This window comes from Cypionkella psychrotolerans, from assembly GCF_001294535.1.
GTDB lineage: Bacteria > Pseudomonadota > Alphaproteobacteria > Rhodobacterales > Rhodobacteraceae > Cypionkella > Cypionkella psychrotolerans.
In genome coordinates this window covers 1-360,444 of sequence record NZ_LGIC01000061.1, presented here as the reverse complement: position 1 = coordinate 360,444, position 360,444 = coordinate 1, and the positions used below count along the sequence as shown (strand labels likewise).

Below are 360,444 nucleotides of genomic sequence, written 5' to 3'. Positions count from 1 at the left end.
GGCGGGTAAACCCCTCCAACGCCGCGTCAGCGGTGCAGCCGCGCATTTTGCTGAGAATGAGAAAGCGGGTCTTGCGCTCGACCACCGTGCCCACCGCCGAGCGGTTGAAGGCGCCCTTGATCAGATCGCCTTCCCAGTGGCCGGGCACCAGACGGGCCTCGATCTCTTCGGGGCGGTGGATGATCCTCAATGATTCCGGGGCGATGGAGCCGCCCGCCAGCGTTGTTCGCCGCAGTCCGCGGGAAGGTTTGTGCTGTCGTAAGGCCGCGATCATCTCGGCCTTCAACCCACCCCTCGGCTGCGCGTAAATCGCGGCGTAGATCGTCTCATGGCTGATCAGGCGGGTTGGATCGTCGGGGTGCATGGACTTGAGCCTGCACGCAATCTGCTCGGGAGACCAGCGCCGGTGGACCAGCTTGCCCCGCACAAAGTCATGAAGCCACCCACCCTTGACCAGCTTCTGCCGCCGTCCGCACCGCTTGCGCAGCACCCGGTATCGGTCCGCGCCAAGCTGCGGGCAATACGGCCGGGCGGGGTCTCCCTCCGGACGGCCACGCCCCAGTTCCCGCCCGACGGTCGAGGCGCTGCGCCCCAGCAACGCCCCGATCGCCCCAAGGCTTGCCCCGCGCCGATGCTCCGCCAAAATCACGCCACGTTCCTCGCCGTTGAGGTGCTTGTATCGTCTGTCCATCGCAACATCCTATGCCCTGCGGGCGCTGGGTGTTGCACTCGAAACTTGAGCCTAAGGAGTGTCCTTGATCCACAGCATTGCAAAGCAAACCACAACTCCCCAAATATCGCACAAGGCCACCGCGATGTGCTGGAGATCCGGGCATCGTTGGGGCGCTTAGCAAAAGGAGTGATACCGATGAATTTAGAGAAATTCACGGAACGGTCGCGCGGTTTCATCCAAGCAGCGCAAACCATTGCCATGCGGGAAAGCCATCAGCGGCTGGCGCCCGAACACCTGCTGAAAGCCATCATGGACGATGATCAGGGGCTGGCCAGCAACCTGATCCGCCGCGCTGGAGGAGAACCTTTGCGCGTCGTGGAATCTTTGGCTTTGGCGATGGGCAAGCTGCCGAAAGTCTCGGGTGACGCACAGCCGTTCATGGACCCGAACTTGGTCAAAGTGCTGGATGAGGCTGAGAAAGTCGCCAAGAAATCGGGCGATTCGTTTGTTCCGGTTGAGCGTCTGTTGATGGCGCTGGGCATGGTCAAATCTGCCGCGAAGGATGCCTTGGACGCAGGCGCTGTCAGCCCGCAGAAGCTGAACTCTGCGATCAATGACATCCGCAAGGGCCGCACGGCGGATTCTGCCTCCGCCGAGGAAACCTATGATGCGCTGAAGAAATACGCCCGCGACCTGACCGAGGCCGCCGAGCAAGGCAAGATCGACCCGATCATTGGCCGCGATGAAGAAATCCGCCGCGCCATGCAAGTGCTGTCGCGCCGCACCAAGAACAACCCGGTGCTGATCGGCGAACCCGGCGTCGGCAAGACCGCGATTGCCGAGGGCCTTGCCCTGCGCATCGTCAACGGTGACGTGCCGGAATCCTTGCGCAACAAGAAACTGATGGCGCTGGACATGGGCGCTTTGATTGCCGGTGCGAAGTACCGCGGCGAATTTGAGGAGCGTCTGAAAGGCGTTCTCAATGAGGTCACCGCCGCCAATGGCGACATCATCTTGTTCATCGATGAGATGCACACGCTGGTGGGCGCTGGCAAATCCGATGGCGCGATGGATGCCGCCAACCTGATCAAACCTGCCCTCGCGCGGGGTGAATTGCATTGCGTTGGGGCCACGACCCTCGACGAATACCGCAAATACGTCGAGAAAGACGCGGCTTTGGCGCGGCGTTTCCAGCCCGTTATGGTCAGCGAACCCACGGTCGAAGACACCATCAGCATCCTGCGCGGCATCAAGGAAAAATACGAACTCCACCACGGTGTGCGCATCAGCGACTCGGCATTGGTCGCGGCAGCCACGCTCAGCCATCGCTACATCACCGACCGCTTCCTGCCCGACAAGGCCATCGACCTGATGGACGAAGCCGCCAGCCGGTTGCGGATGGAGGTGGATTCCAAGCCCGAAGAACTCGACCAGTTGGATCGGCAGATCTTGCAACTGCAGATCGAAGGCGAGGCGCTGAAGAAGGAAGATGACGCGGCCTCCAAAGACCGTCTGGAAAAGCTGGAAAAGGAACTCTCCAACCTGCTGGAACAATCCGACGCGATGACCGCCAAATGGCAGGACGAACGTGACAAGCTGGAAGTCGCCCGCGATCTGAAAGAGCAACTCGACCGCTTCCGCGCCGAGCTGGATCAGGTCAAGCGCGATGGCAACTTGGGCCGTGCGGGTGAATTGTCTTATGGCATCATTCCTGGACTAGAAAAGAAGCTGGCCGAAGCGGAAGCCCGTGAAGGTGATCTGCTGGTGTCCGAAGCCGTCCGCCCGGAACAAATCGCCGAAGTCGTCGAGCGTTGGACCGGGATTCCCGTCGCCAAAATGCTGGAAGGCGAACGCGAGAAACTGCTGAAGATGGAGGAAGAGCTTGGCAAACGCGTGATCGGCCAACAGGCCGCTGTCACCGCCGTGGCCAATGCTGTCCGCCGGGCGCGGGCTGGGCTGAATGACGAGGGGCGGCCTTTGGGCAGCTTCCTGTTCCTAGGGCCAACCGGGGTGGGGAAAACCGAACTGACCAAAGCTGTCGCCGAGTATCTGTTCGACGATGACGCGGCGATGGTGCGGATTGATATGTCCGAATTCATGGAGAAACACTCGGTGTCCCGCCTGATCGGCGCGCCTCCGGGCTATGTTGGCTATGATGAAGGTGGCGTGTTGACCGAAGCCGTCCGCCGCCGCCCCTATCAGGTGGTGCTGTTCGATGAGGTCGAAAAGGCTCACCCCGACGTGTTCAACGTGCTGCTGCAAGTGCTGGACGATGGCATGCTGACCGATGGTCAGGGGCGCACCGTCAGCTTCAAGCAAACGCTGATCATCCTGACCAGCAACCTTGGGGCGCGGGCGCTTTCGGAACTGCCCGAAGGGGCAGATCAGGCGGGCGCGCGCGCGCAGGTGATGGAGGCCGTGCGGCAACACTTCCGCCCCGAATTCCTGAACCGGCTGGACGAGCAGATCATCTTTGATCGTCTGAACCGCGTTGATATGGCCGGGATCGTGGAAATCCAGTTGCGCAAACTCGAAGCGCGTCTGGCTAGCCGTAAGATCACGCTGGATCTTGACCCGCAGGCGAAGGCTTGGCTGGCCGATGAAGGCTATGATCCGGTGTTCGGCGCGCGTCCGCTGAAGCGGGTGATCCAGAACCATCTGCAGAACCCGCTGGCCGAGATGATCCTGTCGGGTGACGTACTGGATGGCGCGACGATTAAGGTCAGCGCCGGGGCCGATGGGCTGATCATCGGTGACCGGGTGTCAGCGTCTCGGCGTGAGCGTCCGGCGCAGGCAGTGGTGCATTAAACACCCCGCTTTGCGAAACCAAAGCAGCCCGCCCTTGTTTACAGGGGCGGGCCTTTCGATTCAATGCTAGGCAAGCTGCCCAAAACACTTGCGGGCGAGCCCGAGGCGCGCTCAGATGGTTTGCCAAACGCCTGTTGTTCAAGAACACTCGCCAACCTCTACTTAAAAGGCCAAACATGATCCGCCATATCGTCGCGCTGCGCTTTCCGGCCGGCACATCTCAGCAAACCAAAGATGATCTTTATGCGGCGCTGGCCGGGTTGAAATCGCAGATAGATGGTATCCTGTCATTCCACGCTTCGCGAAACGTCACCGTTGAGCCGCTGTCGCGTGGGTTTGATGATGTATTCTGGTTCGATTTTCGTGACACGGCGGTGCGCGACGCCTATCTGGTTCACCCCGCCCATCAGGCCATCGGGGCGAAGATCGTGGCTGCCACAGAAGGCGGCGCGGAGGGGGTGTTCGTGTTTGATGTCGCGGTGCCATGAGTCCCGAAGATCGCGCCTTTCTGACCCAGTTGTTCAGCACCGCCGTCCGCGCCGCTGACCCCACTCAGGCCCTGCGTGCCCATCTGCCTGCCCGTCCAAAGGGTCGTGTCGTGGTGATCGGGGCGGGCAAAGGGGCGGCACAACTGGCGGCGGCGTTTGAGGATTTGTGGGATGGGCCGTTAGAGGGCGTGGTGGTGACCCGTTACGGCTACGGCTGCGCGACAAAGCGGATCAAAGTAATGGAATCGGCGCATCCGGTGCCGGATCAGGCCGGGTTGGCGGCCTCAGCCGCGCTGTTTGAGGCGGTGCGGGGGCTTTCGGCGGATGATCTGGTGGTGGCGCTGATCTGCGGTGGCGGCTCGGCTTTGCTGCCCTTCCCGCCGGGGGATCTGACGCTGGAGGATGAGGCGGGGTTGAACCGGGCTTTGCTGACCTCGGGCGCGCCGATTTCGGTGATGAACGCGATCAGGAAGCAGGTGTCGGGCATCAAGGGTGGGCGGTTGGCAGCGGCCTGCCATCCGGCGCGGGTGGTTTCCTTGGTGGTGTCGGACGTCCCGGGGGATGATCCGGCACAGGTGGCCTCGGGGCCGACGGTGCCGGACCTTGTCAGCCGCGAAGATGCGCGGGCGATGGTGGCGGCTTGGCGGATTGAACTGCCGGAGAAGGTGGCGGCTTGGTTGGCGGGCGAGGCGGGGCGCGCGCCTGATCCGGGCGATGCGGTGTTCGCGGGGCATGAGGTGCGGGTGATCGCCTCGGCGCGGATCAGTCTGGAGGCGGCGGCGGCGGCCTCATCGGTGCCTGCGGTGATCTTGTCGGATGCGATCGAGGGTGAGGCGCGGGATGTCGGGCGGGTTCATGCCGCGATTGCGCGGGAGGTGGCGGGGCGGAACCGGCCATTTCAGCGGCCCGTCGTGATCTTGTCGGGGGGAGAGACCACGGTGACGTTGCGCGGCAAGGGGCGGGGCGGGCGGAACAGCGAGTTTTTGCTGGCGCTGGCTTTGGCTGCGGATGGCGTCAATTTCGCGGCTTTGGCGGCGGATACGGATGGGATCGACGGGTCGGAAAACAATGCCGGGGCCTTCGCGGATGGAGGCTCGATGGCGCGGCTGCGGGGGCTGGGGATGGACCCTGCGGCGCTGCTTTCAGGGAATGATGCCTATTCGGCTTTTGAGGCTTTGGGGGATTTATTCGAGCCGGGGCCGACCGGGACAAATGTGAACGATTTCCGGGTGATTTTGATCCGGTGAGGGATGGTCCCAACTCGGGACCATTTTTATGTGTTTTATATCAAAGGGATGGGGTGGTGGATTTAGGGATTTGTTAAGGAATGGGCGTTTGGAAGATGGGCGCGCGATTTGCTTTGTGAAGGTGGTCGTGCATGTTGCGAATGCCGTTCGCTGAAAGTGGCGGGGTAAACCCCGCCCTACGGGCGCCGCAAAGTGGTCAAACTGTCCGCCAATTTCCAGGCCACATCAAACTGACAGCAACAACGCACCCCATATCGTGAGCAAAAAAATGAAACTGACTCTTCTTGTCGCAGCAGTTGGTCTGCTCGTCGCGACCCAAGCGATTGCACAAGACAAGAAATTCACCGGCTATGTCATCAAGGCGAACACCGAAGTCGTCGAAGGTGTGATGCTGGTGGATGGATATTCGCCTGCCGAACTTATGGCTTTCATCCGTGAAGACTGTGCTTCCGGTGAAATCGGGGCGCTGAAGTATCTTGGACAGCCACAGAAAAAACGTGGCCATGTCTTTCAGAAGTTTCAAACAAGCTGTCTCGGCGGGCCCAGCCCGCGTATTGGGCAAACGTCTACTGCGTCGGTTGAGGTTGAGCGGATGCCAGATGGGCGCAACATGACCGAATATACCTATAGTGTCAGCGGAAACATGCTGTACTCACGCTACATCCGATAGGCTGCAATTCTGCTCGCCACACGGCTGCCCCGGTTTTGCGACGACATGTGAAACCGGAACTTGATCTGCGCAGCGTGGCTGTAAGTGATGCGACAGTCTGGGTGCTGCTTCGGATCTGCCGCCTGACCCTACCCTGCCAATGCCGCCTTCAGCGCTGCAACTTTCGCCCTGTCGGTGCGTTTTTCGTTGCCGGATTGGAAGCCGAAGGCGAGGGCTTCGCCGCCGCTGGGCTGCGGGCTGGAACAGGAGGCGTGGATTTCGCGCAGGCGGAGGTAGGATAATTTTGGCAAGGTTTCCAGTGAGATGCCTGATCCGGGCATGATGATCAGGTCCTGGCCTGCGATTTGCATCATGGCTTTGAGCGTTTCGGTGCCAGCGGCAGCGGTTAAGGCACCGCCGGATGTTAGGATGCGGCGGAAGCCTAGGGCTTTGGCGAGAGTGACGGCTTCGGGCTTGTTCGGGGTCAGGTCGATGCAGCGATGCAGCGTGGTGTCTAAGCCTGCGGCCTCGTCCAGCAGCACCCGCAGGACGGCTTCATTCAGGCGGCCGTCATGGTGGCTTGCGCCGAGGACGACGCCTTTGAGGCCCGCTTGCCGGGCGGCGCGGATGTCGGCGCGCATCACCTCGACCTCGGTCACGGTATAGGTGAAATCACCGGATCGCGGGCGGATGATTGGGTAGCACAGTGCGCCGGATTGCGCGGCCAGTTGCATCAGGCCAAGCGTGGGTGTGAGACCGCCGAGGGCGAGGGCGGCGCAAAGCTCGATGCGGTCGGCCCCGCCTGCGATGGCTTCGGTGAGGCCCGCGGGATCATCGACGCAGACTTCCAGCAGGATTTTAGCCATATTTGGCCTCCCCCGCAGCTGCGGCTCCGGCGAGGCCCGCGTCAGCAGAGACGGTGGCGGGAACGACCAGCGATGTATCGGTTTGGCGCAGGATGCGGGCGCGGGTGGCGGCATCGAGGGCGGCGATCAGGGTATGGTCGTTGGCAAGGCCGCCACCGACGGGAACGATGTCAGCCCCGATCAGGTTGACCACCATGGCGAGTTGGCCCGAGAGCAGATCAAGCCAACGCGTGACGGTTGGGCTGGGGCCGACTTTCCATGCGGCGAGGATGGCTTCGGCGCTGGCGTCTTGCCCGCTGAGGTGTTTGTGCAGGCGTTCCAACCCACGCGCGCCTCCGATGGTGTCAAGGCAGCCGATTTGGCCGCATCCACAGGCAAAGGCGGGGTCGTGGACGACGGGGCCATGGCCCCATTCGCCGGCATAGCCGCCCGGCCCGGTGACGATCTGGCCGTTCAGCACCAGGCCACCGCCGACCCCGGTGCCAAGGATGATGCCGAAAACGTTGCGGTGACCTTTACCCGCGCCCGTGGTGGCTTCGGCAATGGCAAAGCAATCGGCGTCGTTCAGGATCAGCACAGGGCGGTTCAGGGCGGCTTGCAGGTCGGCGGTGACATTGCGGCCATCCAGACAGGGGATGTTGGCTACTTTGATGCGGCCCGTAGCGGGATCGACGACTCCGGTGATTGAGATCGCGATGGCAGATTCGGTGCTGTGAAAGGCGGCGAGGGCGGCGGTGAAGGCGGCGAAATCCTGCGCGGGGGTGGCGGTTTCGCCTAAGGGTTCAAGGCTGCCGTTGTGGCTGCGCGCCGCTTTGATGCGGCTGCCGCCGATATCGAAGACTAGGATCATGTGGCGCACTCCTTGACAGGCTTCTCTGTTGGCCGCATGACGCCGGAAATCAAGGGAGATCGCAATGCCGGATGACCGTTTAATCGTGGCGCTGGATGTGCCGAACATCGTGCAGGGGCTGGATTTGGCCGCGCGGTTGGGCGATGCGGTGTCGTTTTACAAGATCGGGCTGGGGATGCTGACCGGGGGTGGTTTTGCTTTGGCCAATGAGCTGAAGCAGGAGCAGGGCAAGCGGGTTTTCCTCGACATGAAGCTGTTCGACATTGGCGCGACGGTGGAAGCGGCGGTGCGCGGCATTGCGCAGTATGATCTCGATTTTCTGACCGTGCATGGCGATCCGCAGGTGGTGCGGGCAGCGGCTGAGGGGCGGGCCGGGAGCGGCTTGAAGATTTTGGCGGTGACGGTGCTGACCTCACTCGACCGTTCGGATCTGGACGCAAACATGATCCGGGCTGGGGATCTGCGCGAGATCACGATTGAGCGGGCCGCTCGGGCGTTGGAGGCGGGGGCAGATGGGGTGATTGCCTCGCCGCAGGAAGCCGCTGCGATCCGAGCTTTGCCGCAAGCGATGGGTAAGCTGATCGTGACGCCGGGGGTGCGGCCTGCGGGGGCGGCTTTGGGCGATCAGAAACGGGTGGCGACGCCAGCGCAAGCGATTGCGGATGGGGTGGATCATATCGTGGTCGGGCGTCCGGTGTGGCAGGCGGCCGACCCAGCAGCGGCGGCGCGGGCGATTGTGGCGGAGATGACGTCACCGCAGGTAAGGGCACAAAATCGGTGAATTGGGCGGGTTAGAGACTGTTTTGGAGTGCTGCTGGATATGGCGAGCGGGGGTTTCACACCCCCGCACCCCCGTGGGATATTTGAGCGCAGAGGATAACAGTTTTAGATAAGTTTTAGTGACTGAACTCGGCGGTGGCGCCCCAGAGTTGTTTGATACGTTCGTCGCGGCCACAGCTTTCGCGGTAGAACTTGTAGGCGTTTTGCTTTTCCTTCGGGCCGCGCCGGGTCAGCACCAGATCGGTGCTTTTGTAGTAATCCTGATGATAGGCCTCGGCGGGCCAGAAGGTTTTCGCGCTCAGGACCGGGGTGACGATGGTTTGGCCAAGCACGGCTTGGGCTTTGGCGATTTCAGCCTTGGCGATCTGCTTTTCGGCGGTGTTAGAGACGAAAATGGCGGAACGGTAGGCTTTGCCACGGTCGCAGAATTGCCCACCCGCATCGACGACGTCGGTCGAGTGCAGGAACTTGTCGATCACTTCGGCATAGCTGATTTTGGCGTCGTCATAGGTGATCTTCACCGCCTCGTAATGGCCATCGTGATCGTCATAGGTGGGGTTTTGCGATGTACCACCAGTGTAGCCGGACACCACATCCTTGACCCCCGGCACGCTCTCAAAGTTCGATTCGACGCACCAGAAACAACCGCCTGCGAGCACGGCGGTTTGGGTTTTGGCTGGGGCGGCACTGGCGAACAGATCAGGGCGAGGCTGAGGCGGATCATTTTGAACTCCATTTCTTTGGATAAGCCAAAGGGTCGCGCGCAATCCGGGCAATTCACCCATCCGTGAGGTCACGCCATGGTGATGGCCCCCTTGGCCTTTCTTCTGCGCCGCAATAGCGTGGCGGGCAAACAGGAGATCGCCATGACCGACCACGTTTCCACCCATCAGGCCGAGGAAGACGCCCGCAACGAGGATATTCTGATCTATGTGAACGGGCGCATCGTGCCGAAAGCGCAGGCGGTGGTGTCAGTTTACGATTCAGGCTTCATGCTGGGCGATGGGGTTTGGGAGGGGATCCGGCTGTATAACGGCCGCTGGACCTTTTTGGATGAGCATATTGGGCGGTTGTTTGAGGCGGCGAAGGCGATTGATTTGGATATCGGCCTGACGCCGGAACAGGTGATTTCAGCCGTGTTAGAGACGCAAAAGGCCAATGGCATGGTCACGGACGCCCATGCGCGGCTGATGCTGACGCGGGGGGTGAAGACGCGGCCGTTCCAGCACCCGAAGCTCAGTCAGCGCGGGCCGACCATGGTGATTATCATGGAGCATTCGCGCCAGAAATTACCCCGCCCGATTCGGTTGGCGACGGTGCCGCATCTGCGGGGTTTGCCGATGACTCAGGACCCGAAGCTGAACTCTCATTCAAAGCTGAACTGCATTCTCGCCTGCATCGCGGCGGAAAAAGCCGGGGCGGATGAGGCGTTGATGCTGGATGTGCATGGTTTTGTGAACACCACCAATGCTTGCAACTTCTTCATCGTGCGCAAGGGGGCGGTTTGGACCTCGACCGGGGATTATTGCATGAATGGCATCACCCGCCAGAAGGTGATTGATCTGTGTCACGCCAACGACATTCCGGTGTTTGAGCGCAATTTCAGCCTTGTAGAGACGTATTCGGCGGATGAGGCGTTTCTAACGGGGACGTTTGGCGCGCAAACTCCGGTCGGCTCGATTGACGGGCGGGTGATTGGGTCCGGGCAGATGGGGCCGATGACGGAACGGCTGCGCGGGCTGTATAAGGCGATGGTGGGGGCATGAGCGGGGTTGGAAAACGCATCGCGATGTGGTCGGGGCCGCGCAATCTGTCCACCGCAATGATGTACAGCTTTGCGGCGCGCGGCGATTGCACGGTGTGGGATGAGCCATTTTATTCCGCTTATCTGGAATATACCGGGATTGATCATCCGATGCGCGACGAGATTATCGCGTCGCATGAGCCTGACCCGGATGTGGTGGCCTCTATCTGCAAGGGCCCAGTGCCGGGCGGCAATGCGGTGTTTTACCAAAAACATATGACCCTGCATATGATCCCGCAGTTTGATCGGCGCTGGATGCGGTCTTGCAGCAATGTCTTCTTGATCCGGCATCCGGCGCGGGTGGTGGCGAGTTATGCCAAAAAGCGCGAGGGCACGACGCAGGCGGATATCGGTTTTGTGCAGCAGGCGGAGCTGTTTGACGAAGTGGCTGCATGGTCTGGCGGGGTTCCGGTGGTGATCGACAGCGACGATATTCGCGCCGACCCGGAGGCAATGCTGCGCAAGCTATGCCTGGCGATTGAGGTGCCGTTTACCCGCAAAATGCTGCACTGGCCTGTGGGGGGAAATGAGGCCGATGGCGCTTGGGCACCGCATTGGTACGCGGCGGTGCATCGTAGCACTGGATTTGAAGGGGCCGAGGGGCCGCTGCCAAATTTGGGCGGGGTGTATGCGGATTTGGCGGCGCAGGCGCTGCCGTATTACGAAAAGCTGGCGGCACACAAGATTTAGCCGAGCAGTTTTGCCAGACCCATCGCAACGGCAGGATTGCCGGAAACCTTCAATTTTCCTGTCGCCAGTGCCATCATCGGGTTCAGCTTGCCTTTCAGCAGGCTGATCAGATTTTCTTGGCTAAGGCGCAGGGTGCAATCTGTGTCGCGGTCTCCGGTGCTGGCAGTTCCGTCGGCCAGAACGATCAACCCGTCTGCACCACAATCAAATTTCAAGCTGCCGGAAAAACTTTTGATTTCCAAAACCTTGCGTATCTCTGCCGCGATGTGTTCCAGTGCCATGATGCTCTCCGTGATCTGCGGAACAGGATAGGGTGGCAAGCATCACAAGCAAGCGTGCCGCCGCGTCACGGCAGCGGCGAAGGGGGCCAAGTTCAGCCCCCTCCGAAATTTAGCCCTTATCAGCAACCCGCGCGTTGCGGCTGGCGATCAGGCGGAGGCGCAGGGCGTTCAGGCGGATGAAGCCTTCGGCGTCTTTTTGGTCGTAAGCGCCAGCATCTTCTTCGAAGGTGACATGCTTTTCGGAATAGAGGCTGTAGTCGGACCAGCGCGCGACGGTGCGGGCGGAGCCTTTGTACAGCTTCACGCGGACGGTGCCGGTGACGTATTCTTGCGTCTTGTCGATCAGCGCCTGCATCGCCTCCCGCTCGGGCGAGAACCAGAAGCCGTTGTAGATCAGCTCGGCATAGCGCGGCATGATGCTGTCTTTCAGGTGGCCCGCGCCGGAGTCGAGGGTGATCTGCTCGATGCCGCGATGCGCTTCCAACAGGATGGTGCCGCCGGGGGTTTCATAAAGGCCGCGCGATTTCATGCCGACAAAGCGATTTTCCACCAGATCGAGCAGGCCGACGCCATGCTTGCCGCCGATGTCGTTCAGGCGGGCGAGGATGGTGGCGGGGGAGAGGGTTTCGCCGTTGATCGAGACGGCATCGCCATGCTCGAAACCGATTTCGACATATTCCGGGGTGTCGGGGGCTTTTTCCACCGGGGTGACGCGCTGATAGACGAATTCTGGGGCTTCCACAGCCGGGTCCTCCAGCACTTTGCCTTCCGACGAGGTGTGTAGTAGGTTGGCATCAACCGAGAAAGGCGCTTCGCCGCGCTTGTCTTTGGCGATTGGGATTTGGTTGGCTTCGGCGAATTCCAGCAGTTTGGTGCGGCTGGTCAGATCCCAGAGGCGCCACGGGGCGATGACTTTGATGGCGGGGTCGAGGGCAGCGGCGGAGAGTTCAAACCGTACTTGGTCGTTGCCCTTGCCGGTCGCGCCATGTGCGACGGCATCAGCGCCAGTTTCATGCGCGATGCGAACCAGATGCTGCGAGATCAGCGGGCGGGCGATGGAGGTGCCGAGCAGGTAGAGGCCTTCATACAATGCGTTGGCGCGGAACATCGGGAAGACGAAATCGCGCACGAATTCTTCGCGCACATCGACGACATGGATATTCTCGGGCTTGATGCCCATCAAAATCGCCTTTTGCCGCGCCGGCTCGAGTTCTTCGCCCTGCCCCAGATCGGCGGTGAAGGTGACGACCTCGCAGCCATATTCGGTTTGCAGCCATTTCAGGATAATCGAAGTATCCAGACCGCCGGAATAGGCGAGGACGACTTTCTTCGGGGCGAGCTTGGCGGTCATGGGGAACTCCACTGCGGGTTTCGCCCGCGATTATCGGGAAATGGCGGCGAGGGCAAGGCGGGGCGGTTGACAGGGGGGGATTGGGGTGAATCAGTACAACCAATGGTAGCGTTGGAGGTCCTCGTGAAGAGCTGGCTGATTTTAGTTCATTCCGTGCGGCAGGTGTTTGGAAATCTGGAGGCAGCGTTGCGCGTCTCGGGTTTGCTCTATCTTGCGCAGGTGTTGGTGCAGTTCTTAGTCTTGGGTTCGTTGCTTTCCCTGAGCGAAGCAGAGCGGCAGGCAATGGTTGAAAGTGGCCGCTTTCCATGGATAGGCATGTTTATCTTCCTGCTGGTGGCAGTGGTTGGTAGCCTGTGGATCGCCGTGGGCTGGCACCGCTACGTGCTGACTGAAGATCGCCCCGGTATCGTTCCGCCGTTTCATGGCGACCGGATGTTGGGGTATTTCGGTAAAGGCGTATTAATTGCGCTGATTATGATCGTTCCTTCAATGATTGCGGGCGCGGTTGGGGGCGCTCTGGCGAGTATTATTATGTCCCCCAGCAAGGGCGTCAGCTTTGTCGTCGGAACCCTGCTGATCTATGTGATTCTGCTGCCGATCGGTGCCCTGGCGCTGCGGCTTAGTACAATGTTGCCCGGGGCGGCCTTGCGCGCAGGTGTCCCTGTTTTCAGCGGATGGGAGGCAACGAAGGGCGAGACCGGAACGTTCATCGCTTTGGTGGTGCTATGGGCCGTAATCGCAGGATTGATCCAAGTGATCGGCACCTATGTTTTTGGCAGTTTCTTCATCCTCGCCTTCGCGTGGCAAGTGTTGTCCGAATGGGTGATCTTGATGGTTGGCATCTCGATCCTGACCACGCTTTACGGACATTACGTCGAAAAACGCCCCTTGGTCTGAGCGCGGTTGACAGGATCGTCTGCGGCTGACTCTGTAAAGCATTGGTTAAATCATGGAGGGTCCTATGAAAGGCGTGCAGATTTTCTCACATTCGGTGCGGCAGGTGTTGGATAATCTTGGCCCGGCGCTGAAAGTGTCGGGGGTGCTGTATTTGGTGCAGGTGGTGATCACTGGGGCGCTGGGTTATGCGGTGGCCTCCACCGGGATGAACGGAATGGGCGGCGGTATGGGACTGGGCGTGGTTTTGGTGCTGGTGGTCTCGCTGATCACGGGCATCTGGATCGCAGTGGCATGGCATCGCTACGTGTTGCTGGGGGAAGAACCCGCGGGATATGTGCCGCCGTTTATGGGCGAGCGGATGGGGTCGTATTTCATCAAATCTTTGCTGATCGGGTTGGTTTTGATGGTGCTGGGCATGATCCTGGGCATGGTGGTTGGGACGTTGTTTGGCCGGCTGCTGATGGGCAACATGCTGGTCGGGATGCTGCTGATGGCGGTGATGGTGCAGGTGCCGATGATTTATCTGGGCCTGCGGATGGCGGCGGCGCTACCGGGCACGGCTTTGGGGCAGAACCCACCGCTGATGGCGGGTTGGGAGGCAACGACAGGCGAATGGCGGCCGTTGCTGCAACTCGCGGCGATCATGGCTTTGGCGCTTTGGCTAGTGAATCTGATCAGTTGGTTCGTGTTTGGTGGCTATGGCGTGACGGCGCAGCTGTGGCAAGTTATCGCGGGCTGGCCTGTCACCATGGTCGGGCTGTCAATTTTGACGACGCTTTACGGCCATTACATTGAAAAGCGGCCGCTGGTCTGACTTGCTTTTCGGCCTCTGGCGGGCGTAATCGGGGATATGAGTGATTTTTCTGATGCCGCCCGCCAATCCACCCGTGCTTTGCGCGAGTTATTTCCGCGCACGCCGCTGCAGCGCAATGATTATCTGTCGCGGCGCTACGGTGCCGAGATTTGGCTTAAGCGGGAAGATTTAAGCCCGGTGCGCAGCTATAAATTGCGCGGGGCGTTTACGGCGATGCGCAAGGTGCGGGCTAATAATCCGGGGCAGACCGCGTTTGTATGCGCCTCGGCGGGCAATCATGCGCAGGGCGTGGCGTTTGCCTGCAAGCATTTCGGCGTGAAGGGCACGATTTTCATGCCGGTGACGACGCCGCAGCAGAAGATCGACAAAACCCGGGCGTTTGGCGGCGATGCGGTGCGGATCGTGCTGACCGGGGATTATTTTGACCAAACTTTAACAGCGAGCCAGAAGTTTTGCGCCGAGCAGGGTGCGCATTTCCTGTCGCCGTTTGACGATGAGGATGTGATCGAAGGCCAGGCCTCGGTCGCGGTGGAGATGCTGGAGCAGTTGGGCCGCGCGCCGGATTTGGTGGTGCTGCCGGTGGGTGGCGGCGGTCTGGCCTCGGGTGTCACGCGGTTTCTGCGGGTGGAAGCACCAGTGACTGCCTATCGTTTCGTTGAACCTGTCGGCGGTGCCAGCCTGACCGCGGCGCTGGCGGCGGCGGAGCCTGTGAAGTTGAAGTCGATCAACAGCTTTGTCGATGGCGCAGCGGTGGCGCGGCTGGGCGATAAGACCTTCGCGGCGCTGTCTTGGGTGAAACCCGCCGAAGTTCTGCTGGCCCCCGAAGACCGGATTTGCGTGACGATGTTGGAAATGCTGAATGTCGAGGGCATCGTGCTGGAACCTGCGGGGGCGCTTTCAGTGGATGTGTTGCAGGATTTGGCTGCAGAGATTGCTGGGAAAACCGTGGTTTGCGTGACTTCGGGCGGGAATTTTGACTTTGAGCGGCTGCCGGAAGTGAAAGAGCGCGCGCAGCGTTATTCTGGGGTGAAGAAATATTTCATCCTGCGGATGCCGCAGCGCCCAGGTGCGTTGAAAGAGTTCCTCGGCATGCTCGGGCCAGAGGATGACATCGCGCGGTTTGAATATCTGAAGAAATCGGCCCGCAACTTTGGCTCAGTTCTGATTGGGATTGAGACCAGCCAAGCCTCGAATTTCAAAAACCTGTTCGATCAGCTGGACGCCGCTGCTTTCACTTACCGCGACATCACCAATGATGAGATTCTCGCCGAGTTTCTGATCTAAGCCGCGCTGGCCTTTTGCCCCGCCACCAATGCCGTTTTGGACGCCTGATAGCTGCTGCAAACCTGGGCCAGATCCACGCCCGCATCACCAGCTGCCGCGCGGCGTTCGCCATCCTGACAAAACGCGGCAAATTGCGCGAAGCCTAGGTTCAGCGCTGCACCTTTCAGAAAATGCAGATCCGCCTCAAGTGTCTTGGCCCCGACGGTCTTGGAAATCCGCCCAATCACCTCATCGGCTTCTTCCAGAAACATCGCGACCACTTCGGCGAAATCATCTTCGCCGATCTCTGACCGAAGCTCATTCACCCTATCCCATGCGATCACAGCACACCTGCCTTTCACCACCCCATGAAGCCAGATTGCGCGCCATCGGTTAACAATCGGTAACTGCTAACATCCCAGATAGGCACAGTTTTAAGTTTCACTTGCCGTTAAGAGGTTGGGTGCAGACAGGGAAAAACCAAAGGTGAGGCCCGTGTTGTGAAATCCGCTTTTCTTCCGCTGACAGAGCTTGCCCGCAGGCCCAGCGCCTTTGCGCAGCTCCCGGTTTTGGTGGTGGATGACAGCAAGGCGCAGCGCAAAATCCTGCAAATGCAGCTGACCCGCTGGGGCTATCAGGTCACTGAGGCGGCTTCGGGGGATGAGGCTTTGGCATTATGCAGGGCGCAGGATTTCGACATTGTGCTGTCAGATTGGATGATGCCCGGCATGACGGGGCTGGAGTTTTGTAAAGCTTTCCGGGCACTTCCGCGCGAAGGTTACGGCTATTTCATCCTGCTGACCTCGAAATCCGAAAAGACCGAAATCGCCGATGGGTTGGAGAATGGCGCGGATGATTTCCTGACCAAACCCGTCAGCGCGGATGAGTTGCGCGCCAGGTTGCGGGCGGGCGAGCGGATTTTGGGGATGCAGAATGAGTTGGTCGAGAAGAACCGGCTGATTGGCAGCACGTTGCAGGAATTGCAAAAGCTGTATGATTCGCTGGACCGTGATCTGATTGAGGCGCGCAAGCTGCAACAGACGCTGGTGCGCGACCGTTTGCGGGATTTTGGAGCAGGGAAGGCGGCGCTGATGCTGCGGCCTTCGGGCCATGTTGGCGGCGATCTGGTGGGCAGTTTCGTGGTCGATGCGGCGCGAATCGTGGTCTATTCGGTCGATGTGTCTGGGCATGGCGTCGCCTCGGCGATGATGACGGCGCGGCTGGCGGGGCTGCTGTCGGGGGCGTCACCGGATCAGAATATCGCGCTGAAACTGACTGTCGATGGCGACCGGGATGCTTGGCCGCCGGCGATTGTGGCAGCTAGGCTGAACCGGATGATGCTTGAGGAGTTGCAGGTCGATCAGTATTTCACGCTGGGCTATGCCGAGATCAATCTCGAAACCGGGGGCGCGACTCTGGTGCAGGCGGGCCATCCGCATCCGCTGCTGATCCGGGCGGATGGGCGGATTGAACGCTTAGGCGATGGCGGTTTGCCGATTGGGTTGATTGAGGGGGCGGAGTACCCGCAGACCAGCTTTGCCTTGGCTCCGGGGGATCGGTTGTTTTTGGTGTCCGATGGCGTGACGGAGTGTCCAAACCCGGCAGGTGAGGAGTTGGGCAGCGAAGGCCTGATCAAATTACTGCAGCATAACAGCAGGTTACGCAGCCAAGACCTATTGGAAGCCTTACTGTGGGATCTGAACGTTTTCGTGGGTGGCGGGGTATTTCCCGACGATGTCTCGGGCCTGATCTTTGATTACCTTGGCCCCCAACCCGATTCGAGCTGACGCAACGCCAGCGCCAACATCGCCCGGTCGCCCGGATTGCCCAACAGCCGCAGCCCTGCCTCTGGCTGCATCCAGATCGCCTGATGACCGGGTTCCGTCGGTGGACCGATGCGCAACACCGGACGCGCGAGATAGACTGTGCAGATCTTTTCCTCCCACAGGTCGTATTCCGGCATGAAGGTGAAGCGGCGAAACGCCCCCAGCCGCCGGATACCCGCGATGTGATAGCCGGTTTCCTCCATCACCTCGCGGTGCAGGGCAGCTATGGGATGCTCGCCTTTGTCGATGCCACCGCCGGGCAGTTGATATTCGGGCTCAGGCTCGGCTTGAAACGTGGTCAGAATCGCGCCGCGATCCCACAAAACCGCGTAAACCCCCGGTCTGCGGGTATAGTGACGCCCCGCTTCCGGGCTGGTGCCATAGCGTTTGATCATGCTTGCCCCTTGGGTGTGCGGTTGCTCTGCCTATATAGGCGCGGTATGCCAAGCTTGGCACGTTTAGGAAACCCCATGACCTCCCCTTTGCAAATCGCTTGGGACGATACCGTCCTGCCCTTTCAACTCGACCGTTCTGACATCCGTGGCCGGGTGGCGCGGCTGGATGGTGCGCTCGACAATGTGCTGAAACAGCACAACTATCCGCCGGTGATCGAGGCTTTGGTGGCCGAAGCTGCGGTCTTGACCGCACTTATCGGCCAATCAGTGAAGCTGCGCTGGAAGCTCAGCTTGCAAATTCGCGGCAAGGGTCCGGCGCGGTTGATTGCGACCGATTACTATGGCCCTTCGGAAGAAGGTGAGCCTGCGCGCATCCGTGCCTATGCCAGCTATGACGCAGACCGGTTGGATCTGGAGGCCGAGCCGTTCAGCCAGATTGGCGAGGGCTATTTCGCGGTGATGATTGATCAGGGGCAAGATATGCAGCCCTATCAAGGCTTTACCCCGATTGCGGGCAAGTCTTTGTCGGATTGCGCAGAGACCTATTTCGCCCAGTCTGAGCAGATTCCGACGCGGTTTGCGCTGACGTTTGGCAAGAACCAAGTGCCCGGAGAAGCCGCGCGTTGGCGGGCGGGCGGCGTGATGTTGCAGCATATGCCGCCTGTGGGTGGCTCCGTTGCGGCTGAAGCAGGCTCGGGCGAGGGTGGTTTGCTGAATCACGTCGATATTTTGGCGGGGGATGAGGCCGAAAACTGGATCCGCGCCAACGCGCTGCTGGATACGGTTGAAGAGATTGAGTTGATCGGGCCGACCGTCGCGCCAACCGACCTTCTGGTTCGGCTGTTCCATGAGGAAGACCCGCGGGTGTTTGACGCGCAGGTGGTGCATTTCGGCTGTTCCTGCTCGCCCGATAAGGTGGTGCAGGCGATGTCGATCTATTCGGCGAAAGACATCAAACATATGACCACCCCCGAGGGTGTGGTGACGGCGGATTGCCAGTTCTGCGGCAAACATTACGAGTTCGACCCGAAAACCCTTGGGTTTGACGCAGTGAAAGCGCCGGGTGATGCGGGATGAGATTTCTCGCCTGAAAGATGCACTCGCCCGTCCTGCGGGCGAGTCGTCGGATTTTGACCTGAACCCAGTTTTGCTGCCCGATACCCGGATTCTGCGTGCGGCGGCGGTGCTGATTGCGGTTTGGCTGCGGCCAGAGGGCGCGCGACTGATCCTGACCAAGCGATCCTCGCATCTGAAACACCATCCGGGGCAGATCGCTTTTCCGGGTGGCAAGGTGGATGCGGGGGATAGCGGGCCAGAGGCGGCGGCTTTGCGGGAGGCTTGGGAAGAGATCGGTCTGCCGCCGGATCGGGTTGAGGTTTTGGGGCGTCTACCTGCGCATGAAACCGTGACGAATTACATGATCACGCCAATTTTGGGCCTTGTCAGAGACGATTTTAACCCTGTGCCCGAGGCTGGAGAGGTGGATGAGGTCTTCACCGTGCCGCTGGCGCATGTGCTGGATCGGGGGCAGTTTGTCATTGAGGGCCGGGTTTGGAAGGGCCAACCGCGCCGCTATTTCGCCGTGCCGTATGGGCCGTATTACATCTGGGGGGCCACAGCGCGGATTTTGCGCAATCTGGCCGAGATGGCGTCATGAAGATTTCCGGCGATTGGCTCGATCATCCCGGCACCCAGGCGCTGTGCGCCGTCTTGGCAAAGGCCGGATATCAGGCGCTGTTCGTTGGCGGATGCGTGCGCAACGCGCTGCTGGACGTACCAGTTGCGGATATTGATATTGCCACGGATGCAGCGCCAGAAATCGTCTCTAATCTTGCCGAAACAGCTGGATTTCGGGTGGTTCCGACCGGGATTGAGCATGGCACAGTGACGGTGATCGCGCAGGGTGTGGCGCATGAAGTGACCACCTTTCGCCGCGATGTGGAAACCGACGGGCGACGGGCTGTGGTCGCGTTCTCAACCAATGTCGCCGAAGACGCGGCGCGGCGCGATTTCACCATGAATGCGCTTTATGCGCGGGCGGATGGCACGGTGTTGGACCCTTTGGGCGGTCTACCTGATCTGATCGCACGGCGGGTGCGGTTTGTGGGTGAGGCAGAGGCGCGGATTCGCGAGGATTACCTGCGCATCCTGCGGTTTTTCCGGTTTTACGCGGTTTATGGTGATCCCGTGCGCGGGATTGATGTCGAAGGGTTGTCGGCTTGTGCGACCAATGTGAATGGCATTGACGGACTTTCCCGCGAGCGTATTGGGGCCGAAATGCGCAAACTGCTTGGCGCGCGCGACCCTGCACCAGCGGTGGCAACGATGGCACAAACTGGGATTCTTGCGCGGGTTCTGCCAGGATCAGATGCCAAGGCGCTGAGCGTTCTGGTGCATGTGGAGGGTGATCTACCACCGCGATGGCAACGACGTTTGGTGATTTTGGGCGGGACTGATCCGGGCGGAGCGTTGCGGCTTTCTAGGGCAGAAACAGGCTCTAATGTGGCTATTAGAGACGAAATTGGATCGACTTTGACGCCTGCCGCTTTGGGCTGGAAGCACGGACGCGCGGGTGCCACAGATACAGTGCTGTGCCGTGCGGCTTTGTTTGAAGCGCCGTTGCCGCGGAACTGGCAAAGCGAGATCCTGCGGGGTGTTACAAGCACACTCCCCGTGACAGCCGCCGATCTGATGCCCGCGCTGCAAGGCCCCGCGTTAGGCAAAAAACTGCACGAAATACAGGCGCGCTGGCTTGCCTCTGACCTTTATCTGCGCAAGTCTGACCTGCTGGCGTAAGGTTTCCTTCGCCCCCCTGCGGCGCTATATGCCAAGGGCAACGCGCGAGATCATCATGTTTAAGTTCTTTGAGGGTCTTGTTGACCCCTATGCCAGCTACGTCCAAACCGACACGCCGCCACGCAAGCTATGGCCGTTTCTGCGCGACTATGTGCGGCCCTTTAAGGGGGTTTTTGCTGTCACGGCACTGGTCGCGACGGCCAATTCGGCGTTTGATGTGGGGCTGATTTGGTATGTCGGGCGGCTGGTGGATATGCTCGCCAATGGAAATCCTGTTCAGGTCTGGGCTGATCATGGCAGCGAGATTATCCTTGTGGCGCTTGCAGTTCTGATCTTGCGTCCCTTGGTGGGCGGCACGGGTGTGGCGCTGCTGCACAACACCATTCTGCCGAATTTCGGCACGATGATGCGCTGGCGGGCGCATCGGCATGTGCTGCGCCAACCCGTGGGCTGGTTCGAGTCTGACTTCGCCGGACGGATCGCCAACCGGATCATGCAGGCACCTCCGGCGGCGGGCGAGGCGGTGTTTCAGACCTTTGACGCTGTGGCTTTTGCTTCGACGACACTGGTGGGGGCTGCGATCATGCTTGCCGGGGCGGACGTGCGGTTGCTGTTGCCGTTGGTGCTTTGGTTTGTGGGTTATGTCGCGCTGATGCGGTGGACAATTCGGCGGGCGGGGCCAGCCTCGACGGCGTCGAGCGAGGCGCGCTCGGCGGTGACCGGGCGGGTGGTGGATGCCTATTCTAACATCCATTCGGTGAAGCTGTTCGCGCATCACGACCTTGAGGAAAACTACGGGCGCGAGGCGATTGAGCGCGCGAGGCAGACGTTTTTCACCGAAATGCGCGTCGTCACCAAGATGGATATCATCCTGACTGGGCTGAATGGCTTGCTGATCGTGGCGGTGACGGCCTGGGCAATGTGGCTTTGGTATCATAGCCTTGCCAGCGTTGGCACGGTGGCGGCTGCGGTGACTTTGGTGCTGCGATTGAACAATATGACCTATTGGATCATGTGGGCGACGACCAATCTGGTGCAGAACCTTGGCACCGTGCAAGAAGGGATGCAGACCATCACGCAGCCGATCGCACTGGTGGATCAGCCGGGGGCCGGGGCGTTGCAGTTCCGTCAGGGGCGCGTGCAGATTGAGGGCGTCTCACACCATTATGGGCGCGGTTCGGGTGGGTTGCAGTCGATCTCGTTGGATGTAGCGCCGGGGGAGAAGATTGGGGTTGTCGGGCGATCGGGTGCGGGTAAGTCGACATTGGTGAAGCTGATGCTGCGGTTTTACGATGCCGAAGCGGGACGGATTTTGATTGATGGGCAGGATATCGCGCTGGTGACACAGAATTCAGTGCGCAGGCGGATTGGGATGGTCAGTCAGGACAGCAGTTTGCTGCACCGCTCGGTGCGCGAGAATATCCTGTATGGCCGGCCTGAGGCGACTGAGGCACAGATGATTGCGGCGGCGAAACAGGCCGATGCGCATGAATTTATCCTGACATTGCAAGACCCTGAGGGGCGGATGGGTTATGACGCCCATGTCGGGGAACGCGGCGTGAAGCTTTCTGGTGGGCAAAGACAACGGGTGGCATTGGCGCGGGTGATCCTGAAGGATGCGCCAATTTTGATCTTGGATGAGGCGACTTCGGCGCTGGATTCTGAGGCTGAAGCGGCGATTCAAGAGGCGCTGTTCGGCGTAATGCAGGGCAAAACTGTGATCGCGATCGCCCATAGGCTCTCAACCATTGCGGCGATGGACCGGATTGTGGTGCTGGAAGATGGCCGCGTGGCCGAACAGGGCAGTCATGCGGAACTGTTGAAGGCGAACGGGCTTTACGCTCGGTTCTGGGCGCGCCAATCCGGCGGGTTCATTGGGTTGGAGTTGGACGCATGAGGCTATTTCCCACCATCAAGCCGTTCCGCCCCGCATCCACCAATCCGCCTGCGACAACGTGGCGGTTCTTCCTCTGGGCGGTGCAGGGCGCTTGGCCGGGGATCCTCTGGGCGACGTTTTGGTCGGCCTGTTCGGGATCGCTGGAGGCGATTTCGGCGACGATTTTGGGCGATGTGATTGATGCCGCCAACACCGCCAATCCGGCGACGGTGTTCAGCGATCATATCTGGCTGTTCGTGGGATTTGTGGGGTTTTACCTAATCGCGCGCCCGCTGATTTTCGGCATGACCACCCATGCTGCGGCGATTATTGTCGAGCCCAACCTGTTCCCGTTGATTCTGTCGCGGATGCACCGTTGGACTTTGGGTCAGGCGGTTACGTTTTTCGACAATGATTTCGCCGGACGCATCGCGCAAAAGCAGATGCAGGTGGCGCGGGCGGCGACGGATGTGGTGTCGGGCAGTATTGAAACTATGGCGTTTTCGCTGGCCTCAGTCATCGGCTCGGTAGCGCTGCTGAGCACGATCAACGGCTGGATTTCGCTGCTGCTGGTGGCGTGGATCGCGGCTTATATCCTGTTTATCAAAGGTTTTCTGAAGAAGGTCCGGGGCGCTTCGGCCTCGCGGGCGGCGGCGCGGGCGATGGTGACCGGGCAGATTGTCGATACCGTCACCAATATGAAAACCGTGAAGCTGTTTGCGCATTCGCGGCATGAGGATGGCGTGGCCCTGGAGGCGATGAATGCTTTCCGCGATAAGGCGATTGAATATGGCATCATTTCCAGTTGGTTCCGACTCTCCCTGATGGCTTTGGCCGGGGTGCTGCCAGTGCTGCTGGTGGGCGCCACGGTTTATCTGTGGTCACAAGGCGGCGCGACCGCTGGTGATATCGCGGCGGCGGGGGCGATTGCGTTCCGTTTGGCGCAGATGACCGGGTGGGTGTCATTCAGCCTGATGGCGGTCTTTGGCAATCTGGGCGAGGTCGAGGATGGCGTGAAGACGCTGACGCCACCCTATACGTTGATCGACGCGGTGGGCGCTGTGGAGATGCCGCGCGTGCAAGGCGAAGTGCGGATGGAGCATGTGACCTTTGCCTATGGCCGCAAGACCGACGACGGGCGGGGCGGCGTGGATGATCTGAACCTGACGATCAAGGCCGGGGAAAAGATTGGCATTGTCGGGGCTTCAGGGGCGGGGAAATCGACCCTCGTGGCATTGCTTTTGCGGCTCTATGACGCCGAAAAAGGCCGGATTTTGATTGATGGCATTGATGTGCGGGCGGTGACCCAGGAAAGCTTGCGCCGTCAAATCGGTATGGTCACGCAGGAAACCGCGATGTTCAACCGCACGGCGCGCGAGAACATCATGTATGGCAACCCGGATGCCACCGAAGAGATGATGATTGCGGCGGCCAAGCAGGCCGAGGCGCATGAGTTCATCCTGAACCTGCGGGATTTTGCCGGACGCAAGGGCTACGACGCCTATTTGGGCGAGCGTGGGGTGAAGCTGTCTGGCGGGCAGCGGCAGCGGATTGCGCTGGCGCGCGCGTTCCTGAAAGACGCGCCGATTCTGGTGTTGGATGAGGCGACCTCGGCGCTGGATTCGGAAGTGGAGGCCAGTATTCAAGAGGCGCTGACCAAGGTGATGCAGGGCAAAACCGTGCTGGCGATTGCGCACCGTCTCTCGACGATTGCCGAGATGGACCGGATTGTGGTGCTTGACGCGGGCCGCGTTGTGGAACAGGGCAGCCATGCGGAACTGCTGGCGCAAGCTGGGCTATACGCGCGCTATTGGAATCGCCAATCGGGTGGTTTCATCGGCACCGAAGAAAAGGAAGCGGCAGAGTGAAAGTAACCATCGACCGGCTGGGCCACCTTGGCGACGGGATCGCGCAAGGGCCTTTGGGCGCTATTTTTGTGCCCGGAATGTTGCCGGGCGAGGAAGTCGAAGGTGATTTGCAAGGCGATCAGTTGGCGGATTTCCGCATTGTGACGCCCTCGGTCAACCGGGTGAAACCGCCGTGTGCGCATGCCAAAACCTGCGGCGGTTGCATGATGCAACACGCCTCGGATGCGTTTGTCGCCGATTGGAAGCTGGGCATTGTGAAGGGCGCGTTGGCTGGGCAGGGGTTGGAGGCTGAGTTCAGGCCGATCATCACCTCACCGCCGAAATCGCGCCGTAGGGCAACGATTGCGGCGCGGCGCACCAAGACCGGGGCGCTGATGGGCTTTCATGCCCGCGCCTCTGACATGGTGGTCGAGGTTCCGAACTGCCAGTTGCTGCATCCTGATCTGATCGCGACGTTTCCGGGACTGCAGGCGCTGGTGAAACTGGGCGGAAGTCGCACGGCTGAGGTATCACTGACAGTGACGCGCTCCTTGTCCGGGGCGGATGTGATGGTGGTGGGCGGCAAGCCGCTGGATGGGCAGTTGCAGCTGGAACTGGCGCGGGTGACGGAGACCTATGGCTTCGCGCGGCTGACCTGGAACGGTGATACGGTGGCCCTGCGCACAGCCCCGATGCAGCGGTTTGGCCGCGCTTTGGTGTCGCCTCCGCCCGGTGCGTTCTTGCAGGCGACTGTGGAGGGCGAGCAGGCGTTGCTGGGGACGGTGGCTTTGGCGATCGGTTCGGCGAAGAAGATTGTCGATCTGTTTGCGGGCGTTGGCACCTTTGCTTTGCCCCTGGCCGAGCGCGCCGAGGTGCATGCGGTGGAGGGTGAGGCCGCGATGACTGCGGCATTGGCAAAGGCTGCCAACAACACCGAGGGGCTGAAGCGCGTCACAGTAGAGACTCGCGATCTGTTCCGCCGACCGCTGGAAGATGATGAATTTAAAGGCGTTGAGGCTGTGGTGATCGACCCGCCGCGTGCAGGGGCGGAAGCACAGATGGCGGTGCTGGCGCGCAGCAAGGTTCCAGTGATCGCGTCTGTGTCCTGCAACCCGATCAGCTTTGCCCGCGATGCCAAGGTGTTGATTGCAGGCGGCTATCACTTGGATTGGGTGCAGGTTGTCGATCAATTCCGCTGGTCTGCGCATGTGGAATTGGTGGCAAAGTTCAGCCGCCCTTAAGCCTTTGTCACTTTTGTTGAAAAAACTGTGATCGGCCGTGCCGATTCGCAGACTAGGCAACCTACGGTTTTTTCGCTATTGCGCAGGGAAAATATAATAACGAACGGGCAGTCGATGCGGGTTTTGCGGATTCTTGTGGTGATTTTGGCTGGGCTGGCGCTGACCGCCTGCTCATCGAAATTCAAAACCTATCACGGACCAGAGATCACCTCGGTGCAGGTGCAGAAGGCCAATCGCAAGATGTATCTGCTGCACAACAGCAAGGTCATCAAGGCCTATGACATCGGTTTAGGCGGTGTTCCGGTCGGCGCGAAGGAATATGAGGGTGATCTCAAAACCCCCGAGGGCATCTATTACATCACCCATCGCAACCCGGATTCGCGCTACCATCTGTCGCTTGGCATCAGCTATCCCAACACTGAAGACCGCGCCCATGCCGCGTTGCTGGGCAAACCTCCGGGTGGAGATATCATGATCCACGGTGGGCCGCCGCGCAAAGCCAATGGCAAGCCGCGCAAGGTGTCCAGCCCGGATTGGACGGCGGGCTGCATCGCCGTGACGGATGAAGAAGTTGAACGAATTTACGCGATGATCAATCCGGGTACGCCGATTGTGATCCTACCCTAAGACATAAAAGGGGGCCGCACTGGCCCCCGTTTTCGTCTGCGTCGGCTATGAGTTCGCTTGGATCAGCCACCCAATACCAGCGTCCACCATATCTTACCGGATTCCTCTTGGAACCAAGCAAAGCCAATTTCGCGCGCTTTGGGATTCAGGATGACATCGCGGGTATCGGCTTCGCCCATCCAAGCGGATAGGGTTTCCAGCTCGGTTTGATAGGTCTCGGAAATCGTCTCGCCCAAGAACTGACCGGTGTAGCCGACGCGTTGCACCCGCAGCAGCGGCGACGAGCCGTCCGAACCAAAATGCCACGGCCGATTCTGCACCGACATATCGCGGGAGTGGGTGAGGGCGGCAGCGTTCAGAGCGGCATTATAGGCAAGCGATTGCACCCCTTTGGCGGTGCGCAATGCGTTCACCGAATCAAGCAAACGGAACGGGATCTTTTCAGCCTCGGCCGCCGTGATGCGATAGACTCGCGGCAACGCTGCGCCAGTGGCGTCCACCGGAGGGGCCGAACTCATAGCGCAGGAGGCGAGGAGTAACGTTGCGCTGCCCGCGACAAGGGCTGTTCGTCTGTTCATCTGCTTACACCCTATTCGGACCGCCTGTGGCCCTTTGTTTGCCTGTGCTTAGCGAAGTCCGTCCCCGGTTTCAAATCCAACCCATAGAAATTGTGTCAAACTTGGCGTCAGATCGCCTACTAACGCGTCTTTGATTTGCGGCGGGGCCGCCAAAGCGGTAAAAGCCGTCGCAGAGCAGATGAAAAATGGAGAAGCCGTATGGCCGCCGCACCCCGCAATACGCTGAACCGCCGCCTGTTTCTGGGCGGTGCCGCGACGGTTTTGACCGCCGCAGCCCTTCCCGCCGCAGCACAGCAGGCCGGCACAACCGAGATGGATAAGCCGCTGACGGGTCCGATCCGCAACAATATCTCGGGTTTTCGGATGCTGGACTGGCGCGATTACTTCGACAATACCCGCAACGGTGTCATCGTCGCCGATCTCGAATCACGTGCGCTGCATTACTGGTCGGAAGATCAAGCTGTCTATCGGCTTTACCCCAGCTCGGTGCCATTGAACGAAGAACTGACTCGGCGCGGCCACACCAGCGTGATTCAGAAGGTGGTCAATCCGACGTGGATTCCGACCGCAGGCGAGTTGGAGCGGAACCCGGATTGGCCGAAAGTCGTGCCCGGTGGGTCGCCCGAAAATCCGCTGGGGGTGCGCGCGCTGTACCTCGACTGGCCTGCCTATCGCATCCACGGCACGCATGACACCCGCAAGATCGGGCGGCGGTCGTCGAACGGCTGTGTTGGGCTGTATAACGAGCATATTCTGGAACTGTTTGCCTTGGCTAAGGTCGGCACTCAGGTTGTGTTCATCTAACAATTCGGCGCTGGTTTGATGGCCGCAGAACTGCCGTGTCAGGCGGTTTTGCGGGCCTACGTTGCCTTTGAAACCAAAGTGTTTTCGGTTCTGCCGCGCATTTCTGCGAACCCCTCTGCAAGGTGTTGCTAAATTGACGACAACCTGACGCGCTTTGGGCCTGATTTTGGTGCGACGTTGCAATTTCGATGAGAGCCGGGTTAGAGAGCAGATACGAGGAATATTCTTGGGTGCGTGCCGTCGCCTCTGCGAATTTGGCGGTATGCAGAAAACTGGAGATAGACATGAAAAAAATCGCTCTCGCTGCCGCTTTGTCGGTTGCTGCTACCACCGCTTTCGCTGGCGGCGTTGTTGAACCCGTAATGGAACCGGAAGTTGTCAAAGCGGCAACCACGTCGTCCTCGGGCGGCATCCTGATCCCGCTGCTGCTGCTCGTTATTGTGGCTGCTGCAGTTTCGTCCAACTAATCCTTGGATCGAATTTGGAAAGGGCGGCAGAGCAATCTGCCGTCCTTTTCTATTTTACGGGCTGAATCGAGGAAGCTCTGTTGTAGCCGACACTAATTTTAGAATTTCAAGCTAAACATGCACATTCACTAAGAACTGATTGATTGCTAAGGCGTTCGTCGCTAAATTTTCCGCACGGATGCACAGGTTTTATCTGGCCACGCAAAGCGCCGCGGTTATGTAGCCAAGGTGTTGTGATCAGGATCGGCGGCGCAACCGTGTGGTGCCTTTCGCAGGTGGTTTTTTTGAGGATGATCTGGTCGCGCAAACCCGCGCGGATTTGACGTTTATTGGAGATACCCATGAAGAAGATTGCTTTTGCTGCCGCTTTGTCGCTGGCAACAACCTCTGCTTTTGCAGGCGGTGTTGTCGAACCGGTGATGGAGCCGGAGGTTGTTGCGGCGCAAACCGCATCCTCGTCGGGCGGGGTCATTATCCCGCTGTTGCTGCTGGTGCTGGTCATCGCAGCGGTGGCGTCGAGCGGTGGCGGCGGTAGCGACCCGGTTGAAGTGGTTGCCACAGGCGGCTGATCGGGCAGAAAGCCCTGCCTCACACGGCAGGGCTGAGGCGCTAGATCCATCCGGCGAGGTTTTCCTCGATCACCTGCACCAGTGCGTTGATGTGGGCAGCTTCGTCGTTGAGGCATGGGATATAGGTGAACACCTCACCGCCCGCGTGTTCGAAAGACTCGCGGATTTCGCCGTTGATTTCTTCCAGTGTCTCGATGCAATCGGCTGAGAATGCCGGAGCCATGACCGCGATGCGTTTTTTGCCCTGCTTGGCCAGTTCGGCGACATGCTTGACGGTATAGGGTTTCAGCCATTCCTCGCGGCCAAACACTGACTGGAAGGTCACATCAATGGTGCCCTTGTCCCAACCCAACCGCTCACGCAGCAACCGCGTGGTTTTGGCGCATTGGCAGTGGTAGGGATCGCCCTGCATCAGATAGCGGATCGGCATGCCGTGGTAGGACGTGACCAGCACGTCGGGCTTGTGATCTAGGCGCGCATAGGCGCGTTCTACTGATTGCGCGAGGGCCTCGATATAGGCGGGGTGGTCGAAGTATTCCGGCACGGTGCGGGCGGCAGGCTGGCGTTTTTCTTTCATCAAAGCCGCGAAGAACGCGTCGTTGGCGGTGGCCGAGGTGGCACCAGCGTAATGTGGATAGAGCGGGAAGAACAAAATCTTCTCGCATCCCGCCGCGACCATGGCTTTGACCTTCGACTCGGTAGATGGGTTGCCATAGCGCATCGCGAAATCAAGCATAATGCTGTCGCCATGCTTGGCAGCAATAGCGGAGGCAATTGCCGCAGTCTGCGCTTTGGTGATCGTCAGCAGTGGGCTTTCGTTTTTCTCGTGGTTCCAGATCAGCTTGTAATTCGCCCCTGATGTGAAGGGCCGCTTGGTCAGGATGATCAGTTGCAAAAGTGGCTGCCACTTCCAATCTGGGATATCGACGACGCGCTTGTCAGACAGAAACTCTGACAAGTACCGCCGCATCGACCAATAGTCATAGCCATCCGGCGTGCCGAGATTGGCCAGCAGAATGCCGATCTTGGCCTGTTTCACCGGGGGGTGATCAGCGGGGGCAGCGGCGAGGCGTCCGGTTCCGGGGGCGATATCAGTCATGTTGGCTCCTAAAGCTGACCCCGAGATAACGCGGCGGGCTGCCACGTCAACCGTTCTTGACTGCGGCCTTTAGCGCGTCTTCCAGCCGGGCTGTGGCTGATCCGGGCCGCAGCGGTTTTTGCTGGGCTTCATGCGGCGCCCATCCGGTCAGGCAGATCACCTCAAACGTCGCCGGGATCAGGCCTTCGGATGTGGCAAAGGTTTCAGTGTAAATCTGCGCCGCACGAGTCATCACCGCGCGACGGGTCGGATGTTTCAACCGCGCGGCCAAGGCATTGCCCTCGCCCATCGCCCGCAGATCGGCCATCAGATGAAAGGCGTCGCGATAGAGCACGGTCTTGGTGAAGCTGTCGGCCACGGGCAGCGCAAAGCCCGCGCGTTGCAACAAGCCACCAAGGTCACGAATCTCGCCCATCGGCAGCACGCGGGGGGAAATCCCGCCTGTGGTTTCCGCCTCCGCCTGCGCCAGACAGGCGCGGAGTTCATGTAGGGTTTGGCCACCAAACAGCAAGCCCAAGAACAAACCATCCGGGCGCAGGGCGCGGCGGCATTGCACCAACTGCCCGACCGGATCATTTGCCCAATGCAGGGTGAGGGCGTTGATCACGAGATCCTGCGCCTCGATTTGCAGGTTTAGCGTCTCGTCATCGGCAATCGACGGAAAATCTGACCACAAATGCGGAAAAGCGGTCACCACGAGCGGATTTATAAACGACCTATTAACTTCGCTCAGGCGATCCTGCACTTCAGCGACCGCTTCTTCTTGCAGGAAGAAGGCGCTCGCACGGGCACGGTGCAGGGCAAGAGCTTTGCGGTCGGTCAGGGTTGGCGTCATGGGGCGCGACCATAGGGGGAAGGCATGGGATTGCAAGCCGCGCTGCATCTGATCTACCCGCCGCAGTGTCTGACCTGCGATGCGCGGGTGACAACCGATTTCGGCCTGTGTGGGGCCTGCTGGCGCGAGACGCCGTTCATCACCGGGCTGGTTTGCGATCACTGCGGCGTGCCTTTGCCGGGCGAGGAGACCGGCAAGCCCGAGCATTGCGATGACTGCCTGACCATCGCGCGACCGTGGTCGCAGGGGCGGGCGGCCATGCTGTACAAGGACAACGCGCGCAGGATCGTGTTGGCGCTGAAGCATGGCGACAGACTGGATCTGGCGCGGCCTGCGTCGCAATGGCTGCATCGAGTGGCGGAGCCGATGATCAAACCTGGGATGATCGTGGCTCCGATCCCGCTGCATTGGCTGCGACTGATCAAACGGCGCTACAATCAGGCGGCTTTGCTGTCGACGGCGGTGGCGAAGCTGGCGAGCCTCGATCATTGCCCCGATCTGCTGATTCGCCGTCGTCATACTGGCAGCCAAGAGGGCCGCAGCCGCGATGGCCGCTTTGCCAATATGGCGGAGGCTTTGGCGCTGCATCCGCGCCGTGCGAACCGGGTAGAGGGGCGGCATGTGCTGCTGATCGACGATGTGATGACCTCGGGCGCGACTTTTGCCGCCGCTGCCGAGGCGTGTATTGCAGGCGGTGCAATAGGGATTTCTGTTCTGGCCCTAGCCCGCGTTGCGAAGGATGCCTAAATCCTTATAGTCACTTCTGACTCTAAGGATTTGCTGATGAAAACCGTTGAGATTTATACCACCCAGACCTGCCCCTACTGCATCGCGGCCAAGGGCTTGCTGAAGAAAAAAGGTGTGGCTTACAAGGAAATCGACGTGGGTTCTGACCCCAGCTTGCGCCAAGCGATGACTGAACGCGCCGGACGCCGCTCGGTGCCGCAGATTTTCATTGGCGGTGCCCATGTTGGCGGCTGCGATGATCTGCACGCGCTGGACCACGCCGGCAAACTTGATCCGTTGTTGGCCTGATGCGCGCGGGGTTGGTACAGTTGACGGTTGGCGATGATCCGATTGCCAATCTGGCGGTGACGCAGGCGCATATCGCGGCGGCGGGGGACGGTGGTGCGGAATTTGTGCTGACCCCGGAGTGTACCAACCTTTTGTCCTCCAGCCGCACGCATCAACGCGCTGTGATGCGGCATGAGGATCAGGATGAAACCCTCGCCGCTTTGCGTGATCAGGCGGCTAAGGCAGGGATTTGGCTGCTGATCGGGTCTTTGGGCGTGCTGACCCACGATGCAGATGGCCGCTTTGCCAATCGGTCGTTTCTGATCGCACCCACAGGCGAGATCGTAGCGCGCTACGACAAAATCCACATGTTCGACGTGAATGTGTCGGAGACTGAGGTCTACCGCGAATCAGCAGGCTATCGTCCCGGCACCATGGCCGTTCTGGCCGAGACACCCTTCGCCAAAATCGGCATGACCGTCTGCTACGACGTGCGCTTCCCGCATCTCTATCGCCGTCTTGCGCAGGCGGGCGCGCAGATCATCACGGTTCCGGCGGCGTTCAACCACATCACTGGCGCTGCGCATTGGCATACGCTGCTGCGGGCGCGGGCGATTGAAACCGGATGCTTCGTGCTGGCCCCGGCGCAGAGCGGCTTTCATCCCGAGACTGACGGCAAGGGCCGCAACACCTACGGCCATTCCCTTGCGATTGCCCCTTGGGGTGAGGTTTTGGCCGATGCTGGCACCGAGCCCGGTGTCACTTTTGTTGACCTCGACCTTGATGCGGTAACCAAAGCCCGTGCCCGCGTCCCCTCTCTCAGCCATGATCGGGAGTTTACCGGGCCATGATCGACCCGCGCACCGACGAGATTGCCGTGGCACTGTTTGGCGAGCTGTTCATGGCGGATCAACTGGCGCGCAACCGCATCTCGAAGGCGCTACCGAAGGGCATGCAGTTGTCGCATTTCTCGGTGCTGAACCACTTGGCCCGGCTGAACGAGGAACGCACCCCGGCGCAACTGGCCCGTGCGTTTCACGTCACCCGCGGTGCTATGACCAACACCCTCGCTAAACTGGAATGGGCGGGTCATATCCATATCCGCCCCGATTGGGACGATGCGCGGCAGAAATTTGTCGCCATCAGCCCGTCGGGAAGGTCAGCCCGCGATACCGCCGTGGCCTCGGTTTCACCGCTGATTGCCGATGTCGTCAACGCATTGGGAGCCGATAAGGTCCGTGCAGTGTTACCCGTATTGCGCGAATTGCGTGTGCGGTTAGAAGGCGAAGACTGATGCGGTTGCGCCTTCTGCCCCCCAACGTCAACGCAGCGATCCTGCGCTATTATCGCCGCACCGAACAGGCCGAGTTGGACCTGATCGCGGCGGGCGTGGCCTTTTATGCCTTCCTCGCGATCTTCCCCGCTGCCGCCGCGATCATCGCGATTTGGGGATTTATTTCCAATCCTTCGGTGATCCGCGATGAAATCGAACTGCTGCGCGGCTTTCTCCCGCATGACGCCTATTCGCTGATCTTCGGTCAGGTTGAGGCTTTGCTGGCCGTGCCAGCCGGCAATCTCGGCCTGACCACATTGCTGTCCACCGCTCTGGCGTTGTGGTCGGCGCGGGCCGGGGTCGCGGCGCTGATCCGAGGCCTGAACGCCATTCACCACCTGCCGAACCGCTCTGGCCATTGGCACCAGCTGCGCGCGATCGTGTTGACCTTTGTGCTGGTCGGGCTGGTGCTGGCGGCGCTGGTGATGGCGGTCGTCCTGCCGGTGCTGATCGCCTACCTGCCCAGTGCCGTCCCCAGCTCGATGCTGGCCGATTCCAACCTGCTGCTGGGCATCGTGGCCGCCGTGCTGGCCGTGGGTCTAGCCTACCGCTTGGGTCCAAACTACACCAGCACCAAGCCGCCGCTGTTGTCGTGGGGCCTGCTGGTGGCGGTGATCCTGTGGGTGTTGGCGACGCGCGGCTTCACTTTGTATCTGGCGAATTTCGCGTCTTACAACCGGGTTTACGGCTCCATCGGTGCCGTGGTGGTGCTGCTGATGTGGCTCTACGTTAGCGCCTATGCGGTGCTTTTGGGAGCAGCGGTGGATGCCGAACGCAACCGCAACCGCCGCCCGTTTCAGTAGTCTTTTTCCAGCACGATGCCCAAGCCAGTATCGCCATCTGAGCCTGACTTCGCCCGCAGCGTCACAGATTTGCTGACATCCAAGTTCAGGTTAATCTCAGACTGGCCATTCTGATCCACCGTGACTTCGGAATAGACGTTCTTGGTGAGATACTTCCCCGCCGTTACCGCAGCCCCACCCGCCGCATCGGTTTTCACATCGAGATTGTCCAATCCGAAGCCCTCGCGCAGTTTTGAGACAATGCCCTGTCCGCCGCGCCCGGCCAAAGTCGCCACGGCATTGGCCAGTTGCAGCGCTTGAAACGCCGAGAGGTTCTCTAGGCCCTGCCCGAACAGCAGCTGAGCCAAGACTTCTTCCTGCGGCAGTTCAGGGGTGGAGGTGAAGGTCACCACCGGATCGGTCGCGGGGCCGTCGATCGTCACGCCGCTGGTGATGCCGTCGTTTTGCGTATCGGCAACGATATGGATATAGGGCACCAGGTCGCCTTGCATCTGCAACACCGCCTCAGAGAGAACGAGGCGCTTGCCCAAAAGCTCCAACCGCCCGCGGATCAGCTCGAACGCGCCCGAGGGCACCACGGCATCGGTGCTGCCCAGCAGGCGCAATTCGCCGCCCATCTCAACATCCAAACCCCGACCCCGGATGAACAGGCTGGGGGCCGACACGGTGATGTCCAAGCCATAGCCCAGTCCGCTGCCGCCTGCGCCGCCGTTTTTGCCGGTGGCAATCAGCCCTGCCCGTGCGCGTGTGGCGCGCACTGGTTTCGGCTCATTCTTATGCTCCAGCCCCGGCAAACCGCCCGCACCGCCAAATCCCGTCGATGGCACACGCAGCTCGGTTTCAGTCAATCCGATCCGGCCTGCGATTAGCGCGCCGCCCATCAGGGGGCCTTTGAGCGTGACAGCGCCGCTCAGCGTGGTTTGATAAAGATCAGGATCGCGCAACGTCACCTGCCGCACATTCACCGCCAGATCGCCCGCGTAGGGTGCGCTCAGGCCTGCGGTGCCGTTCACCGTCAAACTGCCGCCTGAAGAAACATTCGTCGTCACATCAATCGCAGCCTGCCCCCGCACGAGATTGGCGCGGGCGGCGATGTCCTGCAAGGCAAAGCCCAAGCTGGGGTCGGCCAGACGCCCACCCGACAGCGTCACCGGGCCAGACAAAGACTGCAGCCCCAGCGTGCCGTTCAGCCGCAGATCAAAACCCACCTGCCCGGAAATCGCCCTTGGTTGGATGAAGGCATTGGCCAGCGCCGCCTGCGCGGTACCCTTGATCGCCAGATCCCCCGAGCCGAACCCCGGTGCGATTTTGCCCTTCACCGTCGCATCAATCTGCCCCGGCCCTTTGCCCACCAGATCCAGCGTCAGGCCTGAGGCATCCTGCACCGCCGTGCCTGTCACTGATAAAGCGCCCGGAAACTCGGGCACGATCAGCGCAAGGTTCTTCAGCCGCGCCGTCAGATCAACCGTCTGCTTGTCGCCGGTCACACTGCCCGAGGCTTGCGCCTCCAGTTGCGAGTTAGACAGCGTGGCGCTGTCGACTTGGATCACGCTATCTTTCATCGACAGTACCAACCCCACGACAGAGTTGCCCGCCAACAGCTTATCCGCCTGCGGATTGCCAATCGACAAGCCGCGGCCATTGGCATCAAACGTCAGCTTGCCCGCCGCCAATGTCCCGGTCAGATGCGCTTCTCCGCCAAGCGCGCCGCGATACTGTCCGCCCAAACTGCCCAAATCGCGGAACAGCAGATTGGCTGTGATGTCGCTGCCCGTGCTCGCCAAGCTGCCTGCGGCTTTCATCTTCAACGACGATGCCTGCACCGTCAGATCGCGGAGCGTGGTGCCCTCGGTACTGCGCAGCACTGAGGCCGTCACAGTGGCCTGCCCACGCAACAGATTATCCAACTCGGCCTGACCAACCTGCATATCGGTGCCCGTGGCACTGCCCGTCAGATCGAAAGCCCCGGTGATCGGGCTGCCATTGCCACTGACCGAAACCTCTGCCGCGCCCGCCAGATTGCGATCTACCAAGCCCGACAGCCGCGACAGATCTTCCATCTTGGCGCTGGCTTTGCCGGTGATTGCAAAAGCGTCGCCCAGCCCTTCGATCTTACCATTCAGCAGCGCGGAATAATCCTCTCCGGTCAGGTTCATCCGTTGCACGGTGACGCTGCCATCGCCCTCGCGCCAATAGGCCGAGGCATCGCCCCAGACCACCGAGCCCAGTGCGCGGCCAAGGTTTAGATCGGTCGGCTCTAGCCCTTCGGCGGTATACTTGAAATTGCCGCCCACCTGCCGTTTGCCTGCAAGCCGCGCGATCCGGCCAGAACCGGAAAGACTAAGGCTGCTGGTGCGAAAATCGGCTGTGTCATAGCCCCGAATAGCGATGTTGGCGTTCCAACCTTCATCCTGCGTGGCATCATAGCCCAAAGCGATATCAGCCGAGTTAACCTTGACCGGAAGCCTGGTCGTCAGCGGCAACACCACCGGGCTGCCATCCGGCGCTGCGATCTTTCCGGTCAGGTTGAACTTCTGCGGCAAGCCATCCGAGGCCAACGACAGCGAGCCTTGCAGCGCCAGCGCTTTGGCCTTCACCGTCAGGCTGTCCAGCGCCAAACGGCCATCCGGCCAGCGTTGGCCCGCCGTAGTCAAGCTGACCGAATTGCCAAAAAACTCGGCATAAGACGGCAGGAACAACGGGGCCAAATCGCCCGCCAGATTGGTCGAAAACGCCGTGGCGCCATCTTTTTGACCCGTCAGGGTGATCTTGCCCGCCAACCGATCGACGCCATCGGTGGTCAGCGCGACATCGGCGGCGAAATCGGAAACCGGGCCTGCCCCCTTTACAGTCAGCGCCACCGAAGGCGCGCCGGGCAGCCGCAACTTGACCGAAGCAATGCCGCCAGCCGCTTCTTTCGCCGCCAGATCAATCGACACCTGCTGCGTGGCGTTGACGTAAGATGCGGTCAGCGAGACTTTGCCCGCCGGCCCCGCATCGGTGCGTTCCAGCACCAGACTGCCCTTGCCCTCGCCGCCGGACAAAGACATCGAGGCTTCCAGCGTCGCCTCCAGCCCGGTGCCCAGCACACTTGGCCCCAATACGATATGCTTGGCCGAAATCTGGTCAATCTCAACCGAAACCGGAAGTTCGGGCAGCGCGAAGGTCCCCGCTTCGGGCGATGGCGCGCCTGATCCGGCCACTGGCAGGCGATCCAGCACGATCTCTCCGGCGGTCAGCTCATTCACCACCACTTCGCCCGACAACAGCGCAGATCGGCTCCAGTCCAGTTTCACATCGCGCAGGGTCAGCCAGATGCCGTTATCGTCGGCAATGGTCAATTCGGTCAGGCTGGCTTGCGACGACAAAGCGCCCGCAAAGCCCGTCACCACCACCTTGCGGCCAGCACCCGACAGACTGTCTTCCAGAAACGCGGTTAGGTAATCGCGATCATCGGTTTGCGCGTGGCCGCTCAGCGGCATCAAAGCCAGACAGCTGGCAAGGAATAATTTCCGCATCAGAACGCCTGCCCCAAACCAACGTAAATCTGCACCCCGTCGCCAGTATTGCCGCCCACCGGCCCCGCCACATCCAACCGGATCGGCCCCACCGGAGTCGCATAGCGCACACCGACGCCCGCGCCTGCGTGCCAATCCCCGGAATCGCTGAAGAACTCACTGGCGTCGATCCGGCCGATATCGACAAAACCCACCACGCCGATGGAATCGGTCACCTTCATCCGCGCCTCAAATGAGCCGCCGATAAAGGTCTTGCCGCCGGTCTGGAACGTCCCGCCCAGGCCGTCACTTAACACATTCACGCCCAAGGATTGGTAGGGCTGCCCGCGCACCGTGCCGCCGCCGCCCGAATAGAACAGGTAATCGCGCGGCGTGCCCGCAAGGTTTGCGCCAAATACTGCGCCCGCCTGCACCCGCCCTGCCAGCACCAGCCGCTTCGCCTCGCCCAAAGCTCGATAGCCACGCAGATCAAACGTCGCTCGCACGCCGCTGTCGGTATCGCCAAAGCCTAAGAACGGCTTCACCTCGCCCGTGACATAGAAGTTCCGCGTCGCATCGGTTTTGCTGTCACGCCGATCCCAGATCACACTGATCGGCAACGACACAGCGCGGTAAGTGGACTCCCCAATCGGATCGGTGATGCGGGCGTAGTCATACGACAGCCCCGCTTTTCCCGACAGTTGTTCTGTCACCACCTGGCTGAGCGTCACGGTCGCGCTGAACAAATCGGCGTCGTAATCGGCCTCGTTCATCCTGCCATAGCTAAAGGCTACACCCGCCGTGGTATCCGGGCTAAAGGTGGCCGGACGCTCCAACGAGACGCCGAGCATATAATCTGCCCCACCCACTGCCGATCCAATATTGGTGACATCGCCGCTGATCTTCAGCCGCTCACCGCCGCCAAACAGGTTGCGATGCAGCCAAGCTGCGTTCAGCGTCAACCCGTCATTGCTGCTGATCTCCGCCCCAAAAGTATAGCGGCGCTTCTTTTCTTCCACCAAAGTCGCTGTAATCCCCAGCAAATCCGGCGAGGTGATGAAATCATCCTCGGTCAGCGTCACCGATTTGAACACGCCGGTACGGCGCAGACGCGCCGCCGCCCGGTCCACTTCAGCAGGGCTAAAAGCCTCGCCCTCCGGCAGGCCTGCAATCGCGCGCACCCGCGCCAGCCGCATCCGGTCTGCGCCTTTGATTGTTAGCCGCCCAAAGCGCAGGGCGGGCCCCGGATCAAGCACCACATCCGCCGCCAATTTAGCGCTGGCGTGGTCCGCTGTCAGCTTTTGGCTGGCCACCTCCGCCTTGGCATAAGAGCGGTCGCGCCAGCCGTTCACGCCCGCCGTCACCGCTTCCAGGATCACGCCACTTTCGGCGGTCTTGCCTACGGCAAAGCCCTCGGGCAGTTCGGTGCGTTTGGCCAAGGGAGCTATCCGCGCCTGACTGAAAGCAAATTCCGGCCCCGGCTCCACCACCACCTTGATCGCCGAGATCGCCCCCGGCGCGTCCAAAGGGGCAATACTGGCGGCCTCGACGCCATCGACATAAACGTGGATCACCGCAGAATAATACCCACGCGCATAAAGCGCGTTCAGCAAGCTGGCATATTCCGCCCGCGCATCAGTGAAAATATCCTGCGCCAGCGTGTTGCCAGCCTTTTCCGAGGCCAACAGAATCGAAGCCGCGCGCAGCTCTTCCTCCAACGCTTTCGGCGCGTCTGGCACAGTAAACTCAAGCCGATCAAGTGCTTGCCCGGCTGTGCCCGCGACCAGACACAGCATCAATGCCCCCGCGACGATGCGCGACGTTTTCTTGACCTGAACACTATACATGGATACTCCGCCTCAACTTATCCACACTATGCCGTGATCAGCCGCAAAGGGCAACGCCGCCGCCCATCACGATTTCTACGCATCGGCGGTTCGCCGCGCCCTTGACGCAAGCGCAGTTTGCGCCGAACTGTTAGCGCAAACCAAACAGAGGGCTCGCCATGTATACCGCTGCCGAAAACCGCTATGAGTCTATGCCCTACCGCCGCTGTGGCAACTCCGGCCTGAAACTGCCCGCGATTTCTTTTGGGCTGTGGCACAACTTTGGCGATGACACGCCGCACGCGACCAAACGCGCGATGTGTCAAACCGCTTTTGATCTGGGCATCACGCATTTTGATCTGGCCAACAACTACGGCCCGCCGCCCGGTTCCGCTGAAACCGCCTTCGGCGAGATCCTGAAATCTGATTTCAAACCCTACCGGGATGAGATGATCATCTCATCCAAGGCTGGCTATGACATGTGGGGCGGTCCTTACGGCGAATGGGGCTCGCGCAAATATCTTATCGCGTCGTGTGACCAATCGCTGAAGCGGATGGGGCTGGATTACGTCGATATCTTCTATTCGCACCGCTTTGATCCAGAAACACCGCTTGAAGAAACCATGATGGCACTGGATCACATCGTCCGTTCCGGTCGCGCGCTCTATGTCGGGATTTCCAGCTATAACACCCAGCGCACCCGCGAAGCCCATGCCATTCTGAAAGAATTGGGCACCCCCTGCCTGATCCATCAGCCAAGCTATAACATCCTCAACCGCTGGGTCGAAACCGATGGGCTGAAAGACGCGCTCAGCGAGCTTGGCATGGGGTCGATCGCCTTCGTGCCGCTGGCGCAGGGTTTGCTCACCAACAAATACCTCAACGGCATTCCCGCAGGCAGCCGCGCCGCGCAGGACAAGTCTTTGCACCCTTCCGTGGTGGAAAAGGCAATTGAATCGGTGAAAAAGCTGAACGAGATGGCGCAGGCGCGTGGTCAGACCCTTGCGCAGATGGCGATTGCTTGGGTGCTGCGTGGCGGCGGCATCACCTCGGCGTTGATCGGTGCCTCCAAACCTTCGCAGATCGTCGATTGCGTCGGGGCGATCAACAACCTTGATTTCACGCCAGCAGAACTTGCTACCATCGACGCAATTTCCGAAGAGAAATCCATCAACCTCTGGGCGAAATCCTCTGAGTGATCTGAGGGTTTGAAAACACAGGCGGGCCGGGGTCAACTAGCATCTCGGCCTGAAGAACACAGACCAACACGCGCACCACAACATGCCGAATTCGGGAAGCTCCCGTGCAGGGGTCTTCCATTCTGCAACATAACCTTAGGCAGAGAATTTAGAAAGTGGTGCCGCTGAAGAGACTCGAACTCCCGACCCCATCATTACGAATGACGTGCTCTACCAGCTGAGCTACAGCGGCACTTTCTGGTGGCTTCTCCTAGGTCGCGGCCAAAACGAAGTCAACCCCCGCCACGCCGTTCAATTTGCACTCCGCGCCACGGCGGCAAGGTCGATGATCTCGGGCTTTGCCACCACATCTGGCACCACAGCCGCCACAACTACGGGTGCGCTGACCAGCAGCGGCAACAACTCCGCCCCGGTCACACTGGGTCCGTTCACCTCGACCGGCTCACGCCAGCTGAGCGTGTCAAAGCCGCCGCAATTCTCACAGATCGGCTGCCACAGGCTGTGGATCGCCTGGCATTTATCGCAGCACCATTGCGGCCCGCGTGGGGCTGTCAGCGCCTTCGACAACCAGCCGCGCACCACCGCGTCATCGCTGCCTTCGCCACGTTCTATCGCCGCCATAATAGCCAAGGCGCGTTGTGTCGGATGCCGGGTGATCAGATCGCCCAGCGCGCGGCGCGCTGCGGGGAATTCCTCGGCGGTGATGTTCAACTCGGCGAGCAGCAGGCGCGTTTCGTCGCTGTCAGGGTGGATCGCCGTCAGCGCGCGGAAGCGTTTCAGGCGTTGCTGCGGCACTTCGTCGGGTTCAATCTCGGCAAAGGCGGCGGCAATCTCCGGATGCGGCAGCATCTCCCACGCCTTTTTCAGCACACGGGTGGCGGATTTCTTGTCACCCTTGTCGATCAATCCGCGCCCGGCCATCACCGCCGCCGGAATCAGATCGGGCGACTTCCTGTTAGCCTCAATCGCAGCTTCGCGCGCCTCGACCGTCGCGGTTTCATCCATCACCCCGCGCGCCTCTTGCAAGGCCAGCACGGCATCCCGCCGACGATATACGTCCTTCGGCAACGCCCCGCCCTTCAGCTTGGCTCCCAAAGTCACCCGCGCGCCCTTCCAATCGGCTTTCTCCGATTGCAGCTTCAGCAAAATATCCTGCGTCTCGGCGTGCTTCGGTTTTAGCGCAAACGCCTTCTCGGCCAAAGCCAGCGCGGTGTCGGTGTCGCCTTCCGCCAGCTTTTGCTTCATCAGCCCGCGAATCCCGACAAAGCGCGAGGAATCACTGGCCAGCAGGGTCTTATAGGCCTCGGTCGCGCGCTTGGTATCGCCCGCAGCCTCCGCCGCCTGCGCCACCAGCAACGTGGTCAATTCCGGTCGTTCCAGAAACTTCGCCGCCCGCTGCGCCCGCATCAGCGCCAAGCGCCCCTCGCCTGCGGCCAGCGCCATCAGCCCATCGTTCAGCGCCTGATAACCTTTGCGTTCGCGATTGCGGTCGAAATAGCGCGAGATCGCGGTTTCATCGCCATTCAGAAAGCGCAGAGTTGCGACAATGAAACCCACCAGCTTCATCAACCCCCATAGGGCCACCACCAAGAGCAGCAGCAGGATCGCGGTCTGCAATGGGCCAAGCGTAAACTCCCAGCCGCCCATCGAAATCCGCACGCCGTCGTCGCTGTGCAGCAGCATATCCGCGCCGTAGGTCAGACCCGCAATCGCGGCGATGAACAGCAGAACCTTGATCAGTGACCAGATCATCGCGTGCTCCTATTGCATCGCTGCGGCAAGGCCCGCAACTGCCGCGACTGCTGCCTGCCGCTTTTGCGCCATGGCCTGCCAATCGCTCAAAACCGTCGCCGCTTCGGGGGGAAGTGCGGCTATTTCGGTCAGTGCGGCAGGAATATCGCCCGCCGCCAGCGCGGCTTCGGCCCGCGACAAGATCGCATCGGGGTCATTGCCTTCATGCGGCGTCAAGGATCGCGCCCCGGTCTGGGTGCGCAGGAAATTCGCCACCCGGTCCGACCAACTTTCGCCCATATTCGCCCGCAAGGCCGCCTCTAAAGCTGCACGCGAGGCCGCCGGAAACGCATCTTGTAGCGCGGCCAAGGTCGGCAACCCGGTTTGCGCATTTTCCGCCAACACTGCAGGCACATCGCCCAAAACGGGCAAAGCCGAGGCATAGGCCGAGCCACTGTCCAAAGCCGCCTGCACCCGACCCAAAGCCGCGCGGGCCTCAGACGCTTTCGCCGTAGCTTCGGCATCTGCTTTGATCCGCGCGGCCGTGTCTTCAGCCTGCTTCAACACCGCATCCGCCGCCGCTTTCTGAGCCGCAAGCGCTGCAGCCGAGGGTGCATTGCCGCTGATCGGCATGGCTTCAATAGCCGTCAGCCGCTGTTCCAACGCCGCAATCTGCTGCTGAAGCGGTGCTATATCTGGGGCAGCCTGATCGGCCAACGCCGCCACCCGCGCCTCAAGGTCGCTATCCGGTCCGGCAATCGGCCGCGCTGCAAGTTCGGCAATCTGCGCCTTCAGGCTTTCCGTTTCGGCCTGTTGCGCGGTCAGCGCCGCTTGCAGCGCAGAAGTATCCTGAATGGGCCAGCCCCCCGGCAAATACTGCGCCAGACCATAGCCTAACCCCGCAGCGATCACCCCGCCCAATATAGGCGCGACCCAACCCGGCCTGCGTGCAGGGTCTGCGGGCTTGACCGGCTCCGACGCAATCACCGGGGGTGCCTCAAGCTCGCTCGTCTCTGTGTCAGTCATCGCAGACCTCGCTTTTGCGCTTTGGGCCATCGCACTGCGGCCGCTGTTGCTTTGAAGTTAGGCCGAGGACCGCAGTGGTTCAAGAAGTCATCCACGCCCACGCAGCGCCTGAACCGCCCGCTGCATCGCCGCACTGTCCGGGCGGCTGGCGATTTCGGTAAACACCGTAGTAAAATCAAAGGCTTCCGCCACAGCAGGGCTGAGTGCCGCCAGCCAGATCGGCGCTTTTGCCGCAATGCGCCGCAATTCGTCCGCCAGCAGTTTTGCAGAGCGCGGCGAAAAAATCGGCAGGATCACCGGGCCGGATTCTTGCAGCACCGCGATGGCTATGTCAGTCAAGCTTTGGACTATCTGCCGATAGATGACCAGTGAAACAGTCTCTATTCCTGCCGAAATCAGCCTTTTCTCCAAATCACCCGCGCTGTCTTGCCCCCGCAGCAACAGCAGACGCCCAACTGGCGCGGCCGCAATGATATGCGCCAGCAGATCATCGGCAGCGCCCGAAGCCGAGCTGGCCTTAAACCCCACCGCCCGTGCCGCCGCAGCCGTGCGATTGCCGACACAGAACGCTTGTTTCGGTAGCGCGGTCCCGGCAGCGGAAATCCGCCCGGCAGCTTCCACCCCAGTCTCAGAGGTCAGCACAATGGCGGTAAAATCGCCAGACGGCAGAGGAGGCGACAAAAATTCCGGCCGCATCAAGGGAGAAATCAACGCACCGCCGATCTGATCCGCAAACCGTTGGCTCTGCGCCAAGGGCCGCGTCAGCAGGATGGTGGGTTGGGATTGTCTGGCCATGCCCTTGGTGTTACCTGCGATATGGCAAGCAATCAACGGCGGACCATGGTGGAAACCCTTACCTTTCTGGGCATCGAGTCCAGCTGCGACGATACCGCCGCCGCCGTGATCCGTCATGAGCCGGGGCAGCTGCCGCAGATTTTGTCGTCGGTTGTCGAAGGCCAGACCGCCCTGCACGCGGCGTTCGGCGGCGTGGTGCCGGAAATCGCCGCCCGCGCCCATGCCGAGCGGTTGGATCATTGTGTGGAGCAGGCGTTGGCAGAAAGCGGCGTCACTTTGGCTGGCTTGGATGGCATTGCGGTGACGGCGGGGCCGGGGTTGATCGGCGGCGTGTTGTCTGGCGTGATGCTGGCGAAGGGGCTTTCGCTGGCAACTGGCTTGCCGATGGTGGGGGTGAATCACCTCGCAGGTCATGCCTTGACGCCGCGACTGACCGATCAACTGGCGTTTCCCTACCTGATGCTGCTGGTGTCGGGCGGGCATTGCCAGTTCTTGATCGTGCATTCTGCTGAACAGTTTCAACGGCTTGGCGGCACGATTGATGACGCACCCGGCGAGGCCTTTGACAAAACCGCCAAGCTTTTGGGTCTGCCGCAACCCGGCGGTCCCGCCGTGCAGGCCGAGGCCGCGCTGGGGAATCCGAAGCGTTTCACCTTCCCGCGCCCGCTGCTGGATCGCCCCGGCTGCGATATGTCGTTCTCGGGCCTGAAAACTGCTTTGCTGCGCGCCCGCGATGCGGTGATTGCCGAAAAGGGCGGGTTCACCCTGCAAGACCGCCGCGATCTCTGCGCTGGATTTCAACTGGCCGTGGCCGAAGTTCTGGCCGAGAAAACCCGCCGCGCCTTGGCGATCTATGCCGAGCTTTCTCCCGTCGAGCCTGCACTCGCCGTGGCTGGTGGTGTGGCCGCGAATACGGCCATTCGGGCAAGGTTAGAGACGGTTTGTGCGCAAGCTGGTACCCGCTTCCTCGCCCCGCCCTTGCAGCTTTGCACCGACAATGCGGCGATGATCGGCTGGGCGGGGATTGAGCGGTTTCGTGCGGGGGCTATTGACGGCATGGATCTGGTCGCCCGCCCGCGCTGGCCGCTGGACGCGACCGCTGCGCCCATGATCGGTTCCGGCAAGAAGGGGGCCAAAGCATGATCGGGATTGTGGGCGCAGGCGCGTTTGGCACGGCCTTAGCAGTGGCTTTGGGCCGCGAGGGTCGTGACGTGCGGCTCTGGGCGCGCGACGCAGCGCATATTGCCGAAATCGCCCGCTCCGGCGCCAATGAAGCGCGACTGCCGGGGATCAATCTGCCCAAAACAATCTCTGTTACGGCAGATATCGCAGATTTGACCGGGGCAGAGGTGGTGCTTCTCTCGCTACCGATGCAAGCACTTCGCGGCTTTCTTTTCGCCAATCGTGCGCTGAACGGCCTGCCGCTGGTGGCCTGCTGCAAAGGGGTTGATTTGACCACGCTGAAAGGCCCCACTGCGCTGATCGAGGCGGCCTGCCCGGAGTCACCTTTCGCCATTCTGACCGGCCCGAGTTTCGCCGCCGATATCGCGCGCGGCCTACCCACCGCGTTGACCTTGGCCTGCGCTGAAGGTGAGGCTTTGCAACATCTGCTGTCCACGCCGACGTTGCGCCTGTATCGCACCACGGATGTGATCGGGGCGGAACTGGGTGGCGCTTTGAAAAACGTCATCGCCATTGCTGCTGGCATCGTGATGGGCGCAGGGCTTGGCGATTCCGCCCGTGCGGCCTTGATGACGCGGGGGTATGCCGAGATGGCCCGACTTGCGCAGGCGTTGGGCGGGCGGGCGGAAACGCTGGCGGGGCTGTCGGGATTTGGCGATCTGGTGCTGACCTGCACCTCGACTCAATCGCGGAACTTCCGCTTTGGTCAGGCGCTTGGCGCGGGTCAGGCTTTCGACCCCAATGTCACCGTCGAGGGGGCGGCCACCGCAAAAGCAGTCTCTAACATGGCCAAAATCATGCAAATTGACATGCCGATCACCGCGATGATCGCCGCCTTGATCGACCAACACATCACCTTGCCGCAGGCGATCTCAGCCCTGCTGTCCCGCCCTTTGAAACAGGAGTAACCCATGCGCGTCGCCCTTATCTGCAAAGACAAACCCGACCATCTGCAAACCCGACTGGACAATCGCACCGCGCATCTGGCGCATATCGAAGCCTCGGGCGTGGTGGAAATGGCCGGGCCGTTTCTGGACAATGGCGCGATGACCGGCAGTCTCGTGGTGCTGAACGTCGAAACCCTGGCAGAGGCCGAAGCTTGGGCCGCAGCCGACCCCTATGCCAAGGCAGGTCTGTTTGATAGCGTGATGATCAGCGAGTGGAAAAAGGTCATCGGCTGATGGGTTTCTGGCTGTTCAAATCCGAGCCTGACACATGGGGCTGGCCCGACCAAGTCGCGCGCGGGGCTGCGGGTGAGGAATGGCATGGCGTGCGCAACTATCAGGCGCGCAACAACATGCGGGCGATGCAGGTGGGGGACCTCGGGTATTTCTACCACTCAAACATCGGCAAAGAGATTGTCGGGATTGTCGAGGTTTGCCGTGAGTCGCAGCCTGACAGCACGTCCGATGATCCGCGCTGGGATTGTGTTTGCATCCGGGCGGTGCAGCCCCTGTTGCGGCCTGTGACGCTGGAGACTTGCAAGGTGCAGCCGGGGCTGGAGAAGATGGTCTTGATCAACAACGCGCGGCTTTCGGTGCAGCCAGTGACGGCTGACGAATGGCGGATCATCTGCAATCTGGGCGGTTTAAGCTGATTGGAAACGGGGGGCCCATTACCCCTAAAGGACCCCCCATCCACCCCACGTGCTCCCTCAGCACCACACGTGTTCTGTAAAAGGTCCTAGGCTACTGCCTGTTCCTTCAAACTACGCAAAGCTGCCGAGTCGCGCAAACGGCAAGTGCTTGGGAATTATATCAAATCGAAACGATCAGGCCTTCGGCTCTGGCAGGAAAAACGCGGCCAGACCCAGCAACGGCAGATAGGCGCAGATTTTGTAAACCGCCACGATTCCCCACGCATCCGCCAGCACACCAAGCCCTGCCGCGCCAAAAGCGGCGATGCCGAAAGCCAGCCCGAACAACAGGCCGGCCACCATTCCGGTGCTGTGCGGCATCAAATCTTGCGCATAGACCACCATTGCCGGGAAGGCCGAGGCCAGCATCAGCCCGGCGAGCGCCGCGACCAGCACGGTTGGCACTAGTGGCAGCCACGGCATCGCCAAAGTCAGCGGCAGGATACCGAGGATCGACCACAGGATCACCTTGCGACGTCCGATCTTGTCGCCGATGGGCCCGCCAATGATCGTGCCAGCCGCCACAGCCGCCAGAAAGATGAACAAACAGATCTGCGATTGCCCGACACTGAGGCCAAAGCGCTCGATCAGGTAGAAGGTGTAATAGTTCGACAGCGACACAGAATAGAGGAACTTCGAGGTCATCAGCACGATCAGAATGAACATCCCCAAGCGCACCGTGGCTTTCGGCACTGCCACCGCTGACCGTGCCCTGCTCCGCCGCGCCACGGCACGCCCCGCGCCAACGGCAGTATACCAGCGCCCCACCAGCCACAGCAGCACCATGCCCAGCATCGCCACCCCGGCGAACCATTCAATCGAGACTTGCCCGCGCTCCATCACCACAAAGGCAGCCGCCAGCGGACCCAAAGCAGAGCCCGCATTGCCGCCGACCTGAAACAAAGATTGTGCGAATCCGGGTCGCATCCCGGCAGCCAACCGGGCGATCCGCGATGCTTCGGGATGGAAGATCGACGAGCCAAGCCCGATCATCGCAACCGACCCCAGCACCGCCGCGAAGGTTTGCGCATTGGCCAGCAGCACCAGACCAATCCCCGTCGAAGCCATGCCCGCCGCCAAAGCATAGGGTAGGGGTCGTTTGTCGGTATAAAGCCCGATCAGCGGTTGCAGGATCGAAGCGGTGCCCTGAAACACCAATGTAATCAAACCGATCTGCGCGAAGGAAAGCGCCAGATTGTCCTTCAGCAGCGGATAGGCTGCCGGGATCAGCGATTGCATCAGATCGTTCAGAAGATGCCCCAAGGCGACGGCCAGAATGATCGGCACGACCGTGGCGTCAGCGGTTTGCGAGGGGTGAGGTTCGGCAGACATTGGAAACCTTTCGCAGAAAGCCCCGCACCATCGCGCGGCTTTCTGGAAATGGCAATGTCTGGAGAGGCCTATCGCGGCCCGCAGATCATTTGGCGTAAACGGCTTCTTTGCTGAAATGCTTGGTCAGCATGTAATAGACCACGGCGCGATATTTGTTGCGCTCACCGCGACCATAGGTGTCGATCACCGCATTGATCGCTTCCATCAGCGCCGGGCTGTCAGCCAGACCCAGCTTTTTGATCAGGAAGTTATTCTTCACAGTTTCCAGCTCAGAGTTGTCCGAACCCGCGACAGTCGCGCTGTCGGCGTTATAAATCGCCGGACCGCAACCAATGGTCACTTTGGTCAGCAGATCCATATCCGGGTTGATCTTGCACTTGTTTTTCAAATCTTCGGCGTATTTCGCGATCAGATCGTCACGCTTGCTCATTCCAATAATCCCTCGTTTGTCGGACCGATAAAGCTGCCAGATGGGGCAGGGTGGCCGTACATTAGGCGATGGAGTAATTCACTCAAAGGGAAATATGGCTACAGGTTCCCCCTTCGGCGGAGACCATCTGACGCAACGTCACAACGCAAAAGGCCCGAGGTTTCCCCCGGGCCAGCGCTGGATGTGTCAGAACTCAGTAGCGGTAGTGTTCGGCCTTGAACGGGCCTTCGACTTTCACGCCGATGTAATCCGCCTGATCCTTGCGCAGCTCGGTCAGCTTGACGCCGATTTTCTTCAGGTGCAGGCGGGCGACTTTCTCATCCAGTTCTTTCGGCAGGATATAGACACCCGGTGCGTAATCTTCGCCCTTGGTCCAGAGTTCGATCTGCGCCAGAACTTGGTTGGTGAACGACGCCGACATCACGAAAGACGGATGCCCAGTGGCGTTGCCAAGGTTCAACAAGCGGCCTTCTGACAGCAGTATGATGCGATTGCCCGAGGGCATCTCGATCATATCGACCTGCTCTTTGATGTTGGTCCATTTGTGGTTTTTCAGGGCTGCAACTTGGATCTCGTTGTCGAAATGGCCGATGTTACCGACAATGGCCATATCCTTCATCTCGCGCAGATGCTCGATACGAATGACGTCGCGATTGCCAGTGGTGGTGATGAAGATATCGGCGTTGGCGACTTCATCTTCCAGCAGCGTCACTTCATAGCCGTCCATCGCGGCTTGCAGCGCGCAGATCGGATCGACTTCGGTGACTTTGACGCGGGCACCCGCACCACGCAGGGACGCCGCCGAGCCTTTACCCACATCGCCGTAACCACACACAACAGCCACCTTACCCGCCATCATGGTGTCGGTCGCACGGCGGATACCATCCACCAGCGATTCCTTGCAGCCGTATTTGTTGTCGAATTTCGACTTGGTGACGCTGTCGTTGACATTGATCGCCGGGAAGGGCAGTTGGCCCTTTTTGTGCAGATCATAGAGACGATGCACGCCGGTGGTGGTTTCTTCGGAAACGCCTTTGATCGCGGCTTTGGTTTTGGCGAACCAGCCCGGCGATTGCTTCATCCGCTTCTGGATTTGCAGCTTGATGACTTCTTCTTCTTCGGATTGCGGCACGGACAGCACGTCTTCACCCGCCTCCATCCGCGCGCCGAGCAGCACATACAGCGTCGCGTCGCCGCCATCGTCGAGGATCATGTTTGCACCATCAGGGAACATGAAGGAACGGTCAAGATAATCCCAATGCTCGGTCAGGGTCTGGCCCTTGATGGCAAACACCGGGACACCAGCTTCGGCGATGGCCGCAGCTGCGTGGTCTTGGGTCGAGAAGATGTTGCAAGACGCCCAGCGCACATCGGCACCAAGCGCGGTCAGCGTCTCAATCAAGGCAGCGGTTTGTATCGTCATGTGCAGCGAGCCGACAATCCGCGCGCCTTTCAGCGGCTTGGTGGTGCCAAATTCCTCGCGGCAGGCCATCAGGCCCGGCATTTCGGTTTCAGCGATGACCAGTTCTTTGCGGCCATATGCAGCCAGCGCAATATCCTTAACGATGTAATCTTTCGCCATCTGGCGCACTCCTTGATCCTATGGTTGCGGGGCAGATAGCATTTACAGGACCTCTCGACAACAGAGGCCGTGAGTGGCAGGAAAATGCGGCAGGAGGCCGTCATGAAACAACCGCGCGCATGGCAACGGATGCTATCTGGCCGCAGGCTTGACCTGCTGGACCCGACGCCGATGGATATCGAGATCGCCGATATCGCGCATGGCTTGGCGTTTGTGGCGCGCTGGAACGGTCAGACGCGGGGCGATTTTGCCTATTCGGTGGCGGAACATTCTTTGCTGGTCGAAGAAATCTACGCGCGCCAGAACCCTGCCAATCCGCGTTGGCAGCTAGCGGCTTTGCTGCATGACGCGCCGGAATATGTGATTGGTGATATGATCAGCCCGGTGAAATCTGCGGTGGGGCCAAGCTATACGGAACTGGATCTGCGGCTGACAGCGGCGGTGCATCTGCGCTTTGGTCTGCCTGCGGTGCTGCCGGTGGTAGTGAAAAAGGCCATCAAGGCGGCGGATAAAATCTCGGCTTGGCTTGAGGCGGTGCAGATCGCAGGGTTTTCGGAACCCGAGGCGGACAAGCTGTTTGGCAGGCCGGATACCGCGTTGTTGCGTGGGCTGGAGATAAAACTAAGACCGCCCGCACAGGTGCGGGCGGATTATGTCGCGCGGCATTTGGATTTGCTGGCGGCGCTCAAGACCTAAACCCGATCGCTGGTTTGCTTGGTCCAACGGGCTTCCGTCGGACGGCTGGGAAAGCGATCGCGCGGAGTTGGGGCCGGGCTGGCGCGCAGGGCGATCAGCAGGGCATCTGCGAGAATGTTTAACATGACTTGCTCCTATTTTCTTGTTGTCATAGCGTGTTTATAGCGCATTTCAGCCCAAGCCCCGAGTCAGCGATTTTTCCAAACTGTTAGATTGGCTATCATGTCTGTAGACTGGAAAAGCTTCCCCTCCCTCACTGCCTTGCGGGCGTTTGAGGCGGCTGCACGGTTGCAAAATTTTTCCCGCGCCGCCCGCGATCTGAACGTCACCCACGCCGCCATCGCGCAACAGGTGCGCGCCCTTGAGGCTGATCTGGGGCGCGAGTTGATCTATCGGCAGGGTCGCGGGCTGGCACTGACCGCTGAGGGCGCAAAGCTGGCGCAGGCGCTGACCGACGGTTTCCACGGCATTGAAGTTGCGGTGAATGATCTGCGCGGCGCCGATCCCAACGCGCCGCTGCGGGTGACGCTGACCCCGGCTTTCGCTGCGCAATGGCTGATCCCGCGTCTGGGGGCGTTCTGGAAGGCGCATCCCGAAATCGGATTATCGCTGCACCCCGAACATCGCGTGATGGACTTGCGCCGCGACAGCCTTGATCTGGCGATCCGCTTTGGCGATGGCAAATGGCCGGGAGTGGAGGCCGAGTTTCTGACCTCGGCGCATTACATCATTGTCGCCGCGCCGGCGCTGTTGCAGGAGCGTGAAGGACTAACCACCTCAGAAATGTCGGCAATGCCTTGGGTGATTGAACCGGATTGGCCCGAGGCTTTGATTTGGTTGCGCAGTTTTGGGCTGAAACCAGATGCGATGAACATCACCTACATTCCAACCGAAGAATTGGCACTTTCCGCTGCGCGGCAGGGTTTGGGCCTGCATGTTGAAGCCGCCGCCTTGATGGAGAAAGATCTGGAAAGCGGTGATCTGATCGCTGTGGGCGAGATTAAGGATGAAAGCCTTGCCTATTATTTGGTCACAAGGCCGGGCCCGAAACGCGCCGAGTTGAAAACCTTCATGAAATGGCTGAAGGCCGCCATTTGAGGCGGCCTTCGGTTTTCTTACCTGCGAAAGATCAGATCGACATTTCGTCCGGCTGCTTGCCCGCAGCCAATGCTGCTGCAAACCAACGCGGTTTGCGGCCACGGCCCGACCAGGTGTCCGATGAATCCGCCGGATTGGCGTATTTCGCGACAGCTGGCGAGCGTTTGCGCGCAACCGTCACGCCGGTCAGCTCAGCCAGAGAAAAGCCCTTCGCGCGGGCGAATTCTTCAATCTCGGCAAGAGCCTCTTTCTTTTTGCGATCCTCAAAGGACGCAATAGCCTTTACCACTTGCGATTGCAGATCTTTCAACTCTTTAAGAGACAGCCCGTTGATATCAATGGTCACGTAAGCATCCTTTCAGGACTATGGTAAAGCCATTTAGGCTGAAAGGATTATTCTTTCAAGTACTCGCTTATTTTGGGCTACGTTTGGCGAGAATCCGCTGCAAAGTCCGCCGATGCATCGAAAGTCGACGCGCGGTTTCTGAAACGTTGCGGTCGCACATCTCATAGACCCGCTGGATATGTTCCCAGCGCACCCGGTCTGCCGACATTGGATTTTCCGGCGGTTCCGGCATTGCAGCGCCTTTGGCGAGCAGGGCCTGCATCACATCATTCGCATCGGCGGGTTTCGAGAGATAATCCGTCGCACCGATTTTAACCGCCGCCACCGCCGTCGCAATCGCGCCATAGCCGGTCAACACCACGATCCGGCAATCCGGCCGACGCTCGCGCAGGGTTTCCACCACGTCCAGCCCATTGCCATCTTCCAGCCGCAGGTCAATCACCGCATAGGCCGGAGGACGTGCCAGCGCAATCGCCCGCCCTGCCGCCACGCTGCCTGCGGTTTCCGGCAAAAACCCGCGCTTTTCCATCGCTTTGGCGAGGCGCTTGACGAAAACCTCGTCATCATCGACCAACAACAAGCTGCGATCCGGTCCCAGTTCTTCGCCAAGATCATCTGCCATGAAATCCCCCGTTCATTCGTCTGCTAACCTAGGCCGCTAAAGGCTTATCGTCAAACGCGCCCTAGCTTTTCTCAATAAAGCAAGCAGCGCGGGTGGCGATTTGTTCGGCGGTATCATCACGGGTGAAGAAATCAGCGAAGCCACTGCCGGGCAGCATCAGATAGGTGAAGGTCGAATGATCCATCATGTAATACTGATCGCCGGTGTCCTGCTTTTTGAAATAGGTCTTATAAGCGCGTGACGCCGCCTGCACTTGCTCAAGCGTGCCGGTCAGACCGATCATGTCGGGATGCAGGTTGGCGGTGAAATCCTTCAGCACCGCAGGCGTGTCGCGTTCGGGGTCGATTGAGATAAAAACCGGGGTGACATCCAGACCCTTGGCCTTCAGCAAATCCACCGCCTCGGCATTGCGCGCGCCATCCAGCGGGCAAACATCCGGGCAAAAGCTGTAGCCAAAATAGACCAGCGATGGCTTGGCCAGCACATCTTTGTCGGTCACCGTCTTGCCGTCTTCATCCACCAGCGTAAACGGCCCGCCAATCTCGCCACCGCCCCCGGCAATAGCAGACGTGCGGCAATCGGCGAAAGGATCATTGGTGCGAGCCTCTCGGTCTTTGTTCCATAAGTATCCACCAAAGACACCGAAAAATGCGACAACGGCAACGACCGCCAGCTTTGCATAGTTCTCTAACATTACTCGCCCTCCTCATTGCGCATTGATCCGCGCCGAACCAACCCTTATCAATCGCAAAGCCGCCGTAATGGCCAGCCCCCGCCAAGGCATCCCATGTCAAACCAGCGTGACATAACCGCCCAATCCGCACATTTTCGGCCCGAGCGGGCGGATTGGCTGCGGCTGCGAACGTTGATCTTTCAGCGCTGGATGGCAAGCTTTGGTCAGTTGGCGGCGCTTTTGGTGGCAACGCGCTATTATGGCATGCAACTGCCTCTGGGCTTGTGTTTTCTGGCGGTTGGGCTGGCGGTCATTGCCAATCTGATCGCGATGTTCATCTTCCCGCAGAACAAGCGGCTGACCGAGCTTGAGGCGATGCTGACGCTGCTGTTCGATCTGGCCCAACTGTGCTTTCTGTTGTTCCTGACCGGCGGACTGGCCAACCCCTTTGCGCTGCTGGTACTGGCCCCAGTGACGGTATCTGCCAGCGCATTGGAACTGCGCAGCACCTTGATCCTTGGTGTGCTCGCGGCAGCCTTTGTCACCTTGATCGGCCTGCTCAACATCCCCCTGCGGCTGGCCGATGGCACCATATTCGCCATCCCCAGCCTGTTTACCTTCGGATTCTGGCTGTCTTTGCTGATCGGCATCGCCTTTCTTGGCCTGTATTCGCGTCGGGTGGCGACCGAGATGCGCTTGATGTCCGACGCACTTTTGGCGACGCAAATGGCTTTGGCGCGTGAGCAAAAGCTGACCGACCTTGGCGGTGTGGTCGCCGCCGCCGCGCATGAATTGGGTACGCCCTTGGCGACGATCAAGCTGATCAGCTCTGAGATGATGGATGAACTCGCGGATCACCCCGATCTCGCCGAAGACGCCCGGCTGATCCACGAACAAGCCAACCGCTGCCGCGATATCTTGCGCTCGATGGGCAAGGCCGGGAAGGATGATCTGCTGCTGCGGCAAGCCCCGTTGGAAACCGTGCTGCAAGAGGCCGCCGAGCCGCACATGGCGCGCGGCATCGAGGTGATCTTCACCATGGCAGGGGCAGGCCTGCCGCCCGTAGTGGTGCGCCGCCCCGAACTGATCCACGGGCTTCGCAATCTGGTGCAGAATGCGGTGGATTTCGCCCGCAGTACGGTCTGGGTTGATGCGCAATATGCACCGGATCGCATCCTGCTGCGCATCATCGACGACGGCGAAGGCTTTCCGGCGCAAGTGCTGGGGCGGATCGGCGACCCGTTCGTGCGCTCGCGCCGTGATGAGCAGGATCTGGCGCGGCGTCCCGAATATGAGGGCATGGGGCTGGGCCTATTCATCGCCAAAACCCTGCTAGAGCGCACCGGGGCCGAATTGTCTTTCGCCAATGCCGCCGACCCGTTCCTGTCGCCAGAAGAACGCCCGGCGCGATCCGGGGCGATTGTCGAGGTGACATGGAAGGCCGCAGATATTCTCGCTGAAACGGCAGGGGCTTTGGGTGAAAACCAGCGCTTTATCGGCTAGCGGCATAAAAGCCTGCATGACTGCGCTATCCTTAACCCCCTATTAACGATCTACTCCTTAGGTTGATCAAAACATGGGACCCTCCCATTAAGATGGGGCTTTCGGATGATTTTTCCGCTTATTCTCGCCGTGGTTGCGGCTTCGCTGATGGCGGCCTGTATTGGGATGCTGGCGTTGTGGCTGCTACCCGCCCGCGAGTTTCCGGTGCAAGCCAGCGTCTTCACCGATACCGGCAGTGAGACGCTGTTTATGTTTGATGGTGAGATTATGGTCGATAGTACCGCCAATGCCCGCGCACTTTTGGCGGCCAGCCCGATGAAAGGGCCCGCCTGGGGCCGGTTGATGGCGTTCCTGACCGCGCGGTTTGAAGATTTAGAGGCGCAGTTGCAGCGGCTGCAAAACGATGGCGCGATTGAACTGCCTTCGGTGGGAAATGCCACGCCCTTGATCCTGAAGGCGGAACATGCGGGCGGGTTGACCAAACTGACGCTGATTGATGCGAGCAAAGACGGCCATCTCTCGGCGGGCGATGCGATTGCCCAGCGCGCAATGCTGGATGAATTGGCGCTGCTGCGTGAAACCGTCGCGACCGCGCCGGTCTTGTTGTGGCGTGAGAATACGGCGGGTGACGTGGTCTGGGCAAATGGACCCTATCTGTTGCAGGCCTGTGACGTTCTGGGTGAGGACAAAGAATTGGGCTGGCCGCTGCCTAGGTTGTTTAACCGGTCGGCGGCGAAATCGGGCAAGGATCAAAGGCAAAGTCTGGTGGCTGTCGGCAAGCCTGCGCTCTGGTTCGATATCTCGAGCCGAGCCGAGGCGGACGGCGATCTGATGTTCGCTATCCCTGCCGATTCGGCGGTGCAGGCGGAAGGTGCGTTGCGCGATTTTATGCAAACCCTGACCAAAACCTTTGCGCAACTGCCGATTGGCCTTGCGATCTTTGACCGTCAGCGCAAATTGCAACTGTTCAACCCCGCTTTGATGGATCTGACCCAACTGCCCGCCGATTTTCTGTCGCTGCGCCCCTCGCTGCTGGCGGTGCTGGATGCGATGCGGGATCGCAAAATGCTGCCAGAGCCGAAAGATTATCGCGACTGGCGGCGGCAGATTGTCGAGATCGAAAAGGCCGCCGCTACCGGGCTTTATGAGGAAACCTGGAGCCTGCCCGATGGCCAAACCTATCGGGTGGTCGGGCGACCGCATCCGAATGGGGCCTTGGCGCTGTTGATCGAAGATATCTCGTCGGAAATGCTGCGCACCCGCCGCTACCGCGCCGATCTGGAGCTTGGCCAATCGGTGATTGATCATATGGATGAGGCGATTGCGGTGTTTTCGCAATCGGGGCAGTTGGTGATGTCGAACAACAGCTATGCCGCGCTGTGGGGCCATGATCCGGGGGAAACCTTGGGAGACAACACCGTCCGCACTTTGTCAGCACATTGGCGCGTGCAATCAGCCCCCAGTGCAATCTGGGCCGAAGTCGAAGAATACGTCGCCACCGTCGGTGACCGTGACAGCTGGCGCGGCGAGGTGCGGCTGCTGGATGGCCGTCTGATCGGATGCAAATTCGCGCCTTTGGCGGGGGGGTCAACGCTGGCAACCTTCCGGCCCGTGCCGCCCTCCGAGTCAGGCCAGACGAGATTGGCCGAAGGTGCGGGCCTGCGGCGCGCCTGAACTTCGCGACTTGCAGCGGCGGGTGGGGAGGGTAGACTTGGCGCATGACAAAGCCGCATGCCGTTACCGCCTTTTTGCCCTCTGAGGACGACACCGCCGATCTTGGCCGCTGGCTGGCATCGCGGCTAAGCGCGGGCGATTCTGTGTTGCTGGAAGGTCCGATTGGTGCCGGCAAAAGCCATCTCGCCCGCGCCCTGATCCGCGCCCGCTTGGGTCGGATGGAGGATGTGCCCTCGCCCACCTTCACCCTCGTGCAGACCTATCAGGCCGATGTCGAGATCTGGCACGCCGATCTTTACCGTCTGTCGCATCCCGATGAGGTTGCCGAGCTGGGGCTGGAAGACGCGCTTTCACAAGCGATTTGTCTGATTGAATGGCCGGACCGTTTGGGTCGCTTGACGCCCGCTCATGCTATTCGAATAGCGCTATCGACCAGCGGAGAGGGTCGGAATGTCACGCTGACTGCGCCGGACCACCCCGATCTGCTGGCAGAGTTCGCCCAAAGTTGGTCGCAATGAACGACCGCGCCGCCTTATCGCAGGCATTTCTGACCCAAGCCGGCTGGGGCAATGCCAATCGTCGGTTTCTCGCCGGAGACGCTTCGGATCGCAGCTATGATCGGCTTGAGCAAGGCGCGAAAACCGCCGTCCTGATGGATGCGCCGCCGGGAAAGGGCGATGATCCGGCAACATTTCTGGCAATTGCCGCGCATCTTTCGGCCATCGGCCTCTCTGCTCCAAGTTGCTACGCACAGGATCTGGAAAACGGCTTTCTACTGTTAGAGGACTTGGGTGACAATATCTATGCCACCCTTCTGAAAATGGCTCCGTCCCGAGAAAACAGTCTCTATACGGCGGCAACGCAGGTCCTTGCCCATCTGCAACGCCATTCACCCGCCGCCAACCTCGCCAATCTGACCGCGCAGGATTGGGCCGAGGCCGCCTGCTTTGCGCTCGATTGGTATCGTTTCGCAATCACTGGCGACCGCATCGAGCCTGCCGATTTCGGCAACATCCTCACCGATGCGCTATCGCGCCATGCCGACGGCCCGCGCGTGATTATCCTTCGCGATTATCACGCCGAAAACCTGCTTTGGCTGCCGGATCGGCCCGGCCTTGCCCGCGTCGGCGTGCTGGATTTCCAACTCGCCCAACTTGGCCAGCCCGGCTACGATCTCGTCTCATTGCTGCAAGACGCCCGAAGGGATGTTTCACGTGAAACGGAGGCCGCGATGATCCGCGCTTTCTGTCTGCAAACCGGCACCACGGCAGACAGCTTCCGCCCCACCTATGCCACGCTTGGCGCGCAGCGCGCTCTGCGCATCATCGGAATTTTCGCTCGCCTCTGCCTGCAGAGCGGCAAATCCAACTACGTTCGCTTGATCCCCCGCGTCTGGCACCACCTGCAGCGCAACCTCTCCGAGCCAGAACTCGCCCCGCTCGCCAAAATATGCGCCCGCCTGCTGCCCGAACCCACCCCCGAAGCCCTTGCCCGAATAGGTGCCCAATGCGGCCACTTCCGTTAATGCTTTTCGCCGCAGGCTTCGGCACCCGCATGGGTGCCTTGACCGCCCATCGACCGAAACCGCTGATCGACGTGGCCGGGAAACCGCTGATCGACCACGCCTTAGCTGTTGCCGACGCGGCGGGGATCGCAAAAATCGTGGTAAACCTGCACTATCTTGGCGATCAAATCGCCGACCACCTGAAAAACCGCGACGTCCTGTTTTCATGGGAGCGCAACCAGATCCTCGAAACCGGTGGCGGTCTGAAAGCCGCCCTTCCGCTGCTTGGCGATGGCCCGGTGCTGACCCTGAACACCGACGCGGTGTGGACTGGGCAAAACCCCCTCACCCAACTGCTCACCGCTTGGGATCCGGCTAAAATGGATGCGCTACTCCTGCTGCTTCCTGCCGAAAACGCCCTCGGCCACAGCGGCAAAGGCGACTTCCACCTTGATCCTAACGGCCGCATTTCCCGCGCAAACGGTGTCAACGCCCCGATATATCTCGGCGCGCAAATTCTCAAGACCCAAGGTCTTTCCGCCATATCAGATCCTGTTTTCAGCCTGAATCTCCTCTGGGATATTGCCATCGCCAACAACCGCGCCTACGGCCTGATCCATCACGGCGGCTGGTGCGATGTAGGTCGCCCCGAAGGCATTGCACTGGCTGAGTCCTTGCATGTTTAACCCTTACACCCCCCGCATTTTCGCCCTGCCGCCCGGCACAGATTTTCCCGCCGAACTGGTCGCGGGCCTGATCGAGCGTATGGCGCACCAGCCGCCAGAAGCCATGGCGCGCGTCACGATTTACCTCAACACCGCCCGCATGGTGCGCCGCGTCAGCGACCTATTCGCGACCCATGGCGCGCGCTTCTTGCCGCGCCTGCTGCTGCTCAGCGATCTCGCAAAAGATCCCAGCCTCAACCTTACCCCCACCATTCCCCCACTGCGTCGTCGCCTGCAAATGGCCGAACTCATCGCCAAACTGCTCGACGCCCAGCCCGATCTCGCCCCTCGCGCGGCGCTTTATGACCTCGCCGACAGCCTCGCCAATCTGATGGATGAAATGCAGGGCGAGGGCGTTCCAGCAGAGGCTATCGCCGCCCTCGATGTTTCAACCCATTCCAAACACTGGGAAAGAACCCAAACCTTCCTGCGCATCGTTGCCCCGCTGTTCAGCGATGCCGCCGATGCCGAATCGCGCCAACGCCTCGCCGTGCAGCAACTTGCCCAGCGCTGGCAAAGCGCCCCGCCGCAAGACCCGGTGCTGATCGCAGGCTCCACGGGCTCACGCGGCACCACCGCCCTGCTGATGCAGGCGGTCGCGGGCCTGCCACAAGGCGCGCTGATCCTGCCCGGCTTCGATTTTGACACACCCTCCAGCGTCTGGCAGGCGATGGACGATGCGCTCACCGCCGAAGATCATCCGCAATACCGCTTCCGCCACCTGACAGACCTGCTGCACATCTCCCCCAGCAGTATCAAACCCTGGCGAAACACCCTCCCGCCAGACCCCAACCGCAACCGCTTGATTTCGCTGTCCCTCCGCCCCGCCCCCGTCACCGATCAATGGCTGGTCGAAGGCCCAAACCTGCCCAATCTACCCCGCGCCACCGAAAGCCTCACCCTGATCGAAGCCGCCTCCCCGCGTGCCGAGGCCCTCGCCATCGCGATGATCCTGCGCGAGGCCGCCGAAGCTGGCACCAAGGCCGCGCTGATCACCCCCGACCGCAACCTAAGCCGCCAAGTCACCGCCGCCCTCGACCGTTGGGCGATCCTGCCCGACGATTCCGCAGGCCGCCCCTTGGCGCTCTCCGCCCCCGGCCGATTCCTGCGCCACACCGCCGCTTTGCTCGGTCAACGGTTGACCGCCGACAGCCTGCTGACCATCCTGAAACACCCGCTGACGGCGTCTGGCACGGCGCGCGGCCCGCATCTGCTGCTGACCCGCTATCTCGAACTCAAACTCCGCAAAACCGGCCCTGCCTTCCCCACTGGTCCCGATCTGCTGGAATGGGCGAAAGCGCGCACCGACAACGCTTTGCCATGGGCGCAATTCCTCGCCGACACGCTGCAAAACCTCGACCAAATTCCGCGTCGGCCGCTGGCCGATCACGTTTCCCAACACCGCGCCTTGTCCGAATCCTTGGCACGCGGTCTTGACCCCTGCGACACTGGCGCACTTTGGGATAAGGCCGCCGGGATCGAAGCCCTCGCCCTGATGGAAACCCTCGCCGCCGAAGCCCCCTACGGCGGCACTTGCTCCGTCACTGAATACCGCGATCTGTTCGAGGCTCTCGTCAACAAAGGCGAGGTCCGCGAACCCGTGCAAGCCCACCCCAACATCATGATCTGGGGCACCTTAGAGGCTCGCGTCCAAGGCGCTGATCTGGTGATCCTTGGCGGCCTCAACGATGGCATCTGGCCAAAACTTCCCGAACCCGACCCGTGGTTGAACCGCTCGATGCGCAAAAAAGCGGCTCTGTTATTGCCAGAACGTCAAATCGGCCTCTCCGCCCACGACTACCAACAAGCCATCGCCGCCCCCCATGTGATCCTATCGCGCGCCATCCGCAATGCCGAGGCGGAAACCGTCCCGAGCCGCTGGCTCAATCGCCTGATGAACCTAATGGACGGTCTGCCGCAGCAAAATGGCAAGCAGGCGCTGGCCGAAATGCGCGCGCGCGGCACCAAATGGCTCACTCTCGCTCGCGCCCTAGAACAGCCCACGCCTGCGCAACAGGCCGACCCCCGCCTGCACCCCGCTAAACGTCCCGCCCCGCAGCCGCCCATCGCCGCGCGCCCGCCCAAACTGTCGCTCACCAATATCGAACGCCTGATCCGCGACCCCTACGCCATCTACGCCCGCTACATCCTGCGGCTCAATCCACTCGACCCACTGCACCAAACCCCCGACGCCCGCGACCGTGGCATCATCGTGCATGAGGTGCTGGAGCGGTTCGTCAAAACCCGTCCCGAAACCGAAACCCGCGCTGAGGCCCGCACCCGCCTGCTCACGCTCGCCCGCGAAGTCCTTGCGCAAGAATCCCCCTTCCCCGCCGCCCGCGCTTTGTGGTTGGCGAAACTCGACCGCGCCGCCGACCATTTCCTGACCCAAGACGCCAAACACGGCGGAACCTCGCTTGCGCTGGAAACCCAAGGTGCCCTCAAACTCGCCCCCCTCGATTTCACCCTGTTCGGCACCCCCGACCGCATTGACCGCCTCCCCGACGGAACCCTGCATCTCATCGACTACAAAACCGGAGCCGCCCCCAAAGCCGCCCAGCAAAAGCAATACGCCAAACAACTTCTGCTCGCCGCCGTGATGGCCGACCGTGGCGGTTTCGCCGATCTCGGCCCCTCTGACGTCGCAAAAATCAGCTACATCGGTCTCGGCACCAGCGAGGACGTGGTGGAAACCGACATCACCGAGGCTCTGCTGACCGAACACTGGGAAAAACTGCTGACTCTCATCTCCCGCTACCTGCGCCGCAGCACCGGCTACACCGCCCGCCGCGCGCTGTTTGAGGTCCGCCACGCGGGCGACTACGACCACCTCTCACGCTTTGGCGAATGGGAAATGTCCGACCGCGCCGTGCCAGAAATGGTTGGACCAGAACAAGTCGGAGAGCCAGAATGACCCGCAACGATGCCTCCGAACGCCAAGTCCAAGCCTCCAACCCAGCCGACACCGTCTGGCTTTCCGCCAACGCAGGTTCCGGCAAAACCCGCGTGCTGACCGACCGCGTCGCCCGCCTGCTGCTGCGCGGCGTTGAACCCCAGCACATCCTTTGCCTCACCTACACCAAAGCCGCCGCGACCGAGATGCAGAACCGCCTGTTCCGCCGCTTGGGCGAATGGGCAATGAAGCCCGATGCCGACCTTCACCGCGCCCTCGCCGACCTAGGCGACGACACACGCCACGCCCCCGGTGCCCTCGCCAAAGCCCGACAACTGTTCGCCCGCGCGATTGAAACCCCCGGCGGCTTGCGCATCCAAACCATCCACAGCTTCTGCGCCACACTGCTGCGCCGCTTCCCCCTCGAAGCGGGCGTCTCCCCGCAATTCACTGAACTCGACGACCGCGCAGCCCGCCTGCTGCGCGAAAACATCGTCGAAGAAATGGCCGAATTTCGCGCCCCCGAAATCATGGCCGAAGTCGCCCGCGCCTATACCGGCGAAGATTTCACCGCGCTGATGGAGCAAGTCTCGGCCAAACGCGCAGGGTTCACCAAATCGCTGACCGAGGCCCAATCCCGTGATTTGTTCAATGTTCCCAATGTGGAAATCCCTCAAACCCTGCTGGCCGATGTGCTGCTCGGTATTGAATCCGATCTGATCGCCAACATCCTGCCCGCCCTGCAAAACGGCGGCCCCACCGATAGCAAAACTGCCGCAAAACTCGCCGCCCTCGATCTAACTGCCCCCAGCCTCGCCACCCTAGGCGCCCTAGAAAACACCCTGCTCTACGGCGGCACCGCCAAAGCCCCATACGGCGCGAAAATCGGCGCGCTGCCCACCAAACCCACGCAAAAGCTGATCGGCAACCACCTGCCGCAACTCGACGCCCTGATGCTGCGAGTCGAAGCCGCCCGCCCCCGCCGCATCGCCTTGCAAGCCGCCCAGAAAACCGCCATTCTGCACCGCTTCGCCGCCAGTTTCCTGCCGCTCTACGAATCCGCAAAATCCGCCCGAGGCTTCCTCGACTTCGACGATCTGATCACCCGCGCCAAGGCCCTGCTGACCGATCCTTCCGTCGCCGCATGGGTGCTGTTCCGGCTTGATGGCGGCATCGACCATATCCTCGTCGATGAGGCGCAAGACACCAGCCCCGACCAATGGCGCGTGATCGAACTGCTGTCTGCTGAATTTACCGCAGGCCAAGGCACCCGCGATGAAACCCGCACTTTGTTCGTCGTCGGTGATAAAAAACAGTCGATCTATTCCTTCCAAGGCGCGGACGTCGCCGCTTTCGACGAAAAACAGACCGATTTCCAAACCAAATTCCGAGCTGCGCAAAAGAACTTCGTCCGCCTCGATCTCGAATATTCCTTCCGCTCGTCCACCGCGATTCTGCGCGTCGTCGATGAAACCTTCGCCGACCGCTTCCCCAAAGCGATGGGCTCATCTGTCCACCACCTCGCCTTCAAATCCGATCTGCCGGGCCGGGTAGATCTCTGGCCGCTTCTGGAAAAATCCGAAGACCCCAAAGATGAAAACTGGGAAGACCCCGTTGACCTGATCACCGATACCCACCACACCGCACGGCTAGCCGAACAAATCGCCAGCCATATCAAAGCGCTGATCGACGCGGGCACCCAAATTCCCGTCGATAAAGAAGAAGACCCAAACCTAAGCCGCCCTCTGCACGCGGGCGATGTGCTGATCCTCGTGCAGCGCCGCTCCGCCCTGTTCTCCGAAATCATCCGCGCCTGCAAAAAAGCCAACCTCCCCATTGCAGGCGCAGACCGCCTGAAACTCGGCGCGGAACTGGCGGTGAAAGACCTCGCCGCCCTGCTGTCCTTCCTCGCCACACCCGAGGATGATCTGTCGCTTGCAGCCCTCCTGCGCTCCCCGCTCTGCGGCTGGACCGAAGCCGAGCTTTACGCCCTCGCCCAACCCCGCAAAGGCTTCCTGTGGGAAACCTTGCGCGATACCACCGACCACCCCGAAACGCTTTCCATGCTGCACGATCTGCGCAACAACGCTGACTTCCTGCGCCCCTATGATCTGATCGAACGCGCTCTGACCCGCCACGACGGCCGCCGCCGCCTGCTCACCCGGCTTGGCCCCGAAGCGGAAGACGGCATTGACGAATTCCTCTCCCAAGCTCTCGCCTTCGAACGCAACGAAGTCCCCAGTCTGACCGGATTTCTGATCTGGATGGAAACCGATGACATCGAGGTCAAGCGCCAGATGGACAGCGAAGGCCACCGCATCCGCGTGATGACCGTCCACGGCGCAAAGGGTCTGGAAGCACCCTTGGTGATCCTGCCAGACACCTGCGACCGCACCCCGCAAGACCGCGATGAGATTTACGCGATGGAAGATGGCATCCCCGTCTGGAAAACCCCGTCTGACGAAAGCCCGCCACCGATTGCCACCGCGCGCAGCTTGCGCAAAGATAAGGGTGAGGAAGAAAGCCTCCGCCTGCTCTACGTCGCCCTCACCCGCGCCCGCACCTGGCTTATCGTCTGCGGCGCGGGCGAAGCAAAGAAGGATGGCGCGTGGTATAAGCTGGTCCAGCAGGGCATGCAGGCCGCAGGGTCCGAACCCATCGCCGATGGCGCATTGCGCCACAGCTTTGGCAGTTGGCCTGATCCAGCACCAAAACAGTTTCTAATCTTGCCAAAATCGCCCGAAACCCCCCTCTGGGCAACGACTCTCGCCGCAACCCCCGAACGCCCCCCGCAGCCCCTCTCTCCCTCCAATCTCGGCGGCGCAAAGCTGCTACCCGGTGAAACCGATGGCTCTGGGGAAGACGCCGCCAAAGCCCGTGGCACCGCTTTGCATCTTCTGCTTGAATATCTGCCCAATACCCCCCGTGCCGATTGGCCCGCTCTCAGCGCCGCCCTGATCCCCGACCCCGGCCAATGCGCCGACCTCATAGCCGAGGCCGAAGCCGTTCTGACAACCCACCCCCATATCTTCGCACCCGAAGCCCTCGCCGAAGTCACCTTCACCGCCACCTTCAACGGCCAGCCCATGCAGGGCACCATCGACCGCCTGTTGATCGCCGCAGATCACATCCTCGCCGTCGATTTCAAATCCAACCACCGCACCCCCGCCACCGCTGTAGAAACCCCCGAAGGCATCCTGCGGCAGATGGCCGCCTATGCCGAAGCCCTGCGCCAAATCTACCCCAGCCACCGCATCGACACCGCAGTCCTGTGGACCCGCACCGCCACCCTGATGCCGCTGCCCCCCGATATTGTGCGGGCTGCTATGCAACGCAGCACTATCCCTTGACGTCCGCCCCCGCCGTCCCTAAGTTCAATGCCTGACATTTCCCCCTCAGGAGTTCCCATCATGGGTGCCAATACCGTCGCTGTAACCGACGCCACTTTCGACGCCGAAGTTCGTAAATCCGCGATCCCGGTCGTCGTGGATTTCTGGGCCGAATGGTGCGGCCCCTGCCGTCAAATCGGCCCAGCCCTGGAAGAACTCGCCGCCGAATACGCGGGCAAGGTGAAGATCGTGAAGATCAATGTCGATGAAAACCCCGACAGCCCCGCCGCCCTCGGCGTGCGCGGCATCCCCTCGCTGTTCCTGTTTAAAAACGGCGAAGTTGTGTCGAACAAAGTCGGGGCAGCCCCGAAAGCGGCCCTCGCCAACTGGATCGCCACCGCGCTCTGAACCCCGCGAAAATCGGATCAAAGGCTCCCCTCGGGGGGCCTTTTTTCACAGCGGCCAACCGTGCGCCCGCAAGCGATCCGCAATCTGCGCCTCATGGCCATCGCCCGACGATGCCAGCGCCTGCCGCTTGAAAAACCAATGCAGATAGGACGCATAGGGCTGTGGTCGATGCACCGCCTCAAACGCCCCCGCCACCCCCAACCGCCCCACCGATGCCGCGATATGGTGAAAATCAATCCGCGCAAACAGCACCGCTGGCTTGTCGGCAAAGAACCCGGTCAGCGCCATCGACGAATTCTCCGTCACCACATAATCGCAGCCCGCCAGCACCGGCAGCGAGCCCTGAACCAGCTCAAACCGCTCAATCCCCCGCAGCGCATCCAGCTCCGCCTCAGAATAAACCTCGCGCGGATGCAGTGTCGCCACGATCCGCCGCTCTGGGTCCGCCGCCAAAGTCGCCTGGATCATCTCAACCGGAGACGCGGTCTGAAAATGCCGCCGTTGCAACAATTTCCCCTGTAACGGCATGAAAATATAGCCCCCCCGCGCGGCGGTCAGCCCGCCAAACAGCCGCGCGCGCCAATAGCGCTGAAACCACGCCTGCCGCTCTCCACCCTGAAACGGCAGCCCCGCCACCGCCCAATCCCAGCGATCATTCGTCGCCTCAATGCGGTAGAATTTCTCAAGGTAACAGCGTCTTAGGCTAAAACAAAACGACCCCGCCACCGCGCGATTGTAAACAAGGTGATAGCCCTCACCCGCAACCTCCGCCGCGTGCCCAGCGTATCGAACCTGCCAGCCCGCCGCCCGCACCACTCCCACCACAGCACCAAAAATCCCGATCCCCGCCTCGGCGCGGGCGCGCTTGTCACCGTCCAGATAGAAATTCAAAATCCGTTCCATGGCAGCAAACTATGCGTTTTCCCTCCGCCTCACCAGCCGCCCGCTTGCGCCCGGCGCAGCCGCCTTCCATATAAAGCCCAGCAGATGGAGCGCAAAATGTCCGAAGACAAATTCCCCGGTTGGCATGGCACCACCATTCTGGCCGTGCGTCGCGGTGGCGAGGTTGTGGTGGCCGGCGATGGCCAAGTTTCCTTAGGCAATACCGTGATCAAAGGCACTGCCCGCAAGGTCCGCCGCCTCTCGCCGGGTGGCCACGATGTGGTTGCAGGTTTTGCGGGATCGACCGCTGACGCCTTCACCTTATTGGAACGGCTAGAGAAAAAGCTGGAAGCTGCCCCTGGTCAACTCGCCCGCGCCTGCGTCGATCTGGCGAAAGATTGGCGGATGGACAAATACCTGCGCAATCTGGAAGCCATGCTGATTGTCACCGATGGCCGCAATCTTTACGTGATCACGGGTGCCGGAGATGTACTGGAACCCGAACATGATGTGGCCGCCATTGGATCGGGCGGCAACTTCGCCCTCGCCGCAGCACGGGGCCTGATGACCACCGATCTGCCCGCCGAAGACGTCGCCCGCCGCGCCATGGCGATTGCTGCCGAGATTTGCGTGTTCACCAACGGCAACCTGACCGTGGAACGGATTTCCAAATGACCAACCTGACCCCGCGTGAGATCGTCTCTGAACTCGACCGCCACATCATCGGCCAACGCGACGCCAAACGCGCCGTTGCTGTGGCCCTGCGCAACCGTTGGCGCTGTCGCAACCTGCCGGACGATATTCGGGATGAGGTTTACCCGAAGAATATCCTGATGATCGGGCCAACCGGGGTGGGCAAAACCGAGATCGCCCGCCGCCTGGCAAAACTGGCGAAAGCGCCGTTCCTGAAGGTCGAGGCCACCAAGTTTACCGAGGTCGGCTATGTCGGTCGCGATGTCGATAGCATCATCCGCGATCTGGTCGATGCCGCGATGATCGACACCCGCGCGCGGATGCGGGAAGACGTGGCGGCGAAGGCGAAGCAAGCCGCAGAGGAGCGGGTGGTTGAGGCTTTGGCGGGCAAAGACGCGCGCGAGCAGACCCGCGAGATGTTTCGCGGCAAGCTGCGGCGCGGGGAATTGGATGCGACGGTGATCGAGTTGGAAATCGCCGACGCCGCCCCCGCGATGCCGATGATGGGCGGGCAGAGCATGGAAATGCAGATGCAAGGCCTGCAGGATTTGTTCAAAGCGTTCGGCGGGCGGACCACGCGCAAGAAGGTCACCGTGGCCGACAGTTATGATTTGCTGATCGGGCAAGAGGCCGACAAGCTGCTGGATGATGAGGCGGTCAAGACGGTGGCACTGGCGGCGGTGCAGGACAATGGCATCGTGTTTCTGGATGAGATCGACAAAATCTGCGCGCGGGCGGATGCGCGGGGAGCCGATGTGTCGCGGGAAGGGGTGCAGCGGGATTTGTTGCCGCTGATTGAGGGAACGACGGTTTCCACCAAATATGGCCCGGTTAAAACCGATCATATCCTGTTCATCGCGTCCGGAGCGTTTCATGTCGCGAAGCCTTCGGATTTGCTGCCGGAACTTCAGGGTCGCTTGCCGATCCGGGTGGAGCTGGCACCGCTGACGGAGGGAGACTTTGTCCGCATCCTGACCGAAACGGACAATGCGCTGACCCGACAATATGCGGCGCTGATGGGGACCGAGGATGTCGCGGTTTCCTTCACGGCGGACGGGATCGCGGCGCTGGCGCGGATCGCGGCAGAGGTCAACAAATCCATCGCGAACATCGGGGCGCGCCGGCTTTATACGGTGATGGAGCGGGTGTTTGAGGAGCTGTCTTTCACCGCCCCGGACCGCTCGGGGGAAGAGGTCGTGGTGGACGCCGCTTTCGTCGAGAAAAATCTGGGCGCGCTGGCGCGGTCGGCGGATATTTCGCGCTATGTTTTGTAGGCGCCACGCGTGGACAGGGCTGCGATTTATATGATTTCAAAGGGTTAGGGATATGTCCTTAACCCTTTTTTCATACTTGTCCCGGCTTCATCTTGGCCTAAACACTCACATGCCGTGGTGTTAACAAACCCTGAATGCAAAAGCCTAATCCCTTGAAAAGCATGCGATCTACGCCCACGCCACGCGTGGACAGCGGCATTTCTGCGCCTGCAATATAACGTCACTTGACCCGCCCCTTGAAACCCCAGACTTTGGCCAAAAAAGGCCCGCCAATGACCCGATTTCTGTTGATCCTTTCCCTAAGCTTCCTGCTGGCCTGCGCGCCACGCGGGCATGTCACACTTGACCCGCAGGCGGCCTCGGTGGGGCAGGTCCAGAAGATCTTCATCGGCACTACCCGCAAGCAAGAGCAAGACGGTTCGTTCGGAACTTACCGATCAGAACAGATCAACTTCGCCCGCTACGACGTTTCCGTGCCGCCCGACCGCAAGCTGGGTGAGATCAACTGGCCGCCCCGTCACGGCAAGGCCAACCCTTTAAAACATTTCCTGACCACCGATGAGATCGTCTATCAAGACGACGTGCCGTTCCGCAAAGATTTGAAAACTCAACTGGCCGCGAATGGCGGCGAAGCAGTGATTTTCGTGCACGGCTATAACAACAATTTCTCGGAGGGGGTCTACCGCGTCGCTCAGTTTGCACATGATCTGAAGCTGCCCGGCGCGGTGGTGCATTATGCTTGGCCCTCGGCTGCGGAGCCGCTGGGTTATGCCTATGACCGCGATTCTGCGCTGTTTGCGCGGGATGGCTTGGAATCTTTGATGCATGAGGTTGCGGCGGCGGGCGCGAAGCGGATTTTGATCGTGGCACATTCGATGGGCGCCGGGTTGACGATGGAGGCGCTGCGGCAGACGGCGATCCGGGGGGATAAGAAGACGCTCGGGCTGATCGGTGGGGTGATCTTTATTTCGCCGGATATTGATGTGGATGTGTTCAAAAGAAGCGCACATTCGATGGGGGCGCTGCCGCAGCCGTTTGTGATTTTTGGCTCGGATCGCGATAAATACCTGCGGTTGTCGGCGCTGTTGACTGGGCAGGATGAGCGGTTGGGGTCGCTAAAGGATGTGTCGCGGGTGGCAGATTTGAAGGTAACGTTCATGGATGTCGGCGCATTCTCGAAGGGGGCCGGGCATTTCGTGATGGGGGATTCGGCGGCTTTGATCGCGATTTTGGATCGACTGAGCGACGTTTCCAATGCTTTCGAGGCGGATCGGCAGGCGCGGATCGGGTTGCTGCCGGGGGTGGTTTTGACGGTGCAGAATGCGACTCAGATCGTGCTGCGGCCCGTGGCGACGGTGGCTTCGGATTTCACGCGGTAGGAGTGGTCCCGCCTTGGGACCTTTGCATAAATAACGTTAAATCAATCGTTTAGTTTGAGGCGTTAAGGGTTTCTTAAGGTTCTAGCGCCTGCGCAGGTAGATGTAATATGCACCGGAGCCGCCGTGTTTTAGGTGGGCTTCCGAGATTTGCAGCACTGCGGGGCCGAGAGGCGGTAGGCGCAGCCAGTGTGGAACTTGATGGCGAAGAGCGCCCATGCGTTGCGGGATGGGGCCCACGTCATGGCCGCGTTTGCCTTTTCCGGTGATCACCAGAACCAGCCGCATTCCGGCACTTTGAGCGTTGAGGATAAAGCGGATCAGTTCGGGGTGGGCTTCAGAAAGTGTCATGCCATGCAGGTCGATGCGGGCCTCGGGCGCGAGTTTGCCACGGGTCATTTTGCCATGGGTCTTGGCGTCCATTTGCAGCGGAGCAGCGGAAAGGGATTCTGACAGGGTGGGCAGAATGTCGTGACCGGGTTTGCTGCGGGATTTTTCGCCCAAACGGAAGTGCGGCAGACGTGGCGTTGCCGGAACTGCGGTTTGGGTCGGTTGTGGTTTTGGCTCGATCAGCTTTGGGAAAACGTGGCCCATCGGGTGCATCGGCTTGGCGGTGCGGGCGACAGTTTGCCAGATTTCTTCTTCTTCAGGGCGCAAAGTGCGGCGACGCATGGATCAGCCTTCCGGCAGCATGGCATAGGCGCGGTCGATGGGCAGCAGCAGGATCATGCGGCCGCCGTCTTTGATCGTGCCAGCGGCATCGCCTGCGCCGTCACCCGTGCCGAAGAAGATATCGGCGCGCTGGGGGCCTTTGATCGCGCCGCCGGTGTCTTGGGCGACCATCAGGCTGTGAATCGGGTTGTCGCCGGATTTCTCGATCCAGACTGGGACACCGAGCGGGGTGAAGGCGGGGTCGATGGCGACGGAGCGCATTGGGGTGATGCTGCGGCCCATGGCACCGATTGGGCCTTTGTCAGACGGCAGGTCGGCGATTTTGCGGAAGAAGATGTAGGAGGGGTTAACGGCGAGCAGGGCGTTGCCTGCCGTGGGGTTGGAGCGGACGTACAGTTTGATGTCTTGGGCGGAGACTTGATCGGGGGTGCGCATGCCGCGCGCGATCATTTCTTTGCCAACCGAGCGATAGGCGTGGCCGTTGCGGCCAGCGTAGCCGACGCGGATGACATGGCCGTTGGTCATTTTGATCCGGCCAGAGCCTTGGATTTGCAGAAAGAAAACCTCTACCGGGTCTTCGAGCCAAGCGATTTCCAAGCCCCGGCCCCGCAGTGCCCCGCCTTCGATGGTGGCGCGGTCGTAGTAGACTTGGCCATCTTGCAGCTCGGGTGGGCGGGCGTAGATCGGGTAGGCGAAGCGGGGGGTGCGGGTGTAGGAGCCGTTCAGTTCGGGTTCATAATATCCGGTGAACAGGGCGGGGGGTTGGCCAATCAGCACCGGTTTGAACATCAACTCGAAGAAGGCTTTGGCGGAGGCATCTGTCGCCCCGGCATCGGCGGCGAGTTTGCAGATCGGCTGCCAATCGGGGGCGTCGAGTGTATCGCAGGTCTCGCGGAAGGCAGTGAGGGCGGCAAGGTGGTTGTCCTCAGGCCAACCTTCCAGCGCCTCAAAATCCAGCATCTGCGCCGGGGCGGGCGTGGCTGTCATTTGCAGGGCCAGAAGGCAGGCGAGAACAACACGCATCCGCCTTAGTCGCTGGTGCCGACGAGTTGCCAGTTCGGGTCTTGCACGCCCATGCGGCGGGCGAAGGTCCAGCCGTCGCGTTGGCGTTTGACCTCGGTGGCGGAACCTTCGATGATCTCGCCGGCTTTGTTGCGGACGAGCGAGGTCAGCTCTCCGGTGTAGCGCAGGGTGATTTCGGCGGTGCGGGTGGTGGGATCGTATTCGGCATCCGACAGAGTCATTTCGCGCAGGCCGAGGAAGTTGGCCTCTACCGTCTGGCCCTCACGTTCGCGGGCGTTGATGGCTTGGGTGAAAGAGGCTTCAACTTCGTCGGCGAGGAAGGGGCGGACCGGGTCGATATCGCCGCGCTCAAAGGCCATCAGAATCATCTCATACGCGCCGCGCGCGCCGTGCAGGAATTCGCCGACGGAAAAGCCGGGTTCGGCTTGTTTCATCGCGGCGAGGGCAAGGGCTGCGGGGCTGCCTGCCGGGGCGTGATCGGTGATGTCGAGATCGACGCCGTCTGCGCCGACGGGCGGCACCAGTTTCGGCTGCGGGCGTGCGGGGTCTTGCGGCACGGCGGGCTTCTCGAAGCCCTCGCGGCTGCCTAACACGGAACGCAGTTTCAGGATCAGGAACACGGCGATTCCGGCCAGAACGAGCAGTTGAATCAAGGAGGAATTCATAAGCGCCTCAAAACGGGGCCCGAGGGGTTGGTGATCCGGGCGTTGGACCCTTATGTAGGGGCTGGGGGCCGCCAAGTCTATGGTTTGGCCGCTAGATTGCACGGAGGGTGCTGAGATGTGGGTTTTTGCGCTGATTTTGGCATGGCCTTTGCTGGAAATTGGGCTGTTTGTGGTTGTTGGCGGCTGGTTGGGGCTGTGGGCGACGCTGGCCTGGGTGGTGTTGAGTGCGATGCTGGGGGTCGGGTTGATCCGCGGGCTTGGCATGGGGGCTTTGCGCGAGGTGCGTGGCGGCGGCGGTATCGCTGCGTTGCAGCCGATGGCGCATAGTGCGTTGATCATGCTGAGCGGGATGTTGCTGATCCTGCCGGGGTTTTTCACCGATTTTCTCGGCTTGGTGTTGCTGGTTCCGTTTGTGCGGACGGCGTTGATTGCCATGCTGGCTGCCCGTGTGCAGGTGCATGGCTTTGCGCGGCGTCGCGGCGAGGCCGACTGGGTGGATGCGGAATATGAGGAAGTTGTGCCCGAACGCGATAAGATTGGTGGGGTGACGCGGCCTTCGAAGTGGCGTGAGGATTGAGGCCTTTGAGATGACCTGCTAGGGGTATGCAGGATTTTTCAGGGAGTGGGGCTTATGGCCGAGGAAAATGGCGGCGCGCCGCAGATCAAGATGTCGGTTCTGGCGCAGTTTGTGCGGGATATGTCGTTTGAAAACATGGTGGCACAGAAGGGGCTGACGGCCAATGAAGTGCAGCCGGATATTCAGGTGCAGGTCAGTTTGGACGCGCGCAAGCGCGCGCAGGATCATCAGTTTGATATTGTGACGAAGTTCAAGGTGACCTCGAAGAACAAGGTGAACGGCGATACGCTGTTTCTGCTGGAGGTCGATTACGGCGGGATCTTCCATGTTGAGGGCGTACCGGAGGAGCAGCTGCATCCGTTTCTGATGATCGAATGCCCGCGGCTGCTGTTCCCGTTTGTGCGGCGGATTATCTCGGATGTGACGCGCGATGGCGGCTTCCCGCCGCTGAACATCGACACGGTGGATTTCTTGGCTTTGTATCGGCAGGAAATTGCGCGGCGGGCGCAGCCTGCGCCGGTGGCGAACTGAGTTTAGAGCGTTGAATTTGAAGGGCCGACCTTGCGGGGTCGGCCTTTTGCGTTTCAGATCTGATAATAGTCGCGATACCAGCGCACGAAATTTGCCATGCCGTCACGGACATTGGTTTGCGGTTGGTAGTTTGTGAGGGTTTTCAACAGGTTGGCATCGGCCCAAGTGGCGACGACATCGCCGGTTTGCATCGGCATGTAGTTGCGGATGGCTTTGCAGCCGGTGGAGTCTTCGATGGCTTCGATGAAATCCAACAGTTTGACCTTGTCGGAGTTGCCGATGTTGACGACTCGGTAGGGGGCGGCGGGAGAAAGGCTGTCTCCGGGGAGTATGTCTTCTGGGGTGGCTGGACGTTGCGGCACGGCGTCGATCAGCAGGCGGATGCCGCGCACGAGGTCGTCGACATAGGTGAAGTCGCGCCACATCTCGCCGTTGTTGTAGATGTCGATTGGGGTGCCTTCGAGGATGCCTTTGGTGAACTTATAGGGCGCCATGTCGGGGCGGCCCCAAGGGCCGTAGACAGTGAAAAAGCGGAACATGGTGACGGGCAGGCCGTAGATATGGGCGTAGGAATGCGCCATCGCCTCATTGGCCTTTTTGGTGGCGGCGTAGAAGGTGAGTTGGGTTTCGGTTTTATGGGTCTCAAGGAACGGCATTTCAGTGTTGGCACCGTAGACCGAGGAGGTCGAGGCCATCAGGAGGTGCTCGACGTTGAGTTCGCGGGCGAGATCAAGCACGTTGAAGCCACCGACAAGGTTGGCATTCAGATAAGCGCGTGGGTTTTCAAGGCTGTAGCGGACACCGGCTTGGGCGGCGAGGTGGATGATCACTTGCGGATTGGCGGCACGCATCGCGGATTCGAGGGTAGTTTGGTCTTCCAGCAAAGCCTCGGTGTTGGTGAAGTTGGGGTTTTGCAGCAGCATGGCGAGGCGGCGCTGTTTCAGCGTCACATCGTAGTAATCGGTCATGCCATCGTAGCCTGCGACGCGAAAGCCCTCGGCCAAGAGGAGTTTGCAAAGGTGAAAGCCGATGAAGCCTGCGGAACCGGTGACAAAGATGGTTTTCATGGGGGCCTTTTTGGGGATGGGCGGTATAGGTTAATTTACGCTAATTTGAGGTTTTAAGCGATATTAGAGCCGCTTTTTCCAGATGGCCACCACGCCCATTTTTTCGACGAAGGCGGTGTGTGCGGCGGATTCTGCCTCGGTCAGACGGGGCGGTAGCGGGTTTGGGCGCGGGCGTGGACGCCAATCTGAGAGGGTTTTCGCGGGGCCAGAGGCGGTTTGCGTCGCAGGATTGAGCCCAAAATCCGGTTGCCTACCGCCGACAAGTTCGAGATAGACCTCGGCCAGGATTTCGGAATCGAGCAGAGCGCCGTGCTTTTCGCGGGCAGAATTATCGACGCCAAAGCGGCGGCAGAGCGCGTCTAGGGTGGCGGGGGAACCGGGAAACTTGCGGCGGGCCATCATCAGCGTGTCGGTGGCGCGGGTCATCGGCAGAGTCGGCAGTTTGACGGATGTTAATTCGGCGTTGAGGAATTTCATGTCAAAACTAGCATTGTGGATGATCAGTTGGGCCTCGCCAATGAACTCGAGGAAGGCTTGGGCGATGGCTTTGAAGACGGGTTTGTCGCGCAGGAACTCATCGCCGAGGCCGTGGACGTCAAAAGCGGCTTTCGGCATCAGGCGTTCGGGGTTGATATATTGGTGGTAGGTTTTGCCTGTGGGTAGGTGGTTGAACAGTTCGACCGCGCCGATTTCGACGATTCGATCGCCTTCGGAGGGTTCAAAGCCAGTGGTTTCGGTGTCGAGGACGATCTCACGCATGGCGGGCTCGGATATGGGCGATCAGGGATTTGACATAGGCTTCAGTGGCGGAAAGGTCCAGCGTTTCAACGATATGGGTGGCGAGGGAGCGTTTTTGGGCGTCGGGCATTTGGCGGCTGAGCAGGGTTTGGAAGTGCTGTTCGGTCATGCCGGGGCGTTGCAAAACGCGTTGCCGTTGCAGATCGGCGGGGGCGGTGACGAGGAGAGTGGCGTGGAATTCGGGTTGGCTGGATGTCTCGAACAGCAGCGGGGTGTCGAGGACGGCAATGTCGGCGGTGGTCTGCGCGAGGAAAGCGGCGCGGTCGGCGGCGACGAGCGGGTGGGTGATGGCTTCGAGTTTGGCGAGCAGGCCAGGATCGGCTGCAATCGCGCGTTTCAATGTTTCACGTGAAACATTCCCATCCATGGTGGCTTCGGGGCAGATTTCGCTGATTGGGCTGACCGCAAGACCGTCGCGGGCGTAGAGTTGGTGAACGGCGCTGTCAGCGTCCCAGATCGGCAGCCCCGCGGCGGCGAACATGGCAGCGGTGGTGGATTTGCCCATGCCGATGGAGCCGGTGAGGCCGAGGCGAAAGGTCATGCCGATAGCACGGCTTGGCGGGTGGCTTCGTCCACTTCTGGCCGTTGGTCGAACCAGCGTTCAAAGCCGGGGGCGGCTTGGTGAAGCAACATGCCGAGGCCATCGACCACGGTGCAGCCTCTGGCTTCAGCTTCGATAAGGAAGTGTGTTTTCAATGGGTTATACACTAAGTCAGTGACAAGCGCGTCGCGTTCGAGTCCATCCAGCGGCACCCGGAAATCCGATTTGCCAGACATGCCGAGCGAGGTCGTATTGATGACGGTGGCGGCACCCTCCAGCATATTTGCGGCCTGCACCCAATCGTAAATCTGCAGCTTTGCGCCAAAATCTGCGCGGAGGGCCTGAGCCCGAGGCTGGGTGCGGTTGGCGATGCGAATCTCTGGCGCCCCGACCTCGATCAAGGCGGCGACTATTGCACGGGCGGCGCCCCCGGCACCAAAGACAGCGGCGGGACCAGCAGTGGGATTCCAATGCGGCGCGTTTTGCCGTAGGTTAGCGATAAAACCAGCGCCATCGGTGTTATCGGCGTGAATCCGGCCATCTTTGCGAAAAATCAGCGTGTTGGCGGCGCCGATAAGCGCGGCACGGTCCGTCACAACATCGGCGATTTTCAGGATCGCTTCCTTATGGGGGATGGTCACATTAACACCCACGAAGCCAAGTTTCGGTAGGATTTCAAGCGCTTGCCGAAGATCCTGCGGTGCCACATCCATCGGGATATAGTGGCCTTTAATGCCATACCGCTTCAGCCAGAAGCCGTGCAGCGCAGGCGAACGGCTGTGCGCAATCGGGTGGCCGATGACGCCGGCAAGTGGGATTCGGGGCAAATCTGTCATGCTGCGATGAAGCCTCTGGTGCCTAAATAGCCGATCAAGGGAAGAAGGGGCAGGCCGAGAATGGTGAAGTAATCGCCCTCGATAGTGGAAAACAGCCGTATGCCTTCTTCTTCGAGTTTGTAGCCACCAACGGATTCGCGCAAGGAGTGCCAGTTGCGGCTGATGTAATCGTCAAGATAGCCCTCGGAGAGGAGCCGCATCGTCAGTTTCGCCTCTGACATATGCCGCCAAATCGGCTTGCCACCGTCATAAAGCACCAAGGCCGAGATCAACTGGTGGGTTTGACCGCGGAATTCGGTCAGTTGAGCGTGGGCCTCATTCTGGGTTTCGGGCTTGCCAAAAACCCGACCCTTGAAAGCGAGTATCTGATCGCAGCCCAGCACAAGCGCGTCGGGGTTTTTCTCGGCCAGTTTGCGGGCTTTCATTTCGGCAAGCGCATCGGCAATCTCGCGGGGCGGGGCGGCATCGACCTGAAGCGCTTGGCGGATGGCGTCTTCGTCGATGCGGGCAGGCTGCGCTGTAACCTCAAGCCCGGCGTTGCGCAAAAGCTGCAAGCGGATCGGCGATGCAGAGGCTAAAAGCAGCGGGCGCATGATGGGGGCGGCCTTGTGGATAAGCTGGGTTTGTTCCGGCAGGTGGATTTGGGGGTAAACCCGATTTAGCGTCGAAAAGGCGGGATGGGGAGGGTTTTGTCAAGCGCAGAGGCGAGGCTCGGCGGGTTTGCCCACATGGGGATGGCGTAAAGACTGGACTGTGCGCGAGAGATATATCCAGAGGCTGTGGAGCAAGATGTGCCGCGTGATTTTCGTGTATAATATTGATTTACAACGTATAAATGTGAATCACGAAAATCGTTCTATAGTTACGCACAGCCCGGACCTTGGGGATATAAGGCGGGAGAACCCGAGAAATTCCGTTATCCACGGCCCCTACAACAACATCTTTCTTTCTAGAATCTATTCTTTAAGAAGAAGCTAAGAAGTGAGGTGAACCTGTGGGCGACTTTCTGGCGACGTATTATCCTTGGATCAAGGCATTGCATGTGATTTCGGTGATCGCTTGGATGGCGGGCCTGTTCTACCTGCCAAGGCTGTTTGTATATCATGTGGAGCAGGTAGAACCCGGATCTGCCACAGACGTGATGTTTCAGCTGATGGAGCGACGGTTGCTGAAGGCGATCATCAATCCGGCATCTGTGGCGACATGGGCGTTTGGTTTGGCACTGGTGTTCACGCCTGGGATTGTGGATTGGACCGCAGCTTGGCCTTGGACTAAGGCGTTTTGCGTGATTGCCATGACGCTATTTCACCACTGGCTGGGGCGGCGGCGGAAGGATTTTGTCGCGGGGCGTAACAGCGTCACCGGCCGACAGTACCGCATGATGAATGAGGTGCCGACGCTGCTTATGATGATTATCGTGATCTCGGTGATCGTGAAGTTCTGAAATCCCCAATCTGAAATCCTTGACTTGGGCGCAGGCTGGTCTTAGGTGGTCCGCAGCGCGGCCATTCGGTCCTTCCGCTTTCCATTGACATTGCTGCTGCTGGCCCAAGCTTGGGGCCGCGCGCCTAAGGTGAATTCCACATGACCGTTGAGCATTTGAATCTTGCTGATCTGAAAGCCAAGACCCCGGCTGAGCTGCTGGCGATGGCGGAGGAATGGGAGATTGAGAACGCGCCCTCCATGCGTAAGGGCGAGATGATGTTCTCGATCCTGAAAGAACATGCCGAAGAAGGTTGGGAAATCGGCGGTGATGGTGTGCTGGAAGTGTTGCAGGATGGCTTTGGCTTTCTGCGCTCGCCATCTGCGAATTATCTGCCGGGCCCGGATGATATTTATGTCTCGCCGGATATTCTACGGCAGTTCAGCCTGCGGACGGGCGATACGATTGAAGGTACCATGGCGGCACCGAAGGAAAATGAGAAATATTTTTGTCTGACCAAGGTCACCCGGATCAATTTTGACGATCCTGAAAAGGCGCGTCACAAGGTTCACTTCGACAACCTGACGCCGCTTTACCCGGATGAGCGGTTGAAGATGGAAGTTGAAGATCCGACGATCAAAGATCGTTCGGCGCGGATTATAGATCTGGTTTGTCCGATTGGTAAAGGCCAGCGTGCGCTGATCGTGGCACCACCGCGGACGGGTAAGACGGTGTTGTTGCAGAATATTGCCCATTCGATCGCCACCAATCATCCGGAATGTTATCTGATCGTGTTGCTGATTGATGAGCGGCCGGAGGAAGTCACCGATATGCAGCGTTCGGTGAAGGGCGAGGTGGTGTCTTCGACCTTCGACGAGCCGGCGACGCGGCATGTCGCGGTGGCGGAGATGGTGATCGAGAAGGCCAAACGGCTGGTCGAGCATAAGCGCGATGTGGTGATTTTGCTTGATTCGATTACCCGTCTCGGCCGCGCGTTCAACACCGTGGTGCCGTCCTCGGGTAAGGTTTTGACCGGTGGTGTGGATGCCAATGCCTTGCAGCGGCCGAAGCGGTTCTTTGGCGCTGCGCGGAATATTGAAGAAGGCGGTTCACTGACCATCATTGCCACCGCGTTGATTGATACCGGCAGCCGGATGGACGAGGTGATCTTTGAGGAATTCAAGGGCACCGGCAACAGCGAGATCGTGTTGGACCGCAAGGTCGCCGACAAGCGGGTGTTCCCAGCTATTGATATTCTGAAATCTGGCACGCGGAAGGAAGATCTGCTGGTCGAGAAGACCGATCTGCAGAAGACCTATGTGCTGCGGCGGATTCTGAACCCGATGGGCACGACGGATGCCATAGAATTCCTGATCTCGAAGCTGAAGCAAACCAAGAGCAACGGTGAGTTCTTCGAGTCGATGAACGCATAAATTGCGTCTCTAATCAAAGGCTTGGCTATGGACACAATTTTCGCCCTCGCCTCTGCGCGGGGTAAGGGGGGCGTTGCGGTGATCCGGATCTCCGGGCCCTTGGCGCATGACGCGGTGGCTGGGCTGTGTGATTTGCCTTCTGTTCGGCAAGCAGGATTGCGGCGGTTGATCTGGCAGGGCGAGGTATTGGACGAAGCCTTGGTACTGCTGTTTGCGGCGGGGGCGAGTTTTACGGGTGAAGCCAGCGCCGAGTTGCAGTTGCATGGCAGTACCGCTGTGGTGGCGCGGGTGTTGCAGGCGCTGGCGGCGATAACGGGCTTGCGGATGGCTGAGGCGGGGGAGTTTACTCGCCGGGCACTGGAGAATGGCCGGCTTGATCTGACGCAGGTTGAGGGGCTTGCCGATCTGATTGATGCGGAGACCGAAGCGCAGCGCAAGCAGGCGTTGCGGGTGTTGTCCGGGGCTTTGGGGCGACGGGTGGAGACTTGGCGGCTGGATCTTGTACGGGCGGCGGCTTTGATCGAGGCGACGATTGATTTTGCTGATGAGGATGTGCCGCTGGATGTGACCCCCGAGGTTCAGACGCTGATTGATGGTCTGTTGGTCCAGTTGCGCCGCGAGTTGGATGGCGCGCGAGCTGCGGAGCGGATCAGGCACGGCTTTGAAGTGGCGATTGTCGGGGCGCCCAATGCCGGTAAGTCGACGTTGCTTAATGCGTTGGCGGGGCGGGAGGCGGCGATTACCTCGGAAGTTGCTGGCACAACCCGGGATGTGATTGAGGTTCGGATGGATATTGCCGGGCTGTCGGTGACATTGCTGGATACTGCGGGTCTGCGTGATTCGGTGGATGTGGTTGAGCGGATTGGCGTGGAGCGGGCGTTGGAGCGCGCACGTCAGGCTGATTTGCGGATTTTCTTGCAAGCCGACCCTGATGAGGTGCTGATGTTGTTGCCGGAGGTCGATGATCTTGTGGTGTTGGGGAAAGCGGATGTTCGCAATGGCGCGGCATTGGCGTCTTCAGGGGCGGTTTCCGGCAAGACGGGGGCCGGCATTGACTGGCTTATAGCTGAGATAGCGGCACGGTTGTCGGGGCGTGCGGCATCGGCGGGGTTGCTGATCCGCGAGCGGCAGCGTATCGCGATGCAGGTTGCGGTGTCTGGGTTGGAATCGGCACGGGGCAGAATGGGGCAAGCACAGAGTTTGCCAGAGCTGGTTGCGGCGGATTTGCGCGCGTCGATGCGGGCTTTGGAAATCATGGTGGGAAGAATCGATGTTGAGAATCTGCTCGATGAGATATTCTCCAGCTTCTGCATCGGGAAATGAGGTTGTTTCACGTGAAACATTTTGAGGTGATTGTCATTGGCGGCGGCCATGCCGGCGCGGAAGCTGCGGCGGCTTCGGCACGGATGGGCGCTCGGACGGCGCTGATTTCGTTGCGCCGTGATGGCATTGGGGTGATGTCGTGCAATCCGGCTATCGGAGGCTTGGGCAAGGGCCATCTGGTGCGTGAGATCGACGCGATGGATGGTATTATGGCTCTGGCGGCTGATCGTGCGGCGATTCAATATCGGATGCTGAACCGACGAAAAGGTCCGGCGGTGCAGGGTCCACGGGCGCAGGCCGACAGAAAGCTGTATCGGGCCGCTGTTCTGGATTTGTTGAGCGCTGAGGAAAATCTGACGATCCTGGAAGGTGAAGTCATTGCGCTGAAACAGCAAAATGGCAGAGTGACCGGAGTTACCTTGGCGGATTTGGTTGATTTATCGGCTGATGCCGTGGTGTTGACCGTTGGTACATTCCTGAATGGGGTGATTCATGTTGGCGATCAGCGGCGGCCTGGTGGCCGGGTCGGTGATCGGCCCTCTGTGTTGTTGGCCGAACAATTGGCAGCGTTGGGGCTGGCGCGCGGGCGCTTGAAAACCGGCACGCCGCCGCGTCTGGATGGCGGCACGATCAACTGGGATGTGTTGGAAATCCAGCCCGGCGACGAAGACCCGGTGGTGTTTTCTTTCCTGAACAAACTGCCGCAGGTGCGGCAGATTGCCTGTGGCATCACCCATACCAATGAGAAAACCCATACGATTGTGCGTCAGAATCTCAGTCGATCCGCGATGTATGGCGGCCATATCGAAGGGATTGGGCCGCGCTATTGTCCGTCTATCGAGGATAAGATCGTGCGATTCGCCGACAAAACCTCACATCAGGTGTTTTTGGAACCTGAGGGACTGGACGATAGCACTGTCTACCCGAACGGAATTTCGACCTCTTTGCCACAAGAGGTGCAAGAGGCCTATGTCCGCTCTATCCTTGGGCTTGAGAATGTGCGGATCATCCAGCCGGGCTATGCCATTGAATATGATTACTTTGATCCCCGTGCGCTTGACTTGTCGCTGCAGCTGAAAGCACTGCCGGGGTTGTTTCTGGCCGGTCAAATCAATGGGACCACTGGATATGAGGAGGCGGCGGCGCAGGGCTTGTTGGCTGGCTTGAACGCGGCGGCTTTGGCGCAAGCAAAAGATCCGGTGCATTTCGGCCGGGCTGAAAGCTATATCGGGGTTATGGTTGATGATTTGACCACGCGGGGCGTGACGGAGCCTTACCGTATGTTTACCTCGCGGGCAGAGTATCGTTTGACGTTGCGGGCGGACAATGCGGACCAGCGGCTGACACCGATAGGGCTTGCTTTAGGCTGTGTTCGGGATGATCGCAAAGCGGCATTTTTACGCAAGCGTGACAGTCTCGCGGCGGCGGCGGATGTGTTGCAACAAAGAGCGTTCTCACCGACCGAACTGAACAGGGTTGGGATTTCGCTTAGTCAGGACGGCACACGACGCACTGCGCAGGCGCTGATGGCACTGTCGGATGTGACGGTCGCGCAAATTGCCGTATTGGTGCCCGAGTTTGCCGAGTTTACCCCGGAGATTCAGCAACAGACGGCGACGGATGCGCTTTATGCTCAGTATGTTGAGCGACAAAGGTATGAGATTGCGGCTTTGAAGCGCGAAGAATCCGCGGAAATTCCAGGCGGCTTTGTGTTTACCGGCCTGCCGGGGCTCTCGACAGAGTTGGGCGCAAAGCTGTCGCATGTGCGACCGGCCAATTTGGCGCAAGCGGCGCGGATTGAGGGAATGACGCCGGCTGCGCTGACGCTGATCTTGGCGCATATCCGTAAGGCCCGTCGAGAGGTCGCCTCGCAATGAACCGTGACGAGGTTGAGGTCCCTGCTTGGTTGAATGTTTCACGTGAAACACTGGAGAGGCTTTTTGCCTATTGCGCGTTGGTCGAAAAATGGAATCCAGCCATAAATCTCATCTCCAAATCGGGAATTTCTGAAATTTGGGACAGGCATGTCATTGATTCTGCACAGCTTATTCGACAAGTACCCGCTGAAGTCGGCCTCTGGTGCGATTTGGGCAGCGGCGGCGGGTTTCCGGGCATCGTGCTGGCCATTCTTGCGAAGGAATTGCAGCCTGAGACGCGGATGATTCTGGTGGAAGCAGATCGTCGGAAATCGGTGTTTCTGTCCGAAGCCTCACGTCTCTTGGATATCGCTGTCAGTGTTAAAACCCAGCGTATTGAAGATCTTGAGCCACAGAATGTTGATGTCCTTACTGCGCGGGCATTGGCGCCATTATCTACTCTGTGTGGCTACGCATATCGGCATTTGAAGCCGCAAGGCGTGGCGATTTTTCCGAAGGGCGCCGCTGCGGCGCGCGAAATCGAGGATGCGCAGAAGCTGTGGCGGTTCAACTGTGATGCGATGCAAAGCCATACCGACCCTGAATCGCTTGTTCTGGCAGTGAGGGGCATTCAGCGTGCATGACCTTATTGGCGCGGATGGGCCGCATATTCTGTCGATTGCCAACCAAAAAGGCGGGGTGGGCAAGACAACCACCGCGATCAACCTTGCGGCTGCTTTGGTCGAGCAGGGCGCGCGGGTGCTGTTGGTGGATCTGGATCCACAGGGCAATGCCTCGACCGGCCTGGGCTTCGCACCGACAGATCGCAAAAAGACCACCTATGATTTGCTGTTGGAGGAGACCCCGCTGGTTGAGACGGTGGTTGGCACCGACTTCGCGGGCTTGTTGCTTTGCCCCTCCAGCGCTGATCTGTCTTCCGCCGATATTCAACTGGTCTCTAATGAGAAGCGCAGCTTTTTGCTGCATGATTCACTGCGCGAACCGCGGGTTGAAATGCTGGATCTTGACTTTATTTTGATTGACTGCCCGCCGTCGCTGAGTTTGCTGACGATCAATGCGATGGTGGCAAGTCATGCCGTGCTGGTGCCGCTACAGGCCGAGTTTTTCGCGCTGGAGGGCTTGTCGCAACTGATGTTGACCATTCGCGAAGTGCGGCGCAGCGCCAATCCGGGGCTTCGCATTGAAGGCGTGGTGCTGACGATGGTGGATGGCCGCAACCGACTTTCGCAGCAGGTCGAACATGATGCGCGTACGACCTTGGGGGATTTGGTGTTCAAAACCATGATTCCGCGCAATGTGCGGCTCAGCGAAGCGCCGTCTTATGCGCAGCCTGTTCTAAGCTATGACAGCGCGTCGAAAGGCTCAGAAGCCTACCGAGCTCTGTCGACCGAGATTTTGCTGCGGCATCCGGTGCGCAATCGTTTCAAAGAGGAGACCGTCTGATGGAAAAGAAGTTTGATCGACGCGGCCTTGGCCGCGGACTTTCGGCGCTGATGGCAGATGTGAATCTTGAGGCACCGTCAGCTGCATCCGAGACCCGGCGCTCCGAATTGATGCTGCCTGTCGAAAAGATTGTGCCGAACCCCGATCAGCCGCGGCGCGATTTCCAGCCGGAAGCGTTGAAGGATCTCGCGGATTCTCTGCGTCAGAAGGGTGTCATTCAGCCCCTCATCGTGCGCAAAAAGCCCGGTCAGGATCTTTACGAAATCGTCGCAGGCGAACGGCGTTGGCGGGCGGCGCAGATTGCGCAACTTCATGAACTGCCGGTGATTGTCCGCGAGTTCAGTGATTCGGAAGTGCTTGAGATCGCGATTATTGAAAACATCCAGCGCGCCGAGCTAAACTCTATCGAAGAAGCGCTGGCCTATCGCCAGTTGATGGATAGGTTCGGCCATACCCAAGAAAAGATTGCCGAAGCCTTGTCGCGCAGCCGCAGTCATATCGCCAATTTGCTGCGCTTGCTGGCACTGCCGGAAGACGTACAACAAATGGTCAAATCCGGCACTTTGTCTGCCGGACATGCCCGGGCGCTGATCACCACTGGCAATGCAACGGAGCTGGCGCTGCAAGTGGTTGGACGCGGTCTTTCGGTGCGCGATACTGAGGAACTGGTGCGAAAGTCTGCCATCGACCCCGCCAAGAGGCGCTCCCTACGGCAGCGCAGTGAGAAAGATGCGGATACGCGCGCGTTGGAATCCGATCTTTCGGCCAATCTGCATATGTCGGTGCAAATCGACCATCTTCCGGGCGGCGAGGGCGGCAAGCTGACGATCAGCTACCGCTCGCTCGATCAGCTTGATTTGCTGTGCCGGGTGCTGTCGGTGATCCCGCGCGACGCGGAGTTTTAGGCCCGTATCTTTTAGGCGGTCGCCAGATCGCGCAAGACAGCGTTCAGCACCATACGACCATTTGGTGTTGTGCGCAGTCGGTTTCCGGTGATTTCAATCATACCAATATCGGACAATTCGCAGATTTTTTGAGCGTTTAGCGCTGTGCCAGAAATATTCTGGTAGCGCGCCAGATCCAGCCCTTCGCTAAGACGCAATGACATCAGCAGATATTCCAAGCTGTGTTCTTCTGCGGTCAGGGCGCTGCGCGGCAGTTCGGGCATTTTGCCGGATTTAATCATGCCCAACCAAAGTGCCGGAGACTTCGGCGCCTCTGTTGCCCATCTTGTGCCCTGCAGAGTCATGCGTCCATGCGCGCCGGGGCCTATGCCAACATAGTCGCCACCGCGCCAATAAATTAGGTTGTGGCGCGATTCGCAGCCGCTTTTGGCGTGATTTGACACTTCATAACCGGGTAGCCCGGCCTTGTCGCAGAACTCTTGCGTCAGCTCAAACATCTCAGCCGAAAGATCCTCGCTTGGCAAGCCGCGCAGGCCCCCCTTGGCAAAGCGATCCGCAAAGGCGGTGCCATCTTCAATGGTCAACTGATACAGCGACAGGTGATCAATCGCCAGCTCTAGCGCCTTGCCCAACTCATCACGCCAAGCCGCAAGGCTTTGATCCTGCCGAGCATAGATCAGATCGAAGCTGACGCGATCAAAGCAATTTCGTGCGATTTCAAAGGCTTTGCGCGCTTCGTCGGCGCTGTGCTTGCGACCGAGGCGGCGTAAATCCTCATCGTTCATCGCCTGCATCCCCATCGAAACCCGCGTCACCCCAGCCTGCTGAAAGCCGCGAAAGCGCCCGGCCTCGACAGAACCGGGATTGGCTTCCAGGGTGATTTCGGGATCGTTCGACATCGGCCAAGTGGCCCGGATGCGCTCAATAATCGCCGCAACCAACTCCGGCTCCATCAACGACGGGGTGCCTCCGCCGAAGAACACCGAATTCAGAATCCGGCCGTTGGTTTCTTGCCCCAGCCGATCAATCTCTGACAGATAGGCCTGCTGCCACTGCTTTTGGTCAATGTGGCTGGCGACATGGCTGTTGAAATCGCAATAGGGGCATTTTGACTCGCAATACGGCCAATGCAGATACAGACCAAAGCCGCCATGCTGCCAGTCTTCCATCTCTAGCCCTTAAATGCCGTAACTTCGATTTCAACTTTCATCTCTGGGCGGATCAGTCCGGCGATCACCATCGTCGCGGCGGGCCGGATCTGCCCCAACGTCGAACCCAGCACCGGCACCAGCGTCTCAACCAACTCCGGCGCAACCACGGTATACTGCACCCGCACAATATCAGCCATCTCGAAGCCCGCCTCGGTCAAAACCCCCGCGATGGTGGCAAAACAATTTCGTGCCTGATCCGCGACGCCGTCAGGCATCTGCATCGTCGCGTAATCGTAGCCCGTGACGCCCGACACGAAACACCAGCCGCCTTTGACGATGGCGCGGCTATAGCCCATTGTCGTTTCAAACGGCGATCCGGTGGAGATTTGTTTCACGTGAAACATCCTTCTACAAGTTTACGAAACGCATCAGCACGGTGGCTGATCTGGTTTTTCTGCCAGCGATCCATCTCACCAAAGGTCTGATCGCTGCCCAAAGGCTGGAAAATCGGATCATAGCCATGGCCTTGATCGCCGCGCATCGGCCAAACAATCTGCCCCGCCATCATCCCTTCAAACACTTCATCATGGCCATCCGGCCAAGCCAAGACCAAAGTGCAGCGAAACTGCGCCAGCCGAGGTTCTGGCGCCGCAATCGCCTCCAGTTTGTCCCAGGTTTTCGTCATCGCCATGACAAAATCCCGGCCCGTCGGCGTTTCCGCCCAATCCGCCGTGTAGACGCCCGGAGCCCCATCCAAAGCCTCAATCGTGATGCCAGAATCATCGGAAAGCGCGGGCAGCCCGGTGGCCTGCGCAGCCGCATGGGCCTTGATCCGGGCATTGCCGACAAAGCTATCCTCGGTCTCTACCGGCTCTGGCAAGCCCAGATCGCCCGCCGAAATAACCGAAATCCCAAACCCTTCCAATAACTTGGCGATTTCCTCCAGCTTGCCGCGATTATGCGTCGCAACCAGCAGCCGATTGCCCGAAAACTTCCGCATCACGCGATCCCCAAAGCCGCCTTCTGCGCCGCAACCAGTCCGGCAACCCCGGCTTCTGCCAGATCCAGCAACTCACCCATCTCATCGCGAGAGAACGTCGCCCCCTCCGCCGACATCTGCACCTCAATGATCCGGCCGCGCCCGGTCAGGATGAAATTGCCATCCGTCCCCGCCGCGGAATCCTCGGGATAATCCAGATCCAACACCGGCTGCCCGGCATAAATCCCGCAAGACACCGCGGCAACATGGTCGATCATCGGGTCGCTGACAATCACCCCAGCCTTCAACAGCTTGTTCATCGCCAACCGCAACGCCACCCAACCGCCGGTGATCGAGGCACAGCGGGTGCCGCCATCCGCCTGAATAACATCGCAATCAATCACAATCTGCCGCTCACCCAAAGCCGAGCGATCCACACCAGCCCGCAACGCCCGCCCGATAAGCCGCTGAATTTCCTGCGTTCTACCCGATTGCTTGCCCGCAGCAGCTTCCCTGCGCACCCGCGAATTGGTTGCACGCGGCAACATGCCATATTCTGCCGTCACCCAGCCCAACCCGGTGTTCTTCAAAAACGGCGGTGCTTTATCCTCAATCGTGGCCGAGCACAAAACATGCGTCTCGCCCATCTTGATCAGGCAGGAGCCTTCCGCATGTTTCATCACGCCGATTTCCATCGAAACCGCGCGCATTTCGTTCAATTTTCGACCAGAGGGGCGCATCGCATCATCCTTTTCCGCTTTGCTCCAGATAGTCCCGCACCCCTCACCGATGCAACCCTCATTGACGTTCGCGCCAGAGCCTCCTTAATGGACGAGCCTCCCTATTGGACGGGCCGCGTTGATCGACCCCACAGAGAATGCAACATGACCGACGGCAGCAAGATCCTCACCGAGATGAACGAGCGCTCTCGCGAGGTGTTCCGCCGCGTCGTCGAAGGCTACTTGGCCTCAGGCGATCCGGTCGGCTCACGCACCCTGACGCGCAGCATGACTGAGCGGCTGTCTGCCGCAACCATCCGCAACGTCATGCAGGATCTTGAATTTCTCGGCCTGCTCGACAGCCCGCATATTTCGGCAGGCCGCATCCCGACCCAACTTGGCCTGCGGATGTTCGTCGATGGCCTGCTGGAAGTCGGCACACTGGCTGCCGAAGACCGCCAGCTGATTGACACCGCCTCCACCAGCAACGAGCCGGATATCACCAGCCTGCTCGACCATATCGGCGGCACCCTGTCCGGCATCACCAAGGGCGCGTCCGTCGTGCTTGCGCCCAAAGCCGAGGCGCCGATCCGCCATATCGAATTTGTCAGCCTTGCCGCCGAACGCGCCCTGGTGGTGCTGGTCTTCGCCAACGGCCATGTCGAAAACCGCGTCTTCACCCCGCCGCCCGGCCAAACCCCGTCGTCAATGCGTGAGGCCGCGAATTTCCTCAACGCGTTGGCCGAGGGCAAAACCCTCTCGGAACTCCGCCGCAGCATTGGCCAAGATATCGCCAAACGCCGACAGGAGATTGATTCGCTCGCCCGTGCCTTGGTGGAGAGCGGCATTGCGCTTTGGGACAATTCGGATGAGCATTCCGAGCGCCTGATCGTGCGGGGCCGCTCCAACCTGATCGAGAATTCAGCCGAATCCCAAGATATCGACCGCGTCCGTGTGCTGTTCGATGACCTTGAACGCAAGCGGGATATCGCCGATTTCCTCGAACTGGCCGAAACTGGCGAAGGTGTGCGCATTTTTATTGGCTCCGAGAACAAACTCTTTTCACTTTCGGGTTCCTCTCTGGTGGTCTCTCCCTATATGAACGCTGATCGCAAGATCATTGGCGCGGTGGGCGTGATTGGACCGACCCGGCTGAACTATGGCCGGATTGTTCCAATCGTCGATTACACTGCCCAACTGGTCGGCAGGCTTTTGTCCGAACGCGGTTCGGGCTAAGGCATGGCCAAAGACGGAACGAATGTAAGGAAGACGAAAATGGCGCAGGAAAACACCGCCCCAGAGGCTGACGATCTGGCGGGGCTCGAAGATTATGTCGCAGCCGAAGAACTCGACGCCCTGCGCGCCGAGCGTGACGACATGCGCGACCGCTTCATGCGCGCGCTGGCCGATGCCGAAAACGCCCGCAAGCGCGGCGAGCGCGATCGCCGCGAGGCCGAGCAATACGGCGGCTCGAAACTCGCCCGCGACATGTTGGCGGTTTACGACAACCTCAAGCGCGCGCTGGACGCTGCAACCGAGGAAACCCGCGCGCAGGCCGGAGCTTTGATTGAGGGGCTGGAACTAACCCTGCGCGAACTGACCAATGTGCTGAAAAAGCACGGTGTGGATGAAGTTAACCCCGCAATCGGCGACACCTTCGATCCGCAGCAGCATCAGGCGATGTTCGAAGCGCCGCTGCCAGGCACCAAAGCTGGCCAGATCATCCAGGTCATGGGCGTCGGCTTCATGCTGCATGACCGCCTTCTGCGTCCGGCACAGGTCGGTGTGTCCTCGAATACCCAAGGTTAAGCCCCTTGACGGCTCCCGGAGGGTTTCACACCCTCCGGTCCTGCCTTGGAGCATTTTGCCAAGACCAAGCTCAAGGTTTCAGCATTTCCTTTAGATCGTAGACCAAACGCAGCGCCTGCATGGGCGTCAACTCGTCCGGCAGCACGCCTTTCAGCGTTGCTTCCAGCCGAGACTCCTTCACAATGGCTTTCGGTGCAGGCGCGGGCATCGCCCGGAACAGCGGCAGATCATCAATCAACGCCTTTTGCCGCGAACCGCCCTCGCGCTCTCCGGATTCCAGCGCCTCCAGCACCACCTTTGCCCGTTCGATCACCGTGGCAGGCAGCCCTGCCAACCGTGCCACCTGCACGCCGTAAGAGCGATCCGCCGCACCTTTCTTGACCTCGTGCAGGAAAATTACCTCGCCGTCCCATTCCTTGACGGTGACAGTGGCATTCTCCACCCCCGCCAACTTTCCGGAAAGCGCGGTCATTTCATGATAATGCGTGGCGAACAGAGCGCGGCAGCGGTTGGTTTCGTGCAGATGCTCCATCGTCGCCCAAGCGATCGACAGCCCGTCATAGGTTGCCGTGCCGCGCCCGATCTCATCCAAAATAACCAAAGCCCGATCATCGGCTTGGTTCAAAATCGCGGCGGTTTCGACCATCTCGACCATGAAGGTGGATCGTCCGCGCGCCAAATCATCCGAAGCCCCCACCCGGCTGAACAACTGGCTGACCAGCCCAATATGCGCCGCAGTCGCAGGCACAAAGCTGCCCGCCTGCGCCAGCAGTGCAATCAACGCGTTCTGCCGCAGAAAGGTCGATTTACCCGCCATGTTCGGCCCGGTCAAAAGCCAGATCGCCGGCGTTGTGGCTTCCGTCAAAGCGCAGTCATTGGCGACAAATGCCCCGCCGCCCTGCCTGCGCAGCGCGCGTTCTACCACCGGATGCCGCCCACCGGTCACGATGAAAGCGTGACTATTATCGACGCGCGGCTCCGCCCAGTTTTCCGCCGCCGCCAAATCCGCAAAAGCGCCGCTTAAATCAATCTCGGCCAACCCGCGCGCGGCGGCTCCAATCGGGCCAGATTGATCCAAAATTGCGGCTCTAAGCGCTTCATAGTGCCGTTTTTCGATCTCCAAGGCGCGATTGCCCGCGTTGAGGATCTTGGTCTCAATTTCATTCAATGGCAGAGTGGTGAATCGCACCTGATTGGCGGTGGTTTGGCGGTGGATGAAGGTTTCTGATAGCGGAGCCGCATGCATTTTTTCCGCGTGCAGGGCAGTGGTTTCAATAAAATACCCCAGCACGTTGTTGTGCTTGATCTTCAGGCTTTGCACGCCAGACAGCGCGATATATTCCGCCTGCATCTGCGCGATCACGCCGCGCCCCTCGTCGCGCAGACGGCGCGTCTCATCCAGATCGGGGTCAAACCCAGCCGCGATATAGCCGCCATCGCGCACCATCAATGGCGGTTCGGCGATCAGCGCTTCATCCAGCAGGTCGATCAGCGCGCCATGCCCCACCAATACTTTCGCAGCATCAGCCAGCAGCGGCGGTACATCCACAAGGCGCGCAGCGATGCTCTCGGCTTGCGTCAGCCCGGCTCGAATCGCGGCTAAATCCCGTGGCCCACCACGCTCCAATGCCAACCGCGACAACGCGCGGTCGATATCCGGCACCTGGCGCAGATCGGCGCGGAGGTCTTCGCGTAAACGGCTCTGTTCTAGCAGAAATCGCACCGATTCCAGCCGCAGGTGAATCACGCCCAGATCACGCGAGGGGCTGGAAATCCGACGCCCCAACAGCCGCGCGCCTGCTGCGGTGGCGGTGCGATCCACAGCGGCCAGCAGCGACCCCTCGCGCCCACCCGACAAGGCTTGGCTGATTTCCAAGTTGCGTCGGGTTGAAGCGTCAATCTGCATCGCGCCATTGGCATTTTCGCGCAGGGGCGGGCGCAGCAGGGGCAGTTTGCCGCGTTGTGTCAGGTCGAGGTAATCGACCAACGCGCCTATTGCTGACACTTCAGCCCGTCCGAACGCGCCGAACGCGTCGAGGGATCCGACGTTCCACAGCTTGCACAACCGTTGTTCCGAGCTGGTGGAATCGAAACTGCCGCGTGATAGGGCGGTGAGCGCTGCCCCCGTTTCAGTCACGATCAAAGCCAAATCACGCTCTCTGGTCTCGGACACCAGCACCTCACGCGGTGCCAGTCGCGCCAGTTCCGGCCCAAGCCGCACTTCGGGACAGGGCATCACCCGCACTTCGCCGGTAGAAATATCTACCCATGCCAGAGCGCTTTCCTCGCGGACTTCGGCGAAGGCCACCAGATAATTGTGCCGCCGGGCCTCCAGCAGCGAATCTTCGGTCAAGGTGCCGGGCGTCACCAACCGCACCACGTCGCGCTTCACCACGGATTTCGCGCCGCGCTTTTTTGCTTCGGCGGGGTCTTCCATCTGTTCGGCAATCGCCACCCGAAAGCCCTTGCGGATCAGCGTCAGCAGATAGCCCTCGGCGGCATGATAGGGCACGCCGCACAACGCAATCGGTTTGCCGTTGTGAAAGCCGCGCTGGGTCAAAGTGATGTCCAAAGCCTCGGCAGCGGCCACGGCATCCTCGAAAAACATCTCGTAGAAATCGCCCAGACGGTAGAACAGCAAAGCGCCGGGGTTCTGCGCCTTGATCTCCAGATATTGCGCCATCATCGGCGTTACGCTGTCGTCGCTCACATTCATCCCCCTGATCGCCCGTCACCCTACAAAACCGGGGGGGCGACGGAAAGGCTCTATGCGTGCAAGCCTCGCATCGCTATCACCGTCAGACTTGCAGACAAACAGGATGGCCCCCTGATGACCAGAATGAAAATCACGCCGGAAGAGGCGCTTGCTTACCATTTGGAACCTCGCCCCGGCAAATATGAGGTGATCGCCTCAACCCCGATGGCGACGCAGCGCGATTTGTCGCTGGCGTATTCGCCCGGTGTGGCCGTGCCGGTGCAGGCGATCGCGGACAATCCGGCGGCGGCGTATGACTATACCGTCAAGGGCAATATGGTGGCGGTGATCTCGAACGGCACCGCGATTCTGGGCATGGGCAATCTGGGCGCTTTGGCGTCAAAGCCAGTGATGGAAGGCAAGGCGGTGCTGTTCAAGCGCTTTGCCGATGTGAACGCCATCGACATTGAACTCGACACCGAAGACCCCGAGGAGATCATCAAGGCGGTTAGCCTGATGGGACCGACCTTTGGCGGTATCAATCTTGAGGATATCAAGGCACCCGAGTGCTTTATCATCGAGCAAAGACTTAAGGAGATCATGGACATCCCGGTGTTCCATGACGATCAGCACGGCACCGCGGTGATCTGCGTGGCGGGGCTGATCAATGCGTTGGAGATCAGCGGCAAGAAAATAGACGAGGTGCGGATCGTGCTGAACGGGGCGGGGGCGGCGGGGATCGCCTGCCTTGAGCTGATGAAGGCGATGGGGGCCACACACGACAACTGCATCATGTGCGACACCAAAGGCGTGATTTATCAGGGCCGCACCGAGGGCATGAACCAGTGGAAATCCGCCCATGCCGCGCGCACGGATCTGCGCACTCTGGACGAGGCGATGGTGGGGGCGGATGTGTTTCTTGGCGTTTCGGCCAAGGGGGCGGTGACGCAAGCGATGGTTGCCAGCATGGCCGACAATCCGGTGATCTTCGCGATGGCGAATCCCGATCCCGAGATCACCCCGGAAGAAGCGCATGCCGTGCGGGCGGATGCGATTGTGGCCACCGGGCGCAGCGATTATCCCAATCAGGTCAATAACGTACTGGGCTTCCCCTATCTGTTCCGCGGCGCTTTGGATATTCACGCCCGCGCCATCAATGATGAGATGAAGATCGCCTGCGCCCGTGCTTTGGCGGCTTTGGCGCGCGAAGATGTGCCGGATGAGGTGGCGATGGCCTACGGGCGCAAGCTGTCGTTTGGCCGCGATTATATCATCCCGACGCCGTTTGATCCTCGGCTGATCTATGTGATCCCGCCTGCGGTCGCCAAAGCCGGGATGGATACTGGCGTGGCGCGTCGCCCGATCATTGATATGAAGGCTTATGAGCACAGCCTGAAGGCCCGAATGGACCCGACGGCGTCGATCCTGCAAGGCATCCATGCCCGCGCCAAGCAAGCCCAAGCCCGGATGATCTTTGCCGAGGGCGATGATCCACGGGTGTTGCGCGCCGCCGTGGCCTATCAGCGCGCCGGTTTGGGCAAGGCTTTGGTGGTGGGCCGCGAGGCCGATGTGAAGGAAAAGCTGGAAGCCGCAGGTCTTGGCGATGCGGTGCGCGAGTTGGACATCGTCAACGCCGCCAATTCCCGGCATCTCGAAGCCTATAAAGAGTTTCTGTACCAGCGCCTGCAACGTGATGGCTTTGACCGCCATGATGTGCATCGTCTGGCTGGCCGGGATCGGCATGTGTTCTCTGCCTTGATGCTGCAACACGGCCATGGCGATGCGCTGATCACTGGCGTCACGCGCAAATCGGCGCATGTGCTTTCGTTGATCAACCATGTGTTTGACGCCAAAGCCTCGGATGGCGCGGTGGGGGTGACGGCTTTGCTGCACAAGGGCCGGATCGTACTGATCGCCGATACCTTGGTGCATGAATGGCCGGATGAGGTTGATCTGGCCAATATCGCAGTGAAAGCCGCCGGGGTGGCGCGCAACCTGGGGCTAGAGCCTCGGGTGGCGTTTGTCAGTTTTTCGACCTTCGGCTATCCGGTGTCGGAACGCGCCACCAAAATGCACGCAGCCCCCAGGGTGTTGGACAAGATGGGCGTGGATTTTGAGTATGAGGGCGAGATGACGGTGGATGTCGCGCTGAACGCTGAGGTGATGGCGCAGTATCCGTTCTGTCGCCTGTCGGGCCCGGCGAATATTCTGGTGGTGCCCGCGCGGCACTCGGCCTCGATCTCGGTCAAACTGATGCAGGAAATGGCCGGGGCGACGGTGATCGGGCCGATCCTGACCGGGGTGAAGAAGCCTATTCAGATTTGCTCCACCAACTCGACGGTGAACGATATTCTGAACATGGCGGTGATGGCGGCGTGTAAGGTTGGCTAAAGATCGGTCAGCGCCACGGTGACGCGGTGCTGCAATTCCGGGATGGCGCGGGGGTGGGCAAGGTAGTCGGCCACCGCCATCATTTGCCAATACTGGCCCTCCTCGCCAAAGCGGATGGCTTTGATTTCGGCGGCGGAGATCCTGCCCGCGAAGAATACCGAAAGCCGGGTCGCGTCCATCATGCTGGGCCAAACCTTGCGCCAGATCAGCCGATCTGGTGGCAGAACTAGCCCAAACTCCTCGTGCAATTCGCGCAAAAGGCAAGCGTCGGGCGTCTCATCGCCCTCGCGCCCGCCACCGGGAAGATCCCACATCGCGGCCCAAGGCAGGCCGGGTTTGTCGTCGCGCAGATAGGTCAGCAAGGCGTCGCCGCACAGCAGCGCCACCTTTGCGCCAACAAAATCCATCAGCGCGCGTCAGTTGTCATTGATGTCTTTGTCCCACAGCTTGACCTGACCCTTTTTCACCCCAACCGTGGCGCGCAGGCCGATCCACGACGCCAGCGACAGCAGGGCAAAGATCAGCAGCGTCAGCGGTAAGCTCACCGACAGACCGATGCCCAGGAACACTCCCGTCAGCACCGCGCCCAGCGCAAAGCCAAGGAAGATGAAGCCGGGCAGCAGCACCTCGGCCACACCCAAGGCAAAGCCACCAGCGATCCAGACCCACCACACTGTCCACATTTATACACGCCCTTTCAACATCTTGAATGCATCGCCAAACGCATCCAAAGCCTGCGCTGGCACGATGATCATCTGCTTGCCCGCACCTTGGCCCACGGTGGTCAAAGCCTCGACCTGCTTCAAGGCGACCTGATATTGTGCGGCCTCGATACCGTTTTCCTTGATCGCACCGGCAATCACTTCGGTCGCATAGGCTTCGGCATCGGCAAGCACACGACGCGCCTTGGCGCCCTGTTCGGCGGCGTAAAGCTCGGCGTCGGCGTTCAACTCTACCGCGCGCTTTTTGCCCTCGGCTTCGGTCACTTGCGCCCGACGCGCGCGTTCGGCGTTCAACTGCTGCATCATGGCGTGGCGGGTGGCTTCATCTAGTGACACGTCGAGAATCTCAGCGCGGGTTACTTCGATGCCCCAATCTTCCACCATTGCACGCACATGCTCGCGGATATTCGCGGTCAACTCGTTGCGGTTGGATTGCACCTGATCCAGTTCCATCTTGCCGATCTCGGACCGCACGATCCCCGCCACGGTGGTCGCAATCGCGCTATCGACATCCTTGATCCGGTAGACGGTTTTTTCCGGCGCGATCACCCGATAGAACACCGAGGTTTCCACCTTGACCAGCACGTTATCGGTGGTGATGGCGTCTTGATGTGCTGTAGGCAGCTGACGCTCCAGGATTGAAACCTTATGCGCCACGCGGTCCAGAAACGGCACGGTAAAATTGATGCCTGGCCCGAGAACCGAGCGCAGGCGGCCCAGCCGTTCAACCACATACTTGTCGCTTTGCGGCACGATCCGCACCGCCTTGAACAAGGCCACGATGATAAACAGCGCGATGGCGGCAAACACCGCACCGCTGCCGAGGAACTGGTCGAAGTTCATGAAAATCTCCTGTGTCAAATCAAATGGCGGCTGTGGGGCCTGCACCAAGGTGCCCCTTTTTGCTGCGCTTCGCAACGGGCGGCTATTTTTGCGGTATGCGGCGGGATACCTTTCGGTTTGACCTTGCGCTATGTTATCGCTCACATTGCGCGGGGGAGGCGGCTTCATGTCATGCTTTGAAATCCTAGACCCAGCCTTTGGCCGCTTTGTGCTGGGCAATGCGGCTCTGAAACAACTGGCGACCGGGTTTGATTGGGTCGAAGGCCCGGTGTGGTTTGGCGATGCTGGCTGTTTGCTGTTTTCCGACATCCCGAACGACAAAATCCTGCGCTATACGCCGGGGGTGGGGATTTCGACGTATCGCGCGCCGTCGAACTATTCCAACGGCCATACGCGCGACCGTCAGGGGCGGCTGGTGTCCTGCGAACACGGCACCCGCCGGGTGACGCGCACCGAATTGGATGGCAGCATCACGGTGATTGCCGACAGTTATCAAGGCAAGTCCTTGAATTCGCCAAATGATGTGGTGGTGAAATCCGATGGTTCGATCTGGTTCACCGATCCGCATTACGGCATCGGCTCGAATTACGAAGGCTTTGCGGCAGACCAGGAATTGCCCTGCAACGTCTATCGCATCGACCCGGATGGAACGATAGAAGCCGTGCTGACCGATTTCAACTGCCCGAATGGTCTGGCGTTCAGCCCGGATGAGACGCTGTTGTATGTCGCCGATACGGGCCGGATGTATCAGGATGATCCGGCGCACATTCGCCGCTTTTCCATGGAGTCGGGGCGGCCGAAAAGCCTTGGCATCTTCCACACCATCGCGCCCGGCAAGGGCGACGGTATCCGCTGTGACATGGATGGTAATCTGTGGTCCTCGGCGGGCGATGGCGTGCATTGCATCGCACCTGACGGCCACTTGATGGGCAAGATCCTTGTGCCTGAGAAAGTCTCAAATATCTGCTTTGGTGGGCGGGCCAAGCATCAGTTGTATATCACCGCCACCACCAGCCTATACGCCATCACCTTGAACCGCGTCGGAGCACAAACACCATGACCCAATCGCAAATCGGCCTGATCGGCCTTGGCACCATGGGGGCGATGTTGGCCCTGAACATTGCAGAAAAAGGCTTTCCGATTGCGGTGTGGAACCGCACCGTGGCGGTGACGCATGGCTTTAAGGCCGAAGCGGGGGCGCTGGCGGATAAGATCACGCCATGCGAGACTCTTGCCGATCTGGTCGCAGCGATTGCGCCGCCGCGCGCGATCATTCTGATGGTGCCTGCGGGGCAGGCGGTGGATGACATGATTGTCGCCCTACGCCCATTGATGGCAGCGGATGATCTGATCATTGATGCTGGCAACGCGTTGTTCCACGATACTGATCGTCGCTCGGCTGAGGCGGCAGTGCAGGGGCCGCATTTCATGGGCATCGGTGTGTCGGGCGGCGAGGAAGGTGCGCGGCATGGCCCGGCGATTATGGGTGGCGGCTTGCGGTCGGATTGGGATCGCGTGGCGCCGATTTTGAACGCGATTGCGGCGAAATATAAGGGCGCACCTTGCGCCGATTATATGGGGCCTGCGGGGGCGGGGCATTTCGTCAAGGCAGTGCACAACGGCATCGAATATGCCGATATGCAGATGATCGCCGAGGTTTATGGCGTGATGCGCGATGGGCTGGGGATGGCTGCGGCAGAGATTGCCGAGACGTTCAAGGCCTGGAACCAAGGGCCGCTGCAATCCTATCTGATCGAGATTTCGGCGGAGGTTTCCGCGGCCACCGACACCCATTCCGGCAAGCCAATGCTGGATATGATCCTTGACCGCGCTGGGCAAAAGGGCACGGGGCGCTGGACGGTGATTGAGGCGCAGCATTTGGCGGCGACGATCCCCGCGATTGAAGCGGCGGTGATGGTGCGGAATTTGTCGTCGCGGTTGGAGGAACGGCTGGCGGGCGAAGCGGTGTTTGGCGCGGCGCCGCAAGCGGGTGCTGGTGTGACTTTGGCGCAGTTGGAACAGGCAATGATTGCTGGGAAAATCCTGTGCTATGCGCAGGGCTTTGCGCTGATCTCGGCGGCGTCGAAGGCGTTTAATTGGCCGATGCCGTTGCCGGAAATCGCGCGGGTCTGGCGCGAGGGTTGTATCATCCGCTCGTCGATGTTGAACGATATGGCGACGGCTTTAACCGAGGATTCGGCGCGCAATCTAATGCTGGCACCGTTCTTTGCCGACCATCTGAAAGCCACCCACGGCGGGCTGCGGCAGGTGATTGCGGCGGGGGCGCTCAGCGGTCTGCCGCTGCCCGCTTTGGCCTCGGGCCTTGCGTGGTTTGACATGATGCGCACCGGGCGCTCGACCGCCAATATGATCCAAGCCCAGCGCGATTTCTTTGGCGCGCATGGGTTTGAGCGGGTGGATGGCATCGCCGACAAGCACGGGCCTTGGGCCGGTCACGGCATCTGACGCCCGCGCAACCGATCTTCAAACGTGGCAAAGCGGGTTGCGTTTTGCCGCGTGATGGCAATGGCTTCGGCTGGCGTGATGGCCTGAAACATCACCGCATCGCGCGGGCGGCATTGCACGAAAGCGTCGAGATCATCAGCCAGAATGGTGGCGATCTTCGGATAGCCCCCGGTGGTTTGGTGATCTGACAGCAGCACGGTTGCGGTGCCATCACCCGAGACTTGGACAGAACCGCGCAGGATCGGCTCGGACGGGATCGAAAGCGCCGCGGCGGGGATCAGGGCCGGGCCGCGCAGCCGTAGGCCCATGCGGTCAAAAGCGTCGGTCGTCTCGAACCGCGCAGAAGTGAAAGTGGTTAGGGTTTCGGCGTCAAAGAAGCGCTCCTGTGGGCCAAGTGTGCAGCGCAACAAATGACGGGGGCGTGCCCAGACGGGGCAGGGGACCGGGCCTTCGCGGTCGGGGTGGATTTCTGGGTCCGTGATGGTCAGAGTTTGGCCGGTGGTCAGCTTGCCACCCCCGAACCCGGAGGAACCATGCGTGGCGTGGCTGCCCAGCCATGCCTTGGCTTGCAGCTTGCCCGCAACGGCAAGGTAGCTCCAACCGCCCCAAGGTCCGGGGCGGATGGTCAGGGTTTCGCCCGCGCGCAGGGTCAGCACGTTCCAGGCACCCAGCTTGCGCGCCTTAGTTTCAGCGATGAACCCGCCACCGACAAGCGCGAGAGTCACGTCTCCGGTCAGGCAATGCAGGCTGAGGCCACCGAGCGAGATTTCGATGCCGGGGTGATTGGCTGGGTTGCCCAAAGCCGCATTGGCGAGGGCGAAGCTTTGGCGATCCATTGGGCCAGAGGCGGGGACGCCGTAGCGCATCAGGCCTGGGCGGCCTGCGTCTTGGATGCTGACATGCGGGCCAGCGAAAGTGATGCGAAGGGTGGCTTCGGTCATTGAGCCGCCTCGTATTCCGCCCGGCTGATACGGCGGAATCGCACTTTATCGCCAACGTCGAACAGGAAGGGGCGGGCGGGGTCATGGGTCAGGATCGCGGTGGGCGAGCGGCCAATGATCCACCATCCGGTCGGCATCAGCAGCGTGGTCACCAAGCATTGCGCCCCCGCGATGATCACCGATCCCGCCGGGATATTGCGCAGCGGCGCGGGCTTGCGGTCCAGTCGGATCGCTTCCGGCACACCCCCGAGATAGGCGTAGCCGGGGGCAAAGCCATACATGAACACCGCGTAATCGCCAGACAGATGCGCGTCTATCACCGCCTCGGGCGAAAGGCCGGTTTGCTGGGCGACGGCTATCAGATCGGGGGCGAGGTCGGCATCGTAGCAGATCAGAACCTCGCGCTGCGTCGGTTGCGGGCGCGCGGTGGTTTTGGCGGTGAGCAGGCCGCTCAGATGGGCGATGGCGGTGGAGTGATCGGTGGTCAGGGCGTCAAACTCGACCAGCAGATTGACGAAAGCGGGGATGGATTCGCGAAAACCGGGGAACGGCTGTGCCGCAAGCGCCTGATCAAGGCGCAAGACGGCATCATGGGCGGCGTGCTCGAGTACCGTGCCAAACTCCACCAGCACCGCGCGTTCGGCGATGGAGCGGAAGATGGGGGCGTTTGGGCTGGGTTGCATGGCTTACAGGAAAGCGGCGATGGTGACGCCAGCCGCGCCTAGCCTGCTGCGGATGTGGCGGGCCATCTCGATCGCGCCGGGGCTGTCGCCGTGGACGCAGATGGATTGCGCGGCGAGGGGAATCGGGTCGCCACCGACCACGGGCATCAGGCCGGACTCAAGGAACGAGAGCAGGCGGGCGACTGCGGCTTCCGGGTCGTGAATCATCGCGCCGGGTTTTGAGCGCGGCACAAGTCGGCCATTGGTCAGATAGCCACGGTCGGCAAAAATCTCGGAGAACACGCGGATACCGGCAGAGCGGGCGGCGTGTTCCAACTCGGTGCCCGAAATCGCCAGCAGCGCGAGACCGGGTGAGATCGCTTTGACGGCTGCCGCTATCGCATCTGCCACAGCGCGATCATCGGCGGCGAGATTAGCCAGCGCGCCGTGCGGTTTGACATAGGCCACCTGCGTTCCCGCCAATGCGGCCATCGCCTGCAAGCTGCCGATCTGTGCGGCCACCATCCGCCCCACCTCTGCCGGGGTCATCGGGATCACCCGGCGGCCAAAGCCAAGCGGATCGTTATAGCCCGGATGCGCCCCCACGATGACGCCGTTCTGGGCCGCCAATCGCAGCGTCTGATACATCGTCTCGGGGTCGCTGGCATGACCACCGCAGGCGATATTGGCGCTGGTCACAAGCGCCAGCATTGCGGCATCGTCGCCCATCGCCCAAGGGCCGTAGCCCTCACCAAGATCAGAGTTCAGGTCAATGCGCATCCTGTCGCCCTCATTGCCATTGCGCGGGCAGCATAGCAATGAAACCGCCCGCTCTCCAAGCGCTTAGCCTTGGAAAGCGATGCTATAGCGCATCTTGGCCCGACCCTCGGCCAAAGCCCGCAAGGCGTCCGAGGCGTCTTGCAGCCGGATCACCTCAACCGGGCTTTCCAGCGGGGTCGCCTCATGCAACCGCATCAGCGCCGCCATCTGCGCGCGAGTGCCCACGCTGGTGCCGGTCAGGGTGATGCCGGTCCATGTCAGCCATTCTTGGCTCAGCGGCACGGGCTCGGCCACCATCGCCGCCGCGATGATCCGCCCCAAGGGCCGCGTCGCTGCCTGCATCGCGGGCCAAGTGCGGGGGGTGGGGGCGAAGTTGATCGTGGCATGGGCGCGCAGGGCGCTGGGCCAAGTGTCGGGCAGGGTGGCGGTGGCAAGTTCGGTGGCATGCGCCCCCATCCGCCGCGCCATGTCCAGCTTGGCGGGATCGGTATCAACGGCCACCACTGTCGCCCCCCGCCTCGCTGCCAGTTGCACCGCGAACAGGCCAAGACCGCCACAGCCAAAGATCGCGCAAGTCTCGCCCTGCGCCAGCTTTGCCCGCTCAATCGCGCCATAAGCCGTCAAGCCCGCGCACATCAGCGGGGCCAAGGCAGGGCCATCCCCCGACGGAACCTTCACCGCAAACGCCGCCTTCGCCACCACATATTCCGCAAACGTCCCTGGCACGTTGAAGCCATGCGCGCGCTGGGCAGCGCAGAAACTTTCCTCGCCCGCCAAGCACAGATCGCAGATGCCACAGGTATCGTGCAGCCAAGCCGCGCCGGCGCGCTCGCCCAGAACCCAACCCTCAACCCCCGCGCCGAGGGCCGCGACGGCGCCGACGCCCTCATGCCCAAGAATGAACGGATCGGGGGCAACAGGGGCTTGGGTGTCACCCTTCCAGATATGCACATCGGAATGGCACACCCCACTCGCCTCCAGCCGGATCAGGATTTCGCCGGGGCCGGGGGTGGGCATAGGCACCTCAACCAGCCGCAAGGGCTGGCCAAAACCGTTCATCACGGCAGCACGCATCAGGGCCATTTACAGACCCAGAGCGGCCTTCACCGCAGGCAGGGCGGGCTGGCCGTCAAAGGTGGTGACATCTTTCAACCAAGCCTGAACCATATCGGGGTGCTTGGCCATCATCGCACTGGCGGCGGCCGGAAACTCCATCCCATCGCCCATCACCATCTGCATCCCGGAGTTTTCATAATCAATGTTGAACGCAAGCTGGCTGAAGAACTTGGTCACATTCGGGCAGGTTTGCGCATAGCCCTTGCGCGCAATGGTATAGACCGACGCACCGCCGAAATTCGGCGTCGCCATCGGCAAGATAGTCAATCTGATAGACCACGTTCATCGGATGCGGTTGCCAGCCTAGGAACACGATCCAATCCTTGCGGGCGACAGACCGCTCCACCTCGGCCAGCATCCCGGCCTCGCTGCTTTCCACGATGGTCCAGTCGCCCAGACCATGCGCATTGGCCGCGACCATATCCAACAGCGGCTGGTTCGATCCCGGCTCGATCGCGTAAATCTTCTTGTCGAACTGCTCGGCATGGGCGGCCAGATCGTTGAAACTGTGCACGCCCGCGTCAGCCACATACTTCGGCACGGCCAAAGTGTATTTCGCACCCTCAAGGTTCATCCCCAGCCGCTCGACCGAGCCATCGTCGAAGAACTGCGCGTATTGCACGTCTTGGAAGGGCCGCCAGTTGCCCTGAAACACGTCAATATCGCCGCGCTGCATCGACACGAAGGTCACATCAAGGCTGAGCAGGTTCTGCGTCACCTCATAGCCCAACGCCTTCAACACGGTTTCCGCTGTCGCATTGGTCAGCCCAATGTCGGTCCAGCCCAGATCGGACATTCGCACCGCTTTACAGGCCTCGGACTCGCCCGCTTGCGCGGCCCCCGCCGCCATCGCCGTCATCAACAAGCCTGCCAGAACCTTGCGCATGGTCATCCTCCCGTTTGCTGTTCCAAACCTGCGCGCGCCAAATTTATACGTCAATATAAATTTTTGTATGTGCGTTCAGTTTTTTGATCTGCTACAAAAACCCATGACCAAAATCGCTTTCCGCACCCGTATCGAAGACCTCCGCCGCCGCGAACTCATTCAGGCCGCGCATCGCGTGTTCATGCAGCATGGCTTGGGCGGTATGACCACCAAGCGGATTTGCGAGGAAGCCGGGATGTCGCCCGGTATCCTGTCCTACTACTTCAAAGGCAAAGAAGACGTGCTGTTCGCGATGGTGCGGCTGAACAATCGGCTGCTGATGGAGGCGGTGGCGACAGGGCTTGCGCAGGCCACAACCCGATGGGGTAGGCTGGAGGCGATCATCGCGGGCAACTTCCCCGAAGGTTTGTTCGAGACGAACATCGCCAACGCCTGGCTGTCGGTCTGCGCGGCGTCGGCCACCAACCAACGCTATGCCCGTCTGCAACGGATTTTCTACGCGCGGCTGCAATCCAACCTCGCCTCGGTGTTCCGCGACGCGCTGCCAGATGCGCGCTTCAAGCAGATCGCGCTTGCGCTGGGCACGATGATCGACGGCCTCTGGCTGCGCCGCGCAACAGGAGAGGCGCTGTCGCCGCAGGACTCCACCACTTTGGTGCTTTCGGTCGCAGTGGCGCTGTTGACCGAGGCCGAACGCGCGCAGCTTGCTGCCTAAAGCGGCAGCGGCTTGCTCCCGGCCTTCGCCAGTAGATGATCTGACGCGCCAGTCACCGTGACCGCCAGCCCATGCCGCGCAAAACGCTCCCGCACTTTCTCCACCGCATCCAAGGCCGTGATGTCCCAGATGTTGGCGCGGCTCAGATCAATGCTGACCGGGCCGTCATGCTCCAGCGGATCAAACGCGTCGATGAACGCGGCAGCAGAGGCGAAAAACAACTGCCCCTCCACGGTATAATGATCGCCCTGCCGCGTCACATGCTGCATCCGTGCAACCTTCGCGGCAAAGAACACCCCGCTCATCAGCACACCCACCAGAACGCCAAGCGATAGATTGTGGCTGGCGATCGTCACCGCCACCGTGGCCAGCATCACCAGATTTGACAGGCCGGGATTTTGCCGTAACCGCCGCAGTGATCCCCAATCCAGCGTATCAATCGACACCATAATCATGATCGCCACCAGCACGGCCACTGGAACCTGCGACACTAACCCTTTCAGCGACACCATCAGCAGCAGCAAAATCCCGCCCGCCGCCAGAGTCGAAAGCCGCCCGCGCCCGCCGTATTTCACATTCGACACGGTTTGCCCGATCATCCCACAGCCAGCGATACCGCCAAATAGGCTTGCCGCCACATTCGCCAGCCCCAACCCGCGCGCCTCACTGTCTTTGTTCGAGGGCGTGCCGGTCTGATCATCCACCACGCCCGCCGTCATCAGCGATTCCAGAAGGCCGACCATCGCAATGGCCAAAGCGGGCATGAAGATGATGCGCAACAGGTCAAGGTCAAACGGCACATCCGGCAGGGCGAACACCGGCAAGCCCGAAGGCAACTTGCCCAGATCGGCCACCGTCGGCACATCAATCTGCAGCGCTGCGCACAACGCCGTCAGTACCACCACGCAAATCAGCGGCGCAGGGATCGCCGTTGTCAGCTTGGGTGCCAGATAAATAATCGCCAGCCCCGCCGCTATCACTCCATATCCCATCACCCCCGCATTCAGAATATGCGGCAGCTGCGCCGCAAAGATCAGGGTCGCCAGCGCATTGACAAACCCGGTGCGGACCGAGTTTGAAACGTAGCGCATCAGCGAACTCAGCCGCGCAAACCCGAACAAGATCTGAAACGCGCCGCCCAGCAGCCCTGCCGCAAACAGATACTGCACGCCATGTGTTTGGACCAAGGGGGCCACGACCAGCGCAACCGACCCTGCCGCCGCTGAAATCATCGCCGGACGCCCACCGAAAAACGCGATGACAATGCTGATCACGAAAGACGCATAAAGCCCCACCGCAGGATCAACCCCGGCGGTAAACGAAAACGCAATCACCTCGGGGATTAGCGCAAAGGTGGCGACGGCCCCCGCAAGAAGCTCGCGGACAGGATTCTGCTGCCACTGGCGCAGGTAGTGCGGCAAGATGTTCATGAATGTGACGACGCGCTATGATGCGTGGTCCGGCGGATAGGCGGCCGGAATAGCCACCCGGATTTACACCGGGTCCAAGTGAGTGCGCCGTTGATACGGCCTGCGCCGCGAAAAGCCAACCTGTGAGCTGTGGTGGCAAGACGATTTGCGCGCCCGTCCAATTCCGGGCCTGCCGCTAAGCGGAAATACCCGCATCGGTTTGCCCTTTGCCGCAAATCCACTAAGCTGGCGGCAAAACAAAACGGTGGAGGTTTTCATGCAGGTGTCTCGGCGCAATTTCTCACTCGGCATCGCAGCGCTTGGGCTGTCGGCCTGCGTCGGTGGCGGTTCCGCCTCCCGCCCCTCTGCGCCCGCAACCATGCCGATGGTCCCCGACGCGGGCTTTGACGTTTGGGTACAAGCCTTCCGCCCGCGTGCCTTGTCGAAGGGCATCTCGGACAGTACCTTCAGTTCCGCCTTCCGCGCCTCGGGCTTTATCCCCGGCGTGATCGAGAAAGACCGCAACCAGACCGAATTCACCCGCACGACAGAGGACTATCTGGCGATTGCCGCCAGCGATGAACGCCTGACCATGGGCCGCCAGATGCTGGCGCAGCAAATGGGCACCCTGCGCGCGATTGAGGCGCGTTTTGGGGTAGAGCCGCATGTTGTTGCCGCCTTCTGGGGCCTTGAAAGCTTTTTCGGCACACGGCGCGGCAATGTTCCGGTGATCTCGGCCTTGGCGACCTTGGCCTATGAAGGCCGCCGCGCCGCGTTCTTTGAACAGCAGTTGGTGGCGGCGCTGAAGATTCTGCAAAACGGCGATACCTCGGTACAGAACATGACCGGCAGTTGGGCGGGGGCAATGGGCCACACCCAGTTCATCCCGACCAGCTATCAAGCCTTCGCGGTGGATTTCAACGGTGATGGCCGCCGCGATATCTGGAGCGATGATCCCACCGATGCCCTCGCCTCGACCGCCGCCTATCTGTCCAAAAACGGCTGGACGCATGGTCAGCCGTGGGGCCAAGAGGTGACACTGCCCAGCGGCTTCAACACCGGGCTGGCAGGGCGCGGCAAGGGTCGCTCCGATTGGGCCGATCTGGGAGTGCGGGCGGTGAATGGTGGTTTGGGCGGACATGGTGCGGCGTCTTTGCTGCTGCCCGGTGGGTCCAGCGGCCCGGCTTTCCTGCTGTATCAGAACTTCAACGTCATCCTGCGCTACAACAACGCCGAGAATTACGCGCTGGGCGTCGGCTATCTGTCGGATCGCCTGAACGGCGCAGGGGCGTTGCGTGCGGCGTTTGGACCGGATGCGCAGGGTATGACGCTGCAAGATCGGCAGGCCTTGCAGCGCAAACTGACCGCGGCAGGCTACGACACCCAAGGTTCGGATGGCGTGATCGGTGCAAAAACCATCGCGGCGATCAGCGATTTCCAACGCGCGCGGGGTTTGCCGGTGACAGGCCAGCCCAGCATGGACCTGCTGCGGATGCTTTAAGGGGCGTTAACGATTCCTTCACCACTGTCATGGCAGCCTAGCCGCCATGAGCAAACCCCGCGCCTTTCATGAAGCCGCCTTGCCTCTGTTCGCCGCTGATGGCGATGAGGCCGTGGGTCAGGCTTTGCCGGATAGGTTGCCGTCCTACATTGCAGACCACCGCAAACGCCTGCGCACCCGGTTTATGGAAGGCGGTGCCACGGCGATCCCCGATTATGAACTGCTCGAACTGCTGCTGTTCCGCGCCATTCCGCGGCAGGATGTGAAACCGCTCGCCCGCGCCCTGCTGGATGAATTCGGCGACTTTAATCGCGTCGTCACCGCCGTTCCCGCCCGCTTGATGATGGTAAAAGGCGTCGGTGAAGCCGTGGTGCAAGAACTGAAGATTGTCGAGGCCGCCGCCCAGAGGATGATGCGGGCGCGGGTGATGAACAGGCCCCTGCTATCTAGTTGGGATGCCCTGCTGGATTATTGCCACACCGCAATGGCACACCGCGAAACCGAACAATTCCGCATCCTGTTTCTGGACCGCAAAAACGTGCTGATTGCCGATGAAGAACAGGCCAAAGGCACCGTTGATCACGTTCCGGTCTACCCGCGCGAGGTGGTCAAGCGGGGCTTAGAACTCAATGCTTCGGCGCTGATCCTCGTGCATAATCACCCCTCTGGCGACCCTACCCCTTCGCAAGCTGACATCACTATGACCCTGCAAGTGCAAGAGGCCGCGCAGGTGTTGGGCATCACCCTGCACGACCATCTCATCATCGGCAAAAGCCGCGAACTTAGTTTTCGGGCGGCGGGGTATCTGTAGCATCCGGCGTGAACGACGGTTTCAGCCAAACCTCAACCCGGCGATTCAGGCGGCGCCCCGCAGCGGTTTCATCACAGGCCATTGGCAGCGCCTCGCCAAACGCCTCCACCCGTGGCAAAGCGGCCGCGGGCACCGCAGCGGCCTGTTTCAGCGCCGCGAGAATACCATCGGCGCGATCTTGCGACAGATCAAGATTGGCCTTCGCCGCCCCTGAGCCATCCGAAAACCCGGCCAAGATCAGAGCCTTGTCGCGAAACACCCCCGCCTCAATCAACCGTGCAAGATCGGCCAGATTGTCTTGGCTCGCGGCATCCAGCGCCGAGGTGCCGTCCTGAAACCGGAAGGTCAGCGACAAGCGGTCGGCACCGTCCATCAGATCGACCAGCCGTTTCAGATCGGCCAAGGTGGTTTCCTCGCCCGCGCCTTGAATCGCGTTGATCAGCCGCAATCCGTCCGCCGTCATCGGCTGGCTTTCCGGGCCGCGATCAATATAGCCGCCACTGGCAATCGCCGCCTGGGCTGTCGGAAGCGCCAGAAAATCCAGAAACTCCCGCGCCATCAGCGGCAGGCGACGACGGGGGGTCAGCAAAAACACTGGCAAGGTCAGCGGATAATCCCCGGCCTTCACCGCCAACCCACTGGGCAAAAGCGGAAAGCCGCAACTGTCCGACAACGGCAGCGCCCGCGCCGCGCCCACCGAGGCGCGCCCGGTCAGCGCGATGGCCCAAGGGTCTTTGGAGACCGCATCAGCCAGCGTGCGCAGATCGGCATGGGTGACGCGCGCCGCCGGATCTCGCCCCAACCGCGCCGACAAGGCCCGTTGCAGATCGCTGTCAGCCGCCAGCCCGTGCAGCACCAACGGCATATCCGGGCCACCAACCTCGGACCAATTCTTCACCTCGCCCGCCAAAACCTTCGCCAAGTCAATCGTCGAAATCCCCGGCAGCGGATTGTCCGGCGCCACAATCGGCACCAGTGCATCCAGCGCCATCGCCTTTGATCCCAGATCAGGCTCCACCGCCGAGGCCACCATCAACTCGGCGCGCCCGGCTTTCAACTCGGCCCGGGCTTGATCGGGAGGCAGCGGGCGGAAGGAAATCTCGGCCAGAACCTTCGCCGTCGCGGGATCGGTCAGCACCGCAGCCGCATCCGGCGTGGCGGGGGCGCTATAGACCAGCCCGCGCGACTGCGCGAAAGCGGCGATCAGCGGCGGCAGCAGCGCCGCGCCTGCATCCGCCTCACCCACCAGCCGGATCACCGCTTTCGGCGCTGTCAGATCAGGGCAGGCCGGACCATCGCAGATCACGCCCGAGGCATCCAATGTCAGCGGGCCATAAGCGCTTTCAATACGGAAAAACTCACCGTCATAGCCTTGCAAGGTGCCCGCAATGCTCAGCGCCCCATCGCGTGAGGTCAGCGTGACATCCTGCGCCACAGCCACCGTGGGTAACACCGAACACGGCAAAAGCGCGGCGATGATCGCCGCGCGCCAGTAACCCATCATAAATCGCCCTGCCTGACCCTGAGTCTGTGACTCTTAGTTTGAGGAGGCGATAGTCATGTCCGGCACAAGATTTTTCAACACCAGATAATCACCCACCGCATCACAATCGGGCATCGCAAGCGACATATCACTCACCTTGACCGTGCCTGGGGCGGTTTGCAGCGTCTGGCCCAACAGTTCGCGGCCACAGGTGGCTTCGGTGACAGCGGCTTCCACCACGATCTCGGGCTTGATCTGGCTGTCTTTGGGATAGGTGTAGACCTGCGCCAGCATCGGCAGATCGGTACTGGCATCGCCCAACAGGGTCAGGAAACCACCCTTGGCAGGCGCGCCCGCGATCGGCTGATGCGGAGTGGCTGCCGAAACATCACCCGGCCCGCCGAAATCAGAGCCATCCTCGAAACCGTGCAGCTGGAAGGCATCATCTTGCTGCCATTGCACTGCAAAACGGCGCAACCCAGCCAGTTCCGGCACGGCAACCGAAGCTGCGACCGAGGTATTGTCCTTGAACATCACCTCAACCTTAGCGTCTTGCATCAGTGCGGGCATGTCGGCGAACAAGGCCCCGGTCAGTGTGGTTTTCGCGGTGACGGTCAGGCCCGCATGTTTCAGCACCACACGCTCATCAGCGTGACAAGGGGCGACCAGCGTCACCGCGATCAGCGCGTTGTCAGCATTGGAAAGTTCCAGCGAGACCGGGCAGGCATCGGCGAGTTCGGGTTTGGCGGTGATTTCGAGCTTCGGCGCTGGAACGGTTGCTGCGATGGGCGCTGCGGGTGTTTTGGGCACAACCGGAGCAGCTTTAGCGACAGGTTCGGGCGTCGCCACAGGGGCGGTCGTGCTGGCCATAACCGGAGCTTTTGCCTTCGGCGGTTCGGCTTGCGTATTTGCGGGGGCTTCCAGCGCCACCATCGGGGCAGGCTTGTCGCCAACCTCGGTCGCTGCGACGCGCTCGATGGCTTTGGGTTTCTTGGTCGTCTGGTTCTCTGCCGCATGCGGCGGCGGAGCTTTGCCCGACATGCTTTGCACCAGCTGCCCGGCCCCCAGCGCAATCGCGATCACGGCGACGCCACGGGCCAGTCTGCGCTTCATATCCACCGCCATCGGTTCCTCCATCGAATCCGTTTGCGCGCTTTTGGCCCTCAAACGCGGCGAGGGCGTGGCGCAATCAAGGAATGTTTCCGAAAATGCGGGCAATAAATGGGCAAGGGCGGCTAAAGCCGCCCCTGCGCCAACAATCCGAAATCAGATTAGACCAGCTTGCCGTGGCAAGCCTTAAAGCGCTGGCCCGAACCGCAGGGGCAAGGATCATTCCGCCCCGGATCACCCCAGGTCGTCGGATCACTTTCAACAAAGCCCGCCAGCGCCGTCATAACCGTGGCCGGAGCCGCCACTTCGGCCGGAGCCGCCGCGCGATCAGCGGCCTGTGCCGCCTGCTGCTGCGCGATGAACTGGGCCATCATGGCTTCTTGCTCGGCTTGGCTGATCGGTCGAATTTGCGCCAGCTTCTGCGTCACATCTTGGCGCAAAGAGTTCAGCATCGATTCGAACAGCGTGAAGCTTTCAGTTTTATACTCGTTCAGCGGATCGCGCTGAGCGTAGCCACGGAAACCGACGACCGAGCGCAGATGCTCCAACCGCAACAAATGGTCACGCCATTTCGCGTCAATGCTTTGCAACAACAGCTGTTTTTCGATGTTGCGCATGCTGTCCGGCCCGAAGGCCTCCAGCTTTTCGCCCATCAAAGTGTCGCTCGCTGCGATGATCCGCTCACGAATGGCGTCCTGATCGGTGCCTTCTTCGGCAGCCCAAGCGGCGACGGGCAGATCAAGGCCCATCTTTTCGATCAATGCCTCATGCAGCGCTGCGGTATCCCAACGGTCGGCGTAGGTTTTCGGCGGCATGTAGTGATCGACCAAATCCTCGGCAACCTGATGGCGCATATCCATCACGATCTCGCCCAGATCCTCGGCCTGCATGACTTCCATGCGCTGACCAAAGATCGCCTTGCGCTGGTCGTTCATCACATCGTCGAACTTCAGCAACTGCTTGCGGATGTCAAAGTTGCGGCCTTCGACCTTGGCCTGCGCGCGCTCCAGCGATTTGTTGACCCAAGGGTGAACAATCGCTTCGCCTTCCTTCATGCCCAGCTTCGACAGCACGGCATCAAGGCGTTCGCTGCCGAAAATGCGCATCAGATCGTCTTCCAACGACAAGAAGAACGAAGACCGCCCCGGATCGCCCTGACGGCCTGAACGACCGCGCAACTGGTTGTCGATCCGGCGTGATTCGTGGCGCTCGGTGGCCAGAACGAACAGACCGCCGGCCTTCTTCACGGCTTCTTCTTCATCGGCATGTTCGGCTTCGATGCGCGCGCGCACTTCATCGGGATGCACGGATGGGTCAGAAGCAATCGCCTCCATCACCTTGAACTCGACGTTGCCGCCCAGCTTAATATCGGTGCCACGGCCTGCCATGTTGGTCGCAATTGTCACCGCATTCAGCTTGCCCGCATCGGCGACAATCTGTGCCTCTTGCTCATGCTGACGTGCGTTCAGCACGTTATGCGGAATGCCCGCCGCCTTCAGCATTTCCGAAAGCGCCTCGGATTTGTCAATCGAGGTGGTGCCGACCAAGATCGGCTGGCCCGTCGCATGGGCTTCCTTTATGGTCTTGACCACGCCTTCAAACTTCTCACGCGCGGTGCGGTACACCGCGTCATGCTCGTCTTTCCGCTTCACTTCGCGGTTGGTCGGCACTTCGACCACGCCCAGCTTGTAGATTTCCATGAACTCGTCAGCCTCGGTCGAGGCCGTTCCGGTCATCCCGGCCAGCTTGTCATAGAGGCGGAAATAGTTCTGGAAGGTCACAGAGGCCAAAGTGACGTTTTCCGGCTGAATAGCCACGCCCTCTTTCGCCTCAATCGCCTGATGCAGGCCATCCGACAAGCGGCGGCCCTTCATCATCCGTCCGGTAAACTCGTCAATCAGCATCACCTCGCCATCGCGGACGATATATTGCTGATCACGGGTGAACAGCTTGTGCGCCCGCAACGCCTGCGTGACGTGATGCACGATGGTGGTGCTTTCAGGCTCATACAGGCTTTGCTCGGCGGGCAGAATCCCGGCTTCGTGCAAGGCGTTCTCGATAAACTCGTTGCCGTCTTCCGAATAGGTGACGTTGCGGGTCTTTTCGTCCAGCTTGAAATGCGTCTCATTCAGCAGCGGGATCAGCTTATCGACCAACTGATACAACTCGCTGCGATCCTGCGACGGGCCAGAGATGATCAACGGCGTCCGTGCCTCATCGACTAAAATGCTGTCAACCTCATCGACAATCGCATAGTTATGCCCGCGCTGGTTCATCTCCTCCAGCGAGGCTTTCATATTGTCGCGCAGATAGTCAAAGCCCAGCTCGTTATTCGTCGCATAGGTGATGTCGGCGCGATACGCCTCACGCTTTTCAACCTCACCCTGATAGGGATAGACGACGCCCGTGGTCAGGCCCAAAGCGCCGTAGACCTTGCTCATCCATTCCGCATCGCGCTTGGCGAGGTAATCGTTCACCGTCACCACATGCACGCCCTTGCCGGACAGCGCGTTGAGGTAAGCCGGGAAGGTCGCGACCAGCGTCTTGCCCTCACCCGTGCGCATTTCCGCGATATTGCCCTGATGCAGGAAGATCCCGCCCATCAGCTGCACATCAAACGCCCGCAGACCCAAGGCGCGCTTGGCGGCCTCTCGGCAATTCGCAAAGGCTTCTGGCAGCAGCGCGTCAAGGCTTTCGCCGCCCGCAATCCGCTTCTGAAACTCGGCGGTTTTCGCCTTGATCCCGTCATCGCTCAGTGCCGCAAATTCCGGCTCCAAAGCGTTAATCTTTGCCACCAAGGGGCGCACCGATTTGACCATCCGGTCATTCGGCGTTCCAAACATCTTCCGCGAAAGTGATCCAAGACCCAGCATGTGTTCTCCGCCCGGTCGTATTGACCACCGGTATTGACAATATCGTGTGAGGCTCTGGCTTGCCCGACCGCTGCTGCTTCCTTAGAAGGGCGTCAAAGCTTGGGCAAACCCGCATCACACGTGACCCGTGCGATGTAATTGTATGACCCGGCATAGTCAACGTCGCGCAGGGTTGCGGACCGATCAGGAGAGTGTGAGATGGCAAAAGCGATGCGGTTTATGGCAGGGATGGCACTGTGCTGCGCCCTTGCAACCCCGGCTTTGGCGCAAGACCCGACCGCCGATACGGTGATCGCTACGGTGAACGGCACCAACATCACCTTGGGCAATATGATCGTGGCGCGCGAAAGCCTGCCGGATCAGTATAAATCCTTGCCGCCGGATGTGCTGTTCAAAGGCATCTTGGATCAGCTGGTTCAGCAAACCGTGCTGGAACAGTCGATGGGCGACAAGCTGACCAAAAAAGACACGCTGCAACTGGAAAATGATCGCCGCAGTTATCTGTCCAACGCTGCTTTGAAGCCGGTTGTGACCGCCGCTGTCAGCGATGCCGCGCTGCAAAAGGCCTATGACGACAAGTTTAAAGACGCCAAGCCCGCCACCGAATATCACGCCGCCCACATCCTTGTGGATAGCGAGGAAAAGGCCAATGAGTTGAAGGCCGAACTGGCAAAAGGCGCTGTTTTCGCCGATCTCGCCAAGGCCAATTCGACCGATACCGGTTCGGGCGCGCAGGGTGGTGATCTCGGTTGGTTCGGTCTGGGCGCGATGGTCAAGCCGTTTGAAGATGCCGTCGTGGCCGCCAAAGTGGGCGAAGTCACCGGCCCGATCAAATCCGATTTCGGCTGGCACCTGATCTTGGTCAGCGAAACCCGTGTGGCCGCCAAGCCGACCCTTGATGAGATGCGCGATGAATTGGCGCAGGGCATCGAGCAGAAGGTGGTCGAGGATCACATCAAAACCCTGACCGAAGCCGCCAAAGTTGAGAAACCCGGTGAAGGCGTCGATCCGAAGTTCCTCGGCGACGCCACGCTGCTTGATAAATAACAGTTACGCAGCCTTGCTAAAGCGCTAATGATCGGCGCGCAGACCTCGGCGGTTTGCGCGCCGATTTCAGATAAACAACATAGTTAAACGGGGGCCAGCATGGCGAAGAAAGAGTTGAAAGCGAAGGTCAAGTCCTTGAAGGCCAAGCTGAAAGCCGCAACCGCCGCGCCCGAAGTAACAACGCCCGCAGGCGAGGCAAAGGTCAAGAAGGCCAAGCTCGTCTCGCCCCTCGCCCCCGCTGCCTTCCCAACCCTGCCGCAGATCGCAGGCGTGGAATTTGCCGCCGTTGAGGCAGGCATCAAATACCAAAACCGCAAGGATGTGATGCTGGTCCGTTTGGCCCCCGGCACTGCGATCGCCGGGGTGTTCACCCGGTCCTCCACCCGCTCGGCCTGCGTGCGCGATTGCCAGGCGAAACTGGCGCTGAAAGTCCCCGCGGATGCAGGTGCAGCTATCGTGGTGAACTCCGGCAACTCCAACGCCTTCACGGGCCGCGTCGGTGACGAAGCCGTCGCCGCCGTGACCATCGGCGTGGCCGACGCCTTGGGCATCCCCGCAGCGCGCGTGTTCTCGTCCTCGACGGGTGTGATTGGCGAGCCTTTGCCGTTCGAGAAAATCACCAATAAAACCGCCGAACTCGCCGCCAACCTACGCGAAGACGCCATCGAGATGGCCGCCCATGCGATGATGACCACCGATACCTTCCCGAAAGGTGCCTCCGCCACCGTGCAAGGCGACGGCGGGCTGATCCAGATCGCGGGCATCGCCAAAGGCTCGGGCATGATCGCGCCGGATATGGCGACGATGCTGGTCTATATCTTTACCGACGCCAAAATCAGCGCCACCAACCTGCAAAAACTGCTGTCGCGCAACACCGACGACACGTTCAACGCGATCACGGTCGATAGCGATACCTCAACCTCCGACACCTTGCTGCTTGCCGCAACAGGCAAATCCGAAGCCGCCGAACTGAAGGGCGTTCACCTGAAAGCCTTCGAGACCGCTCTGCGTGGCGTGATGATGGACCTCGCCCACCAAGTGATCCGCGACGGCGAGGGCGCGACCAAATTTGTTGAGGTCCGCATCACGGGTGCTGCCTCCAATGCCGACGCCCACAAACTCGCCATGGCCATCGCCAACTCTCCCCTCGTGAAAACCGCCATTGCAGGGCAAGACCCGAACTGGGGTCGCATTGTCGCCGCCATCGGTAAGGCGGGCGCGGAGGCGGATCGTGACAAGCTGAGCATCCGTTTCGGAGACATTCTTGTGGCCGAAAACGGTTGGCGCAACCCTGACTACCGCGAGGAAGACGGTGCGGCCTACATGCTGCAATCCGATCTGGTGATCGCCGTCGATATGGGCTTGGGCAAGTCCAAACGCTCGGTCTGGACCTGCGATCTGACCAACCGCTACATCGAAATCAACGCTGATTACCGCTCCTGATTTCACATTGGCTTAAATATTCCGGGGGTCCGGGGGCTGGCCCCCGGTTCCTCCGTTCCAACGGAGCGACCCTATGAAAACCCTCCTCGTCTCCGCCGTCGCTTTGATCGACCCCGAAGGCCGCGTCCTCTTGGCCCAACGTCCCGAGGGCAAATCCCTCGCGGGCCTGTGGGAGTTCCCCGGCGGCAAGGTCGAAGTCGGAGAAACCCCCGAAGCCGCTCTGATCCGCGAGTTGAAAGAAGAACTCGGCATCGACACCTGGAAAAGCTGCCTCGCACCCCTGACCTTCGCCAGCCACAGCTACGACGACTTCCACTTGCTGATGCCCCTGTTCGCCTGCCGCCGTTGGGAGGGTATCCCCGCCCCGCAGGAAGGCCAGAACCTCGCTTGGGTGCGCCCGCAAAACCTGCGCGACTACCCGATGCCCGCTGCCGATCTGCCGCTGATCCCGATTCTGCGGGATTGGCTTTAGAAACCGCCCTAAAATTCCACAACTTTTCCGCGAATGTGGCGAAATTGTAGTGGGAATTTAAACGAATCACCCATAGTCTTGAGCAAATAACCGCTGATTGGGGGATTGGCACATGCTACGAACGATTTCTGTTGGAAGTTGCGTTTCTATTCAAGGCTTGTTGGTGGGCCAGATGGCCGATGGCAAGATCATGGTGAAGGTTGATGAAAAAACCTTCGTAGGGTATCCAGTCACCCGCGCCAAAGCCTCTTAAATCCACCATCAGAATAAAGAAAAAGGCCGGGTTTCCCCGGCCTTTTCTATTTGGAATAGGCCCCCGTTGCCGGGGAACCGATAATTAGGCCAAAGTGCGCTGAATTTCTTCGCGCTCAAAGATCTCGATGACATCGCCTGCGCGCACATCGTCATAGCGTTCAAACGCCATACCGCATTCCTGACCCGAGATGACTTCCTTCACCTCGTCCTTGAAGCGCTTCAGCGTCTTCAGCGTGCCTTCATGGATCACCACGTTATCCCGCAGCAAGCGCACGCCCGCCGAACGACGCGCTACGCCTTCGGTGACCAAGCAGCCAGCCACCTGACCGATGCCCGTAACCTTGAACACCTCTTTGATCGTCGCATAACCGATGAAGGTTTCGCGGATCTCGGCCTTCAACAAGCCCGAAGCCGCCGCCTTGATGTCATCCACCAGATCATAAATGATCGAGTAATAGCGGATTTCCACGCCCTTCTGATGCGCCGAGTTCCGCGCCGAGGCATTCGCCCGGACGTTAAACCCGATGATCGGACATTTCGACGCTTCCGCCAACATCACGTCGGTATCGGTGATAGCACCGACGCCATAAGACAGCACGCGGACACGCACCTCGTCGTTGCCAACCTTTTCAAGCGCTTGCACGATGGCTTCGGCAGAACCCTGCACGTCAGCCTTCACCAGCACCGGAAGTTCAGCAACCGACTGATCTGCCTTGGCTTTCGCCATCAACTGTTCCAGCGTCGTCGCAGCACCAGCCGCCGCGCGTTTGTCCTTGGCGGTTTTCAAACGGTAGTCCGCGATTTCCCGCGCTTGCGCTTCGGTTTCCACCACGTTCAGCGTGTCACCAGCCGAGGGCGTCCCCGACAGGCCCAAAACTTCGACCGGAACCGAGGGACCAGCTTCGTCAATCCGCTCGCCCTTGTCGTTGATCAGCGCACGCACCTTGCCCCACTGTTCGCCGACGACAAAGATGTCGCCTTTGCGCAGGGTGCCGTTTTGCACCAGAACCGTCGCAATCGGGCCACGGCCAACGTCAAGTTTCGCTTCAATCACAGCACCCGCTGCAGCCCGGTTCGGGTTGGCGCGCAGTTCCAGAATTTCCGCTTGCAGAGCAATGGCTTCCAGCAATTCGTCGATGCCTTGGCCGGTCTTGGCCGAAACTTCAACGTCCTGCACGTCGCCCGACATCTGTTCCACCACAATCTCGTGTTGCAACAGATCGGTGCGCACCTTGGTCGGGTCGGCGCCGTATTTGTCGACTTTGTTGATCGCCACGATCATCGGCACTTTCGCCGCTTTCGCATGGGCAATCGCTTCAATCGTTTGCGGCATGACGGCGTCATCCGCCGCCACCACCAGCACAACAATATCCGTCACCTGAGCCCCGCGCGACCGCATCGAGGTAAAGGCAGCGTGACCGGGCGTGTCGAGGAAGGTCAGAACCTGACCCTTTTCGGTCGTCACCTGATAGGCGCCGATGTGCTGGGTGATGCCACCGGCCTCGCCAGACACCACATTCGCTTTGCGGATCGCATCCAGCAGCGAGGTTTTGCCGTGGTCAACGTGACCCATAATGGTGACAATCGGCGGCCGGGTGATCCGGGTGCCTTCGGCATCTGCAACCAGCTCAATCGCCTGTTCCACGTCAGCATCCGACACGCGCACCGCTTTGTGGCCGAATTCTTCGATCACAAGTTCAGCGGTATCGGCGTCGATGGCTTGGTTCATCGTCACCATCATGCCCATTTTCATCAGGCTTTTGACAACATCCGCAGCACGTTCGGTCATCCGGTTTGCCAGTTCAGAAACCGTGATGGTTTCCGGCAACTGCACGTCGCGGAATTGCTTCTCGGGCTTGCCGATTCCCAGCGCCTTTTGGCGGGCTTTTTCTTGCTTGCGCTTCATCGCGGCCATCGAGCGGGTACGACCGCCCTCGCCCGCGAGCGCATCATTCAGCGTCAACTTGCCGGTGCGGCGACCGTCATCGGTCTTGGCCTTGGCGTTACGCTCGCGTTCTTCACGGTCGCGATCCACCTTGCGAACCGCCAATGCGGGCTTGGCCCCCATCGGAGCACGGGCAGCAGTCTCGGCAGCGGACGGCGGTGCAGCGGGCGCATTGCGATCAGCACGTTCGCCACGCGCTGTCGACGCTGCGGCCTCGGCAGGCTTTTCAGCCACGGGCTGACGACGCGAGGTGCCAAGCACATCAGCCTTGCGGGCGGCAGCTTTCGCAACGGCCTCCGCCGCGGCTTCGGCGCGCAGGCGTTCTTCTTCATCCGCCTTGGCTTTCGCTGCAGCCAGACGCTCGCGTTCTTCGCGGTCCTTGGCCTCAGCCTCTTGGCGTTTGCGGGCGCGTTCTTCGTCACGCGCCTTGTCATCTTCGGCCCGGCGCGCGTTGTCTTCGGCTTCGCGCGCTTTGGCGACGCGCAAGGCCGCCAGACGGCGTTCCATTTCGGCATCGGAAATGCCAGCGGGGCGCTTCGACGGATCGCCCAGATGTGATGCAGACCCCGCCGCAGCCGCAGCGCCGGGCGTGCCCGGTTTGGCCGCTGCCACTGGCACGACCACGCGCTTGCGCTTCGTCTCGACCACAACGCTTTTCGTGCGGCCATGGGAGAAGCTTTGCTTCACCTGACCGGAACGAGGTGCGCCACCCAGGCCGAGGGGTTTTTTGCCGTCTGTATCGCTCATGCGTCCTACGTATCCTTCAAGGCGATCTCGTCGCCATCCTGCTGAACGGTTTGCCCACGCAACCCAGCCAGCCTTGCCGCTTCCTCTACAACACGCGTCGTGAGTCCACCAGCGCCAAGCGCGGCGTGTATCGCACGTTCGCGCCCGAAAGCCAAACCCAATTCCTCCGCTGACAAAAAGCCGATATACGACCCCTCGCCATCCGGCGCGCGCAACTTTGTCTTACCGCGTTCAGACCCGTCGGCGGCTTGCAAAAGCACCCGCACCTTGTCCTTTTGCAGCCATTCCTTGACCTTCTCATAGCCCATCACGGCCCCGCTGGCTTTGCGGGCCAAACTGATCAGATCAACCACCCGCCGCAACAGCAGCGTTTCCACCAGATCGGCCAGATTATCCGGCACCTTGACCGGCTGGCGCGCGGCGCGAGAGAACAAACCCTTCTTCGCCGCCTTCTCAATCGCCGCCCGGTCTGCCGAGACATAGAATCCCCGGCCCGGCAACCGTGCCAGAATATCCGGCACGATCAGATCTTCCGGCCCCAGACAAAAGCGAATCAGACCCGCTTTCGGCTGGCTTTCCCCGGTCGCAATGCACTTGCGTTCCGGGTCGTCTTGCAGATTTTCCCGGCCACCGCGCGTCACGGTATTCCCCCGAGGCCTAAATCAGGCCTCGGCCTCCGCGTCTTCGTCGACCTCTTCCGTGGCCGAGGCCAGTTCAGTCGGATCGACCCAGCCCAGCATAACGCGGGCGGTCATCACCAAAGTCTGCGCCTCTTCCAGCGAAACGTCAAACTTCTCCAGAACGCCCTCATCCTTCTTGCGCTGACCATTTTCCGTGGTCCAACCACCAGCCAGTTCCCAGTCGGCACAAGTCGCGAAGTCTTCCAGCGTCTTGATGCCGTCTTTCGCCAGCGCTTCCAGCATTTGGGGAGTAAGCCCCTCAAATTCAACCAGTGAGTCCTCAACGCCCAACGCCCGTGCAGCTTCCATAGCCTTGGTGTTGACCGCTTCCAGATAATCCCGTGCCCGCGCCTGCAACTCGCCCGCCGTGCCTTCGTCGAAGCCGTCAATCGACAGCAACTCGTCCGCTTCGACGTAAGCGACTTCTTCGAGGTTCGCGAAGCCTTCCGACACCAGCAACTGCGCCATCATCTCGTCGATATCCAACGATTCCATGAACAGTTTGGTGCGTTCAGCGAATTCAGCCTGACGGCGTGCGGATTCGTCAGATTCCGTCACGATATCAATGTCCAAGCCGGTCAACTGGCTGGCCAGACGCACGTTCTGACCGCGGCGACCAATCGCCAGCGACAGCTGCTCATCCGGCACCACGACTTCGATCTTGCCGGCATCATCGTCGATCACAACCTTGGAAACTTCTGCCGGCTGCAATGCGTTCACCAAAAAGGTCGCCTGATCCGCATTCCACGGAATGATGTCGATCTTCTCGCCCTGCAATTCGTTCACAACCGCCTGCACCCGGCTGCCGCGCATACCGACGCAAGCCCCAACTGGGTCAATCGAGTTGTCATAGGAAATCACCGCGATCTTCGCGCGTGAGCCCGGATCCCGCGCCACGGCTTTGATCTCGATAATGCCATCGTAAATCTCTGGCACTTCCATCTTGAACAGTTCCGCCATGAACTGCGGGTCGGTCCGGCTTAGGAACACCTGCGGCCCACGCGCTTCGCGGCGCACGTCCTTGATGTAGCAGCGAATCCGGTCGTTCGGGCGATACGACTCGCGTCCGATTTTCTCATTGCGGCGCAAAATCGCTTCGCCCCGGCCAATATCGACGATGATATTGCCGTATTCCTCGCGCTTGACCTGACCGTTGATGATCGTGCCCTTGCGGTCTTTGAATTCTTCATACTGACGGTCACGCTCGGCTTCGCGGACCTTCTGCAAGATCACCTGCTTGGCCGATTGCGCCGCGATCCGGCCCAGATCAACGGGCGGCACTTCGTCGATGATCTCGTCACCGATCTGCGGGTCTTTCAGGTGATCCTTCGCCTGCTTCACCGTCAACTGAGCGTGGTGATTCTCGACGCCATCATCCTCAACCACCGTCCGAATACGCGCAAAGGTCGCGCGCCCGGTCTTGCGGTCGATTTTCACCCGGATGTCCATATCCGCGCCGTAGCGCGACTTGGCCGCACGGGCGAGGCTGTCTTCCATCGCCTGAATGACCAGCTCGGGCTCGATCATCTTTTCGCGCGCCACCGCTTCGGCGGTTTGCAAAAGCTCAAGCTGGTTGGCAGAGGTAATCGCCATCGGAATTCTCCCGCTTAGTGTTTGGTGGGTTCTGGAGCGTCTTCTTCGTCGCCCTCAGATGTTTCAATCTCGTCAAAGGCTGATTCGTCGATCACGCCGCTGGCTTTCTTCTGCCGCAGCATTTCGGTGATCAACTCATCAGTCAGGATCAGCTTGGCATCGGCCAGCCATTCAAACTGCAAACCGATGGTGACAACGCCCGTTGGTTCTTCAATCTCGATCAGCACTTCCTCGCCCTCAACGCCTGCCAAGGTGCCCTTGAAGCGGCGGCGGCCGTCGATCAGTTCGGTGGTCTCGACGCGGGTTTCCCAGCCCTTCCACATCTCAAAATCTTTAAGACGGGTCAGCGGGCGGTCAATCCCCGGCGAGGACACTTCCAACACGAAGTTCTCCTCAATCGGGTCTTCCACGTCCAGCACAGCCGAAACCGCAGTGGAAATTTCCCCGCAATCATCGACCTCAATCCCGCCCTCAGGACGGTCGGCCATGATTTGCAACGTGCGGGTCGCCCCGCCCATCAAACGAATCCGCACCAGTTCAAAGCCAAGCCCCTCAATCACCGGAGTGACGATATCGGCCAAGCGGCGATCCATAGCGGTTTTGGCAATCAGATCAGACATGATGTTCCAAAAACAAAAAAACGGGCCAACAGGCCCGCGTGTGACGATCGGTAGCTTCAGGTTTGGACCCGGAAGCAGCTGTTACAGGGGATATAGGCCGATCCCCTGCGGTTTGCAAGGCTAGAACCGTTCGGCGCGCAAGACCTGTACATCGCCTATGGAAACCATGCCGATATGCGGCTTTACCACCGCAAACGCCGCCTCTAGCAGGGTATCTAGCCGTTCGGGGCGAATCACGCAGATTATCGCAACCATCCCCGTGCGACCGACCTGGCCCTCGCGGCTCCATCTACCGGATCTGCCTGCGCCGCCCAACACAGGCAAAACGGAGAAGCCTTTTATCCCAGCCGCCTCCAGCGCGTCAGTCAGGCGCAACTCTAACGGTGCTTCAATCAGGATTTCTACGCGTTTGGCACTATGCGTCTGCATGGGTCACTCTCCGATCAGGGCTTGCGCCACGGCCGTATAGGCGGGGATGCCAAAGGTCAGGTTGAAAGGAAAGGTAATGCCCAGTGCCAGCGTGAGTGAAATGGACGGGTTAGCGGCAGGCAGCGCCACCCGCATCGCTGCGGGCACGGCGATATAACTGGCAGAGGCCGCAAGCGTCATCATCAACGCCGCACCCCCGGCGCTTAGCCCGATCAGCAAGGCTACGCCCAGCCCCAAGGTCGCGCCCAAAATTGGCATCATGATGCCAAAACTCAGCACGCCAAGGCTGATCACCTTGCGCGCCGTGCGCAACCCGCGCCCAGCCACAATGCCCATATCCAGCAAGAAGAGACACAGCACGCCCTGAAATGGGGCCACGACAAACGCATCAATCCGCGCCAAGCCAGCTTCGCCCGTAACAGCGCCGATCAGAAACGCCCCTACCAAAAGCACGATGGACCCATTCAGTAGGATTTCATGCCAAAGCCGGGCATCCATTTGCACTTGACCTGTCCTGCCGCCACTGCGCGCAGCCAGCCATATCGCCGAAACAATGGCCGGCGCTTCCATCGCGGCGGCCACCGCCACCATATACCCCTCCGAGGCGATCCCCTGCGCCGACAGCACCGTACTGGCGGTTACGAATGTGACAATGGATATGGAACCGTAATGCGCTGCAACCGCTGCCGCATCCAACGGCGACAGGCGTGTCATCGCACGCAGCAAGCCAAAGGCCAGAAGCGGAATCAGGAACGAAAGCGCAATTCCACCCAACATCGCGGCAATCAGATGCTCGTCAAGCCCATGACCTGCAACCGCAACACCGCCTTTGAACCCGATGGCAAACAGCAGGTAAATCGACATCATCTTCGCCGCCGCTTCGGGCACCGAAAGCTCTGATCGCGCGATGGCGGCAAACAGTCCAAGCGCAAAGCTCAAAATCATTGGGGTCAGCAGATTTTGTCCTGCCAGACTTAGCAATTCGCCCATATGCATCCCCCGATTTTTTCGGATGTATGGGCAGATGTTAGCGTTTCAAGGCGTTTGCAGCCAAAAACTCACGATTGCGTGATGACATACAGCTTCCGCACCTGCTCAATCACCCGCCATTCGCCTTTCCAGCCCAACGGCAGAGCAATCGCGTCGCCTGGGCCAAGCTGGACTTTGCTGCCATCTGCATGGGTCATTTCGATCTTGCCACTGATGAAATGGCAGAACTCGGACGACGCGCTGCGGTCTGCCGTAAAGCGGCCCGGTGAGCACTCCCAGATGCCGATTTCGACCCGGCCATCGGCGGAAGTGAACAGCGCTGTCGAGGCTTCCTGCTGGTCGCCTTCAAAGCTGGTGGGTTTGGGCGCGAAGGTTCCCAGCGGAGTGTTGGCAAGCGCGAGGAAAGCGCAAAAGTCGATCATAAGGGCCTCATTGAGGGAAAGTGTTAAAAGTGTCTTAACGCGACAAGGTCAAGACGTTGATTTACAAGGGTTCTATTTGGTCCCGAGTTGGGACCGCTCCCGCAAAGCATCCATCGCCGCCACCAAAGCCTCGGAAATCCCCGGCTCTGACAGCGCATGGCCCGCCATCGGCACCACCTTCAACCGTGCCTTATCCCAGCCATCCGCCAGCTTGCTGGCCGAGATAGGCGGGCAGATCATATCAAACCGCCCCTGCACAATATCCGCGCCGATATGGGCAATCTTGTGCCGGTTTTGCAGGATCCAGCCGTCGGATTCCAAGAAGGCCGCGTTGACGAAATAATGGTTCTCCAGCCGCGCGAAAGCCCGCGCATAATCTGCGGGGCCGTCGCCACCCATGAACCCCTCTGACGATACGGAAGCGAGGGCATTCTCCCACCCCGCCCAGATCCGCGCGACCTGAGTCTCCACCATCAGATTGCCGCTGAAAAGCCTGCGATTGTAGGCCGCGATCAGATCGTCCTGCTCCTCCAGCGGAATCGGTGCCAGAAACCGCGCCCACAGATCGGGATAAAACGCCCCCGCGCCGCCGCCGTAGAACCAGTCCAACTCGGCCCGCGTCGCCAGAAACACCCCCCGCAGCACCAGATGCCGCACCCGGTCGGGATGCGAGATTGCATAGATCAGCGCCAAAGTCGCGCCCCAGCTGCCGCCGAACAGGATGAATTGGTCCACCTCAAGCGCGGCACGGATCGCCTCAATATCGCGGACCAGATGCCACGTCGTGTTATCCTCGACCGAGGCATGGGGCCGCGAACGCCCACAACCGCGTTGATCGAACAGGATCACCCGATACACCGAGGGATCAAAATACCGCCGCATCGCCGGGCTGCAGCCCCCTCCCGGCCCGCCATGCAGCACCAGCACCGGGATGCCATCCGGGCACCCGCATTGCTCGACATAAATCCGATGACCGTCGCTCATATCCAGCACGCGCTGATCGAACGGTTCGACCTGCGGGTAAAGATAGTCGTGCGCGCGCTTTTGCCCTGATCTGTGGTCCATATTCATCCTATATAGTGCCCCTAGACTGCGCCACCACCGCCCGGCGTGCAAGGAGTTCCGATGAGCCAGACCAACACGATTGACCCCGCCGAAGTCGCCAAGTTTGAAGCGATGGCCGCAGAATGGTGGGATACTGAAGGCAAGTTCAAGCCGTTGCATCTGATGAACCCGTGTCGGTTGGATTATATCACGGCGCAGATCGCTGCTGAGTTTGACCGCGATCTGACGCAGGCTATGCCGTTTAAGGGCCTGCGAGTCCTTGATATTGGCTGCGGCGGCGGCCTATTGTCGGAACCGATGGCGCGGCTGGGGGCGGATGTGGTGGGGGCGGATGCGGCGCCGCGCAACATTCCGGTGGCACAGGTTCATGCGGCGCAATCGGGGCTGACGATTGATTACCGCCATACGACTGCCGAGAATTTGGCCGCCGCCGGCGAACAGTTTGATGTGGTTCTCAACATGGAAGTGGTGGAGCATGTCGCTGATCCGCAGGGCTATCTGACGGCGTGCCAGCAGTTGCTGAAACCGGGGGGTCTGATGCTTTGTTCGACCCTGAACCGCAATACGAAAAGCTTTGTGATGGCGATTGTCGGCGCGGAATGGGTGATGCGCTGGCTGCCGAAAGGCACGCATGACTGGGCGAAGTTCATCACGCCGGACGAGCTTTACGATCTGATCCGCAAGGCCGGACTGGAGCCAGTGGATCGCAAAGGCATGGTGTTCAATCCGGTCAGTTGGAAATGGTCAACCTCCGCGCGGGATTTGTCCTGCAACTATGTGACCGCCAGCGTGAAGCGCGGGTAATCGCAATGCGCAGGTTACAGCGGCCCCAAAGCCAATTCCAAGGTGGAGACGCAGATCTGCTTGGCGGCTTTGGGAGAGAGCAGTTTCGGCTCGATGCAACGCTCCAGTCCCAAGCCATCCACCAACGCGATCAGCATTTGCGCGAGTGATTTTACATCGACATTCAGGCCGCGCGCGGTGGCAACCTCGGCCAGCGCCATTTCCAGATCGCGCCGATAGCGGGTGTATTGGCGACGGTGTTCGCGTTTCAGAGCCGGGTTGTTGACGATTTCTGACCATAGGGCGAGCCAGATGTTCAATTCTTCGCGGCTGAAAAACTCGGGCGCGAACATGGCGTCGATGATGGCCAGAAGCCGCGATTTCTTCGGATTGGGCGTTTCTAGCCCCGAGTGCAGGCGTTCATACATCGTGCGGTAGACGGCGACCAAGAGGCCGTCTTTCGATTTGAAGTGATGGGTGATCAGGCCGCGCGACACGCCTGCCTCGTTGCAGATGTTGTCGATGGTGAATTCAAGGATGCCGCCGCGCGCAAGGCAGGCCAGACTGGCCTGAATCAAACTGGCAGAGCGTTCTGCCGAGGTCAGGCGGGTGTATTTGGGGGCTGTGGCGGTGGTCATCGCGCGCCTTTGTTGAAGGGCCGGGCCAAGCTATCCCGGCCCGGATGTGTCGCTGATTGGGCAGCAGGGATCAAGCCTTGGTAAACATCACCGGGTCAGGATGACCATCGGCCATGATCACCGGTTTGATAGTGCTGTGATGGATGGCGATGTAAGGCTCGAAACAGATGAAGATGAAATCGCCCGAGGCTTCCATCAAATCCTCCATCTTGTTGAATATTGCTTTGCGCTTGGCCTCATCCTGTTCGGTCAGGCCTTGTAGATAGAGGGATTCAAACTCGGCGCTATCGAAGAACGCCCAGTTGTAGACGCCGATCTGATCAGGGCGGAACCAAACGAGGTTTTCGGTGGGATCAATGCCGCCCGCGAAGTTCATCAGCGCCAGTTCCAAGGATTTGTAACCGTCGCCCGCGGTCTTGTCGCCTGCGGACCAATAGGCGGCGTCCTCGGTAGGCTGGATTTCAATGGTGATGCCGGCCTCTGCCATATTGGCCTGGAAGATTTGCGCGATGGCTTGGGTGGTGCTATCGGTCAGGGCCACAAGGGTGAGGGTCAGATCAGACACGCCAGCCTCGGTCAAAAGCGCCTTGGCCTTTTCCACGTCGCGGGTGGGGACCAGGTTGGACGCGCGGGCGAAGGGGCCTTTGGGCGGGACGACCCCGGTGGAGCGGGTCGCAAGACCGTCGTAAGCGCCCAACAGCACGGCATCGCTGTCATAGGCAAATTGGATGGCTTGGCGGACGCGCAGGTCTTTCAGCGGCTCGGCATTCTGGTTGATCACCAGCCACGAATAGCGGGTGGATTGCGCTTCGATCAGGGTGGCGTTCGCGGGCATTGCCGCTTTGATTTGCGCTGTGGCGTTGACCGCGAGTTTGGTGAAATCGAAAGCATCAGCCTCAAACGCCAGTTGGGCGGCCTGATCGTCGGTAACGATGTAGATTTCCACTGTGGCGAAGGCAGGCTTCGGACCTGTCCAATCGGGGCTGGCGCTGAGGATGACTTTCTGGTTCTGCTCCCATGCGGCAAAGCGGTAGGGGCCGCATTCGGCGGGGGCCTCGGTGGTGTAGCTGCCGCCGACTTTCTCGGTCGCGGCTTTGCAGATGATATTGCCGCCGTAATAGGGCAGTGCGATCACCATGAACGGAGCGAAGGCTTCTTTCAGATGGATGATGCCAGAGCGGGTGTCGATGACTTCAACGTGGTCGAGTTTTTCGAATTGGTAGGCCCAGGCGGAATCGCTGCCTGCGATGCGCTCAAACGAGAATTTGACGTCTTCGGGGGTGACGGGGCCGAAGCCGTTCGACCATTGCAGGCCTTCGCGCAAGGTGAAGCCGATTTTGGTGGGGTCGATCCAGTCGATTTTCTCGGCACCCCAAGGCTGCCATTTGTTGCCATCGCGCATGTCGCCGAGGCGGACGAGGGCGACCTGGGTGCAGCGGGGGATGATCTCGTCGAGTTCGCCGATGATGCCTTTCGGGTCGAGGCATTGGAAATCCGCGCCTGCACGGATGCGCAGGGTGTCGCCCTCTGCCGCCCAAGCGAATTTGGCGGGCAGGGTCAGGGCGGCGAGGGCTGCGCCTGCGGTTTGCAGGAAACCGCGACGGTCGGTGCGCCATTGGGTCATGATAGGGCTCCTGTGGGTGTGGCGAAGTGGCAGCGCACAAAACGGGCGGGGCTGATTTCGCGCAGGGTTGGGGGATCGGTGCGGCAGATCGGTTGGACGTGGGGGCAGCGGCCTTGGAAAACGCAGGCCTTGGGGCGGTTGAGCAGGCTGGGGATTTCGCCTTTGATCGCAAGGTCTTGGCGGCGTTTGCGCGGGTCTGGCAGGGGTTCGGAGGCGATCAGGCTTTGGGAATAGGGGTGCAGGGGGCGGGCGAAAGTTTGCCGCGTGGGGCCGATTTCGACAAGGCGGCCCAGATACATCACCGCGATCCGGTCCGAGACATGGCGGACCATCGCAAGGTTGTGGCTGATGATCAGGTAGCTGAGGTTTAGGCGGGTTTTCAGATCGGTCATCAGGTTGAGGATTTCCCCTTGGACCGAGACGTCGAGGCCCGCGGTGGGCTCGTCCGCGATCACCAGTTTGGGGTTCAGCACCAGCGCGCGGGCGACGCCAACGCGGCGGGCTTGGCCGCCAGAGAGTTCGTGCGGGTAGCGGTTGGCGAAATCGGGGGGGAGGCCGACGAGGGCCAGCATCTCGGCGACTTTGGTTTTGGGTGCGGGCTGGCCGTGGATGGTCAGCGGTTCCGCCAGAAGCGCGCCGATGGTCATGCGGGGGGAGAGCGAGGCGATGGCGTCTTGGAACATCATCGCGGTGGTGGCGCGCATGGCGGTGAAATCTGCGGGGGTGCTGCGCTGGGCTTGGTCGAAGTGGATGGTGCCGTGGGTGGTGGGGGTCAGGCCCAAGATGGCGCGGGCGAGGGTAGTTTTGCCGGAACCCGATTCGCCGACAAGGCCCAAGGTTTCGCCGGGGTTCAGGGTGAAGGAGACATCGGCGAAGATTTGCAGGCTGCGGCGCGATTTGGGGTTTAGGGCGGAGAGGATGCCACCGCGCAGGGGCAGGTCGAGGGCAAGGTTTTGGACGGTGAGCAGGGTCATGGGCGCCCCCCGGCTTTGTGGCAGAGCGCGGATTGGGTGAGCGAGATTTGCATGCGGGGCGGTGGGGTGGCGCAGATCTCGCTGGCGATGGGGCAGCGGGGGGCAAAGCTGCATCCGATGGGCGGATTGCGCAGGTCTGGCAGGCGGCCGGGGATGGTGGGCAGGATCGGGGTGGCTTGTTCGAAGTGGCCGGGATCGCAGGCGATCAGGGCGCTTGTGTAGGGGTGGAGGGGGGCGTGGAATAGGTCATCGACGAGCGCTTCTTCCACCACTTCCCCCGCGTACATCACATAGACCCGGTCGCAGAGTTCGGCGACGACGCCAAGGTGGTGGGTGATCACAAGGATCGCGCCTTGGTAGTCGCGGCGCAGGTCGCGGAGGAGGTGGATGATCTGCGCCTCCATCGTCACATCCAGCGCGGTGGTGGGTTCGTCGGCGACGAGAATGGTGGGGTTCATTAGCAAAGCGGCGGCGATGGCAACGCGCTGGCGCATCCCGCCCGACAGTTGATGTGGGTAGCGACGCAGGGTGAGGTCGGGGTCGGGCATACCGACGCGGGCCAGCAGAGTGCGGGCGCGGGCTAGTTTCTCGGCACGGGGGATTTGGGCGGCGTGTTGGAAATCCACCAGTTGCGCGCCCATCGTCAGCACCGGGTTGAAGGCGGTCATCGGGTCTTGGAAGATCATCGCGATGTCTTGACCGCGTAGCGCGCGCTGGGCTTCGGGGTGAAGGCTCAGGATGTCTTGGCCTTTGTATCTGACGGCCCCGTTGGTGACTTCTGCGGCGGCGGGCAGCAGGTTGATCACACTGGCGGCCAAGGTGGATTTGCCGCAACCGCTTTCGCCGACAATGCCGATGACTTCTCCGGCGCGGGCGATCAGGCTGGCGCCGCGCAGGGCTGACAGGCGGCCATGGTCGGTGTGGTAGGCGATGCTGAGGGCGTCGATTTCGAGCAGAGGATCGGTCATCGCGGCCTCGCGGTGGCAAAGCGGGGGTCTAGCGCGTCGCGTAGGCCTTCGCCAAGGAAGGTGAAGCCGAGCGTTGCCAGAACGAGGGGTGCCCCAGCTGCGATCACAAGGGTGCTGGAGGTGCGGATGGCGGTGTAGCCGTCATAGAGGATGTTGCCCCATGACGGGGTTGGCGGTTTGACGCCGAGGTTGAGGTAGCTGAGGCCAGCCTCGAGCATGATCACCACGGGGATATCCATAGACAGCACGATACAGAGCGGGCCGAACACGTTGGGCAGCAGGTGCATCAGCAGGATGCGGGGGGTGCTGGCGCCGATGGCTTGCTCGGCCACGATGAAATCGGCGCTGCGGAGGCTTAGGGTTTGCGCGCGGATCAGGCGGGCGTAGCCGGGGATGGAGACGAGGACGACGACGAGGATCAGCGTGCCGGTGCCGGGGCCAAGCACGGTGATGATGGCAAGGGCGAACATCATCATCGGTAAGGAGTTCAGCGCGTCGAAGATCAGCACCAAGGCAGCGTCGAGCCAGCGCGGGCCGTAACCTGCGATCAGGCCCAGCAGGATGCCGATGCTGCCCGCCAGACCGATGGCGGTCAGCGCGATGGTCAGGGCGGTGCGTGCGCCGTAGATGATGCGGGATAGGGTATCGCGGCCCAACTGGTCGGTGCCAAGCCAGTGCACAAGGCTGGGGGATTGCAGTTTGGCGCGCACTTCGAGGGCGAGGGGATCGTAGGGGACGAGGATCGGCGCGGCGACGGCCATCAGGATGAACAGGGTGACAAGGATCAGACCCATCAGCCCCATCGGGTCGCGGATCAGGGCGCGCAGCGCGCGGGTGTTAGCGGGCCAGCGCATCGCGCACCCTTGGGTCTAGCTTGGCGATCAGCAGGTCGGCGCAGGTGATCACCAGCAGGTAGAAGGCGGTTGTCACCAGCACGGTTCCCATCACCACGGGGTAATTGCGTTTGAACACCGCGCCTGTGATCAGCGTGCCGATGCCGGGGCGCGAGAACACGGTTTCGACAAAGACCGCGCTGGACAGGATGCTGCCAAGGCCGACGGCGATCACCGAAATGGTGGGGACGATGGCGAGACGCAGGGCGTAGCGGGTGACGACTTTACGCTCGGGCAGGCCAAAGGCGCGGGCGGTGCGGATGTGGTTGGCCGCCATGATTTCCAGCATCGAGGCGCGGACCATGCGGGCGAGATAGCCGACCCAGCCGATGCCGACGGCGAGGGAGGGTAGGATCAAGGCTTTGATTTGCGAGGGGATATCGCCCGACTTGCCCGCGCCGATGGCGGGCAGCCATTGCAGCCAGACGGCGAAGATCAGCAGCAGGTAGATGGCGACGACAAAGGAGGGCACCGAGATGAAGCTGACCGAGATAAGGCCAAGGGCGCGGTCGATGAAGGTGCCGCGGTAGACGACGGCGAGGACTCCGAGTGTGATGCCGAGGGTCAGCGCCCAAGCGAGGGCGACGGTGCCGAGCAGCAGGGTTTGCGGGAAAGCCTCTAAGATTTGGTCAAGCACGGGGCGTTTGGACCACACGTCGATGCCGAGATCGCCTTGGGCCGCATTGGCAAAGAAGCGCCAGATTTGCACGGCCACGGGTTGGTCTAGGCCCATACGCTCGGTCAGCATGGCCTTTAGCGCAGGGGTGGCGCGGGGGCCAAGGGCAACGCTGGCGGGGTCGCCGGGGACGAGAAAGACCATGCCATACATCGCCAGCATGACCACAAAAAGGATCAGCACCGCGAGGGCGATGCGTTTGATCGCATAGGTCAGCATCGGTCAGACCATGTCACGCGCGATCTCCTCATCCCATGTACGCTCGAAGATCAGGGTGTCGGCTTCGTGGATTTTCAGGGTTTGCTCGACGCGGAAATGGGTGGCGGTGCAGGACATCCGCCCGGTGGAATGGTGGTGAATGGTGGTTTGCGGGAACTGCATGGTGACGCGGTAGTCGGTGAGGGTGACGGCAGAGAGCGGGTCGCCGTCGGTGATTTCGTGGCTGATGATACCTGTGGCGGTTTGTGTTTGGCCAATGTCGGGCATGGTTTTGGAATAGGTCCAGCGCGGGAAATCGACAGTCATTTTGCCCGACAGCAGGTCTCGGGTGACACGGCGCTTCGGTGGGTTTTCGACCGGGTGATAGATGTGCGGGGTTTGTGGCGCGCGGATGGCGGGGCCGAAGGTGGGGAGGGTGGCATCTTTGGGGTTTGCGGGGCGGATGGGGAGTTCTAGGTGGCTTTCGCCGAGGTGGATGGTGAGGGTGGCAAGCTCGGGTGAGGGCCAAGCGATCGGGTAGTAGGTGGTGGAGATTGATACTGCGATGCGGTGGCCGGGCGGGAAGGCGTGGGCAATGTCGTCTAAGTCAACGGTGGCGATGTAGGTTTGGCCGGGGATCAGGGCTGCGGCATGTTCGTGGCTGTCGCGGTGGGTCAGGTTCAGCAGGCCGATGCTAACGCGGGTAGAGCGGCCATCGGGGGCGATATCGTTCAGGCGGACGGCGACGAGGGCTTGGGGTTTGTCGCTGGAGAAGCGCAAGTGCAGTTGTGGCGCGCCGAGGAGCTCTTTGGCCTCAAGCAGGGGCGCGGTGGTGAATACCAGCGAGCCGCCATCATCCTCGCGCTGATCGGTGGGCCAGTCGGCATCGTTGCCGTAGCGGCCGACTTCTCCGGCAGTCAGGCCGACCCAGAGCGGCGAGCAGATGTGTTGGGTGCCGGAACCCGTGCCACCTAGAACGCCGTGCGTGCCAAGGGTTAGCCGTTCGGGTTGGATGCGGGGTGAGGGCCAAATGTCTTCAGCCACCCAACGACCGGGGCGTTCGAGATAGCAGGTTTGCGGCGGCACATGGTCCTGCATCCAGACGCGATACATCGGCTGATCCATCATGCCGGTGTCGATGGCCTTGGTCCAATGATCCAGCCAGCGCACCAGTTCTTGCAGCCAGCCGATGGCGGGCTCAACAGTGACTTCGTGCGGGTAACTGTGCGCCCAAGGGCCGATCAGGCCAAGGCGGGGGCCTGTCAGGTTCGCCAGCAGGCGCGGCACGGCTTCGGAGTAATTGTCGGCCCAGCCGCTGATGGCATAGACCGGGATTGTGATGGCAGAAAAATCCTCGCAGATCGAACCCTGTTTCCAGTAATCATCGCGGCGCTGATGGTGCAGCCACTCGATGATCCACGGCTGGTTGGCTTGGATGCGCTGCATCCACATTGCGCGCCACGCCTCACCGACAATTTGCGGATCAGGCGGCAGGTCGTTGCCGGAAAACATCGTGGCGGACCAGTCGAAATTGTCTTTGGAAAGACAGCCGCCGACCCAGTGAATATCGGTTGCGTAGCGGTCGTCGGTTGACCCCACGGTGATTATAGATTTCAGCGCGGCGGGCTGACGGGCGGCGATTTGTAAGCCATTGAAGCCGCCCCAAGAAATGCCGATCATCGACACTTGCCCATCGCACCACGGTTGCTGCGCCAACCATTCTATCGCGGCGACACCGTCAAGCTGTTCCTGCTCGGTATATTCGCCTGTGATGATCCCCTCGGAGTCGCCCGTGCCGCGAATGTCCAGCCGGATGCAGGCATAGCCATGCCCTGCCACATACATATGCAGGCCCTGATCGCGGGTGCGGGTGCCGTCGCGCAACCGATATGGCAGGTATTCCAGCAGCACCGGAACCGGAGTCGCCTCCGTCAGTGCGGTAACGGGCAGCCACAGCTTTGCCGCCAGCTGCGTGCCATCCGGCAACGGCACCCAGAGGGTTTCGACGATCTGCACCTGATGCGGGAACTCGGTTTGAATTTGCGTCATGCTATCCTCTTGTTGAACGATAATTTAACAAGACGATTGCGTTTGGCAACATAAATTTAAGGGCATTGACGCATAGATAAATACACTAATACTATACGATCATTCAACACTGAGGCGATGATGGACCCCACCCACGCGATCTTGTTTGAGCCTGTGAAGATCGGGCCGGTCACTGCGCCGAATCGGTTTTACCAGACTCCGCACGCCACTGGTTTGGGCTGGCAACGCCCACAAGCCGGGGCGGCGTTGCGCGGGATCAAGGCAGAAGGCGGCTGGGGCGTAGTCTGCACCGAGTATTGCTCGATCCATCCGACCTCGGACGACAGCCCGCATGGCTTTCTGACTTTGTGGGATGACAGCGACATTCCAGCGCTGGCGCTGACCGCCGATGCGATCCATGCGCATGGCAGTCTGGCAGGGATTGAGCTGTGGCATGGTGGGGCACATGCGTCGAACCGGATGACACGTGTACCGGGTATTTCGCCAGACATTCAACCGGCGATGTTCCATCTGCCGACGACGGCGCGGGCGATGGATGCCAGCGATATTAAGGCGTTTCGCGGATGGCAGCGCGACGCGGCACTGCGGGCCAAGCGGGCTGGGTTTGATATAATTTACGTCTACGCCGGGCACGACTATCTGCCGTTTCAGTTCCTGTCAGGCCGCAGCAACACCCGTGGGGATGCCTATGGCGGCAGCTTGGAGAATCGGGCGCGGCTGCTGCGTGAGATGATTGAGGATACCAAAGAAGCTGTTGGCGATACTTGTGCGGTGGCGGTGCGGTTGGCGGTGGACGAATTGCACGGTCCGCGCGGCATCACCAGCGCAGGCGAGGGGCGCGAGGTGATTGAGATGCTCGCGGAACTGCCGGACCTGTGGGATGTGAACATCGCAGGGGCGCTGGGCAATGACAGCAAATCGGCGCGGTTCAGCGGTGAGGGATTTCAGGAGCCTTATGTGGCGTTTGTGAAAAGCTTGACCACGAAGCCGGTGGTTTCGGTTGGGCGGTTCACCTCACCCGAGACGATGGTGGCGCAGATCAAGCGTGGCGTGCAGGATTTCATCGGGGCAGCAAGGCCCTCCATCGCCGACCCGTTTCTGCCGTTGAAAATCCGCGAAGGTCGGGCCGATGAGATCCGCGAGTGCATCGGCTGCAATATGTGCCGTGCCGCGAACAACGAGGCGGTGCATCTGCGCTGCACGCAAAACCCGACGATGGCCGAGGAGTGGCGGCAGGGCTGGCATCCTGAACGGATTGCGGTGCTGCCAAAGCGGCAAAAGGTGCTGGTGGTGGGGGCTGGGCCAGCGGGGCTAGAGGCGGCGCTGAGTTTGGGGCGGCGTGGGGCCGAGGTGAGTTTGGCTGAATCTGGGAGCGCGTTGGGCGGGCGGATTTTGCGGGAATCGACGCTGCCCGGTTTGGGAACGTGGATCCGGGTGCGCGATTGGCGGGCGCATATGATCGGCAAGCTGGACAATGTGCAGGTCTATCCGGGTAGCGAGATGACGGCGGGCGACATTGTCGATTTCGGCGCGGATCATGTGGTGCTGGCAACAGGCTCGCGCTGGCGGCGGGATGGTGTGGGGGTGACGGGGATGCAGGTGTTGGATTTGCCTGAGTCGCTGACGCCTGATGATGTTTTTGCGGGGGCTACGGTAAATGGCCCGGCGGTGATCTATGATGACGAGCATTATTTCATGGGCGGGGCGCTGGCGGAACGGCTGCGGGCGCAAGGGCATCCGGTTTGCTATGTGACCCCCCATGCGATGGCCTCAAGCTGGACAGCGCTGACGGATGAGCAAGGCTTTGTGCAAACGCAGTTGCTGGAGGCAGGAGTCGAGATTGTCGCCTCGCATCTGCTGGTCGGGCAGGCGGCTGGGGTTGTGCGGTTGGCCTGCGCCTATACTGGACGCGTGACAGAACGCTTTTGCGGGACGCTGATTGCAGTGACGGGGCGGCTGCCCGTGGATGATCTTTATGCGCCATTGATGGCCGCTGGCATTGCCGTTTCACGCGTGGGGGACTGTTTGCAACCATCCTCCATCGCCGATGCGGTCTATTCGGCGCACCGCTTTGCGCGGGGATTTGGCGCGGCAGTGGAGCCTGTGTTGCGGCGCGAAAAACCGCCGTTGAAAGGATTGCTATGACCGATTCCGCCCCGCGCAAACGCAGCGCTACCCGTGGCCCGCGCACCATGGGCACGCTACATCAAACGCCATTCGGGCAGGTGCCGCGCCCCTACGCGCCCACCGAAGTGCTGTCGACGGATCATGTCATGGCGATCCACAACTCCGCCCTGCGGGTGCTGGCCGAGATTGGCATGGCGGTGCTGGAGCCTCGCGCGCGGGACTTGTTCGCACGGGCGGGAGCAGAGGTTTCGGGTGACACGGTGCGGCTGGATGCGGATTTGGTCGGCAGTTTGCTGTCGACGGTGCCGCGTAGCTTTAGGCTGGAGGCGCGCAATCCGGCGCGGAGCCTGCGGTTCGGTGGCGCGGATTGTGTGTTCGCCTCGGTCGGTGGGCCGGCCTATGTGATGGACAATGATGGCGGTCGCAGGAATGGCACCTTTGCCGAAATGCAGGATTATCTGAAGCTGGTGCAAAGCCTGAACGTGATCCACCAAAGCGGCGGCAATCCGTTTGAGCCGATGGATCTGCCTCCGAATACCCGTTACCTCGACTGTTTTCATGCGCAAATCCAGCTGTTGGACAAGAACTGGCAGACGGAAACTTTGGGCCAGCAGCGCACCCTAGATGGTATCGAGATGGCGGCGATCAGTTTGAGCACCACGCCAGAGGGGCTGCGGGATCGGCCCTGTCTGCTAGGTATCATCAACACCAACTCGCCGTTGCAGTTGGATATTCCGATGGCCGAAGGGCTGATGATGATGGCAGAGTTTGGTCAGGTGGTGGTGATCACCCCGTTTACCTTGGCAGGCGCGATGAGCCCGGTGACGCTGGCGGGGGCGTTGGTGATGCAGCATGCCGAGGCGATGGTGGGGATTGCTTTGACCCAGATCGTGCGAAAGGGGGTGCCGGTGATGTATGGCGGGTTTACCTCAAACGTCGATATGCGATCCGGTGCGCCTGCGTTCGGCACGCCGGAATATACCAAGGCGGCGCAGGCTTCGGGACAACTCGCGCGGCTGATTGGGGTGCCGTTCCGGTCGTCGAATGTGAATGCGGCGAATGAGGTCGATGCGCAGGCGGCGTATGAATCCCAGATGTCGCTATGGGGCGCGATGATGGGCGGGGCACATCTGATCGAACACGCGGCTGGCTGGCTGCATGGCGGGCTGACGGCGAGTTTTGAGAAGCTGATTGTCGATGCCGAAATGCTGCAAATGATGCAGGAATATTTCAAGCCGCTGGTGGTGGATGAGGCGACCTTGGCCTTCGATGCGATCCGTGAAGTGGGGTCGGGCGGGCATTTCTTTGGATCAGAACACACGATGAGCCGTTATGAACAGGCGTTCTACACGCCGCTGCTGTCGAATTGGGACAACCATACGACATGGCTGGGCAAGGGTGGCATCAAGACGCGCGAGCGAGCCAATCTGGTGTGGAAACAACTGCTTGTGGAGTACGAGCAGCCACCACTGGACCCTGCGATTGATGAGGCTTTGGCGGCTTTTGTGGCGCGGCGCAAAGAAGAAGGCGGTGCGCCAATGAATTAGGCGGGCATCGCTGCCCGCCTTGATTTAGCTTTTCATTCCGTCCCAAAAGCCTTTGACTTTGGAGAAGAACGACGAGCCTTCCGGGTTGTTATCCGTCGCCAGCGTATCAAACTCGCGCAGGATTTCTTTCTGGCGCGTGGTCAGGTTGACGGGGGTTTCCACCGCCAATTCGATCACCATATCGCCCGAGCCACCACCACGCAGCGCGGGCATGCCCTTGGCGCGCAGGCGCATTTGCTTGCCGGTTTGCGCGCCCGCAGGCACTTTGACACGGGATTTTCCGCCGTCGATCGTGGGCACTTCGATCTCACCACCCAAAGCCGCCGTCGCCAGAGTGATCGGCACGCGGCAGAACAGATGCACGCCGTCGCGTTGGAAAATCGCGTGCTCTTTCATCTCGATGAAGATGTAGAGATCACCCGACGGGCCGCCGCGCATCCCGGCTTCGCCTTCGCCCGCCAAACGGATGCGGGTGCCAGTTTCCACCCCTGCCGGGATGTTGACCGACAACGAACGATCTTTCTCAACCCGGCCATGCCCTGCGCAGTTTTTGCAGGGGTTTTTCACCATCTGTCCCGCACCGTTACAAGTGGGGCAGGTGCGTTCCACGGTGAAGAAACCTTGCTGCGCGCGGACCTTGCCCATGCCGGAGCAGGTGGGGCAGGTGACGGGTTCAGCACCGCCTTCCGCCCCGGTGCCGTGGCAGATGTCACAGGTCACAGAGGTTGGCACGTTGATGGTTTTCTGAACGCCCGCAAAGGCTTCTTCCATGCTGACACGCAGATTGTAGCGCAGGTCAGACCCACGCTGGGCGCGCGAGCGCCCGCCACCGCCACGGCCACCGGTGAAGTTACCGAACAGATCTTCGAACACATCCGAGAAGGCGCTTGCGAAATCGCCATTGCCGCCCGCATAGCCACCACGTTGACCGCCGCCGCCCATGCCACCTTCAAAGGCCGCATGGCCATAGCGGTCGTAGGCCGCCTTTTTATCGGCGTCTTTCATCACCTCATAGGCTTCGTTCAGTTCTTTGAACTGGGCTTCGGCGTTGGGATTGTCGGAATTGCGGTCGGGGTGAAGCTCTTTCGCTTTCACCCGGTAAGCCTTCTTCAAATCCTCGGCGGAAGCACCCTTCGAGGCACCCAGAATGTCGTAGTAATCGCGCTTTGCCATGCAAAACCCCTTCACGGGAACGCGGCAGGGCGGCCCTTAGCTGGGCCGCCCTGTTTTCGTTCCTGGCGGCTTACTTCCGCTTGTTGTTCCCGAGATCTTCGAAGTCAGCGTCGATGATGTCTTCATCCACGCCGCGCTGATCATCCTCATCCTTACCGTCGGCTTGGTCTGCCGAGGCTTTGTAGATCGCCTCGCCCAGCTTCATCGCCGCTTCGGTCAGGTTCTGGATGCCGCCCTTGATCTTGCCAGCATTTTCAGTCGCCAGCGCATCTTCCAGCGCCGACATTGCCAGTTCGATCACTTCAACGGTCGAAGGATCAACCTTGTCGGAGTGTTCCGCCAACGAGCGTTTGGTCGAATGCAGCAGGCTTTCGGCCTGATTCTTCGATTCCACCAGCTCTTTACGTTCTTTATCCGACTCGGCATTAGCCTCAGCGTCTTTCACCATTTTCTCAATATCCTCGTCGGACAGGCCGCCCGAGGCTTGAATGGTGATCGCTTGCTCTTTGTTAGTACCTTTGTCTTTGGCTTTCACCGACACGATGCCGTTGGCATCAATATCAAACGTTACCTCGATCTGGGGCAAACCACGCGGGGCCGGCGGGATGTGCTCCAGATTGAACTGGCCCAGCATCTTGTTGTCGGCTGCCATTTCGCGCTCGCCTTGGAACACGCGGATAGTCACGGCGTTCTGGTTGTCTTCGGCGGTCGAGAACACCTGTGACTTTTTGGTCGGGATCGTGGTGTTGCGGTCGATCAGGCGGGTGAACACGCCGCCAAGGGTTTCAATGCCCAAGGACAGCGGAGTCACGTCGAGCAGGACAACGTCTTTGACGTCGCCTTGCAGCACACCTGCTTGGATCGCAGCGCCAGCGGCCACGACTTCATCCGGGTTCACACCCTTATGCGGCTCTTTGCCGAAGAATTTGGTGACTTCTTCCAGAACGCGCGGCATCCGGGTCATACCGCCGACCAGAACCACTTCGTCGATGTCGCCGATAGAGATGCCAGCGTCTTTCAACGCAGCAGCGCAGGGCTTCATCGACTTTTTGACCAGATCATCGACCAAAGATTCCAGCTTGGCACGGGTCAGCTTGACCACCAAGTGCAGCGGCTGGCCGGTGTTTTTGTCCATCGAGATGAACGGCTGGTTGATTTCAGTCTGCTGGCTGGACGAAAGCTCGATCTTCGCTTTCTCGGCAGCTTCTTTCAGGCGTTGCAGCGCCATCTTGTCCAAGGACAGATCAACGCCGTGCTCTTTCTTGAACTCATCCGCCAAGTAATTGACGATGCGCATATCGAAGTCTTCACCACCAAGGAAGGTGTCGCCGTTGGTGGATTTGACCTCAAACAAGCCATCGTCGATTTCCAGAATGGTGATATCGAACGTACCGCCGCCAAGGTCATAAACCGCGATGGTGCGGGCTTCTTTTTTGTCCAGACCGTAGGCCAAAGCAGCTGCGGTCGGCTCGTTGATGATGCGCAGCACTTCCAGACCGGCGATGCGGCCCGCGTCTTTGGTGGCTTGGCGTTGCGCGTCGTTGAAATAGGCAGGCACCGTGATCACGGCCTGGGTGACGGTTTCGCCCAAGTAGCTTTCAGCGGTTTCTTTCATCTTTTGCAGGATGACAGCCGAAACCTGCGCCGGGGAATACTTCTCACCGCGCACTTCGACCCAAGCATCGCCGTTGCCACCGTTGACGATCTTGTAGGGCATGTTCTTCTGGTCTTTAACGATAACCGGATCGTCATGCCGACGACCAATCAAACGCTTGACGGCGAAGATCGTGTTGCTGGCGTTGGTGACAGCCTGCCGTTTGGCAGCTTGGCCGACCAGACGCTCTGTCTCCGTATAGGCGACGATAGACGGCGTGGTGCGCGCGCCTTCCGAGTTTTCGATGATCCGGGGTTGCGATCCGTCCATGATGGCGACGCAAGAGTTGGTCGTCCCGAGGTCAATCCCAATGACTTTGGCCATAAGTAGGTCCCTTTCCTTCGGCGATGTTGTGGTGCGGAACCCAAACAGGCATTCCGTCCCGATCCCATGAGACCCGGAAGGGCTACTGCCCGTTTCCGGCTTCTGGGCGTATATAGGCAGGCTGATTTGACCCTGCAAGCGCTGCGTGGGGGGTAAAACCTAATCAATGATCGGAAAAATTGCCGGGTTTGGTTTAAGGGGGCGGATTTCAGGGTGCCCAAGGCGCCAAACGACAGCAACCATGCAGGGTTTGCGCGGGCTGATCGGGGCTTGCCGCCTGAAACAGATCAAGGCTGATGCCAAAGCTTTGGTCAGACATCCCATCCGCACAGGCCTGCCCGCGCAGCACGGCGATGCCACTGGCGTCTTCGCTGGCGTATTGCACGGCGGCGATAGGTTGGGCCGCAGTGCCCGGCCAGCTGGCTTTTATATCCAGTTCGGGCCCTTCTGCATCAGGAGTGTTGAGGTGAACCGATTTGGTGGGCGGGTCAACGAATAAGGTCCAGAACGGCTCGGTCCCGGAACATTCCAGACTGTATTCCAATGCAAACCAGTCAGGGCGATCCTGCTTGTGTAAAAACCGCAGCGCCACCCAACCCGCCCCCTCACCCGCATTGACCTGCGCCCATTTGCCATCCGGGCTTAGCGCCACAACCTCAACCGCTTTGGCATTGGGCGACAAGCTGCCCATGGCGGCGCTATCGGCATCTGGGCCTACCCGAACATTCAGCACATCATCACCCGCGACCCCGGCCACATCATACAGCGCTGGCAAAACCTGCGCAGCTGCCAAGCCCGGCCACAGCAGGCCAAGACACAGCGCCAGCCGCTTCATCGTCCGGCGCCCCAACTGGCCGAGACATGCCTGCGCGTGAAATTCTCACCCATCAGCCCAATCACGATCAGCACGAATGTCACCCAGATGGTGTATTCGATCGAGCTGTTATGCGGGTGGTAATTCTGAAACATATAGCCGCGTGTTTGGTCAATCGAATGAAACAGCGGGTTCCATGTGTAATAGTGCAAGCGACTGGACGGCATGGTGTTGGCCAAGAACATCTTGCCAGAAAAGATCATATTGGCGCGGGCGTAGATTGAGGTCGCAATGCTGAAAAACTCGGGCTGCCAAGGGGTTGCGGCCTTGAAAATCATCCCTACGCCAATGCCCGAGGCCCAAGACAGCATGTAAATGCCGATCACCGGGATCGGGTCGTAAATGGTGATCGGAGTCCACAACGTGTGATAAAAGAATAGGATGCAGCCCGCTGAAAGCGTTTGCAGATACAGCGCGCCAAGCGCCGCAGATGCGATAGAGACGATGGTATTCATCGGCGAGTGCTTCATCATCGCCGAGGTTGGCCCGTCTGACTTTGAAACCGCACTTAGGGTTTTGGCATGGGTGGCGAAATTGAACACCCCCGACATGATATACAGCACAAAATCACCACGCAAAGCCGAGCCGCGCATCTGTAAAAGGTCGAACATGAACACCATGATCACCACCATCAGCACCGATTGAATGATGCTCATCAGCAGCCCGATCACCGCATTGCCGTGCTGCTTGCGCACGTTGCGCACGGCGGCGTGAAAGATCAGCTCCAGCATGGCGAAACCGCTGGTCACCTTGGTGCGCTTGACTTCCGGGCGAAACATTACCGCAACCTCATGTTTGGGCGAAGCCCATTATAGCGCAGGAAATCTTGCTGTTCCCTTTGCAAGCGATGATAAAGGCGATGTCTGAATTAATCAACAACACGGCAATGCGATGACGCGCTTGTCAGGAGAGCCTATGAACTTTGACCATCTGATCCCCGTCATCCGCCGTCTGGCACTGGAAGCAGGCGACCGCATCATGCAGGTCTACAATGGCCCCGATTTCGCGGTGAAGTCGAAATCCGATGCCAGCCCGGTGACCGAGGCCGATGAGGCTGCCGATGCGATCATCTCGGCTGGGCTGCGCGCTGCGTTCCCGGATGTGGTGCTGATCACCGAAGAGCAGGCCGATAGCCATGCGCTGACGGCCTCAACCTTCCTGATCGTTGATCCGTTGGATGGCACCAAAGAATTCGTACAACGGCGTGGCGATTTTACGGTGAACATCGCCTATGTCGAGAACGGTGTGCCGTTGCGCGGCGTGGTCTATGCGCCGGCGCAGGGGCGGTTGTTCTATACGCGAGCGGATGGTTCGACGGTGGAAGAAACCGGGGCCTTCGCTAAGGATGTGGCAGGCCCGGTGACGCCGCTTTCCGTCTCCAAGCCCGACAATACCGCGCTGATGGTGGTGGCCTCAAAGTCCCACCGCGATGCGGCAACCGATGACTACATCGCGAAATACGCCTGCAAGGATATGAAATCCGCAGGCTCCAGCCTGAAATTCTGTCTGGTGGCGACGGGCGAAGCCGATCTTTACCCCCGCCTTGGCCGCACCATGGAATGGGACACCGCCGCAGGCGATGCGGTCTTGCGCGGCGCGGGCGGCCATGTGGTGCGCTTTGATGATCAGACGCCGCTCGCTTACGGCAAGCAAGGCTGGGACAACCCGTTCTTCATCGCCTACGCTCCCGGCGTGATTTTGCAAAAATGAGCGTGCTTCTCGCCATCCCCGCCCGCTACGCCAGCGCGCGATACCCCGGCAAGCCCTTGGTTTCGCTGAAAGGCCCGGATGGCGAAAAGACCCTGATCCGCCGCAGTTGGGAAGCCGCAATGGCCGTGCGCGGCATTGCCCGCGTGGTGGTGGCGACGGATGATGACCGCATCCGCGACCATGCGACGGGCTTCGGGGCTGAGGTGATTATGACCTCCTCCACCGCGCGAAACGGCACCGAACGGTGCGCTGAAGTGGCGGCCTTGTTGTCGGGGTATAAGGTGATCGTCAACCTGCAAGGCGACGCGCCGTTGACGCCTGCATGGTTCGTTGAAGACCTCATCGCTGGGCTGCGTGCTACCCCGGAAGCCGACATTGCCACCCCGGTGCTGCGCTGCGATGGTCGCGCGCTGAATGGTTTTCTGGCGGATCGTCGTGCGGGGCGGGTCGGCGGCACCACGGCGGTTTTTGGTGCCGGAATGCGGGGCCTCTATTTCTCGAAGGAGGTGATTCCTTTCACCGGGCGCGTCTATGCCGATGACGAGCCCACCCCGGTTTTCCACCACGTCGGCGTCTACGCCTACCGTCCCGCGGCGCTGACTGGCTATCCAAGCTGGCCCATCGGTCCGCTCGAGACGCTTGAGGGTCTGGAACAACTCCGCTTCCTTGAAAATGGTCGGCAAGTGCTTTGCGTAGAGGTTGATGGCAAGGGTCTGACCTTTTGGGAGTTGAACAACCCCTCCGACGTGCCGGTGATCGAGGCAGCGTTGGCAGCGCTTACATGACCACGGCCCCCATCAGTGTCATCGTCGTCAGCCGCCACCGTCCGGCGGCGCTGATGCGCTGCATTGTGGCTCTAACCCAGCAGGATCACCCAAATTTTGAGCTGATCGTGGTGGCCGATCCCGATGGCATCCGGCAAACTAAAACTCTGAAACTACCGCTGAAATGCGTGACGTTTGACGAGACCAACATCAGCGCCGCCCGCAATGCCGGGTTGGCAGTGGCCGCTGCTTCCATCGTAGCCTTCATCGACGATGATGCGGTGGCAGAACCGACGTGGCTGTCGCGGCTGACTGCGGCCTTTGCCGATCCAGAAGTGACCGCCAGCACGGGCTTTATCCGGGGCCGCAACGGCATTTCTTACCAATGGCAGGCTTGCGAGGTTGATCAATTCGGCCAAGATCACCCGCTGACCATCACCGAACCGGCGCTGCGCCCAAACACCCCGAAGCGCGCGGTCAAAACCCAAGGCACCAACTGCGCCTTCCGCCGCCATGCTTTGCTGGCAATCGGGGGTTTCGATCCGGCCTATCGGTTTTACCTCGACGAAGCCGATGTGAACCTGCGCCTCTCCGGCCTCACCGCGATCATTCCCGGCGCGCAGGTGCATCACGGCTATCTCGCCAGCACCCGCCGCGCCGCAAATCGCGTGCCGCTCAGCCTGCATGACATCGCCGCCAGCACCGCGATTTTCCTACGCCGCCACGCGCCCGAAGCTGACATGGGTGCTGCGCTAAAGGCTCTATCCCTGCGAGAATCCGCTCGCATCGCCGAGCATCGCCGCGCTGGCCGCATTGACGCGAAAGCTGAGCTTGCCCTGCTCACCAGCCTCACCCAAGGCTGGGCCGAGGGGCTGGCCCATCTCTTCGCAGCACTGCCACCGCTCTCCGCAGCCACCACACCTCTACAACCGCTGACCACAGGCCCGCGCCCCGGCAAAATCCTCGCCGGGCGGTTCTGGCAAAAGCGCCGCCTGTTGGCCGAAGCTACGGCCATCACCGCGGCCATCACCACGGTTTTCCTATTCACCCCCACGGCCCGCCCGCACAAACTCAGCTTCCAACCCGAGGGCTACTGGCTGCAAACAGGCGGTATCTTTGGCCAATCGACGCGGCAGGGGCCGCGCTTTCAGCTTATCTCGTTCCGCAAACGCGTGAAAGAAGAAGCCGCGCGTCTTGCCCGATATCGCCCAATCGCCTAAGCGGCGGCGGAAATTTGCTGCATCCATGCAACTTTTCCCCGCAACGGGCGTTGTAAAGGCGTACTGCTACACCTCGACACCCGCCCTAGGCATCGTAGACAGATTGTTCTGTTAAGATTTCTGCGGTAGGCTGAAGATAACAAAAATGCTTAGGCTGCGCGAAAGATTGGGCAAATGAAGATCAAAAAAGTCACGAAAGCAGTGTTCCCGGTTGCCGGTATGGGCACACGATTCCTGCCAGCCACCAAATCCATCCCGAAAGAGATCATGACGCTGGTGGACCGGCCGCTGATCCAATACGCGATTGATGAGGCGCGTGCGGCGGGCATCAAAGAGTTTATCTTCGTCACCTCGCGCGGCAAATCCGCGCTTGAGGATTATTTTGATCACTCACCCGAGCTGGAAAACACCCTGCGCAAAGCCGGGAAAGATGATTTGTTGGAGATCCTGAAGGAAACCAACATGGATTCCGGCGCGATTGCCTATCTGCGTCAAACCCGGCCCTTGGGCCTTGGCCACGCCGTTTGGTGCGCCCGTCGTCTGATCGGGGATGAGCCTTTCGCCGTGCTGCTGCCCGATGACGTGATCGCGGCCGAAAAGCCCTGCCTCCAGCAGATGATGGAAGCTTACGAGCAAACCGGTGGCAATATGGTTGCGGCAATGGAAGTGCCGCCGCACAAAGCCTCATCCTATGGCGTGTTGGACATTGCCGAGGATATGGGCGCAATCGTGCTGGCCAAGGGCATGGTTGAAAAGCCCAAGGCCGAGGATGCGCCGTCTAATCTCGCGGTGATTGGCCGTTATATCCTGACGCCCAAGGTGCTGAGCAACCTGAACAAAATGAAACAAGGCGCGGGTGGTGAGATTCAGCTGACCGACGCCATCGCTGAGGAAACCAAGTCCGGCAAGGTCTACGGCTATCGCTTCCGTGGCCAGCGCTATGATTGCGGCTCGAAAGCCGGCTTCTTGCAAGCGACGGTGGCGTTTGGTCTTGCGCGCCCCGATCTGCGTGAGGAATTCGGTGCCTACCTGAACGACATGATCGCATTGCAAAAAGCGGCGCAGTAAGCGGTGGTCCCGGCGCGGCTGCTTGACCTGACGCGGCTGATGTCGCGTCTGGGCAAGGGACCGATGACCGGGGTTGACCGGGTTGAGTTCGCCTATCTTGATCAGTTTTTGCGCTTGGATACACCGTGCTTGGGTCTGGTGCGGACAGCGCTGGGCCTTTTGCTGCTGGACCGCACCGCGATGGCGGCTTTGCGCGATGGTACGCTTGACCTAACCCGCAGTGACCTGATTGGCCGCATCGCGTGGCGGCGTGACCCCGCGCGCGGTCGGACCGAGGCCGCCCTGCGCTGTCTCGCCATCGCCCGCTGCACCAAGCGCGGTCTGGCGCGTCTGCTCAAGCGCCACCTGCCCCCCGGCTCCAGCTATTTCAACACGGGTCACGCCAATCTGGACGACCGGGTCTTACGCCAAATCCGCGCTGCTGGCCTGAAAATCGCCGTGTTGGTGCATGACACCATCCCGCTTGATCATCCCGAATTCGCCCGCCCCGATACCGTGGCCCCCTTCCGTCGCAAGATGCAGGTGGTGGCGATCCACGCCGATCTGGTGATCCACACCACCCAAGCCACCCGCGCGCAGACCGAGGTGCAACTGGCGCGCTTGGGCCGCGTGCCGGATGGCATCACCGCCAAATTGGGCGTTCCCGTCGCGCAACCCATCGCCACTGACATCCCCGCGCAGCCGTATTTCGTCACTCTCGGCACCATCGAGCCGCGCAAGAATCACGCCCTGCTGCTGAACCTCTGGGCGCAAATGCCCGAGCCCCCCGGCCTGCTGATCCTTGGCGGGCGCGGCTGGTCCAACGCCGAGGTCTTCGCCCGGTTGGATGCGCTGCCCGATGATTCCCCGGTTCAGGAACGTGCTGGCCTAACCGATGGCCAGATCGCCTTTCTGTTGCAAGGCGCGCAAGCTTTACTCTTTCCAAGCTTTGCCGAGGGCTTCGGCATCCCCGCGCTGGAGGCTGCTAGTCTAGGCACCCCGGTTGTCGCCGTTGATTTGCCGGTATTTCAAGAGCTTCTGGGGGAGTTCGCAGTTTACCTTGACGTTACGGACAGTTATTCTTGGATGGAAACAATCAGCCGATTGGCCAAGGTTGGGATAACGAAAAGGACGGTAAAGACGCCACCAAACTGGGCGGAACATTTCAAGCTTGTGTTAAGCAGGATGTGATACCCCGTTAAGGACGGTCACGGGGCAAGTGGAAGTATAGGGTGGGTGTATTCTCAAGATATATGCTGCGGCTGGCGCGCAAGCGCTGGCGAATCCGTGCTTTTCGCAAGCGGCGGGAGCTGCGTGGCATAGTAGATCGCACCAATCTGATCGCACCCGATCATATCTTGCTGTTCTCCACCCTGCGCAATGAACGTATCCGGTTGCCGTATTTCCTGCGCTATTACCGCAATCTGGGCGTCAATCATTTCGTTATCGTCGACAATGACAGCGACGATGGCAGCCGCGAATATCTGCAAGCACAGCCCGATGTCTCGCTCTGGACCACCAAGCACAGCTACAAACGCGCCCGCTTCGGGGTGGATTGGCTGAACTATCTGCAAAACAAATACGCTCACGGCCACTGGGCGCTGATCGTCGATCCAGATGAATTCTTCGTCTACCCATTCTGCGACACCCGTCCGTTGCGGGCGCTGACCGATTGGCTGGATGCCTCCTCGATCAAATCTTTCTCGGCGATGCTGCTGGATATGTATCCCAAAGGCCCGTTTGACGCCGCCCCCTATGCCGAAGACCAAGACCCATTTGAGGTCGCGTCTTATTTCGACTCTGGCAATTACATCATCCACCGCAACAAGAAATTCGGCAATCTGTGGATCCAAGGCGGCCCGCGCCTGCGGATGTTCTTCCAGGATCTGCCCGAACGCGCGCCTGCCCTGAACAAAATTCCGCTGGTGAAGTGGGATCGCGATTACGCCTATGTGTCATCGACCCACATGCTGCTGCCGCGAGGCCTGAATCAGGTTTATGATGAATGGGGCGGCGAGAAAGCCTCCGGTTGCCTGCTTCATGCCAAGTTTCTCGATACCTTTGCCCATAAGGCCGAGGAAGAAATGGAACGTCGCCAGCATTACGCCAACAGCCATGAATACCGCGCTTACCGCGCCGGGATCAGCACCCAGCCTGATCTGTGGTGCAAGTGGAGTGAGAAATACATCAACTGGCGCCAGTTGGAGATTTTGGGCCTGATGTCGAAAGGCAACTGGGCATGAGCGTTGGCATCGTCATGCTGTGCCACACGGCATTTGACCGCGCGGCACAGGTGGCGCGGCATTGGGCAGTGCGCGGTTGCCCGGTGGTGATTCATGTGGATCGACGGGTTAAGCGCAAGGCCTATGACGGTCTGGTCAAGGCGTTGAACGACCTTGATAATATCAGATTTTCTGGCCGCCATGCCTGCGAATGGGGCACTTGGGGCATTGTCGCCGCCACGCAAGAGGCCTCCACCATCATGCTGCGCGACTTTCCGCAGGTACGGCATGTCTACCTGGCTTCAGGTTCCTGCCTGCCTTTGCGCCCGGTTGAAGAAATGGTGGCCTATCTCACTGATCGTCCGCGCACCGATTTCATCGAATCCGTCACCACCGAAGATGTCGGCTGGACCATTGGCGGCCTTGATGTAGAGCGTTTCACTCTGCGCTTCCCGTTCAGTTGGCGCAAAAAACGCCGCTTGTTTGACGGTTACGTCCGCCTGCAACGCCGCCTTGGCTTCCGCCGTCGCATCCCTGCGGGCATCGTGCCGCACTTAGGTAGCCAGTGGTGGTGCCTGACCCGGCAAACCCTGTCCGCCATTCTGGAAAACCCCGAGCGAGATGAAATCGACCGCTACTTCCGCCGCGTCTGGATTCCCGACGAAAGCTATTTTCAAACCTTGGTGCGGCAGGTTTCGGCCAATGTCGAAAGCCGCTCGCTGACGCTGTCAAAGTTCGATTTTCAGGGCAAACCGCATATTTTCTACGACGACCATCTGCAATTGCTGCGCAGGTCAGATTGCTTTGTCGCCCGCAAAATCTGGCCGCATGCGGGGCGGCTTTATAAAACCTTTCTGTCAGGTGACCCCGGTGGCCAAGCGGCGGCAGAGCCGAACCCCGGCAAGATTGACCGCCTGTTCGCCAAAGCGGTCGAGCGGCGCACAAAAGGCCGCCCCGGCCTGTACATGCAGTCGCGCCATCCCAACGAAAACTGGGAAAATGGCCGCACCGCAGCGCCCTATTCGGTGTTTGAAGGCTTCGCCGATCTGTTCGATAATTTTGAAATCTGGCTCGGCAAGGCCACCGGAACCCGTGTGCATGGCCATCTGTTCGCCGCAGACCGGATTGAATTCGCGGGTGGCGAGAAAATCTACAACGGTGCGGTCTGCGATTCCGCTGCCATCCGCGACTATAACCCGACCTCGTTTCTGACCAACTTGATCTGGAACACCCGCGGCGAGCGGCAGTGTTTTCAGTTCGGCCCGGATGACAGCCAAGTGCTGACCAACTTCATCGCGGGTGATCCCAACGCGCAAATCTCTGTGATTTCAGGGGCTTGGGCGATCCCATTGTTCCACTCCAACAGCAACTTCGGCGAAATCCGCAAGGAAGCCGCCCGTCTGCAAAAGATTGAGGCAGAGTATCTGAATGAACTCCGCAAGCCTTGGGTCAAAGCCCGTGTGCGCACTTGGACGTTGGCCGAGTTTGTTGAAAACCCGATGGAACCCTTGCAAACCATCGTTGATGAAATCAGTCCGCGTGCGATGCGCCGTCTGACCGAAGCGCCGCGTCTGGCCGATCTGACCGGCTTTGGCCAATTCTTGCAAAACCTACGCAATCAGGGCATGCAGCCGGTGCTGATGGGCGATTTTCCCACGGGCGACGATCCGCGCCCCTCGACCTCGCGGCGTGGCCGCCCCTATCTGGTGAAGTGATTTGACCGCATTTAGCTCTTTCGTGATCTTCGCCGAAATGCGCACCGGATCGAATTTTCTTGAGGCCAATCTGAACACCATCGATGGTGTATCCTGCCATGGTGAGGCGTTTAACCCATTCTTCATCGGGGGCGAAAGCAAGCAAGAGATGTTTGGCATCGACATCGCCGGGCGCAGCGCCGACCCGGCTGGATTTCTGCGCGCGATGCGGGCGCAGACCAAGGGGCTGGCGGGGTTTCGCTATTTCTCCGATCACGATCCACGGGTGTTTGATCTGGTGCTGGCCGACCGCGCCTGCGCCAAGATCATCCTGACCCGCAATCAGCTGGAAAGTTTTATCAGCTGGAAGATCGCCAAGGAAAGCGATCAGTGGTGGATGGCGAACACCAAACATCTGAAAACCGTGCGCCCGCGTTTTGATTTGGATGAGTTCACCACCCGGATCGCCCAGTTGCAACAGTTCCAAGGCAAGCTGGTGCATGCCCTGCAAACCACGGGGCAGACCGCCTATTACATTGATTATGAAGATATTCGTGAGTTGGACGTCCTGAATGGCCTTGCCAGTTTCCTCGGCATCCCCGCCCGGATCGAAGCCCTCGACTTCCGTTTCAAAAAGCAAAACCCCGAAGCGATTTCGGAAAAAGTCTCTAACCCGCTGGAAATGCAGCAGGGTCTGGCGACGCTGGATTGGTTCAACCAAAGCCATGTGCCGAATTTTGAACCCCGCCGGCTGGCCGCTGTCGCGCAATATATTGCCTCAGAACAAGCCGATCTGTTGTTCATGCCGATCAAATGCGGGCCAGAGGCGCAGTTGAAGAAATGGCTGCAAAGCTACGGGCCGCTGCTGCCCAGTTTTGACCGCCAGTCTCTGCGCAAATGGAAAGCCGCCCATCCCGGCCAGCGCAGTTTCACCGTTCTCCGCCATCCTTTGGCCCGCGCCTACACCGCGTGGTGTGATTTCACCGCCAAAGAATGGATGCCCGAACTGCGGCCCTACTTGAAGCGCGTGCATAAATTCCAGCTACCGCCCAAGGGCAAACCGTTTGAGACCGTCGAAGATTTCCGCGCCGGATTTCTGGTGTTCCTCGAATTGATCAAGCACGTTCTGGCAGGCCGGACCGAGTTGCGGGTGATGCCGCAAATCGCCTCGCAAGGCGCGCTGATCCAAGGCTTCGCGCAGGTACAAAGCCCTGACCTGCTGATCCGTGAAGACAAACTGAACGAAGGTCTGACCCATCTCTGCGCTGATCTGGGTCTTGATGCCAAACCGCTGCCCGCGGTGGCTGACAAACACCCCTACCTGCTGGCAGAGCTATACGGCCCCGATATTGAGGCCGCCGCACGCGAAGCCTATTGGCGCGATTACGAAGGCTTCGGCTTTAGAAACTGGGCCTAGGCGGCAACCTGCGGCGTCCTCGCCTCAGTCAGAATCGCATAGAGCTTGTCCGGGTCGGTATTTGCCCGCAGCTTGGCGCAAATCCCCGGATCGCGCATGGTGCGCGACACCTGCGCCAGCGCTTTCAGGTGCTCCACCCCGGAATCCTTCGGTGCAAACAGACCGAATACCAGATCCACCGGCTGACGATCCACGCTTTCATAATCCAGCGGTTTTTCCAGCCGGATGAAAACGCCAAAAATTTTCTCAATTTCCTCAAGTCGCGCATGGGGCAAAGCGATGCCGTTGCCGACTCCGGTTGGCCCCAGACTTTCGCGCTCTTGCAAGCCATCGACAACAATCGCCGAAGACAGGCCATAGGCCTGAAAAGTCACCTCTCCCAGTTCTTGGAAGAGGCGTTTCTTACTGGTCAGTTGGCCAAGAACCCGGACGGCACCCGGTATCAGCAGTTTAGAAAGGTCCATCCGGCGTCTCGTCCTTCCGCAGCCATTCGGCTTACGTTATCTGGTGTTGCGCGGGTCAATCCAGCCGATATTGCCGTCATCACGACGGTATACGACATTCACGCCCGCATGTCCTTCATTGCGAAACACCAGAAACTTCTGACTGGTCAGTTCCAGCTGCATCACGGCCTCACCCACGGTGATCGACGGAATCTTGGCTTCCATCTCGGCAATAATGATCGGCTGGGCGACCGCGTTGTCATCGTCTTCCGGTTCTTCGGTTGGAGCGAGGATATAGGACGAGCCTTCGCCGAATTCAACCGGCACCGGACGGCTGTGGTGATGGTTGCGGATCCGCCGCTTATAGCGCCGCAACTGCTTGTCCATTTTCTCGCGGCAGGATTCAAACGCCGCGTAAATCTCGGTTGCATGACCCTTGGCTTGGGCGTTCAGCCCGGTCGACAGATGGATCACCGATTCGCAAACAAACTCATGCGCCGACTTGGAAAAAACGATGACGGCCTCAGTTGGGCGTTGAGCGTATTTCTCAACAACCTCACCCAATTCGGACTTCACATGAGTCTGTAAAGCCTCGCCGATGTCGATTTGTTTTCCACTGATCTGGTAGCGCATGATGCCTCCTTTAGCGCATAGGGTCATAGACTTCCGCAACACACGGAAGGGTTGACACTCTTTGATTTACAGCAAGTTAACGAGACCAATCGCCACAAGTCGCGGGGCCGTTTGGGGGCCGCTTCCGTCTGATTGGGCAAGGCGCAATGGGCTCGCATCCTTATCATTTGGGGATGCAGGGGGGCACTTGTCAACAGGGCTGTCACGCCATTGTTAAACTTGCGCTAGATGATGCGGAAATTCTCGCCCAGATAGACCCGGCGCACCATTTCATCCTTAACGATTTCCTCGGCGGTGCCGGTTTTCAGGACCACCCCATCGTGGAGGATATAGGCGCGATCCACAATTTCTAGGGTTTCGCGCACGTTATGGTCGGTGATCAACACGCCGATGCCGCGCGATTTCAGATCATGCACCAGATGGCGAATTTCACCGACCGCAATCGGATCAACCCCTGCGAAAGGTTCATCCAGCAGCAGATATTTCGGATCAGCCGCCAGACAACGGGCGATTTCGACTCGGCGACGCTCGCCCCCCGACAAGGCCAGCGCGGGGGCGCGGCGCAGGTGGGTGATGGAAAACTCGGACAGCAATTCTTCCAGCCGTTCGCGGCGCTTGTGGTGATCCTTCTCTCGGATCTCCAGCACGGCGAGGATATTATCTTCGACCGACAGCCCGCGAAAGATTGAGACTTCTTGCGGCAGATAGCCAATGCCCAGTTGCGCACGGCGATACATCGGCAAAGACGTGACATCGCGCCCGTCGATCATGACCTGTCCGCTTTCCGGCGTCACCAACCCAGCGATGGTGTAAAACATCGTCGTCTTGCCACAGCCGTTCGGCCCCAGCAGCGCCACCACTTCGCCCCGGTTCAGATGCAGCGACACGTCGCGTATCACCGGGCGGCGCTTGTAGCTTTTGCGGATATGCCGGATCGACAGGCCCGCATCGCCATCGGTAACCGCCAGATCAAGCATCACTTCTTCCCCGGCACGAAGGTGGTTTTCACCCGGCCTTCCATGCGGCCCAAGCCGGTTTTCAGATCAATCACCAGCTTGCCCGCCGACATTGCGGCCTGACCTTGGGTCAGCAGCACGTTACCGGTCATCACCACTTCGCCGCTTGCGATGGTATAAACCGCATTATCCGCCTGCGCCGCATCAGAGGCGTTGACCAGCAGCACCTTGCCCGAGGCATACAAAGTCTCAATGCTGGTCTTGTCCGCGCCGTAGGCCACGCGCACCTCATTGGCCGACAGTTTCATCGCACCCTGAGACACCACGACATTGCCAGAAAACACCGCCGTGCCATCGGCTTGGTTCACCGTCAGCGTGTCGGCGTTCATTTCAACCTGTGCGGTGGGATCGCCTTTCAGTCCACCAAAAGCCACCTGCGCCCCTTCGGCCAAAGCGGTCTGCGAAAAGGTCAAAGCCAAAGCGGCAGAAAAGGCGATATTACGAAGCAGCATTGCAAAATCCTGTCATCTCTTGGGCTGGTATAGCAGCCGCACCTTGCCGTTGAAAACCAGAAGATACGGCCCCGCCGCAGCCTGCTGAGAAAGCATCATGTGATCCGCCGTCAACTGCCCGCCGGGACCAACCGCGCTGATCGCGCCACGGCTTTCGACGCGGGTGTCGGCGGTCGAAACCCCAAAGCCCTGCGCCTGCACGACATAGCCATTCGAGGCACGCAATTCTGCGCCATCGGTCAGTTCAATCATCTTCTGCGCAGAATCCAGCGCCACCGCAGCCGAGGCGAGTTCGGTTTTCGCACCATCCGGTGTTTGCAGGAGCCCCTGCACCAGTTTCAACGCGCCACCCGCTGCCGTCGGTTTTGCCTCACCCGCGGCAATCGTCAAAGATGATCCGTCCGAGGTCATACCTGCAAACCCCGCATCCGTCATCTTCGGATCGCGCAAGCGGTCTTCCACATCGACGGAAGCATAGGGGATCGCATCTTCAGGGTTGATCTTGCGCGAGAACAAAAACAGCGTGGATAGCAGCGCCAGCGCGATCAGTGGCAGCAGCACCTTCAGCACCGACACCAGCCTAGAATGCCACATATCCCGGCGCGGAATCGCCATCAGATCACCCCCGCGCGCAAACAATCATGGATATGCACAATGCCAAGCGCTTGCCCCGGTGCCGCAGGGTCCACCGCGAACAGACAGGTGATCTTCCGGTCATTCATCACATTGACCGCCGCTTCCGCCAAAGCATCCGGCGCCACCGTGGCGGGGCTGCGGGTCATCACCGCCCCCGCCATCAGGCTCAAAAGCCCATCCATATGCCGCCGCAAATCGCCATCGGTGATGATCCCCACCAACGCCCCTGCTTCGGTCACGCCGACCACGCCGAAACCCTTCTGGCTGATCACCAGCAATGCCTCGGTCATCGGAGAGGTCGCGTCGATCAGCGGCAGTTCGGTGTGCATCAGATCGCGCACCTTCAGCAGTTTCGCGCCGAGCCTGCCGCCGGGATGGAACAGCCGGAAATGTTCAGGCGTAAAGGCGCGGTGTTCCATCAGGGCCACCGCCAAAGCATCGCCCAAAGCCAGCATCATCGTGGTCGAGGTGGTCGGAACAATCCCCGTCTCGCAAGCTTCCGGCGCATCGGGCAGCAAAATCGCCACATCAGCTTGCCGCACCAGCGTGCTATCCCCCCGCGCGGCCACAGCAATCAACGGAATCCCGAACCGCCGCGTATGCGCAATGATATCCGCCAACTCCACCGTCTCGCCTGAGTTCGACAGCACCAGAGCCACATCGCCCTTGGTCAGCATCCCCAGATCGCCGTGGCTGGCCTCGCCCGGATGCACGAAATGCGCGGGCGTGCCCGTGCTTGCCAAAGTCGCCGCGATCTTGCGCGCGACATGGCCGGATTTCCCCATGCCCGAAACGATCACTCGCCCGGTCGCCGCCATGATCACTTCCGCCGCCTGCGCAAACGAAGGCCCCAGATGATCGGCCAAGATCAGCAAAGCCTCGGCCTCGCGCCGGACCACCCGTTGGCCAGCGGTTAGCAGATCAGTGGTGGAAGAGGTCATTCGGCTCGTCCCATCCCAAAAGATCCAACTCGGCGCGGGTGGGCAGGAAATCAAAGCAACGCTGGGCCAGATCAAGCCGATCTTCGCGGATCAAAATGGCCTCCAGCGCCTTCATCAGTCTGTGCAGATACAGCACGTCCGACGCCGCATATTCCTTCTGCGCCTCGGTCAGCGTGACCGACCCCCAATCCGAGGTTTGCTGTTGCTTTGAGACATCCACGCCAACCAGCTCATTCAGCAAGTATTTCAGCCCATGCCGATCGGTAAAGGTGCGGATCAACTTCGCCGCAATCTTGGTGCACCACACTGGCGCGGTCGTCACCCCAAACGCCTGCTTCATCGCGGCCACGTCAAAGCGGCCAAAGTGGAACAACTTAATCACTGCAGGGTCAGTCAACAAAGCCTCAAGATTCGGCGCTGACTTTTGCCCCTTGGCGATCTGCACCAGATGCGCATTGCCATCACCCGACGACAGTTGCACCAGACACAGCCGATCCCGCATCGGGTTCAACCCCATGGTTTCGGTATCAATGGCCACAACCCGGCCAAGTTTCAGCCCAGCGGGCAGGTCGTTTTGGTAGAGATGAATGGCCAAGCGCGTAATCCTTACAGGGGTTGCACCGGATTAGCCCTGTGGCGGCACAGGGTCAACGCCCGCAGGAAGTTTGCGGCAATTCAGCTCTAAAGCAGCCCCTTAATCATCATCCGCGTCGCCTTGATCTTCTGGATCGTCCCCGCCTTGGTGCCCAGCATGGTGAACTTGCGCTTTTCCGAGCTCTGCTCACCCAGCGTAAATCTTTCATTCGGATCGGCACTTTGCCAACTGACCTCAACCCCGAACATCCCCTTCAGATGGAAATTCCCCACCAAAGGGCTGCCCGCGGGCGGTGCGCTCAGCGACGCGGGCTGTATCGTCGTACACAGCACTTTGCCATTCGAGCCGAAGTAGTAATACCATGTGTCAAAGGGCTCCTCGAACACCTCCCACCAGCCGCCCAGCCAATAGGGCAGCGCCGCCCCCGCCGTCAGCAGCGCCTTTATATTCACCCAGCCCTGCAACGACGCAGGTTTCCAGCTGCGCTTTTTCCGCTCAATCGCGTCATAACCTTTGCTCGGCCCGCCTTGCCCGGATTCCGCCGTGTACCAATCCTCGCCGCTCAGCACCAACGACACCCCCATATGGTTCAGGTTGGTGCCATTATGATCCGCGGTCTGCGCAAACAGCCGGAACACATCGCCATACGCGCAGAATAGCGGCAGCTTGCCGCCGATCAATCAGCTTCGCGCGGAGAACTGGGGTCCTGACCGTCGTTTCAGGCGGTGTTGCGCAGCAGACGCGCCGCAGTTTGCAACGCCTTGAACGCCTCATACCGGGCGTCATGCACGGCAATATGCCGCCCCGCGCTGGGCGGAAAGCTTTGCTTTGGTCGAGACATCGCTGCCATCGCCTGCGGAATCGAGGCTTGCAGCCCCGCCGCAACCGCCGCCAAGATCGCCGAACCCAGCAACACAGGTTCCTCTGCCTCGGTCGCCACCACAGTCACCCCTGTACTGTCAGCCAGCGCCTGCCGCACCAGATCATGCTGACCCGCGCCGCCACTGATCATCACCCGGTTAATCGGCGCACCATGCGCGGTCTGCGTGTCGATGATCTGCCGCAGCCCGTAGCCGATGCCGCACAAACCCGCGACATACAACTGCACGAGGCTCGCCAAATCCTCCTCCATCCCCAAGCCCGCAATCAACGCGCGGGCGTGCGGATCAGCAAACGGCGCGCGGTTGCCCAAGAATTCCGGCACCACATGCACCCCCCCGGCCAGATCAACCGCATCCGAGGGAGTGGCCGAGGCTTCTCCCGCCTGATTGGCCAGCCAGACCGCCAACGGCAGCCCCGCAGCTTTGGCCGCAGTTTTCGCGTTGGCATGGGCGGGGTGCAGCTTCAGCAAGTGGTCAATCGCGGCTCCGGCAGCCGACTGGCCACCCTCGTTCAGCCACATGTTCGGCAGCATCGCCGAATAATACGGCCCCCAAACGCCGGGGACGAATTGCGGCTCTGCCGTGGTGGTCATGGTGCAGGACGAGGTGCCAAAGACATAAGCCATATTCTCGGTCGCATCCGCGCCCATCGCGCCCACGGTGCCGACACCGCCTGCGTGGGCGTCAATTAGGCCAGCGCCGACCGGAGTTCCTGGGCGCAGTCCAAGGTCATTGGCGGCTTGCACGGTTAGCCCTTGCGCCAGCGCGGTGCCGGGTTCCACCATCTCAGTTCCGATACGCGCAAAGCCTTCATCGGCCAGAACGCCCAGTCCGATCTGCTGAAAGTAACTCGCATCCCAGCGTTTTTCATGCGCGAGGTAGGTCCATTTGCAAGTGACGGTGCAGGTCGAACGCGCGCGACTTCCCGTCGCTTTCCACGTCAGGAAATCTGCCAGATCAAAGAAATCATGGGCCGCATCAAAGATTTCCGGGCGGTTTTCGCGCAGCCATAACAGCTTTGGCGTCTCCATTTCCGGCGAAATCACGCCGCCCACATATTTCAGCACATCATGCCCAGCGGCATTGATCCGCTCCGCCTGCGGTAAGGCGCGGTGATCCATCCAGACGATGATATTGCGGTTCGGGTCTTCAGATGGCCCGACCGCCAGCGGCACACCGCCTGCGCCCAAAACCACCAGTGAGCAGGTGGCGTCAAAGCCGATACCCGCCACGTCCGAAGGATCAATCCCTGCAGCCGCAACCGCACCCTTCACTGATTGGCACACCGCCTCCCAGACCTGATCCGAGGATTGCTCGACAACAGATCCCGCCTCGCGCCACATCGTCACATCGGCTTTGGCCGACGCCAGCATTACGCCTTTTGCGTCGAATACTCCGGCGCGCGCGCTGCCGGTGCCGACGTCAATGCCGATCAGATACATGCTATAGGTCCACCGAGTTGGGCAGGATCACCAGATCCCGGATCGTCACATTGCGCGGGCGCGTTAACATGAACAAGACCGCATCGGCGACTTCTTTCGGCATCATCAGGCTGCCATTGGCGAGCGCCTCCTCCATCTTCGCCTTCGGCCAATCATCCAGCAAAGCCGTCACCACCGGGCCGGGACAAACCGCGCCCACCCGGATGCCATGCTTGGCGACCTGACGGCGCACGGTATGCACAAACGCCTGCACCGCGAATTTCGACGCGGTGTAGATCGGCTCCCACACCACCGGGACAATCCCGGCGATGGAACTGGTCATGATAATGTCACCCGTCTGGCGTTCCACCATATGCGGCAACACGGCTTGCACGGCGCGGAACGAGGCATTGATGTTCAGGTTCAACATCCGGTCCCACACATCAGGATCACCCGTCACCACATCGCCGCCGACATAGGCCCCGGCATTGGCGTGGAAAATATCCAACTGCCCCGCCTTCGCCAAAATCTGCGGCATCATCGTCGCCACACTCGCCGGGCTGGCGAGATCAATCACCAAGGGGATGGCGTTTGGGCCAAGCTCGGCACACAACGCCACCAGCTTGTCCTCGGCGCGGTCGATCAGCACGACTTTCGCCCCAGCCTCCAACATAGACCGCGCACATTCCAGCCCGATCCCCGAGGCCGCCCCGGTTACGGCGGCCACTTTTCCATCCAATTCATGCGACATGATAGCTTCCTAAATTAAGCCCGGCCATGCGAGGCGCGGCTTTGACGGGCAAGGCTGTCGACGATCACGGCGATGGCCAGAACCGCCCCGGTGATCATGTAGCGCAAGCTTGAGGACAGGTTCAGCAGGGTCAGCCCATTGGCAATCGACTGGATCACGATGATCCCCAGCAGTGCCGAGAACGCGGTGCCACGGCCACCGAACAGGCTTGTGCCGCCGATCACTGCCGCAGCAATAGCGTTCAGGTTGACGTCTCCGGTGCCCGCCTGTTGGCTGGACGAGGCAAGCCGGGCTGCCGACAGCACGCCGCCCAAAGCCGCAAGCCCCGAGCACAGCATAAATGCGCTGATATAGATGCCGCGCACATTGATGCCCGCCCGCCGCGCCGCTTCGGCATTGCCGCCCACGGCCTTCATCGAGCGGCCCCACTGCGTCCGAGTCAGCGCATAATTCATCGCCAGAACCAGTGCGACGAACAGCGCAAACATCCACGGCACACCCCGGCCAAGCGACAGGTAGGCAACGATCGCCAGCAAAGCGATGGTGGTCAGCACGGCTTTGATAAAAAGCCCCGTTGACGACCCCGCCGACAGATTGGCCGCCCTACGGCGCGCATTGGTCGACCGCCCCACCACCAGCATCACAATCCCCGGTATCAGCGCCAAAGTATAAGACAGCCACGACGGCAGGATCAAAAGCTGACCGAACTCAACCATTTTCGAGCCATACGGCAGGTTGATCGACCCGGTTGCGCCCAGCATGTACAACTGCAAGCCCAGCAGGGCCAAAAGCCCCGACAGGGTAGAGACGAAACTCGGCATCCCTAGGCGATTGCGCAGGGTGGCATAAACCGCGCCGATCAGCGCACCCAAGGCCACAGCAGTGCCAATCGCCACGGGCAAAGGCACGCCCTGATTGACCCAAAGCACCCCGATCAGCGCAGAACCCACCCCGCTCATCGAGCCCACCGACAGATCAATCTCGCCCAGCATCAGCACGCAGACGATGCCCAAGGCGATCACTCCGGTGGTGGAGCAATCAAACAGCAGGTTCACAAGGTTGTTCGGCGACAGGAAAATCGGGTTTAGGGCGGTGAACACCGTCCAGATGATCGCCAAGCCCACGACCACGGGCAAAGACCCCAGATCGCCGGATTTCACCCGATCCATAAACGCCTTGATGGTGCCGGAAAGCCCGGTGGCATGTGTCACGCGCGCGTCGGCGCGGTCTAGGTTTTGGCTCATAGCGGCTCTCCTGCGGCTTCACGCAACCGCTCGGCGCGGCGGGATACGGCGTTATCGGTGGCCCCGGTGATGGCGCCGACGAGTTCTTGATTGCTGGCATCCGGCGTAAACACACCGTTGTTGCGCCCCAAGCGCAGCACCACGATACGGTCGGCCACCGCGCGCACGTCTTCCATGTTATGGCTGATCATGATCACGCCCAGACCCTTATCGCGCACCCGCTCGACAAGGTTCAAAACCTCGGCAGTCTGCGCCACGCCCAAAGCGGCGGTCGGCTCATCCAGCATGATGATCTTCGGGTTCAGAAGCAGCGACCGCGCAATCGCGACGGTTTGGCGCTGACCACCTGACAAAGACGCAATCGGCTCACGCACCGAAGGGATGCGCGCGGCCAACTCATTCAGCAGGGTCCAAGCCCGAACCTCCATCGCGACCTCATCCAGCCGCAGCGGGTTCAATTCCTGCCCCAGAAAGATATTCGCCACCACGTCCAGGTTTTCGCACAGCGCCAAATCCTGAAACACCGTGGCAATGCCCAAGTGCAGCGCCGCGGCGGGGCTGGCCATCGTCACGGGTTTGCCCTGAAATTCGATACTGCCGGATGAGGCCTGATGCACGCCGGCCAGAACCTTCACCAGCGTCGATTTGCCAGCGCCATTGTCGCCGACTAAGGCCACGACCTCGCCTGCATGGATATCAAGGTCGATATCGGTCAGCGCCGAAACCGCGCCGAAATTCTTGGAAATACCGCGCAGGGAAAGCAGCAGCTCTCCGGGGGCTTTGCGGGTCTGGGATCGGTCCGACATGGCGGCTCCTTTTCAGATCAAAAGAAGCCGTCTGGGCCGGGGAGGGCGGCCCAGACGGCGGGGTTGCGGTTACTTGATGCCAAGCTCCGCGCAACCAGCGGCATAGCGATCCACACACAGTTCTGCTGCGGTCAGGATGCCCTTGTCGATGATCTCGGCTTTCAGGTTTTCGCGCGTTACAACGGCGGGCACGAACAACTGCGACGGGGTGTCATAGAGGCTCATCTCGGCTTTCGGAGTTTCGCCATTCAGGAACTGCACAGCGATATTGGCCGCAGCCGCAGCCACGATTTCCGAAGGTTTGGAAATCGTGTTGTACTGGTCGCCTGCAATGATCAGCTGCAGCGCCGCCAAGGTGGCATCGTTGCCCGTCACTGGTGGCACCGGATCAACGCCCGCCGCTTTGAACGCTGCAACCGCACCGCCGCCAGTGCCGTCATTCGCAGCCACCACACCGATGATATCCGCCCCGAACCGAGTGATTTGCCCCGCTGCCCATTCCTGTGCTTTCGGCGGTGCCCAATCCGGGGTATCGAACTCGGCCAAGGTGGCATAGCCCGACGAAGCAATACCCTCGTGGATACCATCTTTGATCAACCCGGCTGCCGCATCGGTGGGCGAGCCGTTGATCTGCAACACGCCGCCCTTGTCGGTGGGCAGGCCCAGATCTTTCAGATGCGCCATCAAAGATTCCGCAATCGCCTTGCCGATACCTTTGTTATCAAACGAAACATAGTAGTCAGCGGGCTTGTCCGGGATCGGGCGGTCATAGGCGATCACCTTGACGCCTTGGCTTTGCGCAATCGCCACCATCGCGGCGGCGGCACTGCTGTCGACCGGGTCCAGCACGATGACTTTCGCGCCTTGGGTGATCACCGAGTTGAACTGCTGTTGTTGCAGTGCCGCGTCCGCCGTGGCGTTTTGGTAGATCACCGTGCAATCGGCGCAGAGTTTTTTCATCTCGGCCTGAAAGCCGGGGAAATCGTGCTGCTCGTAACGAGTCGAGGCTTGGTCGGGCATCAAAAACGCCACCGTGCCAGCAGTTTGCGCGAAAGCCGCGCCCGAAATCAGGGCAGTCGACAGCGCCAAGGCCCCCGTCAGATGCGATGCAGAAAGTTTCATAGGTCGTCCTCCATGTTGACCGGTTTTGATGGAACCTCGCCGGCGCGGGTCAGCACCGCCGAGGCTTATCGGCTTGTCATCAGGCTAAGCGCGGCCTTGCGTGGGCAGTAGGGTTCTGCCACCGGGCCATTGCCGTCTGTAAAGCCGGATCTTCGCCAGAAGTTGCGCCTGCGGATTTCCTCCTGCCCGCAGGTTTGGCCTATGGCTGAATGGGCTCAGGCCGCGAGGGCCCCTTGTTGGTTCTCCGCCAGCAAGTCCCGAAACCGCGAGGGCGTCATGCCCTTTTGCGCCTGAAACTGCCGGTTAAAGTTGGATATGTTGTTGAAACCAGACGAGAAACACACATCGGTTATTTTCATCTCATCGCGACCCATCAGCAATTGGCAGGCCAGATTTATCCGTAAGCGGTTGACGTATTTCACCAAGGCTTGGCCGGTATGGCGGCGAAAGCTGCGCGAAAACGCCGAAGGCGAAAGCCCCGCAATCGCGGCTAGATCGCCTTCTGTGAACGGCTCGGTCAGGTTGGCGTTGATATAGGCCAGTGCCTCATTGATGCCCGTAGACATAAAGCCAGAAGGGTCGGGCAGATAGCTTGTCGAGGTCAGTGTGGCCACTTCGGCCCGCTGCAACAGGCCCAGCAATCCGATGAACACCTCAATCCGCCGGATGCCTTGCGCGGTCACAAGTTCGGCCAACATCGGCGCTGCGGCTTCGGCAGTGGCCGGGCTGAACAGAGCCCCCCGGCGGCTGGTTTCCAGCAACCCTTCACAGGCGGCCAATTCCGGCAGCAGTGCCATCGCATCGCCGATAAAGTCTTCGGTGAATTGCAACACCCGGCCCCGCAGCGGCACGCTTTCGCCCTCGGCCAGATGGCTGACCCAGTTGTGTGGCAGGTTCGGCCCGGTCAGCACGAGATTTCCCGGCTCAAAATTGCCAATGAAATCGCCGACGAAATAATGGCCCGACGTCGCCACCACATGATGAATTTCGTATTCCGGGTGAAAATGCCAGCGCACCGTGTGATACGGATAGCCATGCGCCCAGGCCTTGAAAGATTCCGACCGCCCGATTTGGACGACCTCTAGATCCGGTTTCATCCGCGTCTCCTCCCTGCGCAAATCCAGACTCAAGGCCCGGTGATTGCGTCGTCTTGCCCGGCAGGTTTCTCCGTGGCGTTTGACAAAGGTAACAGGGTAACACGGGGCAGACTACTACGGCAGGATGCGTCAGATGATACTTTTTTGCCGATTTGGCGCGAAGTTCGGCCACAATATTGCGATGCTTCGCTGAAGGCTGCAGTGATCAGGCGGCGGCGGCGGCGAAAGAATCAGCCTTTGCGGCCGAACTCGGCGGGCATTCACCCAGCCGAGTTTGGGCACCCTAGACCAAGGCGGCTGCAGGGGTTGGCTCACCAATCGACAGCATCAGGCGGTTGGCCCAGTTGAAAAACGCGGCCGACAACACCAGATCGACCTGCTCTTGCACATCAAATCCGGTGTCCAACAGGCTCGCCGCATTGGCGGCACTGAAGCCGGGCGGCGTCTGCGACAAAGCCGCAGCAGCCGAAACCACCGCGCCATTGCGCCCACGCAGCGGCGAGGGAATGCCCTCGTCCAGCAGCACAGTCACCTCATCGGCGCGTTTCAGATGGTGAATCGCAAAGCGCGCATGAACCGAGGCGCAGAAGATGCAGCCATTCAACCGCGATACCGCAGCGGCAGCCAGTTCCCGCTCGGCCCGAGGCAGCCCGCCCTTGGTGTTGTAAAAAATGTCCTTATCGGTACGGGTGCGTGCGCCCAAAACTTCCGGGTCATGCGCCAGCAGCATGAAATACTCGGATTTCGCGCGGGATTTATCCACCAACCCGGCCCAATGCTGCTCGGTCAGATCGGCCTCGGCCAAGGGCTGCAACCACGGCAGCCAGCCTAGTTCATCGGCGCTGAAGCTTGTGGGCTCATGATTGTCGGGGTGGGTGATCACGGTATCGGTCATAGTATCCTCACGCAGGAATGGCAGTGGTGGCACGATGGGAGACGGCGGCGGCAGCAACGGCGCGCAGGCCAGAGACGACACGGATTTGAAAGCTGAGGAACGCCACAAGCTGCGACAGCACAACGATACCCGTGGTGGTCCAGCCCGCATCCAGCAAGCCCTGCAGCCCCGCCTGCGAGGCATCACGCGGATGTAGCACCAACAGATGCGCCTGTTCCAAAGCGGCAGAAAGCCGATCCCCCAACACCGCCCGAACCTCGGAGGCGACGCGGTAAATCAGGCCGACGCGATCTTCAACAGACAGCGGGCCTTTCGGGAAGCGACCATAGGGGCCATTTGCCCGTGCCCCCTCAGCCTCCCGCAAAACCACTGCCGCAATCCCACCCGTATCGCTGCGCTCTAACAGCGCCCGATAATGCTCGCGGGTTTCCGGCTGATCATGCAGCACCGCGACAAATGCCGCGACGGCATGGCGTTCCAGCAGCGAAACCGCCCCTGCATCAACCGGATGCAGCAGCAGTTGATAGCTCCGCTCCGCCTGCCCTCGCGCCTCGCTGCGTGCGGCAAAGCTGCTGTCCAGCGGTGATCCGGGGTCAATGCCGACAAGGCGATCAATCAAGGTGGTCATGTGGATTCCTTCCTTCAAAACTTAAACAGCAGCAGTCCGCAGCCGCGCCGGATAGGGCGGGTCGATCCAGCCCAAAGCTGGGGCGACCTGCGCGGCGAACAATTCAATCGAGCGCAGGATGAAGTCATGCGGCGGGTCTATCGAATGGACCTGCACCGCAATTTCGGTGGCATGGTCCAGCACCCGGTCGGCGGCCAAAGACTCCGCCACCTCCTCCGGCGTGCCAACATGGCTGTCCATCGCGAAGATCAGATCATCCAGCGTATCGCCGGGAAAGACATGCCCAACCGATTGGAAATGCTGGGCAACCTTACGCAAACCAGCCTCAGCCAGAGCCCGCGCTTCGGCCCGGTTATCCGCCACGAACACCGAGCGCGAGGCCAGAATACGCGGTGAAACACCCGAGGGCAGATTGACGTGATAGGCTTCAACGATCGGCAGCTGCAGATCGGCAAGGCTCGCAAACGGCGTATCCTTGGGCCGAGGCTGCGTGCGCGACAACAGCAAGCCATCGCCCTCCTGCCCGGCCTTGATACCGCCGCCCGTGGAGAACGTCGCCTGCCACACCCGCCGCTCCAATCCATCGGCCGCAGGATAAAGCCGATTATCCCCCGGCAAAGCATCGCCCGCCCAAGCCTTGCGCAACGCCGCCAGATGCGCGTCATACACCCTACGCCGCTCTGCGAAATCCCGCCCGAAGGTCACGAAATTCGCAGGCGTGCCGCCCGATCCTACGCCCAGTTCCAGCCGCCCGCCCGACAGCGCATCGGTCACACTTGCGTCTTCGGCCACGCGCACCGGGTCCTCCATCGTCAGCGTCACCACCCCAGTACCCAACCGGATGCGAGAGGTTTGCGCGGCGACATAGGACAGGAACGGGAAAGGCGAGGGCAAACCGCCCTCTACCCCATTGAAATGGTGCTGTGCCACCCAAGCCGAATGATAACCAAGGGCTTCGGCATGGCGGATCTGGGCTGCAGCAAGCTGATAGCGCGCAGCGGGCGGGGCGTCATCCAAGGCGCGGGTGAAAAACCCGATGCGTTTGCGGCTCATGGTTCAGGCTCCTTGCAGGGTAGGGGCGCGCTTGGCCCCCGGAATGGCGTCGATCAGCGCGCAGGTGTGTTCCGACGCTGGATTGGCGAAGACCTGCGCCACCGGCCCAGTTTCCACTGGCTGACCTTTGTGCAGCACCGTCACGGTGTCCGCGATGGCACGCACCACCGAAAGGTCATGCGACACAAACAGATAGGTCAGCCCCAGATCGCGCTGCAGATCATCCAGCAGCCGCAGAATTTGCGCCTGTACAGTGACATCTAGTGCCGAAGCCGCCTCATCCAACACCACCACCTGCGGCTTCAGGATCAGGGCGCGGGCGATGGCGACGCGCTGCCTTTGCCCTCCCGAAAGCGCGGCAGGACGACGCGCCAGCACTTCGGGTGGCAAAGCCACGCGGTCCAGAATGGCGCGCACCCGCGCTTCACGTTCGGCTTTGGCCATAGGTTCAAAATTTGTCAGCGGCTCGGCGATGATTTGCCCCACGGTCTGGCGCGGGTCCAAAGACCCCCACGGGTTCTGATACACCAGTTGAATTTGCCGCCGAAACTGCCGCAAATCCTCGCCGCGCTGGGAGGTGATCTCTTGCCCACCAATCACAATCCGTCCCGAGGTCGGTCGCGCCAACCCGACAATCGCCCGCATCGCACTGGTCTTGCCCGAGCCACTTTCGCCGACAATCGCATGCGTCGTCCCGCGCGGCACAGAGAACGAAAGCCCATCCACCGCGCGAAACGTCTTCGCGCCGCGCTGCACAAACTCCACCCGCAAATCTTCGACCCGTACGGCGGTATTGCCACCCAGCGGCACAGGCCGCACCCGCGCAGTCGCAAAGGCCGGGGCATCGGCCAGCAACTGCCGGGCGTAAGCGCTGGAGGGCGCGCGCAGCACATCCGCCACCGCCCCCTGTTCCTGCACCCGCCCCGATTTCAGCACCACAATCCGGTCCGCCCGATCTGCCGCCACCGCCAGATCATGCGTGACCAACAACACCGCCGTCCCGGTCTTGCGCCGCAAATCGTCGATCAAATCAAGGATACGCCGCTGCACCGTGACATCCAGCGCACTGGTCGGCTCATCCGCGATGATCAGCGCGGGTTCCAAGGCGATGGCAATCGCGATCAGCACCCGCTGCTTCATCCCGCCCGACAACTCGTGTGGATATTGATCAAACCGCCGCTCCGGCTCACTCAGCCCCACGCGGCCAAGCAACTCGATCACCCGATCCCGGCGCAACGCGCGCGGCACACCATGCGCCGCCAGCACCTCAGAGACCTGCCCGCCAATCGTGCGCACCGGGTTCAGGGATGCGCCGGGATCTTGCGGGATCAGGCTGACCACGCGGCCCCGGATGCCGTTCAGCGCCGCATCGCCTAAGGCCGTCACCTCTTGCCCCAACAACCGGATCGAACCGCCCTCAATCCGCGCGCCTTCCGCCAGCAACCCGATCACCGACTGCGCCGTGGTGGTCTTGCCTGATCCACTTTCACCGACCAAAGTCACGACCTCACCCGCGCCGATGCTCAGCGAAAGATCATGCAGCACCTGCGTGCGCCCGCCATCAGGCGCCGCGTAAGACACCGATAAGTTACGGATTTCCAGAACGGGGTCGCTCATTGCAGCCTCCGGGTCAGCGCATGGCCGACGGCATTTGTCGCCAGCACCGTGGCAATCACCACCAAACCGGGGAACAGCGTCAGCCACCACGAGGTTGTCATGTAATTCCGCCCCTCGGCGATCATCAGGCCCCATTCCGGCGTGGGCGGCGGCGCACCATAGCCCAGAAATCCAAGGGTGGAGATTTGCAAAATCGCCCAACCAAACTGGATTGCCGCATAGGCCAGCACAGAGGTTAACGCGTTGGGCAAAACATGCCGCCACAGCACCGCAAAGAACCGCCCACCCGAGCCGAACGCTGCCTCGACGTAATCGCTGCGCCGCACCGTCACCACCTCGGCCCAGATCAGCCGCGCAAATCCGGCAACCGCAGTGACACCCACGGCCACCGCCACCTGCACGGTACCAAAGCCCAAGATCACGATCAGCGCCAGCGACAGCAGCAGCGCCGGGATCGAGAGCAGCACGTCGATCAGCCGCAAAATCGCCTGCTCAACCCAGCCGCCCACCGACCCGGCCAGCACGCCCAACAACGAGCCAACCGACAGCCCAACCGCCACCGCCACTACAGCGCCCGCCAGCGATTGCCGCGCGCCAAAGATCAGCCGCGCCAGCACATCACGGCCCAATTCATCGCTGCCCAACCAATGTGCGGCCCCCGGTGCTTGCAATTTGTCGGCGGGCAGACCCGCCACCGGGTTGAAACTGGTGAAGGCGCTGGGCAGCATAGCCCACAGCGTCACCACGGCCAGCACCGCGACGGCCAAGGCCAGTCCGGGGCGGATCGCGACATGCAATCGGGGCAGGGTGCGGCTCCGGCGGGGCAAAAGCGTATCCTGAAGGGTCATGCTGCAAGACTCCGTTGGCTGCGCAGGCGAGGATCAATCGCCAGCGACACAAGATCGACAAGAAAGGAAATCGCGACAAAACCCGCCGCCGAAATCAGCACAATCGCCTGCAACACCGCAATGTCCTGCGTGCGCACAGATCGCTCCGCCAACCGCCCCAAACCATTCAGGCCAAATACGGTTTCCGTGACCACCGCCCCTGCAATCAATTCACCCAGCAGCACGCCCGCAATCGCCAGCGTCGGCAAAGCCGCGTTGCGCAGCACATGGCCCCACAATACCGCCCCGCGCGACAGCCCCTTCGCGCGGGCCACCGGAACAAAAGCGCGGGTCGAGACATCCTCGATATTGCGGATCAGAATTTGCGCAATCGGGGCAGCAATCGGTAGCGCCAGGGTCAGCACAGGCAACACCAGCTTTTCCCACGGCCCCGGCGCAATCACCGAAACCCAACCCAGCTTGAACGACACCAGTTGAATAAGCGTGATGCCGACCCAGAACACCGGAACCGACACCATCAGCGCGGGTACAGACCCGATCCAACGCCGCAGCGCAGAAAATGGCCCCAAAACCGCCCCCCATGCCAGCATGAACGCCAGCCCAAGCGCAGTCAGCAGGCCCAAACCCGCCAGCAACAAGGTCGGCGGCAGGTTGGTGGCAATCTCTTGCGCCACAGGCACGCCCGATTGCACCGAATAGCCGAAATCGCCCGACAGCACCGCCAGCAGGGATTGAGCATACTGCACCGGGATTGGCGAATCTGATCCATAAAACACCCGGATGCGGGCAATATCTTCCGGCGTCATCCCCATTTCTGGGTTCAGAAATCGGATCAACACTGCATCCCCCGGCATCATCTGCACCAGAATGAACGAGATGGTGAAGGTGGCCAGCAGCACCAAGGCGCCCTGCGCCAGCCGTGAAATCAGATGTGTCATGGGGGTGTCTCCGGGAATAAAACCGCGCGCCCGGAGGGGACGGGCGCGCGGGTCGAGGCGTCATTGCGTGGCGTTGTCTTTGGAAACATTGTAGAAAGACGGACGCCCGACAGCCTCGAACGCAACGCCGCTGATAGTGGGCGCAGCGGCAAACACTTGCGGTTCTTCAAAGATCGGAATCGCATAGGCCTGATCAATCACATAGCCCTGCACATCGCCGACCAGTGCCAACCGCTTGGCAGGATCAACTTCCGAAGCAATCCCCTCCAGCAGTGCGTTCAACTTGGCATCGCTGAAGCTTTTCACCTCAGTCGCCACACCGCCGGTTTGCAGCAGCACATTGCGGTTGGTCGGATAGTATTGGCTCTTGATCACATCCGGGTCAGCACGGCCCACCATCGCAGGGGCCACCGGGGTTTTCGCCGGGTCCAGATTGTCCACGGTCGCTGTCCCGGCATCGCCCGGCAGCACGTTCAACGTCACCCCTAGCTTGGCCCATTGCTGCGAAATCAGTTGCAGCGCCGCGCGGTTTTGCGGCTGCGGCAGCGATTCATAGGCGGTCAAGATCAACTCCTGACCGTCCTTCTCGCGCTTGCCCGCTGCGTTTAGCACCCAGCCTGCCTCATCCAGCAGCTTCGCCGCCAGCACCGGATCAAACGCCAGCTTGTCGGCCAGATTGACATAGCCTTTCGCGGTTGAGGCCAGAATCGAGGTCGCCTGCCGGTAATGTTCCGAGAAGATTGTTGAGACGATTTCCTTGGTATCGGTGCCATGCAGCAACGCCTGCCGCACCTTCACATCGGCCACGAGGGGGTTATCCGGTCGGAACACCACCGAATTGTTGATCCCCCGCGTCGGCGGCGCGAACAGTTGGAACCCCGCGCTGGTAATCTGCGCCTCATCATAGGCCTGAATCTGCCGCACCACATCGGCCTGCCCCGACAGCAGCGCGCCGATCCGCACCGAATCCTCCGGCACGATCAGCAGGCGGATTTCATCTAAATATGCCCGACCCTGATGCGCAGAGCTTTTCGGGGCCCAGTTGTAATCCTCGCGCGCCTTGAACAAAATCTCGGTGCCGACCGTCTCGCTTTCGACCACAAATGGCCCCGAGCCGATCACTTTGGTCGCATCGCCCAATTCATCGAACTTCCGCGCCAAAGTCGCTTGCGCCACCAAACCCGAGCCGATCACCGAAGTGCCCTGCAAGAACCCCGGCGAGGGTTTCTTAAAGGTGAATTTCACCGTCAGCGGATCAATCACCTCGGATTTCTCATAGTTGTTCAGCACTTCCGAAGGCCGGAAATTCTGCTCCGGCTTGCCCAAGCCATAGCTGTCGAAATTCGCCGCCACCGCTGCCGCATCCAGCGGCGTGTCGTCCGAGAAGGTGACACCGGGGCGCAGCTTGAAGGTGAACTCAGTGAAATCGGCGTTGATCTGCCACGACTCGGCAATCCACGGCTCAATTTCCAAAGTCGCCGGGTTCTGCCAAGTCAGCTTGTCGGTGATCTGGTTCAGCACTCCGCTGTTCGGGTAAAATCCGCCCGATGGTGGATACAGCGCGGTATGCGCTTGCTGATCCAGATAAATCAACGTGCCGCCCTGTACAGGCACGCTGTCAGCCTGCGCGCCCAGCGGCAGCACAAAGGCCGTGGCCGCAGCCAGCAGCGCGCGGCGGGAAAGTTTGAAAGAAGACAGCGACATGGTCTGATCCTTGATGGTGGCAACGCGGCCAGTCAGCCGCCGATGCCCAAGACTAGACCTTTCAAGGATAAAACACGATGAAAAAGGTCGTGTTATTTTTCAACTCCGACAGCAACCCTATGCTGCCCAACCACGCCTTGCCGAAAGTTTTGTCTTTCAGCGCGATCACCACGCTTGAACCCCCGAGTCGCAAATCTCCAACCGATCCTCACCTAAGGCACCCGCGCCAGCCCCGCCTTCACCCGCCGCAGCGGGATCGAGGATTCAATTGACGCCACCCCGCGCACCTTGGTCAATCGCCCCACCAGAAACCGCTCAAACTCCGGCAGACCCGTGGTCGCCACCCGCAGCAGATAATCGCGATTGCCCGTCATCAGCCAGCAATCCACCACCTCGGGAAAGCCCGCAACCGCCGCTTCAAACGTCGCCAGTGCCTCATCGACTTGCTTATCTAACTGCACTGAAACGAACACCGACACGCCAAAACCCAACGCCGCCTCGTCGATCAGCGCGGCATAGCCGGTAATAATCTGGGCCTGCTCCAACAGCCGCAAGCGTCGCGCCACGGGGGATGGGCTCAGGCCAATCTGCGCACTCAGATCATGGATCGTCAGCCGACCATTCTTCTGCAAGGCCCGCAGAATTTCGGTATCAAAGCGATCCGGTGTGGCGGACATCGTTACAACTCTCGCATTCATTGCTGATTTCCACCAACTATCAGGCCAATACTGCTTAATAAAGCCGAGATTCACCTGACGATTGGCGATATACCACAATCAAGACCACAGCCAACGCAGGAAATCGCCGCAATGCTCCATCTGAAGACTATTGAACAACGCCTGTTGTGGCTGTCGCATTGGATGATCCACCACGCCAACCACATCCGTCCGAAGGAGGATGCGATCAAAATCGGTGGGCATCAGGCCTCGTCCGCTTCGATGGTGTCGATCATGACCGCGCTGTATTTCTCGGCACTGCGGCCCGAAGATCGGGTGGCGGTGAAACCCCACGCCTCGCCGATTTTCCACGCCATGCACTATCTGATGGGCAATCTCCCGGTCGAGAAGATGCAGAACTTCCGCGGCTTTCACGGCGTGCAAAGCTATCCCAGCCGCACCAAAGACGGCGATGATGTAGATTTCTCAACGGGTTCGGTGGGGCTTGGGGTGGCAATCACCTCATTTGCCTCCATTGTGCAAGACTACATCACGGCCAAGACTTGGGGGCAGGGCCTGCCGTTGGGCCGAATGGTGGCGCTGGTTGGCGATGCCGAACTGGACGAGGGCAATATCTACGAATGTCTACAAGAAGGCTGGAAACACGATCTGCGCAACACCTGGTGGATCATCGACTATAACCGCCAGTCGCTGGACGGTATCGTGCGCGAAGGGCTGTTCGAGCGCATTGAAAAAATATTTCAAGCTTTCAGCTGGCAGGTGATCCGCATCAAATACGGTGCCCTGCAACGCGCCGCATTTTCCGAACCCGGAGGTGCGGCGTTGCGGGATTGGATCGACGCCTGCCCGAACCAGCTTTACGCAGCACTGACCTTTCAGGGCGGCGCTGTCTGGCGACAACACCTGCTCGACGATCTTGGAGATCAGGGCGATGTCAGCGCCTTGATCGCGCGCCGCACCGATGCTGAACTGGCAGCCTTAATGGAAAACCTCGGCGGCAACTGCGTGCAAACCATGGCCGAAACCTTCGCCGCCATAGATCACGACCGCCCGACCTGCTTTCTCGCCTATACGATCAAAGGCTGGGGCACCCCGATTGCAGGCCACAAAGACAACCACGGCGGCCTGATGACCAAGGCGCAGATGGCCGAGTGGCAGACGCATATGGGCGTGTCAGAGGGACAGGAGTGGGAACCCTTCGCCACAGTCCCCGATCACGCCGCCCTGCAAACCTTCCTGTCAAACGTCCCGTTCTTCGCCAAAGGCGCGCGCCAATTCACCGACGCCATCCTAGCCGTCCCCCATATCACCGCTGGATCAGACCGCGATATCTCCACCCAGATGGGCTTTGGCAAAATCCTCGATGATCTGGCGAAGGGCGACTCCGATCTCGCCGCCCGCATCGTCACCACCTCGCCAGATGTGACGGGCACCACCAACCTTGGCCCTTGGGTCAACCGCCGCAAACTGTTCGCCCGCACCGCACAGGCCGACACCTTTCAGGATCAGAAAATCGCCTCCACCGCGAAATGGGATTTCACCCCCGCAGGCCAGCATATCGAGTTGGGGATTGCCGAAATGAACCTGTTCCTGCTGCTGGGGGCGGCTGGCCTGTCGCACGCCTTGTTCGGCAAACGCCTGATACCCATCGGCACGGTCTATGATCCCTTCGTCGCCCGCGGCCTCGATGCGCTGAACTACGCTTGCTACCAAGACGCCCGCTTTATCATCGTCGGCACCCCGTCGGGCGTCACCCTCGCCCCCGAAGGCGGCGCGCATCAATCCATTGCAGCCCCCCTCATCGGCATGGCGCAAGACGGCCTCGCCGCCTTCGAGCCTGCCTTCGTCGATGAACTGGCGGTGATCATGGCTTGGGCCTTCGACTACCTGCAACGCGACGGCGCGGGCGACCCGGATGAGCGCACATGGCTGCGCGATGAAACCGGCGGCGCGGTCTATCTGCGGCTGTCCACCAATCCCATCGAGCAACCCGGCCAACGCGCCGACCAAGCCTTCCGCCAGGGGGCCATCGACGGCGGATACTGGCTGCGCCCGCCGGGGCCAAACTGCGATGTGGTGATCGCCTACCAGGGCGTTATCGCGCCTGAAGCGATCAAGGCCGCGGGCCTAATCGCCGAAACCCGCCGCGACGTTGGCGTGCTGGCAGTAACGTCCGCAGATCGGCTGAACGCAGGCTGGACCGCCGCGCAACGCGCCCGCGCCCGCGGCAATCCTGCCGCGATTTCGCACATCGAGCACCTGCTCAGCCCCTTGCCCGCGCATTGCACCCTGCTGACAGTGATCGACGGCCATCCGGCCACCTTGGCGTGGCTCGGCGGGGTGCGCGGCCATCGCACCATCCCGCTTGGCGTCGAGCATTTCGGCCAAACCGGCACGATTGGCGATCTCTACCGCCATTTCGGCATCGACGCCGCCAGCATGGTCGAACGCATCGCAGGCCTCACCGCAGGTGCGCGCCCCGCAGGCCACTAGCCCGCCGCGCCATCCTGCTTCAAAATAACCATCGTCGTGGTCTCCGCCACGGCGGGGATGGATTGCAGCACATCGCGGATAAACACCCCCAACGCCTCAATATCGCGCACCCAGATCCGCAGCATGTAATCCAGATTACCCGTCACCAGCAGGCACTCGGTAATCTCGGGATGCCGCGCCACCGCCGACAGAAACTCCCGCGTGCCCTCCGGCCCATGCCGCGCAAGTCGCACCGACACCAGCACGCACACGTTCAGCCCCAACGCGCGACGGTCAATCTGCGCCGCATAGCCGGTGATCACCCCGGCCTCCTCCATCCGCTTCACCCGCCGCCCGCACGGCGTCGGCGACAGCCCCACCCGATCCGCCAGATCCAGCATCGAAATCCGCCCGTCCCGCCGCAGCACATCCAAAATCCGATGATCAATCGAGTCGAGATCAAGCATAGGGAAAATCTCTCATAAATTGCCAATCCTGAGAGAATATCTGCAAGAAATACACCAATCGCGCAAGTATTTGCAGAGTTTCACCGCAAATCTTGCCCTAATCTTTCTGCCAAACAACGAGTCGCGTGCCATGCCCCAACCGATACCCCCACGTCCCGCCTTCGCCAAATGGCTGGGCGACACCAATGACGTGACGCAAATCTTCCTGTCAGCAGGCCAAATCCCCGGCCTGATCAACATGGCAGGCGGCCTGCCTGATCCGCAGACTTGGCCGATCACTACCCTGTCCGACCTCGCCGCAAAGGCCGTCACCGATCACCCCACCGACGCGCTGGCCTATGCCCCGATCGAAGGCCTGCCCGCCCTGCGTGATCTGATCGCCGCCCGTTTCAACGCTCCCGGCCTGCATCTCAGCCGCCAAAACGTGTTGATCACCTCAGGCGGGATGCAGGGCCTTGATCTGATCGGCAAGGTTCTGCTGGAGGAAGGCAGCCTCATCGCGGCCCAAACCCCGGTCTATCTGGGTGCTTTGGACGCATGGCGCCCTCGCCGCCCCAGCTACCGCCCGATGCGGCTGGAGGCCAATGATTTCACCCCCGCCACCGCCCTGCAAGGCGCGCAATTCGCCTACACAGTGCCGAATTTCTCCAACCCCACCGGGCGTTTGGTGCCGCTGGAGGATCGCAAAGCCCTCGTCGCTGCAGCCCAAGCCACGGGCACTTGGTTGATCGAGGATGACCCCTACGGCACGCTCTATTACGACAGCCCGCCGCTGCCGCGCATGCTAAGCCTCGCCGCCACGGGCCTGCCCTACGATGGCCCGGTGATCTATCTCGGCACCCTGTCAAAAGAACTCGCTCCCGGCCTGCGCGTCGGCTGGGTGATCGCTGCCCCCGAAATGATCCAAGCCCTCGTGATGGCCAAACAAGGCTCGGACATGTCCAGCTCCGGCCTCAGCCAGCGCATTACGCTCGATGCCTTCGCCTCGGGCCTGACCGACAGCATCCTGCCCAACATCCTCACCCTCTATCGTGACCGTCGCGATGCCCTCTGCGCCGCCATGCAAACCCATCTGGCCGACCTGTTCGATTGGCAAACCCCGTCAGGCGGCATGTTCATCTGGGCCACCGCCCGCAATCCCGCGCTGAACACCGATCACCTGCTCCGCACGGCATTGGCTCATGGCACCTGCATCACACCGTCGAGCGTGTTTGACCCCGCGGGCCAAAACCGCCGCGCCATCCGCATCAATTTCACCTTCAACGACCCCGAGAAATTAACCGAAGGCATCCGCAGACTGGCTACGGCCACCCGCGCCTGCCTTGCCCAAGCCGCCTAACAAAACCTGAAACATGAAAGGGACTGCCATGCACCTGAAGACGTTTCTGCCGCTCGCCCCGCTGCTTGCATTGGCGCTGGGCACCGCCGCCCACGCCGAAGACCCCGGCCTGTGGAAGGTCTACAATGACACCTTCAAATCCGCGAAATACGTCGATCTGACCCATACGATCACCCCCAATATTCCGGTCTGGATCGGCTTTGGCAATTCCACCTTCGCGCCCGCCAAGGCCGGGGCCGACATCGAAGGCTATGCCAAAAAGGGCGATGTCTTCACCTATGCCGCCCATGGCTTTGAGGCGACGAATTACACCCTGCAAACCGACCAACTCGGCACCCAACTGGACCCGCCCGCGCATTGGGCCCCGGAATATCCCGCGATTGACGAATTGCCCGCCACCTACACCATCCGCCCGCTGGTGGTGATCAATATCGAACCCCAAGTGCAAAAAGACTACGGCTACGCGCTGCAAGTCTCGGATATCACGGCATTTGAGGCCGAGTATGGCCAAATCCCCGAAGGCTCTGTGGTGTTCGTGCGCTCGGGTTGGTCGAAAGACTGGCCAAACCCCGATCTCGCCAAACGCACGCCATTCCCCGGTGTCAGTCTTGATGCGCTGAAGTTCCTGCATCTGGAACGTCACATCCTGTTCCATGGTCACGAGCCATTAGACACCGATGCCACCCCCACGCTCGAAGGCGAATACTGGTTGATGCACAATGGCTTCGCCCAAGCCGAGGGCGTAGCGAACCTTGATAAGGTGCCCCCTGTTGGTGCTTTGGTCGCCATCGGCTTTCCGAAATTCGGTGGAGGTTTGGGTGGCTATGCCCGCTATATCGCGATCTGCCCGCCGGATTGGCAATATGGCGTTTCGGTCGGCGAAGTCGCCGAAGCGCCACTGCCAAAATCCGACAAACCGCTCGCTTTCGATGAGAACCTGGGAATGCGCGTGCGGCAATAACCCCTAGAGCCGGCCGCCTTATTGGCGGCTGGCTTTCCAGACCAAAGGACATCCCATGCCAGTGACTCAAGCCAATCCGACGCTCGACCCTCTACCCGCCGACCTGCTCGCGCGCTGGCAGCGCATCCCCGTCGCCGTCGCAGTCGATCTGGCCCCCACCCAGCAAATCAGCCCCGCAATCCGCCCCCTCCGCCCGGCAGGCCAACAGCCACGCCTCTGCGCAAGGGCCGTCACCGTCCACTGCATCGCCCCCGATTTCGGCGCAGTGCTACACGCCATCGGCCAGACTGGCCCCGGTCAGGTCTTGGTGATTGCCGCTGCAGGTCATGCCGCCAACGCGATGATCGGTGATGTGCTGGGCGGCCAACTTCATACCCAGGGTGCCGCAGGCATCCTCTGCGACGGCGCGATCCGGGACACCGCCACCCTCGCGACCCTTGAGAACTTCGCCGTCTACAGCCGCTCCATCACCCCACGCGGCCCGACTGGCGCAGAACATGGCGCGATCAATGTCGCCGTCAGCTTCGGCGGCTGCGTGGTGCAACCCGGCGATCTGATCCTTGGCGACGATGATGGTCTTGTCGCCTTGCCCATCAGCCGCCTCGCCGATCTGATCGAGGCCGCCGAAGCCAAACTTCTGCTGGAGGCCGACTGGACCCGCCGCCTCGCCGCCGGCGATCCTGTCAGCAGCATCTTCGGTCTCGACTGAACGCCAAGCCACAGCCGATAGAATCAGCCCAAACGCAGCTCTGCCGCGACGGCCCGCCTGCGCAGAAGAAACTTCCCCCACCCCCGCGATCTTTGGAAAAATAAATCACGATTAATTTGATAGAGTAATCAGAAGCAACACAGCGAGGCCGCTATGCTGAAAACGCTTCTGGTTCCCGGTCTGGATGGTTCCGCAGCACCGCATTGGCAACAATGGTGGGCTGCAACCGACAGCCACGCACTGATGGTGGACCTGTCGGACCCTACCCGTCCCGATCCAACGCGGTGGGAATCTGAACTGGCAGGCAGCATCCTGCGCCACCCCGGCGCGGTGCTTGTTGGCCACAGCCTCGGCGCTGTGCTGATCACCCGCGTGCTCACCGCTTGGCCGCAACTGAACGTGCGCGCGGCCCTGCTGGTCGCGCCCGCTGAACCTGCGGGCCAGCCGCGCATCCAAAACTTCGCCCCGCTCCGCGAAGCGCCGCTGCACATCCCCGCCACTGTCGTTGCCAGCCGCAATGACCCATGGATGCCGTTCCAACGCGCCCGCAATCTGGCCAACCTATGGCAAGCTGATCTGATCGATCTCGGCTATGCGGGTCATATCAACGTCGCCTCAGGCTTCGGCCCTTGGCCCGCAGGCAAGCAACTGCGCGACGATCTGTTGTTGCAATCCAGCCCCCTCTCGCAGTTCCCCGCCCCCCACGCCGCCCGCGCCTTTTCCCCCCAACGATAGGAGACATCCGATGTTCTACTGCGGTTATGATCCCGGTCTTGAGGCTTACCTTGCCACCCAAGGCATCGACACTCCCCCGGCGCCCACGCCCAGCCATCTCTGGGCTGCGTCCGCCCTGCTGACGATCACCATCCTCAGCCTGATCACCATAGGCCTGCTATGAACGATCTGTTCATCCCCCCGATCCCCGCCAACAGCGCCTCGGCGATCAGAACGTCGGCCAACCTATCCTCTGGCCCGCCAAAAGGCGCGCATGTCGCCATCATTGGTGGCGGGGCCAGCGGCGTGCTGATGGCAGTGCATCTGCTGCGCCAACCCAACACCGCCCTCGTTACGCTGATTGAACGCTCGGGCGCGATGGGCACAGGTGTCGCCTATAGCACGATCGACCCTGAACACCTCTTGAACACCCGCGTCCATAACATGAGCGGTTTCCCCGAAGACCCACAGCATTTTCACGCATGGCTGCAACGCTACCAAGACACCACGGTCAATGATCAGGGTTTCGTCAGCCGCGCCACCTATGGCACCTATCTCGGCGCACTTCTGGCCGAATGGGACGCCGACCCGCGCCTGACCCGAATTTATCAAGACGTCACCGACCTGACCGAAACCGACTCTGGCGTCACCCTCCACCTTGCCGATGGCCAAGCCCTGCAAGCCGACCGCGCCGTGCTGGCGACCGGCCATGTCATCCCTGACCAAGCCCGCGAATGGCCGCTGACCGATGGTTGGACTCCGCAAGAACCGCCACCGCCGCAGTCGCGCATCATCATCATCGGCTCGGGCCTGTCGATGGTGGATCAGGTGCTGACCATCCTGCGCTCGGGCCATACCGGGCCGATCCTGTCGCTGTCGCGGCGGGGCCTGTTGCCGCGCGATCACACCGCCACCAAACCGATGCACCTCGACAGCAAACACCTGCCGCGCGGTGCCACAGCCTCAGCCCTGCTGGCATGGGCGCGCGGTCTGGCCCGCGCCGCTGTGGCACAAGGCGGCACATGGCGCGATGCCGTTGATGGCATCCGCCCGCATGTCGCGACCTTGTGGCGCGGCCTGCCCGTGCCCGAGCGTGCCCGCTTCCTGCGCCATGCCGCGACCTGGTGGGATGTCCACCGCCACCGCATCCCGCCGCAATCGCAGGCCGCCTTGCACCAAGCCATTCTGGGCGGCCAACTCACCATCCGCAAAGCCGCCTTCCAAGAAGCCGTGGTCCGCCCCGAGGGCGGGTTCTTCGCCTATATCCGCCCCTACGGCAGCAAACACCGCGACGCGATCACCGCATCCCGCATCATCGATTGCCGTGGCATCCGCCGCGATCCTGAAACAAACGCAACCCCGCTTGTGCAAAGCCTGCTGGCACAAAAAGCCGCCCGCGTTGACCCGCTGCGGATCGGGCTAGAGGTAGATGAGCGCTGCCGCCTGATCCGCCAAGACAACACGGTCAGCCCGCGCATCCATGTCATTGGCCCCGCCTCACGCGCGGCGTTTTGGGAGATCACCGCCATCCCTGACATCCGCGAACAGGTCGCGCGTCTGGCTGTCGATATCGCTGTGGTCTAGGTGAGCAACCCTGACCTCACGCCAAACAATCCGCCTCCCAAGTGGTCAGCATCGCCATGACCTCCAGCGAATCCGCCAACAACGGGGCAGGGCGGCTGGCCTGCTTCAGCCCCATGCGATGCGCGTTTTCCACACAAACCACCTGATGCTGAAACGCATCCAGCCCAGTGCTGACCACAATCTCCTCAACCGCACCGTCATGCGGTTGCACCTGTAAGATATTCTCGCACGCCCCCGGCAACCACGGGTTGGTCTTGCAGCACAACACCCCCTTCTCACCACTGATCGCAAATTCAAACGCCATGCCATAGCTGTCGCTGGCCTGAATGGAGGCCAATACCCCATTGTCAAACCGCACCGTCAGCGCCGCATCGCAGATCATGCCATCCGCGCCGAGATTGCCAAAGCCACTGGCTTGGCGCGTGCCAAACGCCTCAGGCCCATAAGCCACCTGCATCACATACTGCAGCAAAGACGCCGGATAGCAGCCCAGATTGTAAATCGTGCCGCGCCCCTTCGGATTGACCACCCGCCAAATATCCGCCTCATAAGCCCCGCGCACCGACCGTATAGCCCCCAGCCGGCCCGAGCCAATAATCTCGCCCATCGCCGCAATCAGCGGATGGTGCAGATACATCAGCCCTTCGACGAAGAACACATCCGCAGCCCGCACCGCCTCCGCCAATGCCTCCGCCTCCACCATCGTCGTGGTCAGCGGCTTTTCCGACACGATCATCTTGCCCTGCGCCGCCGCTGCACGCACCGCCTGATGATGCAAATGGCTGGGCAGCCCGATGTAAACCGCATCCACCCCCGGATCGGCCAGCATCTCCTCATAGTCCAGATGCCGCCCCGCAATCCCGAACCGATCCGCAAACCCCGCCAACCGCCCTGCATCCTGCCCGCTCACTGCAACAATCTCTGACTTCACACTGCTGGCAATGGCCCGCGCCATGGTGTCCGAGATGAACCCCGTCCCAGCAATTCCCCAACGCAGCATGTCCACCTCCCAGTGAGCAGTAATCCAACCCACACCAAAGCCGAAAAACAAGAAACCCCGCAACCAGTTAAGGTGCGGGGTTTCTTGTAGGACTTTGGTGCCCAGGAGAGGACTCGAACCTCCACGTCTTGCAACACTGGTACCTGAAACCAGCGCGTCTACCAATTCCGCCACCAGGGCAAGTGTCGTGGGGGCGATGTAGCCAAGCCGCATGGGGGAGTCAACGGGGGCTAAACGAAAAATCTGGAAAATCTGTCAGGGTGAATAGACTTGCCGCTGTCACCCGGTCGGATTATTCAGGCGGGAACGCAAAGCACGGCCAAAGGGGTTTCGCATGAGCAAACTTGTCACGATCTACGGCGGATCGGGTTTTGTCGGCCGCTACATCGCGCGCCGGATGGCGAAAGAGGGTTGGCGCGTCCGCGTCGCCTGCCGCCGCCCGAATGAGGCGTTGTTCGTCAAGCCCTACGGCACCCCAGGCCAAGTCGACCCGGTGTTCTGTAACATCCGCGACGACGCATCCGTGCTGGCCGCAATGGCAGGTTCCGATGCCGTGGTGAACTGCGTCGGCACCTTTGATCGCGGCGGTAAAAACAACTTCACCGCCGTGCAGACCGAAGGCGCTGGTCGCATCGCCCGCCTCGCCGCGCAGCAAGGAATCGCCGCCCTCGTTCACATCTCCGCAATCGGCGCCGATGTGAACGGTGCCAGCCTCTACGCCCAATCCAAGGGCGCGGGCGAAGCCGCCGTGCTCGCCGCCTTCCCCAATGCAATGATCCTGCGCCCTTCGGTGATTTTCGGCAACGAAGACGGCTTCTTCAACCGCTTCGCCGCGATGTCCCGCTTGGGGCCAATCCTGCCCTTGGTCGGCGGCAACACCAAATTCCAGCCGGTCTATGTCGATGACGTCGCCCAAGCTGCCGTCAAAGGCATCAAGGGCGAGGCGCATGGCACCTATGAACTCGGCGGCCCCGATGCGGAAACCTTCCGCGCCATCATCGCCAAGATGCTCACCGTGATCCGCCGCCGCCGTCTGGTGCTGAACCTGCCGTTCTTCCTCGCGAACATCCCCGCCAATCTGCTGGATTTCGCCTCATTCGCCACCGGTGGCATCTTCCACAACTCGATCCTGACCCGCGATCAAGTAGCCTCCCTACGCAGCGATAACGTGGTCGCCCCCGGTGCCAAAACCCTCGCCGATCTGGGCATCACCCCCACCGATTACGCGTCGGTGATCCCGGAATACCTGTGGCGCTACCGCCCCTCGGGCCAATACGCGGCGATCAAGGAATCGGCGAAGAACCTCAAGAAAGCCTAAAGCCTTAACCAAGCGGGTGCGACGTGACCTATCTAAGCGACGTTCTGCTGGGCCTGATCGAAGGCATCACCGAATTCTTGCCGATCTCCAGCACCGGCCATCTATTGCTGGCCGAGCATTGGCTCGGTGCGCGCTCGGACACCTATAACATCGTCATCCAAGCCGGTGCGATCCTCGCCGTGACGCTGATCTACTGGCGGCGCATCACCGATCTGTTGCTGCATTGGAAGATCCCCGAAAACCGCGATTACCTGATCAAACTGACCATCGCCTTCCTGATCACTGCCATCCTCGGCCTGATCGTGAAGAAACTCGGGTTTGAACTGCCCACCACCATTCAGCCCGTCGCTTGGGCCTTGGTGATTGGCGGCATCTGGATGTTGTTGGCCGAGCATTACGCAGAAAAACTGCCCGACAACGCCCAAATCACCCTGCGCGTCGCCATCGCTGTCGGTCTGGCACAGGTAGTCGCTGGCGTCTTCCCCGGCACCTCGCGCTCAGCCGCGACGATCTTCATCGCGATGCTGCTCGGCACCTCAAACCGCGCCGCCGCCACCGAATTTGCTTTTCTGGTCGGCATCCCGACGATGTATGCCGCCAGCGGTTACGAACTTCTCAACCAATTCCGCCACGGCACGGCGCAGGGCGACTGGGGCTCGCTTGGCATTGCCTTCGTGGTCTCGACCATCACCGCCTTTGTCGCGGTGAAATGGCTGCTCACCTACATCCGCAGCCACCGCTTCACGGCTTTCGCGATCTACCGCATCGTCTTCGGCGGCTTGCTGCTGGCCCTCTCCGCCGCCGGATTGATCGGCTAACCCAGCGAATCACTGTGCGATTTGCCTGCTTTATTGGCCTGTCTTGTCATTTAGGTATTACACACTGACCTAAATTTTACCTAACTCGTCAGAATTGTTGATCTGTCCTCGAAAAAACCCAAACATAGGTCAGCCGTACTGACTTTTATTTAACTCCGTTCCAAAGTATCAACGCCCGACAGTGAAATTCCACCTAAGGGGCAGATCATGGCCGGGCAGAAAATGCTGAAATTCGTGACTTTGGGCAAAGAGATGCCCCCCAAGCGCGATGCCGACCTACGCAGCCATGATTTCGATGAAATCTATCGCCAATACGCGGTGGATAAAGCCGCCGAGCAGGCGTCGCGGTGCAGCCAATGCGGTGTGCCCTATTGCCAATCGCATTGCCCCCTGCACAACAACATCCCCGACTGGCTGCGCCTCACCGCCGAGGGCCGCTTGGAGGAAGCCTACGAACTCAGCCAAGCCACCAACACCTTCCCGGAAATCTGCGGCCGCATCTGCCCGCAAGACCGCCTCTGCGAAGGCAACTGCGTCATTGAGCAATCCGGCCACGGCACCGTCACCATCGGCGCGGTCGAGAAATACCTCACCGACAAGGCCTGGGAAATGGGCTGGGTCAAACCGATCAAAGCCCGCACCCAACGCACCGAATCCGTCGGCATCATCGGCGCAGGCCCCGGTGGCCTTGCCGCCGCCGACGTGTTGCGCCGCGCAGGCGTGCAAGTCACCGTCTACGACCGCTACGACCGCGCAGGCGGCCTGCTCACCTACGGCATCCCCGGTTTCAAACTGGAAAAACCCGTGGTCATGCAGCGCATCGAACAGCTTGAAATCGCAGGCGTCACCTTCGTTCTGAACTGCAAAGTCGGCGAAGACCTGTCCTTTGACGCCATCCGTGGCCAGCACGATGCCATTCTGATCGCCACCGGAGTCTACAAAGCCCGCGACATCGAAGCCCCCGGCGTCGGTGCCAAAGGCGTGGTCCGCGCGCTCGATTACCTCACCGCCTCCAACCGCAAAAGCTTCGGCGACGATGTGCCCGAATTCGACTCCGGCGAACTCAACGCCGATGGCAAGCGCGTCGTCGTGATCGGCGGCGGCGACACCGCGATGGATTGCGTCCGCACCGCCATCCGTCAGGGCGCAACCTCGGTTAAGTGCCTCTATCGCCGAGACAAAGCCAACATGCCGGGTAGCCAGCGCGAAACGCAAAACGCCGAGGAAGAAGGCGTCGAATTCGTCTGGCTCTCCGCCCCGAAAGGCTTCACCGGCGGCACCACCGTCGAAGGCGTGATGGTGCAGAAAATGCGCCTCGGTTCACCGGATTCCTCTGGCCGCCAAACCCCCGAACTGATCGAGGGTGCCGACTATATCGAGTCCGCCGATCTGGTGGTACAAGCCCTCGGCTTTGAACCCGAAGCGATCCAAACCCTCTGGGGCGTCCCCGACCTCGCCGTCACCCGCTGGGGCACCATCAAAGCCGATTTCCACAGCCACGCCACCTCTCTCCCCGGGGTCTACGCCGCAGGCGACATCGTGCGCGGTGCGAGCCTCGTCGTCTGGGCCATCCGAGATGGCCGCGATGCCGCCGACTCCATCCTCGCCTATCTGGCCCAACCGGCTTCGGTTGCGGCAGAGTGATCGCAAAGATCACACATCAAAAGGATCAACCCATGCGGACCGCCCTGCTTTTCCCGCTGTTCCTCGTAGCCACCCCCGCGCTCGCGGGCAGCTTCACGCCGCCGCAAGGCTGCACCACCACCCTCACCGTGCAATCGCGCGGCTGCTATGTCGCGAACTACTACACCTGCGAGAAAGACAATCCCGGCGACAAATGGCGCGCCGATTTCGATCAAGAGGGCATGTTCTACATGTCGAAAATCGATCGCGAAACCCAGTGGATCGAAAGCTATGATCTGAATCCCACGGTCATCCAAACCCTCGACCCAAACCCCAAAGACCCGGCGAATTTCTCCAGCCTGCTGGCGACAGGCCGCGATGATTTCGACTTCAGCCTCAGCAAAGACAATGGCGAGCACACCAATGTCAAAGGCTACGACAAGCTGACCGACGAAACCGCCACCATCGACGGCGTCACGCTGCAGCGCACCGAATTTGAATATGTCGAAACCGACGATGCGGGCAATGAGCTGCGTAAGTCGCACGGCCATGAATATGTCAGTGCCGAGTGGCGGAACTTCTTTTCCGGCCAATCCGAATGGTGGGATGGCACGCAATGGCTGCCCCTCGAAGGCAGCCCGGTGCAATTCATCCTGCCCGGCGAAAAAGGCTTCGCCGCCACGCAACCGATCTTTGAATGCGACGCCGTGATGTCGTCCTTCCCCCAAAGCCATAGCCCGGAGGTTAGCAGCCATGACGATCTATAACGAAGACTGGGTTCGCGCCGAAGAAGCCAAACGCGCCTATATGGACGCCAACAGCCTCTATAAAACCGAAGATGAACATTCGTCCTGCGGCGTCGGTCTGGTGGTCGCGATTTCCGGCAAGCCCTCCCGCAAAGTCGTCGAAAACGGCATCAACGCGCTGAAGGCGATCTGGCACCGCGGTGCTGTCGATGCCGACGGCAAAACCGGCGATGGCGCGGGCATCCATGTGCAGATCCCGGTCAAATTCTTCTACGACCAAGTCCGCCGCACCGGGCACGAGCCCGACATCCACAAGCTGATCGCCGTCGGTCAGGTCTTCCTGCCGCGCACTGATTTCGGCGCGCAAGAACGCTGCCGCACCATTGTCGAAGCCGAAGTGCTGCGCATGGGTCACTACATCTATGGCTGGCGTCACGTCCCCGTCGACACCTCCGTGCTCGGCGACAAAGCCAATGCCACCCGGCCCGAGATCGAACAAATCCTGATCCGTTGTGATAAGGATATTGATCAGGAGCAGTTCGAGCGCGAGCTGTATATCATCCGCCGCCGCATCGAAAAAGCCGCCCTCGCGTCCCAAATCCAAGGCATGTATCTGTGCTCCCTGTCCTGCCGCAGCATCATCTACAAAGGCATGATGCTGGCCGAACAGGTCGCCACCTTCTACCCTGACCTGATGGACGACCGCTTTGAATCCGCCTTCGCGATCTACCATCAGCGCTATTCCACCAACACTTTCCCGCAGTGGTGGTTGGCACAACCTTTCCGCATGTTGGCCCATAACGGCGAGATCAACACGCTGAAAGGCAACATCAACTGGATGAAAAGCCACGAAATTCGCATGGCTAGCAACAACTTTGGTGATGCCGCCGAAGACATCAAACCGATCATCCCGGCGGGCACCTCTGACTCCGGTGCTTTGGATGCGGTGTTTGAAGCCCTTGTGCGCTCGGGCCGCAATGCGCCGCTCGCCAAAACCATGCTGGTGCCGGAAGCATGGAGCAAAGCCACCACCGATATGAAGCCCGCTTGGGCCGATATGTATGCCTATTGCAACTCGGTGATCGAGCCGTGGGATGGCCCCGCTGCCCTCGCGATGACCGATGGCCGCTGGGTCTGCGGTGGGCTTGACCGCAACGGCCTGCGCCCGATGCGCTATGTCGTCACTGGTGATGGCCTGCTGATCGCCGGTTCCGAAGCGGGCATGGTGCCTGTCGATGAAGCCACCATCCGCGAAAAGGGCGCGCTCGGGCCGGGACAGATGATCGCCGTCGATATGGCCGAGGGCAAACTTTACCACGACGTTGCGCTGAAAGATAAACTCGCCGCCGCTCAGCCCTATGGCACTTGGATCGAGAAGATCGTCGACCTCAACGCTTTGCTGCGCGACGTGCCCGAAGTGGCGATGTTCGAGGGCGCCGAGCTGCGCAAGCGTCAGATCGCGGCGGGCTTTACCGTTGAAGAACTCGAACAAGTCCTTGCCCCGATGGCCGAAGACGGCAAGGAAATGATCGCCTCGATGGGCGATGATACCCCCGCCGCCGTGCTGTCCTCGGTTTATCGGCCCCTGTCGCACTTCTTCCGCCAGAACTTCAGCCAAGTCACCAACCCGCCGATCGACTCGCTTCGCGAAGGCCGGGTGATGTCGCTGAAAACCCGCTTCGGCAACCTGCGCAACGTGCTGGATGAAACCAACGCGCAAAGCGAGATTCTGGTGCTGGAAAGCCCCTTCCTTGCCAATGCCGAATTTGACGTGTTGGTGAAACGCTTCGGCGATCAAGTCGCCTTCATCGACTGCACCTTCCCGGTGAACGGTGGCCCCGATGCCCTGCGCCAAGGACTAGAACGTATCCGGGCCGAAGCCGAAGACGCCGTGCGCTCGGGTGCAGGCCAGTTGGTGATGACCGATCAGCATCAGTCGCCCGAAAAGGTCGCGATGCCGATGATCCTCGCCACGTCGGCTGTGCACAGCTGGCTGACCCGCAAGGGCCTGCGCACCTTCTGCTCGGTCAACGTCCGCAGCGCTGAGTGTATCGACCCCCACTATTTCGCCGTCCTGATCGGTTCAGGGGCCACCACCGTCAACGCCTATCTCGCGCAAGACAGCATTGCCGACCGCATCCGTCGCGGTCTGATCGACGGCAGCCTCGTCGATGCCATGCGCCGCTATGGCTATGCCGTCGATGCGGGCCTGCTCAAGATCATGTCCAAAATGGGCATTTCGGTGATCTCGTCCTATCGCGGCGGTCTGAACTTTGAGGCCGTGGGCCTATCCCGTGCCATGGTGGCCGAGTATTTCCCCGGTATGCAAAGCCGCATCTCGGGCATCGGTCTGCACGGCATCCAGATGAAGGTCGAAGAAGTCCACGCCAAAGGCTGGCTTGGTGGCGCGGATGTTCTGCCGATTGGCGGCTTCTACAAAGCCCGCCGCTCGGGCGAAAAGCACGCTTGGGAAGCGCAGACCATGCACATGCTGCAATCGGCCTGCGACCGCGCGTCGTTTGATCTGTGGAAGCAATACTCTGCCGCGATGCGCTCCAACCCGCCGATTCACATCCGCGATCTGCTCGATATCAAGACCTTGGGCAAGCCGGTGCCGATTGAGGAAGTCGAAAGCATCACCTCAATCCGCAAACGCTTTGTGACTCCGGGCATGTCGCTGGGGGCCTTGGGGCCAGAGGCGCATAAGACCCTGAACGTCGCAATGAACCGCATCGGCGCGAAATCCGATAGTGGCGAGGGCGGTGAAGACCCCGCGCACTTCCTGCCCGAACCGAATGGCGACAACCCTTCCGCCAAGATCAAGCAGGTCGCCTCTGGCCGCTTCGGCGTCACCGCCGAATACCTGAACGCCTGCGAAGAACTTGAAATCAAAGTCGCCCAAGGTGCCAAGCCCGGCGAAGGCGGCCAGTTGCCCGGCATGAAAGTGACCGAGCTGATTGCCCGCCTGCGCCATTCCACCAAAGGCGTGACCCTGATCAGCCCACCGCCGCACCACGATATCTATTCCATCGAAGACCTCGCACAGCTGATCTACGACCTGAAACAGATCAACCCGCGCGCCAAAGTCACGGTGAAACTGGTGTCCGCAAGCGGCGTCGGCACCATCGCCGCAGGTGTGGCGAAAGCGAAAGCCGATATCATCCTGATCTCCGGCCACAACGGCGGCACCGGGGCATCGCCCGGCACCTCGATCAAATATGCAGGCCTGCCGTGGGAAATGGGCCTGACCGAGGCGCATCAGGTTCTGTCGATGAACAACCTGCGCGAACGCGTCACCCTGCGCACCGATGGCGGCTTGCGCACCGGTCGTGACGTGGTGATGGCCGCCATGCTCGGGGCCGAGGAATACGGCATCGGCACGGCTGCGCTTATCGCGATGGGCTGCATCATGGTGCGTCAATGCCAGTCGAACACCTGCCCGGTCGGCGTCTGCACCCAAGACACCGCCCTGCGCGTCAAATTCACCGGGACGGCGGACAAGGTCGTCAACCTGATCACCTTCTACGCGCAGGAAGTCCGCGAAATCCTCGCCCAGATCGGCGCGCGGTCTATGGATGAAATCATCGGTCGCGCTGACCTTCTGTCACAGGTCAGCCGTGGCTCTGCCCACCTCGATGATCTCGACCTGAACCCGCTGCTGATCACGGTCGATGGTGCCTCAAAAATCACCTACGACCGCTCAAAACCCCGCAACCACGTCCCCGATACGTTGGACGCGGAAATCGTCAAAGACGGCGCGCGGTTCTTTGAAGACGGCGAGAAGATGCAACTCTCCTACGCCGTCCGCAATACCCTGCGTACCATCGGCACCCGGGCCAGCAGCCATATCGTCAAGAAATTCGGCATGCGCAACAACCTGCAACCCGATCACCTGACGGTGAAACTGCACGGCTCTTGCGGTCAATCCTTGGGCGCTTTCGCCGTCAACGGACTGAAGCTGGAGGTCCAAGGCGACGCCAACGACTATGTCGGCAAGGGCCTGTCCGGCGGCACCATTGTCGTCCGCCCGCAAATGTCCTCGCCCTTGAAAGCCGAGGATAACACCATCATCGGCAACACCGTGCTCTATGGTGCGACGGCTGGCTACCTGTTTGCCAGCGGTCGGGCAGGTGAGCGTTTCGCCGTCCGCAACTCAGGTGCGTCCGTGGTGGTCGAAGGCTGCGGCTCGAACGGCTGTGAATACATGACTGGCGGCACCGCCGTCATCCTCGGCAAAATCGGTGCCAACTTCGGTGCCGGCATGACCGGGGGGATGGCCTATGTCTACGATCCCCAAGCCATCGCGGAAGACTTCATCAACGACGAAACCGTGCTGACCTGCGCCGTCGCCCACCCGCATTGGGAGGCACAACTGCGCCACCTGATTGAGCGTCACGCCAAAGAAACCGGGTCGCGCATCGCCGCTCGCATCCTCGCCGATTGGGCCACCGAGCGCGCGAATTTCCTGCAAATCTGCCCGAAAGAGATGCTGCCGCACCTCGCATATCCGCTGTCGGACGAAGCGGCGAAAGTCCCGGCGGAATAATCTGCCGCGCACCAGAAAGGCCCCCCTTATCCGGGGGCCTTTTCGTCAAGCAAGTTCCACCAGCCCAACGACCGGATTCGCGCCGTAGGCCTTCGCGCAATCGGGGCAAGTGGTGTAGTAAAACCAAACCTGTTTCGGCTCGTGCCCTTTTTCTCGGGCCAGCGCCTGCATCTGACCATACCAGCCGCGCACGGCCGAATAAGGCCCTTCAAAAACCTTGGTGAGGAAATCGCCGCTCACTGCGATCATCTCCTCGTCGGCCACCGGGCTTTTCACAGCAAACAGATGCTCGCCGGTAAAAGCCGACGGATCGCGTGACATCACCAGATCCTGTGATGGATCGCCCGCATCCGCCTTTTCAATATGCCCCTGCACACGGGCATAGACCACGCCCATGTTCAGCGGCACATGCCCGATCGACAAAGTGCTGGCGCGCACGAATGGCTTGTCCTTGAAATGCAGCTCTTGCGCGTCCCACCCTGCAGGATTGAACTTGGCACAACAGCCGGTTGTGTTCACGGATTGGTCGTTGAATGGGGTCTGGTTGGTTTGCATGGCACGCTCCTGACAGTGCATGGCAGAAGGCTACCGCCAAAGTGCGACGCCCACATTGATGCAACGCAACCATTGCCGCGCGCGCTCTGGCGCAAGCAACGCCGTGCACGCCACAACCGCCTTGGGATCGACGGCTTTGCGGTCTCCGTCGCGCCGAGGCTGCCGTGCCCCTGATCGTTATGGACCACATGGCCAGTAGCGGTGCCTGCCATCACCTGCACCAAAGCAAAAAGGCCCCCGCGAACGGGGGCCTTTCCACACACTCCCGCCAAACTTACTTCAGGCGGGTCACAACGCCGTCCGCGAAGGCATTGACCATCGCATTGTAATACACCTTGGTATCCGCATCCGCCGCCGTGAAATCATAGCCCGCCGGCAACAAAGGCTTGGCGGCATTCACGTCGACCGTCAGGTCATAGGCATCGTCCTTGGTGTGGTTCTTGTCGTCCTGCACCAGCACGTTGCCCACCAGAGTGGTGTCGCCCAAACCAAGCTTCTCCTGAAAGCCATTGGCCAGCGAGACATCGTCAATGCGGATCTTGATCACGACAGCCGCCTCGTCATCACTCGGCGCCACTTTGGTCAGGATCGAGGCCTTCAGATCGTCTTGCAGCGTGCCCCAATAAGCCGCCGCCTGCGCATTGGCGACGCCAGCGGTATCGACTTTGACCTCGACCTCACGCACGGGCTTCAGGTCTTGCGCGAAGGACGGAAAGGCCACGGCAGTGGCCATCAGGAAGGCTGCGATAGAAGTGCGAAACATGATGATCTCCATTGTTACACAGCGGCCTAGTTTCCCAAGCCCTATGCAGCAACAACCCCGAACATCGGTTTTCGTTCCCCCGCCCGCCGCGATTTCCGCCGTGACGCCGCGTCACCCCCGCAGCCGCGCGCCCTCGGGATCAAAGAACGCCTTGCGCGCCACCCGCGCTTTAACGCCCCCAACCGTCACCTCCGCGCCCTCTACCGCATAGCCCTTCTCGATATGGGCCGAGGCCAAAACCGCCCCTACCGAATAGCCGTGATCGCTATAGGTCACATGACCAATCTGCGTACCATCCAGCATCACTGCAGCCCCTTCAGCCGCAGGAACTTCGCCCTCCATCAGCAACCCGACCCAAGCGGTCGCCACCCCGGCCTCGCGCAGCCGCAACAGCGCCTCGCGCCCGATGAAGTCGCCCTTGTCAAACTTGATGAACGCATCGGTGCCGACATGAAACGGCGTCACCGTCTCGTCCATATCAATACCATGCGCCGGATAAAGCTTCTCTAGCCCCAAAGTGAACATCGCCTGCACGCCGTAGGGGCGCAGCCCATAAGCACCGCCCACCGTCATAAGCCCGTTCCACACCCCCGCCGCCTCATCCGAGGGCACGAACAACTCAAAGCCCAATTCCCCGGTCACCCCGGTGCGCGAAATCATCACCCGCGTCTCGCCAAAATGCCCCCAAGTGAAACTCCACCGTTTCAACGCGCTCAAATCCGCATCCGGGATCAGCCCCGCCAACAACTCCCGCGCGCGTGGCCCCTGCACGGTCGGAAACGCAATCGCCGCCGTAATATCCGTCACATAAGCCCGCCGCCCGGTCGCATGTTGCATCGCCCAATCGCGGATCTTCAACCGATTGCGCGAGCCTGACACAATCAGAAAATGCTCATCCGCCAGCCGGAACACCGTCAGATCATCCATCACCCCGCCATCGGGCGCACAAACGCTGGCATAGCGCGCAGCCCCCACCCGCATCGCCGCCGCGTCATTGACGATCAGATAATTGACCAAGGCCTCCGCCTCCGGCCCCTTCACATCAATCTTGCCCATGGTGGACAGATCCTGCACCCCGACATTGGCCCGCGTGTTCAGATGCTCTGCCCGCACATCGCCATAATGATGCGCCGAGACAAACCCGCCCCCCACTGGCCCCATCTGCGCGCCATAGGCCGAGGCGAGGGCATAAAACGGCGTGCGGCGTAGCGGCATGGCGGGCTCCGGGCTAGGGTTGCGCAAAACCTAAGCAAGCCACAGCCCCCGTGCAGCATCACGCGCGACATTTTCTGTCGGGATCAGGCGGTATCAGTCGCGCAAAGCGAACGGCAGGTCGCGGGCGGCCTAGTCCCTTGCCCGCAGCCGCTCAATCGCGTCTTCCCGCTCTCGGATCAGCGCGCGCATATATTCGCTGGTGCTGGCAAAGCCGTTGATGCGGACCTGCTCGTCCACAAAGGCCTTCATGTCGTCGGGCAAAGAGATGTTCGTCGTGCTCATGACAGGCACCACAGCGGTATTGGCAAGATTTGGTATGACTTGCCATTCGTCAGGCATCCACGCCGTAATGCTTAACGAAATCTAAATCGCCTCCAGCTAACCCTTTGAAATCATATAAGCCACAAGCTTGTCCACGCGTGGACACAGCCAAAAACCCCTTCAAACCCTTGACCAAACCGCAACCTTCGGGCCTAAGCTGAAACATGGTCGACACCCCGAAGAAACCGCGCAAAAAGGCCGTGCCCGCGCCTGCCTTGATCGCAGCCCTCCCCAAAGGGCGGCAGATCAAACGCTGGCTTTTGCGGGGGCTGGCGGGCATCGCCGGATTCTACGGCGTCCTGATCCTGCTGTTCAGTTTCCTGCCCCCCCCGATCAACCTCTACCAACTCTCCGAAAGCTGGCGCTTGGGTGGCATCAGCAAAGATTGGGTTGATTGGGATGAAATCGCCCCGGTGATGGGCCGCTCCGTTGTCGCCGCCGAGGACGCCAATTTCTGCCTGCACTGGGGCTTCGATATGGCCGCCATCCGCGCCGCCGCCGAGCAAGGCGGCAATCGAGGCGCCTCCACCTTGACCCAACAGGTCGCCAAGAACGTCTTTCTCTGGCAAGGCCGCAGTTGGCTGCGCAAGGCCATCGAAGCGGGTCTCACCCCGGTGGTCGAGTTGGTCTGGTCTAAGCAGCGCATCCTTGAAGTCTACCTCAACATCGCCGAATTCGACGAGGGCGTGTTCGGGGTGCAAGCCGCAGCCCAGCACTATTTCGGCGTCGATGCCCGCGATCTGTCTGCCCTGCAAGCCGCCCGCCTCGCCGCTGTGCTGCCCGACCCAAAAGGTCGCTCTGCCTCCAAACCCACCAGTTTCGTGCGCAAACGCACGGGGGCGATCATGTCGGGGGCCGAGACCATTCTGGCGGATGGCCGCTCCGCCTGTTTCGACAATTAAGCAGCCGCGAAATCGCCCCAATTTCGCGCCAAGATACCGGCATATCGGCGGAAAGATGTGCGGATGAAATGGCTTTGGGGCGCGATAATCTCAATCGTGGCGGCCGGCCTCGCATCCGACAATGAGCTTGTCGTCACCACGTCACTGTACAGCCTTGGCCTGATGCTCCCGGTCTGGTTGCTTGCTGCCAATCTGTGGTGGATTCTGGCGCTGATCCTCTGCTGGCAGGCCGCAAATTCTGCGCGCGGGGCAAAATTTGCCAGCGGGATCGTGCTGGGCGGGATCTTGGCGCTTGGGGCGGGCTTCTACGCCCTACGCGCCGGCCAAATCGCTCAACTTCCGCCAGCCGAGCATGTCACGCTGGCGCAGCTCACCATCAAACCGCAATCGCTAGACTATATTCTGCAAACCTCGGGCTCTTACAGCCCCTATGAAACCTGCGACGCACTCTGTCTGGCAGCCCTGCGTGGTGGTGAGATCCGCTGGATCAGGCTGGTGCGGTTTCAGACTCAGATGATGGCGCACATGGTATTCCCGGTGGCAGGTAAAACCTGCGCCGATCTGAACTTACCTGCGATGCAGCCGAAAGGTTGCTTGGCCCCCGCCACCCTGTCGCGGTTCTCGGCGATCATCGAAAGCCGCGACCGCGCCGCCTGTTTGGCGCAGCAACCGGACTTTCCCGCAGATCAGCCCTGTCTGACTTTCACCGCAGATGATGGCCGCAAAGCCGATCTGGCGCTGACGATCACCGAGGCCAATGCTGCCGAACTTCTGGCGGCCTCTGGCGATCTGGTGCGGCTGACCGGGTTGACGCATCTGACCCTGCAAGACATCCGCGGATCCGCCCCGGTTGATCTCGCGCGGCACACCATGCGCAGCTACAGCCAAGTTTCGGCGCCGTTGCCAATGGTTCCGGTGATGTCGCTGCAATCCTCCAAAGGCGGCTTTAACGTGCCACATGGCCAACTGCGGGAGGCACTGCCTGATCTGCCCACAGTGCTGGCAGATGCCGGCATCGCCGTGCGACCAAGCGCAGGTTTTGTCAGCGGCATCGTTGATCCGCATGTCATAAAGCCGCCTGCCCCCGTTCAGCACGCCTTGGCACTGACGCGCGGAGCCGATCCCGCTGCGGTCTGGCTGCGGCTTGATCCGCCAAAACCGCCCCCCGTGCCCCCGATAAAACGGCGTAGCGCAGCTGAAATTGCGGCTGCCAAACAGGCGCGGCGGGCAAGAGACGACAAAATGATCACGGATGCGATCCGCAGCACCTTGCCACCCATAGCGCCGTAAAGCGCCGGACCCGCAGTTCTCGGCCCATGCGGGATTGATCCTGTCCGGTGGCGGGGCTATCAGAACATAGCCCAGCCAAGAGTAACCCATGATCCGCCTCTATCACTTCCCGCTCTCGCCATTCTGCCGCAAGGTGCGCCTGACTTTGGCCGAAAAACGGCTGGAGGTGGAGCTGATCGAAGAACGCTATTGGGAACCCTCACCAGATTTCCTGCGCCGCAATCCGGCGGGTAAAGTCCCGGTGCTGCGGATCGAAAACAAGGTGCTGTCGGAAAGTCAGGCGATCTGCGAATATCTGGAAGAAGCCTTCCCCACCCCGGCGCTGATGCCGCGCGACATTGACATGCGCTTTGAAGTCCGCCGCCTCTGCGCGTGGTTCGATGATAAATTCCACGCCGAAGTCACCTCAAAACTGCTGTATGAGCGGGTGAACAAGAAGATCATGGCGCATGGCTACCCGGATTCAAAAGCGGTGAAATCGGGGGCAGGGCGGATCAAATACCACATCGACTATCTTGGCTGGCTGCTCGATCAACGCCGCTGGCTGGCGGGCGATGTAATGACCTTGGCCGATCTGACGGCGGCGGCGCATATCTCTTGCCTCGACTATATCTCGGATGTCGACTGGAACCGCTCGGCCACGGTGAAAGACTGGTATGCCAAGATCAAATCGCGGCCCTCGTTCCGCACGCTTTTGGCTGATCAGGTGCCCGGCTTCCCGCCGCCCGCGCATTACGCCGATCTGGATTTCTAGCTGAAACCGCCGGGGCGCTTCGCCCCCGGACCCCAGAGGATATTTGAGCACAGAGGATGACCATGCCGTCACTCAAGGATGCTCTGGCTGTAAAGGCTTTGGAGGAGGGGTTCTCCAAACTCGGTATCTGTGCGCCGGATGCGGTACCAGAAACCGCAGGGCGCTTGCGGCAATTTCTGCAAGCTGATCACCATGGCCAAATGTCTTGGATGGCCGAGCGCGAGCATTGGCGTGGCAATGCAGCGGCGCTTTGGCCCGAGGCGCGCTCGGTGATCATGCTGGCCGAGGTTTATACACCCGAGGCTGATCCTATGGCAGTGCTGTCTCAACCTGACCGTGCGGCGGTGTCGGTCTATGCGCAGGGCAAGGATTACCATGATCTGGTGAAGCGGCGGTTGAAGCGGCTGGGCGGCTGGTTCGCAAATGCTGCCAAGGCCGAGATCAAGGTTTTCGTCGACACGGCTCCGGTGATGGAAAAGCCGCTTGCCGAGGCGGCGGGTCTGGGCTGGCAGGGCAAGCACACCAATCTGTTGTCACGCGACTTAGGCAACTGGTTTTTCCTCGGCGCGATCTTCACCACCGCTGATTTGCCGAAAGATCCGCCCGAGGTCAGCCATTGCGGATCTTGCACCGCGTGCCTTGAGGCATGCCCGACCAAAGCCTTCCCCGCTCCCTATCAGTTGGATGCACGACGCTGCATTTCCTACCTCACGATCGAACACAAAGGCCCGGTTGACCTCGATCTGCGCGCCCTGATGGGCAACCGGATTTATGGCTGCGATGATTGCCTTGCCGCCTGCCCCTGGAACAAATTCGCTCAAACCGCCAAGGATATTGGCTATCAGCCGAAGGTTGGCGCACCCGAATTGGCCGATCTGGTCAGCCTCGATGATACCGCCTTCCGCGCGCGCTTTGCGGGCAGCCCGATCAAGCGCATCGGGCGGGATCGCTTCGTGCGCAACGTGCTGTATGCCATCGGCAACTCTGGCCTGCCGGAGCTGGCTGCGCACGCAAACCGCCTCCGCGACGATCCTGATCCAACCGTGGCCGAGGCAGCGCACTGGGCCATTGCCCGGCTACAAGGCACCGCTCAGTAAACGACGGTGACGACGACACTGTCGGTATAGATGCCGATTGTCGGGGTCTGATTGCCAAAGATCCGCCCGTAAATCGTATAGACTTGCGCCAATCCAGCGCCCGTGCCCGCGACATTGGTGGCCAGCGTATCGCCCCAAGGCTGACTGCGGGCAGTGTCTTGAAACAGCCCATAGGTCAGTGTCGACAGTAGGTATTTCATCTTGCGCGCCGCTGGATTGCTCACCCCCGGGCCTTGCCCCAGACCCAGCGAAACCCGGTACGGCGTGCCTCCGGTGCAGCTGACCGTGACGCTGGCGGTTTTGTCGACCGCCTGCACCAGTTGTGACGGAACATCGCCGAAATCCAGCGTTGTGGTCGAGACATCGCAACTGGACGCCGCCACACCGCGCACCGCAAAACCGCCCGCTGCCAATTCCTGCCCAAGAAGGTTGCAGGTCAACACGCCGACCCGCATCTTCACGCCGTTTGCCCCGCCACTGCTATAGCTGGCGTTATAGGATCCGGTCGGCAGCTGCACGGAGGGCGACAGGATATCGGCAAAGATCGGCACGGTGGCGCTGCCATTGCCGAGCAGCATCACAACCTCGACAAATATCTGCGACAGAGCCGCACCGCCGCTGGTTTGCCGCAACTGATACTCCAGCAGTGAGCCGCCGGGGCCCACCATATAACGGCGCGGCGGGCTGCCCCCGTCATTGGCGCTGCCGCCGCCGTAGGTCAGACAAACACCGACGAGGCCGACAAGCCCGCCGGTACAGGTGACCTTAACATTGCCCGAGGTTTGATTGACCGCGCCCGCGCGCAAGCTGACACTGCCAAAATCAAAATCGGTGGTCACCGCCGTGCAGGTTTACGCCGCCGCTGCACCCGTCTGCAGCAGCAAAGCGAACATCAGCGCAAGAACGTAGCGCATCATTGGCAAAGCACTCCTTCAATCTTTTGCAGCGCACCGGGTTGGGCGGTAAAATCAAAACTTGCCGTGCAAGTGCTGGTGTCCGATTGCACGGTCAGCTGGTTGGTGCGCCTCAGCCCTTGCACCAGGGTTTCACCGTCAAAGCCGACAATAAATTCCTCACCACCGCCGTTCAGCACGGCAATCATCCCCGCCTCTAGCGGCGTACCATCTGCTCCCCGCAGCACGATCACCGCGCTGTCCTCGGTATCACCGCGAAATTTCACTTTCACCCCCGAGCCGATCCCCGGCACCACATCCATCCCCGAGGCATCCAGCGCCAGATCGGCGGGCAGATCGGCCAGATCAACTGACACTCGGTTGCGGTGATAGGATTGCACTTCCAGCAGCGAGGCGCTGTCCTCAATCTCGGTCTGCCCCAGATAATCCACCCCGGTCGTATAGGTCAGATCGGCAAACCCCTTCTGTGCCCAACGCACCGAACCGCTGATCTCCATCGGGCAGATCTCGGTCTGCAACGCGCCATAGGCGAAGCTCGCGGTCTTGCCAGCATAGTCACTGACCCCACCCGCAACGCTCACCTCGGCCAGATCAAACGGCACCGTGGTAAAACCGAAGCCCACCAGCCCCAGATCGGATTTCGTCTGCACCTGCGCCTCAAGCGTGATCCGCTCGGTCAGACCATAGCGCAGACTGCCCGAGAAAATACCATCGGTGCCATAATCATTGCTGTCCAGCCCATAGCCGTCGCGCGTCCGCCCGGCTTCAATCGAGAAATCCAGCAAGCCTTTCTTCAGCAGGTTGTGCGCGACATAGAACGACACCAATTTCGCGGTCCGCCGCCCATTGGCATCCGTCACCACGATCAGCGCTTCGCCCGCCCCCGCCCGCACTGGCAAATCCTCCAACCGGAACGGCCCGGCATCGCGGCCGGTACTATAGGCGCGGTTGTTGTCGATGAACACATCAACGCTGGACGGCACCGCCGCCGCGCCATCAAACGACAACAGCTGCTGCGTGATCAGATCGCTGCGTAGCCCGAAATTCCGTCGCAACTGCACCCCACCCATGCGGATCGAGCGTGACCATGATCTGCAACCTCACCGCCTGCGGGTCTTTGGTTTTGCCGGGCAGACGATCAATCAGCACGCGGTAACATTCACTACCGCGCACCGCTTTGTTCGAGGTCCGCACGATGCGCAGCGTCAGTTCCTGCCGATTGCCCAGTTTGGCCGCTGGCGGGCTGACCTGCACCATTTTCGTGTCTTTCAGATTGCTGGGATCGCTGCCCTTTTTCCACGCCATCACCCGACTTTGCAGCACGGCGGGGCCTTTGCCCTCGGCTTTGATGGTCAGCGTCGTGGTCTGCGCCGGGGCAGGCACCGTCAACCGGGTTGGGGAAACCGCCAGACTGTCGGCAAAAACTATGCTTGGTAGCGCCAGTGCCAGCGCTGCAATGATGGAACGCAAACACAGAAAGCTCGACATTTTTTACCTCGCTGCGTTCCTAGCTTTGGGTCGTCAGAAGGCGGCTTTGCGCGTTCAGTAATTCAGCGTCACCCACACCGTATGGGTGTAGATGCCCGCCGGGTAAGTGCCCGCAGGAATTTGGCCGTAAACCGAAAAGATGCTCGGCGTCACCGCGGTCAGCGCGCCAGAAAACAGGTTGCCGCCAAGCGCTACGGCGGTGGCATGTCCGGCATCCGAGGTGATGATATAGGGCAGCAGATCGTTTGCGACGCTTTTCATATTGCGTTGGCTGGCTATGGCATTGTCGCCGCCTTCCAACTTAATCGTGACGCTGGGTTTGGCCGCCATGCAGACCACAGTCACCGTGCCTTGAACCATTTGGTTCGTCACCACACCGGTGTTGAGCGAGGCAAACACCAACCCGGCCGGGGCGGTGAGAAGGCAGCTGTCCAAAACGGTGGCGGTCACAGACAGCGTGGTACTGGCCACTTCAGCCGCCTGAAGCGCAAGTGGGGCACCGATCATGAGGCCCAAGGCAAGCGTAGCAAGGCAAAACGTTGGCTTCAGTCCATCCTCTCTTAACCGGAGCGATACGGCAGAGTCAGGCAGTTGCCGTCGTCTGCTATCGTAAAATACTACCTTTAGATGTATTGCAGATGTTATAATATTTGTCCGTATTTTGCTGGCTGCGACAGTGTCATTTTTAGGCCTTCTCGCCCGGAATCGGATAAAATTGTAATGAATCTGGAGGGTTATGCGGGGCTTGTTGCAAATCTAAACCAATCGCGCCCCGAACTTTTCGTGCAATAGCACGGCTGGCGGAAGGGTTCGGCTGTTGAGTAAGTGCAAACTTATCCACAGGAAAATATGATTCGATTCCACCCAAGGCTGTAGCTTGAACCCAAGTGCCGTCCTCGGGGGCATCGAGCCCCCTCCGACGGCGTTGCCACGGTAGGATGATGCGTGCCGGGCCGCATGGATCTGGCAACGCCGTTCAAAGCGGCTCGATGCCGCTGCGGACGGCCCCTGTTAGCAGGTCAGAAAAGCGCGTGGATTCGGGTGCAAACCTTAAGAAAGTGTAAAAACATCTACCTTATGGCATTGAATTGAAGTGAAAATTTTTGGTCCCGAGTTGGGACCACCTCCCAACCCATCCTCAAGGTGCGGTCAAATTCAGCAGCCGCTGATCCATCGACATCAGCTTCGTCCGCTTCAACCGCTCCACAAAGGCGCCCACCGGCTCAATCACCGGCCCCGCCTCCAGCGCCGCTTCCGAGCGCAGCACCAAAATCATCGCCAGCCCCAGTCCCGCCGGATTGACCACCAGCGCAGGCCGCCCAATCCCAGCCTCTACCACCGGAAACGCCACGCGGAACTTGCCCGGATCGGGCTGCGCACTGCCCGGCAAAAGCTGCAGCACCTGCCCCGATCCATCTAAGACCGTGACCGAAAGATACCCCGCGCCCTGCGGCACCGTCAGATCGATCACCGGGTTCTGCCCGGTCACATAATGCCCCTCCGCGTTCGGATCGGCGGTGTCGCCGTAGCCCAGCGACACCGCAACGCCACCCGACGCCAGCGGCGGCAGAACATTCAGCACGGAGCAGATCGAGGGGTTCAACGGCTCCAGCGACAGCTCCAGCGGGCGCTTGCCGATCAGGGCGACAAGGCTGGTTTTCAGCGCGGTCGCTGCGGCGACAGAGGTGATACGGCCGCTGATTTGCACGAGATCGGCCTCGGCATAGCCCGCAGCGGGTGGGTTGCTGAGGCCGAGCGGGCCACAGTCTTGCGATTGGGTCAGCAGGTCTGTCAGGGTGGCGGCGGCCAGCGGCGCAGGGGCAGCCGGGGCAGGTTCGACGGGCGCGGGTTGCGCGGCGGGCTCCGGTTTTGGAGTGGGGGCCGCGCTGGGTGCGGGCGCTGCTGTGATATGCACGGGTTTCGGGGTAAAGGCCCCCGAGAAATAGGCCACGGCGCTGGTGGCCAGCATCACCGCAATCGCGATTGGCAGGATCAGCGATGTCTTCGCGGGTGCAGCGGCCTCAATCCTTGACGACGCGGGGGAGGCCGCAGTGCCGAAGGGGCTGGCGTCTTGCGTCTCAGACGCGGCGACATGCGGCAGCGGACCGCCAATCTGGGTTTTGTTCGGGTCCGGCAGCATCGGGATCAGCGTGGGATTGTCCAGCGCCGCGATCACCTGTGCCATCGTCGCGGGCCGCGCGGCAGGGTCTGGCGACAGCATCCAGCCGAGCAGCGGCACCAGCCCGGCATCCACCCCCGTCAAGTCCGGCACAGCTGCGCGCTTGCCGACGGCATCGACGATGGAATCGCCCATCGGCAGCACAGCCCCCTTGCTGGCCGCCGCCGTCACCAAGGCCAGCGAGTAGATATCCGAGCGTCCATCAACATGGCCGCCAAATGCACCGAGCTGTTCCGGCGCGACCCAGTTGAATTTGCCCGCGAACTGGCCTTGTAACAAAGTCCCCGCGCCAAGCGCCGAGGATTTCGCGATGCCAAAGTCGATCAGCTTGGCATGTTCCACCATGCCTTCCTCAAGGATGATATTGTCGGGCGACATGTCGCGATGCACCACGCCTGCACGATGGGCCTTCTCTAGCCCCGAAGCGACGCGGCGCAGCATCACCTTGACCTCGTCCGGCGGCATCGGCCCGGTTTCAATCCGTTCCGACACCGGGGTGCCTGAGACAAATTCCATCACCAGGCAGGGCCGCCCGATCACTGGATCATTGGTGAACACATGATAGCGCACGATGGCTTCGTGGCTGAGCCGCGAGAGTGTCGTGCTTTCCTTCTGGAACAGCGCGACGATTTTTGGGTCATGCGCGAGGCTCGGCAGCACGATCTTGATCGCCACAGGCTCACCATTGTGGATGTTATGGCCGCGATACACCTCGCCCATGCCGCCCGCGCTGATCAGCTTGTCGATCTCATAGGTGCCGATGATTCTGGTGCCGCCCGAGACGGTGGTCGCACGCTCTGGCGCACGCGGGGTGGTGCCGGGATCAGTGGGGGTCTGTGCCATGCTACTTACACCCGCCCAAAGCCCATTCCTTCAGGCCGATTTTGAAAGTTTCGCCCAAGGGATGCGGCTTGGCCAAAGCCTCGGCCGCTTCGGGTTTTGTGTATGTCTTGGCTTGATCGCACAGGCTGGTTTCGGTCCAAGCGTGGCAGTTGGCACAGGATTTGTCGCGCCACGCTTCTTCTGGCAGGCCCTCAATCGGGGCAAATTGGGGTGAACCGGTGGCAATTAGATCGGCAATCGACTGGCCTTTGACATGCTCGCCCACCGGAAAGGGTGTCGTGAAAGTCAGTCCGGTCAGGTCGGCCACAGGGGCAGGGTCGGTCGTGGCGACGGGCGCGGGATCAACTGGGGGATTTAGCGCCAGCAGCGCCAACTCGCTTTGCGCGAGGGGCGCGAACAGGCCCTGCGGATAGGCGGTGAGATAGGCCTGATAATCGGCAGCGGATTTCGAGGCTTGCGCGGCGATGATCAGATCATGTTGCACAACATAGCCGTCCACCGCCTCAATCGGCATCAGACCTAGCCCGCGCGCGGCAGTGATATTTTGCGTCAGCAGGGCGTTCGCCTCGGCCAGATGCGGGCTTTGCGGGTGATCTTTCACGAAGCTTTGCAGCAGGCCAATGTCCTGAGACGCAAGGGCTGCCTGCCACGCGGCGGCCTCATCGGTTTGCGCCTGCATCGGTGGCCCAAAGAAAGCCAGCACCAAAGCCAGCGCGTATACTTCGCCGCTAAATCGCATCTATTGCTGCACCAAAGCGAATTCGATCCGGCGGTTGCGCGTTTTATGTTCGGGTGTGTCGTTGTCGAAGATCGGCTTGTCCTCACCATAACCTGTCGCAGTGAAGCGGTCGGCGGTAAGGCCCTTCTTCACCAGATAGCGCACCACGGCTTTGGCGCGCTGCTGTGACAGATATTGGTTCGCGGCGGGCGAGCCATCGGCATCGGTGTGGCCGGACACCTCAATCTTCAAGCCGGGGCAGCGCGCGATAATATCGGCGACGCTATCCAGCAAAGGCGCGCTATCGGCTTGCAGACGGGCAGAACCAGAATGGAAATTGATATTGCCGCTGCGCGACAGAATCTCAAAGCGACCCTTACAGGCCTCAAGATCCAGATCGCCGGCAGGTTCTTGGGCAACAACCGCAGGGGTGGCTGTCTCTGCGGCAGGCGCTTCCGGTGTTGCGGCCACGACAGGCGCATCGGGGACGGGGGCAGCTTCTGCCGGGGCCGGGGCCGCAGGCGTCACCGCCCCGCCGTTGCGCTTTAAGGTCAGATCAAAACTGATGGTGCCCGAAGGGATGATCACCACATTCGCCGCTTCTTGCAGCTTTTGCACGCCATCGGCCAGACCGAAATCATCGGTAGCAATCACAACGGGCACGGTCGAGGATACCACCACGGTATCATCTTGCACCATGGTCACTGCCACATCCGTCTCAAGCTCTTTCTTCACACCATGCAGATCGAGCGTATAGACGAGGTGAATGGTTTTGCGCCGCAGCGTGGGCAGATCGGCGAGATCAGCGGCATTGATCTTGGCGGTGATCACTGCCTCGGGGAAGCGGAAGGTTTCAAACAGCAGGAACCGCATCCGCACATTGCGCAGGTCAATCTTGGTGTCGACCGAATCCAGAAACACATGCAGCGACAACGTGCCATCCGCCGCCAGCCCGCCAGAGAACGCGGCAAAGGTGCTGGATTCAACTTTGGTGACGTTCTTCACTGACTGAAACCGCAGCTGCGAACTTTGCGCGTCAATTTGCCAGCCGGGCGCAAAGCTGGCGTCCTGTGCGGATAGCGGCAGTGGGGCCAAGAGCGCGATCAGCGCCAGACTCAGCCGCATACGGATCAAAGCGTCAAACAAGCCGATCATCGAAAATGCTCCTGAATCGCAATGGGGTACGGGGCAGTCTGGCGGCGATTAAGACGGCAACAGGTCAAAAAATCCTATTCGTTCAGCGTATCGGAAGCCCATCCACCACGCAAGGCCGGCGGCATCGTCTCGGTGGCAGCGAATCGGCCCCTGGCCTGAAGCAAAATCCAGGGCTGCTGTGCAGTAAGTTTACTGAATATATAGATTTTTAGAAACAACCCTCCAATATTGTTGCCAATCTGGCGATAATCAGAGGGGCGAAAATTGACAGGTTTTGTCAGGCAAACCCCCCAAGACCCGGCGCGGCGCAGAGCTGCCGCACCCCAAACACATTACTGCCCGATTTGACTCGCAGCCAAATAAGGGTCATCTGCTTAAACAACCTAAAGGTGTGTCATGTCTGCTGCCCTCTTCAGCGCTTCTACTGCAGCGCCTTCCACCTCGGCTCCGGTGATCACCATAGCTGCCGGAAGCTCGGCTGCCACGATTCAAGCCGCAATCAACTCCGCAGTTGCAGGCACGCATATTGTGCTGCAGCAAGGCACCTACACCTTCAACAAAACTGTGGTGTTGAACAAGGATGGCATCACGCTGGAAGGGCAGGGCAACGTCACCATCATCGCCGATAAAGCGCTGGCCGGGGCGCCCGCGCTGCAAATCGGTTCGGCTTTGTTTCGCGAGACCGAAACCAACGCCACGCATCTGAGCGAGGGTGTCAATCTTGGCGCAACCTATCTGCATCTGACCAGCAGCACTGGCCTGAAAGTCGGCGACGTGCTGTGGATTGAACGCCCGAATGACGCCGCCCTGTTCGCCGAAATCGGCGATACCCAGTGGCAGCAGGACAAGCCTTTGCGCACAGCGATGGTCACCGTCACTGCGGTGAATGGCAACACCGTCTTGCTGGACCGCCCGCTGCCCTTCGCGTTTGATGCCGCAACCACAACCGTGGCGGTGGCGGATACGGTCGAGGATGTGACCGTACGCAACCTGACCTTCCAAGGCGCCTACGGCACGGCGGACCCCAGCAACTTCAATAATATCAACAAAGCCGAAGATGGCGGCATGATGGTGCTGGTCAACAGCTCGGTGCGCACGGTGATCGAGCATGTCGATATTGTGAATCCGGGCTCGAACGGCTTGGTGCTGGGTCGCTCGATTGACGCGGTGGTGGATGATGTGACGGTGACCGGCGCGCAGAACAAAGGCGACGGCGGCAACGGCTATGGCTTTTGGATCCGCGACGTTTACGACAGCACCTTCACCCATCTCCAAGCGGTGGATACTCGCCATGCCGTGCTGTTCGCCAGCTATACTTCGGCGGCGAACAACACCATCGAAGTGGATTTCACCAACCGAGACATTAACTTTCATGGCGGGTTGGACCATGGCAATACGGTGATCGTGCATAACTCGATCCGCACAACAGCCGAGCAAAGCTACATGGGTTCAGTCAGCTTTTTCAACTCCGGCACCACCTATGGCGCGCCGACCGATCCCAATGCCAATGTGATCAAGTTTGAGAATGTCGTGGCAACCGTGCGGGCTGATATGGTGGTGGCGGTCGATACCGGGGCGCATATCAGTACATTATCAGGCAATGACAGTGTGCAGGGCGGCGCGGGCAACGACTGGATTGATATGGGCACCGGCTCGGATCTGGTGCTGGCCTCAGCCGGGGAAGACACCATCATCGGCGGGCAGGGTGTTGATCGGTTGGTGATCGGGCTGCACAGCTCGCAGGTTCTGGTGACGACGATCGGCGGACAAAGCGTTGTACTCAGCGCGCTGGGCCATACCTTTATCTCGGGCATCGAGGAGTTTCAGTTCATCGACGGGGTCAAATCCGTCACCAGCAAGCAGTTGACCGTGGTTTCGGCACCTACAGCAGCGGCGGGCTCAACTCCGGCCACTGTGGATGTGTCCAGCGATAGCACGGCGGATTCCTCGGTGCATGACGTGCGGATGACTGGCCGGGCTGACCTCGATTTTCTCGGCAACGCCCATGGCAACCGCGTGATCGGCAACGCTGGCAGCAACATCATCTTCGGCGAAGCGGGCGACGACTACCTGCATGGCTATGCGGGCAATGATCTGCTGAACGGCGGCGTAGGCAACGATGCGCTGTCTGGCGGCTTGGGCAGCGATACGCTGAACGGCGGCGCGGACAAGAACACGCTGATCGGCGGCGCGGGCTCGGATGTGTTCATCGCCAGCAACGGCATCAACACAGTGCGCGATTTCAGCATCGCCGAGCATGACGCGCTGGTGTTCTTCGGCTTTGCCGAGGCCGATCTTGCGGATTCGCTGACGCATTGGCTGGATGGCTCAGCGTCGACCGCCGATGATTTCGCGATTTCCACCCAGATGCGCAGTGGTGTGAGCTATCTGACCCTGACATCCGACCTCGGCGATTCCCTGACCGTGGCCAATGTCGATGCGACAGACCTGCGAGACTACCTTTTGCAGTAATTTTACGGCTTTTACCCGCAAGATACGCCGGGAGTCGTCGGGGCAATCGTCAGGTGCCCCGAGATTATCCCCGCAAACATGTAGGGAAATTCCCTTCAACACAGATTCCGGGTGGCTGCCGAACTAGGCAGCCACCCGAATTTTTGCCAAATTTGACGTCAGCCTCGGCGAAATTGCGCTTGATGCGACCACCATACTGCTTGGCGTTATTGTGCCGTTACGAAGCTTCGGCATATTGTACAACTGTGATTTGAAGAGGTGACATTGTTTCAATCGGGGGGAGCCGGTTAACGTTTACTGTTTTCGCAGCAACCAAACGCCTGACTGCGCGTTGTTCTGCGCAAGCCTACCCCGAAGGATCGTCTAGAATGCCCGCTGCAGACCAAGCGATTTCGATGGTAGTCATCGACAAAGACCCTATGTTTGCAATGGGCTTATGCGCATTGCTAGAAAAAAAGTCCGAGATTCAAGCTGTTGCACGCGCGCCCTCCGATGTGCTTGAGACGTTTCAGGATCATCACGCCAAAGATCAGACCGGGCCGCAAATCGATATTGTCTTGCTCGATCCGGCGCAACTTGACCTCATTCCTTCCAAGCTGGTGCAGAGGCTGCGAGAGCGGTTCGGCACCCGCAGCTTGATCAGCTACACCAATGATCTGTCGATGACCTTGGCAAGATCATGCCTTGCCGCAGGGTTTCGCGGTGTGCTGCCGCGCACAATTGGGCTGGAGCAGCTTGAGCAGGCGATCTCGGCGGTTCATGGCGGGGCGACCTGTATCGACCCCACCTTCGCGAATCTGTTTGAGACGGCGCAATCCACAACATCAGTGTCCCGTCCGCGTGAGCTGACTGAACGCGAGATCTATGTCCTGAAATCGGTGGCCTTCGGCAAAAGCCTGAAAGAGATCGGGCTGGAGCTAGAGCTGTCATCGAAAACCATCGAAACCTACAAGGCGCGCGGTAGCAGCAAACTTAACCTGCAAGGACGCCGCGCCATCGTTGAATATGCGATTCGTAATGGTTGGGTTCAATCGGAAGAACGCTTCGGCTGATAATTCAAAAACGGGGGAAAACGTGTCGCACAGCGCATCTGAAAGGATGCGTTGTGCTTGTCGTTACTGTTTCTGCATTGCAGCATAAACTTTTCGGTTTTTCCCTACACTAGACCTAAAAACGTAAGGCATTTGGTAAAAATTACCTACAAAATAAGGGTTTAGCCTGACTTTCCAAATCTCTTTCGCCATCCTTAATGTGTCGTCAATGCTGCACTGCCGCATTTTCGCCGCAGAAAAGGCGCTTCAGAAGGACGATTGAGATGGCCAAAATTGTCGTATTCGGGATCGGATATGTGGGCGTGGTATCGGCAGCTTGTCTGGCGAAAGACGGTCACGAGGTGATCGCGGTGGATGTGGATCCGGGCAAAGTCGCCTCGATCAATGCGGGGCTTTCGCCCATCGTTGAACACGGTCTGCCAGAGCTGATCGCCGAGGTTTTCGCCGCTGGTAAGCTGACCGCGACCTTGGACGCTGCCGCCGCCGTGCGCGCCGCGGATGCGTCGTTTGTTTGCGTCGGCACGCCTTCGGCTGAGGACGGCTCGATCGGGTTGAAATATGTCGAAAGCTGCTGCCGGGCGATTGCTTCGGCACTGCCGGGCAAAGACGGTTTCCATTCGGTCATCGTGCGTTCCACCATTGTGCCCGGCACGATGGAGAAGGTCTGCATCCCGATCCTTGAAGAATACTCGGGCATGGAAGCGGGCGTTGGTTTTGGCGTTGGCTACTACCCCGAGTTCCTGCGCGAAAGCACCGCCATTCAGGATTACTACGATCCCGGCCTGATCGTGTTTGGTGCGCTGGAAAAGAAAACCGCCGATTTCCTGACCATGCTGAACAAAGACCTGCCCTGCGATGTGAACGTCGTCGATGTGCGCTCGGCTGAGATGATCAAATACACCTCCAACGCATGGCGCGCCGTGAAGGTCACGTTTGCGAACGAGATCGGCAATATCGCCAAGGCTTGTGGCCTCGATGGTCAGGCCGTGATGAAGATCCTGTGCTCGGACCACAAGGTGTCGATGAGCCCATACTTCATGCGCCCCGGCTTTGCCTTTGGCGGCTCGTGCCTGCCGAAAGATGTGCGGGCTTTGCGTTCGATTGCCTCGGACATCAACGTCGCCTCGCCGCTACTCGATGCGGTACTGGTCGCCAATGCCGAACAGATCAACCGCGCCGAAGCGATGGTGATGGCGTCGGGGTCTACTTCGGTTGGCCTCGTCGGCATCAGCTTCAAGCCCGGCACCGATGATATGCGCGAAAGCCCCTTGGCCGAACTCGCCGCCCGTCTAATCGACCAAGGCATGACGCTGAACGTCTATGACCCCTTCGTGCATGAAGCCTACGCCAATGACATGAGCGCTGCTGGCCGTGGCAACGATTACAACATTGATCTGAAGGACCGTTTGGTGCCGACGATTAAGGAACTGCTGGCGAAGTCGGACATCGTTTTGGTCGGCAACAAATACGACGACACGCTGGAGGAGTTGAACGCCTCCACGCACCCGGTGATCGACCTGACGCGGATTAAGGCGGGCAAACGCTCGGGCGGCACCTATCAGGGTATTTGCTGGTAATGATGATGCTAGGACATATCGCCTTTATCGCTGTGATGGTTGGGCTTGGCCTGAGCCTGCCGTTCCATGCGATGGGCGATGTGGGCAGCGCTTTGGTGGTGGTCGGGGTGATTGGCCTCTGGCGCTACACTTGGGCCGCGATCAACTTCGGACGGGCAGCGCTGTTCCTGAAATGGGTCTATCCTCAGCGCAAGGCGCGGGCGATGGCGGCATACGCTGCTTTGCCCACGCCCGCCCATGCGTATTTTCTGGTGACCAGCTACAAGATCGAACCCGAAGTCACCACGCGGGTGTATCAATCCCTGTTCCGGGCGGCGGCTGCCTCGGCGGGTGGGGCGACCGTGGTGTGTTCGGTGGTCGATACCGCCGACGCCCGCCTGATCCGCAACATCTTTGATCGGATGGCGGTAGATACTTCAAACACCCGGCTGATGGTCGATCAGATCGCAGGCACGGGCAAGCGCGATGCTTTGGCGCGTTCGCTGCGCCTGATTGCAGGCGAGGCCCCAACCCGCCGCGATATCGTGTTGTTCGTCGATGGCGACAGCTGCGTGCCGGAAGACATCGTCGCCGCCACAGCACCTTTCTTCACCAATCCCGATATGGGGGCTGTGACGACGGATGAAGAAGTCGAGATTCGCGCCACCGACATGCCGCTGTTCCGCGATTGGTTCATGCTGCGCTTTAACCAGCGTCAGGTGATGATGTCGTCGATGGGTCTGTCCGACCGCGTGCTGACCCTGACCGGGCGGATGAGCGTTGTGCGCGCTGATCTGGCCACCAACGCAGGCTTTATCAATCAGGTGCAAAGCGACTTTATCGACCATTGGCGGCTTGGCCGGGTGAACTTCCTGACCGGAGACGACAAATCCACTTGGTTCTGGCTGCTGAAGAACGGCTACAAGATGGGCTACCTGCCCGACGTGGCTTCGCTGTCGATGGAAAGCCAACCGCGTCCCGGTTTTGTCGATTCCGCCCTGACGCTGATGGTGCGCTGGTTCGGCAACATGCTGCGTACCAATGGCCGGGCACTGTCGCTATCCCCCAACAGCATCGGCTGGTTCACCTGGTGGTCGATCCTTGATCAGCGCGTCGGCATCTGGACCACCCTCGCAGGCCCGATCTCGGTGCTGTTTGGCGCGGTGTTCATTGAGCCGCTCGCACTCCCGGTCTACATCGCTTGGATCATGTTCACCCGCTACACCTACTGCTGGATCTTGGCGACGGTGCGGATGCAGGCCTTCCCGATCACCTATCCGTTCTTGCTGTACTTCAGCCAGATCACTGGAGCGGCCGTCAAAAGCTTCGTGCTGTTCCGCCTCGATCGCCAACGCTGGACGCGGCAATCCGCCCGCAAAGCCCGCGCCATTACCCTGCCGTTCGGCCAACGCCTGCAAGGCTGGTCTTCAACATTCTCCCACTCCCTCGCCCTTGGATGGCTGACTTTGGGTGTGGTTCTTCTGTCTGGCATTGTCTGAATTCGCGAAGGAATACGAAAATGGACACCAACACCGCTGAGAGCCAAACCATCGGCCACCTGCCCAATCTGCCCGTGCAGGGCGAGCATCCTTTGCTGGATATTCCCTTCGTCGTCGGCATCGACGGGCGGCAGTTCAAGGGCGAACGTCTGTCGCTGGTCGCCGCCGAAATCACCGGGCTGATGGATCCTGCCTTGGATGGCGCCACCCGCCTGATGCGCTTCATGTTCCCGTTCAAAGGCTTCAGCGTCACGCTGGAGGTGCTGGGGCAAGTGCAGTCCTTGGATCGTGGAAACGGTCACGCCACCGTTAATTTCGTCGATCCTGCAGGCGAGCATCTGCCGCAGCTGCGCCATCTGATCAATTCTTACATCGCGGGCGATCTGGTCGCCTTGGGTGAGGTGATCGGCGTTGCGCCCTCGATTCCGTCCCCCGCCAACCGCGCGGCGGCCATGATCGCAAAGCGCCTGACGTTTAGCCGGGTCTTGGGCAGCGCTGGGCTGGCATTCGCCACTCTGGCTTTGGTCGCAGCGGTCGGCACCTTGGCCTATAACCGCATCTTCACCCTGCCGCTCGCCGCCCCCGGTCTGGCTGTGCAAGACGGCATGACGCTGACCGCGATCTCTGCGGGCCAAGTCGATTACGTCAACCTTGCCGCCGCCAAGGGCGAAGTCGCCTTCACCATCCGCGCCACCTCGGGCGAGATGCTGTCGATTGCGATGCCCTGCGACTGCAAAGCAACCGCCTTGGCCGCAACGGTCGGGGCCACCGTCAGCGCGGGCGAGCCGATGCTGAACGTTCATGCCGCCGATGCGCCGATGGTGCTGACCGCAACCGTGCCCGCCGCTGATGTGCTGACGCTGGCGTTTGCCGATCACGTCAAGGTGCAGTTCGGCGACGGCAGCACGATCAACGCCACCGTCGATCCTGCCAGCCTGCGGGCCGAAGCCACCGATGCGGGCCTGCCGGTGCGGTTGATCCCGGCCTCTCCTTTGCAAGCCGAGCAGTTGGGCCAACTGGCCAAGCTGACCATCATCAAGAAACCTTGGTTCTAAGTCGAGCACTTCCCCCGTTACCACCTCTTTCAGATTTTTCCTTCGGGCAATGACCCAGCGGAGCGCGCAATGAAAACGTCGATTTACCCCTTGGTTCTGTGCGGTGGCATGGGATCGCGGCTCTGGCCGATGTCCCGAGTCGAGCAGCCGAAGCAGTTTCAGCCGGTGCAAGGCAAGGGCAGTCTGAGCTATTTTCAGACCACCCTGCAGCGTCACCGCGGCGGCGTGTATAAGTCACCGATCATCGTGACCAGCGCGGGCCAAACCCAGCTGGTCGCGCGTCAGATGCGCGATTTGCAACTGACCGGAACGGTGATTGCTGAACCGATGGGCCGCAACACCGGCCCCGCCGTGCTGGCTGCGGCGCTGTCGGTGATCGCCGAAGACCCGGAGGCGCAGCTTCTGGTGCTGCCTTCGGATCACATCATCACCGGTGATCTGAACGCCACCGTGGTCGCCATGCAACAAGCCGCCGACAATGGCCGCATCGTGCTGTTCGGGGTCCCCCCAGCTTACCCCGAAATCGGCTACGGCTATATCGTCGATGGCGGCGGCTATACCAACTATCCCGGACTGCATCGGGTCGAAACCTTCATCGAAAAGCCACCCTATGAGCGTGCACAGGCGTTGATTTCCGGTGGCTATTCCTATTGGGCTTCCGGGATCAGCCTGTTCCGCGCCGATGTACTGATCGAAGAATTCCACCGGTTCGAGCCGGAAACCTTCTACGCCGTCTCCGCCGCTGTCAGTGCGGGCAAGCTGATCAACGGCGCGTTGCATCTTGAGGAAACCTCTTTCGTCAAAGCCAAATCCGAACCGACCGAGCGGCTGGTGTTTGAACGTTCCACCGCCGTCGCTTTGGCCCCTGCGCGGGACATTCAATGGGATGATGTTGGCGCGTGGAATGCGGTGCAGAAAATCTCCACCCGCAATGAGCATGGCAACGTGATCAACGGCGACGTGATTGCCTTGGATACGCAAAACTCGCTGATCCAAAGCGACTCGCGCTTGGTGGCGGTGATTGGCCTGCGCGACATGATCGTGGTCGATACCCCCGATGCGCTGCTGGTGATGAACCGCGACCATGCTCAAAGCGTCAAGCAAGTGGTCGAGCATCTGAAGGGCATGAACCGCCCTGAAGTCTCCAGCCACCTTTTGCGCGATACCAACTGGGGGCAGGTCGAGTTGCTGGCCAAGGATGATGGCTATGACATGCGGATGCTGGTCGTGGCCCCCGGCGCTTCGCTGAAAGTTAACGGCACCGGCCACGGCCCCAGCCTGCTGACCTTCCTCAACGGCGGCGGCGTTTACGAGCGTGAAGGCAAAATGGTCGCGGTTGCGCGCGGCGACAGCGTCACCATTCCCGCCGATGTGACTTTGCCCCTGACCAATACCGGGTCGAAAGAATTGCGGGCGATGCAGCTTTTGATGACCTATGACGCCGAAAATGTCGCCGAAGTGGCGGCCTCGACCGTCAAGGCAGTGGCGTCCTTGTTCACCAAATCCGGACCTTTGAAACCCGTGACCGGGGCGGTGCAATAGGATGATCCGCATCTGGGCATATCTGGCGAGTGCTGTGCTGTTCAGCGCAAGCATAGGGCAAGCCGCCCCCAAGCTTGCCGACAGCGCCGCCTTGCACGCAGGCATCGCCGGATTGCAGCAAGACGCCGGCGGGATGAGCCCCCAAGGCTTCGCCTATGACGCGGTGGCGCAGATTGCCGGGCTTTATGGTTTGAAACCTGCGCCCCGTCCGCAAGCGTTTGCCGATGTGACACTGCCTTCGGGCGATGCCGCCAAGGTTGCGGCAGGGGATACCCAGATCGCGCTTACGCAGCTGTCGATCTCGGAAGGCACCAACAACCAGCTCCGCGTGCAGCAGGCCCAGCACAACAGCAAGGCCGGGATCTTCATCAGCGCGGGCGTGATCAGCCTTCAAGATTTGGCGACAGAGGCAGAGCAGCAGGGCATTGCAGGCATTGCAATGGCGGATGGCGTTGTCACTCTGTCGCGCCCGCTGGTGATCTGGCAGGGCGCGACCTTGCTGATCCACCCTGGCGATGTGTTGCAGATGCAGGCGGCAGAGGGCGCCTTCCTTCTGAACTTCGGCAAACTTGACCTGCGCGGGGCTACTTTGCGCAGCGATGTCGCCGCCGACGCGCCCGAGTCGCTGTATCGCCCCTTCGTGCTGACCTCAGGCTCAGGCCAAGTCTATGCCGAAGCCAATACGTTTCAAGCTTTGGGCATGGCCGAGCTTGGCCCCTTCGCGGGCTTCGTGATCTCAACCCAAGGTCTGTTCGCCTCGACCACCCCCTCGGTGCTGCGCGACAATCGCTTTGAAGATATCGGCGGCGTTGCTCTGATCGGCACCAAAGCCGCGCAGGTGACGCAGAACGCGTTTCTGGCATCGCGCGGTGGCGCGCTGATCTTGGCGCAAGTCGGCGAAGGCGCGGCCTTGGGCAATACGATTTACAACACCAAAGCTGGGGCTGGCCTTCGGGTCACCGCGCGCTCGAAAGATATGCTGATCGCGGGCAATCTGGTGCTAGGCGGGCAGGGCAATGGCGTGCAAGTCGATGGTGGCAGCTTTGGCATCACCCTGCGCGGCAATGCAGTGCTGGACAACGCGCAGAGCGGGCTTACCGCCAAAACCGCCTCCTGCCTTTCGGTGCAAGACAACGTCATCGCCGCCAATGGCGCGGTCGGCCTGCGCTTGACTAAAACCGGATATGTCCAAATCGCAGGCAATGCGCTGGTCGGCAATGCTGGCTCTGCCATTGCCGTTGGCGCGCAGTTGACCAAAGCGCGGATGGAGTTGAACAGCAACTTGATGGCGCAAAACCAGATCGGTCTGACCGGCGCGGCTTTGCACCTTGTCACCCTGCGCGACAACGATCTGAGCGCGCAACTACCCCGCATTTTCGACGGTGAATTCGCCCAACATCAGGCCGCATTCCTCACCTCAGGCCGCACCGACCACGCGGCTGTTTTCCAGATTTCGAGCGCTGCGGCAGATGATGCCGACTTCGCCTCGATGTGCAGTCAGGAGTAACCTCATGGTCTTTTCATCGGAAACCTTCCTGTTTCTATTCCTGCCGCTGTTTCTGTGCATCTACTATCTGACGCCCGCCAAGGGCCGCTCGATGGTGATCCTGTTCGCGTCCTACCTGTTCTATGGCTGGTGGCGGTTCGACTTTCTGCTGCTGCTGTTCGGCACAACCCTGTGGACCTTCTACATCGGCCTGCTGATCGCCAAAAACCTCGACACCCCGCGCGCGAAAATGTGGTGTGGCATTGGGGTGGCGGGCTGTCTGGCCGTGCTGGGCGTGTTCAAATACCTCAACTTCTTCATCGACAGCCTCGCGCAACTGTTCGGCACCGATGCCGCTGGTCTGGGCGTGCACTGGCGTCTGATCCTGCCGATTGGCGTGTCGTTCTATGTGTTCCATTCGATCAGCTATCTGGTCGATGTCACCCGCAAAGACGCCGATGCGACGCTGAAATTCTTCGATTTCGCCGCCTTTATCGCGCTGTTCCCACAGCTGGTGGCAGGGCCGATCTTGCGCTTCAAAGACCTCGCCGACCAATTCAAGCACCGCACCCATTCGCTGGTGCTGTTTGCCGATGGCTTGGCCCTGTTCATCGTGGGCTTGGGCAAAAAGGTGCTGCTGGCCGATACAATCGCCCCCTTGGCGGATGTCGCCTTCAACACGCCTGACCCAAGCGCAGCCCTCTCATGGCTCGGCTCGGTTGCCTATATGATGCAGCTTTACTTCGACTTCTCGGGCTATTCCGATATGGCGGTGGGCCTTGGCCTGATGATGGGCTTCCGGTTCCGCAAGAACTTCGACATGCCCTATATCAGCCGCTCGATCACCGAGTTTTGGCGACGCTGGCACATCTCACTGTCAGTCTGGTTGCGCGATTACCTCTATATCCCGCTGGGCGGCAACCGCGTCGGCCCGACCCGCACCTATGTCAACCTGATGATCGTGATGGTTTTGGGTGGCCTCTGGCATGGTGCGAATGGCACCTTCCTCGCTTGGGGCATCTGGCACGGCGCTTGGCTCGCGATTGAGCGCGCCACCGGCTGGGCCAACCGCTCGTCCTTCATCGGCCTCGTGCAAACCTTGCTCTTGGTGCTGATCGGCTGGGTCGCCTTCCGCGCTGTCGACATGCACCAAGCGATGGATGTTTACGCGGGCATGATCGGCCTGCACGGCTTTGCCATCCCGATGGACGTGGCTTTCCAGCTCAGCGGCGAAAGCATGGTGATGCTGGTGATTGCGATGATCTATTGCGCGGCTGAACCACACATCAACCGCATCGGCAAAGAGATGTATTTCGCGCCGCAGGGGGGCATCGGCGTCAGCAGCAATGGCACGCTGACCGCCGCCACCTCGCTGCTGCCCGTCGCTGTTGTGTCGCTGATCGCCATGCTTGCGATCATGAAACTGGCCGAGGCGAGCTTCTCGCCCTTCCTGTATTTCCAGTTCTGAAGGAGGATCGCCATGCAGCGCTTCTATCGGATATCTCGCTACTTCCTGCCGGTGATGTTTTTCGGCTACGTCCCCTTCGCCAATCTGGCGGTCTATGAAGAACCCGGCGGCAAGCTGGCGGCGTTTGACGTGGCCGCCCTGCGCGGCACCGTCACCCACAGCTTTGACACGCTGTACAAAACCGCGATGCCGCACCGCGAGCCTTCGATCGGCGTCATGGGTGCGGCCCGCTATCTGCTGATCGGCGAGGGCCGCAAGGGCGTCGTCGTGGGCCGCGATGGCTGGCTGTTCACCTCGGAAGAAACCCGGCCGCTGCCTGCAAGCCTGTCGCCTTCGGTCGCCAAAATCGCCGAGGTGCGCGATCTGCTCGCCGCCCACGGCACCAAGCTGATCGTGGTGCCGCTGCCCGCCAAGGTTGATGTGCAAGCCGCCGAGGCCGCAGCGCCGGAACTCTCCGCCGAAATGGCAGGCTTCTACGCTGACCTGTTGGCCAAGCTGAACGCAGCGCAAATCGAAACCGTCGATGCCCGCACCCCGCTGGTGGAGCTGGTGAAAACCAAACCTGCTTTCTTCGCCACCGATACCCATTGGACGCTCGACGGTGCCGCCACCGTGGCCGCTGCTGTGGCAAAATCCGGCCTGATTCCGCTGGGCACGGCCCAGATGACCCGCACCGAAGAACCCAAAGCCGAATTCGCAGGCGATCTGGTGTCCTATGTCACCACCGAAGGTATCGCGCCGATGCTGGGTCTGGATCGTGAAGACGCCAATCCCTATCTGGTCGCCGCCCCCGCTGACGCCAGCGACATCTTCGCCGCCGCCCAAGTCGATGTGGTTCTGATCGGCACCTCTTACAGCGCCAATCCGCATTGGAGCTTTGCCGAAGCCCTGAAGCTTGATCTGCACCAAGACGTGCTGAACGCTGCCGAACAGGGCCTTGGCCCGGTCAAACCGATGGACAAATACCTCGCCTCCGACAGTTTCCGCGACGCCCCGCCGAAAGTGGTGATCTGGGAAATGCCTTTGCGCTATTTGACCGATCCCAAGCTGTGGGACGGCCATAAAATCGGGCAGGAGCTGGCAAGTGCAGATTAAATCTCTGATCATCGCCAGCGTGTTGCTGACCAGCTTTATGGCGACTCCGTTGCGGGTGCAGGCAGAAGACCGTGTGGTGCCGCCGACCGTGGTGTCAAAAGTCTATCCCAGCAAAGAAGAAAGAGCCGCGAAGTTGGCCGAAAGGTTGGCGCTGCAGAAGGCTGCGCGTTTAGCCGCCAAAGCCGCCAAACCTCCGGTTGCCCCAGTGTTGTCACGCCTGGAAACCCTGCACAAACGTATGATTGCCAAGGACGAATTGACCGCCAGCGAAATGCAGGAACTGGCGGATTCCGGTGATGGCCTTGCCGCGTTCTATTACGCCCGCAAGCTGGAAGAAAGCGGCAGAACCAGCGCGCTGCCCTCTGCCGTGCATTACTATGCGATGGCGTCTTATCTGGGCCGCGAATTCGCCATGAGCCGCATGATCGCGTTGATGAAATCGCCGGAAGTCACCCTGTCCGACAAACAGATCAAAAGCAGCAAGGATGCTCTGGTCAAGCTGGCGCGTTCTGGCAATACCGCAGCCGCACTTGGCCTTGCCGATATGTACGCCATTGGCCAACCTTTTGCCCAAGACACCGCCGAGTCGCGCAAATGGCTGATGCAGGCCGCCAAGGCAGGCGATGCCAATGCCGCGCAAAAACTAGCGCAAGCTGCGATCATGCCGCAAGACGGCAGCGCCCCCGATGTGCCCGCCGCCCGCGCGGCACTGGCGCTGATGATCGCCTCGAATGAACCCGGCAAAGTCGCGATGGCGCAGACCCTGCTCGCCCGACTTGACGCCACTGACCCCACGGAGGTTTCCCAATGAACGCAGCTTTCCGGCTCGCGGTGGCACTCGGCTTGGGCTTAACAGCCGCGCCCGCCTTGGCGCAAACCGCCTCAAACTTCGATTGTTCGGCCTATGAGTTCAACACCGTTCTGCCTGCGATTGAAGGCAAAGACGGTGTGTTCTTCCGCACCTTCGCTGATCTGCGGATGCAGCATCCGCTGGACGAACGCACCGTGCATATGATGGGCCAGCTGGCGAAAGTGCTGAAAGAAAACGGCACCACGCTGATCTATGTGACCATTCCGACAAAGTCGCAGGTGATGCCGCAATACCTGCCCGCCCATGCCGCCGACTATGGCTTTCAGCCCGAAGTGGCGAATGCGATCTACACCGATTTCATCACCCGGCTGAACGCCGCGGGTGTCGAATCCCCCGATATGATGACCGCCCTGCGCAACAACAAAGGCGGCGAGCGCGCCTTGTTCGGCGACGACTTCCACTGGACCTCGCAAGGCGCGCGGCTGGGCGCACAAGCGATTGCCGAGCATATCAAGGCCGACCCGGCTTATGCCGATCTGCCGAAGCAAACCTTCGTCACTACCGCGATTGCGCCCGAAGTCGCCTTCTCGGGGATGCGCCGCACCCTGCAAGGCTATTGCGCGAAATCGCTGCCACCAACCGAGACGATGGCCTATAAAACCGAAGCCGTTGCCAGCACCGATACGGCAGCGAGCGGCCTGGATATCTTCGCCACCCCCAGCGAGGTGCAGCCTGCGGTTCTGGTCGGCACCTCGTATTCCGACAGCCCGATCAACAATTTCGCGGGCTTTCTGGCGGAATATTCGCAACTGGAGATCGTCAACTACGCGATCACCGGCGGCAACCAGTTCGGCTCGATGACCTCGTATATGACCTCGGATGAATTCAAGGCACAGCGCCCACGCTTCCTGATCTGGGAAAATCCGATTTACAACAACCTAGCGCAATATGGTGCTGCGCCGATTGAAGAACTGATCGCCGCAGCGGGCAATACCTGCACCACCGCTTTGCCTATCACCAAGCTGGATGCCAACACGGTGGAGGCCTCGCTGGAAGGCCTCAAAGTCGGTGCTGATGATGCGATCTTTGCCGATTTCGGCGGCGAAGGTCCGCGCATCGCCAATTTTAGCATCGAAGGCGCCGATGGATTAATCCGGCACTCGAAAATAGAGCGCAGTCAGAGGTTGCGTTCTACTGGAAACTTCTACCTTGGGTTGTCGGCCTTCACGATGCCGAATATCACGAAAGTGACGGTGCATTTCGATCGCCCCGTCAGTGACTCCACGACCCTGAATTTCTGCGCGAATACCAAAGGAGACGCGTCATGAAGAAGAATAGCAGCTGGTTGATTGCCCTATGTGCGGGGCTTTGCGGCATGTATGCCACGACGGGGCTTGCTCAGGATGGCGGGCTCTATGAAGATGTGCCCGACCCCAGTGCCAGCTTTGTGCGGGTGGTCGCGGCCGCCCCAACCAATGCGGTGATCGACACCAAGACTTTCGATCAACTCGATGGCGGGATTTCCGGCTACGTTGTTGTCGCCAAACCTGGTGAGATCAAACTGGTGACCGGGGTGGATGACGCCACGGTCAAGGTCGAAGCAGGCAAGTATTACTCCTATATCGTCGGCGCGGATGGCACCAAAACCTTGGTGCCGGAAGACATCACCTCGAACCCCGCGCAAGCGGTGATCAGTTTCTTCAACCTCAGCGATCTGCCGAAGGTTGATTTGTATGTGCCTGCCGCCAAAGCGGTGGCCCTGCCGGGCGTGCCGATGAACGGCGCGGCCAATGTGGCGTTGAAAGCCCCGCTGACCTTGGACTTTGAGGTCCGTGACGGCGACAAAGTGCTGGCCTCCTTGCCTGCGGTCGATCTGCAACGTCGCGGCGGTGTGGCGATTGTGCTGCGCGGCTCCGCAGGCAAGTACACCGTGGCGGGTTCAAACTCGACGCTTGCCAACTAAGCTTAATCGCCCAACCGCCGCGCGGATCATTCTGCGCGGCGGTACATCGGCAAAAGGATACACCATGACACGCGCCGCAGCCCTGCTTTCCCGCCCGTTCTTGCCGCTTTGCTTTGCCGCTCTGGCTGGCCTGCCCGCCCTTGCGCAAACCGCAACCCCGCAAACCGTCGCGGTAAACTTCGAGCCGCCGCGCATCGAGGTGGAAAAGATCTGCGCGCCCAGCACCCCGGACGAACAACTCGCCGGGCAATGGGCGGCTTGGGATGGCAAAACGCTGCCCGAAATGGCCCCTGATCTGATCCAACGGGATCTGCGCCGCTTGATGGATGCCGACGCGATCCGTTGGTTTGACACCATCGAAAAAGCCCAAGCCCTTATGCCCTCGGTCGATCCGCAATTCGACACGAACAAGGCCCTTTTGGCACGGGTGGAACTGTTGATCGCGGCGGGTCGTCTGAAAGAATTGACCAACCAACGCCTTGTCGATCAGTTGATGGCGACGGAAAACGGCGGCTCGCCCCGCTTGCAAAACATCCTTGCCGATTATCTGATGAACGGCACCGGCATCGCGGTTGATAAAGAAAAAGGCCTGAAACTTCTGGTCGCGGCAGGCTATGGCGGCAACGCCGATGCGCTGCTGAAGATTGTCGAATTGCAAGAAAAAGGCACGCAAATTCCCGGTTGGGACGTGCCCTCTGACATCGCCGTCACCATGGCCTTCGGTGCCTTGGTCGGCAAGATGGACCCGATGATCTGCGACCGCGTCGCCCGCATCGCCCGTGAATACATGAACGGCACCATCGTCACCCGTGACGTAAGTCTTGCCGAGCAATGGTTCCGCTTTGCCGCCGATATGGGCGATGGCGTCTCGGCTTGGAAAGTCGCCGAGATGCATATGCGCTCGGAAGATCTGGTGAAATCGAACGACACCCTGATCGCCTATCTGACCAAAGCCGCCGACGCTGGCCTGCCCTATGCTCAGGTGGCGCTGGGTCGCCTGTATGAACAAGGCGCTTTGGTCGGCAAGAAAGACGTCGAACACGCCCGCGCACTGTACGAGAAAGCTGCCAAATTCGGCGACCGTGCCGGCCTGTTGCGCAACGCTTTATTCTTGCAATCCGAAGCGAAGGCAGATGGCGCCTACCAACCCGCCTACCGCGCCGCTTTGGAACAATTCGCCAAACGCGCCGATGCTCCGGCTTGGATTTTCATCGCTCTTGGTGATTTCGAAATCGCCGACAAAGGCCGCTGGGGTGGTGAATCCGCCGCCGTCGCCTATTATGAAAAGGCCGAGGCGATGGGCGAGGCAAGCGCCACAAAACGCCTGACGCCCATCCGTTTTCGCTACGCCACCACGCCGAAACAATTCTATCAAACCATCGACGCGGTGATCGACACCGTCCACACTGGCGGTGAAATTGACCCTATGAACGGACTGAAGGATGCATTCAGTTGCCGTGCGCCGCAGGCCCCGCAGCGCGCAGAGGCCGAGTATTGGGAAGGTATCAGCACCGCGACCGGCACCAAAACCGTCGAATTCACCCCGACAGAACTGCTGGCGTTAATCGCAAACCCCAACCCGCAAGACATTGCCCGCCTGCAATCTCAGGCGCTTTACGGTCGCCCGACAGCTATCGCGCAATATATGGAAGTGCTGGTACGCAGCAACGCCGCGCCAGAGGAACTCGCCTTCTGGGAATCCTATGCCAAACGCTTTGATGGTGTCACCGCCGCTCGCGGGCGGTTGGAGAACAAGTTTGCCGAAATCGGCCAGAATCTAACCGATCCCACTATCATGCTGCGCACTGCGATTGACGAAGGCGACACTTCCGCCGAAGTTGATTTGGCCGAAATCCTGCTCAAACAAGACCCGGCAAAGAACGCAGCCGCAGCCCTTGCGGCGGTCGAACCTATGGCCGAGATGGGTAATGGTGCGGCTCTGCGCATGCTGCCGCAGCTTGACCCCAAACGCTTCCCCGATCTGAAAACCGTCTACTCCACCTACGCCGATGTGATCGAATCGCGTGGCGATTTTGACGCCGTCGTGTTGGCGCTGCCGTTCCAACCCGACCTCGAGCGTCGCGACGATTACCTGCGCCGCGCCGTCACCGCCACCGATTGCAGCTTTGATGAAATCAAAACACTCGCCGATGCGATGGGCCAGTTGGGCGATCAGGCTGCCTTCACAAAATGGGTAGATGTGGCCGAATTCCTCAGCGAAAATGACAGCTGGCGGCTGGTGCAACTGGGTGATCTGCTGCGCCATTATGGTGGCGAGTCGATGGCAACCGCCCAGCTTGCCTTTTATCAGCGCGGCTATGACAGCGGCAACACCACCGCTATTCACCGTTTGTTGGATGTCTACGCCACCGCTGGTGCGCCGCAGTTCAACGCCGAGAAAGCCGCCGATCTCTACGTCGCTTTGGTCACGCGTAGCGAACCGAAAGACATTCCCCGCGCGCTGTCCCGACTGGCCGTCGCCTCGCGCCCGATCCAAGACAACGCCTATGCGCGGCTTGATGTGCCCTCGCTTTACCGTGTCGCTGCCGAAGCCGGCAACCCGGCAGGCATGCGCGAATATGGCAAGCTGTTGCAACTCAGCGCAAAATCAACGGCCGAGTTGGAGACTTCTACGCAGTGGATCTCCAAAGCCGCCGAAGCAGGAGATGTTCCAGCTATGTTGACCTATGCAGATGCACTGGCCTTTGGTCTGGGCGTGCCTGCCTCGCGGCAAGAGGCGCTGGTCTGGCTGCAAAAGGCCTCTGATGCAGGCAATACCGATGCCACCGCCAAAGTCCGCAGCCTGATGCTGCAACCGGAGGTCAGCCAATGAGCGCCTGCATCACACGCGCGGTCTTGGTCTTGGCGCTGTTCAGCACCAGCCAAACCGCTTTCGCACAAACCGCCCCCGAACCCGCAGCAGAGGAGGCCAAAGCTTTCGCCTGCTTCGATCCGGTCCCCCCGGTGACAGAGCTTGCCATCCCAAGCCGCTATAAGGATGACAGCAAGAACCGCTCTGATTTCGACGCTGAAGCCAACGCCGCAGTCGAAGCTGCGCTGAATCCGGTCGATGATTTCATCAACCTTCTGGTCAAAAACGCCAACGCAGCACTTCAGATCACCGCCGCACCCGAGGTTGACCCAGAGGCTCCGGTTGATCCCGCAGCCGAAGCCACTTCCGAAACCCCGCCCGATCTGGCCCAGCAAACCCTGATCGCCGATTGCGTGGTCGATCGCATCCACGACTGGGCCGCAGCCAATGCACTGGGCGACATGAAATCCCAAGGTGCGCAACTCTCGGTGCCCAGCCGGATTGGCGGCATCGCGATGGCCTACGCCCAAGTGCGCAGCCTTGCCACCCAAGACACTCGCCAGCCCGAGATTGAAGCTTGGCTGACCGCCCGGATGCAATCCAGCATGGTGTTTTTCGACACCGAAGCGCCGCCGAAATCGCGCGAAAACAACCTGCGCGCTTGGGCAGCTTTGGCTGCGGCGCAGGTCGGCTTGCTGCAAAACGACGAGGCGATGACCACTTGGGCCGCCGAGTCCGTCAAACTGGTGCTTTGCACCGCCACCCCAGAAGGCGCTCTGCCGAATGAAATGTGGCGCGGCAAACTGGCGCTGCACTACCAAATCCACGCCGTTGGTCCCTTGGTCGTCGCCAATGCGTTGCTGCAACCGACGCATCCCGATCTGCTGGCCACTTGCGACAACGCCCTGCTGCGCGTCGTCCGCTTCACCCTGAAAGCTGTCGAAGACCCGAAACTGGTCGAGGCGATCACCGACAAGCCGCAAAAGTTTGACCCCGCCACCGAGATGAAACGTGCCTTCCAATTCGCATGGCTCGCCCCGCTGGAAACCTTGGTGCAAGAACCCGAGTTCACCACCTTCGCGGCGAAGTTTGAGCTGCTCAGCAATTCCAAAATCGGCGGCAAGCAAAGTCTGCTCTGGCCCGCGCTGGACGCAAAAGACCCTGCGGCCACCGAAGAAGAACCCGCCACAACGCCATAACGGAACGGGTGGCTTTAGGGAGTTATGAACGGGGCAGGGGGCAATCCTCTGCCCCTTCGCTATGTTCCACTCGACATTGCACGCAGATATTTTATATTTAAAGTAATTCCCGCCTCACCGGAGCCCACCATGACCGAGGTCTATATCTGCGACTATATCCGCACCCCGATCGGGCGCTTTGGCGGCAGCCTGTCGTCCATCCGCACCGATGATCTTGCCGCCATCCCGCTGCGCGCGCTGATCGCCCGCAATCCGGGCGTCGATTGGGCCGCAGTCGATGACGTGGTGATGGGTTGCGCCAACCAAGCAGGCGAGGATAACCGCAACGTCGCCCGCATGGCCGCTTTGCTTGCGGGCCTGCCGCAAACCGTCAGCGGCACCACGATCAACCGCCTGTGCGGCTCGGGCATGGATGCGATCCTGCTCGCCGCCCGTCAGATCAAAGCAGGCGAGGCCGACCTAATCATCGCAGGCGGCGTCGAATCGATGTCCCGCGCGCCTTTCGTGATGCCCAAAGCCGAAACCGCCTTTTCCCGCACTGCCGAAATCCACGATAGCACCATCGGCTGGCGCTTCATCAACCCCTTGATGCAACAGCAATATGGCACCGACTCGATGCCCGAAACCGCCGAAAACGTTGCCGAAGACTGCGCGATCTCCCGTGCCGACCAAGACGCATTCGCCCTCCGTAGCCAAGCCAAAGCCAGCGCCGCGCAAACCAATGGCCGCCTCGCCCAAGAAATCACCCCCGTCAGCATCCCGCAACGCAAGGGCGATCCCATCGTGATCACCCAAGACGAACACCCCCGCGCCACCACCATCGAAGCGCTTGGGAAACTCGGCACCCCGTTCCGCAAGGGCGGCAGCGTTACCGCAGGCAACGCCAGCGGCGTCAATGACGGAGCAACTGCCCTGATCATCGCCTCTGCCGCAGCCGCCCACAAACACGGCCTCACCCCCATCGCCCGCATCTTGGGCGGGGCCACCGCAGGCGTCGCCCCCCGCGTGATGGGTCTTGGCCCGATCCCGGCCAGCCAGAAACTCATGGCCCGCCTGGGCTTCACCCCATCCGACTTCGCTGTGATTGAACTCAACGAAGCCTTCGCCAGCCAAGGACTCGCCACCCTGCGCGCGCTTGGCATTGCCGACGACGACCCCCGTGTGAACCCCAACGGCGGTGCGATTGCCCTCGGCCACCCGCTCGGCATGACCGGCGCCCGCATCACCGGCACCGCCGCTTTGCAACTGCAACCCGGTCAGCGCGCGCTGGCGACCATGTGCATCGGCGTCGGTCAAGGCATCGCCATCGCGCTAGAGCGGGCATAGAAAAACCCGCCGCACCCTCACAGTGCGGCGGGCCTTTTCATTTCAACGGCTCAAGAAAACCGCTTCTTCCAGAACCACCGCCGCCCCTCGCGCAAGCTACGATTAGAGCGGCTCACCAGCATCAGCAGCGACGGCGTCACGATCAGCGTCAGGATCGTCGCAAACGCCAGCCCATAGACAATCGCCGACGACAGCGAGATCCACCACTGCGTCGACGGCGCACCAATCGTCGTCTCATGGCTGAGCAGTTCAAGGTTCAACCCGAAGGCAATCGGGAACACCCCGAAAATCGCCGTCAGCGCCGTCAGCACCACCGGACGCGCCCGCTCGCGGCAGGTCTCCAGCACCGCCTCGATCTTATCCATGCCCTCATGCCGCAACTGGTCATAGGTGGCGATCAGCACGATGTTGTTGTTCACCACCACCCCGGCCAAGGCGATCACCCCAATCCCGGTCATCACCACGCCAAACGGCTGCCCCATGATCATCAGGCCCAAAAACACCCCAATCGTTGACATCAGCACCGCCGACAACACCAAGCCAACCGAGATGAACTTGTTGAACTGCGCCAACAGCACCACAAAGATCAGGAAGACCGCAGCCCCAAACGCCTTGGCCAAAAAAGCCCCCGCCTCGGCCTGCTCCTGATCTTCCCCGGCCATATTCCAGCGCATTCCGGCCTTGGTATAGCCGCCAGTGGCAAACTCCGCCTCGATCATCGCCTGCACCTCGCCGCGCACCTGATCCGGCTGCACGCCTTCCGCTGCCGCAATCCCCGCCTGCACCGTGATGGTGCGCGCGCCACCCAATCGGGTCAGCGTGCCAGTGGTCGCCGCCGCAGAGCGGGTGACAAAGTTGGAAATCGGCACAGGCCCATCCGGCGTTTCAATCCGCAACTGATCCAAAGCCGCAATCGTCCGTTGTTCGGGCGGTAGACGCAGCACGATATCCACCGGATCATCCGACCCCGCCGGGCGATACTCCGACAGCTTCAGCCCGGATGTCACCATCTGCACCACGGCCCCCACCGCCGCAGGCGAAGCGCCATAACGCGCGGCCTCACCGCGATCCACCTGCAACTCCCAATCCACCCCCGGCAGGGGCAAACCGTTCGACACATCAATCACATTCGGGATCGCCGCCAGCTTCAACGCAATCGCCCTTGCGGCATCGTTCAGCCCCGCCGGATCATCCGCCGACAGCTGAATCTGAATGGCTTTCCCCGTCGGCGGCCCCGCCGCAGGCACCGAGACTTCGATATCCACCCCCGGAATTCCCTGCATCGCCACCCGCAGATCGGCCAGAATATCATTGGCAGGCTTGCGTTCGCGCCAGTCAATAAACTCATATTGAATGGTGCCAATCGTATCGGCGGGCGCTTCACCGCCGCCCTGTCCAGTGCTGCCCACCCGCGTGTAAACCGTCTTCAACCCCGGCCAGCCCAGCATCCGAGACTCGGCTTGACGCACCAACAGGTCCTTTTCGTCAATCGACAGGTTGCCGCGCGCCTTCACATACAAAAGGCCATAATCCGGCTCGACATTCGGGAAGAACTCCACCCCGTTGCCGAACTTAGTGTAGCCGTAAGGCACCGCCACCAGTGTAGCCACCGCCAGAAACAACACGGTAAACGGATGCCGAATAGCCTTTCCCACCACCCACATATACGCTCCGTCCTTATGCTGGGGCGGATGCGCAAACGGCTTGGCAATGATCGCGCCCAAGGTCGGCACAAAGATCAGCGCATACAGCATCGACGCCGACAAAGTCGCGATCAGCGTGATCGGCATGTATTTCATGAACTCGCCCACCACCCCCGGCCAGAACAACAAGGGCGAGAACGCCGCGATCCGCGTTAGGGTCGAGGCGATCACTGGCCCCGCCATCCGATGGCTGGCCTCGGCAAAGGCATCGCGCTTGTCCATGCCCTCGCCCATCCGGCGCTCGGCATATTCCACCACGATGATGGCATCATCCACCAGCATCCCCACCGCGAGGATCAGGCTGAACAACACCACCAAATTCACCGTCAGCCCGGCCATTTGCAGACCCAAAATCCCCATCAGGAACGACGACGGGATCGCCAGCCCGATCAAGATCGAAGACCGCACCGACAGCGCATACAGAATCACGATGAACACCAGTACCACCGCCGTCAGCACCGAGTTTTGCAAGTCAGACAGCATCTGCCGGATCGTGGTCGACTTATCCTGCGAAAACGATACCACCACCCCCGGCGGCATCTGCTTTTGCAACGCGGCGGTCACGGCTTTCACCTTATCCACCGTGTCAATCAGGTTCGACCCGATCCGCTTAGACACCTCAATCGCCACCGCCGATTTGCCATCCAACCGGGTGATGGTCTGAGGGTCTTTCAGCGCAGGCCGGATTTCCGCCAGATCGCTGACCCGCACAATCGCATTGCCCTCGGCCACCACCGGCAGCCCCGCCAGATCCTGCACCGTCTCAATCAGCGACGGCACTTTGATCGCATAGCGCCCTTCGGCCCCCTCCAGTGACCCCGCCGCGATCAGCCGATTGTTCGCGTTGAACCCGGCGATCATTGTATCAGGCCGTAGCCCGTAGGATGACAGCTTGGCCGGATCAATTACGATCTCAACCACATCATCCCGCACGCCCTGCAAGGCAGCGTCCAGCACGCCCGGAATATCCTCAATCCGGTCGCGCAAAGCCCGCGCGGTCGCGTTCAGCGTGCGCTCCGGCACATCGCCCGAAAGCGTCACCACCAGCACCGGAAACTCCGACAGATTGACCTCATTCACCGTCGGCTCATCGACTTCGGCAGGCAGATCAGGCCGCGCATCATCGACGCCATCCTTCACATCCGATTTCGCTTTGGCCAAGTTCGCCCCGGCCTGAAACTCCAGCAACACGTTGCCGCCGCCCTGATAGGCGGTCGCGGTCATTTTCTTGATGCCTTGGATCGACTTCAGCGCGGTTTCCATCGGCCGTAGCAACAGCCGTTCAGAATCCTCCGGCGAAATCCCGTCCAAAGTCATTGAGACATAGATGATCGGAATCTGAACATCCGGCTCCGCCTCTTTCGGGATCGAGTAATAGGCCAGCCCCCCCGACAAGATCAGGAAGATCAGCACCGACAGCGTCAGCCGCGCGTTGCGGATTGCAAGTTCGACCAGTTTCATTTCAGCGCCTCAGCCGCTTGCGCCGGGGTCAGCTCCGACACCGTCACCACATCGCCATCCGACACCAGATCCTGCCCCGCCACGATCACCCTCAGATCCGTCGGAACCCCGGTCACCACCATGCCCGCTTCGCCATCATCAATCACCGTGACTGGCGCAAACGCCGCTTTGTTGTCCGGCCCCACCACCCGCAACCCGATCACGCCATCCTCGTTGATCGTGATGATCGACCGCGGCACCACAACCGCAGGCACCGCGGCCGTATACAGCCGCACCTCTGCTGTCATCCCGGCGGGGATTGCATGATCGGCGTTCGGCAAAGCCACCTCAACCCCAAACGTCCGCGTCTTTTCTGAGGCTTGCGCCGACACATGCCGCACCACGCCCTCCATCTCAACGCCATCGACCAACCGCACCTTGGCCTTCGATCCGATCGCCACAAACGCCACATCGCGTTCGCTGACCTCGGCTTTCACCACAATCGGGTCCAGCGCCAGGATGGTGGCAATCGAAGCGCCCGTCTGCACCCACTCGCCCAATTCCACATCGACCGTATCCACAGTGCCCGCAAACGGCGCTTTCAAAAGCAGCCGATCCTGCGCTGCCTTGGCTTGCGACAACCCGGCCTCTGCCGCCGCCTTCGCAGCCCTGCGGGTGATCAATTCCAACTCGGGCAGGCTGCCCTTGTCATACAAAGCCTGCCCCACCCGCAAAGTTTCTGTCGCCTGCTCCAACGCTGCCTGCGCGGTGTCCACCCCGGCGATCACCTCCGAGCCTTCCAACTCCACCACCAAGGCATCCGCAGCAATCTCACCGCCCTGCGCGACGCCCAGTTTATGCACGATCCCAGAAGCCCGCGCCGCCAGCACCGCCTGCTTATCCGCCTCTGTCGCCCCCGAAATTCGGATCTCGCGCGCATAGTCGATAAACATCGGCGCCACCGCCGCCACGGTGCGTTGCGCCGCAGCAGTCTCGGTCGCCGCCGCCTCGGTTCCCGCAGTTTCCGCCGCCGCAGCCTCAGTTGTGCCCGCCGCCGCGTCCTTCTTCAATTCCTCACTGCCCACAGCCGAGAATTCCCCGGTGGCCACCCAAGCGGCGGCGGCGACAAACACGACAATGGCAGTGATCCGATGGGCGGTAAAAAATGACATGAGATAACCCTGACTGATTCCGAAAACGCGCAGCAACGGGCGGGCTTCCGTTTTATCTGTTTCGATCACCAAGAATTTATGTCTTTGCCGCAAAGGTCAATGCAGCGCATCGCTTTGGCCGCGCTATTTGAACGGCGCTGTTCGGTTTAGGCGCTCAATCGGGCTTGGCCGCGTCCAAATCCGCCAAGGCAATCAGCATCTCAACCAGTTGCGCCGTGCGTTCAAGGCCGTAATCAGCTTCCAACTGCCGATAAATCGCCGTCGAATCTGGCGCCACCAGCCCCAAAAGCGCCCGCCCCTCCGGCGCAATCGACAACATCACCCGCCGCCCATCGCTGGCATCGCGTGCCCTTTGGATCAACCCCCGCTCGGTCATCGCCTTGATCATCCGGGTCAACGACGGCGCGAGGATATTCGCCCGCACCGCCACTTCCGTCGCATCCAAGCTCTCGACCTCGCCCAAAACCCGGATCACCCGCCATTGCTGCTCGTTGATATCATGCGCCGCCAGCATCGGACGAAACCGCGTCATCACCGCTTCGCGCGCCCGCAACAGTGCCATCGGCAAAGCATGGCGCGTGTCGCGCGGAGGGGGGCTATCCTGACTCATCCCCCCAACTATCGCTTTTGTGCCGAATGGCGCAAGTCGGCAAAGGTGGAGTTCATCCGCCCCCTGTCCACCGCTGTCATCCATGCTATGAAATGCTGCAAATGCTGCCGCTCCCCCGTCACTTTGTATGAGGACCGCCCATGCCCGCGCCGAAAAACCACCTAAAAGCGGCACTGGCTGCACAGATCCCGCAATTTGGCATCTGGCTGAACCTTGCCAGCCCCTATTCCGCCGAACTGCTGGCGGGCTGCGGCTTTGACTGGCTGTTGATTGATGGCGAGCATGGCCCAAACTCGATCCCCACCATGCTGACCCAAGCCCAAACCGTCGGCACCCGCACCAGTACCGTCGTGCGTATTCCGGTGGGCGAGGTGCATCTGGTCAAACAAGTGCTCGACCTCGGCATCCAAACCGTGATGGTGCCGATGATCGAAAGCGCCACCCATGCCGCCGAAATGGCGAGCGCGATGAAATACCCGCCCGAAGGCGTGCGAGGCTTGGGTGCTGCGGTGGCCCGCGCCGCCGATTTTGGCCGTGTTAGTGACTATTTGTCCACCGCCAACGCCGAAACCTGTCTGATCCTGCAAATCGAAAGCCGCGCGGGTCTTGCCGCCTTGCCCGAGATTCTGACCCTTCCCGGTATCGACTGCGTCTTCATCGGGCCCTCCGATCTGGCCGCCGATATGGGCTTCCCCGGCAATACAGCCGCCCCCGAAGTGCAAGCCGCCATCGACAAAGCGATGCACCAGATCATCGCCAGCGGCAAAGCGGCAGGGATTCTGACCTTCGATCTGAAACTCGCCAAGCACTACCGCGAGCTGGGCGTCACCTTCCTCGGTGTCGGCGGTGACATTCCGCTGCTGCTGAACGCCGCCAACGCCTTGGTCGCCGGCGCGCGCGAATAGGCTCTAACCCGCCTGATTACGCGCCCGAAAAGCTGCCAGCTCTGCTGCTGTCGGCGCTTTCCCGGTGAAGATCAGCACATAATCCGGGATGTTGTGCAGCCGGAACTCCAGCGATTCCTCGGTCCGCATCGAGATATAACCCACCTGCGTCAGATACACCGTCTGCGCCCGCACCCGAGCCTCATGTTGCGGGTAAGAAAACGTCTCGAACATGGCAGTTAGAGCCTGAAGCCGCGCCAAATCCGCCGCCTTCAACACCTCGGCCAAAGCACTGTCCGTCAGCGCCCAAGTCCTGATCGCAAACTCCATCCGGCTGTCAAACAGCGCCGGCGTGATCCAGCAATCGTTGACGTTCAGCATGGCCTCCGCAATCGTCTGCGCCGGGGCCTGCGTGCGGGCGATCAGATTGGCAGTGTTTTGGCTTTGCCAACGCGCGATCAGCCCGGCCAACAGCGCCTCGCGATCCGCGAAATGCCAATAGAAACTGGTGCGCGACAGCCCCAGCTTGGCGGCCAAAGGCATCACCTTCACCGCCTCAACCCCGCCATCAACCAGCAAGTTATAGGCCGCGTCCAGCCACACTTCCGGCGTGCCGCGCCAACCACGTTCCGATGTTTGTTCCATGCTCATGGTCCCAGCCTAAAGCCCGCGCCTGCGCATATCAACCACCAGACAAGAAAACTTGACACATATGTCGATTTCTGTTTTGCTGCCAAAAAAACCCCAGCCCCCGCGAGGCCAAAATGTCCGCCGATCCCCTGCTGCAACCCTACAAGCTCAAGCACCTGACCCTGCGCAATCGCATCATGACCACCAGTCACGAACCGGCCTACCCCGAGGACGGGATGCCGAAGGATCGCTACCGCCTCTACCACCTCGAACGCGCTAAGGCGGGCGTTGCCCTGACGATGACCGCAGGCTCGGCAGCGGTGTCGAAAGACAGCCCCCCAGTGTTCAACAACATCCTCGCCTATAAGGATGAAGTCGTGGCTTGGATGAAAAAACTCACCGATGATTGCCACGAGGCGGGCGCCGCCGTGATGATCCAATTAACCCATTTGGGCCGTCGCACCCGCTGGGATAAAGGCGATTGGCTGCCGGTTGTTGGTGCCAGTTCCGCCCGCGAACCCAGCCACCGCGCCTTCCCGAAGGTGATCGAAGACTGGGACATCGAGCGCATCATCCAAGACTACGCCGATGCAGCGGAACGTATGAAAGAAGCCGGCCTCGATGGCGTCGAGTTCGAATGTTACGGCCATTTGATGGACCAATTCATGTCGCCCTTCACCAACAGCCTCGCCGCCCCCTATGGCGGGTCTTTGGAGAACCGCGCCCGTTTCGCGATGGATGTGCTCGCCGCCTGTCGCAAGCGGGTCGGGGAAAACTTCCTGCTCGGCGTCCGCTACACCGCAGATGAGGTCGAACAAGGCGGCATCTCCGCCGATGAAGGCGTCGAAATCGGTAAAATGTTCCGCGACTCGGGGCTCGTTGATTTCCTGAACATCATCAAAGGCCGTATCCATACCGACCCCGCGATGACCGATGTGATCCCGATTCACGGCATGAAATCCGCGCCGCATCTGGACTTCGCAGGCCGCATCCGCGCCGAGGTCGGCCTGCCCACCTTCCACGCCGCCCGCATCCCCGATGTCGCCACAGCCCGCCACGCCATCGCTTCGGGCCAGCTGGATATGGTCGGCATGACCCGCGCCCATATGGCCGATCCGCATGTGGTGCAAAAGATTGTCGAGGGCCGCGAGGATGACATTCGCCCCTGCGTCGGTGCCACCTATTGCCTTGACCGCATTTACCAAGGCGGCATGGCTTTGTGCATCCACAACCCCTCAACGGGGCGCGAAGAAACCCAACCGCATACCATCGCCCCAGCCATAACCAAGCGGCAAGTGGTGGTGGTCGGTGCCGGTCCGGCAGGGCTTGAGGCCGCCCGCGTCGCCGCCGAGCGTGGCCACAAAGTCACCGTGTTTGAGGCAGCAAGCCAACCCGGCGGCCAAGTCCGCCTCACCGCCCAAACCAAACGCCGCGCCGAATTGATCGGCATCATCGACTGGCGCATGGCGCAATGCGCGGCGCTTGGGGTAGAGTTCCGCTTCAACACTTGGGCTGAAGCCGCTGAGATTCTCGCAGAAAACCCCGATGTGGTGATCATCGCCACGGGTGGGATGCCAGAAAAAGATATCCTGAAATTCGGCAATGACCTGACCGTTTCGGCTTGGGATATCCTGTCCGGCGATGTGAAACCCGGCAGCAACGTTCTGCTCTACGACGACGCGGGTGATCACGCCGCCCTGCAAGCCGCGCAAACCCTCGCCGAAGCCGGAGCAAAAGTCGAAATCATGACCCCCGACCGCACCTTTGCGCCGGATGTGATGGCGATGAACCTCGTGCCCTACATGCGTGCGCTGCAGGATAAACCCGTCACCTTTACCGTGACGTATCGCCTGACCGGAGTGGAGAAAGACGGCAACCAGATCAAAGCTACCGTCGATTCCGACTATATGACCCTGGGCAAAACCGCGCATTACGATCAAATTGTCGTCAACCACGGCACCCAGCCCTTGGCCGACATCTACTTTGATCTCAAACCGAAATCCGTCAACCAAGGCGCTGTCGATTACGAGGCTTTCATCGCAGGCCAGCCGCAAACCTACGGCGGCGGTCCCGCAGGCTTCCAACTGTTCCGCATCGGTGACGCGGTAGAAGCCCGCAATATCCACGCCGCGATCTATGACGCCTTGCGGCTGGTGCGGGAAATCTGAACCAACATCCCGGCGCGCCGCAACCTGGTGCGTCGGTCTACGCCAGACGGTAGCAGCGGCTTTGCTTGTCAAACCCGACAATCCGCTGCCCCCGCGCCATCCGCTCTTGCAACGCCTGCCGCAACTGCATCCGCAGGGCCGAGGCCGTTGCCATATCCTGTGCCAACAGCGCGTCGAGGTCCTGCGGCAAAGCCAACGCTAAAACCTCGCCATAAACGCTCATATCAACATCCCCCAAAGCCCGCGCCGCGACCACCTCTGAATCAAGCACCCAATCGACCAACAAACGGTCCGAGGCGATGCCGCGATTGATCCCCTCCATCTCGCCATAATAATCCACCAGATAACTGCCCGATTGCGCCCCGAGTCGGTGAATATTCAGCGCCGCATTGACATGCCGCAACGGGTCATAGGTCCACTGCACGGTACGAATATCCCGCGCCAAACACCACGCACGCTGATAGAACTTCAGCTTCACGCCCAGCCCCAGCCCCCGGGCTTCCGGCAGCACCGCCAAGCGATGCGAATGTTGCACCGCAGGGTCGCGGGAGGGCAGGCCAAAGATATAGCCCAGCAACGCATCGCCCGCAAAAGCGCCGCCAACCAGCCCGCCTAAGCCCTGCACCACCATCATCAGATCAGCCGGATCAGGTTGATCGCCCGCTCCCCAAACGCTGCGCTGCAATTCTTCAGCCGCGCGGAGCTCGGCCATCCCCGACAGGTCGCGAAAGATTATCTCGGTCATGCGGCGAAGCTTTCAAAGCTCAGCGTCGCGGTCTTCAGATAGTCCAGATCAAGGCTCACCCCAATGCCCGCTCCCTGCGGCACAGGCATCCGCCCTGCCGTGGTTTCCAGCTTCTGCTCAATGATATCCCGCGTAAAATAGCGGCTGGCGGATGAAGTGTCGCCCGGCTTGGTGAAATTCGGCAGGGTGGACAAATGGATGTTATGCGCCCTGCCAATCCCCGATTCCAACATCCCGCCGCACCAGACAGGCACCGCAAACGCCTCGCACAGATCATGGATGCGCAAGGCATTGGCATAGCCGCCAGAGCGCCCGACCTTGATATTGATCACCCGCGCCGCATCGCTTTGCAGCGCCTTGCGGGTATGCTCGACGGTGCGGATACACTCATCCAGACAGATCGGCGTGCGCAGCCGGGTTTGCAGCGTGGCGTGGTCGTGAATGTCATCCCAGGCCAGCGGCTGCTCAATGTAATCCAGATCAAACGCATCCATCCGCTGCAACAGCGCGGTATCGGCCAAAGTATAGCAGGAATTAGCATCCACCGTCAGATGTGCGTCGGGAAATTCCGCCCGCGCCGCCCTCAGCAATTCAAGATCATGCCCCGGTTTCACCTTTAACTTGATCCGTTGATAGCCCTGCTCCAGATGGCTGGCGATCCGCTGCATCGTCGTGGCAATCGGCCCGATCCCCAATGAGACCCCAACATCAATCGCATCGCCCGACCCACCCAGGACGCTTTGCAGTGGCAAGTTCAGCGACTTCGCCCACAGATCCCAGAACGCCATCTCGACCGTGGCCTTCGCCATATGGTTCGCCCGCCACGGCACCAGCTTGCGCGCCAATTCCTGCGGATGCGCAAAGCTTTGTCCGACCAGTTGCGGCAGCAAAACATCGCGCAAAAGGCCCATCGCCCCCGCCACGGTTTCCTCCAGATAATCCGGCAGCGGGTCCATCACCCCCTCGGCATAACCCTCAATCCCATCTGCTTTCAGCACCAGCAGCGGGAAGATTTTCTCGGTCATCGTGCCGGTGGCAATGGTGAACGGCGTCACCAACGGCAGGCGCACCAGCCGCAGATCGGCGGCGTCAATGCGCAAGGGCGCGCGGGTCTGGGTCATGGCTGGCCTCCTGTCAGCGGTATCATCAGGCTAGATTTATTTCAGTTTACTTGCAAGCTTGACCGAATGACAGAATCCTGACAGTCTTTCGGGATACCCAAAAGGAACCCCGGATTTGCCGCAAGACGACCCGCCTTTTTCGGAAGACCAGACCGCCGCCTTGGGCGATCTGCGGCAACGCCTGACGGCGGCGCACACCGATGGCACCCCGTCAGATCGCGCCATTGCCGGGTTTCTGCTGGCCAATCTGCAATCGCTGCCGTTTGAAACCGCCGCTTCGGTGGCAGCAAAGGTTGGCGTGTCAGAGGCCACCGTGGGCCGGTTCTGCCGCACCTTGGGCTATCGCCATCTGAAAGACCTCAAAGGCAGTCTCCAGCTTGATCTGGGCGACACAGCCTGGCTGATCGGCGATCGGCTGCAAGATTTCCATCGCCGCAGCCACAGCGGCAATGCCGAGCTTTCGCGCGCGTTGGAACGCGAGATGGCCGCGCTTGTCGCGGTCTACGAAATGGCCGCCAGCCCTGCCTTTGATGCCACCGTCAAGCGCCTGTCGCACCGTCGCTCGGTCTGGGTCGCAGGCTTTCAGACCGAACGCGGTCGCGCTGCCGAACTCGCCCACAACCTGCAATATCTGCGTGCGGGCGTGCATCTGTGCGATGTCGCCGCCGGCCACTTTGCCGAGGTTTTGCTGGACGATCCCGGCGAAACCACCCTCGTTCTGATCGATGCTCGCCGCTATTCCCGCCTGACCCGCGATCTGGCCTTGGCCGCGCGCGATGCGGGCATCCCGGTGACGCTGATCACCGATCCCTATTGCGCATGGGCGCATGACACCGTCACCGAAGTCTTCGCCGTGCCCACCGATCTGAACCATTTCTGGGACGCCACCTCGGCGATGTCCTCGCTGATAGGCCTGATGATCAACGGCGTTTTCCGCGAACTCGGCGCGCAGGTAGAGGCGCGCATGGCCCGCGTCTCTGCTCTACACGGCAGCTTTATCGGCCATATCGGCTCGGCCCGCGGCCCCACCAAGCCCACAACATAACAAGACAAAAAACCAACAAAGGAGGATCTGCCATGACCATGAGTATCCGCAAAACGCTTCTCTCCGCCAGCGTCAGCCTGTTCGCGCTGTTCGCCGCCCAAGCCGTCAGCGCGCAAGAAGCCGTGTTCGTGCTGAACACCAGCGAGGTCGGCGCGCCCACCTATAACCCGATCAAAGCCAACAACCTGAACAAAGCCACCACGCTGATCTTCGACCGCATGGTCAGCCAAGCCGCCGATCTGTCCTATCATCCGTGGCTGGCTGAATCCTGGGAAGAAGCCCCCGATGGCATGTCCTGGACCTTCCATCTGAAGCCGGGTGTGAAATTCCACAACGGCGAGCCGTTCAACGCCGCCACCATCGGCCCGTGGCTGGAAGCCTTCAAGGGCAGCGAAAACGCCTACATGACCGAAGCCATTGCAAAGGTCGAAGTGGTTGATGATCTGACTGTCAAGCTCGTGATGGCGCGGCCAGAGCCAAACATGCTCTACAACCTGTCCTCCAGCTTTATGTCGGTGATCGAGCCGAAATCCTACGCCGCCTTGGGCGACAATTATGGCGTGACCGAGGTTTACGGCACCGGCCCGTTCAAGCTGGAAAGCTTCACCGTCGGCCAGGAAACCGTTCTGGTGCGCAATGACGATTACACTTGGGGCTCGCCCTTGGCAAAAAACGCCGGGCCAGCTCATATCGCCAAAATCACCTTCCGCGAAATTGCGGAGGATTCCACCGCGTTTCTGGAGCTGAAAACCGGTGGCGTCGACATGCTGCTGGGTGTGCCCGCTGACCTGCTGTCAGAGGTCAAAAAAGAGCCTAACCTTGCGGTTTTGACCCTTCCGGGCCAAGACGTGTATTACATGCCGATCAACGTCACCAAAGCCCCCTTCGATGATATCAAAGTCCGCGAGGCTGTGGCTAAAGCGATCAACCAAGAAGAAATTCTGGCCTCGGTGTTCGGCGGCATCGGCTCGGTTGCTGACACCTTCCTGATCTCCGCCCTGCCGGAAAGCCATGTCGCAGACAGCGCGAAAATCCACTACGACCCCGCCCGCGCCAATGCCCTACTGGACGAAGCCGGTTGGGTGATGGGGGCCGATGGTGTCCGCGCCAAAGACGGTGTGCCGCTGAAAGTCAGCCTGTGGACGCAAAGCGACAGCATCTTCCGCCGTCTGACCGAAGTGGTGCAGGCGCAGCTGAAAGCCGTGGGCGTAGACGCGGAAATCACCACCTTCGACAGCTCGATGATCCGCGATCAATACAAAACCGGCACTCAGCAACTCGCGGTGCGGTCCTATGATTGGGACAATGCCGATATCGTCGATTGGTTCTTTGGCGCAGACCGTCTGGGCTATCCGAACATCTCGATGTTCAACGATCCCAAAGCCGAAGAATTACGCAAAGCGGCCATGACAGGCTCGAAAAACATGGCCGAGCGGGTCGCCAACTTCACTGCCTACCATGAATATGTGCTGACCCAGTTCCCGATGGCCCCGATCTATCAGCCGGTCGAAAGCGTCGCCTATAACGCCGACCGTCTGGTGATGCCCGAGGTGCTGAACGCCTCGGCGATGGGTTCGGTTGCAGTGATGGACATGGAAGTGAAGGAATAACGGCGCAGGGCAGGGGACACGGCCATGTATTCTTATCTGATCCGTCGGGTCTTGATGCTTGTGCCGGTGTTCCTTGCCGTCTCGCTGGTGATATTCCTGATCCTGCATTTCATCCCCGGCGATCCGGTCGACAATCTGTTGAAGGTCGGATCGTCCCCCGCGGCCCGCGCTGAGATGGAAGCCCGATATGGTCTCGATCAGCCCCTACCCGTGCAATACGGCATCTGGTTGTCCCGCGTGATGCAGGGCGATCTCGGCACCGCCATCGTCGCCCGCCGTCCGGTGTCTGATCTGATCCTGCAAGCCCTGCCGCACTCGCTGCGGCTGGGTGGGCTGGCGCTGCTGTTCTCCTCCGTGGTCGGTGTCGGCCTAGGTGTTCTAGCCGCCCTAAACCGTGACAAATGGCCGGATAGAGCCATAATGGGCGGAGTCCTGCTTGGCTCCACCATGCCCAGCTTCTGGCTTGGCCTGATCCTGATGCTGATTTTCTCGGTCTGGCTCGGCTGGTTCCCGGTGTCCGGCGCGCGCAGCGCCAGCGCCTTGGTCTTACCCGTGCTGACCATCGGCTTAGGCGGCACCGCCCTCGTCGCCCGCATCACCCGCGTCGCGATGATCGAGGCCTCTGGCCGCGATTTCGTCACCCTGCTGCACGCCAAGGGCCTCTCCCCCCTGCGCATCCAACTCCGCCACGTCTTGCGCCACGCGTTGATTCCGGTGGTGACGATCCTCGCCCTCCGCATCGGCTGGATATTGGGCGGTGCAGTGACGGTTGAAGTGGTCTTCGCCCGCCCCGGCCTTGGCACCCTGCTGATCAAATCGCTCAGCCAACACGATTACCCCGTGGTGCAAGCCTGCCTGTTGATGCTGGCGATGGCGGTAATGCTCGGCACCCTCCTAGGCGACATCCTGCAAGCCGCGATGGACCCGCGCGTGCGGGCGGCGCTGGCATGACGCTTCCCGCCCCACTCCGCGCGCTGCGCCGGCCCGCAGGTGCCCCCGCTGGTCTTTGGCTGATCCTTGTGATCCTCGCTGCCATCGCCGCCCCGCTGCTAACCCCCTATGCCTATGATATCCAAAATCTTAAATCCGCATGGCAACCGCCCTCGGCCAGCCACTGGCTGGGCACCGATGAATTTGGCCGCGACCTGCTCACCCGCCTGATCTATGGCGCACGCACTTCGCTGTCGGTCAGCAGCATCGCCATCACCATCTCTGTCCTCTGCGGCATGACCCTCGGTGCCGCCGCCGCATGGTTCGGCGGCTGGTTCGACCGCGCCGTCACCACCGTGGTGGACCTGACATGGAGCTTCCCCGAAATCCTGATCGCGCTGATCTTGGTGGCCATCATCGGCCCCGGCACCACCGGCACCATGGTCGCCATATCCGTCGCCTACCTCGCGCAATTCACCCGCCTGACCCGCGCCCAGATCATGACACTGAAGGGCGAAACCTTCATCGAAGCCGCTGCCAGCCTTGGCGCAGGCAACGGCCACATCCTGTTCCGCCACCTGCTGCCGAACGCCCTCGCCCCCGTCTTGGTCAGCGCCATGCTGGCGACCGGAGACGCCATAATCCTGGAAGCCACCCTCGGCTTCTTCGGCCTCGGCGCACAACCCCCCGTCCCATCCTGGGGCGGCATGATGTCGGCAGGCTCGGCGCTGGTGTTCAAAGCGCCCTGGATCATCATTTTCCCCGGCCTCGCCGTCGCCATCACCGTCGTTGCCATCAACCTCTACGGCGATGCGCTGATCGCTGAACTCGACATCCGCGCCCGGATACGGAGGGCCGTATGAGCGCGCTGTTGGAACTGCAAAACGTCAGCGTTGCCATTGGTTCGGCACAGCTGCTCGACGGCGTCAGCCTAAAGCTGGAACGCGGCCAAACCCTAGGCTTGGTGGGAGAAAGCGGCTCCGGCAAATCCCTGACTGCCATGGCCGCAATGGGCCTGCTGCCCCTGATCGGCGGTCGCGTCAGCGCTGGTTCGGTGCGGTTTGACGGCCAAGACCTTGCGAGCCTAACCGACCCCCAACGCCGCGCCCTGCGGGGTCGTCGCATCGGCTTTGTCACCCAAAACCCGATGACCGCGCTTGATCCCGTGCAGCGCATCGGCGCGCAGATCGACGTGGTCTCGCGTCTACACCTTGGCCTGACCAAACAAGCCGCCCGCGCCCGCACCCTCGATCTGCTGACCCAACTGCGTATCCCCGAAGCGGCAGCCGTGACCGAGGCTTGGCCGCATCAGCTGTCCGGCGGCATGAAGCAACGCATCGTCATTGCCATGGCGCTGGCAGGCGACCCCGAACTGATCGTCGCGGACGAGCCGACCACTGCCTTAGACGTCACTGTGCAGGCCCAAATCATCCAAATCCTCGCCGCCCTCGTGCGTGAAAAAGGCGTCGCCCTGCTGCTGATCACTCACGACATGGGCGTCGTCGCGCAAATCTGCGACCGGGTGGCGGTGCTCTATGCGGGCCGATTGGCCGAGGAAGGTGCCGTCGCCCCGATCTTCTCCGCCCCGCAGCATCCCTACACCAAAGCCCTGATCACCTGCATCCCGCAAGAAGGTATGGCGCGCGGCACCCTGCGCGGCATCCCCGGCGCAGTCCCCTCCGCCCGCCAATACCCCAGCGGCTGCCGCTTCCATCCCCGCTGCGCCAAAGCCACTGCCGAATGTGCCCAGCAAACCCCACCCCTGATCCCCCGAGGCGATGGCCAAGCCGCCTGCCTGCACCTGCCAGAGCCCGCGCAATGACCGCCCCGATGCTGCAGATCGAAGCCCTCACCAAACGCTTCCAAACCGGTGGCGGCTTCCTCAAACGTCCGCGCGCCATGCTCGCGGTCCGCGATGTGTCCCTAACCATCGCCAAAGGGGAAGTGGTTGGCGTCGTCGGTGAAAGCGGCTGCGGCAAATCCACCCTCGCCCGATTGGTTTTGCGCTTGTTAGAGCCTACTTCTGGCCGTGTGTTGATGGACGGCACCGACCTGACCCACCTCCACCCCAGCGCCTTGCGCGCCGCCCGTAAGCGCATGGCGATGGTGTTTCAAGACCCCTATTCCTCGCTCGACCCGCGCTTTTCCGTCACCGATGTACTGACCGAACCCTTCACCGTGCAACGTCGTCCACTCCCCCCCGGTCAGATCGCCGAGATGCTCACCGCCGTCGGTCTGCCGCCCGAAATGGCCACCAGCCACCCGCACCAACTCTCCGGCGGCCAACGCCAACGCGTCGGCATCGCCCGCGCCCTCGCGCTGCGCCCCGAATTCGTGGTGCTCGATGAACCCACCGCCTCTTTAGATGTCTCTATTCAGGCCCAAATCATCGACTTGCTGGCGGGCCTGCGCGATCAGATGGGCCTGACCTACCTGTTCATCAGCCACGATCTTGGCCTTGTGCGCTATTTCTGTGACCGCATCGTGGTGATGTATCTCGGCGCTGTGGTCGAAGTCCTGCCCACCGCCCATGCCAAACCCCGCCACCCCTACACCCGCGCCCTGATCGACAGCGGCTTCGCCCCCGATCCCACCCGCCGCCGCGCCATCGCGCCCCTCAGCGGTGAAATCCCCAGCCCCTTCGATCTGCCCCCCGGCTGCGCCTTTGCCGGGCGCTGCCCGCGCGCCTCGGACCGTTGCCGCACCGAGCGGCCCGTGCTGGACGCCACCACGCATCCCACCGCCTGTTTCCACCCGCTTTGAAAGCCCAAACATGCCCTTCCACATCCTGACTGGCTCTTTCGTCCACGAAAGCAACACCTTCAAACGCGGCGAAACCAGCCTGCAAGACTTCCGCAACGATGTGCTGGACGAGGGCCAACTGGCCATAGACCGCTTCGGCGACGTGAACGAAGAACTCGCCGGTTTCCTCGACATTGGCCGCAGCGCGGGATGGCAAATCACCCACACCGTCTCCGCCCACGCCACCCCCGGCGCGCGCGTGGCGCGTGAGGCGTTTGACCATATCGCGGGCCTGATCTGCGACGGCGCGCGCCAACATCGCGACACGCTCGACGGCATCCTGCTCAGCCTGCACGGCTCGATGGTGCCGACGTTCTGCGAAGATGGCGAGGGCGAACTCCTGCACCGCCTGCGCGCCATCGTCGGCCCCGATATGCCCATCGCGGTGACGCTGGATCTGCACGCCATGGTCACCCCCGCGATGGTGGCACAGGCGCAGATCATGGTTAGCTACAAGACCTACCCCCATATCGACATGCGCGAAACCGGCCGCCACGCCGCCCGCCTATTGGATGCGACCCTACGCGGCCAAACGAGGCCCATTACTCTGCGCGTCCACCTCCCGATGCTGGATGAAGCCAACGCAGGCCGCACCGATGTGCCGCAAACCGCCGCCCTTTATACCCGCGCCACGCAGCACGAATCTGAACCCGGCATCCTCGCCGTCTCGATCAACGCAGGCTTCGCCGAGGCCGATATACTGGAAGCTGGCCCCACCGTTCTGGTCAGCTACGACCAAAACACCCCCACCGCCGCCGCCCGCGCGCAACAGATTGCCAAAGCCTTGGCCGACACGATTTGGCAGCAGCGCGACTCAGTCTCGAACGATTTCCTCACCCCCGCCGCCGCCGCCCTGCAGGCCCGCGATTTTGACAGCAGCAAAGGCCCGCTGATCATCGCCGACTACGCCGACAACCCCGGCGCAGGGGCCTACGGCGACGCCACCGCGCTGTTGCAGGCGCTGTTTGACGGCAATGCGACAGGTGGAGCCTTCGCCCCAATGATTGATCCCGAAGCTGCCGCGACGCTGCACCACCACAACGTTGGCGATCAAGTCACCCTCGCACTCGGTGGCAAGCAAGACCCCAGCTTTGGCGGCGGCCCACTGAACGTAACGGGCGAAATCATCCACCTGTCGGATGGCAGCTATACCGGCAACGGCCCGATCCTCGGCGGCATCACCCACAGTTTCGGCCCCACCGCCGTGCTGCGCGCTCAAGGTATAGATATTCTGGTCGTCACCCAACCCGGCCAGATGCTCGATCTGATGCAAGTCCGCACTTTCGGCATCGAACCCGCAACCCTGCGCTTTCTGGTGGTGAAATCCATGCAACACTTCCGCGCCGCCTTCGAGCCGATTGCAGGCAAAGTCATCGTCTGCGACAGCGGAGCTCTCGCCACCCCGCAAGCCCACCTGCGCCCCTACACCCGTGTTCGCCGTCCGGTCTGGCCACTGGATCGCACCGGGTTTGGCATCTCATAAAGTGCTCTAAACGGCCATAGGCTCAATTTTTAACTGGCAGCTTCCTCAAAGAACCGCACCATCCGCGCCGCGATCACGTCACGATCTGCAGCCACATCCAAACTCGTCCGCGCCTGCACCGCCACCTCCGCTGGCAATTTATCCGCATATTCTGCCACCAACGCCGTCATGAACCCCTGCGTCATCTCGGGATGATACTGCGTGGTCAGCACCCGCCGCCCCATCGCAAAACTCCCCACCGCACAATCAGCATTCCCCCCCAACACCACCGCCCCGCCTGGCACGCGCAGAACTTGCTCTCTATGCGCCGCATAGAGCCGTATCTGTACGCCTTCCATCATCGTCTCCACCGCGCCAAACACCCAGCCACCGGGGTTCTCGCCCACCACGCCCCCCAAGGCCACAGCAATCGCCTGATGCCCAAAGCACGCGCCAAACAGCGGCTCTCCCCGCTCCACGATCTGCCGGATCAGCCCAAACAACCGCCCCACCCAAGCATCAGAATCATGCACCGAGGCCGGGCTTCCGGTGATGATCCAACCGTCAAATCGCAGCCCCTCTGCCGGAAAATCCCCGTCCTTCACCGAAAAAGCACTCACCCGCCAACCGGGTCGCAACCCCTGCAACAGTGCCGCGAACTTCGCGCCATCCTTCGGATGTGCTTGCGCAAAATCACTCTCGTCGGTGTTCGCCACCAGCACCGCAATATGCATAATCTTTCTCTTTACATATTTATGAACATGTATAGCATATTTATAAATTGACCACATGGCAAGCGAGGATGAATGACGCTCTGGACCCCCACCGACGATGGCCATGCCGATCTGTCCAGCCATGACGCCTTCGCACAAGGCGCGCCGCTGAATACCTTCGCCCGCCTGCGCCGCGATGATCCGATGCACTGGACGGAATACGCCCAAGGCGAAAACTACTGGTCCGTCACCCGCCACGCCGACATTCTCGAACTCAACCGCCAAACCGACCTCCTGTCCTCCGCCCGTGGCATCCGCATTGAGGATCAGTCCTACGAAGAATACCTCGCCCGCCGCACCTTTCAGGAAACCGATGGGGCCGAGCATATGGCCACCCGCATCCGCGTCGCCAAAGCCTTCTCCCGCCCAGTGATCGCGCAGTTTGAACAGGTGATCCGCGACATCTGCATCGACATTCTTGACCACACCCTGCCGAAACTCACTTTCGACGCCACCGCAGAAATCGCCCGCCAACTGCCGATGCGGATGCTGGGCCGCATCATGGGCACCCCCGACGCCGATCTGCCGTGGCTGGTCGCCAAAGGCGATGCGCTGATCGCCAACACCGACCCCGATTTCACCAGCCATGTCCTCGACAAGATGACCACCGACGAATTCCGCATGATGCCGTTCAACTCTCCGGCGGGCGCTGAACTGTTCGTCTATGCCAAAGACCTGATGGCCCGCAAAGCCGCCTCGGGCGACCGATCCGGCATCCTGCCGCTGATCATGGAGCCCGCCGCCGATGGCACCACCATGCCCGAACATGAATTCCGCAATTTCTTCTGCCTGCTGGTTGCTGCGGGCAACGACACCACCCGCTATTCCATCGCCGCGGGCCTGCAAGCCCTCGCCCATCAGCCCGAACTGCTGCCCCTGCTGCAAACCGACAGCGTCTGGGACACCGCCCCAGATGAAATCATCCGCTGGGCCACCCCCGCGATCTATTTCCGCCGCACCGCCACCCGCGATTTTGACTACCACGGCAAACAGATCAAGGCCGGCCAAAAGGTGGTCTATTGGTTCCTCTCCGGCAACCGCGACGACACCGCTTTCGACAACCCGATGCGCGTCAATCTGGCCCGCCAGAACAACCGCCATATGGCCTTCGGCCAAGGCGGCCCGCATGTCTGCCTTGGCATGTGGCTCGCCCGCCTAGAGGTCCGCGTGCTGTTCGAAGAACTTGCCAAACGCATCCGCAAGATCGAACCTGCGGGCGATCACAAATACCTGCGCTCCAACTTTGTCGGCGGTCTGAAATCTTTGCCCGTCAGCGTTACACTCAACTAAGCGGCCAAAAAAGCGGTCAAAGAACCGCCTCAGGGAGTTACCATGACCGATCAACCCCAGCGCCTGCGCGCGATGTTTTGCGATCACCTCTCAATCATGCGCGGCAAATACCTGCCTGCCAGCAAGTTAAAAGACGATGAAAGCCGCTTCGCCCGCCCGACGTTTTCGGTGCATTACGACAAAGACCTGCTGATTGAGGCCCCCGGCACCATGTGTCTCGAAGGCCTCCCCGACATGGCCCTGCGCTGGAACGGCAACGAAATCCGTCAAGGTTGGGAGCCGAACACCAAAGTCGTCACCGGAGACCTCTATGCCGCCGACGGCATGCCGATCCCGATGTGCCCCCGCTCCGCCCTGAAACGCGCCGTCGCGGCTTGGGAGAAACACGGCCTAACCCCGAAAGTCGGCATTGAGCTGGAAGCTTACGCCTTCGTCCGCTGCGATGATGGCCAGATCGTGCCCTATGACACCCCCGGCGGCGTGGTTTATGGCACCGGAAACTTCACCGACCCGCGTCGTTTCACCGATGCAATCTGGAACAAAGCTCAAGACATCGGCCTGCCGCTGGATCTGATCACCGCCGAATATGACACGCCGCAATATGAATTCACCCTCACGTTCAACAGCGCTGTCCAACACGTTGATACCGTCGTGCTGTTTCGCCAAATGGCCCGAGAGATCGCCTGGGATCATGGCATTATCCTGACTTTCCTGCCGAAACCGATCCCCGGCAAGGGCGGCAGCGGCATGCACATCAATCTGTCCTTCACCGATGCCAAAGATCACAATGCGCTGGCCAATGGCGATCATGGCGACCCGACTAACCTCAACCCGCTTGCCAAAGGCTGCATCGCCGGATGGATGCAACATCACAAAGCTATGGCCGGCCTGATCGCTCCCAACGCCCAATCCTATAACCGCCTGCAGCCCGCCAGCCTGTCGGGCTATTGGTGCAACTGGGGCGGTGACAACCGCAACGTCACCGTGCGGCTGAGCGCCGAGGGTGGCAAGAAAGCCCGCCTCGAACACCGCATGGCCGACGCTGCCGCCAATCCCTACACTGCCGTGGCAACTGTCTTGCAAGCCGCGCTGCTCGGCTATGAAAACCACTACGCTTTACAACCGATGGAATCCGGCAACGGCTTCTCTTCCAACGATGCCAAACACGGCACCGCGGCCTCCCTCTCCGACGCCCTCAATGATCTGGACTCCGACGCCGTCCTCACCACGGCCGTGGACGCGGGCTTGGTCGAAAACCACCTTTATATGAAACGCGCCGAAGTCGAAAAAACCGCCGCTCTTTCCCCCGACGCCCTGCGCGATTGGTACATTTGGTATCTGTAACCCGCCAATGCTTTCAAATCGGTAAACGTCCAAGCGGGCCACGCTAAAAACTGCAAACCAACCCTCCCCCGCTTTCACATTGGTCTAAATATCCCGGGGGTCCGGGGGCTTGCCCCCGGCATCTCCGCCAAACCGGAGCCTGAAATGCAAGCCACCTGGCACCTCCCCAACGGCAAAACCGTCACCGCCGAGGTCAAACCCGGCCTCAACCTGATGGAAGCCGCTGTCGCCAACAATATCCCCAACGTGATCGGCGAATGCGGCGGCTCGCTGTCCTGCGCCACCTGCCACGTCGTCGTTGATCCCGCATGGACCACCCGCGTAGGCCGGCCCAGTACCTTCGAAGACGACATGCTCGACGTCACCGACGCCGACCGCCAACCCACTTCCCGCCTATCCTGCCAGATCAAAATGACCGAAGCGCTCGACGGCATCATCCTGCATGTTCCGGGCTAAGCGCCTATGGGTAGGGCGGGTTCACCCCGCCACCCGACGCGCCGCTCGATCCCTCAAGCCACCACCAAGCCCAACTGCGCCACCAGTTCCGCCGCCTATTTGCGCGACACGACCGCGCCGCGAAACTTGCCCGCATCGGCGATCTTCAATCCGCCCAAATCGGCACCCCTTAAATCGGCACCCTCAAACCGCGCCCCGCTCACATGGGCCTCCCGCAGCGAACAGCGCTCAAACACCGCCTCGCGGAAATCGCAGCCCGCCAAATCCGCGCCCGAGAAATCCACCCCCTCCAGCATCGCACGGCGCAAAACCACCCCCCGCAGCCGCGCATCCGCCAGCAGCGTATCGACCAACACCAGCCCCAAAGTCCCCGCCTTGGCCAAATCCGCCCCGGTCAGCTTGCAGCCCTCAATCCGCGCCCCGGTCAGCACCGCTCCTTCAAACCCCGCATTGTTGAAATCGCAGCCCTGCAGCACCGCCTCCCCCAGCCGAGCCGCCGCAAACCGCGCGAACCCAGCCCTGCAGCCGACAAACGCCACCCCCTCCAGCACCGCCCCAATAAAATTCACCGCCTTCAAGCTACAGCGCTCAAACCGCCACCCCGACAGATCCACTCCCGCCAGATCCGCCCCCTCCAGATCACACCCGCGCAACACCGCAGGCCCCACCAAGGCCATCACCTCGGCCCGCCCCAACACGCCACCCTCCACCACAGTCATCGCTTGCATTCCCCCACACTCCCCGCCATCACCACCCAAACAACCCCAAGGCCCGCCATGACGCTCATCCCCGCCTGGATCAACGGCACCCTCACCCCCACCGATAAACTCGAAACCCACCGCCTTGGCCTGCGCCACAAGGCCGTCTCGGTTTTCGTCCTGTCAGGCGACCACATCCTGATCCAACAACGCGCGCTCACGAAATACCACACCCCCGGCCTCTGGGCGAACACCTGCTGCACCCACCCGCACTGGGACGAGCCCGCCATAACCTGCGCCCACCGCCGCCTCGCCGAGGAACTCGGCCTGCAAAACCTAACCCTCACCCCCGCAGGTCAGGTCGAATACCGCGCCCCCGTCCCCCCCGACATGATCGAACACGAACTGGTTGAGATCTTCACCGCCCAAGCCCCCCGCACCCTCCACATCACCCCAAACCCACACGAAGTCCTCAACACCGCCTGGGTCCCCCTCCCCAAACTCCTGCACGACACCCAAACCACCCCCGAACTCTTCACCCCCTGGCTGCGCATCTACCTGCACGACCACCCCCATATCCTACAGAACGCCCAACAAACCCAACCTTAACCACGCCCCGGCACCCTGACACGAACAGGAGGCCCCATGATCACCCACATCCCCACCGCCGAAATCCTAGAAAACGCCCTGCTCCGCGACCGCTCCCACCTCGACACCGCAGCGCTCGAAGACCTCGCCGCCTCCATCGCCCGCGACGGCCTGCGCCAACCGATTGAGGTCTGGGCGCTCTCCCAACCGACCGAGACCCACCGCTACGGCCTGATCTCCGGCCTGCGCCGCCTCACCGCCACCCGCCTGCTCCACACCCGCAACCCCAGCGCCCACACCACCATCCCCGCCTTCCTCCGCACCCCCGCCTCGATCCCCGACGCGATGGCGCAAATGATCGCCGAAAACGAAATCCGAGAAAACCTCACCCCGTGGGAGCGCGGCCTCACCCTCGCCACCTGCGTCGCCCAAGACCTGTTCCCCACCATCGACGCCGCCATCGCCGCCCTGCACCCCACCGCCAGCAAACAAAAACGCACCCGCCTGCGCACCCTCGCCCTTGTGGCAGAGGAGCTGGAGGATTGCTTCACCACCCCCGAACTGCTCTCACAATCCCAGATCGAGCGCCTCGCCGCAGCACTCCGAGGCGGCCTCACCGACCTCATCCACCAAATCCTGAAAGAAAACCGCCGCGCCAGCCTGCCCAGCCAATGGGCCGCCCTGATCCCGACGCTCACCGAGGCCCTATCCCCCGAGTCCGACCCCACCCCCACGAAACCCGGCCGCCCGCGTCGGCTGCTGGAGTTGAAACAGGGGCTGACGATCAGGCGAGAAGTCTGCCGCAACGGCTGGATCATGCGCTTCACCGGGCCGGAAGCCCGCCGCGCAGGTCTGATCGACGACATTTTCGACGAGATTGAGCGACAGTTTCAGCCGAGGGGGTGAGGAACATAAAATGAACATTGATTTCGATTTGTGTTTCCTGTAGGGGACGACTACTCTTGACAAACGCGCGCAACCGAAAGCAGAGGAGGTTTTGCTGATGTTGAAGAATTTCGTGCAACCTACCGGAGCTGGAATTCCAAAACGTGGAGTTGAAAGTTTTGCTGAGCAGATCGCGAAATCTTTGAACTTTGAGCCGGGCGGAAGCATCGAAGAGCTTGTGGCAAGTACGGGTGGGACGCTCGTTTTTGGTTCAAGCGGGGCGGGTGACTACGACAGTGGCTCGATCATTGCGCGTGATCTTGATGACTACACGATTTACATCTCGCGTAATACCTCAAGGCAGCGTGATCGGTTTACAATAGCGCACGAGCTTGGGCATTTGGCGCTGCACCTTCCTTCCATTAAGGCTAATGATAGCAACGCCATTATGAGAGCAACTCGCTCAGTTGACGAGACCGATGACGCGCAAAAACGTGCGGAGTGGGAAGCAAACTGGTTTGCCGCAGCGTTTCTAATGCCTCAAGATAAGTTTATTGAGATATTTAATGCAGGCGGACAGTTGGCAGTGCAACGCATTTTTGACGTTAGCCCAGCGGCGGCGTCTACGCGTGCAAGATCGCTCGGACTGCTTGACTAAATGGTCGGAGAAAACCCTCCTGTTTATCGAATACGGCTTTTCTTATCCGTCGATCTGGTTGGGTCGACGGCGTATAAATCAAAGGATGGCAATACAAACCTGAAATGGATCAAGGCATTTCAGAAGTTTTATGGTGAATTTCCATCTCAGCTAATTCGAAACTACCAAGCGGTTTGCTCCGAGATTCCAGAAATTGGTGCGAGTGAAACCACGGATACGCCTAAAGTTTGGAAGACAATAGGAGACGAAATTCTTTTTGTGAATCGTGTGACAAGCATCACTCATGTGGGGGCGTATGTCACAGCGTTTACAAAAACGCTAATTGAGTTTGGTAGAGAAGTTAATGCCGCGTTTGGTCTGAACACCAAAGGCAATGCTTGGATTGCTGCATTTCCAAACCCTAATAGAAGCATAAAGCTTTCTATAAACGGCAGTGATCCGCTGTCGGGTGATAGCGACATACTGACTGAAGAATTTGAAGCTGCTGTTGACTTGAATCCTAGCGAATATGACTTTTTGGGCAAAGGCATTGATGGTGGATTTCGAATTTCGAGAAACTCTACTATGGAGGATTTTACAATATCTCCTGCTCTTGCCCATATATTGTGCAGAGCAAAAAGAAATATAGACATGACTAACTTTGATTGTCGGTTTGTGTTTCACGAACCTCAACAATTTAAAGGTGTTTTGAATGGTGAGAAGTATCCTGTTATATCTTTAATTACTAGTCGTGATGATTTATATGATGAGATTCAAACACTTGAAGGTAGTTTGCTCGACAGACCCAGGGCAGCAGATTTCGTAAAATTATTCGAATACCTTGATGTTTACATTAAATATTATCGTATAGAGAGGCCTGAGCTAAAGCTAACATTCAAAAGTGCGGAAGTTTCCCCGCCTGAACACTATCTTAAATATATCGACGAGTGGCGCGAAGATTTGCAAAAGATACAAATAGCGAAAAGTTTTGAAGAAAGTGCAGCTCAAGAGGGCAATGACCCCAAATCTAAGGTGCCGGGTACAAAAGACCAGCTTCCGGCAAATTTGGTCGATGTTGTAAAATTTTTCACCGAGCGATACATTAGCCACTTGAATGAAAGCAAGCTGGTCCGGGATCAGTCCACTGAGCAAAAAAGCATTCCCAAAGGTAAAGATGGTCCAGAGGAATAATATCGCTCTGTGTTCACCGCAAAATGCAAAACCCTAATAAACTCTTAACGCCCTACCCGAACTCACTGAAATAAAACAACAAAAAAAGGTCCCGAGTTGGGACCCTACCCGATCCGGCCCCGAACCCCGCCTGTCTGACCCCGGTCCAGCAAAACATGGTCGGCCAGAACGCAGGCCATCATCGCCTCCCCCACCGGAACCGCCCGGATCCCCACGCAAGGGTCGTGCCGCCCCTTGGTGACCAGATCAATCTCCGCCCCGGTCGCATCAATCGTCGCCCGTGGCGTCAGAATAGACGAGGTCGGCTTCACCGCGAACCGCACCACCACCGGCTGCCCGCTGGAAATCCCGCCCAAGATCCCCCCCGCATGGTTCGACAAGAACTCCGGCCCCGCAGCCCCCATCCTGATCTCATCCGCATTCTCAACCCCGGTCAAAGTCGCGGCATCGAACCCGTCGCCAATCTCCACCCCCTTCACCGCATTGATCGACATCATTGCCGCCGCCAGATCGGAATCCAACTTGCCATACAGCGGCGCCCCCAACCCCGCAGGCACCCCCGAAGCCGTAACCTCAATCACCGCTCCCACCGAATTGCGGTCCATCCGCAGCCCATCCAGATACTCCGCCCACCCCGCAACAGCCCCCGGATCAGGACAAAAGAACGGGTTCCGCCCAATCTCGCCCGCCTCAAACCGCCCCCGATCAATCCCCATCACCCCCATCCGCACCATATACCCGCTGATGGTCAGCCCCGGCACCAACGAAGCCAACACCGCCCGCGCCACCCCGCCAGCCGCCACCCGCGAAGCCGTCTCCCGCGCCGAAGACCGCCCACCGCCACGATAATCCCGCACCCCATACTTCTGATGGTAGGTGATATCCGCATGCCCCGGCCGAAACGCCTGCGCGATGTTGCTGTAGTCCTTGCTGCGCTGATCCGTGTTCTCAATCATCAACTGAATAGGCGTCCCCGTCGTCACGCCCTCAAACACCCCCGACAGAATCCGAACCTCATCCGCCTCTTTCCGCTGGGTGGTGAACTTCGACGTCCCCGGTTTGCGCTGATCCAGCCAAGGCTGCAAATCCGCCTCGCTCAACGTAATCCCCGGAGGACAGCCATCCACCGTGCAACCAATGGCAGGCCCGTGGCTTTCACCCCAAGTGGTGACGCGAAACAGATGACCGAAGGTGTTCAGGCTCATGGGCGGGCTCCTCTTTGCACCCCCAATAAGCCAAGCACTGCCCCCGATAAACCCTTAAAACTCCAACGCCCCCTGCGCGCCGCCATCGACCTCCTTCGCCGCCTTCTTAAACCCGTTATCCCTGCGCGCCGGTAAACGCTCCGCGCGGTCGCGTAGCGCCATCGCTTGTTCAATCGTCACGATCTGGATGCGCGGCACCGAGGTGAAACCGGGCAGCACAAACAATCCCGCCGCGGCGGCTTCGGTGATCATCGGTTTCGACGGCTCGGTCTGGGTCAGAAACACCCCGACCCCGGCGCGCTCGCGCTCGATCACCCCGCGCAGATTGCGGATCATCGCCACGCCGACGTCATCGCCCGTCTTCACCGAGTCAATCGCGCGGCCTTCGGATTTCGCGCCGAAATACAGATTGCCATCAATGCCCTTGTCCGCGCCCTTTTTGGAAAGGTTGCCCGGTTGCGCCGCAATCAGCGACGGCGCCCATTTCTCAAAAGCATGGGTGTTATGTTCAAAAACCGCCATATTTTACTCCAGCGGTTCCAACTTTCCTCCTCTACGGACAATTCCAATTTTCCCACTGGGGGCTACGTTTATTATAGCTGTGAAAATATCATTCGATCCGCCGGGGATGCTGGTGAAAGGCGTCAAAATGCTTGTTTTATCAATGGTAAATCGAAAAACATCTCCATGATCAAAGCCGCCACCGGGGAAGGCTTCTACAGTAAAATTTGTGCCGAGATTTTCAAAACACCTTGAGAGGTGTTTCCAATTTATCCGATGCTCCGTGGTTTGGTAAACTTGAATTATATTTGAAACTGCTGCCTCAATTTCTGACTTGCTTGCCACTGATTGAAAGTTTTCGGGTTTTACGCTCGAACAGTCAATTTCAGCGTAGATAGCCTTCGTTGTTATAGCTACCGCTGACACCATAATCGAAAAAACCACGAAGAGACGCTGCAAAACACGGGGCAGCACTTTCAGGTTGTCGCCGTAGTATAGATGGTTCATCCCGCCCCCGTATCGGCGAAGTTTGCTTCGCCGTTTCCCCACTCTGACACCCGATGGTTAAGCTAAGGTTAGCCGCGCCGGGGGGGCTATCGCAAGCCGGGAAGGTCCGCTTACACACCGCGGTCTGCGCGTGGGCAAGCTGCGGCAAAGGTTAAGAATTGATGAACGATACACCCATAACCCATTGAAATCACATAAGCACACCCTCTGTCCACGCGTGGACAGGCGCTGTGCCAAACTCAGCCCTTGCACCCGGATCAAGTTTCCCTATGCTCCGCCTCACCTCGGGGAGCCCCCGGTTGTTTCTTTGAAACGAGCCGAAGGCTGAGATGCGAAAGCGAACCCGTCGAACCTGAACCGGATCATACCGGCGGAGGGAAGGTGCTGGATCTCTCCATCCCCGACCATTTCCGTCGCAACGTTGGAGAGAAAGATGAACACCAAACTCCTCGCTGCGGGCCTCGCAATCCTCGCCTCGCCCGCGCTGGCTGACACGCCCGTTCTCACCGTGCTGACCTACGACAGCTTCACCTCGGAATGGGGCCCCGGCCCGGCGATTGAGAAGGGATTTGAGGCGACCTGCGGCTGCGACCTGAAATTCGTCACCGCAGGCGATGGTGCCGCTTTGTTGGCGCGGGTGAAGTTGGAGGGGGCGGATAGCAAGGCCGATGTCGTCGTAGGCCTCGATACCAACCTCACCGCTGACGCCACCGCGACCGGATTGTTCGCACCCGTAGCGGCCCAGCCTAATACCTTGCCGGTGCCGTTCGAGGCCCCCAACTTCATCCCGTTCGATTGGGGTTACTTCGCCTTCGTTTACGACAAAACCAAGGTAGCAACACCGCCGACCAGCTTTGAAGAACTCGCGGCGTCTGATCTGAAAGTCGTGATCGAGGACCCGCGGTCTTCGACGCCCGGTCTGGGGCTGGTTTTGTGGGTGAAGGCGGCTTACGGCGACAGGGCCCCGCAGATCTGGGCGGATCTCGCCGATAACATCATCACGGTGACGCCCGGATGGTCGGAGGCTTATGGCATGTTTACCGAGGGGCAGGCCGATATGGTGCTGTCTTACACCACCTCGCCCGCCTATCATCTGATCGCCGAGAAGGACGATACCAAGGCGGCGGCGGCGTTTTCTGAGGGGCATTACATGCAGGTTGAGGTGGCGGGCAAACTGGCCACGTCGCAGCAATCGGCGCTGGCGGACCATTTTCTGGCGTATTTGACCTCGGATGCCGCGCAGTCGGTGCTGATTACCACGAACTGGATGTATCCGGCGAAAACACCGGCGGAGGGTTTGCCGAAAGGGTTTGAAACGCTGGTCCAACCGGCGAAATCTTTGCTGATGTCGGCATCAGAGGCCGAAGCCGCCCGCGCCCCTGCGATTGCGGAATGGCAAGCCGCGCTGTCCCGCTAAGCCCAGCCGTCGGGCTGAGCATCGCCATTGCCGCACTGATCCTTGGCAGTGCGGTGATGGTGGCCGCGCGCGCGGACAGCTTCGCTTTGGCCCCGGCGGATTGGCAGGCTGTGCGGTTCACCGTGCTGCAAGCCAGTCTTTCGGCCGCGGCGTCAGCCCTACTCGCGATCCCAGTCGCCCGCGCTTTGTTCCGCCGCCGCTTTCCGCTGCGGGGGGCGCTGATCCGGTTGCTGGCGGCACCTTTCGTGCTGCCGGTGGTGGTGGCGGTGATGGGGCTGCTGACGGTGTTTGGCCGGGGTGGGCCGATCAATATGGCGCTGGCGCCGTTGGGGCTGCCGGAGGTTTCGATCTTTGGGCTGCACGGCGTTGTGCTGGCGAATGTATTTTTCAACATGCCGCTTGCCACACGAATGCTGCTGCATGGCTGGCAGTCGATCCCGGCCGAGCGGTTTCGGCTGGCGCAGTCGCTGGGCTTGCCGCCATCCGCGCAGTTCCGGCATCTGGAAGCACCGATGTTGCGGGCACAACTACCGGGGATTTTCGCGGTGATCCTGCTGATTTGTCTGGCGAGTTTTGCCATCGCTTTGATGCTGGGCGGGGGGCCAAAGGCGAGCACGCTGGAGCTTGCGATCTACCAATCGTTGCGGTTCGAGTTTGATCTGGGCCGCGCGGCTTTGCTGGCGGCGGTGCAGTTTACTCTGTGTGCAGCGATCACGCTGGCTGCGGCGCGGTTGACCTTGCCACAGGGCTTTGGCGCGGGGCTGGGGCGGCGCATAGAAATGTCCGCTGCCGCTGGTTGGCGGTGCGTTTTGGATGTGCTGGCGATTGCCGCCGCCGCGCTGTTTCTATTTGCGCCGTTGCTCGCGGTGGTAATCAAGGGCGTGCCGGGGCTCGCTGCGCTGCCGAACGGGCTTTGGCCTGCGGTATTGCGCTCGGTTTCGGTGGCAGTGGTGTCGGCTTTGCTGGCAACGAGTGCTGCGTTGGTCTTGGCGACGGGGGCGGCGCGCAGCAAAAGCCGCGCCATCGAACTGGCGGCGATGCTGCCGCTTGCGGCGAGCTCGCTTGTGTTGGGAACCGGGCTTTTCCTGATGGTGCGGCCGTTTGTGACGCCGGAAACCTTGGCGCTTCCGATCACTGTTCTGGTCAATGCCACGCTGACTTTGCCTTATCTTTTCCGCCTGTTGCTGCCGGAAGCCCGCCAAATTGAGGTTGATTATGGCCGGTTGACAAAATCTTTGGGCTTACCGCACTGCACGACGCTGCGCTTTGTCATCCTGCCGCGATTGGCGCGGCCTTTGGGCTATGGCGCGGGGTTGGCCGCCGCGTTGTCGATGGGCGATCTTGGAGTGATTGCGCTGTTTGCGGGGGATGGCGGTGCGACCTTGCCGCTGTTCGTGCAGCATTTGATCGGGGCCTATCGGTTGCAACAGGCGGCGGCGGCCTCGTTGATACTGGTTGCGATCAGCTTTGCGCTGTTCTGGGCCTTTGACCGATTGGGAAGCCGCTATGCTGACGCTTGAAACGCTGGTTTTGCAGCAGGATGATTTTCACCTGACCGCGCATTGGTCGGTGGCCCCCGGTGACAGGGTGGCGTTGCTCGGGCCATCAGGCGCTGGGAAATCGACGCTGCTGATGGCTTTGGCGGGGTTCTTGCCGCCCACTCAGGGGCGCATCCTATGGCAAGGCGCTGATCTGGCCGGGATCTTGCCGGGGGATCGGCCCTTAACCATTCTGTTTCAGGACCAAAATCTGTTTCCGCATCTGACTCTGGCGCAGAACCTTGGGCTTGGCCTGTCGCCAACTTTGCGGCTGACCCCAGCGCAGGCGGCACAGATTGAGACGGCGCTGGCGCGGGTGGGGCTTGCGGGCATGGGCGCGCGCAAACCCGGCCAGCTTTCCGGTGGGCAGCAGGGCAGGGCGGCACTAGCGCGGGCACTTTTGCGGGCGCGGCCTGTGCTGTTGCTGGATGAGCCGTTTGCGGCGCTGGGGCCGGCTTTGAAGGCTGAGATGCTGGATTTGCTGGATGAGGTGGCAACCGCGACAGGGGCGGCGGTGCTGATGGTGACGCATGATCCGAGCGATGCGAAACGCTTTGCAGGTAAGACCGTGCTGGTGGCGGATGGGGTGGCGCAAGCTCCGGTGACGACTGCGGAGTTGTTTGCTAACCCACCACAAGCGCTAAAAGATTACCTCGGTTAGCCATGAAAAAACCCCGCGCGAGGCGGGGTTTTTCCGAAAGCAATAATCCAAAACTCAGTGCAGTTTCTTGCCTTTGACGCCCGACCACAGCCGCTTGTTGGTCAGATACAACAGCGAGGACAGCAGAATCAGGAACAGCACGGCCTTGAAGCCTGTGTCTTTGCGCGCATTCAGCTTCGGTTCAGCCGTCCACATCAGGAAAGCCGCCACGTCTTCGGCCATGTGCTTGACATCATTCGGCGCGCCATCGGCGAAGGTCACCTGGCCATCGGCCAAGGGCGGCGGCATCTTGATCCAACCTGTTGAGAACACGGGGTTTTCGTAGAAGGTCGAGCCCGCTTCATCTTTCTGTTCGCCGGTGTAACCATGCAGCAACGACACGATATATTCCGGCCCGCCCATGCCCTTGAAGATCTGGTTGAAGCCCAGACCGTAGGGGCCGTGGAAGCCCGCCCTTGCCTTCGCCATCAGCGAAAGATCGGGTGCGCCAGCACCTGTATTGGCGGGAAACAGGTCAACCGGCAGGCCGGGGCGATCTTCACCGGTGTCCTTATCGGTCACGGTAAAGGCCTTGGCGTAGGCGCGCACTTGGTCTTCCGGCAACTGCGGGCCGCCCTCATCCCCAAGCGTGCGGATTGGCACGAAGTTCAAACCGTGGCAGGCGGCACAAACCTCGGTATAGACCTGAAGCCCACGTTGCAGCTGATGGGTGTCATAGCTGCCGAACGGGCCTTCAAAGCTGAAAGCTACGTCCTCAACATGGCCACCTTCTTCCGCGGCGAAAACTGCCCCGGTCATCAGGCTTAGTGCAGAGACAGCGCTGATTGCGATCTTGCGAAACATCTCAGTCAGTTCCTTTCTCTCACTCGGCCGGATTGGCGTAGTGCGATTTGAAGTCTTCCTCAATCGTTGCCGGTTGCGGCAGCGGTTTTTCCAGCACGCCCAGCAGCGGCAGGATGACGAGGAAATAGGCGAACCAGTAGGCCGACGCGATCAGCGAGATCCACGACATCAGTTCGTTTGGCACCTGTGCGCCGACCCACATCAGCACGATGAAGTCGATCACCAGCAGCCAGAACCAGGCCTTGAACTTCGGACGATAGCGACCCGAGCGCACCGAGGATGTGTCCAGCCATGGCACCAAAGCCAGCACGGCAATCGCGCCGAACATCGCCACCACGCCGAAGAATTTGGCGTCAACGATGCCGAAGGTGACGAAATGCACCAGTTGCACCACCCAAACATCTGCGGTGAAAGCGCGCAGAATCGCGTAGAACGGCAGGAAGTACCATTCTGGCACGATATGCGCCGGGGTCGACAGCGGGTTGGCCTGCACGTAGTTGACGGGATCACCGAGGAAGTTCGGCATGAAGCTGACGACCGCGAAGAAGATCACCAGAATGACACACAGCGCGAACAGGTCTTTGATCACATAATACGGCCAGAACGGCACGGTGTCTTTCGCGGCATCCTCTTTCGAGGTGCGGCGCACTTCAACACCGGTCGGGTTGTTGTTGCCGGTGTTGTGGAACGCCCAGATGTGCAGCGCCACAAGGGCGGCAATCACGAAGGGCAGCAGGTAGTGCAGGCTGAAGAAGCGGTTCAGCGTGGCATTGTCCACCGCAGGGCCGCCCAGCAGCCATTCCTGCACGGTCGGGCCAATGCCGGGGATAGCCCCGAACAGGCCGGTGATCACCGTGGCACCCCAGAACGACATTTGGCCCCAAGGTAGAACGTAGCCCATGAAACCCGTCGCCATCATCGCCAGATAGATCAACATGCCAATGATCCAAGTGACTTCGCGCGGGGCTTTGTACGAACCGTAGTAGAGGCCGCGGAAGATGTGCAGATAGACGGCAAAGAAGAACAAAGACGCGCCGTTGGCGTGGATGTAGCGCAGCATATAGCCGCCGTTCACATCGCGCATGATATGTTCAACCGAGCGGAACGCCAGATCGACATGCGGCGTGTAATGCATCGCCAGCACCACGCCAGTGATGATTTGCAGACCCAGACAGAACGCGAGCACGATGCCCCAGATCCACATCCAGTTCAGGTTTTTCGGCGTCGGGATCATCAGCGTATCATAGGCAATCGCGACGATCGGCAGACGGTTGTGCAGCCAAGTCTGAAAGCCCGGCTTTGGCTCATAGTGGTCGTGCGGAATTCCGGCCATGGTTTGTGTCCCTTATCCGAGCTTGATCGTGGTGGGGTTTTCGAACTTCGCCACCGGAACCGGCAGGTTGCGCGGGGCTGGACCTTTGCGAATACGGCCAGCCATGTCGTAGTGTGAGCCGTGGCACGGGCAGAACCAGCCGTCGAAATCGCCGGCATCGCCCAAGGGCACGCAGCCAAGATGGGTGCAAACCCCCATCATCACCAGCCACTCACCCGCTTCATCCAGCGTGCGATTTTTGTCTTCTGCAGTGGCAGACGCATCAAGGTTGGCGTTCTCGGCATTGGTGTCGGGCAGATCGGTCAGCGCAACTGCGCGGCCCTTTTCGATGTCATCCGGGGTGCGGCGGCGAATGAACACCGGCTTGCCGCGCCATTTCACCGTGATCTGGGTGCCAGCGGTGACGCCCGAGATATCGACCATGATCGAGGCCAAGGCGCGGGTATCGGCCGAGGGGTTCATCTGGTTGACCAGCGGCCAAACCGCCGCGCCAGTTGCAACGACGCCTGCCCCGGCGGTTGCGTAGTACAGGAAATCCCTGCGGGTGCCTGCGTGATCGTCTGCGTGGGACACGAGAACTTCTCCCTTCAAAGGCCGCAAGGCGTGCGACCGATATATAGCTGCGGCCCCGGTTTCCCGGAGCCTTACACGGCGGGTTTAGCCACAGAACGCGCGGGCGTCCAGCGGACAAAGACGCGCAGGGGCGGCGGAAATCAGCTTTTCCTGATGTGCGACCTTGAAGCTACGCAAATCATTCCCATACGCCGCCCGTTTGGCGCGATTTGTTGTAATTAAAGTATTTTTGTCAGGATTTCATGACTCAAACTTGCACCGGACGAGTCGCCAACATAGCCGGACGCTTGGCAAATTCTACTTCCCATGCCGCCAGTTGTGGCCGCCCCTGCCGCCAATTTCGCGCATCGTGCCGGAAGTCGAGATACCCCAGCGCGCAAGCCAGCCCGATTTGTGGCATCTCTAGCGGTCCGTTCAATACCTCCGCCCATTCCGCCTCAACCACATCCAGCGCACGGGCGGCTTTGACCCATTGCGCTTCAATCCATTCGGGGAATTGCTTGTCCACCGGGCGCAGGCGCACTTCATAAGCCATCGCCAATGCGGCCTCTAAGATTCCGTCCACCGTGGCCTCACGCGTCAGGCATGACCAGATCGCGGGGCCGCTCGGATACATCGCACCTCCTGCCAGATCATTCAGGTAGCGGCAGATCACCCGGCTGTCATAGATGTCACCAGCGTCGGTTTGCAGCGCAGGGATCTTGCCCAACGGGTTCTGATCCACCGGCAGCGACCCCGGTGCCAGCGGCGTGCCCATGACGTTGCTGATCTCAATACGGTCTTGCAGGCCAAGTTCCAAAATCAACGCCATGACCTTGCGGCCAAAGGGCGTCGCGGGAGAGGTGTAAAGCCGCATGATGTCTCCGTTCATAATGATTCGCTGATTTGCCGTCAGTTAAGCCGTGTCAGCCCCCGCATGACAACACTTGTCAGTTGCCAACTGCGCCCGGGCCGTCGCAGGCTGCAAACATTCTTGCCGGAGTATTGCTGTGCGCGCCCTTATCCTTGCCGCCTTTCTCGCCACGCCTGCGATGGCTGAAGACGCCTTTCAATGGGTGGTTCAGCCCAGCTTTCAGGATGCAGGTGCCGCGCATCAAGGCGTGGTGCCGCTGAAGCAAGGTGATCTCTGGGGGTTGATGGGGCGCGATGGTCAATGGCTTGTGACGCCACAATACCAAGCGGTCGGCGATCCGGGCGAAGGCTGGTTTCCGGTGCAGAAGGCCGGAAAATGGGGCATGGTCGATCTGACCGGAGCCGAGGTCGCGGGCTTTGACTACGAGGCCATCGGCAAGCCCGCCAGCTATACCCCGTTCAAGTATCAGGGCCTGTGGTACGCGCTGGCCCCCAGTGGCGACTTTGAGGCCAATCCGCTGCCGTTCGATACCCTGCTGGCCAATGACGGCACCTGCATCACCGGCACCCAGAACAACAATTTTATCAGCTATTCGGGCGGCACCGAGCCGTTCATCCAGACCCTGCCCGAAGTGCAAGACGCGCTGCCGCCGTCGGAGGGCATGGTTGCGGTCAAGCTGCCGGGTGGCTGGGTGCAGATGAATTGCGCCGATGGCTCGATGGTGATCGGTGACGATGCGCCCTTTGCGGCGACCCGCCCGGTCAGTGACGGCTTTGCTGCCGTGCAGGGGGATCAAGGCTGGGGCTTTGCCACCCCTTACGGCGTCGGTATCGAGTTCGGCGGTGACTATACCGCGGCGGGCGATTTCTCCGAAGGTCTGGTCCCTGTGCAGATCGCAGGCGGCAAATGGGGCTATATCAACAAACAAAACCAGTTGGTGATCCCGGCTGAATATGACCGCGCCTATGGCTTTGCTGATGGGCTGGCGGGCGTGCTGATCGGCGACAAACGCGGCTTCATCACCCCGGATGGCAAATTGGTGGCCGAGCCGCAGTTTGATGATTTCTGGCGGCATGATGGCGGCGTTGTTCCGGTGCGACAGGGTGATCTCTGGGGTGTCATCGCCCCCAATGCGACGGACCCGTTGACCCGCTTCAATCTACCGCTGGCCGATCTGACCGCCGCCCAAGCCCAGCATCCTACGGGCTTTGAACTGGTGCCATCCAACCCGCACTACTATGTGGCACAAGATGATGTCTCGCTACATTCCATCAGTTTCGCGCAGGATGGCACGGTGATGCTGACGGTGTTGGCCAATGGCTTTAACGCGGAACTGGCGTTGTGGGACATGCGCAGCCATCGTCTGATCCGCAAGGTGAAGCAGCCTGATTTAACGCAGGCTTTGCTGGTCCCCGGCAGCAATCTGATCGTGGCGGGCTATGCCTCGGGCCATATCGCGGTGCTGGATGCGCTGACCGGGGCCGAGGTGTTCCGTCTGCATCCGTTCAAAGGCCCGGTGCTGGATATGGTGATCTCACCCGATGGCAAGATGCTGGCGATGGCCGATGGCAACGTGATCCGGCTGTGGAACCTGACCACGGGGGCCGCAATGACCCCGATGGCAGAGCCAGCGCAAAAGCTGCGGTTCAGTACCGATTCGACGTGGATATATGCCGCCAACCTACAAGGCGGTCTGGTCCGCCGCGCGCTGAGTGGCGAGATTCTTGCCCGCGTGCCAGAAGGCCCGGCGCAGGAAAACGCGCTGCCGCTGACCACGGCGATCACAACTATGGCGCTTGGGCCAGACGGCACCCTGGTGCTGGCGGGCAGCCAGTTGGTGCAGCAGTCGGATGGGTTTTACAAACCGCAAAACTGGCTGGATGTGATTTCTGAGACGGGCAGCCGCCGCATTGATCTGCCTGCGAGTGTTTATCGGCTGATGACGCTGGATATCGCGCCGGATGGCAAAACCCTTGCCTATTCCAGCACGCAAGACGATCCCTACGTCGCCTATCTCGCCAGTCTGAACCTTGCCGATGGCAGCCTGATTGCAGAGGTGACTCTGGATAACGCCGCCGATGCGCAAGCCAAGGGGATGCCGCGCGCGATGTCTGCGCTGGACCGGATCAGCTTTGGCCCGGATGGCGGCTTGGTGCTGATCGGCTCGCAGGGCACCGATATTCTGACGGTTGATCCTGCTACGCTCACCAAACAAGCCACCTTCGCCACACCCTTGGCCAATGCCCAAGACGGCACCGCCTTGCTGGAAGGCGACCGCTTTTTCACCTCTGATGGCGCGGGCACCGTCTGGGTCTGGAACCTGGCGCAAGCCCAGTTAGAGGCGCGGGTGCCGATGACAGGCGCAGGCTTTGGGGTAGAGGAACAGATCGAGCCTGCTGGAGATCGGTTCTACCTGTACTCGGGTCTTGAGGAAGGCATGGCGGCGGCGTTTGATATGAAAACGCTTGCGCAGATCCCGCTAAGTCAAGATGAGATCAACACGGTTCTGGCCGACATGGATTACGACCCCTCGTTGCCTTACAGTGATGCGTTGAACGCGCAGTTTCGCGATTTGAACGTGGAAGGCCAGCGTGCGGCGTTGCTGGGCGGGCGGGTTGGGGTGGTGCTGGACCCGGTGGGCATTCACCATGCCTATGATCTGAAAACCGGGGCGCTGCTGGCGGAGTTTCTGGCAACGCCGGATGGCGAATGGCTGATGCTGACGCCCGAGGGGTTCTTTGCGGCATCCCTGAATGGCGCGCAGCTGGTGTCGGTGTCGAATGGCTTGCGGGCGTTCTCGGTGGATCAGGTCTATCAGGCTTTGTACCGCCCCGATCTGGTGGCGGCAAAGCTGGCGGGCGACCCGGAGGGGCTGGTCGCCAAGGCTGCGGCCGAGTTGGACCTTGCGCGTGTGCTAGGGTCCGGCCCCGCGCCGATCACTCGATTCAAGCTGCCAACAGCGAAGTCGTCGGAGCCTGACTTTGAGGTTGAGATCGAGTTGCAAGATGAAGGCGGCGGTATTGGGCGCATCGAATGGCGGCTGAACGGCATGACGGTTGAGGTGCAGCCGACCCGCGCGCCGGTGGCGTTGGATGAAGACCTGCCCACCGCGAAGGCTCGCGTCGCGCTGGATCCGGGTGAGAATATCATCGAGGTCGTTGCCTATAATGCCGCTGGTCTTGTGGCCTCACCGCCGCGTCAAATGACGGTGACGTGGGATGGTGTGGCCAGTTCGGAACCGCCCGCCTTGCACGTTCTGGCGGTGGGGGTGAATGATTACGCAGATGGCCGCTTGCAGTTGAAATATGCCGCCGCCGATGCGCAAGCTTTTGGAGATGCGATGAAAAAATCTGGTGCTGGGCTGTTCAAAACGGTGAATGTCGTGACCCTGCTGGATCGCGACGTGACCGAGGCCAAACTGGACGCGGCCTTCACCGAAATGGGCAAACAGGCGAAATCGCAGGATGTGTTCCTGTTCTTCCTCGCAGGGCATGGCAAGACGGTTGAGGGCAAATACTACTTCATCCCGCAGGATTTCCGCTTTGAAGGCGATGATCCGATCCGCACCAAGGGGATTGACCAAGACCGTTGGCAGGAATGGGCGGCTCGGGTGAAGGCGAAAAAATCGGTTATGATCTACGACACTTGCGAAAGTGGCAGCCTGACGGGGACGCGGTCTGTCGATGCCGCGATGGCGCAATCGGCGGCGGTGGAGCGGCTGACACGGGCGATGGGGCGCACGATCCTATCGGCCTCGACCGACGATGCCCCCGCTCTGGAGGGTTATCAGGGTCATGGCGTGATGACTTGGGCGATGCTGAATGCGATGGGGCGAGCGGATAGCAATGGCAATTCCACTATCGAAGTGACGGAGCTCGCCAACTTTCTGGACGTGACAGTGCCCGAGGTTTCCTTCGCCGCTTTCGGGCTGCGCCAAGTGCCGCAAATGTCGATCAAGGGATCAGATTTCGCTTTGGGGTCAATGGTTTCCGTGCTGGATGCCCGTGCTGAAAGCTTCCCTGCGACGCTGACGCATGTGGTGGCGGGCGGCACGAAGGTGCTAGACACCCCCGGTGGGGCAGCACTGCAAGAGATTCCGGCGGGGGTGTTTTATGGCGTCTACAAGATCGAGGAAAAAGACGGCTTTGCGCGGATTGCCAAGGATGGCACGGCGCTGGGTTGGGTGGCGAGTGGGGCGTTGATACCTTTGCAGTAGGTGTCAACGCCCTTGGCATTGGAGGGGCGACACTCTGTCCCAATCTCCGCCGCCCCGAACTTGATCCGGGGCCTCATGGGTTGCGCCTATAGAATCGAGGCCCCGGATCAAGTCCGGGGCGGCGTGGTATCTGTGGACGAGGCAGTGTCAGCCCAAATCGCGGCGTATCAATGCGGCGATCTCCTGCGATCCCGTATCGGCCCGCTGCGCCAGATGACTTGCAGCACTTGCCCGCACCTCGGGCGTTTTGTTCTGGTTCAGCTTCCAGGTGCCATCGACCGAGATCACATCAAACCGAAACGGCAGGATCATCCGCAACATCCGGGGCAGCGCGCCTTCCGACATTTTGTCCGACTGCCACGGCAGCTTCGGCAGCAGGTGGTTTTCATGCTCGGCGGACAAAGCATCAACATGCGGCTGCAATGCCGCCTCGGGCAGCGGCGATAGCACCCCCCGCAGATGCACCGCGATATAGTTCCACGTCGGCACTTGATCGCTCATGTTGTACCAATCGGGCGAGATATAGGCATCAGGGCCGCTGATGGCGATCAGCGCAGGCAGACCTGCCGTGCAGGCGCGCGCAATCGGGTTTGAGCGTGCCAGATGCAATTCGGCAAAGCTGGCATCGGGTGATAGCAAAAACGGCACATGCGCGGCCAAAGGGCCATCGGCCCCGTTCACCGACAAAACCCCAAAGCCGCGCGCGCGGGCGAAGGCGAGGTTGTCTTCCAGTGGGGTGGAGCGGAAGGCGGGATTCGGGTGCATCGTGGGGCTCCAAAAATGAACTCAGCTCGCCTAAGCGGCAACGCGCATCACCACAATCGAATCTTTCTGATCTGGCATTAGACAGACGCATCCATAGCCAACCCGACGCAACCCAACCAGCACCAATGAAAAAGCCGCCAGAGATTGCTCTCGGCGGCCTATTCGGTGCTGCTGCGCGCGATCAACCCTGACGGGCCTTGTAGCGCTTTTGCGTCTTGTTGATCACATAGACGCGGCCTTTACGGCGCACGACCTGGCAATCGCGATGACGATTTTTCAGCGAGCGCAGCGAGTTTGCAACTTTCATCGTAGCATCTCCCTTGTTCGCGGCGCGTCTTCGCGCCAGTTGAAAAGCGTTGCCCCCGTTGCCGGGAGCGGCGAAATGGTGGGCGGTACTGGGATCGAACCAGTGGCCACTACGATGTCAACGTAGTGCTCTACCGCTGAGCTAACCGCCCACAAGCCTGACGTTCCCGCCCAATCTATTCATCCAAGCCGTAAGGCCCAAACAAAAGGACGCGGGCGAAACCGCGTCGGATGGCTGGGCTATAAACAGAGTCGCAGCGCGGTTCAAGGGGGTAAAGGGGGGTATCGGTAAAGGATATTTTGCAGTTATATCACAAAGTAACAGGAGTGTGGCGTGTCGCAGGTCTACCGTATTCATCGACCCGAACGGCAGGATACGGCGGTGGTGTTTGCCTCGCCGCACAGTGGGCGGTCCTATTCGGCAGCGTTTCTGGCGCAGACGATTCTGTCCAGCGATGCGATCCGGTCTTCGGAAGATGCCTTTGTCGATCAAGTATTTGGCAGTGCTCCGCTGCATGGTGCGCCCTTGCTGATCACCGATGTGCCGCGCGCCTATCTCGATCTGAACCGTGCCCCGGACGAGTTTGATCCTGCCGTGATCGAAGGTATTGCGCGGGTGCCGCACAATCCGCGCATCTCCTCTGGGCTGGGGGTGATTCCCCGCGTGGTGTCCGGTGGGCGGCTGATCTATCGCGGTAAGCTGGGTCTGGCCGAAGCCGAAGCGCGGATCGCCGAAGTCTGGCACCCCTACCACCGCGCGCTGCGGCAGCTGCTCGAGGAAACCCATCGGTCCTTTGGCGAGGCGATGCTGATCGACTGCCATTCAATGCCACATGAGGCGATTGACGGCCACGGTCGCCCCGGTCAGCCTAAGCCTGATGTCGTGCTGGGCGATCGCTTTGGGGCGGCTGCCGGGCGACATGTGATGGATGCTGTTGAGGCGGCGTTTCAGCGCGTGGGCCTGCGGGTGGCGCGCAACACCCCCTTCGCGGGGGCGTTTATCGCGCAAAGCTACGGTCGGCCCTCGGCCCGTCGTCATGTGATACAGGTGGAAATTGATCGCGGGCTTTATATGGATGAAGCCACCATCACGCCACACGAAGGCTTTGAGGATTTCCGCGCACTGATGGCCGGGGTGATCGCCGAGATCGTCAGCATTGGCCGCGAGCAACTGCCGCTTGCGGCGGAATAGCGGTTGTTGAGTTGACGGGTAGCCTCCCGCTAGCAGTCTAATCGACAGTTTTTACTATAGGGTTCTTGATATGCCATGCGCACTATCTCGCTACCGATCAAACCTTAACAAACTCCTAACGCCACCACCACAACCCATTGATTAAAAACATATAAAAAAGGTCCCGGGTTGGGGCCATCCCTTCTATCGCAACGCCCGCCCCTTGATAATCGCCTCACGGCCAAACCGTGCGCGGATGGCGTCGGTGGCACGCTCGGCTGCGGCGCGCTTGCCTGCGCTGGGGTCCAGAAGATCAGCAGAGAGATCGGCTTGCGCCTCGGGGGCCAGATCGCTGATGCCAACGCCGATCAGCCGGTATGGGCCTTTGCGGTCGGTCTGGTCGAACAAAGCGCGGGCGGCGCGGTAGATGCGGTCGCTCAGTTGGGTGGGGTCGGTCAACGAGTGGCGGCGGCTGATCAGTTGGAAATCGGAGCGCTTCAGTTTCAAGGTAACGGTCTTGCCCGAAAGCGCCTTGGCCTTGGCGCGGTCTGCGACTTGCTCGGCCAGCCGCCAGAGATGCCCATCCAGCAGATCGGGATCAGAGGTATCCTCGAAGAAGGTGGTTTCCTTGCTGATCGACTTCAGCTTTTCATTACGATTGACGCGGCGGGTGTCCATACCTCGGGCCAAATGCCACAGCCTGTCCCCCATGCTGCCAAAGCGGGCGACAAGGTCGGTGCGGTCCCAGCGCAGCAGGTCATTGATGGTGCGGATACCAGCCTTTTCCAACGAGGCCTGCGCGGCGGTGCCGACGCCCCAGATGATGCGAACTGGTTTGGGGCGCAGGAAGGCCTCTGTCTCGGCGCGTCCAATGATGGAAAAGCCGCGCGGTTTGTCGAGGTCTGACGCGATTTTGGCGAGGAACTTGTTGTGTGACAGGCCGATAGAACCTGACAGACCCAATTCATCCTCCATCCGCTTGATCAGCCTTGCCAGAACCACCGCAGGGGGTGCGCGGTGCAGGCGTTCTGTGCCGGTCAGATCGAGGAAAGCTTCGTCGAGGGACAACGGTTCGATCGCCGGGGTCAGCGCCTCCATCATTGCCCGGATGGCGCGGGAGGCGTCGACGTAGACCGACATCCGAGGTTTGACCACGACCGCTTCGGGGCAGAGTTTCAGCGCCTGAAACATTGGCATCGCAGACCTCACCCCATGGATGCGGGCGAGGTAGCAGCAGGTGGAGACGACCCCCCGGGTGCCGCCGCCGACGATCACGGCTTTGTCGCGGAGGTCTGGATTGTCGCGTTTCTCGACGCTAGCGTAGAAGGCGTCGCAATCCATATGGGCGATCGAAAGCTGGTTCAACTCGGGATGGGCAAGCAGACGGGGAGAGCGGCACTTGGGGCAGCGGGCTCCGGCGTCAAATTGGGTGAGGCAGTCGCGGCACAGGGTGGGCATGGTCGGATTATGCCAGATCGGGGGCGGGGTTGTCCACGCGTGGCGCATTGCGGCGTTTTATAGAAATCAAAGGGTTAGGGGAGTGGCGTTTACGAATTGTTTACGGTTGCGCCCCCTTTCTTCTTGGTCATCCTCTGCGCTTAAATATCCCCGCCGGAGGCATCTGCCCTATCCATCGTCACATTGTCTCAGAACTCTAGCTCAACGGGGCAAATCCTTTATAACGGGCGGCATGTTGAACGAGATCAATCAAACGCTGGTCGTGGGCGCAAGCGGGCGGGTGGGACGGCTTATCACGCGGGCTTGGGCGCTGGGCGGTCTGGCTCCGACCTTGCAGCATCGCGGGGTTGGCATCGCGGGGGATTTGCCACAGGTGGAGTGGCATCCGCTTTCAGGTGCTTCGCTCGAGCCGGAGCGGTTTCGGGCGATGATCGTGCTGGCGGGGGCGGTGCGCGGCGAGTTGGGGTTGAATGCGCAACTCGCCGAGGCTTGCTGTGCGGCGGCGGTGCAGGCAGGGATCGGGCAGGTTTTGCTGGCCTCGTCCTCGGCGGTTTATGGGGTGAGTCGGGGGCAGGCCTGCCGTGAAGATACGCCGACCCATCCGGTGAACGGTTATGGCCGCGCCAAGCTGGAGGCTGAGGCGGTGGCGGAGCGCTGGCGCGCGCGCGGGCTGGCGATCACGGCTTTGCGCATTGGCAATGTGGCGGGGGCAGATGCTTTGCTGGCGGGGATACAGCCCGGTCAACCGACCAAGATTGACGCTTTCGCAGATGGTACGGGGCCAGTGCGCAGCTATATCGGGCCGATCAGCTTGGCGGATGTCTTGGCGCAGATGTTGGGGCAAGACCTGCCGCCCGTGCTGAACCTTGGCGCGCCCAATCCGGTGGCGATGGCCGATCTGGCGCAGGCGGCTGGGGCGGAGTGGCACTATCAGCCCGCCCCGACAACTGCCTATCAGCGCATAGTGCTTGATTGCAGCCTGCTGGCGCAGCATTACCACTTTACCGAAAATCAATCCGATGCCGCCGTCATGGTGGCGGAATGGCACACCGCCCGAGGGCCGCAATGACGCCGATGAAGCGCTTTCTGGATGTGCTGGCGGTGCTGGTGCTGGCAGTGCCCTTGCTGCCTTTGGGGCTGGTGACGGCGCTGGCGATCCTGATCCTGGATGGCCGCCCGGTGATCTATTGGGCCGAGCGAATGAAGACGCCAACGCAAAGCTTCAAGCTGGCGAAGTTCCGCAGCATGACGGTGCGGCCTGCCGAGATGGGGGTTTCGGGCGGCGATAAATCCAGCCGGATCACCCGGACCGGTCGGTTTATCCGCCGCTCGCGCTTGGATGAATTGCCGCAGCTTTGGAACGTGCTGAAGGGCGATATCAGCTTTGTCGGCCCGCGCCCGCCGTTGCGGGAATATGTGGAACGCTTCCCTGAAATTTACGCGCAGGTGCTGAAATCGCGCCCCGGTATCACCGGGCTTGCGACGATTGTCTATCACCGGCATGAGGAACTGCTGCTGACGCGCTGCAAGACGGCGGCGGAAACCGACGCCGTCTATGCGCGGGCGTGTGTGCCGCGCAAGGCCAAGCTGGATTTGATCTACCAGCGGCGGCGCAATCTGCGGTTTGATTTTTATCTGATGCTGAAGACGGTGTTCAAACGGCTGCCGCTTTAGGCCAGTTTTTGCCCAGACAGCACGAACCTGCCGCCAAGCGCCGGGTTTTGGGATGATCCTTCTAAAGTCGTCATCTTCTTTGAAATGGAGGTTCAGCGACAGCGCGCTTAAAGTCTAGCAACTTTATCGTGTTTAAGGTGCTGCTGATGCCCACTCTGAAACTGGTCGGTCTGTCCGGCAATATCACCACCCCATCAAAGACGCGCGCTTTGGTGCAAACCGCCGTCAATCTGGCTGCTGACCGGCTGGGCGCGGCCGCCGAGGTGATTGAGGTCAATGACTTCGGCGACCAGCTTGGCCGTGCCCGTCGGTTGACGGATCTGGATGCGGCGGGTCAGGCTCTGATCGAGCGTCTCGTCGCGGCTGACGCTTTGATCGTCGCTACTCCGATCTACAAAGCCAGCTACCCCGGCTTGTTCAAGCACCTGATCGACCTGCTGGACCCGTTGTCGCTGATCGGAAAACCGATCCTGATCGCGGCCACCGGTGGCGGCGAGAAGCACGCTTTGGCGGTGGAGCACCAGCTGCGCCCGCTGTTCGCGTTCTTTGAGGCGCACAGCCTGCCGACGGCCGTGCATGTTTCGGACAAAGATTTCGCCGATGGCGCGTTGGACGCCCCTGCCGCCCTGACCCGGTTGGAGCGCGCCGTGGCCCAGTTTGATCTGCATTTCCCGCAGGCTTTGCGCCCCGCGCAAGCTGCCGAATAACCCCCGAAAAGGACGCTGAAATGACCACCGATCCCGTCAAATTCGCCTATTGGGTGCCCAACGTCTCGGGCGGCCTAGTGATTTCCAACATAGAACAGCGCACCAGCTGGGACATTGATTATAACCGCAAGCTGGCGCAGATCGCCGAGGCGGCGGGGTTTGATTATGCGCTGAGCCAGATCCGGTTTACCGCGGGCTATGGTGCTGATAATCAACACGAACCTGTGGCGTTCAGCCATGCTCTGCTGGCCGCGACGGAAAAGCTGAAGGTGATTGCGGCGCTGTTGCCCGGCCCGTGGAATCCGGCGGTGGCCGCCAAACAAATCGCCACCATCAGCCAGCTGACCAAGGGTCGCATCGCGATCAACGTGGTGTCGGGCTGGTTCCGGGGCGAGTTCTACGCGATTGGCGAGCCGTGGCTGGATCATGACGAACGCTACCGCCGGTCCGAAGAATTCATCCGGGCTTTGCGGGGGATTTGGGGGCAGGACGATTTCACCTTCAAGGGCGATTTCTACCGCTTCAACAACTACACGATGAAGCCCAAGCCCGCCGATCCGCAGCCCGAAATTTTCCAAGGCGGCTCCAGCCGGGCTGCACGTGATATGGCAGCTAGGGTGTCGGATTGGTATTTCACCAACGGCAACACGCCCGCAGGCCTGGCGGCGCAGGTCGACGATATTCGCGGCAAAGCTGACGCTGAAGGCCGCCGGGTGAAGGTGGGGGTCAACGCCTTCGCCATCGCGCGGCAGACCGAGGCAGAGGCCCGCGCGGTGCTGGATGAGATCGTCGCCAAGGCCAACCCGGAAGCGGTGCAAGGCTTTGCGCATGAGGTGAAGAACGCCGGCAAAGCCAGCCCGGAAGGCGAGGGCAACTGGGCGAAATCGACGCTGGATGATCTGGTGCAATACAACGACGGCTTTAAGTCGAACCTGATCGGCACGCCGCAGCAGATTGCCGAGCGTATTATCGCGCTGAAAGACGCCGGGGCCGATCTGATCTTGCTGGGCTTCCTGCACTTTCAGGAAGAGGTCGCATTCTTCGGCAAGCACGTCATCCCGCTGGTGCGCCAGTTGGAAGCCGACCGCGCGCAAAAGGTGGCGGCCGAATAGGCCCCACTACCCCCAACCCATGAGGAAGACTGCCATGACCAGCGCCGTTCTGCGCCGGATTGCGCCTGCACGCGCAGTCCCCACCACCCTGCACCCGGCCTATGCTTTGGCACTCAGCCGGATCAGCCTGTCTTTCGGTGGCATCCATGCCTTGCGTGAGGTGTCGTTTCAGGTTGTCCCCGGTGAAATCCGTGCGGTGATCGGGCCGAACGGGGCGGGGAAATCCTCGGTTCTGAACGTGATTTCGGGGCTGTATCAAGCGGATAGCGGCAGTCTGGTGCTGGGGAGCCAAGTGTTTGAACATGTGCCGCCGCAGGCCTTGGCGGGCCTTGGCGTTGCGCGCACCTTCCAGAACCTTGCGCTGTTCCCCAGCCTGAGCGTGGCCGCCAGTATCGCCGCTGGCCTGACCTTTCAGCGCAAGGCTTGGGGGCTGGCGCAGGTGTTCCGCCTGCCCAACGCCCGCGCCGAGAACCGCGCGATTGCCAACCAAGTGTCTGAAATCGCGGCGCGTCTGGATCTGACCCCCCATCTGGATCGCACTGTTTCAACCCTTTCCTATGGCCTGCAAAAGCGCGTCGAGTTGGCCCGCGCCTTGGTGGCTCGCCCGAAACTGCTGCTGCTGGACGAGCCGATGGCGGGGATGACCGCCACCGAGAAAGCCGAGATGGCTGGCTATATCCGCGCCACCCGCGACAACGCGGGGCTGTCGGTGATCCTGATTGAACATGACATCGGCGTGGTCATGGGCCTGTCAGATCGCGTGGCGGTGCTGGATTACGGCAGCAAGATTGCTGACGGCACGCCAGCCGAAGTGCAGCGCGACCCCGGCGTGATCCGCGCCTATCTGGGCCAAGAGGCGGCATGATGGATTGGTTCGGCTTTCTGTTTCTGATCGAGGTTACCATCGGCGGGCTGCTGTCTGGCGTGATGTATGCGCTGGTCGCGATTGGCTTTGTGCTGATCTACAAAACCTCTGGTGTGCTGAACTTTGCTCAAGGTGCCATGGTGCTGTTCGCCGCGCTGACCTTTGTTTCATTGGTCGAAGCAGGCGTGCCCTTCGTCCTCGCCCTCCTCATCTCTGCCGCCATCATGGTCGCCTTGGGCTTCGCTATCGAGCGCACCGTGCTGCGCCCGCTTGCCAACCGCTCGCCTATGACGCTGTTCATGGCGACTCTTGGCCTGTCCTACATCATCGAAGGGGCCGCGCAGATCATCTGGGGCACCGAGGTGCATCGGCTTGATCTGGGTATCTCGAACGCCCCGTTCCAAGTCGCGGGCGTGTTCATCTCGACCTTCGATCTGGTCGCCGCCGCCATTGCCGGGGTCTTGGTCGCGGGCCTTACCGCGTTCTTCCGCTGGACCCGCACGGGCCTCGCCTTCCGCGCCGTAGCCGATGACCAATTCGCCGCCCTCGCCGTTGGCCTGCGGCTGGATCGCACTTGGGCCACGGTCTGGGCCGCCGCCGGTATTGTCGCGCTCGTCGCAGGCCTCCTTTGGGGCGCACGCCTCGGCGTCCAATTTTCCCTATCCCTGATCGTGCTGAAAGCCCTGCCGGTGCTGGTGCTGGGCGGCTTTGATTCTGTGCTGGGGGCCATCGTCGCGGGCCTTGCCATCGGCGCGACCGAGAAGCTGGCCGAAGTCTATCTCGGGCCGTTTGTGGGTGGCGGCATTGAAGGTTGGTTCGCCTATGTCGTGGCGCTGCTGGTGCTGTTGATCCGGCCCTCCGGCTTGTTCGGCCAGAAATTGGTGGAGCGGTTCTGATGTCTGCCGTTGTCGATACCCCGCTGCACAGCCCAAACTATCTGCGGCATTGGCCCTTGGCCGCCGTGCTGCTGATCGCCTTTATCGGCATGCCCGCCTTCGCCCCGGTCTATGTGTTGGAGGCGATCTTGCTGCCGTTCCTCGCCTTGGCCTTGGCGGGGGTGGGCCTGAACCTGCTGACCGGATACGGGGGCCAAGTGTCGCTGGGGTCGGCGGCGTTTATGGCGGTGGGGGCGTTTGCCGCCTATAACATCCAGTTGCGTCTGGCACTGCCGCTGCCCATCACCCTGTTGCTGTCTGCCCTGACGGCGGCGGCGGTGGGGTTGGTGTTTGGCTTGCCCAGCCTGCGCCTGCGTGGGTTTTATCTGGCGGTGTCCACCCTTGCGGCCCAATTCTTCGTGCAATGGGCGCTGACCAAATTCGGCTGGTTTTCCAACTATAGCCCGTCTGGCGTGATCTCGGCCCCATCGCTGTCGTGGCTTGGCTACAGCTTTGACAGCACCACCGCGCGCTATCTGCTGGCGCTTTCCCTTGTCACCTTGATCACCCTTGGCGTCTGGGCTTTCACCCACGGCCCCTTGGGCAACGACCTGATCGCCATTCGCGACAACGAGACCGCCGCCCAAATCATCGGCGTGCCGGTGCTGAAAACCAAGCTGGTGGCCTTTGCGGTATCCTCGGCCATCATCGGGGTGGCAGGCTTCCTCTGGGCCTTCACCTATCTGCGCACGGTGGAGCCTGCGGGCTTCGATCTCGACCGGTCCTTCGACGTACTGTTCATCATCATCATCGGCGGCTTGGCCACCCTGCGCGGTGCCTTCCTTGGTGCGGGGCTGATCGTGGTGTTCCCGCTTCTGCTGTCGCGGCTGTCGGCCTTGGTCTTTGGCGGCATGATCGACTCCGGCGTGCTTGAACTGGTGCAGCGGATCATTCTGGGCGTCCTCATCATTGCTTTCCTGATCGCCGAGCCGAACGGGCTGGCGGCCATCCTTGACCGTGTAAAGCGCAAGTCTGCGCGCAACATCTGATCTCTTAACCTACGGAGCCATCATGTCTTTCCTGAAACGTATCACCATAACGGCGCTGGCCGTGGCGACCCTCGCCGCAGGCGGCGCGGCGCGCGCGGATGAGCAATACTTCCCGCTGCAATCCTACCGCGTCGGCCCCTATGCCGCTGGCGGCACCGGGTTTTTCGGCGGCTTCATCGACTATATGACCCTGATCAACACCCGCGATGGCGGCGTCAACGGCGTGAAGCTGGTCTGGGACGAATGTGAGACCGAATATGCGGTGGAAAAGGGTGTTGAATGCTATCAGCGCCAGAAAAGCCACGCCGATACCGCCGCCTGGAACCCGCTTTCGGTGGGCATCGCCTATGCGATGATTGATGGCGTGACGGCGGATAAAGTGCCGCTGATCACGGTGAACCATGGCCGCACCGACACCACCGATGGCCGGGTGTTTCCTTACGTTTTCCCGCTGCTGCTGAACCCCTATTCGGAAACTTCGGGCATCGTGAACTACATCGCCAGCAAAGAGGGCGGTTTGGAGAGCCTCAAGGGCAAGAAGATCGTCGTGCTCTATCACGGCTCGCCCTACGGCAAGGAAACCATCCCGATCTATGACCTTCTGGCCGAGAAATACGGCTTTACCGTGGTGCAGATCGAGGTGCCGCATCCGGGCAACGAGCAGGGCGCACAATGGCTGCAAATCCGCCGTGAGGCCCCCGATTATGTCGTGCTGCGCGGCTGGGGCGTGATGAATCCGGTGGCTTTGACCACGGCACAGCGCAACGGTTTCCCGGTGGATCACATCATCGGCAACGTCTGGTCGAACTCGGAAGAAGATGCGCTGCCTGCAGGCGATGCCGCGATTGGCTATACCGCGATCACCACCCAAGCCTCGGGCAATCAATATCCGGTGCTGCAAGAGATCATCAAAACGGTCTATGACGCGGGGCAGGGCAACCTGTCGGATAAATCGCGGATTGGTTCGGTTTATCATAACCTTGGCATCGTGAACGGCATCTTGAACGTCGAAGCCATTCGGATCGCGCAGGCCAAGTTTGGCAATCGCACCCTGACCGGGGATGAAGTGCGCTGGGGCTTTGAGCATCTGCAACTGTCGCCTGAACGGGTGAAGGAACTTGGCGCTGAAAACCTTTTTCACTCTATCAACGTCACCTACGATAACCACGAGGGCGAGGGCTACGTCACCTTCCAGCAGTGGGATGGCAAGAAGTGGAACGTGGTCTCCGACTGGATCGCCCCCGATTGGGCCTTGCTGCGCCCGATCATCACCAAATCGTCCGAAGCCTACGCGGCGGAAAAGGGGCTGCCGATCCGCACCTCGGAAGACGCCGATAAGGTCACGCAATGAACCAAACGGGTGGCCCTGCATTGGGGCCACCCTTTCTGACCGGAGGGTGCCATGTCGCAACCTGTTCTTGAATTTGACCATGTTTACGCCGCCTATAACGGTGCCATCGCTGCCCTGCACGGCGTCAGCCTGACGGTGCGCAAGAGCGAGATTACCGCGCTGTTGGGCGCGAATGGCGCGGGTAAGACCACGCTGCTGAAAGCCGCCTCTAACCTGCTGCCCGCCGGACGTGGCCAGATCACCGGTGGGCGCATTCGCTACAAGGGCCGCGATGTCACCACCGACACGCCGCACGCCCATATCCGCAACGGGCTGGTGCCGGTGCTGGAAGGGCGGCGGTGTTTCAAGACCCTGAGCATCGAGGAAAACCTGACCACCGGGGCGATTGGCCGGGGGTTGGAGCGCGCGCAGATCGCGCAGGTGCTGGAGCAGGTCTACGATCTGTTCCCCAAACTGAAACTGCGGCGCAACTCGCTCGCGGGCCTTACCTCGGGTGGTGAGCAGCAAATGGCGGCCATCGGGCGCGGTTTGATGGCGCGGCCGGAGGTGTTCTTGCTGGACGAGCCGTCGATGGGTCTTGCGCCATTGGTGGTGGTTGAAATCTTTGAAACCCTCGCCCGGTTGAACCGTGAAACTGGGCTGACGATCCTGCTGGCCGAGCAAAACTCTGCCATCGCGCTGAAATATGCCCATCACGCCACGGTCATCGAGAATGGTCGCTCGGTGCTGGATGGCCCCGCATCTGATCTCGCCGCCCGCGCTGACATTCGCGCGCTTTACCTTGGCGGCACCCCTGAACCTGTAAGGATTTGAACCATGACCAAACATGAACCGCTGAAAACCCCCGTTCCCCCGGTCGCCCGCACGATTGGCGATGCGCATATCATCCAGACCGATGCCGAAGCGATTGCGGTGGCGCATAAGCTGGCAGCGGACTTCGCCAAGGGCGCGTCGGATCGTGACCGTAACCGGATTTGGCCGCAGGAACAGTTGGATGCGTTCTCGCAATCCGGGCTGTGGTCGATCAACGTGCCGAAAGAATACGGCGGGCCGGGGCTGTCTTATTTGACGCTGAACCGGGTGATTGCGATTATCTCGGAAGCTGACCCATCGTTGGGCCAAGTGCCGCAAAACCATCTGGGCGTGGTGGCTGCGATCAATACTGTGTCAGACCCTGCGCAAAAGGCGCTGCTGTTCGGCGAAGTGCTGAAGGGTACGCGGTTTGGCAATGCTTTTTCTGAGTTTGGGTCCAAGCGCGCGGTGGATTTTGAAACCAAGTTCACCGACGAGGGCGATCATGTCCGGGTGACGGGCCGCAAGTTCTACTCCTCGGGCGCGCTGCTGGCGCATCTGGTGCCGATTGTGGCTTTGGATGATAAGGGCCGCGCTTGGTATGCGATTGCTGATCGCGGGGCTGAAGGCCTGAGCGTGATCGACGATTGGTCCAGCTTTGGCCAGCGCACTACGCTTTCGGGCACGGTGATTTTGGACAATGTGAAGGTGCCCAAAACCCATCTGGTGCCGGGGTATAAGGGCTATGAAGCACCCTCTGCCGATGGGGCGATTTTCCAAGTGATCCAAGTCGCGGTTGATCTGGGCATCGCGCGGGCGGCGATTGCGGATACCAAGGATTTTGTGCTGCACCGCAGCCGCGCCTGAGTGGATTCCGGCCTAGATCATGCGTCGCAAGACCCCTACACCATCCAAGCCGTGGGCGATCTGAACCTGCGCGCCAATGCAGCGGCGGCGTTGTTGGATATTGCCAGCGTGGCGATTGATCTAGCTTTGGCGAACCCTACGGCGGAAACCGTGGCACAGGCGCAGATTGCCACGGCAGAGGCGAAGGTGCTGTCTACCGAAATCGCCATCCTTGCCACCAACAAGCTGTTTGAACTGGCAGGCACGCGGTCAACCTTGGCCGAGCATAACCTTGATCGCCATTGGCGCAACGCCCGCACCCACACGCTGCACGACCCGGTGCGCTGGAAATACGCGATCCTTGGCAACTACTACCTGAACGGCGTTAACCCGCCCTTTCATGCGTGGAGCTGATATGTCTGTTCCCAATAAAATCAACGTGCTGTGGTTCATCCCCACACATGGCGAAAGCCGCTATCTGGGCACGTCCGAAGGCGGGCGTCCGGTTGATCTGGCGTATCTGACGCAGGTGGCGAAGGCCGCGGATTCCTTGGGCTTTTACGGCGCTTTGCTGCCCACGGGCCGCAGTTGCGAGGATAGCTGGGTGGTGGCTTCGGCGCTTGCCACCCAGACGGAACGCTTGCGGTTTCTGGTCGCCGTGCGCCCCGGCCTGCAATCGCCGACCTTGGCGGCACGGATGACGGCCACGCTGGACCGGATTTCGGGCGGGCGGCTGTTGATCAACATTGTGACGGGGGGCGATCCTGCCGAGAACAAGGGCGATGGCATCAACCTGCCGCACAGCGAACGCTACGCCATCACCGATGAATTCCTTGGGATTTATCGGGCGTTGCTGCGCGGCGAAACGGTGGAGCATACCGGCAAGCACTTCCAAATCTCGGATGGTCGCCTGATCTATCCGCCGGTGCAAAAACCCTGTCCTCCGCTGTATTTTGGCGGCTCGTCGGATGAAGGCTTCAAGGTCGGAGCCAAGCATATCGACAAATACCTGACATGGGGCGAACCCCCCGCACAGGTGGCCGAAAAGATTGCGGTGATGCGACGCCACGCCGAGGCTGAGGGGCGCGAGGTGTCGTTTGGCATCCGCCTGCATGTGATCGTGCGCGAGACGACAGCCGAGGCTTGGGCGGCAGCGGATCGGTTGATCAGCAAGCTGGACGATGCGACGATTGCCGAGGCGCAGAAAGTATTCGCGCGGATGGATTCGGTCGGCCAAGCCCGGATGACCGCGCTGCATGGTGGGCGGCGGGACAAGCTGGAGATCAGCCCGAACCTGTGGGCGGGTGTCGGCCTTGTGCGCGGTGGGGCTGGCACCGCGCTGGTCGGCGATGCCGATACGGTAGCCGAGCGCATCGACGAATACCGTCGCATTGGCGTCGATAGCTTCATCTTCTCGGGCTATCCGCATCTGGAAGAAGCCTATAGCTTTGGCGAATTGGTGCTGCCAAAATTGCCGCTGGGCCATCCGATTCCGCGGCGGGATCTGGTGGTGAACACCGGGCCATTCGGCGAAACCATCGCCGGGGACCACAAACCGAAGTTACAGGCGGCACAATGAGCAAGTTGCACGGCCAGCCCCCGATAACCGTCGCCATTATCGGTGGCGGTTTGTCTGGGGCGGCGGTGGCCTATCATCTGGCGGGCCTGACCGATGCGGATGTGGTGGTGATCGAGCCGCGCGCGAATCTTGGGCGCGGTTTGGCCTATGCCACGCCCGACCCCGATCACCGGCTGAATGTGCCCGATCACAAGATGACCCTGCGGTCAGATCAGCCCGAGCATTTCCGACGCTGGCTGCATACGGCAGAGGCCCCCAGCCTGCCCGCCAATTCGGCGCGGCTGTCGGGTGAGATTTACGCACCCCGCGCGGTGTTTGGCACCTATGTTGCGGCGCAACTTGCGCCTTTGCAGCGGGCGGGGCGGTTGCGGCATGTGCAGGCGCGGGTGATCTCGGTGGGGCGGACGGATCGTTATACGCTGGGGCTGTCGGATGGCGGAAAGGTTGTGGCGGATATCGTTGTGCTGGCAACTACCCATCCGAACGCAGGCTTGCCGCGTGAATTGGCAGGGCTGGCGGGCGATCCCGCGCTGATCGGGGATCCGTTTGCAGATGGCGCGCTGGCAGGCTTGGCCGAAGATGCACGGGTGCTGATCGTCGGCAACGGTTTGACCTCGGCGGATATTGTGGCGTCGTTGCACAGACGGGGCCATCGCGGCCAGATCACGGCTTTGTCGCGGCATGGCTATCGGTCGATGCCACACGGGCCGGTGCAGGCGGCAACAACGGCGGATTTCGCGCATACTCTGGCAAGCACGGCGTTGCAGTTGCTGCGGCAGGTGCGCGTGGCTTTGGCGCAGGATCAGGCGTTGGGGCTGACCTGGCATGCGGTGTTTGACCGTTTGCGCGTGCAGGGGCCAGTGATTTGGGCGGCTTTCCAGGAACCTGAGCGGCGGCGGTTTTTGCGGCATCTGCGCGCCCTGTGGGATATTCACCGCTTTCGCATTGCCCCGCAGACCTATGAGGCGAACCAGCAGATGCAGCGCCTAGGGCGGCTGGTCAGCTTGGGCGCGCGGATTGTCTCGGCCACTCCGGGTAGCCCGGTCAAGATAGGCTTGCAGGCCCGCCACAATGGGACGCGATTTGCGCTGGCGGTGGACCGGGTGGTTTTGGCGACCGGGCCCGCGCATGGTGGCATTATTGCGGCGGTGCCTGCGCTGGCTGATCTGGCGGCGTTGGGGCTGTTGCAGCCCGATCCGCTGGGCTTGGGGTTGCTGACGGCGGCGAATGGGCAGGCGGTTCCAGTGTCGGGTGCTGCGGATGGGACGTTGCTGGTGGCGGGGCCACTCGCGCGGGCGGCGGTGGGCGAGTTGATGGGGGTGCCAGAGGTGATCACCTGGGCCGAACATATCGCGCGGGAAGTAGCGAGGCAGGTGGTGGCGCGGCGAGGTTTGGTGGCGGCGCAGTAAGGCAAGCGATGCGGCGCTCGGTACAGTGGGCTGCACCTTAGGTTGTGGCCACCAAGGCAGGCAAGATTTCCGCGTGCGGCACGGCGCAAACCACGCATTTCACCAAAAGGTCAAAAAACGTCGAATTGTGAAGGGTTTGCGTCACCCGCAAAAGCTATTATAGCCAGCCTTGCACCCAAACGGGTTCAGTCTTGCAGCCAAGTACGGGAACGCCACTTTGCCCAATATTCTTGACCAGCGCGCCGAGCTTGCGGCGCACTATGATCTTGCCCCCTCGATGGCCGCTGCCGAGGCGACGCGGGCGATCTACGCGCGGATGGAGCGCGTGGTGCCTTTGGCCGATTGGGCGATGTTTGCGCCCTATGTCATTGCGATCAATCGGCTGAAAGCAGAGCGTAATGCGGTGATCTTGGGCCATAACTATATGACGCCCGAGATTTATCATGGCGTGGCGGATTTCGTCGGCGACAGCCTGCAACTGGCGATCAAGGCGAGTGAGGTTGAGGCCGATGTGATTGTGCAATGCGGCGTGCATTTCATGGCGGAAACCTCAAAGATCATGAACCCCAGCAAGACCGTGCTGATGCCGGATATGGCGGCGGGCTGTTCGCTGGCGGAATCGATCACGGCGGATGGCGTGGCGGAAATGCGGGCGATGTATCCGGGCGCGGCTGTGGTGTCTTATGTCAACACCACGGCAGAGGTGAAGGCGGCGTCGGATGTGTGCTGCACCTCGGCCAATGCGTTGCAGATCGTCAACGCGATGGAGGGCGATACGGTGATCATGACGCCCGACCAGTATCTTGCGCGCAATGTCGCGGCGCTGACGCATAAACGGGTGGTGTGGTGGGAAGGCTCGTGCATCGTGCATGAGCTGTACCAAGCCGCTGATCTGCGCGCCTACCGCGAACATGACCCCGAGGTGAAGATCATCGCCCATCCCGAATGTACGCCCGAAGTGGTGGCAGAGGCGGATTTCACCGGATCAACCAAGGGCATCATTGATTGGGTCCACAAGCACAAACCCGCCCGCGCGATGCTGGTGACAGAATGTTCGATGGCGGCGAATATTGCCGATGAGTTGCCCGAGGTCGAATTCGCCAAGCCCTGCAACATGTGCCCCTATATGAAGATGATCACGCTGGAGAAGATCCTCTATGCGCTGCACTCTATGACGGGCGAAGTGCTGGTGGACCCAGAGATTTCCGCCCGCGCCCGTGTGGCTGTGCAGCGGATGATCGACATCAGCCGGGCTGCGGCCTAATCCGATGAAGATGCCTGTTGTCGATACCGGGCGGGTGATCATTGTCGGCGCGGGCTTGGGTGCGCTTTATGCGGCGCTGCACTTGGCCCCGCATCCGGTGGTGATGATCTCACCCGAGGCTTTGGGGCAGGGGGCGAGTTCGGCTTGGGCGCAGGGCGGGATTGCGGCGGCGATGGCGGCGGCCGACAGCCCAGAGGCCCATGCCGCCGATACGGTGCGCGCCGGGGCTGGCACGGTCGATGCCGACGTTGCGGCCAGTGTCACAGCCGAGGCGCGGGCGCATATTCTGGAACTGACCGCGCTGGGCACGCCGTTTGATCGCGATGCGCAGGGCGGCTATGTGCTGTCCCGAGAGGCAGCCCATGGGCTGGCGCGGGTGGTGCGGGTGCGGGGTGATCAGGCGGGGCGCGAGATTATGGCAGCGCTGATTGCCGAAGTGGCGCGGACGCCCTCGGTTCAGGTGCTGGAAGGCGTGATGGCGGTCGGCTTGCAGGCGCAAGAAGGGCGCGTTGTGGGCGTTGCGGTGGCTGCGGCGGATGGGGCGAGCGATCCGGTGATGTTGCGCGGGGCGGCGGTGTTGCTGGCGGGCGGCGGCTCGGGTGGGCTTTATGCGCTGACCACCAATCCGCCGCGCATAAGGGGCCAGGTGATCGGCATGGCGGCGCGGGCCGGGGCGGTGATTGCCGATGCCGAGTTTGTGCAGTTTCACCCCACCGCGATTGATATGGGCGAAGACCCCGCCCCCTTGGCGACCGAGGCGTTGCGGGGGGGAGGCGCGGTGCTGATCAACCGCGATGGCCTGCGGTTCATGCAGGCGGTGCATCCCGATGCGGAACTGGCACCACGCGATATCGTCGCCCGCGCGATCTTTGCCGAAACCCAAGCCGGGCGCCGCCCGATGCTGGACACCCGCGCGGCCCTTGGGGCGGAGATTGTTGAACGCTTTCCCGCCGTGGCTGCGGCCTGCAAGCGGGGTGGGATTGATCCGGTCACCCAGCCGATCCCGGTGGCTGCCGCTGCACATTACCATATGGGCGGCATTGCGGTGACGTGGGAAGGGCGCTCCAGCCTTGCCGGGCTTTGGGCCTGCGGTGAGGCCAGCGCGACTGGGCTGCATGGCGCGAACCGGCTGGCCTCGAATGGCTTGCTGGAGGCACTGGTCTATGGCCGCCGCGCGGCACTGGATATTGCGCAGGGGTTGGGGGATGCGGTTGCGCCGCCAGTTGTCTTGCCTTCTGTGCCGGGTGGACAACATCCCGACCCCGATCTGATTGCGCAACTGCGGCAGGTGATGACTGAAAATGTCGGCGTGGTGCGCGACGCGGGCGGGTTGAAGACCGCGCTGCGCCGGATTGCGGCGCTAGAGGCGCAAGCTTTCGGCGATGCGAACTTCCTCAACATGACCGCCACCGCCACGCTGATCGCCGCTGCCGCCTTGCTGCGCGAGGAGTCGCGGGGCGCGCATTGCCGTCGTGATTTTCCGCAGGTTAACCCCGCATTGGCGAAGCCCAGCCGCCTGACCTTGGCCGAGGCGTTGGCGCAGCGGCAGATTGTAACGGAGACCCAAGAATGACCGGATTTGCCGCGCTGCCCGATCTGCTGCTGGAACCTTTGGTGCGGGCGGCCTTGATCGAAGATCTTGGCCCGAATGGCGATGTCACCAGCCGTGCGGTGATCCCGGCCAGCACACGCTATCGCGCGAAGCTGAACGCGCGCGAGGCGGGGGTGGTTTCAGGCATGCAACTGGCAGCGATTGCGTTCCGGCTGGTGGACCCCTCGCTGGTGGTGACGTTGCACCGCCCCGATGGCAGCACCTGCGCGCCCGGTGATCTGCTGATGGAGATCGACGGGGCTGCGGCCTCGATCCTATCGGGCGAGCGGATTGCGCTGAATTTTGCCGGGCGGCTTTCGGGCATTGCCACGCTGACCGCTGCCTTTGTGGCACAGGCCGAGGGTACCACCACCCGCATCACCTGCACCCGCAAAACCACGCCGGGGCTGCGGATGGTGGAAAAGGCTGCGGTGCTGCACGGCGGCGGATTTAACCATCGTTTCGGGCTGTCGGATGCGATCCTGATCAAGGACAATCACATTGCAGCCGCTGGCGGTATTCGCGCGGTGCTGACGGCGGCGCGGGCCAATGTTTCGCATATGATGAAGGTTGAGATTGAGGTGGATACATTGGCGCAACTGGCGGAGGTGCTGGCGATTGGCGGCGCGGACGTGGTGCTGCTCGATAACATGGACACGGCCACGCTACGGCAAGCGGTTGAAATGGTGGCGGGGGGATTGGTGACGGAAGCCTCGGGCAATATGGCGCTGCCGCGCATCGCCGAAGTTGCGGCGACGGGGGTTGATTATATCTCGGTCGGGGCGTTGACCCATTCGGCGCGCACGCTGGATCTGGGGTTGGATTTCTGAGGCCTGCGATCAGCCCCCGATGGGCTGCGGCGTGGTCGGCCAATTTATCGCAGAGATCGAAGCGATGGATTGGCTTGTGAAGAAGAACCACAGCGGGCATTTCTTTCTGCTTTATATCCGGTCCGGCGACATAGATTTTACGCAGGCGCATGGTTGAGTGCTGCGCGTATTGAACCCAGTGGGTTGACGAATATGCAAGCGCGCGCGTGCAGGTCGCAGCTTAGCTGCGCCGATAAAGATTGTGTGATGCGACAGAGCAGGGTGCCGACGCGTTTGGTCGCAAGAGCTCTCTGCGTTGCGCTATAGCCGCAGTTTGGTTACTTCTCGGGGCGGCAGTTGATCCGAGATATGGACCGGACCGCTGGGCCACCAAGAAGGGGGGCAGCATGAGCGCCAAGCAACGCATGAACGATGGCATCCGTGCCGCCAGAGCTTTGATCGCCAAGGGCGACTTTGCTGCGGCGACGGCGATTTTGGATACGCTGACTGCGGACAGCGAGATTGCGTCCTTGCCCGCACAGACGGCGTTGGGGCTGCCGCGTAGGCTTCATGCGGTGCGGCTGCATCTCGCGAAGGCGGTGGGAGATCCTGTCGCGCGGGCGGGGCATCAGTTTCATCTGGTGCCGCCGCCAGAGGTGCTTGCGCCGCTGTTTCGGTTTTCCACCGCCGAGCAGCAGGCGATCACTATCGTCAATCGCAGGCCTGTGCCGCGGGTGATCCATCAGATCTGGATTGGCAGCCTGCCTGTTCCCCTTGGGGTGGCGGCATGGCGGTATCATGCAGGGTTGCAGGGGTATCAGTATCGACTGTGGCAAGAGGCGGATCTGGCGCGTTTGGGTCTGCCGGATCAGCCTGTTTATGCAGCGATGCTGGCGCGGGGGGATTATCCCGGTGCGGTGGATGTGGCACGCTATGCGATTTTGGCGGCGGAGGGCGGGATATACTTGGATTGCGATTGGTATCCGGCGCGGGATGACATCAGCTTTCACGATCTGCTGCCGCTGATCGGCCTGACCGCTTGGGCCGAGGAGGTGCCGCGTCAGACGGGCCTTGGCGGTTTGCTATTGGGCAATTCGTTTATTGCTGTGCCGCCGGACCATCCGGCGCTGCATCGGCTGAATGCGCGGTTGCCGCTGGTGCTGGATCTGCTGCCGGAGGCCCCGGCGTGGTGGTCAACCGGGCCGCTGGTGTTCACATTGGCGGCACGGGGTGGGGCGGTCAGCGTGGCGCCGCAGACATTGGTTGCGGGGGTGCTGGCCGACCGTGCGGCTATGGCTGAGGTGGAGGCTCTGCGGGCGCAGGCGGAGGGCGGTCTGCTGATCGCTTGGAAATCATGGTGAGGCGATAAGCTGGGGCAGGCCGACCCAGCGGCAGCCGGGATGGTTGGCGGTGAGGGCGAATAGCCGTTCCAGAAATCCCCAGACCTGCGCATCATGCACAAGGTGGTGGGTCAGCAGGCCAATCGGCGCATCACTGCGGGCCATGGCTTGCGCGATTTCGTCCATCAGCACCGCATCGAGTCGCCCGGAACGGCTGCCGCGCCAGTCGATCACATCGACATGGGTGTTGTAGAGGGGCAGGGCGGCGGTGGCTTCGGGGCCGTAGACCGATAGGGCTTTGAAGCCAAGGGCGGGAAGGCCTGCGACAACTGGCGGGGCGATGCGGTTCCACGGCGGCACCAGCACAGGCGCGAACTGCTGGGGGTGGAGTTGCGCGAGATGGCTGAAGCCACGCGCGAGGTCGCCCAGAACCTGTTGGGTCGGGCGATGCGGGCCCAGTTCTTGCTTTTTCTCGGAACCGGGGGCGTGGTTGGTGTGTGACCAGCCATGCACGGCGACGCAAACGCCTTGCGCGGTGTTCAGTCGGTTGGCCAATGCCGGGCCGGAATGGGCGGGGATGACGGCGAGGGTGACGGGGATGTTCGCGGCTTCTGTCAGGGAGAGCAGGTGATCGAGTTCCGCGCTGGGCGCTATGGCGTCATCGTCGCGCAGCCATAGCTGCGCCGGGGTGCCATTGGCGGCGCGCAGATCAAGCGCACGGATCAGGGATTCGGTCATGGTCTGGTCTCGACTATGGTTTGCAGCAGGGTGTTCAGGCGCTGGGCTGCGCCTGCTAAGGAATGGTCGCGCAGAACGCGCAGGCGGGCGGCTTGGCCCATACGGTGCTGAAGGGCGGGGTCAGTCAGTAAGTGCAGGATGGCTGCCGCCGCTGCCGCATCGTCGCCCGGCTCGGTCAGAAAGCCGGTTTCGCCATCGGCCACCACTTCGGGCACGCCTGCGGTGCGTTGCGCTATGACGGGGACGCCTGCGGCTTGGGCCTCAAGATAGGCGAGACCGTAGGCTTCGCCACAGCCGGGCCAGATATAGGCCGAGGCGTGGGCTAAGGTCGCGGCGATTTCGGGGCGGGATTGCAGGCCCCGCCATGTCAGACGATCCGGGGGCAGGTCTGCGAACATCGCCTCCACCTCGGCGCGCTGCGGGCCATCGCCGATCACGGTGAGGTGCCAGTCAAGGCCGGGTGGCAGCAGGGCCAGCGTTGCGGCGAGGCGGCGGTAGCTGTCGGTCTTGTCGCCTGCGCGCATCATCGCGACCGTTACCAGATGGCCGGGCTGCGGTGTGGGGGGGGCTGAAAAGGCGTCGGTTTCGATGAAGGGCGGAAACCGGGCGACAAAGGCGGTGGGGGCGGCGTCTTGCAGGCCGTTCATATCGCGGGCAGTCAGGCAGAGGTTTAGGTTGGCGTGCTGCACTGCGGCCATGACGCTGGCCTGCATGTCTGCCCAGATGCCGATGTTGCGGCGCGCGGAGAGCGAGGCCTCGACCGTGACATAGGGCAGCGCGAAACGGCGGGTAAGGTGGGGTCCAAGCAGGTCGGCGGCTTTGTAATAGGGGTGGTAGCAGAGCCACAGATCGGGCGGCTGATCGGCCCAAAGGGTGCTGATCCGGCTGGACTCGTGGTTGGCATCGGCGCGCAGCTTGGCCCAGCCCGCAGGATCTTGCGGGTCGCCGATATAGGCGCGCAGGTCTGAGGCCAGATCTACCTGATGCCCCGCCTGCTCCATGCACCGGACCAGCAGCTGCGCCATCAGGCGATCGCCAGAGGGCACCGGATGCGTGGGGGCCTTCAAAGGCGCGTAAAAGGCGATCCGCAGGCGGCGGGTGGGCGGCGTCATCGGCTAATGTTCCCAGCGGTTTGCAGGTCTGCGCCAAGGGTAAGCGCAAAGCTGGTGCGGGGCGACAGGAATCGACCGCCCCCGCCCCGGCACCGCCGCTAACCTTGACAGCATTGGCAAACTGGCCCATTTCCAGATGACCCTCAGCTGTGGCGGAGTGACTGTGCCCTTATCCGATCTTCTTGAAAATATCGCCAGCCGAGCCGCCCGTGTTGGGGTAATCGGTCTGGGTTACGTCGGCCTGCCGCTGGCGATCACCACCGCGCGGGCGGGGTTTCGGGTGACCGGGTTTGATACCGACCCCGGTAAAATCACCGCCGTTGAAGCCCGCAAAAGCTATATCGAGGCGGTGCCGGATGCGGTGCTGGCAAGCGAAGTTGCGGCTGGGCGGTTCACAGCGACGGCGGATTTCGCCGGGCTTGGTTTGTGCGATGTGATCGTGATCTGCGTGCCGACGCCGTTGACGCGGCACCGCGAGCCGGATTTGTCTTTCATCACCCGGACCTGTGACGACATCGCCAAGACGTTGCGCCGGGGGCAGGTGATTGTGCTGGAATCCACCACTTATCCGGGGACGACGGATGGCCCGGTGAAGCGTATTCTTGAGGCGGGCGGGCTGGTTTCGGGTCAGGATTTCTACCTTGGGTTTTCGCCGGAACGTGAAGATCCGGGCAACCGCGCGTTTGATACCTCGACCATTCCCAAGGTGGTGGCGGGCGATGGGGTTGACGCGGGGCAGTTGGTGGCGGCTTTCTATGGCGCGGTGGTGAAAACCGTGGTTCCGGTTTCTTCGACCGCCACTGCCGAGGCGGTGAAGCTGACTGAAAACGTTTTTCGTGCGGTGAATATCGCCTTGGTGAATGAGCTGAAGGTAATCTACGAGGCGATGGGCGTTGATGTTTGGGAAGTGATCGAGGCGGCAAAGACAAAGCCGTTCGGCTACATGCCGTTCTATCCCGGCCCCGGTTTGGGCGGGCATTGCATCCCGATTGACCCGTTTTATCTGACGTGGAAAGCGCGGGAATATGACATTCCCACCCGGTTTATCGAATTGGCGGGAGAGATCAACTCGGGGATGCCGCGGCATGTGGTGTCGCGTCTGGCCGAGGCGTTGGATCAGCGGTTGGGGCTGGCTTTGAGTCGTTCGAAGGTGCTGGTCATTGGGCTGGCCTATAAGAAAAATGTGCCGGATATTCGCGAAAGCCCGTCGCTGAAGCTGATCGAATTGATCGAGGAGCGCGGTGGGCGGGCGTCTTATCATGATCCGTTCGTGGCCGAGATTCCCAAGACGCGGGCCTATGGCGCGTTGAAGGGGCGGAAATCGGTGGGGTTTGACGAGGCCACGGTCGGCGGATTTGATGCGGTGCTGGTTGCGACGGACCATGATGGGTTGGACTATGCCGGACTGGCGCAATGGTCGCGGTTGATCATCGACACCCGCAACGTGTTCGCGCGGAATGGCATTGCGGCGGATCATGTGGTGAAGGCCTGAGGAATGGCACCCCATGCGGTTGCGGTGCTGGCGGACGTGCATTTCCACGATCCGGGCGGCGATTTCGGCGGGGCGGGGATTGTGGTGCAGGGCGCGCGGCTTGCGCTGCGCAGTTGGGCAGATACGCGGATCGCGGCTCGGGCGTTCAATGAAACGGCAGGGGCACTGAGCGCCGCGCTGGAGAAGATCGCCGCTGCCGGGGTGCGGCATGTGGTTCTGGCTGGGGATTATTCCGACGACGGGCAGGCGGAGAATATTCGCCGCTTGGTTGAAGTGCTGCAGGGGGTTGAGCATCGGCATGGGCTGCGGTTTTATGTCATTCCCGGCAACCATGATCTGTATGGCCCGCATGGCAAGAATGTGACGACACGGTTTGTCAGCGCACCGGGGCAGACGGTGATGGTGACGAGCGATGCGGAACAGGCGGAGGTCGGGGCGATTGTGACGCCTGCAATGCGCTGCGGCGGGCAGCCTGCGGCGCTGCTGCCGATGGCGCGGTTTGGGCTGTTTCGCCAGCCGGAATATCTGCACTGGGAAAGCCCGTTTGGGCTGGATGATCGGCCTGAGGCGCGGATGTATGAGGCGGTTTCCGCCGATGGTTCGGTGACGCAGCGGCTGATGGATGCGTCTTATCTGGTGGAGCCAGAGCCGGGGCTGTGGTTGTTGATGATCGACGCCAATGTGTTCGAGCCGCGCGCGGGGCGGCCCGATGCGACTCGGAAGAAGGCGTTCATTGGGCCGTCGGATGCCGGGTGGAACGCGGTGCTTCGGGTCAAGCCGTTCTTGCTGGATTGGATCGGTGATGTGACTGCGCGAGCGAACGCGCTGGGTAAGGTGCTGGTCAGCGTCTCGCATTATCCGGTGCTGGATCCGTTTCAGGATGCGGCGGGATCAGAGCGGGCGTTGTTTGGTGAAACCGCGATTGTGCGGCGTACCCCCGGCCCGCAGGTGGCGCAAGCGTTGATCGCCACCGGGCTGCGCTGGCATATCGGGGGGCATATGCATGTTAATGCCACCACGCGCACGGAGGGTGGCCGGCTCACCGATCTGGCGCTGCCGTCGCTGGGGGCTTTTCCTCCGGCGTTCAAGATCGTTCATGCCAGCGTCGACGTGGTGCGTGCCGAGACGATCTCGCTGGAGGATGTGCCGCCTGAGAGTGGCATTTCGGCAATTTATCGGGCGGAGGGGCAACGTGAGGCGCTGCCGTTGGGGTCGATGCTGGCGGCGCAACGGCGGGCCAATGTGCTGGAGCGGCGGTTGGTGCAGGATTGGCCGGTTGCGGTGCGGGCGTTGGCGGCGGGTAAGGATGCGGGGTTTCTGGTCGAATTGGCCGGGGGGGATGGTGCGGAGTTTGCGCGGCGGCATGGGCTGGATCTTGTGGAGATGAGCGCCTGGCCGTTAGCCGATTTGATCGCCGATGCTTACCTGATCAAAGTGGCGGGGCCACTGGCTGCGCATTGGATTGCGGCGGACAGGTTGGCACTGTGCCGTGCGCTTGCGGTGGAGTTTGGCGATGAAAACGCTGATCCGCACCAAGGTGCGCGTGGGTTTTTGCAGCGATTTCTGGCGGTGTTGCAGGTGTCACTGGATCGCATGGACGCAGACGATAGCGCAATTATTCCGGTTGCGGCAGACTTGTCGCGCGGGCGGCCACTACGATATCCAACGGCTGGCTGAGGCCGCGAATATCCACGGTTCGCGGCAGGGTTTTTTCGGTCGCCTCAAGTCCTGACAGCGCCAGCGCATAGGCTGAAACTGCCACTTGCACGCTCAGATCCTTGGTCTTTTGTTCCAATCGGCTGGCGATGTTCACCGTCTCACCCAAGGCGGTCAGGCGGGCGACGGCCTCGGTGCGATGTGCGGCACCGATGCGGCCCAGAATGGCGGGGCCGGAATGGATGCCGATGCCCATCGACAGCGGCACGCGGAGTTCTTCGTGCAGGCTTTGATTCAAACTGTCCAGCACGCCGCCCATGGCGCGGGCGGCGGCAATGGCCTGGCGCGCGCCCTCAGCAGGCGTCGTCTCCATCCCGAAGATCGCCATGATGCCATCGCCCATGAACTTGTCGACAAAACCGCCACTGTCTTCGATCGCTTCGGCCATGCGGCCAAGAAACTGGTTCAGCACGAACACAACATCGAAAGACAAGCGCCCTTCGGACATTTTGGTAAAGCCGCGCAGGTCGCAGAACAGCAGCGTGACCTCGCTTTCAATGCCCCAGTGGTACTTGTCAAAACCGTTGGACTGACCGGGATCGAGATTGGCGGGCAGCAGGGTTGAGATGGTAAGGTCAGCGGTCGGGCGCAACTGGCACGCCAGACGGACATTCGCAGGCGCACCGACGCGGCGCAGCACCTGCAGCTCGGTCAGCGATGCCGGGGGCAGCTGATCCAGCCCTTCCAGCACCCGCACCCGGCAAGTCGAGCAACGCGCCCGCCCGCCGCAGACAGAGGCATGCGGGATGCGGTTCATCTGGCTGATTTCCAGCACCGAAAGCCCGCGCGCTGCTGAAATCGTTGGGCCAAAGGTATAGCGCACCCGAATACGCGCGCCCATTTTGTTGCCCATCTGCAGCAGCACCCAGCCCGCGACCGCCGCCGCCAATATCGCAAAGTAGCAGTAGGAACCTAGCAGAAAATTCTGTTGCATCTCAGCGTATTGCGCGGCGTTGAACGGACTGGAGACTCCGCCGCGCAACTGAAGTATCCGCCCCGCCGAGACATAGCCCGCATAAGACAGTGACGGGATCAGTACGGCCAGTGCATTCATCGCCCAAAGGTTGCGGCGATACCACGGCTTTGGCGACAGCCACATGTGGATGCCAATACAGCCATGTATCCAAACCAGTGCCACCAACAGCGCCAGTCGAACACCCTCGCCCGGCCACATCGCCCAGAGGGCATAGGTGTAATTATCGGTGACGCCAAACAGCTCATGCGCGCCACGGGTGCCAAGCACATGCCGGATCAGCAGGATCGGGATCATCAGCCCAAACAGAAGCTGCACCACGCCTCGGGTGCCGATGCGCCATGTCTGCAGGCGCACGAAATGCGCGATACCCAAGCCCATATGCACTAAAGCGGCGAGGCAGAGCACCAGCGTTCCGATCAGGCTGCGGGTTATGAACAGGCGCAGGTCTTGCCCTGCCTGCATCGCCTCAAGTGAAACCAGCCCGAGCGCATGATTGAGCAAATGGGTGGTGGCAAAAGCAAACAGCACCAGCCCGGACCACAACCGCAGCTGTGCGACGCTTGGCCGAGAACGTCGCCACAACCGCCGCGCCACTCTGCGTGGCGATTGCGCAACTTTGTTCATGTCAGCGCTCGACACGCTTGCGCCGGATCAGCTGGGAAGATGGAGCGGCAAAAGGTTTGCATCCTAGGCAAGAACCACAAGATCAACGGGAGCCGCAAGCCCGGCCACACCTTCGCCATCGCGCCGCAATACACCGGGATTGACATAGCCCTGTGCCTCGGCGCGGCTGTGGGTGCTGGCGTCGGTCAAAGCCCGCGTGCGCTGGGCTTTGTTGGCGCTTTCCAGTTTCGACGCCAGATTGACGGCATGGCCGATCACTGTGAACTCATAGCGGCCTTGCGAGCCGACAATCCCCACGGTCACATCGCCAGACGCCACCGCAACACCGGTGGCAAAGCGCCCCGGCCAGCCCAGTGCCACGAAATCATCTTGCCGCGCATCCAGTGCGGCAATCACCGCCGAGGCCGCGCGTAAGGCATCTGCCGCATAGGTTTCGCCCGGCTGGACTGCCCCGAATGTCACCAAGATACCGTCGCCCATGAACTTGTCGATCTGGCCGTTGTGCTGCTCAATTTCGGTCAGGGTGATCTGCTGGTAATGCGCCAAAATCCGCATCACCGTTTCCGGCGGCAGCGTCAGCGCAGTTTTCGTAAAGCCGCGGACATCTACAAACATGATGGCAGCCGCGCGGACCTCGCCTTGGCCAGCACCGGGCATTTCAGCGGATTGGGTGATCAGATCGGCCACTTCCGGCGCGAAGAACTGACTGAGATCCTCGGCAGCGGCATGGCTTTGAATGGCATCAAACAACACAGAACGCGCCCGAAACAAGGCGAAGGTCAGAATCAGGGTGACCCCCAGTATCGTGATCACCTTGTCAATTTCGGCGCCGATCAGGATGGTGTTCGAGGTCAGATATTCAACATAGTTGCGGGTGACATGCATGTTGTTCATGTCATAGGTCAGTGCGTAAAGCACCATCAGCACCCACCCCGATGCCGCGATCAACCCCGACATGAAAACATAGCGAGGATCAAAGCGCAGTGCGCGCAAAGCGATGAAAAAGAACAGATAAATCATCGTCGGCGATTTGAGATAAAAGGCGGGCGGCTGCTGATACTGAATGTGAAACGAAAAGATCATGCCGCACAGCAGGCTGACATCGACCACCATCGACAGCATCAGATACCAGCCGGGCAGCACCATCCGATACGACAGAAACACCCGAAACAGGGTGAACACAAGATAGGCGGCCAGTGTCATCGGCACGAAATTTTCGCCCGCAGTGCCCTCGGCGCGGGGCGCTATCCAATACAGCAGGGTCAGGAATCCGACGATGCTCAACTGCGCCCAGCTGATTGTCTGCTCGGCTGCGGTCTCACGGCGGTCAATTTCGGCCATGACGCGGGCGGGGACGGCTTCGCCATGCGGGTCGCCGGTCCAGATATAGACGACAAAATCACGGAGAGAGGCGGGAATGTAGGGCACGATACTTTCCTTCTTTCCGCATTGGCCGTCTGATCTGGGAAGTATGATCTTGGAAAGACGTTGCTCTTAGCTGGTTTTCGCGTCACAAAAAAGCGACATTTCTACTAGCAGAGCCAGTGTGCGGAAATGGTTAGCTGCCATCGCCCTGCGGGGTTTCAAACCTCAATAACCTGAAGATCCCGCCCACAGAACGCGCCCGGGAACTGGCGTTTCGCGGCGCGCTCAATCGCGGTCAACTCAGCATCGGTGCGGTTGAAGCTGTGATGAATGAAGCCGACCTGCTTGGCGCCCGCCGCCTGCGCTAGCCGCACCGCCTGCTGCCACGATGAATGGCCAAAGCCTTTGAAGGTCGCCATTTCTTCATCCAAGAAAGTGGCGTCGTAGAGAAACAAATCGACCTTGTCGATCAAGCGCAAAACATTGGGGTCCAAAGTGCCGGGTTCGTGTTCGGTATCGGTGATGATGGCAATCGAGCGACCGCCAAATTCTACCCGATACCCCACGGCATTGCCGGGATGATTAAGCATCCCGGTGCGGATCGTCACGCCGGGGTAGGGGGTCAGCACATCGCCCGCGCTGAAATCCCGCGCATCAATCCCGGCGCTGCAATAGTCGGGCCCAATGGGGAAGAACGGCTTGCGCATGAATTCCGACAGCATCTGCCGGGTGGTCATCGCAGGCCCCATATGGCCAGACCACATCTTGAGCTGTGACTGGCCGCAATACATCGGCTTGAAGAATGGCAGGCCGCAGACATGGTCGTAATGGGTGTGAGTGAAGTAGAGGGTGAGTTCCTTGCAGCCTTCAGCGGCGAGGGCCTGCCCAGCCGCCAAGGCCCCGCTGCCCGCATCGAACATGATCACATGCTCGCCGCAGCGCATTTCGATGCAGGTCGTGTTGCCACCAAACTTCTGAAACTGTGGGCCGCTGACGGGGAGGCCGCCGCGTGCGCCCCAAAGCTTCAGCTGAAATTTCGGCTGCGCGGTCATGTGCCGGACCCGCCCGAAAGCCGCCTGCTGCCGTACCGTGGGAACAGGCCAGAAGCTTTTTCATTGCCGCGCATCGCCAAGATCAGACTTCCCCAGATCGCTGATATACAGAAGGATAGGAAGCATCGCGACAAGATGCGAGGCCCGATTGCAGGGCAGGTCGAAAAGAAAAGCCTGCTTGGGTGCAGAATGCTGGGCGGTTTTGTCCAAAGCATGACATTTCCCGCGCCTGACTTGGGCTTTAATCAGCGCTTGGAGAGGGCGGCGACCCGGCTGCGCGCCTCAGACAGCTCTACCGTGGTTTGGCTGAGACGATTTGCCAGCACGCGCACCACTTCAATGGTCATTTCCGGAAAGTCGGACATCAGTTTGAAAAAGTTGTCCTTGCTGATTCGCAAGGCCTCAACCGGGGTTGCGGCTTTGATCGTCGCGGTGCGGGCCACGTCACACAGGATGGCGATTTCGCCAACGATAGCATTCTCTTCAAGGTCAGCCACTTTGATAGGCCCGGTTGGGCCATCAACGATTACATCGGCACGGCCAGCCAGCAGCACAAACGCCGCATCGCCTGCGTCGCCTTGGTGAAACAACACCTCGCCGGCGCGGTAGGACACCCGCTCTGATGTGAAGGCTAGCAGTTTCAGCTTTGCCGGAGACACCCCGGCAAACAGTGGAACCTGCTTCAGCATTTTGACTTCGTCATTCAAGAGCACGTCGTCACCTTCCCACTTATGCAACCGCTGGATAGGCCAAGCCCTTAGACTATGCCGACATCAGTTCCTTGAAGATACCATTCTTTTGTAAAAGTTCTGCATGAGAGCCGTCTTCGACCAGTCTGCCACGCTCAAAAACTGCCACCCGATCAAACAACTGCGCAAACTTCGCATTCGAGATCACCCAAGCCACGGCGGGCGTACGGCCCTCTTTGCGCAGATATTTCAGCGCGGCGATCAGCACCTGTTCTTGCGTCCGGGTATCCAGCGCCGACAGCGGGCGGTTGAACAGATAGTAATCCGACCGCCGGATCAACGCCCGTGCCAAGGCGAGTTTCTGTCGCTGCACTGAGGTCAGCCGCTTGCCGCCTGCGCCGATGTGGAAGTCGAGCCCAATCGACAGCAGCGTATCATAGATGCCCAATTCGCGCAGCACCCCGCCTGCCACCGCATAGATGCGTTCAACGCCGTCGCGATATTTCTGGCTGATGCGGCCACACAGCATGTTGTCGAGCAAGGTGCCGGAAACCATGTATTGCTCGGGATCGTAAAACTCGATCGCGTCTTTCAGGTTGGCCGGAAGGCCTTCGTTGAAAGCCGTTCTGAACGCCACGATCTGCGCCATCAACTCGGACGAGAGCAGACCAAAACGATGCCGCGGCTCGATGTAGTCAAAGCTGAGGCGGATCATCATCGTGCGGTCGCTGTCGGTGATGTTGGAAGAGTTTTTATCCATTTTTTTCAGAAGCATGGCGTAGACGGGAATATCGTCTGATTTCATGAAGGTCAGCTGTTGGAAGAACGGATGATCCGGCGGCAAGTCGCTGAACAGTTCGATGGCGTTGCGGGCAATTTCGGTGCCCATGCTGAACAGGGTGTCAGCCAATCCGAGCTGTTTCAGAACGCTTAAGAAATATGGGTTGTTGATGATTGCACCCGCCATCAATTCGGGCGTGCGGGCATTGCCGAACAGCAGGTTTTCGATCACCGTCGCTTCGGTATTATAGGTACCGGGTTCAAACGGTTCGATCAGCCCGTTCAGATCGGCTTTGGTCAACGCATCGCGCAGCACCCGACGCATTTCGACGGTTTTGGCGGCAAGATCGCCATGCTCGGCCAGATTGACGTGGGACCGCAACGCAAGATCGAACATGTCGCGGGTCAGCGCCACGGCATCCAGTGCAGCATAGACCGACGGCATCAGAGCCGCCTGATCCGCCGCCCCCTGATGTTCAAAGTCGATCCAGTCGGAGTGAATATCGAACTCGGGGTTGCCGGCCCAAACAGCCTCACGCCGCTCCCATTGACGTCGCGTCAGGGCTGCACCTTCGATCACGCGGTCAGTGATCGGGGCGTGTTTCAGCCCGTAAAGCAGGTTGTCGCGCACGGTTCCGAAGAAGAAATAGGCATCGGTGCCCGCATAGGTGATTGAGCGGCCGCTGATTGATTCGGGCAGGCTGTGCAGATCAGCGCTGCCAGCATTGATCTGGCCCTGCGTCGGCCAGACGATGCGTGCCAAGGCCTCGGCCATGATATCAGCGCCGGATCCGGCGTTGCCGATGATGGCAACGGTTTCACCGGGCTGCAGCGAAAAGTTGACACGATCCAGCCCGACGGCGCCGGTATCGTCGGTCACGCCCAGATTGACCGCCGCGAGGGGGCCGCCCATTTTACCCTCGGCACGTTCCGCCGATACCGCCTGAATCTCGGGTTCCAACAGACCATCCACCGCGAACTGTCCGATCACCTGATTGTATTTGATCTGCACGTCTTGGCGGTTCTGATCCCAGTCGATCAATTCCTTCAGCGGGCCGGGAAGGTCTTTATAAGCCCCGATCACCGCCACCAGTTGCCCGATATCCAACTGGCCTTGCAGCGCCAGATAACCGCCGATGCTGTAGAACAGGAACGGCGTCACCGAGGCGAGGAAGTTGTTGATGAATTTCACCAAAAACTTCCATTGATAAATGTCGAAGCGGATTTTGTAGATCTGGCCCAGCCGCGACGAGATATCGGCGCGCTCAAAGTTTGAAGTGTCGTAGGAATGGATGGTGTGGATGCCGTCAACGATCTCGCTGACACGACCGGCGAGTTCGCGCGCGGTCAATTGCCGCTCGCGCCCTAGCACCAACAATCTGCGGCGCATCCGGGGGATGATGAAGGCCTGCACCCCGACCAGCGCGGCGGTGATCAGCCCCAGCGGAATGCTTTGCACGAAGATGAAGGCCAGTGCCATGATCGCCTGTCCGCCGAGCAGGGCAGGGGCGACAAAGGCGTCGCCGGTAAAGCCGCCAAGCGGTTCGACCTCGTCCTTCACCATGCTGGAGATTTCGGCGGCCTTCAGGCGTTTGAAGGTCGCGGGCGGAAACCGCAGGATGTGATCAACCAGTGTGAAGCGGATGCGGCGCAGCAGGCGTTCGCCCAGACGACCTTTGTAGGTGTTGATGTAATATTTAAAGAGACCGTTCACCACGACCAGCAGCAAAAACACCCCGCTGAGCGCGAACAGGGTGTTCAAGCGGTCGAGTTGGATGCCGTCAAACAGCGTCACATGGCCAAAGATCGGCAGATCAAACGCGATCTGCATGAAGGTCTGGGTGGCTGCGGGATCGGCAAAGCCATCGCCCTGAATTGGTCCATTCACGATCTGCTTTGGCAGATTGAGCGACAGGAAATACGGGATCATTGAGAGCGCTACGACCGCCAGCACCCAAAGCTGTTGGCGTTTGGTGTGGGTCCAGATGTAGCGCGAGATATTGGGGTCCAGCATGGCGTTAAAGCCCTCCACAGATCGGTCGGCGCCTTGATGAAAAACCTAAGGTGCAAAGGGTCATGTCGTGCCAAGCAGAAAGGGCGTCAGGGTCAAGCAGAGCGCTGTCAAAAAGCTGTCGTGCTCGCCACTCAACGCCAAGCCCAGTTGTGAGGCAAGACGTTTATCATTGCGCCCCGGCTGGTTGCAATGCTGCTTTGGCCTTCATCTGGGCTGCGGCCTGCGCATAGCCGCCCGCTGCGCCGTCAATGAAGTGCATGTGATCATGCGCCCGCAGCGACGGCACGATGCAGGTCACCAGTGCCTGGTCTTGCTTGTGCAGGCCGAATTGGCAGATGCCTGAGGCAGCCGCCGCATCAAGCAGCGCTTCGATTTCAGCCAGCCCGGCGGCATTGATATCAATCGTCATTTTCAAGCCATCGTCAAATTTGCGAAAGTCAGTGTTGCGGGTCATTTGCCGCACATAGTCGCGGGCATTGAAGCCGCCGAGCGTCAGATTGGTGCGGTAGAGCAGCACGGTCATAGAGATCGCCACCATCACTTTGATCCGCGCCATCATGCGTTTGCCGCGCGGGGCGCGGGCGTTGGTCTCAGACGTGACACCACCCAATGTCAGGTGTGGCACCGGGCCTTCGGGCGGTAGCGGATTGCCCAAACCGCCCGCTTTATTGGCCACCGACACCACGCTGGCCACCAGCGTCCGGAAGGCGTCGGGGCGGGCGGTTGGGCTGGGCACCGCGATGATCGACACGATCTGACCGTTGCGCGACGCGACGGGGTTCCAGCGGCAGGATAGCCCGGTCAGATCGGGTCTACTGCCGGGTTCGGCCATCGGCACGGCAAAACGCCCCAGTTTCATCTGCGCTTCGGCCCAAGCCGCCCCACCGCCTGCGAACATCGCGAAGGTCATCTCGGGGCTGGCCTGAAACCGCGCGATCCGCACATCATGGCCCGCCGCGCGCACCTCGGCCAGCGTCACTAGGGCGGTGCGCATGTTCAGGTCCAGATCATCCTCGATCCAGCGCGCCACAGCCGCCAGCGCCACGCTGGCCGCGGCAATGCCTTTCGGCGGCACTGCGATCACCGCACCGTCGCCGCCAAAGACGAACGGATAATCACTGCCCTCTAGCACATTCAATACGGCCGTGATCACCGAGGCTCCGGCCATGTTGACGGATTTATACTTGCCGCGCGCAATCGCCTCGGTCGAGGACACAACATCAGCCACCGCCAGGGCCCAGCCTTCGGGCAGCGGTCGGTAGCGTGTCAGATTGGCCACATCTTCAAACTCGGCAAAGACGGGCAGATCTGACAGGAAAACGGAGGCGCTCTGATCGGTCATCGCAGCAACCTAGCATGATTTTTACAGGATGCAGGTGCCATAAACGCACATTTTCTCTGCGCGGTCACACGGCTTCGTGTGGCTTGCATCGGGGTTGGGCGAGGGGCGGCAAAGCTGCCACGGTCTGATCATTTCAGAGCTGACGGAGCCGATTTCAACACCGGACGCTGTATTTTGATTGCAATTCGCGAGAACTCTCGCATGCAATGGCTTTGCCAAGCAACCGGATCCAGCATGATCCACGCCACAGGACGGAATGGGTCAGACCGGATGACACGACAAGAACTTGGCATCGGCATGGATTTGCTGCGGGTAGAGGATGTGAAAGTGTCCTTCCCGCTGGCAACTGGCCAAGTCGATGCGCTGAAAGGTGTGGGGCTGCGGGTGCTGCCCGGCAAGATTACCGCTTTGGTTGGCGAGTCGGGTTCGGGCAAATCGGTGCTGGGCCAGACCATCATGGGGCTTCAGCCGGATTTTGCACGGGTCAGCGGCCGCGTGCTGTTGACCGATCCCGCAGCGCCGGGCGGCAAGGTTGAGCTTCTGGGCCTACCGCGCGATGGCCGCCTGATCCGCAGCGTCCGGGGCCGCAAGATCGGCATGATCTTTCAGGAACCGATGACCTCGTTTTCCGCGCTGCACACTATCGGCAACCAGATTTCCGAAGCGTTGCGCATTCACGAGCCGATCTCGGCCAAAGAACAGCGCGAGCGGTCCGAAGATATGCTGTCGCTGGTTGGCTTTACCAAGCCCGGCAAAGTGTTCGACATGTATCCGTTTGAGCTGTCTGGTGGAATGCGGCAGCGGGCGATGATCGCGATGGCGCTGATTTGCAGCCCGCAGTTGTTGATCGCGGATGAGCCGACGACCGCGCTGGATGTGACGATTCAGGCGCAGATTCTGACGCTGCTGCGCGATCTTCAACAGCGTCTGAATATGGCGATCCTGTTGATCACCCATGACCTTGGCGTCGTCGCCAACGTCACCGACGAGGTGGTGGTGCTGTATCAAGGCCGCATCATGGAATCCGGGCCGGTCGATGATATTTTCCGCCGCCCGCAGCACCCCTATCTGAAGGGGCTGATGGCCGCGATCCCGCATTTTGGTATGAAGCAGGGTGAGCGTTTGCGCCCGCTGCGCGATATTCAGATCAACCGCGACAAGCTGATGACTGCGATTGGCGGCGCGAAACCTGCACCTAAAACCAGCGCCCCCGAAATCTTGCTTTCGGTGCGCAACTTGTCGAAAACCTATCAGACCCGCGATCAGGCTTGGGATATTCGCACATCCGCCAAGCCAGCCCCTGCCGTCGATGATGTCAGCTTTGATATCAAGCGCGGTGAATGTCTGGGCCTTGTCGGCGAAAGCGGTTGCGGTAAAACCACCGTTAGCAAGATACTGATGCGTGCAGTCACTCCCGATGCGGGCTCGGTGATCTATGATGATGGCTCTGGCCCGGTGGACGTTCTTGCCGCCAAGGGCGAGGATCTGCAACGCTTGCGCACGCAGATTCAGATGGTGTTCCAAGACCCGGTGTCGTCGCTGTCGCCACGAATGACCGTCGGCAATATCTTGTCCGAACCCTTGGACATTCACCGCCGTGGCACCCCGCTTCAGCGCCGCGAAACCGTTGATGCGTTGCTCGGGGCCATCGGTCTGGGTCAATCCGCCCGCCACCGCTATCCGCATAGCTTTTCAGGCGGGCAGCGTCAGCGTGTCGGCATTGCGCGGGCTTTGGCCTTGGCTCCGGGGTTGATTGTCTGTGACGAGCCGGTGTCAGCGCTGGATGTATCGGTGCAGGCGCAAATCCTCAACCTGTTGAAAGATTTGCAGAAAGATCTGGGCCTGACCTATCTGTTCATCTCGCACAACCTCGCCGTGGTGGATTACATGGCCGACCGCGTCGCCGTGATGTGGGCCGGCCGCATTGTAGAAATTGCCGCGCGCGAAACCATTATGACCGCCCCGGTGCATCCCTATACCAAGGCTTTGCTGGCTGCCGTGCCCTATCCAGACTTGGACCGTCGGCTGAACTTTGCAACGTTTGAGGGCAACACTGCTTTGACCAGCACCAACTGGGCCCCCGCCTTCCGGGCCGAGCCTGATGCGGTAGCCGACCTTGCCCCGCTTGATCTGGGGAGCGGCCATTTCGTCTTGGCCCGCAAATCCGCTGATAGAAATGATCTGAAACCATGATCACCCGCCGCACCGCTTTAACCCTGCTTGGCTCGGTCGCTCTGCCCAGCATCGGCTTTGCGGAATCACCATTCTTCGCGCCCGACGTGCGGATGGGTAACCTGCCGCCTTTGCCTGAGCGCCTGCCGCGCAACCCACGCGTGATTGATTTGCCTGCGATAGGCCGCACCACCGGGCGGCTTGGTGGCAGCGTGCGGATGCTGGTCAGCGGTCAGCGCGATGTGCGGCTGATCCCGATCTATGGCTATTCCCGGCTTGTTGGTTATGACGCTAACCTACAACTTGTCTCCGACATTCTAGAAAGTTTTGAGGCGGTTGACGACCGCGTCTTCACTCTGCATCTGCGCGAAGGCCATCGCTGGTCTGATGGCAGCCCCTTCACGGCGGAAGACTTCCGCTATTGCTGGGATGATATGATGAACAACGCCGATCTCTATCGCGGCGGCCCCCCGGTGGATCTGATCGCTAATGGCAAAGTCGTCGAATTCAGCGTGATCGACCCTGTGACGGTGCGCTACACTTTCGCCAGCCCGATGCCCGATTTTTTGCCCAAGCTGGCCTCGCCGCTGCCGCTGATCCTCTATGTGCCGCAGGCCTATATGAAGCAATTCCACGCCAAATATCAGACGCCGGAAAAGCTGGCCGAGCTGATCAAAAATAACCGCGTCGATGACTGGCAGGGTCTGCATGCCAAAATGGTGCGCTCAATCCGCCCGGAAAACCCCGCTTTGCCGACGCTAGAGGCTTGGCGTCCCCGCACCGCACCGCCTGCCGAGCAATTCGTGTTCGAGCGCAACGCGTATTTCCACCGTGTCGATCAGACCGGCCAGCAACTGCCGTATTTTGATCGTATCATTCTGGATGTCGCCTCGGCTGACATTATCCCGGCCAAAACCGCGACTGGCGAAAGCGATCTGCAAGCCAACGGCATCAGCTTTCCCGATTACACCCTGATGAAACAGGCGGAAAAACAGCACCCTTTGAAAGTGTCCCTATGGCGGCGCACGCAAGGCTCCAGCGTCTCGTTGTTTCCCAACCTGAACTGCAAAGATCCGGTCTGGCGCAAACTGTTCCAAGACGTGCGGATGCGACGCGCCTTGTCGGTGGCGATAAATCGGCACGAATTGAACAAGGTGAATTTCTTCGGTTTGGGTCGCGAAAGCGCCGACACCGTGCTGCCGGAAAGCCAGCTTTACCGCCCAGAATACGCAAGTGCTTGGTCGCAATATGACCCCGAACTTGCCAACGCTTTGCTGGACGAATTGGGCCTGACCGAACGCGGCGGCGGCAATATCCGTATTCTGCCCGACGGCAGGCAGGCCGGGATTGTGGTGGAAACGGCGGGCGAAAGTACGCTGGAAACCGATGTGCTGGAACTGATCGTCGATCACATGCGCGACGTGGGTATCGCCCTTTATATCCGGGCCTCGCAGCGCGATATCTTCCGCAGCCGCGCGATGGGCGGTGAGGTGCAAATGTCGGTTTGGGCAGGTCTTGATAACGGCGTGCCCACCGCCGATATGGCCCCCGATCAACTTGCCCCCACCCACAGCGACCAGTTGCAATGGCCGGTCTGGGGCAGTTGGTATATGTCTGGCGAAACCGCAGGCGCGGCCCCCGATCTGCCCGCCGCGATGCAACTGATTGATCTGCTGAAACAGTGGCGCAACACGACCACCACCGAAGCGCGTGCCGCAATCTGGGCGCAGATGCTGACACTTTGGGCCGATCAGGTGTTCTCCATCGGCACCGTCAATTCCGCCCCGCAGCCCATCGTGCGCGCGGCCCGGATGCGCAATGTGCCAGAAGATGCGTTGTATGGCTTCACGCCGACCAGTTTCTTGGGCGCCTACCTGCCCGACACCTTCTACTACGCGCGGGAATAAACCATGATCCGCTACATCACACTGCGCACGCTTGCGATGATCCCAACGCTGTTCTTGATCTCGGTTCTGGTGTTTTTCATCATCGAACTGCCACCGGGTGATTACTTTGAAAGCTATGTGTCCGAGCTGCGCTCCCTAGGCGAATCCGCCGATCTGGCCGAGATTGACATGCTGCGCGAGCGCTATGGCTTCGATCAGCCGCAGGTCATTCGTTATATCTGGTGGGTCGGCGGCATGTTGCACGGCGATTTCGGCTATTCGTTTGAATACCGCCTGCCGGTCAGCGAAGTGGTCGGTGATAGGCTTTGGCTTACCGTGCTGCTGTCAACCGTCACCATCCTGTTCACTTGGATCATCGCCTTTCCCATCGGCATCTATTCGGCAACCCATCAATACAGTTGGGGCGATTACGGGCTGACCTTCCTTGGCCTACTGGGCATCGCTGTGCCCAACTTCATGCTCGCCCTCGTGATGATGTATTTCGCCAACATTTGGTTTGGAGTGTCGATCGGCAATCTGATGGATCGCCAATTCCTGAACGAGCCGATGAGCATGGCGAAATTCTCGTCGATCATGTCGCATATCTGGATACCGGTGGTGATCATTGGCACCTCTGGCACGGCCGCCATGGTGCGCCGTCTGCGTGCCAACCTGCTGGACGAATTGCACAAACAATATGTCGTCACCGCGCGCGCCAAGGGCCTGCATCCGTTCAAAGTGCTGGTGAAATATCCGCTGCGGATGGCGCTGAACTTCTTCATCTCTGACATCGGCTCGATCCTGCCCGCGATGATTTCTGGCGCAGAAGTCACCGCCATTGTGCTGTCCTTGGAAACCACCGGGCCGATGCTGATCCGCGCCCTGCAAAGCCAAGATATGTATCTGGCAGGCTCGTTCCTGATGTTTCTGGCCTTCCTGACCGTGATCGGCGTGCTGATTTCCGACATCGCGCTAACGTTTCTTGACCCCCGCATCCGGCTTGGTAAAGGCAGCAGCAAATGAGCGATCTGCCCAACCAAACCACCGCCTTGCCCGCCCCCGGTGCGCAGATGACGCATTACGTCTCGGATGCGCCGTTTGATCCCTATGAGGCAGAAAACGCCGCTTCGGCCCAAAGCAAATTCGCCGAAGCCTCGCAACTGCAACTGATGTGGTGGAAGTTTCGCAAGCACAAAGTCGCACTCTATTGCGGCATCTTCCTTATCCTGATGTATGCCTCGATCTTCATCAGCGAATTCCTCGCCCCCTACAGCCAAGCCGCCCGCAACACCGATTTCATCTTTGCCCCGCCGCAAGCCATTCACCTGTACCACGATGGCAAATTTGTTGGCCCCTTCGTCTATGGCCGCAGCCAAGTGCTTGATATGGATACACTTCAGCGCATCTACACCGACGATCCGGCCGATGTCCAAAAACTCCGGTTCTTCTGCGAAGGCGATAATTACAATTTTTGGGGTCTGATCCCCGGCAGCACCCATCTGGTTTGCCCCGCCAAAGGCGGCCAGTTTTTCCTGCTGGGAACCGACCGTTTGGGCCGTGATGTGCTGTCGCGCATCATCTACGGCGCACGGATTTCGCTGACCATCGGCATCTTCGGCGTCACCATGAGCTTCATTCTCGGCATCGTGATCGGCGGTCTTGCAGGCTATCACGGCGGCTGGTTCGATGCGGTCACCCAGCGCATCATCGAGGTGCTGCAATCCATCCCTTCCATCCCCTTGTGGATGGCCCTCGCCGCAATCATCCCGGTGACGTGGAGCCCGATCCTCGTCTACATCGGCATCACCGTGATCCTTGGCCTCTTGGACTGGACAGGCCTCGCCCGTGGGGTGCGATCTAAACTCTTAGCCCTGCGCGAAGAAGATTATGTGCTGGCCGCCCGGCTGATGGGCGCAGGCAGCGCCCGCATCATTGGCCGCCACATGATCCCCGGTTTCATGTCACACCTTATCGCCTCGGCCACGCTGACCATCCCCGGCATGATCTTGGGTGAAACCGCGCTCAGCTTCCTTGGCATCGGCCTGCGCGCGCCAATTTCCAGCTGGGGCATCCTGCTGACCGAGGCCCGCAGCGTCAATATCATTGCCCTATACCCATGGCTGATGTTCCCAGTCATTCCGGTGATCCTTGTGATCCTCGCTTTCAATTTCCTCGGCGACGGGCTACGCGATGCCGCCGATCCTTACAAATGACCAGTCCCGACAAATGAACCGCACCAACCCGAGGTTACCTGAATGAAGCACCCGTTGGATAATGCGCGGATTCTGATGTACAGCCACGACACGTTCGGGCTTGGCCATCTGCGCCGCTGCCGCACGATTGCCCATGCCTTGGTGCAGGAATACAGCGGGTTGATGGTGCTGATCGTCTCTGGCTCGCAGATCGCCGGTGCGTTTGATTACCGCGCCCGCGTCGATTTCGTGAAAATCCCCTCGGTGATCAAGCTGCGCAATGGCGAATACTCTTCGCTGTCCGAGCATATCGACGTGCATGACACCATCAAAATGCGCCGCTCGATCATCCGCCACACCGCAGAAAGTTTTGCCCCCGATATTTTCATCGTCGACAAAGAACCGATGGGTTTGCGCGGCGAGATCGAGGAAACCCTCGCCTACCTGAAATCCAAAGGCACTACGCTGATTTTGGGTCTGCGCGAGGTGATGGACGCACCCCGCCTGCTTGATGCCGAATGGAAGCGCAACGATGTGATGGGCAAGATTGATCGCACCTATGATCACATCTGGGTCTACGGCCCGCCCGATTTCTACGACCCGCTCACCGGGTTGGACGTGCCACAATCGGTGCGCGACCGGATGGAATTTGTCGGCTTCCTGCAACGCCGCTCGGCGCAAGAAAAGCTTTCCGATCAACGCCGTGACAGTGATTACCTGCTGGTCACCACCGGCGGCGGTGGCGACGGGGCTGACCTCATCGACAACGTGATGAATGCCTATCTGCACGATCCAAACCTGACACAAAAGGCGCTTGTCGTGCTCGGCCCCTATATGCCCGGCGATCAGCGCACTGAATTTATGCGCAAAGGCCAGTCCATCCCTCAAATCGAAGTCATCGAGTTTGACACCCGGATGGAGGAACTCATCGCAGGCTCCGCAGGTGTCGTCGCGATGGGCGGCTACAATACCTATTGCGAGATTCTGTCCTTCGACAAACCCGCCCTCATCGTCCCCCGCACGACTCCGCGCGAAGAACAGCTTCTGCGCGCCACCCGTGCGTCAGAGTTGGGCATGATCGAGATGCTGTTGCCCGAAGAAGCCGCCGACCCCGCCCGTATGGCCGCCGCGCTACGCGCACTGCCGCATCGCCCACACCCGTCTGATGCTGTCCCCGGCCTGCAGCTTGAAGGGTTAACCAACATCGCGCGTTTGGTCGGCGAAGACCTGCACGCGCGCGCCGAAAACCTCAACGCGCAGCGATTCGCGACGTGACGCCAGACCACTGCCCCGCCTTGGGTCAAAAGCGTCTGGTGGTGGTGGTCAAAGGCTATCCCCGCCTGTCAGAGACCTTCATCGCACAAGAATTGCGCGGGCTGGAACTGGCGGGTCTTGATCTCGTCATCGTCTCATTGCGCCACCCCACCGACAAAAAACGCCACGCCGTGCATTTTGAGATTGCAGCTGAGCTGCTCTACCTCCCCGAATACCTCTACCAAGAGCCCCGGCGCGTGTTGCGCGGCTTTTGGTGTGCCTGCCATCACCCCGGCTTTTGGCCGACCTTACGCGCATGGCTCAAAGACCTCATGCGCGACCCCAGCCCAAATCGTATCCGCCGTCTCGGCCAAGCCGCCGTTCTGGTTGCCGAATGGCCCCATAATGGCGCATGGCTGCACGCCCATTTCATCCACACCCCGGCCTCGGTCGCCGATTACGCCGCCCAAATTATGCACGTCGGCTGGACCGTCTCCGCCCATGCCAAAGATATCTGGACCTCACCGGATTGGGAGCTTTCCGCCAAATTAAACCGCGCGAAATGGGCCGTCACCTGTACCGAAATGGGCCATAAGCATCTGCAATCTCTGGCGGGCGACCCGGCCCGCGTGCATCTCAGCTACCACGGCTTGAACTTGGATCGCTTCCCGTCCTTTACAGAAACGCGCGCGGTTCGTGATGGTTCAGACCCCGCCGATCCAGTGCAAATCGTCAGCGTCGGCCGCGCCGTGCGGAAAAAGGGGTATGACACCCTGCTGCACGCCCTAGCCCTTCTCCCCGCCAATCTGCACTGGCGCTTCACCCATCTTGGCGGCGGTCCAGAACGCGAAACTTTGCAAGCCCTCGCCGAAACCCTAAACCTAACCTCGCGCATCCACTGGCAAGGCTCGGTCGATCAGTCCGAGGTGTTATCAGCCTACCGCTCTTCTGATCTGTTCGCGCTGGCCTGCCGCATCACCGCCGACGGCGACCGTGACGGACTGCCGAACGTGCTGGTCGAAGCCGCGAGCCAAGGCCTCGCCTGCCTCTCGACCAATATCTCCGGCATCCCAGAGCTGTTTCGCAACGCCGAAAACGGCTGGCTCACCCCGCCGGATAATCCCGAAGCCCTAGCGGCCGCCCTACAAACCGCCATCACCCGACCCGACCTGCGCGCCCAGTACGGCCAAGCCGCGGCCGCCCAAGTTCGTGCAACGTTGGATTACCACCATAGCGTCAACCAACTCATGACCCTGTTCGCCGTCGAAGGTATCCAGCCATGGCCAAAAAATCCATGACCACAAAAGTCTTCTTCTACGTCCAGCACCTTTTGGGCATCGGCCACCTCGCCCGCGCCAGTCGCATCGCCCGCGCCATGATCGATCAGGGGATGAACGTCACGCTTGTCACCGGCGGCCTGCCGGTCGCAGGCTTTCCCGACCCCGGCATCGCCCACATCGCACTGCCGCCGATTGCGGTCTCAAACAGCGACTTTTCCGGCCTTCTCACCGCCAGCGGACAGCCCGCTGACGCCACTTATCTAAATGCCCGCAAAGACCAACTGCTCGCCGCCTACCATGCCATCAAGCCAGACATTGTGCTGACGGAGGCTTTTCCCTTTGGCCGCCGCCAAGTCCGCTTTGAGCTGCTGCCGCTGATCGATGCCATTGACGCCAGCCATCCGCGCCCGACTTTGGTCAGCTCGGTCCGCGACATCCTGCAACGCAAAGTCAAACCGGGCCGTAATGAGGAAACCGTCGCCTTGATCAACCGTGCCTTCGATCTGGTCTTGGTCCACGGCGACCCCAGCTTTGCCGCGCTTGAAGACAGCTTCACCCTCGCCGATCAAATCACCGATAAAATCGCCTACACTGGCCTCGTCTGCCCGCCGACACCGCCGCCGCCCGCCGAGCAGTTCGATGTGCTGGTCTCCGCAGGGGGGGGGGCCGCTGGCAAACAACTGATCACCGCCGCCGTCGATGCCGCCCGCCTGCTGCCAGAGCTCGCGAAATGGCTGATCATCACGGGCCCCAATTTGCCACAGCCAGATTATGACGCCCTCACCAAAAACCAACCCGCAAACGTCACTTTGACCCGCTTTCGCCCCGATCTCGCCAGCCTGATGCGAGGGGCCAAGCTTTCGGTCTCACAAGCAGGCTACAACACCGTCGCCGATATCCTGATGGCCGGCTGCCACGCCCTGCTGGTGCCCTATGCCACCGCAGGCGAGACCGAACAAACCGACCGTGCGGCGCTGCTGGAAAAGATCGGCCGCACCCGCAGTCTGACCGAAGCCGCCCTCACCCCCGAAACCTTGGCAACCGCGATCCAACACGAAATTGCCCGCCCGCTGCCTGCGCAAGCGCTACATATCAGCGTGGATGGTGCCGCGCGCAGTGCCGAGATTTTATTGGATTTCGTGAAGAATAGCACGCGCGGCTAATTCCAACCCTTGCAAGGGCTTGTGCTGTGGGCACTTCAATACTCGTTGCGCGCCAGAGCGCCGTCCCCCTATACATAGGGTCACACGGACGTATCGCGATCACAGTTTAAGCGTGGAGGGTTAAATATGGGCTTCGTGGACGCTGTAAGAACCAGTCTGATTGTGAAATATGCAACATTCCAAGGCCGTGCGGCCCGATCGGAGTTTTGGTATTTTTCGCTGTTTTACGGCTTGATCCTGCTGGCCTTTGGCGCTTTGGGCTTTGCTCTGGGTGGGGGCTCCAATTTCAGGGCGGGCAACTTGCGTTCGTTTGTGCCCTTTGTGCCCCTGATCATTGTGGTTCTGGCTATGATTATTCCAACCATCGCAGTGACGGTCCGCCGCTTACATGATCGCGATATGTCGGGTTGGTGGTATCTTGGATTTGTCGTGCTCGGCTTCATCCCGGTGGTTGGTAAATTGGTCAGTTTGGCAACTTTGGTTCTCTATGCATTGAAAGGCACCGTGGGACCCAATCGCTTTGGCCGTGACCCGCTTGGCGTTGAACATAACGCTGATATTTTCGCCTGAATTTGCGCGCGCTTGTCGCCCTACTTTGCTTTTGCATAATCGCAGGTGCAGGCGCGCCACCGGTTGTCGCGCAAGAAGTTGATTTTGAGGGGCAGAAAGTCATCGCAACCAGCGCACCTCGGGACGCGATGGGTCAAAGCAGGGCTGACGCTTTGAGTGATGCCGGATTGCAGGCGCGGATCGTATACTTGCAAAAGTTTGATGGCAGTCTTGAACAAAAAGACCCGCCAAAAGTTGCGACCAATAAACCCGTTGCGCCTTTGATCTCTGGTCTGATGGCAATGGCTTTGGTTGTTGGGGCGCTGATCGCCGCCTTGGGGCTGTGGGTTTATGTTTCGGGCGGTGCACTCTGGGCGCCTGAAACGGCGACGGATGCCAACAAAGCCGTGCAAGCGCCGAAGGGCTGGGGGGAGAGTGAAGCAGACCTGCTGGAGAACCGGTCGCTCGCGCAGATCGCCCAGGTGTCTGACAGGCGGGCGGCAGTGGTTCGGTTGCTGCGGCTGTGTTTGCTGCACGCGGCGGAAGCGACAAAAACCGGTTTCAAACGCTCGGACACCGAGCGGGATGCGTTTGGGCGCGTGCCGCTGCACTGGTCCGGGTTGGATTATCTGAAACGCCTGCTGATCGTTGCCGAACTGGCCCATTATGGCGGGCGCAGCGTTGATGAGGCGACATTTCAAACCTTGATCGAAGGCGCGCGTGAGATACTGCCACGTCAGCGTGGTGGCAATGTCTAGGGGCCAGACATTCGCTGGCGTTGCCGCCGTGCTGGCTTTGCTCGGCGGGCTGGTGTGGCTGCAAGCTGCGACGGGGGATGTGGCGCTGGAGCGCTCGGCGCTGGGTGTCGCGGGGCTTGCACAGCTTGCGCCGGAGTTGGGGTTGACGTTGCAAGAGCCGCAGGGTTGGGGCGCGTTGAAGGCCAGCGCGCTGTCGCTGCGCATTTTGCCGATCTATGATTTGAACCTGAACACCGAAGATCAGCCCGCCACGTCACGGCAAGAACAACTGGGTCAAAGTACGCTGCGCGAATTGGACAGCGATGTGTTTTACAGCAAAGTCATCGGGCTCAAGACGCTGGTTGTGCTGCCGAAGTGGCGGGGTGCTGTCATGGTGACAGGCGGGGCGCATCGGGATTTTCTGATCGCGCCCAGCATGTTCAACACCCTGCTGCCGCAGCTTTACTTGCAACGGCCAATCCTGCAGCAGATCACCCGTGGCTTTGCCGATGAACAGGTGCTGATCAACGGGCAGACTGTCCGGGTGGCGCTGTTTCAGCCACAAACCTTTAACCGCCACACGCTGCCGCAGCGCTGCAAGGAAGTGGCAGGTCTGGCGGAAGGAGCGCTGCTGATCCATTGCAACGCGGTGTTGGGCAAACCCGAGATGGCAGCGCTCTCCGATCCAGACCTGCTGAACAATCACGGCATTACTTTGGCTGAAAATGCGCGTTTCGTTGTGGCTGCTTTGCGCGCGCTACAATCCCCGACTGAGACGCGCGCGATCTATCTTGATACCTCGACCGAGCAGTTGCTGGCGCCGGAACAGGACAAAGAAGCGCAACATTATCGCCGCGATACCCAAGACATGCTGCGCTTCTTCACATGGCCGTTGTCACTGTTCTGGTTAGCTGGCGCTGCGGTGCTTGCCGTGGCAATTTGGCGTGGCGCGATGCGGTTTGGTCCGGTGCAGCAGGTGGCAGAGGACCGGCTTGAAGTCTCGAAACTGGCGGCAATTGATGCCAAAGCTCGGTTGATCCGACTGTCGCGCAATGACGGGCGGATGGTGGCCGAATTTACGCTGACGCGGCTGCAAAATCTAGCGCAGCAGACATTTGGCGCGGGTGCGGCAACGGGCCAAGCTTTGGGCGTGGGGCAAACCGGTCTCGACCGGCTTTATGCCAAATTCGCCCGCCAAAACCCCAAAGACGCAGCCGAATTGCGCGCCTGCGCCGAGGTTTTACAATCTTCGGCGGGCACGCTGCATCCTTCCGAGTTGCGCCGAATTCTTGATCGTTTCGCAGAATTGCTGGAAAGGCTGACGCATGGACCTGGCTGAGTTTCAAATCCTCATCGCATCGGTGCGCACCGAGATTGGCAAGGCGGTGCAGGGGCAGGATGCCCTGATCGACCTGTTGTTGGTGTCGGTGTTTGCGCGCGGGCATTGCTTGGTGGAAGGTCCGCCGGGCACGGCGAAAACCTTGCTGGCGCGGTCTTTGGCTTCGGCGATGGACATGGGCTTTGGCCGCGTGCAGTTCACGCCTGACCTCATGCCGGGTGATGTGTTGGGGGTGAACCTGTTCAACTTCCAGACCGGGGCGTTTCAACTGACCAGAGGCCCGATCTTCACCGATATCCTGCTGGCGGATGAAATCAACCGCGCGCCGCCGAAGACCCAATCGGCACTGTTGCAGGCAATGAACGAGCGGGTGGTGACAATTGATGGCACCGATTACCCATTGGGCCGTGATTTCTTCGTGATCGCGACGCAAAACCCGATTGAGCAGCAAGGCACCTATCCGCTGCCCGAAGCGCAACTGGATCGGTTTTTGTTCAAGCTGAACGTTGATTTCCCGGACCGCAATGCGGAAATTGCCATTCTGACCCGCCACGCCGCCCAGCCCTTGGAGTTTGAGGCGCGCGGCAAAGGCATCGAAAAGGTGCTGTCAGCGGCGCAACTGGCGGCGGGCAAAAACTTGGTGGATGGCATCCGGTTGGATCCCACCATCCTGACCTATATCGTCGATCTGGTACGCGCCACACGCAACGACAGTGATATCAGCCATGGGGCCTCAACCCGCGCAGCGGATGCTTTGGCCGGGGCTGTTCGCGCACGTGCAGCGGTCGAGGGCAGGGATTATGGCCTGCCGGATGATGTGAAGGCGCTGATTGTGCCGGTGCTGTGCCATCGGCTTGTGCTTGGCCCCTCAGCCGAGATTGAGGGACGCACCGCCGAAGCCGTTCTGGCGAATATCCTGAATCGCGTCGATCCGCCGCGCTGAATGAGACCCGCGCCCCGCCTTATCGCTTTGGTGCTGTGCTGTGGCGCGCTGACAGTGCTGCTGGCGCTTGCAGTGGGCGACCCAGCCATCCCGGTGCTTGTGATGTGGTCGGCTTTGCTCCTGATTGTGATGATTGATGCGCTGGCGTCGATTGCCCCGCGCGCGATCATCGTCGAGGTGAGTTTGCCGAAGTCGGGTATGGTGGGGGTGGCTGCGCCTTACACAGTAACCCTGAAGCGCAAGACGGGTGCGGTCTTGCCTGCCAAACTGTCGCTGCGCTTCGATTTGGATGCGGCGTTGGGCGATGGCGTCGTGGCTGATCTTGCCTGCGCCCGGCCGTCTTATGCCATCAAGGACCATGTGCCGCTGCTGAAGCGCGGGCTGCACAAGGTCCGCGCCCTGCATCTGAAATGGCCGTCGCGCTGGGGCTTGCTTGAGGTGCTATCCCGCACGCTATTGTCGCATGATATCACCGTGGTGCCCGATGTGACTGCGGTGATGTCTGGACAGATCCAAGCGCAGATGTTGCCGCTGCTGGAGGGCCAAAAGGACATGCGCCTGAAGGGTTCGGGATCAGAGTTTCACCAGTTGCGAGACTTCGCCCCCGGCATGGATGCACGTCAGATTGATTGGAAACGCTCGGCACGGCTGAATGCGCTGGTGGCGCGCGAGACGCGGGCGGAAAAGAACCATCACATTCTGCTGGCGCTGGATTGTGGCTATCTGATGAACGAGCGTATCGCGGGCTTGCCCAAGCTGGATCGCGCCATCAATGCTGCTTTGGGGCTGGGCTGGGCGGCGGGTCTTGGAGGCGATCACGTCGGACTTTATGCGTTTGACAATCGTCCGCGCCAGTTTCTGCCACCGCAGCCCGGGCGGGCGGGCTTTGCGCAGTTGCGGGCGGCTGCGGCGGGGTTGAATTACACCGATCACGAAACCAACCACACCTTGGGTCTGAGTCATCTGTTGACCCGGCTGCGCCGCCGTTGTCTGATCATCGTATTTTCGGATTTCGTCGACAGCATCACCGCCGAATTGTTGGTTGAAAACGTCAGCCTGCTGACCCGGCACCATCTGGTGTTGTTTGTCGCGCTGCGTGATCCCGCGCTGAACCGCATCGCCAATCCGACCGATTTCGGCCTGAACAGCATCGCAGCCTCAGTCTCGGCGGGTCAAATCCTGCACGAACGCCAAGCAGTTATGGAGCGTCTGTCACAACTGGGCGTGCTCTGCCTTGATGTCGCCCCCGAGGCGCTGACCACGGCGCTGGTGTCAAAATACATCGACATCAAGGCGCGGGAGTTGATATGACCGATCAGTTCTCAGCCAGCCCTAACCGCATCGAGGCCGAACTGCTGCGCTCGGCCCGCTTCCGTATGTTGCGAGAGCCGGGTTGGCGCAAGCTTGAGGCCTTGGTCAAACAAGCCGAGACGCATGGGCTCGCCGGGTTGAACTATACCGAAGCCAAAGAACTGGCGGCGCTGTATCGTCAGGCGATGACATCGCTGGCCTTGGCGCGGGATATCTCGCTGGATCTGGCGCTGCTGAACTATCTCGATCAGCTTTGCGCGCGGGCTTGGTTGGTGGTCTATGTGCCACAACGCAGCCTTTCCGGGGCATTTGGACGCCTGCTGCGGCAAGGCATCCCGCAGGCTGTGCGACGCTCCTTGCTGCCGCTGCTAATCGGATTCAGCGCGATGATGTTGGGTGCAATCACCGGGTTCGTGCTGTTTTTCCGTGATCAAAGCTGGTTTTACACCTTCGTGCCGGGCGGCCTGTCGGATGGGCGCGCGCCGGGTGCCAGTGTGGGCTATCTGCGCGACACGCTTTACGGCGACGCGTCTCTGCATAGCGGCGACGTGCTGACCGCTTTCGCGGCCTATTTGTTTTCGCACAACACCAATATTGCCATTTTTATCTTTGGGTTGGGTATCTTTTGGGCACTGCCCAGCTTTGTGTTGACCTTCTACAACGGCTTGATGTTGGGGGCGTCCTTTGCGTTGTTTGTGCAAGCCGGGCTTGGCTATGATGCCTTTGCATGGCTTTCCATCCACGGCGTGACCGAAATCAGTGCGATCTGCATCGCCTGCGCAGGGGGCGCACGCTTGGGTCTTGCGGGGCTGATGCCGGGGCAAATGTCGCGCAGAGATTCTCTGCGCCTGCATGGGCGGGATGCTGTCAAACTGTTCCTGTTGGCCGGGTTGATGCTTTTGGTGGCTGGTGTGGTCGAGGGCGTGCTGCGCCAGAGCGTCACCAGCCCAGAGGCGCGTTTGCTGATCGGCTGGGGGCTTGGCGGGTTCTGGGTGCTGTGGCTTTGGCGATCCGGGCGGACGAGTGGGGCCAAGGCATGAGGTTTCAGCGCAAATCTGACGAAACCGCCGTCCAGCGCAGTGCCGCTTCAAAGCGGGTTTTGGAGAATTTCGTACCACCCGAAGATGTGCCGATTGGCTTTGAACTGGCCTCTCTGGGCGCACGGTTTGGCGCGGTCATTCTGGATCTGATTTTGACTTGGTTTGCGATCCTTCTGTTGATCCTAGCGGTGGCGTGGCTGGGCATCCTGCCAAAAACCGCCTTGTTTGCCTTGGTCGTCATCTCGGCGTTTTTCGTCGGCGTTCCCTATTATGTGCTGTCAGAATTGATCTGGAATGGTCGCACTTTGGGCAAGCGCATCGTCGGGATCATGGTGATCTCGGCCGACAGCCGTGCGTTGGGGGCACATCAGGTTGTCGCGCGCAACCTGTTGAAAGATGTTGAGTTTTTTGCGCCATTGGGTCTGGTTCTGCAGTGGAATTACACCTCGACCGCGCAGTCGTGGATTGCGGCGCTCATTCTGCTGGTCTGGACCTTGTTCGTCGCAATCTATCCGATCCGCAACAAACGCAAGCAGCGGTTGGGGGATGTGGTGGCGGGAACCTTGGTGATCGTAAAGCCAAAAGCCATTTTGCTGGATGACCTTGCTTTGAGCGAAGCGCGGGGCGGATTTGTCTTTGATCAGACGCAACTGGACATCTACGGCAGTTACGAGTTGCAGACCCTAGAGGCGATTTTGCGCGACCCGTCGAAAAGCCAGCTTCATGCCGCAGAGCTTGAGAAAGTCGCCAAAGCAATCGCGCGCCGGATCAACTATCCCGAGCACGCCATCGGCGCGGACCCACGGCTCTTTCTGATGGCGTTCTATCGCGAGCAGAGGGAAAGGTTGGAAAGCCGATTGCTTTTTGGCGAGCGGCGGCAGGATAAGTTCCACAGCGACGCGCCAAAGCCGAAGTAGCCCGCAGGACAAGCGGTCAGGCCTTGCCGCAGCGGTCAATGGTTAGCTGTGAGCCAAAATGTGAGGTGAGAGCGGCGATGAGTTGGATCGAAGTGAATGTCTTGGCGCTGATCCATCAGTACGGTGCAGGCGTGCTGTTCGTGTCGCTGACGCTAGAGACTTTGGGGCTGCCATTGCCGGGGGAAAGCGCGCTGATCTTAGCTGCGACTCTAGCCGGAACAGGAAAGATCAGTATTTGGGCGGTGGCGATTTCGGCGTGGTGTGGCGCGGTGTTGGGCGACAATATCGCATATTTCATCGGCCGCAGATATGGCCGGGTGGTGGTGACCAACTATGGTGCTCGGTTTGGGGTGACGGAAAGTCGTTATGCCAAAGTGGAGGCGGTGTTCGCGCGATATGGTCCGCTGATGGTGATTGCGGCGCGGTTTGTGGTGTTGCTGCGCCAGATGAACGGGCTGGTAGCGGGGACGGCGGGGATGCATTGGCTGAGTTTTCTAGCCGCCAATGTGGTGGGCGCGGCGCTTTGGGTCGGGTTTTGGACCGTGTTGGCCTATCACTTTGGCCATTCAGTGACGATACTGCCGTTTATTGGGCGACATATCGGGTTGGTCGCTTCGGTGCTGGTAGCCTTGGCTTTGCTGGGCGCGTTGGTGGGCTATCTGCGTTTGCGCAGTGGGCCCAAGCCATAACGGCTTGAGCCCGTTGGCTTTGGGTTACTCCATAAACCAGCCGTGGCTGACGATCATCGACTGGCCGGTCAGCGCATTGGTCGGGAAGGCGGCGAACAGGTAGGCGATTTCGGCTACATCTTCGACCGTGGTGAATTCCTTATCGACGGTGCCGCCGAGCATGATTTTGTTCACCACGTCTTCTTCTGAAATGCCCAAGGTTTTCGCCTGCTCGGGGATTTGTTTTTCCACCAGCGGGGTTTTCACAAATCCGGGGCAGATCACATTCGTGCGCACACCATGTTCAGCGCCTTCTTTGGCGATCACGCGGGCGAGGCCCAGCAGCCCGTGTTTCGCGGTGACATAGGCCGATTTCAGCGGTGAGGCTTCTTTGGAATGCACCGAGCCCATGAAGATGATGGAACCCGACCCGGCCTTATACATATGTGGCAGGCAGGCCTTGGAGGTCAGGAACGCGCCGTCGAGATGGATCGACAGCAGTTTTTTCCAGTCATCAAACGGGAATTCTTCCAGCTTATGCACGATCTGGATGCCCGCGTTCGACACCAGCACGTCGATCTGGCCCCATTGGTCAACCACCTGCTGGATGCCTGTGTTGACAGCGGCCTCGTCGGTGACGTTCATCTCAACACCAATCGCCGTGCCGGGGCCCTTTGCGGTCAGTTCTGCTGCGGTGGCTTGAGCGGCATCAAGGCGCAGATCGGCGATCACGACTTTTGCGCCATCGGCGATGTAGCGTTCAGCAATGGCTTTGCCGATACCGCTGGCGGATCCGGTGATGACGCAGACTTTGCCGTTCAGACTCATGGGGAAGGACATGTTCAGGCTCCTGTGGTGAAGGGGGTTAGCGATTTGGGGCGAGGTAATCATGCACCACGCGGCCCAGACCAAGCGTTAGGTCGGTTAAAATATGGGTGGCAGACAGAACTTCGCGCACTGGCAGTTGCGTCAGCGGGGCCATCGCGTGATCGTGCAGCTCCAGCCCGGCGGGACCTTCCCATGCGCCTTTGACGGTGATGTCTTCCAGCGAGTATTCAACCAATTCGCAGATGCGCGGGGTGCAATCGACATGGGGGATGATTTTCAGCAGGAAGGTTGGAACTTGCAGGCTTTCCAGCACCTTCGCGGGATCAATCGCGCGGTGCTTGTAGCCCATCGTTGCGGATGCCACCTGCACCGAGCCGACATCAAGGGTACCAACGAGAGTGTCTTTTTCAACCCGCATCCGAGGTTCGGCGAGTTTCTTCGGAAAACCCCAAATCTCACGTCCGCCCGCGATGGGGCTGTCATCGTTGAGAAACATCGCATGTACGTAGCTGCCCTTGCGGCCATTGAATTCAACCGGGATGACTTGCCCGGTTTCGGTGTAATCGCCAAAGCCCGTGCTGTCGGGCATCCGGATGAATTCGTATTTCACGATCGGGTCGATGACTTGCAAAGGTTCGGGGACCACGGCGCGCAGGGCTTCCATATCGGTGCGGTAGGTGATGATGAAAAACTCGCGGTTCACAAAGCGGTAGGGACCTTTGGGATAGGACGGGCTGGTAAGCGGCATGGCAAAAGCGCGGCTGGTGACATCGGCGATTTTCATGGGACGCGGCCTTTTGGGTTAGCGATTTGAAAGGTCAAACACCTGCACGCACTCGGTCGCGCGGTGGCGGTTCGTCCAGTCGTGGTGATTAACGGTATGTTCTGCATCGGCCTTTCCGGCCTGCCAATGGTCCAGCATCGAGGTACGGGAGAATTCGTAATCCTTTGAGCCGCCTTCATATTTTGTCGGGCGGTAGATCAGGTGTGCGATGGTGATGTGCGGGTCGGAATTGCCTGCGACCAGCGCTTGCGCGTCGGGGTCGGATTTCATCTCGGGCGGCAGCTTGTCGTAAAGTCGGCGTGCTGCCGTACCCATATCATTCAGCCGACGCATCATATCGGTATTAAACCGGGTTCGGCTGGAGAAGCGGATTTCCTTCTCGCGCACTTCACTGTGCCAGACCGAAGTGGGAAGCGTGCCGCGGGCACTGAACAGATCAACTTGGAACACGCAGAGATCGGCCTGCGATTTCTGCTCGTCCATCACATATTGCAGCGGCGTATTGGAAACCAAACCGCCGTCCCAGTAATAGGCTCCGTCAATCTCAACCGCCGGAAACCCCGGCGGCAGTGCGCCCGAGGCCATAATATGTTCAGGGCCAATGCGCTGGGTGGCGGTATCAAACCACGTCATATTGCCGGTTTCCACATTGACCGCACCAAGGCTGAGGCGGACCTCACCACTGTTGAGGCGGTCAAAATCCACCAAGCGTTCCAGCGTGGCGCGCAGCGGGGCTGTATCATAGAAACTGCTAGCGCCGACGCTGCCCTCTGGCATCAGGGCGGCGGGGGGGAAGCGCAGATCAAAAAAGCCGGGGACGCCAGCCAGCGTGGTGGCCGAGGCACTGAACTGGTTCAGCAATGCCCGCGCCCAGATGCCGTCGAGTAGGGTGGCGGGCAGGGATTTAGAACTGGCTTGCTCCCAAAACTCCCGCAGCTTTTCCACACGTTGATGTGGCGCGTTGCCCGCGATGATGGCGGCATTGATCGAGCCAATGGAGATACCCGCCACCCAAGAAACATGGCGGGCTTGCTTGACCAGCCCCTCATAAGCTCCGGCCTGATAGGCGCCGAGTGCGCCACCACCTTGCAGCACAAGCGTGATACATTCTTCGGAACTGGCGTCGGATTTAGAGGCGGTGCGGGCCATCACGAGGCTCCTTTCAAGGTCAGATCAGCGACAAGCGGCAGATGGTCCGAGGCGCGTCTGGCCTCGGGCGTCAGAACGGCCCTGATGTCGCGCAGGGTGAAATCATCAGTCAGCGCGATACGGTCTAGAGCGGCCACTGGCTTACGCGCGTGAAACGTAGGCGGGCTTGGTAACACCCGGAAGTCAGGGCCGAGGCCTGCCAAGTGTGACAGGCCGGACCATTCGTTGAAATCCCCCGCCACAAGCCGGGCGCTTATCTGCGAATGACCAGTGAAGGCGCGCAGTGCCGCCAGTTGACGGCGACGCGACGCACGGATCAGGCCAAGATGGGTGCCGATCACGCTGATGTCCCGACCTTCAAAGCGCAGATCCACCATCACCGCCCCGCGCGGCTCTAGTCCCGGCAGGTCGATGTGGGCGGTGGCTAGCAGCTCAATGCTGTCGCGGATCAGAATGGCATTGCCGTGCCAGCCCAGACTGTCGCGACCATGCGCGAACACCACCGGGCGGAAGCTGCGGCCCTCGAACAGTGCGGCGGGCAGCGCAGGCGGGCGCAGACCCAGCCGCATATCTGCCTCTTGCAGCAACACGATATCGGCATCCAGCGCCTCGATCACCCGCAGAGTGCGCTCAGGATCGCGGCGGCGGTCGTTGCCAAGCGCTTTGCGGATATTGTAGGTGGCGACGCGTAGGGAAATTTTCGTCACAATATCGGGGCCCCCAGCCGAAAAATCCCCTCGGCAAAACGGCGGAGCAGGCTTGGTTTGACAACGCCTTGGGCGCAGCGCGGTTCCAGTGCCCTGAACCAGTCGCGCAGTGCAGTGACGGTGGCGGCATCGTAAAGCATCAGGGCAGATTCAAAGTTCAACAACATGGATCTGACATCGAAATTCGCCGAGCCGACCCAAGCTAGATCGTCGATCATCCCGGCCTTGGCGTGCAGCATGCCTTGCCGCAGCCGCAGGATCACGCAGCCCGCCGCGTGCAAATCTCTCAGATAGGCGCCGCGTGCGAGGTCGGCCACCCATTGGTTAGATGTCTGCGGCAGCATGATCCGCACATCCACCCCACGTCGGGCTGCAGTGCCCAAGGCTTGCAGCAGCGCTTCGGTCGGCAGAAAATAGGGCGTGGTCAACCAGATCGAGCGTTCGGCGCGGTGAATGGCGCAGACCAGCGCGTCATGCAGCGCATCGTCGGGGGTGTCGGGCCCAGACGGCACCAGTTGCGCGGTGACAGTCCCTATGGGCGCATTTCGCGCGATCAGTTCCCCGTGCGCAGAGCCAATCACATCCCAATCAGCCGAAAACACGTCGATATAGCTCTGCACAGCCGGGCCTTGCAGACTGAAGCTGAGGTCGATCCAATCCTGCCCTTCCACAAGATAAGCAACGCCAATGTTGCGCCCGCCCGCCCAAACATCGGCCAGATCCGCAATCACCATCTTGCGGTGATTGCGCAGGTTGAGATGACCATTGCCGACCCGATGCAGAAAGGGCGACAAATACCGCACCTCACCCCCTGCTGCGCATAACCGCTCCAGCGCCGCTTTCGGGCGGTGCAATGCGCCCAGTCGATCAAGGATCAATCGAACCGCAACCCCGGCTTGGGCCCGTTCGATCAACGCTTCGATGAAATCGCGCCCCGAGGAATCGTCATCCAGCAGGTAAAAGGTGATATCGAGCCGAGTCTGCGCCTGTGCAATCGTGCGAAACAGCGTGGTCTTGGCGACTTCGGGCGTAAAATGCAGAACCAGACCATTCCCATCCGAGGCGGCAGGAATTCCGAAAGCTTGCAAGGCCTTCGCGACGGGTTGCGGTGTTGGCGTGGCCTGACGCATCGGGCCAAACCTGATCGGTGGAAAACGCGCGCTTTGCTTGCGAAACCCCAGCGCCAGAAACACTGGGATCGCCACATAGGGCAACAGCAGAATGAACAATAGCCAAGCTGCAGCCGATTGTGGCGAGCGGCGTTGCTGCACCACGAACAACATCGCAAGGCCGACCAACACGACACCAAGGACAACAAGGAAATAGGAAGCCAGCCAGATCAACGCATTGCCTCCGTTCACACCCGCAAAGCTAAGCTATTGAGATCGTCGTTGCCGTCACGCAAGACTCGGCGCTGCCTTGCTAGACGCAACATGACCCTCTGTCGGCCATGCGCAAGGCCGTGTTTCCAATAAGCACGAAAACGTGGTTTGCGCGTGAAGTGGTGCCGCGCCGCGTCTTGTCGCTTGAATTCCCAGCAGACAATGCTATCAGCCGCATGTTCGGAATGCGGGGCTGGCTGTTAAGCTGGCTAACTGCATCCCAAGCATGGAAGTGTGGCCGAGTGGTTTAAGGCTCTAGTCTTGAAAACTAGCGTGCGGGGAACCGTACCGTGGGTTCGAATCCCACCGCTTCCGCCAACCATCCTTGAAAACATTGAATAAATCTGGGTTTATTTTTCATACCCATCTTTCAACCCATCAACTGCAATGCGTCTGATTGCAACGCTTTTTGCGATGTCTACAAGCTTCTCAGGCACCGCAACAGTCGTCTGAACACCCATATCTGAATCACTCATGGCGGTTTGCCGACCGAAGCAGATGCGGCATGCCTATCGCGGCATCTGCCTGCCGGGAGCTTACCCTCGATCAAGGCGCATCATTTTCGGCCCCATATCCAACTAAGGGGCGAAATGCTGGCCTTCGGGCCCCGACATGAAGGGTAGTCGTAGAGTCGAATCCAACATTCCAACTGTAAGGCCGAGCCCAGTTCACCGCGCCAAATTGATTGTTTCTGCCCCGCATCAGGCAGTCAGCATCAATTGTAGCGACTCCCAAACACTGCTTGGCTCGTCATGTGAACGCAGTGATGCGGTCGGAGCAATCGTGTCGCTGCGCAAATGACGTTCGCGTACGTGGCCACAGCTTATGTCTGGCACTCATGCATCTGGTAGCAATGAAGAGCTAGTAAAGGCTGGCAAAGTCTGGCAGCCTCAAATCAGTCATTTCGAGAAGGAGCAGGTCCATGACGGACCCTATTCTCACTTTGCCAGAGGTCGCAGTTTTGTTAAAGGTTGCAGAGAAGACTGTGTATACCATGGCACGCAGCGGTCAGATTCCAGCCTTCAAGGTTCGCGGTCAATGGCGATTCAAGAATGATGATATTGACCGATGGATCGATGAACAGAAGGCATCCGTAAAAAGCTACCTCGGGAAAGGTGCTGCGGATGTCTGAGCATTTCTTCAAAAAGCCTATCCTCAACTCTCCATATGCCTGTCCGGGCAGGCATTGGGAGTTGGATCCCGATGGTCAGCCGACCAACCGCATCCTCGATCACCGACGGCGATCGGATCTCATCACACCGGTTCCAAAGACCAAGAAGCAACGGCAGAACACGAAGCAGGCCGCCCTGCTGCTTGGTGCAAATGACGATCTTTCTACGACTGATCAGGAGTACAACCCGACCCCGATCATTAACGAGGTTCGGGGTTATGTTGAAACATGGCGCAGTTTGCCAAATCCTGATCAATGGCTGGTGACGCCGGAGACAGCGCGTCTGATGCAGCATTGGCGGCATCACAAGTTCGAGGGCATCCGCCCGTTTTTTTGCCAGATCGAAGCGGTAGAAACTGCCATCTGGCTGACCGAAGTTGCACCCAAAATGGGTCCGCGTGTGGCCAAGTTCTGGACGCATATCAAAGGCGCGAATGAACAGGCCAACCCGGAACTGATGCGCCTTGCGCTGAAATTGGCAACCGGGGCGGGCAAGACCACAGTTATGGCGATGCTGATTGCTTGGCAGACGATCAACGCCGTACGCCATCCGAATAGCAAGCAGTTCTCAAGCCGGTTCCTGATTGTCTCTCCCGGCATTACTATCCGCGACCGGTTGCGCGTTCTGCTGCCCAACGATCCCGAAAGCTATTATCGCAGCCGCGAGATCACGCCGCCCGACATGCTGCGCGACATCCAGAGCGCCAAGATCGTCATCACCAACTACCATGCCTTTAAACTACGCGAAAAACTGGTGATCGCCAAAGGCACCCGCCAGGCACTGGAAGGCTGGCGCGGTGACAAGGTTCAGACCTTGGAAACCGAGGGCGAGATGATCCAGCGGGTTATGGGTGACCTGATGGGACAAAAGAACATTGTCGTCATGAATGACGAAGCGCACCACTGCTATCGCGAACGGGTCAAAGACGCCGACGGCGAGCCTGCAGACGATCTGAAGGGCGACGACAAAAGCGAGGCCAAGGAAAATAACGAAGCCGCCCGGATGTGGATTTCCGGCTTGGAATCCGTAAAGCGAAAACTGGGCATCAGTCTGGTCTACGATCTGTCTGCAACGCCGTTTTTTCTGCGTGGATCGGGGTACATCGAGGGCACCTTATTCCCTTGGACGATGTCGGACTTCTCGTTGATGGACGCTATCGAATGCGGGATCGTTAAGCTTCCCCGCGTGCCGGTAGCCGACAATATCCCGGGCGGCGATACACCCAAATTTCGCAACCTTTGGGAGTATATCGGCAAAAAACTTCCCAAGAAGGGCCGCATCGGCGGCAAGGCACTCGATCCGCTCAGCCTGCCTGCCGAATTGCTGACTGCTCTAGAGGCCCTCTACGGGCATTACGAAAAGACCTTCCACCTGTGGCAGGAAGAAGAAATTGGTGTTCCACCGGTGTTCATCGTCGTCTGCAACAACACTGCGACATCGGAACTGATCTATAATATGTCTCGGGTTTTGACCGGATCAGTGACGACGGGACCGAGACGACGCTGGAAAACGGTCGCCTCGCGCTGTTCCGGAACTACGACGATTTCGGCAACCGGATGCCGCGCCCGAACACCATCCTGATCGATTCAGCCCAACTAGAATCCGGCGAGGCGCTGGACAAGGATTTCCGCGAGATGGCCGCGACGGAGATTGGGCAGTTCAAGCGCGAAATGGTCGAGCGTACGGGTGACATCACCGCCGGTGACAAGATCGACGAATCCACCCTTCTGCGTGAGGTCATGAACACCGTCGGCAAGAAGGGCAAGCTGGGCGAACAGATCCGATGCGTCGTATCTGTCTCGATGCTGACCGAGGGCTGGGACGCCAACACTGTCACGCACGTCCTTGGCGTGCGCGCATTTGGCACGCAGCTTTTGTGCGAACAGGTCGTCGGCCGCGCACTGCGTCGCCAGTCGTATGAGTTGAACGACGAAGGTCTGTTCAACGTTGAATACGCCGATGTTCTTGGCATTCCCTTCGACTTCGCCGCCAAACCTGTCGTGTCGCCTCCGGCAAAGCCCCGTGAAACCGTCCGCGTCCATGCCGTCAAACCAGACCGCGATGCGCTGGAAATCACCTTTCCCCGCGTTGAAGGCTACCGGGTCGAACTGCCTGACGAACGGCTGGAGGCGAACTTCGGCCCCGACCATGTGCTGGAACTGACCCCGCAACTGCTGGGGCCATCCAGCACCACCAATCAGGGCATCATCGGCGAGGGTGTCGATTTGACCTTAGCGCACCTGGAAGACATGCGCTCATCCACCATCCTGTTCCATCTGGCGCGGCACCTGCTTTACACCAAGTACCGCGACCCGGGCGAGGAACCAAAGCTGCACCTCTTCGGTCAGTTGAAGCGCATCACGCGGCAGTGGCTTGATGGCGGCTACTTGAAATGCACCGGCGGCACCTATCCCGCCCAGCTGGTCTACAAGGAAATCGCCGATATGGCGGCCGAGCGGATCAAGGCGGCCATCACTCTGACCCTCCAGGGCGAACACCCGGTCAAGGCCATCCTCGACGCATACAATCCAACTGGCTCCACCGCGCTCGTCAACTTCACCACCTCCAAGGAACTGCGCTACCATACCGCACCGAACAAATCCCACGTCAACTGGGTGGTCTGCGACAGCGATTGGGAGGCGGAATTCGCCCGGGTCGCCGAAAACCACCCGCGCGTGCTTTCCTACGTCAAGAACCAAGGGCTGGGGCTGGAAGTGCCCTACCTTTACGGTTCCACCCCCCGCAAATACATCCCCGACTTCATCGTGCAGATCGATGATGGCCGCGTTGATCCCCTGAACCTGATCGTCGAAATCAAGGGCTACCGGGGCGAGGATGCCAAGGACAAGGCCAACACCATGCGCAGCTATTGGGTGCCTGGCGTGAACAACCTTGAAAAATTCGGGCGCTGGGCCTTTGCCGAATATACGGCGGTTTACGAAATGGAGGCGGAGTTCGGCAAACTGCTCGAAACCCTCGGCGCAGGTGAGATGGTAATAGAATGAATGCCTTCGTCCGTCAGCAACGCCAGCAACAATCGGCCTTCTTCAACCGCTTCGATGGCGACAGCCTCTTGCCCGATGTAACCTATCGGACCAAGCCCGAGCATTTTGACCTGAACCTAAATCCTGTATACGCATCAGCATTGGTTGAACACTTCGCCCTCCCTGGCAATCCTATCCAGTGGCATCAGCATAAGAACCATGCCCTGTCCTCCCAAGTCTGCTGCGTGAATTTCCTCGGCCCGCTGATGCACCGTCCCGACCCTCTCGCGTTGGTCATGAAAACCGCCCTCGGGTTTGATCGGCTGCAAATGGTTCCGGTCAGCGAGGATCGGCACGGAACGCCTATCTTCGTCGATTTCGAATGGGTGGGGGCCGCAAACCATCTCGGCGAATGGCCCGCCAATGGTCGTGCAACACGCGGTGCCAATGCGACCAGTGCCGATGCCGCCGTTCGCCTGTGCGCGCCGGATGGAAAGCTGACCACTGTCCTCATCGAATGGAATTTTACCGAAACCTATGGCCAACCGATCAACGTTCGCGGCAATGGAACACGTTTAGGCAGATATGCCAAAAAAGCGTTCTTTCCCAACGGCCCGTTCCTTAACGATCTTGGCTTGCAGATGCAGGACTTCTTCTGGGAGCCGTTTTACCAACTTGCCCGGCAACAGATGCTCGCATGGCGCATGGAACGCGCCGCCGAGGGTGGCGCTGATCGCGTCATGGTGCTTCATATCTCCGCCGCCGGTAACGCGGCCCTGCACAAAGTGACCGCGCCAAGACTGAAGCCACTGGGGTCGGACGCCTTCGATGTTTTCCGCACCCTGCTTGTCGAACCCTCGCGCTTCCAAGCCACCAGTATCGAACAGGCCTTCCTCCCGGTAATCCGCAGTACCATTGCAGCGGATCCGCAAGACCCTTGGGCCGCCTATCTTCTTGATCGTTATGCCTTCCTCGGGGAGTCAAATACATGAAACTGAAACCCGCACTCACCTTGGAAATGTTCTGATGGCCAAAAAACCCATCGAGGTCCAAACCCTCACCCACGATGCCACGCGCAAGAACATTCCGACGGCGGAATTTGAATCGATCATGCGCGAGCAGGACAAGACGCCGATCCAGCTGGCCTACGAACGCCGCAACCGCGATCTGGACCCGCAGCTGGTCTGGCGCGGCAAGGATGAACAGGACTGGTCCGACCTGATCGTTCAGGCGCCCCCCTTGTACATTCAGGAAAAGGTCCACCCCCGCGTCATCATCGACGACCTGAAACGCGAATCCGCCAATCGCGCCAAGGCCACCCGCGACGCCCCGCAATTCGACATGTTCGCCGATTTCAACGGCCTGCCCGATGCCGAGGCCGCGACCGAGTTCTACCAGCACGATCAGCACTGGTCGAACCGGATGATCTCGGGCGACAGCCTGTCGGTGATGGCGTCGCTGGCCGAGCGTGAGGGGCTGCGCGGTCAGGTCCAGTGCATTTATTTCGACCCGCCCTATGGCATCAAGTTCAACTCCAACTTCCAGTGGTCCACCACCTCGCGCGACGTCAAGGATGGCGACAAGGGCCATATCACCCGCGAGCCTGAACAGGTCCGCGCCTTTCGCGACACCTGGAAGGACGGCATCCATTCCTACCTGACATACCTGCGTGACCGACTGACCGTGGCGCGCGATCTGCTGAGCGACAGCGGCAGCATCTTCGTGCAGATCGGCGACGAGAACGTCCACCGCGTGCGGGCGCTGATGGATGAGGTGTTTGGGGATGAGAATTTTATCAGCCAAATCAACTTCAAGAAGACAAGTGGCACCGGGGCGAACTATCTGGACAATGTCTATGACACCAACCTCTGGTTTGCCCGAAGTAAAGACCGCCTTAAGTTCCGGCGCCCGCTCCAAGCAAAATCCGACGACCTGTTGGCAACCCAATACACTGGGCGAGACGAAATTCGCCAGAACTTCAATCTCGGCGACCCTGCCTATTTGCCGGGGGATATGAGTTCGCAGGGTGCCAGCGAGGCGGGGACTTACGGCTTCGGCTTATCCGGTCAAGAATTTGAGCTTCCACCGAATACACACTGGAAGGCATCCCGTGGTGGCATGCCTCGGCTCGCTAAAGCCAATCGCTTGATCGGGATCGGTAAGCGCGCTCGCTACAAGCGTTTTGCAGACGATTATCCAATCGTGACTTTCAACAACACTTGGGACGACACTGTCATTTCGGGCTACGCCGACGCGAAGACATATGTCGTGCAAACTTCGCCAAAGGTAGTGGCCCGCTGCATCCAAATGGCGACGGACCCCGGCGATCTGGTGCTCGATCCCACATGCGGCTCTGGCACCACGGCCTATGTCGCCGAACAATGGGGGCGGCGCTGGATCACCATCGACACTAGCCGAGTCGCCATCGCCCTCGCCCGGTCCCGCCTGATGGGCGCGCGCTTTCCCTATTACCTGCTGGCCGACAGCAAGGAAGGCCAGGCGAAGGAAGGCGAGATCACGCGCACCCCGCCCAAGTCCGCCCCCACCCACGGCAGCATCCGGCAGGGATTCGTCTATGACCGCGTGCCGCACATCACGCTGAAATCCATCGCCAACAACGCCGAAATCGACGTGATCTGGGACCGCCTGCAACCCGCCGTCGACGCCGCCCGCGAGGCGCTCAACACGGCCCTGTCCGGCCACCCCACCCCGTTCAAGGTAGAGGTCGGCGGCCGCGCCGGGGCGAAGGTGGACTTCACCGCCAGTGGCGAGGTGAAGCTGCCATCCGGCGAGCTGGCCCCAGCGAACGGGTTGATGGAATGGGAAATCCCGCGCGAGGCGCCCTCTGGCTGGCCCGCCGCCGCGCAAACCGCCCTTGTCCAGTTCTGGCAGGCCCGCATCACCCGCCAGCGCGAAATCGACGCCAGCATCGCCGCCAAGGCCGAGTTCGAGTTCCTGTATGACAAGCCCTTTGCCGACAACAGCAAGGTGCGCGTCGCGGGCCCGTTTACCGTGGAAAGCTTGTCCCCCCACCGCACCCTCGCCGTCGATTGGGACGACGAACTGATCGACACCTACGAGGCCGCCGAGGGCAAGCGCAAGGCGGCCGAGGCCCCGCGTGACTTCACCGATTTCGCCCATATGATCCTGGAAAACCTGAAAGCCGCAGGCGTGCAGCAGGCGCACCGCGAGGACCGGATCACCTTCACCGCCCTGAAAGGCTGGCCCGGCAACTGGATCGCCGCCGAGGGCACTTTCATGGAAGGCGACACCCAGCGCCGCGCGGGCGTGTTCATCGGCCCCGAGTTCGGCACCGTCTCACGCCCCGACCTTGTGGCCGCCGCGCGCGAGGCTGGCGACGCCGGTTTCGACGTGCTGATCGCCTGCGCCTTCAACTACGACGCCCACAGCAGCGAGTTCGACAAACTGGGCCGCATCAAGGTGCTGAAGGCCCGGATGAACCCCGACCTGCATATGGCGAAGGACCTGAAGGCTACCGGCGCAGGCAACCTGTTCGTGATCTTCGGCGAACCCGACATCCGCATCGCCGATGAAGGCGATGGCATGGTGACAGTGCAGGTCTTTGGCGTCGACGTCTTCAAGCCGCAAACGGGCGAGGTGCAATCCGAAGGCACCGACGGCATCGCCCTGTGGATGCTGGACACCGACTATAACGAAGAATCCTTCTTCGTCCGCCACGCCTATTTCCTCGGTGCCAACGACCCCTAGGCTCCAGACCCATTAATTTGCTTGAGGCTGTCTTGCCTGCATGATTCAAGTTCCCGAACTTGGGGGGCACTATGAGCAATCTTTACTGGCTGAGCGAAGATCAAATGGCACGGCTTCGGCCGTTCTTTCCAAAGAGCCATGGCAAGCCACGCGTGGATGACAGGCGCGTTTTGAGTGGGATAATATTCATCAATCGTAATGGCTTGCGGTGGTCCGACGCGCCGAAAGAATACGGCTCTGCGAAGACCCTCTACAACCGTTGGAAGCGTTGGGGCGACATGGGCGTCTTCGCCAGGATGATGGAAGGATTGGCCTCTGAGGCGACAGTTCCGAAGACTGTTATGATCGACGCGACCTATCTCAAAGCACACCGCACGGCTTCGAGCCTTGGGGTGAAAAAGGGGGGCGAGGTCGACTGATTGGCCGAACCAAGGGCGGTATGAACACGAAACTGCATGCTGTCACTGATGAAAACGGCCGCCCAATCAGCTTCTTCATGACAGCGGGCGAGATCAGCGATTATACAGGTGCTGCGGCCTTACTGAGCAGCTTGCCAGCTGCGGATTGGTTGCTGGGCGACCGTGGTTATGATGCCGATTGGTTCAGAGATGCGTTGAAAGACAAAGGGATAAAGCCGTGCATCCCGGGTCGGAAGTCCCGTATCGAGCCTGTGAAATACGACAAGCGACGCTACAAACGCCGCAATCGCATCGAGATTATGTTCGGGCGTTTGAAGGACTGGCGACGGGTGGCAACCCGCTATGACAGATGCCCGAAGGTCTTCCTGTCAGTCGTAGCCCTCGCAGCAACCGTCTTGTTCTGGCTTTGATGATCAATGAGTCTGGAACCTAGCAACGTCGGACTTAGCCAACCTTTAGCCTCTCCAACCAACTAGCGGTTGAAGTTCAATGAATGCGCAGCAACTGAAAATTCCTATCGAGAGTCCGCTGTTTCGCAGCGAGGTCATCGCAGGCTTTGAATGCGGCCTTGTTCATCATGGCCGCCACGATCTGCTGGAAACGACACGGCACACGCCACAGCAGCGGATGTATGATCACTACCGGATCGCATGTGATCACGGCATGATGACCGTCCGGGATGGCCTTGTTCCGGGCCATAACGCAGTCGAGCGGCTGAGGACGGCGCAGGCAGCTGGGATGCAAGGCATCTGGGATTTGGCGCATTATCATCGCAATACTGACCCGGTGCGCTGTGCCAAAATTGTGGCTGACGCCGCGCTATCCATATCGGGAACCGAGCGGTTGTGGTTGTGTCCTGTCAACGAACCGTCTCTTTACCCTTTCATCGCGGGCATGCCGCAAAGTGAAGCGGTTCGTATGGCGGTAACAATGGCGCGGGTGGCGCGCGACCATCATCCCAACATAGGCATCCTGACCAACGACCCCATAACGGGTGTCGGTGAGCGGCAGTTTGCCGCGACCGATGCCATTGTGTCTGCGGTTTCGGTCGATGTGATTGGGGTAAATTACTATCCCCATACTGCCCGCACGATCTTGTCGAAAGTGCTGCTCAAAACCTGGCGGCGCTACAAAAAGCCGATCATGGTGGCGGAGACGAGCTGGCACGACGGCCACCCCATTCACGACCGCCGTCATCCCGGTTTTCATAAAGGGAGCTGGTTGCACGAAGTGCTGGCCCAGGTGGAAATCGCGCGACTGCATGGCGCAAAAATCGCTGGGATCTGCTGGTATCCGATTGTCGACTGCCCACCTTGGCACGCGCCTAGATCACAGCGCCGCTGGAGCCACGGTCTTATTCGGAGCGATCTGTCGGTGGACCCGGCCTTGTCTGCTGCGCTGGTCGGGATGCAAAGGCAAAATGCGGCTTAGGCTCCAGACCCATTAATCGGCTTGAGGCCGTCATACTTGCATGATTCAAACGCCCAAGTTTTGGGGGCGCTATGAGCAATCTTTACTGGCTGAACGAAGACCAAATGGCGCGGCTCCGGCCGTTCTTTCCGAAGAGCCATGGCAAGCCGCGTGTAGATGACAGGCGCGTTCTGAGCGGGATTATATTCATCAATCGCAATGGCTTGCGCTGGTGTGACGCCCGGAAGGAATATGGCCCAGCCAAGACCCTCTACAACCGTTGGAAGCGGTGGGGTGAAATGGGCGTCTTCGCCCGGATCATGGACGGATTGGCTTCCGAAGCCGCCACATCAAAAACGGTGATGATCGACGCAACCTATCTCATATCGCACCGAACGGCTTCAAGCCTTGGGTTGAAAAAGGGGGGCGCGGTCGTCTGATTGGCCGAACCAAGGGCGGCATGAACACCAAATTGCATGCCGTCACCGATGAAAACGGACGCCCTATTCGCTTCTTCATGAGCGCTGGCGAGATCAGCGATTACACCGGCGCGGCGGCATTGCTGAGCAGTCTTCCATCTGCTAAATGGCTTCTAGCAGACCGGGGTTATGATGCGGACTGGTTCCGTGAAGGCTTGGAAAACAAGGGAATAAGGCCATGCATTCCTGGCCGGCAGTCCCGCACAAAGCCTGTCAAATACGACAACCGCCGATACAAGCGTCGTAATCGCATCGAGATCATGTTCGGCCGTTTGAAGGACTGGCGACGGGTAGCAACACGCTACGACAGATGTCCGAAAGTCTTTTTCTCAGCCATCGCCCTCGCCGCAACCGTCTTGTTCTGGCTTTGAAAATCAATGAGATGCTGTAACGGGGCCTGCGTTGCGCACTGCCTGTTACCGCTTGCAAGATCAGGGGCAAGTTGTCGACCTTCCCGTATTGGATCCACAAGGAGGACTACGGGATGAGACTGTTTGTCGGGTTGGATGTATCGCTGGCAAAGACCGCGATTTGCGTAGTCAGCGAGCATGGCAAGATCGTGAAAGAGGCGCAGGTCGCCAGTGAACCTGAAGTCTTGGTGCGTTGGGCCCGAGAACAGGAGGGCACTATTGCCGCGATCGGCCTCGAGGCTGGGCCCTTGTCGCAATGGCTGCACCGTGGGCTGAGCGGGGCAGGTCTGGATGTCGTCTGATGGAAACCCGTCAGGTGAAGGGTGCGCTGAAGGCCATGCCAATCAAGACGGATCGGCGAGATGCCGAAGGTATTGCGCGCCTTCTTCATCTTGGCTGGTTCCGGCCGGTTCATTGCAAATCCGTGTCGGCACAAGAGGTCCGAGCCGTGCTCGGGGCACGGAAAGCCCTCCAGCAGGGCATGATCGCCCTGGAAATGTCACTACGCGGGCTGCTGCGTAACTTCGGGCTGAAGGTTGGTGCCATCTCCCGCGGCCGGTATGAACATCGCATCCGCGAACTGGCAGAGGGCAATCCGATGCTGGAGGCCGCGACAGGACCGATGCTTCGAGCGCGGGCATCGCTGCGACTGGAACTAGCGAGATTGGAGCGCCATGTTCGCCAACTGGCGCAGGAGGATCCAGTGTGCCGACGGCTGATGTCGATGCCCGGAGTGGGTGCGGTTGTCGCGCTGACCTACCGATCAGCTGTCGATGATCCCGCCCGGTTCACGTCTTCCAAAAAAGTCGGACCTTGGGTCGGCATGACACCGTCACGAAACCAGTCTGGCGAGCGCGATGTCTCAGGCGGCATCACCAAAGCCGGCGATGTCAACTTGCGCCGCGCATTGTGCCAAGCCGCGACCGTGATGATGCACCGTGGGCGTTCAACCTGGCTGAGAACGTGGGCGGCACAGGTTGCCCGCCGCCGTGGCGCGAAGCGCGCCATGGTTGCCTCGGCACGGCGTATCAGTGTCATCCTTCACCGGATGTGGGTTGATGATACCGATTTCCGATTAGACACCGCAGTGGCTCTCACGGCATAGACACTTGCGATTCCAACCGTTGCCTGTCTGACAGCAGGCCTTCGAGGTCCCCCCAGGGACGTGGTTCCGATGATGCCGTGGTCCGGACTGTTGCCGATCAACGTCGAGCACGCCTATGAGATGGGCACATCGGAATTGCATTTGAACCAGCATCATGTTGGCAGCCATCGCGCTGACCACGGACCGAAGCATGCACCCGGGATGATCTCAGATGAAGGCGGCGATAACCGAAAGACAGCGGAGAAACAAAACATGGTCAAAACCGCGATCATGCGGACGGATGCACATGCCGAAAAACGCTTGACTGGCACGACCCCGTTACCGAAGTCTGGAGCCTAGCACTCCCGCAGTCTTGACGACAAAAAGCATGTTGGGATGCGCAACGGCGACAGCTGAGTAGCTGCAGTCGCCATTAGAAAAAGGATGTTCATCGTCTTTTTGGCCGTGGTGGGTTCTTCGACGGATCTTCGACATCCATTTCCCAAAAGTTGCTGAACTCACACGTGCGGATCAACGCCATCACCTCTTCAATCGGTGCACGCCATTCGCCAAGCCACAGCGCAATATCGTCATCGCCTTCAGTAGCAGTGGCATCCGGTCGATGATTGCAGAGATCAACCGGTTCGCAGGAACCGTCACTTGCACAAATTCATGCTCCGGGCCGCGACCGACATCGAACTGATCGTAGATCACGCCGATGATGGCGGGGCGGCCTCCCTTGTGTAGAATGGTCCATTGCTGCGTCCACAACTTTCCGGGCCGCTCGCCATCTTCATAGGCCAGCGGCACCTCCCGGCCTTCGTTGAAGGTCTTGGCAAAAGTGATGCCGCGTCGCAGTTGAAATGCGTCGGTGAGCGTCCGCAGTTGATGAACCGTCTCACCCCGCGCGTGCATGTGCTTCGGCGTCCGCCGCCCATCGCCGCGCCGATCCGTGAAGCCCCAGTTCATTGGCGTGATGACGCGCTCACCGTTGCGATCCAGATGCACCACCGGCACCGCGCGCATCTGGGTGAAGGTGCGAACTTCATCGTCGACCCGCGCTGCAAACAGATTTGAGAACTCTTGGACTTCGCGCCACGACGCCATCTGGGTGAACTTGCCGCACATTGGAGACCTCGACGAAGAACGCTAGTTCATTAAGACAATACGTGAAAATTGTCAGAAGGCTAAGCTTGAGGACAGCAATTGCTGGAAAGCTAGCTCCGCGCCGCGCCGCGAAGATTTTGCCACGGCGGTAAAGCACTACATCGGAAACCACGGTAAAATTAAAGCAGCACACCACCGCGACAGATAGCGAGTTTTCATTCTGGAACGTTCATTCTATCATGCCTTGTCATTGTTTAGTCTTCAGCCCCCAAATCGTCGCACTTGGGGGCGTTTTGAAGCCTTCAATGTTATGATTTTGAAGTGCCTTGGGCATGAATGTTATCATTTTGAAACTTGGTAGAAACCGGTCTATCGCGTCAGAAAATCGGGGCCCGCCGAAACCCGGGACGAATAACCCGCCGAAACCCGGAACAAGCTGTCTCGCAGGTTAAAATAGATATATAAATCAAATGTATATATGGCTGCACTGGCCCAAGTCGGTTTGGCCCGGCATCGATTTCTGGGGAACCAGCTTTGCCATAACCCGGAACAAATTCGCATCACGCTCAGAAACCGACGACTTTGAATGCTTCGATCTCAAGGCAAAACGGGTCGAAAATGATGCAGGATGATAACATTGATTTTGCCATGTCGAGAAAGAGCGTTGAGCAAGCGAATTTGGAGCTTTGCGCTATGGGCCAGAACCACTTCGGTCGGGGTCACCCCAGTGAAACAGGATGATTGTGGGCAGAGAGGATACTGAATTTGACAGCGCTTTTGACTTTACCGGTAAGACAGGTGACCGATCCGGTCGATCATAGTTACCCGCAACGCCTTGCCCAACAATTCCCTTGCCAGGCGCAGCCAGATTGGTTTCCTGGTCGCATGACAAAACTCGTTCTTTTGCACAAAGCAGATTCGATTTACGATGACGAACCGGACGTCGTTTACGACTTTCCAAAGCCATATCTCAAAGCGGTCGAGGCGGCCGTCGGGGATTGGGTGATTTACTACGAGCCGGTCAAAGCTGGTCCTAGGGGATATTTCGCGGTGGCGAAGATTTCGAAGGTCATCCCCAAGCCGGGCGTCCCCGACCGATACCTGGCGTTGATCGAACCAGGCAGTTATCTGCCCTTTGACCGCAACGTGCCCCGCCTTCTTGACGGCCGGCCGCTTGAGACGTCGCTGATGGACACAAATGGCCTGCCAAAAAAGGGCGGCTCGGTGCAGCTTGCGGTCCGTCGTTTGCCGGACAGTGATTTCGCCCAGATCATCGACTACGGCCTGCCCCAAGACCTTGAGCAGATCGAGGCCAGCCGTTATGCCCCACAGCGGCGCGAATTCGACGCCGGTGCCGAAGTGTTCCAACGCCCGGTGCTGGAACGTCTGACCCGCCGCAAATTTCGCGATGTGGCTTTCAGCCGTCGTGTACGGGAAGCCTACGGCTATCGCTGCGCCATGTCCGGCTTGCAAATCCGCAATGGCGGCGGACGCCCGGAGGTTCAGGCCGCGCATATCCGGCCCGTGGAACGGGACGGCAGCGATTCCATTCGCAACGGGCTTGCCCTGTCTGGAACCTTGCACTGGATGTTCGACCGTGGGCTGATATCTGTGGCCGAGGATTGCGAGACGCTTCTCGTCTCAAGAAACAAGGTTCCTGCCGAGGTGGTGGACCGCCTGCTGCACCCCAGTGGCAGGCTCCTTAAACCCATTGATGCCCACTACGCCCCGCATCCCGAAAATCTGCGCTGGCACCGCGAGAACATCTTTGGGCAAGCCCTGAAAGATGAGCAGACGCCCTGGGGCTAAGACGTCGCAGTTGCAGTTTTTTGGACTGTTTCGGCGGCAGTGGCCGGCGGTTGGGGCGAAAGGCGGAAACCGTTGAGTGTGGGTGACTTCACCCATGGGAATGCTGTCTGCCCGTTTTTAACGGCGTGCGGAATTTAGAGCATTTTCAGCGAGATGCGACGACGCGCGGTTGCGATCAAAGCTTTAGCCTGGTCTGTGGCCCCCGCGCTGCCTCAACCAATCCAGCTAGTAGGATCATGGCGGCTTTCCCAATCGAGCGCAAACGGCTGATAGCGATGCAATGCGCTTTCATACGAAAAGGGCGGAGAGCGGTCTGACGGCGGTGCGGCGTAGCATTTGCAGCATCAGGACTAGAGCGGACGCTCGCCCTGCTACGTCAGCCGCCAGTCCGGAATGGAACTAGAGTGTTAATTTCCATGCAAAAGTGCGCTGGCTCACTTCTAAGTGGAAATCAACAGCGGCCAACAACGCGCCATGGTGTAATAAAGTGCAACCGAAACCGATCAGCACGTGCAGGCACTGGCTTAAATCACCCGGAAATCTGTTAAGGGATCGGGGAGTAGATCATCATCGCCGATTTTACACCGCAACGCATTGACGGCAAGATTTCAATACAATCCGTCAATCTCGACCGGAAGGCGGCGGACTGGTTTGGGTTCTGCCAGCAGGCTTTTGGGCTCACCGGGATTGGATTCGATCGCTTTCAGGCGCTGAAAGCGGTTGTCTGCCACCGCGGCCACATCATTGCGCGACCGCAGGATGGTCGGGCGCAAGAACACGAACAGCGTCTGCTTGCGCGATGAGTCGGATTTTGAGCGGAACAGGCCGCCGACAATCGGCAGTTTGCCAAGCCCCGGCACCTCTGATCTGCTGCTTTGACGGTCATTAGTGATCAGACCGCCCAGCACGATGGTGCCGCCGTTATCCGCCAAAACCGTTGTCTTGATGCTGCGGCGGTTGGTGACGATATCGGCTGCCCCCGCGACTGCGGCGGTGGCGAGGGAGGAGACTTCTTGGGTGATGTCCAACTGGATCACATCGCCTTGGTTTACCCTTGGCAGCACCCGCATGGTGATGCCGACATCACGCCGCTCAATCGTGCTTTGGGTGTTGCCGTTGCCCGTGAATGTGCCGGTGCGGAACGGTACGTTTTGGCCGACAACGATCTCGGCCGCCTGATTGTCCAGCGTGGTGATGCTGGGGGTAGAGAGCAGGTTGGCTTTGGTTGATTGGCCAAGCGCTTGTAACAACAAGCCAAATTTATCCTGCCGCGACAAACCAATCGAAAGCCCCGATGCGGCAACTCCGACCGCAGCGGGCGAGCCAAGCAAGGTGAGAATGTTGTCCAAAGTAGGACCATTCGGTGAAAACGAGGTAGCCGCAAAGCCTCCGGGCGGGGCTGCGCTGCCAAAACCAAGCTGCACGCCAAGTTGCTCTGATATATCGCCTGACACTTCAACAATCGCGGCTTCGATCAGCACTTGCGGGCGGCGTTGATCCAATTCGGCAATCAAAGCCGCCAGATCAGATTGCACTTCACGGCGGGCACGCACCACAACCGCATTGGTTTCTATGGCTGGTTGGATGGTGATATCTTCAGCGGCAAGCGACGTCACGGGCGGCGGGCTTGGGGGCGTATCAACGGCCGGTTCACCCTCGCCGCCAATTGCAGCGTCGGGCGGCAGCGCTTCGGCCACGGGGTTGCTGACCACACTGCCAGAGCCGATCAGGCCGCGCAGAACCTCAGCCATCGAAGTCGCATCGGCGTAACGCAGTTTGTAGACCCGCGTCACCGGCACGGTTGAGGGAATGGCTTTGCCCGGCACATCCAGCTCGGCCACGATGCGCTGCACCATTTCATAGGTTTCACGGTTTGATTTCAGTAACAAAACGTTCGAGCGCGGATCGACGGTGACGCGCGCCACGCCGCCTTCGGTGCCTGAAGATTTCAGGACGCCGTCAACTGCGGCCCCCACCGCCACCACATCGGCATTCCTGACTTGGATCGAGAACACCTCTTGCCCGGTGTCGGCGTCTAGAGCCAAAGCGATGTCTTCGATCCGGCGGACGTTTTCTGCGGTATCTGTGATCACCAGTGTGTTGGTATCTACCACTGCCTCAATATAGCCAAAGCTGGCCACCAGCGGGCGCAAGGCACCCACGGCGGTCGTCGCAGGGAAATTTTTCAGTTGGACAAGCTTGGTGACAACGTCAAGGCGGCCAATATCATCGCTGTTCGCAATCACACCGCCGCCCTCACGGATCGCGGCTTGCGGCACGATCCGCCAAAGTTTGCCAGATGGCAGAGCCGCAAAGCCCTGCACTGCGAGCACCGATTGATAAAGCTCCCACACACCATCTACGTTCAGCGGTTCGGTCGAGATCACCGTGACAGTCCCTGTCACATTCGGATCAAGCACCAAAGTCCGCCCAGTGATGTCCGAGACCTGTTCTGACAGGGTGCGAATATCGGCGTCGCGCAGGTTGATGACGAAAGTCGCTGGTTTTGGCATGATCTGCGCGATGGCAGGGCTTGCAAACTGCAAAAGCAGCGCAATCAGGATGGAGAGAATGACAAAAGGTATTTTCAAGGCTGCCTCTGATTAACGCAAAGGAAAGGACATAACGATGGTCTGTCCGTCCCGAAGCAGCTCTACACGTGCGCGACCCGATGCGGCCACTTGATCAAAATAGCTTTGATCTGCCGGGATGTCGCCTACTTTTTGGCCGTTCACAGTCGTAACCACATCGCCAGGTTTAAAGCCTGCCTGCTTGACACCGCTTGAGGCGTTTTCAGTCACCCGATAGCCCTGAGCAGTTGCTTGCAACCCGAGCCGATCCAGCACCCCCTGAGCATCCATTGCGATGGCGGCACGATAGCGCGCAATAACGGCGTCAGGCTCGTTTGAACCTGCAGCGGGTGTGGCAGCGGCTGCCGCCGAAGGGATCAGATTGCGTAGATCAGGGCCAGCATTATTGACCACAGCCGCGGCGTCACCGCGCTTGGCGAAGGACAAAGTCTCTAGCCGCCCGCCCACATCCAACACAACATGATCCGCCTCGATCGCTGCCAAGGTGGCGGTGGGGGTGATATCCTCGTCAATGTAAAATGCGCGGGCGGGACCAGTGCCGCCTGCAATGATAGCGCGCGATCCTGAGGCGGGTTGTGCAAGCGTGACGCCAAGCAGAACTAGCCCCAGACTGGTTTCGCCCGACAGTTCCTGCACCGGAGCTTGCACGACCGAAGTGCCAAAGGGCATGAAGCTCAGAATCGGCGTCAGATCAAAGCGTGCGACTTCGGCAGATGGGGTTTGAGTTGACGCCGTACGCACGCCTGCATCGTTACCGCTAACCCGCCAGAACACTGGCCCGGCCGATGCGCCCAGCGAAATCGAGGTTGCCGCCGCCAGCGCCCAGATCGGCAGTTTCGGAATGCGCGCGATCATTGAGAAACCCCGCTCATTGCGACAGCCGGTTTTTGGCGGCCATATCGGCAAAGCCGATCAGATGGTTGTACTCGCGCCCATCTGTTGCATCCCGCGCCACAAGGTCAACCTGTTCAAGATCAGGGTCTTGCGTCGGGGTGTTGTTGACCTCGACGCTAAAACTCACGCCATTCATGGCATCGGGTGCCGTCACAGGCGACAGGCCGAGCGTCAGTTCGGCCAAATAATTCTCCAGCACCCATTGTGCCGCAGCCCGATTTTCCAAGGCCCCGATCCTGCCAATATGCGCCTCGGTCGCGCCCAACAGCGAAATCGCCGACATCGCCAGAATAACCAGCGCCACCAGCGTCTCGATCAGGGTAAAGCCTGCGTCGGGGCTGCGGGTCTGGGTCACATCGCCTCCTTCGGCCTTGCCGTCGCCGAAAAGCCATCAAAATCCACAACCCATGCGGCGCTGTTGGCATCAGATGCCGACGAAAACACAAACATAATCGGCGGGCCCAAGCCGCTGGGTTCTATCATGATTGGATCATTGCTGTCCTTGCCTTCAATCACAAGCTGTAATGGGTCGCGCAAGTCATGCCGCGTGCCCAAAATACCCGGCATGGCCAGCTGCCAATCGCTCTGTGGCTCAGACCATGCCGCAAAGCTGTAGCCGTCGGCATCCCAGATCAAAGCAAGTGGGGTGTCTGCGACCATGGCCTCATCCACCCCAAGCGACAGGTTGCTTGCCAGCCGCACCGCTTCTGTTTGCGCCCGTGATCCTCTGTCGGCGGCATTCAACCCCAGCATGGTTGCCCCAGTTGCAACCCCGATCACCGCCAAGACCACCAGCATTTCGACAAGCGTTAATCCGCTTTCCCGGCCAAGCCGCACCTTCTTTGGCGGGATCGCTGGGTGCGGTTGCACCGTCATCAGTTGGTCGCGCCATGGCGAATATCAGCATTTGCACCTTCGCCGCCGGGCACACCATCCGCACCGTTCGAGATCAATTCGTAGGGACCGTTTTCGGCGGGCGACGTGTAGATGTAGGGATGGCCCCAAGGGTCTACCGGTGGCGATGGCAAATAGCCGCCCGCTGCCCAACTGATCGGCAGCGGTGCTGCTGAAGGTCGCTCGCTGAGCGCCGCCAAGCCTTGCTCTGTGGTCGGATAAGTGCGGTTGTCCAGTCGGTACATCTCAAGGCTGGCGGCAACACTGCGCAGATCCGCGCCTGCCACGGCCACCCGCGCCTCATCGGGTCTGCCGATAACATTGGGCACAACCAAGGCCGCGACGATGCCGATGATCACCAGCACAACCATCATTTCGATCAGCGTCACGCCGCTGTCGTGCGCCCGCTTAGCCTGTGTCGATGCAACAGGCAACCGAGCCGACAAAGTTTGCCGCAAGCTTTTGATACGGATCGAGAACAGCTTGGCCAACGCGATCATCTTTACATCCGTTCTTGAGGACACCTATATCTGACATACGCGTTGCAACTTATTTGGTTTCACTTCGTATCATAAATATTGCAGCGTGTGCGTTCAAAGAGGAGCCGATGTGACAACATGATTGATCACAAAAGCATAAGCGGCGCGCTTGGTCCTTCGCTGCGGTTTTTGTGGCCGTCGCGCTTGCGCCCGAAAACTGCGTTGAAAAAAGATAGTGCCCCGTTTCTGGCTCCGGCTGTGATCGCCGCGAACACCTTTGCTGTCGCTGGTGTCCCCCGTTGGATAGCCAGTGAAGATGTGCTTTTGCTGAATGTCACTTTGCCGAAAATGGCCGCAACCCAGCGGCGTGCTGTGGTGGGCTTCGCGGTCGAGGAGTTGATTGCCCAGCCTTTGGATCAGGTTCATATTGTCTTAGGGCCGCAGCTGAATGATGCGACTAACGCTGGATCATGGCTGGTTGCGGTGGTCAGCACCACGGTGATGGCGGATCTGATTGCAGCGATGCCTGACAGCGCTGAGGCTGTTCTGCCAGATGTTTTGGCGCTGCAAGTGCCAGAGCGAGGCCATTGGGCGGTGCTGGCGCAACAAGATCGCGCGCTGGTGCGGATGGCAGATGGCACTGGTTTTGCGGCGGCGACCTCAATGCTGCCAACCTTGTGGAAATCGGCCGGAGCGCCGGGGGTAATGCTGCTCGGCGGCAATCTGCCTACCGAAGTTACGGTGACTTCGCACGGCCAACTTACCCCCGTGATTGATCCTCGGCTGAAGGGGTTTGATCTGCGCTCTGGCCGCTTTGCGCGGCGGCGCGCAGGTTTGCCGAAAGACGCGCGGATGTTGGGCATCATTCTGGCGATTGCCGCGATTGGGCATATGACGCTGCTTGGGCTGGATGTCGTAGGCTTGAATGGCATCTTGGCGGCCAAAGAGGATGCTGTGCGTGCGGCGATGCAGGCGCATGGCCAAAGCGTTGAGGGCGACGTGGCCACAGCACTGACTTCGGTACTGGCGGCGCAGCAACCTGCAAGCGCGGGGCGGCTTTTGCCTTTGCTGGCGCAGGCATTTGGCGCGTTGCAGCCGCAGACGGGCACAGTTCAGATCAAGGCTTTGCGGTTTTCCAAGGCCGACGACAGCTTGGCTTTGACGATGGAGGCGCCTGATCTTGCCGCGCTGCAAACGGCCGAGACAGCGTTTAGCGCGGTAGGGCTTGGGGTGATTGCGGGGGCTGCCACGTCGGGCGATGGCGCTGCCGAGGTTCAGATGACTTTGCGGCAAGGCAGACCATGACCAACAAATACTTCGCCCTCGCGCAGGATTGGTTTGAGCAACGCACGGCGCGCGAACGGCTGTTGTTGGGGGTCTTGTCAGCCTGCGCGCTGCTATGGGTCGGTGTCGCACTTATCTGGCAACCGTTGCGCCAGTACCGGACCGATCTGGTAAACAAGATTGCGCTGTATGACGCGGGGCTGACGGCACTGGAAAACCCGGCTTTTGCGGCGGGCGGCGCTGCGGCTGCCATCGTGGACAACCGCCCTGTCCCGGTGATCTTGACCGATTCCGCCGCCACTGCTCAACTGGTTATTCGCAGGCTTGAGGCCGAGGGCGGTGGCGCGCGGGTGGTGTTGGAAGAAGCAAGTTTTGATCAGGTGATCCTGTGGCTTGAGGCGTTGAAACGCGAACATGGTCTGTCTGTCAGCGATCTTGAAATGACCCGCAGACCCGCCCCCGGCGTTGTCACCACAACCTTCGCGTTGGAAAGATAATCATGGCAGATGCGCAGATCACACCGCCGCCGCCCCGCCGTGCGGGCCTGCCCTATGCCTTTGCCCGCCAGCACGGCGTGCTGCTGGAAACCGGGCCAGAGGGACCGGTTTGCGTGCTGCGGCCTGCCGCCACTGTCTCCGCGCTGATCGAGGTGCAGCGCGTCGCAGGCAAAGGTTTGCGGCTGGAGCCACTGTCAGAGGCGCTGTTTGATGCGCGTTTGGCCGCCGCCTACCGCGACAATGCCAGCGATGCGTCGGATGCGGCTGGCGCGGATGATGATCTGGCCAGCCTTGCCGACCGCACCGCCGAAGTCGATGATCTGCTGGATCAATCCGAGGATGCCCCGGTTGTCCGCCTGATCAACGCGCTGTTGCTGGAGGCGATCAAGGAAAACGCTTCGGATATCCATATCGAAACCCAAGAGCGTAAACTGCTGGTGCGGTTTCGCATTGATGGGGTGCTGCGTTCGATGGTCGAACCAAAGCGCTCGCTCGCCCCGTTGCTGGTCAGTCGGATCAAGGTGATGGCGCGGCTTGATATTGCCGAAAAACGCTTGCCGCAGGATGGTCGTGTGTCGCTGCGGGTGGGTGGGCATGAGGTGGATGTTCGCGTCTCGACAATCCCGTCGCAGTATGGCGAGCGGGTGGTGATGCGCCTGCTGGACCGCGACGCCACCCGGTTCGGCTTAGACCGGCTGGGCATGTCGCCGCGCGATGCTGAGGTGTTCGCCCGATTGTTGGCGCGCCCTGATGGTATGCTTTTGGTCACCGGGCCGACGGGTTCGGGCAAAACCACCTCGCTTTATGCCGCACTCGATCATCTGAATGATCTAAGCCGGAACATCATGACAGTAGAAGACCCGATTGAATATTCGGTCGATGGCATCGGCCAGATGCAGGTCAATCCGCGCACTGATCTGACCTTTGCGCGCGGTTTGCGGGCGATTTTGCGGCAAGATCCTGATGTGATCATGGTCGGCGAAATCCGCGACCGCGAAACCGCGCAAGTCGCCGTTGAATCGGCGATGACCGGGCATTTCGTGCTGTCCACCTTGCACACCAACACGGCGGTGGGGGCAGTGTCTCGGTTGGTCGATATGGGGGTCGAGCGGTTTTTGTTGGCACCGATGTTGGTGGGCGTGGTGGCACAACGGTTGGTGCGGCGCTTGTGCTCGGATTGTCGGATGCAAGACACGGCGACAGCGACCGACGCATCCCTGATCGAAGGGCTGAATGTGGGCGACGCGCTGTTTCGCGCTTGCGGCTGCACTGCCTGCCAGGGTCAAGGTTATCGCGGCAGGTCGGGTATTTATGAAGTTGTGGCAATCAACCGCGAGATCGAGGCTTTGATTTATGCGGGCGCATCAGAGGCCGATCTGACTACACAGGCGCGGCTGGACGGGCCGGGATTGATTGCCGATGGCTTGCGGCAAATCCGGGCGGGTGTGACAACGGTTGAAGACGTCGCCCGTGTGGCGCAAGAGGCATAGCGATGGCAGCTTTCCGGTTCAAAGCGCTGGACGATGCAGGCAAGCCGCAAAACGGTATGCTGGAAGCTGTGTCTGTTGCCGCCGCACGCCAACAGCTGCGCGCCCGTAGCTTGTTACCGTTGGAAGTCGTTGCAAGCGCGCGGTCTGCCGCAAAGGTATCTAAGGCCCCATTCGCCTCTGCCTCAAAAGCGCCAGTCGGGGCAAAATCGGGGCCTCGGATACCCTTGGCCTCGCTGACTTTGATCACCCGGCAGATGGCGACGCTGATCGGCTCTGGCTTGCGGATAGAGGATGCGCTGTCGACGATTGCGCAAGGCATGCCGCCGAAAGTAGCGGGTCCGCTGTTGAACGTGCGCGCCTCTGTGCTTGAAGGGCGAAGCTTTGGCGATGCGCTTGCAACCTATCCGCTGATATTTTCGGATTTCTACCGCGCCTCTGTCCGCGCGGGCGAGTCTGCTGGCAAGCTGGATCAGGTGATGACGCATCTGGCCAGCTTCGTGGAAAACCGCGCCCGCAATCGCCAGACCGTGCAGTTGGCACTGCTATACCCTGCGCTTTTGGCGGTGGTCAGCCTTAGTATTATCACGTTGCTGATGGCCTTTGTCGTGCCCGATATTGTGCGGGTGTTCACGTCACGTGGCACCGATTTGCCATTTCTGACCCGTGCTTTGATCGCAGTTTCTGCCTTCGTGCGCGGCTATGGTCTTTATGCGGCGGCGGGCCTAGTCATCGGCGTTTTCGCTTGGGGGCGCTGGTTGCGCGTGCCGCAGAACAAACTGCGCTGGCACCGCTTGCTGGCCGAAGGCCGCCTTACCGCAAAACTGGTGCAGCGGATGAACGCCAGCCAATTTGCCGGCACGCTTGCCACCTTGGTACAAAGCCGCGTGCCGCTGCTTGAGGCTTTGGTGGCCGCCGCTGATGTGACGCCAAACCTGTATGTGCGCGCCCGCGTCACCGAGGTCACTGAGAAAGTCCGCCAAGGCAGTAGTCTGAAGCGCGCGATGGACGAGGCCGCCGTGTTCCCGCCGATGTTGGTGGCGATGGTCGCAAGCGGCGAGGCCTCGGGCAATCTGGGCGCGGCACTGGATCACGCGGCCACCGATCAGCAGCGCGATCTGGATGCTTGGGTGCGCGCCTTGGTGGCGCTGGCTGAACCCGCAATCCTGCTATTGATGGGCGGCATGGTGATGGTGATGGTTCTGGCGATCTTGCTGCCGATCGTGTCGATGAACGGGCTGGTCACCAAATGAAGGCGCTTAGGGGAACAGCGTCGCCAAGGGCAATTCGATCTCTGAATCGGCACTTGACGGCATCCCCGGCACCAAGGCCGCACCGGCTGGATGGATGGTCACAATGATGCGGTCGGCGTTGCTCAGCCGCAGGGTCGCAAGCGCTGTTTGCGGCAGATCTGTTTGCACCAGAACCGCCACCAGCCCGTCGCTGTCAAAACTAATGGCGGCACTTAACGCAGGCGTCGGTACGGCGGGCATGTCGGCATCAAGGCGTTCGCAACGGCCCGGTGAGGTTGAAATGATGCCGTCACCCTGCCTAACGCCGGGGATGAGCTTGATCTGCAAGCCATCGAAAACCGCAGTTGCATCGCAGCGGATCGGCAGATCTGGCAATGCCAATTCGACCAATGGCCAGCCGATACTGCCGCGCACCGCATCCAATTCAGCACGATTGGGCTCTGGCGGCAACGGCACCGCAACACGTCCCATCAGATCAGTCTGCGGTCCGGTCAGGTGCCAGTTGACCACAACGGCCATCCGGCGCAAACTTTCCCAACCCGATGTCTGCCAAGTTAGCACATGGGCGTCGCCCAACCGCGAATATCCATTCCAAATCGTACCTGACACCTGCACCTTGTCTGACGGCAAGCCGATTTGTTCCGCCGCAAAGCGCGCAGGCATATAAGTGATGACCGAGCCTAAAAACGCCGCAATACCCAGGAGCACGACCAATGACCAAAGCGCCACTCGCCGCCAGCCATATGACCCGTCGTTGGTTTGGTCGCTCATTTGTTGCAAGCGTTAGTCTCCCGGTGCTGGCTGGCGCTTTGGCGGGGTGCTCTGGCATTGCCACAGGCCCGTTTAAGGCAGCGTCTGGTGCTGGTGGCCGCGATGCGGCGTTGTTGCTACCCTTAACAGGTTCTGCTGCGGCTTTGGGCCAGAATATGGCGCGGGCTGCAAGCCTTGTCTCGCAAGCGTCAGCGGCAGGCACCGCGCCAAAAGTCTATGACACTGCTGATACCGCCGAAGGTGCTGCGGCGGCGGCGCAAAAGGCATTGGATGCCGGGGCCAAACTGCTGCTGGGTCCGCTGAAATCTGATCAAACCCCCAGCGTGCTGGCGGTTGCGGGCAAAGTGCCGGTGATCACCTTCTCGAATGACGACTCTTTGGGACCGCGTGGTGCGTTTGTAATGGGCATCACCCCGGGGCAATCGGTTTCCACCATGTTCAGCTATGCCCGCGCACAAGGTTTGACGCGGATCGCCATTGTGGCGCGCGACGGCCCGCTGGGATCAGCCACTGCCGCCGCAGCAAATCGCATCGCTCCGGCGGGGGGCATCACCCTGACGGCGACACTGCTGCGCGATCCTGCAAGCGGTGGATTGGTGTCAGCGCTGAAAACTGCGGGCGGCGGTCGGTTGCCCGAGGCGGTTTTTCTGCCAGATGGTGGGGCGACATTGAAGGCTTTTGCGGCCGAATTGAAAGGCAGCGGGGTGCAACTGCTTGGCTCGGTGCAATGGGGCGTCGGCGCTGTCGAAAGTGATACCAATCTGGCGGGGGCTTGGTTTGCAGCGCCGCCGCCTGATCTGTTTTTGCCATTTGCAGACCGATTTGACGCGGCATTTGGCGAACAACCCGGCACCGTTGCAGCCCTTGGCTATGATGCGGCTTTGCTTGCGGTGGGGCTGGGCGATGGCGGCGCGCTTTCGCGCAAAGGTGTAACGCGTGCCGCAGGCTTTACCGGCGTTCTGGGAGCGTTTCGCTTTCTACCCGATGGCCGCTGTCAACGTGATCTGACCGTGCTGGGTATCGAGAACGGCAGCATTGTCGTTTTGGGCGAAGTTGCGGGGACGTGAAAAAGCCCCTGGCCACACGGCGCGACCCGATGGCCGGCTTTTCTCTGGTTGAGGTTCTGGTGGCCTTGGCAATCTTTGCGCTGATCGGTGTTGCCGGGTTTTCGATGCTGGATCAGGTTTTGCGCACCCAGCGTCTGACCGAAGGCAGGCTAGAGCGGTTGGCCGAATTGCAACGCGCGATGCACCTGATTACGTTAGATTTTAGTCAAGCGCGCAACAGCTCGTTGGTGCTAGACCCACCCCCGACAGATGCGGCAGCGGGGGCGGCATCTGTCAGCCTGCAACGCAACGCAGCCGATGCTGCGGGCGGCAGCGTCAATCTGCGCTACGAAGTGGATCAAGATACCCTGTTCCGTGATATTGCGGCAAAAGCCGGCTCAGATCCGGCGCGTCAACCGCTGTTGCATGGCGTGGCTGCGGTTGAATGGCAGTTTTACGCAGCCAGTGGCGGCTGGGGGTCGGTTTGGCCGCCCGCTGATCGGGTGATCTTACCCGGCCAAGCAACCCCTAACCCGTTGGCAATTTCCCTCACCGTGACGTTGGCAGAAAACGGCAATCACCTGCGCCGCGTCGTGGTGTTGCCTGGCGAGGCGCGTTGATCATGGCGCGGCCAACAGAAAAGCGCACAGCGGAAAACGGCGTTGTACTGATCAACGTTCTGGTCATTCTGGCACTGACTGCCTCGGTGGTTTACGCGATGATCAGCCTGTCTGATCTTGCGATCCTGCGCAGCCAACGCTTCAGTTCGGCAGGCCAAGCGCTTGCGCTGATCTCGGGTGGCGAGGCGAGTGCCATCGTAGCGCTGCGCCGCGATATGACAGTGGCCCCCACCACCGACAACATGACCGAGGTTTGGGCTTTGGTCGGACAGCAACAGGTGCAAATTGCAGGCGGCACCTTCGCGTTGCAGATTGAGGATGCGCAAAGTCGGTTCAATCTGAACAATCTGCCGCTGAGTGGCGCACTTGGCGCGCAAATTTTGCAACGTATTGTGAAACGCCTTGATTTGCCTGCCGATGTTGCCCCGCGCATCGCGGCAAGGCTGGTGCAGCCGCAACCCCTGGTGCGGATGGCCGATCTGGTCGCCGAAGCGGGGTTAACACCCGACGAAGTGGCACGGCTGTCGCAACTTGCCACCGTTCTGCCCGGACGCACCGATATCAACATCAACACCGCGCCCGCAGCCTTACTTGCAGTGATCACCGACAATCCGGTTCAGGCTGGCAGGTTGCAGGGCATTCGCAAGCGCCAAGGCTTTCTGACCGCAGCCGATTTGACCGCTGCGGGGGTGATCTTGGCGCCGGGTGTTGGCTTTGTCTCTCGCTATTTCGAGGTGACAACCAGTGTCACCATCGCAGATACGGCACAGCGGATGCAGACACTTTTGCAGCGCAGCACCGCGCGTGGCGGGCCGGAAGTGGAGGCGATCTTCCGGCAAAACCCGCTGGGCACCGTAGAGCCGCCCAAATACGCCGCAGCGCCCTGACAGCACGATATGAAAATGGCGGCCGTCAGAAACCGCCGCCATCATTCAATGAAGCCCCCGCAGCCAAAGCTACGGGGGCTAAAGTTTAGATATCTAGCGGGTCCGCCGTGTAGTTCACCCCGGTCACGCCTTTGTAGGTGATGACCAGATTGGGATCATCTTTCGCAGCGGCGTTAGGTTTCGCGTTGAAAGCCGCGGCGAATTGGTTGCCGAATTGGGCCGACGGATTTCCCATCACGCCATCACTGCCATCGCAGGCCGCCAGCAAAGCCAACGAAGCTGCAAAGGTCGAAAGCAGTTTTCCTTTCCGTGTCATGGATCAGCCCTCGTTGTTCGGCGATCCGGGGATCGGCGGGTTCAGATAAGGGAAGGCATTCAGCAGTTCGGTGGCATTCATCGGCGCACCATCGGTAAAAGCCGCAGTACCAACGGGAGCGGCAGCCATGCTGGCATCGCGATCCGCTCCACACAAGTTCAGGTTCACCAGATCGGTCGGTGTGTCTTCAACTGCACCGGGAACACCAAGCTCAGCACCAAGCGGCAGATCGTGGCACAATGCGCCCATAGCAACGCGCAGCTCGATATCAACCACGTCATCGCCCGGACGACGGCCATTCGGGAAACCGCCCAGATCTTCGGCAACCAGTCCAAAGGTGTTCTGATTTGCCCGTGGTGTTGCCGGGAAGGCGGTGTTCAGACGCATCATTTCCGAACCGGTCACAGTGGAAAGTTGGTTCACGCCTGGAAAGCCAGTCAGGAAGGCAGTGACAAGATCATTGCGCGGAAAGTTGCTTGGCGCGATGTTTGAGGTCGCCCCAACTGCGGTGCGGAACAATGCGTCGAGCAAAGCCGGGAACACCGGGTTGGTCACATAAGTCGCCAAAGCGCCGTCCTGCGTCGGCTTTGCCGCGTTGAACAGATCTTTGTCTTTCAAACCGATCACGATTTCATTCACCAGCGGCGCGGAAAGCCGCGACACCTGCACCAATGCGCCGCCCTGACGGGTGGTGCCGTTGTAAGTCGGCGAAGGATCACGCAACTGCGCCTGAGGCAGGCTTGCCGTGGTCCAAGCCCCGATCACACCATTGCCGGCACCCGTGACGCAAGCAATCGGCAGCTCTAGCGCAAGCGATGTTACGTTGGATTCTCCGACAACATCATCGTTTGCTCGGTCTTGAACCATGCCGCCGGCAAAGGGCGTTGCCGTGTCGTATTGCGGGTAAGCCGCGTTAGACGCGCCCTGAAGCGGCACAAGGTTCACAAGGTCGAACACTTCGCCCAAATTAACCGCGAAAGCCTCGGCACGCTGGCCGACGAAAACCCGGCCCGGCTGTGCGCAACCCGGAATGGTGATCGGGAAAATGTGGTTGTTGGCGTAGCTGTTGTAATCCGGGATGGTCTTGTTGCCAATATTGTCGATCGGCTTGGCGAACACTTTGCTAGAACCGCCCGCCTTGGTCACATCCGCAATAGTGCCTTTGCGGCGGTCATTGCTGATCATTTTGACGGTGTAGGATTCCGTCTCATTGATGTTCGGGTCATTGGTAGCGCTGCCAATTTGACCAGCCTGACGCAACGGCCCAGGTACAGAAACACCACCGATCTCATAAGTCTTGCCTTTGCCAGCCTCGATCAACGCACTGTCAAAGTTGAACTGGAAGGTCAGGTTTTCTTTTGCATCGCCGTCGTTGTCGATGTGAATTTCATAGACAGCGTCGTTGTCGAGCTCAAAATAGTTTGGCCCGCCGTAAGGCGATTGCAACGGCACATAGTTCGCGATCAGGGTGACATACCCATCGCGACCCGGTTCATAGCTGCGAAACATGTAAAAATCGGTCGCATCGACGCGCGGCATGCCTGCGATGCCGGGCGCTTCTCTGTGGCTTGAAGCCCAGACCGAGGGCGCTGCACTTGCAAGCACAGCCACCATCATCGTCCCGAGCATATAACGGGTTCTAACTTTCATAATTCCTCCTGAGGGGTGGCATGTCGAGGCCACTAAGATTATCTTTATGAGACGCATTAACCATCATCGACGTAGTGAACTCAGCTAAGATGACGCGACGCTTGGAGACGCAGAGGATTGCCGATTTCTACGCGTCAGATCAGAAACGCGCGGGCGTATGACTAAGTTTCACCCCTTGTCACTTTTTTTCACATTTATGGATCAAGAAAAAGTGATTAAACCTTTCACTGATAGTTTGCCGCCCGGTCTTTTTATCGCGGCCACAATCGTGCTGTTCGTGATGCTTTTGGCTATTTCATTGTTTGATATCAAAAGCTTGCGAATTCCTGACAAACTCAGCCTGCCACTGATTGGCATTGGCTTGGCGCTTGCAGCGGTAAATCCGCAAACTTTGACCGTGGATCACATAATCGGTGCGACCGCAGGTTTTGCGCTTTTTGCGGGTTTGGGCGAAACTTACTTTCGCCTGCGCGGGATCGACGGTTTGGGGCTTGGCGATGCCAAACTGTTTGCGGCGGCTGGCGCTTGGCTGGGTTGGCAAAACCTGCCGATGGTTTTGCTGCTGGCCACAATCGGGGGTTTGATCCAAGCCCTGCTGATGCAGCAGTTCAGACACCAAGCCCATCTGGCCTTTGGCCCATGGCTTGCCTTGGCATTCTGGCTGGTTTGGCTGTGGACTCAAGTTTAGCGGCCAGTTTCGGCGATTAAAATTATCTCATCCGGGGAAGAACGGCAGCACGCGTTGCCAGAACCACCAAAGCGCTGCGATCCCGGCAAGCCCGCTACCAAACCACAGCAGCCACCGCCCACCCGCCAGCATGTACAGCGCGGGCATCATCACCAGCACCAAACCGATCTGCGCCACTTCGATGCCAAGATTAAAGCCAACCAGCGCCAGCACGAAACTGCCCCCCGTCAGTTGCAACGCCCCCAACGCGGACGCGAAACCAAAGCCGTGGATGATGCCGAAAAACGCCGCAACCGCCGCGCGCGGCGCCGGGATGAACGGGCGGATATTATCGGCGGCGGTTATCGCAATCGATAGGGCAATCAGCGCGTTGATCACATCCGGCGGCGGGCGCAACAGTTGCGTGGTCGCAGCCGTCAGCGTGACCGCATGGGCAAGGGTAAAGCCCGTCACCGCCGTCAGTACCCGCAAGGCAGAGGTTCTCGCTGAACCCGTTGCGGAGGCCGCAGGCAGGATCAGCACCAGCAGGAACAGCATATGGTCAGCACCCGCCAGCAGGTGCTCGACCCCGGCTTTGAAATAGCTGATGAAAGACGCCAGCGCACCGCCACTGTCGCCCGATAGCGTGACCGAGGGCTCTTGACGGCTTAACAACGTCGAGGTGCTGGTGTCGTTCATCGACGATTGCACGAACATGCGGTGATCAGGATCAATCTCGGCGAATAGCCGCGTCGCTATGGTCAACGGGGCTATGGCGCTTGGGCAAGTGGCGGCAAAGCTGACATCAAGATATTCAATGCCGCCGCTGGTCGAAGTGTCAGCCCCGGTTTGCGTCAGCGTGCAAGCACCGCCGGTCTCAAGCGTCAGACCAGAGGCGATATAGGCACTGACCGCTGGCAGCCGTCGCTCTGTCTCACCCCAGGTGATCTGGCCGTCCAGATCCTCATCCATCCATACGGCGACTTCGATGTCACGAAATGCCACCCGGATGCCAAGATCCGCCGCCTTACCGTCACGGGTCAGGGTTAGGTAAGAGCGCGTGGTTTCATGGGCTTGGGCACTGTTAACGCCAAGAAAAGCCAGCAAGCAGAGTATCATTACCGCAAAGGCATGCCTCATTTTGCCGCCTCTCTCACCGCATCGGGAATGATCAGCGTTGGCACCACAATTCCGACCTTGGCCATCCATGCCAGCGCTGGCACTGCCGCTTTGGGCTGATCGGCGGCAACGGCTGCCGCGATCAGCAAGCGCAGATCGTCGATTTCATGCTGCAGAGCCCAGTTGACTTGCGCGCGCGCCAAAGCCTGCGCTGGGTCGGGGGCGACCAGCAGAAAATACTGCGCCTCTTCGCGGGCATGTGCGGTCAGGCCAAGATCCAGATTAAGCCGAACGCGCCGCCCCAGTTCCGCCTTGGCCGGGTCGGCGATATCCGCTTGCTTAAGCGACGTGGCCGCAAGGTAGCGGCGGATCAGCACGCCATCCACGTCAGGCGCGGGTGTCAGCAGCGCCAACACATCCTCATGCTTACTGTCTTGTATCAACAGATCCGCCAGCATCAGACGCACCCTGATGTCTGACGGGTCCATCGCAAGCAGTGCGGTGAAATGTTGCGCTGCAATGTCGTTTCGTCCCTGAAGCGCTGCGATTTCGCCCAGCAGGCTTTGCGCATAGGGGATCAGCGCCGGATCAAAAACCTGCGGCATTGCCATCACCTTCGCAATCCTGTCGGCAAAGGCAGGCGCACGCTCGGTCATGGTTTCGGCGGTCGCTACGCACAAAAAGCCTAGATCGGGCCGTTGCAGGGCACTGATGCTCTGGCAATCCGCCTCGGCTGTCGCAAAATCACCGCGCACGATATGGATGGTGGCGCGGATCAGCAGCGCATTTGCATCGCGCGGATTCAGCACGATAGCACGGTCCAGCAGCATCAGCGCACCTAGAAAGTCATGCTGATACTGCCGCGCGGTGGCGGCAAGCGTCAAAATCTCGGCATCATCCGCCGCCATGAAGGGCCGCAATACGCCCAGCGAGGCGCCAACCAAGCGACTGTCGCCCGCAGTTCGGCCCTCATCAATCAGGGCGCGCGCGGCGGCCTTGGCGGCGATTATATCATTTGGTGCGGCACGAGCGGCAATCAGCAAATCGCGCAGCGCAGCGGGATAGCTGCGCCCCCCCGTATGCAGCGTGGCCACCACCTCGGCTGGATCACGGTGGCCAGTGTGGCGCGTGTTCGACTGCGGCGTTTGCAGCGCGACCATGCCCACAACAAGGCCAAAGGCTAGCACCGTCGTCGCAGCCAGACGAAAACCGGGGCTATAGTGCAAACCTCGACCCATCATCATACCGCTCCGGTGATTTGACGCAAATGCAGCGCCAACACCATCATGGCGATGGCAATGATCCAAGACCCCACCATACGCACGGCGATAGTATAGGGCGGGCGGGTGGCCAGCGAGGCAAGCGCCATCACGTTCAGCACGATCAGGAATACCCCCACCACGACGCCGAGATAAGGCGCATAAAGCTCGATTGCCGTCATATCAGGCGGCGGTGGCACCCCAGTGTCCAGCCCGACCGCCACACCACCCATTAGCATAAGCACCGCAAGCAGCAGCATCGGCACAGGCAGCATCAGCACAACGATAGCACCCGCCAGCATCGCCAACAGCAAAATCGAAACACCGGACCCCGGGAAGCCCAAGGCTGGGCCAAAGATCAACCCCGCGCCAAGGCCGATCAGCAAGCCGCACAACGGCAGCCGCGCGCGCATACGCCCCAAACGCCCAAGCAGTAGCCCGAGGCCGATCAGCAATATCGTATGCTCCCAAGCGAGAAACGGATGCTCAATCCCGGCATAAAACCCACCACCACCCGCAAGCGTGCCATGGGCAGCGGCAGCCTGTGGCGTCAGCGCCAGTAAAACGACGCCGACGCGCAGTCTCATGCCAAACCGGTCAGAAAAGCGCCACCTGCCAGCGCGATAGCCGCGCCAACCGCCCGCACAACAACCTTGCCGCTGCGCCATTGCCAAAGCTGACCAATCGCGATGCCGATCAGATGCAGAGTGCTTGTGGCCAGCACAAAGCCCGCGGCATAACCAATCGGGCTGGCCGAGGTCGGCAGTTCCGCCCCATGAGCATAGCCGTGGAACATCGCGAAAATGCCGACCATCGCCATCGCCAACCACAAAGGCGGGCGCAGCGCGAACAAAACCATTGCGCCAAGCACGACGCCAGACAGCGCGATGCCGGTTTCAACCGCCGGAAACGGCACGCCTGCGATGCCAAGCGTTGCACCCACGCACATCACCAACGGAAACGTGATAGGCAACAACCACAGCGCCGGCTTGCCAAGAATGCCACCCCACAACCCAACCGCAACCATTGCCGCAACGTGATCAAGGCCCGAGATCGGGTGCATCACCCCCGTCATAAACCCGCCAACATCCTCGCCGGTATGCGCCAATGCGGGCTGTGCGAGCAACGCGAGCGCCACCACCATTTGCAAACGAATTTTTCCCTGCATGTAGTCTCCCATATGGCGGCCGAGACACTTGAGTGTCATCAAACGACCGCGAAATACATCGATCATTCTCATTTCTATCCTCGATATACCTTGGGAAACGAAAAGAAGTTTCATTTGATAGCAACTTTTCTTCGAAAATATCCGGCTGTTGGGTGCCCGGCCGATTATCATCGCCTGTTGGAGTTCCGTCTGATTGTTTAAGGCACGTGCAGCGACGTCGTTGGCGACGTGCCACATGCGGGGCTTGCGATGCGTGGCGATATTCTGAGAGTGGAACGGCGGCGGTGGGGTACGAGGAGCCGCTCGAGATCGTGCTATCAGTTGGGGAGGATGAACGGCTGATGGTGCGCATTGTCGCTTTTGCCCTAGATGCTCATGAGAACCTGGAAATGACCAACGGCCTTTCAACGGATGACGAGCCAGACATTTGGCAAAAAGCCTGAGCGGCTAGCTTGATGTGTGTGTGGCCCTAGGGTTTGCCAGCGAGAAGGTAATGCGTCAGTCCTGCGCCAAAGCCGAACTGAACACGGCAGTGTCTAGAAAATCAAGGGCACCTCAAGACACGGGTTTTGCACTCTAATACCCAGCATACCGCTTTCCCCTGCACGGTAGACATTCGTTCCCGCCGTAGCGAACGTTGAGAATGTCCCGCATGGATGAAATTGTGGGAGTGAATTTGTTACTCTGCTCCTCAACGGCCGCTTCAGGGTATGCGGCCATGCAGCATCGACCGTGGCTGACAAGCAGCTCTGGGCCGAAAGCGACGAAGCCATGATTGATCCAATGGCCATAGGCAGTGAGAGAAGTGGGCGAGCTCTTTGTGTCGCCGATCTTGGCCGGTTAGAGCACTTTGGGTCGAATTGGTCTCATTTCCACACGGCAAGAAAATGCTATCTCCGACCATCATTTTGGACGTGGTTTGCCTTCTAACTGAGGCCTCCAAAGCCGTTGTTATCTGAGCGTGACACGAATTTGTTCCGGGTTATGGAACGGTATGGCTCCCCACAATCAATGGATGCCCAAACCAACTTGGGTCAGCGTATCCATACATACGTTTGATTTATATGTATATTGTTCCCGGTCAGACAGCTTGTTCCGGGTTCCGGCGTTAGTCGTTCCGGGTTCCGGCCGATGCCCGGTTTTTGGACGCGATGAGCCGGTTTCCATCAGGTTTCAAATTGATAGCATGCAAGCTGAGAAGTACCTCAAAATGATAGCATTGACGCCTCAAGCAGCCTGCGGCCTGCGGCGCTCAGACTTAGGTTTTGCGGCAACCACGAATGATCGCCGCCAATTGAGCAGGGTCAAATTCATCCAGCTGGTCGGTATCCGGCAAAAAGTTCAGACAGCAAGGAGCGGTTCGCGTTCCGACGCAAGGCGTTCCACTGCTTGGTCAACGCCACGATCTCCTCGTCAACCGCCGCCAGCGTCACGCGCCCGCGGTCACCCAAAGTACAGAGCCAATGGATCGGAGCAGACAGATCGCGGAAGGTGCCAGTCCAGGGTGTGCCGGGTTCGCGGGTAAAGCGCCCATAGCGTGGCATCGCGTGGACAATTAGCCGCGATGTCGCCGCGACGCTCGCGCAGGGGAGGCATGTGGAGGGCCCATCGGCTCGGCAAGGCAAACAGATCGGGCCTCAACCGGCGGTCCGCGATCAATGGCCACAGATCACAGCTGGCCGCGGCGATCAGCTGAAACTTTCTGGTGACTTCGCTGTCGGATCCGACCCGATAATAGCCCGTGGTTTCAAGCGCCTGCAGCAGCAAGGCCAGCGCATCCAACTCCACCGCGTCAATCATATCGAGAGACAACACGCCGCCACCGAAGGCCAGAAGAACTGAATCGGCCGAGATGCGACGTACTTGCGGATGAAGGCCTTCCTTCAGCTTCGCGGCGTCGATTGTTTTTCGTTCTCCCGCACCATGGCAAGGTAAGCGGGTAAACCTGCCGAAGAGCCGCCTTGTTCCGGGTTATCTTGACCTAATCCCCAAGGTGGCGATGCCAATCTTGCAGCGTCAGGATCGTGTGCACATTGGCAGCACCGACTTTCATACGTACCAAATCAAGAAGCTTGCGCCAAAAGTTTTCGCCGCGCCGCCAAAGTAGGCAACGTGCGCCAATACGTTCCGGGTTTTAACAAAGTTGTTCCGGGTTAAAGGTGTGGGCTCCGTATTATGACGCATGCGGGGACTATGATGCTAGGCATTCAGCATCATAGTTGCACTCTCTCGGCCTACTTGCTCCTACGGAGTTGATGCGTGGGACATTCCACGATGGCCGGCTGCGCACACATGCGCTGTCTGGCGCAGTGCAAACTTCAGCAAGCCCTGCAGTGATGGGTTTGGGGAAGCACCGCTTCTTGGCGCTGAGCGAATTATTGATGCAGTCGCAGTGAAGAGCTGCAGGCTAGCTCCCATTGGGATGATGATTTGAAACAAAGCACGGGCGCGGCCAATTCAGTTTTTTACGGGGCTGGTCATCGCGCGTAACAGACCAACGACGGAGATATCTTCGCAGGTTGCCGTTAATGAGGCGCCCCCTAGCGTCGCGCCGCTGGGCCAATCGACTGAGAAACGCCAACGGCCTTACCTTCAATCTTGCCTCGGTTCGGATGTCTTTGATCCTGACTGGCAATGTAGTCGAACCATCGACGAGCTCTCTCGATGCCGAAATGAATCTGTCTCACCAGCCCTCCACCACATCCCGAGCTAGAATAAATGTCCCAATGTCCGTTCTGGGCCTGCTTCACTTCCAGTCGAACGGCGCTTGTGAAGCTGCGGTAGAGGCTTCTCCGTACATCATCGGCTTTCGCAGTTTGTCCGGGCCGGTATCAAAGTATTCTGCAACGTCAATCTATGGCTACCATCGTTAAATTGCGCGCCCATTGCCGCACTTGCATCGGTCCACAAGCTAGATTGTTGTTATGTTGGTTGGGGCTGCCTTCGCCCAGTTGCCTTGCAACGATTTTCAATGCCGTCAAAGTTCATGGTGTGGTCTCCCCAGACGTGGGGAAAGGCTTGGCGAGACCGGACAGATCGGGCAGTCCAGCTGCCACAGCGATGGCGCGCCGCTCCTCCACGGTCAACATCTTGTGCTCCGGTTCGGAGGGCCGAGGAAGCATACCCGCGTCAAACGCGCGCACGCGCACTGATCCGGCGCGCAAGGCTTCGGTTTCTACTAACACGCGCGCTGCAATATCGCCCTGAAATGGACGGCTGCGTCGCTTGTCGTTGCTCTCCCCCAACCACCAGCGCACAGCGGCAGTGATGGCCCACTCTGGCTTACCCTCAAGGGCTGCCAACCAATCCTCGGCCTCCATCTCTCGGATGGCTTGCGGGGTGTCTTTCTCGTAATAGGGATTCAACAGCGCCGCGACGCGGGCCAAAATCCAAACCGGGCTGGCGGGATGGGAAAGAGCTTCCATTTGCGCGGCTACCTCATTGCGTTGGGTGTGCGTAGCGAGCGGCAACCGTAGCAAATGCGTCAACTGTGCCACGACCATCGCCGGGTCTTGCCGTTGGGCGAGGTGGATATGCGCCACCGTGGAGAGGGATTGCGGATTGCTGTTCATCGGTCCACCGTTTTTTGTTGAGATAGGTTGCGGGGTGAATTGGGGATGCGTCGGGGTGTCGCTTTCGCCAGTCGTTGAACCAAGGCACAGCGTTCTCCAAGGCTATGATCCGATCTGGTTGTGAAAGCGCCCTCCAGGCCTTTTCGGCTGGTTGCTTTGCGGTCTTGTTCGGCCAGCAAGCCCAGAAATCCGCGAACGGGAGTTGTTCTTCTTTCTCCCTTATTTCTTCTTGTATTATACCTTTATTAGGTTTGTCCCAATGCTGTCCCCCCACCGTCCCACTGCTGTCCCTATTTTCAATTTCAACTGTCCCATTTTTAGACGGCCTTCCTTGATCTTTATCGTAATTACAGATAGTTATGACAGGGCGGATTCAACTTTCAAGTGCAACGTTTGATCTGAAGGCCGCGAGTTCTTCGGCCATGGCTTCTTCGGGTGTTTTCCATCCGAGGGTTTTGCGGGGTCGCTGGTTCATCATGCGCGCCACGTCGTTGAGTTCGGTCTGGCTGATGGTGCTCAGATCGGTGCCCTTGGGGAAGAACTGGCGCAGCAGGCCGTTGGTGTTCTCATTGCTGCCGCGCTGCCAGGGGGCATGCGGATCACAAAACCAGATGTCGATCTTCAGTCGACGCGCCAGCTCCGGGTGGCAGGCCATCTCGCTGCCCCGGTCGTAAGTCATCGACCGGCGCAGCACGGCAGGCAGGCGTTTCATCTGGCGGGTAAACCCCTCCAACGCCGCGTCAGCGGTGCAGCCGCGCATTTTGCTGAGAATGAGAAAGCGGGTCTTGCGCTCGACCACCGTGCCCACCGCCGAGCGGTTGAAGGCGCCCTTGATCAGATCGCCTTCCCAGTGGCCGGGCACCAGACGGGCCTCGATCTCTTCGGGGCGGTGGATGATCCTCAATGATTCCGGGGCGATGGAGCCGCCCGCCAGCGTTGTTCGCCGCAGTCCGCGGGAAGGTTTGTGCTGTCGTAAGGCCGCGATCATCTCGGCCTTCAACCCACCCCTCGGCTGCGCGTAAATCGCGGCGTAGATCGTCTCATGGCTGATCAGGCGGGTTGGATCGTCGGGGTGCATGGACTTGAGCCTGCACGCAATCTGCTCGGGAGACCAGCGCCGGTGGACCAGCTTGCCCCGCACAAAGTCATGAAGCCACCCACCCTTGACCAGCTTCTGCCGCCGTCCGCACCGCTTGCGCAGCAC

Annotated in this window: 329 protein-coding genes, 4 tRNA genes, 3 pseudogenes, 1 riboswitch and 1 other annotated feature; of the genes and pseudogenes, 181 read left to right on the top strand and 155 right to left on the bottom strand. The window is 60.4% G+C overall.

All coding sequences use genetic code 11. From position 1 onward, the window contains the following. A partial coding sequence (locus AKV04_RS12930) for an IS30 family transposase (RefSeq protein WP_054006818.1) occupies nt 1-691 on the bottom strand: 691 nt, incomplete at its 3' end. 177 nt (nt 692-868) lie between these two features. Here AKV04_RS12930 and clpB point away from each other — a divergent pair. The 4 genes from clpB (at nt 869) to AKV04_RS12910 (ending at nt 5,886) form a co-directional block, all read left to right on the top strand. Next, nucleotides 869-3,481, top strand: coding sequence for an ATP-dependent chaperone ClpB (gene clpB / locus AKV04_RS12925; protein ID WP_054006817.1), 2,613 nt, complete (start codon nt 869-871; stop codon nt 3,479-3,481). A gap of 176 nt (nt 3,482-3,657) precedes the next feature. Beyond that, nucleotides 3,658-3,969 carry a Dabb family protein gene (locus AKV04_RS12920; RefSeq protein WP_054006816.1) on the top strand — a complete coding sequence of 104 codons (312 nt, stop codon included), beginning with the start codon at nt 3,658-3,660 and terminating at the stop codon, nt 3,967-3,969. Then, nucleotides 3,966-5,216: a glycerate kinase type-2 family protein gene (locus AKV04_RS12915; protein ID WP_054006815.1), complete on the top strand. Its 1,251-nt coding sequence runs from the start codon at nt 3,966-3,968 to the stop codon at nt 5,214-5,216. The genes AKV04_RS12920 and AKV04_RS12915 overlap by 4 nt, the downstream gene beginning before the upstream one ends. A 268-nt stretch (nt 5,217-5,484) precedes the next feature. Continuing rightward, a complete protein-coding gene (locus AKV04_RS12910; RefSeq protein WP_054006814.1) occupies nt 5,485-5,886 on the top strand; it encodes a hypothetical protein in 402 nt (133 codons plus the stop codon). A gap of 128 nt (nt 5,887-6,014) precedes the next feature. On the opposite strand, the gene AKV04_RS12905 is transcribed toward AKV04_RS12910, so the two are convergent. After that, nucleotides 6,015-6,731 (bottom strand): copper homeostasis protein CutC, encoded by a 717-nt coding sequence (locus AKV04_RS12905; RefSeq protein WP_054006813.1) that lies wholly within the window; start codon nt 6,729-6,731, stop codon nt 6,015-6,017. Further along, a complete protein-coding gene (locus AKV04_RS12900; protein WP_054006812.1) occupies nt 6,724-7,581 on the bottom strand; it encodes an ROK family protein in 858 nt (285 codons plus the stop codon). Before AKV04_RS12900 ends, AKV04_RS12905 begins: the two co-directional genes overlap by 8 nt. Nucleotides 7,582-7,645: 64 nt before the next feature. Between AKV04_RS12900 and pyrF the strand changes: the two genes are divergently transcribed. Further along, nucleotides 7,646-8,362: an orotidine-5'-phosphate decarboxylase gene (gene pyrF / locus AKV04_RS12895; RefSeq protein ID WP_054006811.1), complete on the top strand. Its 717-nt coding sequence runs from the start codon at nt 7,646-7,648 to the stop codon at nt 8,360-8,362. Between the two features lie 115 nt (nt 8,363-8,477). Here the strand turns inward: pyrF and msrA are convergent, their stop codons facing one another. Further along, entirely contained in the window at nt 8,478-9,146 is a 669-nt protein-coding gene (gene msrA / locus AKV04_RS12890; protein ID WP_082351626.1) for a peptide-methionine (S)-S-oxide reductase MsrA, read from the bottom strand. Between the two features lie 81 nt (nt 9,147-9,227). On the opposite strand from msrA, the gene AKV04_RS12885 reads away from it, so the two are divergent. Further along, entirely contained in the window at nt 9,228-10,127 is a 900-nt protein-coding gene (locus tag AKV04_RS12885) for a D-amino acid aminotransferase (RefSeq protein WP_054006850.1), read from the top strand. Continuing rightward, nucleotides 10,124-10,855: a sulfotransferase-like domain-containing protein gene (locus AKV04_RS12880; RefSeq protein ID WP_456062142.1), complete on the top strand. Its 732-nt coding sequence runs from the start codon at nt 10,124-10,126 to the stop codon at nt 10,853-10,855. Before AKV04_RS12885 ends, AKV04_RS12880 begins: the two co-directional genes overlap by 4 nt. Here the strand turns inward: AKV04_RS12880 and AKV04_RS12875 are convergent. Both AKV04_RS12875 and AKV04_RS12870 read right to left on the bottom strand, forming a co-directional pair. Continuing rightward, the gene (locus AKV04_RS12875; protein WP_054006809.1) at nt 10,852-11,136 is read right to left on the bottom strand and encodes an SCP2 sterol-binding domain-containing protein; all 285 of its coding nucleotides are present in this window, start codon (nt 11,134-11,136) and stop codon (nt 10,852-10,854) included. The two genes, AKV04_RS12880 and AKV04_RS12875, sit on opposite strands and share 4 nt — an antisense overlap. Nucleotides 11,137-11,245: 109 nt before the next feature. After that, a complete protein-coding gene (locus tag AKV04_RS12870) occupies nt 11,246-12,487 on the bottom strand; it encodes an argininosuccinate synthase (protein WP_054006808.1) in 1,242 nt (413 codons plus the stop codon). A gap of 123 nt (nt 12,488-12,610) precedes the next feature. Between AKV04_RS12870 and AKV04_RS12865 the strand changes: the two genes are divergently transcribed. The 3 genes from AKV04_RS12865 to ilvA all read left to right on the top strand — a co-directional run bounded on the left by AKV04_RS12865 (nt 12,611) and on the right by ilvA (nt 15,482). Then, entirely contained in the window at nt 12,611-13,384 is a 774-nt protein-coding gene (locus AKV04_RS12865) for a hypothetical protein (RefSeq protein ID WP_156317516.1), read from the top strand. A gap of 64 nt (nt 13,385-13,448) precedes the next feature. Next, nucleotides 13,449-14,198 carry a hypothetical protein gene (locus AKV04_RS12860; RefSeq protein ID WP_054006806.1) on the top strand — a complete coding sequence of 250 codons (750 nt, stop codon included), beginning with the start codon at nt 13,449-13,451 and terminating at the stop codon, nt 14,196-14,198. Nucleotides 14,199-14,234: 36 nt separating this feature from the next. Continuing rightward, nucleotides 14,235-15,482, top strand: coding sequence for a threonine ammonia-lyase IlvA (gene ilvA, locus AKV04_RS12855; RefSeq protein ID WP_054006805.1), 1,248 nt, complete (start codon nt 14,235-14,237; stop codon nt 15,480-15,482). Here the strand turns inward: ilvA and AKV04_RS12850 are convergent. Next, entirely contained in the window at nt 15,479-15,787 is a 309-nt protein-coding gene (locus tag AKV04_RS12850) for an Hpt domain-containing protein (protein ID WP_328287148.1), read from the bottom strand. The genes ilvA and AKV04_RS12850 overlap by 4 nt on opposite strands. Before the next feature lie 195 nt (nt 15,788-15,982). Between AKV04_RS12850 and AKV04_RS12845 the strand changes: the two genes are divergently transcribed. Next, the gene (locus AKV04_RS12845; protein WP_054006849.1) at nt 15,983-17,248 is read left to right on the top strand and encodes a PP2C family protein-serine/threonine phosphatase; all 1,266 of its coding nucleotides are present in this window, start codon (nt 15,983-15,985) and stop codon (nt 17,246-17,248) included. On the opposite strand, the gene AKV04_RS12840 is transcribed toward AKV04_RS12845, so the two are convergent. Further along, nucleotides 17,218-17,682 carry an NUDIX domain-containing protein gene (locus AKV04_RS12840; protein WP_054006803.1) on the bottom strand — a complete coding sequence of 155 codons (465 nt, stop codon included), beginning with the start codon at nt 17,680-17,682 and terminating at the stop codon, nt 17,218-17,220. The genes AKV04_RS12845 and AKV04_RS12840 overlap by 31 nt on opposite strands. Before the next feature lie 75 nt (nt 17,683-17,757). On the opposite strand from AKV04_RS12840, the gene hslO reads away from it, so the two are divergent. The 7 genes from hslO (at nt 17,758) to AKV04_RS12805 (ending at nt 26,069) form a co-directional block, all read left to right on the top strand. Further along, on the top strand, nt 17,758-18,759 hold the full coding sequence (hslO, locus tag AKV04_RS12835) for an Hsp33 family molecular chaperone HslO (RefSeq protein ID WP_054006802.1): 1,002 nt from the start codon (nt 17,758-17,760) through the stop codon (nt 18,757-18,759). After that, on the top strand, nt 18,749-19,339 hold the full coding sequence (locus AKV04_RS12830; protein ID WP_202905614.1) for a CoA pyrophosphatase: 591 nt from the start codon (nt 18,749-18,751) through the stop codon (nt 19,337-19,339). Before hslO ends, AKV04_RS12830 begins: the two co-directional genes overlap by 11 nt. Beyond that, a complete protein-coding gene (locus tag AKV04_RS12825) occupies nt 19,336-20,478 on the top strand; it encodes a CCA tRNA nucleotidyltransferase (RefSeq protein ID WP_054006800.1) in 1,143 nt (380 codons plus the stop codon). The genes AKV04_RS12830 and AKV04_RS12825 overlap by 4 nt, the downstream gene beginning before the upstream one ends. A gap of 55 nt (nt 20,479-20,533) precedes the next feature. Continuing rightward, the gene (locus tag AKV04_RS12820; protein WP_054006799.1) at nt 20,534-22,375 is read left to right on the top strand and encodes an ABC transporter ATP-binding protein; all 1,842 of its coding nucleotides are present in this window, start codon (nt 20,534-20,536) and stop codon (nt 22,373-22,375) included. After that, nucleotides 22,372-24,222 carry an ABC transporter ATP-binding protein gene (locus AKV04_RS12815; RefSeq protein ID WP_054006798.1) on the top strand — a complete coding sequence of 617 codons (1,851 nt, stop codon included), beginning with the start codon at nt 22,372-22,374 and terminating at the stop codon, nt 24,220-24,222. Before AKV04_RS12820 ends, AKV04_RS12815 begins: the two co-directional genes overlap by 4 nt. Next, on the top strand, nt 24,219-25,442 hold the full coding sequence (locus AKV04_RS12810; RefSeq protein WP_054006797.1) for a class I SAM-dependent RNA methyltransferase: 1,224 nt from the start codon (nt 24,219-24,221) through the stop codon (nt 25,440-25,442). Before AKV04_RS12815 ends, AKV04_RS12810 begins: the two co-directional genes overlap by 4 nt. Nucleotides 25,443-25,556: 114 nt before the next feature. Then, nucleotides 25,557-26,069 carry a L,D-transpeptidase family protein gene (locus tag AKV04_RS12805; RefSeq protein WP_054006796.1) on the top strand — a complete coding sequence of 171 codons (513 nt, stop codon included), beginning with the start codon at nt 25,557-25,559 and terminating at the stop codon, nt 26,067-26,069. Between the two features lie 62 nt (nt 26,070-26,131). Here AKV04_RS12805 and dalA read toward each other — a convergent pair whose 3' ends face one another. After that, nucleotides 26,132-26,647 (bottom strand): divisome-associated lipoprotein DalA, encoded by a 516-nt coding sequence (gene dalA / locus AKV04_RS12800; RefSeq protein WP_082351625.1) that lies wholly within the window; start codon nt 26,645-26,647, stop codon nt 26,132-26,134. A gap of 198 nt (nt 26,648-26,845) precedes the next feature. On the opposite strand from dalA, the gene AKV04_RS12795 reads away from it, so the two are divergent. The 3 genes from AKV04_RS12795 to AKV04_RS12785 all read left to right on the top strand — a co-directional run bounded on the left by AKV04_RS12795 (nt 26,846) and on the right by AKV04_RS12785 (nt 28,487). After that, entirely contained in the window at nt 26,846-27,451 is a 606-nt protein-coding gene (locus AKV04_RS12795; protein ID WP_054006794.1) for a L,D-transpeptidase, read from the top strand. A 284-nt stretch (nt 27,452-27,735) separates the two neighbouring features. Next, nucleotides 27,736-27,918 (top strand): hypothetical protein, encoded by a 183-nt coding sequence (locus AKV04_RS12790; protein WP_054006793.1) that lies wholly within the window; start codon nt 27,736-27,738, stop codon nt 27,916-27,918. Between the two features lie 341 nt (nt 27,919-28,259). Further along, complete coding sequence (locus AKV04_RS12785) at nt 28,260-28,487, top strand: hypothetical protein (RefSeq protein WP_054006792.1); 228 nt, start codon at nt 28,260-28,262, stop codon at nt 28,485-28,487. Nucleotides 28,488-28,527: 40 nt separating this feature from the next. On the opposite strand, the gene hemH is transcribed toward AKV04_RS12785, so the two are convergent. Together hemH and AKV04_RS12775 are read right to left on the bottom strand one after the other, a co-directional pair. Further along, nucleotides 28,528-29,586 (bottom strand): ferrochelatase, encoded by a 1,059-nt coding sequence (hemH, locus tag AKV04_RS12780; RefSeq protein ID WP_054006791.1) that lies wholly within the window; start codon nt 29,584-29,586, stop codon nt 28,528-28,530. 46 nt (nt 29,587-29,632) lie between these two features. Continuing rightward, a complete protein-coding gene (locus tag AKV04_RS12775; RefSeq protein ID WP_054006790.1) occupies nt 29,633-30,421 on the bottom strand; it encodes a methyltransferase domain-containing protein in 789 nt (262 codons plus the stop codon). A gap of 24 nt (nt 30,422-30,445) precedes the next feature. Here AKV04_RS12775 and AKV04_RS12770 point away from each other — a divergent pair, with 24 nt between their 5' ends. Genes AKV04_RS12770 through AKV04_RS12750 form a run of 5 tightly spaced genes read left to right on the top strand, consistent with a single transcriptional unit; the run spans nt 30,446 to nt 33,571 of the window. After that, on the top strand, nt 30,446-31,168 hold the full coding sequence (locus AKV04_RS12770; RefSeq protein ID WP_054006789.1) for a double zinc ribbon domain-containing protein: 723 nt from the start codon (nt 30,446-30,448) through the stop codon (nt 31,166-31,168). A 36-nt stretch (nt 31,169-31,204) separates the two neighbouring features. Then, nucleotides 31,205-31,456, top strand: coding sequence for a glutaredoxin 3 (gene grxC, locus AKV04_RS12765; protein ID WP_054006848.1), 252 nt, complete (start codon nt 31,205-31,207; stop codon nt 31,454-31,456). Next, entirely contained in the window at nt 31,456-32,286 is an 831-nt protein-coding gene (locus AKV04_RS12760) for a carbon-nitrogen hydrolase family protein (RefSeq protein WP_054006788.1), read from the top strand. The genes grxC and AKV04_RS12760 overlap by 1 nt, the downstream gene beginning before the upstream one ends. Continuing rightward, complete coding sequence (locus AKV04_RS12755) at nt 32,286-32,729, top strand: MarR family winged helix-turn-helix transcriptional regulator (RefSeq protein WP_156317520.1); 444 nt, start codon at nt 32,286-32,288, stop codon at nt 32,727-32,729. The genes AKV04_RS12760 and AKV04_RS12755 overlap by 1 nt, the downstream gene beginning before the upstream one ends. Beyond that, nucleotides 32,729-33,571, top strand: coding sequence for a YihY/virulence factor BrkB family protein (locus AKV04_RS12750; protein WP_054006786.1), 843 nt, complete (start codon nt 32,729-32,731; stop codon nt 33,569-33,571). The genes AKV04_RS12755 and AKV04_RS12750 overlap by 1 nt, the downstream gene beginning before the upstream one ends. Here AKV04_RS12750 and AKV04_RS12745 read toward each other — a convergent pair. After that, nucleotides 33,565-37,089, bottom strand: a complete 3,525-nt coding sequence (locus AKV04_RS12745; protein ID WP_054006785.1) for a translocation/assembly module TamB domain-containing protein — start codon at nt 37,087-37,089, stop codon at nt 33,565-33,567. The two genes, AKV04_RS12750 and AKV04_RS12745, sit on opposite strands and share 7 nt — an antisense overlap. After that, entirely contained in the window at nt 37,089-38,915 is a 1,827-nt protein-coding gene (locus AKV04_RS12740) for an autotransporter assembly complex protein TamA (RefSeq protein ID WP_054006784.1), read from the bottom strand. The genes AKV04_RS12745 and AKV04_RS12740 overlap by 1 nt, the downstream gene beginning before the upstream one ends. 158 nt (nt 38,916-39,073) lie before the next feature. On the opposite strand from AKV04_RS12740, the gene mgrA reads away from it, so the two are divergent. Beyond that, complete coding sequence (gene mgrA, locus AKV04_RS12735; protein ID WP_054006783.1) at nt 39,074-40,093, top strand: L-glyceraldehyde 3-phosphate reductase; 1,020 nt, start codon at nt 39,074-39,076, stop codon at nt 40,091-40,093. Between the two features lie 156 nt (nt 40,094-40,249). Here the strand turns inward: mgrA and AKV04_RS12730 are convergent. From AKV04_RS12730 to AKV04_RS12715, 4 genes are all read right to left on the bottom strand, one after another. Then, nucleotides 40,250-40,325, bottom strand: a tRNA-Thr gene (locus AKV04_RS12730). Between the two features lie 59 nt (nt 40,326-40,384). Then, nucleotides 40,385-41,845 carry a heme biosynthesis protein HemY gene (locus tag AKV04_RS12725; RefSeq protein WP_054006782.1) on the bottom strand — a complete coding sequence of 487 codons (1,461 nt, stop codon included), beginning with the start codon at nt 41,843-41,845 and terminating at the stop codon, nt 40,385-40,387. A 9-nt stretch (nt 41,846-41,854) separates the two neighbouring features. Beyond that, nucleotides 41,855-42,850, bottom strand: a complete 996-nt coding sequence (locus AKV04_RS12720) for a COG4223 family protein (RefSeq protein WP_054006781.1) — start codon at nt 42,848-42,850, stop codon at nt 41,855-41,857. Nucleotides 42,851-42,937: 87 nt separating this feature from the next. After that, nucleotides 42,938-43,645, bottom strand: coding sequence for a uroporphyrinogen-III synthase (locus AKV04_RS12715; RefSeq protein ID WP_235815627.1), 708 nt, complete (start codon nt 43,643-43,645; stop codon nt 42,938-42,940). 45 nt (nt 43,646-43,690) lie between these two features. On the opposite strand from AKV04_RS12715, the gene tsaD reads away from it, so the two are divergent. The 4 genes from tsaD to AKV04_RS12695 are packed head-to-tail and all read left to right on the top strand — an operon-like array spanning nt 43,691 to nt 46,424. Then, the gene (tsaD, locus tag AKV04_RS12710; RefSeq protein ID WP_054006779.1) at nt 43,691-44,788 is read left to right on the top strand and encodes a tRNA (adenosine(37)-N6)-threonylcarbamoyltransferase complex transferase subunit TsaD; all 1,098 of its coding nucleotides are present in this window, start codon (nt 43,691-43,693) and stop codon (nt 44,786-44,788) included. Then, entirely contained in the window at nt 44,785-45,735 is a 951-nt protein-coding gene (locus tag AKV04_RS12705) for an NAD(P)H-dependent glycerol-3-phosphate dehydrogenase (RefSeq protein WP_054006778.1), read from the top strand. The genes tsaD and AKV04_RS12705 overlap by 4 nt, the downstream gene beginning before the upstream one ends. A 3-nt stretch (nt 45,736-45,738) precedes the next feature. Beyond that, nucleotides 45,739-46,008 carry a YciI family protein gene (locus AKV04_RS12700; RefSeq protein WP_054006777.1) on the top strand — a complete coding sequence of 90 codons (270 nt, stop codon included), beginning with the start codon at nt 45,739-45,741 and terminating at the stop codon, nt 46,006-46,008. Then, entirely contained in the window at nt 46,008-46,424 is a 417-nt protein-coding gene (locus AKV04_RS12695) for an EVE domain-containing protein (RefSeq protein ID WP_054006776.1), read from the top strand. Before AKV04_RS12700 ends, AKV04_RS12695 begins: the two co-directional genes overlap by 1 nt. Before the next feature lie 174 nt (nt 46,425-46,598). Here AKV04_RS12695 and AKV04_RS12690 read toward each other — a convergent pair whose 3' ends face one another. The 3 genes from AKV04_RS12690 to ahcY all read right to left on the bottom strand — a co-directional run bounded on the left by AKV04_RS12690 (nt 46,599) and on the right by ahcY (nt 49,807). After that, entirely contained in the window at nt 46,599-47,795 is a 1,197-nt protein-coding gene (locus AKV04_RS12690; protein ID WP_054006775.1) for an MFS transporter, read from the bottom strand. A gap of 85 nt (nt 47,796-47,880) precedes the next feature. Beyond that, nucleotides 47,881-48,225, bottom strand: coding sequence for a DUF2853 family protein (locus AKV04_RS12685; protein WP_054006774.1), 345 nt, complete (start codon nt 48,223-48,225; stop codon nt 47,881-47,883). 193 nt (nt 48,226-48,418) lie between these two features. Next, nucleotides 48,419-49,807 carry an adenosylhomocysteinase gene (gene ahcY / locus AKV04_RS12680; protein ID WP_054006773.1) on the bottom strand — a complete coding sequence of 463 codons (1,389 nt, stop codon included), beginning with the start codon at nt 49,805-49,807 and terminating at the stop codon, nt 48,419-48,421. 102 nt (nt 49,808-49,909) lie between these two features. Here ahcY and AKV04_RS12675 point away from each other — a divergent pair, with 102 nt between their 5' ends. Then, nucleotides 49,910-50,503, top strand: a complete 594-nt coding sequence (locus tag AKV04_RS12675; RefSeq protein WP_202905613.1) for an HD domain-containing protein — start codon at nt 49,910-49,912, stop codon at nt 50,501-50,503. Here the strand turns inward: AKV04_RS12675 and AKV04_RS27570 are convergent. Next, nucleotides 50,500-50,628 (bottom strand): hypothetical protein, encoded by a 129-nt coding sequence (locus AKV04_RS27570; RefSeq protein WP_268871794.1) that lies wholly within the window; start codon nt 50,626-50,628, stop codon nt 50,500-50,502. The genes AKV04_RS12675 and AKV04_RS27570 overlap by 4 nt on opposite strands. A 97-nt stretch (nt 50,629-50,725) precedes the next feature. On the opposite strand from AKV04_RS27570, the gene AKV04_RS12670 reads away from it, so the two are divergent. Further along, nucleotides 50,726-51,601 carry a LysR family transcriptional regulator gene (locus tag AKV04_RS12670; RefSeq protein ID WP_082351624.1) on the top strand — a complete coding sequence of 292 codons (876 nt, stop codon included), beginning with the start codon at nt 50,726-50,728 and terminating at the stop codon, nt 51,599-51,601. 31 nt (nt 51,602-51,632) lie between these two features. Here the strand turns inward: AKV04_RS12670 and AKV04_RS12665 are convergent, their stop codons facing one another. The 3 genes from AKV04_RS12665 to AKV04_RS12655 all read right to left on the bottom strand — a co-directional run bounded on the left by AKV04_RS12665 (nt 51,633) and on the right by AKV04_RS12655 (nt 53,263). Then, nucleotides 51,633-51,947, bottom strand: coding sequence for an H-NS histone family protein (locus AKV04_RS12665; protein ID WP_054006770.1), 315 nt, complete (start codon nt 51,945-51,947; stop codon nt 51,633-51,635). 67 nt (nt 51,948-52,014) lie between these two features. Continuing rightward, nucleotides 52,015-52,569, bottom strand: coding sequence for an ActR/PrrA/RegA family redox response regulator transcription factor (locus tag AKV04_RS12660; protein WP_054006769.1), 555 nt, complete (start codon nt 52,567-52,569; stop codon nt 52,015-52,017). Between the two features lie 61 nt (nt 52,570-52,630). Further along, complete coding sequence (locus AKV04_RS12655; protein ID WP_054006768.1) at nt 52,631-53,263, bottom strand: SCO family protein; 633 nt, start codon at nt 53,261-53,263, stop codon at nt 52,631-52,633. A 93-nt stretch (nt 53,264-53,356) separates the two neighbouring features. Here AKV04_RS12655 and regB point away from each other — a divergent pair, with 93 nt between their 5' ends. The 8 genes from regB (at nt 53,357) to trxA (ending at nt 65,278) form a co-directional block, all read left to right on the top strand. Continuing rightward, a complete protein-coding gene (gene regB, locus AKV04_RS12650) occupies nt 53,357-54,745 on the top strand; it encodes a sensor histidine kinase RegB (RefSeq protein WP_054006767.1) in 1,389 nt (462 codons plus the stop codon). Between the two features lie 105 nt (nt 54,746-54,850). Further along, a complete protein-coding gene (locus tag AKV04_RS12645) occupies nt 54,851-56,419 on the top strand; it encodes a PAS-domain containing protein (protein ID WP_054006766.1) in 1,569 nt (522 codons plus the stop codon). Nucleotides 56,420-56,463: 44 nt separating this feature from the next. After that, nucleotides 56,464-56,937 carry a tRNA (adenosine(37)-N6)-threonylcarbamoyltransferase complex ATPase subunit type 1 TsaE gene (gene tsaE / locus AKV04_RS12640; RefSeq protein WP_054006765.1) on the top strand — a complete coding sequence of 158 codons (474 nt, stop codon included), beginning with the start codon at nt 56,464-56,466 and terminating at the stop codon, nt 56,935-56,937. Further along, the gene (locus AKV04_RS12635; protein ID WP_054006764.1) at nt 56,934-57,944 is read left to right on the top strand and encodes an aminoglycoside phosphotransferase family protein; all 1,011 of its coding nucleotides are present in this window, start codon (nt 56,934-56,936) and stop codon (nt 57,942-57,944) included. Before tsaE ends, AKV04_RS12635 begins: the two co-directional genes overlap by 4 nt. Next, entirely contained in the window at nt 57,926-58,609 is a 684-nt protein-coding gene (locus tag AKV04_RS12630) for a nucleotidyltransferase family protein (protein WP_054006763.1), read from the top strand. The genes AKV04_RS12635 and AKV04_RS12630 overlap by 19 nt, the downstream gene beginning before the upstream one ends. After that, nucleotides 58,602-61,562 (top strand): double-strand break repair protein AddB, encoded by a 2,961-nt coding sequence (gene addB, locus AKV04_RS12625; protein WP_054006762.1) that lies wholly within the window; start codon nt 58,602-58,604, stop codon nt 61,560-61,562. Before AKV04_RS12630 ends, addB begins: the two co-directional genes overlap by 8 nt. Continuing rightward, complete coding sequence (gene addA, locus AKV04_RS12620) at nt 61,559-64,891, top strand: double-strand break repair helicase AddA (protein WP_054006761.1); 3,333 nt, start codon at nt 61,559-61,561, stop codon at nt 64,889-64,891. Before addB ends, addA begins: the two co-directional genes overlap by 4 nt. Before the next feature lie 60 nt (nt 64,892-64,951). Further along, nucleotides 64,952-65,278 carry a thioredoxin gene (gene trxA, locus AKV04_RS12615; protein ID WP_054006760.1) on the top strand — a complete coding sequence of 109 codons (327 nt, stop codon included), beginning with the start codon at nt 64,952-64,954 and terminating at the stop codon, nt 65,276-65,278. 45 nt (nt 65,279-65,323) lie between these two features. On the opposite strand, the gene AKV04_RS12610 is transcribed toward trxA, so the two are convergent. Continuing rightward, nucleotides 65,324-66,169, bottom strand: coding sequence for a hypothetical protein (locus AKV04_RS12610; protein WP_156317514.1), 846 nt, complete (start codon nt 66,167-66,169; stop codon nt 65,324-65,326). A gap of 108 nt (nt 66,170-66,277) precedes the next feature. On the opposite strand from AKV04_RS12610, the gene hslV reads away from it, so the two are divergent. From hslV to AKV04_RS12595, 3 genes are all read left to right on the top strand, one after another. Further along, the gene (gene hslV / locus AKV04_RS12605; protein WP_054006758.1) at nt 66,278-66,835 is read left to right on the top strand and encodes an ATP-dependent protease subunit HslV; all 558 of its coding nucleotides are present in this window, start codon (nt 66,278-66,280) and stop codon (nt 66,833-66,835) included. Further along, the gene (gene hslU, locus AKV04_RS12600; protein WP_054006757.1) at nt 66,832-68,127 is read left to right on the top strand and encodes an ATP-dependent protease ATPase subunit HslU; all 1,296 of its coding nucleotides are present in this window, start codon (nt 66,832-66,834) and stop codon (nt 68,125-68,127) included. The genes hslV and hslU overlap by 4 nt, the downstream gene beginning before the upstream one ends. A gap of 272 nt (nt 68,128-68,399) precedes the next feature. Next, nucleotides 68,400-69,506 carry an alpha/beta hydrolase gene (locus tag AKV04_RS12595; RefSeq protein ID WP_054006756.1) on the top strand — a complete coding sequence of 369 codons (1,107 nt, stop codon included), beginning with the start codon at nt 68,400-68,402 and terminating at the stop codon, nt 69,504-69,506. An 81-nt stretch (nt 69,507-69,587) separates the two neighbouring features. Here the strand turns inward: AKV04_RS12595 and AKV04_RS12590 are convergent, their stop codons facing one another. The 3 genes from AKV04_RS12590 to AKV04_RS12580 are packed head-to-tail and all read right to left on the bottom strand — an operon-like array spanning nt 69,588 to nt 71,863. After that, nucleotides 69,588-70,175: a Smr/MutS family protein gene (locus AKV04_RS12590; protein ID WP_054006755.1), complete on the bottom strand. Its 588-nt coding sequence runs from the start codon at nt 70,173-70,175 to the stop codon at nt 69,588-69,590. A gap of 3 nt (nt 70,176-70,178) precedes the next feature. Further along, entirely contained in the window at nt 70,179-71,198 is a 1,020-nt protein-coding gene (mltA, locus tag AKV04_RS12585) for a murein transglycosylase A (RefSeq protein ID WP_054006754.1), read from the bottom strand. Between the two features lie 5 nt (nt 71,199-71,203). After that, entirely contained in the window at nt 71,204-71,863 is a 660-nt protein-coding gene (locus AKV04_RS12580; protein WP_054006753.1) for a Tim44/TimA family putative adaptor protein, read from the bottom strand. A 115-nt stretch (nt 71,864-71,978) separates the two neighbouring features. Between AKV04_RS12580 and AKV04_RS12575 the strand changes: the two genes are divergently transcribed. Together AKV04_RS12575 and secB are read left to right on the top strand one after the other, a co-directional pair. Further along, nucleotides 71,979-72,440, top strand: a complete 462-nt coding sequence (locus AKV04_RS12575; protein ID WP_162232874.1) for an FxsA family protein — start codon at nt 71,979-71,981, stop codon at nt 72,438-72,440. Nucleotides 72,441-72,494: 54 nt separating this feature from the next. Next, nucleotides 72,495-72,971 (top strand): protein-export chaperone SecB, encoded by a 477-nt coding sequence (gene secB / locus AKV04_RS12570; RefSeq protein WP_054006751.1) that lies wholly within the window; start codon nt 72,495-72,497, stop codon nt 72,969-72,971. Nucleotides 72,972-73,024: 53 nt separating this feature from the next. Here secB and AKV04_RS12565 read toward each other — a convergent pair whose 3' ends face one another. The 5 genes from AKV04_RS12565 to AKV04_RS12545 form a co-directional block, all read right to left on the bottom strand. Further along, the gene (locus tag AKV04_RS12565) at nt 73,025-74,038 is read right to left on the bottom strand and encodes an NAD-dependent epimerase/dehydratase family protein (protein ID WP_054006750.1); all 1,014 of its coding nucleotides are present in this window, start codon (nt 74,036-74,038) and stop codon (nt 73,025-73,027) included. 63 nt (nt 74,039-74,101) lie between these two features. Next, nucleotides 74,102-74,797 carry a DNA polymerase III subunit epsilon gene (gene dnaQ / locus AKV04_RS12560; protein WP_054006749.1) on the bottom strand — a complete coding sequence of 232 codons (696 nt, stop codon included), beginning with the start codon at nt 74,795-74,797 and terminating at the stop codon, nt 74,102-74,104. Further along, a complete protein-coding gene (gene coaE / locus AKV04_RS12555) occupies nt 74,790-75,377 on the bottom strand; it encodes a dephospho-CoA kinase (RefSeq protein ID WP_054006748.1) in 588 nt (195 codons plus the stop codon). The genes dnaQ and coaE overlap by 8 nt, the downstream gene beginning before the upstream one ends. Next, entirely contained in the window at nt 75,374-76,213 is an 840-nt protein-coding gene (locus tag AKV04_RS12550; protein WP_054006747.1) for a shikimate dehydrogenase, read from the bottom strand. The genes coaE and AKV04_RS12550 overlap by 4 nt, the downstream gene beginning before the upstream one ends. Next, the gene (locus AKV04_RS12545) at nt 76,210-76,806 is read right to left on the bottom strand and encodes a Maf family protein (RefSeq protein WP_054006746.1); all 597 of its coding nucleotides are present in this window, start codon (nt 76,804-76,806) and stop codon (nt 76,210-76,212) included. Before AKV04_RS12545 ends, AKV04_RS12550 begins: the two co-directional genes overlap by 4 nt. A 401-nt stretch (nt 76,807-77,207) precedes the next feature. Here AKV04_RS12545 and hemJ point away from each other — a divergent pair, with 401 nt between their 5' ends. The 7 genes from hemJ (at nt 77,208) to AKV04_RS12510 (ending at nt 84,617) form a co-directional block, all read left to right on the top strand. After that, nucleotides 77,208-77,657: a protoporphyrinogen oxidase HemJ gene (hemJ, locus tag AKV04_RS12540; protein WP_054006745.1), complete on the top strand. Its 450-nt coding sequence runs from the start codon at nt 77,208-77,210 to the stop codon at nt 77,655-77,657. Nucleotides 77,658-77,797: 140 nt separating this feature from the next. Continuing rightward, nucleotides 77,798-79,069, top strand: a complete 1,272-nt coding sequence (gene rho / locus AKV04_RS12535) for a transcription termination factor Rho (protein ID WP_054006744.1) — start codon at nt 77,798-77,800, stop codon at nt 79,067-79,069. 27 nt (nt 79,070-79,096) lie between these two features. Next, entirely contained in the window at nt 79,097-80,392 is a 1,296-nt protein-coding gene (gene mnmE / locus AKV04_RS12530) for a tRNA uridine-5-carboxymethylaminomethyl(34) synthesis GTPase MnmE (protein WP_054006743.1), read from the top strand. Nucleotides 80,393-80,403: 11 nt separating this feature from the next. Further along, the gene (mnmG, locus tag AKV04_RS12525; protein ID WP_054006847.1) at nt 80,404-82,269 is read left to right on the top strand and encodes a tRNA uridine-5-carboxymethylaminomethyl(34) synthesis enzyme MnmG; all 1,866 of its coding nucleotides are present in this window, start codon (nt 80,404-80,406) and stop codon (nt 82,267-82,269) included. Further along, nucleotides 82,266-82,892, top strand: a complete 627-nt coding sequence (rsmG, locus tag AKV04_RS12520; protein ID WP_054006742.1) for a 16S rRNA (guanine(527)-N(7))-methyltransferase RsmG — start codon at nt 82,266-82,268, stop codon at nt 82,890-82,892. The genes mnmG and rsmG overlap by 4 nt, the downstream gene beginning before the upstream one ends. Next, a complete protein-coding gene (locus AKV04_RS12515; protein ID WP_054006741.1) occupies nt 82,885-83,712 on the top strand; it encodes a ParA family protein in 828 nt (275 codons plus the stop codon). The genes rsmG and AKV04_RS12515 overlap by 8 nt, the downstream gene beginning before the upstream one ends. After that, nucleotides 83,712-84,617 carry a ParB/RepB/Spo0J family partition protein gene (locus AKV04_RS12510; RefSeq protein ID WP_054006740.1) on the top strand — a complete coding sequence of 302 codons (906 nt, stop codon included), beginning with the start codon at nt 83,712-83,714 and terminating at the stop codon, nt 84,615-84,617. Before AKV04_RS12515 ends, AKV04_RS12510 begins: the two co-directional genes overlap by 1 nt. A gap of 11 nt (nt 84,618-84,628) precedes the next feature. Here AKV04_RS12510 and hemW read toward each other — a convergent pair whose 3' ends face one another. From hemW to rph, 4 genes are read right to left on the bottom strand one after another with little or no spacing between them, the layout of a single operon-like run. Next, a complete protein-coding gene (hemW, locus tag AKV04_RS12505) occupies nt 84,629-85,786 on the bottom strand; it encodes a radical SAM family heme chaperone HemW (RefSeq protein WP_054006739.1) in 1,158 nt (385 codons plus the stop codon). Between the two features lie 2 nt (nt 85,787-85,788). Then, nucleotides 85,789-86,163, bottom strand: a complete 375-nt coding sequence (locus AKV04_RS12500; protein ID WP_054006846.1) for a RidA family protein — start codon at nt 86,161-86,163, stop codon at nt 85,789-85,791. After that, the gene (gene rdgB, locus AKV04_RS12495) at nt 86,160-86,771 is read right to left on the bottom strand and encodes an RdgB/HAM1 family non-canonical purine NTP pyrophosphatase (RefSeq protein ID WP_054006738.1); all 612 of its coding nucleotides are present in this window, start codon (nt 86,769-86,771) and stop codon (nt 86,160-86,162) included. Before rdgB ends, AKV04_RS12500 begins: the two co-directional genes overlap by 4 nt. Next, a complete protein-coding gene (rph, locus tag AKV04_RS12490) occupies nt 86,768-87,487 on the bottom strand; it encodes a ribonuclease PH (protein ID WP_054006737.1) in 720 nt (239 codons plus the stop codon). Before rph ends, rdgB begins: the two co-directional genes overlap by 4 nt. Nucleotides 87,488-87,631: 144 nt before the next feature. Between rph and hrcA the strand changes: the two genes are divergently transcribed. Further along, nucleotides 87,632-88,702 (top strand): heat-inducible transcriptional repressor HrcA, encoded by a 1,071-nt coding sequence (gene hrcA / locus AKV04_RS12485; RefSeq protein WP_054006736.1) that lies wholly within the window; start codon nt 87,632-87,634, stop codon nt 88,700-88,702. A gap of 39 nt (nt 88,703-88,741) precedes the next feature. Continuing rightward, nucleotides 88,742-89,275, top strand: coding sequence for a nucleotide exchange factor GrpE (locus tag AKV04_RS12480; RefSeq protein WP_054006735.1), 534 nt, complete (start codon nt 88,742-88,744; stop codon nt 89,273-89,275). A gap of 70 nt (nt 89,276-89,345) precedes the next feature. Here the strand turns inward: AKV04_RS12480 and mutS are convergent, their stop codons facing one another. Beyond that, nucleotides 89,346-91,991: a DNA mismatch repair protein MutS gene (mutS, locus tag AKV04_RS12475; protein WP_235815626.1), complete on the bottom strand. Its 2,646-nt coding sequence runs from the start codon at nt 91,989-91,991 to the stop codon at nt 89,346-89,348. Nucleotides 91,992-92,105: 114 nt separating this feature from the next. On the opposite strand from mutS, the gene AKV04_RS12470 reads away from it, so the two are divergent. Further along, nucleotides 92,106-94,361, top strand: coding sequence for an NADP-dependent malic enzyme (locus tag AKV04_RS12470; protein WP_054006733.1), 2,256 nt, complete (start codon nt 92,106-92,108; stop codon nt 94,359-94,361). On the opposite strand, the gene AKV04_RS12465 is transcribed toward AKV04_RS12470, so the two are convergent. Genes AKV04_RS12465 through AKV04_RS12455 form a run of 3 tightly spaced genes read right to left on the bottom strand, consistent with a single transcriptional unit; the run spans nt 94,358 to nt 95,926 of the window. Continuing rightward, complete coding sequence (locus AKV04_RS12465; RefSeq protein ID WP_054006732.1) at nt 94,358-94,768, bottom strand: NUDIX hydrolase; 411 nt, start codon at nt 94,766-94,768, stop codon at nt 94,358-94,360. The genes AKV04_RS12470 and AKV04_RS12465 overlap by 4 nt on opposite strands. 9 nt (nt 94,769-94,777) lie before the next feature. Continuing rightward, the gene (locus AKV04_RS12460; protein WP_054006731.1) at nt 94,778-95,044 is read right to left on the bottom strand and encodes an NfeD family protein; all 267 of its coding nucleotides are present in this window, start codon (nt 95,042-95,044) and stop codon (nt 94,778-94,780) included. Then, the gene (locus AKV04_RS12455) at nt 95,045-95,926 is read right to left on the bottom strand and encodes an SPFH domain-containing protein (protein ID WP_054006845.1); all 882 of its coding nucleotides are present in this window, start codon (nt 95,924-95,926) and stop codon (nt 95,045-95,047) included. It abuts the gene before it with no gap. Between the two features lie 166 nt (nt 95,927-96,092). On the opposite strand from AKV04_RS12455, the gene AKV04_RS12450 reads away from it, so the two are divergent. Together AKV04_RS12450 and gndA are read left to right on the top strand one after the other, a co-directional pair. After that, a complete protein-coding gene (locus AKV04_RS12450) occupies nt 96,093-96,986 on the top strand; it encodes an SMP-30/gluconolactonase/LRE family protein (protein WP_054006730.1) in 894 nt (297 codons plus the stop codon). Then, nucleotides 96,983-98,392 carry an NADP-dependent phosphogluconate dehydrogenase gene (gene gndA, locus AKV04_RS12445; protein WP_054006729.1) on the top strand — a complete coding sequence of 470 codons (1,410 nt, stop codon included), beginning with the start codon at nt 96,983-96,985 and terminating at the stop codon, nt 98,390-98,392. The genes AKV04_RS12450 and gndA overlap by 4 nt, the downstream gene beginning before the upstream one ends. On the opposite strand, the gene AKV04_RS12440 is transcribed toward gndA, so the two are convergent. From AKV04_RS12440 to AKV04_RS12420, 6 genes are all read right to left on the bottom strand, one after another. Then, nucleotides 98,380-99,333 carry a 5-oxoprolinase subunit C family protein gene (locus AKV04_RS12440; protein WP_054006728.1) on the bottom strand — a complete coding sequence of 318 codons (954 nt, stop codon included), beginning with the start codon at nt 99,331-99,333 and terminating at the stop codon, nt 98,380-98,382. The two genes, gndA and AKV04_RS12440, sit on opposite strands and share 13 nt — an antisense overlap. Beyond that, nucleotides 99,330-100,016 (bottom strand): 5-oxoprolinase subunit B family protein, encoded by a 687-nt coding sequence (locus AKV04_RS12435; RefSeq protein WP_054006727.1) that lies wholly within the window; start codon nt 100,014-100,016, stop codon nt 99,330-99,332. The genes AKV04_RS12440 and AKV04_RS12435 overlap by 4 nt, the downstream gene beginning before the upstream one ends. Nucleotides 100,017-100,019: 3 nt before the next feature. After that, nucleotides 100,020-100,775, bottom strand: a complete 756-nt coding sequence (locus AKV04_RS12430) for a LamB/YcsF family protein (RefSeq protein WP_054006726.1) — start codon at nt 100,773-100,775, stop codon at nt 100,020-100,022. Between the two features lie 63 nt (nt 100,776-100,838). Next, nucleotides 100,839-101,858 (bottom strand): alcohol dehydrogenase catalytic domain-containing protein, encoded by a 1,020-nt coding sequence (locus AKV04_RS12425; RefSeq protein WP_054006725.1) that lies wholly within the window; start codon nt 101,856-101,858, stop codon nt 100,839-100,841. Then, nucleotides 101,859-102,143: a glycine betaine ABC transporter substrate-binding protein gene (locus tag AKV04_RS27565; protein WP_268871792.1), complete on the bottom strand. Its 285-nt coding sequence runs from the start codon at nt 102,141-102,143 to the stop codon at nt 101,859-101,861. Next, entirely contained in the window at nt 102,031-102,777 is a 747-nt protein-coding gene (locus tag AKV04_RS12420; RefSeq protein WP_268871791.1) for a glycine betaine ABC transporter substrate-binding protein, read from the bottom strand. The genes AKV04_RS27565 and AKV04_RS12420 overlap by 113 nt, the downstream gene beginning before the upstream one ends. A 103-nt stretch (nt 102,778-102,880) precedes the next feature. On the opposite strand from AKV04_RS12420, the gene betI reads away from it, so the two are divergent. Further along, the gene (gene betI / locus AKV04_RS12415) at nt 102,881-103,492 is read left to right on the top strand and encodes a transcriptional regulator BetI (RefSeq protein ID WP_162232873.1); all 612 of its coding nucleotides are present in this window, start codon (nt 102,881-102,883) and stop codon (nt 103,490-103,492) included. Here the strand turns inward: betI and AKV04_RS12410 are convergent. After that, entirely contained in the window at nt 103,489-104,922 is a 1,434-nt protein-coding gene (locus AKV04_RS12410) for a SulP family inorganic anion transporter (protein ID WP_054006723.1), read from the bottom strand. The two genes, betI and AKV04_RS12410, sit on opposite strands and share 4 nt — an antisense overlap. Nucleotides 104,923-104,945: 23 nt before the next feature. Continuing rightward, nucleotides 104,946-105,001, bottom strand: a sequence feature (sul1 is cis-regulatory element that is thought to sense ions involved in sulfur or methionine metabolism; They are found in Alphaproteobacteria). Nucleotides 105,002-105,178: 177 nt separating this feature from the next. Here AKV04_RS12410 and AKV04_RS12405 point away from each other — a divergent pair. Continuing rightward, nucleotides 105,179-106,402, top strand: coding sequence for a lytic murein transglycosylase (locus AKV04_RS12405; protein WP_054006844.1), 1,224 nt, complete (start codon nt 105,179-105,181; stop codon nt 106,400-106,402). Between the two features lie 46 nt (nt 106,403-106,448). Further along, complete coding sequence (gene radC / locus AKV04_RS12400; RefSeq protein ID WP_054006722.1) at nt 106,449-107,213, top strand: RadC family protein; 765 nt, start codon at nt 106,449-106,451, stop codon at nt 107,211-107,213. On the opposite strand, the gene AKV04_RS12395 is transcribed toward radC, so the two are convergent. From AKV04_RS12395 to secA, 3 genes are all read right to left on the bottom strand, one after another. Then, entirely contained in the window at nt 107,185-108,714 is a 1,530-nt protein-coding gene (locus AKV04_RS12395; RefSeq protein ID WP_054006843.1) for a phosphate ABC transporter substrate-binding/OmpA family protein, read from the bottom strand. The genes radC and AKV04_RS12395 overlap by 29 nt on opposite strands. 36 nt (nt 108,715-108,750) lie before the next feature. Continuing rightward, nucleotides 108,751-109,821, bottom strand: coding sequence for a hypothetical protein (locus AKV04_RS12390; protein WP_156317509.1), 1,071 nt, complete (start codon nt 109,819-109,821; stop codon nt 108,751-108,753). Between the two features lie 146 nt (nt 109,822-109,967). Beyond that, the gene (gene secA / locus AKV04_RS12385; protein WP_054006720.1) at nt 109,968-112,679 is read right to left on the bottom strand and encodes a preprotein translocase subunit SecA; all 2,712 of its coding nucleotides are present in this window, start codon (nt 112,677-112,679) and stop codon (nt 109,968-109,970) included. Between the two features lie 198 nt (nt 112,680-112,877). Here secA and AKV04_RS12380 point away from each other — a divergent pair, with 198 nt between their 5' ends. From AKV04_RS12380 to AKV04_RS26680, 4 genes are all read left to right on the top strand, one after another. After that, a complete protein-coding gene (locus AKV04_RS12380) occupies nt 112,878-113,726 on the top strand; it encodes a peptidylprolyl isomerase (protein WP_054006719.1) in 849 nt (282 codons plus the stop codon). 99 nt (nt 113,727-113,825) lie between these two features. Further along, on the top strand, nt 113,826-115,169 hold the full coding sequence (gene argJ / locus AKV04_RS12375) for a bifunctional glutamate N-acetyltransferase/amino-acid acetyltransferase ArgJ (RefSeq protein WP_054006718.1): 1,344 nt from the start codon (nt 113,826-113,828) through the stop codon (nt 115,167-115,169). 73 nt (nt 115,170-115,242) lie between these two features. Continuing rightward, nucleotides 115,243-115,641: a (deoxy)nucleoside triphosphate pyrophosphohydrolase gene (locus tag AKV04_RS12370; RefSeq protein WP_054006717.1), complete on the top strand. Its 399-nt coding sequence runs from the start codon at nt 115,243-115,245 to the stop codon at nt 115,639-115,641. Between the two features lie 112 nt (nt 115,642-115,753). Further along, nucleotides 115,754-115,894 carry a hypothetical protein gene (locus tag AKV04_RS26680; RefSeq protein ID WP_054006716.1) on the top strand — a complete coding sequence of 47 codons (141 nt, stop codon included), beginning with the start codon at nt 115,754-115,756 and terminating at the stop codon, nt 115,892-115,894. A gap of 84 nt (nt 115,895-115,978) precedes the next feature. Here the strand turns inward: AKV04_RS26680 and infB are convergent, their stop codons facing one another. The 8 genes from infB to pip all read right to left on the bottom strand — a co-directional run bounded on the left by infB (nt 115,979) and on the right by pip (nt 124,387). Next, nucleotides 115,979-118,588: a translation initiation factor IF-2 gene (infB, locus tag AKV04_RS12360; RefSeq protein ID WP_054006715.1), complete on the bottom strand. Its 2,610-nt coding sequence runs from the start codon at nt 118,586-118,588 to the stop codon at nt 115,979-115,981. A 5-nt stretch (nt 118,589-118,593) separates the two neighbouring features. Beyond that, a complete protein-coding gene (locus AKV04_RS12355) occupies nt 118,594-119,229 on the bottom strand; it encodes an RNA-binding protein (protein ID WP_054006714.1) in 636 nt (211 codons plus the stop codon). A 21-nt stretch (nt 119,230-119,250) separates the two neighbouring features. Then, nucleotides 119,251-120,861 (bottom strand): transcription termination factor NusA, encoded by a 1,611-nt coding sequence (gene nusA, locus AKV04_RS12350; RefSeq protein WP_054006713.1) that lies wholly within the window; start codon nt 120,859-120,861, stop codon nt 119,251-119,253. Between the two features lie 14 nt (nt 120,862-120,875). After that, a complete protein-coding gene (rimP, locus tag AKV04_RS12345) occupies nt 120,876-121,481 on the bottom strand; it encodes a ribosome maturation factor RimP (protein WP_156317508.1) in 606 nt (201 codons plus the stop codon). Between the two features lie 120 nt (nt 121,482-121,601). After that, nucleotides 121,602-121,910 carry a P-II family nitrogen regulator gene (locus tag AKV04_RS12340; protein ID WP_054006711.1) on the bottom strand — a complete coding sequence of 103 codons (309 nt, stop codon included), beginning with the start codon at nt 121,908-121,910 and terminating at the stop codon, nt 121,602-121,604. 3 nt (nt 121,911-121,913) lie between these two features. Beyond that, nucleotides 121,914-122,900, bottom strand: a complete 987-nt coding sequence (locus AKV04_RS12335; RefSeq protein ID WP_054006842.1) for a sodium-dependent bicarbonate transport family permease — start codon at nt 122,898-122,900, stop codon at nt 121,914-121,916. Nucleotides 122,901-122,968: 68 nt separating this feature from the next. Continuing rightward, the gene (locus tag AKV04_RS12330) at nt 122,969-123,322 is read right to left on the bottom strand and encodes a cupin domain-containing protein (protein WP_054006710.1); all 354 of its coding nucleotides are present in this window, start codon (nt 123,320-123,322) and stop codon (nt 122,969-122,971) included. A 72-nt stretch (nt 123,323-123,394) separates the two neighbouring features. Next, nucleotides 123,395-124,387 (bottom strand): prolyl aminopeptidase, encoded by a 993-nt coding sequence (pip, locus tag AKV04_RS12325; protein WP_054006841.1) that lies wholly within the window; start codon nt 124,385-124,387, stop codon nt 123,395-123,397. Between the two features lie 60 nt (nt 124,388-124,447). Here pip and ubiG point away from each other — a divergent pair, with 60 nt between their 5' ends. Continuing rightward, nucleotides 124,448-125,191: a bifunctional 2-polyprenyl-6-hydroxyphenol methylase/3-demethylubiquinol 3-O-methyltransferase UbiG gene (ubiG, locus tag AKV04_RS12320; RefSeq protein WP_054006709.1), complete on the top strand. Its 744-nt coding sequence runs from the start codon at nt 124,448-124,450 to the stop codon at nt 125,189-125,191. Between the two features lie 14 nt (nt 125,192-125,205). Here ubiG and AKV04_RS12315 read toward each other — a convergent pair whose 3' ends face one another. From AKV04_RS12315 to AKV04_RS12285, 7 genes are all read right to left on the bottom strand, one after another. Beyond that, nucleotides 125,206-125,808 (bottom strand): TetR family transcriptional regulator C-terminal domain-containing protein, encoded by a 603-nt coding sequence (locus tag AKV04_RS12315; protein WP_054006708.1) that lies wholly within the window; start codon nt 125,806-125,808, stop codon nt 125,206-125,208. A 70-nt stretch (nt 125,809-125,878) separates the two neighbouring features. Further along, complete coding sequence (locus tag AKV04_RS12310; RefSeq protein WP_054006707.1) at nt 125,879-127,432, bottom strand: ABC transporter substrate-binding protein; 1,554 nt, start codon at nt 127,430-127,432, stop codon at nt 125,879-125,881. Beyond that, complete coding sequence (locus tag AKV04_RS12305) at nt 127,429-128,406, bottom strand: ABC transporter ATP-binding protein (protein ID WP_054006706.1); 978 nt, start codon at nt 128,404-128,406, stop codon at nt 127,429-127,431. The genes AKV04_RS12310 and AKV04_RS12305 overlap by 4 nt, the downstream gene beginning before the upstream one ends. Next, nucleotides 128,403-129,374 (bottom strand): ABC transporter ATP-binding protein, encoded by a 972-nt coding sequence (locus tag AKV04_RS12300; protein WP_054006705.1) that lies wholly within the window; start codon nt 129,372-129,374, stop codon nt 128,403-128,405. The genes AKV04_RS12305 and AKV04_RS12300 overlap by 4 nt, the downstream gene beginning before the upstream one ends. Next, a complete protein-coding gene (locus AKV04_RS12295) occupies nt 129,371-130,228 on the bottom strand; it encodes an ABC transporter permease (protein WP_054006704.1) in 858 nt (285 codons plus the stop codon). Before AKV04_RS12295 ends, AKV04_RS12300 begins: the two co-directional genes overlap by 4 nt. Continuing rightward, nucleotides 130,212-131,162 (bottom strand): ABC transporter permease, encoded by a 951-nt coding sequence (locus AKV04_RS12290; RefSeq protein WP_054006703.1) that lies wholly within the window; start codon nt 131,160-131,162, stop codon nt 130,212-130,214. The genes AKV04_RS12295 and AKV04_RS12290 overlap by 17 nt, the downstream gene beginning before the upstream one ends. A 3-nt stretch (nt 131,163-131,165) precedes the next feature. Then, nucleotides 131,166-133,190, bottom strand: a complete 2,025-nt coding sequence (locus tag AKV04_RS12285) for a CocE/NonD family hydrolase (RefSeq protein ID WP_054006702.1) — start codon at nt 133,188-133,190, stop codon at nt 131,166-131,168. A 120-nt stretch (nt 133,191-133,310) separates the two neighbouring features. Here AKV04_RS12285 and AKV04_RS12280 point away from each other — a divergent pair, with 120 nt between their 5' ends. Together AKV04_RS12280 and AKV04_RS12275 are read left to right on the top strand one after the other, a co-directional pair. Beyond that, nucleotides 133,311-135,335 (top strand): oxidoreductase, encoded by a 2,025-nt coding sequence (locus tag AKV04_RS12280; protein WP_054006701.1) that lies wholly within the window; start codon nt 133,311-133,313, stop codon nt 135,333-135,335. Next, nucleotides 135,332-136,864, top strand: coding sequence for a trimethylamine methyltransferase family protein (locus AKV04_RS12275; protein WP_054006700.1), 1,533 nt, complete (start codon nt 135,332-135,334; stop codon nt 136,862-136,864). The genes AKV04_RS12280 and AKV04_RS12275 overlap by 4 nt, the downstream gene beginning before the upstream one ends. 24 nt (nt 136,865-136,888) lie before the next feature. On the opposite strand, the gene dnaJ is transcribed toward AKV04_RS12275, so the two are convergent. The 4 genes from dnaJ to AKV04_RS12255 all read right to left on the bottom strand — a co-directional run bounded on the left by dnaJ (nt 136,889) and on the right by AKV04_RS12255 (nt 141,668). Beyond that, nucleotides 136,889-138,037, bottom strand: a complete 1,149-nt coding sequence (gene dnaJ / locus AKV04_RS12270; RefSeq protein ID WP_054006699.1) for a molecular chaperone DnaJ — start codon at nt 138,035-138,037, stop codon at nt 136,889-136,891. 70 nt (nt 138,038-138,107) lie between these two features. Further along, the gene (dnaK, locus tag AKV04_RS12265; RefSeq protein WP_054006698.1) at nt 138,108-140,015 is read right to left on the bottom strand and encodes a molecular chaperone DnaK; all 1,908 of its coding nucleotides are present in this window, start codon (nt 140,013-140,015) and stop codon (nt 138,108-138,110) included. A gap of 208 nt (nt 140,016-140,223) precedes the next feature. Then, nucleotides 140,224-140,850 carry an SH3 domain-containing protein gene (locus tag AKV04_RS12260; RefSeq protein WP_054006697.1) on the bottom strand — a complete coding sequence of 209 codons (627 nt, stop codon included), beginning with the start codon at nt 140,848-140,850 and terminating at the stop codon, nt 140,224-140,226. Next, complete coding sequence (locus AKV04_RS12255; protein ID WP_054006696.1) at nt 140,847-141,668, bottom strand: ABC transporter permease; 822 nt, start codon at nt 141,666-141,668, stop codon at nt 140,847-140,849. The genes AKV04_RS12260 and AKV04_RS12255 overlap by 4 nt, the downstream gene beginning before the upstream one ends. Nucleotides 141,669-141,804: 136 nt before the next feature. Between AKV04_RS12255 and cysQ the strand changes: the two genes are divergently transcribed. The 8 genes from cysQ to AKV04_RS12215 all read left to right on the top strand — a co-directional run bounded on the left by cysQ (nt 141,805) and on the right by AKV04_RS12215 (nt 150,963). Further along, complete coding sequence (gene cysQ / locus AKV04_RS12250) at nt 141,805-142,599, top strand: 3'(2'),5'-bisphosphate nucleotidase CysQ (protein WP_054006695.1); 795 nt, start codon at nt 141,805-141,807, stop codon at nt 142,597-142,599. Next, nucleotides 142,596-143,384, top strand: coding sequence for a 3-deoxy-manno-octulosonate cytidylyltransferase (locus tag AKV04_RS12245; protein WP_054006694.1), 789 nt, complete (start codon nt 142,596-142,598; stop codon nt 143,382-143,384). The genes cysQ and AKV04_RS12245 overlap by 4 nt, the downstream gene beginning before the upstream one ends. Further along, complete coding sequence (locus AKV04_RS12240; protein ID WP_054006693.1) at nt 143,381-144,583, top strand: glycosyltransferase family 2 protein; 1,203 nt, start codon at nt 143,381-143,383, stop codon at nt 144,581-144,583. The genes AKV04_RS12245 and AKV04_RS12240 overlap by 4 nt, the downstream gene beginning before the upstream one ends. A 174-nt stretch (nt 144,584-144,757) precedes the next feature. Beyond that, on the top strand, nt 144,758-145,651 hold the full coding sequence (gene galU / locus AKV04_RS12235) for a UTP--glucose-1-phosphate uridylyltransferase GalU (RefSeq protein ID WP_054006692.1): 894 nt from the start codon (nt 144,758-144,760) through the stop codon (nt 145,649-145,651). A 3-nt stretch (nt 145,652-145,654) separates the two neighbouring features. Then, the gene (locus AKV04_RS12230; RefSeq protein WP_054006691.1) at nt 145,655-146,821 is read left to right on the top strand and encodes a glycosyltransferase family 4 protein; all 1,167 of its coding nucleotides are present in this window, start codon (nt 145,655-145,657) and stop codon (nt 146,819-146,821) included. 62 nt (nt 146,822-146,883) lie between these two features. Beyond that, on the top strand, nt 146,884-147,873 hold the full coding sequence (locus AKV04_RS12225) for a glycosyltransferase family 2 protein (protein ID WP_407638432.1): 990 nt from the start codon (nt 146,884-146,886) through the stop codon (nt 147,871-147,873). Further along, nucleotides 147,870-149,567: a DUF5927 domain-containing protein gene (locus tag AKV04_RS12220; protein WP_054006689.1), complete on the top strand. Its 1,698-nt coding sequence runs from the start codon at nt 147,870-147,872 to the stop codon at nt 149,565-149,567. Before AKV04_RS12225 ends, AKV04_RS12220 begins: the two co-directional genes overlap by 4 nt. Before the next feature lies 1 nt (nt 149,568). Further along, nucleotides 149,569-150,963, top strand: a complete 1,395-nt coding sequence (locus AKV04_RS12215) for a nodulation protein NodH (protein WP_235815625.1) — start codon at nt 149,569-149,571, stop codon at nt 150,961-150,963. Here AKV04_RS12215 and AKV04_RS12210 read toward each other — a convergent pair. The 22 genes from AKV04_RS12210 to AKV04_RS12105 form a co-directional block, all read right to left on the bottom strand. After that, nucleotides 150,960-151,427, bottom strand: a complete 468-nt coding sequence (locus tag AKV04_RS12210) for a PTS sugar transporter subunit IIA (RefSeq protein WP_054006688.1) — start codon at nt 151,425-151,427, stop codon at nt 150,960-150,962. The two genes, AKV04_RS12215 and AKV04_RS12210, sit on opposite strands and share 4 nt — an antisense overlap. 36 nt (nt 151,428-151,463) lie before the next feature. Further along, nucleotides 151,464-152,039, bottom strand: coding sequence for a ribosome hibernation-promoting factor, HPF/YfiA family (gene hpf / locus AKV04_RS12205; RefSeq protein WP_054006687.1), 576 nt, complete (start codon nt 152,037-152,039; stop codon nt 151,464-151,466). A 224-nt stretch (nt 152,040-152,263) separates the two neighbouring features. Then, a complete protein-coding gene (gene lptB / locus AKV04_RS12200) occupies nt 152,264-153,016 on the bottom strand; it encodes an LPS export ABC transporter ATP-binding protein (protein ID WP_054006686.1) in 753 nt (250 codons plus the stop codon). Beyond that, nucleotides 153,016-153,507, bottom strand: coding sequence for an LptA/OstA family protein (locus AKV04_RS12195; RefSeq protein ID WP_054006685.1), 492 nt, complete (start codon nt 153,505-153,507; stop codon nt 153,016-153,018). The genes lptB and AKV04_RS12195 overlap by 1 nt, the downstream gene beginning before the upstream one ends. A gap of 12 nt (nt 153,508-153,519) precedes the next feature. Beyond that, complete coding sequence (locus AKV04_RS12190; protein WP_054006684.1) at nt 153,520-154,122, bottom strand: hypothetical protein; 603 nt, start codon at nt 154,120-154,122, stop codon at nt 153,520-153,522. Continuing rightward, complete coding sequence (locus AKV04_RS12185) at nt 154,122-155,084, bottom strand: KpsF/GutQ family sugar-phosphate isomerase (RefSeq protein WP_054006683.1); 963 nt, start codon at nt 155,082-155,084, stop codon at nt 154,122-154,124. Before AKV04_RS12185 ends, AKV04_RS12190 begins: the two co-directional genes overlap by 1 nt. After that, complete coding sequence (locus AKV04_RS12180) at nt 155,065-155,679, bottom strand: ribonuclease D (protein ID WP_054006682.1); 615 nt, start codon at nt 155,677-155,679, stop codon at nt 155,065-155,067. The genes AKV04_RS12185 and AKV04_RS12180 overlap by 20 nt, the downstream gene beginning before the upstream one ends. 86 nt (nt 155,680-155,765) lie before the next feature. After that, nucleotides 155,766-156,359, bottom strand: coding sequence for a hypothetical protein (locus AKV04_RS12175; protein WP_054006681.1), 594 nt, complete (start codon nt 156,357-156,359; stop codon nt 155,766-155,768). Nucleotides 156,360-156,397: 38 nt separating this feature from the next. Continuing rightward, a complete protein-coding gene (locus tag AKV04_RS12170) occupies nt 156,398-158,002 on the bottom strand; it encodes an FGGY-family carbohydrate kinase (RefSeq protein ID WP_054006680.1) in 1,605 nt (534 codons plus the stop codon). A 1-nt stretch (nt 158,003) separates the two neighbouring features. Further along, nucleotides 158,004-158,732: an SDR family oxidoreductase gene (locus tag AKV04_RS12165; RefSeq protein ID WP_054006679.1), complete on the bottom strand. Its 729-nt coding sequence runs from the start codon at nt 158,730-158,732 to the stop codon at nt 158,004-158,006. A 14-nt stretch (nt 158,733-158,746) separates the two neighbouring features. Continuing rightward, nucleotides 158,747-159,976, bottom strand: a complete 1,230-nt coding sequence (locus AKV04_RS12160) for a sugar ABC transporter permease (RefSeq protein WP_054006678.1) — start codon at nt 159,974-159,976, stop codon at nt 158,747-158,749. Further along, on the bottom strand, nt 159,973-160,782 hold the full coding sequence (locus AKV04_RS12155; protein ID WP_054006677.1) for an ATP-binding cassette domain-containing protein: 810 nt from the start codon (nt 160,780-160,782) through the stop codon (nt 159,973-159,975). The genes AKV04_RS12160 and AKV04_RS12155 overlap by 4 nt, the downstream gene beginning before the upstream one ends. A gap of 69 nt (nt 160,783-160,851) precedes the next feature. Beyond that, entirely contained in the window at nt 160,852-161,904 is a 1,053-nt protein-coding gene (locus AKV04_RS12150; RefSeq protein ID WP_054006676.1) for an ABC transporter substrate-binding protein, read from the bottom strand. A gap of 215 nt (nt 161,905-162,119) precedes the next feature. Further along, on the bottom strand, nt 162,120-163,001 hold the full coding sequence (locus tag AKV04_RS12145; protein WP_054006675.1) for an AraC family transcriptional regulator: 882 nt from the start codon (nt 162,999-163,001) through the stop codon (nt 162,120-162,122). Nucleotides 163,002-163,284: 283 nt separating this feature from the next. Beyond that, nucleotides 163,285-163,896 carry an alkylhydroperoxidase domain protein gene (locus tag AKV04_RS12140; protein WP_054006674.1) on the bottom strand — a complete coding sequence of 204 codons (612 nt, stop codon included), beginning with the start codon at nt 163,894-163,896 and terminating at the stop codon, nt 163,285-163,287. Nucleotides 163,897-163,903: 7 nt separating this feature from the next. Next, nucleotides 163,904-164,524 carry a CMD domain protein gene (locus AKV04_RS12135; RefSeq protein ID WP_054006673.1) on the bottom strand — a complete coding sequence of 207 codons (621 nt, stop codon included), beginning with the start codon at nt 164,522-164,524 and terminating at the stop codon, nt 163,904-163,906. A gap of 21 nt (nt 164,525-164,545) precedes the next feature. Next, nucleotides 164,546-165,577, bottom strand: coding sequence for a putative FMN-dependent luciferase-like monooxygenase (locus AKV04_RS12130; protein ID WP_054006672.1), 1,032 nt, complete (start codon nt 165,575-165,577; stop codon nt 164,546-164,548). 3 nt (nt 165,578-165,580) lie between these two features. Then, nucleotides 165,581-167,194 carry a dipeptide ABC transporter ATP-binding protein gene (locus tag AKV04_RS12125; protein ID WP_054006671.1) on the bottom strand — a complete coding sequence of 538 codons (1,614 nt, stop codon included), beginning with the start codon at nt 167,192-167,194 and terminating at the stop codon, nt 165,581-165,583. Next, the gene (locus AKV04_RS27560; protein ID WP_054006670.1) at nt 167,191-168,042 is read right to left on the bottom strand and encodes an ABC transporter permease; all 852 of its coding nucleotides are present in this window, start codon (nt 168,040-168,042) and stop codon (nt 167,191-167,193) included. Before AKV04_RS27560 ends, AKV04_RS12125 begins: the two co-directional genes overlap by 4 nt. Further along, nucleotides 168,039-168,980, bottom strand: coding sequence for an ABC transporter permease (locus tag AKV04_RS12115; RefSeq protein ID WP_054006669.1), 942 nt, complete (start codon nt 168,978-168,980; stop codon nt 168,039-168,041). The genes AKV04_RS27560 and AKV04_RS12115 overlap by 4 nt, the downstream gene beginning before the upstream one ends. 60 nt (nt 168,981-169,040) lie before the next feature. Then, on the bottom strand, nt 169,041-170,684 hold the full coding sequence (locus AKV04_RS12110; protein ID WP_054006668.1) for a TIGR04028 family ABC transporter substrate-binding protein: 1,644 nt from the start codon (nt 170,682-170,684) through the stop codon (nt 169,041-169,043). A gap of 212 nt (nt 170,685-170,896) precedes the next feature. After that, nucleotides 170,897-171,361, bottom strand: a complete 465-nt coding sequence (locus AKV04_RS12105; protein ID WP_054006667.1) for an Lrp/AsnC family transcriptional regulator — start codon at nt 171,359-171,361, stop codon at nt 170,897-170,899. 132 nt (nt 171,362-171,493) lie between these two features. On the opposite strand from AKV04_RS12105, the gene AKV04_RS12100 reads away from it, so the two are divergent. Further along, the gene (locus tag AKV04_RS12100; RefSeq protein WP_082351622.1) at nt 171,494-173,854 is read left to right on the top strand and encodes a transketolase; all 2,361 of its coding nucleotides are present in this window, start codon (nt 171,494-171,496) and stop codon (nt 173,852-173,854) included. Here the strand turns inward: AKV04_RS12100 and AKV04_RS12095 are convergent. Next, nucleotides 173,851-174,300 (bottom strand): Lrp/AsnC family transcriptional regulator, encoded by a 450-nt coding sequence (locus AKV04_RS12095; protein WP_054006665.1) that lies wholly within the window; start codon nt 174,298-174,300, stop codon nt 173,851-173,853. The two genes, AKV04_RS12100 and AKV04_RS12095, sit on opposite strands and share 4 nt — an antisense overlap. A gap of 130 nt (nt 174,301-174,430) precedes the next feature. Between AKV04_RS12095 and AKV04_RS12090 the strand changes: the two genes are divergently transcribed. The 6 genes from AKV04_RS12090 to AKV04_RS12070 all read left to right on the top strand — a co-directional run bounded on the left by AKV04_RS12090 (nt 174,431) and on the right by AKV04_RS12070 (nt 179,607). Then, nucleotides 174,431-175,639: an aminotransferase-like domain-containing protein gene (locus AKV04_RS12090; RefSeq protein WP_054006664.1), complete on the top strand. Its 1,209-nt coding sequence runs from the start codon at nt 174,431-174,433 to the stop codon at nt 175,637-175,639. 28 nt (nt 175,640-175,667) lie between these two features. Beyond that, nucleotides 175,668-176,600, top strand: a complete 933-nt coding sequence (locus tag AKV04_RS12085) for a cyclase family protein (RefSeq protein ID WP_054006663.1) — start codon at nt 175,668-175,670, stop codon at nt 176,598-176,600. Nucleotides 176,601-176,655: 55 nt separating this feature from the next. Continuing rightward, nucleotides 176,656-177,309 carry an RraA family protein gene (locus tag AKV04_RS12080; protein ID WP_054006662.1) on the top strand — a complete coding sequence of 218 codons (654 nt, stop codon included), beginning with the start codon at nt 176,656-176,658 and terminating at the stop codon, nt 177,307-177,309. A 153-nt stretch (nt 177,310-177,462) separates the two neighbouring features. Next, on the top strand, nt 177,463-178,044 hold the full coding sequence (locus tag AKV04_RS12075; RefSeq protein WP_054006661.1) for an RBBP9/YdeN family alpha/beta hydrolase: 582 nt from the start codon (nt 177,463-177,465) through the stop codon (nt 178,042-178,044). Between the two features lie 10 nt (nt 178,045-178,054). Beyond that, a complete protein-coding gene (locus tag AKV04_RS26195; protein ID WP_156317505.1) occupies nt 178,055-178,207 on the top strand; it encodes a hypothetical protein in 153 nt (50 codons plus the stop codon). Beyond that, nucleotides 178,204-179,607 (top strand): FAD/NAD(P)-binding protein, encoded by a 1,404-nt coding sequence (locus tag AKV04_RS12070; RefSeq protein ID WP_082351621.1) that lies wholly within the window; start codon nt 178,204-178,206, stop codon nt 179,605-179,607. Before AKV04_RS26195 ends, AKV04_RS12070 begins: the two co-directional genes overlap by 4 nt. Before the next feature lie 16 nt (nt 179,608-179,623). Here the strand turns inward: AKV04_RS12070 and AKV04_RS12065 are convergent, their stop codons facing one another. Beyond that, nucleotides 179,624-180,607, bottom strand: a complete 984-nt coding sequence (locus AKV04_RS12065) for a Gfo/Idh/MocA family protein (protein WP_054006838.1) — start codon at nt 180,605-180,607, stop codon at nt 179,624-179,626. Between the two features lie 95 nt (nt 180,608-180,702). After that, nucleotides 180,703-180,787 (bottom strand) — tRNA-Leu (locus tag AKV04_RS12060). Nucleotides 180,788-180,941: 154 nt separating this feature from the next. Here AKV04_RS12060 and AKV04_RS12055 point away from each other — a divergent pair. The 5 genes from AKV04_RS12055 to gltB all read left to right on the top strand — a co-directional run bounded on the left by AKV04_RS12055 (nt 180,942) and on the right by gltB (nt 189,658). After that, nucleotides 180,942-181,925, top strand: a complete 984-nt coding sequence (locus AKV04_RS12055) for a complex I NDUFA9 subunit family protein (protein ID WP_054006660.1) — start codon at nt 180,942-180,944, stop codon at nt 181,923-181,925. A 23-nt stretch (nt 181,926-181,948) separates the two neighbouring features. Continuing rightward, nucleotides 181,949-182,743, top strand: coding sequence for an undecaprenyl-diphosphate phosphatase (locus AKV04_RS12050; RefSeq protein WP_054006659.1), 795 nt, complete (start codon nt 181,949-181,951; stop codon nt 182,741-182,743). 207 nt (nt 182,744-182,950) lie between these two features. Beyond that, a complete protein-coding gene (locus tag AKV04_RS12045) occupies nt 182,951-184,387 on the top strand; it encodes an NAD(P)-dependent oxidoreductase (protein WP_054006658.1) in 1,437 nt (478 codons plus the stop codon). 32 nt (nt 184,388-184,419) lie between these two features. After that, the gene (locus AKV04_RS12040; RefSeq protein ID WP_054006837.1) at nt 184,420-185,133 is read left to right on the top strand and encodes a hypothetical protein; all 714 of its coding nucleotides are present in this window, start codon (nt 184,420-184,422) and stop codon (nt 185,131-185,133) included. After that, nucleotides 185,120-189,658 (top strand): glutamate synthase large subunit, encoded by a 4,539-nt coding sequence (gltB, locus tag AKV04_RS12035; protein WP_054006657.1) that lies wholly within the window; start codon nt 185,120-185,122, stop codon nt 189,656-189,658. Before AKV04_RS12040 ends, gltB begins: the two co-directional genes overlap by 14 nt. A 45-nt stretch (nt 189,659-189,703) precedes the next feature. Here the strand turns inward: gltB and AKV04_RS12030 are convergent, their stop codons facing one another. From AKV04_RS12030 to AKV04_RS25585, 4 genes are all read right to left on the bottom strand, one after another. After that, nucleotides 189,704-190,213 (bottom strand): hydrolase, encoded by a 510-nt coding sequence (locus AKV04_RS12030; RefSeq protein ID WP_054006656.1) that lies wholly within the window; start codon nt 190,211-190,213, stop codon nt 189,704-189,706. A 274-nt stretch (nt 190,214-190,487) separates the two neighbouring features. Continuing rightward, nucleotides 190,488-190,976, bottom strand: coding sequence for a hypothetical protein (locus AKV04_RS12025; RefSeq protein ID WP_156317504.1), 489 nt, complete (start codon nt 190,974-190,976; stop codon nt 190,488-190,490). Between the two features lie 111 nt (nt 190,977-191,087). Then, the gene (locus AKV04_RS12020; protein WP_054006654.1) at nt 191,088-192,191 is read right to left on the bottom strand and encodes an aminomethyltransferase family protein; all 1,104 of its coding nucleotides are present in this window, start codon (nt 192,189-192,191) and stop codon (nt 191,088-191,090) included. A 129-nt stretch (nt 192,192-192,320) separates the two neighbouring features. After that, a complete protein-coding gene (locus AKV04_RS25585; RefSeq protein WP_082351620.1) occupies nt 192,321-192,473 on the bottom strand; it encodes a ribbon-helix-helix domain-containing protein in 153 nt (50 codons plus the stop codon). Nucleotides 192,474-192,676: 203 nt separating this feature from the next. On the opposite strand from AKV04_RS25585, the gene mtgA reads away from it, so the two are divergent. From mtgA to queG, 4 genes are all read left to right on the top strand, one after another. Then, nucleotides 192,677-193,414, top strand: a complete 738-nt coding sequence (gene mtgA, locus AKV04_RS12015; RefSeq protein WP_054006653.1) for a monofunctional biosynthetic peptidoglycan transglycosylase — start codon at nt 192,677-192,679, stop codon at nt 193,412-193,414. Between the two features lie 63 nt (nt 193,415-193,477). Beyond that, the gene (locus AKV04_RS12010) at nt 193,478-194,704 is read left to right on the top strand and encodes a hypothetical protein (protein WP_054006652.1); all 1,227 of its coding nucleotides are present in this window, start codon (nt 193,478-193,480) and stop codon (nt 194,702-194,704) included. An 88-nt stretch (nt 194,705-194,792) separates the two neighbouring features. Next, nucleotides 194,793-195,458, top strand: coding sequence for an FtsZ-binding protein FzlA (gene fzlA / locus AKV04_RS12005; protein WP_054006651.1), 666 nt, complete (start codon nt 194,793-194,795; stop codon nt 195,456-195,458). Nucleotides 195,459-195,520: 62 nt separating this feature from the next. Next, a complete protein-coding gene (gene queG, locus AKV04_RS12000) occupies nt 195,521-196,555 on the top strand; it encodes a tRNA epoxyqueuosine(34) reductase QueG (protein WP_054006836.1) in 1,035 nt (344 codons plus the stop codon). On the opposite strand, the gene AKV04_RS11995 is transcribed toward queG, so the two are convergent. The 7 genes from AKV04_RS11995 to AKV04_RS11965 all read right to left on the bottom strand — a co-directional run bounded on the left by AKV04_RS11995 (nt 196,549) and on the right by AKV04_RS11965 (nt 203,852). Continuing rightward, complete coding sequence (locus tag AKV04_RS11995; protein ID WP_054006650.1) at nt 196,549-197,394, bottom strand: Csu type fimbrial protein; 846 nt, start codon at nt 197,392-197,394, stop codon at nt 196,549-196,551. The two genes, queG and AKV04_RS11995, sit on opposite strands and share 7 nt — an antisense overlap. Nucleotides 197,395-197,468: 74 nt before the next feature. Then, a complete protein-coding gene (locus AKV04_RS11990) occupies nt 197,469-198,524 on the bottom strand; it encodes a fimbria/pilus outer membrane usher protein (RefSeq protein WP_162232872.1) in 1,056 nt (351 codons plus the stop codon). Then, entirely contained in the window at nt 198,466-198,957 is a 492-nt protein-coding gene (locus AKV04_RS11985) for a fimbrial biogenesis chaperone (RefSeq protein ID WP_054006648.1), read from the bottom strand. The genes AKV04_RS11990 and AKV04_RS11985 overlap by 59 nt, the downstream gene beginning before the upstream one ends. Before the next feature lie 54 nt (nt 198,958-199,011). Beyond that, the gene (locus tag AKV04_RS11980; RefSeq protein ID WP_162232871.1) at nt 199,012-199,428 is read right to left on the bottom strand and encodes a spore coat protein U domain-containing protein; all 417 of its coding nucleotides are present in this window, start codon (nt 199,426-199,428) and stop codon (nt 199,012-199,014) included. 667 nt (nt 199,429-200,095) lie between these two features. Beyond that, nucleotides 200,096-201,979 carry a serine/threonine-protein kinase gene (locus AKV04_RS11975; RefSeq protein ID WP_054006646.1) on the bottom strand — a complete coding sequence of 628 codons (1,884 nt, stop codon included), beginning with the start codon at nt 201,977-201,979 and terminating at the stop codon, nt 200,096-200,098. A gap of 1 nt (nt 201,980) precedes the next feature. After that, on the bottom strand, nt 201,981-202,718 hold the full coding sequence (locus AKV04_RS11970; RefSeq protein ID WP_054006645.1) for a hypothetical protein: 738 nt from the start codon (nt 202,716-202,718) through the stop codon (nt 201,981-201,983). Next, on the bottom strand, nt 202,719-203,852 hold the full coding sequence (locus AKV04_RS11965; protein WP_054006644.1) for an OmpA family protein: 1,134 nt from the start codon (nt 203,850-203,852) through the stop codon (nt 202,719-202,721). It lies immediately after the preceding gene. Between the two features lie 396 nt (nt 203,853-204,248). Between AKV04_RS11965 and AKV04_RS11960 the strand changes: the two genes are divergently transcribed. The 15 genes from AKV04_RS11960 (at nt 204,249) to pcaF (ending at nt 225,188) form a co-directional block, all read left to right on the top strand. Continuing rightward, a complete protein-coding gene (locus AKV04_RS11960) occupies nt 204,249-206,324 on the top strand; it encodes a calcium-binding protein (protein ID WP_054006643.1) in 2,076 nt (691 codons plus the stop codon). 368 nt (nt 206,325-206,692) lie between these two features. Next, a complete protein-coding gene (locus AKV04_RS11955) occupies nt 206,693-207,376 on the top strand; it encodes a response regulator transcription factor (RefSeq protein WP_054006642.1) in 684 nt (227 codons plus the stop codon). A gap of 263 nt (nt 207,377-207,639) precedes the next feature. Continuing rightward, nucleotides 207,640-208,953 carry a nucleotide sugar dehydrogenase gene (locus AKV04_RS11950; protein WP_054006641.1) on the top strand — a complete coding sequence of 438 codons (1,314 nt, stop codon included), beginning with the start codon at nt 207,640-207,642 and terminating at the stop codon, nt 208,951-208,953. Beyond that, on the top strand, nt 208,953-210,431 hold the full coding sequence (locus AKV04_RS11945) for a glycosyltransferase (RefSeq protein WP_235815624.1): 1,479 nt from the start codon (nt 208,953-208,955) through the stop codon (nt 210,429-210,431). Before AKV04_RS11950 ends, AKV04_RS11945 begins: the two co-directional genes overlap by 1 nt. 20 nt (nt 210,432-210,451) lie before the next feature. Further along, a complete protein-coding gene (locus AKV04_RS11940) occupies nt 210,452-211,486 on the top strand; it encodes an efflux RND transporter periplasmic adaptor subunit (RefSeq protein ID WP_054006640.1) in 1,035 nt (344 codons plus the stop codon). Between the two features lie 69 nt (nt 211,487-211,555). Next, entirely contained in the window at nt 211,556-213,028 is a 1,473-nt protein-coding gene (locus AKV04_RS11935; protein ID WP_054006639.1) for a mannose-1-phosphate guanylyltransferase, read from the top strand. A 1-nt stretch (nt 213,029) separates the two neighbouring features. Next, nucleotides 213,030-214,535, top strand: a complete 1,506-nt coding sequence (locus AKV04_RS11930; RefSeq protein ID WP_054006638.1) for a right-handed parallel beta-helix repeat-containing protein — start codon at nt 213,030-213,032, stop codon at nt 214,533-214,535. 4 nt (nt 214,536-214,539) lie between these two features. Beyond that, nucleotides 214,540-215,982, top strand: coding sequence for an MBOAT family O-acyltransferase (locus tag AKV04_RS11925; RefSeq protein ID WP_054006637.1), 1,443 nt, complete (start codon nt 214,540-214,542; stop codon nt 215,980-215,982). A gap of 12 nt (nt 215,983-215,994) precedes the next feature. Then, entirely contained in the window at nt 215,995-217,077 is a 1,083-nt protein-coding gene (locus AKV04_RS11920; RefSeq protein ID WP_054006636.1) for an alginate O-acetyltransferase AlgX-related protein, read from the top strand. Then, nucleotides 217,067-217,888: a hypothetical protein gene (locus tag AKV04_RS11915; protein WP_054006635.1), complete on the top strand. Its 822-nt coding sequence runs from the start codon at nt 217,067-217,069 to the stop codon at nt 217,886-217,888. Before AKV04_RS11920 ends, AKV04_RS11915 begins: the two co-directional genes overlap by 11 nt. Beyond that, on the top strand, nt 217,885-219,216 hold the full coding sequence (locus AKV04_RS11910) for an alginate O-acetyltransferase AlgX-related protein (protein ID WP_054006634.1): 1,332 nt from the start codon (nt 217,885-217,887) through the stop codon (nt 219,214-219,216). The genes AKV04_RS11915 and AKV04_RS11910 overlap by 4 nt, the downstream gene beginning before the upstream one ends. Continuing rightward, nucleotides 219,213-219,851, top strand: coding sequence for an alginate O-acetyltransferase AlgF (locus AKV04_RS11905; RefSeq protein WP_054006633.1), 639 nt, complete (start codon nt 219,213-219,215; stop codon nt 219,849-219,851). Before AKV04_RS11910 ends, AKV04_RS11905 begins: the two co-directional genes overlap by 4 nt. A 64-nt stretch (nt 219,852-219,915) precedes the next feature. Then, the gene (locus AKV04_RS11900) at nt 219,916-222,684 is read left to right on the top strand and encodes a tetratricopeptide repeat protein (RefSeq protein ID WP_054006632.1); all 2,769 of its coding nucleotides are present in this window, start codon (nt 219,916-219,918) and stop codon (nt 222,682-222,684) included. Beyond that, nucleotides 222,681-223,862: an alginate lyase family protein gene (locus AKV04_RS11895; RefSeq protein ID WP_054006631.1), complete on the top strand. Its 1,182-nt coding sequence runs from the start codon at nt 222,681-222,683 to the stop codon at nt 223,860-223,862. The genes AKV04_RS11900 and AKV04_RS11895 overlap by 4 nt, the downstream gene beginning before the upstream one ends. Nucleotides 223,863-223,991: 129 nt before the next feature. Continuing rightward, nucleotides 223,992-225,188, top strand: coding sequence for a 3-oxoadipyl-CoA thiolase (gene pcaF / locus AKV04_RS11890; RefSeq protein ID WP_054006630.1), 1,197 nt, complete (start codon nt 223,992-223,994; stop codon nt 225,186-225,188). A gap of 50 nt (nt 225,189-225,238) precedes the next feature. Here pcaF and AKV04_RS11885 read toward each other — a convergent pair whose 3' ends face one another. From AKV04_RS11885 to hpaR, 3 genes are all read right to left on the bottom strand, one after another. Beyond that, nucleotides 225,239-228,352, bottom strand: a complete 3,114-nt coding sequence (locus AKV04_RS11885) for an efflux RND transporter permease subunit (RefSeq protein WP_054006629.1) — start codon at nt 228,350-228,352, stop codon at nt 225,239-225,241. Further along, the gene (locus tag AKV04_RS11880) at nt 228,349-229,503 is read right to left on the bottom strand and encodes an efflux RND transporter periplasmic adaptor subunit (RefSeq protein ID WP_156317503.1); all 1,155 of its coding nucleotides are present in this window, start codon (nt 229,501-229,503) and stop codon (nt 228,349-228,351) included. The genes AKV04_RS11885 and AKV04_RS11880 overlap by 4 nt, the downstream gene beginning before the upstream one ends. A gap of 154 nt (nt 229,504-229,657) precedes the next feature. Continuing rightward, nucleotides 229,658-230,113, bottom strand: a complete 456-nt coding sequence (gene hpaR / locus AKV04_RS11875) for a homoprotocatechuate degradation operon regulator HpaR (protein WP_054006627.1) — start codon at nt 230,111-230,113, stop codon at nt 229,658-229,660. A 140-nt stretch (nt 230,114-230,253) separates the two neighbouring features. On the opposite strand from hpaR, the gene AKV04_RS11870 reads away from it, so the two are divergent. After that, entirely contained in the window at nt 230,254-231,018 is a 765-nt protein-coding gene (locus tag AKV04_RS11870; protein WP_054006626.1) for an HpcH/HpaI aldolase family protein, read from the top strand. Nucleotides 231,019-231,021: 3 nt separating this feature from the next. On the opposite strand, the gene AKV04_RS11865 is transcribed toward AKV04_RS11870, so the two are convergent. Beyond that, entirely contained in the window at nt 231,022-231,648 is a 627-nt protein-coding gene (locus AKV04_RS11865) for a TetR/AcrR family transcriptional regulator (protein WP_328287147.1), read from the bottom strand. A gap of 113 nt (nt 231,649-231,761) precedes the next feature. Here AKV04_RS11865 and AKV04_RS11860 point away from each other — a divergent pair, with 113 nt between their 5' ends. Continuing rightward, nucleotides 231,762-233,795: an NADH:flavin oxidoreductase gene (locus tag AKV04_RS11860; RefSeq protein WP_054006625.1), complete on the top strand. Its 2,034-nt coding sequence runs from the start codon at nt 231,762-231,764 to the stop codon at nt 233,793-233,795. 37 nt (nt 233,796-233,832) lie between these two features. Here the strand turns inward: AKV04_RS11860 and AKV04_RS11855 are convergent, their stop codons facing one another. Together AKV04_RS11855 and menC are read right to left on the bottom strand one after the other, a co-directional pair. After that, nucleotides 233,833-234,540, bottom strand: a complete 708-nt coding sequence (locus AKV04_RS11855; RefSeq protein ID WP_054006624.1) for a GNAT family N-acetyltransferase — start codon at nt 234,538-234,540, stop codon at nt 233,833-233,835. Continuing rightward, nucleotides 234,537-235,661 carry an o-succinylbenzoate synthase gene (gene menC / locus AKV04_RS11850; protein WP_054006623.1) on the bottom strand — a complete coding sequence of 375 codons (1,125 nt, stop codon included), beginning with the start codon at nt 235,659-235,661 and terminating at the stop codon, nt 234,537-234,539. The genes AKV04_RS11855 and menC overlap by 4 nt, the downstream gene beginning before the upstream one ends. A gap of 115 nt (nt 235,662-235,776) precedes the next feature. On the opposite strand from menC, the gene AKV04_RS11845 reads away from it, so the two are divergent. From AKV04_RS11845 to AKV04_RS11815, 7 genes are read left to right on the top strand one after another with little or no spacing between them, the layout of a single operon-like run. Beyond that, a complete protein-coding gene (locus tag AKV04_RS11845; RefSeq protein WP_202905611.1) occupies nt 235,777-236,706 on the top strand; it encodes a MurR/RpiR family transcriptional regulator in 930 nt (309 codons plus the stop codon). Between the two features lie 32 nt (nt 236,707-236,738). Further along, nucleotides 236,739-238,316 (top strand): ABC transporter substrate-binding protein, encoded by a 1,578-nt coding sequence (locus tag AKV04_RS11840; RefSeq protein ID WP_054006622.1) that lies wholly within the window; start codon nt 236,739-236,741, stop codon nt 238,314-238,316. Between the two features lie 24 nt (nt 238,317-238,340). Continuing rightward, entirely contained in the window at nt 238,341-239,267 is a 927-nt protein-coding gene (locus AKV04_RS11835; RefSeq protein ID WP_054006621.1) for an ABC transporter permease, read from the top strand. Beyond that, complete coding sequence (locus tag AKV04_RS11830; protein WP_054006620.1) at nt 239,264-240,109, top strand: ABC transporter permease; 846 nt, start codon at nt 239,264-239,266, stop codon at nt 240,107-240,109. Before AKV04_RS11835 ends, AKV04_RS11830 begins: the two co-directional genes overlap by 4 nt. Further along, nucleotides 240,106-241,068 (top strand): ABC transporter ATP-binding protein, encoded by a 963-nt coding sequence (locus AKV04_RS11825; protein WP_054006619.1) that lies wholly within the window; start codon nt 240,106-240,108, stop codon nt 241,066-241,068. The genes AKV04_RS11830 and AKV04_RS11825 overlap by 4 nt, the downstream gene beginning before the upstream one ends. Then, a complete protein-coding gene (locus AKV04_RS11820; protein ID WP_054006618.1) occupies nt 241,065-242,009 on the top strand; it encodes an ABC transporter ATP-binding protein in 945 nt (314 codons plus the stop codon). Before AKV04_RS11825 ends, AKV04_RS11820 begins: the two co-directional genes overlap by 4 nt. Nucleotides 242,010-242,019: 10 nt before the next feature. Then, complete coding sequence (locus AKV04_RS11815) at nt 242,020-243,531, top strand: M81 family metallopeptidase (RefSeq protein ID WP_054006617.1); 1,512 nt, start codon at nt 242,020-242,022, stop codon at nt 243,529-243,531. Nucleotides 243,532-243,560: 29 nt separating this feature from the next. Here the strand turns inward: AKV04_RS11815 and AKV04_RS11810 are convergent, their stop codons facing one another. After that, the gene (locus AKV04_RS11810) at nt 243,561-244,244 is read right to left on the bottom strand and encodes a type 1 glutamine amidotransferase (protein WP_054006616.1); all 684 of its coding nucleotides are present in this window, start codon (nt 244,242-244,244) and stop codon (nt 243,561-243,563) included. 72 nt (nt 244,245-244,316) lie between these two features. On the opposite strand from AKV04_RS11810, the gene AKV04_RS11805 reads away from it, so the two are divergent. From AKV04_RS11805 to AKV04_RS11795, 3 genes are all read left to right on the top strand, one after another. Then, nucleotides 244,317-245,573, top strand: a complete 1,257-nt coding sequence (locus AKV04_RS11805; protein WP_054006615.1) for a cytochrome P450 — start codon at nt 244,317-244,319, stop codon at nt 245,571-245,573. Between the two features lie 42 nt (nt 245,574-245,615). Continuing rightward, nucleotides 245,616-246,917, top strand: a complete 1,302-nt coding sequence (locus AKV04_RS11800) for a type I glutamate--ammonia ligase (RefSeq protein ID WP_054006614.1) — start codon at nt 245,616-245,618, stop codon at nt 246,915-246,917. 144 nt (nt 246,918-247,061) lie between these two features. After that, nucleotides 247,062-247,373 (top strand): 2Fe-2S iron-sulfur cluster-binding protein, encoded by a 312-nt coding sequence (locus AKV04_RS11795; RefSeq protein ID WP_054006613.1) that lies wholly within the window; start codon nt 247,062-247,064, stop codon nt 247,371-247,373. Nucleotides 247,374-247,468: 95 nt separating this feature from the next. Here the strand turns inward: AKV04_RS11795 and AKV04_RS11790 are convergent, their stop codons facing one another. Continuing rightward, nucleotides 247,469-248,101: a pentapeptide repeat-containing protein gene (locus tag AKV04_RS11790; RefSeq protein ID WP_054006612.1), complete on the bottom strand. Its 633-nt coding sequence runs from the start codon at nt 248,099-248,101 to the stop codon at nt 247,469-247,471. A 48-nt stretch (nt 248,102-248,149) separates the two neighbouring features. Here AKV04_RS11790 and idi point away from each other — a divergent pair, with 48 nt between their 5' ends. The 4 genes from idi to AKV04_RS11770 all read left to right on the top strand — a co-directional run bounded on the left by idi (nt 248,150) and on the right by AKV04_RS11770 (nt 251,372). Beyond that, nucleotides 248,150-248,680 (top strand): isopentenyl-diphosphate delta-isomerase, encoded by a 531-nt coding sequence (gene idi / locus AKV04_RS11785; RefSeq protein ID WP_054006611.1) that lies wholly within the window; start codon nt 248,150-248,152, stop codon nt 248,678-248,680. A gap of 36 nt (nt 248,681-248,716) precedes the next feature. Beyond that, nucleotides 248,717-249,565 (top strand): ParB/RepB/Spo0J family partition protein, encoded by an 849-nt coding sequence (locus AKV04_RS11780; protein ID WP_054006610.1) that lies wholly within the window; start codon nt 248,717-248,719, stop codon nt 249,563-249,565. A 97-nt stretch (nt 249,566-249,662) separates the two neighbouring features. Continuing rightward, nucleotides 249,663-250,202: an ImmA/IrrE family metallo-endopeptidase gene (locus AKV04_RS11775; RefSeq protein WP_054006609.1), complete on the top strand. Its 540-nt coding sequence runs from the start codon at nt 249,663-249,665 to the stop codon at nt 250,200-250,202. Continuing rightward, complete coding sequence (locus AKV04_RS11770; RefSeq protein ID WP_054006608.1) at nt 250,203-251,372, top strand: hypothetical protein; 1,170 nt, start codon at nt 250,203-250,205, stop codon at nt 251,370-251,372. It begins immediately after the preceding gene. Nucleotides 251,373-251,476: 104 nt separating this feature from the next. Here the strand turns inward: AKV04_RS11770 and aroC are convergent, their stop codons facing one another. The 3 genes from aroC to AKV04_RS11755 are packed head-to-tail and all read right to left on the bottom strand — an operon-like array spanning nt 251,477 to nt 253,585. Next, entirely contained in the window at nt 251,477-252,577 is a 1,101-nt protein-coding gene (gene aroC, locus AKV04_RS11765) for a chorismate synthase (RefSeq protein ID WP_054006607.1), read from the bottom strand. A gap of 54 nt (nt 252,578-252,631) precedes the next feature. Beyond that, nucleotides 252,632-253,099, bottom strand: coding sequence for a restriction endonuclease (locus tag AKV04_RS11760; RefSeq protein ID WP_054006606.1), 468 nt, complete (start codon nt 253,097-253,099; stop codon nt 252,632-252,634). A gap of 3 nt (nt 253,100-253,102) precedes the next feature. After that, the gene (locus AKV04_RS11755) at nt 253,103-253,585 is read right to left on the bottom strand and encodes a hypothetical protein (protein WP_054006605.1); all 483 of its coding nucleotides are present in this window, start codon (nt 253,583-253,585) and stop codon (nt 253,103-253,105) included. A gap of 275 nt (nt 253,586-253,860) precedes the next feature. Next, nucleotides 253,861-253,981: riboswitch (TPP riboswitch) on the top strand. Nucleotides 253,982-254,018: 37 nt separating this feature from the next. Between AKV04_RS11755 and thiB the strand changes: the two genes are divergently transcribed. From thiB to AKV04_RS11740, 3 genes are read left to right on the top strand one after another with little or no spacing between them, the layout of a single operon-like run. Beyond that, a complete protein-coding gene (gene thiB, locus AKV04_RS11750; RefSeq protein WP_054006604.1) occupies nt 254,019-255,002 on the top strand; it encodes a thiamine ABC transporter substrate binding subunit in 984 nt (327 codons plus the stop codon). Then, nucleotides 254,978-256,522 carry an ABC transporter permease subunit gene (locus AKV04_RS11745; RefSeq protein ID WP_054006603.1) on the top strand — a complete coding sequence of 515 codons (1,545 nt, stop codon included), beginning with the start codon at nt 254,978-254,980 and terminating at the stop codon, nt 256,520-256,522. Before thiB ends, AKV04_RS11745 begins: the two co-directional genes overlap by 25 nt. Further along, nucleotides 256,509-257,201 carry a thiamine ABC transporter ATP-binding protein gene (locus AKV04_RS11740; RefSeq protein ID WP_054006602.1) on the top strand — a complete coding sequence of 231 codons (693 nt, stop codon included), beginning with the start codon at nt 256,509-256,511 and terminating at the stop codon, nt 257,199-257,201. The genes AKV04_RS11745 and AKV04_RS11740 overlap by 14 nt, the downstream gene beginning before the upstream one ends. A gap of 54 nt (nt 257,202-257,255) precedes the next feature. Here AKV04_RS11740 and AKV04_RS11735 read toward each other — a convergent pair whose 3' ends face one another. From AKV04_RS11735 to AKV04_RS11720, 4 genes are all read right to left on the bottom strand, one after another. Next, nucleotides 257,256-258,044: a cytochrome c1 gene (locus AKV04_RS11735; protein ID WP_054006601.1), complete on the bottom strand. Its 789-nt coding sequence runs from the start codon at nt 258,042-258,044 to the stop codon at nt 257,256-257,258. Between the two features lie 19 nt (nt 258,045-258,063). Then, nucleotides 258,064-259,377 carry a cytochrome b gene (petB, locus tag AKV04_RS11730; protein WP_054006600.1) on the bottom strand — a complete coding sequence of 438 codons (1,314 nt, stop codon included), beginning with the start codon at nt 259,375-259,377 and terminating at the stop codon, nt 258,064-258,066. A gap of 12 nt (nt 259,378-259,389) precedes the next feature. Beyond that, the gene (gene petA / locus AKV04_RS11725; RefSeq protein WP_054006599.1) at nt 259,390-259,950 is read right to left on the bottom strand and encodes a ubiquinol-cytochrome c reductase iron-sulfur subunit; all 561 of its coding nucleotides are present in this window, start codon (nt 259,948-259,950) and stop codon (nt 259,390-259,392) included. Nucleotides 259,951-260,197: 247 nt separating this feature from the next. Further along, entirely contained in the window at nt 260,198-260,806 is a 609-nt protein-coding gene (locus tag AKV04_RS11720; protein WP_054006832.1) for a glutathione S-transferase, read from the bottom strand. Between the two features lie 133 nt (nt 260,807-260,939). Between AKV04_RS11720 and AKV04_RS11715 the strand changes: the two genes are divergently transcribed. Further along, on the top strand, nt 260,940-265,019 hold the full coding sequence (locus AKV04_RS11715) for a WG repeat-containing protein (protein ID WP_054006598.1): 4,080 nt from the start codon (nt 260,940-260,942) through the stop codon (nt 265,017-265,019). 147 nt (nt 265,020-265,166) lie between these two features. Here AKV04_RS11715 and AKV04_RS11710 read toward each other — a convergent pair whose 3' ends face one another. The 3 genes from AKV04_RS11710 to AKV04_RS11700 all read right to left on the bottom strand — a co-directional run bounded on the left by AKV04_RS11710 (nt 265,167) and on the right by AKV04_RS11700 (nt 266,242). Continuing rightward, on the bottom strand, nt 265,167-265,784 hold the full coding sequence (locus AKV04_RS11710) for an FMN-binding negative transcriptional regulator (RefSeq protein WP_054006597.1): 618 nt from the start codon (nt 265,782-265,784) through the stop codon (nt 265,167-265,169). Between the two features lie 181 nt (nt 265,785-265,965). After that, nucleotides 265,966-266,091, bottom strand: a complete 126-nt coding sequence (ykgO, locus tag AKV04_RS11705; protein ID WP_054006596.1) for a type B 50S ribosomal protein L36 — start codon at nt 266,089-266,091, stop codon at nt 265,966-265,968. A 76-nt stretch (nt 266,092-266,167) separates the two neighbouring features. Next, a tRNA-Val gene (locus AKV04_RS11700) sits at nt 266,168-266,242 on the bottom strand. A gap of 182 nt (nt 266,243-266,424) precedes the next feature. On the opposite strand from AKV04_RS11700, the gene AKV04_RS11695 reads away from it, so the two are divergent. Next, nucleotides 266,425-267,282, top strand: a complete 858-nt coding sequence (locus AKV04_RS11695) for an N-formylglutamate amidohydrolase (protein ID WP_054006595.1) — start codon at nt 266,425-266,427, stop codon at nt 267,280-267,282. A gap of 183 nt (nt 267,283-267,465) precedes the next feature. Here AKV04_RS11695 and AKV04_RS11690 read toward each other — a convergent pair whose 3' ends face one another. Next, complete coding sequence (locus AKV04_RS11690; protein WP_054006594.1) at nt 267,466-268,719, bottom strand: DNA polymerase IV; 1,254 nt, start codon at nt 268,717-268,719, stop codon at nt 267,466-267,468. Between the two features lie 235 nt (nt 268,720-268,954). Between AKV04_RS11690 and AKV04_RS11685 the strand changes: the two genes are divergently transcribed. From AKV04_RS11685 to AKV04_RS11610, 17 genes are all read left to right on the top strand, one after another. Further along, entirely contained in the window at nt 268,955-269,788 is an 834-nt protein-coding gene (locus AKV04_RS11685) for an NAD-dependent epimerase/dehydratase family protein (RefSeq protein ID WP_162232870.1), read from the top strand. Further along, a complete protein-coding gene (locus tag AKV04_RS11680) occupies nt 269,785-270,393 on the top strand; it encodes a sugar transferase (RefSeq protein ID WP_054006592.1) in 609 nt (202 codons plus the stop codon). Before AKV04_RS11685 ends, AKV04_RS11680 begins: the two co-directional genes overlap by 4 nt. Nucleotides 270,394-270,539: 146 nt before the next feature. Beyond that, on the top strand, nt 270,540-271,100 hold the full coding sequence (locus AKV04_RS11675; protein ID WP_054006831.1) for an NAD(P)H-dependent oxidoreductase: 561 nt from the start codon (nt 270,540-270,542) through the stop codon (nt 271,098-271,100). Nucleotides 271,101-271,120: 20 nt separating this feature from the next. Then, on the top strand, nt 271,121-272,212 hold the full coding sequence (sfnG, locus tag AKV04_RS11670; RefSeq protein ID WP_054006591.1) for a dimethylsulfone monooxygenase SfnG: 1,092 nt from the start codon (nt 271,121-271,123) through the stop codon (nt 272,210-272,212). 34 nt (nt 272,213-272,246) lie between these two features. Then, nucleotides 272,247-273,077: an ABC transporter ATP-binding protein gene (locus AKV04_RS11665; RefSeq protein ID WP_054006590.1), complete on the top strand. Its 831-nt coding sequence runs from the start codon at nt 272,247-272,249 to the stop codon at nt 273,075-273,077. Next, complete coding sequence (locus tag AKV04_RS11660; RefSeq protein WP_054006589.1) at nt 273,077-273,973, top strand: branched-chain amino acid ABC transporter permease; 897 nt, start codon at nt 273,077-273,079, stop codon at nt 273,971-273,973. The genes AKV04_RS11665 and AKV04_RS11660 overlap by 1 nt, the downstream gene beginning before the upstream one ends. Further along, nucleotides 273,973-275,001 carry a branched-chain amino acid ABC transporter permease gene (locus AKV04_RS11655; protein ID WP_054006588.1) on the top strand — a complete coding sequence of 343 codons (1,029 nt, stop codon included), beginning with the start codon at nt 273,973-273,975 and terminating at the stop codon, nt 274,999-275,001. The genes AKV04_RS11660 and AKV04_RS11655 overlap by 1 nt, the downstream gene beginning before the upstream one ends. A 22-nt stretch (nt 275,002-275,023) precedes the next feature. Next, complete coding sequence (locus AKV04_RS11650; protein ID WP_054006587.1) at nt 275,024-276,352, top strand: ABC transporter substrate-binding protein; 1,329 nt, start codon at nt 275,024-275,026, stop codon at nt 276,350-276,352. Nucleotides 276,353-276,403: 51 nt separating this feature from the next. After that, the gene (locus AKV04_RS11645; protein WP_054006586.1) at nt 276,404-277,165 is read left to right on the top strand and encodes an ABC transporter ATP-binding protein; all 762 of its coding nucleotides are present in this window, start codon (nt 276,404-276,406) and stop codon (nt 277,163-277,165) included. Between the two features lie 3 nt (nt 277,166-277,168). After that, entirely contained in the window at nt 277,169-278,011 is an 843-nt protein-coding gene (locus AKV04_RS11640) for an acyl-CoA dehydrogenase family protein (RefSeq protein WP_202905610.1), read from the top strand. Next, nucleotides 278,012-278,404 (top strand): acyl-CoA dehydrogenase family protein, encoded by a 393-nt coding sequence (locus AKV04_RS27155; RefSeq protein ID WP_202905609.1) that lies wholly within the window; start codon nt 278,012-278,014, stop codon nt 278,402-278,404. It begins immediately after the preceding gene. Nucleotide 278,405: 1 nt separating this feature from the next. Beyond that, nucleotides 278,406-279,569, top strand: coding sequence for an FMNH2-dependent alkanesulfonate monooxygenase (ssuD, locus tag AKV04_RS11635; RefSeq protein WP_156317501.1), 1,164 nt, complete (start codon nt 278,406-278,408; stop codon nt 279,567-279,569). Continuing rightward, a complete protein-coding gene (locus AKV04_RS11630; protein ID WP_054006584.1) occupies nt 279,566-280,978 on the top strand; it encodes an FAD/NAD(P)-binding protein in 1,413 nt (470 codons plus the stop codon). Before ssuD ends, AKV04_RS11630 begins: the two co-directional genes overlap by 4 nt. 277 nt (nt 280,979-281,255) lie before the next feature. Next, a complete protein-coding gene (gene nadA, locus AKV04_RS11625; RefSeq protein ID WP_082351632.1) occupies nt 281,256-282,242 on the top strand; it encodes a quinolinate synthase NadA in 987 nt (328 codons plus the stop codon). A 10-nt stretch (nt 282,243-282,252) separates the two neighbouring features. Next, on the top strand, nt 282,253-283,815 hold the full coding sequence (locus tag AKV04_RS11620; RefSeq protein WP_054006829.1) for an L-aspartate oxidase: 1,563 nt from the start codon (nt 282,253-282,255) through the stop codon (nt 283,813-283,815). After that, nucleotides 283,812-284,663, top strand: coding sequence for a carboxylating nicotinate-nucleotide diphosphorylase (nadC, locus tag AKV04_RS11615; RefSeq protein ID WP_054006583.1), 852 nt, complete (start codon nt 283,812-283,814; stop codon nt 284,661-284,663). The genes AKV04_RS11620 and nadC overlap by 4 nt, the downstream gene beginning before the upstream one ends. Nucleotides 284,664-285,049: 386 nt before the next feature. After that, nucleotides 285,050-286,003 carry a glycosyltransferase family 32 protein gene (locus tag AKV04_RS11610; RefSeq protein ID WP_054006582.1) on the top strand — a complete coding sequence of 318 codons (954 nt, stop codon included), beginning with the start codon at nt 285,050-285,052 and terminating at the stop codon, nt 286,001-286,003. On the opposite strand, the gene AKV04_RS11605 is transcribed toward AKV04_RS11610, so the two are convergent. Further along, nucleotides 285,995-286,720, bottom strand: coding sequence for a polysaccharide deacetylase family protein (locus AKV04_RS11605; RefSeq protein WP_054006581.1), 726 nt, complete (start codon nt 286,718-286,720; stop codon nt 285,995-285,997). The two genes, AKV04_RS11610 and AKV04_RS11605, sit on opposite strands and share 9 nt — an antisense overlap. Next, entirely contained in the window at nt 286,717-287,832 is a 1,116-nt protein-coding gene (locus AKV04_RS11600) for a glycosyltransferase family 4 protein (protein WP_202905608.1), read from the bottom strand. The genes AKV04_RS11605 and AKV04_RS11600 overlap by 4 nt, the downstream gene beginning before the upstream one ends. Nucleotides 287,833-287,995: 163 nt before the next feature. Between AKV04_RS11600 and AKV04_RS11595 the strand changes: the two genes are divergently transcribed. Both AKV04_RS11595 and AKV04_RS27555 read left to right on the top strand, forming a co-directional pair. After that, nucleotides 287,996-289,324 carry a nucleotide sugar dehydrogenase gene (locus AKV04_RS11595; protein ID WP_235815623.1) on the top strand — a complete coding sequence of 443 codons (1,329 nt, stop codon included), beginning with the start codon at nt 287,996-287,998 and terminating at the stop codon, nt 289,322-289,324. Nucleotides 289,325-289,327: 3 nt separating this feature from the next. Next, nucleotides 289,328-291,001, top strand: coding sequence for a metallophosphoesterase family protein (locus tag AKV04_RS27555; RefSeq protein ID WP_054006579.1), 1,674 nt, complete (start codon nt 289,328-289,330; stop codon nt 290,999-291,001). On the opposite strand, the gene AKV04_RS11585 is transcribed toward AKV04_RS27555, so the two are convergent. The 6 genes from AKV04_RS11585 to AKV04_RS11560 form a co-directional block, all read right to left on the bottom strand. Further along, nucleotides 290,940-292,640 carry an adenylate/guanylate cyclase domain-containing protein gene (locus AKV04_RS11585; RefSeq protein WP_082351616.1) on the bottom strand — a complete coding sequence of 567 codons (1,701 nt, stop codon included), beginning with the start codon at nt 292,638-292,640 and terminating at the stop codon, nt 290,940-290,942. The genes AKV04_RS27555 and AKV04_RS11585 overlap by 62 nt on opposite strands. Before the next feature lie 63 nt (nt 292,641-292,703). Beyond that, nucleotides 292,704-294,068 carry an adenylate/guanylate cyclase domain-containing protein gene (locus tag AKV04_RS11580; protein ID WP_215905430.1) on the bottom strand — a complete coding sequence of 455 codons (1,365 nt, stop codon included), beginning with the start codon at nt 294,066-294,068 and terminating at the stop codon, nt 292,704-292,706. Nucleotides 294,069-294,223: 155 nt separating this feature from the next. Next, complete coding sequence (locus AKV04_RS11575) at nt 294,224-295,057, bottom strand: MBL fold metallo-hydrolase (protein WP_054006577.1); 834 nt, start codon at nt 295,055-295,057, stop codon at nt 294,224-294,226. A gap of 245 nt (nt 295,058-295,302) precedes the next feature. After that, on the bottom strand, nt 295,303-295,746 hold the full coding sequence (locus AKV04_RS11570) for a Crp/Fnr family transcriptional regulator (RefSeq protein WP_235815622.1): 444 nt from the start codon (nt 295,744-295,746) through the stop codon (nt 295,303-295,305). 73 nt (nt 295,747-295,819) lie between these two features. Further along, a complete protein-coding gene (locus tag AKV04_RS11565; protein ID WP_202905607.1) occupies nt 295,820-298,540 on the bottom strand; it encodes an ABC transporter transmembrane domain-containing protein in 2,721 nt (906 codons plus the stop codon). Nucleotides 298,541-298,706: 166 nt separating this feature from the next. Then, the gene (locus tag AKV04_RS11560; protein ID WP_054006575.1) at nt 298,707-299,882 is read right to left on the bottom strand and encodes a DUF3095 domain-containing protein; all 1,176 of its coding nucleotides are present in this window, start codon (nt 299,880-299,882) and stop codon (nt 298,707-298,709) included. Between the two features lie 234 nt (nt 299,883-300,116). Here AKV04_RS11560 and AKV04_RS11555 point away from each other — a divergent pair, with 234 nt between their 5' ends. The 15 genes from AKV04_RS11555 (at nt 300,117) to AKV04_RS11485 (ending at nt 317,354) form a co-directional block, all read left to right on the top strand. Further along, entirely contained in the window at nt 300,117-302,075 is a 1,959-nt protein-coding gene (locus tag AKV04_RS11555; RefSeq protein ID WP_235815621.1) for a dipeptide ABC transporter ATP-binding protein, read from the top strand. Beyond that, nucleotides 302,072-303,961: an ABC transporter substrate-binding protein gene (locus AKV04_RS11550; RefSeq protein ID WP_054006574.1), complete on the top strand. Its 1,890-nt coding sequence runs from the start codon at nt 302,072-302,074 to the stop codon at nt 303,959-303,961. Before AKV04_RS11555 ends, AKV04_RS11550 begins: the two co-directional genes overlap by 4 nt. Before the next feature lie 3 nt (nt 303,962-303,964). After that, nucleotides 303,965-304,963: an ABC transporter permease gene (locus AKV04_RS11545; RefSeq protein ID WP_054006573.1), complete on the top strand. Its 999-nt coding sequence runs from the start codon at nt 303,965-303,967 to the stop codon at nt 304,961-304,963. Further along, a complete protein-coding gene (locus tag AKV04_RS11540) occupies nt 304,960-306,153 on the top strand; it encodes an ABC transporter permease (protein WP_054006572.1) in 1,194 nt (397 codons plus the stop codon). The genes AKV04_RS11545 and AKV04_RS11540 overlap by 4 nt, the downstream gene beginning before the upstream one ends. A gap of 42 nt (nt 306,154-306,195) precedes the next feature. After that, complete coding sequence (locus tag AKV04_RS11535) at nt 306,196-307,407, top strand: glycosyltransferase family protein (protein ID WP_054006571.1); 1,212 nt, start codon at nt 306,196-306,198, stop codon at nt 307,405-307,407. Further along, entirely contained in the window at nt 307,404-308,684 is a 1,281-nt protein-coding gene (locus AKV04_RS11530) for a glycosyltransferase (protein ID WP_215905429.1), read from the top strand. The genes AKV04_RS11535 and AKV04_RS11530 overlap by 4 nt, the downstream gene beginning before the upstream one ends. Continuing rightward, entirely contained in the window at nt 308,666-309,829 is a 1,164-nt protein-coding gene (locus AKV04_RS11525) for a glycosyltransferase family protein (protein ID WP_054006570.1), read from the top strand. Before AKV04_RS11530 ends, AKV04_RS11525 begins: the two co-directional genes overlap by 19 nt. A gap of 126 nt (nt 309,830-309,955) precedes the next feature. Then, complete coding sequence (locus AKV04_RS11520; protein WP_054006569.1) at nt 309,956-310,399, top strand: DUF805 domain-containing protein; 444 nt, start codon at nt 309,956-309,958, stop codon at nt 310,397-310,399. 152 nt (nt 310,400-310,551) lie between these two features. Continuing rightward, a complete protein-coding gene (locus AKV04_RS11515) occupies nt 310,552-311,136 on the top strand; it encodes a hypothetical protein (RefSeq protein ID WP_156317500.1) in 585 nt (194 codons plus the stop codon). Then, nucleotides 311,099-312,454, top strand: a complete 1,356-nt coding sequence (locus AKV04_RS11510; protein ID WP_156317499.1) for a hypothetical protein — start codon at nt 311,099-311,101, stop codon at nt 312,452-312,454. The genes AKV04_RS11515 and AKV04_RS11510 overlap by 38 nt, the downstream gene beginning before the upstream one ends. Continuing rightward, nucleotides 312,441-313,397: an AAA family ATPase gene (locus AKV04_RS11505; RefSeq protein ID WP_054006566.1), complete on the top strand. Its 957-nt coding sequence runs from the start codon at nt 312,441-312,443 to the stop codon at nt 313,395-313,397. Before AKV04_RS11510 ends, AKV04_RS11505 begins: the two co-directional genes overlap by 14 nt. Then, on the top strand, nt 313,398-314,708 hold the full coding sequence (locus AKV04_RS11500; RefSeq protein WP_054006565.1) for a DUF58 domain-containing protein: 1,311 nt from the start codon (nt 313,398-313,400) through the stop codon (nt 314,706-314,708). It abuts the gene before it with no gap. Next, nucleotides 314,705-315,748, top strand: coding sequence for a stage II sporulation protein M (locus AKV04_RS11495; RefSeq protein ID WP_054006564.1), 1,044 nt, complete (start codon nt 314,705-314,707; stop codon nt 315,746-315,748). Before AKV04_RS11500 ends, AKV04_RS11495 begins: the two co-directional genes overlap by 4 nt. After that, nucleotides 315,745-316,665, top strand: coding sequence for an RDD family protein (locus AKV04_RS11490; protein ID WP_054006563.1), 921 nt, complete (start codon nt 315,745-315,747; stop codon nt 316,663-316,665). Before AKV04_RS11495 ends, AKV04_RS11490 begins: the two co-directional genes overlap by 4 nt. Before the next feature lie 77 nt (nt 316,666-316,742). Next, nucleotides 316,743-317,354 carry a DedA family protein gene (locus AKV04_RS11485; protein ID WP_054006562.1) on the top strand — a complete coding sequence of 204 codons (612 nt, stop codon included), beginning with the start codon at nt 316,743-316,745 and terminating at the stop codon, nt 317,352-317,354. Nucleotides 317,355-317,378: 24 nt separating this feature from the next. Here the strand turns inward: AKV04_RS11485 and AKV04_RS11480 are convergent, their stop codons facing one another. From AKV04_RS11480 to AKV04_RS11460, 5 genes are read right to left on the bottom strand one after another with little or no spacing between them, the layout of a single operon-like run. Beyond that, on the bottom strand, nt 317,379-318,173 hold the full coding sequence (locus AKV04_RS11480; protein ID WP_235815620.1) for a 3-hydroxybutyrate dehydrogenase: 795 nt from the start codon (nt 318,171-318,173) through the stop codon (nt 317,379-317,381). 25 nt (nt 318,174-318,198) lie between these two features. After that, nucleotides 318,199-318,945 carry an acetoacetate decarboxylase gene (locus AKV04_RS11475; protein WP_054006561.1) on the bottom strand — a complete coding sequence of 249 codons (747 nt, stop codon included), beginning with the start codon at nt 318,943-318,945 and terminating at the stop codon, nt 318,199-318,201. An 18-nt stretch (nt 318,946-318,963) separates the two neighbouring features. Further along, the gene (locus tag AKV04_RS11470; protein ID WP_054006560.1) at nt 318,964-320,094 is read right to left on the bottom strand and encodes a DUF3734 domain-containing protein; all 1,131 of its coding nucleotides are present in this window, start codon (nt 320,092-320,094) and stop codon (nt 318,964-318,966) included. Further along, nucleotides 320,094-320,801 carry an endonuclease/exonuclease/phosphatase family protein gene (locus tag AKV04_RS11465; RefSeq protein ID WP_235815619.1) on the bottom strand — a complete coding sequence of 236 codons (708 nt, stop codon included), beginning with the start codon at nt 320,799-320,801 and terminating at the stop codon, nt 320,094-320,096. Before AKV04_RS11465 ends, AKV04_RS11470 begins: the two co-directional genes overlap by 1 nt. Next, nucleotides 320,798-322,144, bottom strand: a complete 1,347-nt coding sequence (locus tag AKV04_RS11460; protein WP_054006821.1) for a phospholipase D-like domain-containing protein — start codon at nt 322,142-322,144, stop codon at nt 320,798-320,800. The genes AKV04_RS11465 and AKV04_RS11460 overlap by 4 nt, the downstream gene beginning before the upstream one ends. Before the next feature lie 267 nt (nt 322,145-322,411). Between AKV04_RS11460 and AKV04_RS11455 the strand changes: the two genes are divergently transcribed. Then, nucleotides 322,412-322,501 (top strand) — tRNA-Ser (locus tag AKV04_RS11455). 32 nt (nt 322,502-322,533) lie between these two features. Here the strand turns inward: AKV04_RS11455 and AKV04_RS27550 are convergent. After that, nucleotides 322,534-322,659, bottom strand: coding sequence for a hypothetical protein (locus AKV04_RS27550; RefSeq protein ID WP_268871790.1), 126 nt, complete (start codon nt 322,657-322,659; stop codon nt 322,534-322,536). A 446-nt stretch (nt 322,660-323,105) separates the two neighbouring features. On the opposite strand from AKV04_RS27550, the gene mads1 reads away from it, so the two are divergent. From mads1 to AKV04_RS11405, 8 genes and pseudogenes are all read left to right on the top strand, one after another. Beyond that, nucleotides 323,106-323,315 carry a methylation-associated defense system helix-turn-helix domain-containing protein MAD1 gene (gene mads1 / locus AKV04_RS11450; RefSeq protein WP_054006559.1) on the top strand — a complete coding sequence of 70 codons (210 nt, stop codon included), beginning with the start codon at nt 323,106-323,108 and terminating at the stop codon, nt 323,313-323,315. Further along, nucleotides 323,308-326,360 (top strand): annotated as a pseudogene (locus tag AKV04_RS27845) (BPTD_3080 family restriction endonuclease). The gene mads1 and the pseudogene AKV04_RS27845 overlap by 8 nt, the downstream one beginning before the upstream one ends. Beyond that, nucleotides 326,357-327,331: a PGN_0703 family putative restriction endonuclease gene (locus AKV04_RS11440; RefSeq protein WP_054006558.1), complete on the top strand. Its 975-nt coding sequence runs from the start codon at nt 326,357-326,359 to the stop codon at nt 327,329-327,331. Before AKV04_RS27845 ends, AKV04_RS11440 begins: the two are co-directional and overlap by 4 nt. Nucleotides 327,332-327,449: 118 nt before the next feature. Next, entirely contained in the window at nt 327,450-330,068 is a 2,619-nt protein-coding gene (locus AKV04_RS11435; protein ID WP_235815616.1) for a site-specific DNA-methyltransferase, read from the top strand. 71 nt (nt 330,069-330,139) lie between these two features. Further along, nucleotides 330,140-330,897, top strand: a protein-coding gene (locus tag AKV04_RS25580; RefSeq protein ID WP_156317498.1) for an IS5 family transposase whose coding sequence is annotated in 2 segments (ribosomal slippage) — nt 330,140-330,458 and nt 330,458-330,897 — 759 coding nt in all. Because the reading frame shifts where the segments join, the coding sequence is not laid out codon by codon here. Nucleotides 330,898-330,976: 79 nt separating this feature from the next. Beyond that, nucleotides 330,977-331,918 (top strand): glycosyl hydrolase 53 family protein, encoded by a 942-nt coding sequence (locus AKV04_RS11420; protein WP_054006555.1) that lies wholly within the window; start codon nt 330,977-330,979, stop codon nt 331,916-331,918. Between the two features lie 71 nt (nt 331,919-331,989). After that, nucleotides 331,990-332,747, top strand: a protein-coding gene (locus AKV04_RS25575) for an IS5 family transposase (RefSeq protein WP_156317497.1) whose coding sequence is annotated in 2 segments (ribosomal slippage) — nt 331,990-332,308 and nt 332,308-332,747 — 759 coding nt in all. Because the reading frame shifts where the segments join, the coding sequence is not laid out codon by codon here. A 113-nt stretch (nt 332,748-332,860) separates the two neighbouring features. Beyond that, nucleotides 332,861-333,891: pseudogene (locus AKV04_RS11405) on the top strand (IS110 family RNA-guided transposase). A 519-nt stretch (nt 333,892-334,410) separates the two neighbouring features. On the opposite strand, the gene AKV04_RS11395 reads toward AKV04_RS11405, so the two are convergent. Then, nucleotides 334,411-334,998 (bottom strand): SOS response-associated peptidase family protein, encoded by a 588-nt coding sequence (locus AKV04_RS11395; protein WP_082351613.1) that lies wholly within the window; start codon nt 334,996-334,998, stop codon nt 334,411-334,413. Nucleotides 334,999-335,742: 744 nt separating this feature from the next. On the opposite strand from AKV04_RS11395, the gene AKV04_RS11390 reads away from it, so the two are divergent. Next, complete coding sequence (locus AKV04_RS11390; RefSeq protein WP_235815615.1) at nt 335,743-336,786, top strand: HNH endonuclease; 1,044 nt, start codon at nt 335,743-335,745, stop codon at nt 336,784-336,786. Between the two features lie 608 nt (nt 336,787-337,394). On the opposite strand, the gene gspD is transcribed toward AKV04_RS11390, so the two are convergent. Genes gspD through gspG form a run of 5 tightly spaced genes read right to left on the bottom strand, consistent with a single transcriptional unit; the run spans nt 337,395 to nt 341,665 of the window. Beyond that, a complete protein-coding gene (gene gspD / locus AKV04_RS11385; RefSeq protein ID WP_054006549.1) occupies nt 337,395-339,377 on the bottom strand; it encodes a type II secretion system secretin GspD in 1,983 nt (660 codons plus the stop codon). Nucleotides 339,378-339,389: 12 nt separating this feature from the next. Next, entirely contained in the window at nt 339,390-340,232 is an 843-nt protein-coding gene (locus tag AKV04_RS11380; RefSeq protein ID WP_054006548.1) for a type II secretion system protein N, read from the bottom strand. A 13-nt stretch (nt 340,233-340,245) separates the two neighbouring features. Next, a complete protein-coding gene (gene gspI, locus AKV04_RS11375; protein ID WP_054006547.1) occupies nt 340,246-340,626 on the bottom strand; it encodes a type II secretion system minor pseudopilin GspI in 381 nt (126 codons plus the stop codon). Next, on the bottom strand, nt 340,623-341,147 hold the full coding sequence (locus tag AKV04_RS11370; RefSeq protein WP_054006546.1) for a prepilin-type N-terminal cleavage/methylation domain-containing protein: 525 nt from the start codon (nt 341,145-341,147) through the stop codon (nt 340,623-340,625). Before AKV04_RS11370 ends, gspI begins: the two co-directional genes overlap by 4 nt. Next, nucleotides 341,147-341,665 carry a type II secretion system major pseudopilin GspG gene (gene gspG, locus AKV04_RS11365; RefSeq protein ID WP_082351612.1) on the bottom strand — a complete coding sequence of 173 codons (519 nt, stop codon included), beginning with the start codon at nt 341,663-341,665 and terminating at the stop codon, nt 341,147-341,149. The genes AKV04_RS11370 and gspG overlap by 1 nt, the downstream gene beginning before the upstream one ends. A gap of 201 nt (nt 341,666-341,866) precedes the next feature. Between gspG and gspL the strand changes: the two genes are divergently transcribed. Genes gspL through AKV04_RS11345 form a run of 4 tightly spaced genes read left to right on the top strand, consistent with a single transcriptional unit; the run spans nt 341,867 to nt 346,165 of the window. Further along, complete coding sequence (gspL, locus tag AKV04_RS11360; protein ID WP_162232869.1) at nt 341,867-342,949, top strand: type II secretion system protein GspL; 1,083 nt, start codon at nt 341,867-341,869, stop codon at nt 342,947-342,949. Then, on the top strand, nt 342,946-343,425 hold the full coding sequence (gspM, locus tag AKV04_RS11355) for a type II secretion system protein GspM (protein ID WP_054006544.1): 480 nt from the start codon (nt 342,946-342,948) through the stop codon (nt 343,423-343,425). Before gspL ends, gspM begins: the two co-directional genes overlap by 4 nt. Nucleotides 343,426-343,427: 2 nt before the next feature. After that, entirely contained in the window at nt 343,428-344,915 is a 1,488-nt protein-coding gene (locus AKV04_RS11350) for a GspE/PulE family protein (protein WP_054006543.1), read from the top strand. A 2-nt stretch (nt 344,916-344,917) separates the two neighbouring features. After that, nucleotides 344,918-346,165, top strand: coding sequence for a type II secretion system F family protein (locus AKV04_RS11345; protein ID WP_054006542.1), 1,248 nt, complete (start codon nt 344,918-344,920; stop codon nt 346,163-346,165). 6 nt (nt 346,166-346,171) lie between these two features. On the opposite strand, the gene AKV04_RS11340 is transcribed toward AKV04_RS11345, so the two are convergent. Further along, entirely contained in the window at nt 346,172-346,873 is a 702-nt protein-coding gene (locus tag AKV04_RS11340; protein WP_156317496.1) for a hypothetical protein, read from the bottom strand. Nucleotides 346,874-346,878: 5 nt separating this feature from the next. On the opposite strand from AKV04_RS11340, the gene AKV04_RS11335 reads away from it, so the two are divergent. From AKV04_RS11335 to AKV04_RS11325, 3 genes are read left to right on the top strand one after another with little or no spacing between them, the layout of a single operon-like run. Further along, the gene (locus tag AKV04_RS11335; protein ID WP_156317495.1) at nt 346,879-348,003 is read left to right on the top strand and encodes a penicillin-binding protein activator; all 1,125 of its coding nucleotides are present in this window, start codon (nt 346,879-346,881) and stop codon (nt 348,001-348,003) included. Nucleotides 348,004-348,032: 29 nt separating this feature from the next. Next, nucleotides 348,033-348,602, top strand: coding sequence for a type II secretion system protein GspJ (locus AKV04_RS11330; RefSeq protein ID WP_054006539.1), 570 nt, complete (start codon nt 348,033-348,035; stop codon nt 348,600-348,602). A gap of 2 nt (nt 348,603-348,604) precedes the next feature. Beyond that, a complete protein-coding gene (locus AKV04_RS11325; protein WP_054006538.1) occupies nt 348,605-349,489 on the top strand; it encodes a type II secretion system minor pseudopilin in 885 nt (294 codons plus the stop codon). 85 nt (nt 349,490-349,574) lie between these two features. Here AKV04_RS11325 and AKV04_RS11320 read toward each other — a convergent pair whose 3' ends face one another. After that, complete coding sequence (locus AKV04_RS11320; RefSeq protein WP_054006537.1) at nt 349,575-349,805, bottom strand: hypothetical protein; 231 nt, start codon at nt 349,803-349,805, stop codon at nt 349,575-349,577. Between the two features lie 3 nt (nt 349,806-349,808). Continuing rightward, nucleotides 349,809-351,455 carry a DUF4331 domain-containing protein gene (locus AKV04_RS11315; RefSeq protein ID WP_082351611.1) on the bottom strand — a complete coding sequence of 549 codons (1,647 nt, stop codon included), beginning with the start codon at nt 351,453-351,455 and terminating at the stop codon, nt 349,809-349,811. Between the two features lie 211 nt (nt 351,456-351,666). On the opposite strand from AKV04_RS11315, the gene AKV04_RS11310 reads away from it, so the two are divergent. Further along, complete coding sequence (locus AKV04_RS11310; RefSeq protein WP_162232868.1) at nt 351,667-352,143, top strand: prepilin peptidase; 477 nt, start codon at nt 351,667-351,669, stop codon at nt 352,141-352,143. Between the two features lie 27 nt (nt 352,144-352,170). Here the strand turns inward: AKV04_RS11310 and AKV04_RS11305 are convergent, their stop codons facing one another. Genes AKV04_RS11305 through AKV04_RS11290 form a run of 4 tightly spaced genes read right to left on the bottom strand, consistent with a single transcriptional unit; the run spans nt 352,171 to nt 355,668 of the window. Then, on the bottom strand, nt 352,171-353,229 hold the full coding sequence (locus AKV04_RS11305) for a HupE/UreJ family protein (RefSeq protein WP_162232867.1): 1,059 nt from the start codon (nt 353,227-353,229) through the stop codon (nt 352,171-352,173). Between the two features lie 29 nt (nt 353,230-353,258). Continuing rightward, nucleotides 353,259-354,482 (bottom strand): tetratricopeptide repeat protein, encoded by a 1,224-nt coding sequence (locus AKV04_RS11300; RefSeq protein ID WP_156317494.1) that lies wholly within the window; start codon nt 354,480-354,482, stop codon nt 353,259-353,261. Then, nucleotides 354,482-355,087 (bottom strand): HupE/UreJ family protein, encoded by a 606-nt coding sequence (locus AKV04_RS11295; protein WP_054006532.1) that lies wholly within the window; start codon nt 355,085-355,087, stop codon nt 354,482-354,484. Before AKV04_RS11295 ends, AKV04_RS11300 begins: the two co-directional genes overlap by 1 nt. Continuing rightward, on the bottom strand, nt 355,084-355,668 hold the full coding sequence (locus AKV04_RS11290; protein ID WP_054006819.1) for a HupE/UreJ family protein: 585 nt from the start codon (nt 355,666-355,668) through the stop codon (nt 355,084-355,086). Before AKV04_RS11290 ends, AKV04_RS11295 begins: the two co-directional genes overlap by 4 nt. Nucleotides 355,669-356,009: 341 nt before the next feature. Here AKV04_RS11290 and AKV04_RS25570 point away from each other — a divergent pair. Then, nucleotides 356,010-356,185 (top strand): annotated as a pseudogene (locus tag AKV04_RS25570) (YaeQ family protein); the annotation flags it as partial. 926 nt (nt 356,186-357,111) lie between these two features. On the opposite strand, the gene AKV04_RS11280 reads toward AKV04_RS25570, so the two are convergent. The 3 genes from AKV04_RS11280 to AKV04_RS11270 form a co-directional block, all read right to left on the bottom strand. After that, a complete protein-coding gene (locus tag AKV04_RS11280; protein WP_156317492.1) occupies nt 357,112-357,480 on the bottom strand; it encodes a sigma 54-interacting transcriptional regulator in 369 nt (122 codons plus the stop codon). 1,172 nt (nt 357,481-358,652) lie between these two features. Continuing rightward, nucleotides 358,653-359,240 carry a hypothetical protein gene (locus AKV04_RS11275; RefSeq protein ID WP_054006529.1) on the bottom strand — a complete coding sequence of 196 codons (588 nt, stop codon included), beginning with the start codon at nt 359,238-359,240 and terminating at the stop codon, nt 358,653-358,655. Between the two features lie 373 nt (nt 359,241-359,613). Beyond that, a partial coding sequence (locus tag AKV04_RS11270) for an IS30 family transposase (protein WP_054006528.1) occupies nt 359,614-360,444 on the bottom strand: 831 nt, incomplete at its 5' end.

Bases quoted from the DNA above. Each gene is read 5' to 3' on its own strand.
- AKV04_RS11680 (WP_054006592.1), top strand. From the start codon at position 269,785: ATGACGCCGATGAAGCGCTTTCTGGATGTGCTGGCGGTGCTGGTGCTG.
- AKV04_RS11925 (WP_054006637.1), top strand. From the start codon at position 214,540: ATGGTCTTTTCATCGGAAACCTTCCTGTTTCTATTCCTGCCGCTGTTT.
- dnaK (WP_054006698.1), bottom strand. From the start codon at position 140,015: ATGGCCAAAGTCATTGGGATTGACCTCGGGACGACCAACTCTTGCGTC.
- AKV04_RS11475 (WP_054006561.1), bottom strand. From the start codon at position 318,945: ATGAAAATCGCCGATGTCACCAGCCGCGCTTTTGCCATGCCGCTTACC.
- AKV04_RS11755 (WP_054006605.1), bottom strand. From the start codon at position 253,585: ATGAACCATCTATACTACGGCGACAACCTGAAAGTGCTGCCCCGTGTT.
- hslU (WP_054006757.1), top strand. From the start codon at position 66,832: ATGACCAACCTGACCCCGCGTGAGATCGTCTCTGAACTCGACCGCCAC.
- AKV04_RS11935 (WP_054006639.1), top strand. From the start codon at position 211,556: ATGAAAACGTCGATTTACCCCTTGGTTCTGTGCGGTGGCATGGGATCG.
- AKV04_RS12170 (WP_054006680.1), bottom strand. From the start codon at position 158,002: ATGTATCTGATCGGCATTGACGTCGGCACCGGCAGCGCGCGCGCCGGA.
- AKV04_RS12455 (WP_054006845.1), bottom strand. From the start codon at position 95,926: ATGAACTTCGACCAGTTCCTCGGCAGCGGTGCGGTGTTTGCCGCCATC.
- AKV04_RS11650 (WP_054006587.1), top strand. From the start codon at position 275,024: ATGTCTTTCCTGAAACGTATCACCATAACGGCGCTGGCCGTGGCGACC.
- AKV04_RS11835 (WP_054006621.1), top strand. From the start codon at position 238,341: ATGTATTCTTATCTGATCCGTCGGGTCTTGATGCTTGTGCCGGTGTTC.
- AKV04_RS11330 (WP_054006539.1), top strand. From the start codon at position 348,033: ATGGCCGGCTTTTCTCTGGTTGAGGTTCTGGTGGCCTTGGCAATCTTT.
- AKV04_RS11660 (WP_054006589.1), top strand. From the start codon at position 273,077: ATGGATTGGTTCGGCTTTCTGTTTCTGATCGAGGTTACCATCGGCGGG.
- AKV04_RS11745 (WP_054006603.1), top strand. From the start codon at position 254,978: ATGGCAAGCCGCGCTGTCCCGCTAAGCCCAGCCGTCGGGCTGAGCATC.
- AKV04_RS11300 (WP_156317494.1), bottom strand. From the start codon at position 354,482: ATGATGGGTCGAGGTTTGCACTATAGCCCCGGTTTTCGTCTGGCTGCG.
- AKV04_RS11565 (WP_202905607.1), bottom strand. From the start codon at position 298,540: ATGCTGGACCCCAATATCTCGCGCTACATCTGGACCCACACCAAACGC.
- AKV04_RS12190 (WP_054006684.1), bottom strand. From the start codon at position 154,122: ATGGCGATTCCGCGCCGGGATATGTGGCATTCTAGGCTGGTGTCGGTG.
- trxA (WP_054006760.1), top strand. From the start codon at position 64,952: ATGGGTGCCAATACCGTCGCTGTAACCGACGCCACTTTCGACGCCGAA.
- AKV04_RS12760 (WP_054006788.1), top strand. From the start codon at position 31,456: ATGCGCGCGGGGTTGGTACAGTTGACGGTTGGCGATGATCCGATTGCC.
- hslO (WP_054006802.1), top strand. From the start codon at position 17,758: ATGACCTCCCCTTTGCAAATCGCTTGGGACGATACCGTCCTGCCCTTT.
- AKV04_RS12695 (WP_054006776.1), top strand. From the start codon at position 46,008: ATGGGTTTCTGGCTGTTCAAATCCGAGCCTGACACATGGGGCTGGCCC.
- menC (WP_054006623.1), bottom strand. From the start codon at position 235,661: ATGACCCAGACCCGCGCGCCCTTGCGCATTGACGCCGCCGATCTGCGG.
- AKV04_RS11505 (WP_054006566.1), top strand. From the start codon at position 312,441: ATGGACCTGGCTGAGTTTCAAATCCTCATCGCATCGGTGCGCACCGAG.
- AKV04_RS12110 (WP_054006668.1), bottom strand. From the start codon at position 170,684: ATGTCGCTGTCTTCTTTCAAACTTTCCCGCCGCGCGCTGCTGGCTGCG.
- pip (WP_054006841.1), bottom strand. From the start codon at position 124,387: ATGGACCACAGATCAGGGCAAAAGCGCGCGCACGACTATCTTTACCCG.
- AKV04_RS11395 (WP_082351613.1), bottom strand. From the start codon at position 334,998: ATGTGCGGCAAGTTCACCCAGATGGCGTCGTGGCGCGAAGTCCAAGAG.
- AKV04_RS11420 (WP_054006555.1), top strand. From the start codon at position 330,977: ATGAATGCGCAGCAACTGAAAATTCCTATCGAGAGTCCGCTGTTTCGC.
- AKV04_RS11550 (WP_054006574.1), top strand. From the start codon at position 302,072: ATGATCACCCGCCGCACCGCTTTAACCCTGCTTGGCTCGGTCGCTCTG.
- AKV04_RS11860 (WP_054006625.1), top strand. From the start codon at position 231,762: ATGTCCGCCGATCCCCTGCTGCAACCCTACAAGCTCAAGCACCTGACC.
- mnmE (WP_054006743.1), top strand. From the start codon at position 79,097: ATGGACACAATTTTCGCCCTCGCCTCTGCGCGGGGTAAGGGGGGCGTT.
- AKV04_RS12105 (WP_054006667.1), bottom strand. From the start codon at position 171,361: ATGTCCGCCACACCGGATCGCTTTGATACCGAAATTCTGCGGGCCTTG.
- msrA (WP_082351626.1), bottom strand. From the start codon at position 9,146: ATGGGTGAATTGCCCGGATTGCGCGCGACCCTTTGGCTTATCCAAAGA.
- AKV04_RS12440 (WP_054006728.1), bottom strand. From the start codon at position 99,333: ATGACCGAAGCCACCCTTCGCATCACTTTCGCTGGCCCGCATGTCAGC.
- AKV04_RS12635 (WP_054006764.1), top strand. From the start codon at position 56,934: ATGAACGACCGCGCCGCCTTATCGCAGGCATTTCTGACCCAAGCCGGC.
- AKV04_RS12660 (WP_054006769.1), bottom strand. From the start codon at position 52,569: ATGGCAGATGATCTTGGCGAAGAACTGGGACCGGATCGCAGCTTGTTG.
- addA (WP_054006761.1), top strand. From the start codon at position 61,559: ATGACCCGCAACGATGCCTCCGAACGCCAAGTCCAAGCCTCCAACCCA.
- AKV04_RS12420 (WP_268871791.1), bottom strand. From the start codon at position 102,777: ATGCGCAAGGTTCTGGCAGGCTTGTTGATGACGGCGATGGCGGCGGGG.
- AKV04_RS12140 (WP_054006674.1), bottom strand. From the start codon at position 163,896: ATGACCGATACCGTGATCACCCACCCCGACAATCATGAGCCCACAAGC.
- hpf (WP_054006687.1), bottom strand. From the start codon at position 152,039: ATGCGCTACCAGATCAGTGGAAAACAAATCGACATCGGCGAGGCTTTA.
- galU (WP_054006692.1), top strand. From the start codon at position 144,758: ATGAAGATCAAAAAAGTCACGAAAGCAGTGTTCCCGGTTGCCGGTATG.
- AKV04_RS12220 (WP_054006689.1), top strand. From the start codon at position 147,870: ATGAGCGTTGGCATCGTCATGCTGTGCCACACGGCATTTGACCGCGCG.
- AKV04_RS25585 (WP_082351620.1), bottom strand. From the start codon at position 192,473: ATGAGCACGACGAACATCTCTTTGCCCGACGACATGAAGGCCTTTGTG.
- AKV04_RS11645 (WP_054006586.1), top strand. From the start codon at position 276,404: ATGTCGCAACCTGTTCTTGAATTTGACCATGTTTACGCCGCCTATAAC.
- thiB (WP_054006604.1), top strand. From the start codon at position 254,019: ATGAACACCAAACTCCTCGCTGCGGGCCTCGCAATCCTCGCCTCGCCC.
- AKV04_RS12280 (WP_054006701.1), top strand. From the start codon at position 133,311: ATGGACCCCACCCACGCGATCTTGTTTGAGCCTGTGAAGATCGGGCCG.
- AKV04_RS26195 (WP_156317505.1), top strand. From the start codon at position 178,055: ATGTTCTACTGCGGTTATGATCCCGGTCTTGAGGCTTACCTTGCCACC.
- AKV04_RS12900 (WP_054006812.1), bottom strand. From the start codon at position 7,581: ATGATCCTAGTCTTCGATATCGGCGGCAGCCGCATCAAAGCGGCGCGC.
- lptB (WP_054006686.1), bottom strand. From the start codon at position 153,016: ATGCTTGATCTGGCGGTTACCGATGGCGATGCGGGCCTGTCGATCCGG.
- AKV04_RS11630 (WP_054006584.1), top strand. From the start codon at position 279,566: ATGAGCAAGTTGCACGGCCAGCCCCCGATAACCGTCGCCATTATCGGT.
- gltB (WP_054006657.1), top strand. From the start codon at position 185,120: ATGACGATCTATAACGAAGACTGGGTTCGCGCCGAAGAAGCCAAACGC.
- AKV04_RS12405 (WP_054006844.1), top strand. From the start codon at position 105,179: ATGCAGGTGTCTCGGCGCAATTTCTCACTCGGCATCGCAGCGCTTGGG.
- AKV04_RS11540 (WP_054006572.1), top strand. From the start codon at position 304,960: ATGAGCGATCTGCCCAACCAAACCACCGCCTTGCCCGCCCCCGGTGCG.
- AKV04_RS11470 (WP_054006560.1), bottom strand. From the start codon at position 320,094: ATGGCCCGCACCGCCTCTAAATCCGACGCCAGTTCCGAAGAATGTATC.
- AKV04_RS11675 (WP_054006831.1), top strand. From the start codon at position 270,540: ATGCCCACTCTGAAACTGGTCGGTCTGTCCGGCAATATCACCACCCCA.
- AKV04_RS12840 (WP_054006803.1), bottom strand. From the start codon at position 17,682: ATGATCAAACGCTATGGCACCAGCCCGGAAGCGGGGCGTCACTATACC.
- AKV04_RS12715 (WP_235815627.1), bottom strand. From the start codon at position 43,645: ATGGCCAGACAATCCCAACCCACCATCCTGCTGACGCGGCCCTTGGCG.
- AKV04_RS11500 (WP_054006565.1), top strand. From the start codon at position 313,398: ATGAGACCCGCGCCCCGCCTTATCGCTTTGGTGCTGTGCTGTGGCGCG.
- ahcY (WP_054006773.1), bottom strand. From the start codon at position 49,807: ATGGCGAAAGATTACATCGTTAAGGATATTGCGCTGGCTGCATATGGC.
- AKV04_RS11920 (WP_054006636.1), top strand. From the start codon at position 215,995: ATGCAGCGCTTCTATCGGATATCTCGCTACTTCCTGCCGGTGATGTTT.
- AKV04_RS11805 (WP_054006615.1), top strand. From the start codon at position 244,317: ATGACGCTCTGGACCCCCACCGACGATGGCCATGCCGATCTGTCCAGC.
- AKV04_RS12045 (WP_054006658.1), top strand. From the start codon at position 182,951: ATGGCCGGGCAGAAAATGCTGAAATTCGTGACTTTGGGCAAAGAGATG.
- AKV04_RS12705 (WP_054006778.1), top strand. From the start codon at position 44,785: ATGATCGGGATTGTGGGCGCAGGCGCGTTTGGCACGGCCTTAGCAGTG.
- gspG (WP_082351612.1), bottom strand. From the start codon at position 341,665: ATGATCGCGTTGGCCAAGCTGTTCTCGATCCGTATCAAAAGCTTGCGG.
- AKV04_RS11610 (WP_054006582.1), top strand. From the start codon at position 285,050: ATGAGCGCCAAGCAACGCATGAACGATGGCATCCGTGCCGCCAGAGCT.
- AKV04_RS12225 (WP_407638432.1), top strand. From the start codon at position 146,884: ATGCTGCGGCTGGCGCGCAAGCGCTGGCGAATCCGTGCTTTTCGCAAG.
- AKV04_RS11775 (WP_054006609.1), top strand. From the start codon at position 249,663: ATGTTGAAGAATTTCGTGCAACCTACCGGAGCTGGAATTCCAAAACGT.
- fzlA (WP_054006651.1), top strand. From the start codon at position 194,793: ATGATCCGCCTCTATCACTTCCCGCTCTCGCCATTCTGCCGCAAGGTG.
- AKV04_RS11570 (WP_235815622.1), bottom strand. From the start codon at position 295,746: ATGCTGAAGCAGGTTCCACTGTTTGCCGGGGTGTCTCCGGCAAAGCTG.
- tsaE (WP_054006765.1), top strand. From the start codon at position 56,464: ATGACAAAGCCGCATGCCGTTACCGCCTTTTTGCCCTCTGAGGACGAC.
- AKV04_RS12745 (WP_054006785.1), bottom strand. From the start codon at position 37,089: ATGCGGAAATTATTCCTTGCCAGCTGTCTGGCTTTGATGCCGCTGAGC.
- addB (WP_054006762.1), top strand. From the start codon at position 58,602: ATGTTTAACCCTTACACCCCCCGCATTTTCGCCCTGCCGCCCGGCACA.
- AKV04_RS12285 (WP_054006702.1), bottom strand. From the start codon at position 133,190: ATGACGCAAATTCAAACCGAGTTCCCGCATCAGGTGCAGATCGTCGAA.
- nusA (WP_054006713.1), bottom strand. From the start codon at position 120,861: ATGGCGATTACCTCTGCCAACCAGCTTGAGCTTTTGCAAACCGCCGAA.
- AKV04_RS12290 (WP_054006703.1), bottom strand. From the start codon at position 131,162: ATGCTGACCTATGCGATCAAACGCATCGCCCTCGCGGTGCTGATCCTT.
- AKV04_RS12335 (WP_054006842.1), bottom strand. From the start codon at position 122,900: ATGGGCGAATTGCTAAGTCTGGCAGGACAAAATCTGCTGACCCCAATG.
- AKV04_RS11910 (WP_054006634.1), top strand. From the start codon at position 217,885: ATGAACGCAGCTTTCCGGCTCGCGGTGGCACTCGGCTTGGGCTTAACA.
- AKV04_RS11770 (WP_054006608.1), top strand. From the start codon at position 250,203: ATGGTCGGAGAAAACCCTCCTGTTTATCGAATACGGCTTTTCTTATCC.
- gndA (WP_054006729.1), top strand. From the start codon at position 96,983: ATGACCCAATCGCAAATCGGCCTGATCGGCCTTGGCACCATGGGGGCG.
- AKV04_RS11880 (WP_156317503.1), bottom strand. From the start codon at position 229,503: ATGTCATTTTTTACCGCCCATCGGATCACTGCCATTGTCGTGTTTGTC.
- AKV04_RS11985 (WP_054006648.1), bottom strand. From the start codon at position 198,957: ATGTCGAGCTTTCTGTGTTTGCGTTCCATCATTGCAGCGCTGGCACTG.
- AKV04_RS11965 (WP_054006644.1), bottom strand. From the start codon at position 203,852: ATGATCGGCTTGTTTGACGCTTTGATCCGTATGCGGCTGAGTCTGGCG.
- hemW (WP_054006739.1), bottom strand. From the start codon at position 85,786: ATGGAAGACTGGCAGCATGGCGGCTTTGGTCTGTATCTGCATTGGCCG.
- AKV04_RS11970 (WP_054006645.1), bottom strand. From the start codon at position 202,718: ATGCGATTTAGCGGCGAAGTATACGCGCTGGCTTTGGTGCTGGCTTTC.
- tsaD (WP_054006779.1), top strand. From the start codon at position 43,691: ATGGTGGAAACCCTTACCTTTCTGGGCATCGAGTCCAGCTGCGACGAT.
- AKV04_RS12010 (WP_054006652.1), top strand. From the start codon at position 193,478: ATGAAATGGCTTTGGGGCGCGATAATCTCAATCGTGGCGGCCGGCCTC.
- AKV04_RS11720 (WP_054006832.1), bottom strand. From the start codon at position 260,806: ATGCGGCTTTACACCTCTCCCGCGACGCCCTTTGGCCGCAAGGTCATG.
- AKV04_RS11955 (WP_054006642.1), top strand. From the start codon at position 206,693: ATGCCCGCTGCAGACCAAGCGATTTCGATGGTAGTCATCGACAAAGAC.
- AKV04_RS12645 (WP_054006766.1), top strand. From the start codon at position 54,851: ATGATTTTTCCGCTTATTCTCGCCGTGGTTGCGGCTTCGCTGATGGCG.
- AKV04_RS12870 (WP_054006808.1), bottom strand. From the start codon at position 12,487: ATGACCGCCAAGCTCGCCCCGAAGAAAGTCGTCCTCGCCTATTCCGGC.
- secB (WP_054006751.1), top strand. From the start codon at position 72,495: ATGGCCGAGGAAAATGGCGGCGCGCCGCAGATCAAGATGTCGGTTCTG.
- AKV04_RS12830 (WP_202905614.1), top strand. From the start codon at position 18,749: ATGCGGGATGAGATTTCTCGCCTGAAAGATGCACTCGCCCGTCCTGCG.
- mtgA (WP_054006653.1), top strand. From the start codon at position 192,677: ATGGTCGACACCCCGAAGAAACCGCGCAAAAAGGCCGTGCCCGCGCCT.
- AKV04_RS12245 (WP_054006694.1), top strand. From the start codon at position 142,596: ATGAGCGTGCTTCTCGCCATCCCCGCCCGCTACGCCAGCGCGCGATAC.
- AKV04_RS12390 (WP_156317509.1), bottom strand. From the start codon at position 109,821: ATGGCGGTGGATATGAAGCGCAGACTGGCCCGTGGCGTCGCCGTGATC.
- cysQ (WP_054006695.1), top strand. From the start codon at position 141,805: ATGAACTTTGACCATCTGATCCCCGTCATCCGCCGTCTGGCACTGGAA.
- AKV04_RS12590 (WP_054006755.1), bottom strand. From the start codon at position 70,175: ATGCGTCGCCGCACTTTGCGCCCTGAAGAAGAAGAAATCTGGCAAACT.
- AKV04_RS12550 (WP_054006747.1), bottom strand. From the start codon at position 76,213: ATGACAGATTTGCCCCGAATCCCACTTGCCGGCGTCATCGGCCACCCG.
- AKV04_RS12040 (WP_054006837.1), top strand. From the start codon at position 184,420: ATGCGGACCGCCCTGCTTTTCCCGCTGTTCCTCGTAGCCACCCCCGCG.
- AKV04_RS11535 (WP_054006571.1), top strand. From the start codon at position 306,196: ATGAAGCACCCGTTGGATAATGCGCGGATTCTGATGTACAGCCACGAC.
- AKV04_RS11665 (WP_054006590.1), top strand. From the start codon at position 272,247: ATGACCAGCGCCGTTCTGCGCCGGATTGCGCCTGCACGCGCAGTCCCC.
- AKV04_RS12545 (WP_054006746.1), bottom strand. From the start codon at position 76,806: ATGCGCCCGCTGCTTTTAGCCTCTGCATCGCCGATCCGCTTGCAGCTT.
- AKV04_RS11605 (WP_054006581.1), bottom strand. From the start codon at position 286,720: ATGACCGAATCCCTGATCCGTGCGCTTGATCTGCGCGCCGCCAATGGC.
- ilvA (WP_054006805.1), top strand. From the start codon at position 14,235: ATGAGTGATTTTTCTGATGCCGCCCGCCAATCCACCCGTGCTTTGCGC.
- dalA (WP_082351625.1), bottom strand. From the start codon at position 26,647: ATGAACAGACGAACAGCCCTTGTCGCGGGCAGCGCAACGTTACTCCTC.
- grxC (WP_054006848.1), top strand. From the start codon at position 31,205: ATGAAAACCGTTGAGATTTATACCACCCAGACCTGCCCCTACTGCATC.
- AKV04_RS12240 (WP_054006693.1), top strand. From the start codon at position 143,381: ATGACCACGGCCCCCATCAGTGTCATCGTCGTCAGCCGCCACCGTCCG.
- AKV04_RS11560 (WP_054006575.1), bottom strand. From the start codon at position 299,882: ATGACCGATCAGAGCGCCTCCGTTTTCCTGTCAGATCTGCCCGTCTTT.
- AKV04_RS12395 (WP_054006843.1), bottom strand. From the start codon at position 108,714: ATGGGTTACTGGCGCGCGGCGATCATCGCCGCGCTTTTGCCGTGTTCG.
- AKV04_RS12115 (WP_054006669.1), bottom strand. From the start codon at position 168,980: ATGACACATCTGATTTCACGGCTGGCGCAGGGCGCCTTGGTGCTGCTG.
- AKV04_RS11855 (WP_054006624.1), bottom strand. From the start codon at position 234,540: ATGACCGAGATAATCTTTCGCGACCTGTCGGGGATGGCCGAGCTCCGC.
- AKV04_RS12020 (WP_054006654.1), bottom strand. From the start codon at position 192,191: ATGCCGCTACGCCGCACGCCGTTTTATGCCCTCGCCTCGGCCTATGGC.
- ubiG (WP_054006709.1), top strand. From the start codon at position 124,448: ATGAGCCAGACCAACACGATTGACCCCGCCGAAGTCGCCAAGTTTGAA.
- AKV04_RS12750 (WP_054006786.1), top strand. From the start codon at position 32,729: ATGCGGTTGCGCCTTCTGCCCCCCAACGTCAACGCAGCGATCCTGCGC.
- AKV04_RS11480 (WP_235815620.1), bottom strand. From the start codon at position 318,173: ATGTCCTTCCCCATGAGTCTGAACGGCAAAGTCTGCGTCATCACCGGA.
- AKV04_RS11825 (WP_054006619.1), top strand. From the start codon at position 240,106: ATGAGCGCGCTGTTGGAACTGCAAAACGTCAGCGTTGCCATTGGTTCG.
- ykgO (WP_054006596.1), bottom strand. From the start codon at position 266,091: ATGAAAGTTGCAAACTCGCTGCGCTCGCTGAAAAATCGTCATCGCGAT.
- AKV04_RS11320 (WP_054006537.1), bottom strand. From the start codon at position 349,805: ATGACACGGAAAGGAAAACTGCTTTCGACCTTTGCAGCTTCGTTGGCT.
- AKV04_RS12065 (WP_054006838.1), bottom strand. From the start codon at position 180,607: ATGCTGCGTTGGGGAATTGCTGGGACGGGGTTCATCTCGGACACCATG.
- clpB (WP_054006817.1), top strand. From the start codon at position 869: ATGAATTTAGAGAAATTCACGGAACGGTCGCGCGGTTTCATCCAAGCA.
- AKV04_RS12160 (WP_054006678.1), bottom strand. From the start codon at position 159,976: ATGAGCCAAAACCTAGACCGCGCCGACGCGCGCGTGACACATGCCACC.
- AKV04_RS12820 (WP_054006799.1), top strand. From the start codon at position 20,534: ATGTTTAAGTTCTTTGAGGGTCTTGTTGACCCCTATGCCAGCTACGTC.
- dnaJ (WP_054006699.1), bottom strand. From the start codon at position 138,037: ATGGCAAAGCGCGATTACTACGACATTCTGGGTGCCTCGAAGGGTGCT.
- AKV04_RS11620 (WP_054006829.1), top strand. From the start codon at position 282,253: ATGCCTGTTGTCGATACCGGGCGGGTGATCATTGTCGGCGCGGGCTTG.
- mgrA (WP_054006783.1), top strand. From the start codon at position 39,074: ATGTATACCGCTGCCGAAAACCGCTATGAGTCTATGCCCTACCGCCGC.
- AKV04_RS11520 (WP_054006569.1), top strand. From the start codon at position 309,956: ATGGGCTTCGTGGACGCTGTAAGAACCAGTCTGATTGTGAAATATGCA.
- AKV04_RS11735 (WP_054006601.1), bottom strand. From the start codon at position 258,044: ATGTTTCGCAAGATCGCAATCAGCGCTGTCTCTGCACTAAGCCTGATG.
- AKV04_RS11490 (WP_054006563.1), top strand. From the start codon at position 315,745: ATGAGGTTTCAGCGCAAATCTGACGAAACCGCCGTCCAGCGCAGTGCC.
- AKV04_RS12430 (WP_054006726.1), bottom strand. From the start codon at position 100,775: ATGCGCATTGACCTGAACTCTGATCTTGGTGAGGGCTACGGCCCTTGG.
- AKV04_RS12275 (WP_054006700.1), top strand. From the start codon at position 135,332: ATGACCGATTCCGCCCCGCGCAAACGCAGCGCTACCCGTGGCCCGCGC.
- AKV04_RS12450 (WP_054006730.1), top strand. From the start codon at position 96,093: ATGTCATGCTTTGAAATCCTAGACCCAGCCTTTGGCCGCTTTGTGCTG.
- AKV04_RS27550 (WP_268871790.1), bottom strand. From the start codon at position 322,659: ATGAGTGATTCAGATATGGGTGTTCAGACGACTGTTGCGGTGCCTGAG.
- AKV04_RS12580 (WP_054006753.1), bottom strand. From the start codon at position 71,863: ATGAATTCCTCCTTGATTCAACTGCTCGTTCTGGCCGGAATCGCCGTG.
- AKV04_RS12720 (WP_054006781.1), bottom strand. From the start codon at position 42,850: ATGACTGACACAGAGACGAGCGAGCTTGAGGCACCCCCGGTGATTGCG.
- AKV04_RS11495 (WP_054006564.1), top strand. From the start codon at position 314,705: ATGACCGATCAGTTCTCAGCCAGCCCTAACCGCATCGAGGCCGAACTG.
- AKV04_RS11945 (WP_235815624.1), top strand. From the start codon at position 208,953: ATGATGATGCTAGGACATATCGCCTTTATCGCTGTGATGGTTGGGCTT.
- AKV04_RS12740 (WP_054006784.1), bottom strand. From the start codon at position 38,915: ATGTATAGTGTTCAGGTCAAGAAAACGTCGCGCATCGTCGCGGGGGCA.
- AKV04_RS11380 (WP_054006548.1), bottom strand. From the start codon at position 340,232: ATGATCGCGCGCATTCCGAAACTGCCGATCTGGGCGCTGGCGGCGGCA.
- AKV04_RS11800 (WP_054006614.1), top strand. From the start codon at position 245,616: ATGACCGATCAACCCCAGCGCCTGCGCGCGATGTTTTGCGATCACCTC.
- nadA (WP_082351632.1), top strand. From the start codon at position 281,256: ATGGCCGCTGCCGAGGCGACGCGGGCGATCTACGCGCGGATGGAGCGC.
- hslV (WP_054006758.1), top strand. From the start codon at position 66,278: ATGTCCGAAGACAAATTCCCCGGTTGGCATGGCACCACCATTCTGGCC.
- AKV04_RS11900 (WP_054006632.1), top strand. From the start codon at position 219,916: ATGACACGCGCCGCAGCCCTGCTTTCCCGCCCGTTCTTGCCGCTTTGC.
- AKV04_RS12255 (WP_054006696.1), bottom strand. From the start codon at position 141,668: ATGTTTCGCCCGGAAGTCAAGCGCACCAAGGTGACCAGCGGTTTCGCC.
- AKV04_RS12725 (WP_054006782.1), bottom strand. From the start codon at position 41,845: ATGATCTGGTCACTGATCAAGGTTCTGCTGTTCATCGCCGCGATTGCG.
- AKV04_RS12305 (WP_054006706.1), bottom strand. From the start codon at position 128,406: ATGACCCTGCTCACCGTCCAAAACCTTGCCCTCGACCTGCCCCTGCGC.
- AKV04_RS11640 (WP_202905610.1), top strand. From the start codon at position 277,169: ATGACCAAACATGAACCGCTGAAAACCCCCGTTCCCCCGGTCGCCCGC.
- AKV04_RS12655 (WP_054006768.1), bottom strand. From the start codon at position 53,263: ATGTTAGAGAACTATGCAAAGCTGGCGGTCGTTGCCGTTGTCGCATTT.
- AKV04_RS12565 (WP_054006750.1), bottom strand. From the start codon at position 74,038: ATGAAAACCATCTTTGTCACCGGTTCCGCAGGCTTCATCGGCTTTCAC.
- AKV04_RS12675 (WP_202905613.1), top strand. From the start codon at position 49,910: ATGAAACAACCGCGCGCATGGCAACGGATGCTATCTGGCCGCAGGCTT.
- AKV04_RS11335 (WP_156317495.1), top strand. From the start codon at position 346,879: ATGACCAAAGCGCCACTCGCCGCCAGCCATATGACCCGTCGTTGGTTT.
- AKV04_RS11555 (WP_235815621.1), top strand. From the start codon at position 300,117: ATGATCCACGCCACAGGACGGAATGGGTCAGACCGGATGACACGACAA.
- AKV04_RS11525 (WP_054006570.1), top strand. From the start codon at position 308,666: ATGGCCAAAAAATCCATGACCACAAAAGTCTTCTTCTACGTCCAGCAC.
- AKV04_RS27560 (WP_054006670.1), bottom strand. From the start codon at position 168,042: ATGACCCTTCAGGATACGCTTTTGCCCCGCCGGAGCCGCACCCTGCCC.
- AKV04_RS12465 (WP_054006732.1), bottom strand. From the start codon at position 94,768: ATGGATTTTGTTGGCGCAAAGGTGGCGCTGCTGTGCGGCGACGCCTTG.
- pyrF (WP_054006811.1), top strand. From the start codon at position 7,646: ATGCCGGATGACCGTTTAATCGTGGCGCTGGATGTGCCGAACATCGTG.
- AKV04_RS12790 (WP_054006793.1), top strand. From the start codon at position 27,736: ATGAAAAAAATCGCTCTCGCTGCCGCTTTGTCGGTTGCTGCTACCACC.
- argJ (WP_054006718.1), top strand. From the start codon at position 113,826: ATGGCGAAGAAAGAGTTGAAAGCGAAGGTCAAGTCCTTGAAGGCCAAG.
- mutS (WP_235815626.1), bottom strand. From the start codon at position 91,991: ATGAATGTGAGCGACGACAGCGTAACGCCGATGATGGCGCAATATCTG.
- AKV04_RS12125 (WP_054006671.1), bottom strand. From the start codon at position 167,194: ATGAGCGACCCCGTTCTGGAAATCCGTAACTTATCGGTGTCTTACGCG.
- AKV04_RS11810 (WP_054006616.1), bottom strand. From the start codon at position 244,244: ATGCATATTGCGGTGCTGGTGGCGAACACCGACGAGAGTGATTTTGCG.
- AKV04_RS12330 (WP_054006710.1), bottom strand. From the start codon at position 123,322: ATGATCGACTTTTGCGCTTTCCTCGCGCTTGCCAACACTCCGCTGGGA.
- hrcA (WP_054006736.1), top strand. From the start codon at position 87,632: ATGACCGACGGCAGCAAGATCCTCACCGAGATGAACGAGCGCTCTCGC.
- AKV04_RS11740 (WP_054006602.1), top strand. From the start codon at position 256,509: ATGCTGACGCTTGAAACGCTGGTTTTGCAGCAGGATGATTTTCACCTG.
- AKV04_RS12885 (WP_054006850.1), top strand. From the start codon at position 9,228: ATGACCGACCACGTTTCCACCCATCAGGCCGAGGAAGACGCCCGCAAC.
- AKV04_RS12815 (WP_054006798.1), top strand. From the start codon at position 22,372: ATGAGGCTATTTCCCACCATCAAGCCGTTCCGCCCCGCATCCACCAAT.
- AKV04_RS11655 (WP_054006588.1), top strand. From the start codon at position 273,973: ATGTCTGCCGTTGTCGATACCCCGCTGCACAGCCCAAACTATCTGCGG.
- AKV04_RS12370 (WP_054006717.1), top strand. From the start codon at position 115,243: ATGAAAACCCTCCTCGTCTCCGCCGTCGCTTTGATCGACCCCGAAGGC.
- AKV04_RS12070 (WP_082351621.1), top strand. From the start codon at position 178,204: ATGAACGATCTGTTCATCCCCCCGATCCCCGCCAACAGCGCCTCGGCG.
- AKV04_RS11820 (WP_054006618.1), top strand. From the start codon at position 241,065: ATGACCGCCCCGATGCTGCAGATCGAAGCCCTCACCAAACGCTTCCAA.
- AKV04_RS12135 (WP_054006673.1), bottom strand. From the start codon at position 164,524: ATGACCACCTTGATTGATCGCCTTGTCGGCATTGACCCCGGATCACCG.
- AKV04_RS12165 (WP_054006679.1), bottom strand. From the start codon at position 158,732: ATGTCGCATGAATTGGATGGAAAAGTGGCCGCCGTAACCGGGGCGGCC.
- mads1 (WP_054006559.1), top strand. From the start codon at position 323,106: ATGACGGACCCTATTCTCACTTTGCCAGAGGTCGCAGTTTTGTTAAAG.
- AKV04_RS12435 (WP_054006727.1), bottom strand. From the start codon at position 100,016: ATGCAACCCAGCCCAAACGCCCCCATCTTCCGCTCCATCGCCGAACGC.
- AKV04_RS11885 (WP_054006629.1), bottom strand. From the start codon at position 228,352: ATGAAACTGGTCGAACTTGCAATCCGCAACGCGCGGCTGACGCTGTCG.
- AKV04_RS11585 (WP_082351616.1), bottom strand. From the start codon at position 292,640: ATGAACAAAGTTGCGCAATCGCCACGCAGAGTGGCGCGGCGGTTGTGG.
- pcaF (WP_054006630.1), top strand. From the start codon at position 223,992: ATGACCGAGGTCTATATCTGCGACTATATCCGCACCCCGATCGGGCGC.
- AKV04_RS12910 (WP_054006814.1), top strand. From the start codon at position 5,485: ATGAAACTGACTCTTCTTGTCGCAGCAGTTGGTCTGCTCGTCGCGACC.
- AKV04_RS12085 (WP_054006663.1), top strand. From the start codon at position 175,668: ATGCACCTGAAGACGTTTCTGCCGCTCGCCCCGCTGCTTGCATTGGCG.
- AKV04_RS11795 (WP_054006613.1), top strand. From the start codon at position 247,062: ATGCAAGCCACCTGGCACCTCCCCAACGGCAAAACCGTCACCGCCGAG.
- AKV04_RS12425 (WP_054006725.1), bottom strand. From the start codon at position 101,858: ATGGCCCTGATGCGTGCTGCCGTGATGAACGGTTTTGGCCAGCCCTTG.
- AKV04_RS12860 (WP_054006806.1), top strand. From the start codon at position 13,449: ATGAAAGGCGTGCAGATTTTCTCACATTCGGTGCGGCAGGTGTTGGAT.
- AKV04_RS12340 (WP_054006711.1), bottom strand. From the start codon at position 121,910: ATGCAGACGCATAGTGCCAAACGCGTAGAAATCCTGATTGAAGCACCG.
- AKV04_RS11830 (WP_054006620.1), top strand. From the start codon at position 239,264: ATGACGCTTCCCGCCCCACTCCGCGCGCTGCGCCGGCCCGCAGGTGCC.
- infB (WP_054006715.1), bottom strand. From the start codon at position 118,588: ATGAGCGATACAGACGGCAAAAAACCCCTCGGCCTGGGTGGCGCACCT.
- AKV04_RS27555 (WP_054006579.1), top strand. From the start codon at position 289,328: ATGGCACCCCATGCGGTTGCGGTGCTGGCGGACGTGCATTTCCACGAT.
- hpaR (WP_054006627.1), bottom strand. From the start codon at position 230,113: ATGAGTCAGGATAGCCCCCCTCCGCGCGACACGCGCCATGCTTTGCCG.
- AKV04_RS11710 (WP_054006597.1), bottom strand. From the start codon at position 265,784: ATGCACCCGAATCCCGCCTTCCGCTCCACCCCACTGGAAGACAACCTC.
- AKV04_RS11905 (WP_054006633.1), top strand. From the start codon at position 219,213: ATGAAGAAGAATAGCAGCTGGTTGATTGCCCTATGTGCGGGGCTTTGC.
- AKV04_RS12915 (WP_054006815.1), top strand. From the start codon at position 3,966: ATGAGTCCCGAAGATCGCGCCTTTCTGACCCAGTTGTTCAGCACCGCC.
- AKV04_RS11545 (WP_054006573.1), top strand. From the start codon at position 303,965: ATGATCCGCTACATCACACTGCGCACGCTTGCGATGATCCCAACGCTG.
- ssuD (WP_156317501.1), top strand. From the start codon at position 278,406: ATGTCTGTTCCCAATAAAATCAACGTGCTGTGGTTCATCCCCACACAT.
- AKV04_RS11295 (WP_054006532.1), bottom strand. From the start codon at position 355,087: ATGAGACTGCGCGTCGGCGTCGTTTTACTGGCGCTGACGCCACAGGCT.
- AKV04_RS12575 (WP_162232874.1), top strand. From the start codon at position 71,979: ATGTGGGTTTTTGCGCTGATTTTGGCATGGCCTTTGCTGGAAATTGGG.
- AKV04_RS12185 (WP_054006683.1), bottom strand. From the start codon at position 155,084: ATGACCTCTTCCACCACTGATCTGCTAACCGCTGGCCAACGGGTGGTC.
- AKV04_RS12315 (WP_054006708.1), bottom strand. From the start codon at position 125,808: ATGACCACCGCCACAGCCCCCAAATACACCCGCCTGACCTCGGCAGAA.
- AKV04_RS11780 (WP_054006610.1), top strand. From the start codon at position 248,717: ATGATCACCCACATCCCCACCGCCGAAATCCTAGAAAACGCCCTGCTC.
- AKV04_RS12150 (WP_054006676.1), bottom strand. From the start codon at position 161,904: ATGAAACTTTCTGCATCGCATCTGACGGGGGCCTTGGCGCTGTCGACT.
- AKV04_RS12685 (WP_054006774.1), bottom strand. From the start codon at position 48,225: ATGAGCAAGCGTGACGATCTGATCGCGAAATACGCCGAAGATTTGAAA.
- rimP (WP_156317508.1), bottom strand. From the start codon at position 121,481: ATGTCTGATCTGATTGCCAAAACCGCTATGGATCGCCGCTTGGCCGAT.
- secA (WP_054006720.1), bottom strand. From the start codon at position 112,679: ATGCTGGGTCTTGGATCACTTTCGCGGAAGATGTTTGGAACGCCGAAT.
- AKV04_RS12210 (WP_054006688.1), bottom strand. From the start codon at position 151,427: ATGGACCTTTCTAAACTGCTGATACCGGGTGCCGTCCGGGTTCTTGGC.
- AKV04_RS11790 (WP_054006612.1), bottom strand. From the start codon at position 248,101: ATGCAAGCGATGACTGTGGTGGAGGGTGGCGTGTTGGGGCGGGCCGAG.
- AKV04_RS12090 (WP_054006664.1), top strand. From the start codon at position 174,431: ATGCCCCAACCGATACCCCCACGTCCCGCCTTCGCCAAATGGCTGGGC.
- AKV04_RS12310 (WP_054006707.1), bottom strand. From the start codon at position 127,432: ATGACCCAATGGCGCACCGACCGTCGCGGTTTCCTGCAAACCGCAGGC.
- AKV04_RS11345 (WP_054006542.1), top strand. From the start codon at position 344,918: ATGGCAGCTTTCCGGTTCAAAGCGCTGGACGATGCAGGCAAGCCGCAA.
- AKV04_RS11290 (WP_054006819.1), bottom strand. From the start codon at position 355,668: ATGCAGGGAAAAATTCGTTTGCAAATGGTGGTGGCGCTCGCGTTGCTC.
- AKV04_RS11870 (WP_054006626.1), top strand. From the start codon at position 230,254: ATGCCCGCGCCGAAAAACCACCTAAAAGCGGCACTGGCTGCACAGATC.
- AKV04_RS12145 (WP_054006675.1), bottom strand. From the start codon at position 163,001: ATGAAACCGGATCTAGAGGTCGTCCAAATCGGGCGGTCGGAATCTTTC.
- petB (WP_054006600.1), bottom strand. From the start codon at position 259,377: ATGGCCGGAATTCCGCACGACCACTATGAGCCAAAGCCGGGCTTTCAG.
- idi (WP_054006611.1), top strand. From the start codon at position 248,150: ATGACGCTCATCCCCGCCTGGATCAACGGCACCCTCACCCCCACCGAT.
- aroC (WP_054006607.1), bottom strand. From the start codon at position 252,577: ATGAGCCTGAACACCTTCGGTCATCTGTTTCGCGTCACCACTTGGGGT.
- AKV04_RS11840 (WP_054006622.1), top strand. From the start codon at position 236,739: ATGACCATGAGTATCCGCAAAACGCTTCTCTCCGCCAGCGTCAGCCTG.
- AKV04_RS11940 (WP_054006640.1), top strand. From the start codon at position 210,452: ATGGACACCAACACCGCTGAGAGCCAAACCATCGGCCACCTGCCCAAT.
- AKV04_RS12130 (WP_054006672.1), bottom strand. From the start codon at position 165,577: ATGAGCCGCAAACGCATCGGGTTTTTCACCCGCGCCTTGGATGACGCC.
- AKV04_RS12025 (WP_156317504.1), bottom strand. From the start codon at position 190,976: ATGTTTCGCACTTCTATCGCAGCCTTCCTGATGGCCACTGCCGTGGCC.
- AKV04_RS12260 (WP_054006697.1), bottom strand. From the start codon at position 140,850: ATGAAGCGGCTGGCGCTGTGTCTTGGCCTGCTGTGGCCGGGCTTGGCA.
- AKV04_RS11600 (WP_202905608.1), bottom strand. From the start codon at position 287,832: ATGACGCCGCCCACCCGCCGCCTGCGGATCGCCTTTTACGCGCCTTTG.
- AKV04_RS12075 (WP_054006661.1), top strand. From the start codon at position 177,463: ATGCTGAAAACGCTTCTGGTTCCCGGTCTGGATGGTTCCGCAGCACCG.
- radC (WP_054006722.1), top strand. From the start codon at position 106,449: ATGAGCAAACCCCGCGCCTTTCATGAAGCCGCCTTGCCTCTGTTCGCC.
- rsmG (WP_054006742.1), top strand. From the start codon at position 82,266: ATGAACCGTGACGAGGTTGAGGTCCCTGCTTGGTTGAATGTTTCACGT.
- AKV04_RS12155 (WP_054006677.1), bottom strand. From the start codon at position 160,782: ATGTCGGACCGATCCCAGACCCGCAAAGCCCCCGGAGAGCTGCTGCTT.
- AKV04_RS12770 (WP_054006789.1), top strand. From the start codon at position 30,446: ATGGGATTGCAAGCCGCGCTGCATCTGATCTACCCGCCGCAGTGTCTG.
- AKV04_RS12510 (WP_054006740.1), top strand. From the start codon at position 83,712: ATGGAAAAGAAGTTTGATCGACGCGGCCTTGGCCGCGGACTTTCGGCG.
- AKV04_RS12880 (WP_456062142.1), top strand. From the start codon at position 10,124: ATGAGCGGGGTTGGAAAACGCATCGCGATGTGGTCGGGGCCGCGCAAT.
- AKV04_RS11275 (WP_054006529.1), bottom strand. From the start codon at position 359,240: ATGAACAGCAATCCGCAATCCCTCTCCACGGTGGCGCATATCCACCTC.
- AKV04_RS12460 (WP_054006731.1), bottom strand. From the start codon at position 95,044: ATGTGGACAGTGTGGTGGGTCTGGATCGCTGGTGGCTTTGCCTTGGGT.
- AKV04_RS12380 (WP_054006719.1), top strand. From the start codon at position 112,878: ATGGCAAAAGCGATGCGGTTTATGGCAGGGATGGCACTGTGCTGCGCC.
- AKV04_RS12480 (WP_054006735.1), top strand. From the start codon at position 88,742: ATGGCGCAGGAAAACACCGCCCCAGAGGCTGACGATCTGGCGGGGCTC.
- AKV04_RS12905 (WP_054006813.1), bottom strand. From the start codon at position 6,731: ATGGCTAAAATCCTGCTGGAAGTCTGCGTCGATGATCCCGCGGGCCTC.
- AKV04_RS27570 (WP_268871794.1), bottom strand. From the start codon at position 50,628: ATGTTAAACATTCTCGCAGATGCCCTGCTGATCGCCCTGCGCGCCAGC.
- AKV04_RS12095 (WP_054006665.1), bottom strand. From the start codon at position 174,300: ATGCTTGATCTCGACTCGATTGATCATCGGATTTTGGATGTGCTGCGG.
- AKV04_RS12920 (WP_054006816.1), top strand. From the start codon at position 3,658: ATGATCCGCCATATCGTCGCGCTGCGCTTTCCGGCCGGCACATCTCAG.
- nadC (WP_054006583.1), top strand. From the start codon at position 283,812: ATGACCGGATTTGCCGCGCTGCCCGATCTGCTGCTGGAACCTTTGGTG.
- AKV04_RS11930 (WP_054006638.1), top strand. From the start codon at position 213,030: ATGATCCGCATCTGGGCATATCTGGCGAGTGCTGTGCTGTTCAGCGCA.
- dnaQ (WP_054006749.1), bottom strand. From the start codon at position 74,797: ATGCGTGAGATCGTCCTCGACACCGAAACCACTGGCTTTGAACCCTCC.
- AKV04_RS12595 (WP_054006756.1), top strand. From the start codon at position 68,400: ATGACCCGATTTCTGTTGATCCTTTCCCTAAGCTTCCTGCTGGCCTGC.
- AKV04_RS11895 (WP_054006631.1), top strand. From the start codon at position 222,681: ATGAGCGCCTGCATCACACGCGCGGTCTTGGTCTTGGCGCTGTTCAGC.
- AKV04_RS12690 (WP_054006775.1), bottom strand. From the start codon at position 47,795: ATGTCTGCCGAACCTCACCCCTCGCAAACCGCTGACGCCACGGTCGTG.
- hemH (WP_054006791.1), bottom strand. From the start codon at position 29,586: ATGACTGATATCGCCCCCGGAACCGGACGCCTCGCCGCTGCCCCCGCT.
- AKV04_RS11435 (WP_235815616.1), top strand. From the start codon at position 327,450: ATGCGCGAGCAGGACAAGACGCCGATCCAGCTGGCCTACGAACGCCGC.
- AKV04_RS12795 (WP_054006794.1), top strand. From the start codon at position 26,846: ATGGCCGCCGCACCCCGCAATACGCTGAACCGCCGCCTGTTTCTGGGC.
- AKV04_RS27565 (WP_268871792.1), bottom strand. From the start codon at position 102,143: ATGGCGACGCCGAATTTCGGCGGTGCGTCGGTCTATACCATTGCGCGC.
- AKV04_RS12055 (WP_054006660.1), top strand. From the start codon at position 180,942: ATGAGCAAACTTGTCACGATCTACGGCGGATCGGGTTTTGTCGGCCGC.
- AKV04_RS12100 (WP_082351622.1), top strand. From the start codon at position 171,494: ATGCTCCATCTGAAGACTATTGAACAACGCCTGTTGTGGCTGTCGCAT.
- AKV04_RS12300 (WP_054006705.1), bottom strand. From the start codon at position 129,374: ATGACCGATCCTCTGCTCGAAATCGACGCCCTCAGCATCGCCTACCAC.
- AKV04_RS12875 (WP_054006809.1), bottom strand. From the start codon at position 11,136: ATGGCACTGGAACACATCGCGGCAGAGATACGCAAGGTTTTGGAAATC.
- AKV04_RS12785 (WP_054006792.1), top strand. From the start codon at position 28,260: ATGAAGAAGATTGCTTTTGCTGCCGCTTTGTCGCTGGCAACAACCTCT.
- AKV04_RS11575 (WP_054006577.1), bottom strand. From the start codon at position 295,057: ATGACCGCGCAGCCGAAATTTCAGCTGAAGCTTTGGGGCGCACGCGGC.
- AKV04_RS11960 (WP_054006643.1), top strand. From the start codon at position 204,249: ATGTCTGCTGCCCTCTTCAGCGCTTCTACTGCAGCGCCTTCCACCTCG.
- AKV04_RS11485 (WP_054006562.1), top strand. From the start codon at position 316,743: ATGAGTTGGATCGAAGTGAATGTCTTGGCGCTGATCCATCAGTACGGT.
- AKV04_RS11325 (WP_054006538.1), top strand. From the start codon at position 348,605: ATGGCGCGGCCAACAGAAAAGCGCACAGCGGAAAACGGCGTTGTACTG.
- gspM (WP_054006544.1), top strand. From the start codon at position 342,946: ATGACCAACAAATACTTCGCCCTCGCGCAGGATTGGTTTGAGCAACGC.
- AKV04_RS12195 (WP_054006685.1), bottom strand. From the start codon at position 153,507: ATGCTGCTTCGTAATATCGCCTTTTCTGCCGCTTTGGCTTTGACCTTT.
- coaE (WP_054006748.1), bottom strand. From the start codon at position 75,377: ATGACCTTTCGCCTCGGCCTCACCGGCTCCATCGGCATGGGCAAATCC.
- AKV04_RS12030 (WP_054006656.1), bottom strand. From the start codon at position 190,213: ATGCAAACCAACCAGACCCCATTCAACGACCAATCCGTGAACACAACC.
- mltA (WP_054006754.1), bottom strand. From the start codon at position 71,198: ATGCGTGTTGTTCTCGCCTGCCTTCTGGCCCTGCAAATGACAGCCACG.
- sfnG (WP_054006591.1), top strand. From the start codon at position 271,121: ATGACCACCGATCCCGTCAAATTCGCCTATTGGGTGCCCAACGTCTCG.
- betI (WP_162232873.1), top strand. From the start codon at position 102,881: ATGACCAAAATCGCTTTCCGCACCCGTATCGAAGACCTCCGCCGCCGC.
- AKV04_RS11865 (WP_328287147.1), bottom strand. From the start codon at position 231,648: ATGAGCATGGAACAAACATCGGAACGTGGTTGGCGCGGCACGCCGGAA.
- AKV04_RS12080 (WP_054006662.1), top strand. From the start codon at position 176,656: ATGCCAGTGACTCAAGCCAATCCGACGCTCGACCCTCTACCCGCCGAC.
- AKV04_RS11440 (WP_054006558.1), top strand. From the start codon at position 326,357: ATGAATGCCTTCGTCCGTCAGCAACGCCAGCAACAATCGGCCTTCTTC.
- AKV04_RS12775 (WP_054006790.1), bottom strand. From the start codon at position 30,421: ATGACGCCAACCCTGACCGACCGCAAAGCTCTTGCCCTGCACCGTGCC.
- AKV04_RS11370 (WP_054006546.1), bottom strand. From the start codon at position 341,147: ATGACGGTGCAACCGCACCCAGCGATCCCGCCAAAGAAGGTGCGGCTT.
- AKV04_RS11760 (WP_054006606.1), bottom strand. From the start codon at position 253,099: ATGGCGGTTTTTGAACATAACACCCATGCTTTTGAGAAATGGGCGCCG.
- AKV04_RS12470 (WP_054006733.1), top strand. From the start codon at position 92,106: ATGACCAGAATGAAAATCACGCCGGAAGAGGCGCTTGCTTACCATTTG.
- AKV04_RS12700 (WP_054006777.1), top strand. From the start codon at position 45,739: ATGCGCGTCGCCCTTATCTGCAAAGACAAACCCGACCATCTGCAAACC.
- AKV04_RS11815 (WP_054006617.1), top strand. From the start codon at position 242,020: ATGCCCTTCCACATCCTGACTGGCTCTTTCGTCCACGAAAGCAACACC.
- AKV04_RS11950 (WP_054006641.1), top strand. From the start codon at position 207,640: ATGGCCAAAATTGTCGTATTCGGGATCGGATATGTGGGCGTGGTATCG.
- queG (WP_054006836.1), top strand. From the start codon at position 195,521: ATGCCGTCACTCAAGGATGCTCTGGCTGTAAAGGCTTTGGAGGAGGGG.
- AKV04_RS11975 (WP_054006646.1), bottom strand. From the start codon at position 201,979: ATGGCACAGACCCCCACTGATCCCGGCACCACCCCGCGTGCGCCAGAG.
- AKV04_RS26680 (WP_054006716.1), top strand. From the start codon at position 115,754: ATGCTACGAACGATTTCTGTTGGAAGTTGCGTTTCTATTCAAGGCTTG.
- rph (WP_054006737.1), bottom strand. From the start codon at position 87,487: ATGCGCCCCTCTGGTCGAAAATTGAACGAAATGCGCGCGGTTTCGATG.
- AKV04_RS12295 (WP_054006704.1), bottom strand. From the start codon at position 130,228: ATGCGCTGGCCCGCTAACACCCGCGCGCTGCGCGCCCTGATCCGCGAC.
- AKV04_RS11350 (WP_054006543.1), top strand. From the start codon at position 343,428: ATGGCAGATGCGCAGATCACACCGCCGCCGCCCCGCCGTGCGGGCCTG.
- rho (WP_054006744.1), top strand. From the start codon at position 77,798: ATGACCGTTGAGCATTTGAATCTTGCTGATCTGAAAGCCAAGACCCCG.
- AKV04_RS12410 (WP_054006723.1), bottom strand. From the start codon at position 104,922: ATGAACATCTTGCCGCACTACCTGCGCCAGTGGCAGCAGAATCCTGTC.
- AKV04_RS12630 (WP_054006763.1), top strand. From the start codon at position 57,926: ATGCGGCCACTTCCGTTAATGCTTTTCGCCGCAGGCTTCGGCACCCGC.
- AKV04_RS12670 (WP_082351624.1), top strand. From the start codon at position 50,726: ATGTCTGTAGACTGGAAAAGCTTCCCCTCCCTCACTGCCTTGCGGGCG.
- AKV04_RS12825 (WP_054006800.1), top strand. From the start codon at position 19,336: ATGAAGATTTCCGGCGATTGGCTCGATCATCCCGGCACCCAGGCGCTG.
- AKV04_RS12805 (WP_054006796.1), top strand. From the start codon at position 25,557: ATGCGGGTTTTGCGGATTCTTGTGGTGATTTTGGCTGGGCTGGCGCTG.
- AKV04_RS11690 (WP_054006594.1), bottom strand. From the start codon at position 268,719: ATGCCCACCCTGTGCCGCGACTGCCTCACCCAATTTGACGCCGGAGCC.
- AKV04_RS11315 (WP_082351611.1), bottom strand. From the start codon at position 351,455: ATGAAAGTTAGAACCCGTTATATGCTCGGGACGATGATGGTGGCTGTG.
- regB (WP_054006767.1), top strand. From the start codon at position 53,357: ATGTCAAACCAGCGTGACATAACCGCCCAATCCGCACATTTTCGGCCC.